Below are 461,373 nucleotides of genomic sequence, written 5' to 3' on the forward strand. Positions count from 1 at the left end.
TCATGGACATGGGCATCGGTGAGACGCTGGAAGGCGGCAAGCTGGGCTCGAAAATCGTTATCGCCGTTTCCGTGGTGGTAATCGTTCTGGCAGGAGTTTGGATATGGTAACTAACGTCACGAACCTGTCGCGTTCGGGCCTCTATGACTGGATGGCACAACGCGTGTCTGCAGTCGTTCTCGCGGCTTATTTCATTTTCCTGATCGGATACGTCGTTGCCCACCCAGGTATCGGCTACGCACAGTGGCATGAACTGTTCGCAAGCAACTGGATGCGTATCTTCAGTCTTTTGGCCCTCGTTGCCCTCGGCGCTCACGCCTGGGTAGGCATGTGGACCATCGCGACCGACTACCTGACGCCAATGGCGTTCGGCAAGTCCGCGACTGCTATACGTTTCCTCTTTCAGGCAGTATGCGGCGTCGCGATGTTCGCCTACTTCGTCTGGGGTGTGCAGATTCTTTGGGGTATCTGATCCATGTCTACTACAGTTAATACGCTTTCGTTCGACGCCATCATCATTGGCGGCGGCGGTGCTGGCATGCGCGCTGCGCTGCAACTGGCACAGGGTGGTCACAAGACTGCCGTGGTCACCAAGGTTTTCCCTACTCGCTCGCACACCGTATCCGCTCAGGGTGGCATCACCTGTGCCATCGCCTCGGCAGATCCGAACGATGACTGGCGCTGGCACATGTACGATACCGTTAAGGGCTCCGACTACATCGGTGACCAGGACGCTATCGAATACATGTGTTCCGTAGGTCCGGAAGCGGTCTTCGAACTCGAGCACATGGGCTTGCCGTTCTCGCGTACTGAGCAGGGCCGCATCTACCAGCGTCCGTTCGGCGGTCAGTCGAAAGACTTCGGTAAGGGTGGCCAGGCCGCTCGTACCTGCGCCGCAGCCGACCGTACCGGTCACGCGCTGTTGCACACTCTGTATCAAGCCAACCTCAAGGCCGGCACAGTATTCCTCAACGAATACTACGGCGTCGATCTGGTGAAGAACGAAGATGGTGCCTTTGTAGGCATGATCGTGATCTGCATCGAAACTGGCGAAACTTCTTACGTCCGCGCGAACGCCACCGTTTTGGCGACTGGCGGTGCAGGTCGTATCTACTCGTCCACCACCAATGCCTTGATCAACACCGGTGACGGTATCGGCATGGCTCTGCGTGCAGGCGTCCCGGTACAAGACATCGAAATGTGGCAGTTCCACCCGACTGGCATTGCCGGCGCCGGTGTACTGGTTACTGAAGGCTGCCGCGGTGAAGGCGGTTACCTGATCAACAAGCACGGCGAGCGTTTCATGGAGCGTTATGCTCCGAACGCCAAAGACCTGGCCGGTCGTGACGTGGTTGCTCGCTCGATGGTTAAAGAAATCATTGCCGGCAACGGTTGCGGTCCGGATGGCGACCACGTAATGCTGAAACTCGATCACCTTGGTGAAGAAGTTCTGCACAGTCGTCTGCCAGGCATCATGGAGCTGTCCAAGACCTTCGCTCACGTCGATCCAGCCGTGTCGCCGATCCCGGTCGTTCCAACTTGCCACTATATGATGGGCGGCGTGCCGACCAACATTCATGGTCAGGCAATTACCCAGGATGCTGACGGCGTTGACCAGATCATCCCAGGCCTGTTCGCTGTAGGCGAAGTGGCGTGTGTATCGGTTCACGGTGCCAACCGTCTGGGCGGCAACTCGTTGCTCGACCTGGTGGTGTTTGGCCGTGCGGCAGGTATCTTCCTGGAGCAGACCCTTAAAGAAGGCGTTGACTACACTCGCGCTCGCCAGTCCGACATCGACGCTGCCCTGGCACGTCTCGATGGTCTCAACTCGCGTACCGAAGGTGAAGACGTCGCTACCCTGCGTAAAGAGCTGCAAAGCTGCATGCAGAACTATTTTGGTGTGTTCCGTACCGGCGAATACATGCAGAAGGGTATTGCTCAGTTGGCTGACCTGCGCAGCCGTATCGCCAACGTCAAGATCAACGACAAGAGCCAGGCGTTCAACACCGCTCGAATCGAAGCCCTTGAATTGCAGAACCTGCTGGAAGTGGCCGAAGCAACCGCCATTGCCGCAGAAATCCGCAAAGAGTCTCGCGGCGCTCACGCCCGTGAAGACTTTGAAGAACGCGACGACGTTAACTGGTTGTGCCACACCCTTTTCTTCCCGGGTGAAAAACGTGTCGCTAAACGTGCAGTGAACTTCTCGCCAAAAACAGTCCCGACGTTTGAACCAATGATTCGGACTTATTAAAGGGTGGTCGCCATGTTGCAAGTCAGTGTTTATCGCTACAACCCTGATCAGGACGCCGCGCCGTTCATGCAGGAATTCCAGGTCAATACCAATGGTAAAGACCTGATGGTGCTGGACGTACTGGCCCTGATCAAAGAGCAAGACGAAGGTTTCTCCTACCGTCGCTCTTGCCGTGAAGGTGTTTGCGGTTCCGATGGCATGAACATCAACGGCAAAAACGGCCTGGCGTGTGTTACGCCACTGTCCGCTGTCGTTAAAGGCAACAAGCTGATCGTTCGTCCGTTGCCAGGTTTGCCGGTTATCCGTGACCTGGTTGTCGATATGAGCATCTTCTACAAGCAATACGAGAAGGTTAAGCCTTACCTGCAGAACGACACGCCGGCTCCGGCCATCGAACGTCTGCAGTCCCCTGAAGAGCGTGAAAAGCTCGACGGTCTGTACGAGTGCATCCTGTGCGCTTGCTGCTCGACCTCGTGCCCGTCCTTCTGGTGGAACCCGGACAAATTCCTGGGCCCGGCCGCTCTGCTGCAAGCGTATCGCTTCCTTGCAGACAGCCGTGACACCAAGACTGCCGAGCGTTTGGCTTCGCTGGATGACCCGTTCAGCGTATTCCGCTGCCGCGGGATCATGAACTGCGTCAACGTTTGCCCGAAAGGCCTGAACCCGACTAAGGCCATCGGTCACGTGCGTAACATGCTGCTGCAAAGCGGCGTGTGATTCGGTTGCTGTAACCGTTGTACCCGTAGATGCTACGGCGCAGGCTTCAACCGGCGCCGTAGTTATAACTTGGGCAGCAGCTCATAAAGCTGCGGCTCTTATTTTGAAGAAATGAGACAAGCAGGGGCATCCGGGCTGGTACCCGGACTATCAGCGTGATCCTAAGTGGCTTGTTTTAGTCGCTGCATTCGGACTTCTGCAAGTGTGCTCGGTATCGACGCCGGTGGTGTTCCCCTAACCGAGGGTGACCAAGCATGCAAGAAAGCGTGATGCAGCGCATGTGGAACAGCGCCTACCTATCCGGTAGTAACGCTGCCTATGTGGAAGAGCTCTATGAGCTCTACCTGCACGACCCTAACGCTGTGCCAGAAGAGTGGCGCACCTACTTTCAGAAGTTGCCTGCTGACGGCAACACTGCCACCGATGTTTCGCACTCCACAATTCGCGATCATTTCGTCTTGCTGGCAAAGAACCAGCGCCGCGCACAACCGGTTTCCGCCGGCAGCGTGAGCAGTGAGCACGAGAAGAAGCAAGTTGAAGTGCTGCGATTGATCCAGGCCTACCGTATGCGTGGCCACCAGGCAGCCCAGCTTGACCCGCTGGGGCTGTGGCAGCGTCCTGCACCTGCGGACCTGTCGATCAATCATTACGGCTTGACCAATGCCGATCTTGATACGACCTTCCGTGCCGGCGACCTGTTCATCGGCAAAGAGGAAGCGAGCCTACGCGAAATTCACGAAGCGTTGCAGCAGACATATTGCCGCACCATCGGCGCTGAATTTACGCACATCGTCGATTCCGAGCAGCGTCACTGGTTCCAGCAACGTCTGGAAAGCGTGCGCAGCCGTCCGACGTATTCCGCCGACATCAAGAGCCACCTGCTTGAGCGCGTGACCGCTGCTGAAGGTCTGGAAAAATACCTGGGCACCAAATACCCCGGTACCAAGCGTTTCGGTCTGGAAGGTGGCGAGAGCCTGATCCCGTTGCTCGACGAGCTGATCCAGCGTTCCGGTTCCTACGGCACCAAGGAAATCGTTATCGGCATGGCCCACCGTGGCCGTCTGAACGTGCTGGTCAACACCTTCGGCAAAAATCCGCGCGATCTGTTCGACGAGTTCGAAGGCAAGAAGAAGGTCGAGCTGGGTTCCGGTGACGTTAAATATCACCAGGGTTTCTCGTCCAACGTCATGACCGCTGGGGGTGAAGTTCACCTGGCCATGGCCTTCAACCCGTCTCACCTGGAGATCGTTTCTCCAGTGGTAGAGGGTTCTGTACGCGCTCGTCAGGATCGTCGTAACGATCCTACCGGTGAAAAGGTTCTGCCGATTTCCATCCACGGTGATGCGGCATTCGCCGGTCAGGGTGTGGTCATGGAAACCTTCCAGATGTCGCAGACTCGCGGCTTCAAGACTGGCGGTACGATCCACTTGGTGATCAACAACCAGGTCGGTTTCACCATCAGTAATCCGGAAGATTCGCGTTCGACCGAATACTGCACCGACGTTGCGAAGATGATCCAGGCGCCGATCCTCCATGTGAATGGAGATGATCCTGAAGCCGTATTGTTCGTGACCCAGCTGGCTATCGATTACCGCATGCAGTTCAAGCGTGACGTGGTGATCGACCTGGTCTGCTACCGCCGTCGCGGCCACAACGAGGCTGACGAGCCAAGCGGCACCCAACCGCTGATGTATCAGCAAATCGCCAAGCAGCGCACCACCCGTGAGCTGTACGCCGAACGCCTGACCCAGGCCGGTGTGGTGGATGATGCGCGTGTTCAAGCGAAAATCGATGAATACCGCAACGCGCTGGACAACGGTCTGCATGTTGTAAAAAGCCTGGTCAAAGAGCCGAACAAAGAGTTGTTCGTGGACTGGCGTCCGTATCTGGGCCACGCCTGGACTGCGCGTCACGACACCACGTTCGACCTCAAGACCTTGCAGGAACTGTCCGCCAAGCTTCTGGAGATTCCGGAAGGCTTCGTGGTTCAGCGCCAGGTTTCGAAGATCTACGAAGACCGTCAGAAAATGCAAGTTGGCGGCCTGCCAATCAACTGGGGTTACGCCGAAACCATGGCGTATGCGACCCTGGCGTTCGAAGGTCACCCGATTCGCATGACCGGTCAGGACATCGGCCGCGGTACGTTCTCGCACCGTCACGCTGTCTTGCACAATCAGAAAGACGCGGGGAGCTACATCCCGCTGCAGCACCTGTACAACGGTCAGCCTCGTTTCGACCTGTATGACTCGCTGTTATCCGAGGAAGCGGTTCTGGCGTTCGAATACGGTTATTCGACCACCGAGCCGAATGCCCTGGTTATCTGGGAAGCGCAGTTCGGCGATTTCGCCAACGGTGCCCAGGTGGTTATCGACCAGTTCATCACCAGTGGTGAGCACAAGTGGGGCCGTCTTTGCGGTCTGACCATGCTGCTGCCGCACGGTTATGAAGGTCAGGGACCGGAGCACTCTTCGGCTCGTCTTGAGCGTTACCTGCAACTGTGCGCCGAGCACAACATTCAGGTATGCGTACCAACGACGCCGGCTCAGATCTACCACTTGCTGCGTCGCCAGGTGATTCGTCCTCTGCGCAAACCGTTGATCGTCCTGACACCAAAGTCGCTGCTGCGCCACAAACTGGCCGTCTCGACTCTGGAAGACCTGGCCGAAGGTTCGTTCCAGACCGTTATCCCGGAAATCGACGTACAAGACCCGAAAAAGGTCGGTCGCGTAGTTCTCTGCAGCGGCAAGGTTTACTACGACTTGCTGGAAAAACGCCGTGCCGAAGGTCGTGATGACATCGCCATCGTGCGTCTCGAGCAGCTGTACCCATTCCCTGAGGACGACTTGATTGAAGTCCTGGCTCCTTATTCCAACCTCAAACATATCGTTTGGTGTCAGGAAGAGCCGATGAACCAGGGTGCCTGGTACTGCAGCCAACATCACATGCGTCGCATCGTAGGTGGTCACAACAAATCTCTCGTACTTGAGTACGCGGGCCGTGACGCTTCTGCTGCACCTGCTTGTGGTTATGCATCGATGCACGCTGAGCAGCAGGCAAAACTGCTGCAAGACGCCTTTACTGTTTAACGCCTTCGCGCACCTGAAACCGAATTTAAGGACCCACAGATAATGGCTATCGAAATCAAAGCCCCCACTTTCCCGGAATCGGTTGCCGATGGCACCGTTGCCACCTGGCACAAAAAACCGGGCGACGCCGTCAAGCGTGATGACCTGATCGTCGATATCGAAACCGATAAAGTCGTACTGGAAGTGTTGGCTACCGCTGACGGCGTGCTGGGCGCCATCGTCAAGAACGAAGGCGACACCGTTCTGTCTGACGAAGTCCTGGGCTCCATCGAAGCGGGCGGCGCTGCTGCCGCACCAACTGCTGCTCCGGCCGCGGCACAAGCGGCAGCTTCTGCCGACGCTGGCGAAGATGATCCTGTTGCTGCACCGGCTGCGCGCAAAATAGCTGAAGAAAACGGCATCAACATTGCGTCCGTTGCCGGTACCGGCAAAGGCGGTCGTGTGACCAAGGAAGACGTGGTAGCTGCTGTTGCTGCCAAGAAAGCCGCTCCGGCTGCCGCGCCTGCCAAGGCAGCGGCACCTGCGGCAGCGGCGCCAGTGTTCGCTGCTGGCGATCGCATTGAGAAGCGCGTACCGATGACTCGCGTTCGGGCTACCGTGGCCAAGCGTCTGGTTGAAGCTCAGTCGAACATGGCGATGCTGACCACGTTTAACGAAGTCGACATGACCGAAGTCATGGCCCTGCGTTCGAAGTACAAGGACCTGTTTGAGAAGTCCCACAACGGCGTCCGCCTGGGCTTCATGTCGTTCTTCGTCAAGGCCGCCACCGAAGCGCTGAAACGCTTCCCCGCAGTCAACGCATCGATCGACGGTGCCGACATCGTTTACCACGGCTACGCCGACGTTGGTGTGGCTGTTTCCAGCGACCGCGGTCTGGTTGTACCGGTTCTGCGTAACGCCGAGCTGATGAGCCTGGCTGAAATCGAAGGCGGCATCGCTGCTTTCGGCAAGAAGGCTCGCGACGGCAAGCTGTCGATGGACGAGATGACCGGTGGCACGTTCACCATCACCAACGGTGGTACTTTCGGTTCGATGATGTCGACCCCGATCGTTAACCCGCCGCAGGCAGCCATCCTGGGCATGCACAACATTCTGCAGCGTCCTATGGCGATCAACGGTCAGGTCGTTATTCGTCCGATGATGTACCTGGCACTGTCCTACGATCACCGTCTGATCGATGGCAAAGAAGCTGTGACCTTCCTGGTTACCATCAAGAACCTGCTGGAAGACCCGGCTCGTTTGCTGCTGGATATCTGATAGAAGCAGTTGCGAGCTGCAAGCTTCAAGCTGCGAGAAGACGCAGTTTGGCAAGCAGCTCGCGGCTTGAAGCTTTTCGCTAAAGAGGATTTTTTGAATGTCGCAGAAATTTGACGTAGTAGTGATCGGCGCGGGCCCTGGCGGCTACGTGGCTGCCATCAAAGCAGCGCAACTGGGCCTCACCACTGCCTGCATCGAGAAATACACCGACAAGGAAGGCAAACTCGCCCTCGGCGGTACGTGCTTGAACGTCGGCTGCATTCCATCCAAAGCGCTGCTGGACAGCTCCTGGAAGTTTCACGAGGCCCAAGACGGCTTCGCGATCCACGGCATCAACCACGCAGGCGTGACCATGGATGTGCCCGCGATGATCGGCCGTAAGGCCAACATCGTCAAAGGCCTGACCTCCGGCGTCGCGACACTGTTTAAGGCGAATGGCGTGACCTCCCTGCAAGGCCACGGCAAGCTGCTGGCCGGCAAGAAAGTCGAAATCACCAAGCCTGATGGCTCGGTAGAAATCATCGAAGCCGAGAACGTGATTCTGGCTCCGGGTTCGCGTCCAATCGACATTCCACCGGCTCCAGTCGATCAGAACGTGATCGTCGATTCGACCGGCGCTCTGGAGTTCCAATCGGTTCCAAAACGCTTGGGCGTGATTGGCGCTGGCGTTATTGGTCTGGAACTGGGTTCGGTATGGTCCCGTCTGGGCGCTGAAGTGACTGTCCTGGAAGCCCTGGATACGTTCCTGATGGCTGCTGACGCCGCCATTTCCAAAGAAGCACTGAAAACCCTGACCAAGCAAGGCCTGGACATCAAGCTGGGCGCTCGCGTGACCGGCTCCAAGGTCAACGGCGACGAAGTCGTGGTGACCTACACCGACGCCAAGGGCGAACAGACCATCACGTTCGACAAGCTGATCGTAGCCGTTGGTCGTCGTCCAGTGACCACTGATCTGCTGGCCTCCGATTGCGGCGTGACCCTCGATGAACGCGGTTTTGTGCATGTCGACGATCATTGCGCGACCACCGTCCCAGGCGTTTTCGCCATCGGTGACGTGGTTCGCGGCATGATGCTGGCACACAAGGCCTCGGAAGAGGGCATCATGGTCGTCGAGCGCATCAAGGGCCACAAAGCTCAGATGAACTACGATCTGGTTCCTTCGGTTATTTATACTCACCCGGAAATCGCGTGGGTCGGCAAGAACGAACAGCAGTTGAAAGCTGAAGGCGTTGAAGTTAACGTCGGCACCTTTCCGTTTGCCGCTTCAGGCCGTGCCATGGCAGCCAACGATACCGGTGGTTTCGTCAAGGTCATCGCCGATGCCAAGACTGACCGCGTACTGGGCGTCCACGTGATTGGCCCGAGCGCTGCAGAACTGGTTCAGCAGGGCGCGATCGGTATGGAGTTCGGCACCAGTGCTGAAGACCTGGGCATGATGGTTTTCTCCCATCCGACCCTGTCCGAAGCCTTGCACGAAGCAGCTCTGGCAGTGAATGGCGGCGCCATTCATATCGCCAACCGCAAGAAGCGTTAAGACAAGACAATAAGAAACCACGACGGAAGGCCCGTCGTGAGCCTTGCGTGCAAGACTCACCGCGGAATGTCCGCCGGACGCAGCCTTGCGTAGTCTCACCGGTTATCCGGTACACCTACGCAAGCAGCAGTCACAGGTGGTGCGGCACTTGAACAAGTGCAGCACCGAATGCGCAGTACCTAACGAAGACGGTAATAAGCATGAATCTTCACGAGTATCAGGGTAAGCAGCTGTTCGCTGAGTACGGCCTGCCAGTATCCCAGGGTTTCGCCGTAGACACCCCGGAAGCAGCAGCAGAAGCGTGCGACAAAATCGGCGGGACTGAATGGGTTGTCAAAGCCCAGGTTCACGCAGGTGGTCGCGGTAAAGCGGGCGGCGTTAAGCTGGTTCGCAGCAAAGAAGACGCCAAAGCATTCGCTCAACAGTGGTTGGGCAAGCGTCTGGTGACTTACCAGACTGATGCTAATGGTCAGCCAGTCACCAAGATCCTGGTTGAATCGTGCACTGATATCGCTAAAGAGCTGTACCTGGGCGCTGTCGTTGACCGTTCGAGCCGTCGCATCGTGTTCATGGCTTCCACCGAAGGTGGCGTGGACATCGAGAAAATCGCTCACGATACCCCTGAGAAAATCCTCAAGGCCACTATCGATCCACTGGTTGGCGCTCAGCCATTCCAGGGTCGCGAGTTGGCATTCCAGTTGGGTCTGGAAGGCAAGCAAGTTGCTCAGTTCGCCAAGATCTTCGTTGGTCTGGCCAAACTGTTCAAAGACCACGACCTGGCTCTGCTGGAAGTGAACCCGCTGGTGATCAAGGCTGACGGCGATCTGCATTGCCTCGACGCGAAGATCAACATCGACGCCAACGCCATGTACCGCCAGCCTAAGCTGAAGACTTTCCACGATCCGTCGCAAGACGATCCGCGCGAAGCGCACGCTGCCAAGTTCGAACTGAACTACGTAGCACTGGAAGGCAATATCGGTTGCATGGTCAACGGTGCTGGCCTGGCCATGGGTACCATGGACATCGTCAATCTGCATGGCGGCAAACCAGCCAACTTCCTCGACGTGGGCGGCGGTGCTACCAAAGAACGCGTTACCGAAGCGTTCAAGATCATCCTGTCCGACACTAACGTCGCAGCAGTATTGGTCAACATCTTCGGCGGCATCGTTCGTTGCGACATGATTGCCGAAGGCATCATCGGTGCAGTGAAAGAAGTCGGCGTGAAAATCCCGGTTGTTGTTCGCCTTGAAGGTAACAACGCTGAACTGGGCGCTAAAGTACTGGCAGAAAGCGGCTTGAACATCATCGCTGCTACCAGCCTGACCGACGCTGCTCAACAAGTCGTTAAAGCTGCGGAGGGCAAATAATGAGCGTCCTGATCAATAAAGACACCAAAGTTATCTGCCAGGGTATTACCGGTTCGCAAGGTAGTTTCCACACCCAGCAAGCCATCGAATACGGCACCAAGATGGTCGGTGGCGTAACGCCTGGTAAAGGCGGCACCGAGCACCTGGGTCTGCCCGTGTTCAACACCGTGAAAGACGCTGTAGCTGCCACTGGCGCCACCGCCAGCGTGATCTACGTTCCAGCACCTTTCTGCAAAGATTCGATCCTGGAAGCAGCATTCGGCGGCATTAAGCTGATCGTTTGCATCACTGAAGGCATTCCTACCCTGGACATGCTGGATGCCAAGGTCAAGTGCGACGAGCTGGGTGTCATCCTGATCGGTCCTAACTGCCCAGGCGTGATCACTCCAGGCGAATGCAAGATCGGCATCATGCCTGGTCACATTCACTTGCCAGGCAAGGTCGGTATCGTTTCCCGTTCCGGCACCCTGACCTACGAAGCTGTGAAGCAGACTACTGACGCCGGTTTTGGTCAGTCGACTTGCGTCGGCATCGGTGGTGACCCGATCCCGGGTTCGAACTTCATCGACATCCTGAAGCTGTTCCAGGAAGACCCGAAGACCGAAGCGATCGTGATGATCGGTGAGATTGGCGGTTCGGCTGAAGAAGAAGCGGCTGCCTACATCAAGGCACACGTGACCAAGCCGGTTGTTTCCTACATTGCTGGTGTGACTGCTCCTGCGGGCAAGCGCATGGGCCATGCTGGCGCAATCATCTCTGGCGGCAAAGGCACTGCAGACGAGAAGTTTGCTGCCCTGGAAGACGCCGGTGTTAAAACCGTGCGTTCGCTGGCAGACATTGGCAAGGCTTTGTCCGAGCTGACCGGTTGGGCTGTCAAATAAGCCTCGCGCTTAGCTGACGCTTCACCAGACAAAGGCCACCTTCGGGTGGCCTTTGTCGTTTCCGGGGTGATAGTTCCTGCGCGAGCCTGGGAGCTATCTGTTCTGATGTCAGTAAATTTGATATGTAAACGCGACATCGAAATGTCGTGTATCGGATAGTTCGCCCTCTAACAGTGCGTTTGTCGGACAAATTCGTTAGGCTGACTGCCATTTTTGCGTCCGCGTCCCACAAGGAGGCTACGCGCTAAACGGGTCGGTCCTATACGGATCGATAGCATTTCCCTCACCCATAAGGGAAATCCATCTCTAAATTCCGATTCAGTAGTGTGGTATTTCCTTAATGAAAGTGTTGAAAGGCCAGGACATCCTGGCACTGGGCTTTATGACGTTTGCCCTGTTTGTCGGGGCTGGCAATATTATTTTCCCGCCTATCGTCGGTTTACAGTCCGGGCCTCATGTCTGGATGGCGGCGCTGGGCTTTCTGATCACGGCTGTCGGTCTGCCGGTGATCACGGTCGTCGCGCTGGCCAAGGTCGGTGGCGCAATGGATGCATTGAGCAGCCCCATCGGGAAAGTGGCCGGCGGTGTGCTGGCCGCGGCTTGCTACCTGGCGGTTGGCCCGCTATTCGCGACGCCGCGCACGGCCACCGTATCCTTTGAAGTCGGCCTGGCGCCGTTGACCGGCGAGAGCCCGCTGTGGCTGTTCCTCTACAGTTCGGTGTACTTCCTGCTGGTGTTCTTCATATCGCTCTATCCGGGCCGTCTGTTGGACACGGTGGGGCGTTTCCTTGCCCCGCTGAAGATCCTCGCGCTGGCCGCGCTCGGCATTGCGGCATTCGCATTGCCTGCCGGCGACATCGGCGTGGCCACGCCAGAGTACGTCGCGGCGCCGTTTTCCCAAGGCTTCATCAATGGTTACCTGACCATGGATACCCTTGGCGCCTTGGTGTTCGGCATCGTCATCGTCAACGCGATCCGCTCCCGTGGCGTCGAGTCGCCCGCGCTGATCACCCGTTACGCGATCATCGCCGGGCTGATTGCCGGCGTAGGTCTGGCGCTGGTGTACGTCAGCCTGTTTCGCCTCGGTTCGGGCAGCCATGAAGTGGCTGCCGGTGCAACCAACGGCGCCGCGGTGTTGCATGCCTACGTACAGCACACCTTCGGATCGCTGGGCAGTGGTTTTCTTGCAGTGCTGATCTCCCTGGCCTGCCTGGTCACAGCGGTCGGCCTGACATGTGCCTGTGCTGAATACTTCAGTCGTGTGTTGCCACTGTCCTACAAGACGCTGGTGATTATCCTGGCTGCGTTTTCGCTGTTGGTGTCCAACCTTGGCCTGACCAAGCTAATCGCGTTCTCTATCCCGGTTCTGACCGCGATCTACCCGCCGTGTATCGCCTTGGTAGCGCTGAGTTTCTGCAAAGACTTCTGGCGTGAGCAGGGGCGCATTGTCGGCCCGGTAATGCTGGTGTCGTTTATCTTCGGCATGATTGACGCGCTGAAGGGCGCGGGTCTGGCCGACTGGATGCCGACCCAACTGTCCCACCTGCCCCTGAGCGAGCAAGGTTTGGCGTGGCTGGTGCCATCGGTCATGACCCTGGTCGTTGCAGCAGTGTGTGACCGCCTGCTGGGCAAGCGCGACGAAGCTCTGGCTTAAAACTGATTACCCGCCACACGCGGGCCGCCGGTAAAACAGAAATGCCCTGTATCAATGATATGGGGCATTTTTTATGGGTGTAAGGCAGTGTCTTTTCCCGTCAGCTAACGTCGAAGCACTGCATAAAACCTATTGTGGGAACGAGCCTGCTCGCCCACAGGTCTTCGGTATTCGTTCACAAGGACCTGCATGTCGTTTATTCACAACAACCTGATCCACATTCTGGCCGCGTTCTGGTTCGTCATCTGCTGGGGCGGTTACACCCGGTATGCGTCGTGGAAGGCCCGTGACACCGCGTGTCTGGCGAGCGTCCTGCACCTGTACCGCGAAGACTGGATGCGCCGCATGTTGCTGCGCGACAACCGCATCGCGGACGCCAGCGTGATTGGCAACCTTGAGCGCAACGCCTCGTTCTTCGCCTCGAGTACCTTGATTATCCTGGCCGGCATTCTCACCGTGCTCGGGGCTTCGGAAAGAGCCGTGTCGTTGCTGGCGGATATTCCCATGGTGCAGCAGGCGTCACAGGGCATGTCGGAGATCAAGTTGCTGTGCCTGGCGGTAGTGTTTGTGTATGCGTTTTTCACGTTCAGTTGGTGCATGCGTCAGTACAACTTTGCGGCGATTTTGATTGGCTCGGCGCCGATGATCGGTGAGCGTCATGTGTCCGAGCAAGAGCGCAAGGCGTTTGCGTCTCGGGCGGCTCGGGTCATCTCCATGGCTGCCAACCAGTTTAACTTTGGCCTGCGGTCGTACTACTTTGGCATGACCATGCTCGCCTGGTTCGTCAGCCCTTGGTTGTTCATGTTGATGAGCGCCGGCGTGGTGTTGGTGTTGTATCGCCGGGAGTTTCATTCCGACGTACTCGACGTAATGGTCTATACCCCTACAGAGGCACCATTGCCCGACGCAAATAAAGAGGTTGTTTGATGAGTATTCCGTTCTGGTGTGTGTTGATCAGTGCCCTGCTGATTTATGTTGCTCGCCTGCCAGTGGCCAAGGCCATGAAAGAGCAGGGCAGCTACAACAACCACTTGCCGCGTCAACAACAGGCGCAACTGACGGGTTTTGGTGCTCGGGCGCTGGCGGCGCATCAGAACAGCATTGAGGCGTTCATATTGTTTGCAGTGGGGGTGTTGATGGCGCACACCACGCAAACGGCGGGATGGCTGATCGATGCGCTGGCCATCATCTTTGTGATTGCCCGGATTATCTACTTAGTGTGTTATCTGGCGGATTTGCCCTGGCAGCGCAGTCTGGTCTGGATCGTAGGCTTAGTCTGTTCCTTACTGCTGATGCTTAGTCCGACGTTTAGAACCGTAATGCTCTAGAAGAGCAAATAGCAGGCAAAAGAAAACCCGCACTCGGCGGGTTTTCTCTGCTCACACTAAAAACTGATTTAGTTCTTAGGTGCTGCGGGTGCGGCTTCTTTTGCGGCGGCTTCGTTCGATTCAGCCTGATCTTTGGCTGCTTCGGCGTTTTCTTTCGCGGCGTCGTTCACTTTATCCTGCGCTTCGTTCATTTTTTGCTGGGCTTGCTCAGCATGTTTATTAGCATCTTGAGCTTTGTCCTCGGATTTTTTATCGCAGGCAGCGAGACCGAGGGACGCGGTCAACATCAAGGCAATAGCTAAAGTCTTACGCATGGGGTGTTTCTCCTTATGGAAAATATCTACTGGCCTTTCGAGCACGGTCGTCAGCGTTAAGTTCCTCAATTCATACAGATATATAAGTTTTGAGTCCCGTGGAACTTTATAGCTGTTACGCGCTTCGGCGTTGTTGCGACACTAAGAAGAGTTTTATCAAATGGCCGAAAGCCCTGTTTTTGAGCGTGCGACGCGATTTTTATCAGCCCTCAGGCATTGCCAGGTACTCGGGTTGCGAGTTCACAGCGCCAGTAGCGAGGGGCTGACGGTAATCCTTCCTTACAGTCAGCGTATTGTCGGTAACCCGCACACTGGCGTGATCCATGGCGGCGCGCTGACCTCGCTGATGGACACTGCTTGCGGTATGTCCACGTTGTGCGTACTGCCCGAGTTCGAAGTCTGCCCGACCCTCGACTTGCGTATCGACTACATGCACGCCGCCGAATCGCACAAAGACGTCTACGGGTTCGCACAGTGCTATCGGGTGACAACCGATGTGATCTTCGCCCGAGGCTTTGCCTACCAGGACGACCCCGAGCACCCTATTGCCCATGTAGTCGGCACGTTCATGCGCATGGGCAAGGGCATTAAAGGCACCCAAGGTTTTGGTGGCATCATCGCCGGAGGTGCGAAATGAGTGACTCGTTCAAGGAGCAACTGCAACAGGCCCATGCACGGGGCGACTACACGGCGCTGCTGCAACTCATTCCCTACGCCAAACTGATCGGCGTCGACTGTTCGCGAGTCGGGGACGAGTTGCTGTTTAGGCTGCCAGCGAACAAGGACAATATTGGTAACCCTTTATTGCCGGCGATTCATGGTGGCGTGATTGCCGGCTTCATGGAGTTGGCCGCGGCCCTGCATCTGCTTATTTTTACCGGCTCGCCCGGCGTACCGAAGATTATCGACTTCTCCCTTGATTACCTGCGCGCCGGGCAGTTTCGGGATACGTGGGCCCGTTGCCTGGTGTGCCGCCAGGGGCGACGGGTGGCCAATGTGGCGATTACGGCCTGGCAAAGCACCGAAGCCGAGCCCATCGCCACGGCCCGCGCGCATTTCAAAATCGAAGAGCCCTTGAAATTCGAGTCACAGCCCCAACCTTGATGACATCCCGCCGCTAACCCTTACCGGGCGCGGCCACTGCCATCCAATTGGAGTTTGATGACCATGAGCGTGGAAACTCAAAAGGAAACCCTGGGCTTCCAGACCGAGGTGAAGCAACTGCTGCACCTCATGATTCACTCGCTGTATTCCAACAAGGAAATCTTCCTTCGCGAGTTGATCTCGAACGCCTCTGACGCTGTCGACAAGTTACGTTTCGAAGCGCTGTCCAAGCCGGAGTTGCTGGAAGGTGGCGCCGAACTGAAAATCCGTGTGAGCTTCGACAAAGACGCGAAAACCGTCACCCTCGAAGACAACGGTATCGGCATGAGCCGTGAAGACGTGATCACCCATTTGGGGACCATTGCGAAGTCCGGCACCTCTGACTTCATGCAAAACCTGACGGGCGACCAGAAGAAGGATTCCCACCTCATCGGTCAGTTCGGTGTGGGTTTCTACTCGGCGTTCATCGTCGCCGATAAAGTTGACGTGTTCAGCCGCCGGGCAGGTAGTGCCGCGAGCGAAGGCGTGCATTGGTCGTCCAAAGGTGAGGGCGACTTCGAAGTCGCTACTGTTGAGAAAGCCGATCGCGGCACTCGCATCGTCCTGCACCTCAAAGCCGCTGAAGACGAGTTCGCTGATGGCTGGCGTCTGCGCAATATCGTCAAGAAATACTCCGACCACATCGCTCTGCCGATCGAATTGCCGAAAGAAGTGGCTGCCGCTGAAGGCGAAGAGCCGCCGGCCGTTGAATGGGAAACCGTCAACCGCGCCAGCGCCCTGTGGACACGCCCTCGAACCGAAGTTAAGGACGAGGAGTATCAGGAGTTCTACAAACACATTGCTCACGACTACGAAAACCCGCTGAGCTGGAGCCATAACAAGGTCGAAGGCAAGTTGGAATACAGCTCGCTGCTGTACGTGCCGACCCGTGCGCCGTTCGACCTGTACCAGCGTGAAGCGCCAAAAGGCCTGAAACTGTACGTGCAGCGTGTGTTTGTCATGGACCAGGCTGAGTCTTTCCTGCCGTTGTACCTGCGCTTCATCAAAGGCGTGGTCGATTCCAATGACCTGTCGCTGAACGTGTCGCGGGAAATCCTGCAGAAAGACCCGATCATCGACTCCATGAAGTCGGCGCTGACCAAGCGTGTTCTGGACATGCTGGAAAAACTGGCGAAGAACGAGCCTGAGCAATACAAAGGCTTCTGGAAAAACTTTGGTCAGGTCATGAAAGAAGGCCCGGCTGAAGATTTTGCTAACAAAGAGAAAATTGCTGGTCTGCTGCGTTTTGCGTCCACTCAGGGCGAAGAAGGCGAGCAAGTCGTGTCCCTGGCCGAATACCTGGCTCGCGCCAAGGAAGGTCAGGACAAAATCTACTACCTGACCGGCGAAACCTACGCACAAGTCAAAAACAGTCCGCACCTGGAAGTCTTTCGCAAGAAAGGCATCGAAGTGCTGCTGCTGACTGACCGCATCGACGAGTGGCTGATGAGCTACCTCAGCGACTTCGACGGCAAGAGTTTTGTCGACGTGGCACGCGGCGATCTCGACCTGGGCAATCTGGACTCGGAAGAGGACAAGAAAGCCGCTGAAGAAGTTGCCAAGTCCAAAGAAGGTCTGGTCGAGCGTCTGAAGGCTGCACTGGGCGACGCCGTTGCTGAAGTGCGGGTTTCCCACCGTTTGACCGACTCTCCGGCGATTCTGGCCATCGGCGAGCAGGACCTGGGCCTGCAAATGCGTCAGATCCTCGAAGCCAGCGGTCAGAAGGTTCCAGACTCGAAGCCGATTTTCGAATTTAACCCGGCTCACCCGTTGATCGAGAAGCTCGACGGCGAGCAGAGCGAAGAGCGTTTTGGCGACTTGTCGCACATTCTCTTCGATCAGGCGGCCCTTGCGGCTGGCGACAGCTTGAAAGACCCGGCCGCTTACGTGCGCCGTCTCAACAAGTTGCTGGTTGAACTGTCGGTTTAATCACGTTGTATAAAAACCCGCTTCGGCGGGTTTTTTCATTATTGATTCTCAGGAGTTTGCAATGAGCCAGGTCTCTGTACGTTCCGTGGTCTATCAGGTTGATGGCCAAACCTTTGAAAGCCGTCTGGCCTTCGACGCTGAGCACAAAGGGCCGCGCCCCGGTTTGCTGATGGCGCCGAACTGGATGGGTGTGAGTGCCGGGGCAGAGGACATTGCTAAAGCCGTCGCGGCCAAGGGCTATGTGGTGCTGATTGCTGACCTCTATGGTCAGTCGGTTCGTCCACAGAATGGCGATGAGGCGGGCGCGGCAATGATGCCGTTGAAGAATGATCGCGCGCTGCTGCGCCAACGTATGCGGGCTGCGTTCGAGCAATTGCAGGCTCAGGGCGACGCGACGGTCGATACCTCGAAATTGGCGACTTTCGGTTTCTGCTTTGGTGGTTGCTGCGCGTTGGAGCTGGCTCGTACCGGTGCTCCGCTGAAAGCGGCGGTTTCATTCCATGGCACGCTGGACACCCCGGACGTCAATGACGCCAAAAACATCAAGGGTTCGGTGCTGGTGCTGCACGGCGCGTCTGATCCGCTGGTGCCGAAAGAGCAACTGCCGGCATTTGAGAATGAAATGAATGCAGCGGGTGTCGACTGGCAACTCTTGAGCTACGGCGGTGCGGTGCATTCGTTCACCGACCCGCACGCCAATGTGCCGGGCATGATGATGTATGACGCCAAGACCGCCACTCGGGCGTTTGTGTCGATGCATAATTTGTTGGATGAAGCGTTTAGCGGCTGATTGCTGCTTTAGCCCTGACATCGTGGGTTTCAGGGCTGGCCTCATCGCGAGCAAACGCCTGCATTAAGACGCGGTCAATGTGTGAAGCTTGCTCGCGATGGCGCTGTAACGGGTCTCAAGGCAGTTCGATCCGTTCACTTTCCCCCGGCACTGTTGGCCAATCCCCGGCCGCCCAGCGTCGGCGTGCTTCTTCGATAATTGCAGGATCGCTCGCGACAAAGTTCCAGTTGACGCGCCGTGGCCCATCCAGCGGTGCTCCACCGAACAACACGGCGTGGCAGTCACTCTCGGCAACTAACGTCATCTCTTGCCCGACCGGCAACACCACCAGCGAATGCGGCACTAGCGTTTCGCCGTCGAGTTGCAATTCGCCGTCCAGCACATACAACGCACGTTCTTCATGCTCGTTAGGAATCAGCAGCGTGGTCGCCGTTTGCAGGTGCAGTTGTGCATACAGCGTGGGAGAAAGCACCGGCACCGGTGATTCCAGGCAAAAGCCTGATCCGGCGATCATCCGGATTGTCACCCCAAGGTTATCGCTGACCGGCAATGTGCTCGCCGAGTGATGGCTGTAGTGCCCAAGACCCTGCTCATGCTCCTTCGGTGAGGCCAGCCAGACCTGCAAGCCGTGCATCGTAAAACCGCTGTTTTTCAGCGTTTTCGGTGTGCGTTCGACGTGGGCGATGGCGCTGCCCGCAGTCATCCAGCTGACATCCCCTGGGCCGACCACCTAGTCGGAACCGAGACTGTCCTTGTGCTGAAGTTGCCCTTCGAACAAGTAAGTCAGGGTGGACAGGCCAATGTGCGGATGCTGTCGGATATTCATCCCTTGGCCCGCTGGATAATACGTTTTGAGCAGATGGTCGAAAAACACAAAAGGTCCGACACTGCGGCATTTGGCTGCTGGCAACGGGCGAAGAATTGGCTGGCCTTCGACGTCTTCAGTACGAGGGCGGATTACGAGCGGCGAGGTCATGCTGCATTCCAGGCTGAGCGGGTGATATGAGGAGCATAACTCGCTGGCGCAGGCCTTGGCGGTGTTGAGCGTTAAACGGCCTTGCAGTGCGCTGTTCTGAGGGTTCAGGGTTGATCTTTTAGCGGTTCGATAACGTTTTACCGTGTGCTGAATCGTCAGCGCTCTAGTGATCGAAGTAATTCGACGTTTTGATATCACGTTTTGGTCTTACGCAAATGTTATCCGGGCCGATACCTTCTAAAGCAACCCGCTGCAGGTCGATGCAGCATTTTTGGAAGGAGCCAGAGCAATGAGCATCAGAAGTCTCAATATCGCGCCCAGGGCAGGCCTGGGTTTTGGTCTGTTGGCGTTGATGGTGTTTGGATTGGGGGCGTTCGCCCTGCTGCAAATGTCTAAAATGCGTGCGCAGTCCGACGAGGTCGATAGCAATTGGCTGCCCAGCGTGATGGCGGTCGGTGACATGAGCCAGGACATGCTGCGGCTTCGGGCCTTGACCATGCGCCTGTTGATCAACCGTGATCCGCAGGCGTTGGCGCAGAACATCAGTAAGCTCGACGAACTCAAAAGTCAGCTCGGCGACCCGCAGCAGCGTTATGACGCCTTGATTGTCTTGCCCAAAGAGCGCTCGCTGTTTGATCGTTTCAAAGCCTCGGGGCAAGCGTATTTGCAGTTTCAGGGGCAGGTGATGACGCTGTCTGCCCAAGGGCGTGTGGCGGAGGCGACCGCGATCCTCAATGACCAGATGAGCCCGCTGGCCGATGAGATCGCGGTCACCCTCAAGGAACTGATCGATCTGAACAAGTACAACGCTAACCTTGCAACCGAGGCAGCGCGCCGGGTGTTTAGCAGCTCGCGGCTGTGGGTGGGGGCGATGATCGGGTTCGCGGCGCTGATGACTGTCGGTCTGGCGCTGCTGTTGACGCGCAGCATTGTCTTGCCGTTGTCTCAATCCCTGAGGGTGGCTGAGGTCGTCGCTGGCGGCGATTTAACCGCCGATATCACCATCACTGGCAAGGACGAGCCGGCGCGCCTGTTGCAGGCGCTCAAGAGCATGCAGCAGAGTTTGCGCGAAACCATTCGGCGTATCAGCGACTCGTCCAGCCAACTGGCCTCGGCTTCGGAAGAACTCAGTTGCGTCACGGAGGACGCCACGCGTGGCCTGCATCAGCAAAGCCTGGAAATTGAGCAGGCCGCCACGGCGGTCAATCAGATGACTGCTGCGGTGGAGGAGGTTGCGAGCAATGCCGTGGCCACGTCTCAGGCGTCCCAGGAGTCTGACCGGATCGCCCGTCAGGGGCGCGAGCAGGTGCATCAAACGGTGTTGTCCATCGAGTCCCTGGCCGACGACGTCACTGCCAATGCATCACAGGTCGAGGACTTGGCGCAGAAGGTATATGGCATCAGCAAGGTGCTGGACGTGATTCGTTCGATTGCCGAGCAAACTAATTTGTTGGCCCTGAACGCCGCGATTGAGGCGGCGCGGGCCGGTGATGCCGGGCGCGGTTTTGCGGTGGTGGCGGATGAGGTGCGGGCGCTGGCCCATCGGACTCAGCAATCAACCCGTGAAATCGAGCAGATGATCAGCGGTATCCAGCAAGGCACCGATTCGGCGGTCAGTTCGATGGCGCAGAGCAACACGCGGGCGCGCTCGACCCTGGAAGTTGCGAAAGCAGCGGGCATCGCGCTGGAAGAGATGGCGTCGGCGTTTGCCATGATCAATGAGCGCAACATTGTGATTGCCAGTGCCTCTGAAGAACAGGCTGCCGTGGCGCGGGAGGTGGATCGCAACCTGATGAATATTCGTGACCTGGCCTTGCAGACGTCGGCGGGAGCGAATCAGACCAGTGCGGCGAGTCAGGAAATGTCTCGGTTGGCGGTGGACCTCAATACCCTGGTGGCGCGGTTTTCAGTCTGAAGGGCTGGCTGAGCGCTCAGGCGAAAAAAAACCCCGCATGGGCGGGGCTCTTTCAATTGCCGCGGTTCAGCTGCCTTTGACAGCTTTGCCATTGACCGTGCCGTCGAGGAGCATGATGTTGTACTCCTTGCCGTCGGTTTCGACCTGTTGCAGACGGACTAGCAAGTAATCCCAGTCCTTGGCGAACCACATGACAGTCGTTCGCTTGGTTTGTGTCGGATCACGCACGCGCTCGACCTTGATCGCGTCGATCTGGCCAGCCTTGGTGTCGACTTTTTCCGGGCCCAGCACGCGGAAGTCATAGGTGTCGACATCGCCGCCATCGACCACCTGATAGCTCATGCTTTTCTTGCCGGCAGCCACATCATGCTGAAGCGCAAGCTGGTAGGTGGATTTATCGACCATGCCACGGTTCAGCGGAACCTTGACCGGGTCACCGCGATCGGTGCCGGTGACCATTTTGTTGGTCCAGTCGAAGTCCAGGTCAGCCTTTTTGGCTTTGCCCAGACCGCCCCTTTCGAAGTGATAGGACTGTGGCAGCAAGGTGTCCTTGTCCAGCGTCAGGGTGCTTTCCTCGGATAAGCTGGCGATCATCATCGACGCCTTGAAGCTCAGCTTCCAGACACCGTTGGCTTCTTGGGTCAGGCTGCGCTCGGCGGTGCCGCTCATGGGCAACTGCTTCCAGTCAGCGGTGTAGCTGGCGGAGAAAGGTTGAAGGTCTGCCGCTTGTGCCAGAGGCAGGGCGAACAGAGCGCAAGCGAAGAGCAAGGCGCGACGCATAAAATCTCCTAGGTTCGTATCAAGTGGCCACTGGCCGCAAGTAACTGTCCATCCAGTAAAGCACCGTGTTCGCCGAGCGATAAGCGACCTTCGGCAAACCAGCGTATGGCCATCGGGTAGATCAGGTGTTCCTGAGCATGGACCCGCTGCGCCAGACTCTGCGGCGAATCGTGCAACTCTACCGGTATTACTGCCTGTACGACCAGTGGGCCGCCATCGAGTTCCTCGGTGACAAAGTGTACGGAGCAGCCGTGCTCGCTGTCGCCGGCCTCCAACGCACGCTGATGAGTGTGTAACCCTTTGTATTTGGGCAGCAGCGAGGGATGGATGTTGAGCAGGCGACCTTGGTAGTGGCGAACGAAGTCAGCGCTGAGAATGCGCATGAAACCAGCCAGTACCACGAGTTTTGGGTTGAAAGCGTCGATCATTTCGATCAGCGCGGCATCGAAGGCCTCACGGCCTTCGAATGCCTTGTGATCCAGGGCGTGGGTGGCGATACCTGCGTCCCTGGCGCGTTGCAGGCCGTAAGCGTCGGCGCGGTTGGACATCACCGCAGCGATGCGGACCGGGCTGTCGCCGGTCTGCGTGCTGTCGATCAAAGCCTGCAAGTTACTGCCGGTGCCGGAGAGCAGCACCACGACATCACACTGATGAGGCATTAGTGAGCCTTGAGGTTCTTCAGTTCGACCTGAGCCGCGCCTTCGGCAGCGGTGGAGATCTGACCGATGACCCATGGCTGCTCGCCGGCTTCACGCAGAACGTTCAGCGCGGTTTCAACGTGCTCTTGAGCGACGCAGATAACCATGCCGACGCCGCAGTTCAGCACGCGGTGCATTTCGTTTTCGTCGACGTTGCCTTTCTCTTGCAGCCAGTCGAACACGGCCGGGCGAGTCCAGCTTGCCACGTCAACCACTGCTTGAGCGCCTTTAGGCAGCACGCGCGGGATGTTGTCGAGCAGGCCACCGCCGGTGATGTGGGCCATGGCTTTGACGGCGCCGGTTTCCTTGATCAGCTTGAGCAGCGGCTTGACGTAGATGCGGGTCGGTGCCATCAACAAGTCGGTCAGCGGTTTGCCGTCGAGCTGAATGTTTTCGATGTCTGCACCCGACACTTCGATGATCTTGCGGATCAGCGAGTAGCCGTTGGAATGCGGGCCGGACGACGGCAGCGCAAGCAGTGCGTCACCGGCAGCGACTTTGGAGCCGTCGATGATTTCCGATTTTTCCACGACGCCGACGCAGAAGCCTGCGAGGTCGTAGTCTTCGCCTTCGTACATGCCTGGCATTTCAGCGGTTTCACCACCGACCAGGGAGCAGCCGGACAGTTCGCAGCCCGCGCCAATGCCGGTCACAACCTGGGTCGCGGTTTCGACGTTGAGTTTGCCGGTGGCGTAGTAGTCGAGGAAGAACAGCGGTTCGGCGCCGCAGACCACCAGGTCGTTGACGCACATGGCAACCAGGTCGATACCGATGCTGTCGTGCTTGTTCAGGTTCAATGCCAGACGCAGCTTAGTGCCCACACCGTCGGTGCCGGAAACCAGTACCGGCTGTTTGTAGCCAGCCGGGATTTCGCAGAGGGCGCCGAAACCGCCCAGGCCGCCCATGACTTCCGGGCGCGCAGTGCGCTTGGCGACGCTCTTGATGCGTTCGACCAATGCTTCGCCGGCGTCGATGTCTACACCGGCGTCCTTGTAGCTCAGGGAGGGTTGCTTGCTCATGATCCAGGCCTTTAGGGGGGATTCAGGGGTAACGACCGAGTCCAGTGGGACCGCCGAAATAGACGAAGGCATTGGCCATACGCGAATTTCAGGGTGCCCGGCTGTTGCCGGTCTGCGAAGGCGCGCGATTTTATCAGGCTTGAGGGGCAGCGACCATCCTCGCGCCGACAGCAGGGGGCATATCAGCCAAAAAAACCGTTATTACGTGTGTTGGTGGCATCCCCCATGGCTGTATAAGGTATCGCCATTAACCGTCTATCGTTATAGCAGTACAAAAACTTACCGTGGTCGGGTGAATGTTTTGCTGCGGGGCGTGGTCACAGCTTTGCTCAATCCGGTTCACGCGGCCTGTTCCAGCCGCTCTTGTCGTCGGGAATCCTCCATGCGTTTTTGTAAAATTTTCTGTGCCGGCTGTTTGTCGTTGATCAGCCTCGCGAGTCATGCCGAAACCGTTAAGAATTTGTATCAGGTGAGTCAGCCTGTCAGCGGCCAGACTCAGGAAGTGCGCGATCAAGCGACCCAGCAGGCGCTGGATACGCTGGTGTTGCGGCTGACCGGGGATCCCAAATCTCTGCAAAATCCAGGGTTGGCGGTGATCCGCAAGGACCCTCAGCAGATCATCAGTCAGTACGGCTTTGATGCGGGGCCACCGGAAACCCTGAAAATCGATTTCGATCCGTCCTCCACCGAACAGGCCTTGCGGCGTGCCGGACTTGCGTTGTGGGGCGCCAATCGGCCGTCGATGCTTGGCTGGTGGCTAAGCGATTCCACTGAAGGCTCAAGCCTGGTGGGCGATGGTCAAGCCAGCGCTGCACCGCTGCGTCGCGCCGCTCAGCATCGCGGTCTGGCGCTGCGCCTGCCGTTGGGCGACTTGAGCGAGCAACTGGTGGCGACGGCACCGAATCTTGAAGGCAATGATCCTGCGCCTCTGCGTGTCGCTTCAGAGCGTTACGGCGCCGATGCCTTGTTGGCGGTTCATGCCCGTGAAGAGGGCGGGCAATGGCAAGCCAAGTGGCACCTGTGGCTCGGCGACCAAAAAGAAGCCGGGAGTGTGCAGGGCGCCAGTCAGGCCGCCGTAGTCGATGCCGTTATGTTGGCGGTCAGTGAGCGCCTGGCGCCCCGTTTCGTCGTGAAAGCCGGTGCTTCGAGTGAGCAGTTGCTGGAAGTGCAAGGCATGAACCTTGAGCATTACGCGGCACTCGGGCATTTACTTGAGCCTTTCGGTGCGCGTTTGGTCAGCGTCGATGGCGAGCGCATTGTTTATCGGGTCAATGGCAGTCCCGAGCAGTTGAAGTCGCAGTTATCGCTGGCGAAGTTGCAGCAGGTTCCGGCGGGCGAGCTAACGGCTCCGGGCGTTTCCGGCCCTGTTGCGATCGATGGTTCATCCCCGGCCACAGCGCCGGCCGCACAACTGCGGTTCCGTTGGTAAGTTTTTCTTTCCTTATATAAATGCAGGAGTGGTTCATGGTCGATATGCGGCGTTGGTTCTGGTTGGGTGGCGTGGTGCTGCTCTGCGGGTTTGTGTGGCTGCTGCATCCGATCCTGACACCGTTTCTGGTGGCGCTGCTGTTGGCCTATCTGTTCGATCCTTTGGTGGATCGCCTGGAAAAGCTTGGCCTGTCGAGGACGTGGGGCGTGGTGTCGGTGTTTGCGTTGTTCACCCTGATCGTCACGACGCTGATGCTGGTGTTGGTGCCGTTGCTCGCCAAGCAGCTGTTTCGTCTCTACGAGCTGGCACCGCAGATGCTCGATTGGTTGCAACACACGGCCGTGCCGTGGGCGCAGTCGAAACTGGGTCTGGCGGATGGTTTCTGGAAGTTCGACAAGGTCAAGGCGGCGATCAGCGAACACATGGGGCAGACCACCGATATCGTCGGCGTGGTCCTGAGCCAGGCGACCGCTTCCAGTCTCGCGTTGATTGGCTGGCTGGCGAACCTGGTGCTGATTCCAGTGGTGAGTTTCTATCTGCTGCGCGACTGGGATCTGATGATGGCGAAGATTCGCAGCCTGTTACCGCGAGACCGGGAGGAGCGCATTGTCGCCCTGGCCGGTGAATGCCATGAAGTGCTCGGGGCGTTTGTGCGCGGTCAGTTGCTGGTGATGCTGGCGCTGGGTGTGATCTACGCGGCAGGCTTGATGATTGTCGGGCTGGAGTTGGGGCTGTTGATCGGCCTGATCGCCGGTTTGGCGGCGATTGTGCCGTATATGGGGTTTGTGATCGGAATTGGCGCGGCGTTGATTGCCGGTCTGTTCCAGTTCGGTGGCGACCTGTATCCCATGATCGGCATCGTCGCGGTGTTTATGGTCGGGCAGGCGCTTGAAGGCATGGTGTTGACCCCGTTGCTGGTGGGGGACCGAATCGGCCTGCATCCGGTGGCGGTGATCTTCGCGATTCTGGCTGGCGGTGAGTTGTTTGGTTTTACCGGTGTATTACTGGCCTTGCCCGTGGCAGCGGTGATCATGGTGCTGGTGCGTCATATGCATGATTTGTATAAAGATTCAGATATTTACAGCGGCGTCGACGATCCAGAGCTATAGGGCTTGTTGAGCGCTCGTCGCGGGCCACCCGGTTCACTGCCGGGTTGGCCTCTTTCCGTCCGGCGGTGATCACCGCGTGTGCCAAAGAAACTGTCATAAAAGCAGTGCGCTAACGCAAACCTTTGATTTTGCTTGTGGTCTGTCGCATTGTGCGGGCTGCCTCACGGGTATAAACTTCGCAAACTTTACACAGAGGCCACTAATGGTTCCTTTGGAACTGTTCAGTCAGCATGAAACCGATTCAGCTGCCCCTAGGTGTTCGTCTGCGTGACGACGCCACCTTTATCAATTACTACCCAGGCGCCAACGCGGCTGCACTCGGCTATGTCGAGCGGCTTTGCGAAGCTGATGCTGGGTGGACTGAAAGCCTGATTTACCTTTGGGGTAAGGACGGAGTAGGGCGCACGCATCTGTTGCAGGCGGCCTGCCTGCGCTTTGAGCAAATGGGGGAGCCAGCGGTGTATTTGCCACTGGCTGAATTGTTGGATCGCGGCATTGGAATCCTCGACAACCTCGAACAATACGAACTGGTCTGCCTTGATGATTTGCAGGCGGTTGCCGGGCGAGCGGATTGGGAAGAGGCGTTGTTCCATCTGTTTAATCGCTTGCGTGACAGCGGTCGGCGTTTGCTGATTGCCGCATCGACTTCGCCTCGCGAATTGCCGGTCAAGCTGGCGGACTTGAAATCGCGCCTGACCCTGGCGCTGATTTTCCAGATGCGCCCCTTGTCTGACGAAGACAAATTACGAGCCTTGCAGTTGCGCGCTTCTCGGCGTGGTCTGCATCTGACCGATGAAGTCGGGCATTTTATTTTGACCCGGGGCACCCGCAGCATGAGTGCGCTTTTCGAGCTGCTTGAGCGTCTCGATCAGGCCTCCCTTCAAGCTCAGCGCAAGCTGACGATCCCTTTCCTGAAAGAAACCCTGGGCTGGTAAAGACCCTTTTAAAACGGGCTCTGTAGCGGGTTTGGCATATTTCAGGCGCCAAGAAATACGCTTTCCTACGGGGGCGTAGGCTGCGCAAATGTTTTAAAAGGGCTTAAGCGCTTAGATGTAAACGAGAAACCGATAAGTCACATAAAGATCGATTGAATTTGCAAATCAGGTCGATAGCGGGCATAGTCTCGGCTTCTTTACAACTCTCAGCCACGGTCGTGCCCATGCTAAATCGCTTCGCACCCCTCGTGCCTCTCGCACTCGTCACCCTGTTGTTTGGTTGCGCTGCTCACTCTCCAGTGTCCCAGCAAGAGCAGCAACAGCAGGTTAAAAACTCTGCTACCGCCCAGTCTTCCGTTATTTACCAGGAAGAAATGGCCACCGAAAAAGAACTGGCAAGCTTCGCCGATGGCAAGTCTTACCAGCTTCCGGTTCTGGCCGACAGCATCCTTGAACGAGGCATGTCCCTGATCGGTACCCGTTACCGTTTCGGCGGCACCTCTGAAGCTGGCTTCGACTGCAGCGGCTTCATCGGTTACCTGTTCCGCGAAGAGGCGGGCATGAACCTGCCGCGCTCCACCCGCGAAATGATCAACGTGGATGCGCCACTGGTTGCTCGCAACAAGCTCAAGCCAGGTGATTTGCTGTTCTTCGCCACGAATGGCCGTCGCGGTCGCGTCAGCCACGCCGGTATCTACCTCGGTGATGACCAATTCATCCACTCCAGCAGCCGCAAAAGCGGTGGTGTGCGGGTTGATAGCCTAGGCGACAGTTACTGGAGCAAAACCTTCATCGAAGCTAAGCGCGCACTCGCGATGGCGCCCACCGTCGTCACTGCTCGCAAGTAATCGGCCGAATTGTCGTCAGATATTGACGACAAAAGCCCTCTTGGCAAGCGAGTAGGCGGATAGTTTGTAAGGTGAACTTAAAGTCTTACTTGAAGTTTGGCTCATAGGCGCTAGAATCCTGATCTATTATTGATGGCAAACCGCCTGCGCTCTGCGCCGGCGGTTTTGTTTTCTGCCTTCCCGGCAGAAAAAGCCGCAGCCAGATCAGGGTGTTCTGCTTATGACGATGTCGGCCCGCCTCACACTTATGCTCTTGGCAGCGCTGCTCAGCGGCTGTGCCAGCCGAACGCCTCCTCCTGCGCCAGTGGTTCGTGCCCCGCTTGTTTTCGGCTCCTCGCAAGCATTCTCGCCTGAGGCAGAAGACGTGTTGTTTCGCGCCTTGGGTCTCGTGGGTACGCCTTATCGCTGGGGCGGCAACACGCCAGACTCCGGTTTTGATTGCAGTGGGCTGATCGGCTATGTGTACCGCGACGTCGCAGGCATTTCCCTGCCGCGCTCCACCCGCGAGATGATCGTCATGCAGGCGCCGAATGTGGGCAAAGAAGGCCTGCAAACCGGTGATCTGATCTTCTTCGCCACCAATGGTGGTTCTCAGGTCAGTCACGCGGGCATCTACGTCGGCGAAGGGCGCTTCGTCCATGCGCCTGCCACCGGTGGCACGGTGAAGCTCGATAGCCTGTCCAAAGCCTACTGGCAGAAGGCATATCTGAGTGCCAAACGCGTTTTGCAGCCTGAGCATCTGGCACGTAACCCCTAGTCGAGAGTTGCCATGACCGCTCGCACGCTCAACCTCGATGATGCCCTGTATCGCTACGTACTCGACGTCTCCCTCAGGGAAACGCCGTTGCTCAAGCGTTTGCGCGATGAAACTCAGGCGTTGCCCATGGCGCGCTGGCAGGTGGCACCGGAGCAGGGGCAGTTTCTTGCGCTGTTGGTCAAACTCACGGGCGCCAGGCGTTTGCTGGAAGTCGGTACCTTCACCGGTTACAGCGCCCTGTGCATGGCGGCAGCGTTGCCCGATGACGGCTCGCTGATCTGTTGCGATATTGCGGGTGACTACAACGCCATCGCGCTTCGTTACTGGCAGGAGGCCGGGCTTGACGGGCGAATTGAGCTGCGCCTGGCGCCTGCTCTGGACACCTTGGCCACGCTTGAGACGCTCGGTTCGTTCGACCTGATTTTCATTGACGCTGACAAGGCTAACTACCCGTGCTACTTGGAGCATGCGTTGCGTTTGCTACGTGTCGGCGGCCTCGCGGTGTTCGATAACACGCTGTGGAGCGGGAGAGTGCTTGAGACTCATCCGGACAGCGCAGACACCCGAGCCATCCAGGCGCTCAACCTCGCCTTGAAGGATGACGCACGAGTCGATCTGTCGTTATTACCGTTGGGGGATGGGTTGACCCTGTGTCGCAAGCGCTGACGCCAATTAATGTGGGAGCGAGCCCGCCCCCACATTTGCCACGTATTGGCAGTCAGCGTGTTATTTAGCGGCCGAAACCCGCCACACCTTATTCCCCACGTCGTCCGCCACCAGTAAGTCCCCCTGCTGATCGATCACCACGCCCACCGGCCGGCCCATGGCATTTTCGTCTTTGTCGAGGAAGCCGGTCAGTACATCCATCGGCTGCCCGTTGGGTTTGCCGGCCGCGAACGGTACGAAAATCACCTTGTAGCCACTGTGTGGTTTGCGGTTCCAGGAGCCGTGCTGACCGATGAAAGCGCCGTTGGTAAACGGCGCTGGCAGTTTGCTGCCTTGGGCGAAGGTCAAACCCAGCGAGGCCGTGTGAGGGCCAACCGCGTAATCCGGCGCAATGGCTTTTGCAACCAGGTCCAGGTTCTGTGGCGTGACGCGCACGTCGACATGTTGGCCGTAGTAGCTGAACGGCCAGCCATAGAACGCGCCGTCCTTGACTGAGGTGATGTAGTCCGGCACCAGGTCACTGCCGATTTCGTCGCGCTCGTTGACGGCGGTCCAGAGCGCACCGCTGGTCGGTTCCCAGCTCATGCCGTTGGGGTTGCGAAGGCCGGAGGCAAAAATCCGGTGCTTGCCGGTGGCGCGGTCCACCTCCCAAATGGCAGCGCGACCTTCTTCGGCGGCCAGACCGTTTTCGCCAACATTGCTGTTGGAGCCGACGGTGACGTACAGCTTGCTGCCGTCCTTGCTGGCGATGACGTTTTTAGTCCAGTGATGGTTTATCGTGCCGCCCGGCAAATCGACGACTTTGGTCGGCTGCGCAGTGATGGATGTTTCGCCGTCCTTGTAAGGAAAGCGGAGCAACTTGTCGGAGTCGGCGACGTAAAGATCGTTGCCGACCAATGCCATGCCGAATGGCGAGTTGAGATTTTCCAGGAATACGGTGCGCGTTTCGGCGACGCCGTCGTGGTCTTTGTCGCGCAACAGCGTAATACGATTCGCGCTTGGGACGCCGGCACCGGCGCGGCCCATGACTTTCTTCATGACCCAGCCGCGGATGCCAGTGGCGTCATCAGGTTTGGGCGGGGCGTTGGTTTCAGCCACCAGTACGTCGCCATTGGGCAATACGTATAGCCAGCGCGGGTGATCCAGGTTTTCGGCAAAGGCAGCGACCTTCATGCCCTGGGCAGCTTTGGGAGTCACACCATTCGCCCAGCCGACCGCCGGGGCGATGTTCACCGTCGGAATCAGGGTCTTGTTCGGTTCCGGCAGCGTGGGCGACGGTCCGGTGCCGTCCGAGACTTGCAGGCGGGAGGACTCACCGCAGGCGGCGAGCCCTCCGGCGAGGGCGATGACGAAAACGAACTGAGGCTTGAGCATGCTGATCTTCTTCCCTATGAATGCAGTGTCCTATTCATAGAGAAGCGTAGACGTTCGATGGTTCAACCCATTAGCCACGCGCTTCCTTGAACAGTACGGCGATGCCGGGGTGATAGTGACCTGCTTCGTTGCGCAATTTGCGGTAGGCGTAGGGGAAATACCAGGCCACGGCGCAGGTATGTTCTTTTTGCAGGTCGTCGACCATGTCCTGGAGTTCTTCCGGAGTGGCACTGTGCTGGCTCTTGTGGGGTGCAACGAACAGGCAGCCGAGCTTCAGGTCGCTGGCGTGGCTGATACGCTTGGCGTCACTGGCAATGTCCTGAAGGGCTTGCTTGAGGTTCAGGTTGTTGACTCGGGGCCAGCGCTGGGTGGTCTGGAGCCAGGCACGTTCTTCATGGGTAGCGATCAACAGGTCGGTGCGCGCGTTGCGTTCGCCGTCTTCGGTCTGTTTACGGGTCGGGGCCTGTTGCAGTGTGACCATTTCGGCCATCCAGGCCGCCGCCGATAGCAAGCCGAGATTGGCTTTTTCGTCGTGCCAATACGGTGTGTCTGCATCGCCGCGTATGGCGTTGTAGCGGTCGATACAGTCAATCCAGCGTTCCAGCAGTGGACGCAAGAATTCCAGCTTTGGATTGCTGATGATCATGCCTTGCATGGGACTCGTCCTTGTTATTGTGGTGTCGATGTGTGGCTCTTTGATATCACTGCGCTCAGTGTGGCACAAGATTGGCGCCAGTAAATTGATCGACAGCAGTTATTCGCCCAGCGGCGTCCCGTCTTCAATTGACGCTCCACCCCCAACCCTCTAACCTTCGCGGCTTGTTTCAGGTGCTCTGTGGCTGCGGTCGACAGGGTGAAACAGGGAAGCCGGTGAGTGAGTTATGTCTGTCTATGAAAAACCACGATCCCGGCGCTGCCCCCGCAACGGTAAATGAGTGAAGGCTGTGCCTTGAGCCACTGTGCCGTTTGTCGGCATGGGAAGGCGCGCAGTCAGGCGTGATGCCGCTCATGAGCCCGGAGACCGGCCTGATCCATCCAGCGGCATCACGGTGGGCGATGCCAGGCTTTTTGCCGTCTATTCTTGTGCCTGCCCGCCGTTATCCAGCCTCAACGGAGAGCTTCCCATGACCGATACCCCCGACCGTGACGAACGCCATTTGGCGCGCATGTTGCGCAAAAAAGCCGTGATCGATGAACGCATCGCTAATTCGCCGAATGAGTGCGGCCTGCTGCTGGTGTTGACCGGTAACGGCAAAGGCAAAAGCAGTTCGGCTTTCGGCATGCTCGCCCGATCCATGGGGCACGGCATGCAGTGCGGCGTGGTGCAGTTCATCAAAGGGCGCCACAGCACGGGCGAAGAGCTGTTTTTCCGTCGTTTCCCGCAGCAGGTGCGTTTTCACGTGATGGGCGAGGGCTTCACCTGGGAAACCCAGGACCGCCAACGTGATATTGCTGCCGCCGAAGCGGCGTGGGCCGTCTCTCGCGAACTGCTGAGCGATCCGTCGATTGGTCTGGTGGTGCTCGATGAGTTAAACATCGCCCTCAAGCACGGTTACCTCGACCTCGATCAAGTGCTCAGCGACTTGCAGGCCCGTCCACCAATGCAGCACGTGGTCGTCACCGGTCGCGGCGCCAAGCCGGAACTGATTGAACTGGCTGACACCGTCACCGACATGGGCGTGGTCAAGCACGCGTTCCAGGCCGGGATCAAAGCGCAAAAAGGCGTCGAGCTGTGAATACTACTTTATGAAAAACAGTCGTCACTGCCCGGCGGTATTGATTGCCGCGCCGGCTTCCGGTCAGGGCAAGACCACCGTCACCGCCGCACTGGCCCGTTTGCATCGGAATCAGGGGCGCAAGGTTCGCGTGTTCAAATGCGGCCCGGACTTTCTTGACCCGATGATTCTTGAGCGCGCCAGTGGCGCGCCGGTCTATCAGCTGGACATGTGGATGGTCGGCGAGCAGGAAAGTCGTAGGCTGTTGTGGGAAGCGGCGGCTGATGCGGACCTGATTCTGATCGAAGGCGTCATGGGCTTGTTCGACGGTACGCCATCCAGCGCCGACCTGGCGCGACACTTCGGCGTGCCGGTGCTTGGCGTGATCGATGGCACCGCAATGGCCCAAACCTTTGGCGCTTTGGCCCTTGGACTGGCGCGTTATCAGCCGGACTTGCCCTTCGCGGGGGTGTTGGCCAACCGCGTGGGTACGTTGCGTCATGCGCAACTGCTTGAAGGCAGCCTGACGGAGGGCTTGCGCTGGTACGGCGCGTTGTCGAGGGAAACCGGCATCGAATTGCCGAGTCGCCATTTAGGCCTGGTTCAGGCCAGTGAGTTGAATGACCTCGATCTGCGCCTTGATGCAGCGGCCAATGCGCTGGCCTCCAGTTGCGAAGTGGCGCTGCCGCCGGCCGTCGAGTTCGCGGTCCCGGATGTGATCGCTGTCGAGCCGTTGCTCGCGGGTGTGCGCATTGCCGTGGCCCGTGACGAAGCATTTGCCTTCATCTACGGCGCGAGTCTGGATCTATTGCGAGCGATGGGCGCCGAGTTATCGTTTTTCTCGCCGATCCGCGACACCCAGTTGCCGCCCGCCGACAGCCTGTATCTGCCAGGCGGCTACCCCGAGTTGCACCATGTGACGTTGTCACAGAACACCTCGATGCTGAACGCGATCCGTGAGCACCATGCTGCCGGTAAGCCGCTGCTGGCTGAATGCGGCGGCATGCTGTACCTGCTCGATTCGTTGACCGATGTTGACGGCGCGCGTGCAGAAATGGTCGGCCTGCTGGCGGGGGACGCCGTGATGCAAAAGCGTCTGGCGGCGTTGGCCCTGCAAGCGGTCGAGTTACCAGAAGGATTGTTGCGCGGGCACACCTATCACCACTCGTTGACCAGCACGACGCTTGAGCCGATTGCCCGGGGCCTTAGCCCTAACGGTGGGCGCGGCGCGGAGGCGGTTTTCCGGCAGGGGCGGATGACCGCTTCGTATGTACACTTTTATTTCCCGTCCAATCCGGCGGCGATTGCTGCGCTGTTTGCGCCTGACCCTGAGGTCGTTTTCGCAAGCAGACTCGCTCCCACCGGTGAGCAGGTTCTTTGCGTCAGCACCGCTTCACAGGGGGGAGCGGGCTTGCCCGCTAAGAGGCCGTGACCGATAACGCATTCGGTGAAGCCGAACGCGCGGCCGTCTACCGAGCCATTGCCGAGCGCCGTGACATGCGCCACTTCAGCGGCGGAGTGGTTGAGCCCGCGTTACTGCGGCGCTTGCTTGAAGCCGCACATCAGGCGCCGAGTGTCGGCCTGATGCAGCCGTGGCGCTTCATTCGTATCAGCGACCGGGCCTTGCGCGGCAAGATCCAGCAACTGGTCGAGGAAGAACGTATCCGCACCGCCGAAGCCCTTGGCGAGCGTACCGACGAGTTCATGAAGCTCAAGGTCGAAGGCATCAACGACTGCGCTGAGGTGCTGGTAGCCGCGTTGATGGACGACCGCGAGCGCCACATCTTTGGTCGCCGCACGCTGCCGGAAATGGACATGGCTTCGCTGTCCTGCGCGATTCAGAACCTCTGGCTGGCGTCTCGTGCCGAAGGCCTGGGCATGGGCTGGGTGTCACTGTTTGAGCCGCAAGCCTTGGCGGACTTGCTAGGGTTGCCGCCCGGTGCCAAGCCGTTGGCGGTGCTTTGCCTGGGGCCGGTCGAAGCCTTCTATCCGGCGCCGATGCTGGTGCTTGAAGGGTGGGCGCAGGCACGTCCACTCAGTGAGTTGCTGTATGAAAATTATTGGGGAGTGAGTCAATGAGTGTGGCGTTGTTGAGTGTCGCCGCAGTGGCGCTGGACGCGCTGCTGGGTGAACCCAAACGCTGGCATCCGCTGGTGGCGTTCGGCGGTTTTGCGGATCGCATCGAGCAACGTTTCAACTCTGGCGGTCGCGGCTGGCGCAGTCATGGCGTCACGGGTTGGGTGATCGCCGTCCTGCCGCTGACCTTGCTGGTGACTGCGCTTTCTTGGGCGCCTTATGTTGGCTGGATGGTAGAGATTCTGGCGCTGTATTGCGCGCTGGGCATGCGCAGCCTGGGCGAGCACGTTGAGCCAGTGGCCAAGGCCTTGCGCGAAGATGATCTGGACGAGGCGCGCAAGCGTGTCGGCTACCTGGTCAGCCGTCAGACCAGTGAACTGGATAAAACCGAAGTCGCCCGCGCCGCCACCGAGTCGGTGCTGGAAAACGGCAGCGACGCAGTATTCGCCGCGTTGTTCTGGTTCGCCGTGGCGGGCGCGCCAGGCGTGGTGCTCTATCGACTGAGCAACACTCTGGATGCGATGTGGGGTTATCGCAACGAACGTTTCGAACGATTCGGCTGGGCGGCGGCGAAAGTCGATGACGTCCTCAACTACATTCCTGCACGGTTGGTGGCATTGACCTATGCGCTGCTTGGCAAAACCCGGCTGGCGCTTAAATGTTGGCGCACCCAGGGTCCGACCTGGGACAGCCCAAATGCCGGGCCGGTGATGGCTGCCGGTGCCGGTGCGCTGGGTGTCGAATTGGGCGGGGCGGCGATTTATCACGGTGAGCTGCATCAGCGTCCGTCACTGGGCGAAGGCGCACCGGCCGACGCCGACGCCATTGATCGTGGCTGGCAACTGGTCCAGCGCGGCGTATGGTTATGGCTGCTGATTCTCTGCGTGGGGGCTGAGTTATATGCTTGAGCACGGTGGCCGGTTGCGCAAGGCGGCGCTTGACTATGGCATCGCCGAAGCCGATTGGCTGGACCTGTCCAGTGGGCTTGCGCCCTGGCCGTTTCCGGTGCCGCAAATTCCATTGCGGGACTGGGCCCGTTTGCCGGAAACCGACGATGGCCTGGAGCAGGCCGCTTGCGACTATTACGGTGCTGCCCATGTGCTGCCGGTCGCTGGTTCGCAAATGGCGATTCAGTTGCTGCCGCGTTTACGTCGTGCCGGCAAGGTCGGCGTGTTGTCGCCGTGCTATGCCGAACACGCCGAAGCGTGGCGGCGTAGCGGTTACAGTGTGCGCGAAATGCTTGAGCAGGAAGTCGACTTTTTCCTCGACAGTCTCGACGTACTGGTGGTAGTCAACCCGAACAATCCAACGGGGCTCAGCCTGACGCCAAGTCGCTTGCTGGAGTGGCACTCGCGGCTGGCCCAGCGCGGTGGCTGGCTGGTGGTGGACGAAGCCTTCATGGACAACACACCGCAAATGAGCCTGACACCGTTTGCCCATCAGGTCGGTTTGATTGTGTTGCGCTCGTTCGGCAAATTTTTCGGCTTGGCCGGGGTGCGCCTCGGTTTTGTGGTGGCCGAGCGCAAGTTGCTTAAGTTGCTGGCCGAGCAAGTGGGACCATGGGCGGTCAGCGGGCCGACGCGGACGGTGGGGCAGAGGTGCCTGGAGGATTTTGAAGGGCATGCCCGGCAACGACTGCGCAGCGAACAGGCTAGCCAGCGATTGGCCGTGCTCCTTGAGCGTAATGGCTTCAAGCCGCAAGGCGGTTGCGCGCTGTTTCAATGGCTGATTAGCGACCGCGCTGAGGCGCTGCATCAATTTATGGCGCGGCGCGGCATCTTGCTGCGGTTGTTCACTCATAACAGCAGCCTGCGTTTCGGTTTGCCGGCCAGTGAAGCCGAAGAGGCCCGTCTCGAACAGGCTCTGCACGCTTATACCAAGGAAATTCAATGACTACGTTGATGGTGCAAGGCACCACGTCCGACGCTGGCAAAAGTACGCTGGTGACGGCGCTGTGTCGTTGGGTGACTCGTCACGGCGTGCGGGTAGTGCCGTTCAAGCCGCAGAACATGGCGCTGAACAGTGCTGTAACCGCCGATGGTGGCGAAATCGGTCGCGCCCAAGCGGTGCAGGCTCAGGCTGCCAACCTTGAACCGCACACCGATATGAACCCGGTGTTGCTCAAACCCAACAGCGACACCGGTGCTCAAGTCATCATTCATGGGCGTGCCGTCACCACCATGAACGCCGTCGCCTATCACGATTACAAAGCCATCGCGATGCAAGCGGTGCTGGCTTCCCATGAACGGCTGAGCGCCGCCTATCCGGTGGTGATGGTCGAGGGGGCCGGTTCGCCGGCCGAAATCAATTTGCGTGCCGGCGACATCGCCAACATGGGATTTGCCGAAGCTGTGGATTGTCCGGTGGTGTTGATCGCCGACATTAATCGTGGCGGGGTTTTTGCGCACCTGGTGGGGACGTTGGAACTGCTATCACCCAGCGAGCAGGCGCGGGTCAAAGGTTTCATCATCAATCGTTTTCGGGGTGACATTGCCTTGTTGCAGCCGGGTCTCGATTGGCTGGAAGCGCGCACCGGCAAACCGGTAATCGGCGTCTTGCCCTACGTGATGGACTTGCACCTGGAGGCCGAAGACGGCCTTGATCAACGCCAGATCGACAAGGCTGAGCAGGTGTTGAAGGTGGTCGTGCCGGTACTGCCGCGCATCAGTAACCACACCGATTTCGATCCGTTGCGTCTGCACCCGCAGGTAGACCTGCAATTCGTTGGTCCTGGTCAGCCGATTCCAAGCGCTGACCTAATCATCTTGCCCGGCTCGAAAAGCGTGCGCAGCGACCTCGCGTACCTGCGGGCCAACGGTTGGGACACAGCAATCTCTCGCCACTTGCGCTACGGCGGCAAAGTTTTGGGGATTTGCGGTGGCCTGCAAATGCTCGGCGAGCAGGTTCACGACCCGTTGGGCCTTGAAGGCGCGCCGGGTTCGAGCGCCGGTCTGGGCTTGCTGGCCTTCGAAACCCAGCTTGAAGACGAGAAGCAGTTGCGCAACGTTAGCGGACAGTTAGCCTTGGAGAATGCCGAGGTCAGCGGCTATGAAATTCATGCTGGCGTCACCACGGGGCCGGCATTGGAGCATTGCGCGGTGCAGCTGGATGACGGTCGCTGCGACGGCGCGCAAAGTCCTGATGGGCAGATTTTTGCGACGTATCTGCATGGGCTGTTCGAGTCGCCGGCGGCGAGCAGCGCGCTGTTGCGCTGGGCCGGTTTGCAGCATGTGCAAAGCGTGGATTACCACGCCTTGCGCGAGCGCGATATTGAGCGGTTGGCGGACTTGGTGGAAAAGCATCTCGATACTCGATTACTGCGTGAACTTTGCGGGTTTTAGTGTGGATTTAATGGCCTCTTCGCGAGCAGGCGTCAGTAGTCTCACCGCCCATATAAAGGAATAAAGCATGCTGCAACTGATCCTCGGCGGCGCCCGCTCCGGTAAAAGTCGCCTGGCTGAAAAGCTCGCCACAGACAGTCAACTCCATGTGACTTACATCGCCACCAGCCAACCGCTGGATGGCGAAATGAACGAGCGGGTGGCGCATCATCGCGCGCGGCGTCCGGCCGAATGGGCGTTGATCGAAGAACCGCTTGAACTGGCCCGTACCCTGCGCGAAAACGCCCGCGCCGACAGTTGCATGCTGGTGGATTGCTTGACCCTGTGGCTGACCAATCTGCTGATGCTCGATAACCCCGAGCGCTTGGCCGCTGAGCGTGAAGCGTTGCTGGACTGCCTGGCGACGTTGCCAGGTGAAATTATTTTTGTCAGCAACGAGACCGGAATGGGTGTCGTGCCGCTGGGCGAATTGACTCGCCGCTATGTCGATGAAGCCGGTTGGCTGCATCAAGCCTTGGCTGAACGCTGTCAACGAGTCGTTCTGACCGTCGCCGGCCTGCCCCTGACTTTGAAAGGTACTGCGTTATGACTCAATCCTGGTGGCTGAACCCCTGCAAGCGAATCGATGCGGCAGCCGTTGAACAGGCGATGGCCCGTCAACAGCAATTGACCAAACCCGCCGGCTCCCTCGGTCGGCTGGAGTCAGTAGCGGTGCAATTGGCCGGGTTGCAAGGGCAGGTCAAACCGAGTCTTGAGCGGTTGTGGATCGCCATTTTTGCCGGTGACCATGGTGTTGTGGCTGAGGGTGTGTCGGCGTTTCCGCAGGAAGTCACCGGGCAGATGCTGCACAACTTCGTCAGCGGCGGCGCGGCCATCAGCGTGTTGGCGCGGCAGTTGGGCGCACAGCTTGAAGTGGTTGATCTGGGCACCGTCACGCTTTCGTTGAACTTGCCAGGTGTGCGGCATCTGAATGTCGGCCCCGGTACTGCGAACTTTGTGACGGGCGCGGCGATGACCACTGTGCAGGGCGAACTTGCCCTGCAGGCTGGCCGTGACAGCGTGCAGCGCGCCATCGCGGCGGGGGCGCAGTTGTTCATCGGCGGCGAGATGGGCATCGGCAATACCACGGCCGCCAGTGCTTTGGCGTGTGCGTTGCTGGATTGCCCGGTCGTGCATCTCGCCGGGCCGGGCACGGGGCTCGATGCCGCCGGTGTCAGCCATAAAGCGCAGGTCATCGAGCGCGCCTTGGCACTGCACGGTGCGGAGCGGGGAGACGCGTTGAAAACCTTGTTCAACCTCGGCGGCTTTGAGATCGCGGCACTGGTCGGCGCTTACCTGGCTTGTGCTCAGGAGGGCGTCGTGGTGCTGGTGGACGGCTTTATTTGCAGCGTCGCCGCGTTGGTCGCCGTGCGTTTGAATCCAGAGTGTCGCCAGTGGTTGCTGTTTGGCCATCGCGGCGCTGAGCCGGGCCATCGGCATGTGCTGGAAACCCTGGGCGCTGAGCCGCTACTGGACCTAGGTCTGCGTCTGGGCGAGGGCAGTGGCGCGGCATTGGCCGTGCCGTTGCTGCGTTTGGCCTGCGCCCTTCACGGGGACATGGCGACGTTCGCCGAAGCGGCGGTCGCGGATCGCCCGGCATGACTTTGTGCCTTGATCTGTTGCGCCACGGCGAAACCGAACTCGGCGGTGGCTTGCGCGGTAGCCTCGACGATGCATTGACTGCCAAGGGCTGGGCACAGATGCGTGCCGCAGTCATCGACCAAGGGCCTTGGGACCGCTTGGTCAGCTCGCCGTTGCAGCGTTGCGCACGGTTCGCCGATGAGCTGGGGGCGCAACTCGGTTTGCCGGTGCAGCTCGATAAAGACCTGCAAGAATTGCACTTTGGCGCGTGGGAAGGGCAGAGCGCAGCGGACCTGATGAAAACCAGTGCCGATGCGCTGGGGTTGTTCTGGGCCGATCCCTACGCCTTTACGCCTCCAGAGGGCGAGCCCGTTACGGATTTTTCGGCGCGGGTACTGGCTGCTGTCGCGCGGTTATACGCGGCTTATGCCGGCGAGCGGGTGTTGCTGATCAGCCATGGCGGCGTGATGCGCTTGCTGCTGGCTCAGGCCCGAGGCCTGCCCCGTGAGCAGTTGCTCAACGTTGAAGTGGCTCACGGTGCATTGTTTTCGCTGGAGGTTGAATCCGGCGGCGTGTTGAAGGCAGTGAGCTGAGCATGCTGCCGTTCTGGATCGCCCTGCAATTTTTGAGTAGCCTGCCGATTCGTTTGCCAGGGATGCCGGCGCCTCAGGAGTTGGGGCGCTCGTTGCTGTTTTATCCGTTGGTGGGGTTGTTGTTCGGCGCGCTGCTGTGGGCGCTCAATGGGCTGTTGCTCGGGACACCCTTATTGCTTCACGGCGCGTTGCTGCTAACGGTTTGGGTGGTACTTAGCGGCGGGTTGCACCTCGACGGATTGGCGGACAGTGCCGATGCCTGGCTCGGCGGTTTCGGCGACCGTGAGCGCACACTGACCATCATGAAAGACCCGCGCAGCGGTCCGATTGCCGTGGTGACGCTGGTGTTGGTGTTGCTGCTGAAGTTTGCCGCGTTATTGGCACTGATCGAGCAGGGGCATGGCGTTGTTTTGATCATTGTTCCGCTGGTGGGCCGCGCCGCACTGCTGGGCTTATTCCTGACCACGCCGTATGTACGTGCCGGTGGTCTGGGGCAGGCGCTGGCTGATCATTTGCCGCGCAAGAGGGGCTGGCAGGTGCTGGTGGTAAGTGCATTGGCCTGTGTCTTTATCGCAGGGGCGAGTGCCGTATTGGCCCTGTTGCTGGCAGTGGCCATCTTTGTCTGGTTGCGGCACGTCATGCGGCGGCGGTTGGGCGGGACCACCGGCGATACGGCGGGGGCGCTGCTGGAATTACTGGAAATGGCGTTGCTGGTGGGGTTGGCGTTGGTCTGATGGTGTTGCTGCTAAGGTGCCGATGGTGCATGGCCGAGCAGTGTTGATCGACCCGCTCACAGCTATTTGTAACTTGATTTAACACACTCGCGGGTATATACACGCACTATGCTTGATTCCCAATGTTTATGTGTCAATCTGCGTCGCGCCGCTCGTGGCGTCAGCAGGCATTACGACGGCGCTCTGGATGGCTTCGGAATCAACGTTGCCCAGTATTCTTTGCTGTGTAATTTGCAACGGCTTGATCAACCGAGTATCTCCACCCTGGCCGAAGCAATGGGGCTGGACCGCAGCACCCTGGGACGCAATTTGCGTGTGCTGGAGGGTGAGGGTCTGGTGACGTTGGTTGAGGGCGCGGACATGCGTAATCGCATCGTCGTGCTCACTGAGGCCGGTACTGCACGCCTGGCGGCAGCACTGCCGGCGTGGGAAGCGGCGCAACAACGGTTGATCGACCGATTGGGCGCCGAAAAACGCGAAACCTTGCTGCGACTACTGGACGAACTGGCGTAACGCCAGTTAGTTCGAGCTTAAGCGGGTATATACCCGCTATCGGAGAATAAGAATGGCATCTATGTGGCGTACCTGTGGCTGGGTGTTGTTGGGGAGTGCGCTGATTCTGGCGTTGTCGCTGGGCGTGCGACACGGCTTCGGGCTGTTTCTGTCCCCCATGAGCGCCCAGTTTGGCTGGGGTAGAGAGGTGTTCGCTTTTGCGATTGCCTTGCAGAACCTGATCTGGGGTCTGGCGCAGCCTTTCACCGGCGCCCTGGCCGACCGCTTTGGTGCGGCAAAAGTGGTAGTAATCGGTGGTGTGCTGTACGCCGCAGGCCTGGTGTGCATGGGCTTGTCCGACTCGGCGGTGACCTTGTCCCTGAGTGCCGGTTTGTTGATTGGTATCGGCCTGTCCGGTACCTCGTTCTCAGTGATCCTGGGCGTGGTGGGACGTGCGGTGCCGCCGGAAAAACGCAGCATGGGCATGGGCATCGCCAGCGCCGCCGGTTCATTTGGCCAGTTCGCCATGGTGCCCGGCACGCTGGGGTTGATCGGCTGGCTCGGCTGGTCCGCTGCGTTGTTGGCGCTGGGCCTGTTGGTGGCGTTGATCGTGCCGCTGGTGAGCATGCTCAAGGACAAGCCTTTGCCGGTACTCGGCCATGAGCAGACGCTGTCCGAGGCCCTGCGTGAGGCGTGCTCCCATTCCGGGTTCTGGTTGCTGGCTTTTGGTTTTTTTGTTTGCGGTTTCCAGGTGGTGTTCATTGGTGTGCATCTGCCCGCCTATCTTGTGGACCAGCATTTGCCCGCCACCGTCGGCACCACGGTGCTGGCACTGATCGGGCTGTTCAATATTTTTGGTACTTACACCGCGGGTTGGCTCGGTGGGCGAATGTCCAAACCGAGACTGCTTACGGGTCTGTACCTATTACGAGCGGTGGTGATCGGGTTGTTCCTGTGGGCACCGGTCACCACCACCAGCGCGTATCTGTTCGGCATGGCCATGGGCTTCCTCTGGTTGTCCACCGTGCCTTTGACCAACGGCACGGTGGCAACCTTGTTCGGTGTGCGCAACCTGTCCATGCTCGGTGGGATCGTTTTCCTGTTCCACCAGCTCGGTTCCTTCCTCGGCGGCTGGTTGGGCGGCGTGGTGTATGACCGCACAGGGAGCTATGACTTGATCTGGCAGGTGGCAATACTTTTGAGTCTGATGGCAGCCGCCCTTAATTGGCCGGTGCGTGAGCGACCGGTGGCGCGATTACAAACTCAGTTGAGTGCCCTGTGAGCAATCTTTGGCCGCAAATCGCTGTCATTGCGTCCTGTGTCTTGTTGTTGGCGCTGGCGTGGTGGGGCTGGCATCGGGGCGGGCTGGCGTTGATGCAGTTGGGCATGGGGGCTTGCTAGCCAGGCGCGAGGGCGAGTAACTTCGTTGCCTGACTTTTTTTCAAGGATGCCCCGACATGTTGAGGCGCTGGTTTGCAGTCCCTGCGTTGCTGATGGCGTTGAACGGTTTAGCCTACGGGGCCGAGTGCCCGGAATTGTTACAGGGGTCGTTGCCCAAATTGCGCGCCAAGGAAACCATCGATCTTTGCCAGCGTTTTGCCGGCAAGCCGCTGGTGGTGGTCAATACGGCGAGCTTCTGTGGTTTCGCCCCACAGTTCAAAGGCCTTGAGGCGTTGTATCAGCGTTATAAGGGGCAAGGGCTGGAGGTGATCGGTGTTCCGTCCGATGACTTCAAGCAGGAGTCCAAGGACGGCGAGGAAACCGCCAAGGTTTGCTACGTCAACTACGGCGTGACCTTTACCATGACGGAGCCACAGGCCGTGCGCGGTGATGAGGCGACGCATCTGTTCAAGGTTCTTGCCGAACAGAGTAGCGCCCCCAAGTGGAATTTCTATAAGTACGTGGTCGATCGCCAGGGCAAGGTGATTGCCCATTTCTCCAGCCTGACCAAGCCCGACAATCCTGAGTTCATAGAAGCCGTAGAGAAAGCGCTGGCCTCGAAGCCCTGATCGGCGTTCACTAAAAAGCCCCGTCTCTGTAAAAGAGTGCGGGGCTTTTTCAATTCAGGCGGCGAGTGGTTCAGGCTCGCCGTGAATCATCCATCAGAAGCGGTAGGTTGCGCCTACACCAAAACCGTTCGCCCAGTTTTGATACTTGGCGTCATAGCTTTGGCCTTGGGCGTTGGTGTTCGACACCTTGACCGACTCTTCACGCAGGTACGAATAGGCCATGTCGATGGTCAGGTCGTCCGTTGGGCTCCAGCCAGCACCGAAGCTGATTGCTTTGCGATCGCCTGTCGGGATACGCGGGGAGCGATCGACGTTGTTGGTCGGTGACTGATCGACCGACAAACCGGTGCGCAGCACCCACTGCTTGTTCAACTGGTACGAAGCACCGATGGCGTGAGCCCAGGTGTCATGCCATTTCTGTTCTTCGGTAATGGTGCCGAATTGACCGTTGAGGCTGCTTGGAACACCGGTGTTCTCGATGGTGATCGCTTGCAGGCGGCTCCAGCGAGTCCAGGTGCTGCCGGCGTAGACGGTCCACTTGTCATCGATTTGATGAGTGACCGAGAAGTCCACCGATTCAGGCGTAGTTAGGCCCAGCGAAGCATCGTACTTTTGGGCCGGGTTCTGGCCGATAAGGCCCAAGACGCCATAGTTGACTTCGGTGTTGCCTTTGAGCTTGTACGTCACCTTCGAGTGATAGGTCAGGCCAACGCGAGTGTTGTCAGTTGCCTGGACCAGCACACCAACGTTGTAGCCCAGCGCGGTGTCGTCGCCCTTGACCTTGACCTTGCCATCGGGAGCGGCCTGGGTAATCGACAGGTTCGATTCCAGGGTGCCGTCGATGCGGTTGATCGTCGGGCCGAAACCGATCGAGACCTTATCGTTGAAGGCGTAGCTGACAGTTGGTTGCAAAGTGATGACTTTGACGTCGCTCTTGCTACCGAAATAGCGGCCGGCAAAGCCGCTTTCATAGTCGGTCACCAGGCCGAACGGCGCGTACATGCCGATACCGAATGCCCAGTGGTCATCAATCGGTTTGACGTAGTAGCCCATCGGTACAGCGATGAACGGCACCATGTTGCCATCGTTGCTGCCGCCGTTAGGGCTGGAGCTGGCTTTGCTGATGTTGGTGTGTGCGTCGAGCATTGCAGCACCGCCGGAGACTTGTTCGCGCTTGATGCGCGACATGCCGGCAGGGTTGCCATAAATAGTGCTTGCGTCATCGGCAGATGAAGATCGCCCGGCAAAACCTGTGCCCATCCCGCTGATACTTTGTTCGTTGATGGCAAAGCCAGCTGCGAAGATCTGGGTGGATGCCAAGGTAACGGCGAGACTAAGGGTGGTTTTGAGCATTACTTTTTTCATTATTAGAACTCCTGGTGATCACCGGGGCGAAAATTACCAACATTTTCGTTCCAGCGCTATAGGCTGTATGGCTTGAGTTAGAGCGGTTTTGTAGGACAATCCGACCAGATTCGCCACCCGTTGTGCGATTTTGTAAAAGTGACCGCTCAGCAAGCGACTTGATTCAGGGATGAAACACAGGTCTGCCAAGCGCAGATGAAGTCACGCAAGCGTCCTTGGGGTTGAAAGGTCTGGCGCCAGATTCGGGCCATTCCCAGCAGGTCGCCTGCGGCTGGGAGTGGAGTTTGCTGTTCTTCTATCAGCAGCCATGCAATGGCTGTCGCGTAGCGCAGATTGACGGTCAATTCGAGGTGCGGTCCGCTCAAAAAAGCATGCTGACTGGCCAGGCCGCGTACCAGGCTTGCCCGTTCCGGGTCCAATGCCAGGTAGTGATCCCAAAGGGCTTGATGGCGGGGCTCGGTGATTCGATACAGGCCGTGGCCACGACGGTCGTGCAGGGCGGAGCCAAGGGCTGATTGGCTGGCGGCGATGCCGAGTAACAAGGCTTCAGCCGTCACGCTGTGGCGTCCGAGGTAAATCAGCGTCGGACGAATCACATAGCGCGACAGTTCGCTGGCGGCGATACCCATAAAACCCTCGAGGCAAGAAATGGGCGGCGATACCTGAAGGGGCTTTGGCAGCGGTGAATCGACTCAGGCTCGCCGGGAGCGGATCAAGCCACTCGAGTTGAAGTGTAGTGTCATATTCGCGCTGTAAAGGTCTGTTTTTAAAATATTTCCGGCTTCGAGTTATAACCGTTATATCGGTTAGTGCTTAAGCCGACACGCGTTAAAGAGAAATATTGGGCAATAAAAAACCCTGCTTTTCGGGCAGGGTTTTTGAGTTTTCAGCCGTTCTGGCGTCTCAGGCAACCAGTGCCTGGCGAGTACGTTCGATCACAGCCTGCAGCGGCTCGGCGCTGGAGTATTGATCGGGGTACAGGCGTTCGCTGTGACGAGCGATGCCGTGTTCATTGACCAGAGTGAAGCTGAAGCAGCCTTTGCGAGCGGCCATGATCAGGCAGTTCATTGGGGCAAAAGCGTTAGTTAGGGTGCGAATTGCATCCTGAGCGTGGATTTGAGTAGACATGTTTATTGGGTGTTCCTACAAATGACACGGTTAAGAACCGTGCAACGTTAAAACGTTCCAGTGACGACGACCACCATTGGTCGAACGAAGAACCCGACTGGAACAAAGCAGCCAGTTTGAAGCGCTAATAGTTTGGCGCGCTTTGGCTGGCAGGTAGGTACTTAGGAGGGCAGGCAACACATCAAGGGCAAAGGTTCTGGGCCCAGGGTGAAGATCCTGATCAATTTGCAGGTTGGTTCGGTCAGAGTAAGTGAGCTTCGCAACACCCTTTGCATTCGATTCAAAGGCAGTGTTGACGCAAGGTTTACCTGGAAACCATCGAGGTGATCGGTCCCGCTTTATCGGTTGAGGCTTCTCTAGGGAAGGCTGACCGTGGGGATTTGTTCGACCAGAATTGACTTTCAGCTTGGTACTAACGCCGCGGATACTAACTGACTGGGATTTGGAATGGAAGCGCGGAAGCAAAAAAATTCAGTTTTGGCGAAAAAATACGTTATTCAAGCGTTGGCGGTGTGGCTCAGATCGCTGAAAACACAGGGCGAGCCCTCAGCATCAGGCTCAAAACCTGACCGTTGATCGATAACCGTTGCCCGCACTCGGTGAGCCTGCAGAGGCCTTGATCGAGACAAATCCTGCGTTTGGACTTAAAAATGCGCCGAAAAGGAGCATCGTTATAACCGTCTCCGAGGTACTTGTGCACATAAGTTGCGCAGGCTGTCACCGCAGTGTCACCTTACCCTCAAGCGCAGTGGGTGCCTGTAACGCAAATTTAAGTCAATGAAAAACATCGCTTTTTTTTGTTGGTGAAAAAATCGTCAGTTTGACTGCGAGCCCCATTCCACAGGGGTTTGCGAGAGTTCAAGGACGGTTGTCCACTGAGTTATCCACAGCTTCTGTGGATTGTCCCAGGCACTTGCTCTAGGACGGGCGTGCAGGGTTTTTTCAACTTTACCTGTGCGGAAAAAAGAGTACAGTTGCGCGCCTCCCGATCTGCCCTACAGTGTTTTATGAAGTTTCGCTCAGTATCAGTTTCTGTTACCGCCGCACCCTCCAGTGTTACCCCTTCCAGGCGTTTTTCGCTGCGTGTGGCCGAGTGGTTGCTGGACAGCCCGCGCCTGGGCCGCAACCCTAACGTCAAACACTTTGCTGGCCTCTTGCTCAAGCAACCTGCTCGCGAAGGCGTCGTGGCGGCGCAAAGTCGTCTCGGTCAATTGATGTGCCGTGAATGTGGCAACGCCCGCGATCGGCGCATTGGTCAGGAGCTGCTGCGTCAGGCTGCCCGTGCAGGTGATTCGCGTGCGCTGAGTGAACTGGGGCTGATCGAAGACTGAGCTGTCCAAGACCTGACGCCTTGGTTAACCTTCAAGCTTTATCTCATCGGCAGGAGTGGCTATGGCTATGGACTTGACCAGCATATTGCTCGGTCTGGTGGGTGCTGCGCTGCCGTTAATGGTGCTGGCCTGGCAAATTCAGCGTCGGGCGAGTGCCGTGCAGGCCACGTTGGCGTTGCAGGAAGAGCGTCTGGCCATGGCCCAGTTGGCTCAGGATGGTTTGAGCGCTCAGCTCGATGCTTGCCGCGATGAAATCGGTGATCTGAGCCAGGCCAACGCCGCCAAGCAAGCTGACCTGGCGGCGCTGCGCCGTGAAGTCGAGCTGTTGCAGATTGAGCGCGATGATGCGCGCGATGCGTCCCATGCCTGGAATATCGAGCGTGCTGGCAAAGAGGCTGAGTTACGGCGTCTGGACGCCCAGGCCGCTTCGCTCAACGCCGAATTGCGTGAACAGCAAGAGAGTCACCAGCAACGCCTCAATGACCTTCAGGGCTCGCGAGACGAGCTGCGTGCGCAGTTCGCGGAACTGGCGAGCAAGATTTTCGACGAGCGTGAGCAGCGCTTTGCCGAAACTAGCCAACAGCGACTCGGTCAGTTACTTGATCCCTTGAAGGAGCGCATCCAGTCCTTTGAAAAACGTGTTGAAGAAAGCTATCAGGCCGAAGCCCGCGAGCGTTTTTCCCTGGCTAAGGAGTTGGAGCGTCTGCAACAGCTCAACCTGCGCCTGAGCGACGAAGCCACTAACCTGACCCGTGCCCTGAAAGGGCAGAAGACCCAAGGCAATTGGGGCGAGCTGATTCTCGAACGGGTGCTGGAGCACGCCGGGCTGGAAAAAGGCCGGGAGTACCAGACCCAGGTCAATCTCAAGGGACCGGATGGCGAGCGTTTTCAGCCGGACGTCATCATCTATTTACCCGGCGACAAGCAAGTGGTGGTCGACTCCAAGGTCAGCCTCACCGCTTATCAGCAGTACGTGGCAGCTGAAAGCGAAGCCAGCGGCCAGGTCGCCATCAAGCAACACGTGTTGTCGCTGCGCAATCACGTCAAAGGTTTGTCCGGCAAGGACTATAAGCGCCTGGACGGCCTGCATAGCCTGGATTTTGTCTTGTTGTTCGTGCCAATCGAAGCGGCGTTCTCGGCGGCATTGCAGGCTGAGCCGACGCTGTTTCAGGAGGCGTTCGATCGCAATATCGTGATCGTCAGCCCGACGACGTTGTTGGCCACCTTGCGGGTTATCGACAGCCTCTGGAAGCAGGAGCGCCAGAGCCAGAATGCTCGCGAAATCGCCGAGCGGGCAGGCTGGCTGTACGACAAGTTTGTGTTGTTCATTCAGGACCTGGACGAAGTCGGCAATCGCTTGCAGCAACTGGACAAGGCCTACAGCTCGGCGCGTAACAAGCTGACAGAGGGACGTGGCAATCTCGTCAGTCGCAGCGAGCAGCTCAAGTTGCTGGGCGCGCGCGCGAGCAAGAGTTTGCCAGCGGACCTGCTGGAGCGGGCGATGACTGATGCTGATGGGCTGGCCGAATTACCGGATTAGTCGAGTTGCCCTTAGGGGGATAGGCTCCCTTACCCCGGATTTGGGTTCGCCATGCCTGTATTACAGCGGTAAATGCCGGCTAAGTAGAGCGCGCAACGCCGCTGGTTTCACCGGTTTGGCCAGGTAATCCAGCCCCGCCGCGTGAACCTGAGACACGGTTTCCGGTCGTCCATCGGCACTGATGACCACTCCCGGTACGGGCTCACCCAAGGTCGTGCGCAACCACGCCATCAACTCGGTCCCGGTTTCGCCGTCGTCCAGGTGGTAATCCACCAGCGCCAACTGTGGCCGCACGCCATCGCTGAGCAGCGCTGCGCACTCCTGGCGATTGCGTGCGGTCCAGACCTGGCACCCCCATCGCGTCAGCAAACTGTTCATGCCGATCAGGATGCTGTCTTCGTTGTCGACGCACAGCACCTGCGCGCCGGTGATTAATGTGCCGCTGAGTTCGGCGACCTTTGCGGGCGCGGCGGTCTGCGACTTGGCCACGGGGACGCTGACACTGAATACACTGCCACGACCTGGCCAGGAGCGCACACGCAAGGTGTGCCCTAGCACCCGGCACAACCCATCGGCAATTGCCAAGCCCAGCCCCAAGCCTTTTTCGGCGCGGGTCTGATGACTGTCGAGGCGTTTGAACTCCTCGAAAATGACCTGTTGTTTATCTTCCGGAATCCCTGGGCCACGGTCCCAGACTTCCAGGCACAGCTCGCCCTGACGCCTGCGAACGCCCAGCAGCACCGGACCTTTGGCATAACGAAAAGCGTTGGTGAGGAAGTTCTGCAAGATCCGGCGCAACAGTTTGATGTCGCTGTCGATCCGCAGCGTGCTGCCCCGCAGCCGAAACTTCAGGCCCTGTTCCTGAGCTTGTGCCTTGAATTCCGCACCGAGGATGTCGAACAGCTCGTTGAGTACGAATGGTTTCGGGTCTGGGTTGATCTTGCCGTTTTCCAGGCGGGAAATGTCCAGCAAATCGCTGATCAGGTCCTCGGCTGAGCGCAATGAACTGTCCAGGTGCTGCACCAGCTTCTGTGCCTCGACCGACAAACCGTCGTCCTGATGGGTGAGGGCGGCGGAGAACAGTCGTGCGGCATTCAGCGGTTGCATCAGGTCGTGACTGACCGCTGCCAGAAATCGCGTTTTTGATTGGTTGGCTGACTCGGCGGTGCCCTTGGCTTCGGTCAGGGCCACGTTGAGCTGCGACAGTTCGTGAGTGCGCTCGGTGACTCGCTGTTCGAGGCCTTCGTTGGCTTCGGTCAGCGCCTGCTCCGCCTCGCGAAACGCGGTGATGTCGGTAAAACTCATGACGAAACCGCCGCCGGGCATCGGGTTGCCGATCAGCTCGATCACCCGACCGTTGGGGAACAAGCGTTCAGAGGTGTGGGCGCGCCCCTGGCGCATCCAGTGCAGACGACGGGCGACGTGAACTTCCGCCTCACCAGGGCCGCACAGCCCGCGCTCGGCGTTGTAGCGAATGATGTCGGCAATCGGCCGGCCAACGCTGATCAGGCCGTCCGGGTAGTTGAACAGTTCCAGATAGCGGCGGTTCCAGGCCACCAGTTTCAGCGACTGATCCACAACGCTGATGCCTTGGGTGATGTTCTCGATGGCGCCTTGCAGCAATGCACGGTTGAACTGCAACACTTCCGAGGCCTCATCGGCAATTCGGACGACATCCTCCAGTTGCATTTCCCGACCTTCAATTGCGGCTTTTACCACGGCGCGCGTCGAAGATGCGCCCAGCACGCCGGCCAGGAGCCGTTCGGTATGAGCGATCCATTCACCATCGGCATTCTGGTTAGGATTGAAGCCTTTGCCCTGGCGGTACGCGAATCGAATAAAGCTCTGGCGCGCGCGCTCTTCGCCGACGAAGCGGGCGGCCAGTTGCAGTAAGTCGTCGATCTGTACCGCCAGCATTGAGCGGGCGCTGGGCCGGGCGCTGATTTCCTGGCCAATGAATCGCCCAGCCTGCCAGTGCTCTGAGACGCGCGTGCGCGAGAGCACCGAGACCCAGGCGAACAAGGTGAAGTTGCCCGCCAGCGACAACACTACGCCTTGGGTCAGTGGGGTAATGGGCAGGTGCAGCGGGTTGCCGTGCAGCCAGGCCAGGCCCGGAAAACTGCTTAGAGACCAGCCGAGACTGCGGGCGGCAATCGGCAGAATCAGCGTGTAAAACCAGAGGAATGTCCCGGCCGCGAGGCCGGCAAATACACCCCGGCGGTTGGCCTGTTTCCAGTACAGCGCGCCGAGCATGGCCGGTGCCAATTGCGTCACGGCGGCGAAGGCGATTTGGCCGATGGTGGCCAGGCTTGCGGTAGAGCCCAGCAGGCGATAACTGACATAGGCCAGCAGCAGAATCACCACGATGCTCACCCGGCGTACCGAGAGCATCCACTGGCGGAACACTTCGAATGGCCGCTCGGCGTTGTTACGGCGTAGCAGCCACGGCAACAACATATCGTTGGACACCATGGTTGATAGCGCCACGCTGGCCACGATCACCATGCCAGTGGCTGCCGAGGCACCTCCGATAAACGCCAGCAGTGCGAGGGCCGGGTGGGCTTGCGCCAGCGGCAGGCTGATGACGAAAGAGTCGGGCAGCACGGAGGCGGGCAGGAGCATCTGCCCCGCCAACGCGATCGGGACCACAAACAGTGCCGCCAACGCCAGGTAGGCCGGGAACACCCATTTCGCCAGGCGCAAATCCTGTGGCTCGATGTTTTCAACCACGGTGACGTGGAACTGCCGAGGCAGGCAGATGATCGCCATCATCGCGACGCCGGTCTGCACCACCATGGAGGGCCAGTTGATGGTTTCTTTCCAATATTCTTCGAGGCGTGGCGCGAGCATGGCCTGATCAAACAGGTCGTCGAAACCGTCGTAGAGGCCGTAGGTCACGAACGCGCCGACCGCGAGAAACGCGAACAGTTTGACCAGTGATTCAAAGGCAATCGCCAGCACCATGCCGCGGTGGTGTTCCGTGGCATCGAGGTTGCGCGTGCCGAAGACAATAGTGAACAGCGCCAGCACCAGCGACACGATCAACGCGGTGTCCTGGGCGCGCGTGCCCATGGCATCTGCACCGGCGCCGATCAACAGGTTGACCCCCAGGACAATGCCTTTGAGCTGCAGCGCGATGTAGGGCAAAACGCCCACCAGGCAGATCAGCGCTACCACCACCGCCAACGACTGCGACTTGCCATAGCGCGCGGCGATAAAGTCGGCGATGGAGGTGATGTTCTCCTGTTTGCTGATCATCACCATTTTTTGCAGCACCCATGGCGCGCAGACCAGCAGCAGGATGGGCCCCAGGTAGATCGGCAGGAATGACCACAGTTGTTCGGCGGCCTGGCCAACGGCGCCAAAAAAAGTCCAACTGGTGCAATACACCGCCAGCGACAGGCTATAGACCCACGCACGCACACGCGGCGGCAACGGCTTGCTGCGACGGTCGCCATAGAAGGCGATGGCGAACATGATGGCCATATAGGCCAGGGCAACGGCGGCGATCAGCCCGCTGGACAGCGACATGGAAACTCCTGGCAAAAGAGAAGCCCGAGACTCCCGCCCGGCCCGACAGTCTCGCACGATGGCAAAGGTTCGTCAGTGTCGACCAAGGTCGCGGCGTGGCGGGGTGTCGCAGCGGGCGATGTCAGCTAGGCGTTGGCGCTAATCTCCGTTCTTAGCGCCAGTTCGATCAACCGATGCAACTCATCAATCTCCAGTGCCGCTGCCGAAAACAGGATGCGAAACACCGTTGGCGCCACTACTACGTTGATCAGGTGATCAACGCTAGGCTTCGGCTCGCCAGGATAACGATCCAGAATCGTCTGCAACTGTGCGCCAATGATTGCCACGCAATACCCCGGTGTGGCGCTGGATTGCACGTCACGCATCATGTGGCGACCGGGCTCGGAACTCATTTCGTCCAGATATTGCTCGGCCCAGGCCCGCACATCGCCGTGCAGGGTGCCGGTGTTAGCCGGTTCGTTGTCCGGGCGCATGCGGGCGAGCGCCACGTCGGCCAGCAGCGCTGCCAAATCACCCCAGCGCCGATAAATGGTCGACGGCGTAACGCCTGCGCGGGCGGCGATTTGGGGCACGGTCACGGTGCTGCGATCTTGTTCTTGAAGAAGATCGCGGACGGCCGAGTGAATGGAATCCTGAACCCGCGCACTGCGGCCGCCGGGTCGTAACGTGGGACCTGTCATCAGTGAGTTCCTTTGTCGCGCCGGGCCTGCGGTGGCTCAGGCCAAGGTGCGAGGCGTGTGGTTTTTTTCAAATGACTGACGAACAACGCCTGCCTGCACCGCGAAGCAATAACGGATGTCAGGACCTGAAGCGCAGGCGTCGGACCTTAACACAAAGAATTTGCTTTAAGCGTTAGTTAGTCGCACACTCGCAAAAGCTAAAATTTAGCTTTTGCGGAGTGTGCCCCATGTTCAGTTGCCTCTCGAGTCGATCCCGCCTGTGCTTTTTGGCGATGACACTACTCAGTTTCCTCGCCGCCTCCACCGCACCGACGCCGTTGTATCACCTGTATCAGGAACACCTTCGGTTTTCGGCCGCAACCTTGACCCTGATTTTCGGTGTGTACGCGATCAGCTTGCTGGCGGCTCTGCTGACGGTCGGTTCGCTCTCCGATTATCTGGGGCGCAAGCCGGTGATTTTCGCCTCCGTATTACTGAACATGCTCGCGATGTTGCTGTTTATCAATGCCGACAGTGTTGCCTGGCTGATCACTGCGCGAGTCGTTCAGGGGTTTGCCACTGGCATGGCCACGGCCGTGTTGAGCGCGGCGCTGCTGGACACCGACCGCCAGCAAGGTTCGTTGGTCAACAGTGTGGCGCCGTTGCTGGGGATGGCGTTTGGCGCCATGGGTAGCGGTTTGCTGGCCGAATTTGCGCCACTGCCATTGCAGTTGACCTACTGGGTGCTGTTCGCGCTGTTTGTGATGCAGGCGCTTTACGTGTGGCGCCTGCCGGAAAGCGTCAGCCGGCAATCGGGCGCCTGGGCCTCGCTGCGCCCGACCTTGCATGTCCCCGTGCAGGTTCGCCGCACATTGTGGCGGGTGCTGCCGATCAATGTCGCGGTGTGGGCCCTCGGTGGTTTTTACGCTTCCCTGGCGCCCTCACTGGTGAGGACCGCTACCGGCTCAACGTCGAATTTAATTGGCGGCGCGACCGTCGCTGTGTTGACGGTGGCGGGCGCGTTGATGATCTACACCCTACGCAACCGGTCGCCCGACAAGGTTTTGAGTTTGGGCGCCGGCCTGCTGATCAGCGGTGTTGCGCTGATTCTTATTGGGGTACACAGCGCGAGCTTGGCGCTATTTTTCGTTGGGACTCTGGTGGCGGGGGGTGGTTTTGGCGCCGGTTTTCTCGCAGTGTTGCGCAGCGTTGTGCCGCTGGCCTTGCCCCATGAGCGGGCCGGGTTGATGGCGGCGTTTTATGTACTGAGCTATCTGGCGTTCTGCGTGCCGTCGCTATTGGCCGGCAGCCTGACCCGGACGTTCGGGCTGGTCGCGACGACTGATGGTTACGGCGCGGTGTTGATGGCGCTGGCGCTGGCGGCACTGCTGGGATTGAGGCGTCAGCGTGGCGTAAATGCCTGTGGCGTCGATGTCCGATGATCGCTAGTCTTGGCCACGCTTTTAATTGCGACGGACCGACTCATGAAAATTATTCGCAGCCAATCGTTCACCGCTGACCGTGCGTGGGGCGCGCTGGACATCGCCAATATGAATGGCATCACCACCCGCTTGCACTGGACTGACCAACCCTACAAATGGCACGTCAATGACGGTCAGGAAGTCTTCGTCGTGCTGGATGGGCAGGTTCAGATGCGTTATCGCGAGGCCGGTCAGGAGAAAGAGGTGATGTTGGCTGTGGGAGACATCTTCTTTGCCGATATTGGCACCGAACATGTAGCGCATCCGCTTGGGGTGGCGAGGGTTCTAGTGGTCGAGAGCGAAGGCAGCGTCTGATCCTATATAGGTTAAATAGATAACAGTTAGAGATATTACCCGTTATATAGATATTCGATTCGGACCTACCATGAGCTCTACCTCACTAGAGGACAGGAGTTCGCCATGACATGCCCCAGCACCGCCAAACCTGGCATCAAGCCTTTTAGTCATTTAACCAGCCCGCGTGAAGCCATTCGTCAGTTCACCCCGAACTGGTTCGCCGCCACCATGGGCACCGGGGTGCTGGCGCTCGCACTGGCGCAGTTGCCCCTCGCCATCCCAGGCCTGCACGTCGTTGCCGAAGGTCTGTGGTTGTTCAATATCGTGCTGTTTGTTCTGTTCACTGCGCTCTATACCGCACGCTGGGTATTGTTCTTCGACGAGGCGCGGCGAATTTTCGGACACTCCACTGTTTCGATGTTCTTCGGCACGATCCCCATGGGGTTGGCGACCATCATTAATGGTTTTCTGCTGTTCGGCTTGCCGCGTTGGGGGGAGGGCGTGATTCATGTCGCTGAAGTGCTGTGGTGGGTAGATGTGGTGATGTCACTGGCCTGCGGTGTACTGATTCCCTACATGATGTTCACTCGCCAAGAACACAGCATTGATCAAATGACCGCGGTCTGGCTGTTGCCGGTGGTGGCGGCTGAAGTGGCAGCGGCCAGCGGTGGTCTGCTCGCTCCGCACTTGGCCGATGCCCATGCACAATGGGTGGTACTGACCACCAGCTATGTGCTCTGGGCTTTTTCCCTGCCGGTGGCGTTCAGCATTTTGACCATCCTGTTGCTGCGCATGGCACTGCATAAATTGCCTCATGAAAACATGGCGGCTTCGAGCTGGTTGGCCCTCGGTCCGATTGGTACCGGCGCGCTGGGCATGTTGCTGCTGGGCGCTGATGCGCCCGCTATCTTCGCCGCCAATGGTTTGCCGGGCGTCGGTGAAATCGCCGCCGGCCTGGGGCTGGTGGCCGGGATCACCCTGTGGGGCTTTGGGCTGTGGTGGATGCTGATGGCGGTACTGATTACCGCGCGTTACTTGCGTGCTGGTATCCCGTTCAACCTCGGCTGGTGGGGGTTCACTTTCCCGCTGGGCGTTTACTCCTTGGCCACGCTGAAACTGGCCAGCGCCTTGAACCTGACGTTTTTCAGTGTTTTCGGGTGTGTGCTGGTGGCGTTGCTGTCGTTGATGTGGCTGATCGTGGCAAAACGGACGGTGCAGGGCGCCTGGCGCGGAGAGTTATTTGTCTCGCCGTGTATTGCACAGTTTAAGAAATAAACCGCAAAGATTAGGTAATGTGTGGCCTGGATCGACGTTCGACATTCCAATAACAGCATCCAGGCCACTCAGGGACACATGGAAGATGAGTCACCCCTCACAGTTCACCTTGCTTCGCACCCGGCGCTTCCTGCCGTTTTTCGTCACGCAGTCCCTCGGGGCCTTCAACGACAACATCTTCAAGCAGTCGCTGATTCTCGCGATTCTGTACAAGCTGACGCTCGAAGGTGATCGTTCGATCTGGGTCAACCTGTGTGCGCTGCTGTTTATCCTGCCGTTCTTTCTGTTCTCGGCCCTGGCCGGGCAGTTCGGGGAAAAGTTCGCTAAGGATGCGTTGATCCGGCTGATCAAGCTGGGTGAAATCGCGATTATGGCGGTGGGCGCGGTCGGGTTCATGTTCGATCACCTGTCGTTGATGCTCGTGGCGTTGTTCGCCATGGGCACCCACTCGGCGCTGTTCGGTCCGGTGAAGTATTCGATTTTGCCCCAGGCCCTGCGTGAAGACGAACTGGTTGGCGGCAACGGGCTGGTGGAAATGGGCACGTTCCTGGCAATCCTTGCCGGAACCATCGGTGCCGGAATCATGATGTCGTCGGGGCATTACGCACCGCTGGTCTCCACTGCGATCATCGGCATAGCGGTCCTCGGTTACCTGGCCAGCCGCAGTATTCCAAGGGCGGCGGCTGCGTCGCCCGAGATGCGGCTGAACTGGAATATTTTCAGTCAGTCCTGGGCCACCTTGAAGCTGGGCTTGGGGCAAACGCCCGCGGTGTCGCGCTCAATCGTCGGTAACTCTTGGTTTTGGTTTGTCGGGGCGATTTACCTGACGCAGATTCCGGCCTATGCCAAAGAGTGGATGCACGGTGACGAAACCGTGGTGACGCTGATTCTTACGGTGTTCTCCGTCGGTATCGCATTGGGTTCAATGCTCTGCGAGAAATTGTCTGGGCGCAAAGTCGAGATCGGTCTGGTGCCGTTCGGCTCGTTCGGTCTGACAGTGTTCGGTTTGTTGCTGTGGTGGCATTCCGGTGGAATCCCTGACAGCTTGACCGGTCATGGTTGGCTCGCAGTGCTCGGGTTTGGCCACACCTGGCTGGTGCTGGGCGACATCCTCGGCCTAGGGGTTTTTGGTGGTTTCTACATCGTGCCGCTGTATGCCCTGATCCAGTCGCGAACCGCTGAGAACGAGCGAGCACGGGTGATCGCCGCCAACAATATTCTCAATGCGTTGTTCATGGTGGTGTCGGCGATTGTTTCGATCGTGTTGCTCAGCATGGTCAAACTATCGATCCCCCAGCTGTTTCTGGTGGTGTCGCTGCTGAACATCGGCGTCAACGCTTACATTTTCAGCATCGTTCCCGAGTTCAGCATGCGCTTCATGATCTGGCTGCTTAGCCACTCCATGTACCGCGTGGAGCATCGTAATCTGCAACTGATTCCCGATGAGGGGGCTGCGTTGCTGGTGTGCAACCACGTGTCGTTTGTCGATGCCTTGCTGATTGGTGGGGCGGTGCGGCGACCGATTCGCTTTGTGATGTATTACAAGATCTACAACCTGCCGGTGCTGAATTTTATCTTCCGCACTGCCGGGACGATTCCTATCGCCGGACGTCAGGAGGACATTCAGATCTACGAGAAGGCCTTCCGGCGAATTGCCCAGTACCTGAAGGATGGCGAGTTGGTGTGTATCTTCCCGGAAGGCAAGTTGACCGCCGATGGCGAGATCAGCGCGTTCAAGGGTGGGTTGACGCGAATTCTCGAAGAGACTCCCGTGCCGGTGATCCCGTTGGCGCTGCAAGGGCTGTGGGGGAGTTTCTTCAGTCGCGATCCGAACAAGGGGTTATTCCACCGGTTGTGGTCGCGAGTGACGTTGATCGCTGGGCCGGCAGTGGCGGTTGAAGCGGCCGAGCCTGCGGTTCTGCAAGCGCTGGTCACGGAGTTGCGCGGCGCCGTCAAGTAGTGGCTGAAAGGACGGACGCCCATCGCGAGCAGGCTCGCCCACATTTGAAATACGTTCTCCTGTGGGCGTGAGCAGGCTCGCTAAGCGTTAGCGCCCTAAGTGCTGATCTTCAGTCCGATTAGCCCGGCAATGATCAGCGCCACGCTGGCCAGTCGAAACAGCGCCATGGACTCACCAAACAATATGATTCCGGCAATCACGGTGCCGACTGCACCGACTCCGGTCCAGATTGCATAAGCGGTGCCCAGCGGCAACTCCTTCATCGCCAGCCCCAGCAAGCCGAGGCTGATCGCCATGGCTGCAACGGTTAGCGCGGTGGGAATAGGGCGGCTGAAACCATCGGTATATTTCAGGCCCACCGCCCAGCCAATTTCGAACAGGCCGGCGAAAAACAAAATGATCCAGGACATGGGAGACCTCCATCGACAGGCGGGGTCGTCCCCAGATTAATCACTCGATAGCGCCGCGAGGTCGTCCTCGCGTTGCGCGCTAGAGTGCCGATCATTAACTTGGGGGTCAAGTTTCAGGAGTGTTCGCTGGCGTGCCGGGCGGCTGTTTCCCGATCTTGTTTTTCGCTCATGCGCCGGAAATAGGTCGAGAGCAGTGCCCCGGAAATGTTGTGCCAGACGCTGAACAGCGCACTGGGTACTGCGGCCAACGGCGAAAAATGGGCACTGGCCAGCGCCGCGCCCAACCCGGAGTTCTGCATGCCGACTTCTAGCGCAAGAGATTTGCGTTGTGCCAGTGGCAGCTTGAACAGGCGTCCAGTGAAGTAGCCCAGCAGATAGCCGAAGCTGTTATGCAGCATCACCACCGCCATGATCAGCAGGCCGGACTCGGCGATTTTGGCCTGACTGGCCGCGACGACAGCCGCGACAATGATCACGATGCTCACGACGGACACCAGCGGTAAAACGTCCACCGCGTGGCGAACCCGTTCGCCGAGCAAGCGCTGGGCGACTACGCCGAGGATGATGGGCAGCAGCACTACTTGCAGGATCGACCAGAACAACTCCATGAACGAGACGGGCAGCCAGGCCGAAGCCAGTAGCCAGATCAGTGCCGGGGTCAGCAACGGGGCAAGGAGGGTGGTGACGGCGGCGATGGCCACCGACAGTGCCAGGTCGCCACGGGCCAGCCAGGTCATCACGTTCGACGAGGTGCCGCTTGGGCAGCAACCGACCAGGATCACGCCGACGGCGATTTCAGGCGGCAGTTGAAACGCTTGGCAGAGCAACCACGCCATGCCGGGCATGATCACGAAATGGGCAACGACGCCAAGGGCCACGCGCCACGGGTGGCGAGCGACTTCGGCGAAGTCGTCGAGTTTGAGGGTTAGGCCCATGCCGAACATCACCAGTCCCAACAGCGGCACGATCGCGCCCTTGAGGCCAATGAACCACGTCGGTTGCAGGAACGCCGCGACCGCGAAAATCAGCACCCAGTAGGCAAAGGTGTTGCCGACAAAACGACTTAATGCAGCCAATGCACGCATGGCCTGATCCTTATTATCAAGTAGCACCACAAAAACCACTGTGGGAGCTGGCTTACCGGCGATAGCGGTGTGTCAGGCTATATTTTTAGCCATCTGATACACCGCTATCGCCGATAGGCGAGCTCCCACAGCTATCCGGTTACTTCAGGAGGAATTAGATGCCTTGCGGCGTCTCTTCCCCACCCAGCGCTTCAATCAGTGCCGGCAGGAAGTCGCCGAAGGTCAGCATCATCAGGGCGAAGCTGGCGTCCAGTTGGCCCAGGGCTTCGTCACCGCCGTCCTGTTCTGCCTGATCTTGCAGCAAGTCTTCGAACTTCAGGCGCTTGACCGTCATTTTGTCGTCGAGCATGAACGACAGTTTGTCCTGCCAGGCCAGCGACAGTTGCGTGACTACTTTGCCGGTGCTCAGGTGCAGTTGAATTTCTTCGCTGGTCAGGTCCTGCCGCTTGCAGCGCACGATGCCGCCATCTTCGTGGGTATCGCGCAGTTCGCACTCGTCCAGCACAAAGAAGTCGTCGGCGGCTTTCTGGGTTTTGACCCAGTCGGTCATGGTGGCGGTCGGGGCCATTTTTACGGCGAGTGGACGAACTGGCAGCGAGCCGATGACTTCACGCAGGGTCGACAGCAGGTCTTCGGCGCGTTTCGGGCTGGCCGAGTTGACCAGAATCAGACCTTGTTTCGGCGCGATCGCGGCGAAAGTCGAAGAGCGACGGATAAAGGCGCGAGGCAGGAAGGCCTGGATGATTTCATCCTTGATCTGATCCCGTTCCTTCTTGTAGACCTTACGCATTTGCTCGGCTTCGATCTCTTCGACCTTTTCCTTCACTGCGTCACGCACGACGCTACCCGGCAGAATGCGTTCTTCTTTACGGGCGGCAATCAGCAGGAAGTCGCCGCTGACGTGCGCCAATGGAGCATCCTCGCCCTTGCCAAATGGCGCGACGAAACCGTAAGTGGTCAACTCCTGGCTTGCACATGGACGCGCCAGTTTGGTGGCCAGTGCAGTTTCCAGCGCCTCGGCATCAAAAGGCAGATCTTGGGTCAGGCGATAGATAAGCAGGTTTTTGAACCACATGGGGTGAGTCTCTCCTTTATACAAAGTTGGGCATTATTCTCTTCGCGGCGTCATAGGCCAACCCTTCGCTAAGCCTTTGGAAGGCCTGAAAAAATTATTTTAAAAAGTGCTTGCCAGAGGTGGGGTCGCTACGTAGAATGCGCGCCACACCGAAAGTGAAGGGTGATTAGCTCAGCTGGGAGAGCATCTGCCTTACAAGCAGAGGGTCGGCGGTTCGATCCCGTCATCACCCACCATTCGCTTACAGTGTTACGCGCAGCGGTAGTTCAGTCGGTTAGAATACCGGCCTGTCACGCCGGGGGTCGCGGGTTCGAGTCCCGTCCGCTGCGCCATATTCGGTTATCTGGAACGCTGAACGCCAGGTCACCACGGAAAAGCCCGCTAATGCGGGTTTTTTTCTGTCCGCCGTTCATGCAGGGTGTGCAGATTTATAGGTTTTCAGTTTGATTTGATTTATTTATCAATTAAATCAACATGTTATGAAAATCTGTGGCACAATGCGCCCCGCAACGAAGGTAAAGGGTGATTAGCTCAGCTGGGAGAGCATCTGCCTTACAAGCAGAGGGTCGGCGGTTCGATCCCGTCATCACCCACCATTACTTTCAATGTTACGCGCAGCGGTAGTTCAGTCGGTTAGAATACCGGCCTGTCACGCCGGGGGTCGCGGGTTCGAGTCCCGTCCGCTGCGCCATATTTGGTTATCTGGAACGCTGAACGCCAGATGACTACACAGAAAGCCCGCTTAATGCGGGCTTTTTGCTGTGCAGAATTTAGCGGGGCTGAGCGAAACTACAGGCCCACCAAGCGATACCCCACCTGCAATTCGGTAATGAAATACTGCGGCTGGGCCGGATCTGTCTCCAGCTTTTGCCGTAAATGCGCCATGTGTACCCGCAAATAATGGGCGCGCTCCACATAATCCAGGCCCCATACCTCTAGTAATAACTGCCGATGAGTGATAACCCGGCTCTGCCCACGAATCATCGCCCCCAGCAGTCGATACTCAATCGGCGTCAAATGCACTGGATTACCTTGGCGCCACACTTCATGAGTGGCCAAATCGACCTCGATCTCGCCGAACGTCACCTTGCTGCTCGCCGCCACCGCGCCGGTTTGCACGTGTCGGCGCAACTGCGCACGGATCCGTGCGAGCAGCTCGGGCACACCGAAGGGCTTGGTCAGGTAGTCATCGGCTCCGGCGTCGAGGGCCGCGACTTTTTCCTCCTCGCGGTCACGGGCCGACAACACCAGAATCGGCACCGCCAGCCAGCCTCGAAGTTCGCTGATCAACTGCTTGCCGTCGCCATCGGGCAAACCGAGGTCGACGATTACCAAGTCTGGCTGGCGGCTGGCAGCATGAATCAACGCGCGTTTTACGCTATCCGCCTCGAAGACCTGGAAGCCTTCATCGCGTAAGGCAATGCCGATGAAACGGCGAATGTTAGCCTCGTCTTCAACGATAAGAATGCGTGCATTGGTCATAGCGTTTCCATTGATGGCGGGGTGCCCGCCGGTAAAGTGATGACAAATCGCATGCCTTGATCAGCGTTGCGCTGCGCTGCAATGCGGCCGCCGTGGGCCTCGATGATTCGTTTGGCCAAGGCCAGCCCCAGGCCGATGCCGGCGACGGCTGATTCCTGCTGACCGCGTGTGAAGGGTTCGAACAGGCTGTGGGGATTGTTCCCCGCAGGGCAGCCCGGACCGTTGTCGCTGACCTCCAGCACGATCAGCTCCTCGACTTGTTGCGCCGCGACACTGACGCGTGTGCCTGCCGGCGTGTATTTCGCGGCGTTGTCCAGCAGGTTGACCAGCACTCGCTCGATCAGCAGTGCGTCGATCTCGACCAGCGGCAATTGCGCTGCAATATCGGTTTGCAGCGTATGCCCGGCCAGGGGTTCGCGTAATTGACGCAAAGCGCTGCCAACGATTTCTTCCAGCGAGTGCCACTGCCGATTGAGCCGCACACCACGCTCTTGCATGCGCGCCATGTCCAACAGGTTTTCGATCAGGCGTTGCATGGACGTCGCTTGATCGTGAATGCCCAGTAGCAAGTCGGTCAGTGGGCCGGGAGGTGCGTGGGGCAGGGCGGTGTCCGCGGCGCCGATCAGGGTCGTCAGAGGGGTGCGCAAGTCATGGGAAATGGCGGCGAGCAAGGTGTTGCGCATTTTCTCGCCTTCCATTTGCACCAGCGTGCTTTGCGCCACTTCGACGAAATGCACCCGTTCCAGGGCAATCGCCAATTGGCTCATGCAGGCTTCCAGCAGACGGCGTTCTTCGGGTTCGTTCAGGCGCTCGCTCTGCACCAGTTCGAGCACCAGGACGCCGCGCACCCGCATGGGCGCTTTCAACGGCAGGTAGCAACCCTTGGCGGCGGCCAGCGTGTCGGTGCCCTGGCCGGCTGGTTGGCCGTGATCGTAGGTCCATTGGGCGATACTTTCGTCGATGGGCAGCAGGCCCGCGCCAATGCTGTGTACGCCTTCGGCGGCGTCGGGTAACGCCAGCCCGACACGTGCCTCGAACACGGCGCTAAAGGTGTGCAAGGCCACTTCGCTGATCTGTTCCACGGTCAATGCGGCCGACAGATCCCTCGCCAGCCGAGCCAGTGAAGTGGCCCGCCGTTCCCGTGCGGCGGCAGTGCGTGCTTCATGACGCAGCCGGGCGGTGAGTTGCCCGGTGATCAGGGCGATGCCCAGCATCAGGGCGAAGGTGAAGAAATATTGGGTGTCGTTGACGGTGAACGATAAGCGCGGCTGGACGAAAAAGAAGTCGAAACACAATACCGCCAGCATCGCTGCCCACACGCCGGGGCCGCGCCCATAGCGCAGGGCCACCAGCACGACCGTGAGCAGAAACAGCATCACGACGTTGGCCAGGTCAAACACTTGCAGCAGCAAGGCCGCGACAGCGGTGGCGGCAAAACAGGCCAGGCTCGCCCAAAGGTAGGCCAGGGCTCTGCCGGAGAGTGCCGGCTGCGTTTCGGCCGCTTTTATCGGGGCGACGTCGGGTAGCAAACCGTGGGCGATAACGATCTGATCAATCTGCGGATGATGCCGGCTGATCCGGTCGCTGACGGACTGATGCCAGAACTGCCACGCTTTGCGCGGACGGTGACCCAGCATCAGGCGATTGGCGTTTAGCTCGCGGGCACACGTCGCCAGTGCTTCAGCGACATCCATACCGGGCAAGGTGGCGGTATCGGCACCAAATTCGGCGGCCAGCGCCAAGGATTTCATCGCGGTCAAATAGCGTGAAGCGCTGGTGCCCTGACGTTGCGCCGAGGCCACATGCACCACCATCCAGTCAGCCTCAAGCTTCTGCGCCAGACGCGCTGCTTCGCGAACAAGGCGTTCATCCCCGGCATCGCCTGCCATGCCCACCAGTAGCCGCTCGCGGGCCGGCCAGAGGGTGTTGATCGAGCGTTCGCGGCGATACAGGCGCATTTGTGAGTCGACCCGGTCGGCGGTGCGCCTCAAGGCCAACTCGCGTAGGGCCAACAAGTTGCCCTTGCGGAAAAAGTGCCGCGAAGCGCGCTCGGCCTGAGGCGCGAGGTAGACCTTGCCTTCTTTCAAACGCCGCAGCAGATCATCCGGCGGCAGGTCCACCACCACCACTTCATGGGCGTCATCGAACACATGATCAGGCACTGTTTCCCTGATGCGAATACCGATGATGCCGCTGACGATATCGTTGAGACTTTCCAGGTGCTGGACGTTAAGGGTGGTCCATACGTCAATGCCGGCCCGCAACAGTTCCTCCACATCCTGCCAGCGCTTGGGATGGCGCGAGCCCGGAACGTTGCTATGGGCCAGTTCGTCTACCAACACTAGTGATGGGTGTCGCAGCAGGGCGGCATCGAGGTCGAATTCGCTGAGGGTGTAATCGCGGTGCAGGATCGAGGCGCGGGGTAGCTCTTCAAGTCCGGCGAGCAATTCGGCGGTTTCACGGCGGCCGTGGGTTTCGACCACCCCGGCCAGCAAGTCGCGACCGCGCATCACTTCCCGTTGCGCGGCGGCAAGCATGGCGCAGGTCTTGCCAACCCCTGCATTGGAACCAAAGTAAATACGCAGTTTGCCGCGCAAGGCGGCGTGTTCTTCCTGCTGGATTTTGGCCAGTAGGGCGTCGGGGTCCGGACGGTCGTCGGGGGGAGCGTTCAATCTTTCTATTACGGCCATACCCATCCTTGTCTGTCGGGCAACTTAAGCGTTCGATGTCGTGAGGGTCGACGGCAGGGGCGGGTCCGCGAAAGCTTCAGCGTGGTGTGACGGGCACACCGTGTTTGTGCATCGCCAGCCCGCCCGCGCCGCCTGGCGTGGGGTTACACCAAGCCCACCCCTGTCAGCACCATGTCAATCAGCTTGATTCCGGCGAACGGCACCAAGACCCCACCCAACCCGTAAATCAGCAGGTTGCGGTTGAGCAGTGCCGCCGCGCCAATGGCGCGGTAAGTCACACCGCGCAATGCCAATGGAATCAGCGCGACAATGATCAGCGCGTTAAAAATTACCGCGCTGAGAATCGCCGAGTTGGGGCTGCTCAGGTGCATCACGTTCAACGCGCCCAACTGGGGGTAGGTGGCGACGAAAGCGGCCGGGACGATGGCGAAATATTTCGCCACGTCGTTGGCCACGCTGAAGGTGGTGAGGGCGCCGCGCGTCATCAGCATCTGTTTGCCGACCTCGACCACTTCGATCAGTTTGGTCGGGTTGCTGTCCAGGTCGACCATGTTGCCGGCCTCTTTGGCAGCCTGGGTGCCGCTGTTCATTGCCACAGCTACGTCGGCCTGGGCAAGGGCGGGGGCGTCGTTGGTGCCGTCGCCGGTCATGGCCACGAGCTTGCCCTGAGCCTGGTAGTCGCGGATCAGCTGCAGCTTGTCTTCGGGACGTGCCTCGGCGAGGAAATCATCAACGCCCGCTTCTACGGCAATGGCTGCCGCGGTGAGGCGGTTGTCGCCAGTGATCATCACGGTCTTGATGCCCATGCGCCGCAGTTCGGCGAAGCGCTCCTTGATGCCGCCTTTGACCACGTCCTTGAGCTCCACCACACCCAATGTTTTCGAACCGTCGGACACCACCAAAGGCGTGCTGCCGCGCCGCGAGACTTCATCGACTTTCGCCTGTACAGCCGCGGGAAAGCTGCCGCCCAACGCTTCGATATGGTTGCGGATCGCATCGGCCGCGCCTTTGCGAACAGCCCGGCCCTCGGGCAGGTCGACGCCGCTCATGCGCGTTTGCGCGCTGAAGTGGACGAAGCTGGCGCCCAAGGCATGGATGTCCCGAGCCCGCAGGTCAAACTTCTGTTTGGCCAGGACCACAATACTGCGCCCCTCAGGGGTTTCATCTGCCAGGGAGGCCAATTGTGCGGCGTCGGCCAAGTCCGCTTCCGTGATTCCCGGCGCCGGAATAAAACGGCTGGCCTGACGGTTGCCCAGCGTGATGGTGCCAGTCTTGTCCAGCAGTAGTACGTCAACGTCACCGGCCGCTTCGACGGCGCGACCCGAGGTGGCGATGACGTTGGCCGACATCATCCGGCTCATGCCCGCCACGCCAATGGCCGAGAGTAAACCGCCGATGGTGGTCGGGATCAGGCACACCAGCAACGCCACCAGTACCGTGGCGCTGACCACGTTGCCGCTGCCGCTCATGGCCACGGCGAAGATCGAGTACGGGCTCAGGGTTACGATCACCAACAGAAACAGCAGGGTCAACCCCACCAACAGAATCGTCAGGGCAACTTCATTCGGAGTCTTTTGGCGCTTGGCTGACTCGACCATTGAGATCATGCGGTCGAGAAACGATTCGCCCGGATTGACGCTGATCTGTACCACCAGCCAGTCGGATAAAACCCGCGTGCCCCCGGTAACGGAGGAGAAATCCCCACCCGCCTCACGAATCACCGGAGCCGATTCGCCGGTGATCGCGCTTTCATCCACTGAGGCCACACCTTCGATAACCACGCCGTCCAGCGGCACCAGGTCGCCTGCTTCGATCAGCACCACGCTGCCCTTGCTCAGCAGGCTGGCTTCGGTCGGTTGCCAGGCCGCGCCGTGTCGGGGTTGTTGTAACAGTTTGGCCAGGGTCTGGCGTTTCATGCTGCGCAGGCTCGCCGCCTGAGCACGGCTGCGGCCTTCGGCCAAGGCTTCGGCGAAGTTGGCGAACAGCACGGTAAACCACAGCCACAGGGTGATGCTGAGGATAAAGCCGCTGGGCGCTTCACCGCGGCTGCTCAGGGATTGCAACCACAGCAGGCTGGTGAGGATGCTGCCCAGGTAAACCACGAACATCACCGGGTTCTTCCACTGCGCCTGAGGCAGCAGTTTCTTGAAGGCGTCGAGGCAGGCGTTGAGCACTATGCTGCGATCGAACAGGGGTAAACGAGCATTCTTGATCATGATGGATGTCTCTTACTCACTGGCCGCAATAGATGGCTGACGCGCGGGTAAACGTGCATCCAGGGCGAGGTTCAGTTGCAGTACATTGATGCGCGGTTCACCGAGCAGGCCGAAGGTGCGTTCGGCGGTATGGCGCTCAACCAGTTGCAGCAGATCAGCTTCGGGCAGTTGGCGCAGGCGGGCAACGCGTGACACCTGAAGCCGTGCATTGGCGAGCGAAATATGCGGGTCCAACCCCGACGCAGAGGCGGTCACTGCATCCACCGGCACCTGCGCGTCAGCGGCCAGACCATTTTGTTGGCGGTAATCGAGCACCCGTGCAGTGACCTGATCAATCAGTTTCTGGCTGGTCGGTGCGAGGTTGCTGGCGCCGCTGGAACCGGCGTTATAGGGCTGCTGTACGCTCTTGCTCGGGTCTTGTGGGTCGGTGCCGAGGGTCATGCTTGGGCGGCCATGGAAATACTCCGGCCGGGTGAAGTCCTGGCCGATGACGGCGGAGCCGATCACCCGTCCGTCGCGTTCGACCAGGCTGCCCTGGGCCTGGAAGGGGAACAACAGGTTCGCCGCCAAGGTGGTAAACATCGGATAAGCCACGCCAGTCAGCAGCATGAAGAACACAGCTGAGACCAGCACCGGGCGTAACAAGCCCTTGAATATGGATTGAGTCGTCATCAGGGTTTCCTTAGTTGTACGTCTGGCCGGACAGCAACTGCAGTTGCTCCACCAGCGGGCCGAGCGCGAGCGCCGGCAGGAAAGTCAGGCCACCGACCACCAGCACCACGAAGACCACGAGGAACATGAACAGTGGGGTGGCGGTGGGAATGGTGCCGGCGCCGGCAGGCACGGTTTTCTTCATCGCGAGGGAACCGGCCACTGCCAGCATGGGCAGCAGGGTGAAGAAGCGTCCGATCAGCATTGCCAAACCAATGGTGGTGTTGAAAAACGGCGTGTTGGCGTTGAGCCCGGCGAACGCCGAACCGTTGTTGGCGGTGCCGGAGGTGTAGGCGTAAAGCACCTCGCTGAAACCATGGGGGCCGAGGTTGTTGAGGCTGGCCAACGTGTCCGGCCACAGGGCCGCGAGTGCGGTAAAACCGAGAATGCTGATGGGGTGCGCGAGGACCGAGAGCATGACCAGTTTCATCTCCCGAGCCTCGATCTTCTTACCGAGGAATTCTGGGCTACGGCCGATCATCATGCCCACCAGAAACACTGTCAGCAGCGCGTACTGGATCAGGTTGATAAACCCCACGCCGTCGCCACCGAATACGCAGTTGAGCATCATCTGCGCCAAGGGAACAAAACCGCCCATGGGGGTCAGCGAGTCGTGCATCGCGTTGACCGAGCCGGTGGTAGCCCCGGTGGTGGTGGCAATGAACAGGCTGCTGTCGGCGATGCCGAAACGCAGCTCCTTGCCTTCCATGTTGCCGCCGCTTTGGCTCGACGACATCAGTTGGTTTGCACCGACCTGGGTCAGTAACGGGTTGCCGCTTTGTTCGGCGCTATAGACCAGGGTCAGGAAGCCGACAAACATCACCAGAAACGTACCGAAAAATACCCAGCCCTGACGGCGACGCAGCAGCATGCTGCCGAAGGTATAAGTCAGTGCCGACGGAATCAGCAACATGCTGAGGATGTGCAGGGCGTTGGTCAGTGGGGTCGGGTTCTCGAACGGATGCGCGGCGTTCATGCTGAAAAAACCGCCTCCGTTAGTGCCAATGTGCTTGATCGATTCAAAGCTTGCGACCGCGCCGACAATCAGTTGCTGCTGTGCCCCCTCCAGCGTGGTGGCCATTGCCTGGGACGCGAGGGTCTGCGGCATGCCCTGCCAGACATAGACCAGCGCCATGCCCACGCACAGCGGCAACATCACCCGGTACAGGACTCGGGTGAAGTCAACCCAGAAGTTACCGATATCGGCCGAGTTAGCGCGGCTCAACCCGCGAATGAAACCGGCTGCCGCGGCAACGCCAGCGGTCGCACCGACGAACATCAGGAAGGTAATTACCGCCATCTGGCTGAAGTTGGACAGGCTGGTTTCACCTGAGTACGCCTGCCAGTTGGTGTTGGTAATAAAAGAAGCGGCAGTGTTGAAAGCCAAGTCCGGCGTCTGCGCCGCCAGCCCCAACGGGTTGATGGGCATCACGCCTTGCAGGCGCAATACCGCGTAGCCGAGCAACATCATTGCCGCATTTGACAGCACCAGGGCCGAACCATAACGGGCCCACCCCATGGTCTCCGCCGGTTCAATGCCTAGCAGGCGATAGGTACAACGTTCAGGCAGGGCGTGTGTACTCCCGGTAAACACCCGGGTCAGCCACTTGCCCATTAAGACGGCGAGCCCGGTCATCAGTCCCAGGATCACCACAAATTCCAGCACAGTGCTCAACATGTCGATGCTCCGTTCAAATCTTGCCCATGGCGACAATGGCCATGGCTGTTACAACAAAAAAACCCAAGGAAACGCCTACAAAGATCAAGTCGTACATGGCCTATTCCTCAGAATTTCTCTGCGCGAATGAGGGCGTAACCCAAATAAGCGAACAGCCCCGCAGCCGTCATGCCGCTGGCGATATAAATGAACTTAAGTGTCAGCACGGTATAACTCCCCTTATTAATAAAAAGACCCAAATGCCCGATAGCGGACGCCGGGAGGTTAAGGGAAGGGGTATCAAGGTCGGGTACTGATTGGAGGCGCCGACGTTAAGACGGCGTAGAGGTTCAGCTGCGTAAGGCCAACGCAAACAAGGGATAACCCGAGTGCGAGTTATCCCTTTAATGTCTGGCTGGGTAAGGCTTTTAATAATCAGCCTATTTGCTTTTCTTCTTTTCTGGTTGGCGGCTGCCGAGATGTTCAAAGCAAAAAGCGGCGGCACCAAACAGTGCAATCATTGACAGGATGATCATGCCTAACGTTGAACTTTCCACAATGACTCCCTACTTGTTTAATGGGTAGGAGGTCACGGTAGTGGCTGGTGAGTAGTGCCTCAATAGGCTCGACGTAATCGTTATGGCAACTCGCCGATTTATACGCGTTCTTTACAACCCCGTTGTCTGACAGTAGAGCGTTTTACAGCGCGGTCTTCGGCGCGTCGAGTGACTATTGCTGCGCATTGCGGCTGTGACGGTAGTCGCTCACGGCTTCGTAAACCGCTTTGCGCAGGCGATTGATACCGCCGATTGGCCGGTGTTCTTCCAGCCCGAACCAGGGATTGAACGACTGGTTGTCACAGCTAAGATTTAGCGCCGGTGTATCGAAGTCCTGGGCGGGGAGGGTGATGGTGGCCACCGTTTCGAACGGTGCATCGCGTTCCAGCCATTCAATGCTGGTGTCTTCAATAGGCATGTACTTCTGCGGATCTTGCCGCTGAATCTGCAAGACAAAGCAGGCCGGCACACGGTCGATGGACAATTGCTGGTTGAGGGCGCTGCGCAGAAAATTTGGCAGGTCCTGATTTTGTTTGGGCAGGGTATACGGCGGGCAGCGTTGCGGATCTGGGGCGACGCGAAACTTCGCGTTGGCGGTGCCGAACTTGTAAGGAGAGACCGAGAAGTAAGTCGTTTGGGTCGCGCTGCTGGGCGGCGGTGACAGGGTTGCCAGTGCGATGAAAAGATGACGAACCTGCCAGCTTCGCGGGTCAAGGCTGGGGAAGAACGCGGTGAGCGTCTGCCCCTCCGCTTGGGCCGCAACGTTCTGACGGTACTCGGCGACATCGCTGACAAAGAAATTCGGGTGGCTGAACATCACAAAATCTTGCTCGCCACTGTGCGGTTGTTTGTTGAGTAACTGCACGCCCGGAACATTGAGCAATTTGATCGCCATGCCTCGGGCATCGCGGATGCTGTCGAATTGCGGATAGGCGTTACCGTTGGACAGGCGAATGTTCGCCTGCCAGGTTTTCCCCGGTTCAGCGAATACACCCTGGCGCAGCTCGGGGAGTAGGTCCGGCAGTACTTGAACGTCGGCGTTCACGCAACCGTGGGCCTTGGCATGAGCGTCGCGTAGGTAACGCGTGTTTTCACGATGCTGGTCGACGATACGCACGGCGGTTTGAATGATGTCCTGAGTCATCGCCGCTTCACCGGATGGAATCTGTTCCTGGGCCGATACCGGGCCGCTGTAGTGCCAGGCGAACCAAGCAGTGCTGAGCGCCCAGCCCAACAGGCCGAAACCGATTATTAGGAGCAGGGCTTTGCCGAGCAGCACACAGAGACGCAACCAGAGAGCGATCAACATGCACGGTTCCTTTTTGCAGCGGCTTCATTCATGGCAGTTGTGACGCTAGCGGGCCACCCAGTGCTTTCAGGTATTCGAGCAGCGCCCAACGTTCTTCGGGTTGCAGCAGGCGACCGATAACCCCATTGCCGCGTTCACCCGAGCGAAACTCGTGGCCGCTGTTATGGTTGCCGGTGAGGCGCGTGTCAAACAGGAAACCGTTGGTAAAGGCCTCCGTGCGATAGCCAAGATGTTGTGGGTCGTATTCGAAGGTACCCTTATAAAACGTGGTTGCGCGCTCATCCTGGGGCGAGAGCAACTGGTAAATGCTGGGCACCGAGCCGTTGTGCAGAAAGGGCGGGGTCGACCACACGCCCGCCAGGGGGCGAGCTTTGTAGGCGCGTAATTCTCGAACCCCGATTGGCAAACCGAAACCGTCCAGGATCGGCTTTTCGGCCAGCGTGACGTTGGCCTGGCGATACGCGCGGTTCTCGACCCATGCTGTGATGTAAGCCAGCCCTGTGGCGACCGACACGCTGCTCAGTTCCAGAGGCTCGGTAGGCGTTGGATGGCGTTGCACATCCAGTTTCGCCAGTTCTGCGGGGGTCCATTGCAGGGCTGTCAGGTCGAAGCGGTGATCGGCAATGTTATTGGCGGCCCCAGGGTCTGTGCCGATCACGGCAATCGGCAACATTTTCAGGTGCTGAACCGGTCGTACTGCGCTCGGGGTGACTGGCGGCACGTGGCAGCCAGCGCAGTTTTCGGTGAACAATTCGCGTCCTTTGGCCGCCCTGTTTTTGTCGATGCTGCCCAACAGTGCTTCCGGCCAGGCCGGCGGCTTAAGTCGTTGCAGGGTTTCTTCTATCAGGTGCAAGTCGCGTACCCGCACGCTAGAGGGGTAGCGATCATCGCCTTTGAGTGGCTTGCCGTCGGCATCGAAGAAACTCAGTGTGGCGCCCACTCCCAGCGCTTCACCGATGTTGCGGGCCATGGGTTGTTGTGCCGAACCGTTCCACTGCACCCAGTCAAAGGTCCATATGTCCCACAGTGGCGGGTAGTCTACCGGGGCGTTGGCGATGCGGTAGTTGTCGGGGGAAATTGCATCGCCAAAGCTGGCGTTGGCGATACGCCCGAACGCGTCGGCGCGGCCGGGACCTTCTTCGGTGGGATAAAGCCCGCGATGGGTATCGTTCCAGGCGACTTTCAAGAAAGTGTCGAGAGAAACCTTGAAGTCATTGCGCAGTTGAGTGTGTCGGGCGTCGTAGTCCTGTCCCAGTACGTTGCGGGCGAAACGTTCAAATTTCCAAGGGTTGTAGTAAGTCGAGAAAAGACTCGCGACCAGGGCTTGACCAAAACTGCCGCCACGCAGGGTTGGCACACTGGAAGGCAGGACATGCTGCGCCGCACCGCCGTCAATACGCAGTGCCTGGCCGTTGAAGTGCAGCTCGCCGGTGTGGCAGGCCGCGCACGTGATGTCGAGGAATTCGTCCTGGCTGCCGGGGTTTTGATGGCGGGCGAAGCCAACGGGCAAGTTACCGGGATTTTTCGGCGTTGCTTGTTGCGCGGGATCAATCAAAAAACCGAAGCGCGCGAGGTACTCGGGTGAGGCGAAGCGCCGCTCGGAGAACGGCAGCTCAAGGGCCTTGAACCAGTCATAGCGAAGCCCTTTAACCTGGGTGCCCTGCGGCGTGAAGTAGAACGTCTGACGATCGTCGGCGCTCCACTGCTCCAGGTAACGCACCTGCTGCACCGGCGAATAGAGCGGTAGTTTCGGGTTGGCCACGTAGTACAGCACGACGGCCAGGCCCAGCCCCAGGACAACAGCGATCAGAATCAGCAAGCGGAGTAAGAGGCGCAAGATAACCGTCCTTGTCGATTTGTAGCTCTCTTATGCCTTGCCTTCCTAGGTGGCGGCAAGAGGCCATTACGCCAGATGTTGTGGGATACGGTATCTCGCTCTGTAAGTCCTGACTGACAGAAGCTTCATCATTCCATTCCTAAAATGCTTTAAAAGACCTGAACTTATCAGACGTTTCCTGCTCTCATGCCGGTAGCCATTGGTCGTGGCCGCCTGATAAGCTCGCGGCTTTACTCGATTGCCCTTTAGGCGCATGAACAAGGAAATAGCATGAAACAGCATCGGTTGGCGGCGGCGGTGGCCCTGGTTAGCCTGGTACTTGCGGGTTGTGATTCGCAGACCAGCGTAGAGCTGAAAACCCCGGCGCAAAAAGCTTCCTACGGGATTGGCCTGAACATGGGCAAAAGCCTGGCTCAGGAAGGCATGGATGACCTGGATTCCAAGGCCGTAGCCCAAGGCATTGAAGATGCCGTCGGCAAGAAAGAACAGAAGCTGAAGGACGACGAACTGGTCGAAGCCTTTGCAGCACTGCAAAAGCGTGCTGAAACACGCATGGCAAAAATGAGCGAAGAGTCGGCAGCCGCCGGCAAGAAATTCCTCGAAGACAACGCCAAGAAGGCAGGTGTGGTGACTACCGCTTCGGGCCTGCAATACGAAGTGGTCAAGAAAGCCGATGGCCCACAGCCTAAGCCGACTGATGTAGTGACCGTTCACTACACCGGCACCCTGACCAATGGCACCGTCTTTGACAGCTCCGTTGAGCGCGGCAGCCCGATCGATCTGCCGGTCAGCGGCGTGATTCCGGGTTGGGTCGAAGGCCTGCAACTGATGCACGTTGGTGAGAAGTACAAACTGTACATCCCTAGCGAACTGGCTTACGGCGCCCAAAGCCCAAGCCCAGCGATTCCAGCCAATTCGGTACTGGTATTCGACTTGGAGCTGCTGGCGATCAAGGATCCAGCCAAACAAGACGCCGCCAAGTAAACGTCGTCTGCTGTAAAAGCGACGCCCCGCTATATGCGGGGCGTTGTTGTATCTGGCGTTTGGCAAAGTGCAAAGAAAGCGAACGGATGAGGTAGGCTGCAGTCATAGCCACTGTGGAGACCGTCGCTAGACGCACCTTGGCGCCAAGTCAATGAAATCTTGGGTTTTTTTATGTGAGTAAAAAACGCCCGATCTGAGTTGAGCCCTTATGAAACGTGGCTCTCAGCCGGTAAATGCAGCTCTGTTCACAAGGTTATCCACAATTTGTGTGGATAACATTTCAGCGGGAGGAAAGATGAAAGCACCCTGGAATTTCATTCGCTTCCTGCCTTTGGCTGGGCGCTTGCTGGCCCGAGGCCGGTTGCCGACCCTGTTGTTCGCCGTGGCCAGCAAGGGCGCTAGCCAAGGCAACCGCTTGGGTAAGCTCAAAGATGACCTGCGCCTGCTACAGGCGCTGTGCCTGGCCTACTGGCGCGGCGAGTATCGGGCCATCAGCCGCAAATCGATTCTGATTGTGGTAGCCGGGCTGATGTACTTTCTCAGCCCACTCGATGCGATCCCTGATTTCATCCCTGTATTTGGCATGCTCGATGACATTGCCGTGCTGGCTTGGGTCATGAAAACCCTCGATGATGAACTCAGCGCGTTCCGCGCCTGGCGCAATCTTCAACTGCCGGAGAAGTTGGCTGCTGTCGAGCGCTTGCCTGATAATCCCGAGCAGCTTCAGCTTCAGGGGTCGAAAGAAAGCTGATTCGATGCAGCTTCCGCCGTAGATTCATACCCCCAGCGACCTTGGCCGCTGTTAGGATTACACTTCAAGGGAAAAGTGCCGACTCGCTAAGTGTCGTGGTCCTACGGGGAAGTCATGGATATTCAGATAATCACACGCGAAGGCGAACCCGAATATGCGGTTCTGCCGTGGGCTCAGTATCAGGCTTTACTCAAAGCAGCAGGTATCAACGAGCACCCGCCACGAGACGCCACAGTGCGTCAGGCGGTCTCTCCCAACCAGGTACTTCCAGGCCTGGAGCAACTCCGCAGTTTGCGCGAAGGGAAGGGCATCGCCATCGAGGCGCTGGCCCGCACGGTAGGCATCAGCCCGTCTTATCTGGCCTTGATCGAAAGTGGCGAGCGTCAACCCGACGCTGCGATCCGCCGCAGCCTGGCTTGGGAATTGACGGTGCCAGGGTGGAGGGATGAATCGTGAGCGTCCGTATCAGTCGTCAACATTGGGATGGTTTGCTCGGCGAGTTGGACCAGGCACGCCGCCAGCGTCATCTGCTGACTTATCGTGCGTTGCTGGAGCGTTTGCAATTGCCCACGCCGGCCATGCAAACCCTGACGGCTGCCCTTGAGCACCTTGCCGCACTGGATGCCAAGGCCGAGCAGCCGCTGCGCAGTTCTCTGGTGATTAGTCAGGGCGCCAGCCGTCTGCCGCGCACCGGGTTCTTTGAATGCGTGGAGCGGCTGGGGCGTTTTTCCGGGCCGTCCGACGGTGTCGCGGCTGCCTCCTGGCATGCGTCGGAAGTGGTGCGTGTGTTCGAATACGATTACCCCGAGTCGGCGGAAGCCTGAGTGGTGTTGCGGCTCAAGGCGCGGGCTAGCTACTGGCTCGCCCGCAGGCTGTTTCACTGGTCTTGGTTTGTTCGTCAGCCCCGAGGCTGGAGCTGGCTTGAAGGCCAATTCGCACGGATGGCGAATCTGGGCGATGTCGGTGCGCAGAGTTTCTATGGGCACATCCTGACCTTTCGCGGTAGCGGCCTTGGGGCTCGTGAGGAAGGTCTGCGCTTGTTGCGCCTGGCGGCGTTGGCGGGCGATGGCAAAGCAGCGTATCAGGTCGGTGTGATCAGTTTGGCCGGGACGCTGAGCAAAGCATCGGACCCGGTGGAGGCCGCGCGGTTTTGGCGCATTGCTTTAAAGGCCGGGCATCCGTTGGCCGAGATCAAATTGAAAGCGTTGGCGAGTGACGGATTTACGCAGTGATCCGATGAGTGTTTGAGCCGCGCACGTGGCCGGAGTGAGTCCCGACGATGAGCAGAGAAATGTCGTCCATCAATCCAAACTTTTCGCTTCACTGAGCGTCCTTTCTTTAGCGCTGCCTATGTGGTGCTGCAACCCCAGACAGCTGAACCCAGCTAAGGACAGATGATGACTTTTTTTATTTTTCTCTTGGCCTGCGTTGCGGCGGCGAGCACTGGCATCCTTTTCAAACCGGGCCCGTGGTACGACGCTCTCGTTAAACCCAGCTTCACGCCCCCTAACTGGCTGTTTCCGGTGGCTTGGTCGATTATCTATCTGTTGCTCGCGTGGGCTGGTTACCGGTTGACCCTGCTACCAGGAAGTCAGATGGTTCTGGCTTTATGGGCGGCGCAGATTGCACTGAATACGTTGTGGACACCGGTGTTCTTCAGTGCGCATCGCTTGTTCGCCGGTATGGTGATCCTGACGCTGCTCTGGCTTGTGGTCGCTGCAATGGTGGTGATGGCCTTTCAGCTGGACGTGATCACTGGGTTAATCCTGCTGCCTTACCTTGCTTGGCTTTGCGTCGCTGGCGCGCTGAATTTTTCTATCCTGCGTAATAATCACTGATTCGATATTCCTTGATTTCACCTAGGGCGCCCACATGCTCACTCGTCGACGACTCCGAGTGCGCGGTAAGACCAGCGAAGTCACGTTCCTGACACAAACACTATGAAAACCATTCGAAAAACTTTCCAATCCGCTGTGCAGTCTCGAACCCCGCATGACTACAAAAAATAGCGACGAGAACAAGCGTGAGTCCGGGCAGGAGAAAAACCAGAGTCACCCCCCCACCCCAGCCCCCACCCCAAAAAAACAACATACCCACAACACTGCAACCACAGCCTGTCCACAGTACGTGTCTGCGCTCTCTAGCCTGATCAGGGTGTTTTTCAAACATGAATTTTTCTTCCTTGGGTATTAGTTTGTGAGAGGTTGCTTACCATCGGGCCAACCTATAACTTCAGCCCAACTTTACTGGGTAACGGCGCCGAAGTGATCTTGTGTGACTCAGGTAGGCAGCCACCTGGCGCGGAGGAGGGACACCTCACGGTGAGTTGCTGCTGTCCGAAAAGCAGCTCAATGTCGAACCAGGTTGGCGTTGATGCCTTGGCGCAACGCTACCCAGGACATCGACACGCCAGGTTGCAGCCATTGCTGGCCGCGCCTTCGAAATGAGGGCGGCCCAAATCGATGCCTATGCGCTCAGAGCCTGCCAAATCGATCGAGTTAGATATTTAAGCTGACATTCTTCAAACATTTACAAGCCGAGTAGAAAATATGAATCGTCAAAAAAAAATAAAGCAGCTATTGAAGGCGCACGCGAAAAAGGCGAGTGCCAAATTGGCACCGCCAAGCAAGTCTAAGTACATTAGTAAAGCTGACCGGTTAAAACTGGCTGATCACGACTCAATCATTGCTTGCGAGAGCTAATCTATCAGGCCAGTTTCCCTCCCGGAAAACTGCTTCATGGCGCGTACCGGCAACGGCGTACTCCCCCCTCAGACACCCGGTCGATTGTCTCCAATCGGGGTGCCGACCCACGCGCACGAACGATCAGCGTTGTAGCGCGACGCTTGCCCGCGACGGCGAGTGCCCTGTCACTGTTGACCCATCAGCCCTTCGGTCTCACGCGCAGGCACCGCCAGAGTGTCAATCACATGCACGCTATAGCCCGGCACGTTCTTCGCGTGGTGCTTGGCCTGTGACGCCATCTCGGCCAATAGGCTTGCATCAAGCCCTGCGCATGCCTCGGGGTGCAAATGCACGACACCGATCGACAGCGACAGCAAGGGAAACTCTTGCCGGGCGCCTTGGCGGTTGAGTGCGATGAAGCAGCCGGCTTCAAGGTGTTCGCTACGGTAAAAGCGCCGGCACTGACTGTGGAAATCATCGAGTAGCTGGTTCAGGCGCTTGCGCCAGTCATCCGGCCCAAGCACCATCAGAAAATCGTCGCCGCCGATGTGCCCGACGAAGTCGCGGGACGGATCGACCCGGTCGTTCAGGCATTGCGCCAGGCACAGCAGCACTTCATCGCCACGCCCATAGCCGTAGATATCATTGAAGGGTTTGAAGCTGTCGATGTCTACGTAGCAGATCACCGACTCACGTGCCTGTTGCAGCAAGCGGGTCAGGCATTGCTGGATCGGTACGTTGCCTGGCAGCAGGGTCAGCGGGTTGGCATAGCGGGCCTGTTGAATTTTCAGTTCAGTGATCAGTTTGAGCACGTCGATTACTCGGCCCAATCCCAGGTAGGCACCATTGAGGGTGATGATGAAGTCTTCTTCGATCCTTTGACGGGCGCGGCTGGTGATCAAGCGACTAACCTGTTGCAGTGACTGGCTCATCTCCACTGCGAGGAAATCGTCGCTCATCAATCGGCTGATCGGCTTGCGTGCGAACAGGTCGGTAGCAAAGGGCTTGAGCAGGACGTCTGAGAGCGAGTGGCGGTGAACGATGCCGCAAGGCTGGCCTTGGTCGTCGAGCACCGCCAGCGAGTTCAGGTTGGCTTGGCGGCGAAATGCTTCCAATACCGTGGCGGTCGGCGTGTCGCGGGCGACCGCCGGCTGATCGTTGAGCAGGGGGCTGAGGTCGCTGCCTTCGTCGTTCAGTGCCACTGCATTGCTGTCGTGTTTTGGCATCAGGTTCCGGGCATCGCGGGGCGGATGCTCCTGGGGCCGGCAGAGCAGATAGCCCTGGACCAAATCAACGCCCATCTCTGTCAGCACCGCCAGCTCTTCCGGCAGTTCAATGCCCTCGGCGATTACCTTGGCCCTGGAAGCTTTGGCGATTTGCAGGATGGAACCGACGAACTCACGCTTGAGGGCGTCTTGATGGATACCGTCGATGAAGTGTCGGTCGATTTTTACGTAGTCCGGGCGTAACTCTGACCACAAACGCAAACTCGAATAACCGGCGCCCAAGTCGTCCAGTGCAATGGAAAACCCCATCGCCCGGTAGTGATGCAAAGCGTTTTGCAGTAATTGAAAGTCGTCGGTCGGGGTCTGTTCGGTGAGTTCGATGACGACCTGACTTGGCGAGATGCCGAAATCCTGCAGCAGTTGCAGCGTGCGCCCCGGCTGGTGTGACGTCTCCAGTAAGGATTCTGGCGAGACGTTAATGAATAATTTGCCGGGCAATTGCTGGTCGTTGAAACGGCGGCAAGCGCTTTGGCGGCACGCGATTTCCAGTTCGCTCAGGCGACCGGACTGGCGGGCCACGGCAAATAACGCGACGGGCGAGTGCAGCGGGCTATTAGAGGGGCCGCGACTGAGCGCTTCGTAACCGAGGATACGTCGTTCAGAAAGGCAAATGATCGGCTGGAACAGACTGTGCAAACTGCTTTGAGCCAGAATGGAACTCAAGGCACTCAGCTGTTCGGTTGTGGTCATGGCGTTCTCTGGCGATAAAAAAAGGACTGGGCGTGTACTCGTTCAACGAGCCGCGCCCAGTCCTGTATTTCACGACAGAATGATGACTGTTTGATGACGCTCCGAGGAGCGTCAGCATTAAATTGCCATCACCTTAGTGCTTTGCCACCTGATTACTCAATTTCAAGTAATCCAGCAGTACACGCCCGGTCTCGCTGAGGTAGGCGTCGTCTTCCGGTTTGATTTTGTCCGGCTCTGCCGCGAGTGCATCTTCGTCTTCTTTCTTCAGCTCTTTGAGCGGTTCTTCACCCTTGGCCTTGCGACGCATGTTTTCCATGACCAGTTGCTTGGCATCGATATCGGCATGCTGAGCACGACGGTCGGCTTCGTTGAGGCTGACGGTTTTTTCTTCCATCAGCTTCTTGGCCAGCGCCAGCTTGTCACGGATGAACACGAACTCCGCGTCCTTCGTCGAGCGCAGGTCATGTTCGGACTTGAGTTGGGCAATGTACGGTTTGAATGGGTCAACCGCCGGCTTGATTGCCGGTTTGATGGTGTCCCACGGCATGGCTTCCGGCAGTGCGCTCTCGCCGATTTCCTTGGTGTCGATGATCGACGGGAAATCCACATCCGGCAGTACGCCCTGATGCTGGGTGCTCTGACCGGATACTCGGTAGAACTTGGCCAGAGTCAGTTTCAGTTCGCCATGATTGAGCGGCTGAATAGTCTGTACGGTGCCTTTACCGAAGGTCTGGCCGCCGATGATCAGCGCGCGATGGTAGTCCTGCATGGCGCCGGCAAAAATCTCTGAAGCCGAAGCGGACAAGCGATTAACCAGCAACGCCATCGGGCCTTTGTAGAACGCCCCCGGGTTTTCATCTTCCAGCACATCGACCCGGCCATCGGCATTACGCACGAGTACGGTCGGACCTTTGTCGATGAACAGACTGGTCAGCTCAGTGGCTTCCTGCAAAGAGCCACCACCGTTGTTGCGCAGGTCGATCACAACCCCATCAACCTTGTCTTTCTGCAACTCGGTCAGCAGCTTCTTGACGTCGCGCGTGGTGCTCTTGTAGTCCGGATCACCGGCACGGAAGGCCTTGAAGTCTAGATAGAAGGCCGGGATCTCGATGACGCCGAGCTTGTAGTCCTTGCCATCCTGTTTGAGGTTGAGAATCGACTTCTTAACCGCCTGATCTTCAAGCTTCACCGCTTCGCGAGTGATCGACACGATCTTGGTGGTCTGGTCGCTTGGGGCATTGCTGGCCGGAATCACTTCCAGACGCACGACGGTGCCTTTCGGTCCACGTATCAGCTTGACCACTTCGTCGAGGCGCCAGCCGACCACGTCGACCATTTCCTTGTTGTCCTGGGCCACGCCGATGATCTTGTCTGCCGGTGCGACTTGCTTGGTTTTGTCCGCCGGGCCGGCCGGAACCAGACGCACGACTTTGACTTGGTCGTTGTCGCTCTGCAACACGGCACCAATCCCCTCAAGGGACAGGCTCATGTTGATGTCGAAGTTCTCCGCGTTATCCGGTGACAGATAGTTGGTGTGCGGGTCGTAGGACATGGCGAAGGTGTTTATGTACGCCTGGAAGATATCTTCCGGACGGGTCTGGTCCAGGCGCGCCAACTGGTTCTTGTAGCGCTTGGTCAGGGTGTCCTGAATCTGCTTGGGCTCTTTGCCGGCGATCTTCATCCGTAGCACTTCGTCCTTGACGCGTTTGCGCCACAGGTCGTCGAGCTCTGCGTTGGACTTGAGCCACGCGGCGTCCTTGCGATCAATCAGCAAGGTTTCCTTGGCAGTGAAGTCGATTTTGTCGACACCCTTGTTCAACTCCCCAAGGGCAAAGTCCAGGCGCGATTTGACGCGGTCCAGATAGCGCTTGTAGATAGTGAACGCGGCGTTCAGGTCGCCGCTTTTGAGGAAGTCGTCAAACTGGGTTTTCCATTTGTCGAATTCGGCAATGTCGCTGGCCAGGAAGTAACTGCGCGAGGGATCCAACAGCTTGAGGTAGCTGTCATAGATGATCACCGAGCGGGCATCATCCAGAGGCGGCTTGCTGTAGTGATGACGCTTGAGCAATTCGACGACGTTCAGACTGGCGATCACTTCGTCACGATCAGGCTGAAGGTTGTCCCAGCTATTGGCGGCAAACGTATTGCTCGACATCGGCAACAGGCCGATACCGATGAAAAGGGCTAGGGCGGTACTAGGGAACAAATGCTTCATGCTGATTCGACGCGGGGACAATTGATCACGCATATTAGGCCGTCTTTAAAGTCGCCGGTACCACGAGGGCCGGCCGCATAATGCAAAAAGCCCGACGCTACAGCAACGGGCTCAGTCCAGACTCACTATGGAGGCACTGTGAAAGCATTGCAAGGCGTTGAAGGTCATGTGGAGTGGGTTGAAGAGCCGAGTCCTGCGTGTGATGCAGGGCAAGTTCGGATTCGTGTGGCGGCGGCGGGCCTCAATCGCGCCGACCTGTTACAGAAGGCCGGTCTTTATCCGCCACCGCCAGGGGCCAGTCATGTCCTGGGGCTGGAGTGTTCCGGGGTCATCAGCGAGGTCGGACCGGGCTCCGCCTGGCAGGTGGGTGACCGTGTCTGTGCCTTGCTGGCTGGGGGCGGCATGGCCCAGGAAGTGGTTGTCGACGGACGGCACGTACTGCCGGTTCCTGACGGTTTGTCGCTGGTAGAAGCTGCCGCGCTGCCGGAGGTTTACGCCACCGTTTGGTTGAATGTGTTTCAACTGGCGGCGCTCAAACCGGGTGAGAAAGTGCTGTTGCACGCCGGCGCAAGTGGCATTGGTTCAGCGGCCATTCAGTTGTGCAAGGCGTTTGGTAATCCATGTTGGGTCAGCGTCGGTTCTGCCGAGCGCCTGGCCTACTGCGAAGCGCTCGGTGCCCAGGGTGGGGTGGTACGCACGGGGGATTTGGAGAGTTTGAACGACTTGGGGCCGTTCGATGTGATTCTTGACCCGGTCGGGGCGAACTATGCGGCGCTGAACCTCAAGCTGTTGGCGCGCGATGGTCGATGGGTGCTGATTGGTTTGATGGGAGGACGTGAGGCGAAATTGGACCTGGCGCAGGTATTGGCCAAGCGAGTGCAGCTACTCGGTTCGACATTGCGTAGCCGCGACGATCAGTTCAAGGCTGATCTGCTGAGCGACGTGGGCCAGTATGTCTGGCCGTTGTTCGCTGAAGGACGCCTCAGCCCGCAATTGGCCAGGACCTTCGCGATCAAAGACGCCGAATCGGCGTTTGCCGAGCTGGCGAGCAATAACGTTTCAGGGAAACTGGTGTTGGTGATTGACGACAGTTTGACCTGATTTGTGTGGGTGCTTGCTCGCGATGCAGACCACGCGGTTTTGAAAAACCGCGCTATCGATCATCGCGAGCAGCCTCGCTCTCGCGGTTGGGGCGTTACTTCCAGAGGTGAATCGGCCAGCCGGCTTTTTCGGCGTGTTCGAGCAACACCGGGTCAGGGTTGACCACGTGCGGGAAGTCCACTTTCAACAGCAACGGCAAGTCATTGCGTGAGTCTGAGTAGAAGCTTGCGCCCTCAAGGTTTTCCTCTTCCGCATCCAGCCATTCCAGCAAGCGAGTGATCTTGCCCTCGCGGTAGGTCAGGGTGCCGACGGTATTGCCGCTGTACACACCGTGCGTCACCTCGAGTTCGATCCCGAGGACCTCGTCGATGCCCAGGCGATCGGCAATCGGACGCACCAAATGAGTACCCGACGCCGAGATCACCAAAATTCGATCACCGGCCTTGCGGTGAGCGGCGATGATTTTGGTGGCGTCACTGAAAATAATCGGTTCGATAAAATCTTCTACCCACGGCCCCACCAGGTGCTCTACCTCCTCGGGTGTGCGACCGATCATGGGTTCCAGGCTGAAGGTCATGTAGTCCTCCATGCGCAATTTACCCTGGCTGTAAGCGTCCATCAGTTGAGTGTTCTGATGCATGAACGACTCGGGGTCGACCCAGCCCAGCCGACCCATCTGTTCGCTCCAGAGGGTGGCGCAGTCGCCGTGGATCAGGGTTTCGTCCAGATCAAAAATTGCCAGGGCCATCAGTGCAGTTCTCTCTTCAACATCAGCAAAGGCATCAGGCTACCTCACACAGGGCCGTCGGATCGATGGAAAGCGCCAGGCGTTGACCATCGGGATGCAGATCGGCCGCCGAGCGGTTTAGCACATCCACCACCAATTCCACGCCTCGGGCTTCGACCCGGTAGCGAATCACATTGCCCAACAGGCTGTGGCTACGAATCTGTGCGTCGAGGGTGCCGTTAAGGCTCAGCTCGATGGCCTCCGGGCGAATTGCAATGCGCCCGGTGATTGGCCGTTGCAGCAATTTCGTCGCGCTGTCGGCGTCCAGCAAGTTGTAGTTGCCGATGAAACCTGCGGCAAAAACATCCACTGGCGCAGTGTAAAGGGTCTCTGCGTCTCCGCTTTGTACGATCTTTCCCTGATTCATCAGGAAAATTCGGTCGGACATCGTCAGGGCTTCCTCCTGATCGTGTGTGACGAAAATCGTGGTCAGGCCGAGTTCGCGCTGGATCTGACGGATCTGCTCGCGCAGGTGTTTGCGAATGCGTGCATCGAGCGCCGACAGTGGCTCGTCCAGCAGCAACAGCCTGGGGCGGGTGACCAGCGACCGTGCCAGCGCCACGCGCTGGCATTGGCCGCCGGACAGTTGATGCGGATAGCGCGCGGCGAAGTCGTTGAGTTCCACCAGTTTCAGTACGTCGGTCACGCGTTTGTGGCTGTCGTCGGCGTTGACCTTTTGCATGCGCAAGCCGAAGGCGACGTTTTGCTCTACGGTCATGTTGGGGAACAGCGCGTAGCTCTGGAACACCATGCCGATCCCGCGTTTCTGCGGGCTCAGCGGCACCAGGTCGACGCCGTCGAGCAGAATATGCCCTCCATCCACCGAGGTCAGCCCGGCGATACAGCGCAGCAGTGTGGATTTACCGCAGCCGGATGGGCCGAGCAGCGTGACGAATTCACCTTTCTGGATTTCGCAGTTGATGTCGCTGAAAACGGTGGTGCCTGCGTAGTTTTTTTGCAGGTGTTGGACGCTGACATAGCTCATTCGCTTTTGTCCTTGTTCAAGATGTTGGCGGCCCAGGTCAGCACCAGCACGAAGAAGAAATAGGAGATCACTAGCGCACTGGTGAAGTGGCCGCTGCTGTTGCGCATGTTGTTGAGGTAGACCTGCAACGTTTCGTAGCGCGTGCCGACGAGGATGTTGGCGAACACGAACTCACCAAACAGGAACGAGAACGACAGCAGTAACGCTACCATCAGGCCCTTGCGCAGGTTCGGCAGCACCACCAGAAACGCCGCTTGCCAGGTGCTTGCGCCGAGCAGTTGGGCGGCGTCCATCAAGTCGCGCAGGTTGATTGCCTGAAGGTTGTTGGTGATTGCCCGGTACATGAAGGGCAGTGCCACGGTGAAGTAGCAACCGATCAGAATCCACGGCGTGCCAACCATCGCGAACGGCCCTGAACCATAGAGCTGCAACAGCCCCACGGACGACACCACGGGCGGCACCGCGAAAGGCAGCAGGATCAGGATGTTCATCAGCGCATCAAGTTTCGGGAAGTGGTAATGCACGACGAATAGCAGCGGCAGAATCAGTACCACCGACAGAATCAATGAGCCGACGCAGACCAGCAGCGATTGCCCGAAGGCATTGAGAAAGCGCGGATCGCTCCACAGCTGCACGTACCATTTGAACGTGAAGCCACTGGGTAAAATGGTTGCTGACCAACTGCTGGCGATCGAGTAGACCAGTGTCCCGAGCAACGGCAGCAACAGAATGGCAAATAGCACATACACCACGACGCGGTGGTAGATACCGACGGGGCCCAGTTCAGCGCGAGACATGGTAGCTCCTCTTCAACAGCAACTGATGCACGATGGTCACCAGGGTCATCAACGCCACCAGCACGACGGCCAGGGCACTGGCCATGTTTGGGTCCAAAGAAATATCGCCGGAGACCATCGCCGCGATGCGAATCGGCAGTACGTTAAAGTTGCCGGTGGTCAGGGCGTACACCGTGGCGTAGGCGCCGAGTGCATTCGCCAGCAGGATCACGAACGTTCCCAGCAGCGCTGGGGTCAGCACCGGTAAGCCGATGTGCCGCCAGAATTGCCAGCCGTTAGCGCCCAGAAGTTCGGCGGACTCGCGCCAGTCTTCGCGCAAGGCATCGAAGGCCGGATAGAGCAGCAGCACGCCCAAGGGAATCTGGAAGTAGGTGTAGAGAATGATCAGGCCGGTTTTCGAGTACAGGTTGAAATCCTGAATGATCCCCGCCTGCTTGAGCATGATGGTGATGCTACCGTTGAAGCCCAGCAGGATGATGAACGCGAAGGCCAATGGCACGCCGGCAAAGTTGCTGGTCATGTTGGCGAAGGCGTTGACGAAGTTGCGTAGTTTTGAGTCGACCCGGCGCAAGGAGTAGGCGCCGAGCACGGCGATAATGATCCCGAATACGCTGGACCAGAAACTGATCTCCAGGCTGTACTGAATCGCTTGCAGGTAAAACTTCGAACTGAAGATTTTGCTGAAGTTCGCCAGGCCCCAGCCGAACTCTTCCGATTGCAAACTGTTGATCAGCACCCAGAACAGCGGGGCGATCTGGAACACGATGAAGACAATCGCGAAGGGCACCAGGCATAACGCTGCCAGCCATTTACCGCGGGTAATGGAATTCACTTGAGCAGCTCCCGGCACACAGGTTTGTCGTGCGCCACACCCAGCAGTTCACAGACGGTGCCGCAAATGTCGGTCTGCTTCGGCGCGGCGCTGGCGTTGAAACTGAAGGCGTCGCCCAGGACGAACAGCGGCACTTCGCGTTCTTCTGGCAACAAGCCGTTGTGGGAGCGGTCGTTGTTCATGCCGTGGTCGGCGGTCACCAGCACCTGGTAGCCGGCGTCGAGCCAGCCTTGCAGGTAGTCAGCCAACACAATGTCGGCCGAGCGGGCGCTGTTGCGGTACTGCGGGGTATCGAGGCCGTGCTTGTGCCCGGCGTCGTCGATGTTCATGGGGTGTACCAGCAGAAAGTTCGGCGTGTGCCGCAGACGCAGGTTTTCCGCGTCGGCGAACAGATGCGAGTCGGGGTAGTGATCGTTCCAGTAGAAATGACCGTGCTGGATCGGCAACTGCGGGTCGTCGGTGTGACGATCCCGTGCGGCGACGAACGGCGAACGGTTATACAACTCGCTGACCCAATGATAAGCCGCAGCGGCGGTCGTAAGGCCGGCCTCTGCGGCGTAGTGATAGATGCTGCGCTGATTGGACAGGCGCGAGACATTGTTATGGACGATGCCGCTATCGATCGGTGTGACGCCGGTCAGGATGCATTCATATAGCGGTCGGGACAGGGCCGGCAGTTCGCACTCCAGTTTGTAGAGTGCCGCGCGTCCTGCGCCAACGTAAGCCTGCAGGTGCCCCATGGCGTGGCGCGCAACCTCGTAGTTGAGGCCGTCGAGCACGACAAGGATGACGTTGTGCTTCATAGGGGCAAAAACTCCGCGAAACAGATAGTCGCAATTCACTCGGTCCACGGTGGGAGCGAGCCTGCTCGCTCCCACCGTGATCTCCATTAGCCCGCCAAGCGGCGGACTACCGCGTTATTGCATATTGATAATGACTTCTTCCTGCCACTTCTGAGGCAGTGCCTTGGAGGTCTTTTCCCATGCGTCGGCATCTTTGATTGGTGTTACTTTTTTGTACTGCTCGTTCGGCAGCAGCTTGGCTTTCACGTCTTCCGGCAGGGTCAGGTGGTCAGCGCGGATTGGACGAGCATTGCCGCGCGCCAGGTTGGTCTGGCCGGCGTCGCTGAAGATGTACTCGCGAGTCAGCTTGGCGGCGTTCGGGTGTTTGGCGTACTTGTTGATAATGGTGGTGTAGCCGGAGATCACCGAACCATCGGACGGGATCAGCACGATGTAGTCCTCAGGGTTGGCCATTTTGGCCTTGTAGCTCAGGCCGTTGAAGTCCCAGACCACGCCGACTTCCACTTCACCTTTTTCCATGGTGGCGATGGTCGGGTTGGCGAGCGACAGACGACCCTGCTTGGCGATCTCAGCAAACATCAGCAGCGCAGGCTGGATGTTTTTTTCGTCGCCACCGTTGGCCAGTGCTGCAGCCAGGACGCCGTTGGCGGCTTGAGCAGCGGTGCTCACGTCGCCGATGGACACTTTGTATTTGCCGGTTTTCAGATCAGCCCAACTTTTCGGTGCTTCAGAACCGTGCAGCAGCTTTTTGTTAACAATGAACGCGATGGTCCCGGTGTACGCCAAGGCCCAGTTGCCGTCCTTGTCTTTCGCCCAGTCCGGGACTTGTGCCCAGGTGGTTGGCTTGTACGGTTGAGTCACGCCCTGTTTGACGGCTATCGGGCCAAAAGCGGCGCCCACGTCGCCGATGTCGGCACTGGCGTTGTCTTTTTCAGCGGCGAACTTGGCCACTTCCTGCGCCGAACTCATGTCAGTGTCGATGTGCTTCAGGCCGTAGGTCTTGGCCAGGTCATCCCACGTACCTTTCCAGTTGGCCCAGTCATCGGGCATGCCGACGCTGTTGACTGCGCCTTCCGCTTTCGCAGCGGCTTCGAGGGTTTTCAAATCCGTATCAGCGGCCATGGCGGCGGTGCACATGGCAATGGTCGAGCCTAACAGTGATGCCAGGAAAAGCTGTTTCATCCGAAGCTCCTTTGGGCGTTTTCACGCTGCGATTGCGGTTGTGTTGGTCTAGGTCAGCAATACCTGAGCCAATTTAGGCGGCTTGGATGACATTTTGATGTCGGCCCCCAGCCAGCCGGTATTTTTTACGCTTGAATACTCAGGGTGCGAGATAAGCGTAGACCATGGCTAAAGGGCTGATATGAAAGGACTTGGCCGTGAAATTGCAGGTGTCTGGTGCAACCGTTCGGCGCCTTTGTCATCTGCCAGTCATATGCAGTGCCTAGGCTTGCAGTCAGTTGATGGAGCCGGTTTAGCTCGCGGTTCTGCCCCGAAACAGTGCTGGTCTAGTCCAGATAGGTAACGTTGATGCGCGTCGAGACAACCAAAGCGGTGACAGCCATCGGGCAAGTGCTTCAGGAGCAACTCGACCACGGATTGCTGGCGCACGGCAGCAAGCTACCGGCCGAGCGCAAGCTCAGTGAGTTGTTCGGGACCACTCGGATCACGGTGCGTGAGGCGTTGTTACAGTTGGAAGCTCAAGGCCAGATTTATCGCGAGGAGCGGCGTGGCTGGTTCGTGTCGCCGCCGCGTCTGGCCTATAACTTGATGCAGCGCAGTCACTTCCACGCCATGGTCAGCGCCCAGGGGCGGGTGCCGTCTACCGAAGTGATTTCGGCGCGGTTGCAGCCGGCATCGGCGGCGGTGTGTGCATGGTTGCAATTGCCCGCGCTGTCGAGCGTGATTCAGATTTGCCGTGCGCGACGTATTGATGGGCGACTGGTGCTGTATGTAGAGCACTATCTGAATCCGCAGTTTTTTCCGGGAATCCTCGACTTTGATTTGAATCAGTCGATTACCGAGTTGTATGCCCGGCATTACGATCTGCACTACGGTCGGGTGCGGTTCGAGATCGTGCCGACGTCGTTGTCGGTGGATGCGGCGGCCGCATTGCGGGTGTCGGTGGGGAGCCCAGGGTTACGGATTGCCCGGGTCAATTATGATCAGCATGAGCGGTTGATCGATTGTGACCTGGAGTTTTGGCGACATGATGCGATTCATGTCGGCGTCGATGTGGTCTGACGGGACGGGTTATTCGTGTGGCCGTGGCGACCCCTTCGCGAGCGTGCTTGCGAAGGGGGTTGAACGGTCACTCTGACTTTTCCTGCCCGCCGCCCGCCGTGACCACCTGAATGCTCATGCGCGGTGTCGCCAAATCAAGTCCGGCTTCATCCAGGTGTCGTTTCAGTGACAGGTTGAATGCCCTGGAAACTTCCCACTGCTTGATCGGAGCGGTCTTGAAGCGGGCGCGAAGAATCGCACTGCCGGACTCGAAACTTTCTACACCCTGAATCTCCAGTGGCGACCAGATATTGCGGCGTTGCAGCGGATCGGTGCGCATTTTCTGACCGACTTCGCGCATCAGTTTGATCGCGTCGTCGATTTCCATGTTGTAAGGCACGGCGACTCGAAAGATTGCGTAGCCGAACTCTCGTGAGTAGTTCTTGATGCTTTTGATTTCGCTGAACGGAATGGTATGCACGATGCCGTCGATGTCCCGCAGGCGCACGGTGCGGATGGTCAGGCCTTCGACCGTGCCCAAGTGGCCGCCGACATCTACGTAGTCATCGATGGCCAGTGAGTCTTCGATGATGATGAACAGCCCGGTGATCAAATCCGCGACCAATGACTGGGCACCGAAACCGATGGCCAGGCCAATCACACCGGCACCGGCCAGCAGAGGCGTGACGTTCATGCCCATGTTCGCCAGCGCGACGATCAGCGCAATAATGAAAATGGCCACGAACAGCACGTTACGGATCAACGGCATCATGGTTTGCGCCCTGGCGTTGGCCAGGCCCTTGCGCGAGCGCGTCAGGGCGTGATGCACGGCGGTGTCGCTGAGGATCCAGATCAGCCAGGCGAAAATCAGCGTGCCGGCGAGGCTGAACAGTTTGACGCTGATTTCATGACCGTCGCCTTCGGTGAACGCGATAAGCGACATGCCCCAGACCCGCAAGCCGAGTTCGATGAACACCAGCCACACCACCAGGTGGGCAAGGGTGTAGCAAAAGCTTTTGAGTCGGTCGGAATACAGTGCGTGGCGCTTTACCGTTCGTTGCGGTTTGAGTGAATGCCGGCGTACCAGCCCGTTGATGACCATGCACAACACCAGCAGCACGGTGCAGATCAGCGACTGGCGCAGTGCTGTGCTGGTGTCGCCCGCCGAAACGAACGTGGCGAACAGCGAGATGCCCACCAGCACCAAGGCTGGCAGAAACCAGAAGGTGCCGAGGATGTCGATGGTGTCGCTCAAGGCTCGGCGGGTCAGGCGTCGTGACAGTGGTTGGTTGCGGATCAGGTGTGCGATGGGGCGGCGAAAGCGCAGGATAAACAAGCCGGTCGATAGCGCCGCGAGGACATTGGCACACGTCGCCGCCGTGTGGGCCAAGTGACTGCCGAGGCTGGTCACCAGGCGTGGGTCGCTCAGGGCTTCACCGAAAGCGGCAAAACTACCGATCAGCCATAACGGGCGAAACGCCTGATGCCGCAGGATGTACAAGGCGCGGTGGCGGTGCGGCCCATCGAGCACCGAAAAGGCAATGACGCAGATCGCCGAAAAGCACGTCCCCACTACCAGTGCATAAGCCAGGACCATTGCCAGATCCTTGCCCAGGGACGAAGGCAGGGCGTAGCTCATATAGACCGTGATCACCAAGGCGATCAGCCACGGTCCGAGTTTGCGCAAGGCAAAGCGCAGCATGTCCAGGGCTTTGGGGTGTTGCGGCAGTTCTTCGGTCAGGCCGAAGCGCATGCGTACTGTGTGGCCGAGCCAAATCAGAGCCGCAGCCAGCAGGCTCCAAACCATCAGGATCATGGCGAAGGCAAAGATGATCGGCAGCCACTCATTGGCCGGCAACATCAATTCCGACAGTTCCCCTTCGGCCAAGCCGAACTCTTCGGACCAGCGTGTCAGCGGACTGTCGGCGCCGGAAAACTGTTTTTCAAAACTGGCCAGCGTGCCACCGATCAGACTCAGTACGCCTTCTTCAGTGGCTGGCTGGGCCTTTTTGGTGACGTCGCGGAGTTTTTTCAGGTCCGCGAGCAGCTTGCTACGTTGCTGATCGTTTTCGAGGGATTTGATGACGTCGTCCAGGGATTGCCCCAATGGCACCTGCGCCTCGGGCTGGGCTTTCGTTGAGCTGTTGAGCAGCCCCGGTAAACCGACCGCCTGTGCAGGCGCCACCGGCAGTAGCGTCATGAGGCAGACAAGGAGCAAACACGGCAGGGCGAAAAGACGAGCGAACACTAGGCGGTCAACCTCGGGATGAGCGGATCGGCCGAGTGTACGAGCCCGTCAAAATCAATGCGAGCCGATGAGCGAATTTATTCGTTGAGTTTGGCCAGGATCTTGTAAACCACGGTGGCGAGGATCAATAGCATGCCGATCCACAGGGTGAAGACCCCGGCATTTTTGTCGCGGAAGTTGAAGCCGACGGCCAGCAGGATCATCCCGCAAACAATAGGAATCAGCATGGCGTGAAATGAAGACATCGAGATCATGACGACAGCCTTGTCGAAGGGGATGCCTCAAGTCTAGGTCGCTTTTGAGCGGGCGGGGGTGATGTGTGTCAGAAAGCAGAGACTGTGTGGCGAGGGCAGCAGCGTCCTCGCCACACGTATGGGTCATGGCAATTCGTGACAGGCGTAGAACGCGCTCAGTACCTTGACCAGGTGCGCCAGGTCGTGGCTGCCACACAGTTCACGGATCGAATGCATGGCAAACGTCGGCAGGCCGATGTCAACGGTGCGAACGCCCAAGTGGCTGGCGGTGATCGGGCCGATGGTCGAACCACAGCCCATGTCACTGCGTACCACGAAACTCTGTACCGGCACTTCTTCGGCCATGCACAGATGACGGAAAAAGCCCGCGGTTTCGCTGTTGGTGGCGTAGCGCTGGTTGCTGTTGACCTTGATTACCGGTCCGGCATTGAGTTTTGGGCCGTGGTTAGCGTCGTGCTTTTCGGCATAGTTGGGATGAACACCGTGGGCGTTGTCGGCCGACACCAGCAGCGATTTTTGAATGGTCCTTACGAACTCATCACCGTCGGGCAGCAGGCGACGCAAGGTCTGCTCGAGCATCGGGCCGTCAGCGCCGCAGGCCGAGCATGAACCGACTTCTTCGTGGTCGTTGGCCACCAGCACGCAGGTTTCATCGGTTTCGGCGCTCAGCAGCGCTTGCAGCCCGGCGTAGCACGACAGCAGGTTGTCGAGGCGTGCGCCCGCAATGAAGTCGCCATTCAGGCCGATCACCGCAGCGCTTTGGGTGTCGTAGAAACTCAACTCGTAGTCGAGTACAACATCGGCGTTGAGCCCGTGTTCGCGAGCCAGTTGATCAGTGAGTACCGCGCGAAAATCCACACGCTCGTCACCGGCAAATTGCGCGAGGATAGGCGGCAGTTCGGTCTGCGCATTGATCGCCCAGCCCTGATTAGCTTCACGGTTGAGGTGGATGGCCAGGTTCGGGATCGTGGCAATCGGTGCCTTGAAATCGATCAACTGGCTCTCGACCTTACCGTCACGGCGGAAGGTCACGCGGCCCGCTAGGGACAGGTCGCGGTCGAACCACGGAGCCAGCAGGGCACCGCCATAGACTTCGACGCCCAGTTGCCAGAAGCCCTGGCGTTGTAGCTCTGGCTGCGGCTTGACCCGCAGGCATGGGCTGTCGGTATGGGCGCCGACCATACGAATACCGCCGTGCAGTGGCGAGTGACGACCCATCTTGAAGGCAACAATAGAGGAGTCGTTACGGGTGACGTAATAACGACCGTTAGTTTCGATGGTCCACGGCTCGCGCTCGTCAAGGCGCGCAAAACCCGCCGCTTCCAGACGCTGAACAAGACTGGCGGTGGCATGAAAGGGGGTAGGGGAGGCCTTGAGGAAGTCGATCAGGCCTTGGTTCAACTCTTCGCGCATAAGAAACTCCAGACAGCAGTGGGCGGGAGTTTAACGTATTGGACGCAGAATTGGCGTTGGTCTGCTGCTCTGTTTCCCTCGAGATTGCGTCTGGAGGAAATACCCTGTGGGAGCGAGCCGGCTCGCGAAAGCGGGGTATTAGGCAACATCGGTGCCGACCGGTACTCCGTTATCGCAAGCTGGTTCCCACAGTTTTTTATCGCCTTGCCCGTCAGAACGGTGCCGGGCACTCAAAGCGCATGCGTTCACCGGTTTGAGGCTGGGTGAAGCTGAGCATGCTGGCGTGCAGGCACAGTCGGGGCCATGCGGCCAAGGCTTGTTCGTGAGCGTAGAGCCCGTCACCCAATAGGGGATGGCCGATGGAGAGCATGTGAACGCGCAACTGGTGAGACCGTCCGGTGATTGGCGTCAGCTCTACTCGGCACCAGTCGCCACATCGCTCCAGCACACGCCAGAAGGTCAGCGCGTTTTTGCCGAATTCGTGATCCACCACATGGCGAGGCTTGGTCGGTGGGTCATAGCGCAAAGGAAGGTCGATGCTGCCGCTGTCCAGTTCCGGTTGGCCCCAGCACAGCGCGGTGTAGGCCTTTTCCGTTTCACGGTCGTGAAACTGCCGAGACAGTTCGCGATGAGTGTCCGGGTCACGGGCCAGCAGAATGATGCCCGAGGTTTCCCAATCCAGCCGATGAACGATTCGCGCTTCGGGGTAGCCGTTTTCTTGCAGACGGGTAATCAGGCAGTCCTTGTTGTCATCGGCCCGGCCAGGGACGGAGAGCAACAGGGTCGGTTTATTCACCACCAGTACGGCGGCGTCCTGATGGATGATATGGATGTTGGACAGCGGCATTAAAACAGCCTCGTAACAAACGCCAACGGCGGCTCAGGCCCCTTCAAGTGACAGAAGGGGCCTGAGCCGCCGTGGCTCCAACCGGATCGACTCAGCGATCTGGCAGGGTGATATTGAGTTCCAGAATCGAGCAGCTACCCTGGTTTTCCAGAGCGACATGCACGTCATCGGACCCGATATTGACGTACTTGCGGATCACTTCTACCAGTTCCTTCTGCAAGGCTGGCAGGTAATCCGGCGTACTGCGCTGGCCGCGTTCATGCGCCACGATGATCTGTAGACGCTCTTTCGCTACCGACGCGGTGCTGACCTTTTTGCTGGCACGAAAGAAGTCAAAAAGATTCATTATCTACCTCCAAACAGGCGCTCGAAGAAGCCCTTCTTCGTTACATCGAGGAAACGATGCTCCACGGTTTTGCCCAGCAGGCGATCGACTGCATCGCTGTACGCCTGACCGGCGTCGCTCTGGTCGTCGAGAATTACTGGCACACCCTGGTTGGAGGCTTTGAGTACCGCTTGCGATTCCGGGATCACACCCAGCAAGGTCACCGCCAGGATGTCCTTGACGTCTTCAACGCCAAGCATCTCGCCATTGCTGACGCGCTCAGGGTTGTAGCGGGTCAGTAGCAGGTGTTCCTTGATCGGGTCTTCGCCGTTTTCGGCGCGGCGCGACTTGCTGGCCAACAGGCCCAGCATGCGGTCGGAGTCACGTACCGAAGACACTTCCGGGTTGGTCACGACAATCGCTTCATCAGCGAAGTACATGGCCAGGTGAGCACCTTTCTCGATGCCAGCCGGCGAATCGCAAACCACAAATTCGAATTCTTCTTTGAGCGCCATCAGGACTTTTTCAACGCCCTCGACGGTCAACGCATCTTTATCGCGGGTCTGACTGGCAGCCAGGACGTAAAGGTTTTCAAGACGTTTGTCTTTGATCAGGGCTTGCTGCAGGTTGGCTTCGCCGTTGACCACGTTGACGAAGTCGTACACCACGCGGCGCTCGCAACCCATGATCAGATCGAGGTTACGCAAGCCGACGTCGAAGTCGACGATTACTGTTTTGTGGCCGCGCAGAGCGAGACCTGTACCGATAGCGGCGCTGGTGGTGGTCTTACCCACACCACCCTTGCCGGATGTAACCACGAGAATCTTGGCCAAGGTGTTTCACCCCTAAGGAAAAAGGACTTTTAGCCCCTGAAAAACATCTCTTGAAAAACTACTGCAGTCGGACAGCCTTGGCTGGAATCCGGCTCTGGGCGGCGCTTACCTCAGGTAAACACTGCTTTGGCCTTTTTCCTACTTCGTTTGAGCCGTTTTCGCTACGTTTTAGAGATGCTTGGAAAATGCGGCAGTATCCGTTAAAGCCGAATGATGTTCAACACGTCGCCCGACAGGCTGACCTGTACGCCCGAACCCCACAGCGGATCGCGACGTAAATCCTCGGAAACCTTGTATTGCCCGGCGATGGAGATTAGTTCAGCGCTCATTTGCTGACAGAAAATTCGTGCTTTGGTGTCGCCTTTGACCCCGGCCAGCGCACGACCGCGCATCGGGCCGTATACATGGATATTGCCATCGGCAAGAAGTTCCGCCCCCGGACTGACTGAGGAAATCACCACCAAATCGCCACCTTGGGCATATATCTGTTGGCCACCCCGCACGGGCGAGGTAATCACCTTCGTCGGTTTGATGGTGGGTTCTGGCGGCTTTTCCGGCTTTTTCGTCACCGTGCCTTCACGCGGATCCAGCGGACGCTCTCGTGCCCCTGAGGGCGGCAACACCGGCAAGTCCACTGCGATGGCGGCGGCGATGTCTTCGATGCGGCTGGCACGGATCGCCAGGGTGCGCAGGCCATGCTGGCGGCACACGCGCATCAGTGCAGGCAAGTCCACTGCGCCCTCGCTGGCCGGGAGTTTGTCCAGCGCCAGTACCAGGGGGGCATTGCTGAAAAAATTGGGTGCCTGAGCGACCTTGGCGGCCAATTGCCGATCAAGGTTCTCGAGGTCGTTACGGGACAGTTCCAGAACCGTAATGGCGAGCATGCTGCCCTTTAACTGGAACACGGGATCTTGGTCTAGCGGTTCGGTTTGGCTCATGGTCGGCGTACAACGGCTTGTCACTAAAAGTGCCGAGACTTATAACGAGAACGCCCGCGAGCCGCAAGCCGGGTCGAACGATGTAGAATGCGCGGCCATTGTCTTTCCGGAACCTTTAATGGATCGCCCGCGATTTCGTACTGCCTTTCTTGCTCCGCGTTTCTGGCCTCTGTGCTGTGGCTTGGGGCTGTTGTGGCTGATTGTCCAGTTGCCGTATCCGGCATTGCTGTGTATCGGCCGTGCCTTGGGCGCCGTGATGTATCGAGTGGCCGGCGACCGACGGCGTATCGCCAGGCGCAATCTTGAGTTGTGTTTCCCTGAAAAAACCGCTGCTGAGCGTAAGCGTCTGCTCAAGGAAAACTTTGCCTCCACCGGTATCGCTTTCTTCGAAATGGCCATGAGCTGGTGGTGGTCGCGCAAGCGTCTGGCGAAACTGGCCCATGTTGAAGGCCTGGAACATTTGAAGAAGGCCCAGCGCGAGGGCAACGGCGTGATTCTGATGGCGCTGCATTTCACCACCCTGGAAATCGGCGCGGCGCTGCTCGGTCAGCAACACACCATCGATGGCATGTACCGCGAACACAAAAACCCGCTGTTTGATTTCATCCAGCGCAGTGGCCGCGAGCGGCACAATCTCGACTCGCTGGCGGTAGAGCGCGACGACGTGCGGGGCATGCTCAAGCTGCTGCGGGCCGGCCGGGCGATCTGGTATGCGCCGGATCAGGACTATGGCGCCAAGCAAAGTATTTTCGTCCCACTCTTCGGCATTCAGGCCGCCACCGTGCCGGCCACCAGCAAGTTTGCGCGGTTGGGCAGGGCACTGGTGGTGCCGTTTACCCAGGAGCGTCTGGCGGACGGCAGCGGTTATCGCTTGGTGATTCATGCACCGCTGGAAAACTTTCCTGGCGAGTCCGACGAGGCTGATTGTATTCGCATCAATCAGTGGGTCGAAGGTGCCTTGCGCGAGTGCCCGGAGCAATACCTCTGGGCCCATCGCCGCTTCAAAAGCCGTCCGCCGGGCGAGCCAAAGCTGTACGCCAAACGCCGTTGAATCAACGATTTTTTAGGCACCATGGAGTGTTGCGATGAGCCCGACTGAACCGGTAACTGGGTTGATTCTTTCCGGCGGTGGGGCTCGGGCGGCGTATCAGGTAGGCGTGCTGGCGGCGATTGCCGAACTGCTGCCACCGGGCGCGGACAACCCGTTTCCGGTGATTGTTGGCACGTCGGCCGGGGCAATCAACGCGGTCAGCCTGGCCAGCGGGGCGATGGATTTTCGTGGCGCTATCGAGCGTCTGACAGCCTTCTGGCAAGGGTTTCGCAGTCATCTGGTGCTGCGCAGCGATTGGCCCGGAGTGATCCGCCAGGCCAGTCGCTTTGTCAGCCACAGCTTGCTGGGGCTCGGGGCGCAAGTTCCGGTGGCCTTGCTCAACAGTTCGCCGCTGCGCGATTTACTCACTGACAAACTGCAAATGAACGGAATTGCCGAGGCGATTGCGCGCAAGCAGTTGCACGCGGTAGCGGTCACCGCGTTTGGTTATGAATCTGGTCAGGCGGTTACCTTCTATCAGGGCGGCGGCACGATTGACGCCTGGCTGCGGCATCGGCGCGTCGGCGTGCCCACGCGGTTGACTGTCGAGCATTTATTGGCCAGCTCGGCGATTCCTCTGCTGTTTGCCCCGGTGAAAATCGGTGAGGAGTTTTTCGGCGATGGAGCGGTGCGCCAGTCGGCGCCGATCAGCCCGGCCCTGCACCTGGGCGCGAGCCGGGTGCTGGTGGTGGGCGTCAGCGGCAACCCTCGCGGTGTTGACCCCGATCAACCGTTGCAGCGCATCTATACCGGACAGCAGCCGACCCTGGCGCAAATCGGCGGACACATGCTCAACAGCACCTTCATTGATAGCCTGGAAGGTGATATCGAATTGTTGCAGCGCCTGAATCAGTTCAGTCACTTGATGCCCAACGGCACGCCGCTGCACGCGCTAGGTGTGGCGCCGGTAGAGGTGTTGGTCATCTCGCCGAGCCAGCCGATCGATGAGATTGCTGCACGACATCGACAGGAACTCCCGGCAGCTTTGCGTCTGTTTTTGCGGGGTCCGGGCGCGACGAAGACCAGTGGGGCTGGGGTGTTGAGTTATCTGCTGTTCGAGTCGGGGTATTGCAGTGAATTGATTGATTTGGGGCGCAGGGATGCGTTGGCCAAGCGCGAAGAGTTGTGCCGATTTCTAGGGTTGGCGGAGCCAGCGGTGCCTGCCTGATATCGGCGGTTCTGCCCTTCATCAGCAGGCTCGCGAAGGGGCTCTTGCACACACACCACTGAAAACAAAAGACCACAATCACCACCCACCCCGGATGCGCACGTGGCAGCTGACGCCTGCGGTCTTTTGTCTTCAATTCATCAGAAGTGGAACTTCACCAGCAAGCTCGTCACGTTCTGATTGGTGGTAAACGCCTGGGTATCGTCGATCCCGTACTTGTCCTTCCAGTAGTCATACTCGACACCGACGTACAACTGCTTGGCCCCGAAATTCAACGCTTTGCCCAAGTCGTATTTAACTTGTGGGTTGAAGTGCAAGTTGGCGTGGTATTCGCCTCGGGCGTTTTTGTCGTTATCGACCACCCAGTCCATGTAGCCATCGATCAGGACGTTCGAGTCGCCGACCGGGATGGTGTAGGACCAGACCGGAGTGATCTGCCAGATATTGTTGCCTGGACGATCGCCATCGGGGTGACGCTGGTAGAAGTTCAGCTGGAAGTAGTCGAACCCTGGAATCGCGAGGTCGAAGCCAGGGCCGATCAGGTAAGACTCGACATCGCCCTCACCAAACTCGTAAGTCATGGCCAGCAGCACGTCTTTGATCGGACCGAATTCGATTTTTTTGTCCAGGACCTTGCCCAGCGAAATGCGCGGGCTGAACTCGCCGTAGGTGGAGTTGGGTCCGGAGTTGGAGTCGTTTTTGCCGTTGTAGAAAATCTTGTCGACGAACAGGAAGTTATCCCCATATTTCCAGGCGTCGGCGTGCTCGAAGGTAACGGTTTGCTGAATGGCCGGGTTGACCTTGAAGCCTTTGCCATACAAGTAGGTCAGGCTGTTGTTCTGCCATTGCAACAAGTCGTCGGCCATGACTTGGCCCCCGGCCAGCAAGGATCCCGCGAGCATGAGGCTGGTGCATATACGTTTCATTCGGTTGCTCCCAAAAAGTAAGTGGTTCCACGTTGTTTTTCTAAGGTTGGCGCTCTGGTCTGGCGCCTTGTGTTGCGGCTGCAAAAACTCATCCAATCGGTCAGCTTTAGTGCTAATAGCAAGAGCTGGGCCAAGCCTTTCAACAAGCCAAAAAAATCCCGATCGACTGTTCGAAAACAGTCGATTACGAGAAATGTGTGGATGCCTTGGAACTGGCCAGCGCTTTAATAAGCTGGCTTTATGGTCAGGAATTAAATCGAGGCTTTTTTTTAGATCGAATTCACGCGGTCGCGGAGAATACTGACTCCTTGGCCGGGCCTCAAGTGCCCCGCAACAGCGCACCGACGACAGGTTTGGGGCACGGTTGTTGGCGGTGGGCCTGGCGTCGTTAAACGACAGGCTTGAGTCGGTAAAAATCATCTGTTGCTTCCTCTTGTTTTTATTGTTGAGGCGCAGGCAGTTGCTGGCTGCCACAGGGCAGCCCTGTCACAGGTTTTGATCAGTGCGTGCGCGCGTGGCAGTCGTTGCTGGCCGCGCGCTCTTTACCGCCGAGGATGTTGAACAACAGGTTCAACGACAGCGCGCTCAAGGTCGCCATCGCGATGCCGCTGTGGGTAATCGGGCTCATCCAGAGTGGCAGGTGCGCAAAGAACTCTGGACGCACCACCTGAATCAGTCCCATGCCGATGCTCACGGCCACCAGCAACTGGTTGCGGCGGTCACCGATGTCGGCTTCCTGGAGGATCTTGATGCCTGTGGCCGCGACCATGCCGAACATCGCAATGGCCGCACCACCGAGCACTGCCGGTGGAATAGACGCTACCAGGAGCGCCGCCTTCGGCAGCAGGCTGAGTACCACCAACAGGCCACCAGCGACGATGGTCACCGACCGGCAGCGCACGCCGGTCATCTGCACCAGGCCAATGTTCTGGGCGAAAGAAGAGTGGGTGAAGGTGTTGAAGAACCCAGCGAAAAACGACGCGCCGGCATCGCAGAGCAAACCGCGACGCAGCATCCGTGGGCAAACTTCCTGGCCGGTAATCTTGCCCAGCGCAAGGAACATCCCGGTGGACTCGACGAAGATAATCACCACCACCAGGCACATCGACAGGATCGGTGCGAGTTCGAACGTCGGCATGCCGAAATGCAGCGGGGTGACGATCTGCACCCACGGTGCTTGAGCCATGCCGCTGAGGTCGACCATGCCGATCACGCCGCAGAGTATGTAACCCAGGCACATGCCGATCAACACGGAAATGTTGACCCAGAAACCGCGCATAAAGCGGTGGATCAACAGAATGGTCGCCAGTACCAGGGCGGCGATGGCCAGGTAAATCGGCGAACCGAATTGAGTCGCGCCAGCACCGCCGCCAGCCCAGTTCACGGCGACGGGGAACAGCGACAAACCGATCGAGGTGATGACGGTTCCGGTCACCAGCGGCGGGAAGAACCGCACGACGTTGGACATGAACGGCGCGATGAGCATGCCGAAAAAACCGGCGGCAATGGTCGCGCCGAAGATACCTTGCAGGCCGATACCGGGCATGCCGGCCATGGCGACCATGCTGCCAACTGCCGCGAAACTGGCGCCCATCATCACCGGCATGCGAATGCCCATTGGGCCGATCCCAAGCGACTGAACGATGGTGGCGATACCGGCGACCAGCAGGTCGGCGTTGATCAGGAAGGCGATTTCTTCACGGCTCAGACCGGCGGCCTGTCCGATGATCAGCGGCACTGCAACGGCGCCGCCGTACATCAGCAGAACGTGTTGCAAACCGACCAGAATCAGTTGCAAAAGGGGCAAGCGCTGAATGGCGGGTGCGTCGGGGATGCGCGCTTCGGATAGCTCGGACATGCAACACCTCGGATCTTTTTTATTCTTGTGATTTTTGTATCAGGCGACCACAGTGCGGCCGTTCGCGGGCAAGCCGGCGCCCACACAGGCAGAACACGTCCTGTGGGTGCGAGCCTGCCCGCGAAGCTTTTGCTACTTAATTGGTCTGTGCTCCCTGATTGATCCACGCCCCAATCAAGTCTCGTTCCTGTTGGGTCATCTGCGTGATATTGCCCAGGGGCATAATCTGGCTGGCGACGGCTTGTGCCTGAATTCGCGGGGCCAGTTGCTGGATTTGTTGCGGGGTATCGAACATCACGCCGGCCGGTGCTGCACTGAACAACGGGCTGGTGGGTTTGGCCGAGTGGCACACAGCGCAGCGTTCCTGGATCACGTTGTGAACCTTGTCGAACGCCGGGCCCTGGTTTGAAGCTTGCGTCGGTGCGACCGCAGGAGCGGCAGGCTTGGGCGCTTCAGGCTTGGCGCCACCCCCCAGAGCGGTTTCCGGCAACGGCTGGTATTCGATCGTGCCAGGTGCTTTGGCCACGTCAGGAGCGCTGGGTATCGGCGAGGGCCCTGTCACATACGCCAGGCAGATCATGCCGACGGCTGCAACGGGCAGGGTCCAGGCAAATTTGTGGCTGTTGTGACGGGTATTGAAGTAGTGACGCACCAACACCGCCAGCACCGCGATCCCGGCCAGGATCAGCCAGTTGTATTGGCTGCCGTAAGTGCTAGGAAAGTGGTTGCTGATCATGATGAACAGCACCGGCAAGGTGAAGTAGTTGTTGTGCCGCGAACGCAGCAGGCCTTTGGCCGGCAATGCCGGGTCAGGTGTGCGGTTCTCGGCAATCGCTGCCACTAATGCGCGTTGGGCCGGCATGATGATGCGGAACACGTTACCGACCATGATGGTGCCGATGATCGCGCCGACGTGCAGGTACGCACCACGGCCGCTGAACACTTTGCTGAAGCCGTAAGCGGCGCCAATGATCAGCACGAACAGGATGAAACCCAGCAGTGCCGGGCGTTTGCCCAAAGCAGAGTCGCAGAGGAATGAGTAGACGAACCAGCCGACGAAGAGCGAGGCGATGCCCAAGGCAACCCCTTCAGGACCGGTCAGGCTGCTGCCGGGTGCGAGCAGGTACAACGTTGGGTTGGAGTAGAACACCACGCACAGCAGCGCGATCCCCGACATCCAGGTGAAGTAGGCTTCCCATTTGAACCAGTGCAGGTTGTCCGGCATGGTCGGTGGAGCCAGTTTGTATTTCTCCAGGTGGTAGATACCGCCGCCGTGGATCGCCCATAAGTCGCCCGCCAGGCCGTCTTTCGGGTTGACCCGGTTGAGGTTGTTTTCTAGCCAGACGAAATAGAACGACGCGCCGATCCAGGCCACGCCGGTAATCATGTGAACCCAGCGCACGCTAAGGTTCAGCCATTCCATGAGATGTGCTTCCACAGTCTTTACCTCTCGCTTGTCACTCTGTAGTCGAGTGATCGGAGCTTTTCTTATTGGTGGGGGGCAAGGATCAAACGCTCATCCTCTTTGAAAAAATGCTCATCGCAGTTGTTGCCTGTGCCACTGCGATCAACCACCAGGAAGTCATCCCGCTTTTCGATCGTCAGCACCGGATGGTGCCAAACGCCGCGATGGTAATTAATGCCCTGCCTGCCGTTGGTGACGAAGGCGCGGACCAAGCCTGATACAGGTTCATCGCCAAGGGGCGCGACCACGATCAGAAAGGGGTTGCTGAGCAGCGGAATAAACGCCTGACTGCCTAGCGGGTGACGCTCCAGCATGCCGACGGTCAACGGCATGTCCTGCGCGTCGGCGCGGAAAATGCTGATGATCGCTTTATCCTCTGGCGTGGCGGTTTCAACCGTCGCCAGTTTGTGAAAGCGCATGGTCGAACCGTTATTGATCATGAAGTGATCGCTACCGTCGGTTTCGATCACGTCACCGAAAGGGGCAAAGGCTTCTTTGGTCAGCGGTTCAATTGTCAATGTGCGCATGCGGGTCTTCTTACCTTGAATTCGTTGTTGTTGATCGTTCTCACACGGAGCGTGAGAACGATCATTACGTCTTACTTGGCGACCTTGCCCAATACGCGCAGGCGGCTCACACCACCATCCGGGAACACGTTCAGGCGAATGTGGGTGATCGGGCCCAGCGCCTTGATCTGTTCGGCGAAGGTGTGTTCGGCGTGCATTTCCAGTTTCTGTGCCGGCAGCAGCTCGCGCCAGAACAGCGATTGGGTTTCGATCTGGCTGTCGGTGCCGCCCTTGACGAGCGCGCCCTGGATTGAGCAAGTGTCGGGGTAGTTACCTTTGAAGTGCAGCGTATCGACGATGACTTTTTCGACTTCGCCGGCATGCCCCAGTGCAACGATTACCCAGTCATTGCCTGGCGTGCGACGACGTGCGGTTTCCCATCCATCGCCCATGTTGATGCCACGGCCGGGGTTGAGGATGTTGCTCATACGGCCGAAATGTTCGTCGGAGCAGGCGAGGGCGCGGCCACCGTTGAGGGCTGCGGCCAGGTCAATTTGCTCGTTGTCGCCAACGGCCGACCAGTCGCGGTGCGGCACGCCGTACACACGCAAACGCGCTACGCCGCCATCCGGGTAGATGTTGAAGCGCAGGTGGCTGAAAGCCTGGTCGTTATTGATTTCGTGGAAGTGGTGGCTGTTGCCTTGCAACTCGACAGCCGACAGCACTTCAACCCACTGGGTGTTTTCGGTGGGCTCGCCTTCTGCCAGGAAGCAGGCTTCCAGAGAGGCCGACGGCGGGAAGTTGCCGGTGAAGAATGAAGTGTCGATGTCCACGCCTTTGATCGAGCCCGGTACGCCCAGGCGAATCACCGCGCTGTCGTAGCCTTCGAAGCGCTTGCGGCGCGATTCCCAGCCGTCCATCCACTTGCCGTTATCATCAAACACGCCCTCTTTCCACACCGCCGGAGTCGGCTGGAACAGGCGGTTGGCATCAGCGAACCAGTCATCGGTGACCGAGATGATTTTGGTGCCCAGACGGGCGTCGGCCAGGTTGACGAACTTCTCGAAAGGTGCGGCGTAAGCTTTCATTCTTCTTGTCTGCCTTTAATAAGTTGGCTTGGGATGCTTGCAGTGCCCTGGGTGTTGTTGCGTTTTTAACACTCGGGCAAGGCTCGCTATAGGGTCAGTAATCGGAACAGGGCGATCTTGTTGATCTCTGCCAGTGCGCATTTGAATTCGGCGTCGACCGAGTGCTGAATGCGCGCTTCGAACGCCGCGAGGATCTGATGCCGGTTGCTGCCTTTTACCGCCATGATGAAGGGAAACTTGAACGTCGCTTTGTAAGCGTCGTTCAGCTCGGTGAAGCGTTGAAACTCTTCGGCCGTGCATTGGTGAATACCGGCGCCAGCCTGTTCATGGGTGCTGGCTTCGGTCAGTTGTCCCTGGACAGCGGCTTTGCCGGCCAGGTCCGGGTGAGCGTTGATCAGGGCCAGTTGGCTTTGATGATCGGCGCTCAACAGGATGTCGCTCATGCGCTGGTGCAGGGTTTCGATCTCGTCAATCGAGGCGTCCTGGCCCAGGTCGAAAGCCTTCTCGGCTACCCATGGCGAGTGTTCGTAGATGTCGGCGAAGGCCGCGACAAACGCGTCGCGGCTCAGGGTCGATGGCTTGAGGGTCTGGAACTGGCTCATTTTGCGGCACCTGGGTACGGGTGGGTTTGATGCCAGTGGCGCGCGATGTCTACGCGACGGCTGAACCACACCTGTTCATGACTTTTAGCGTATTCGATAAAGCGCTTGAGTGAAGCCAGACGCGCCGGACGGCCGATCAGGCGGCAGTGCAGGCCAATGGATAACATTTTCGGCGCTTCGGCACCTTCGGCGTAGAGCACGTCGAAGGCATCTTTGAGGTATTCGAAGAAGTCGTCGCCCTTGTTGAAACCCTGGACCTGGGTGAAGCGCATGTCGTTGGTGTCCAGGGTGTACGGGATCACCAGGTGGGGCTTGCCGGTCGGGTTGTTCGGTTCCCAGTAGGGCAGGTCGTCGTCGTAGGTGTCGCAGTCATACAGGAAACCACCTTCTTCCATTACCAGCCGACGGGTGTTCGGGCCCGTGCGGCCGGTGTACCAGCCCAGTGGGCGCTCGCCGGTGAGTTCGGTGAGGATGCGAATCGCTTCAAGCATGTGCTCGCGTTCCTGCGCTTCGTCCATGTACTGGTAGTCGATCCAGCGATAGCCGTGGCTGCAGATTTCGTGGCCGGCATCGACCATGGCACGAATCACATCCGGGTGGCGCTGGGCCGCCATGGCTACGGCGAAGATGGTCAGTGGGATGTCGAACTCTTTGAACAGTTTCAGTACCCGCCAGACGCCGGCACGGCTGCCATATTCGTAAAGGGATTCCATGCTCATGTTGCGCGCGCCTTGCAGCGGCTGCGCCGAGACCATTTCCGAGAGGAAGGCTTCGGATTCTTTATCGCCATGAAGGATATTGCGCTCGCCACCTTCCTCGTAGTTGAGCACGAAGGACAAGGCGATGCGGGCATTGCCCGGCCAGTGTGGGTGGGGAGGGTTACTGCCGTAACCGACCAGGTCGCGTGGGTAGTCAGCGCTCACTGCAGTCTTCCTTCTTATTCGTGTGGCTTATTCAAGATAGGGTGTGTGGCAGCCTGTTAGCCTGTGACAGGCTGGCGTCACAGCGATGGGCTGATTGTATACAACTTTATATTCAATTTGTAAGCCTGATTTTTTGCATTTTTCCCTAACTGTCATGAAAGGGTGCTACTGCAAGAAACCTGCCTGACTGGTCAGCTAAAGGATGGAAGGTCCAGTGATCCTATGGTTCGGGGTGATATTTGTCGGGCGACCCTGAGTGGCAGTAGTCTTGAGAATTATGTCGTTTTTAATTGTGTACAATTTTTTTAAAAAGTGTCTTAATCAGTCGCTTGCCGCAGCTTTCGTGCTTCGAAACGGTGCGGTCTCCTTTCTAACTGACTTCGGGAGGCGCGTGGTCTGACTGCTCAACGCAGGCAGGCGCGCAGAATCAATGGGACGTTTGACTACACACGTTTTGGACGCAGCACACGGTTGCCCTGGCAGCTCGATCAAAGTCGAGTTGTACCGCGTTGAAGGCTCGCAACTGGAATTGGTCGCCAGTGCGATGACCAACAGTGATGGCCGTGTCGATGCACCACTTTTGCAAGGCGATGACTACCGCTCCGGGGTCTATCAGGTTCAATTCCACGCAGGCGACTACTATCGCGCCCGTGGCGTCCAGTTGCCGGAACCTGCGTTCCTGGATGTGGTGGTGCTGCGATTCGGCATTTGCGCAGAACAGGAGCACTACCACGTGCCTTTGTTGATTTCGCCGTACAGCTATTCGACGTACCGAGGAAGCTGATCCCCCAAGCAGCTTTCTCCACCGGGAAGTCACTGCGCATATAGCTTCCTTGGTCTTTCGCCCGCTCACACTGCGGGCTTTTTTTCGCCCCGAAAAAGGTGGTACTGCGGATGACGCCATCGCGAACAAACTCACACCCTCATTGGAATGCGTGCGCCTGCATCGCGATGCTTTTGCTTTTTAACGGCTTAACAACGACGCCGCACCCGCCCCGCTGAACAATCCCGCGCTGATCCGATTAAACCAGCACTGCCCCTTGCCACTGCGCAGATACTGCGCCGCGCCATGGGCGCCCAGCCCATAAGCGAGCTTGCACAGTAGATCCAGCACAGTCCAAGTCGCGATCATCACCAGCAACTGCGGTAGGAACGGTTGTTCAGCGCTCAAAAACTGCGGCAGAAAAGCGGCGAAGAATAAAATGTCCTTCGGGTTGCTCGCGCCCAGCACAAATGCGCGCCCGAACAGTGCGCGCATACGTGGTACTGGTGCAGCTTGGGGCACTTCGGCGCCTTTGGAGGGCCGGCGCGATTGTTGCCAGCTCTGCCAGGCGAGATAGAACAGGTACAAAGCACCGACTATTTTCAGAGCGCTGAACACCTGTTCCGATGCCAGCAGGAGTGCGCCGAGCCCCAACGCCGAGGCGCTGAGCAAACAGATCGATGCCGTGACGCCCCCCATAAACGCCGGGTAAGAACGGCGCAAACCGTAATTCAGACTGTTGCTGATCATCAGCAAAGACAATGGCCCCGGGATCAGGATTACCACCAGCGCGGCGCCGCTGAACAGCAGCCAGGTTTCCAGACTCATCTCTTTCCTCCATTTGCACAAAAGCCCCACCTAAAGGGGTGAGGCGGTTGAAACGATGACAGTTACAAGAAAACGAACTTGGCGATGAAGATCGCGCACAACACCCAAAGGCTGATCGAAATTTCCTTGTGTTTACCGGTGCCCGCCTTCAGCACCACGTAGGTGATGAAGCCCAGCGCGATGCCGTCGGCGACTGAGAACGTCAGCGGCATCATGATCGCGGTGACGATCGCTGGAATGCTGTCAGTTGCTTCATCCCAGTTGATGTGTGCCATGCCACCCATCATCAGCATCGCCACGTAAATCAGGGCACCGGCAGTTGCATAAGCGGGGATCATGCCAGCTAGCGGTGCGAAGAACATCGCGGCAATAAATAACACGCCGACGGTCACTGCGGTAAGACCAGTCCGACCACCTGCGGCGACGCCCGCGGCGCTCTCCACGTAACTGGTCACGGGTGGAACACCAACCATGGCTCCAAACACGCTAGAAGCGCTGTCGGCTTTCAGGGCGCGGGAAAGGTTTTCGATCTTGCCGTCAGCATTCACCAGGCCTGCGCGCTGGGCCACGCCCATCAACGTACCGGCGGTGTCGAACATGTGTACGAAGAGGAACGCCAGCACCACGCTGATCATGCTGACGTTGAATACGCCCGCGACGTTCATGGCCATCCATGTCGGGGCCAGGCTCGGTGGGGCGGACATGATGCCCTGGTAGTGAACGAGGTCCAGAGCCCAGCCGGCCAGCGTCACGGTAATGATGCTGATGAGGATCGCGCCGAAGACTTTGTGGTAGCTGAGCACCGCAATCATCAGGAAGCACACCGCGGCCAGCAGTGGGCCAGGCTCGCGTAGGGAGCCGAGCTTGATCAGCGTCGCGGGGCTTTGCACAATGATTCCGGCGGTTTTCAGGCCGATGATCCCCAGAAACAAGCCCACACCGGCGCCCATGGCAAAGCGTAAGCTCACCGGAATGCTGTTGAGCAGCCATTCGCGAATCCGCGAAAAGGTCAGAATCATGAACAACACACCTGAGACAAATACCGCACCAAGGGCGGTTTCCCAGTTGTAGCCCATGGTGCCGACCACGGTGTAGGTGAAGAATGCGTTAAGGCCCATGCCCGGTGCGAGGCCGACGGGCCAGTTGGCGTACAGGCCCATCAACAAACAACCCAGTGCTGCAGCGATGCAGGTGGCGACGAACGCGGCACCGTGATCGATCCCGGCGTCGGCCATGATGTTGGGGTTGACGAAGATGATGTAAGCCATGGTGATGAAGGTGGTCAGACCGGCGATCAACTCGGTCTTCACCGTGGTGCCATGCACGCTCAGTTTGAAGAGACGCTCAAGCATGCCGTTGCGTAACGGCGGCGAGAGTTCCAATGACGGGGCTTCGGATTTGCGGCTTTCCACAGCGAGTACTCCTCAAGAGTTTTATTGTTATTTCCAGGGCCGGACCCATGAGGGTGGCAGCGGCTCTGTGAGGCACTTGCGAATTTGTTGACCGTATGGTCAGGAACTCGCACGAAGCGAATTATGCTTTTGTATACAAATAAAGCAAATAATGTTTTTGATTTTGTCGACGAAAAATTAATCGTTAGGGATATATCGCCTGTTCAAGCGCCTTCGCAAGCAGGCTCGCTTTCACAGCTGACTGCACGCCTCTGTGGGAGCGAACCTGTTCGCACAAGGTTTAAAGGTGTCAGGTTTTTTGTGGGCTGTCCCCCAGCGCCAGATTCACGGCCAACCACCCATTCACCGCTGTTTCGCCAGCCTCGGCAAACACCCGCTCCAACAACTTCACCTGCTCACGCCTCAGCGACTGCTCGAACCGCGCGCCGTCATCTGTCAATTCCAGAAGCCGCTTACGCTTGTCAGTCTCGGACACGACGCTGTTTACCAGGTGCATTTCCAACAGCTGACGTAGCGGAATGTTCAACGCCTGCTTGGTGACGCCCAGCAGCGCCAGTAACTCTTTGACGCTCAGGTTTGGGTAGCGGGCGATGAAAAACACGATGCGTTGATGCACCCGACTTAAGCCACGACGCTCAAGCATTTCGTCTGCCTTGGCGGTGAACGCTTGGTAGCCGAAAAAAAACGCTTCCATGGCCTTTTGTTGAGTGTTGGGGTTTTTAAGGTCAAGCATATTGACGCATCCGTTCAAGCTGTCGTAATTTTGGTCAAATAGTTTGACTCATTTACCTCACGCTACGCTACCGGTGACCCTCCATGGCTTTTTCCGAACGTGTCTCGCGCCTTAAAAGTTCTTTGATCCGTGAAATCCTCGCCGCTGCTCAGCGTCCGCAAGTGATGTCGTTCGCAGGCGGTTTGCCGGCTGAAGCCATGCTGGCAAAAGTCGAGTGGGCCGACATGCCGCTGTCCATGGGGCAATACGGCATGAGCGAGGGCGAGCCGGCGCTGCGTGAAGCCTTGGCGGCCGAGGCCCGTGCATTGGGCATAACGTGTGACGCTGGCCAGGTATTGGTGGTCAGCGGCTCTCAGCAAACGCTCGATCTGGCGGCTAAGCTCTACATCGATAAAGGCACCGAGATTCTGCTGGAAGCGCCTACCTACCTCGCCGCGCTGCAGATTTTTCAACTGTTTGGTGCCGACTGCATCACCGTCCCTTTGGAAGCTGATGGCCCGGACCTCGTCCAATTGCGCGCGCGCCTGCAACGGCACCGTCCCGCGTTCATCTACCTGATCCCGACCTTCCAGAATCCATCGGCGGTGCGCTACAGCGAAGCCAAGCGTGATGCCGTGGCAGCGTTACTCGATGAATTTGGTGTGACGTTGATCGAAGACGAACCCTATCGCGAACTGACATTCGACGGGGGCAGCGCCACGCCAATTGTCAGCCGCTTGAAAACGGCCAGTTGGATTTACACAGGCACGGTGTCCAAAACATTGCTGCCGGGGTTGCGAGTCGGCTACCTGATCGCGAGCCCGGACTTGTTTGCGCATTTGCTGCGGCTCAAGCAATCGGCGGACCTGCACACTAACCGCGTGGGCCAGTGGCAAGCGCTGCAATGGATCGGCACCGAGAAGTTCCAGCATCACCTGAGTGAGTTACGGGACTTCTACCGGGTGCGTCGGGATGCGTTTCAATCGGCGTTGGAAGCGCACTTTTCTGATCTGGCGGACTGGAATGTGCCGCAAGGCGGGCTGTTTTTCTGGCTCACATTAAAGCAACCGCTGGACACTCGAACGTTGCTCAAGGCGGCGTTGGCGGCGGATGTGGCGTTCATGCCCGGCGAGCCTTTCTTTCCCGAGCCGGACAGTCATCACGGGCATTTGCGCCTGAACTTCAGCCACATCGACCCAGCACGTCTCGATGAAGGGCTTAAGCGCTTGGCTGCAGTAGTGAGACAGGCCCAGGCGGCCCAAGCAGCCTGACGGCAAAAAACCGGCTCAACGGCCGGTTTTTTCCTGGAGATCGGATTCCAAAAAGTTGGGACCGAACCTGATCGCGGTGGCGTTAGTTCAAACAGCCCCAATAAATCAGGCTGTCGCGAACCGTTTCTCAAGATAATCAATAATCGTCTTGGACTCATACATCCAGAGGGTTTGCCCTTTCTCTTCAATTCGCAGGCAAGGCACTTTGATCTTGCCGCCTTGTTCCAGCAGGGTCTGGCGATCCAATTCGTTGTTCTTCGCGTCACGCAAGGCCACCGGGACATTCAGGCGGCGTAAGGTGCGGCGGGTTTTTACGCAGAAAGGGCAGGCATGGAACTGATACAGGGTCAGGTCCTTGGCGTCCGCCTCAACCTGGGCCTGGGCGGCGGCAGGGCGCTGCTTCTTGCTCGGGCGGGTAATGAAATCAATGAAAATGATCAGTTGGCCGAGGCCGACACGAAGCGCTTTGACGAACACGATGTAAGCCTCACGAGCTAAAGAAGAAGGGCGCGCAGCTTACCTGATTTTTCACTGGCGAAAAAAAACCGGCGATGAATGCCGGTTTTCTTCGAGCAGTGGTTACTTGATCAGGCTGAGAAACTCGCTGCGGGTGGCCGCATTTTCGCGGAACTCACCGAGCATCACCGAGGTGATCATCGACGAATTTTGCTTCTCTACACCGCGCATCATCATGCACATGTGCTTGGCTTCGATCACCACCGCAACACCCAGAGCGCCGGTGACTTGTTGGACGGCATCAGCAATCTGACGGCTGAGGTTTTCCTGGATCTGCAGACGGCGAGCGTACATATCGACAATCCGCGCGACCTTCGACAACCCCAGTACCTTGCCACTCGGGATATAGGCGACGTGAGCCTTGCCGATGAACGGAAGAAGATGGTGTTCGCACAACGAGTAGAGCTCGATGTCCTTGACCAGCACCATTTCGCTGTTGTCCGAGCTGAACAAGGCACCGTTGGTGACTTCGTCCAGTGTCTGTTCATAGCCGCGGCAGAGATACTGCATGGCTTTGGCGGCACGCTTTGGCGTGTCGAGCAGGCCCTCGCGGGAGACGTCCTCGCCCAATTGGCCGAGAATCGCGGTGTAATTCTGTTCCAGGGACATGAAACTACCTGTGGGATTTTACGCAAAGGGCAAGGGTACGGTGGCAGGCACTGCGCTGCAAGTGTGGCGCTACAGCTTTACTCGTCGCGACCTTCCATCATGGTGCGTTTGAGCATTACATAAACGGCTCCCGCGCCGCCGTGTTTGGGCTGGCATGAGGTGAAGCCTAGGACTTGGGAGTGCTGGCGCAGCCAGGTGTTGACGTGACTCTTGATCATCGGCCGTTTACCGTCCAGGCGCACAGCCTTGCCGTGCGTGACCCGCACACAGCGGATTTCGAATTTGGTGGCTTCTGCCAGAAACGCCCAGAGTGTTTCCCGAGCTTTTTCCACGTTCATGCCGTGCAGGTCGAGGCTGCCTTCGAATGGAATCTGGCCGATCTTGAGCTTGCGTATTTGGCTTTCCTGGACGCCATCACGTGCCCACATCAGCTCGTCTTCAGGTCCTACGTCGATCACGAATTGATCTGATAGCCCATCAACAGTGGTGGCATTGGTGCGCACGGTGGCCGCTTGGCGCAGCGTGGCGATTTGCGCGCGGTCAGCCTTGGGTTTGCCAGTTTCGGCGCGATCGTGCTTGATCGGCTTGACGCCTTTGATCGCGCTTTTAAACAGGGAAAAATCGTCGTCTTGCATGTCAGCCTCCGCGAAGGGCGGCCAGTTTACCCAAGTCGAGGCCCCATCCATAACAATTGGGATCGCCAAAACGCCGAGCCTTCGATTCAGTCGTGCTTTTTCATCAGGTGCGGGGACATGTTCAGTGTCCGCGACTGGCGCGAACCACGGCGGCAGCGACGCCACAGCCACACCCCGAGGTAAAGCACGAGCAAGCCCACCACCAGAATGATCGCCGAACCGAGAGGGCTGGCATTCAGCTCACCCAGCGCCGGTGGACGGCCCAGCAGGCTGGCGGCGCCGGCCATTGCCATGAGCACACCGAACATCGCCAGAATGGCGGCAATCGCTGCGCCGAATCGAAATCGCCAGTTACTGGGTCCTTTGGACCGCAGGCGGCGTGCGTCAAAACCATCGGATAACTTCATTCCGACCTTCCTAAATGGGTATCGGCCCTTCGACCGGGAGTTGACCGGGATGTTCCTGAAGCTAAGGCAATTGCAGCAAATGAGAGGCTTTTGCGGATGAGCGGCGGCATTGGCCGCTCATCGATGGCCGATCAGATCAGATCGTGGGTCAGGGCGAGGGTGGCGAAGTTGTCCGCCATGATCGCCATTTCTGTTTGCTGAACGTGCTCGGCGCTCAGTACGCCGCCTTTGTAAGGCAGGTCGCGGGTGGCACACGCGTCTTCGACCAGGGTGCAACGAAAGCCCAGGTTCTTCGCGGCACGCACCGTGGTGCTGACGCTGGAGTGGCTCATGAAACCGCTGACGATCAAGTCCAGTGCGCCGAGTTCCTGCAGACGTCTTTCAAGTTCGGTGCCATGGAATGCACTCGGCAGTAATTTGCCGATAACGGTTTCGTCGCCTTGAGGCTCAAGCCCTGTAATGAACTCACCGCGCTCGCCTTGCGGATCAAACAGCCCGCCGACGGTGCCGAGGTGACGCACATGCACGATCGGACGGCCAGCAGTGCGAGCAGCGGTGAGCAGTTGCTTGATGTTCGCGACGGCCGCATCCATACCACTCAGGGCCAGTGGACCGCTGAGGTATTCCTTTTGGGCATCGATGATGACAAGGGTCGCATGGCTCAGATTGGCCGCTGCGTAACCGCGGCCGCTGAGTTGAAACATCGTTTTTGGAACGGACATTCTGGGGCTCCTTTGAGTGGGGCTTTTGCGCCATTCTCCTCTGGCTGAGCGGTTCTGTGAATCGCTACCATCGTAGGCGCCGTCTTTGTTGGCTTGTAGCCTTGTTGAGAGGCTCGTTCTGTTCAATACCCAACCTGAAAAATGGATAAGTCCTACATCTGATCCGGTGTTTTTCCTGCATCGTCGCGGCGCGTTTTGGCTGGTAGAATCGCCAGTCGTTTTTTCTGGAGTTTGCCGCCGTGATTACTTCCCGACTTCGTACCCTGCGTGACCATATTCGTTGGGCCGTCAGCCGCTTCCATGGGGAGGATCTGTTTTTCGGTCATGGCACCGACAACGCCTGGGACGAAGCCCGTCAGTTGGTGTTGGGGGCCTTGCACCTGCCGTGGGAAATAGCGGACAGCTACCTCGACTGCAACCTGGAAGATGACGAACTGGTCAATCTGCAACGTTTGCTCAAACGCCGCATCGAAGAGCGCATTCCCACCGCTTACCTATTGGGCGAAGCTTGGTTCTGCGGCATGTCGTTCATTGTCGACGAGCGCGTTCTGATCCCTCGGTCACCGATTGGCGAACTGATTGAAAAGCGTTTTGAACCCTGGTTAGGCACCGAGCCTGCACGCATTCTCGACCTCTGCACCGGTTCTGGCTGCATCGGTATTGCCTGTGCTTTTGAGTTCCAGAACGCCGAGGTTGTGCTGGCGGACCTGTCGTTCGAAGCGCTGGAAGTGGCTAACCAGAACATTGAGCGTCATGGTGTCGATGAGCGGGTGTACACCGTTCAAGGGGATGGCTTTGATGGCTTGCCGGGTCAGCGTTTCGACCTGATCGTGTCGAACCCACCCTACGTCGATGCGGAAGATTTCGCCGACATGCCGGACGAATATCAACACGAGCCGGAGCTGGGCCTGGCCTGCGGCGATGATGGCTTGAACCTGGTGCGGCGCATGCTCGCCGAAGCGGCGGATCACCTGACAGAGAAGGGGTTGTTGATCATCGAGGTGGGCAACAGCCAGGTTCACGTTGAAGCGCTGTACCCGGAAGTCGATTTCGCCTGGCTTGATTTTGAGCGGGGCGGGCATGGCGTGTTCATGCTGACCGCCGAACAGTGTCGCGAACATCAAGCGGTGTTCGCTTCCCGCGCCTGACTTGCACGACCATTCTCATGCGGCGCGTGGGAATGGTTCGCTAGCGGTGTGTTGCAATCCAGATCAACAACCCCGCCTGGAACACCGCAAACGCCACCAGACAGGAAATAGTAAAGCGTAACCCGGCGTCTTCGCGCTTGTACTTGCTGACCTTCTCTTCGTGTTTCTTCAGTTTGACTTCCTGCTCTGCCAGGTTCTGCTCTGCTTGTTGCAGCATCTGCGCGGCTTCGAGAATTTCCACCACTTGCAGCTTTTCAGTGTTCCATTCACTCAGCAGGTCGCCGACCTGCACTTCTTTGACGCTGCCCTTCAAGTGCTGTGGGTCGGCGTATACCACTTCAAAACCGTGGGCGCGTAAAAAGTGATCGCGGCGCAGCCGTGTGTCTTCGTTCAGCGCATCCTTGTTGTTCAGGTCGCTGCCGTCGACGGTGTAGTGGGGCCAGTGCTTTTTCGCCCATCTGATGCCTTGAGCAGCCATGAAGCGGCCGATACCGCGGTTTAACGGTTCTATCTGCAAACCGCTGTCGGGTCCAAAGCGAACACGCTGGGTGGTGTGATCGACCCATACGTCGAGATGATTTTGTTCCTTGCGCACACGCTGGGCCGGCAGCTTGATGGTCAAGCGCATCAGGCTCTGCTCCTTGCCGTTGCGTTCGGCGTAACCGAACTCGACAAAGCGCAATGGCCTTGCGCCGGTGTTGCGGTCAGTCTGCAACGGCGCCAAGCGGAGCATCTTGTGGTGCTCGGCGTGTACATCCGCCCACGGCAATTCTACCGCTGGCGGTGCGTCAGTTTCAGCGGTGGTCTCGGGTGAAGTCTGGGTATCGGTCATAACGGCGAGGTCCTGTCCAAGCGCTGTTTGTCGCCAGTCATAGCGCTGGCGACAAAGGCTTATCGGCCGTTTACTTCAGGACTGGAGTGCAAACAGCGCTTAGAGGGCTTGAAGTCCGTCAATAAAGCTAATGATTTGCGTGCCAAGTTCAAAGGCCAAAGGCAGATTCGGGTTCTTATAGGACGCCAATTGCAGTTTCACGTCGTTGGGCACAATGCGCATGACGTGGTTCATGCCTTCAATTACCGTCAGCACCGCATCGGGTTTGGCCGCCTTGAGCATTTTTGCATCATCGACCCCCACTTGAATGTCGTTGCTGCCCTGAATGATCAGCGCCGGCATTTTCAGCTTGGCGAAGGCCGCTGCCGGGTCTTGGCGGAACAGTGAAATCAGGTAAGGCTGCACACTGGGGCGGAAGATTACCTCCAATGGAGACGGCACATTGTCGTCGGTGTGCCCGGCCTTGAGGCTGTCGAGCAGTTCGTTGCTGCGTAACATCAGCGGCGCCGGCAGGCTATTGCTCAATTGCTGGCGTAGCACCTGGTCGATCGGCCGGGCGCTGCCGGACAGGGAAATCACGGCGGCCGCCTCCATGCTCGGTGCCGCCAAGGTGGCAATCAAGGCGCCTTCGCTGTGGCCCAGCACAATGAGTTGGCCCAGCCGCGGGTCGGCTTTGAGTTTCTGGCCCCAGGCTACCGCGTCGGCGACATAGGCTTCCACTGACAGATTGCGCTCGTCAGGGGTGGCTGCAAGGCTCGCCGCTACGCCGCGCTTGTCGTAACGCACACTGGCGATGTTGTGTTTGGCCAATACCCACGCCAGCCGTTTGAGGCTGTCATTGCGTCCGCCGTCGGGATTGTTTCCGTCACGATCTGTAGGACCCGAGCCAGAAATGATCAGGACAACCGGTACCGGCGTGTCGGACTTGGGTAACAGCAACGAGCCGAAAAGCTCGCCGCTGCCCGTGTCCAGGCTGATCGGACGTTGTAGGACGGTGGCTTGGGCCACGTTGCAAAGGAGGCCGGTAAACAGGGTAAGGCTCAAGACTAGAACTCGCAGCATCATCACGCCATCATTAAAAGGTTGCCGGTTGGACTCGCACGCACCCATAAGGTTCGAGGATGAACTACTGGGGTAGCCTGCGTATACTGACGCGCATTACGTATTCAGGTTCGATTTCACGGAGCGTCCCGCATGTCCGGCAATACCTACGGCAAGCTGTTCACTGTCACCACCGCCGGCGAAAGCCATGGTCCGGCGTTGGTCGCTATTGTCGACGGCTGCCCTCCGGGCCTGGAGATTTCCCTTGAGGATCTGCAGCGTGACCTGGACCGTCGTAAACCCGGCACCAGTCGTCACACCACCCAGCGACAGGAAGCCGACGAAGTCGAAATCCTCTCTGGGGTGTTCGAAGGTCGTACCACCGGTTGCGCCATTGGCCTGTTGATTCGCAACACTGACCAGAAGTCCAAGGACTACTCGGCGATCAAAGACGTGTTCCGCCCGGCCCACGCCGACTACACCTACCACCACAAATACGGCGAGCGCGATTACCGCGGCGGCGGTCGCAGTTCTGCGCGCGAAACCGCTATGCGCGTGGCGGCCGGAGCCATTGCAAAAAAATACCTGGCCAGCCAGGGCATAGTCATTCGCGGTTACATGAGCCAGCTCGGTCCGATAGACATCCCGTTCAAGACCTGGGATTCGGTCGAAGAGAACGCTTTCTTCTGCCCGGATCCGGCTAAAGTGCCGGAGCTGGAAGCCTATATGGATCAACTGCGACGCGACCAGGACTCGGTTGGCGCGAAGATTACCGTGGTGGCCGAAGGCGTAATGCCGGGCCTCGGCGAACCGATATTCGACCGACTGGACGCTGAGTTGGCCCATGCGCTGATGAGCATCAACGCGGTCAAAGGCGTGGAAATTGGCGCCGGTTTCGCCAGCGTTGCCCAACGCGGGACTGAACACCGCGATGAAATGACCCCGCAAGGGTTCCTCAGTAACAACGCGGGCGGCATTTTGGGCGGCATTTCCTCCGGTCAGCCCATCGTTGCGCACCTGGCGCTAAAGCCGACTTCCAGCATCACTACCCCGGGCCGTTCGATTGATGTTCATGGCAACCCGGTGGACGTTATCACCAAGGGCCGTCACGACCCGTGTGTCGGCATTCGTGCCACGCCGATTGCCGAGGCGATGATGGCCATCGTGCTGATGGATCACCTGTTGCGTCATCGTGGACAGAACGCCGACGTGCGCGTGAGCACTCCGGTGCTGGGTCAGCTTTAATGGCTGACCTCAACGCTGTCGGGGTCTGATGACGTTGGCAGCGCTCCCGTACTGGCGGCTCTCCAGTTTCTATTTGTTCTATTTCGCTTTGCTCGGATCGACGGCGCCGTTTCTGGCGCTGTACTTCGATCATCTGGGGTTTTCCAGTGCGCGCATCGGTGAACTGGTGGCGATCCCCATGCTAATGCGCTGTATCGCGCCCAACCTCTGGGGCTGGCTTGGCGACTACACCGGCCGGAGGCTGGCCATCGTGCGGGTGGGCGCGGTCTGCACGCTGCTGACGTTTTCGCTAATTTTCGTCAGCAAAACCTACGCTTGGCTGGCCATGGTCATGGCCTTGCACGCGTTCTTCTGGCACGCGGTATTGCCACAGTTCGAAGTCATCACCCTGGCTCACCTCAAAGGTCAGACGTCGCGTTACAGTCAGATTCGTCTGTGGGGTTCCATCGGCTTCATCATCACCGTGGTCGCGCTCGGCCGGGTGTTCGAATGGATAAGCCTGGATGCCTACCCCGTTGTGCTGGTGCTAATCATGGCCGGGATTGTCGTTAGCAGTGTGTGGGTGCCGAATGCACAACCGGTTCAGAGTGAGCGAGTGACGGCCGAGGGCTTCCTCACGCAATTGCGCAGCCCTGGCGTGCTCGCGTTCTATGGATGCGTGGCGTTGATGCAGATGAGCCATGGTCCTTACTACACTTTTTTGACCTTGCACCTTGAACGCCTTGGTTACAGCCGTGGTGTGATCGGTATGCTTTGGGCGGTGGGCGTGGTCGCCGAAGTGTTGATGTTCTTGGCCATGAGCAAAATTCTTGCGCGCTTCTCGGTGCGCCGGGTGCTGATGGCGAGTTTCCTGCTGGCGGCCCTGCGTTGGCTGCTGCTGGGCTCCTTCGCTGAAAGCTTGTGGGTGCTACTGTTCGCGCAAGTGTTGCACGCGGCAACCTTCGGTAGCTTTCACGCGGCTGCCATCCAGTTCGTGCAACGTAGTTTCGGTGCCCGTCAGCAAGGCCAGGGCCAAGCGCTCTATGCGGCACTGGCTGGCACCGGCGGCGCACTGGGCGCGTTGTATTCCGGCTACAGCTGGAACGCCCTCGGCGCCACATTGACCTTTAGTATTGCCAGCCTCGCAGCTTTTGCAGCTGCCATTATCATTGCCACACGAATGCAAGAGGACCGGCCATGAGCCTTACCCGTGAACACCTCGCCCAGGAAATCATCGATGCCGGGCGTTTTTTGTATGGCCGCGGCTGGTCGCCGGCCACTAGCAGCAACTATTCGACTCGCCTGTCGCCCACCGAAGCGTTGCTGACGGTGTCCGGCAAGCACAAAGGTCAGTTGGGCCCCGACGATGTGCTCGCCACCGACTTGTCCGGCAACAGCCTCGAACCGGGTAAAAAACCGTCCGCCGAAACCCTGTTGCACACGCAGCTCTATGGCTGGCGCTCGGAGATCGGCGCTGTGTTGCACACTCATTCGGTCAATGCCACGGTGTTGTCGCGCCTGACGCCAGAAGACTTCATTGAGTTCGAAGACTACGAGCTGCAAAAAGCGTTCAGTGGGGTCTCGACGCATGAGTCCAGGGTCCGTGTGCCGATTTTCGACAATGATCAAGACATTGCACGCCTGGCGGCCAAGGTGCAGCCTTGGCTGAACGCTCACCCTGACTGCGTCGGCTATTTGATTCGCGGCCACGGCCTTTATACCTGGGGCGCACGGATGAGCGATGCGCTGCGGCAGATCGAGGCCTTTGAGTTTTTATTCGAGTGCGAACTCAAGATGCGTAGCGTATTGAACCGTTAAGGCTTACTTCACCCGAAGCCGCCTAACCGCCTGATGAAACGTGTTGCCTGACCGGCTTGTAAAAAGCTGGAAGGTGCCGCTGATACCGAGGAATTGCCCCATGAGCAGCCTGTCCGTTTATCACATCTCCAGCCCTGAAATACCGAACAAGGTCCTGACCCACTTCGAAGACATTGCCTCGACGCTATTCGAGCAGGGTGTGCGTTTTGACCGTTGGCAAGCCGCGGCGAAAATCCAGCCCGGTGCCAGCCAGGAAGACGTCATCAGCGCCTATCAGGAGCAAATCGACCAGTTGATGACCGAGCGCGGTTACGTCACCGTCGACGTCATCAGCCTGAACAGCGATCACCCACAAAAAACCGAACTGCGGGCCAAGTTCCTCGATGAGCACCGCCATGCCGAGGACGAAGTAAGATTTTTCGTCGCTGGCCGTGGGCTATTTACCCTGCACATCGGCGATTACGTCTATGCCGTACTGTGCGAGAAAAATGACCTGATCTCGGTTCCAGCCGGCACGCCGCACTGGTTTGATATGGGCGAGCATCCGCATTTCGTCGCTATCCGCCTGTTTAATAATCCTGAAGGCTGGGTCGCCAATTTTACCGGCGAAGACATTGCCAATCGCTTCCCGCGCCTGGAGGACTGAGCCGATGCCGATTAAAGTGATCTTGACCGACATTGAAGGCACCACCAGCGCGGTGAGTTTTGTATTCGACGTGCTGTTCCCGTATGCCGCCAAACACTTGCCGGACTTTGTTCGCCAGCACGCCGCGAGAAAGGATGTCGCCGAGCAACTGGACGCCGTGCGTCGCGACAGCAATGAGGTAGGCGCTGACGTCGAGCGAGTCATCGAGATCTTGCTGAGCTGGATCGGCGAAGACCGCAAGGCCACGCCGCTCAAAGCGTTGCAAGGCATGGTCTGGGAGCAGGGCTACTCGGCCGGTCAGTTGAAAGGCCACGTTTACCCGGACGCCGTTGACGCGCTCAAGCATTGGCACCAAGACGGCTATCAACTGTTTGTTTATTCCTCGGGCTCTATCCAAGCCCAAAAACTGATCTTTGGCTGCTCGCAGGCGGGTGATTTGTCAGCGCTGTTCAGCGGTTATTTCGACACCACCTCAGGGCCAAAACGGGACGTGCAGTCCTATCAGCGGATTGCCCAGGCTATTGGCGTCGAACCGTCGCAGATTCTGTTTCTGTCCGACATCGTTGAAGAGCTGGACGCGGCCCAGGGCGCCGCAATGGCCACCTGTGGACTGGCTCGTGAGGCCGGGGCGCTTAAAGGTCATGTGACCGTGGACAGTTTCGCTCGGATAAATCCTTCAGCCTTCTGACCGTCTTCGCCGATCTTCAGGTAGTCCAAGGCCACGCTTTTGTAGGACTTGTAGGATTTTGCCTGTCGGTCGGTCAGCCATGACTGATTCGGCCCGGCGCTCTTGTTTAATCTCTTACCTGTGTAACTCTTTTAATTCGAACCGCAGCCTGCCGCCGTCGCCATGACGATCGGCATTTTTGCGCACTATTCGGGTAGGGAGAGCAGGTAAAAATGAGAGCGGAAAAACGACCGCGTGGCGACTCGGCGGGCAAACCGTTGAGTGAAAAAGAACTGGAGATTCTGCGTTGGGCAAAGGCTGGAAAAACAGTGTGGGAGATCAGCATAATCCGCGCCATTTCAGAGGCTACGGTGAAATTCCACCTGAGCAACATCTATAGCAAACTTCAGGTCAGCAACCGGGCGCAGGCGGTCGGTGAAGCGGTCAACCGTGGCTTACTGCGCTGAAAACGTAATCAATCAGGCCGCTCCAGCAAGCGCTGGTACGGCCTGATTGATTTGCAATGTCCGTTGGTTTATGCCGAGTGATAGGTCGGCAGGGCAAACCGTTGCTGGCTTTGCAGCATGGAGATTTGTGGCAGTTCGCTGGCCTGTTCGGCGAGGTCACGGCGAATAGCGCTGATCACCCAAGACAGTTGATCGCCTGCATGCAATTGCTGGTAAGAAATCGAGCGTTTGAAGACTTTGCCTTCGCTGCTGCGCAACGTCAGCAGGATGCCACCATCAGGTCGTGCCTGGGTGGTCACGTCGAAGTTGGAGAACAGCGAAGTAAATTTTTCCTGGATCAGGCTCATGTCTATCAGCTCCGTTAGCGCTTGATTTGCAAGCATGCGGAGGTAGTTGCAGTGATTGTGCCAGCATCGAAATTAATAAAAATCTATATAAATCAATAGCTTAATTTTTAAGTCGATTTACGGTTTCGTGCAATCTGCATGAATGGCCATCGTGCATCCTGCATTTTGCGTGGTGGTTGGTGATTGGGTGGAACCAATGACGCCGTCAGGGTTCGCGTTTTCGCAGGCATCGGCTGCGGCGACACAAAAGGGTAAACGGCGCGTGAACAGCGCCAGGCCCGCTGACGTATTTTCGGGCACAACCGCTGCCTTCCAGGTTTGTTGATCGACTCGATGATAGCTATCGCTGCCAGGGAAAATCAGGCACCGCGGTTCAAAGGATGATGGCTATGGCCCGGACAGGTATGCGCGGATGTTCACTGTCATGTGCATCGCTATTAAATCTGCCTATAACGGGTCATCAGAAAAAAGGAGGTGACAGCGGCGGGAGCGCTCGGGAAACTGTCGGCTTTCCGATTGACCGAAAGTGGAGTTGCCCATGTCAGACCAGAGCCGCCAGATGAGCCCCGAAGAAGCTGCTGAATTCGCCGAACAGGTATTCAACAAAGCTCGCGAGGGTGATGCGGCCATGATGGCAGCGCTGCTGACTAAGGGCCTGCCGCCTAATCTGCGTAACCACAAGGGCGATACCTTGCTGATGCTCGCCGCTTATCACGGCCATGTGGAAACGGTGAAAGTGCTGCTGGAGCACAAGGCTGACCCGGAAATTCGCAACGATAACGGTCAGAGCCCGATTGCCGGCGCTGCGTTCAAGGGCGATCTGGCCGTGGTCACGGCGTTGGTCGAGGGTGGCGCTCAAGTGGAAGGTTCGTCGTTCGACGGTCGCACGGCGTTAATGATGGCGGCAATGTTCAACCGCGTTGAAATTGTCGACTACCTCATCAGCAAGGGCGCCGATCCGAAAGCCAAGGACGCCAACGGTGTGTCTGCGCTGGACGCCGCTAAGACCATGGGCGCTGTCGATACCACGGCGCAATTGCAGAAACTGATTGGCTGATATCGAGCCATTCAAGAGCGCGTGATATCGCTGTGGCGCGGGCCCCCATCTTCCTTGCCACCGCTTGATGCCGGGGTCCGCAATCGCGCCCTTATGCGCTATTCTTCGCGCCTTAAAAATCCCCTCGTTACAGGATCACGCCCCATGAAAGCCGCACTCGTCGAACTCATCAGCAAAATCAGCTCTGGGTGCATGAGCGATGACGAAATCCAGAAAGTGGCTGATGAAGCGGCCCAAGCCTACGCTGATCCCGAGGCTTTTCTGACGGCTAATCCGGACATCAACTACGACGATAGCTTCCCGATCCCGCTGGGTGAGTGGATCGTCGTCGGCAGCCTGCCGGAAACCGTGCTATTTCAAGCCGATACCTACATGGACCTGTTCGCCCAGCTCGTCGCCTCTTTCGGTCCCAGCGTTGATTTCAATATCAAGCCCAAGCAACTGGCCAAGACCGAATCCCTGACAGCGCTCAATCGCATCCAGGTGCAGATGGGCAGCATGAACAAGGACAATGGCGGTTATGTGCTGATGAACTTCAGCCAACTGCTCGATGATGAGCTGCAAGTCGTGCTGGTGTTTGGCAACGACGTGCCGCGTGTGCTTGAGTTATGCGCCCATGTCGGTATAGCCGCCGCGCCTTCCCTGGAAGCGCTGAAAGTGGCAATCCACGTTTAATGTAATAAAACGGAACCCTTGCCAAGGCCTACTATCCTAAGAGTGGAAATCACTATCTTGGGAGCGACACCATGGGTTCTACGTTCAATGGCCTGATCGGCCTGATCATTCTTGCCCTGGATATCTGGGCGATCATCAACGTGTTGAAAAGTGGCGCCGAAACCGGGATGAAAATCCTTTGGGTGCTGTTGATCATCTTGCTGCCGGTGTTGGGTTTGATCATTTGGGCCATCGCCGGTCCTCGCGGTAATGTGCGAATTTGATTCAGTCTGCGTCGGTCATGCCTAGCGCTTAGGTGCTGGGTTTGCCCGTGATTCAGGCGTCGCGGTGGGGGGCACTGCAGCGCCGCGCTCATGTCGTGGGCAAAGTCCGCGCTCACTGGTCGGTGCTGGGTGATCATGTGACGTTCGACCTGTCATGTTCCGCGACGTAGAATGCGCGCCTTTCCCGGACAATCGAACCGTTCGATTGGCCATCATGGGCGGGTAACCGTCCGTTGCCTCCCGCATTCATCGGAGCACTTCCCATGAGCACTACCCAAACCAGCGAATACCTGGAAACCCTCTACGAAGGCTACGGCCAGCGTTTTCGCATGGAAAAACTGCTGCACGAAGTGCGCACCGAACACCAGCACCTGGTCATTTTCGAAAACCCGCGCATGGGGCGGGTGATGGCGCTGGACGGCGTGATTCAGACCACTGAAGCCGACGAATTCATCTACCACGAAATGCTTACCCATGTGCCGATCCTGGCCCACGGCACGGCTAAGCGTGTGTTGATCATCGGTGGTGGCGATGGCGGCATGCTGCGTGAGGTGGCGAAGCACGGGAGTGTCGAACACATCACCATGGTCGAGATCGACGGCACCGTGGTCGATATGTGCAAACAGTTCCTGCCGAATCACTCCAAGGGCGCATACGACGATCCACGCTTGAACCTGGTGATCGACGATGGCATGCGCTTCGTGGCCACCACCACCGAAAAATTTGACGTGATCATTTCCGACTCCACCGACCCGATCGGCCCGGGCGAGGTGCTGTTCTCCGAAAACTTTTACCAGGCCTGCCACCGCTGCTTGAACGAAGGCGGCATTCTGGTGACCCAGAACGGTACGCCGTTCATGCAACTCAGCGAAGTACAAACCACTGCCGGTCGTCTGCGCAGTCTGTTCCCAGACTGGCATTTCTATCAGGCGGCGGTGCCGACCTACATCGGTGGCGCCATGACCTTCGCCTGGGGTGCGACCAATACCGCCTATCGCAAATTGTCCCGTGAGACGTTGCAACAGCGCTTTGCCGGCAGCGGCATTGTCACTCGCTACTACAATCCGGAAATCCACATTGGCGCCTTCGCCATGCCGCAGTACGTGCTGCAAGCGATCAACAAACCCAGCAACGACTGAACAAGCGATTGAGTAGGAAGGGGCCGTCGCGAGTGTGTGAAAACACGCTTGCAACGGCCCTTTTTCATTCCGCCCGTATGACGTGTTGGAACGATTGGCCTGCGCAAACGGTCGAGATGATGTAAGCCCATTTAAGGGTTTTATCGAGGAGGCACTGATGCAAAAGTGGAAAGTCACTTTCGTTGACGATCACGGTGAACAGGTTGATGAGCTGTTCGAGAGCGACGAGTGCCCGAACAACGAGCAAGCGGCTAAACTTATTCGTGCCCGGCGTTTGCCTGTGGCTGCCGAGCTGGATCTCAATGACCTGGATGGCAGAACGGAAGACCCGACCGTCAAAAGTCTGAAGTTCCAGAACAGCATCCAGATTCTCGGTATTACTCCGATCTGATCGTCAAATTGTCACCTTCGCAACCAGGCCTTGGCAGCAGCTCTCTCTTGGGGCTACTCTGCAAGCGAGATCAGCGAATGAATCGCTAAGGTCTGGTCTTGTCAGCTACATGCTTGTTTCCCATCGGCAAATTGCTTGCCGTTTTGCCCTCATCATTCGGTTGTGGGCGCAGGGAATACGGAAAGTCTATCCATCAATTTGAGGGGGACGTTTCATGAGCACAGCCTATCAAGAAGACATCAGCACCACCGTACTGCGCCGCATGAAGGAAGGCGGTTTCGATTTTTCACGATTTCATCCCATTGAGTTCTACGCCATTTTCCCCGACGAGGAGCGGGCGCGCAGGGCCGCAGGTCATTTTCGCGGTGAGTCGTTAAATGCTCAGATCAGCGTGCGTGACGACGGCGCTTGGTATCTGGAACTGAGTAAGGTGATGTACGCGACGTATGGTGGCATCGGCGATTTTGAGCAGGACTTTGAGGCGGTGGTTGAGCCACTGGGCGGCATCATTGAAGGATGGGGCGTCAAACAGGAGGTACGAGGGCTACTCGCATAACACTATGAGTGATAACAATCAGCAGCGGCTGGCCTACGGGTTGGCCGTTTTCGTTTGTGGTGCGTCAGAACATTCCTTCGGAAAAACCTTGAAACAAGAATTCGAGGCAAAAAAAACCGCCTGAGCAGGCGGCTAAAGGGAAGTTCGGTAAGTTTTTCAGCGAATGGGCGGATTATCCGCATCGCAGACCAAGCAGTGAAATCAACTCTGACTATGCTGGTGATAGGCGACAGCATTGCTTCGCAATGAGGCGGGGACAATCAGGTTGGGGCATTTACCGCACAGGTTTGGTGCGGTGCGCGCGGTGTAGTTATCCAACTTATTGAAATTAAAGCGTTTATGCCGATGGCACGGGCCTTGCGAAGCTTAAATGTCCGGGTGACAAGGAGTACGGCATGATCCGCACCTATTTTGATGAGATGTACGATGCTGGCGGGCTGGTCCGCCCGCATTATCGGGAGTTTGCCCGTTGGCTGGCTGAAACGCCTGACGAGCTTTTGGCACAACGGCGACGCGAGGCCGATCTGTTGTTTCATCGCGCCGGGATTACGTTCACGCTCTACGGTGATGAGCAAGGGACGGAGCGTCTGATTCCGTTCGACACCATTCCTCGCAGTATCCCCGCTAGTGAATGGCGGATCGTTGAGCGTGGCTGTATCCAGCGGGTCAAGGCGTTGAACATGTTTCTCGCCGACCTTTACCACGAACAGCGAATCATCAAGGCCGGCATCATTCCGGCCGAACAAGTGCTGGCTAACGAGCAGTACCAGTTGGCCATGCAAGGGCTGGATCTGCACCGCGATATTTATTCCCATATATCAGGCGTTGATTTGGTGCGTGATGGCGACGGTACGTACTACGTGCTTGAAGACAATCTTCGTACACCCAGTGGCGTGAGCTACATGCTCGAAGACCGCAAAATGATGATGCGTTTGTTCCCAGAGTTGTTCTCGGCCCAGCGTATTGCCCCTATCGACCATTACCCGAACCTGTTACTCGATACCCTGAAAAGCTCCAGCCCAATCGATGACCCCAGTGTGGTGGTACTGACGCCGGGTCGCTTCAACAGCGCGTTTTTCGAGCACGCTTTTTTGGCTCGGGAAATGGGTGTTGAACTGGTCGAGGGCGCAGATCTGTTTGTACGTGACGACAAGGTGTTCATGCGCACCACGGATGGTCCCAAAGCCGTCGATGTGATTTACCGTCGTCTCGACGACGCGTTCCTTGACCCGTTGGCGTTCAACCCCGATTCGATGCTCGGCGTGCCCGGACTGCTTTCGTCCTACCGCACCGGCAACGTCGTGCTGGCGAATGCCATCGGCACCGGCGTGGCGGACGACAAATCGGTTTACCCATTCGTGACGGACATGATCCGTTTTTACCTGGATGAAGAGCCGATCCTGAAGAACGTACCGACGTGGCAGTGCCGTAATCCTTCTGAACTTTCCCACGTTCTGGCGAATCTTCCAGATCTGGTGGTCAAGGAAACGCAGGGCTCCGGCGGTTACGGGATGTTGGTGGGGCCCGCGGCGACTGCGGCGGAAATCGAATCGTTCCGTGCGCGCATCAAGGCCAAGCCTCATGCGTACATCGCGCAACCGACGTTGTCCCTGTCGACCTGTCCGACTTTTGTCGAAAACGGCATCGCACCACGCCACATCGACCTGCGTCCGTTTGTATTGTCTGGCCGCGAAACCCGGGTTGTACCGGGCGGTTTGACCCGTGTTGCCTTGCGCGAAGGCTCCCTGGTGGTGAACTCCTCCCAGGGCGGCGGAACCAAGGACACCTGGGTGGTCGAGGATTGAAGGAAGCCTGCCATGTTAAGTAGAACTGCCTCGGATTTGTATTGGATGTCGCGTTACCTGGAGCGGGCGGAAAACCTCGCACGTATGCTCGACATCAGTTATTCGCTGTCACTGATGCCGCAAGACGGCCGAGGTGATGGCCTGCACGAACTCGCCATGCCCTTGCTGATCACGGGCACGCTGGACGACTACCTGGAACGTCACGGAGAGTTGCACGCCGAACGGCTGCTGCATTTTTTCGCCCTGGATGCTGCGAACCCGGCGAGCATCTACAGTTGTCTCGGTTCGGCGCGTGCCAGTGCTCACGCAGTGCGTGGGCGAATCACCGCGGACATGTGGGAAAACATCAACGCCACCTGGCTGGAAATTCGCGGCATAGCCGATCAAGGCTTGAGTCGCTATGGCATGAGTCGTTTCTGTGAGTGGATCAAGGAACGTTCCCACCTGTTCCGCGGCGCGTCCTACGGCACCATCATGCGTAACGACGCTTTCCGCTTCATCCGCCTCGGGACGTTTATCGAAAGGGCCGACAACACACTGCGCCTGCTCGACGCCCGGTATGAAATGGCTGGCGATCAGGCCGAAGCCGTCAGTGATGGCACCGCGCACGCTTACTACCAGTGGAGTGCCTTACTGAGGGCTTTGTCATCGTTCGAGGCTTACACCGAGATCTACCGCGACGCTCCCGGCGCCCGTCACGTTGCCGAGTTGCTGTTGCTGCGGGCAGACGTGCCACGATCCTTACGGGCCTGCACTGAAGAAATCGACCAAATCCTCGCCAGTCTGCCGGGGGCCAACGGCCGTCCTGCGCAGCGCCTGGCGGCCGAGATGGACGCTCGCCTGCGCTACACCGGTATCAACGAAATCCTCGACGAAGGCCTACACGCCTGGCTTACCGAGTTCATCCCGCTGGTGCGCCAGTTGGGCAATGCCATACACAGTTCCTACCTGGAGGCTGCATGAGACTTTCCATTAGCCACGAAACCACCTATCACTATGAAGATCAGGTGCGGGCGAGCATCCAGTATTTAAGACTGACCCCCCACGACAGTGAGCGCCAGCATGTGCTCAGCTGGCAGCTCGATCTGCCGCGCCCAGTGCGTGCGCAGCTCGATCCGTTCGGCAATATCCTGCACGTACTGACCATGGATGAGCCGCACGAGGCCATCATCATCGGTGCGCGTGGGCAAGTGGATATCGACGAACTTCGCGAAGCCGAGCATGAGAGTCAGTCGGCTCTGCCTTTCCTGCGTTTCACTCGCCTGACCGAGCCCGACGAGGCTCTGCGTGCGTTCGCCGAGAAGGAGTGCAAAAAACGCCGGGACCGTACAGCGTTGATCGACTTGATGCATGGCTTGAATCAACACATGACCTACACGCCTGGCTCTACCGAAGTCGATACCAGCGCTGCGCAGGCCTTCGCCGGGCGTTCGGGCGTCTGCCAGGACCACACCCACGCGTTTTTAGCCTGCGCGCGTAGCCTGGGCATTCCAGCGCGTTACGTGTCGGGTTACTTGTACAGCGAAAACAGCGAACACTTGGCCAGTCACGCCTGGGCCGAAGCTTGGCTCGATGACGCCTGGTACAGCTTTGACGTCACCAATGAACTGTCACGGCCGGAGCGCCACTTGAAATTGGCGGTGGGCCTGGATTACCTCGACGCCTGCCCAGTGCGTGGTATGCGCCGTGGCGGAGGATGCGAGCAGATGCATGCGAAGGTCTTTGTCTCGCCGACGCCTGCGCCGGTGATCTCGGTTCAGCAGCAGTAATCGGGTATGCCGCTTCGCGAGTGGACTCGCACCCACACGGGATCTGTGAGCGACACAAGTCCTTTGTAGGCGCGAGGCTTGCTCGCGAAGAGGCCGTCCCAATCAGCACAACGCTACGGTTTAACCTTACGCGTCGCCATATGCTTCAAATACGCGACTAACCTCTCCAAATCTCCATCCGGCAACACCGCCGCCGAGAACCCGGGCATTTTTGCCTGAGGCCACTGACGCAAACTCTGCGGGTCACGGATGTAGCGTTTAAGAAAGTCCTCGCCGAAGTATTCGGTCGGGTTGTATGGAATATTCAGGTCCGGCCCGAACTGAGCATCCCCCGCGCCATTGAGTCGATGGCACGCCAGGCAATTTTTCTGAAACAGCGCAAAGCCCTTGTTCACCGGATCGTCCGCCTTCAGTACCGGATCCGGCAACAGCGCAGGGAAGCGCTCGGCCACCGGCGCCATGCGCTTGATGCTGGCGACTTCGAACGGCCATTGCTCGGGGCTGATATCGGCGGCCTGTGGATCAGTCCAGACCAGATAAAACGGACCGGCGCTGTGTTTGCCATCAGACAGCGGCGGCCAAGGCGTATTCGGGTCTTCAATGGCCAGCCAGGCGCGCGCGCCTGAGGCATTAAGCAACGGCGCCGCCGCCAGTTCGGCAGCAAAACCGTCCAGAGCAACAGCTTGCAGGTGATCTTCAGGTTTGATACCCGTCAACAATGCCGCCAACGGCACGGCGCGATAGCTCATGTCACGCTTATAAGAGACGTCATTTTTGACGGTGATCGTCTGAGTCTGGGGGTGTTTGAGCAACTCGTCGGTCTGCCAGGTGCGACTGCTAGCGCCAAGCTCCAGATTCAGCTGTGCGGCATAGAGGGGGGCGCAGAACAGCAGTGCCCCGAACAGAACAAGTGTTTTCAAGAGATCGAAGTCCATGTCGTAAAAGTGCCTAGAAGGATGGCACACCCATACTGGCTCAGGTAGCGAGCCAGTCGCCTGTGTGGTCAGTCGATGTAAACCCCTGGCACTTGAGTCAGCCGATCACCTTGGTCAGGTTCGGCAAAATCAACAACAGCGTGGTGGCGAAAAGGATGAGTCCTGCTTGACGTACTTTCGAATGCTTGAACATGGCTGACCGCCTTTTTTGTTATTTCCTGATGCCTGCCTGCCTATCTCCATGACGGCAAAGCGCTTAACTTCCTGTAGCACGCGTGCCTCGGCAAAACCCGACGACAACCTCGTACAACTTCACCTTAGGGCCCGCGTCACGCTTGTCTTAGACCTATTTCATATGTACTCAGCATATTTCGCATCAAAAAAGGCATGAGGCTTATTGCCAGCTGCGTGCATGCCCTTTTGCTAGACAGCTTCGTGACCTGAATCGGTTAATCAGATAGCTGACTACCGTTCGTCTGAGCGTGACCGTCAACGTCAGTGAGCACTGCGGTCATTGAATCCGCAGCTACCGCGCCTAAGGTAATAGCTCTGTATTTACTCACCGCACCGGTGCGAGGACGTCATGACCCAAGCTTTGATTTTCGATGCTTTACGCACGCCCCGCGGCAAAGGTAAGGCCGATGGCGCGTTGTACAGCGTCAAACCGGTGAACCTGGTAGCAGGGCTGCTGACGGCGTTGCAGCAACGCACGTCCCTCGACACCAGCCAAGTCGATGATGTGGTGCTCGGCTGCGTGACGCCCATCGGCGATCAAGGCTCTGACATCGCCAAAACTGCGACTCTGGTCGCCGATTGGGACGTCAGTGTGGCCGGTGTGCAAATCAACCGCTTCTGCGCCTCCGGGCTGGAGGCGGTGAACCTGGGTGCCATGAAAATTCGATCCGGCTTCGAAGACTTGGTGGTGGTGGGCGGTGTCGAGTCCATGTCCCGGGTCCCGATGGGCAGCGACGGCGGTGCGTGGGCGCTGGACCCGCAAACCAACCTGCACAGTCACTTCACTCCCCAAGGCGTGGGCGCCGATCTTATCGCCACGATTGAAGGTTTCACTCGTCAGGACGTCGATGCCTATGCACTGCACTCTCAGCAGAAGGCGGCGCGAGCCAGGGCAAACGGCTCGTTCAACAAATCGCTGGTGCCAGTACAGGACCAGAACGGCATCATCCTGCTCGATCACGATGAGTTCATCCGTGCCGAATCGACTCTGGAAGGGTTGGGGAAGCTCAAACCGAGTTTCGAAATGCTCGGGCAAATGGGCTTCGATGCCACGGCGCTGAGGGTCTACAGCCATGTGGAAAGGATCAATCACGTTCATACACCCGGTAACAGCTCCGGAATCGTCGACGGCGCAGCGTTGATGCTGATCGGCTCCGAAGCCAAGGGGCGGGCGCTGGGCCTGCTGCCTCGCGCGCGGATCGTCGCCACGGCCGTTACCAGCACTGACCCGACCATCATGCTGACCGGCCCCGCGCCTGCTACTCGCAAAGCATTGGCCAAGGCCGGGCTGCGGGTCGAGGACATCGACTTGTTCGAAGTCAACGAAGCGTTTGCCTCGGTGGTGCTGAAATTCATCAAGGACATGGCCATAGACCCGGCAAAGGTCAACGTTAACGGCGGTTCCATCGCCATGGGCCACCCGCTGGGCGCTACCGGTTGCGCGATTCTCGGCACGCTGCTCGATGAACTGGAAACCCGACGCCTGCGCTATGGCCTGGCGACGTTGTGCGTCGGCGGCGGCATGGGCATCGCCACCATCATCGAACGCTTGTGAGACTCGACTTCAAGGAACCGCTTTCATGACCCAAGCCATTCGTTACGAAAAAGGTCAGGACCAGATCGTCGTCCTGACCATCGACATGCCTGGCCAGAGTGCCAATACCATGAACGCCGTGTACGGCGAGGCCATGGCCACTTGCGTTGCCCAGTTAGTCGCGGAAAAGGAGAGCATCGCCGGCGTCATCATCACCTCGGCCAAGAAGACCTTCTTTGCCGGCGGCGACCTCAATGAATTGATCAACGTCGACAAACCCCAAGCGAAAGCCTTCTACGACAGGGTGCTTGCGCTCAAAAGTCAGTTACGCACGCTCGAAACCCTTGGCAAGCCAGTGGTCGCCGCGATCAACGGCGCCGCGCTGGGCGGTGGGTGGGAAATATGTTTGGCCTGCCATCACCGCGTGGCGCTGGACAACCCGTCGGTACAACTCGGCCTGCCGGAAGTGACCCTCGGCTTGCTGCCTGGCGGAGGGGGTGTGGTGCGCATGGTGCGCATGTTGGGGTTGGAAAAAGCCCTACCATACCTGCTCGAAGGCAAAAAAATCCGGCCGCAGCAGGCGTTGGCAGCGGGTTTGCTGGATGAGCTGGCTTCGACTGGCGAGGAGCTGCTGGCGAAAGCTCGGGCATGGATTCTCAGCAACCCTTCGGCGGTACAGCGGTGGGACGTGAAGGGTTATCAGATCCCTGGGGGCACACCATCGAATCCGAAAGTCGCGCAGATGTTGGTCATTGCACCGTCGATCCTGCGTAGCAAAACCCACGGCACGCTGCCGGCGCCGGAAAAAATCCTTTGCGCTGCGGTGGAAGGCGCACAGGTGGATTTCGACACTGCCCATCTGATTGAAACTCGGTACTTCACCGAGCTGACCACCGGGCAGATTTCGAAAAACCTGATCGGCACGTTCTGGTTTCAACTCAACGAAGTCAAGGCGGGTGGCTCGCGGCCTCAGGGTTTCGCACCTTATGTCACTCGCCGTGTGGGGGTGCTCGGTGCCGGGATGATGGGGGCGGGCATTGCGTTTGTCAGCGCCTTGGCCGGTATCGAGGTGGTACTCAAGGACATCAGCCATACGGCGGCGCAGAAGGGCAAGGCTCATTCGGCAGCGTTGCTGGACAAAAAAATTACGCGCGGTGAGTTGAGCGTCGAGCAGCGAGACGCGGTGCTCGCGAGGATTAAAACCACGGACGATGACGCCGATCTCGCCGGCTGCGATCTGATCATTGAGGCGGTGTTTGAAGATCGTGATTTGAAAGCCAAGGTGTCTTCGGCGGCACAGCAAGTCGTCGGTCCGCACGCGGTGATAGCTTCCAATACTTCAACCCTACCCATCAGCGGCCTGGCCATTGCTGTGCCGGACCAGAGCAAATTTATCGGCCTACATTTCTTTAGTCCTGTGGAGAAAATGCCGCTGGTAGAGATCATCAAGGGCGCGAACACCAGTGACGAAACTCTGGCGCGAGGTTTTGATTTCGTGCTGCAAATCAAGAAAACCCCGATTGTGGTCAACGACAGTCGCGGCTTCTTCACCTCGCGCGTTTTCGGTACCTTCACCAACGAAGGCATTGCCATGCTCGGCGAAGGCGTGAGCGCGCCAATGATCGAGACCGAAGCGCGTAAGGCCGGCATGCCCATCGGACCTCTGGCGATTTCCGACGAAGTTTCACTCAGCCTCATGAGCCATATCCGCCAGCAAACGGCCAAAGACCTGCAAGCAGAAGGGAAACCGCTGATTGAGCATCCGGCGTTCGCCGTGATTGACGTGTTGCTCAACGAGTATAAGCGGGCGGGGAAGGCGGCTGGAGGCGGTTTCTACGATTACTCGGCTGGTGGCCAGAAGCATTTGTGGCCAGCGCTCAAAACCCGCTTCGAGAAGGCTGACGAGCAGATTTCGCCGAAGGACGTGAGTGATCGCTTGCTGTTTGTACAGGCCATCGAAACAGTGCGTTGCATGGAGGAGGGCGTACTGACCTCGACGGCAGAGGCCAACGTTGGCTCGATCTTCGGTATTGGCTTTGCGGCGTGGACCGGCGGCGCGCTGCAATTCATCAATCAGTACGGCGTGAAAGACTTCGTTGCTCGCGCTCAATACTTGGCTGAGCAGTATGGCGAGCGCTTCACACCGCCGGCCTTGCTGCTGCAGAAGGCCGCCACCGGGGAGGGATTTTAAGGGGGCGGCAACGTTTTCCGGGGCTTGCCTTGAGACCGTGTTTCAAGGCAGGCTCTGGGGCGTTCATTATTCCTTTCACGTGTCAGGTATTTTTTATGTCGTTACGCATCTGCATTCTGGAAACCGACATCCTGCGTCCAGAACTGGTCGAGCAGTATCAGGGGTACGGGCAGATGTTTCAGCGTCTGTTTTCCCAGCAACCCATCGCCGCCGAGTTCACTCTCTACAACGTGATGCAGGGCGAGTATCCCAGCGATGATCTGATCTTCGACGCCTACCTGGTCACCGGCAGCAAGGCTGACTCCTTCGGCAGCGACCCATGGATTGAAACCCTCAAGACTTACCTGCTGAGCCGCTTTGAGCGCGGTGACAAACTGCTGGGTGTGTGTTTCGGCCATCAGTTGTTGGCGCTGCTGTTGGGCGGTAAAGCTGAGCGAGCGACCCAAGGCTGGGGTGTTGGCACCCACAACTACACGCTTTCGGCGAAGGCGCCATGGATGAGCCCCGTGCGCGAAGAGCTGACGTTACTGATCAGCCACCAGGATCAGGTGACGGCACTCCCGAAGAATGCCACGGTGATTGCTTCGAGCGACTTCTGCCCCTTCGCCGCGTATCACATCAACGATCAGGTGCTGTGCTTTCAAGGGCACCCAGAGTTTATCCACGACTATTCGCGAGCGTTGCTGGATATTCGTCAGCAAGCGCTGGGTGAGCAGATTTATCAGAAAGGTGTGGCGAGTTTGGAGCACCAGCACCATGGCACCACGGTTGCGGAGTGGATGATGCGGTTTGTAGCGCACAAGCCAGAAACTGTTTGACGCCAAGAGCATCGCGAGGAGCCTCGTTCCCACATTCGAACTGCGATGTTGCAGAGATCAATGTGGAGAGCTTGCTCGCGAATGCATCAGGCAACTCGGCAGTGGTTATAACCACCCCGACCTCTTGAAACTCGCCCACAAACTGACGCAACCCACCGCGATAAAACTCAACACGCCGAAATACCCGTAATGCCAACTCAACTCCGGCATGTTTTGAAAGTTCATCCCATAAATGCCGGCGACCGCCGTTGGGAACGCCAGAATTGCCGCCCACGCCGCAAATTTGCGCTGGACTACGCTCTGGCGCGATGCCTCCAGCAACACGCCAATTTCGATGGTTTGACTCGCAATGTCCGCCAGCGTTGTGAGGTCTTCCATCTGCCGTGTCACGTGAATCTGCACATCACGGAAGTACGGGCGCATGTTTTTATCGATAAACGGAAAATTCAATTTTTGCAGTTCTTCTCCGATCTCCACCATCGGTGCTGCGTACCGGCGCAAACGCAAGACATCGCGCCGTAGGCTGTGGAGCTTCTGGATATCGCGCTCGTTCAGCGCGCTTTGCAGCACGTTGCGCTCCAGTTCATCAATCTCGGCGTGGATCGCTTCGCCGACCGGTTGATAGTTCTCAATGACAAAGTCTAGAAGGGCATAGAGCACGAAATCTTCGCCGTGCTCCAACAGCAGCGGACGCGCCTCACAACGCTGGCGGACATGAGCGTAGGACGCTGAATGGCCATTACGAGCGGTGATCACGTAACCTTTGCCGGCAAAAATATGCGTCTCGATGAACTCCAGTTTGCCTTCATGGCGAATGGGCGAGTACGTGACGATAAACAAGGCGTCACCAAAGGTCTCGAGCTTCGGTCGGCTGTGCTTTTCCAGCGCATCTTCGATGGCCAGTTCGTGCAGATTGAACTGGCGTTGCAGGTTAGACAGTTCTTGAGCGCTGGGCTCTTCGAGGCCGATCCACACAAAATGGTCGGGCTTGGATGCCCAGGAGGCACCTTCGTCGAGGCTAATATTCGTGACTTTCTTACCGGCGCTGTAAACCGCAGCCGCAACAACTCTGCCCATAGTAGTGGTTCACTTCTTATTGAGGCTGTGAGGAGCCAAAAGGTGATAGCAGGCAAAAAGCCTAGCTTAGCTTTGTCTGGAGCTTGAGAGTCAGCAAACGTGGAAGAGTTCGTCGACAAAATAAAACCCGCACACGGCGGGTTTTATTTTAGGCGGCTTGCAGTTGCCTATCCATCGCTGTGATGCACTCGCACATCTGCTCGCGGCACTGGGCGATCAGCATTGGCATGTCATCCATGCTCAACCCTGCGGTCGGAATAGCCGGGAGCGAGCGGATCAGAATTTTCCCACTGTTCCAGCGGTTCAATCGCATGTGTTTGACGTAACTGCTGACACACACCGGTACGATCGGCACCCCGGCGGCAATTGCCATCTGGAACGCGCCTTTCTTGAATGGCAGCAACGCTTCTCCCAGGTTACGGGTGCCCTCCGGGAATACCCATATCGAGGTGTCTTCATGCTGCAAGGTATGTGTGGTGGTCAGCATCGACTGGCGCGCTTTATGTGCATTGCCACGGTCGATCAGCACATTGCCCGCGAGCCAGAATAACTGGCCAAATAGCGGAACCCATTTCAGGCTCTTCTTGCCGATGCACACGGTTCGGCGGGGCACTACGTTGCCAAGCACAAACAGGTCGTAGTTGGACTGGTGGTTAGCAATGATCACGCAGCTGCCTGTCTTATCCATCAGCGGTCCGACATCGGCCTTCACTCGTAAACGCAAAATACACATCGCCGGCCACGCATATAAGCGCGCGCACAAGCGGCTGTTGTCCGGATTAAAGGGGCGGCACAGGCCCAGAATCACTCCAAGCATACCGGCCAGCATAAAGTGCAGGCTCATCAATAACATACGAAACACAAACAGCATTTACAGAGCCCATCGGGACAAAAGGTGGCGCAGTGTACGGATGTGCATTGTTTTCGGCAATTGCGACTATAGAGCTGGGAGATAGGCGATGTTTAAGCGCATGTTTCCAAGCGCTGGGTCAGACCCGGCCTAGAGCTGTCGGAGACTTTTCAACACGGCGCGTAAGAAAAAGCCCGACACGACGGTCGGGCTTTTCGCAGCAGCACGTTAGGGCTTAACCGGTGTATTCCTGATCCAGAATGATTGCGTTGTCCAGAATTTCCAGCAACGCCTTGCGTACTTTCAGCTTGGTGTTCTTGTGTGCGGTCATGTTGATCTTCTTCAATTGCCGCGCTGCCGCCAGTGCTGCACCGTGCAGCTCTTCTGCTGACACCACCACGTCGAGGAAGCCAGCCTCCACGGCGCTCTTCGGATTGAACATCTCGCCGTTGATTACCGAGCGGTGAAGCGCCGACTTGCTCAAACGATCACGAGCCAGTTCGATACCGGCGTGGTGCATGGTCATGCCAATCTGTACCTCGTTCAATCCAATGCTGAACGGCCCCTCGACGCCGATTCGGTAATCCACCGATAACAGCAGGAACGCACCCTTGGCCACTGCATGCCCTGGGCACGCGACAACCACCGGGAACGGGTGTGACAACAGGCGACGGGCCAGGGTAGAGCCGGCGGTCACCAGCGCGACGGCCTCTTTAGGGCCAGCGGTCATCACTTTCAAGTCATAACCGCCCGACAGAATCCCCGGCTGACCGGTAATGATCACCACCGCGCGATCAGTCAATGCCTGATCCAGCGCCGCATTAAAAGCAGCAATCACGTCCGGGGAAATGGCGTTTACCTTGCCATTGCTCAACGTCAGGGTCGCGATACCGTCTTCAAGGTGGTACGAAATCAACTCACTCATGACGCTATTCCTTGTATGAAAGTTGGGGCAGACGTTACCCACCGCCGCAGGCCAGGTAAAGCGCCGTGACTGACCCGTCAGTCACCCTTGTGCGCTTGTCAGGCGCAGCCAGCCGCCTCGGCGGCGCATTGCCTTCTATATAGACGCGGACGCGAAGCCAGAGATTGGCGGGTTTGCCATGGCCCAGAACCCACCGGGCCGACTAAATCGCTAAGCGCATGAAAATTCTGAAAAAAAAATTTGCCATCGGAAAAGCTTTCGACTACATTAGCGCGCCTCGACAGACTGAATATGTTTGAAGAGATACGGTGAAGTGTCCGAGTGGCTTAAGGAGCACGCCTGGAAAGTGTGTATACAAGAAATTGTATCGAGAGTTCGAATCTCTCCTTCACCGCCACATTAAGTAAACGCAAACCCCTGATTTTCCTAGAGAAAGTCGGGGGTTTGTGGTTTTTGGTGTCTGAAAAAAGGTCATATGGGACACGGGGTTGTTTTTTTGCCGTCGGGATCTGGGCCTTGAAGAACCGATCCCGCACTAAAATGTCTCTGACATGCGTCAGTTGGTTTTTGATGTTCAGGAAAAAAGTGCGGGTTGTATTGCGGCACAGTTTTGTTGTCACGTTCAACGATATCGTTGATCCGTGGGAGCGAGGCGCCATTTTTTATAAAAAATGAGCCCGCTACACACACGGATCGGTACTCTCAACTACCAGCCTTTCGGTGTGAAAAAATATAGATCAGTAAGTATCGCAGCGCTCTGAAGTAGGCGACTAATTCCGATAGGTGGGACTTCATATTTGAGGAATTAATGCGCTGGAGTTACAGGTATTGTTGCTCTCAATTGAATGGAGCTTTGTTTTTAAATCCTCTTGTAACCATTTCTCAAAATCAGACGTGGTCGCCCCTTGATCTACCGGTGCGTAATACACAAGTCGCAAGTGCCTGTCGACATCGATCGTTAGTGTCGTGTGCTCTAATATGACATCGCCGAAAGACTCAATTGAAAGGTTTCGAATACCTTGGCACGGTCCGTGAATGTCCTGTTTCGACCACCAGCCTTTAAACTCTGAACTCGTTTTTTCAAGCTCATGTACTAATGACGCGACATCGCTTTCTTTCGAGGCATGCACGTAATCCCTGCGAAAACTGGAAAGCATCTGGATCGCTTGGTCGTCCCAAGGACTGAAAAGTGACCTCATGCGCTTATCGGTAAACAGCATCCACAAAATATTTCGATGTTCGGAGGGTTTATCTGAAAAGTTGAAAATTTTGTCTGCTGCTGGATTCCAGGCAAGAACATCCCAACGAAGATTCAGAACATAAGCGGGCCGCAAAGGGAGATCCGCCAGCAGGCGGTTGACAATTTTGGGGACTACGCACCATGTTTTGCCTTGCTCTGCCGGTGGGCGCTGATGGGAGAGTAGGTACAGATGCCTGCGTTCCATTGCGTCAAGCTGAAGAACCCGGCACAGATTATCTAAAAACGCTGGCGACACACCAATATCTCGGCCCTGTTCGAGCCATGTATACCAAGACAACCCTACGCCCGCTAATGCAGCCACTTCTTCGCGACGCAGACCAGGTGTTCGGCGGCGTCCCGTGGCTGTCAAACCTGCCTCTGCAGGTGATATACGCTCACGACGGCTGCGCAAAAACTCAGCCAGATCCTGTCGAGTGCGCTCTAAATTCCTTTCCATTATCCGGTTACTCCTAGTAACACTATAAACAGTAGCCATTGTACTGACTATCAGGTTGCTTAAGAATCCGCTCGGCCCTGAACGTGAGGCTAATTTTCACCCGTAAAGGATTATCGCGGGATTCGCTGCCAAGGAGTAGAAAGAATGTATCAGGCACTTTTGCAGGATAAGCTCGAGGCGCTGCACACCTCAGGGCAATATCGGCATTTCACAACTCTAAATAGAATTTGTGGCCGTTATCCCATGGCTCATCTCGCTGATAACGATGACAGCGAAGTAGTAGTTTGGTGCAGTAATGACTATCTCGGCATGTCCCAGCACCAGGACGTCAGAACGGCCATGCACGATGCAGTGGATAGCTACGGCGCGGGTGCCGGCGGGTCCCGTAACATCGGTGGCACACACAATCTCTTTAGCCACCTTGAGACGAGTATTGCTGACTGGCATGGAAAAGAAGCTGCACTTGTATTCCCAACTGGTTTTGGCTCGAATGACGCCACCCTTCAATGCCTGCTTCGGCAACTCCCAGACTGCGTAGTCTTCAGTGACGAACGTAATCACGCCTCTATCGTAAACGGAATCAGGGCAGTCCCAACTGAGCGGGAAGTGTTTCGTCACAACGACGTGACTCATCTGGAGCAGTTGTTGTGTAAGTACCCGATTGATCGCCCAAAAATTGTAGTGTTCGAGTCCATATATTCAATGGACGGGGACCGTTCACCTATCGCGGAAATTGCTCAGATCGCGAAAAAATACAATGCACTGACTTATCTTGATGAAGTCCATGCCGTCGGTATGTATGGCCCGCGTGGAGCAGGGCTGGCTGCAGAACTGGGCGTCGAGGACCAGTTGGATATCATTCAAGGCACTATGGCCAAGGCGATTGGCATCATCGGCGGCTACGTAGCATCCAGCAGAATTGTTATCGATGCGATTCGATCACTGTGTACGGGCTTCATTTTTACCACTGCTTTGCCGCCCGCTGTGGTCGCAGGCTGTCTCGCGAGTATTGAGCACCTCAAAGCGAGTAATAGTGAGAGAGCCTCGCTGCATACCAAAACGGGGTATCTTCGCTCTCGGCTCGAGATGTGCGGTATCCCGGTGATGCCGTGCTCAACCACTCATGTACTGCCTGTACTTATTGGTAATGGCCCGCTGTGTAAGGCTGCTGCCGAACGTCTGCTTTACTCGCACTCTGTGTACTTGCAGCCCATTAACTCGCCCTCTGTTCCAGTGGGAACTGAGCGGTTCCGAGTGAACGTAACGCCTAATCATTCGAACGCGCAGATCGAGTATCTGGCAGATGCGTTGCGGGAGACGTTCCTCTATTTCAATATTCCTCTCGCCCCATGCTCCGAGATCAGAGGTGTTGCATGAGTCGTTGCGACGAAATAGTCCTACGGCCAGCGACAAGTGAGCATTTCGACGCAGTCATCGAGCTAAGAGCACTTTTACTGGAAGGCTCTGAGGCGAATTATGCCTGCGTGTCCGTCGAAGAAAGGAAGCTCTGGCGAGATGCCTACAGTGCATGGCTACGCGACGTACTAAGCCGTTCGCAGACAACTCAGTTATTGGTAGCGGTCTGCGATGGCAGGGTAGTGGGGTGTGTGACCGGATTTGTGGATCGTCGGGCGCCTGGACCTGACTGCCTCAATGGGTTGTGTGGATGGGTCCAGTCTCTGGTTGTCTCGCCGGCGTTTCGGTCTCGCGGCCTGTCACGGGTGTTGATGCAATCACTCATGGAGTGGTTTGAGGGCAGGCAAGTCGGCAAAGTTGTGCTTCAGTCGACCCCCGCCGCAGAACCCCTTTATGAACGAATAGGCTACAGCCGTAGCTCGGAATACATATGGACTTGGCCGGCGCGGGAGCAGCGCGCATGAACATCCTTATTATCGGGTTGGGCTACGCGGGGAAACGCTTCCAGCGCGCATTTGAACAGTTGAGCCAGAACTACAATATCCAACTCTCCTATTGCTCCAGGCGATCGAAGAACAGTGCTCTGCCCTACTATGCCAATCTCAAAGATGCACTGAGTGAACTGAAGCCCTCAATCGTCGTGGTGAGTGCCAATGATATCAACCATGCGGAAGTCCTCATCGACCTGGCCGGTTATACCGGATTCGTGATCTGTGAAAAGCCGATGCTGACCTCCGCTGACGACCTATTGGTCATCAGCGAAGGGTTGCGCGATGTGAGTGGCTTTGCTTTGGATCTGGTTGAACGATATTCAGACGCTACCGCACGCCTGAAGTTTTTAGCTGAAGCCAATGACTGGCAACTTTTAAGATCGAGTTTCCACTGGGGTAAAGACCGCCTCAACGATTACCGTCCTACTTGCGGAGTTGTGAGTGAGGTTATCCACGCACTGGATTTAGTGAGCTGGATCTGTCCGTCGCCGGCCCCACTGAAATTACAGCATGCGATTGGTGTTAAATCTGACTTCTCTATTTCTGGCACCGAAGTGTTGGACACCGTGATGTTCACTGCCGACCTTGGGGGCGCCGCGGTGGCGGGCTACGCCAGCTTCGTAAACATCCATCGACAACGCACCGTTGACTTTACATTTGCCGACCCGGTGGGCCGGATCATTCATTCTCGCCTGGAGTTTGATGAGCCCAACTGGGACAGCGACCATCTTCGAATCTGGACACGCAATGAGCGTGGGGCAATCGTGGATGTGGAGTGCCGCAGCTATCAAGGTGCTTCAGATTCCTCGACTTCGACGATCCTCAAACTAAGTCGGCTATGCCTTGACGTGCTGCGTTTTGTTGTCGATGACGTGCCCCCCCTGCAAACGTTTGCAGACTTGGAAACAACGATTCAACTGCAGGGACTACTCAATGAAATCGACACTCAGTCATTGACAGGTACTTCTGTCCAGTATGTGCAGTCAGGCATGCGAACCCTCATACCGGAAGACGCTGATTTAGAAAGTCTCGGCTAAGAAATTTAACAAGGAGTTTAATTATGTGCGGTATTGCTGGATGGCTTTCTTTTGGCCAAGACCTGACTCATCAACGTCTCACGCTGGAACGCATGACCATGACCATGGCCAACCGCGGACCGGATGCCGGTGGCGTGTGGATTGATGGCCCAGTGGGACTGGGCCATCGTCGCTTATCGATCATTGATCTGGAAGGTGGCCGCCAACCCATGCTCGCGCGAAATGCGGGCACCGTGGCGGCGAGTATTACCTACAGTGGCGAGGTTTATAACTTTCGCGAGTTGCGTAACGAACTGTTGAGCCGAGGTCATCAGTTCGAAACCAAGAGCGATACAGAAGTTGTGCTGCGTGCCTACATTGAATGGGGGGTTGCCTTTACCGAACACCTCAACGGTATGTACGCGTTTGCAATTTGGGATAGGCACACCCAAACGCTGCATCTAATCCGTGATCGGATGGGCGTGAAACCTCTTTACTACTTCGAAACTGATGACGGCGTCATTTTCGGATCTGAGCCAAAGGCGCTTCTCGCCAATCCGTTAGTACCTCGTAACGTGGGTGCAGATGGTCTCCGCGAAATTTTTGAGATGGTCAAGACGCCAGGTCAGGCAATCTTTGAAGGCATGCGAGAGGTCCTGCCTGGCGAGTTTGTCTCGATCAATCGTAATGGCCTCACGCGTCATTGCTATTGGAAACTGGAGGCAAAAGAACATACCGATAGCCAGGAACAGACCATCAAGTACACGCGGGATTTGCTCGAGGATATTGTCGATCGGCAAATCGTCGCGGACGTACCGTTATGCAGTCTGCTCTCCGGTGGCCTGGATTCATCAATCATCACGGCACTGGCATCCAAAAAGCTTCTGGCCGCGGGCAAAGAAAATATCCGTTCGTTCTCACTTGATTTCATGGATCACGGAGGCGGCTTCACCAGCGATGCGGTGCGAGGAACCCCAGACGCGCCATTCGTAAAAGACCTTGTGCAGAAGATTCGTTCAACTCACGGTGAAATTCTGCTCGACAGTCGCGAGATGGCAGATCCAGAGCTTCGCTCTAAAGTCATTCGAGCGCTGGACTTGCCGCCTGCCTTCTGGGGTGACATGTGGCCTTCACTCTATCGCCTCTTCGAAGAGGTACGCCGGCACTCGACAGTCGCACTTTCCGGCGAATCCGCCGACGAAGTTTTCGGTGGCTACCGCTGGTTTCATGACCCGGATGCGATCCAAGCGGATACATTCCCTTGGCTTACTTCGGTGACCGGTAAGTATTTCGACGGTAAACCGCTGTTCGCGAAAGGACTGATGGAGAAGCTGTCCATGGACCAGTTCGTGGGTGATTCTTATCAGCAGGCACTTCGTGAGGTGCCTGAGTTACCAGGTGAAAGTGCGGTGAATCGACGTATGCGTCAGATGACATACGTGAACCTGACGCGCTTTGTGCAGACCTTACTCGACCGTAAAGATCGTATGAGCATGGCTGTAGGCCTTGAGGTTCGGGTTCCATTCTGCGATCACCGGCTGGTCGAATATGCATTCAACATCCCTTGGGAAATCAAGGCTTTTGACGGCAGAGAGAAAAGTGTTTTGCGCGCGGCGACCCGGGATCTGCTTCCGGCCTCCATCTCGGACCGTGTGAAGAGCCCGTATCCGTCCACCCAGGATCCTGCTTATGAGGCCGTTCTGAGAGCGGATCTCGCCGCAATAATGGCTGATCCGAATGCGCCAGTTCGTGCGCTGCTTGATGCCAGGCAAGTCAGTGACACCCTTACCCGTCAACTCGGCAATAACTCCCCTATGTATGACCGCATGGGCATGGAGTTAGCGGTCGGACTGAACGCGTGGCTCACTGAATACGACGTAAATCTGGTGATCTGATGAAGTTTGGGGGGCGTCAGTGTTAATGCCCTCTGCGTTTAGCACAAGGAGTAGCTAACTAATGTCAAAAACAATACCGGGGGCGGTTTACCTGATCGCTATTGGCGCCTTTGCCTTAGGGATGGCGTCCTACGTGACCGCGGGCTTGATCCCTATGATCGAGGTTGCCTTCGACGTGCAGGTAGCCGTAGCTGCACAACTGGTCACCGCATTTACGCTGGCCTATGGGATTGGCTCGCCTGTCTTCGTCGCGCTGCTACCCGCACAACGACAGCGGTTTGGTCTGTTGGTCGCGCTAGCCCTGTTCGTTTTCGCCAACGCGGCAAGCGCTTTGGTAGATGACTTTGCCGCGTTACTGGTTTGTCGCGCGCTGGCAGGTATCGGCGCAGGCGTCTACCTCGCAACGGGCATCGCTGCATCTGCAGCAGTATCGGCGCCCGAGTTGAGAGGCAAGGCCATTGCAATCATCATGGGCGGCATGGCCAGCGGTACGGTGCTTGGGGTGCCTGTCAGTCTGCTACTCGCCGAGCAATTTGGCTGGCAGATGGCTCTGTGGCTGGTGGCCTTTCTGGGGCTGGTTTCCTGGTTAGGTCTGATCCTCAAGCTCCCCGCGATTCCCGCAGGTCCGGCGATGCCCATGAGTCGAAAACTTGCCCTGCTGGCGGACAGGAACGTAATGACCATTCTGGTGGTTTCGCTTCTGGCGGCCGTGGCCAGTCTTGGCATGTACACCTTTATGGTTCCGCTAATGGCAGACCCGGCCTATGGCGGAGTAGGCAACATAGCGCCTTATCTTTGGGTCTGGGGTCTGGGTGGCGTGGCGGGCAGTTTCTTGGTAGGGCCTCTGGTGGATCGAATCAAGGGGCCGACGCTCACATTTCTGATCTTGATAATCCTCAGCGTTTCGTTGTTTGCATTACCGGTAGCGGCTTCAGTAACGCCTTGGCTTGCAATGCTCCCTATCGCCTTGTGGGGTGCCGTGGGCTGGGCGCTGCAAGTGCCTCAGAACAATGAGTTGATTGCTGCACGTGATCATAAAGGTGATGGCAATCTTGCGGTGGCTCTGAATGAGTCGGCGCTCTATCTGGGCAGCGCTTTGGGTGCAGCAGCAGGGGGCTTCATTTTGCTCCTGCAAATGCCAGGCTGGACATTGGCCGTCAGCGCAGGAACGGTATCCGTTATCGCAGCTGTCGTGCAAATCCTCCATATGCGCAACAGGAAAATGCACGCTGTTAACGCCGTGACAAGCGTTTCTGCTCAGTAAAAAGAGACGGCAACTTCGTAGTGAATTCGGGTGCCGCGTAATCGGCACCTTGATGCCGTGGCCGCAGGAAAACTATTTAAGTTAGAACTTGGCACGGCATCACCTGGCTTATAACCCAGCCATAACTATTTATACAAATTCTATTGTGACGGTGAGTACATGGACGAGTCCTGTAGAGATGCCCATATTTTTCGGCTGACTGAAGCGGAAAAAGAGGGGATTCGCGATGCACTTGTGGATATTTGCTACGAGCCAACAGGGGGCTGTAATTACATCCAGAAGATCCGTACTACTGCGTATCGGGTATTTCCGGAGCGTTTGATTGAAAAGCTCGATTCACTGAAAAATGATGACGCGTCTTACTGTGTGTTCGAGAATCTTCCAGTGGACGATGCGTTCGGTAGTCCACAACGAGACGCTGACAGTTTGGGTTTCAAAAACGGGTATCTCTCTGAAAATGTATTGGTGGCGTTAGGTTGTTTGATTGCAGAACCTTATTCCATCGGGCATGAGGGACCGAAACTGGTCAATGACTTGGTACCGCACCCTGAGGCGGCAACCGAATACACCGGTAACGGGTCGGAAGTTGAATTGGATTTACACACTGAAAACGCTTTTCAGACGTATGATTCCCGTGGCGATACATCGCCATTAGCCCTTCTGCTACTTGGGGTTCGCAGCGACCCACACACCTCAGGTCCAAAGACCTGGGTTGCCGATGCCAGGGAAGCGCTCAAAGCACTTAGCGACGTAGATATTCAACTGTTATACGGCAAGCATTTTATAATTCGACAACCTTATCGCTGGAGAAACAGCGGCGTTCAATCCAGTGAAACCCTTTTATATCCCATCTTGACCGGGCCGATAACTCATCCGAGGGTTACCGCCGCGTTTTATCCGGACATGGTTGTAGCCGTAGATGAAGCAGCAAAAAACGCCTATTTGAAATTCTACGATGCCCTGAAAAAAGTAGCGCTCGCAGTGGACATACAGCCTGGAAAATTAGTGTACGTAAACAATCGATTTACGCTGCATTCCCGTGACAAGTTCACACCGAGTTTCGATCCTAAAGGTCACGCCTATCGATGGGTCCAGCGCGTGTTTCTCACTAATAATTTGTGGAACTTTCGATCGTTCAAAAAGAGCGGTACTCGAATATTTGAACCCACTGCCCACTGACTTCAAGAGTTAAAGTAAATGTCGGCTACGAAAAGCTATACCTCAGTTATCCATAATATAGGCACGTTCCTGACTGGCGATCTCGAAACTCCACTCATTGATGCAGACACACTGGTCAGCGTTGACGGGATGATTACCTATGTCGGTCGAGCTGAAAATGTAGATTTTTCAAATGTAGATCTGCTGATTGACGCGAAGCAGAGCACTGTCATGCCAGGCTTGATCGACAATCACACGCACCCAACCCTAGGGGAATACAGCCCACGCTCCGGCAACCACAATTGGATCTGGCACTCATTGCAGGGCGGTGTCACGAGCATGATTTCTGCCGGGGAAGTGCATGTACCAGGGCTACCCACTGATAGAGTCGGTACCATCGCAATGGCAATTGCCGCCCAACGCTCTTTTTCCGGCGCACGTCCTTCCGGGGTGAAAATGGAAGCAGGCGCGCCGCTGCTAAATGATGAGTTTTCGGATCAGGACTTTGCCGACATGGTTGCCCAAGGCATTAACCAGTTGGGGGAGGTCGGCATAGGCCCCGTTAAGTCAGTAAGCCGCGCAGCTGAGTTGGTCAAGATGGCTCGCAAGCATGGCATGACTTCTATTACCCACACCGGTGGTCCTTCGATCTCCACCTCTCAGAGAATGGGGGCAGAAGAGATCCTTGAAATTGCGCCCGATATTATCGGGCATATCAATGGTGGCTATACCGCATTGGCCCCAAGCCAGATTCGGTGTTTGTGTGAAGGCTGTCTGGGTGCCTTGGAAATCGTACATAACGGGAACGAGTTCGCGGCAGTGACCACTTTGAATTACGCACGAGAAATGAACCAACTTGATCGGATCGTGATTGGAACAGATTCTCCTGCTGGCTGCGGCGTCCCCGCACTTGGCATGCTCAGAGCAATTGCCTTGCTCAGTAGTTTCGGTGATGTGCCTCCGGAAAAGGCCGTCTGCTTCGCAACAGGCAACACTGCAAAGGTGCGGAAGTTGAACCGCGGGATTCTGAGCGTCGGAAGAGAAGCCGATATTCTGATCGCCTGCGGCCCTCTCGGTGGAGCAGAGCCCAGCGTACTGGGCAGCTTCAGTAGCGGTGATCTTCCGAGCATCACCTCGGTTCTGATTGATGGGCGCTTGGTAGTGAGACAATCCAAGAACTCCCCACCGCCATCCGTCACACCTGAAATAACACTCCGCGCCTAATAAAAGCGTCCTGAGAGGGACGCCGTCTTGAGAACGCCTACATGCATAGAATCCTGCCTGAAATCACGCGCAGAGGACCTACCGTACTCGCATCCGGTTGCGCGATTGGATTGGCTGTCCCTTATCTTGCTGACTTGGCGAGACCGTTGCTGCCCGTCATGGTGTTCATATTTGTTCTGGGCACTCTCTTACGCATCAATAACGCTGAAGTAATCAAAGCGGCAAGAAACTTTAAGATATCGCTGATCTTTCCAGCCTTGATGGTGGTTGTTTGCCCTTATTTTTTCGGAATGGTTTCGCTCTACCTCAGCGGTAATCAGGAGCTGTCCCTTGCTATAGCCATTGCCGTTGCCGCACCGCCGGCCAGTGGAAATGCAGCGGTAGCGAGAATGCTGGGGCTTGATCCTTCCATGTCGTTGGTGACCGCGCTCTGCTCAATGGCAATTATCCCTGTCACCGCTCCGCTGATACTCCACGTATTTGCAGACGGTCTTGCACTCTCCATGGACCCTATTGATCTGGCCATCAGGCTGCTCATATTAATAGGCGGCGCCGAAGGGGCTGCAATATTGATACGTCGCTTTTCACAAACGTTTGTTGCCACACACGGTATGGCTGTCGACGGTATTGTCGTTATTGCTCTTTTCCTCTTTGCAATAGGGACGATGGCGGGACTGCAAAAAATTATCCTGGATGAGCCCTCGCTGGCCATTTCAATGATAGCCATTGCCTACGGTATAAATATTTGTCTGCAACTGCTCATGGGCTTTTTATACCCTGGGTCACTGATATTGAAGTTCACGATGGCACTCAACGGCGGCAATAGAAATGTTGGACTATTATGGTCAGCTCTTGGCGTCAGCCTATCCCCAACCATGGCGTTGTATTTCGCGTGCTGCCAGCTGCCTATCCATACCATGCCGAAAATATTGCAATTTGTTTTACCTAAAATTGAGATTTTTTTGAACAGGCTAGTTTTAAGCAAGAGTCGAAACTGAGTGGCCACCGTCTGGAGCTTCATAAAAAATGATACTGACAGAAGAAAATATTAGGCAGATCGCCGAAGGCTCTTCATTGGAGTCAAAGGCCTGCTCGTGTATTCAAGGCTTATCGCAGGGCTGGGAGACGTTGCCCAAAGCACTGGAGTTAAGCACTCTCTTGCGCTTCATAGGCCAAATCAATGTTGATAATGAGGAAGACCTCACCCTTGATGAGTACCACCCGAACGGTACCCACTTCTGGTCCGAAGACGCTCCTGTCTACTTTGAATTTTTCCCCTACAACATTTCAAGCATTTGGGGCTGCACGCAGTGCTCGCGAGCGTTCCTGAGATTTACGGAAGCAGGCGCCTATCACTCCGAACAACGTATCCGTATTTTGCGTTCGCCTCTCATCAGCATTTCATAGACCTTCGGCCCTATGCCTAGTGTGAAATGATCAGGTCCTTTATTGGGCGACGCCAGCACTCCTCAATCCTTGCGCCATCCGAACGATATCCAAATGCGATAACTATTGGGAACACAGAGGCTCGAGGCAGGTTTAGAATCGCAGCGATTTTTTGCGCAGAAAAGCCCTCCATTGGGCATGAGCCAATCCCTTTCGCCGACGCTCCAAGCATCAAGGTTTGCGCCGCAAAAATCGCATTGCGTGCCGCCCAATGCCGACTGCCAGTGCTCCCAACCGGGAGCAGGGACAGCGTGGGGCGAATCAATGCCGCAATATAAAGAAGCGGTGACCAGAAGGCTGACGATCCGACCCCGAGAATCTTCTGAAACTTGCCGATTTGGCTGCGGCGGTAGACTTTCGATTTCGGCTTAAGTGTGCAAGAGGCTTCAACATGCTCAGGTTGCGCTATTGCGGTTTGCTTTCCGAGTGCGGGACTTGCCACAACGACAACAAGGTCTGTCGCCGATGCCGCCGCCTTCTGCCCATTACATGCCTGTGCAATGCGTGCTTTTAAGGTGGGGTCTTTAATCCAGTGCAGTTCATAGGGCTGCAAATTTCCACTTGAAGGGGCGAACGCTGCTTCACCAAGTAATGCAAAGAACTCCTCCTCCGGAATCGAGGTCGAGTCAAACTCACGAATGGCTCTGCAAAAGCGATTCGCGGATTGGAAGCCAGCCCAGGATTGTGCTTGATCGTGTGCTTTCATAAGTCGAATCTTCCGGTCCAGTGAGAAAAACATCAGGCGCGTCTGCAACGCGAGCGGCAATCATTGAGAACAGGTGGAATCGCATTAGCGACAACAGCTATTGGCTGCACTTAGCCCTGCTTGTACGAGGTAACCCTCTAACGTCCCGACCTCGTCATTCGTGACGATGGCACCGATGTAGCCAACAGGGCGCACTAACACCCAATCGCCGATGGCGGGTTCGTAAGCGTCATAAAAGTGTCCTTGATCATCAAAGAGGTCGCCGCGTGGGCCGAAGGTATGGATATGCAGTCCTGGACGAGGTTGCACTAACCCATGCTCCAGCCCGTAGCCCAGCAATGTCCAATGTGTTCCTTTGTATAAGTTGAACAGCCGCGTCGAGAGGCCGGCTGCACCCCGGATCGGCGGATCGGGGGCGCGGGCGCCCGCTGACAAACGGCCACTTCGGTCTGGTTTTTCAAGCGCGAGCGTGGCTTCGCGGTAGCCGATATCGAGTTGATGCACCTCGCGGCCACGACGCCTATCGCCTTGTTTCATGGACTCAAAAAGTTGCGCCGCCAGACCGAGCATCGACGCAGCGACCGGCCGTCTTTCCTCTTCATAGCTATTAAGTAGCGTTTCGGGCGCCCCCTTGATGACCGCCGACAGCTTCCAACCGAGGTTATAGGCATCCTGAATGCTGGTATTGAGGCCTTGGCCACCGGTCGGAGGATGAATATGAGCAGCATCCCCAACGAGAAAAATTTGGCCGACGCGATAGTGATCGGCCAGTCGAGCGCTCATGGTGTAGGCCGATGACCACAACACGGAGTGGATACAAATATCGTCACGGCCGGCGCGTTCCGTCATCAGGGCAGTCAGCCCTTCAGCGCAAAGATCAATGTCGCCGTCGAGCGGGATCGGGCCCTGTATCTGAAACAGCTCGGTCCCGGCAAATGGGCACAGTGATATCTGTCTTGTCATGTCGCTATCACCGAAGCGATGCCAGTAGTCACGTGACAGACCTGTTATCAAAGCATCGGTCACTAAAGCGCGAACCCCGAGGGTCTTACCCGGAAAGTCGACATTGAGCGTATGGCGCACAAAGCTACGGCCGCCATCGGCGCCCACTAGCCAACGAGCTCACAACCAAACTCAGGCCAGTGCCCCAGTTCAAGCAATCGTTCTCGCATCACACTTTCGGTAAGAAATTGCGGCACCATAAGCGGCAGGTGGTGACCTGGACAGTGACAAACCATTCGTCGGGCAGGTGGTTTGTGGGCGCTTGGTCCAGTAATGACCAACTAGTCTGGAAACTACAGGTGGTCGATATTTTCGAGGCAGAACGGGAGTTGCCGGTATCGACCTATTTGAAAAGGGGCGAACAAATGACTGATCCGTATATCGAAGACGATGGGGCTGAATTTCCTATCAATAATTGCGTGCAGTGCGGCCAGACAGAATATGTGGCGAGTTTTGGTGAAGATCAGGTAAAGACCGACAAGATTAAATTGGCTGCGCTCAGAGGACCGAAAGCGAAATTTTTACCTAAGGTGGCAGCGTCCTCCAGGAAGTAGCCGACTAGAAAGCAGCCCCGCCGTTGAGCGGGGTTTTTCATTTTGGGTAGGTTGATCCCCGCGATATTTCCTAAAGGCATGCAGCTATTTTTGCGTGTTTTCTTTCACAAACTTTTCACACGGCGCTACGTAGTCTCAGCTCATCCGTTAGAAAGCAATACTCCAGCCCGTTTCCCCAGCGGGCTTTTTTTTGGTGCGCCAGGCATGGCGCGTTGCGCGCAAGCGCAACCAGTTTGGCTGTGGTGGCCACGCTGGTGACTTGGAGGTGCAAGTCCTCTACACACCCGGCAAGGGGAAGTGTTAGCCGAAGGCAAGGGTGTCGCGGGTGACTGCGAATCTGAAGGAAGCCTTAGGCAAAATGCTGGCCTGACGAACAGGAAGCGGATGAGGCGGCGTAGCGGGGTAAGGTGGCCATGATTACCAAAGCCCGATACTTGCACGGAACGCTACGACGTAGATCCGACAGGCATAAGCAGGAAGGTCGCGCGAATTACCCTGGGAGATCTGCACGTTTGCCATTGTGCTACCGAGCGTCGTGAGGCGACGGGATGAGCGTGCAGAAGTCAGCCGAGGCCGTAGTAAGTGACGAATAACCCCGTCACCAAGGGCTGAACAGGTTATGCCGCCAGTAGGCGTCAGAGTCTCGTCGAATGTCGAAAAGCAGAAATTTCTCCGAGGGAGAACTGTGACCCCAAGTTCCGGACAGAATCCGCGGGCGACGGCTGGCAGTGCGCAGGCATCGGCGGCGTCTGTGGCGTGGACGAACGCGGAGCCGGACACGCTGATGGAGCGGGTGCTTGCACCGGCAAATCTCAAGCGTGCGTATCAACGCGTGGTCAGCAACAAGGGTGCGCCGGGTGCCGATGGCATGACGGTCGACCAATTGGCTGACTATGTGAATCAGTATTGGCCGACCCTCAAGGTGCGGCTGCTGGCCGGCGAGTATCACCCGCAAGGTGTGCGCGCCGTCGAAATCCCAAAACCCAAAGGCGGAACCCGTCAGTTGGGTATCCCCAATGTGATGGATCGCCTGATCCAGCAGGCTCTGCTGCAACAGCTCACGCCAATCTTCGACCCTCTGTTCTCGGACTACAGCTACGGCTTTCGTCCAAACAGAAGCGCTCACCACGCCATCGAAACAGCCCGTGCCCATGTGGCGGCGGGCCACCGCTGGTGTGTGGAGCTTGATCTTGAGAAGTTCTTTGATCGGGTCAACCACGATGTATTGATGGCTTATGTAGAGCGTCAAATCGAAGACAAGCGTGTGCTCAGGCTCATTCGCCGTTACCTCGAGGCCGGCGTGATGTCAGGCGGTATCGCCAGTCGACGGCAGGAAGGGACGCCGCAAGGCGGCCCGCTCTCGCCGTTGCTGTCGAACATCCTGCTCAACGAACTCGATCGCGAGCTGGAACGGCGGGGTCATTGCTTCGTGCGCTACGCCGATGATGCGAACATTTATGTGCGCAGTCGTCGTGCTGGGGCGCGAGTGATGGCCAGTGTTGAGCGTTTCCTGAACCTGCGTCTGAAACTGACGCTGAATCGGGAAAAGAGCCGTGTGGTACGGCCTTGGGCCTGTGACTATCTGGGTTATGGGATGAGCTGGCATCAACAGCCGAGGCTAAGAGTGGCGACGATGAGTCTGGGTCGTTTACGCGACCGACTCAGAGACCTGCTGCGCGGAGCGCGGGGCCACAAGATGGCGAACGTCATCGAGCGGATAAACCCCGTACTACGCGGTTGGGCTGGCTACTTCAAGCTGAGTCAGAGCAAGCGGCCCCTTGAGGAACTGGACGGCTGGGTGCGGCATAAACTTCGCTGCATCATCTGGCGTCAATGGAAGCAGCCCTCTACGAGGGCGCGCAACTTGATGCGCTTAGGACTCAGCGAAGCGCGTGCCTGCAAATCAGCGTTCAACGGTCGAGGTCCATGGTGGAGCTCGGGAGCGCCACATATGAATCAGGCGCTGCCGAAGAAACTGTGGGATGGACTCGGGCTGGTCTCGATACTGGATACGATAAACCGGCTTAGCCGTATAACCTGAACCGCCGTATACGGAACCGTATGTACGGTGGTGTGAGAGGACGGCGGCTGTGAAGCCGCCTCCTACTCGAATCCTGTTATAAAACCTTTTCCATAATCGCTGTCCAATTGTCGCCAATAGCGCGAAGAGCCCATTTTTCTGGACTTCGCCTGCTCTAATGCATTCAATTTGTACCATTTGCTGTCCCCCCCTTTTTGAGGTTCTCGTTATGCGTTTAACACTGCCAGCTTTGGTTTTTGGGCTTTTGATTGCTCAAGGTGCAATGGCCGCGGGCGACGGTACTGCTGCGCTCGGTGGTGGTCTGGGTGGCGCTTTGGGCAATGTGGTCGGTCAGAAAATGGGCGGCAGCACCGGAGCAGCGATTGGTGCTGGCGTAGCGGGTGCAGCAGGCAGTGCCGTTGCGGCACGTAAAGGCAGCCGGACCAAAGCAGCCATTGGCGGCGGTGTCGGCGCGGCGGGCGGCTCTGTTATCGGTAACAGCCTTGGGGGCAGGAACGGTGCCACCCTCGGCGCGGGCCTGGGCGGAGCAGCTGGCGGCGCAGTCGGCAGCAATCTGGGTAAGGGCAACTGAATCACTGACTCTGATCCATCTGCGTAAAAAAACCTGGCTTAGCGCCGGGTTTTTCGTTTTTGGGAATAGGACGTCCGGAACGTTTGCTCATGGTCCGCCTCGAACGTCATACACACATCCTGAATGTTGCGAGGCATGCCATGACACCCGAAACCGAAGGCAATGAAGAAAAGGGCCCGAGTGGTCTGCCGTTTATCAACGATCCCGGCAACGAAGACCCCGGTTCGCTGATGGATGATGCAACGGTCCCGCTCAACGATGCCGACGATGCACGTGATCCGGATGAAGCTGAGTCTGAAGATGAAGAGTGAACACCGTCAGATCAATCGTTTTTTGGTTTGACGATCGTGTTACTCCGCTGGATTCAGACTATATCCATACCCGTTCAGCCCACCCGCCAAGCTCATTGGGACTTGTGTCAGATACCTTCCGATATCCGGGTTGTAGTAACGATGTTCGTTGCAGTGCAAACCGGTCTCGTTATCGAAGTACTGCCCCTGAAACCGCAGCGGCTGCTCAAAAAACTGGTGGGTATCGCGATTGAGGCGAGTTAGTCGGCCATAAACTGTGTATTGAGCCGCCCAAACAATTACCCCGCTTGAGTCGGTCAGCTCTTGTGGCATACCGAGGTGGTCAAGTTGGTAGTAGAACGTGCTTGCCGGGTGTGGGCCTTTGCTGTCGAGCATGGCCAAAGGGCGCAAGGTGTCTGGTTCGTAGATGTAGCTGCGGCAATGGTCGTTACTGCTTTCGATAACGAGATGATTACCTTGCCAGAAAAACCGGGTGGTTTTGTTATCGACGGTTTTGCTGATGCGACGGCCGAGGGCGTCGTATCGGTAGTGCGCCGTTCGGCCGTTTGGCAGGGTGACATTGATCAGCCGATGCTGGCAGTCATAGTGGTACTGGGTGACGAGTTTGTGAGCCGTGTCGCGGCGTTCGCGTATCAGGTTGCCGTAGGCGTCGTAGTCATAGTGACGGCCGCCTTGCATCAGCAGGCGATTCCCTTTAACGGTTGCCGAACCGTGACGATTTAACATCAACAGGTTACCTGCCGGGTCGTGGGCGAAGTTTTCCGGTAGATGATCTCGGGAGTCGCGAGCGCAGATCAGTCGGTTGAGCACGTCATGTTGATAGCTGCGCTGGCCGTGGCGGGTGTCCGTAATGTTATCGAGATTGCCGATTTGGCTGTAGGAATAATCTCGTCGAAACAGGGTGTCCATTGCTTGGCCTACGACGTGAGTTTTTAAGCGGCACTGATCGTCGTAGGTGTATTCGCTCAGTAGTACACCTTGCTGCCGTGTTTGTTCGCGGCCGCTGATGAACGTATGCGAGGTCAGTCTTGCACCGTTTAGATCGATAGCTGTTAGCGCACCGCCGGTGGCGTGGTGGTAGTCGAGCTTGCTGTTGTCCGGTAGGCGCAAGTGCTTCAGTTGGCCGCAAGCGTCGTATTCATACCGCAAGGTGTCCTCACCCTGATGTTCTGCGATCAACCGATCCTGTTGGTCGTATTCGAACGCCAGCGGATGATCCAGGTTGTTATCAATGCCAGCCAGACGACCGAGGTTGTCGTAGTGATAGATGACCTTGGTGTTGTCCGACAGTGTCTCGACCTGCAATTGCCCGGACGTGTCCCGCAGATAAGCGGTGATCCGTTGCGAGCCGTCGTTCCCGAATTCGGTTTTTTCCAGCACGTGGCCGTTGAGGTCGTAGGTGTACACAATGCGATGGCCGTCGAACCGGGTTTCCTGTCGGATTAATCCGTTCGGTGTGTAGTCCAACTGATATTGATCACCGGACTCGTTTTCTATTTCCGTCAGCAGCAGCTTTGCGTTGTTGTGTCGATAACGCACTTGTGTGCCATCAGGATTGATTTTCCGGCAGATCACGTGTAAGTCGTCGGCGTATTCGTAGCGGGTGACACGTCCCAGTTCATCCTGTTCGGCAGTAATCTTGCCGTAGGCGTTGTAGCTGAAGGTCCGTGTGGCGTCCGTCGGACGTATTGCCTGGGTCAGTCGACCAACAGCGTCCCATTGGTAACGGGTCACGGAGCCGTATTCGTCCTGACGGGTTATGCGTCGGCCCAAAACATCGTAGGTAAAATTTCGTCGACTGCGGTCCGGTAAGGTCTGTTCGATCAGTTGGCCCAATTCGCTCCAGACGAAGGAGCAGTCGCTTGTGTCCGGATAGCGAATAGATACCAACTGACCCTTTGCGTCGTATTGATAGTGGGTGACATGCCCGTCAGGATCGGTCGCTTCAGTCACGTCACCTTGAGCGTTACGGCGAGTCTTCCAATGTGCTTGTTGGCGATGGCAATCATGAAGGAAACCGTTGCGATACTCGTAGGAGGTCGACTCGCCTTTGGGTGGGATCACCTCAGTCAGTCGTCCGAACTCGTCATATCGATAGCGGGTTATTGCCCCGAGCGGATTTTGCTCGGCGATCAACAGACCCTCGTCGTTGTAATCCTTCAGATATTTACCACCATCCGGCGCGACCCTTCGTATCAGTCGTCCCTGATCATTGTGGACGTACACTTCTTCGCTACCGTCGACGTTTTGGACCGTAACGCCACCCGCGTCATCCCAGACGTACCGTCTGTCCATCTGCGAAAACGATGCCCAATGTCGCACGCACCGTGAGGCTTTACCGCGGTATTGCCACTCCCAGAAGTGACTCGCCCCACCCGCCAATTGCCGCTGGAGAATAACGTGCTGGTCGTCGTAGTCGTACCGTTCGCTTTCGCCGGCAGCATTGGTGGCTTCGACCAAACGGTGGCGCGCGTCATAGCTGTAGGAAACGAGTGTCTGAACTGTACGCCATGGCGCGGCCAACGCCCCGGTAGACCTAAGCGTCTGATATTCAATGGCAACGATGTGGCGCCGCTCGTAGCGCAACAGTAGTGACCGACCAGCGCCGTTGTCGAGTCGTTGAATACGACCCTGTGCGTCGCGCGCGATGTGCAAGCGGTTATCGTAGGCATCACAGATCCGCGCCAGTTGCCCATTCTGAAAGTAATAAATCCGGGTTGCGTCGCCTGTCACCACAAGGATCAATTCCTGTGGTTCATCCCCCAAATAAAGCGTTGCGCGCGCGTGACCGTCAGGAGTTGCCGGACGTTTGACGCTCGGTAGCGCAAACGTCGTACAACGGTTTTCGTGGTCCGTCCAGACCACCTGTTCACTGTCCTGCTCCAGTCGATGAGCAAGGGAGTGACTCCAGCCCCAGCCTAATCCGCAATCGATTTTCACTGCGCTGCTGCGATAGAGCCGGGTAAAGGCAAGCGGTAGCAAACCATCGAGCACGCCGTCCGTCAGTTTGAGCTGTTCTTCGCCGGAGACCATCGATAAAGAGCAGCCGTGTAGGCAGGTCAATGACTCGCCATAGGGGCTACTACCAGCGAGCGGGTGCGGGTGCGCGGGTGTCCGGTCATAACGACTGAAATCAGTTTGTGTGCTGAGCCCGCCCCATCGTAAGCGGGCCTCGAAATCTTCAAGAGGACGTCTCGGCGCACTGATGAGCGCTTCGGCGTCGCGTGAGGCTGGATTCATGGCGGCGATCACCCGCAGGGCGATGCTGTTGTTCAAGGCTTGGAGCCTATTGGGATCGAACATTCCCACTCCCTCGCGCGGATCAAATAGAACGCGAGACTTTGCGGGGAATCAAGCGAGAAAAAAATCGGGAAAGGCGGTGTTTGTTGTAGGGGGAATCGCTAAATCACGGCAAATACCTGAAAGTAGGTTTTTGCGGTCATCTGGTATTGCCCGTTGCCCTGGGTTAACCGCGCTCGCTATGCTGCTGAACCCTTTAATCAATCCGGGAGCTGGCTGCACCTGAGCCGCCTGGCCTGTCATTAAAAACGGATCCGATGTGATGAATGCACCGCGTAATGAGTTCGGCCCAATCAAGGCCGTGATTTTCGATATGGACGGCTTGCTGCTGGACACGGAGGGCATTTACACCGAGGTCACCTCGATCATCGCCGAGCGCTATGGCCGGATTTTCGACTGGAGTGTCAAACAGAACATCATCGGCCGTGGCGCGGGTGACCTGGCGCGTTACGTGGTCGAGGCGCTTGACCTGCCGATCACTGCCGAAGAGTTTCTGGTGATCCGCGAGCCCTTGATGCGCGAACGTTTCCCTTCGGCGCTGGCAATGCCCGGTGCGCAGGAACTGGTTCGGCACTTGAAGGCCAACAACATTCCAATAGCGGTAGGCACCAGCTCGTCGCGTCAGTCGTTCGTCCAGAAGACCACTTTGCACCGCGACTGGTTTGCGCTGTTCGATTTTATCGTCACCGCTGATGATCCAGAAGTCGGTGCAGCCAAACCGGCGCCGGATATTTTTCTCACGGCAGCGCGGCGCTTGGGAGTAGCCCCCGAGGATTGCCTGGTATTCGAGGATTCGCCGTTTGGTGTCACGGCAGCGAAAGCGGCGGGGATGACCGCGATTGCGATCCCGGATGCGGCCATGGCTGATGAAAAGTATGCTCACGCCGATGGCATTCTTCGTTCGTTGAAAGCGTTCAAACCGAGTGCCTGTGGCTTGCCAGCGCTCGAGTGGACTTGATGTTTCGCTAAGTCTCGACCCAAAAACGCCGGTCATCTGATCAGGAGGGGCCGGCGTTTTTTTTATGAACGATTGAGCGTAACAGGCGCCTCAGCCACCCTGAGGGCTTACTGCGCAAGCCCAATCATCGGTGCCTTGCCTTGCCATGCTCAGCGCTCAAGAACTTTGCGTCGTCGGCAACGCTCCGAGCAGTAACGCACCTCACCCCAACAACGCGCCCATTTCTTGCGCCAGGCGAATGGTAGTTCGCAGACGGCACAAACTTTGACCGGCAGTTCACTCTTTTTCAAAGTGATTCTCCAGCATCCAGTTTGGCCAAGAGTGCCTGGCCTCGCTGCCAGAGTGCTTGCTGCTTGGCATCAGGCATGCGTTCAAGATTTTTGTAGACCATGCTCATGCGTTGGTTACCGCGCAGCAAGTCACTGTGGCGCATCAGGAAATGCCAGTAGAGCGAATTGAAGGGGCATGCATTGTCCGTGGTGCTTTCACTGACCTTGTATGCACAGTTGCGACAGTAGTCAGACATACGCTTTATGTACTGACCACTGGCGCAGTAAGGTTTTGATCCCAGAAAACCACCATCGGCGTGCATGACCATGCCCAGTGTGTTGGGAAGCTCGACCCAGTCGAAGGCGTCCATGTAGATCGCCAGGTACCAGTTGCATACCTGGCTCGGGGCGATACCGGCGAGCAGGGCAAAGTTACCAGTGACCATCAGTCTTTGGATGTGATGGGCATAGGCATGCTTCAGGCTTTGGCCGATGGCTTGGCGCATGCAGTTCATTTGCGTTTCGCTTGTCCAGTAGAACGCTGGAAGCGGCCTGCTGTTACCGAATAAGTTGCCATCAGCATAGTCAGGCATCTTCAGCCAATACACGCCCCGTACATATTCACGCCAGCCGATCAGTTGGCGGATAAAGCCTTCGGCAGCGTTCAGGGCAATCCTGCCCGACCAATACGCCGCTTCGACATCGCTGCACAGCTGACGCATATCCAGCAGGCCGATATTGAGCGCAGCGCTGATACGAGCATGAAACAGGTAGGGCTCGTCACAAGCCATGGCGTCCTGATAGTCGCCGAAAGCAGCCAGCCCATAATCCAGGAAGTAGTCCCAAAGCGCCTTGGCATCGGCGTGGGTCACTGGGTAGTCGAAGGTGTCCATAGAACCGTAGTGGCTGGCGAAGTGTTTCTCTACCAGCGCTAACACTTCTTGCGTAATCGAGTCTGCGCCAAAGCGTGCCGGGTAGGGCGCAATCACCCCTTTTGGCAACGCTTTGCGGTTTTCTGCATCAAAGTTCCAGGCGCCTCCTACCGGACTTCCGTCGCCATTGATCAAGAGCCCACTCTTGCGCCGCATCTCACGGTAGAAGAACTCCATGCGCAGCTGCTTTTTGCCTTTAGCCCAGGAAGAGAATTCGGCACGAGTGCAGAGAAAGCGGGTGTCGGCATGCCACTCGATCGCAGAGTCACAGTCCTTAAGCGATTGCTCAAGACGCCAGTCACCGCACTCTGTCAGGTGCAGCTCGTCCGGTTGCAGCAGCGACTGCCAGCGCTGTAATTCACTTGGCACCGATCCGGTGTTTTGCGGGTCGTCGAGGGTGACGTACTGCACAGAGACGCCACGTTGCTGCAATGCCTTGGCAAAATGGCGCATGGCACTGAAGATCAGCGTAATTTTTTGCGGATGATGGGGCACATGGCTGGCTTCCTCCATCACCTCGACCAGCAGCACCCTATCCTGCGCGGTGTCCAGCTCCTTCAATGACGCCAGGTCAAAGGACAACTGGTCACCCAAGACCAGGCACAGTCGGCGAATCTTATTCATTAGACAGAGTCCGGTGAAATGGGTACACGTAGCGATCCGCTTAATAGGGCTAAAGGTGCTACTGCTTAGCGCGTTGTCGGCGGGGTCAACATGTTTTGGTTCAGTAATAGAGCAGGGGACTGGTAATGCTCGTTCTTTCAGTGTTGTTTGGTTTTGCTCTCGTTATGACGGTGTTCTTGTTCTTCAAGTGGCGAGGGGCGAGTGTTTGTCGTCAGCGCCGCGCCACTGCGCGCAATGCCTGCATGGGTGGAGAGGACGACAGTCAGTAATCTCGGCTTCAGCCACACCCTGTTGTTGCAGGCATGGCGTTACGGCATGTTGCGTGTGGCGTTAAGTGCGTCGTCCAATCAGTTGCAAAAACTCGTGACGCGTAGCGGACGATTCGCGAAAGGCTCCCAGCATTACTGACGACGTCATCACCGAGTTTTGCTTTTCCACTCCCCTCATCATCATGCACATGTGCTTGGCTTCAATGACCACGGCCACGCCGGCGGCATCGGTGATGTGCTGAATGGCGTCTGCGATTTGCTTTGTAAGGTTTTCCTGTATCTGTAAGCGGCGGGCGAACATATCGACCACTCGGGCAACCTTGGACAGGCCCAGTACCCTTCCGGTGGGGATGTACGCCACATGAGCCTTGCCAATGAACGGCAGCATGTGATGCTCGCACAATGAATACAGCTCAATATCGCGAACGACGACCATTTCATCGTTTTGCGATTCGAACAGCGCGCCGTTGATCACCTCCTCCAGATTCATCGTGTAGCCATTGCATAGGTACTGCATTGCTTTGGCTGCTCGCTTGGGAGTGTCTCGCAGTCCTTCGCGCTCGGGGTTTTCGCCTACACCGACGAGAATTTCACGGTAATGCTCGACTAATGATGAGTTCATTTTGGTTCCTCGCAGCCATGCTGCACTTCATGTGACGCCGACCTTTATCTTAGGGGCGTGCTTGTCACGTAAGGTTTGAAGCAAATAACGCAGGCTCCTGTAGAGCAGCATCTGTGACCCAGACTCTTTGCTGGGCGAACAACCGCGTGAGACTTTTCAGGTCTACTTTGTTTTCAAATCAGGTTGATCGCCTAGCGCCTAGCGCCGGCGCCGGCGCCGGCACTGCACAGCGGTTGCCGCGGCAGCGACGGCTGCCATCAGGATGAGGTAGCCATGCCAAATGCGGGCGTAAACGGCAGAACACGCTATAACCCACTGCAAATAGCGGCCGCATTGCACGCCACGTCAGCGGGGTGGCCCAAATACCCAGACCGGCTGCTCGCCAGCTCCATAGGGTGGCGTCCAGGCCCGTCACCCAGCGGCCATCGGCGAAGCTGGCATGAAGTGACGACTGCATCTGCTCGTGCGTGAACCCCAGCGCCTTGGCGTCAAACTCATCGATGCTGATGTCAACAAACAGCAGTCGCGCCTGCGTAGCGCGTCGGCGCAGGATTTTGATTTCTCGAGCACAGAGCGGGCATTCACCGTCAAAGTAAAGCGTCAGGGGCCACGGCTCTATATTGTACATGTGCGCATACCTTGTATAGGTTTTGTATAAGATATGCTGAAAAAAACCGACTGACAATGGCCGCTATTCTTTTACCGTGATATCGGTCGTCATGCCCTATCCCTTGGGTGGTTCGCCAGTGCCACGAGGGGGGGCCGGCCATTTCAATTAGGGCGTTGGGGCAGGGTTATCGAACAGGGTCTCGATTGCGCGCACTTTTCCTTCGCCGATGGCATCGCATCAGGCGCCTTAAGCGCGTGCGCCGGACGAGTTAAACCGTCTACGAACCTGGTGGATGTGTCGGTGAAGGCGAGTGCGCTCCAACGCTCATTTCGACAGCGCGTGGGGGCGCCGAATTGGCAACGCTGAAAGATCGATGAAGAACGCCTTGCCCGAGGATTTACAGGGTGCAAGGCGTTTGCTGTGTCGGGCCGGGTCTGGAGCGTCGTCCCGTGGCTTGTTGAATGGGCGGGCGCGCGCTGAACTCAGCGCCCAAACCGCCCCGGCCAGCCAATGATGGTTTTGGGCCGCGGGGTCGCGTAAGTACGCACTTTGGAGGTCGATAATCCCAACCTTACCAGCGATTCAGCAAGGGTTACCGCCGCCGTGACACCATCCACCACCGGTACGCCCGTGCGTTGACGGATCTGCTCATCCAGCCCAGCCATGCCGCCGCAACCCAGGCAAATCACCTCGGCCTTGTCCTCAAGCACCGCTAATTCCGCCTGCCGAACGATTGCCTCCAGGGCACGTTGTGGATCGGACTCCAGTTCCAAAACGGCAAGACCGCTGGCACGCACCGACGCGCAACGGTCCCAAAGCCCTGACAACTTCAACCGATCTTCGATCAGCGGCACGGTGCGGTCTAGGGTGGTGACGACTGAGTAGGCGTGGCCAAGGAACATTGCGGTACTGGCCGCAGCGTCGGTGATGTCGACTACTGGCACGTTGAGCAGCTCTTGCAAGCCTTCGCGGCCATGTTCGCCGTAGCCGGCCTGAATGACGGCATCAAAAGGCTGGTCGTAGGACATGACCCGGTCCATGACGGCGATGGCCGCCAGGTAACTTTCAAAATTGCCTTCCACCGACTCTGCCCCGAAAAACGGCGTCAGGCCGATGATTTCTGTGCCGGGCGCGGCCACGGACTGAGCCTGGCGGGCGATGGCTTGGGTGATGGATTCGGTGGTGTTGACGTTGACCACGAGAATTCGCATGGGAAGTCCTTATAACGGGGTGGTTCTGCGACCTGCAGGTGCCGGGGCGCGTGGGATTAGTGGGATTAGTGGCTGACGTTATCGACCGCGATGGCTTCACCGCTGACATCGGCGTAGTAGGGTTGCCGTTTGGCGATGACCAGGTAAAGCATCCCTGCAATCGCGGCGCCAACCAGCCAAGAGAACGGTGAAACGCTGTGAAAACCTGGTGCCAGCGCCAGGACAATGGCGATTAATGCGGCGGGAATGAACGCTGCAACCGCACGTAAATTGATCCCGCTGCTGTAGTAGTAAGCCCCGGTTGGGTCTTCGCTGTACAACTGCGGCACGTTGACCCGACCTTTCCGGATAAGCCAATAGTCGACCATGATGACCCCGTACAACGGGCCGAGCAGGGCGCCGAGTCCGGACAGGAAGTACACAATCACCAGCGGGCTGTTGTAGAGATTCCACGGCAAGATCAGCACTGCGATGGTGGCGCTGATCAACCCGGCGCGGCGGAACGTCAGGTATTTGGGCGCCAGATTGCTGAGTACGAAGGCCGGCGCGACGAAGTTGGCCATGATATTCACCGCCACGGTGACGATGAGGAACGCCAGGCAAGCGAGCACCAGAAAGAAGGTGTTGGGAATTGAGGCAATGATCTCGGTCGGGCTTTCGATGATCCTTCCGTTGATCTGGAATTGCGCACCACACAGCAGGACGGTGATGCTGGCGAACACCAGAATATTCACCGGAAGGCCCCAGAAATTGCCGACTTTGATGGTTTTACGGCAGGGTGAGGACCGGGCAAAATCGCAAAAATTGAGGATCAACGTGCCGTAAATCGCCAGCCAGAGCGCACCTCCAGCAAAGATGTTGCGCCACATCTCGGCACCGGTCAGCGGTTCGCGGATCGACCAGGCGATGGTCGCGTTGGCCTGAAAGTACATCCATCCGGCCAGCGAGGCGACGGTCAGCAGAATCACCGGTCCGGCAAACGCTTCGTAGCGCCGCACCATCTCCATGCCGTAGGCCAGAATCGCTAACTGTATGAACCAGATCGTCACGAAACACGCCCAGCCCAGGCTCGACAGCCCGAGTATCAAGTCGTGATCGTAATCGGCGAAGCCGGGATGGACCGCAGTCAGCAGTACGCGAAAAACCACCGAGGCCAGGTACGTCTGAATGCCAAACCAGGCGATGGCGATAACGGCGCGGATCAGTGCAGGAATTTGCGCGCCGTGAATGCCGAAACTGATCCGGCTGATGACCGGAAACGGCACACCGGTCTTCTGGCCCATGTAGCCGGACAGGTTCATGAAACAATACACCAGCGCAGCGCCGATCCCGAGAGACAAGAGAATCTGCCAGCCGCCCAGCCCTAGTGCGTACAGGCCGATGGCGAATGAGTAGTTGGCGATGTTGTGTACATCGTTGGTCCACAAGGCAAAGATGCTGTAACGACCCCAGCGCCGACCTTCGGCTTTGGTGGGTGCAAGGTCCTTGTTGTGCAAACGCGGGCTGAGTACCACCGGGGCTTGATAGGTTTGATCATGAGCGTTGGCAACAGGGAGGGAGGAGGGCAGATCCAGCGCGAGGGTGTTATGGGAGAGGCTAGTACGCATTCCGGCAGGCTCCTGATGTTCAAGCGCCGCGATGACTGTGCTTGAGCGTGGGCTCGACAAATCTTCGTCGCGGGTGGCAAACATCATTAATTACGGGGCATCTGCAGCCTGTACGGGATAGGGCGCTTCAGGCTTGCGGATCTAAAGTGTGTGTATGTTTTGTATTTATTGTATACAAAGCAATGATTCACTTAAGCCAGATATGTGCCACTCCAGAGTCTATAGATTTAACTGTTAATTTCATTTTGTTATGTGTTGTTCATAACTAACTGAAAATAAAACAATATAAATTGACTGATTGAACAAGTATTTATTTTTAGGTGGGATGCGCGAGAGGGTGCAACTGAGGCGGTAAGGTGTTGAAGATGTAACTTTTTGGGGCGACTTAAATAAAAATGCACACATAAACGGCACTTATGGTGACATTTGTGTGTACACATTTTTGAGGCTGAACGTTAATCCTTGTGGGCGCGAGCCCGTTTGCTCCCACAAGGATTCTCTCTACGGCTGAAGGTTAGGCCTTGGATGTGCTGATGATATTGCCAGCATGCAACCCGCATTCTTTCTGAGTCGCTTCTTCCCACCACCAGCGACCTTCACGTTCGTGCTGGTTCGGCAGCACTGCGCGGGTACATGGCTCGCAGCCGATGCTAATGAATCCGCGTTCGTGCAGGTTGTTGTAAGGCAGCTCCAGCATGCGGATGTAACCCCAGATCTCTTCACTGGTCATCTGCGCCAGAGGATTGAACTTGTACAAAGTGCGCTCAGGTGTGGAGAACGCGCTGTCAATTTCCATAACGGCAACCGCGCTGCGGGTGCCGGGGCTCTGATCCCGGCGCTGGCCGGTGGCCCAAGCCGTCACGGCGGACAGTTTGCGCCGCAGTGGCTCGATTTTACGGATGCCGCAGCATTCGCCATGGCCGTCCTTGTAGAAGCTGAACAGGCCTTTTTCCTTCACGAATGGCTCAAGTTTCGTGTAGTCCGGCGACACCAGTTCGATATCAATCTTGTAGTGCTCGCGCACCTGATCGATAAAGCGGTAGGTCTCGGGGTGCAGGCGACCCGTGTCGAGGCTGAACACTTTGACGTTCTTGTTCAGCTTCCAGGCCATGTCCACCAGCACGACGTCTTCGGCGCCGCTGAATGATATCCAGAGGTCATCGCCGAACTCGGCAAAGGCGAGTTTCAGGATGTCCTGGGCGGATTTGTTGGCATAGGTCGTGGCGAGTTCCACGACGTCGAACGATGGGCTCATCAGGGCGGCTTCCTACAGGTCAGTGGCGCTGGGCGCTCTATATGGCTGCGATGGTAACAAAAACATACAACCACTGGCGCGCCCTCTGCGTTGCGCACGTCCAGCCGAGCCGATAGAGTCCGGCAGTCCTTTTGCTCGCTAGACTCAATAAACATTACAAATCGGAGTGTCTTGTGGAAATTGCTTGTCTGGATCTTGAAGGTGTTCTGGTCCCGGAAATCTGGATCGCCTTCGCCGAAAAAACCGGGATCGACTCCCTCAAGGCCACTACCCGGGACATTCCCGACTACGACGTGCTGATGAAGCAGCGTCTGCGGATCCTTGATGAGCAGGGTTTGAAACTCTCTGACATTCAGGAGGTGATCGCCACACTCAAGCCGCTGGACGGTGCCGTCGAGTTCGTCGACTGGCTGCGTGAGCGGTTCCAGGTGGTGATTCTGTCGGACACGTTCTACGAATTTTCCCAGCCGTTGATGCGTCAACTGGGCTTCCCCACGTTGCTTTGCCATCGGCTGGTGACGGATGACGCCGGTCGAGTGACGAGCTATCAGTTGCGTCAGAAAGATCCCAAACGTCAGTCGGTATTGGCCTTCAAGAGTCTTTACTACCGAGTGATTGCCGCCGGTGATTCCTACAACGACACCACGATGCTCGGCGAGGCGGATGCCGGGATTCTCTTCCATGCGCCGGACAATGTGATTCGCGAGTTCCCGCAGTTCCCAGCGGTGCATACCTTTGCAGAGTTGAAGCAGGAATTCATCAAGGCCTCGAATCGGGCGTTGAGTTTGTAATCGTCTGGTCGGACGCCATCGCGGGCGAGCCTGCTCTCAAGGGAAATCAACGAACCCTGTGGGGGCGGGCTTACCCGCGACACTTTTAAAGACTCATCAAGGTGTCGAGCAACACCTTCACTTTGGTAATCGATTCCTGATACTCGGACTGCCACTCTGAGTCAGCGACGATCCCGCCGCCGCCCCAACAACACACTTGTCCGTCTTTCACCAATAAGCTGCGAATGGCGATGGAACTGTCCATCTCGCCGCGCACGTCCAAGTACAGCAACGAACCGCAATACAGCCCACGCCGCGTGGGCTCCAGCTCATCGATGATTTGCATCGCGCGAATTTTCGGTGCGCCGGTGATCGAACCGCCAGGAAAGCTGCCGGCGATCAGGTCCAGTGCATCCTTGTCGCTGGCCAATTCACCGGTGACGCTGCTCACCAGGTGATGCACGTTCGGATAACTCTCCAGGCTGAACAACTCCGGCACCCGCACCGAGCCGATACGGCAGGTACGGCCAAGGTCGTTGCGCAGCAAGTCGACGATCATCAGGTTTTCCGCACGGTCCTTGGGGCTGGCCAGCAGCTCGGCGGCGTTTGCGGCATCCTCCGCAGCCGTCAGGCCCCGAGGGCGGGTGCCTTTGATCGGCCGGGTTTCCACTTGGCGTTCGCTGACTTTGACGAAGCGCTCTGGCGACAGGCTCAACACTGCTCCACCCTCGGGCAGACTCTGGAAGCCGGAAAACGGCGTGGGGCACGCTGCTCGCAGCGCGCAATACGCAGCCCACGGGTCGCCCAGGCATTGCGCACGGAAACGCTGGGCGAAGTTGACTTGATAACAGTCGCCGGCCTGAATGTAGTGCTGGATACGCTCAAGCGCCTGGCGATATTGATCGGCGCTGAGGTCCGCCTTCATCGATGCCTTCAGCGTGAACGGCTCGACCGGTTCTGACGCCGGCTGGCTGAACAGCACGATTAAACGCTGCCGTTCGTTTTCGGACAGCGTTGGATGGAACACCAACTGACTGGTCCGTCGTTGGTGATCGCTGATCATCGCCCAGCCATACAAACCGAACCGCGCATCCGGCAAATGCAGATCGTCCTGTGCCTGGCTCGGCAGGTGCTCCAGATGACGACCGAAGTCGTAACTCAGGTATCCGATCAGGCCGCCAGCGAAGGGCAGCTCATTCGGGACCGATGCTTCGCCTAGCTGTCTCAGGTTGTTCCGTAGTCGTTGCAGGAAATCGGCACCGCTTTCATCTGAGCGCACGGCCAGTTGCTCCAGCGGCCAGGCACTGAGCAAATCAAAGCGCCCGCGATCAGCAGTCGGTCGGCCACTGTCGAGTAGCACGCTGCCTGGGGCATGACGAATTGCCGCGAAGTATTCGGCGGGGTTGGCGTGATAGGGGAGCGGGTGTACGGAGCAGGTCAACATGGGCGGGGCAGGTCAGCCATTGGCGCGGGGTGGCGATTGTAGTCCTCTGCTGGATTTGCTCCTAGAGGGGATGTCGGGGATTGGCAGGTTGCTGACCATTCGCTCCTACGCTCCGCGTGGGAAGGCATCCGGTGACGCTCTGCGTTATAGGCGGACGCAGAGCGTGGGAACGATCATCGACAAAGGATCAACCCTCAACCGGCGCAATATGCCCAAACATCTCCTGAACAAACGCCACGCGTTCCTGCGCGGTCTCGGTGATCCCGCGTGCTTGCAATGCTTCAAGCCGAGCCTCGACCGCATGAGTGCGCAGGGTCAGGCCGCAATCGTTGGCGATTTGAATGTTCAGCCCCGGCCGGGCATTGAGCTCAAGAATCAGCGGCCCTTTTTCTTGGTCGAGCACCATGTCCACGCCGATATAACCCAAACCACACAGCTCGTAGCAGCCCGCGGCGAGCTTCATGAAGCCGTCCCAATAGGGCAGTTGCACGCCATCCACCGCGTTGGTGGTGTCCGGGTGTTTACTGATGATGTTGTTCAGCCAGGTACCGCGCAGAGTCAGGCCGGTTGCCAGGTCGACACCGACGCCAATGGCCCCTTGGTGCAGGTTAGCCTTGCCGCCTGATTGCCGGGTCGGCAGGCGTAGCATGGCCATCACCGGGTAGCCCATCAAGACGATGATGCGAATGTCCGGTACGCCTTCGTAGCTGATGCTTTTGAAAATCTGGTCCGGGGTCACGCGGTATTCGATCAGCGCCCGGTCACGGTGGCCGCCCAGGGAATACAGGCCGGTGAGGATGCTGGAGATATGGTGCTCGAGTTCTTCGTGGCTGAGGATCTTGCCCGACACCGTGCGATAACGCCCCTCGAAACGGTCGACCACCACAATAATGCCGTCGCCACCCGCGCCTTGAGCCGGTTTGATCACAAAATCCTTACGCCCGCCGATGATTTCGCCGAGCTTGTCGATTTCCTTCTCCGTAGAGATGACCCCGTACATCTGCGGCACATTGATGCCGGCAGCGATCGCGCGTTCCTTGGTGATGATCTTGTCATCGACAATCGGGTACAGGCTGCGCTTGTTGTACTTGAGCACGTAGTCCGCGTTGCGCCGATTGATCCCCATGATGCCCTTGGCTTCCAGGGCCTTCCAGGTCTTCCAGAAACCGAACATTACGAGTCAGCCTTGAGGAACGCTTTGAATCGCATCAGTTCGGTCAAGCGGTAGCCGCGATAGCGACCCATGGCCAGCATGAAACCCACCAGGATCGACAGAATCGCAGGGAAGGTAAACACGAAGTACACCAACTCCGGCACGCTCATGATCAGGTGGGCCAGTGACGCGGCGAACAGCGTACCGATGGCTACTTTCATGGCATGACCGGCGCCGCGTTCTTCCCACGTAATCGACAGCCGTTCGATGGTCATGGTCAGAATCACCATCGGGAACAGCGCCACCGACATGCCGCGCTCAAGGCCGAGCTTGTGGCTGAACAAACTGATGGCCGCGATCAACACCACGACAAAAGTCAGTACCACCGACAGCCTGGGCAGCATTTGCAGCTTTAGATGTTCGAGGTAGGAACGCAACGACAAGCCCAGTGCGGTGATCACCGTAAACAGCGCGATACCGAAGCCGAGCTGGGTTTCCCGGAAGGCCAGGGCGATCAGAACCGGCGTAAACGTGCCCAGCGTTTGCAAGCCGATCAGGTTGCGCAGGATCAGAATCACCAAGACGCCGATCGGGATCATCACCATGATCATGAACGTCTGCTGGGTTTGTAGCGGCAGGCCGTAGAGCGAGTATTCGAGGAAGTTGGCGTCGGTATTTTCGTCGGTCAGCTTGGCCAGGCGAATGGCGTTCATTTCGCTGTTGTTCAGGCTGAAGGTGACGGTGGCTTTCTTGCCGCCATCGACGGTGATCAGGTTGTCATCGCCGGTCCACCACAACAGGCGGTCGGTGGGCAGCCCCTGTTCGCCGGTTTCCGGGTTGAAATACAGCCAGTCGCTGCCATTGAAGCTGCGCAGCCATAGTTCCGGTGTTTGCGGCTGGTCGGCCACCAGGCGGAGGGTGTGGACCTTTTCCATCGGCACGTGGGCAATGGACAGCAGCAGTTCGACGATCCGAGCCTTGTGCGACGTGGACGGATCGCCCCCCAGTAACAGTTTCACATTGTCGTCATTGACGTTATTGACCCGTTTGATTGCCTCGCCGATGAAGGTTTCGACGTCGGCCGAGTGCTGGCGGATGGGTGCGAGCAAGGCTTCGGCGGCAATTTTTTCCGGGCCTTCGACGGCGATACTGTCGCGGAAGGTTGGGCCTTTGATCTTGGATTTTTCGCCGGTGTAACGCTTGGTCAGCACCAGACGGTAATAAAGCGTCTGATTGCCCTTGGCCCGACGCGCCGACCAGGTGACCTTGCGGTTGCCATCGACACGGTTCACCGCCACGCCGTAGTTATTGGAAATGAAGCTCTCGTTCAAACTCACATAGTCGCGGCTCAGCGGCGGCACGAACATCTGGATCTTGACCGGGTCCTTGGCGCTGGCGACGAACTGGACTTTGGCGTCGATGTTCCACAAATCGTCCGTGGCATCTTCGGTCACGGGAATGCCGAGGACGAAGATCTGATAGGCCGTAACTGAAATGCCCAGCACCACCAGAATGGTGATCAGGATTTTCAGGTGAAGGGTAAGAGAGCGCATTGGAATTACTCTGCGGTATGAGCGTCGATGGCGCAGGCGGGTTTGCCAGCAGCGTATTTAAGACTGGGGTCGACCAGCGCATCGAAGCGTTTAAGTGCTTCGGAGCCGATCAGCAGTGGATATTGGAAGGCGCTGCGGTCCGTCAGGTTCACCTCGATACTGCGCAAGGCTGACCCCATGCAGATATCCAGCTCGATGACCGGGCGAGCCGTGTATTTCTTGCCTTCTTCAGCATCGTAATCGCTGGCCCGGCGCTTGATTTTGCTGACGCGGGCCAGGGGGCGCTCGATAGGGTGCGAATGCGCGGCGTCGATGGCCAGGTAGAAGCGCACCCAGGACTCGCCATTGCGTTTGAAGCGTTTGATGTCTCGGGCGCTCAACGACGCGGTTTTTGCCCCGGTGTCGAGCTTGGCCGCGACTTCCAGATCGATACCATTCAACGAGGCGTACTCGTTGAGGCCGTACACCGTCTTTTCACCTGCCGCGGCAAACCCCGGCAGACACAGCAAATAAAGGAAGGTGGGGAAGGGCTTGAGTCTCATAGATCCTGATGCGCAGCAGTCCGTGTTTCGATTCAAGGCTCTGGCATTCCTGCGCAAGCTCCCTCGTATGCCCGCCAGCTCTTTATGACACGTCATCGAGATGTGGCAGACAAACGCGGGCGGCATTCTAGCACGGTGGTTTTATGGCGCCAGCGCTGGCAGGGGGCTATAGACCTTCGTGTTGAGTGGTTATGGCTCAGGTGGTTATTAGACGATTGTCGACAATGAGCAATTTTCCTTTGACCTATTGGTCTGTATTCGCTAGTTTTTGCGGCATTGGCTTTCAAGGTGTCGACAATATGCTGGCTCAACTCGATCCTCAGGTGACAGTGCAAGATGATTCGGAGACGCTTTCCGAGAACGTCTTTCGGCGTATTCAGGCGGCCATCGTTAAAGGTGAGATCGCGCCGGGTAGCAAAATCTCCGAACCTGAACTGGCGCGTACCTACGGCATCAGTCGCGGGCCGCTGCGGGAGGCGATCCATCGGCTGGAAGGCCAGCGCCTGCTGGTGCGTGTGCCGCATGTCGGCGCGCGGGTGGTCTCCCTGAGCCACGCCGAGCTCCTGGAACTCTATGAAATCCGCGAATCCCTCGAAGGCATGGCCTGTCGCCTGGCCGCTGAGCGCATGACCGTCGAAGAGATCGACGAACTGCGTCGGGTGCTTGAAACGCATGAGCGCGACGCGGCCTTTCAGGCGGGTGTGGGCTATTACCAGCAGGAAGGCGACTTCGACTTTCATTACCGAATCATTCAGGGCAGCGGCAACCGCACGCTGACTCAGATGCTCTGCGGCGAGCTCTATCAACTGGTGCGCATGTACCGCATCCAGTTTTCCACCACGCCCAATCGGCCGCGTCAGGCCTTTGCCGAGCACCACCGGATTCTCGATGCCATCGCCGACCGTGACGGTGAATTGGCTGAATTGTTGATGCGCCGCCACATTGGCGCCTCCAAACGTAATATCGCCCGTCACTACCAGGACGGCGCCAATAAGACAGCCACTGAACGAGGTGAGTCATGAGTTCCAACAAGAGCACTCCAGGCCAGCGTTTCCGCGATGCGGTCTCCAGCGAGCATCCACTGCAAGTGGTCGGCGCGATCAACGCCAACCATGCACTGCTGGCCAAACGCGCCGGTTTCAAGGCGATTTACCTGTCCGGTGGCGGGGTGGCCGCAGGCTCCCTCGGTGTGCCGGACCTGGGCATTACCGGTCTGGACGACGTGCTGACTGACGTGCGCCGCATCACCGATGTATGCGACCTGCCGTTGCTGGTGGACGTCGACACCGGTTTCGGTTCTTCAGCGTTCAACGTGGCGCGCACCGTCAAGTCGATGATCAAATTTGGCGCCGCAGCGATTCACATTGAAGATCAAGTCGGTGCCAAGCGTTGTGGTCACCGTCCCAATAAAGAAATCGTTTCGTTGCAGGAAATGGTCGACCGCATCAAGGCTGCCGTCGATGCGCGGACCGATGACAGCTTCGTGATCATGGCCAGAACCGACGCCTTGGCGGTCGAAGGCCTGGAGTCTGCGCTGGAACGTGCGGCGGCGTGCGTCGAGGCTGGCGCTGACATGATTTTCCCGGAAGCGATCACCGAACTGGAGATGTACAAACTGTTCGCCAGCCGTGTGAATGCTCCGATCCTGGCGAACATCACCGAATTCGGCGCGACACCGCTCTATACCACCGAGCAGCTCGCCGCTGCCGATGTTTCTTTGGTGCTATACCCCTTGTCGGCGTTCCGCGCGATGAACAAAGCGGCGGAAAACGTCTACACCGCGATCCGTCGCGACGGTACGCAACAGAACGTCATCGACACCATGCAGACGCGCATGGAGCTTTACGATCGCATCGACTACCACACCTTCGAGCAAAAGCTCGACGCGTTGTTCGCCGCGAAAAAATAAGGCGCAACGTCACAGAACTTGCCAATCCCCTAACAAATTCAAAATTGGAGGCAGCAATGGCCGAAGCAAAAGTACTCAGTGGCGCCGGGCTCCGTGGCCAAGTCGCCGGGCAAACTGCACTGTCCACCGTGGGCCAGTCGGGCGCCGGCCTGACTTATCGAGGCTACGACGTTCGTGAACTGGCGGCTGATGCACAATTCGAAGAAGTGGCGTACCTGTTGCTCTACGGCGAACTGCCGAGCAAGGCGCAACTGGCGACTTACATCAGCAAGCTGAGCAAACTGCGTGACCTGCCACAAGCGCTGAAGGAAGTGCTGGAGCGTATTCCCGCCGACGCCCACCCGATGGACGTGATGCGTACCGGTTGCTCGTTTCTGGGTAACCTGGAGCCGGAGAAAGATTTCAGCGCACAACACGACGCCACCGACCGTCTGCTGGCCGCGTTCCCGGCGATCATGTGCTACTGGTATCGCTTCAGTCACGACGGTAAACGCATTAATTGCGTCACCGACGAGACTTCCATCGGTGGCCACTTCCTGCACCTGCTACACGACAAGACGCCGAGCGAGTTGCACGTCAAAGTGATGAACGTGTCGCTGATTTTGTACGCAGAACACGAGTTCAACGCGTCGACCTTTACCGCCCGTGTGTGCGCATCGACCCTGTCGGATCTGTATTCCTGCGTCACCGCCGCCATCGGTTCACTGCGCGGACCGCTTCACGGCGGTGCCAACGAAGCCGCGATGGAAATGATCGAGCGCTTTTCATCGCCGCAGGAGGCGATCAAAGGCACCCTCGGCATGCTTGAACGCAAAGACAAGATCATGGGCTTTGGTCACGCGATCTATAAGGACAACGATCCGCGTAATGAAGTGATCAAAGGCTGGTCGAAAAAACTCGCTGACGAAGTGGGCGACAAGGTGCTGTTCCCGGTTTCCGAAGCCATCGATAAGACCATGTGGGAGCAAAAGAAACTGTTCCCGAACGCCGATTTCTATCACGCCTCGGCGTACCACTTCATGGGTATCCCGACCAAGTTGTTCACCCCGATTTTCGTTTGCTCACGCCTGACTGGCTGGGCGGCGCATGTGTTCGAACAGCGTGCAAACAATCGCATCATCCGCCCGAGTGCCGAGTACATCGGCGTCGAACAGCGCAAGTTCGTGCCAATCGAACAACGCTGATAGGGGGAGTGCGTAAGCATCGGTAAATAAAGGCACAGAGCGCCGTTTTGGGAGCGAGCCTGGTCGCGAAGACGGGCTGACATTCAGCATGGATGTCGGCCTTTCGCGAACAGGCCCGTCCCGACAAGGGGGGCGGTGTGAACCTCAAGACCTATGCCTGACGCGTCCCTTTTGTAACTACCGTGACCGAGTCCTGACGATGAACACAGCATTCCGCAAACCGCTGCCCGGCAGCCATCTGGATTACTTCGACGTCCGTGCGGCTGTCGAAGCCATTCAACCTGGCGCCTACGACACCCTGCCTTACACCTCCCGTGTGCTGGCGGAAAACCTGGTGCGTCGCTGCGACCCGGCCACGCTCACTGATTCGCTGAAGCAGTTTATTGAGCGCAAGCGCGACCTCGACTTTCCATGGTTCCCGGCCCGTGTGGTGTGCCATGACATTCTTGGTCAGACCGCGCTGGTCGACCTCGCTGGGTTGCGCGATGCCATCGCCCTGCAAGGTGGCGATCCGGCGCAAGTCAATCCGGTGGTGCCGACGCAATTGATCGTCGACCACTCGCTGGCCGTTGAACGTGGCGGCTTCGATCCCGAGGCGTTCGAGAAGAATCGCGCCATTGAAGACCGTCGCAACGAAGACCGTTTTCACTTCATTAACTGGACCAAAAAAGCCTTCAAAAATGTTGATGTGATCCCGCCGGGTAACGGGATCATGCACCAGATCAACCTGGAGAAAATGTCGCCGGTGATCCAGGTCCGCGACGGTGTAGCGTTCCCCGACACCTGTGTCGGCACTGACAGTCATACCCCGCACGTCGATGCGCTGGGCGTGATCGCCATCGGCGTCGGCGGCCTGGAAGCCGAGAGCGTGATGCTCGGCCGCGCCTCGTGGATGCGTCTGCCGGAAAGCGTGGGAGTTGAACTGACAGGCAAGCTGCAACCGGGCATCACCGCCACTGACATGGTGCTGGCGCTGACCGAGTTCCTGCGTAAGCAAAAAGTAGTCGGTGCCTGGCTGGAGTTCTTCGGTGAAGGCGCTTCACAGTTGACGCTTGGCGACCGCGCGACCATTTCCAACATGGCCCCGGAGTACGGTGCCACTGCGGCAATGTTCTACATCGACCAGCAAACCATCGACTACCTGAAGTTGACCGGGCGTGAAGACGAGCAGGTGCAGTTGGTCGAGAACTACGCCAAAATCACCGGGCTGTGGGCTGACAGTTTGAAGCAGGCGCAATACGAGCGCGGCTTGAGCTTCAACCTGTCTTCGGTGGTGCGCAACATGGCGGGCCCGAGCAACCCGCACGCGCGCGTTGCGACCTCGGATCTCGCCGCTCAAGGCATTTCCGGGCAGTGGGACGACGTGCCGGGGCAGATGCCGGACGGCGCGGTGATCATCGCCGCCATCACCAGTTGCACCAATACCAGCAACCCGCGCAACGTGATCGCCGCCGGGCTGCTGGCGCGCAACGCCAACAAGCTTGGGCTGACCCGCAAGCCTTGGGTGAAATCGTCCCTGGCGCCGGGCTCGAAAACCGTAGCCCTTTATCTGGACGAAGCCGGCCTGACTCATGAGTTGGAGCAGCTCGGTTTCGGCATCGTCGCTTTCGCTTGTACCACTTGCAACGGCATGTCCGGCGCGCTGGACCCGCTGATTCAGCAAGAAATCATCGACCGCGACCTGTACGCCACCGCCGTGCTGTCGGGTAACCGCAACTTCGATGGGCGGATTCATCCATACGCCAAGAACGCGTTCCTCGCTTCGCCACCCTTGGTGGTCGCTTACGCCATCGCGGGAACCATCCGTTTCGACATCGAAAAGGACGTGTTGGGGCTGGACGCGAGCGGCCAGGAAATTCGCCTGAAAGACATCTGGCCGAGCGACGACGAGATCGACGCGGTGGTCAAAGCCTCGGTCAAGCCGGAGCAGTTCCGTCAGGTCTATATTCCGATGTTCGCCATTCACGAAGACACCGGCCCGAAAGTGACGCCGCTCTACGACTGGCGCGAGATGAGTACCTACATCCGCCGTCCGCCGTATTGGGAAGGCGCGTTGGCCGGGGCGCGTCCGCTCAAGGGCATGCGCCCGCTGGCGGTGCTGCCGGACAACATCACCACGGATCACCTGTCGCCGTCGAACGCGATCATGCTCGACAGCGCCGCCGGTGAGTACCTGGCAAAAATGGGGTTGCCAGAAGAGGACTTCAACTCTTACGCGACTCACCGGGGCGACCACTTGACGGCGCAGCGCGCGACTTTTGCCAATCCAAAACTGTTCAATGAAATGGTTCAGGAAAACGGCAAGGTCAAGCAGGGTTCGCTGGCACGCGTCGAGCCGCAAGGCCAGGTTATGCGCATGTGGGAAGCCATCGAAACCTACATGGAGCGCAAGCAACCGCTGATCATCATTGCCGGCGCCGATTACGGTCAGGGTTCGTCCCGAGACTGGGCGGCCAAGGGCGTGCGTCTTGCCGGTGTCGAAGCGATTGCCGCTGAAGGTTTTGAGCGCATTCATCGCACCAACCTGGTGGGTATGGGGGTGTTGCCGCTGGAGTTCCTGCCGGGCACCGACCGTCATACCTTAGGGATTGATGGCAGTGAAACCTATGACGTGATCGGCGACCGTACCCCGCGTGCGACGTTGACGCTGGTGATTAACCGCCGCAACGGTGAGCGCGTCGAGGTGCCGGTGACCTGCCGTCTTGATACCGCCGAAGAAGTGTCGATATACGAGGCCGGCGGCGTGTTGCAGCGCTTCGCTCAGGACTTCCTTGAATCGGCAGTCGCCGTCTAAAACGCAGCGCTACAGGGGGTTCAGATCCCCTGTTGGTCAATAGAGGAATGACATGTCTCACGCACCTCAAATCAAAATCCCCGCCACCTACATGCGCGGCGGTACCAGCAAAGGCGTGTTCTTCAGCCTGCAAGACTTGCCCGAAGCGGCACAGATTCCCGGCCCGGCGCGCGATGCGTTGTTGTTGCGCGTGATCGGCAGTCCGGATCCCTATGACAAGCAAATCGACGGCATGGGCGGCGCGACTTCCAGCACCAGCAAAACCGTGATCCTGTCCAAAAGCATCAAGGCCGATCACGACGTTGATTACCTGTTCGGTCAGGTCTCCATCGACAAGCCGTTCGTGGATTGGAGCGGTAACTGCGGCAACCTGTCGGCAGCGGTCGGTTCGTTCGCTATCAGCAACGGTCTGGTCGATGCCAGCCGCATTCCACACAACGGTGTGGCCGTGGTTCGGGTGTGGCAGGCCAATATCGGCAAGACCATCATCGCCCACGTGCCGATCACTAACGGTGAAGTACAGGAAACCGGTGATTTCGAACTCGACGGCGTAACTTTTCCAGCCGCTGAAGTGCAGGTCGAGTTCATGGACCCGGCGGCGGAAGAAGAGGGCGGTGGCGGCTCGATGTTTCCCACGGGCAACCTGGTCGATGACCTGGAAGTGCCCGGCGTCGGGACCTTCAAGGCGACCCTGATCAATGCCGGCATCCCGACGATTTTTATCAATGCCGAAGACATTGGCTACACCGGCACCGAGTTGCAGGGGGCGATCAACGGTGATCCGAAAGCCTTGGCGATGTTCGAAACCATCCGCGCCCACGGTGCATTGCGCATGGGGCTGATCAAGCACCTGGACGAAGCGTCCACGCGTCAGCACACGCCGAAAGTGGCGTTCGTGGCCAAGCCCGCGGATTACATCGCGTCCAGCGGCAAAGCGGTTGCGGCCGAGGATGTCGACTTGCTGGTGCGTGCGTTGTCCATGGGCAAACTACACCACGCGATGATGGGCACGGCGGCGGTGGCGATTGGCACGGCGGCAGCGATTTCCGGCACCGTGGTCAACCTCGCGGCGGGCGGTATCGAGCGTAGCGCCGTGCGGTTCGGGCACCCGTCCGGCACCTTGCGCGTCGGTGCCGAGGCCAAAGAGGTCAACGGTGAATGGACCGTCAGCAAAGCGATCATGAGCCGCAGTGCGCGGGTGCTCATGGAAGGCTATGTGCGCGTGCCGGGTGACTCCTTCTAAGTCGGCCCATCCCCTCTGGAAGAGAGCCTGCTTGCGAAGACGGACTGACATTCAACATTGATGTCATCTGATATACCGCTTTCGCGCGCAGGCTCGCCTCCACCGTTTTGATCGCATTTCAAAATAACAATGTTTTAACCGACTGAGACTGCCCTGAACCGAGGTCCCATTAACGAACCACTTCAAGAGTGAATCGAACATGAGCGCCAACGTCGACCTGAACAACCGCCCCGACTACGACACGGTCCTGCAAGACATCGCTGACTACGTCCTCACCTTCAAAATCGACTCTAAAGAAGCGCTGGACACCGCCCGCAACGGCCTGATGGACACCCTCGGCTGTGGCCTGCTGGCCCTGCGCCTTCCCGAATGCACCAAACACCTGGGGCCTATCGTCGAAGGCACCGTCGTCCCTTTCGGCGCCCGTGTACCCGGCACCAGTTACCGCCTCGACCCGGTCAAAGCTGCGTGGGACATCGGTTGTATTGTTCGTTGGCTCGATTACAACGACACGTGGCTCGCCGCCGAGTGGGGTCATCCGTCGGATAACCTCGGCGGTATTCTGGCGGTGGCCGATCACCTGTCGCAAAAACGCTTGGCCAACGGCGAAGCACCGCTGACGATCCGTGTGGTGCTGGAAGCGATGATCATGGCTCACGAGATTCAGGGCGTGATTGCCCTGGAAAACTCCTTCAATCGTGTAGGCCTCGATCACGTGCTGTTGGTAAAAGTGGCTTCAACGGCTGTCACCGCTAAATTGATGGGCGCCAGCCGCGAGCAACTGTTGTCCGCGTTGTCCCACGCGTTTGCTGACGGTCAGGCGCTGCGTACTTATCGCCACGCACCGAACGCCGGGTCGCGCAAGTCCTGGGCCGCTGGCGATGCCTCCAGCCGAGGCGTGCGGTTGGCAGACATTGCGATGCGCGGCGAGATGGGCATTCCTGGCGTGCTGACGGCCAAGCAGTGGGGCTTCTACGATGTATTGTTCAGCCACACCAACAACGATTTGGCGTTGAAGCCGCAGGAGAAACGCATGTTCAGTTTCTCCCGGAAGTACGGCAGTTACGTGATGGAAAACGTGCTGTTCAAGATCAGCTTTCCCGCCGAATTTCACGCGCAAACCGCCTGCGAGGCTGCCGTCACCCTGCATCCGCACGTGCGCAATCGCCTGCACGATATCGACAAAATCGTCATCACTACCCACGAATCGGCGATCCGCATTATTTCCAAAGTCGGCCCATTGGCCAACGCCGCCGACCGTGACCACTGCATTCAGTACATGGCCGCTGTGCCGCTGGCGTTCGGCAATTTGGTGGCTGAGCAATACGAAGACGAGTTTCATGCCGCGCACCCGATCATCGACGTGCTGCGAGAGAAAATGGTCATCGTCGAAGACCCGCGCTTCACCCGCGAATATCTGGAGGCCGATAAGCGCTCCATTGCTAATGCGATCCAGGTTTTTTTCAAGGACGGCTCCAGCACCGACAACGTGCTGGTCGAGTACCCGATCGGCCATCGCCGTCGCCGCGCCGATGGCATCCCGCTGCTGGAAGACAAGTTCAAGGCCAGCCTGGCGACGCGCTTCACCGGCCAGCGCAGTGCCGAGATTTTTGCGTTGTGCAAGGATCAGGCGAAGCTGGAAGCGACGCCAGTGAACCGCTTTGTCGACCTGTTCGTGATCTGAACAAAACCTGTGGGCGCGGGCTTGCTCGCGCTGGCGATACAAAAGGCGCCATCGCCAGCAAGCCTTATACGCTCAAGCTTTAAGCCATTTCTCGACCGGTAATTTGGTGATCGCAAACCCGGTCAGTAGCACCGCCGAATACATCATCAACTCCCGCGAAATACTTTGCCCCTCGTACCACGCGCCAATCACCACTGCGAACACCGGAAAAATGATGAATACGAACGACAAAATAATCGGGCTTAGTCGTTTCAGCAGCATGAAATAAACGATAAATCCACCCACCGATGCCACCAATCCCAGATAGAGCAGGGCGCCCCACGAGCGCGTTGTAATCTCGCTGAACACCGGCGTTTCAAAGTTCAATCCCGCCACAAACAGCATCAACCCGGCGAGGCCGATGGGCAGTGTGTTGTAGGTGATCACGCTGATCGCAACGCCTTGCTTTTTGGTGATCACGTAACACAGCGCATGCATCACCGCCGCGGCCAAAATCGCCAATACCCCGAACAACTCGGCGTGGTCCACGTGCAGTCCTTGACTGCGGATAATCATGAACAGACTGCCAAACCCAATAGCGATGCCGATCACTTGCGAAGGGTAGATTTTCTCCCGCAAAAATATCGCTGAAAAAATCAGGATGAACACCGGCATGCAGCTGAACAGCAAGGCCGTCAGACCTGATGAGACGTGCATCTCACCGTAGTTCAGCAAGTAATACGGCAGGCTGAAGTACGACAGCGTGACGAACACGAAAAACCAGCGACTTTGCCGTGGAAACAGCAACGGTTCACGTCGCAGCAGGGCAAAACTCAAGAACAGCGGAAACGCGATCAGAAAGCGCAGGCCGGCAGCGGTCAGTGGCGGCACGCTTTCGACGGCAATTTTGATCCCCAGCCATGTGGTGCCCCAACTCAGGCAGACGATCAAAAATAATGTGCTGGTGATCAATCCGGCCAACCAGGGTTTGCGAATGACGGACGGTGCGCTGAGGGCAATGGACATGATCGAGTTCCTGTTGTCGTTGGAATTGACCTGATAGTGGAAAAGGTCTATCCCTGATTGAACCTGTTTTCAGCACGCTATTCGGGATGGAAATGACTGTCAAAGTAAGTATTGCCACGGTGTCAATCCTGCGCGAAGGCCTGGCTCAAGGGCGTGGCGTCAAGTACAAGCGCTTGGCCCAAGCCCTGGAAAAAAGCATCGGCGAAGGCTTGATCGAGCCGGGCAGCAAATTGCCGCCCCATCGACTGCTGGCCGACAGCCTTGGCGTAACCATCGGCACCATCAGCCGCGCGTATGGCGAATTGGAGCGGGTCGGTTTGGTGGTGGCGCGTGTAGGAGATGGCACTTATGTGCGTCAGCGCGGCATGGAGCGCTTGCGTGATAGTGGCTTTCGCAACGTCAGCGATGAGCCGCAAACACTGTTCGACATGAGTCGGAATCAGCCGATACCGGGCCAAGAGGCGATTTTGCTGAGTCAGGGTTTGCAAACCTTGGCCGGCGATCCGCAGGCCTTGCAACAGATGGCCGGCTACACCGCTGATGCGGGGTTGGTGCGCCATCGCGCGGCAGGTGCCGAATGGTTGCGACACAAGGCCTTTGCACCGAGCGCCGATCAGATTGTGTGCGTCAATGGCGGCCAGCACGGTTTGCTTTGCGTGTTGATGGCGCTGCTCAAGCCCGGCGACACTTTAGTGACCGAGCACCTGACCTATCCAGGTTTGATCAGCGTCGCACGCATGCTTGGGATAAAACTGATCGGTGTCGGGATGGATGACGAAGGGCTATCGCCCGAAGCGCTGTCGGATGTTTGCCAGAACCATCGGGTATCGGCGTTGTACTGCACACCAACGATCCAGAATCCTACGGCAGCCGTCATGTCAGTCCCACGGCGCGAGGCGATTGCTGAGGTCTGCCGGCAGCACAATTTGCTGATCATCGAAGACGAGGCTCATGCGGTGCTGGCGCAGCAGCGTCCACTGCCCTTGAGTCACTTTGCTCCGGAGCGTTCAGTGCTTATCGGCAGCTTGAGCAAAGCTGTTTCGGCCGGTTTGCGGGTTGGCTATCTGCATGCGCCGCAACCGTTGATCGGACGTTTGAGCGCCGCAGTGCGTGGGACGTGCTGGATGGCCAGTCCGTTGTCGATGGCATTGGCGAGTGAATGGGTCGAAAACGGCATTGCCTTGCAGTTGTTGGGGCAGCAGATAGCTGAAATCAGCCGCCGTAAGCACTTGGTCAGTGGGGTGTTGGAAGAGGTCGGATATAAGACTCATCCCAATAGTCCACACTTTTGGATCGAAGTACCCGAGCCGTGGCGGGCATCGCAGGTTGCAGCGGAGCTTAAAGAGAACAACTACTTAGTGGCGACTGCCGAGGCGTTTGCGGTCGGCCATGGGGCTGTGCCGCAGTTCATTCGGGCGAGTGTGTGTAATTCGGCGGGGGATGATCAATTGTTGCTTGGCGGGTTTGAGGCGTTGGTGCAGGCATTAACAGAAGCCGTGTGATCGTTGATCGCCAGCAGGTTCGCTGCCACATTTGATCGCTGTCGGATGCAAATTTTACAATCGACATAAATCCCCTGTGGGAGCGAGCCTGCTCGCGAAAGCGGCCGGACAGGCGCTGAAATGCTACTTGAACCGCCGTTCGACACCTTTCTCGACCAAAATCTTCGCCGAAATCTCTTCAACCGAAAAATGCGTGGAATTGATGTTGGGGATGTTTTCGCGTCGGAACAGATTCTCGACCTCGCGCACTTCGAACTCGCATTGGGCATAGCTCGAATAGCGGCTATTGGGTTTGCGCTCGTTGCGGATTGCGGTCAGGCGGTCAGGGTCGATCGTCAGGCCGAAAAGCTTGTGCTGGTGGGCGCGCAGGGCCGCGGGCAGTTGCAGGCGCTCCATGTCGTCTTCGGTCAGCGGGTAGTTGGCCGCGCGGATACCGAATTGCATGGCCATGTACAGGCAGGTCGGGGTCTTGCCACAGCGTGATACGCCGACCAGAATCAGGTCGGCCTTGTCGTAATAGTGGGTGCGGGCGCCGTCGTCGTTGTCGAGGGCGAAGTTCACCGCCTCTATGCGCTCCATGTAATTGGAGTTGGTGCCGATGGAGTGGGATTTGCCGACGGTGTACGAGGAATGTTCGGTTAGTTCCTGTTCCAGCGGTGCCAGGAAGGTCGAGAAAATGTCGATCATGAAACCATTTGACGTCGCGAGGATTTCACGAATGTCCTGATTGACGATGGTGTCGAAAATAATCGGACGAAAACCATCGTTTTCGGCGGCTTTGTTGATTTGTTGTACCATGGCCCGCGCTTTATCCACGTCGTCGATGTACGGGCGCGTGAATTTGCTGAAGGTAATGTTTTCGAACTGCGCCAGCAGGCTTTGACCGAGGGTTTCGGCGGTAATACCCGTGCCATCGGAGATAAAGAAAGCAGATCGTTTCATTTGCACCTTGGGCCTTAAGCTAGTGACGATTCTTGGATATAGTAGGCGCGATTTGCTGGCCGCCAGTGGCCCGCATTCTCACTTATTTTCCAGGTCCAGGCCATACAGTCGGCAAATGCTCCCTGAGCGGCCGGCTTCTGAGCTTTTCCAACACAGTTAGTGGAGAGATCACCTTGGTAGAGTACGTAGTTTCCCTCGATAAGCTCGGCGTCCATGATGTAGAGCATGTGGGGGGCAAGAACGCATCCCTGGGCGAGATGATCAGTAACCTTGCGGGTGCCGGTGTCTCGGTGCCTGGTGGCTTCGCCACGACCGCTCAGGCCTATCGTGACTTTCTGGAACTGAGCGGCCTGAACGATCAGATCCATGCCGCGCTCGACGCCCTGGACGTCGACGACGTCAACGCGCTGGCCAAGACCGGTGCGCAGATCCGCAACTGGATCATGGACGCTGAGTTTCCCGAGAAGCTCAACGCCGAAATCCGCACCGCGTTCGCCACGCTGTCGGCCGGTAACCCTGACATGGCGGTGGCCGTGCGCTCTTCCGCTACCGCCGAAGACTTGCCGGATGCTTCCTTCGCCGGTCAGCAGGAAACGTTCCTGAACATCCGGGGTGTCGAAAACGTCATTCGCGCCGCCAAAGAGGTGTTCGCTTCACTGTTCAACGATCGTGCGATTTCCTACCGCGTCCACCAGGGCTTTGACCACAAACTGGTCGCCCTGTCGGCTGGCGTGCAACGCATGGTTCGTTCAGAAACCGGCACTGCCGGTGTCATGTTCACCCTCGACACCGAGTCGGGTTTTCGCGACGTTGTGTTCATTACCGGCGCCTACGGCCTGGGTGAAACCGTTGTGCAGGGTGCGGTGAACCCGGACGAATTTTATGTCCACAAACAAACACTGGAGGCAGGCCGCCCCGCTATCCTGCGCCGTAACCTGGGCAGCAAAGCGATCAAAATGATCTACGGCGAAGTGGCCACGGCCGGCAAGTCGGTCAAGACCATCGATGTCGACAAGGCTGATCGCGCCCGTTTCTGCCTCAGCGACGCTGAAGTCAGCGAACTTGCCAAGCAAGCGATGATCATCGAGAAGCACTACAAGTGCCCGATGGACATCGAATGGGCCAAAGACGGCGACGACGGCAAGCTTTACATCGTTCAGGCCCGCCCTGAAACCGTGAAGAGCCGCACCTCGGCCAACGTCATGGAACGCTACCTGTTGAAAGAAACCGGCACTGTACTGGTGGAAGGTCGCGCCATCGGCCAGCGTATCGGCGCCGGCAAGGTCCGCATCATCAAGGACGTGTCCGAGATGGACAAAGTCCAGCCGGGCGACGTACTGGTCTCCGACATGACGGACCCGGACTGGGAGCCGGTTATGAAGCGCGCGAGCGCCATCGTCACTAACCGTGGCGGCCGTACCTGTCACGCGGCGATCATCGCTCGTGAGCTGGGCATCCCGGCAGTGGTCGGTTGTGGCAACGCCACCCAACTGCTCAAAGACGGTCAGGGTGTGACCGTTTCCTGCGCGGAAGGCGACACCGGTTACATCTTCGAAGGCGAACTGGGCTTCGACATCAAGAAAAACTCCGTGGACGCCATGCCTGATCTGCCGTTCAAGATCATGATGAACGTTGGTAATCCGGACCGCGCTTTCGACTTCGCACAACTGCCGAACGCTGGTGTGGGCCTGGCCCGCCTGGAGTTCATCATCAACCGCATGATCGGGGTTCACCCCAAAGCGCTGTTGAACTACGACGGTCTGCCGCAAGAGATCAAGGACAGCGTCGACAAGCGCATTGCCGGTTACGACGATCCGGTTGGTTTCTATGTCGACAAACTGGTCGAAGGCATCAGTACCCTGGCCGCTGCGTTCACCCCGAAAAAGGTCATCGTGCGTCTGTCGGATTTCAAGTCCAACGAATACGCGAACCTGATCGGCGGCAAACTCTACGAGCCGGAAGAAGAAAACCCGATGTTGGGTTTCCGTGGTGCGTCGCGTTACATCAGCGAAGCGTTCCGCGATTGCTTCGAACTCGAGTGCCGCGCCCTGAAACGCGTGCGCAACGAGATGGGCCTGACCAACGTTGAAATCATGGTGCCGTTTGTCCGTACCCTGGGCGAAGCTAGCCAAGTGATCGACCTGTTGGCCGAAAATGGCTTGGCCCGTGGCGAGAACGGTCTGCGCATCATCATGATGTGCGAACTGCCGTCCAACGCGATCCTGGCGGAAGAGTTCCTGGAATTCTTCGACGGTTTCTCCATTGGCTCCAACGACCTGACTCAGCTGACGCTGGGCCTGGACCGTGACTCCGGGATCATCGCGCACCTGTTTGACGAGCGGAATCCGGCGGTCAAGAAATTGTTGGCCAATGCGATTCAAGCGTGCAACAAGGCCGGTAAATACATCGGTATCTGCGGTCAGGGGCCTTCGGATCACCCTGATCTGGCCAAATGGCTGATGGAACAAGGCATCGAAAGCGTTTCGCTGAACCCCGATTCCGTACTGGAAACCTGGTTCTTCCTGGCCGAAGGTCAGGCGTCGGCCTAAAGGCGTGAGTGAAAGGGTCGATCGGTGATCGACCCTTTTAGAGATTCAAGTAGGGCGGGCTCTCCAGTGGATGCCGCCCTTTTTTGTGCAAGAGCATTATGCAAAGCAGTAGTCATCTATTTCCTGTCGCCCTGATCAGCGCCGAACGGCGCGGTGATCTGAGCGAAGACGTTTACCGTTTAAAACCTGGCAACAGCCCTGACGGCACGGTCGAATTGGCGGTGACGCGCCTCGGCATGGCCGATGGCGTTACCGTGCGCGGCGTACCGGTGATTTTGCTTCACGGCAGTTTTTCCAATCGGCGGTTCTGGTACTCGCCCAAGGGGCTCGGGCTGGGCGCGTATTTGACGCGGCTGGGGTTCGACGTCTGGATTCCAGAAATGCGCGGTCATGGCCTCTCGCAACGCAATCATGACTACCGCAAGAACCGTGTCGCCGACTATGCCCGCTATGACCTGCCGGCCATCGGCGCATTCGTGCGTGAGCAAAGTGGCCAGGCTCCCCATTGGATCGGTCATTCGTTGGGGGGCATCACCCTCGCAGCGGCGTTGGGCGGTCAGTACATCGGCGATCCGTTGGTGGCCTCGGCGGCGTTTTTTGGTACTCAGGTCAGCCGTACTTACTGGCCGTTAAAAATTCCACCGCTGGAGTGGGGTGGGCGGTTGATTCTCAAGCGCTTCGCTCAGCTATCCGGCTCGCGGCTCAAGCGCGGCCCGGAGGACGAGCCGATTGGTCTGGCCTTGGAAAGCATGCGCTGGTACGGCCTGTTCGGACGTTTTGGCGATAAAGATAAAGACTGGTGGACGGGCTTGTCCGAGGTGCAGTTGCCGGTGCTGGCGGTCAGCGCGGCCGGAGACCATCAGGACCCGAGCTGGGCTTGTCGCAAGCTGTTCGATCAAGTTGGCTCTGAGCATAAGCAGTTCATCACTCTGGGGCGCGAGCAGGGATTTGCCGACAATTTCGGTCATGTTGAAATGCTGGTCAGCAGGGCCGCCCAGGCTGAGGTCTGGCCATTGGTCGCTCGCTGGTTGGCTGATCAACAGACGCCACTGTTGAGCGAAAAGCCCAATTTGGCGGCGGCCGTCTGAGCCTGATGCTCTAACAAGGGCATTTCGCTCTGGTCGGCATGCGGCTAAGATATGACGCATTGCGCTTTTTCGGTCACTTTGCGACATCCTCGATTGTCTTCCTCTTTACAGGAGTTTCTCGATGAACCATTACGTTACGCCTGACCTGTGCGACACCTATCCGGAGCTGGTGCAGGTGCTGGAGCCTATGTTCAGCAATTTCGGTGGCCGTGATTCTTTCGGCGGCGAAATCGTGACCATCAAGTGTTTCGAAGACAATTCGCGCGTCAAGGAACAGGTCGAACTCAAGGGTGATGGCAAGGTGCTGGTGGTCGATGGTGGCGGTTCCCTGCGTCATGCGTTGCTGGGTGACATGCTGGCCGAGAAAGCTTCGAAAAACGGTTGGGAAGGACTGGTGATCTACGGTTGCATCCGCGACGTCGATATCCTCGCGCAGACCGATCTGGGCGTGCAGGCCCTCGCCAGCCACCCGAGGAAGTCCGACAGACGCGGGCTCGGCGACCTTAATGTTCCAGTGACCTTCGCCGGCGTGACGTTCCATCCAGGTCATTACATTTATGCGGACAACAACGGCGTGATCATCTCGCCAAGTCCGCTGAAGATGCCTGAATAAAGCATCGATGCGAATTTTCGTGGCAAAAACGGGGTGAGGATGTTCGAGGAAGAAAACGCGCAGTGGGGGCTGGTACATGCTCTGGTACTGGACGGTAAAGGCGGTGCGCGTTCGATAGCACGGACTGAACTCGATGACTTGCAGCTACAGGCTCATGAAAGCCTGTGGTTGCACTGGGACCGCAGTCATCCGCAAACCCAGACCTGGTTGCGTAAATCCAGCGGTCTGAGCGAGTTCAGTTGTGATCTGTTGTTGGAAGAAAATACCCGGCCGCGCCTGCTCGCCCTCCCGGACGCTGAGTTGTTGCTGTTTTTGCGCGGAATTAACCTCAATCCAGGTGCCGAGCCGGAAGACATGGTGTCGGTGCGTATCTTCGCATCGCCCCAATGCGTGATTTCCCTGCGCCTGCGTCCGCTGCGTGCCACGGATGAATTGTTGGTCCAGTTGACTGAAGGCAAGGGGCCAAAAACTGCTTCCGAGCTCCTTCTCTATATGGCGCAATACCTCACCAACAAAGTGCAGGATCTGGTCACAGACCTCTCGGAAGTGGTCGATGAGGAGGAAGAAAAACTGGATGCCGACGAACGGTATACACCCGACCACGGGGCCATTTTGCAGATCCGTCGGCGGGCCGCAGGACTGAAACGTTTTCTCGCCCCGCAACGGGATATTTTTGGGCAACTGACGCGGATCAAACTGCCTTGGTTTGTCGAAGACGATGGCGATTACTGGAACGAATTGAACAACAGTCTGACCCGTTACCTCGAGGAGTTGGAATTGACCCGCGAGCGGGTGGGGCTGGTCCTGGAGGCCGAAGACCGACGTTTGAGCGTGCGTATGAACCGCACGATGTATCGCTTCGGGATCATCACCGGGATCTTTTTGCCGATGAGTTTTCTGACCGGTCTTTTAGGCATCAATGTGGGCGGCATTCCGTTCTCCGGTAACCCTTATGGCTTCCTGATCGCTTGCCTGATGATGGTCTCAGTGGCGCTTGGCCAGTGGTGGTTGTTCCGCCGTTTGCGCTGGGTTTAAAAATGCTTCATGTGACCCGAGCAAATTTGATCGCGTCTTTCACAGACATCACGAGAGGTGCGTATGCACGATCCGTTTGAACAGTCTTTGCGCGACATGCTGAAAGCTTCGCCGTCCAGCCGTGACGACGATGCTTGCCTTGGCCGCGTTTTGAAAACCGCCAACCGCCAGGTCGGTGCCGGGGATCTGTTCAGTCTGCTGGGCCGCTGGTTGCCCGCGCTGATGATTGCCCTCAACAACGGATCGGCCCACGTTTCGCCGGTTTCCCGTCACCGTAAACCCATTGCTCGCACTGCTGATAAGGCTGATTGAATATGGAACTTGATCTCTGGACTCAGAGCCTCGTCACTGCAATGACTGCGTTGTGGACCAAGGTTGCTAACTTCATTCCTAACCTGTTCGGCGCACTGGTTGTGCTGCTGTTGGGTTTCGTCGTGGCCAAGCTGCTGGATACTCTGCTGTCTAAATTGCTCGCCAAACTGGGCCTCGATCGCTTGATGGGTGGTACCGGTTTGACTAAATTGTTGTCACGAGCCGGCCTGCAAGTACCGATATCAACCTTGATCGGCAAAATTGTCTACTGGTTCGTTTTGCTTATTTTCCTGGTGTCGGCCGCCGAATCCCTTGGGCTTGAGCGAGTTTCAGCTACGCTGGATATGCTTGCGTTGTATTTGCCGAAAGTATTTGGCGCCGCGCTGGTGTTGCTGGTGGGTGTCTTGCTGGCGCAATTGGCCAATGGGTTGGTGCGCGGCGCGGCAGAGGGCGTAGGGCTGGATTACGCTTCGGGTCTGGGGCGAATCGCCCAAGGCCTGGTGATTATCATCAGTATTTCGGTTGCGATCAGTCAGTTAGAGGTCAAAACTGACCTGCTAAATCATGTGATTGTGATCGTTTTGATTACCGTTGGTCTGGCGGTTGCGCTGGCAATGGGGTTGGGAAGCCGTGAAATTGCGGGTCAGATTCTTGCGGGAATCTATGTGAGAGAGTTGTATCAAGTTGGGCAACAAGTGCGTGTTGGTGAGGTCGAAGGCCAGATCGAAGAGATTGGCACGGTTAAAACCACATTGCTGACCGACGAGGGCGAGCTAGTCTCTCTCTCGAATCGGATCCTGCTGGAACAGCATGTGATTAGCCGCTAACCCGGCAAACCCTGCTAATGTATGCCGCCGCAAAATGCCCTGAAAGGACTGCGGCGGACATTGACCTGACTGTCGGCCCGACTTGTTTTGAATAAAGCTCAATTGCTCTCTACGCGCTACGACCCCCGCGAGCTCTCTGATGAGGAGTTGGTCGCGCGCTCGCACACCGAGCTGTTTCACGTAACGCGCGCCTATGAAGAGCTGATGCGGCGTTACCAACGAACATTATTTAACGTTTGCGCACGATATCTTGGGAACGATCGCGACGCAGACGATGTCTGTCAGGAAGTGATGTTGAAGGTGTTGTACGGCCTGAAGAACTTTGAGGGTAAATCGAAGTTCAAAACGTGGCTATACAGCATCACGTACAACGAATGCATCACACAGTATCGGAAGGAACGGCGAAAGCGTCGCTTGATGGACGCTTTGAGTCTTGACCCCCTTGAGGAAGCGTCTGAAGAAAAGGCGCCGAAACCTGAAGAGACGGGCGGACTTGATCGCTGGCTGGTGTATGTGAACCCGATTGACCGTGAAATTCTGGTGCTACGATTTGTCGCAGAGCTGGAGTTTCAGGAGATCGCAGACATCATGCACATGGGTTTGAGTGCTACAAAAATGCGTTACAAACGTGCTCTAGATAAATTACGTGAGAAATTTGCAGGCGTTGCTGAAACTTAGTTCAGCGCAAATATCTCTTACGTGTAGGCAAGTTCTGATAGACTTGCCGCCGAGTTGTCCTTCGGTTTGAGGGGCTGCTTTACAATCACCAGATGGGGATTTAACGGATGAAACTGAAAAACACCTTGGGCTTGGCCATTGGTTCTCTTATTGCCGCTACTTCGTTCGGCGTTTTGGCACAAGGCCAAGGCGCAGTTGAAGGCGAGCTCTTCTACCAGAAGAAGTACAACGACAGCGTTAAGCACGTCGAAGATGGCTTCAACCCTGGCGCCTCCATCGGTTACTTCTTGACCGACGACGTGTCGTTGAACCTGACCTACGACAAAGGCAACTACACCCGTTCGAACGACGGTACCGGTAGCCAGAAAATCAAGAGCGACAACTTCGGTCTGAACGCTCAGTACCACTTCAACAACGCTGGCGACGCTCTGCGTCCTTACGTTTCGGGTGGCGTTGCTCACAAGAGCATGACCAACGTAGCTGCTGACGGCCACACTGGTCGCGACCAGTCGACTTTCCTGACTGCAGGCGCTGGCGTTAAGTACTACTTCGCCGAAAACTTCTTCGCCCGTGCTGGCGTTGAAGCTGACTACAAGCTGGACAACGGCAAGTGGGACTACGCTCCGACCATCGGTCTGGGTGTTAACTTCGGTGGCGGCAACAAGCCTGCTCCAGCTCCAGTACCAGCACCGGCTCCAGAGCCAGCGCCAGTTGCAGAAGCTCCAGTTGCTGAAGTTGTTCGTGTTGAGCTGGACGTAAAGTTCGACTTCAACAAGTCGGTTGTTAAGCCGAACAGCTACGGTGATGTCAAGAACCTGGCTGACTTCATGAAGCAGTACCCACAAACTACCACCGTTGTGGAAGGTCACACTGACAACGTCGGTCCTGACGCTTACAACCAGAAACTGTCCCAGCGTCGTGCCGACGCTGTTAAGCAAGTCCTGGTCAAAGATGGTGTTGAAGCTAACCGCGTTCACTCGGTTGGTTATGGCAAGTCCCGCCCAATTGCTGACAACAGCACTGACGCTGGCCGCGCTGCAAACCGTCGCGTAGAAGCGCAGGTTGAAGCTCAAGCTAAGTAATTAGCCCGCAGCTCTGGAAAAGCCCGGCTTAGGCCGGGCTTTTCTTTGTCTGCGATTTGGGGATTGGCTCGAATTTATTCAGTTTTTCGGCAAGGAATCGCCGTGTCTAACCGGCCTACAGGGATAAGCAACGAGTTGATTCAATATCCGTCGCAGGCTGCGATCCTTTGAATTCCTCGACAGCCGCTACCGCTCCGATCACCAGGATCGCTGGGCTTTTTAACTGGAAGTCGTAGGCATCTTCTTCCATCGATGTAAGGTCACTCCTACATTCTCGCTGGTGGGCTAGCGAGGCGTTTTCAATCATCGCCACTGGGGTACTGGCGGCCATGCCACCTGCCAGCAACTGCTCGCGAATCTCGCTCAGTTTCGCCACGCCCATGTAGACCACCAATGTGGTGCCCCCTTGGGCCAATGCCTGCCAGTTCAGGCTGCTACCGTCCTGGGTGTGGGCAGTCACCAGCGTCACGCCGCGTGCGACGCCGCGCAGCGTCAACGGAATATTGCACTGGGTCGCGCCGGCCAGCCCGGCAGTGATGCCATTGACCAGTTCCACATCGACGCCACGCTCGCGTAACCACTGCGCCTCTTCACCGCCACGGCCAAAAATACACGGATCGCCCCCCTTCAGTCGGACCACACACTTGCCGTGACGGGCATAACGCAGCATCAGACGATGAATGAAGGCTTGAGGTGTGGAGCGGCAGCCGCCGCGCTTGCCAACCGGAATAATTCTGGCGTTCGGGCAATGTTCAAGCACCGCTTCATTGACCAGATCATCGATTAGCACCACGTCGGCTTCTCTCAGTGCTCGCACAGCTTTGAGGGTCAATAATTCGGGGTCGCCAGGGCCTGCACCCACCAGCCAGACTTTTGCACTCATCGTAGGTTCCTCAAGAGATAACGGCAGTCGGCTGCGCCATGACGGCGAGCAAACGCTTGATTTCCGGTACGCAGGAGCCGCATTGCGTGCCGCAACCCAGTGTTTGTTTTAAACCCTGCAAGTCCAGACCGCTGCTGATGCCCGAGCACACCGCGCTTTGGCTGACGTTCATGCAGTTGCACAGGGTTTTGTTGCTTGAGGTCAGTGTGTCGGTTTGGCCCGGTGGAGCGCTCATTGGCGCCAGCAGCCAACGCCGTAGTTGTTCATCGGCCTGGCCGTCAAGCCACAGACTTTGCAGCCAGTGTTGGGCAAGTGTTTCACCGGCCAGGCGGATAGCGGTAATCCGGCCATTTTCGATGCGTACCCGTTTGCCGATTGAGCGCCTCGGATCGTCGTAGGCCAAGACTGGGCCTTCGTTGAGGCCTAGGCACTGGTCGATATCACGCAGTAACTGCGCATCCGGTGCATGAGCGCTGGCAGCGCGTATTAGCAGCGCGGGACGGTCACGGCCTGCAAGGCTGAGGCTTACGTAGGAAAACGCCTCACAGAGTGGTCGTAGAGTCTCAAAATGTTGTTGAACATCGCCTTCGATCAGGGCGAAAAGCTTCCAGGGTAAATTGACAGGCTCCAGGCGGACGCCGCTGTGTTTGAGTTCTGGCTGTTTTGACAACGGGTCAAATGCCCCCAGAGTCAGGGTGTTGACGCCGCCCTTGAGATATCGGTCCCCCCAATGCATTGGAAGAAAGGCTTGGCCGGGTCGCACGCTGTCATCGCTGACGACCGGGACGATCAGTGCGCCTCGGCGACTTTTCAGGTTGATCAAGTCACCGGGTTGCAGTCGGTGTCGGCGCAGTTCCTCCGGGTGAAGGCTCAGCACTGCTTCGCTGACGTGGCCGAATAGTTGTGCCGAGGTGCCGGTGCGGCTCATGCCGTGCCATTGATCGCGAAGACGGCCGGTGATCAGGGTCAGCGGGAAGCGCGCGTCCCGTTGCTCCTTGGCCGCGCGATACGGATCGGCGACAAATTGCGCGCGTCCGCTGGCAGTCGGGAAAACTCCGTCCAGATACAAACGCGCCGTGCCTTCGCGAGCGCCTGCCGGGAAAGGCCATTGCTGAGGGCCAAGCTGGTCGATCAAGGCATGGCTTATTCCTGACAGATCAAGGTCGCGCCCGCACGTCAGTTGTTTGTATTCGTCGAAGACTTGCGCCGGGGTTTCAAAGGCAAACAGGCTGCTGTGTTCGCGACGCAGACGTTTTTCCAGACGCTGCGCGAAATCCACCGTGATCGCCCAGTCGGGTCGCGCTTCACCGGGTGCGCCGATGGCTTGGCGAACGTGGGAAATTCGTCGTTCGGAATTGGTTACCGTGCCGTCCTTTTCACCCCAACTGGCCGCAGGCAGCAGCAAATCGGCGAATGCAGCAGTTTCGGTGGTGCGAAAGGCTTCCTGAAGCACCACGAACGGGCAGGCTTGCAAGGCTTCCCGCACGGCCGACTGATCCGGAAGTGACTGCGCGGGGTTGGTGCAGGCGATCCAAAGCGCCTTGATCTTGCCGATGCGCACCTGTTCGAACAGCTCGATGGCCGTGAGGCCGATTGTTTCTGGCAGTTGCTCAACCCCCCAGTAGGCAGCTACTTCTGCACGATGCTCGGCATTGGCAGCCTCGCGATGGCCAGGTAGAAGGTTTGATAAGCTGCCAGTTTCCCGCCCACCCATGGCATTCGGCTGACCGGTCAGGGAGAAAGGTCCTGCACCCGGACGGCCAATTTGTCCGGTGGCCAGGTGCAAGTTGATCAGTGCGCTGTTTTTCGCGCTGCCGGCGATGGACTGATTCAGCCCCATGCACCACAGCGACAAAAAGCTCGGCGAGGTGCCGACCCATTGCGCGCATTGTTGCAGTTGCTCGATTCCAATCCCGCACAGCTGGGAAACCATTTGTGGTGTGTAATCGCGCACCAGGGTTTTCAGCTCGGCCAAGCCCTCGGTGTGGGCCTTGATGAAGTCGCGGTCGATCCAGTCTTCCCACAACAGCAAATGCAAAATCCCATGGAACAGCGCGACGTCGGTACCCGGCAGGATCGCCAGGTGCAGGTCAGCCAACTCGCAAGTGTCGGTGCGGCGTGGGTCGATCACGATGACTTTCATCTGCGGTCGTCGGGACTTTGCTTCTTCCAGGCGTCGAAACAGTACCGGGTGAGCGTAAGCCATGTTGCTACCGACGATCATCACGCAATCGCTCAACTCCAAGTCTTCGTAGTTGCACGGCGGTGCGTCGGCCCCCAGGCTGCGTTTGTAGCCGACCACTGCCGATGACATACACAGCCGCGAATTGCTGTCGATATTGTTGGTGCCCACCAGCGCCCTGGCCAGTTTGTTAAAGACGTAGTAGTCCTCCGTCAGCAACTGCCCGGAGATATAGAACGCCACGCTGTCCGGGCCATACTCGGCAAGGGTCTCGGCGAACACCTGGGCGGCGTGATCAAGGGCCGTATCCCAATCGGTGCGGCCACGGGCCAAGCCCTTGCCCAAGCGCAGCTCGGGATACAGTGCCCGAGCGGCCATGTCTCCCGTCAGGTGCAAGGTCGCGCCTTTGCTGCATAATTTGCCGAAGTTGGCCGGGTGGGTCGGATCGCCGCTGACACCGAGGATGCGCTCGCCGTCATGCTCGATCAGCACGCCGCAGCCGACGCCGCAGTAACAGCAGGTCGAGGCGGTGATTTGGCGGTTCATCAGCCTGCTTCCCGCAGCGCCAGCATGACCCGGCCATTTTCGATCCGGGCTTGATGGTGATGAGCGCAGCCGATGTCCGGTGCCAGCGCTTCGCCGGTTTCCAGGTCGATCTGCCAGTTGTGCAGCGGGCAGGCGACCCGTTTGCCATAGATCAAACCTTGGGACAATGGCCCACCTTTGTGTGGGCAGCGGTCATCAAGGGCGAACACTTCATTGTCGCTGGTACGAAAAATTGCGATGTCACCCTTGGGCCCCGCGACGATCCGCGAGCCGAGGGTGTTGATCTCTTCCAGCGCACAGATATCAAGCCAGTTCATGCCAGCACCTCCAGGTTTTTCACGGGGATGACGTCGAATTCTTTTTTTAGCAGCGGCTGTTCCAGGCGTTCCTTCCATGGGTCTTGCTCGAAGGACAGGGAAAATTGCAGTCGATCGTTGAGGGCTTTGCGCCGCTCCGGGTCTTCCAGTACGGCTTGTTTGATGTGCTCCATGCCAACCCGTTGCAGGTAATGCACGGTGCGCTCGAGATAGAACGCTTCTTCGCGGTACAGCTGTAGGAAAGCTCCGTTGTACTCGCGCACTTCCTCGGCGGTTTTCAGCTTGACGAAGAACTCGGCGACTTCGGTTTTGATCCCGCCGTTGCCGCCGATGTACATCTCCCAGCCGGAGTCGACACCGATAATTCCGACGTCCTTGATCCCCGCTTCCGAGCAGTTACGCGGACAGCCGGAGACGGCCAACTTCACCTTGTGCGGCGACCACATATTAAACAGATCATGTTCCAGCTCAATGCCCAGTTGCGTCGAATTCTGCGTGCCAAAGCGGCAGAACTCACTGCCGACGCAGGTCTTCACGGTACGAATGGATTTGCCGTAGGCGTGACCAGACGGCATATCCAGGTCCTTCCAGACCCCTGGCAGGTCCTGTTTTTTGATTCCCAGCAAATCGATGCGCTGGCCGCCGGTGACTTTCACCATGGGGACGTTGTACTTGTCGGCTACGTCGGCAATACGCCGTAGTTCCGAGGGATTCGTCACACCGCCCCACATCCTTGGGACGACAGAGTAGGTGCCGTCTTTCTGGATGTTGGCGTGGGCTCGCTCGTTGATCAGCCGCGATTGCGGATCGTCCTTGGCCTCGCCCGGCCAGGTGGAAATCAGGTAATAGTTGAGCGCCGGGCGGCAGGTGGCGCAGCCGTTGGGGGTACGCCAATTCAGGTAGCTCATGGTGCCGGCAATCGTTAGCAAGTGCTGTTCGCGGATGGCCTGGCGGATTTGCCCGTGGTTCAGGTCGCTGCAACCGCAGATGGCTTTTTCGCTTTTTGGTTTGACGTCGGCCGCACCGCCCACGGTGTTGATCAAGATCTGTTCTACCAGCCCCGCACAGGAACCGCAGGAGCTGGCGGCCTTGGTGTGTTTTTTCACTTCATCGACGCTGAACAGTCCGTGTTCCTGAATCGCCTTGACGATGGTGCCTTTGCACACGCCGTTGCAGCCGCAGACTTCGGCGGTGTCCGCCATGCTCATCGCTTTGTCCTGGCCTTGATGCCCTACGTCGCCCAAGGCGTTTTCGCCGAACATCAGGTGGTCGCGGATCTCGCCGATGGCGTGATTCTCACGGATTTGTCGGAAATACCAGCCGCCGTCTGCCGTATCGCCGTACAGACAGGCGCCAACCAGCACGTCATCCTTGATCACCAGTTTTTTGTAGACCCCGCCGATGGGGTCGGAAAGGGTGATGGTCTCAGTGCCTTCGCCGCCCATGAAATCGCCAGCGGAGAACAGATCAATACCGGTGACTTTGAGCTTGGTCGAGGTCACGGAGCCCTGATAGCGGGCAAAGCCCAGTTGCGCCAGGTGGTTGGCGCAGACTTTGGCCTGTTCGAACAGCGGCGCCACCAGGCCGTAGGCGATGCCACGGTGGCTGGCACATTCGCCGATAGCGTAGATGCGTGGGTCGTAGGTTTGCAGGGTGTCATCGACCAGAATCCCGCGGTTGCAAGGGATGCCGGCTTTTTCCGCGAGTGTGGTGTTGGGGCGAATGCCGGCCGCCATCACCACCAGGTCAGCGGGGATGATGTCGCCGTTTTTGAACTGTACTGAGCCTACCCGACCATTGCCGGCATCGTGCAGGGCTTGGGTCTGTTCGCATAGGCGAAAGTTCAGGCCGCGCGCCTCCAGGGCGGTTTGCAGCAGTTGGCCGCTGGTCTTGTCCAGTTGCCGCTCAAGCAGCCACTCGCCGATGTGTACCACCGTGACGTGCATACCGCGCAGCATCAGGCCATTGGCGGCCTCCAGTCCCAGCAGGCCGCCGCCGATGACCACGGCATGCTTGTGGGTTTTCGCGGTGTTGATCATTGCCTGGGTGTCAGCGATGTCGCGGTAGCCGATCACACCCTGCAAGGTATTGCCGGGAATCGGCAGAATGAACGGAGTCGAGCCCGTGGCAATCAACAGGCGATCGTATTCGGCTTCGGTGCCGTCTTCAGCGATCACCCGGCGCTTGACCCGATCGATCTCTACCACTTTGCGGTTGAGCAACAACGTGATGTTGTTGTTCAGGTACCAGTCCAGGTCGTTGAGCACGATTTCTTCGAAGGTCTGCTCGCCGGCCAGTACCGGCGACAACAAGATACGGTTGTAGTTGGTGTGGGGTTCGGCCCCAAAGACCGTGATGTCGTATAGCTCGTTGCTCAGCTTAAGCAGTTCTTCCAGGGTACGGACCCCGGCCATGCCGTTGCCAATCATCACCAGTTTTAGTTTTTTCATCAGGTTCTCCGGGGAGCCTGGACCCGCCTCATCAGGGCTTTCAGGTCAGGCTCGACAAATTTTGCGCAAACAAAAAAAGGCGTCCCGCTAGTTGCCTAGCGAGGACGCCTTTGTCCTTATCCCGTTCTCTCGGGGAGCGCAGCCTTCGTCGTTGAAGGCTGGGCTTTATGTGTGATGAACAGGCTAATGCAGCGGTTGTGCCAAGTGGCTCAGTGGGCGAATTTGTTGGGTATCACCTGCAGAGGCAGTGTTAAGTGCGACTTTTTTTGCACTGATTCAAGGCGCAGCGCCCGGTTCTGGAGCGCATCAATTCTGTGGCGAAGCGTTGTGCTCCGTTCAGGATGAGTGGAACACCAGAAACAACAGCAGCAGATTCACCAGCAATGACGCCAGCGCCAAGGTCCGCCAGACAATCAAAGGCTCGCGCTCCATTAATGGCCTGGGCCGCACGCTCAAACTGCGGCGCTCTCCTTGTTCCAGCAGCAACAGCCACTCTTCTGCGGTTTCGAAGCGTTGCTGTGAGTCTGCCGCTACCGCGCGTTCCAGACTTTGCGCGAGCCATTCCGGCAGATCGGGTCGGTAGCGGCTGGGGCTGACAGCCACACCAAACCGTGGTCGCTGGAATGCTTCGATTTCGCCGTAGGGATAATGCCCGGTGAGCAGGAAGTAGAGGGTCACCCCTACGCAATAAAGGTCCTGCTGCGGTGTCGGCGCCTCACCGCGAAAGGCTTCCGGCGCGATGTAACTCGGGGTTCCCGGCAGCATAGAAGGTTGATCCTCGGACAGTCCGGGGCAGTAGGCGAGGCCGAAGTCCAGTAAGCGTAATTCGCCGTCATCCCCCAGCAGCAGGTTCTGCGGTTTGATGTCGCGATGCATAATCTGTCGCCGATGCAGCATACCAACCGCCCGTAACAGGCTTTCGGCCAGCGCTTGCCATTGGGGCAGCGGCAGCGGTCCGGTTCGGTCCTGCAACTCGGCCAGGGTCATACCCGGATACTCGCGCATCACGTAGTACAAATGCTGGCGTTGGGGGGCAGCATGAACTTCAGGGAAATGCCGCCCGGCCACTCGCTTGAGAAACCACTCCTCCGACAGCAACGCTTGCCCCGCCTGATGATCATCGCGCAGCCGGCTGGGCAGGGTTTTCAGCAGCCAGGGTTGATGGTGTGCGTCCCGCACCCGATAGAGCAGTGATTGCTGACTCTGGCCGAGGATTTTTTCGACCTGCCAGCCTTCGAAAGACTGCCCCGGTTTCAGCTCTGGCGGCAGGGGCCACTGCTGCAACTGAATCAGCGCATCACCGATGCTGGTTTCACCGACAGCGTCAACGCGTACCAGTAACGCGCTGGCGTTGTCCTGGCTGCCGGCCAGGTGCGCCGCGTTGACCAATGTCTGAGCGGCGCTGTTCAGGTCAGGCTGATCGCGCAAAATTGCCGCAATCGCGGTATCGCCCAGCACGGCCCAAACGCCGTCGCTGAGCAGTACAAAACTTTCATTGAGGCGCAGTTCGCCATCCAGGAAGTCCAGCACCAGATGCTGATCGAGTCCAAGTGCCCGTTTAAGGACATGCTGCATGCCTGGCTGGTCCCAGACATGGTCTTCGCTGACCCGCTGTAACTGGTCGGCGTGCCAGCGATAAACCCGGCAATCGCCGACATGGGCCAGGGTAAAACGCTTACCCCTTATGACCAATGCGCTGACAGTGGTCAGCAGCGGCTGCCCACCCCCATTGGCTTGCAGCCAGCGATTCTGTGCCAATAGCAAACGATCCAGAGCCTGCGCCACGCCCCAGGTTTGCGGCGTAGCGTAGTAATCCAGTGCCAGGGCCTGCAAGGTCGAACGCGCCGCCAGGCCACCATCCGCGCATTGGCTGACACCGTCGGCGATGGCGAACAGGTAACCCTTGCTCGCCGCCAACGCGGGTGCAGGTGTGACCAGTCGCATCGCGTCTTGATTTTCTTCACGCGGACCAATGGCGCTGGCCTGGGCAAAGCTCAGTTGCAGACTCATGGGCGTGTCAGACCCGCGCCGCCGTCACTGCGGCCGAGCCCCAGGTTGTTCTCCAGCGACGTTTCACCCCGTGCAGACCGAACCAGGCAATCACGCCGAGGCTGGCAAACAACCACAAGGCCAGTTGATAGCTGCCGGTGCTTTGCTTGATCGCGCCCATTCCTGCTGCAAGGGCGAAGCCGCCGATGCCACCGGCCATGCCGATCAGTCCGGTCATTACGCCGATTTCCCGGCGAAAACGCTGTGGGACTAACTGGAAAACTGCACCGTTACCCGCACCCAATCCGAGCATGGTGCAGACGAAAAGCGCCAATGCAGCGTAGGAACTCGGCAAGTTGAATCCCACCGCAGCGATACAGATCGCGGCCACCGTGTACATCGCCAAGAGGGTACGAATGCCGCCAAAGCGATCCGCCAACGCACCGCCCAACGGCCGCATCAAACTGCCACCGAACACGCAGGCGGCCGTGTAGTAGCCGGCTGTGACCGGGCTCAAGCCGTATTGGTCGTTGAAGTAACCAGGCAGCGCGCTTGCCAGGCCGATGAAGCCACCGAAGGTCACGCTGTAGAAAAACATGAACCACCAGCTGTCGCGGTCACCCAGGGCTTTAAAGTAGTCGGCCATCGCCTTGGCTTTTGGCCGCTCAGGCGCATTTTTGGCCAGCCAGGCGAAAATGATCAGGGTCAGGATCAGCGGGATCAGGGCGAAGCCGAACACATTGCTCCAGCCGAACGCGGCAGCCAGCACCGGCGCGATCAGCGCTGCTAGCACGGTGCCAGAGTTTCCAGCACCCGCGATGCCCAGGGCCTTGCCTTGATGTTGCGGCGGATACCATTGCGACGCCAGTGGCAGGGCGACGGCAAAGGACGCGCCAGCCATGCCGAGGAACAGGCCCAGTAGCAGCGCTTGCTCGTAGCTATGGATACCCAGCTTCCAGGCACCGAACAGCGCGCAGATGACGATCACCTGACCGATCAGCCCTGCGGTTTTCGGCGACAGGCGGTCAGCCAGCACGCCCATCACAAAGCGCAGCACCGCCCCGGCCAGGATCGGCGTGGCTACCACCAGTCCACGCTGTTGGGTGGTCAGGTGCAGGTCAGCGGCGATCTGCACGGCCAGTGGACCCAGCAAATACCAGACCATGAAACTCAGGTCGAAGTAGAGGAAAGCCGCGAATAATGTCGGGGTATGACCGGATTTCCAGAAGGTTGAATTCATCGCGCACCTCAGCTGTTGGGAGTCTCGAGAAGGAGTCATTAGCTAGCAGGTGGGGCGCCGCAACGGCCGCACCACCGGCCCCGGGCTGTGGGGCCAAAACGAAAAAACGTCGCTACCGGATCCGCCTTGGGCGAATAAAGTGAGCGACGTCTTTGTCGTAGGTGGGGCAACCGCCGTTGGTTACCTGTATGGATTGCTAAGCCAGATTTGTGCCACATCCGAATGAATGTGAGTGCCCGGCGCACTTCGCTATGAAATCCCATAGCGAGGTGCGCCCGCGAAGGCGTCTTTTAGCCCAGCAGTTCATTCATGGCAATAATCTGCTCCGCTACCTGGATGAGCTTCTGTTGCCGGCTCATGGCCTGGCGACGCATCAAGGTGTAGGCCTCTTCCTCGTCGCATTTTTTCATTTTCATCAACAACCCTTTTGCCAGTTCGATGCGTTTGCGTTCCGCCAATTGCTGGTCCCGAGCGTGAAGTTGGGCGCGCAGGGCCTGGTCGCTTTCAAAACGAGCCATGGCCACGTCGAGAATCGGCTGCAAGCGTTGTGCGTGAATGCCTTCGACGATGTAGGCGCTGACCCCGGACTGGATCGCCTGACGCATCACGCCGGGGTCGTGCTCGTCGGTAAACATCACAATCGGTCGTGGCTGGTCACGGCTGACCAGCACCACTTGTTCCATCACATCGCGGCTGGGTGACTCGGTATCGATCAGAATGACGTCAGGGCGCACCGTTTCGACGCGTGCAGGCAGGTCGATGGTCAAGCCGGATTCGTCGATCACCTCGAACCCGGCTTCAGTCAGGGCCGCTTTCAGGCGACCCACCTTCTTTGCGGTGTCGTTGATTAGCAGGATTCGCAACATGTTGGGTGGCTCCTGTCAGCGACTGGCGAGAAGGGGCGAGCTGCCGTGCATGGCGTGCATCTTGAAGCTTCGGGCGTAACCGACCGGGTCTGAACCGTCCCAGATCTTGCCATCGATCAACTGGCTGCTGCGCATTTCCTGACCCCAGGCGGACACACCGACTGCGGTGGCGGCGTCGCGGTACAGTTCCAGTTGCTGAACCTGGCGCGCGACACCGAGGTAGTCCGGGTCCTCGCGCAGTAAACCCCAGCGACGAAACTGAGTCATGAACCACATGCCGTCGGACAAATACGGCAGATTGACCTCGCCGCCACCATGAAAACGCAGGGCGTGGGGATCTTGCCAGCGATTGCCGAGGCCGTCGGCATAGTCGCCGAGCAGCCGTGGCTCGATGCAGTCGAGCGGTGCGTCCAGATACTCTGGGGCAGTCAGTAAGCGCGCGGTGCTGCGGCGATTCTCGGGGCTTTCTTCAATGAAGCGACTGGCTTCCAGAATAGCCATCACCAGCGCCCGAGCGGTGTTGGGGTACTGCTCGACGAATGCACGAGTGCAACCGAGGACTTTTTCCGGATGATCGGGCCAGATAGCTTGAGTCGTCGCCAGGGTGAACCCTAGATCCTGTTGCACTGCACTGGCGCTCCAAGGCTCGCCGACACAGAAGCCGTCAATACGTCCCGCTTGCAGGTGAGCAATCATTTGTGGCGGCGGGACCACCACACTGTTGACGTCCTGCAAGGGGTGAATACCTTGGCTGGCGAGCCAGTAATACAACCACATGGCGTGGGTGCCGGTGGGAAACGTCTGGGCGAAGGTCAGTTTTGCGCGACTTTGGTGCGCGTGCCGGTCCAGCGCTTCGGGACTGGTCACGCCCAGTGCCTGTAAGTCGTGGGAGAGGTTGATGCTCTGACCGTTCTGATTTAGGCCCATCAGCACTGCCATGTCGGTCGGTGCGATACCGCCGATGCCCAAATGCACCGCGTAGATGAGGCCGTAAAGGCTGTGGGCGGCGTCGAGCTCGCCGCTCACCAGTTTGTCCCGCAGGTTGGCCCAGGACGACTGGCGCTTGAGATTCAAGGTCAAGCCATAGGGTTGGGCGAAGCCCTGAGTGGCCGCGACCACCACCGAAGCGCAGTCGCTCAGGGCGATGAAGCCTACATTGATTGCAGACTTTTCAGGGGCGTCGCTGCCATTGACCCAGGCCAGAGGGCCGGCTGTGGTTTCATTCATCGGATACACACCTTCAAAAAAAAGCGTCGTCACGGGTCCCTGCGCGAGCAAAGCCGAGTGACGACGCCAGTGTCCTTTGACTCATTCCGCCGTTGGCATGAGTCCTGATACCGATGCCGGTGCAAGGCATATGCCATTGACCGTTGATTTGCGCGTGCGCCTCGCCTGTGGAGCCGTTGCCCGGCTATAATCTCGGCCTCATTTCGCCGTCATTCGAGTCAAGCCTGCCCATGTACACTCTGGCCCGTCAGCTGTTGTTCAAACTTTCCCCGGAAACCTCCCACGATCTGTCCCTGGACTTGATTGGCGCGGGCGGGCGTTTGGGCCTCAACGGCTTGCTTTGCAAGGCCCCGGCGAAAGTACCGGTAACCGTCATGGGCCTGGAGTTCCCGAACCCGGTAGGGTTGGCAGCCGGCCTGGACAAGAATGGCGCCGCCATCGATGGTTTTGCACAACTGGGTTTCGGTTTTGTCGAAATCGGTACCATTACCCCGCGTGCTCAGCCAGGCAACCCGAAGCCACGGATTTTCCGTCTTCCGCAAGCCGAGGCGATCATCAACCGCATGGGGTTCAACAATCTCGGCGTCGATCACTTGCTGGCCAGGGTCGCGGCCGCTAAATACAAAGGCGTGCTGGGCATCAATATCGGCAAGAACTTCGATACACCGGTCGAGCGGGCGGTCGACGACTATCTCATCTGCCTCGATAAGGTCTACGCCCACGCCAGCTATGTGACGGTCAACGTCAGCTCGCCCAACACGCCGGGCCTGCGCAGCCTGCAATTCGGTGATTCGCTCAAGCAACTGCTGGCTGATCTGGCGCAGCGCCGGGCAGAGCTGGCGCTGCGCCATGGCCGGCATGTACCGCTGGCGATCAAAATCGCTCCAGACATGACTGACGAAGAGACGGCTCAAGTCGCACTCGCGTTGATCGAAACCGGGATGGACGGGGTCATTGCCACCAACACCACGCTCAGCCGTGTCGGCGTCGAAGGCATGGAACATGGTGACGAGGCGGGCGGTCTGTCCGGCGCACCGGTTCGCGACAAGAGTACTCACACCGTGAAAGTCCTGGCGGCGGAGTTGGCCGGTCGCTTACCGATCATCGCCGTGGGCGGTATCACCGAAGGCAAGCACGCGGCTGAGAAAATCGCTGCGGGCGCGAGCCTGGTGCAGTTGTATTCCGGCTTTATCTATAAGGGCCCGGCGTTGATTCGTGAGTCGGTCGACGCGATAGCAGCCCTGCGCTGATTCCACGGTCCGGTTGTGTGTCGCTCAAGGTTGAGTGTTGGCCCGTTGTAAATAAAAAAGGGCTCCTCGAAGGAGCCCCTGGGCCGAAGCCCGCCGTCCGGATGGGACGTGCGTGGTTAATGTGTTGCGTAGTCAAATTGTCGTGTCGGAATGTTCCCTTTAATTAGCCGACGGCGTGAAGTTCGTTGAGTCTATGGATTCCCGCAGTGCCGGTCATACCGTCCCAGTTGTCGCCACGTCCTTCTCGCCAGCCGTTAATCCAGGCTTGGCGTACCGACGGTAGAGTAAATGGGCAAAGCTCACGGGATTTGCCACCAACGCCATATTGATATCCGCGCAAAAATGCTCTTTCCAAAGGATCACGCTTAAGTCTTCTCATAGGGTGTTTCCCTCACTTGTTGACTGTATTTGTCGCGTTGACCTCTCGCGAGGTCAGGCAGAAAAACTTCTGCCGTTGGCGGCTCGCTGCCGGCGTCGCGAGCCAAGGTGTTGACGTCGTTGCGGCGTCAACCTGTGATGAGTTCTAACCAATGCGTCACATCGAGGGAATGATCGTTTTGTCATAAGGACGTAACCATTAAGGTGCTATGGCCATAAGTAACAAGCCGTTTGTCTCGTGTTTGTTGGTCAAAGCCCGGTATGATCGGCCCCGCGCTGTCTGGCGGGGTTAATCCTTTAACGAGAATGACCCACGGTTGCACTGGGGTACTATTCGACGAAGGGTCGACTTATTACATTTTGTTGCATCAACTTTTTTATCTGCCCTTGCATCTAAGCTCCTTTAATCCGAGCAGCAGGGGTGGGACGGCACACCTTCGTGCCACGCGGGCGCTCTTTTAGAAAAGCGCTTGATTGAAATCCGGACCGGCAACGCGTTGCCGTTTCACTTAGCCAAAGGCTTTTAAATTCCAATGTCCGATCAATTCGAAATCTTCCTCACGTGTCCTAAAGGCCTTGAAGGCCTGCTCATCGAGGAAGCCGTCGGGCTTGGCCTTGAAGAAGCGCGAGAGCACACCTCGGCTGTGCGCGGCATGGCGACCATGGAAACCGCTTATCGCCTGTGCCTGTGGTCGCGTTTGGCGAACCGGGTGCTGCTGGTGCTCAAGCGTTTCCCGATGAAGGACGCCGAAGACCTGTACCACGGCGTTCTGGACATCGAGTGGCAAGACCACATGCTCAACGACGGCACCCTGGCCGTCGAGTTCAGTGGCCACGGCTCTGGCATCGATAACACCCACTTTGGCGCCTTGAAGGTCAAGGATGCGATCGTCGATAAACTGCGCACGCCACAGGGCGACCGCCCGTCCATCGACAAGCTCAACCCGGACCTGCGCATTCACCTGCGCCTTGACCGTGGCGAAGCGATTCTTTCGCTCGACCTGTCCGGCCACAGCTTGCACCAGCGCGGTTACCGCTTGCAGCAGGGCGCGGCGCCGCTGAAGGAAAACCTGGCGGCAGCGATCCTTATTCGTTCCGGCTGGCCGCGCATTGCGGCCGAAGGCGGCGCGCTGGCTGACCCGATGTGCGGTGTGGGTACATTCCTCGTCGAAGCGGCAATGATCGCCGCCGACATGGCGCCTAACCTGCGTCGCGAGCAGTGGGGTTTTACTGCCTGGCTAGGTCACGTGCCGGCGCTGTGGAAAAAACTCCACGAAGAAGCCACCGAGCGTTCCGCCGCCGGTCTGGCCAAGCCGCCGCTGTGGATTCGCGGTTACGAAGCCGATCCGCGTCTGATTCAACCCGGCCGCAACAACGTCGAACGCGCTGGCCTGAGCGAGTGGATCAAAATCTACCAGGGCGAAGTCGGTACGTTTGAACCGCGCCCGGACCAGAACCAAAAAGGCCTGGTGATCTGCAACCCTCCCTACGGCGAGCGTCTGGGCGACGAGGCGAGCCTGCTTTACCTCTACCAAAACCTTGGCGAGCGCCTGCGCCAGGCGTGCCTAAACTGGGAAGCTGCCGTATTCACCGGCGCCCCGGACCTCGGCAAGCGCATGGGTATCCGCAGCCACAAACAGTATTCGTTCTGGAATGGCGCGCTGCCGTGCAAATTGCTGCTGATCAAGGTCACGCCGGACCAGTTCGTCACCGGCGAGCGTCGCACCCCGGAACAGCGTCAAGTCGAGCGCGAGCAGGCCGAGGTCGAAGTCGCCAACAACGATGTGGCGCCAGGCAAGTACGAGAAGTACAACAAGAACGGTAATCCGATCAAGCCGGCGCCGGTCGTCATCGAGCAGCCGCGCTTGAGCGAAGGCGGGCAGATGTTTGCCAACCGTTTGCAAAAGAACGTCAAGGCACTGGGCAAGTGGGTCAAGCGTGAAGGCATCGACTGCTACCGCGTCTACGATGCCGATATGCCGGAATATTCCATGGCCATCGACCTGTACCACGATTGGGTCCACGTCCAGGAATACGCCGCACCGAAATCCATTGATCCGGAAAAAGCGTCGGCGCGGATGTTCGATGCGTTGGCGGCCATTCCTCAGGCCTTGAACATCGACAAGAGCCGTGTGGTGGTCAAGCGTCGCGAGCGTCAGAGCGGCACTAAACAGTACGAACGCCAAGCCGCGCAGGGGAAATTTGTCGAGGTCAACGAAGGTGGGGTGAAGCTGTTGGTGAACCTCACTGACTACCTCGACACCGGGCTGTTCCTTGACCACCGACCAATGCGCATGCGCATCCAGAAAGAGGCGACGGGCAAGCGCTTCCTCAATCTTTATAGCTACACCGCGACCGCCAGCGTTCACGCAGCCAAGGGCGGCGCACGCAGCACCACCAGCGTTGACTTGTCGAAAACCTATCTGGACTGGGCACGCCGCAACCTGTCGTTGAACGGTTTTTCTGACAAGAATCGTCTGGAGCAAGGTGATGTGATGGTGTGGCTCGATGCCTGCCGTGACGAGTTCGACCTGATCTTTATTGATCCGCCAACCTTCTCCAATTCCAAGCGTATGGAAGGGATTTTCGACGTGCAGCGTGATCAGGTGCAGTTGATTGACCTGGCCATGGCGCGCCTGGCACCGGGCGGTGTGTTGTACTTCTCCAACAACTTCCGCAAGTTCGTGCTTGAGGAGAACCTCACCACGCGTTACGCGGTTGAGGAAATCACCGCCCAGACCGTCGATCCGGACTTCGCCCGCAACGGCAAGATCCACCGTGCCTGGAAAATTATGGCTCGCTGATAAATCGTCAGATTGGATCCACAGAGCCTTGATTTTAAAAGGCTCTTGGATTTTCAGTGCTGGTCAAATTAGTGGCTAATAGCTATAACTCCATTCGAAGCCAAAGGGCTGTTCCGGCACTTGGCGTTTTGAGTCGCGTTTATGTCGTTGCACGCCGTGCGCCCGAAGATCCTGGGCTTTATCAGTGAAGACGTTTCGGCCTGGCTGGTCGCGTTGTTGGCGTTGCTCGTTGGGGGAGTGCTGACGGGATTGTTGGCCTGGGCAACCCTCGATTTGTTTCACCATCAATTGCGGCAACGCTTTCAACTGCTGGTCAGTGAGCGTTACAGCCGTATCGAAGAGCGTTTTGACGATCAAGAGCAGCGTCTCGACGGGCTGCGCCGCTTTTTCGTCAATTCCGAGACGGTTACCCGCGAAGAGTTCAAGGGTTACGCCCAACCGCTGTTGCGCCGGACTCAGGCGTATTCGTTCGCGCGGCGAATCACGCGGGTCGAGCGGTCTGGTTTTGAGCGTGAGGTGCGTGAATCTGGCGTGAGTGATTTTACTGTTCGTGAACTCGACGCTTCAGGGCAGTTTCAACTGGCCGGCGAGCGCGACGATTATGTGGTGGTGCTTTACAGTCAGACGCTCAGCCGGCTGGCTTCGCCGTTGGGCTACAACTTGCTGGCGCAGCCACTGCGTCGGGCCACCCTGGAGCGGGCGGACGAGTTGGCCGGCATGGCAGTGTCGCAACCCATGCGTCTGGTCGGCATCGAGCCGGACTATGCGCGTGGCGTGTTGTTGGTTGCCCCGGTGGTGTTGCGTAACAGTCCGGGCGCCCCGACGAAACCCTACGGTTATGTCATGGCGGTGATCAGCATGCGCCAGTTGTTGGCCGACGGGTTGCCGGAGGCGGACCATGATTACCTTTCGGTGCGCATTCTCGATTTGTCCACCGGGGACCAGCATGAAGTGCTCTATGAATCACCCAATGCGCCTGCCAATAGTGATTTGGCTGCGACCCGGCTGCTAAGGCTGGCCAACCGCGACTATCAAGTCGACATTTTTCCCAGCGAAGCTTTTTTGCAGGCCAACCATTCCTCGGTGAGCAGCCTGGTAGTGCTCGGCAGTTTGCTCAGCGTGATGCTCAGTGCGCTGCTGTATGTGCTGGTGAGTCAACGTCAGCGGGCGTTGAAGCTGGTGGAGCAGCGCACAAAAGAGCTGCGCGCCAGCGAGCAGGCGTTACGCGGCACTCATGGGCAATTACGCGGCGTCCTCAATGCCGCCACTCAGGTGGCGATAATTGCCACTGATTTGCGCGGCATCATCAGCACCTTCAACGCCGGTGCCGAGTACATGCTCGGCTACTCCAGCGCCGAGGCCGTGGGGCACATGACGCTGGAACACCTGCATTTGCCTCGGGAACTCGAAGCGCGCGCGGCAGAGTTGAGCGCGCGGTATGGCAAGACGATTCCGACTGCTCAGGCGATGTTGGTCGAGGGCGGAGAGGAGGGCGGTCACGAAGCGCGTGAGTGGACGCTGGTGCGCTTCAATGGCAGCCATTTAACGGTGGATATGCTCGCGACCCCGGTGCTTGATGAACAAGGCTTATGGGTCGGTCACTTGGCGATCTGCATCGACATTACTGAGCGCAAACGCGTCCATGAGGCCTTGGCGGCGCGTGATCTTTTGCTGAAGAAGCTCAGCGCTCATGTGCCTGGCGGCATCTACCAATTCAAGTCGGAGTTCGATGGGCGGTTCAGTGTGAGTTATGTCAGCGACGGTATTCGCGAGATTTATGAAATCGAGCCGGACGTCTTGCTGCTTAACGCCGAGGCAATTTTTACCCGGATTCATCCTGAGGATTCGGATCGTGTCCGCACCTCGATCCGTGCGTCGGCTGAGAGCCTTCGTCCTTGGCGTGAGGAGTATCGCGTGCAACTGCCAGAGAGAGGGTTGCGCTGGGTTCTCGGTGAGGCAACGCCCGAAGAGCAGCCGGGTGGCGGTGTGCTTTGGCATGGCTATATCAGCGATATCACCGACCTGAAACGGGTGGAAGAAGAGCTGCGGGCACTTTCAGTAACAGACTCCCTGACCGGTATCCATAACCGTCGCTACTTTCAAGAGCGGTTGACCGCTGAGATGGCCCGTGTAGAGCGTGGAGGAGGGGAGTTGTCGGTGATCATGCTCGACATCGATCACTTCAAACGCATCAACGACCAGCATGGGCACGCGGTGGGGGATCGAGTGTTGCAGGCTGTGTGTGAGCGTATCGGTCATCGCTTGCGGCGCAGTGACGTGTTTTGCCGTCTGGGGGGCGAGGAGTTCATGGTGCTATGCCCGGATATCTCCGGCGAACAGGCTTTCGGGCTGGCGCAGGAGTTGTGGCAGGGATTGCGCAGTTCGCCTATCGATAGCGTCGGCACGGTCACCGCGAGTTTCGGAATTGCCAGTTGGCGTATGGGCGAAGGTGCGGATGCGCTACTGCTGCGGGCCGACTCCGGGGTGTATGCGGCAAAGCAAGCGGGACGGGATCGGGTTGAAGGGCAGTTGAGCTGAGTCAGTCTGCGGGCAATCCCTGTGAGCGCCAGTACATGCGCTGACACAGGGATGTGTGGCACTTACAGGTTGATTACAGCACCGAAGGCGTGGCCGGCAGTTTTGGCTGGCGATACAGATCCAGCAGCACCTGGTCCAGTATCGAAGACGCGCCGAACGGCGCCTTGTCGTTGAGGATCGCGACCACCACCCACGTGTTGCCATTGATATCGCGGCTGAAGCCGGCGATGGCGCGCACGGTGTTCAGCGTGCCGGTCTTGACGTGGGCTTCACCCGCCATGGCCGTGCGCTTCAGGCGTTTACGCATAGTGCCATCGGTGCCAGCGATCGGCAGCGAGCTGATGTACTCGGCGGCGTATGGGCTGCGCCAGGCGGCTTGCAGCATCGCCGCCATTTCCCGAGCGCTGACACGTTCGGCACGTGACAGGCCGGAACCGTTCTCCATGACCAGGTGCGGCGCGGTAATACCTTTCTTCGCCAGCCACTGACGCACCACCCGCTGGGCGGCCTTGGCATCGTCACCGTCGGCCTCGTTGCGGTACTTCTGGCCCAGGCTCAAGAACAGCTGTTGAGCCATGGTGTTGTTACTGTATTTATTGATGTCACGAATGATTTCCGCCAGATCCGGCGAGAACGCCCGAGCCAGGACCTTGGCGTCTTTTGGGGTCGCTGCTTGACGATCCTTGCCCTGAATGCTGCCACCCAGCTCTTTCCAGATCGCGCGCACGGCACCGGCGGTGTAGGTGGCGTGGTCGAGCAATGAAAGATATGTCTGAGAGCTGCAACCGTCGCCCAACTGTCCGCCAACGGTCACGGTGACGCTGCCATCAGCCTGGATCACCGGGCTGTAACGCACGTCACCCGCACACTGCTTGGTGTTGACTGCTTTGACCTGATTCTCTATGCGGATGCTGGCAATCGGTGGCTCCACCGAGATCAGCACCCTGCCCGAATCGTTGCGCGCCACAAAACGCAACGCCTTGAGGTTGACCATCAGTGAGTCGGGCTTGACCAGGAACGGTTTGTTCTCATCGTTGCCGTCGTCGTTGAACTCGGGCAATTGCGGCTGGATGAAGAAACTGCGGTCCAGCACCAGGTCGCCGGTGACTTGCGTAACGCCATTGGCCCGCAGATCGCGCATCAGCAGCCAGAGTTTTTCCATGTTCAGTTTTGGGTCACCGCCACCCTTGAGGTAGAGGTTGCCGTTGAGGATCCCGCCGCTCAGCGTGCCGTCGGTGTAGAACTCGGTTTTCCACTGGTGGTTTGGGCCGAGCATTTCCAGGGCCGCGTAAGTGGTGACCAGTTTCATGGTGGAGGCGGGGTTGACCGAAACGTCAGCGTTGAAGATGGTCGGGATGCCGGGGCCGTTGAGTGGAACCATCACCAGGGACAGGGCGTTGTCCTGCAATTTGCTGGCCCTGAGGGCCTTTTCGACATTGGGCGTCAGCGCGGTGTTGATTGACGCAGCGGAGACAGGGAGGGCCAGAGGTAGAAAAAGAGTGGCCAGCAACAATGGACGCAAAGATTTGATCATATGAAGTAGAACCCTACAGTCGAGGGGAAAAAAGATGAGGGCATGGCGATAAAATCCCTCAGTGGTCATGAAAGTGTCGGCATTATGCCCCAAGGTGCCGTTGCTTGTGCCGTGCCCAGGCCCTCTAATCCGCTATTTTTTTACCCGTGGCGGGACGCAGTGCCCAGAGAGACGGGCAATTGGCGCCTTAAACTGCTAAAGTGCCGCCCGTTATTACTTATGAGGATTGTTCCAATGGCGACTAACCGTTCCCAGCGTCTGCGCAAAAAACTGTGCGTCGATGAATTCCAAGAGCTGGGTTTCGAACTGAACCTGGATTTCAAAGAAGATTTGGCCGATGAGGCCATTGATGCTTTCCTCGACGCGTTCCTGAAAGAAGCAATGGAAGCCAACGGTCTGGGTTATGTTGGCGGCGACGACTTCGGTCTGGTTTGCCTGCAGAAGCGTGGCTCGGTTTCCGAAGAGCAGCGCGCTGCTGTTGAAGCCTGGCTCAAAGGCCGCAGCGAACTGACTGAAGCGACCGTCAGCCCGCTGATCGACGTCTGGTACCCGGAAAAGCCGATCAATCCGGTAGCCTGATGTTCTGAACCGGCGACCCGTTCGGGTCGTCGGTTTGCTGTTCTTACGCAGCGTTTCGATTGTTTCCCTTTTATAGAATGCCTTGGGGCTGTATCCCGGGAATATTCGCGCCTGTCAGATCGTCATCGCGAGTTAGCGCTCCTGCGTTCAAACCTTGCGCCAATTGAGGATCAGCGAGGTCAACACCCCGGCCACAATCCCCCAGAACGCTGAACCGATAGAGAACAGCGTCAGTCCTGACGCGGTGACCATAAAGGTGATCAGCGCCGCTTCCCGTTCCTTCACCTCCGTCATGGCAATGCTCAGGCCATTGATGATCGAGCCGAACAGCGCCAGCGCCGCAATGGACAGCACCAGTTCTTTGGGCAACGCGGCAAACAAGGCTGCCAGCGTGGCGCCGAAGACCCCGGCAATCCCGTAGAAAATCCCGCACCAGACCGCTGCCGTGTAGCGCTTGTTGCGATCTTCATGGGCGTGCGGCCCGGTGCAGATGGCTGCGCTGATGGCGGCCAGGTTGATTCCGTGGGAGCCGAACGGTGCCAGCAGTAACGAGGCGATGCCGGTCGTGGTGATCAGTGGTGACGCCGGGACGGTGTAGCCGTCGGCGCGCAACACGGCGATGCCCGGCATGTTTTGTGAGGTCATCGCCACCACGAACAGGGGAATGCCAATACTGATGGTTGCGGCCAGCGAGAAGTGCGGGGTGGTCCAGACCGGCGTCGCCACTTCCAGGTGGAAACCGCTGAAGTCCAGTAAGCCCATGAACCCTGACAGCAGCGTGCCGATCAACAACGCGGCAAGCACCGCATAGCGGGGCGACAGGCGCTTGACCACCAGATAGGTGAAAAACATGCCCAGCACCAGCGCCGTGCGATGCTGCGCTGCGACGAAAATCTCGCTACCGATTTTGAACAGAATCCCCGCCAGTAGGGCCGCCGCCAGCGAGGCCGGAATTTTTTTCATTAGTCTTTCGAAACTGCCGGTCATGCCGCAAATAGTCACCAGCACCGCACAGGTGATGTAGGCGCCGATGGCTTCGCCGTAACTTACCCCGCCCAGGCTGGTGATCAGCAGCGCTGCGCCGGGGGTAGACCAAGCAATGGTAATCGGTGTCCGATAACGCAGGGACAGGCCGATGGAACACACCGCCATGCCAATCGAGATCGCCCAGATCCACGACGAAATCTGCCCGCTGCTCAGCCCCGCCGCTTGTCCAGCCTGGAACATCAGCACCAGGGAGCTGGTGTAGCCGGTCATCATGGCAATGAAACCGGCAACGACAGCTGACGGCGATGTATCAGCCAGAGGGCGGAGTTGCGTGTGCGTGGCGTCGTTCATGACAGCGGGGTTCCTTGTTGTTAAAAGCAATCAGTCACCTGAGAGCCGCATGGCCAATCCACAAATTTCTTTATCAAGCCTAAACTCAAACGTAACGGAGCGTTGCAATACAGCCGAGGCCACAAACAGCCGTACAGTCGTGTTGCCACCATCCATTGTGTACAATCGCTGTGTTTTTTACGCGATACTTGCCAGCGACCCACTGTGCCGTATTACAGTCACCGTCAATTCGCCGCAGTTCTCCCGACTCGAGTGCCCATGAACGAACAGTTGCAACCCCTCAAGAAACAACCGCGAGCAGGCAAAGCTGGCCGCAGCGGCACCCAGGACGATATTGTCTATGCGCATATCTTCGAGGCTATCCTCGAACAGCGCCTGGCGCCCGGCACCAAGTTGAGCGAAGAGGCGCTAGGGGAAATTTTCGGGGTCAGCCGCACCATCATTCGCCGCGCACTCTCGCGTCTGGCCCATGAAGGCGTGGTCTTGCTGCGACCAAACCGTGGCGCCGTCGTTGCCAGCCCGAGCGTCGAAGAAGCTCGTCAGGTGTTCCTGGCGCGACGTCTGGTGGAGCGTGCGATCACTGAGTTGGCGGTGCAACACGCCACTGCCGAGCAGATCGCCGAACTGCGACAGATGGTCAATGACGAGCGCGACAGCTTCTCCCGTGGCGATCGCGGTGCCGGCATTCGGCTCTCTGGCGAATTCCACCTAAAACTGGCCGAAGCGGCGAAAAATGCGCCGCTGATCAGTTTCCAGCGCAGCCTCGTGTCCCAGACTTCGTTGATCATTGCCCAGTACGAAAGCGGCAATCGCTCGCACTGTTCCTATGATGAGCACACCCAATTGATCGATGCGATCGAAGCCCGCAACGGTGAGCTGGCGGTGGATTTGATGATGCACCACATGGATCACATCGACAGCAAGCTCAACCTCGACGAAGAAAGTGCGTCGGATGATTTGCATGCGGTGTTCTCGCATTTGCTGCAAACCAAGAAGCCAGGGCGCTCAACCGCGAAGTTATAAGTCAGGGCGAGTCGCGGCCTATGTGAGTCTGCTCGCGAAAGCGATCTGACTGGCAATAAAAATCCCCCGGGCGGTAAAGCGACGGGGGATTTTTTATGCCTGCGCTACCCTAGCGCTGATGCACCTGGTTGCCTGCTGCATACGTCTGCAAAACAGTCCGGTCATCGCCCAGCGTCATCAATACAAACAACGTCTCGGCAATGTTGTTGGCCTGTTTCAAGCGATAGCTGAGCAGGGGCGTGGCGTTGTAGTCCAGCACCAGGAAATCGGCGTCGGTGCCTGGCAGCAGGGTGCCGATTTTGTCTTCCAGGCGCAGCGCCCGCGCGCCGCCGAGTGTCGCCAGGTACAGCGACTTGAACGGGCTCAGCCGAGCACCTTGCATCTGCATGACTTTGTAGGCTTCGTTGAGCGTTTGCAGCAGCGAAAAACTGGTGCCGCCCCCCACATCCGTCCCCAAGCCAACGTTAAGTTTGTGCTTCTCCGCCATCGGCAGGTTGAACAGGCCGCTGCCCAGGAAGAAGTTCGAGGTCGGGCAGAAGGCGATGGCCGAGCCGGTTTCTGCCAGTCGCGCGCACTCCTCATCGCACAGGTGTACGCCGTGGGCAAACACCGAGCGTTCGCCCAGCAGTTGATAGTGGTCGTAGACGTCCAGATAACCCTTGCGCTCCGGGAACAGCTCTTTGACCCACTCGACCTCCTTAAGGTTTTCGCTGATGTGGGTCTGCAGGTACAGGTCAGGGTATTCACCAAGCAACTGGCCGGCCAGGGTCAGTTGTTCTGGGGTGCTGGTCGGCGCAAAGCGTGGCGTCACCGCGTAGTGCAACCGGCCTTTGCCATGCCAGCGCTCGATCAGCGTCTTGCTTTGTGTGTAGCTCGATTCAGCGGTGTCGGTCAGGTAGTCCGGTGCGTTGCGGTCCATCATCACTTTGCCGGCGATCATCCGCAGGTCCAGTTGTTGGGCCGCTTCGAAAAACGAGTTCACCGATTGCGGATGCACGCTGCCAAACACCAAGGCCGTGGTGGTTCCGTTACGCAGTAATTCCTTGATGAAAATGTCGGCCACTTCGTCGGCATGAGCCTTGTCGGCGAATTGGCTTTCGCACGGGAAGGTATAGGTGTTCAGCCAGTCGAGCAGTTGCTCGCCGTAAGCACCGACCATCCCGGTTTGCGGCAAATGAATGTGGGTGTCGATCAGGCCAGGGGTGATCAGTGCATCCTGATAATGGGTGACCTGGATGTCAGCAGGCAGGCTCGCGAGTAAATCGGCGGCATGGCCGACGGCACTGATCTGGCCGTTCTCGACCACCAGCAGGCCGTCCTCGAAATACTCATACGAAGCTTCAATCCCCACTTCCGCGGGGTCGGCGATGCTGTGCAGGATGGCGGCGCGGTAGGCTTTGCGAGTCAAAGGCATGGTGGCTCTCAGTTTATGGCTTGGCTGCGGCGTGACACAGGCAGCAGTTTGGCAATCGGTTCGGCGCTGGCAGTCTGCTGGCCGAAATTCGCGTTGTAGGTAGCAATGATTTCGCCGGCGATAGAGATCGCGATCTCCACCGGCAACTTGCCTTTGACTTCGTTGATGCCCATCGGGCAACGCATGCGTTGCAGGGCGCTGTTGTCGAAACCACGTTCACGCAGGCGGTGTTCGAACTTGACCCGTTTGGTCTTCGAACCGATCAGGCCGAAGTAGGCGAAGTCGTTGCGCTTGAGGATCGCGGCGGTAAGTTCGAGGTCCAGTTGATGATTGTGAGTCATGACGATGCAGTAGCTGCCTGTCGGCAAGTCGGCAATTTCGTCCACCGGTTCTTCGGTGACGATTTTGCGCACACCGCGGGGGATCAGCGCCGGGAATTCTGTTTCTCGCGAGTCAATCCAGCGCACCCGACAGGGCAGGCTGGCGAGCAGCGGCACCAGCGCGCGGCCGACATGGCCGGCACCGAACACGACGATCTGCGCCTGGACCTGGCCCATCGGCTCGAACAGCAGCACCGTTGCGCCACCACAGCACTGGCCGAGGCTGGCGCCGAGGCTGAAGCGCTCCAGGTGCGTGTCTTGCTTGCCGCTGACAAGCATCTCGCGGGCGATCTGCATGGCCTTGTATTCCAGATGTCCGCCACCGATGGTGTCGAAGGCCTGGGTCGCACTGATGACCATCTTCGAGCCGGCATTGCGTGGCGTCGAGCCCAACTCTTCGATGATGGTCACCAACACACAGGGTTCGCCCTGGGTTTGTAGGTCGGCAAGGGCGCTGATCCAGTTGTACATGGTTCACCTCGACATCTGTGTTGTCGTTCCGTCCGCCAGCGCGAGCAAGCTCCCACACTGGATCGCATTTCCCTGTGGGAGCTTGCTCGCGATTGGCCGCACCGTGGTCTTAAAGCGAAGCCAACTCCGCCGGCTCTGCTTCGACAGCCTTCGCCAGTATCAACTGGCGCATCTGTTCGCACCCCCACAACACCCGCTCCGGTGTGGCTGGGGCGTCGATGTTCGGTTGATGTTTATAGCCTCCCAGGCTTGCCACGGCATCCTTGATGGCGCACCACGCAGCGATGCCAAGCATGAACGGCGGCTCGCCGACGGCTTTGGAGTGAAACACCGTGTCTTCCGGGTTCTTGCGGTTTTCCACCAGTTTTACCCGCAAATCCAACGGCATGTCGGCCACGGCCGGGATCTTGTAGCTCGCAGGGCCGCTGGTCATCAGTTTGCCTTTGGCGTTCCACACCAGTTCTTCCATGGTCAGCCAGCCCATCCCCTGAATGTAGCCGCCCTCGACCTGGCCGATGTCGATGGCCGGGTTCAGCGAAGCACCGACGTCGTGAAGGATGTCGGTGCGCAGCATTTTGTACTCGCCTGTCAGCGTGTCGATGATCACCTCGGCGCAGGCGGCACCGAAGGCAAAGTAGTAGAACGGCCGACCACGAGCCTGGCTGCGGTCGTAAAAGATTTTCGGGGTTTTGTAGAACCCGGTGCTCGACAGTGACACCTGGGCGAAATACGCCTGCTGGATCAGCGCCTCGAAGGTCAAGATGTGGTCGCGCACTCGCACGTGACCGTTGTGGAATTCGACGTCTTCTTCGCTGACCTTGTAATGGCGCGCGGCAAATTCCACCAGGCGTTTCTTGATGATCTCAGCTGCGTTTTGTGCGGCTTTGCCGTTCAGGTCGGCACCGCTGGATGCAGCCGTCGGCGAGGTGTTCGGCACTTTGTCGGTGTTAGTCGCGGTGATCTGCACGCGGTCGATTTCGACCTGGAACACTTCGGCCACCACTTGCGCGACCTTGACGTTCAAACCCTGGCCCATTTCCGTGCCGCCATGGTTCAGGTGAATGCTGCCGTCGGTGTAAATGTGGATCAAGGCGCCGGCCTGATTAAGGAAGCTGGCGGTGAAGGAAATACCGAATTTCACCGGGGTCAGCGCCAGGCCTTTTTTCAGGATCGGGCTGTTGGCGTTGTAGCGACGAATGGCTTCGCGGCGCTCGGCGTACTGGCTACTTTCTTCCAGTTCGGCGGTCATTTCTTCGAGCATGTTGTGCTCGACGGTCTGGTGGTAGTGCGTGACGTTGCGTTCGGTCTTGCCGTAATAGTTAGCCTTGCGCACCGCCAGCGGATCGAGGGCCAAGTGCCGAGCAATCGCGTCCATCACCTCTTCGATGGCCACCATCCCTTGCGGGCCGCCGAAGCCCCGGTAAGCGGTGTTCGACGCCGTGTTGGTCTTGCAGCGATGACCGTTGATGGTTGCATCGCCCAGGTAATAGGCGTTGTCGGCATGGAACATCGCACGGTCGACAATCGACGCCGAAAGGTCCGGCGAGCAGCCGCAGTTACCGGCCAGTTCCAGGGCTATACCGTGCAAGCGACCGGTGCCGTCGAAGCCGACGTCGTACTCAATATAGAAGGGGTGGCGCTTGCCGGTCATCAGCATGTCTTCGACGCGCGGCAGGCGCATCTTGGTCGGCTGGCCGGTCAAGTGTGCGATCACCGCGCACAGGCAAGCGGGGCTTGCAGCCTGGGTTTCCTTACCGCCGAAACCACCGCCCATGCGGCGCATATCGACGACGATTTTGTTCATTGATACGTCCAAAACTTCCGCCACCAGTTTCTGCACTTCGGTGGGGTTTTGCGTGGAGCAGTAAACGATCATGCCGCCGTCTTCAGTCGGCATTACTGAAGAAATCTGAGTTTCGAGGTAGAAGTGTTCCTGGCCGCCAATGTGCAGCGTGCCTTGAATACGATGCTCGGCAGTCGCCAGTGCGCCGGCCGAGTCGCCGCGCTGGTGCGTATGGCTGTCGAGAACAAAGTGGCGTTTGCGCAGGGCTTCGACCACATCCAGCACCGGTTCGAGGTCTTCGTATTCGATGATCGCGGCCATGGCCGCTTTGCGCGCGGTGTCTAGATCTTTCGCGGCGACGGCGAGCACCGGTTGACCGACGAATTGCACATCCTCGATGGCCAGCAGCGGATCACCCGGTAGCAACGGGCCGATGTCTTTCAGGCCCGGAATGTCTTTGTGGGTGATGGCGATGCGCACGCCGTCGAACGCGTAGCAGGGCTGGGTGTCGATGCTGATGATTTTGGCGTGGGCGCGGTCGGAAAGCCGTGCATAAACGTGCAACTGATTCGGGAACTCCAGTCGGTCGTCGATGTACAGCGCTTCACCGGACACGTGCTTGGCGGCGCTGTCGTGTTTGACGCTGCGACCGACGCCGGAGGTCAGGTCTTGTGCAAACAGTGCGGCCAATTCGGCTTGGGTCTTCTCTACAGCGTGATGATTAGACATAAGCGGTCACCCGGGTTTCGATGTGCGGTGTTTGCAGTTCGATGAAGTATTTACGCAACAGGTTCTGCGCGCTGAGCAGGCGGTATTCCTTGCTGGCACGGAAGTCCGAGAGTGGCGTGAAATCTTCGGCCAGGGCGGCGCAGGCGCGTTCCACCGTGGCGTTGCTCCACGTAGCACCGAGCAGCACGGCTTCGCAGGTCTTGGCGCGTTTTGGCGTCGCGGCCATGCCGCCGAACGCCACTCGGGCGTCGGCGATCACGCCATTTTCGATGCGCAGGTTAAACGCCGCGCAGACAGCGGAGATGTCATCGTCCAGACGCTTCGAAACCTTGTACGCGCGGAACAATTGTTCGACGCTGGCACGCGGCACGATGATCTTTTCGATGAACTCGCTTTCCTGGCGTGCGGTGACCCGGTAATCGATGAAGTAGTCTTCGATGGCCAGGGTGCGGCGGGTCTGCCCTTTGCACAGAACGATCTGCGCGCCCAGGGCAATCAGCAAGGGCGGCGAGTCACCGATGGGCGAGGCGTTGCCGATGTTTCCGCCCAGGGTGCCCTGATTGCGGATCTGCAAGGAGGCGAAGCGTTGCAGCAGTTCGCCGAAATCCGGGTACTCGGTTTTTAGCGCATCGTAGCAATCGGAAAGGGCGGTGGCTGCACCGATTTCCAGGCGGTCGTCGAAGCGCTCGATACGCTTCATTTCGGCGACGTTACCGACGTAAATCATCACCGGCAGCGTGCGGTGGAATTGCGTGACCTCCAGCGCCAGATCCGTTCCACCGGCCAGCAGACGCGCCTGTGGATAAGCGTCGTACAGGTCGGCCAGGTCAGCGACGGTCAGCGGCACCAGGCAGCGCTTGTCACCGCTGTTGAGTTCGCCGATGTCGGTCGGGGCGATGGCTTTCAAGCGTGTGATGGTCTCGGCTTCGCGAGCATCGAACTGGTCGGGTTGCTTGCCGCAACAGGATTGCTCAGCGGCTTCAAGGATCGGACGATAGCCGGTGCAACGGCACAGGTTGCCGGCAAGCGCCTCGTGAGCCTTGTGGACATCCGGCTGATCGCTGTTCTTTTGCAGCGCAAACAGCGACATCACAAAGCCCGGTGTACAGAAGCCACATTGCGAGCCGTGGCACTCGACCATGGCTTTTTGCACGCTGTGCAGTTGGCCTTGGTGCTTGAGGTCTTCGACGCTGATCAGTTGTTTGCCATGCAGTGATGATACGAACGTCAGGCAGGAGTTGAGGCTGCGATAGCGAATATGCTCGCGGCCATCGTCATCCGCTTGCAGCTCGCCGACCACTGCGGTGCAGGCGCCACAGTCACCACTGGCGCAGCCTTCTTTAGTGCCGGGTTTGCCCACATGGTCGCGCAGGTAATTGAGCACGGTCAGGTTGGGGTCCAGGGCATGCTCGCTACGGAGTTCCTGGTTAAGTAAAAACTGGATCACGGAAGGCCTCGCAGACTCATTATTGTTGTTAACCGATTGAGCCGAATTTATCAGGTCTGACTTTTCGGTCAATGATTTTCTGACTTAAAGGTCAGGAAATCACGTTTCGTCGATCAACAACAGGTTCCATCAGTATTGACCCTCACGGGATTGCCTGCTTTTTTGCTTAATTCGTGCCAAAAACCGCCGGCAGGGCACTCCGCCATGACGTACCAATTGCGCTACACTGCGCCGCCTGTGCAGATAGATAGAGTTTGAAGGACAACCATGACGTTCAAGGCGCCGGACAGCCTCGCCGAGCAAATCGCTCACCACCTCGCTGAACGTATCATTCGTGGCGAAATGAAGCCCGGAGAGCGTATCCAGGAACAGAAAGTCACGCTGGCCCTGAATGTCAGTCGCGGCTCGGTTCGTGAGGCGTTGCTGATCCTGGAGCGTCGCCACCTGATCGCAATCCTGCCGCGACGCGGTGCGCATGTCACTGAACTCACTGCGCACAAGGTCAAAAGCCTGTGCGCGCTGATGAGCGAGTTGTACATTCTGCTCGGCAATGCAGTCGCCAACGGCTGGCAAGTCCAGGCCGACATGGCGCCGTTCGTGCAGATTCAGCAGCGCTTGGCCGCCAGCTATGAGCGTCAGGATATCCGCACCTTCGTTGACGACAGCTTCAACGTCATGCGTGCGGCGTACCCGTTCGCCGACAACCCGTACTTGCAGGAAACCGTCGAGAATCTTCAACCGGCCATGAGTCGCGCTTACTTCCTTGCCCTTGAACAGCGTAAGGCCGAGATGAGCGAGTTTATTGAGTTGTTCGAACGCCTGCTCGCCGCCGTGCTCGCCCGTGACTTGCCGCAGATACGCGTGGTGCTGACGGCCTATGCCCAGCGCAGTTGCGACCTGGTGGTTTCTGCCCTGACGGTGGCTTAAGCGTGCGGCTCAAGTGCATCAAACTGGCGGGGTTCAAATCCTTCGTCGATCCGACCACGGTCAACTTCCCCAGTAACATGGCGGCGGTGGTCGGGCCCAATGGTTGCGGCAAATCAAACATCATTGATGCCGTGCGCTGGGTGATGGGCGAGAGCTCGGCCAAAAACCTGCGCGGCGAGTCGATGACCGATGTCATCTTCAACGGCTCCACCAGCCGCAAACCGGTGAGTCAGGCGAGCATAGAGCTGGTGTTCGATAACTCCGACTTCACCCTGGTCGGCGAATACGCCGCCTATGCGGAAATTTCCATTCGCCGCAAAGTGACCCGCGATAGCCAGAACACCTACTTCCTCAACGGCACCAAATGTCGCCGTCGAGACATCACCGATATCTTCCTCGGCACCGGCCTGGGACCGCGCAGCTACTCGATTATCGAGCAGGGCATGATCTCCAAACTGATCGAAGCCAAGCCCGAAGACCTGCGCAACTTTATTGAAGAGGCGGCCGGGATCTCGAAGTACAAGGAGCGCCGGCGCGAGACCGAAAACCGCATCCGTCGGACCCATGAAAACCTGGCTCGCCTGACTGACTTGCGTGATGAACTCGAGCGTCAGCTTGAACGCTTGCACCGCCAGGCCCAAGCTGCCGAGAAGTATCAGGAGTACAAGGGCGAAGAGCGTCAGCTCAAGGCGCAACTGTCGGCTCTGCGCTGGCAAGCGTTGAACGAACAGGTGGGTCAGCGCGAAGCGATTATCGGCAATCAGGAAATCACCTTTGAAGCCTTGGTGGCCGAGCAACGCAATGCTGATGCGGCTATCGAGCGCTTGCGCGACGGGCACCATGACCTCTCTGAACGCTTCAATCTGGTGCAGGGGCGCTTTTATTCGGTCGGTGGCGACATCGCCCGGGTCGAGCAAAGCATCCAGCACGGTCAGCAGCGTTTGCGTCAGTTACAGGACGATCTGAAAGAAGCAGAGCGAGCGCGGCTGGAAACCGAGTCGCACTTGGGCCTCGACCGTACCTTGCTGCTGACCCTTGGCGAAGAACTGGACATGCTCACCCCTGAACAGGAGGTCACCAGCGCCGCCGCAGAAGAAGCCGCTGCAGCATTGGAAGAGTCCGAAGCCACCATGCACGGCTGGCAGGAGCAGTGGGATACGTTCAACCTGACTGCCGCCGAGCCGCTGCGTCAATCCGAGGTTCAGCAGTCGCGTATCCAGCAACTGGAAACTAGCATGGAGCGCTTGGCCGAGCGGCAGCGGCGACTAGGTGAAGAGCGCGCGTTGCTCTCGGCAGACCCGGAAGACGCGGCGATCATGGAACTCAGCGAGCAATTGGCCGCGTCTGAGGCAACGCTCGAGGATTTGCAGGCCAGTGAAGAGGCCCAGGTTGAGCGTCTTGAGCAATTGCGTCAGGAATTGCAGTTGGCCTTGCAGAATCAGCAGCAGGCCCAAGGCGATTTGCAGCGCCTCAACGGTCGACTCGCGTCCCTTGAAGCCTTGCAGCAAGCCGCGCTCGATCCGGGCACCGGCACCGCTGAGTGGCTGCGTGAGCAGCATCTGGAAGACCGTCCGCGTCTGGCTGAAGGGCTGAAGGTTGAAGCGGGCTGGGAACTGGCGGTGGAAACCGTGCTGGGCGCTGACCTGCAAGCGGTGCTGGTGGACGACTTTGGCGATTTCGATTTGGCCGGGTTTGCCCAAGGCGATCTGCGCTTGCTCAGCCCCGCCAGCGATGGTTTAAGGGTGCCGGGCAGTTTGCTCGACAAGGTTGAAGCGCTGATTGATCTGTCGCCTTGGCTGGGCAACGTCAAACCGGTCGAGAGTCTTGAGCAAGCCTTGGCATTGCGCGGGCAATTGACGATGGGTGAGAGCCTGATCAGCCGTGATGGTTACTGGGTCGGTCGCCACTTTTTGCGGGTGCGTCGGGCCAGTGAGGCTGAAAGCGGCGTGCTCGCCCGTGGCCAGGAAATCCAGCAGTTAGGCCTCGAGCGTGAAGAGCGCGAAGCCAGCGTCGAAACCCTGGAAAGCCAACTTCAAAATCTGCGGGCGCAGCAGCGTCAACAGGAAAACGGTCGCGAGCATTTGCGCCGTTTGTTGCAAGACGAAGCCCGTCAGCAAGGCGAATTGAAAGCCCAGTTGTCCGCCGGTAAAGCCAAGGCTGAACAACTGACATTGCGCCGCACCCGTCTCGATGAAGAGCTGACTGAACTCGGCGAGCAGCGCGCACTGGAACACGAAAACATCGGCGAGGCACGTCTGCAATTGCAAGACGCTCTCGACAGCATGGCGCTGGATACCGAGCAGCGCGAATTGCTGCTGGCTCAGCGTGACAGCCTTCGTGAGCGCCTTGATCGGGTGCGCCAGGAAGCCCGTCAGCACAAGGATCATGCGCATCAATTGGCGGTACGCCTGGGGTCTCTGAAGGCTCAGCACAACTCGACACGTCAGGCTCTGGAGCGTCTGGAGATGCAGTCCGAACGCCTGACCGAGAAGCGCGAACAGTTGAGTCTTAATCTGGAAGAGGGCGAGGCGCCGCTGGAAGAGCTGCGCCTGAAGCTCGAAGAGTTACTCGACAAACGGATGACCGTCGATGAAGAGCTCAAGACCGCGCAAATCGCCCTCGAAGACGCCGACCGTGAACTGCGTGACGCCGAGAAGCGCCGGACTCAGGCAGAGCAACAATCGCAGTTGATTCGCGGCCAACTCGAACAACAGCGTATGGAATGGCAAGCCCTGACGGTGCGGCGCAAAACCCTGGAGGATCAACTGCTCGAAGACGGCTACGACCTCCACGGTGTGATCACCACACTGGTGGCCGAGGCCAATGAGAAAGACGCCGAGGAAGAACTTGAGCGTATCGCAGCGCGGATTCAACGTCTGGGCGCGATCAACTTGGCGGCCATCGACGAATACCAGCAACAATCCGAGCGTAAACGTTATCTGGATGCGCAGAACGACGACTTGGTGGAAGCCCTGGACACGCTGGAAAACGTTATCCGCAAGATCGACAAGGAAACCCGAAATCGCTTCAAAGATACCTTTGATCAGATCAATAGCGGTTTACAGGCGCTTTTCCCGAAAGTTTTCGGTGGCGGTAGCGCGTATTTGGAACTGACGGGCGAAGATCTACTCGATACAGGGGTAACGATCATGGCGCGGCCGCCAGGAAAGAAGAACAGCACCATCCATTTGCTATCCGGTGGCGAAAAAGCCCTCACTGCTCTGGCCCTGGTATTTGCCATCTTCAAGTTGAACCCGGCGCCGTTCTGCATGCTCGATGAGGTTGACGCGCCATTGGATGACGCTAACGTTGGACGTTACGCACGGCTTGTAAAAGAGATGTCGCAAACGGTGCAGTTCATCTACATCACCCACAACAAAATCGCCATGGAGATGGCTGATCAATTGATGGGGGTGACGATGCACGAACCGGGTTGCTCGCGTCTGGTGGCGGTGGATGTCGAGGAGGCGATGGCGATGGTGGAGGCCTGAGTCGGCGCTTGTAGGTTAAGCATGCAAGCGCTGTAGGCTTTTTTACGGTCTCTTTACTTGCTGGCCAATCGACATATTCGCGCTAGCCATTGTGACAGACGGTGTAATGTTGCCTTGGGTCGTGCTAGTTTAATGTCAATTTTTCGTATACGTGGCAAAACGCCTGTCAGAACATAGAGTTGGCGCCACGTTTTAAAGCGGTTTGCACGTTGTAAACCCCTTATTTTTCAGCATTTTTTATAGAGGCACGGGATTACATGGAAATCGGTCTGCGCGAGTGGCTGATCGTCATCGGCATTATTGTCATTGCCGGTATTCTTTTTGATGGCTGGCGTCGCATGCGCGGCGGCAAGGGGAAACTGAAGTTCCGTCTTGACCGAAGTCTGTCCAACCTGCCGGACGAGGACACCAGCGCTGAGCTGTTGGGCCCGCCACGCGTGCTGGACGCTCATAAAGAGCCGCAACTCGACGAGCACGATCTGCCGTCGGTGAGCATGACCGCCCGCGAGCCGCGAGAGTCAGGCTCCAAACGCGGTAAACGCGGTCATGGCGAGCCATCGCAAGGCGACTTGAACCTCAACCTGGATCTGGACGGCGGGCCAAGTTTCAGCAGCCGTGACGACTTCCCGGATGACAGCAAGTCTTCGGCCAAAGTCGCCGAGAAAGAGCTGCCGCGCGCCGAAGAGGTACTGGTCATCAGCGTGATCTGCCGCGATGCAGCAGGTTTCAAGGGGCCAGCGCTGTTGCAAAACATTCTGGAAAGCGGTCTGCGTTTCGGTGAGATGGATATTTTTCACCGTCACGAAAGCATGGCTGGTAACGGCGAAGTCCTGTTCTCCATGGCCAATGCGGTGAAGCCGGGTATCTTCGATCTGGATGACATTGACCACTTCAGCACGCCTGCGGTGAGCTTCTTCCTGGGGTTGCCAGGCCCGCGTCATCCGAAGCAGGCTTTTGATGTGATGGTGGCGGCAGCGCGCAAGTTGTCCCAAGAGCTGAACGGTGAATTGAAAGATGATCAGCGAAGCGTGCTGACTGCCCAGACGATCGAGCACTACCGTCAGCGCATTGTTGAATTCGAGCGTCGTGCGCTGACTCACAAGCGTTAATGCGGATGACTGTGGCGGGCTCTTTTCGCGAGGGTGCCCGCTGCTTCGCCACTGAGACTGCGTCTTCACGCTATCGCGATTAACAGATTGAGCAGCCTTGGCTGCTCTTTTGCTTTATGAGAGAACACCCATGACCGCCGCCAAAAACCGCATTCTAGAGCTGTGCGCTGAGCTGGATCAGCACAACTATCGTTACCACGTCCTCGATGAACCGAGTATTCCGGATGCCGAATATGATCGGTTGTTCCACGAACTCAAAGCCCTTGAAGCGGCTAATCCCGAACTGATCACTCGCGATTCACCGACCCAGCGAGTGGGCAGTGCGGCGCTGTCGGCGTTCACCCAGGTGCGCCATGAAGTGCCGATGCTCAGCCTCGGCAACGCCTTTGAAGAAGTCGATATGCGCGAGTTCGATCGTCGGGTGACTGAGGGGCTGGACCTGCCGGCAGGTGACTTGTTTGGTGGAGGTGCTGCGGTTGAATATAGCTGTGAGCCCAAACTCGATGGCCTTGCGGTCAGCCTGCTGTATCAGGACGGTGTGCTGGTGCGCGGTGCGACGCGGGGTGACGGCACCACCGGTGAGGACATCAGCGTCAATGTGCGCACTGTGCGCAATATTCCGCTCAAGCTACAGGGCAGCGGTTGGCCGGCGACCCTGGAAGTACGCGGTGAAGTGTTCATGTCCAAGGCTGGGTTCGAGCGGCTCAACGCCACGCAATTGGAAGTGGGAGGCAAGACCTTCGCCAATCCGCGCAACGCGGCGGCGGGCAGCTTGCGCCAGCTCGACTCGAAGATTACCGCCAATCGTCCGCTGGAGTTTTGCTGCTACGGCATCGGCCAGATTTCGGCGGATATTGCCGACACCCACATTGGCAATTTGCAGCAACTCAAAACCTGGGGCATGCCGGTCAGTCATGAGCTGAAACTTGCTCACGGCGTCGATGAATGCCTGGATTACTATCGCGACATCGGTGAGCGGCGTAGTGCGCTTTCTTATGAAATTGACGGCGTGGTGTTCAAGGTCAACAGCATTGCTTCACAGCGGGAGCTGGGTTTTCGCGCGCGGGAACCGCGCTGGGCCATCGCTCACAAATTTCCGGCCATGGAAGAACTCACCGAATTGCTCGACGTGGAATTCCAGGTCGGTCGCACCGGTGCCGTGACGCCCGTGGCGCGCTTGAAGCCGGTCAAAGTGGCGGGTGTTACGGTGGCCAACGCGACGTTGCACAACATGGACGAAGTTGCGCGACTGGGTCTGATGATTGGCGACACCGTGATCATCCGTCGTGCGGGAGATGTCATTCCTCAAGTGGTGCAAGTGGTCGTGGAGCGCCGTCCGGAAAATGCGCGATCGGTGCAAATTCCCGAGCAGTGTCCGGTCTGTGGTTCTCATGTGGAACGCACACAACTGGTCAAGCGTAGCAAGGGGCGCGAGACCATCAGCGAGGGCGCGGTGTATCGCTGCGTCGGTCGCCTGGCCTGCGGTGCTCAGCTCAAACAGGCGATCATTCACTTTGTCTCCCGCCGTGCCATGGACATTGAAGGCCTCGGTGAGAAGAGCGTCGAGCAATTGGTCGATGAAGGTCTGGTGAGTTCGCCCGCGGATCTTTATGCACTGACATTCGAGCAAGTTGTCGATCTGGAAGGCTTTGCCGAGTTGTCCAGCAAGAACCTGCTCAGCGCCATCGAAGACAGCAAAAAGCCGAACTTGGCACGCTTCATCTACGCCCTCGGGATTCCTGATGTCGGTGAGGAGACGGCCAAGGTGCTGGCGCGCGCTCTGGGCTCGTTGGCGCGGGTTCAGCAAGCGTTGCCGCACGTGCTGACGTACTTGCCGGATGTCGGCCTGGAAGTGGCTCACGAGATTCACAGCTTCTTCAGCGACGCCCACAACCAACAGGTGATTGCTGATCTGCTCAAGCACGGTTTGCAGATTCAGGATCAGGGTGAGTTGGCCGCCGAGTTTGCCGCCAGTACCACGCTGGGCGGTTTTCTCGACAAGTTGCATATCCCTTCGGTGGGGCCCGGCGGGGCGCAGAAACTGGCGGATAAATTTTCTTCGCTGGGCGGTGTGTTTGCCGCAGATTGGCTGGATATGCGCCAGACGTTGCCGGAGAAGCAGGCGAATGCTGTCCGGGAGTTTTTCGCCGTCGAAGAACATCGTCGAGTCGCTGAAGCCGCCGAGAAGCAATTGCTGGAGTTTGGCATGCACTGGCAGAGCGACAAGCGGGTCGTCGAAGGCTTGCCGTTGGCCGGACAGACCTGGGTGCTGACCGGCTCATTGGAATTGATGAGCCGTGAGGTGGCCAAGGACAAGCTCGAAAGCCTGGGTGCCAAGGTGGCCGGCTCGGTGTCGGCCAAGACCTATTGCGTGGTCGCAGGGCCGGGCGCGGGCTCCAAGTTGACCAAGGCCAATGAGCTGGGGTTGAAGGTGCTGGATGAGGAGGCATTTGTTGAATTCTTAAAGGGGTACGGCGTACCGGTCTGACACCTGGTCGGTGGCGAGCGAGCTTCCTCGCCACCGGGTAGTTTGAAATACGGAACGATCGACGACGAATCATGATCTAGTCTTGGCACCCCAGGGAGAGATCGCCATGTACCGCTTCTTCGAACAGCTCAGCTCGCGCATCGCCGCGCCCTTTGTGGGCGAACGCTCACGTAACAGTAAGGTGTGGCAATGTCGTTGTGGGCAGTCACTGTTCTTTGGCAACAGCCAGTGCCTGGCGTGTTCAGCGGCACTGGGGTATCAGCCGGAGCAGAGTCGCCTGTCGTCGCTGCAACCCGGCCAGCAAGTCGATACCTGGGTGCTGGACGCCGATGGCGAAGCGGGCGTATTTCGTCGTTGTGCCAACTTCGATTCTCCGGCGGCTTGCAATTGGCTGCTGCCGGCCAATGATCATGATGCTTTGTGCATCGCTTGCAGTCTGAATCACACCATCCCTGATCTTTCCATTCCCGAGAATCACGACCGCTGGCGCAAGGTCGAAACCGCCAAGCGTCGACTGGTCGCGCAACTGGTCAGCCTCGGGTTGCAAGTGATTCCAAAAACACTGAGTGAAGAGGCGGGTCTGGCCTTCGACTTTGTTGGCATTGACCTTGAGGGAAAAGCGCCGACCACCGGCCACGCCAACGGTTTGGTCACCCTCGATATCAAGGAAGCCGACGACGCCCATCGCGAACAGGTCCGAGTGCAGATGCATGAGCCCTATCGCACGCTGCTTGGGCATTTCCGTCATGAGGTAGGGCATTACTACTGGGATCGACTGATTGCCAACAGCCATTGGCTGGAGCCATTCCGTGGTGTGTTTGGTGACGAGCGGGCCAGCTACGCCGAGGCGCTGGAGCGCCATTACCAGCAGGGTGCGCCGCTGGACTGGCAGCAACACAATGTCAGTGCCTACGCCACCATGCACCCTTGGGAAGACTGGGCTGAAACCTGGGCGCACTACTTGCACATGATGGACGCGGTGGACACTGCTCTGGGCTTTGGCATGAGTGCTCGGGACATGGATTTTGACTACCAACCATTTCCCCTGGACACCCTCTACGATCCGCAACACCAGGGTGGTGCCGCGTTCCTTTCATTCGTCAATGCATGGATCGAGCTGGCCGGCATGCTCAATGAGCTGTCGCGCAGCATGGGGCAGCCTGACTTCTATCCCTTTATCTTGCCGCCAGCGGTGATCGCGAAACTGCACTTCATTCACCTGGTCATCCAGCAGGAGGGGGGCAGGGCGGACGAGGTATTGGCGCAATAAGATCAGCCGTTGATAGCCTTTGGCGCTTCTGAGAGGTCGTCGTGCATCTGTCGGACCGTGCGAAGGTGCCATTTTTCAGGGGTTGCGCATGTCCTTGAACGCGCTCATGTTTTTTAATCCATCCGAACGGTTGTAACTTCGTCTCAGATAGGTACAATGGCGCCGCTCACCGTCAGGTGAGCGTCGTTATGGTGACCCCATCGGTCCCCCCGCAACGATTACCCGTGAACCTGGTCAGATCCGGAAGGAAGCAGCCACAGCGGGAACATTGTGTGCCGGGGTGTGGCTGGTGGGGTTACCACCTTAACGCTCAATCCGTTATTGCAAGGGTTTGAGTGCGCAGTTCCCCTCGCTGTACCTTCGCTTTCAATTAGAAATTGTGCTTGATGCTGTCGTGTATCGCGACATGGCTTTTCTCTGTCTGCGTTCCGGGAGTGCGGCGCTACTGAACATGTTCGGCAGCGCGTGCAGGCAAGCTTATGCCTTGCGGTTAAACAGCTTGCGCACAAACCCTGCAACGAATACCAGCCCGATAATCAGAAACTTTTTCGCCGCCAGCAGGAAGATGCCGATTTTGGCAAACAGTCCGGCCTTGGCCGCTAAACCGCCGCCCACCAATGCCGCCAAACCGTAAGTGGCCAACTTGTCGGTGCCTGGGCTGTAGTCGGAATAAAGGTTGCCGTCGGTGAAGTTGGTGAAGGCGATGACTTTTGGCAATTCCTGCTTGATTGTCTGCAAGTCCGCCATTGACGCGACGGCATTCAGCTCCAGTACGCCTTTGCGTCCCAAGACCCTGATGCTGTAGTTGAGCGTGCTGTCCTTGGCGTCGTCGGCTTTCAGTTCGCGAGCCCAGTACATTTTGTGGCTGGTCTCGTCGTAGTGCGGCTTCTCTGCCCAGCCTAGTAAGTGCAGGCCCGCATAACCCTGTTTCTTGCGCGCTTTGTTGTCGTCCTCATCCTCTTCCTGCATTTGCCTGAGCAGGTCGTCATAGTCGATTTTGGCCGCGTCTTCGTCGGAAATATGCCCATCATCCTTGTAGCTGACGATCACGCCCCAGCCGCTGGCAGTCAGTGGGTTGACGGCGTTGGGAATGATCATGCCTAGCGTCTTGTGGCCTGGTGGGTTGCCCCAGCCATCGGTCAGCAGTCGTTCGGTGTCAGTGGGGTCCAGATAATAAAATTGATCGTTGAGTTTTAGCGTCGCAATGCCGGTGGGCAGGGTGATCGTGCCGTGTTGTGGCTTCAGGGAGGCAAGAAACTGTTGCGGTGTTTGTGTGGCCTCGACGGCTTCAACGGGGGCAGGGGTAGGTTTATTTGCAGCGTGTGTATTGGCGCATAACGAACACAGCAGTGCGGCCATCAGAAGCGGACGGAGGTGTTTCATTGTATTCCCTTACATTTTGAATTAATTTGGCGCGGCATGATATCGGATGGCTACTACTGATGCACGTGCTTCTGCGTTGGGCTGTTTTCAAGCGTTTTCCCAATGCAAAAAGGCAAGCTTGTCGATGGTGACAAACCTGCCTTCTTAATGGCGTGCTCTAAGGCTTGGACAAGGCCTGGTCAACCGCAGCGATCAGCTTTCCCAGATCCTTTGAGGTGGCTTTGTGTATGACGCTGAACAGGTACGCCCGCTGTTCGTCTTCGTCGCCAAAATCTGCGAAAAAGGCTTTCAGCTTCACACCCAGCACATTGGCAAGCAGGAAGAGTGTTTCCACGCTGGGGGTATAGGTGCCGGTTTCAAAGCGGCTGATGGTTTTGGGGTCAAAACCGGTTTTTTCACCGAGTTCAGCCTGAGTAAGCCCTGCGACCTTGCGGTAGCGTCGGATGGCCGGACCCAAACTTGAAATTTGCATCGCTTAATTCCCATTTAGAATCAAGAACTTAACGATAGATTTTTGCATTAGACAACCGCATGATTCATCACCTTGCTTTTCAAAATGTGATGCGTTTCGTAGAATTGCCCCTCTAAGGGGGCATTTAGTGACCTGCTTTCAGAAGTTGTGGCGATATGAAACGGCCAGCATTGTGTTCATTTGCCGGGTGTGCGGATAAGCCGCAGCCGCGCTGCAACCTCAAAAAATGTTACCGCGAACGTGGATTTCATCTTGGCCGAGGTCGTGAAGCCTAGTTGATCTTCAGCTGTCCCGGGGCCATCAAATTCCGCTCATGGAGTGATTACGTGTCTCTGCGCAGTTCGTTTCAAAACATCTCTTCCGGGCATCCTGCGCTGGTCGAGCGGTGCCACCGCTAGCGACAGAGAGCCTGACTCATGGAAGAGAAATACCGCAGGGCCGTCGATGCTGCCGCCATTTTTTCAGAGACCGACCTGAGCGGCCGCATCACCTACGTCAATGATCAGTTTTGTGCCATCTCCGGCTACAGCCGTGAAGAGCTGATGGGGCAAAACCATCGCATCCTCAATTCCGGCCTGCACCCCGCTGATTTCTTCGCCAACCTGTGGCGCACCATTGCCTTGGGAAATGTCTGGAAAGGGGAAATTTGCAATCGGGCCAAGGACGGTAGCCTTTATTGGGTCGACAGCACCATGGTGCCGGTGCTTGATGACGTGACCGGGCGTGTGCAGCGCTATCTGTCTATTCGTTTTGACGTCAGTGATAAGCGGCAACTGCTGCATTCCCTGCAATGGCGGGTGGGGCACGATGTGCTGACTGGCCTTCCTAATCGCGCGTTTCTTTCGGACCTGCTGGATCAGGCGCTGGAGTTTTCCCGGCAAGAAACCATCCCGCTGGCGGTCTGCATGCTGGATCTCGACGGCTTTAAAGCGGTCAACGACGGTTATGGTCATGCCAGTGGCGATCTGTTGTTGGTGGAAGTGGCCAGCCGGTTGCGCAGCATTGTGCGTGGCGAAGATGTGGTGGCTCGGCTGGCCGGGGACGAGTTCGTACTGGTGCTGCGTTATGTGCGTGATTCATCTGAATTGCGTGCCGCTCTGAATCGGGTGCTGGGTGCTATTTCGGCGCCGTATTCGCTGCATGGTAAAGCGATCAATGTGTTTGCCAGCATTGGCGTCACCTTGTTTCCCCACGACAACGAAGATGCCGAAACCTTGCTGCGCCACGCCGATCAAGCCATGTACGTGGCCAAGCAGCGTGGGCGCAATCGCTTTCATTTATTTGATGTCTCCAGGGATCAGGAGGTCAAGGCCACGCATCAGACGGTCGAACGCGTGCGTCAGGCCTTGGGCGCCGGTGAGTTGTGTCTACATTTTCAACCCAAGGTGAACATGCGCCGTGGCGTGGTGGTCGGTTTCGAGGCGTCATTGTGCTGGGAGCATCCACAAAATGGTTGGGTGCCGTCACGCGAATTTCTGCCGCTGGTGGAGGAAACCGATCTGATCATCGACATCGGTGAGTGGGTGATGGATCAGGTCTTGTCGCAATTGCATCGCTGGCAGCAGGCGGGGCAGAGTTGGCCGGTCAGCATCAACATTGCGGCGCGGCATTTTCAGCGAGCGGACTTTGTCGAGCGGCTCGGAGATGTCCTGGCGCGGCATAGGCAGGTCGCTCCGCAACTGCTCGATCTGGAAATCGTTGAGTCGGTAGCGAGCGAGAATATTCAGCATGTCAGTGCCTGTTTGCAGGCTTGTCAGGCGCTTGGTGTGCAGTTTTCCTTAGGGGATTTTGGAACCGGTTATTCGTCTCTCAGCTACCTCAAGCGCCTGCGCACGCAAACCATCAAGATCGATAAAACGTTCGTGCGTGACATTCTTCATGACCGTGACGATCTGGCTCTCGCCTCGGCGGTGATTGGTTTGGCTCGGGCGTTTGGCCAGCAGGTGGTCGCTGAAGGGCTGGAGAGTGTCGAGCATGGTGAGTTGCTGTTGCAGCTCGGTTGCGAGGTCGCGCAAGGCTATTTCATTGCCCGGCCTATGCCGCCCGACGAAGTGCCGGGCTGGGTCGCAGGTTTTGTCGCGCCCCAACAATGGCAAGTGCTGGAGCCACTGGAATGACCCTTGTTTATAAGGCGTAACCAGACCAAAGGAGTGCAGCGAGTGATGGCTACTTCATCTCGTCAGCGGCGGGTTCACCGCCGATGTAGAGCCGAACGATTTCATCAATCTCGCCCGACATTTTCATTCGCAGCAACGTGCGCAGAATGCGTTGCACCGGCACTTTTGGATCGTTGCGCACGTAGCAGCCGACCTTCTGTTCCTGAAGTACCGCCACCGCGTGCAGTTGCCGCTCGGGCATCAGGCTCTGGTTGAACCAGTCCAGGGTCCACTCGTTGCTCACGGCGAAGTGATAGCGGCCTGCGAGGAGTTTAGCGAGCACTTGTTCCTGGTTGCGCGCGTCTTCACGTTGCAACTGGCCGGTATCGAACAGCGGTTGCAGGGAGGTGTAGACGTAACCGAGCACGGTGCCGATGGGCTGGCGCGGCATATTTTGCAGGCGCATCGAAACGGGGAAGTCGTGCCGGCCGATCAGCAGGTCTCGCTGAACAAACAGCGGGATGCTCCAGATGTAATCCCCGGACTGGTTTGGCAGCCAGGACTGAGATACATAGCAGCGCACATCGACCTCGCCATGCTCCATCGCGTTTTGCACTCGGGCCCGAGGCAGTACATGAAACTCTGCCGGCACTCCGACCTGGGTCGCGAGGCTCAGCATGATGTCGTAAAGGATGCCTTGCGTCGGTCGGCCGCGCTCCAGTTGCACCATGGGCATTGCCCAACTGTCGCTCATCACGAAGCGCAATGGAGCATCAGCGGCCACGACGTTCAGGCTGATCAACAGCAGTGCCCCCAAGGCTAACCGCATAAACGCTCCGGTAATGATGAAACCTGAGCCGATAAAAGCCTCTCAACGTGCAGCTTAGCCAGATTAGAGAGGCGCACCGGATGCAATTTTGGCCTTGCTCCGCTAGCATTAGCCGCTTCTGCTTCCCAGTGGCGATGGTTTTCGATGAGTTATCAGGTTCTTGCACGTAAATGGCGTCCGCGCTCGTTCCGCGAAATGGTCGGCCAGACCCATGTGCTCAAGGCTCTGATCAATGCCTTGGACAGCCAGCGGCTGCACCACGCCTATTTATTTACCGGCACTCGCGGTGTGGGCAAAACCACCATCGCGCGAATCATCGCCAAATGCCTGAACTGTGAAACAGGTATTACTTCGACGCCGTGCGGCGAGTGCTCGGTGTGCCGCGAAATCGATGAGGGGCGTTTTGTCGACCTGATCGAGATCGACGCCGCGAGCCGGACCAAAGTCGAAGACACCCGCGAGCTGCTCGACAACGTGCAGTACGCCCCGAGTCGCGGTCGCTTCAAGGTCTACCTGATCGACGAAGTCCACATGCTTTCGAGCCATTCCTTCAATGCGCTGCTGAAAACCCTCGAAGAGCCGCCACCCTACGTCAAGTTCATTCTTGCCACCACTGACCCGCAGAAACTTCCGGCGACGATTCTGTCGCGGTGTCTGCAGTTCTCGCTGAAGAACATGACGCCTGAACGGGTGGTCGAGCATTTGACCCACGTGCTGGGCGTCGAGAACGTGCCGTTTGAAGACGATGCGCTGTGGCTGCTGGGGCGTGCCGCTGACGGCTCGATGCGCGATGCCATGAGCCTGACCGATCAGGCCATTGCCTTTGGTGAAGGCAAAGTCATGGCCGTCGACGTGCGGGCGATGCTCGGCACACTGGATCATGGCCAGGTGTTTGATGTCCTGCATTCGCTGATCGAAGGTGACGCCAAGGCGTTGCTTGAAGCTGTGCGCCACTTGGCCGAGCAAGGTCCGGACTGGAACGGTGTGCTCTCGGAAATTCTCAACGTGCTGCACCGGGTTGCCATTGCCCAGGCGTTGCCGGAAGGCGTCGACAACGGCCATGGCGATCGTGATCGGGTACTGGCATTGGCTCAGGCGCTGCCGGCCGAAGACGTACAGTTTTACTACCAGATGGGCCTGATTGGTCGCCGCGATTTACCGCTGGCGCCGGACCCGCGTGGTGGTTTTGAAATGGTCCTGCTGCGAATGCTTGCGTTCCGACCGGCAGACACCGCGGATGCGCCGAGGCAACCGCTAAAGCCAGTGGGGATCAGCCAGGCCACAGTTGATTCCGCTAATTCAGTGGCTGCCGGGCCCCTCGTTACGCCGGTAGTTGCGGCGACCACTGTCCCGGTTGTGGCTGCGCCAGTTGTGACGCCGGCGCCCGCACCCGAAGTGGTGCCCATACCTGAAGCGCTTGCTCCAGTGGTTGTTCCCGAGCCAGTGGTTGAAGTGACTGCTGTCGAGGACGTGATTGATCTGCCGTGGAATGACCCGGTTGAACCCGACGTCATCCAGCAGCCGGCCGTCGAGCCCGTGCTGGAAACCGCCAGCGAGCAACCCGAGTTGCCGCCCATGCCGTTGCCGCCCCCTGACAGCGCAGTGCCGGACGCCCCGGAATGGGCCGCCGCGCCGATACCTGAGCCATCCGTGGCCGACGTCGATGCGGCTACACCGGGGATGGACCTGGATGACGAGCCGCCGCTGGACGAGGACTACATCGAACCTGATATGGACTCGTCCTACAGCTACCTCGACGACCTGGCCAGTGAACACACCGCCGAGCCTGCGCCGGAACCTGAGCCTGAGCCCGCCGCGAAGCCGGCCACTGGTCTGGCGCTGCAATGGCTGGAGCTGTTCCCGAAATTACCGATCTCCGGCATGACCGCCAGTATTGCCGCCAACTGCACATTGATCGCGGTCGAGGGTGACCACTGGCTGCTGCACCTTGACCCGGCCCATAGCGCGCTGTTCAACACGACTCAGCAGCGCCGGCTCAATGATGCGCTGAACCAGTTTCACGGGCGTCCCCTGACCCTGACCATGGAACTGATCAAGCCTGAGCAGGAAACCCCGGCCCAGGCCGCCTCCCGGCGCCGTGCGAACCGTCAGCGCGAGGCCGAGGAGTCGATCCATGGCGACCCGTTCATCCAGCAGATGATGCAGCAGTTTGGTGCGGTGGTCCGTGACGATACTATTGAACCTGTCGAAGCCCTGGTCGTTCAGGGCTAATAACCGAAGGCGTTCGGCTGCATTCGCCGGGCACCGTTTTAATCCAAGTACGTTGAGGTGATTACCATGATGAAAGGTGGCATGGCCGGCCTGATGAAGCAGGCACAGCAGATGCAGGAAAAAATGGCCAAGATGCAGGAAGAACTGGCCAACGCTGAAGTCACCGGTAAGGCCGGTGGCGATATGGTCACGGTGGTGATGACCGGTCGTCACGACGTCAAGCGTGTGACCATCGACCCGAGCCTGGTGGAAGGTCTCAGCGAAGACGACAAAGAGATGCTGGAGGCCGTTTTCGCCGCTGCCGTCAACGATGCTGTGCGCAAGATTGAAGCCAACAGCCAGGATAAAATGTCCGGTGTGACCGCTGGCATGCAATTGCCGCCGGGTATGAAATTGCCATTCTGATTCGCTAACGTGCATCGGATGGGCTACAAAAAAATGCCAGGCTTTGCGCCTGGCATTCTTGTTTCTGGGCGAGACCGCTTTCGCGAGCCTGCTCGCGAAGAGGACGACTGGATGTTGTCGAATAAACATCGAACGCCCCACCGCCACAACGGTCTGCACTCTATACCGCAAAATTCATCGATCAAGGAGACGCTGACATGTCAGACGCATTGACCCTCAACCAACGTATCGTCCTGGTATCGCGCCCGGTGGGCGCGCCGACCCCGGAAAATTTTCGTCTGGAGCGGGTGGCGCTGCCTGATTTGGCCGAAGGCCAAGTGTTGCTCAAGACCCTTTATCTGTCGCTCGATCCCTACATGCGCGGTCGCATGAGTGACGCACCGTCCTACGCTGCTCCGGTGCAAATTGACGAAGTAATGACCGGTGGCGCTGTGAGTCGTGTCGAGCGCTCCCTGAACCCGAAGTTCCAGGAAGGCGATCTTGTGGTCGGTTCCACTGGCTGGCAGAGCCACAGCATCAGCGAGGGTCATAACATCATCCCGATTCCGTCCGGGCTGCCGAGTCCGTCGATGGCGTTGGGTGTACTCGGTATGCCGGGCATGACGGCCTACATGGGCCTGATGGATATCGGTCAGCCCAAGGCTGGCGAAACCCTGGTGGTGGCGGCGGCGTCTGGCGCCGTAGGCTCCGTGGTCGGTCAGGTGGCCAAGCTCAAAGGCCTGCGGGTGGTCGGCGTGGCGGGCGGGGCGGACAAGTGCCGTTACGTGGTCGAGGAATTAGGGTTTGATGCCTGTGTCGATCATAAGAGCCCCAACTTTTCCAGTGAGCTGGCCCACGCTTGCGCCCAAGGTATCGACATTTATTTCGAGAACGTCGGCGGCAAGGTTTTCGAGGCGATTGTGCCGTTGCTCAACCCTAAGGCGCGGATTCCGCTGTGCGGTTTGATTGCTTCCTACAACGCGCATCAGGCGCCAAGTGGGCCGGATCGTCTGCCGCAATTGCTGCGCACGTTGCTGACCAAGCGCGCACGTATCCAGGGTTTTATCGTGTTCGATGACTACGGTGACCGTCAGCCAGAGTTCATCAGCGCCATGTTGCCGTGGGTACGCGAGGGCAAGGTGAAGTTCCGCGAAGACGTGGTAGAGGGATTGGAGAATGCGCCCGAGGCGTTCATCGGGCTGCTGGAAGGGCGCAACTTCGGCAAACTCGTGGTACAGGTCGCCCAAGACTGAGTATTTGACGCTGGCCAGAGGCGCGGGTATAAACCGCGTCTCGTCGTTTTGTCGGACCTTTGATCATGAGCTTCAGCCCTTTGATTCGCCAACTGATCGATGCCTTGCGCACTTTGCCGGGTGTCGGTCAGAAAACCGCTCAGCGCATGGCGTTGCAACTGCTTGAGCGTGATCGCAGCGGTGGTTCTCGACTGGCTCAGGCCCTGAGCCAGGCCATGGAAGGTGTCGGTCACTGTCGATTGTGCCGCACGCTGACCGAAGACGACCTCTGCCCGCAATGCGCCGACAATCGTCGTGACGACACCTTGCTGTGCGTGGTGGAAGGACCGATGGATGTCTACGCGGTGGAGCAGACTGGTTTTCGCGGTCGCTATTTCGTGCTCAAAGGGCATTTGTCGCCCCTCGACGGTCTAGGGCCCGAAGCCATCGGCATCCCGCAATTACTCACGCGAATTGAAGACGCCGGCACGTTCACTGAGGTTATCCTCGCCACCAACCCCACGGTGGAAGGCGAGGCCACGGCCCATTACATCGCCCAGTTACTCAACAACAAAGGCCTGATCGCCTCGCGCATCGCCCATGGCGTGCCGTTGGGTGGCGAGCTTGAGTTGGTGGATGGCGGAACGTTGGCGCATTCGTTTGCAGGGCGTAAGCCGATTTTACTTTGAGCCCTGTGGTTTAAGAGAATGCGACTAATTCACACAAACCTATTGATAACCAAGCAAGCGCTCGGTTAACTTCGCTGAACCCTCAGTGGAGATCGCTCATGCCTGCCTTTCAGGAATACTTCGATTCCAGCCACCAATTGGTCCGTGACAGTGTCAGGCGTTTCGTCGAACGCGAGATTCTTCCGGACATCGATCAGTGGGAAGAAGCTGAAAGCTTTCCCCGCGACCTTTATCTCAAAGCCGGGGCGGCGGGGATTTTAGGGATTGGCTATCCCGAAACCCTTGGCGGCAGCCACGAAGGCGATCTGTTTGCCAGGGTGGCCGCCAGCGAAGAGCTGATGCGTTGCGGCTCCGGTGGGCTAGTGGCAGGACTCTGCTCGCTGGACATCGGCTTGCCGCCCATTCTCAAATGGGCCACCCCCCAAGTCCGTGATCGCGTGGTGCCCCAAGTGTTGGCAGGCGAAAAAATCAGCGCCCTGGCGATCACTGAGCCCAGCGGCGGCTCGGACGTGGCTAACCTGCAAACGCGCGCAGTGCGTGATGGCGATTATTATCGGGTCAGCGGCAGTAAAACGTTCATCACCAGTGGCGTTCGTGCCGATTTTTACACCGTCGCGGTGCGCACTGGTGAGCCGGGTTTTGGCGGCATCAGCCTGATGTTGATCGAAAAGGGCACGCCGGGTTTCAGCGTCGGGCGGCAGTTGAAGAAAATGGGCTGGTGGGCGTCGGACACTGCTGAGTTGTTCTTCGACGATTGCCGTGTGCCCGTTGGCAACTTGATCGGCGTTGAGAACATGGGGTTTGCCTGCATCATGGGCAATTTCCAGAATGAGCGACTGGCTTTGGCGCTGATGGCCAACATGACCGCACAGCTGGCCCTCGAAGAAAGTCTGAAATGGGCCCGTCAGCGCGAAGCCTTTGGCAAGCCTATCGGCAAGTTTCAGGTGCTCAAGCATCGTCTCGCTGAAATGGCAACGGCGTTAGAGGTGTCGCGAGAGTTCACTTATCGCCAGGCGGCGAAAATGGCGGCGGGGCAGAGCGTCATCAAGGAAATTTCCATGGCCAAGAATTTTGCCACCGATACGGCGGATCGCATCACCACGGACGCGGTACAGATTCTGGGTGGCATGGGCTACATGCGCGAAAGCCTGGTGGAGCGGTTGTACCGCGATAGCCGTATTCTTTCGATCGGCGGCGGTACTCGCGAAGTGATGAACGAGATCATCAGCAAGCAGATGGGGCTTTGAAGACCTGATCGTTCCAACGCGCAGCGCTGGAACGATTTACATCAACAGGCGATAGCAGCAGCCCAGGCGCCGCCTACTTATCAGACAACGCAAACTGCGTCAGGCAAAACGTCGGAATGCCCATGTCTTCCAGTCGCTGCGATCCACCCAACTCCGGCAGGTCAATAATCGCGGCGGCTTCATGCACCCGCGCGCCCATGCGCCGAATGAGATTCGCTGCTGCGATCAGCGTGCCGCCCGTCGCAATCAGGTCATCGAACATGACTACCGAATCACCCTCGCAGAGGCTGTCGGCGTGGACTTCAAGAAAGGCTTCGCCGTATTCGGTCGCGTAACCTTCTGCCAGCACGTCCGCCGGCAGCTTGCCTTGCTTGCGGAACAGCACCAGCGGCTTGTTCAGTTGGTAAGCCAGTACCGAGCCGATCAGAAAACCACGGGCATCCATGGCACCGATGTGGGTGAAGTCGGCTTCGACATAGCGGTGGGCGAAGCTGTCCATCACCAGGCGCAGCGCCGTGGGCGATTGAAATAGCGGAGTGATGTCGCGAAAAATCACGCCCGGTTTTGGAAAGTCGATCACGGGGCGGATCAGGGATTTGATGTCGAAGGAGTCAAAGACCATCGTCGAGGTGTCCTGGCAGTCTGCAAACGACGCAGTATAACGGCGGCTGAAACGTTTCGCTCAGCCGCAGCGGTTCAATTACTCCAGTGAGCCACCGGCCAGGGCACACAGCTGGATCGGGTCCAGAATATGGATTTCCTTACCTTCGGCGGCTATCAATTCGTTTTGCTGGAAGCGCGTGAATACTCGGGACACGGTTTCCACCGCCAGGCCCAGGTAGTTGCCGATTTCGTTACGCGACATGCTCAAACGGAACTGATTGGCGGAAAAACCACGGGCGCGAAAGCGCGCGGACAGGTTGACCAGGAAGGTGGCGATGCGTTCGTCGGCGGTTTTCTTCGACAACAGCAGCATCATTTGCTGATCGTCGCGAATCTCGCGGCTCATCACTCGCATCAACTGACGACGCAATTGCGGCAGTTGCAGGGCCAGTTCGTCGAGGCGATCGAAAGGAATTTCGCAGACCGAGGTTGTCTCCAGTGCTTGCGCCGAGACGGGGTGCTTTTCAGTGTCCATGCCCGATAGACCGACCAGTTCGCTTGGCAAGTGGAAACCGGTCAGTTGCTCTTCGCCACCATCGCTCAGGCTAAAAGTCTTTAACGCGCCGGAGCGTACTGCATAAACGCAATCGAAGGTGTCGCCCTGACGGAACAGAAACTCGCCTTTCTTCAGCGGACGACCCCGCTTAACGATTTCGTCCAACGCATCCATGTCTTCCAGATTCAGAGAAAGTGGCAAGCAGAGGGGAGCCAGGCTGCAATCCTTGCAATGAGCTTGGCTATGAGCGCGCAGTTTTACTGGCTCGGACATTTCTTTAATCCTTGTGGGAAAACACACATAAGCCGTAAGGGTAACTCACGGGAGGACATTGAGGCCAGCACGCGGCGATTTTGCCGCAGGGGAGCAACGTCAGCGGCAGGTCGATCCACTGGCGCGTTGCCGTTTACAGGAATAAAACGTCAAATCACTCGTGAAAATCGCTGGCGATTGTGCGGGTCCAGGTACGCATCGAAGACCATGCACACCGAGCGAACTAGTAATCGGCCGGCCGGCAGGACGCTGATGCGTTGGTTTTCCAGGTGGATCAGTCCGTCGGTGGCCATGGCCTGCAATTGCGGCCACAGTTCCCCAAAATAACCCCTAAAGTCGATGTTGAATGCCTGTTCGATTTCAGCGAATTCCAACGTGAAGTTGCAGATCAGTTGCTGAATCACCGCCCGGCGCAGGCGGTCATCGGCGTTGCAAATCAAACCACGGCTGGTGGCCAGTTGTGCCGAGGCGAGGGCGTTCTGGTAGTGGTTCAGATCGCTGCTGTTCTGGCAGTACAGATCGCCGATCTGGCTGATGGCGGAGACCCCCAGCCCGATCAAATCGCAGTGGCCATGGGTGGTGTAGCCCTGGAAGTTGCGTTGCAGGGTCGACTCTTCCTGAGCAATCGCGAGTTCGTCGTCGGGCAAGGCGAAATGGTCCATACCGATGTAGCGGTAACCGGCCCGGGTCAGTTGTTCGATGGTGCCCTGAAGCATCTCCAGCTTCTGCGCCGGTGTCGGCAGTTCGTCGCTGTTGATCCGCCGTTGCGGCATGAAGCGTTCCGGCAGGTGTGCGTAATTGAACACCGAGAGCCGATCCGGTTGCAGGCTGATCACTTCATCCACCGTGTGGGCGAAGTGCTCGGGCGTCTGTTTTGGCAGACCGTAGATCAGATCAATATTGATCGAGCGAAACTGCAAGGTGCGCGCAGCGTCGATGACGGCGCGTGTCTCTTCCAGGCTTTGCAGGCGATTGACCGCTCGCTGTACGGCAGGGTCAAGGTCTTGCAGGCCGATGCTGACCCGGTTGAAACCCAGTTCCCGCAGCAGGCCCATGGTCGACCAGTCGGCTTCACGCGGATCGATCTCGATGCCGTAGTCGCCGGAATCATCGTCCAGCAGATTGAAGTGTTTGCGCAATTGCGCCATCAACTGACGCAGTTCGTCATGGCTGAGGAAGGTCGGGGTGCCGCCACCAAAGTGCAGTTGCTCGACTTTTTGCGCCGGGTCCAGGTGGCAGGCGATCAACTGGATCTCCTGCTCCAGCCGTTGCAAATAAGGCAGGGCCCGCCCGCGATCCTTGGTGATGACTTTGTTACAGGCGCAGTAGTAGCAAATGTTCGCGCAGAACGGCACATGCACATACAGCGACAGTGGGCGCAGTGCTTTGCGGCTTTCACGCAAGGCATGGAACAAGTCGAAGGTGCCGACCTGGCTATTGAATTGCACGGCGGTCGGGTACGAGGTGTAACGCGGTCCCGCCAGGTCGTAACGGCGGATCAGATCTGTGTCCCAACGAATGGCGTCGAGCATGCGGGCATTCCCCGGATAGGCTGGCAGTGTCAGCGAGTCTATGGGGTGCGGCGTTAGGGCATCTTGATTTGCATCAACGGTCGATCCAGGTAGGCAGTACGGGCCTCTTCGCGGCTAGGCTCACGTCCTCATTGATGTGCATTCCCCTGTGGGAGCGAGCTTGCTCGCGAAGGGCGCACCGCCGATTTAGTGCCCCATCAACCAATGTTGATGCGGCCCCGGCAATGTCCAGATTCCGAACAGGATCACCAGCAACCCACCGCTCATGCGCACGCTGCGCTTGCGTAACAACGCCGTCACGCGTTCTGCCGCCAGGCCGGTGGCCAATAACACGGGCCATGTGCCCAGCCCGAACGCCAGCATCAACATCGCACTGTCCAGCGCGTTGCCTTGACTCGCTGCCCACAGCAAGGTGCTGTAAACCAGTCCGCACGGCAACCAGCCCCATAGCGCGCCCAGCAGCAGGGCGCGGGGCAGGCTCGACACTGGCAGCAGTGTGTTGGCCAGCGGCTGGATATGCCGCCACAGGCCACGGCCGAGGCTTTCGATGCGTGTCAGGCCGCTCCACCAGCCGGCCAGGTACAAGCCCATGCAAATCAGCAGCAGCCCGGCGATGATGCGCATGAACATCGCCGCAGGGCTGTTGGCCACTGCCCAGCCAGCGAGGCCGATCAGCAGACCGGCGGTGGCGTAGCTGATAATTCGCCCCAGGTTATACGCCAGCAGCAAGCGGAAACGACGGCTGCGTTGCTCCTTGGGAATGGCCAACGTCAGTGCGCCCATCAAGCCGCCGCACATGCCCAGGCAGTGCCCGCCACCGAGCAGGCCGAGGATCAGGGCTGATACCAGCAGTGGCGCCAATTCAAGCATGGGGTGGCGCCTGGTCATCCGGTTTCACTGGATGGCCACTGGCTTCGTCGACCGCCGCCTTGTGGTTAGGGTCTTGGTCGTCGAACAGGATGCTGTGGGCCGGGCCGTCGAGGTCGTCGTACTGACCACTGTCGACCGCCCAGAAAAAGATGTAGACGGCGATGGCTACGATCAGCAGCGCCGCCGGGATCATCACGTAAAGAGCTGGCATTTGGACTCCTTGCCCGTGCGGCTCATGCCGGCAGCGGACGGGTTACGGGTGTCGCGCTGGCGGCCGGCATACCCGGCATACGCGTCAGGCGTAGAGCGTTCAGCACAACCGTCAAAGAACTGATCGACATGCCGACCGCCGCCCACACCGGGGTGATCCAGCCGAGGGCGGCAAACGGTAGCATGAGGCCGTTGTACAGTGCGGCCCACAGCAGGTTTTCGATGATCACCCGGCGGGTGCGCCGTGCCAGGCTGAAGGCTTGCACCAGCGCGCCGAGACGGTTCGACAACAGCACCGCGTCGGCGCTGGTTTTCGCCAGGTCCGTGGCTGATCCCATGGCCACGCTGATGTCGGCTGCCGCCAGCACCGGCACATCGTTGACCCCGTCGCCGAGCATCAGCACCTTGCGTCCTTCTTTGTGCAACTGTTGCAGGACCTGCAACTTATCATCCGGGCGCAAGCCACCATAGGCCTCGTCGATGCCCAACTCGGCGGCGACGCTGGCGACCATCGGCGAGCTGTCGCCGGACAGCAGCAGGGTGCGCCAACCCCGTGCCTTGCACGCGGCGAGCAGGGCCTGGGCGTCGGCGCGCAAACGATCGTCGAGGACAAACCAGGCCAGCGGCCCGCTGCTGTCGCCAAGCAGCAGCCACTGACCCGCTTCATTGGGCATCAATGGCACGGAGGCGCCACTGAGTTCGCAGACAAAACCTGGATGGCCGATACGCAGGCGATGGCTGCTCACCAAACCTTCAAGGCCCAGACCGGGCGTGCTGTGAACTTCTTCAGCGGCCAGTGGTGCGCGACCAAAAGCTCGGGCAATCGGGTGTTCGGAGCGGTTTTCCAGGGCGGCGGCGAGGCTTAGGCACTGATCGCTGTCGAGGGCGCCCAACGTGCGGATCGAGCGCAGGGCCAGGCGACCTTCGGTGAGCGTACCGGTCTTGTCGAAAATCACCGTGTCGATCTGATTCAACCCTTCCAGCACATGGCCGCGAGTCAACAGCAGGCCGAGTTTGTGCAGGGTGCCAGTGGCGGCGGTGAGTGCGGTCGGCGTCGCGAGGGACAAGGCGCACGGACAGGTTGCCACCAGCATCGCCAGCACGATCCAGAATGCTCGCGACGAATCCAGCTCCCACCACAGCAGGCCGATGACAGCGGCGGCAATCAGCGACACCAGCAGGAACCATTGCGCCGCCCGGTCGGCGATTTCCGCCAGTCGGGGTTTTTCAGCCTGGGCGCGGTCCAGCAGGCGGACGATGGCCGACAGTCGTGTGTCTTGACCCAGTGCCAGGACTTCAACGGTCAATGCACCCTCGACGTTCAAGGTGCCGGCAGTGACTGCATCACCCAAGGTGCGCGGTTGCGGCAGGTATTCACCGGTGAGCAGGGACTCATCAATGCTCGATTGACCATCGAGGATCTTGCCATCGGCCGGCAGAATCGCTCCGGGGTGTACCAGTACCTGGTCGCCGACGCGTAATTCACTCAGCAGGATTCGCTCGCTCTGACCGTCGGCGCTCAGCCGCAGGCAGGAAGCGGGCAACAGATTGACCAGTTGTGCCGTGGCCGCGGCGGTGCGCTCACGGGCTCGGCGTTCCAGATAACGCCCGGCCAGCAGGAACAGCGCAAACATGCCCACCGCGTCGAAGTACAGCTCGCCGACACCGGTGATTGCAGTCCAAATGCCGGCAAGATAAGCGCTGCCGATGGCGAGGGAGACAGAAACGTCCATGGTCAGATGGCGTGTGCGCAAGTCGCGCATGGCGCCCTTGAAGAATGGCGCGCAGCTGTAGAACACGATGGGCGTAGTGAGGAACAGCGCGACCCAACGCAAGATGGTGTGCAATTCGGGGCTGAGGTCGATATTGAATTCTGGCCAGGTGGCCATGGTCGCCATCATGGCCTGGAACCACAGCAGCCCGGCCACGCCGAGTTGACGCAACGCCAAACGGTTTTCGCTGGCCAGTTGTTCGCTGGCACGGTCGGCCTGATACGGGTGCGCGGCGTATCCGATGTGGCGCAGTTCGCTGAGTACCTGGCTCAGCGGTAGCTCGGAATCGGCCCAGCGCACGTGCAAACGGTGGTTGGACAGGTTCAGTCGCGCTTCAGCCACCGCTGGCAAGCCGCGCAGGTGTTTTTCGATTAACCAGCCGCAGGCGGCGCAACTGATGCCTTCCATCAGCAGCGTAGTTTCGGCGAGATCGCCGTCGTGGCGCACGAACGGTTGCTGGACGTCCGCGCGGTCGTACAGCGCCAGTTCATCGACCAACTGCACCGGCAAGGCTCCAGGGTTGGACGAGGCTTCGCTGCGATGCTGGTAATAACTTTCCAGCCCTCCGGCCACGATGGCTTCAGCCACTGCCTGGCAACCCGGGCAGCAGAACTCGCGGGTTTCACCGAGCACGGCGGCGGTGAAGCGGCTGCGGGCCGGGACGGGCAGGGCGCAGTGGTAGCAAGGGGTTGGGGTGGTCATGGGGTTTTCGCTAATGCCGCTGAATCTGTGTCGTGAGGTCGGGCCTCATCGTAAACACACTCGCTCCCACACTGGGGTGGTGGCGATCACCAAACCCTGTGGGAACGAGCCTGCTCGCGATACGCCAAGCGCAGGCTTTTTACTACTTCAGGTCTTCAGCACCTTGCAACGGCTCATCACCCAGCAGCAGGTCCTTGTCATGGCTGATCTGTTCTTCTTCGAACATGCGCCAGGTCTTGTCGTCTTGTACACCCAACAATTCGACAAAGCGCCGGCCTTCGATTTTGTCACTCATCTGCCCAATGTAGCGTCCCTGTTCGGTCTCACTGCGGGTCATGATGATTTTTCGGTCCTTTTGCGGTTGGGTCGGCGAGATCAGGTTCAGCTCAAGAGTCTTGGGCTGGCTGTTACCGCTCAAGCGCAAATCGACCTCACCGGTCAGTTCATCCATGTGGATGTTGGCTCGCAGTTGCAGGGTCTTGGCGAGCAGTTCGCGGTCCAGCGAACGGTTGATGCCTTTGCCCGCTTCGTAGTAGTTGTCGTTGACTAGGTTGTCAGGGTTTTTCACCGCGATGGTAACCATGGACAGCGTCAGGGTCACCGAGCAGGTCAGGATCGCGATGATGATCCACGGCCAAAGATGTTTGTACCAAGGGCTTGCGGCATTTGCTGCGGGCATGTTCAGTTCTCTTAACGAATTTGTGGGCCGATGAATCGGCTCTTGGCTTCAATGTGGACGCTGTCGTCATCGGCATCCTTGAGGGTGAATGTCACCTCGTTGGTGCTCGACGGCAGTTGTTCCGGTGCGCTGGACAGCTCCACCGGCTGGCTGAAAATTTCCCCGGCGGCGACGTTGATCTCACGCTTGCCTTGCAACTTGAGATCAGGCAATCCGCTGGCTTGCAGCAAGTAAGTATGGTCGCGCTGGTCCTTGTTCATGATCTTCAGGCTGTAGACGTTTTCGATCCGGCCCTCAGCATTTTCGCGGTACAGCACGCGGTCCTTGCTGACGTCGAAACCCACCAGCGAACGCATGAAGAACGCCCCAGCGAGAAGGCTGATCATTGCCAGCAGCACCACGGCATAGCCGATCAGGCGCGGCCGCAGTTTATGGGTTTTTTGCCCAGACAAGTTGTGCTCGGTGGTGTAGCTGATCAGGCCGCGAGGATAGTCCATCTTATCCATGATGCTGTCGCAGGCATCGATGCACGCGGCACAGCCAATGCACTCGATTTGCAGGCCGTCGCGGATGTCGATGCCGGTTGGGCATACCTGGACGCACATGGTGCAGTCGATGCAGTCGCCGAGGCCTTGCGCCTTGTAGTCGGCGCCTTTTTTACGCGGGCCGCGGGACTCACCGCGTCGCGGATCATAGGAGACGATCAGGGTGTCCTTGTCGAACATCACGCTCTGGAATCGGGCGTAAGGACACATGTAGATGCACACTTGCTCACGCAGCCAGCCGGCGTTGCCATAAGTCGCGAGGGTGAAGAAGCCCACCCAGAAATATGACCAGCCATCGGCCTGGCCGGTAAAGAAGTCGATCATCAGTTCGCGAATCGGTGAAAAGTAGCCGACAAAGGTCATGCCGGTGATGAAACCGATCAGTAACCACAGGCTATGTTTGCTCAGCTTGCGCAGGAGCTTTTGGGCGCTCATCGGCGCTTTGTCGAGCTTGATGCGCTGATTGCGGTCGCCTTCCGTGACTTTCTCGCACCACATGAAAATCCAGGTCCAGACGCTCTGCGGGCAGGTATACCCGCACCAGACCCTTCCGGCGTACACGGTAATGAAGAACAAACCGAAAGCGCTGACGATCAGGATGCCCGAGAGCAGGATGAAATCTTGCGGCCAAAACGTTGCGCCAAAAATGAAAAACTTGCGTTCCGGCAGATTCCACCAAACAGCTTGATGGCCGCCCCAGTTCAGCCACACGGTGCCGAAATACAACAGGAACAGTGCGGCGCCGCCCATCATTCGCAGGTTGCGGAACAGGCCGGTGAAGGCGCGGGTGTAGATTTTTTCTCGAGAAGCGTAAAGATCGACGCTGTTACTCGCGTTTTTGGCAGGCGGGGTAACGTCGTGTACGGGAATCTGATTGCTCATCATTGCATCCCACGGCAGTGGAAAAGTGCCTCGGTCAGTACATGCCGACCGCGGTCAAATAGAAGTATTGCAGTGGCGCAATGATACGCCTGTCGCTCTAGCCTAGGGGTGCGACCTTTGGTCGCGTTGGGAAAAATCAATTGATGGTGTAGTGACTTGAATCAATTGACTTGTGGATTATGGACGGTTTTGCCGGGCTTGCCGTCCAATCGGCTCATGGGTTGAGTTCCCCCACGCGTTGCGGCGGGTCGCAGCGCTCGATACTCAGGACTCCAATCCGCTGGTGGTCCAGGCCACGATATGTTCTTCAGGTTGGAAGTATGCTGTTCGTTAATAGAGTCTTATTGGGTTTTCTTTCTGCGTTAGTTGCTGTGTGTTGAGCGTTTTGAGAAATATATTTTATAGGTATAAGTCTGGCCGCTGTTTGTTTTAATTTTTTATTTGGCATAGTTTGGTTGTGGAGATCAATAACGGTTTCGTTTTTTTGTTTTAAATGGAAATGGATGCCTATGAAGTTTTTTGAAAAGTATCAGCTGTTAACGAGTCTGATAATGATTGTTGTAATGCCTGCGGCTTATGCGGCCACTGCGCAGTATTCACCTAGAGCATTGGTGTTTGCTTCCGACCCACAGTATCCATGGACTGAGCATTCAGATAGCGGTACCGCTCAGACCGATAGCGATCGGGATGCCCGTTCCAAATGGCTGATCGAATCCCAATATTCTGATATCGCCAGTTTCAGGACGTTTAACAGTGGCGCTTCGAAAGTGCCGGTCATGATTAATGGAGATATCACAGCCTTCGGTCATGGTTGGCAGCGATCTACGGTCAAGCCAATTCTGGATAAATATCTGGGTGAAAACTATGACTACGGTCTGGGTAATCACGACTATGAAAACAATGTCGGTGATTGTTTTTTGAATAGCTGTGCTGCTGGCAGTGTTGTGGATTTCAATAATCGTTACGTGGGGAAGCTGGATTCCCTGGACGTGAAATTAAACAATCATATGTCTATCACCAAGTCGGTAATAGGAAGCCTCGCTTATTCCAGAACATACGGCGATGTGCATTTGGTGCAATTGCATAACGAGCCAACGTACTCGACGGTTTTCACCGGTTGGGATTGGGGCATGCCAACGACCTATCAGATCACTGACTCCCTCGACTGGCTGGAGCAGGATTTGAAAGCGGCCCGTCAAAAAGGCCGGATCATCTTGCTCAATATGCACAAGCCGAATGATTGGAAGGGCAGCCGTGAACAGATTGATCGCTTCCGGCAGATGATTCAGAAATACCAGGTGACCGCGGTTTTTGCCGGGCACTACCACCGGGACGGCGGCGCGTGGTGGGGCTATGACCAGCGCACTTATTTTGGTGGTGTGCCGGTATTTCTGAGCGGTGGTGCCTCTCAGCAAACCTACCTGACCGCCAGCTTTTCCCAGGATCGTAAAAGTCTGACGGTGAGACTGGTCAAGGAAAACAAATGGCCAAAGCAGACCGAGGTGAAAACAATCCCGGTTCTCTAATACGCTTTTTGGACAGTCCATAAAAAGGCCCCACATGGTGGGGCCTTGTTTAACTTCAAGCGTTTGCCTTTATTGAGCGTCTGCAGCCTTCTCACCGTGAGACAGGCTGTAAACGTAAGCGGCCAACAGGTGAACCTTGTCGTTGCCTTGCAACTGCGCCTGCGCAGGCATCTGGCCCTGACGGCCATAGCGGATGGTCTGCTGCAGTTGGGCGAAGCTCGAACCGTAGATGAACGCGGCCGGGTGAGTCAGGTTGGGCGCGCCCATGGCTGGGGTGCCTTTGCCTTCAGGGCCATGGCACGCCACGCAGTTGGTAGCGAACAGCTTCTGGCCGGCAACCGGGTCAGCCTTGGTGCCTTCCGGCAACTTGCGGCCATCGAGATTGCTCACCACGAATGCGGCTACATCGGCCACGCCTTGTTCGCCGATCACTTGCGCCCACGCGGGCATGACCGCGTGACGGCCGCCCATGATGGTGGTCTTGATGGTTTCCGGTTCTCCACCCCAACGCCAGTCTTCGTCGGTTAGGTTCGGGAAGCCGTAGGCACCCTTGGCGTCGGAGCCGTGGCACACCGAACAGTTGGAGGCAAACAAGCGGCCCCCCATCTTCAGTGCCTGTGGATCCTTGGCAACTTCTTCGATCGGCATGGAAGCAAACTTGGCGAAGATCGGGCCGAACTTGGCGTCCGACTTGGCCATTTCTTTTTCCCACTCGTGAACGCCGGTCCAGCCGGCCTGGCCGTTGGCAAACGGGGTCTGCTTCTCGTTGTCGAGGTAGCCGTAACCTGGCAACAGTCCCTTCCAGTTACCGAGTCCGGGGTACAGCGCCAAGTAACCCAACGCGAAGATGATGGTGCCCACGAACAGCATGAACCACCATTTTGGCAGCGGGTTGTCGTACTCCTCGATGCCGTCGAAGGAGTGGCCAACCGTTTCTTCTGTCTGCTCGCTGCGCTGGCCCTTGCGGGTGGACAGCAACAGCCAGGTCAGGGCGAAAATAGTACCCAGACTGAGGACTGTGACGTACAGACTCCAGAACGTAGTCATTCTTTGTTACTCCTAGAAGCTTGCTCGACGTGCTTGATGGCTTCGGGATCATCCGCGAAGGGCAGCAAGGTCGCGTCTTCAAACTCCGATTTGCGCTTGGGGCTGAAGACCCATAACGCCAGACCGATGAAGGCCACCATCACAACAACGGTGCCCAGGCCACGAATCATCCCGATATCCATCTAAATCACCGTTTGCTTTTGATGATGGTGCCCAGGCCTTGCAGATAGGCCACCAGCGCGTCCATTTCGGTTTTGCCCTTCACTGCATCCTTGGCACCGGCGATGTCTTCGTCGGTGTAGGGGACGCCGAGCGTGCGCAATACTTCCAGTTTTTTGGCGGTGTCTTTGCCGTCAAGCCTGTTTTCCACGAGGAACGGATAGGCCGGCATTTTCGACTCTGGCACGACGTTGCGCGGGTTGTACAAATGCGCACGCTGCCAGTCATCGGAGTAACGACCGCCAACGCGGGCCAGGTCCGGACCGGTGCGCTTGGACCCCCACAGGAACGGGTGATCCCAAACACTTTCACCGGCGACCGAGTAGTGGCCGTAACGTTCGGTTTCAGCACGGAACGGGCGAATCATCTGCGAGTGGCAGCCAACACAGCCGTTGGCGATGTAGATGTCGCGTCCTTCGACTTCAAGGGCGGTACGCGGCTTCATACCCTCGACCGGCTTGTTGGTGACGTCCTGGAAAAACAGCGGAACGATCTGGGTCAAGCCGCCAATACTGACGGCGATGACCATGAAGAAGGCCAGCAGGCCGATATTCTTCTCGACTACTTCATGCTTCATCAGTGAGCTCCAACGACAGCGATCTGAGCGGCGGCTTCAGCTTCAGCCGGGTTCGAGGCACGTACTGTGCGGAACACGTTGTAAGCCATGAAGAGCATGCCGCTGGCGAAGAACGCACCCCCGATGGCGCGAACGATGTAGCCAGGGTGGCTGGCTTGCAACGCTTCGACGAACGAGTAGGTGAGGGTGCCGTCGTCGTTGATTGCACGCCACATCAGACCTTGGGTGATGCCGTTAACCCACATCGACGCGATGTACAGAACGGTGCCGATGGTCGCGAGCCAGAAGTGGGTGTTGATCAGGCCAACGCTGTGCATCTGCGCACGCCCGAAGATTTTCGGGATCATGTGGTACAGCGCGCCGATCGAGATCATCGCTACCCAGCCCAAGGCGCCGGCGTGAACGTGACCGATGGTCCAGTCGGTGTAGTGGGACAGCGAGTTGACGGTCTTGATGGCCATCATCGGGCCTTCGAACGTCGACATGCCGTAGAACGCCAGGGATACGACCAGGAAACGCAAGATCGGGTCGGTGCGCAGCTTATGCCAGGCGCCCGACAGGGTCATCATGCCGTTGATCATGCCGCCCCAGCTTGGCGCCAGCAGGATGATGGACATCGCCATGCCCAGCGATTGAGCCCAGTCCGGCAGTGCCGTGTAGTGCAAGTGGTGTGGGCCGGCCCAGATGTACAGGGTAATCAGTGCCCAGAAGTGGACGATTGACAGGCGATAGGAATAGATCGGACGTTCGGCCTGCTTCGGAACGAAGTAATACATCATCCCCAGGAAGCCGGTGGTCAGGAAGAAACCGACCGCGTTGTGGCCGTACCACCACTGGATCATTGCATCGGTCGCACCGGCGTAGGCCGAGTAGGACTTGAAGAAGCTGACCGGCAGCGAGGCGTGGTTGACGATGTGCAGCATCGCCGTGACGACGATGAAGGCACCGTAGAACCAGTTACCGACATAAATGTGCTTGGTTTTACGCTTGGTGATGGTGCCGAAGAACACCAGGCCGTAAACCACCCAGACAATTGCCAAAAGAATGGCAAGAGGCCATTCCAATTCAGCGTATTCCTTGGTGGTGGTGTAACCCAGCGGCAGGGTAATGATCGCGCCGACGATAACCGCTTGCCAACCCCAGAATGTGAAGGCTGCAAGGCTGTCGGAGATCAGTCGCGTTTGGCAGGTTCGCTGCACGACGTAATAAGAGGTAGCAAACAATGCACAACCACCAAAGGCGAAAATCACCAGGTTGGTGTGCAACGGGCGTAAGCGTCCAAACGTCGTCCACGGCAGACCGAAGTTCAATTCCGGCCATACAAGCTGTGAGGCGATGAAGACACCGAGCCCCATGCCAAGGATCCCCCAGACCACCGTCATGATGGCGAACTGGCGGACTACCTTATAGTTATAAGCAGTCGGACTGATTGCTGTGCTCATTCTAAGGTTCCACGGTTTAGGTGTTTTATTAGGAGTGAAAATCGGCCGCAAGTATGGAGAAAGCGGGGGGTCATTGCAACGCGCCATGACCTGGGTCAATGCTTTCAGACGCTGATTCTGCGGCCTTTCCATGCGCCGCGTAGGGACAAAATTGCCCTCGGACAAAATGTCGCAGCGGATGAAAAAGATGAGGGCGTCAGGTCGGGTGTAACGGGGTGTGTTGAAACGCCACGTTCGGCTGACAGACGGCAATTGGCACGACAGCCGGTATCCACCAGCCTTTGCTGTCTATCGTCCGAGCAGATTCGTCGAACACATCGGGTAAGGTCGACCTGAAACCGGCTCATGCCAGTCCGCACTCGGCAAAGCTTAGACCCGAATCTGGTGAACCGAAAGGAAGACGCAAAGAGGGTGCGACAATGCGTCGCAAACAAGCAGGAACTGCCGCATTCGGGAGAATGCGGCAGGAGGTCGGAGGATTTACTCGCTTTTGCTTTCGGCCTGCAAGCGCTCAGTGTTGGCGCCGTGAGACAGGCTGTAGACGTAAGCGGCCAGCAATTGCACCTTGTCGTTACCGAGCAGGTCTTTCTGCGCCGGCATTTGGCCCTGGCGACCATGGCGAATTGTCTGTTGCAGTTGCGTCAGGCTCGTACCGTAAATGAACCCTGTAGGGTGCGTCAGGTTCGGCGCGCCCATGGCTTCGGTGCCTTGGCCTTTTGCGCCGTGACAAGCGATGCAGGTGGTGCTGAAAACTTGCTGTCCCGCTTGCAGGTCGGCGCCGTTGTCGGCGGGTAGTGGCAGCCCGGCGAGGTCGTGACGCACATAGGCTGCGACGTTTTTCACGCCAGCCTCACCGAGGATTTCGCCCCAGGCCGGCATCGCGGCCATGCGCCCACCCATGATGGTGGTCTTGATGGTCTCGGGAGCACCGCCCCAGCGCCAATCGCTGTCGGCCAGGTTCGGGAAGCCGAAGGCGCCCTTGGCATCCGAGCCGTGGCACACCGCGCAGTTAGAGGCAAACAGGCGACCCCCCATTTTCAGCGCCTGCGGATCCTTGGCGACTTCTTCCAGGGGCATGGCGGCGAATTTGGCGAAAATCGGTCCGAACTTGGCGTTGGCCTTGTCCATTTCCTTTTCCCACTCGTGGGCGCCGGTCCAGCCGTCCTCGTAGCCCGGCAGGATACCTTTCCAGTTGCCCAGGCCTGGATAAAGGATCAGATAACCCACGGCAAACACCAGCGTGCCGGCGAACAGCATGAACCACCACTGCGGCAGTGGGTTGTCGTACTCCTCAATGCCGTCGAAGCTGTGGCCCATGGTCTGGTCGACGCTGCCCTTGGTTTCGCCCTTGCGGGTGCCAATCAGCAGCCAGGTCAGGCCGATCAGGCTGCCGATGGTCAGTACGCAGATCCACGTACTCCAGAAGGTGGTCATGGCCGGGTACTCCTTGTTTCAGAGGCTTGAGTGTTGCCGTCGTCTGCTGGCGGCTCATCGGCAAAAGGCAGCAAGCGCGCTTCGGCAAATGCTGAGCTGCGCTTGCCGTTGAACACCCACAACGCGAGGCCGACGAAGGCTACAAACACCACGACCGTGCCGAGGCCGCGGATCATTCCACTGCTCATTTCAAAGAACATGGCTCACCTCTTGCTCTTGATGGCAGTGCCGAGCACTTGCAGGTAGGCGACCAAGGCGTCCATTTCGGTCTTGCCCTTGAGTGATGCGACCGAACCTGCGATGTCGTCGTCGGTGTACGGCACGCCAAGCGTGCGCATGGCGCGGATCTTGGTTTCTGTGAGGCTGCTGTCGAGTTGATTGGCCACCAGCCACGGGTAGGCCGGCATCTTCGATTCCGGCACGACGTTGCGCGGGTTGTACAAATGCGCGCGGTGCCAGTCTTCCGAGTAGCGACCGCCGACCCGTGCCAAGTCTGGCCCGGTGCGTTTCGATCCCCAGAGGAACGGGTGATCCCACACGCTTTCACCGGCCACTGAGTAGTGCCCGTAGCGTTCGGTCTCGGCGCGGAACGGCCGAATCATCTGCGAGTGGCAGCCGACACAGCCTTCTCGGATGTAAATGTCGCGACCTTCCAGTTGCAGCGCGGTGTACGGCTTCATGCCTTCCACCGGTTTATTGGTCACGTCCTGAAAGAACAGCGGGACGATCTGGGTCAGACCGCCGATGCTCACGGCAAAGATCATCAGCAACAGCAGTAGGCCGACGTTTTTCTCGATTGTTTCGTGTTTCATGGCGGACTCCTCAAGCCATCTGCGCGGCAGCGGCGGCTTCGGCAGGCTGCGAGGCCTGCACAGTGCGCCAGGTGTTGTAGGCCATCAGCAACATGCCGCTGAAGAAGATCGCACCGCCGACCAGCCGCACGACGAAGCCTGGGTGGCTGGCCACCAGGGTTTCGACGAAGGAGTAAGTCAGCGTGCCGTCTTCGTTGACAGCGCGCCACATGAGGCCCTGTGCGATACCGTTGACCCACATCGAGGCGATGTAGAGCACGGTGCCGATAGTGGCGAGCCAGAAGTGCGCGTTGATCAGACCGACGCTGTGCATTTGTGGGCGGCCGAAGATTTTCGGGATCATGTGGTACAGCGCGCCGATGGAAATCATCGCCACCCAACCGAGTGCGCCGGCGTGAACGTGGCCGATGGTCCAGTCGGTGTAGTGGGAAAGAGCGTTGACCGTTTTGATCGCCATCATCGGCCCTTCAAAGGTCGACATGCCGTAGAACGCCAACGAGACCACCAGGAAGCGCAGGATCGGGTCGCTGCGCAATTTATGCCAGGCGCCCGAGAGCGTCATCATCCCGTTGATCATCCCGCCCCAGCTTGGCGCCAACAGGATCAGCGACATCACCATGCCCAGTGACTGCGCCCAGTCCGGCAGTGCGGTGTAGTGCAAGTGGTGCGGGCCGGCCCAGATGTACAGGGTGATCAGTGCCCAGAAATGCACGATCGACAAGCGATAGGAATACACCGGACGCTCGGCCTGTTTCGGCACGAAGTAGTACATCATCCCCAGGAAGCCGGCAGTCAGGAAGAAGCCAACCGCGTTGTGGCCATACCACCACTGAACCATGGCGTCGGTTGCCCCGCCGTAGATCGAGTAGGACTTGGTCAGGCTGACTGGAATTTCCAGGTTGTTGACGATGTGCAGAATTGCCACGGTGATGATGAACGCACCGAAGAACCAGTTACCAACGTAAATGTGCTTGGTCTTGCGCTTGGCCAGCGTGCCAAAGAACACGATGGCGTAAGCGACCCAGACGATGGTGATCAGAATGTCGATCGGCCATTCCAGCTCAGCGTATTCCTTGGAACTGGTGTAACCCAGCGGCAAGCTGATCGCCGCGAGCACAATCACCAGTTGCCAGCCCCAGAAGCAGAACTGGGCGACCTTGGGTGCGAATAGTTGGGTTTGACAGGTGCGTTGCACCGAATAAAACGAACTGGCGAACAGGGCGCAACCGCCGAAGGCGAAGATCACCGCGTTGGTGTGCAACGGGCGCAGACGCCCGAAACTGGTCCACGGCAGGTTGAAGTTGAGTTCCGGCCAAACCAACTGGGCAGCGAGAAAAACCCCGAGCCCCATGCCGACGATGCCCCACACCACCGTCATAATGGCGAATTGGCGGACCACCTTGTAGTTGTAGGCGGTACTGATAGAAGTGTTCATGGTTCCCCATCCACGGTTCAGCTGAAGTGAAGGCGTTTGCGCAAGGCAATGACGCTTCCTTCGGCTGGAGTTATAGGCAGACTAAAAGCGAGGCAAGCATGGACAAAGAGCACAAGGCCAGTATTGACGGGGATCAATGGGGGCGGTGCGTGGCGCAACATGGCTGGTGGTGGGATGCGGCGGCGGCCCCCTCGTCCACGACGTTGATCCTCGCTCACGGCGCCGGGGCACCGATGGACAGCGCCTGGATGAGTGACATCGCCGCACGCCTTGCTGCACACGGCATCAACGTGCTGCGTTTTGAATTTCCCTACATGGCGCAGCGACGGGTCGAGGGTGGCAAACGTCCACCCAATCCTGCGCCAAAACTGCTGGAATGCTGGCGTGAGGTGTATGCCGTGGTGCGACGTCATGTCACTGGGCGCCTGGCCATTGGCGGCAAGTCCATGGGCGGTCGGATGGCCAGTTTGCTGGCAGACGAATTGGGCGCGGATGCGCTGGTGTGCCTGGGCTATCCGTTTTATGCGGTGGGTAAGCCGCAGAAGCCTCGGGTCGAACATTTGGCTGGGCTCAAGACCCGGACCTTGATCGTCCAGGGTGAGCGTGATGCGCTGGGTAATCGTCAGGCTGTCGAGGCGTATACGTTATCGCCGAGTATTGAAGCGTTTTGGCTGGTGGCGGGGGATCACGATTTGAAGCCGTTAAAGGCTTCGGGGTTTACCCATGAGCAGCATTTGGCGGCTGCGGCAGGGAAGGTGGCCGAGTTTCTGCTGTGATCGTTGTGGTGGCCGTCAGGATCTCTTCGCGAGCCCGCTCGCACATTTGGAAGCCATTCGCCTGTGTGAGCAGGCTTGCCCGCAATGGCGATCTGCTCAGGAAACACTTTCGTTGTGGCCATAAAAATCATTAACCCGGACAGCTGTCGCTGTCCGGGTTTTTTTATCCAGCATCAATCAGCGGTTAAACCGCTCCACCAACGAATACTGGGTATTCGCGGTTTTGGTCAGCTCTTCACTCAGCAGCGCGGAATGTTGCGCCTGTACCGAGGTTTGGTCAGCCAATTGCGAGATGTTGCTGATGTTGCGGCTGATTTCCTCAGCCACCGAGCTTTGCTCTTCGGTCGCGGCGGCGATTTGCGTGGTCATGTCGGTGATGTGCGCGACTGCTTCGCTGATGCCGATCAGTGCCTGGTCGGCTTCCAATACGCGCGCTACACCTTCTTCGGCCTGGCGATGGCCGGACTCCATGGTTTGCACGGCCGTGTTGGCGGTTTGTTGCAGCTTGGCAATCAGGGCGTGAATCTGCCCGGTGGACTCGCTGGTGCGTTGCGCCAGTTGTCGTACTTCATCGGCCACAACCGCAAAACCACGGCCCATTTCACCGGCGCGAGCCGCTTCGATGGCGGCGTTCAGTGCCAGCAGGTTGGTCTGGTCGGCAATGCCTTTGATTACATCGACCACACCACCGATTTCGTCGCTGTCCTTGGCCAGCTGGGTCACGGTCAGGCCCGTTTCACCGACGACGACCGACAAACGCTGAATCGCTTCGCGCGTTTCCCCGGCGATATCACGTCCTCGACCGGTCAGGCGATTGGCTTCCTGAGTCGCATCGGCCGTGCGCTGCACGTGGCTGGCGACTTCCTGAGTGGTGGCAGCCATCTGATTTACGGCGGTCGCCACCTGTTCGGTTTCAACGCGCTGGCGCTCCAGGCCATTGGAACTGTTGTGCGCCAAGGTGTCGGATTGCTTCGCTTGCTCGTTCAGGTGCTCGGCGGTGTCTTGCAAACGGGTCAGGCAGGTTTTCAGGCGGGCTTCCTGGCTGAGGATCGACATCTCCAGACGTGCCTGGGCGCCCCGGCTGTCGGTGTACATCTGCGCGATCAGCGGGTCGGAGGTGGTTTGCCCGGCCAGTACCAGCAGGCGCTTGAGACCGCGCTGTTGCCAGCTCAAACCCATCAGGCCCAGCGGCACCGAGAGGCCGGCGGCCAAGGCAAACCCCCAGTGGGAGTTGAGCGAGGCACCGATCATGAAGCTCAGTTGGCTGACCAGAATGAATGGCAGCCAGTCCTGCAGCACCGGCAGCCATTTATCTGATGAAGGGATTGCCGACTTGCCTTGGTTGATGCGTTGGTAGAGCGCTTCGGCACGACGGATCTGTTCGGCAGTGGGTTTGACCCGCACCGACTCGTAACCGACCACCTGATTGCCTTCGAACACCGGCGTGACGTAGGCATTGACCCAATAGTGGTCACCGGTGTTGCAGCGATTCTTGACAATGCCCATCCATGGCAAGCCTTGTTTCAATGTGCCCCACATGTGCGCGAATACTGCAGCCGGGACGTCGGGATGACGGACCAGGTTGTGCGGTGCACGGATTAGCTCTTCGCGGGAGAACCCACTGATTTCGACGAAGGCGTCGTTGCAGTAGGTGATCACGCCTTTGGCGTCGGTTGTGGAAATCAACCGTTGTTGAGCTGGGAAGGTCCGTTCGCGTTGTGTAATGGGCTGGTTGTTACGCATAGCTTTATCAATCCGCAAGGCTTTGACAGGTTGTCGGCGTTGTCAGGTATTTATTGAAATAATTTTTCAATAATTCAGTAGCACGTCGCAAAACCACCGTTGCATCAACCCGCGAGCATCGGGTAGGTAAATAGCGCGAAATGCAGCAAGTTCAGGCCGAAATGCGTGGCAATGGCCGCGCCCAAACCGCCGAAGCGGTAGGCCAGACCATAGCCGACACCGGCCAGAGTCGCCAGCAACGCCCATTGCCAGCCCGCGCCCAGGTGCGCTAGGCCGAACACCAGCGACGCGAGCAGCAGAGCAAGGTTTTCGCCATAGGGCAGGTTTTTCAAACGCCGGCTCAGGCCGCCCTGGATATAGCCGCGAAACAGCGCTTCCTCGACCAGGGTCACCAGCAGTAAGTTGTTCAGCACCCATAGCCAGGCCTGATCAGGCCATTTCGGGGCCCAACTGATCACGCCCAGTGCCAGCGCCCCACCCAGGGCTAGCACCGTACTTAGTGTCAGTGCCAGCGCTGTGGCATAGAGCGACAGGCGCAACGAGCGCCGTCCGACAATCCATGGGCAGATCAATAGCAGCCAAAAGCCGATCAGGGGTTTGTCCTGATTCAGGTACATGGAAAAGGGGACTGCATCGTCGGTTAGGCGCTGTGGATCGATGCCGCGACCATTGTGAAAGCCCGGAAGCCAATGCATCAGCAGGGCTGTTGCCATGAGAATGAAGAGCGCGTGGCCGAGGTAGCGGCCGAGCTGGACCTGTTGTTGGCGGACAGCAAAACCGGCGAACATCAGCAGACCGAGCGAGAGGGCGGCCAGTCCCCCGAGATGACCGTAGATCAATGCCATGGCATAGCCGATGGAGAGAAGTGCCAGGTAAAGCCATGGCAGAGCGATCATGTGAAGTCCTTGTGTCGGTAGTTTTTGCGGTGTGGCGCGGTCTTTGGTGCGAGCAGGCTTGCCTGGGATGGCGGACTGTCAACTGACATCAATGCCGGATGTGCCGACGTCTTTGCAGGCAAACCCGCTCCTACGGGCGGACCGGTGGCGTGCAGGGTATTTTTGTTCGGTCCAGGACACAAACAAAAACACGTCTTCGGGTCTTATACCCTGCCGGTATGTCGTTCCTGAGTGAGTAAAAGGAACGCTGGCAGGCACAGGCTTTTGAGCCACAAACCTTGCGACGTGCCAATACATCTCAAGGCCCCGCAACCTCCGAACGCCAACGGCGGTGTCGGCGTTTTTTTTATTGCGCGACTCTTGCTGGAGGCATTGCCTCCAGACGCCTGGTCGACCCTGGCCCTGACCCGCGTAAAGCGGACGTCATTGGCGAAGCTCTGCCAATGATCGACAAGGAGCTTTTTTACTGGGCAAAGGTGAGCACTCTTGTCTCGTGAATATCCTCAATTGAATCTCGCCTAGACGCCGCGGTGAGTGTGGGTAAGGCTTTCATATCTGCGGATAAAAAATACCCCTCGTAGAGGGGTATTGATGCGGTAACTGCCTGAAAAAGCCCTAACGATGTATTCCCCGATGGGGGATTAACCGAGGGCGGTGTTTATGGCCGCAGTGGGTTATGAAGCAATCAACTGTCGCAGCACGTAATGCAAGATCCCTCCGGCCTTGAAGTATTCCACCTCGTTCAGCGTATCGATCCGGCACAGCACCTCGATTTTCTCGTGGCTGCCGTCTTCGCGGGTGATGACCAGCGTCAGGTTCATTCGTGGTGTCACGTCCACCTCGGTTAAACCGAGGATATCCACGGTCTCCTTGCCGGTGAGGTTCAGGCTCTTGCGGTTCTGATCCAGCTTGAATTGCAGCGGCAAGACGCCCATGCCCACCAGGTTGGAGCGGTGAATCCGTTCAAAGCTCTCGGCGATGACCGCTTTTACCCCCAGCAAATTGGTGCCTTTGGCGGCCCAGTCGCGACTCGATCCGGTGCCGTACTCTTGCCCGGCAATCACCACCAGTGGCGTGCCGGACGCTTGATAGCGCATGGCTGCGTCGTAGATCGGCAGTTTTTCGCCGCTCGGAATATAGAGCGTGTTCCCCCCTTCTTCGCCACCGAGCATTTCATTGCGAATGCGGATGTTGGCGAAGGTGCCGCGCATCATCACTTCATGGTTGCCGCGCCGGGAGCCATAAGAGTTGAAGTCGCGGGGCTCTACGCCTTTTTCACGTAGGTAGTGGCCGGCGGGGCTGTCGACCTTGATGTTGCCGGCTGGGGAGATGTGGTCGGTGGTCACCGAGTCGCCAAGCAGGGCCAGGATGTTAGCTTTTTTTACGTCTTGAATAACCGGTGGCGGGCCGCTGATGTCATCGAAGAACGGCGGATGTTGGATGTACGTTGAGTCCTCCTGCCAGACATAGGTCGCGGCTTGCGGCACGTCGATGGCTTGCCACTGTTCGTCACCGGCAAACACCTCGGCGTATTCCTTGTGGAACATCGCGGTGTTGACCTGGCTCACCGCGTCGGCGATCTCCTCGCTGCTGGGCCAGATGTCGCGCAAATAAACCGGATTGCCGTCCTGGTCATCGCCCAGTGAATCGCTGCTGATATCGAGGCGTACCGTGCCGGCCAGAGCATAGGCGACGACCAGCGGCGGAGAGGCCAGCCAGTTGGTTTTTACCAGTGGATGCACCCGACCTTCAAAGTTGCGGTTGCCGGACAAGACCGAGGCCACGGCCAGATCGGCTTTCTGGATGGCTTTCTCGATCGGTTCTGGCAACGGCCCGGAGTTGCCGATGCAGGTGGTGCAACCGTAACCCACCAAGGCGAAACCGAGTTCATCGAGGTACTGCGTGAGGCCGGCGGCTTTGTAGTAGTCGGTGACCACTTTGGAGCCTGGGGCCAACGACGTCTTGACCCACGGTTTGCGTTTGAGGCCTTTCTCCACGGCTTTTTTCGCCACCAGTCCGGCGGCCATCATTACGCTGGGGTTTGAAGTGTTGGTGCAGGAAGTGATCGCTGCGATGACCACCGCGCCGTTTTTCAGGCGGTAGGTGCGGCCCTCAGACTCGTAGTCCGCTTCGCCAATCAAATCGGCATTGCCCACCGCGACTCCGCCGCCGCCCTCGCTTTCAAGGCGACCCTCTTCCTTGCTGGTGGGTTTGAATTGCAGACCGAGGAAGTCGCTGAAGGCCTGGGCCACATTCGGCAGCGATACGCGGTCCTGCGGGCGTTTTGGCCCAGCGAGGCTGGCTTCGACACTGCCCATGTCCAGGGCTAGGCTGTCGGTGAACATCGGTTCTGTGCCTGGCAGGCGCCACAAGCCTTGAGCTTTGGTGTACGCCTCCACCAGTTTGACCACCGCAGGCGGGCGGCCAGACAGGCGCAGGTAGTCCAGCGTCACGTCATCCACCGGGAAGAAACCGCACGTGGCGCCATACTCCGGGGCCATGTTGGCGATGGTCGCGCGGTCGGCCAGCGGCAGGTCAGCGAGGCCGTCGCCGTAGAATTCGACGAACTTGCCGACCACGCCTTTCTTGCGCAGCATCTGGGTCACGGTCAGCACCAGGTCGGTGGCCGTGATGCCTTCCTTGAGCTTGCCGGTAAGTTTGAAGCCGATCACTTCCGGAATCAGCATCGACACCGGTTGGCCGAGCATCGCCGCCTCCGCTTCGATCCCGCCTACGCCCCAGCCGAGCACGCCGAGGCCATTGATCATGGTGGTGTGGGAGTCGGTGCCGACCAAGGTGTCGGGGAAGGCATAGGTGCGCCCGTCCTCGTCCTTGGTCCAGACCGTGCGCCCGAGGTACTCCAGGTTCACCTGGTGGCAGATCCCTGTGCCCGGCGGCACCACGCTGAAATTGTCGAAGGCATTTTGGCCCCAGCGCAGGAAGGCGTAACGCTCGCCGTTGCGCTGCATTTCGATGTCGACGTTCTGTTCGAAAGCGCTGCTACTGGCGAATTTGTCGACCATTACGGAGTGGTCGATCACCAAGTCCACCGGCGACAGCGGGTTGATCCGCTGCGGGTCGCCGCCGGCCTTGGCCATGGCGGCGCGCATGGCCGCCAGGTCGACCACGGCGGGTACACCGGTAAAGTCCTGCATTAAGACGCGGGCAGGGCGGTATTGAATTTCGCGGTCGGAGCGGCGCTCCTTGAGCCAAGCGGCAATGGCTTTTAGGTCGGCGCCAGTGACGGTTTTTTCGTCTTCCCAGCGCAGCAGATTTTCCAGCAACACTTTCAACGACATGGGCAGCTTGTCGAGATCACCGAGGCGCTTGGCCGCGTCGGGCAGACTGAAATAGTGATAGGTCTTGTCGTCGATGTGTAAGGTCTTAAGGGTTTTCAGGCTATCGAGGGACGGCATTTGAAATGACTCCTTGAGGTCCGCACGGCTACGGACTGGCGGGACAGACAGAGCCTTTAACCTAGCCCTGTTCATGGGTTAAAGCTAATAACTGGACTGTATGGACAAGTCCAAGGTTCCGAACTCGGCTATCATGCGCCGGTTTTCGTGACAGGCTTTGCTTCAACGCAAGTCTGGGCATCGCGCAGTGGTTGAATTCTTCGCCATCTGCCCAGGAGTAAGAATGAACACCCTCTTTATGCATTGCCGGCCGGGCTTCGAAGGCGAAGTCTGCTCCGAGATTTCCGAACACGCCGCTCGGCTGAATGTGGCCGGTTATGCCAAGGCCAAAGCCGCCAGCGCCTGCGCCGAGTTCGTCTGTACCGAAGAAGACGGCGCCGAGCGCCTGATGCGCGGTCAGCGTTTCGCCGAGCTGATTTTTCCACGGCAATGGGCGCGTGGGATCTTCATCGATTTGCCGGAAACCGACCGTATCAGCGTCATCCTCGCGCACATGACTGACTTCCCGCTGTGCGGCAGCCTGTGGCTGGAAATGGTCGATACCAATGATGGCAAGGAGCTGTCGAACTTCTGCAAAAAATTTGAAGGCCACCTGCGCAAGGCGCTGATGGCGGCTGGCAAGTTGGTAGAGGATCCTCAGAAGCCGCGCCTGTTACTGACCTTCAAAAGTGGTCGCGAAGTGTTCATGGGGCTGGCTGAGTCAAATAACTCGGCGATGTGGCCGATGGGGATTCCCCGGTTGAAATTCCCCCGTGATGCGCCAAGCCGTTCGACCTTGAAGCTGGAGGAGGCCTGGCACCACTTTATCCCGCGCGACCAATGGGACGAACGCTTGCACAGCGATATGACCGCCGTTGACTTGGGGGCAGCTCCTGGCGGCTGGACCTGGCAACTGGTCAATCGTGGCATGCTGGTGACCGCCATCGACAACGGTCCGATGGCCGAAAGCCTGATGGACACGGGCCTGGTGCAGCATTTGATGGCCGACGGTTTTACCTTCAAACCCCGGCAGCCGGTGGACTGGATGGTCTGCGACATCGTCGAGAAGCCGGCGCGCAATGCCGCGATGCTGGAAGAGTGGATTGGCGAGGGCCATTGCCGCGAAGCAGTCGTCAACCTCAAGCTGCCGATGAAGCAGCGCTATGCCGAAGTGAAGCGCTTGCTGGAACGCATTGCCGACGGCTTCAAGGACCGCGGGATTCGGGTCGAGATTGGCTGCAAGCAGCTGTATCACGACCGTGAAGAAGTGACGTGCCACCTGCGTCGGATCGATGTGAAGAAGCCTAAGTCCCGCTGAGCATCAGCGTTGACTCAAACCACAGGTGCGGTGCAAACCTTAGATGACGCAAACCCGATAATGCGGGCCAGTTTCAGGAGTGAATCATGAGTGAAATGCTTGATGCGCCGGTAGACGGCACCCTTGATGCCACGGGTCTTAATTGCCCGGAGCCGGTGATGATGCTGCACCAGCACATTCGTGATCTGGTGCCCGGTGGCCTGCTCAAAGTGATCGCCACCGATCCGTCGACCCGTCGCGATATCCCGAAGTTTTGTGTGTTCCTCGATCACGAGTTGGTCGCGCAGCACGAAGAGGCAGGCACCTACCTCTACTGGATTCGCAAGAAGCTCGCTTAACCCACCGACTGGCTGAAGCGTATCCGCTTACGGGCGCTGCGCGTCAGGCGGATCGACAGCATCAGCGCTGCGCAACTCAGGCCCACGATCAGCCCTTGCCACAAGCCGCTAGGGCCGCTGGGCGCACCGAGCCAATCGGTGAGGCCCAACGCGTAACCCACCGGCAAACCAATGCCCCAGTAGGCGAACAGGGTCAGGATCATCGTTACCCGCGTGTCCTGATAACCGCGCAGCGCCCCGGCTGCTGTGACCTGGATCGCGTCCGAGAACTGGAACAGCGCCGAATACACAATCAGCATCGACGCAACATGGATCACCACGGGGTCGGAGGTGTAGATCGTCGCGATGTGTTCGCGTAGCAACAGCATCATGCTCGCGGAAAGGCAGGCGTAGGCGAGGGCGGTGCCCATGCCGACACCGGCGGCAAAACGTGCCTCGCGCGGCTCTTCACGGCCCAGCGCCTGACCGACGCGCACGGTCACGGCCATGCCTAGGGAGTAGGGGATCATGAACACCAGCGAACTGAAGTTCAGGGCGATTTGGTGCCCGGCCACCACGGTCGCGCCGAGGCTGCCGATCAGCAGCGCAATCACGGCAAAGATGCTCGACTCGGCAAACACCGCGATGCCGATGGGCAAACCGATGCTCAGCAGGCGTTTGATGACCGTCCATTGCGGCCAGTCGAAACGGCTGAACAACTGACTCGACTGATAGGCCGGTGCCCAGCGCTCCCAACCGGCCATGCCGAGTGCCATCACCCACATGACGATGGCCGTGGCCCAGCCGCAGCCGACGCCACCCATGGCCGGCACGCCGAAGTGGCCATAAATGAACACGTAGTTCAGCGGAATGTTCAGCGCCAGGCCGCACAGGCCCAGCACCATTGCTGGCCGGGTACGGCCCAGTCCGTCGCTGAAACAGCGCAACACGTGGTACAGCGCGACAGCCGGCAAACCACTGGCGATGCCGTGCAGGTACTGCATGCAGGGGCCGATCAGTTCGGGATCGACCTTCATGATGTGCAGGATCGGTTCGGCCGCGAGCAGCATGCCGGTTGCCATCACACCGACCACGAGCGCGAGCCACAACGCCTGGCGCACGACCGGGCCGATCTCGTGGTGGGCACCAGCCCCGAAGCGTTGGGCGACTTTTGGCGTGGTGGCCAGCAGGGTGCCGGTCATCAACAGAAACACCGGGACCCAGATCGAATTGCCCAGCGCTACGGCTGCGAGGTCGCGTGGGCCGACCCGGCCTGCCATCACCGCATCGACGAAGCCCATGGCGGTGGTCGCCAGCTGCGCGATCATGATCGGCAGCGCCAGGGCGAGCAAGTTTTTCAGCTCCAGACGAACCCGGGCGGGGCGTTTTAGGGCGGGTGTGGCGGTGCGTTTAGTTACGGAGTTCACAGGCAAAGCGTCCAAGGGTATTTGATGCGCGAGGTCGCGCATTCTACCCGTTGACGCTACGGTCAGGAAAAGGGCTGTGTTAGGGATTTGTAATGTTTTGCTGGCGGTGTCGACATTCCCTCACCACACGATGAACCAGGTCGCCAGCCTAGTGCTGTGCAATGCCTGCTGGCCCATCACCTTCATCTGCGCCTACACTGCCGATCAGCCAAAGGAGCCCCGCCATGCTGATTGTTGCCGACGAAAATATCCCGCTGCTTGATGCCTTTTTTGAAGGTTTTGGTGAAATTCGCCGAGTACCGGGGCGGTCCATCGACCGTGCCACGGTTGAGCAGGCCGACGTTTTGCTGGTGCGTTCAGTGACCAACGTCAACCGCGCATTGCTTGAAGGCAGTAAGGTGCGGTTTGTCGGCACCTGCACCATAGGCACCGATCACTTGGACCTGGACTACTTTCAGCAAGCCGGCATTACGTGGTCCAGCGCGCCCGGTTGCAACGCCCGCGGCGTGGTCGATTATGTACTCGGCAGCCTGTTGACCCTGGCTGAGATCGAAGGGGTCGACTTGACCCAGCGCACCTACGGCGTGGTCGGTGCGGGTGAAGTGGGCGGGCGCCTGGTCAAGGTGCTGCGAGGCCTCGGCTGGAACGTGCTGGTCTGCGACCCACCTAGGCAAGCGGCTGAAGGCGGTGATTACGTCAGCCTCGAACACCTCCTTGAACAGTGCGACGTCATCAGTTTGCACACGCCTTTGAAGAAACACGGCGCGCAGTCAACCTGGCACCTGTTCGATAAATCTCGTTTGAACCAACTCAAGTCCGGCACCTGGTTAATTAACGCCAGTCGTGGCCCGGTGGTCGATAACGCGGCCCTGCGTCAGGTATTGCTGCAGCGTGAAGACCTGCAAGCCGTGCTGGATGTCTGGGAGGGTGAGCCGCAAGTCGATGTGGCGCTGGCCGAACTCTGTGTGTTGGCGACGCCTCACATCGCCGGTTACAGCCTCGACGGCAAGCAACGTGGCACGGCGCAGATTTATCAGGCGTTTTGTGAGTTCCTCGGGCAACCGGCTCAGGTGCGCCTGAGCGATTTGTTGCCCGCACCATGGTTGTCGCAGGTGTCCTTGAACGCTGACAGCGATCCGGCCTGGGCGCTGGCGATGCTGTGCCGCGGTGTGTACGACCCGCGCCGCGACGATGCAGATTTTCGCCGCAGTCTTGTCGGCAATGTGAACGAGCAGCGTGCGGCGTTTGATGCGTTGCGCAAGCACTACCCGCAGCGGCGTGAAATTGATGGGTTGCAGGTGCGCATTGATGGGGATTCGCCGGCGCTGCGTCAGATCGTGGTGGCGTTGGGCGCGATGCCTATCTAGGACCACACGCCCTGTTTTCCAGGCTGGCGCATATAAAAAACCCGGCCAATCAGGGCCGGGTCAAGAAGACGGTGGCTATATCACTCTTGTTCGGCAGGCTTGACCAATCGCTTTTCCAGTTCGCTGCAAGCGTTCTGGATCATGGCTTCAGTGATCGGTACTTCACGCCCTTGTGCATCAATAATCGAGCAACCCAGAGACTGCTCTGGCTGTGTGCGGATCACTTGAATCTTGTCATCGCTGCTGTGTTGCAAGGACATGGCCTGTCTCCTCATCAGGTTGTGTGCTTACTCTAAAACCGCCAGGTGACCGGGCTGTGACAACTCCCTGCGATCTTTCCGGGTCGGCAGCTTTACTCCACCAGAAATCCCGCAACGTTGCCAGTCGGACTTTAGACCGTTAGCGTCTAGCCCCTAGTCTTGGCGGTCATATTTAAACCGACTCATTGTGATTTACAGAGTTCCAGGGGGGCGACGAGTGTAGGCTGGTCGGTGTCAATTTCTGTCATTGGGCTACCGGATGATCTCCATACTTTCCTCACGTCACCGTCGTGCCATTCGCCTGGCCAGTCGTTTCGTTGCGCCCTATCGCTGGCAGGCCTTCGGTGCTTTGCTGGCGTTGATCGTCACCGCAGGCATTACCTTGTCCATGGGGCAGGGCATTCGACTGCTGGTGGACCAAGGTTTCATGACCCAGTCGCCACACTTGCTCAACCAGTCAATTGGTTTGTTCATGGTGCTGGTGGTGGGGCTGGCCATTGGTACTTTCGCGCGTTTTTACCTGGTGTCATGGATTGGCGAGCGATGTGTAGCCGACATCCGTCGCCAGGTGTTCAACCATCTGATTTATCTGCACCCAGGATTCTACGAGGACAACCGCAGCTCCGAGATCCAGTCACGGCTGACCACCGATACGACGTTGCTGCAATCGGTGATCGGCTCTTCGTTGTCACTGTTTCTGCGTAATTTGCTGATGGTCATCGGCGGGATCGTGTTGCTGTTTATCACCAACCCCAAGCTGACCAGTATCGTGGTGATTGCCTTACCGCTGGTGGTTGCGCCGATCCTGATTTTCGGTCGGCGGGTGCGCAGCCTGTCGCGCGCGAGCCAGGACCGGATTGCCGATGTCGGCAGTTACGTCTCCGAAACCCTGGCCCAGATCAAGACCGTGCAGGCCTACAATCATCAGTTACAGGATGAGCGACGTTTTGCGGTGACCGTTGAAGAGGCATTCGACACGGCTCGCAAGCGTATCGTCCAGCGTTCCTGGTTGATTACGTTGGTGATCTTGCTGGTGCTCGGGGCGGTGGGCGTCATGCTTTGGGTCGGCGGAATGGATGTGATCGCCGGGCGTATTTCCGGTGGCGAATTGGCGGCGTTTGTCTTCTACAGCCTGATTGTCGGCAGTGCCTTTGGCACATTGAGTGAAGTGATTGGCGAACTGCAGCGTGCCGCCGGAGCCGCGGAGCGGATTGCCGAATTGCTGCGCTCGGAGAACATCATCCTGCCGCCCGCCACTGGGCTGGTGACGTTGCCCGCACGGGTTAAAGGTGAGCTGAGGCTTGAGTCGGTACGCTTTTCCTACCCTTCGCGTCCGGAAAGCTACGCGGTCGATGGCTTGAGCCTGACCATCAACGCCGGTGAAACCCTCGCGCTGGTCGGACCTTCCGGGGCGGGTAAATCGACGGTGTATGACTTGCTGCTGCGTTTTTACGACCCGGTCGAGGGGCGCATCCTGCTGGATGGTGTGCCGCTGACTCAGCTTGATCCACTGGACCTGCGCCGCTGCTTCGCCCTGGTTTCGCAAACCCCGGCGCTGTTCTTTGGCAGCATTGAAGAGAACATCCGCTACGGCAACCCGACGGCGACGCTGGCGCAAGTCCAGGAAGCGGCGAAAATCGCCTACGCTCACGACTTCATCGAGCAAATGCCCAACGGCTACCAGACTCACTTGGGTGACGGTGGCCTCGGCTTGTCCGGCGGCCAGCGTCAGCGCCTGGCCATCGCAAGGGCGCTGTTGGTGGACGCGCCGATCCTGCTGCTGGACGAAGCCACCAGTGCCCTCGACGCCCAGAGCGAGCACTTGATCCAGCAAGCACTGCCAAACCTGATGAAGAACCGTACCACCCTGGTCATTGCCCATCGCCTGGCCACTGTGAAAAACGCCGACCGCATCGCGGTGATGGACCAGGGAAAACTAGTGGCGGTGGGAACGCATCAGGCGTTGGTGGCGAGCAATGCGTTGTATGCGCGGCTGGCGGCGTTGCAGTTCAGTGATGGGCACGATGTGCGGGTCGACCCGGTCACTGACTAAGTCAGCGCGTCAGTAAAGGCCAAAAAAATGCCCGCATCCCTTGATGCGGGCATTTTTTTATGGCTCAGAGCAGAGGCAGAGGACGATCATTGATCGTCAAAGTAGCGCTCATGCCAATCCACCAGCGGTTGTGGCGAGTTGAGCTTCTGGCCGTAGATCACCGAGTACGACAGCACGTTTTGCACGTACTGACGGGTTTCGTCGAACGGGATGCTTTCCACCCAGACGTCGAAACTCAGGTGGTCGGCGCCTCGAAGCCATTGGCGCACACGGCCTGGGCCGGCGTTGTAGGCAGCGGAAGCGAGCACGCGGTTGCCGTTGAACTGGCTATGAACCTGGCTCAGGTACGCGGCGCCGAGCTGGATATTCTTGTCCGGGTCGAGTACTTGCTGCGGTGAGGCCAGTGGGATGCTGAACTTGCGCGCGGTTTCCTTGGCAGTGCCGGGCATCAGTTGCATCAGGCCGCTGGCGCCAACGCCGGAGCGGGCGTCGTCCATGAAGGCACTTTCCTGGCGGGTAATGGCGAACACCCAGCTTGAGTGCAAGCCGCGGACCTTGGCTTCACGCACCAGCGTGTCGCGGTGAGCCATCGGGAAACGGATGTCCAGGTCATCCCAGTACTGCGCCTGACTGATGGTGCGGATCGCCGGGAAATACCATTTCAGGTCGTAGGCCAGTTTTGCTTGGGCGACCATTTCGTCGCGGTTGAAATGACGGCTGACGTAATACCACTCACGACGACCATCGACGACTTGTCCTCGCGCGTGGAACTCCAGGGCGCGACGCACGCCGGGTGTGTTGCGTACCTTGTTAATGGTGGCCTGGCTGAGCACCAAGGGTTTGTTGACCACCGAGTAGGGAGATTGCGAGCGGTCGGCCGCGAGGAAACCGTAAAAATCACGTTCACGGGCGAGGGTTTTGTAAAGTGTTTGCGCTTGCGGGTTCTGCGGCTGCGCGAGTTCCAGGCTGCGGGCCTGCCAGTAGCGCCAGCGATTGGTGGTGGCCAGGTCCTGCGGCAGGCGCAAGGTCAACTTATACGCGTCGTCCCAGCGGGCCAGGCGCAGCAGCAGGCGCAGGCGCCATTCGGAGACGGTGTTGTCTCGCAACTCGGGGTCATATTGAGTCATCACGTCCAGCGCACGGCTGTCGAAACGCCTGGCGAGCGTCAGACCGATTTCCCGTGCAATGGCAACCTTTTCATCACGAGAGAAATGCATGCTGCTGGCATAGCCGTCGAGCAGGGCCATGGCCTTGTCCGGATCCTGGCGGGCGAGGCGACGCAGGCCGAGGCTGACGATGTCGGACATCGGTTCATCGGCGGGGATAAAACGCGAAGGCTGATTGAGCAACTCGGGTTTCTGCGCCACGTCTACCAGCAAGCGACCGCGCGGGGCGAGGGTGGTGAGGCCGTTTACCAGGCTGTTGGCCAGTGGATAGTTGCGTGCCTGGGCGGCGAGTTTGGTGCGTTCCCAGCGTTTCTGTTCAGTCAGTTGACCTTCGGCGGCCCACATTCCGAACAAGCCATCACAAGAGGCGGGCTGGGATTTGCCGGTTAGCCAGAGGTTTTCAGCGTTGGCATAGCCTTCGGCCTTCTGATTGTGGCTGATCTGGTACTGCGCGTTCAGACAGTCCAGTTCGGTGAAGTTGAGCTTGGGGTCGTAATATTTGACGAAGGGCGCCCAGTCGCCGCGATCAGCCAGCCAGCGCAGCCAGCGCAGTTTCATCCAGTTGGCTTGCGGAAGGTCTCCGTGTTCGGCGAGGAATTTTTCGATTTCCTCGTTGCTTGCGGTTTTCAACCGCGCGGTCAGTTCGTCATACGCCAGGTACGGCTCCAGCGGGTAGTCACTCAGCGCCTGGCTGTAGCGAAAATACGGACCGGTGTCGCCGTTGGCCAGCGCGCGCTTGGCTTCATCGTAATATTGGCGCTGGGTGGACAGGTCTACCGCCTGGGCGGATTGAATGGCAGAGGCAGAAAGAAGCAAGCACGATAAAAGACTAAAAAGGCGACTGCGCATGAGACATCCGGGCAGAGAAATCATGACAAGTGCCGGCAACGCCGACACTGATTGCCTGTAGCTTAGCCTTTTGCCAGCAACCGGCGAAAGCTTTGCCGGCCTGTCGGCGCAAGATCGCAACATTTGTTAGGCAGAGTGCTTGCTCATTGAAATTGCCGGCCTTCTGACGCCTCAAGTCAGGTAGAATGCGCGCCCGGTTTTTGGAGAAGCTCATGACCCTGCTCAAATTCAGCGATGTGTCCCTTGCTTTCGGCTCTATGCCGTTGTTGGACAAGGTGTCCTGGCAGATCGCCCGTGGTGAGCGGGTGTGCATCATCGGCCGCAATGGCACTGGCAAGTCCAGCATGATGAAGCTCGTCAAGGGCGACCAGAAGCCCGATGACGGCTCTGTTTGGCGCGCACCTGGCCTCAAAATTGGCGAATTGCCGCAAGAACTGCCGGTAGCCGACGGGCGGACTGTGTTCGACGTAGTAGCTGAAGGCCTGGACGGTGTAGGCGAGCTGCTTGCGCAGTATCACCACCTGAGCCAGAACATCGTTACCGACGCCGACCTGGACAAACTGATGCACGTCCAGCAAGACCTTGAGGCCCGTGACGGCTGGCGTTTGCAGCAATTGGTAGACAGCACTTTGAGCCGTTTGCAGTTGCCGGCGGACAAGACCCTCGCCGAGTTGTCCGGCGGCTGGCGTCGCCGCGTCCTGCTGGCTCAGGCCCTGGTTTCCGAGCCGGACCTGCTGCTGCTCGACGAACCGACTAACCACCTGGACATCGGTGCCATTGCCTGGCTCGAAGAAGCGCTGAAGGATTTCCAGGGCGCTGTGCTGTTCATCACGCACGACCGTTCTTTCCTGCAAAACCTTGCGACGCGCATCCTCGAACTGGATCGCGGCGGCCTGATCGACTGGAACGGCGACTACGCCAGTTTCCTGGTGCATAAAGAGGCTTCGCTGGCAGCTGAAGATACTGCCAACGCATTGTTCGATAAGAAACTGGCCCAGGAAGAAGTCTGGATCCGCCAGGGCATCAAGGCTCGCCGCACCCGTAACGAAGGCCGCGTGCGCGCTCTGAAAGCGCTGCGCAACGAGCGCAGCGAGCGTCGTGAACGCACCGGCAAAGCCAACATTCAGCTGGATACCGCCGACAAGTCTGGCAAGCAGGTGATGGTCCTCGAGAACGTGAGTTTTGCTCACCCGGGCGGCCCATTCCTGATCAAGGATTTCTCGATGGTTCTGCAGCGTGGCGACCGCATCGGTCTGCTGGGCGCCAACGGCACCGGCAAGACAACCTTGCTCAAACTGATGCTCAACGGTCTGCAGCCAACCAGCGGCACCGTAGAAGAAGGGACGCGCATCGACGTGGCTTACTTCGACCAGTTGCGCCACCAGTTGGACCTGGAAAAGACGGTGATCGACAACGTGGCCGAAGGTCGCGACTTCATCGATATCGATGGTCAGAGCCGTCACGTGCTGAGCTACCTCGGCGACTTCCTGTTCAGCCCGCAGCGTGCCCGCACGCCGGTCAAGGCGCTGTCCGGTGGTGAGCGTGCTCGCCTGTTGCTGGCCAAACTGTTCAGCAAGCCAGCGAACCTGCTGGTACTCGACGAGCCGACCAACGACCTCGACGTGGAAACCCTCGAGCTGCTGGAAGAGGTCTTGCTGACTTTCAACGGCACCGTGCTGATGGTCAGCCACGACCGGGCATTCCTCGACAACGTAGTGACCAGTACCTTGGTCTTCGAAGGTGAAGGTAAGGTCCGCGAATACGTGGGTGGGTACCAGGACTGGCTGCGCCAAGGCGGCTCGCCGCGCCTGCTGGGCGTGACAGAGAGCAAGTCCGGCAAAGCCGACCTGACCTCCGCCGTCGTAGCGGCCGAAGCTGCGCCAGCCGCTGCGGTGGAAGTGCCAGTGGCGAAGAAGAAGCTCAGCTACAAGTTGCAGCGTGAACTAGAGATGTTGCCGGGCGATATCGACGCCAAGGAGCAGCAGATTGCTGCGGTTGAAGCGCAGATGGCAGACGCCACGTTCTATCAGCGCCCTGCTGCCGAAACGGCTGCGGTGATTGCTCAGCTTGAGCAATTGCAGGCTGAACTCGACGTGCTGGTCGAGCGCTGGGCCGAGCTGGATGCCTGATTGATGCTGCTTTAAAAAAGCCCGGCGTTCAGTGATGAACGCCGGGCTTTTCATATCCAGTAACGTTGCTTTGTCAGTTTTTGACCAGGCGCACCGCGAGTACGTCGCATGGCGCACCGTGTAGCACGTCGTTGGCGGTCGAGCCCAGTAGCAGTGCCAAGCCGTGCCGGCCATGGCTGCCTACCACGATCAGGTCGCAGCTTTGCTCTTTTGCCAGGTGGTGAATCTCTTGTCGAGGCTGGCCGTAGGTCAGGTGGCTGTACTCTCTGGAGAGTTCCGGGTACTTGAGAATGAGTCGGTCCAGGCGTTCCTTGGCCTGGTCGAACTGTTGCTGCTGTAGCTGGGACAGGTCCATCGGCACGTCGCCGCCAAACGCCATCGCCATTGGCTCGACAATATGCACCAGCGACAGCTTCGCGCCACTGCCTACTGACAATTCACGCGCGCGCTTGATAACAGGATCGCACTCTTCGGTAAGGTCTACAGCGACCAGAATGTGGGTGTAGGGCATGAGGTGCTCCTCCTGAGGATGCAATGTTGGTAAGTATGGCTGGTTTCAAGCGCATTGGTTCCCAAGCGACTCAATGCGCTCATCAAGAATCGGGAGTACAGATATGACGGTCTGGATAGTGGTGTCAATCCTGCTGGTAGTGCTGAGTCCTCTGGCGTGGTTGCGACCCTCTCGCCACCAGAGCGGTCGCATGGCTTTACGCATGGAGGCGAGGCGCATCGGGTTGGCCATGCAGCTGGCGCCTCAGGAGTGGCCGCACTGGCTTAGCCACGAGCCACCGAGCCCTTGTGCTCAGTATCATCGGCCGCGTCGTGGGCGCGAGCCCGCGTGCTGGAGTTATTGGCAGAAGTCGCCCGGCGTCTGGGTCAATCAATGGCAGGAAGTCTGTGAGGATCGCGTGTTGCTCATCCATTTCGAAAAGTTGCCGGCCAACGTCTACAAGGTGGAGGCGGACAAGCAGATGATTACGTTGTATTGGGGAGAGAAAGGCGAGGCGAGCGTTTTGCAGGATATTGATGCAGCGCTGAAAGCGCTGGCGTGATTTACGGAAATTTCGCGCTGCAATAGGGCGAAACGTCCGGCAGACAGGCAATAAAAAGCCCGACATCATCATCGGGCTGGGGTTGGCCAGGCAGGCCGGAAGTTCATTTTGGTGCCGATCTAACGCCGAGCATTCGCTAAAAGCGTGCAACTATTTTCCTCAATGTCCGGCAAGCGTAGCTGCTTAAACGTAAGTGGTCGCGAATTAGGGCGACTTTTCTAAGTATTGATCTTATGAATGGGCTCATATGCATCTGCGTGTTGCGAGCCTCGGCAGTACAGAAGTGACCGCAAAGTCGAGTTTCAACCCTTATTTTGGGCGATTGACAATTGTCGGAAATTCCGTGAAGGTGACGTACCCAAATCAAACGGGCGTATGAATTGAGCGTTTGTATTACAGACCGCTCCTACAGAATCCCGACTATCGCGTTGGCGGGTGTGCCGGGTAGATGGTTGTCAGCATCGACGATAAGCGTCCCTGCCGAACCATTTACCTGCGTCCGACGTGTACTGTTCAGCTTCCATATCGTGGAGATCAGTTGATGATTTACGAAGGTAAAGCCATCACGGTTACGGCTCTTGAAAGTGGCATCGTCGAATTGAAATTCGACCTCAAGGGTGAGTCCGTCAACAAGTTCAACCGTCTAACCCTGAACGAACTGCGTCAGGCCGTAGACGCCATCAAGGCAGATGCTTCGATCAAAGGTGTGATCGTCAGCAGCGGCAAGGACGTATTCATCGTCGGCGCCGACATCACCGAATTTGTCGAAAACTTCAAGCTGCCTGATGCAGAGCTTGTTGCAGGCAACCTCGAAGCCAACAAGATTTTCAGCGATTTCGAAGACCTCGACGTCCCGACTGTTGCCGCGATCAACGGCATTGCCTTGGGTGGCGGTCTGGAGATGTGCTTGGCGGCAGATTTCCGCGTCATGTCCACCAAGGCCAAGATTGGTCTGCCAGAAGTTAAGCTGGGCATCTACCCAGGCTTCGGCGGTACTGTTCGTTTGCCGCGCCTCATCGGTGCCGATAACGCCATCGAGTGGATCGCCTCCGGTAAGGAAAACCGTCCTGAAGACGCGCTTAAAGTCGGCGCTGTGGATGCGGTGGTTGCACCTGAGAAGCTTCAGGAAGCGGCGCTTGAACTGGTCAAGCGCGCCATCTCCGGCGAGTTTGACTTCAAGGCCAAACGTCAGCCGAAGCTGGAAAAGTTGAGGCTGAATGCCATCGAACAAATGATGGCCTTTGAAACCGCCAAAGGGTTTGTAGCCGGTCAAGCTGGCCCGAACTACCCGGCGCCGGTCGAGGCGATCAAGACCATCCAGAAAGCCGCTAACTTCGGTCGTGACAAGGCGCTGGAAATCGAAGCCACCGGTTTCGTCAAGCTGGCCAAGACCTCTGCTGCCCAGAGCTTGATCGGTCTGTTTCTGAACGATCAGGAATTGAAGAAAAAGGCCAAGGCCTACGACGAGATCGCCAAAGATGTTAAGCAGGCTGCCGTACTGGGCGCTGGCATCATGGGTGGCGGTATTGCTTATCAGTCGGCCTCCAAAGGTACGCCGATCCTGATGAAAGACATCAACGAGCACGGTATTGAGCAGGGGCTGGCTGAAGCCGCCAAGCTGCTGGTCGGTCGCGTTGATAAGGGTCGTATGACCCCGGCGAAAATGGCCGAAGTGCTTAATGCCATTCGTCCAACCCTGTCCTACGGTGATTTCGGTCACGTGGATTTGGTGGTTGAAGCCGTTGTCGAGAACCCTAAGGTCAAGCAGGCTGTGCTGGCCGAAGTCGAAGACAATGTTAAAGAGGACACCATCCTCGCCTCGAATACCTCGACTATTTCCATTACTTTGTTGGCCAAAGCCCTCAAGCGTCCGGAAAACTTCGTCGGTATGCACTTCTTTAACCCGGTACACATGATGCCGTTGGTTGAAGTGATTCGCGGCGAGAAGTCCAGCGAGCTGGCTGTTGCCACCACCGTTGCCTACGCCAAGAAAATGGGCAAGAACCCGATCGTCGTTAACGATTGCCCGGGCTTCCTCGTCAACCGCGTGCTGTTCCCGTACTTCGGCGGCTTTGCCAAGCTGGTCAGCGCCGGTGTGGACTTTGTCCGTATCGATAAGGTCATGGAGAAATTCGGTTGGCCAATGGGCCCTGCATACCTGATGGACGTGGTCGGCATCGACACCGGCCACCACGGTCGTGACGTGATGGCTGAAGGCTTCCCGGACCGCATGAAAGACGACCGCCGCTCGGCCATCGACGTGCTCTACGAAGCCAAACGCCTGGGCCAGAAGAACGGCAAGGGTTTCTACGCTTACGAGGCCGACAAGAAAGGCAAGCAGAAGAAAGTCGCCGATCCGTCGGTGCTGGAAGTGCTCAAGCCTATCGTTTACGAGCAGCGCGAAGTCACTGACGAAGACATCATCAACTGGATGATGATCCCGCTGTGTCTGGAAACCGTGCGTTGCCTGGAAGATGGCATCGTCGAAACCGCCGCCGAAGCCGACATGGGTCTGGTCTACGGTATTGGTTTCCCTCCATTCCGTGGCGGTGCGCTGCGTTACATCGACTCGGTCGGTGTTGCAGAGTTCGTTGCCCTGGCTGACCAGTACGCTGATTTGGGCGCGCTGTACCACCCGACCGCAAAACTGCGTGAAATGGCCAAAACCGGCCAACGGTTCTTCGGTTAAGCGTCCCAACACTTGAGCGAGAGTGAAATTTTATGAGCTTGAATCCAAGAGACGTCGTGATTGTCGACTTCGGTCGTACTCCGATGGGCCGCTCCAAGGGCGGCATGCACCGCAACACCCGCGCCGAAGATATGTCGGCGCACCTGATCAGCAAATTGCTGGAACGCAACGTCAAGGTTGACCCGAACGAAGTCGAAGACGTGATCTGGGGCTGCGTAAACCAGACCCTGGAGCAGGGCTGGAACATCGCGCGAATGGCGTCCCTGATGACTCAGATTCCGCACACCGCTGCTGGCCAGACTGTCAGCCGTTTGTGTGGCTCGTCGATGAGCGCGCTGCACACAGCTGCGCAAGCGATCATGACCGGCAACGGTGACGTGTTCGTGGTGGGTGGCGTCGAGCATATGGGTCACGTGAGCATGATGCACGGTGTCGATCCGAACCCGCACATGTCCCTGTACGCGGCGAAAGCCTCGGGCATGATGGGCCTGACCGCTGAAATGCTGGGCAAAATGCACGGCATCACCCGCGAACAACAGGACGCTTTCGGCGTGCGCTCGCACCAGCTCGCTCACAAGGCGACCCTGGAAGGCAAGTTCAAAGACGAAATCATCCCGATGCAGGGCTACGACGAGAACGGTTTCCTGAAACTGTTCGACTACGACGAAACCATTCGTCCGGAAACTACCCTCGAAAGCCTGGCGGCTCTGAAGCCTGCTTTCAATCCAAAGGGCGGCACCGTCACAGCCGGTACTTCGTCGCAGATCACAGATGGTGCTTCGTGCATGATCGTAATGTCGGCGCAGCGTGCTCAAGACCTGGGTATTCAGCCTTTGGCAGTGATTCGTTCGATGGCAGTGGCAGGTGTGGACCCGGCGATCATGGGCTATGGTCCCGTACCTGCGACCCAAAAAGCACTGAAGCGCGCGGGCCTTGGCATCAACGACATCGACTTCTTCGAGCTCAACGAAGCTTTCGCCGCACAGGCACTGCCAGTGCTGAAAGATTTGAAAGTACTCGACAAGATGAACGAGAAGGTTAACCTGCACGGCGGCGCGATTGCCTTGGGTCACCCGTTTGGGTGCTCCGGTGCGCGTATCTCCGGCACGTTGCTGAACGTTATGAAGCAAAATGGCGGCACCTTCGGGGTGGCTACCATGTGCATTGGTCTCGGCCAAGGCATCTCCACCGTCTTCGAACGCGTTTAAGCGTCTCGTTGATGGAAGCCGGGGCCAAGTGCCCCGGTTTTTGTTTTTCTGAATTTATTTTTGTTTTTATTTTGAAAAGATTTGAGAGGGGGCCAACGCATGCCGATATCACCTGGGCTCTACCAACATTACAAAGGTCCGCAGTACCGTGTATTCAATGTTGCGCGGCACTCTGAGACCGAAGAAGAAGTGGTCTTCTATCAAGCCCTGTATGGCGATTACGGCTTTTGGGTGCGTCCCTTGAGTATGTTTCTGGAGTCGGTCGAGGTTGACGGCGAACAGGTCCCACGCTTTGCTTTGGTGCAAGCCGAACCGAGTCTTTTTTCCAGGCCATAAGGGGAGTGCGCGCAGAACCCTGTGCTTGACCTCACCTTGTAGCCACTATATATAGCGGTGCCGCGTCAGGCGCCAACCGCCTTTCACTTCTAGAATTCAGGAATTTTCTGATCCATGGGCAAATCGCTGGTCATTGTGGAATCCCCGGCTAAGGCCAAGACCATCAACAAGTATCTGGGTAACCAATACGTGGTGAAGTCGAGTATCGGCCATATCCGAGACCTGCCCACCAGCGGTTCGGCTAGCGCCAGCAAAGAGCCAGCCGCCAAGCGCGGCAAGGCTGCCGCGGGTGAAGGTCCGGTGCTCACGCCGAAAGAGAAGGCGCGCAAGCAGCTCGTCTCGCGCATGGGTGTCGATCCGGATCATGGCTGGAAAGCCAAGTACGAGATCCTCCCAGGCAAGGAAAAAGTTATAGAAGAGCTGCGCCGGCTCGCCAAAGATGCTGACATCATCTATCTCGCAACCGACTTGGATCGCGAGGGGGAAGCCATTGCCTGGCACCTGCGCGAAGCCATTGGTGGTGATGACAGCCGCTACAAGCGTGTGGTGTTCAACGAAATCACCAAGAAAGCGATCCAGGAAGCCTTCTCCAAACCGGGCGAGCTGGACATTAATCGTGTGAACGCTCAGCAGGCGCGTCGTTTTCTCGATCGTGTGGTCGGTTACATGGTGTCGCCGCTGCTGTGGGCCAAGGTCGCCCGCGGTTTGTCTGCCGGTCGTGTGCAATCGGTTGCGGTAAAACTGGTTGTTGACCGTGAGCGTGAAATTCGTGCGTTCAATCCCGAAGAATATTGGGAAATTCATGCCGATCTTGGTACTGCCAAGGGCTCCAAGGTGCGCTTCGACGTCGCGCGTCAGAAAGGCGAAGCCTTCAAGCCGCTCAACGAAGCTCATGCCATGGCAGCGCTGGAAAAGCTTAAGGCTTCCAGCTACAGCATCGTCAAGCGCGAAGATAAGCCGACCAGCAGCAAACCGTCGGCGCCGTTCATTACGTCCACGTTGCAACAGGCCGCCAGTAACCGCCTGGGCTTTGGCGTAAAGAAAACCATGATGATGGCCCAGCGCTTGTATGAAGCGGGCTACATCACTTATATGCGTACCGACTCCACCAACCTCTCGGCCGATGCCGTGACGATGGCGCGCGCTTATATTGAAGGTGAGTTCGGCAAGAAATACCTGCCGGAAGCTCCAAACATCTACAGCAGCAAGGAAGGTGCGCAAGAGGCTCACGAAGCGATTCGTCCTTCTGACGCCAGCACTGAGCCAAGCAAGCTGTCCGGCATGGAGCGTGATGCTGAGCGTCTATACGAACTCATCTGGCGCCAGTTCCTCGCTTGCCAGATGTTGCCCGCTCAGTACCTGTCAACTACCGTCACTGTGGCTGCCGGGGACTTTGAGCTGCGTGCCAAGGGCCGCATCCTGAAGTTCGACGGTTACACCCGCGTGATGCCGCAAATTGCTAAGCCCGGCGATGACGACGTGCTGCCGGACATGGCTCAGGGTGACGTGATGAAGCTGATCCAGCTTGATCCGACCCAGCACTTCACTAAGCCGCCTGCGCGTTACTCGGAAGCTAGCCTGGTCAAAGAAATGGAAAAACGCGGCATCGGTCGTCCTTCGACTTACGCTGCAATCATTTCGACGATCCAGGATCGCGGCTATGTGGCGCTGCATAATCGTCGTTTCTATTCGGAAAAAATGGGCGATATCGTCACCGAACGTTTAGCCGAAAGTTTTTCCAATCTGATGGACTACGGCTTCACCGCGGGCATGGAAGAAAACCTCGATGACGTGGCTCAGGGTGAGCGCGACTGGAAAAACGTGCTCGACGAGTTCTATGGCGACTTCAAGAAAAAACTTGAAGTAGCCGAAAGCGCCGAAGGTGGAATGCGCGCCAACCAGCCGGTCATGACCGATATTCCGTGTGTGTTATGTGGCCGTCCGATGCAGATTCGTACCGCATCGACTGGCGTTTTCCTTGGTTGCTCGGGCTACAGCCTGCCGCCAAAAGAGCGCTGCAAAGCCACCGTTAACCTGGTGCCGGGCGATGAGATCGCAGCGGATGACGAAGGCGAGTCGGAATCCTTGGTTTTACGTGGTAAGCATCGTTGCTCGATCTGCAGCACAGCGATGGACGCTTACCTGCTGGATGAGAAGCGCAAGTTGCATATTTGCGGTAACAATCCGGATTGCTCGGGCTATGAAATCGAAGAGGGCACTTACCGTATTAAAGGCTACGAAGGTCCAAGCCTGGAATGCGACAAGTGCGGCAGCGAGATGCAACTCAAGACTGGCCGTTTCGGCAAGTTCTTCGGCTGCACCAACGCTACATGCAAGAACACCCGCAAACTGCTGAAAAGTGGTGATGCGGCGCCACCGAAGATGGACCCGGTGAAGATGCCTGAGCTGAAGTGCGAAAAGGTCAACGACACTTACATTCTGCGCGACGGCGCATCCGGCTTGTTCTTGGCTGCTAGCCAATTCCCAAAAAACCGCGAGACCCGTGCTCCGCTGGTGATCGAGATCGTTCCGCACAAGGATGAGATTGATCCGAAGTACCACTTCCTCTGTGAAGCACCTAAGAAAGATCCTGATGGCTTGCCTTCTGTGATCCGTTACAGCCGTAAGACGAAAGAGCAGTACGTGCAGACAGAGGTCGATGGTAAGCCGACTGGCTGGAAAGCGTATTACGATGGTGGCAAGTGGACAGTTGAAGACAAACGTCCTGCAGCCAAGGCTTAATAGCGGCTGTACACAAAAGACCGCATGATGATCCTCGGATTTTCATGCGGTCTTTTCTTTTGGGCTTGCGGTCAGCTTGGGTGATCCACGACACTGCTTTCTCTGTGTGAAGCAATTATTTCGCTGTGGAGGCTGCCGTCATGGCCCACGAACTCTATACCCGCACTAATCAGAAGATTTATTTCGCCGGTCTGTCGCTGGAAGCGCTAGCCAAAGCAGAGGATGGGCGGGCGATGAACTCCTTGGCGCTGATTCAGGCAGGGCGCGAGTCGTCTCTGTTTCACCTGTACGGCGCTTTGCTGGGGCTCTGTCATGAAATCGCCGGCTTCTATCGCTTACCTCAGGCTAATGCGCCACGGGCAGAGATGCTGCTGACCCGCGACGTGCTAGACGCTATTGCCATTCCGGAAATGGCCGAAATGGTTGAGTTGGCAGGCAATTCGGAAACGTGGCTGGCTAAATTGCTGGCGGCCCATGCCGCGTTGTTTCAGCCTCCGCGGATGCCCCGAAAACCTAAGGGCGATGTGATGCAGCCGTTGATTTTTGCAGTGAATCTTGATGGGGCGCAAGAGCTTGAAGAGCTTGGTCGTGAAGAGTTGGAGAGCTGGCGTCAGAACCTCAAAGCGTTGGCGATTCGCTTTCGTGAAGGGTTAAACGAGTGCTGAGGAATTAGGTGAGTGATGGATGGTCCTACAGGTCTCTTCGTTCAAGGATGAGCATTGTGGGATCTTTCTTCGACATGACAGCTGGTCAAGATCCTGAGCGAAGCCTGATCAATGCCTATATAATCCTCGCCTTTCGTGGAGAACAGATTTTTATGCCAACGTCTTTTCTAGAAATTGTTGAGTTGCCAGACGGCCGAATTGAGCTGCGCAGGGCCGAGGACGAGGGTTCTCTGGTTACTTTGAATTTCTCCGAGGATGCCAAAGCGTTCTTGCAGGGGCGGCACGTAGAAGTCGCCAAGGCGATGTTGAGTGTTGGTGTGCAGATGGCAGGGCGTCTTGTTGAAGGTGAACTCAACAAGGAAGACGGGCCGCACGTTCTCCATTAACGCCGCTAGTTTTAGCGCAAACCGCTACAGATCGGCTTCTCTATCCTTGGAGAAGCCCTGCGCTGTTTAAAGCGCGTCGTTAGCCCAGCCGAATATTCAGGCTCTGAGCATCCCCGGAGCGAGCCGCGTTGATCAACTGTTGACGTGAGGTGCTGTTCAATGGGTTGATCCAACTGACGACAGTATGGCTACGACCCAATCGCAGGGCCTCACAGGCCAGCTGTTGAGCACTCTGGGTGCCTCGCGGGTGAAGCAAAAGAATACGTTCGCGATTCAGTCCTGCATCTCTTAACCACGTTTGGGTGAGGCTGGCGGGTGGCGCGATCAGTGTTAGCCAGCGAGCGTCTTGATCCTGGCTCAACTCCCTGAGAATCGGCGCTAGAAGGTTCAAGCAGTTCTCGGTCGCGCCACGCAGTGACAGCTCGCTGAAGACCTCGGGCTCGGCGCTCCAGGGCGATTCGACCGCGTCCTTCAGCGTCGGCGCCAGTGGCTGTGCCATGAACACCTCGAACAACGGGAGTTGGGCTTGCTGTGATGTGTGTGGGAACTGCATAAAGCCTCCTTTTAGCGGCGAATCACGCCGACACTCAAGCCTTCGATCACCAGTTCCTGATCTTTCAGGTTAACTTCGATAGGGGCGAACTCGGGGTTTTCGGCAATCAGCCAGACCTTGTTACCGTCTCTCTTGAAGCGTTTGACAGTAACTTCGTCGCCAATGCGCGCTACCACGATTTGGCCGTTGCGCGCCTCTCGGGTGGTATGCACTGCCAGCAGATCACCGTCGAAGATGCCCACGTCCTTCATGCTCATGCCATGAACCCGCAGAAGATAATCTGCGCGGGGATGGAAGAAGGTAGGGTTGATGTTGCAGGATTCCTCGATGTGTTGCTGGGCCAGGATCGGCGCGCCGGCAGCTACTCGGCCGATGATCGGCAACGTGGATTCGTCGGTTTTGGCTTCGAATCCAGGAATACGGATACCGCGGGATGCTCCGGGGGTCATCTCGATAGCGCCCTTGCGGGCCAGGGCCTTGAGATGTTCTTCCGCCGCATTGGGCGACTTGAAGCCCAGCTCCAGGGCGATTTCCGCACGTGTCGGCGGGTAGCCATTGTCTTCTAGGCAGCGTTTGATGAAGGCCAGAATCTCTGCTTGGCGTGGCGTCAGCTTTAGCATATTGATCGCTCTGTCTTTTTATACAGTGACTGGGATTATATACAGTGAACTGCGCTTGGCAATGCCCCTTTTTTTGGCTGCCGCCGGACGGTGCGCTGGCCCTCTGATTAACGTGGCTCACTTGTATGGTTAAATAGCTGACCGACCATTCCCAAAACGAACAGCCAGGCTTGACAATGCACAGGCTGAAACGTATGTTTCAAACAAGTGTTTGTCAGGCGGAGTACCCATGGCCCAGTCGGAAACCGTTGAACGCATTCTTGATGCTGCCGAGCAGTTGTTCGCGGAAAAAGGTTTTGCTGAAACCTCGTTGCGTCTGATTACCAGCAAGGCGGGTGTCAACCTGGCCGCGGTGAACTATCACTTCGGGTCGAAGAAGGCGCTCATTCAGGCCGTTTTCTCGCGCTTCCTCGGGCCTTTCTGCCTCAGCCTCGATAAGGAGCTGGAGCGGCGTCAGGCCAAGCCCGAGAACAAGCCAACGCTCGAAGAGTTGTTGGAAATCCTTGTTGAGCAAGCCTTGGTGGTGCAGCCACGCAGTGGCAACGATCTGTCGATTTTCATGCGTTTGCTGGGTTTGGCCTTCAGCCAGAGCCAAGGTCACCTGCGCCGTTATCTGGAGGATATGTATGGCAGAGTGTTCCGCCGCTACATGATGCTGGTTAACGAAGCCGCGCCGCGTATTCCACCGATCGAGTTGTTTTGGCGTGTGCATTTCATGCTTGGCGCTGCAGCCTTCAGCATGTCGGGGATCAAGGCCCTGCGCGCAATCGCCGAGACTGATTTCGGTGTTAACAGCTCCATTGAACAAGTCATGCGTCTGATGGTGCCGTTTCTGGCAGCGGGCATGCGTGCTGAAACCGGTGTCACCGACTCGACAATGGCCTCTGCGCAATTGCGTCCGCGCAGTAAAACGGCTCAGGTGGCCGCCAAAGTTTAACCGCTCACGGGTGGGCGCGGCAGCTGACATCCGTTAAGCTAGCCGCCCATGCCGATCCTCGTTCTGAACCTGTTATCCAAATCTAATGTCGACCTGCCGGGCCTCGCCCATGGCAGCCAATGGGCGTGCTTCGGGTTAATTGTTTTAAAGGAATATCTATGACTGCTGGCCTGCAGGGCTCGTTGATGGTGGACGTCGCCGGTACTTGGCTGACGGCCGAGGATCGTCAATTGTTGCGTCAGCCGGAAGTGGGCGGTCTGATCATTTTTGCTCGTAACATCGAGCACCCGCGCCAAGTGCGTGAGCTGAGCGCTGCGATCCGCGCGATTCGTCCTGAGTTGTTATTGGCGGTGGACCAAGAGGGCGGTCGGGTTCAACGTCTGCGTCAGGGCTTCGTGCGACTGCCGGCCATGCGTGCCATCGCCGACAATCCCAATGCCGAATACCTGGCCGAGCAGTGTGGCTGGATCATGGCCACCGAAGTCCTCGCGGTGGGCTTGGACTTGAGCTTCGCTCCGGTGCTGGATCTGGATTACCAACGCAGCGCCGTTGTCGGCACGCGTTCGTTCGAAGGCGATCCCGAGCGAGCGGCGTTGCTGGCTGGCGCCTTTATTCGCGGCATGAACAGTGCCGGCATGGCCGCTACTGGCAAGCACTTCCCGGGTCACGGTTGGGCTGAGGCTGACTCCCATGTCGCCATTCCCAATGATGAACGCAGCCTCGACGAGATCCGCGCCAAGGATCTGGTGCCGTTCGCTCGATTGAGCAAGCAACTGTCTGCCGTCATGCCGGCCCACGTCATTTACCCGCAAGTTGATTCTCAGCCAGCTGGCTTTTCCCGTCGCTGGTTGCAGGAGATCCTGCGTGGCGAATTGAAGTTTGATGGCGTGATTTTTAGCGACGATCTGTCCATGGCCGGTGCCCATGTGGTTGGCGACGCTGCCAGCCGTATCGAGGCGGCGCTGACGGCGGGGTGCGACATGGGGCTGGTGTGCAACGATCGCGCCGCGGCTGAATTGGCACTGACTGCCGCCCAGCGGATGAAGGTCAAGCCATCGCCGCGTATCGCGCGGATGCGAGGCCAGTCGTTTGCCGGCACCGAATACCGTCAAGACCCGCGCTGGCTCAACGCCGTCGGTGCGCTCAAAGAAGCTCAACTGATTGATTAAGGACTTTACGTTATGACGGTTTACGCGATTATCGGCGGCACCGGCCTGACTCAACTCGAAGGCCTGAACATTCGTCAGTCCTTGGCAGTGGACACACCCTACGGCCCGCCTTCGGCTGAAGTGCAGATCGGTGAATACGCCGGCAAAGAAGTCCTGTTCCTTGCGCGCCACGGGCATCCTCACCGTTTTCCACCGCACCAGGTGAATTACCGTGCCAACCTTTGGGCCCTGAAGCAGGCTGGAGCCGAAGCGATTGTCGCGGTCAATGCTGTGGGTGGGATTCATGCCGCGATGGGTACGGGGCATTTCTGTGTGCCTCATCAACTGATCGACTACACCAGTGGCCGCGAGCACACGTACTTCGCCGATGACCTGGAGCACGTCACGCACATCGATTTCAGCTACCCCTACAGCGAGCTACTGCGTCAGCAGTTAATTGCGGCGTTGGTCGCTGAGGGTGTGAGCTACAGCTCTCATGGTGTTTACGCCTGTACACAAGGGCCACGCCTGGAGACCGTTGCGGAAATCGCCAGACTGGAGCGTGACGGCTGCGACATCGTTGGCATGACCGGTATGCCAGAAGCAGCGCTGGCTCGTGAGCTGGAGTTGGATTACGCCTGTCTGGCGTTAGTGGTGAACCCGGCAGCGGGAAAGTCGACGGCGGTGATCACCATGGCCGAGATCGAGCAGGCATTGCGCGACGGTATGGGCAAAGTGAAGTCGACGTTGGCGCGGGTGTTGGTGGGTTGATTGTCAGTTGCCAGATAGAAGTGTCTGGCTGCCTCACGATTCACTGATAATTGAGGCGCATTGATTTCAACATCGCGATAGTCGAGCAACTTCAGGCCGGCTCTCACATTTGATCTTGGTCGGTTACAACGTTTGTGTGTGCCGAAGATTTCCTGTGAGAGCGGGCTTGCCCGCGAAGGCGATCTAACAGGCGCAGCACTCTCAGCGCTTCTCCTGCTTATCCGGCAATGGCGCAAACAAGGCCTCGATATCATCACTCTGCAACTTCCAGTCTCCGGTCTTGCGCCCATCCAGGACGCCGGCCGCGAGGTCGGATTTTTCCTTTTGCAGGTGCTGAATCTTCTCTTCCACCGTGCCTCGGGCAATCATCTTGTAGACGAATACGGGCTTCTCCTGGCCGATGCGATACGCCCGGTCGGTCGCCTGGTTTTCCGTCGCCGGGTTCCACCATGGGTCGTAGTGAATCACTGTGTCCGCTTCCGTCAAGTTCAAGCCCACGCCACCAGCCTTCAGGCTGATCAGAAAGATCTGACGTTTGCCGCTCTGGAAGTCTTTGACCGGCGCACGTCGATCCCGGGTCTGGCCGGTCAATAGCGCGTATTCAATCCCGCGCTTTTTCAGCTCATCCTCAATCAGCGACAGCATTGAGGTGAACTGCGAGAACAATAGGATTCGCCGACCTTCCTCAAACAGTTCCTCAAGCATTGCCATCAGGCTATCCAGCTTGCCCGACGTGCTGCCGCGAGTCGGCAGAACAGCGTCGTTGACCAAGCGCAAGTCGCAGCACACCTGACGCAACTTCAGGAGTGCCTCAAGAATGATGATCTGGCTGCGTGCCACGCCCTTGCGGGTAATTTCATCTCGGACTTTTTTGTCCATGGCCAGGCGCATGGTTTCGTACACATCGTGCTGGGCTTCGTTGAGTTCGACCCAGTGGATGATTTCAGTCTTCGGTGGTAATTCTGTCGCTACCTGTTCCTTGGTCCTGCGCAGCAGAAACGGTTTGATCCGGCCGTTAAGGTGTTGAAGTCTGACGTTGCTGCCGCGCTTTTCAATGGGGACGCGGTAATCGCGGTTGAAGCTTTTTACATCGCCGAGCCAGCCAGGCAGCAGGAAGTGGAACAGCGACCAGAGTTCACCCAAGTGATTTTCCAGCGGTGTGCCACTGAGGCACAGGCGCTGGCGTGCATTCAGTTCACGGGCCGCTTGAGCGGCCTTACTGTTGGGATTTTTGATGTACTGCGCTTCATCCAGTACCAGCACGTGCAGGGGCTGTGCGGCGAGGCGCTCAATGTCCTTGGGTAAGAGTGCATACGTGGTCAGGATCAGGTCGTAATCGGCTAGCTGTTCGAAGTGCTTTTTTCGGCTGGCGCCATACAGCGCCAATACATTGAGCTGTGGCGTAAAGTGCGCAGCTTCGTCAAGCCAGTTGGGGATCAGGCTGGTAGGCATCACCACCATGCAAGGTCGATCAAGGCGTCCAGCTATTTTCTCGCTCAGAATATGCGCCAGCGTTTGTAGGGTTTTGCCCAGTCCCATGTCGTCCGCGAGAATACCGCCGACCTCCAGTTGCCGCAGTGATTGCATCCAGCTCAAGCCTTCCAACTGATAAGGGCGCAATGTCGCGTTCAACCCTTGCGGTGCTGTGGCGCTGACATCCTTGATGTCGCGCAGGCGTTGAGCGAGCGTGCGAATCTGCTCTCCACCTTCCCAAAGCAATGGCATGCCTTCCAGCGGATTCAATCGGATGGCATCGGCCTTGCTAAGCCGCAGCGTCGTTTCTCCGGGCCCTTGCAGGTAAAACTCACCGAGAGTGGCGAGTACCGGTTTCAGTCGGCCGAAGGGCAGGGCGACCTGTAATGGACCGTATTCGGAGTTTGGACGGTTGGGGAGGTTCACCAGAATCAGCTCGTCGTCGCGACGTCGAGCCAAGCGTTCCGGGTTGAGGATTTCAGTGTGCGAGCGCATCAGGTTCAACAGGATCGGCAGTAGGCTTAGCCGCTCACCATTGACGATGATCCCCAGTTCCAGGTCGAACCAGTCCCGATCCGGCGCTTGCTCGACGGTGGCGTACCAGTCGTCCACAGCGGTCAGGTCAAAACCGAATTCTTCGTCGATCTGCAGCTCCCAGCCTTGGGTGCGTAGCTTCGGCAGTTCATTGAGTGTGAACGTCAGCCAGGCGCTGTCGTTGACCATCTCAAAGAGTTCGCCGGCGCTCTCCGCAAGCGCCTTGCTTTGTCGGGTGGCAACTCTGAAACCGAGGATTCGTAGTTGTTCTCTGTAGGACTGTTCGACTTCGGGCTGGCGTTTTATTCGCAGCGTCTGGGTTTCCTGACGAATCAGGAGGTCTGTGTTTTTCTGACCGCTGACGTAGTTATCCAGATAGCTGAAAGACAGCGCCGCGCGATGCTGGATGTAACGCTGCATCTTGCCGTTGCGTGGTTCGAACGCACTGAACTCAACGCTCGCCAGCCACAGGCGTGGCATCGGTTGTACGTTATCCATAAGCACTTGAGGCGGCGCTTTGGGGCTGCGGTTTTCAAGGACGGCCGAGAGTCTTTCCAGCAGTTGTGCATCTTTTGCCGCCGCCGGATAGTCGAGTGTTTCCTGGACTTGCAGCAGCACGGCCGCGCAATGTTTGCAGTTGCTGTGGACCGGACAGGTGCAGGTCGCATCGATCATCAGCAAGGTGTTTTTGGCTGACTCGCGCAGGCGAATGGTTTGACGATAAACGTTACCGCCCGAACCTTCGCAACTGGCCGTAATCGTGGCGTCACCGACTTCGACAAACCTGACTCGATTTTCCAGGGCGTAGCGACGGCCACGCTCCAGGCTCTGTTCCTTGAATCGGCTGACCCAGGAAGGCGCCAGGGGTTTGCTCAGGGTCGGGGGCATAAGGACTTCAGTCAGTCCGGAATTTCTTCAGGGGTTGGTCGAGGCGCAGGCGCAGTCAGCGACGTGATTTTTATCAGCAGACCGAGATGGCCGTTGTCGAGGAAATTCAGTTGGCCGTTCTTGGTGTGGCTTTCCTGCTTGAGGCGTTCGCTGGCGGTGACCAGGCCGTTGGCGTCGATCTGATTGACCCAGAAGTCGGCGTCAACGTCGGTAAAGCGCCCGAGCGTCAGGTTCAGCGTGCCCTCGATCGGGAACTGGCCAAACTGCTCCGCACCGTCGCTGATCGCGATTTTACTCGCCGCTTCCCCGAGGTTCTGCTGCCAGGCCTTGTGCAGCAATACGGTGTAGTCGGCGTTGGCGGTGAGTTTCTCCACTTCGCCACTGAGGCTCGGCGTGCGCAGGTCATCCGGTTTGATGCGTTGTGCGCCGGCCGCCCAATCTTCCGGTGCGGCGCGACTGACGATCGCAGGCACGGCGTTTTGCCGGACCAGGATCATTTCAACCTGATACTTATCATCAGCAAATGCCGAAGGAGCGACCAGCGTCAACAACAAAGTCAGTGAGCAAAACAGGCGCATGCGGCGTCCTTCAAGCAGTTTTCGGGAGGAGGCGCTCGAACAGTGCCTCTACAGTATTAAAGCGCTCTTCCGGACGCTCCATCGGCACCATGAATTTAAACATCGTCGCGCCTTCGAATTTATAGCGTTTGGGTTGGCTCTGGATCAGTTTGATCAGTGTTAACGGGTCAACCGGGGTCTGTGCCGCGAACTCGATTCGACCCCCTTGCGGCCCGCCGTCGACTTTCTTGATGCCCAGCAGTTCGGCTTGCAGTTTTAGCGCCGTCATGCGGATCAGATTTTTGGTTGGCTCTGGCAGCAGTCCAAACCGGTCAATCATCTCCACTTGCAGGTCCTTGAGGCTTTCTTCATCGGCGGCAGAGGCGATGCGTTTATACAGAATCAGTCGAGCATGAACATCCGGCAGGTAGGCTTCGGGGATCAATGCGGGTACGCGCAAATTGACTTCCGGGCCACCGCCCAGCGGTTGATCGAGGTTTGGCTGCTCACCTTTGCGGATCGACTTCACCGCGCGTTCGAGCATTTCCATGTACAGCGTGAAGCCCACCGCTTGAATTTGTCCGCTCTGACCATCGCCCAGCAACTCGCCGGCGCCACGGATTTCCAGGTCGTTGGTGGCGAGCACGAAGCCCGCGCCGAGGTCCTGGGTGTTGGCGATCGCTTCCAGACGCTTTTCCGCGTCTGGCGTGATTTGCTGGCGTGGCGGTGTCAGCAGGTACGCGTAGGCCTGGTGGTGACTGCGACCGACCCGACCGCGCAACTGGTGCAGCTGCGCCAGGCCGAATTTGTCGGCGCGTTCGATGATGATGGTGTTGGCGCTCGGCACGTCAATACCGGTCTCGATGATGGTCGAGGCGATCAGCACATTGAACCGCTTGTGGTAGAAGTCGCTCATCACCTGTTCGAGTTCGCGTTCGCGCATCTGCCCGTGGCCAATGCCGATCCGCGCCTCCGGCACCAGTTCGGCGAGGTCGGCGGCGCACTTCTCGATTGTCTTCACATCGTTGTGCAGGTAGTAAACCTGACCACCGCGCAGCAGCTCACGCAGCAGTGCCTCTTTGACCGTGCTCTTGTTGTGCTCCATGACGAACGTGCGCACCGACAGGCGACGTGCCGGCGGCGTGGCGATGATCGACAGGTCGCGCATGCCTGATACCGCCATGTTCAGCGTGCGCGGAATCGGTGTGGCTGTCAGCGTGAGGATGTCGACTTCACTGCGCAGAGCCTTGAGCTGTTCCTTCTGGCGGACCCCGAAGCGGTGCTCTTCGTCGATGATCACCAGCCCGAGGTTTTTGATCTTCACATCGTCGGACAGCAATTTGTGGGTGCCGATAACGATGTCGATTTTGCCTTCGGCCAGGTCCGCGATGGCGGCATTCACTTCCTTGGTCGACTTGAAGCGGCTCATCACTTCCACGCTGACCGGCCAGTCGGCGAAGCGGTCGCGGAAGCTGTTGTAGTGTTGCTGGGCGAGCAGGGTGGTTGGCACCAGAATCGCTACTTGACGACCGCCGTGTACCGCGATGAACGCTGCGCGCATCGCCACTTCGGTCTTGCCGAAACCGACGTCGCCGCAGACCAGTCGGTCCATCGGTTTGGGGGCGAGCATGTCGGCGCGCACGGCGTCAATCGTGGTTTGCTGATCCGGCGTCTCTTCGAACGGGAAGCCCGCACTGAAGGTCGCGTAATCAGCTTTCGGATCTTCAAAGGCATGCCCTTCGCGAGCGGCGCGGCGGGCATAGATATCGAGCAGCTCGGCGGCTACGTCACGCACCTGTTCGGCGGCTTTGCGTTTGGCTTTTTGCCACGTCTCGGAACCCAGGCGGTGCAGCGGAGCCAACGCATCGTCGCTGCCGGTGTAGCGAGCGATCAGGTGTAAGTTGGCCACCGGCACATACAGCTTCGCGCCTTCGGCGTATTGCAGGGTCAGGAATTCGGCGGCCTGATCGTCGATTTCCAGAGTCGCCAGGCCCAAGTAGCGGCCGACGCCGTGATCGATGTGTACCACCGGAGCGCCTTCACGCAGTTCGGTGAGGTTTTTGATCACCGCATCGTTGTTGCCATCGGCGCGTTTTTCACGACGCCGGCGCTGCATTACGCGTTGGCCGAACAACGGGCTTTCAGCAATCAGAGCCAGGTTCGGATCGTCCAGCAGAAGGCCTTCATCCAGCGGTGCAATGGTGATCGCCAGGCGATCCTTGCTCGCGAGAAAATCCGGCCAGCTGTCGACGGTTTTCGGTCGCAGTTTCAGGCGTTCGAGCAATTCCAGCAGCACTTCACGACGGCCCGCGGACTCTGCGGTAAACAGCACTCGCCCGGTGAATTCGTCGAGGAAACCGGCCAGCGCCGCCAGCGGTTGAGTGGCCTTGGCTTCGATGGCCAGGTTCGGCAGTGGCTGAGCCGGGAAGCGCTCGCGCCCGACGCCGGTTTCAACGTCTTGTTGGCTGGCCACCACGCGCGGCCAGCTTTTCAGGCGCGCGAAGCAATCCTCCACCGGCAGGAACAGCTCTGCGGGTGGTAATAAAGGACGCGAAGGATCGACGCGGCGCTCCTCATAGCGATTGCGCACGTCGTTCCAGAAGTTCTCTGCCGCCTGCTCGATGCCAGGCAGGGAAAACACTTGGGTGTCTTGCGGCAGGTAGTCGAAGAGCGTCGAGGTTTCGTCGAAGAACAGCGGCAAGTAGTACTCGATACCTGCAGGTGTAATCCCACTGCTTAAGTCCTGGAAGATCGGGCAACGACGGAAATCGACATCGAAGCGCTCACGGAAGCGCGCCTTGAAACGTGTGACCGCATCCTTTTGCAGCGGAAACTCCCGCGCCGGCAGTAGGCGAACGGTGTCGACCTTGTCGATGGAGCGCTGGCTGTCAGGATCGAAGGTGCGCAGGGTCTCGATTTCGTCGTCGAACAGGTCGATCCTGAACGGCAGTTTACTGCCCATCGGGAACAGATCGATCAATGAGCCGCGGACGGTGAATTCGCCGTGCTCGTACACCGTATCGACGTAGCGATAGCCGCTGGCTTCAAGCCGGGTGCGCATCTGCTCGACGTCGAGTTTCTGGCCGACGTCCAGGACCAGGCTGCTGCCGAGCAGGAATCGGGTTGGCGCCAGGCGATGCAGGGCGGTGGTGATCGGCACGACCAGAACGCCATGGCTCAGCTCCGGTAGCCGATAAAGGCTGGCGATGCGCTGGGAAATGATGTCCTGGTGCGGCGAGAACAGGTCGTAGGGCAGGGTTTCCCAGTCCGGGAAATGCAGCACAGGCAAATCCGGGGCAAAGAAACTCAGCTCCTGTTCGAGCCGTTCGGCACTTTGGCTGTCGGCGGTCAGTAGCAGGGTAAAGCGCTTGGCAGCGCTGGCGGCCTCGGCAATAGCCAGGCTCAGGGCGGCACCGGGCAGATTGCCCCAGTGCTGTTTACCTGCAGCGGCAGGGAGATGCGGTAGACGCAGAACAGGCACGGAAGGTTGAGCTCCAAGCGTTGCGACAAAGTCGGCAATTGTAGCGGCCCGAGGTGCCGGCTGTCAGTTGCAGACTGTGTCTATTAAGCAGATTTGGCGAAATGTAGTGGTAATGACAAAAACCGGCGGTTTTTTACTGATAATTGGCAAAAATGTAGTGCCAAAAACGTTATGTGTTTCGGAGGGTTACGGACATGTTGCCGTCGTGTCCAAAAAATTGACTGCTCTGAAAGCCCCGGATTTATTGGGCTATAGCGTGGCGTAATTTTTTTGAAGACGAATTTGTTACGGCTCGCACGTCAGGCGCGCATTGCTACGGGAGGGACTCGGCGGCATAATGTAGCCCCTTTTTTCTGCCCCTACATACGTGGAAGGTTCCCGTGAATCAGAAGCCCGACCAGTGTCTTGGTGAATGGATCGACCGTGAAGCACTCGCAGAAGCGATGATCCCGCTCATCGGTCAGCTCTACCGCAATAACAATGTGGTGAGCTCGATCTATGGCCGCAGCCTGATCAATCGTTCAGTCATCGCGATTCTCAAAGCGCACCGCTTTGCTCGCCATCGGCAGTCCGACGACAGCGAATTGTCCGTCCACGAAACATTCCCCCTGCTCAAAGCGATGAGCGAGCTCAAGCTCGGCGCCGCTTCGGTAGACCTGGGCAAGCTCGCGGTCAAGTTCAAAGCCCAAAGCAATGGCCGCACCGCCGAGCAGTTCGTTCGTGACGAACTGGCCGATGTGGTGGGTCAGCAGAACGTTGCTCCTCGTAAAGGCACCGACGTTGTCCTCTACGGCTTCGGTCGTATAGGCCGTCTGCTGGCACGCATCCTGATCGAAAAAACCGGTGGTGGCGACGGCCTGCGTCTGCGCGCTATCGTGGTCCGCAAGGGCGCCGAGAACGATCTGGTCAAACGTGCCAGCCTGCTGCGTCGCGACTCGGTTCATGGTCCATTCGATGGCACCATCACTATTGATGAAGCCAACAACACCATCACCGCCAACGGCAACCTGATTCAGGTTATCTACGCGAAAAACCCTACTGAAGTGGACTACACCCAGTACGGCATCAAAGACGCGCTGCTGGTGGACAACACCGGTGTATGGCGTGATGCCGAGGGCCTGGGCCAGCACCTGTCCTGCCCTGGCATCGACCGCGTCGTACTGACCGCGCCGGGCAAAGGCAAGCTGAAGAACATTGTTCACGGCATCAACCACGGCGAAATCACCGCTGACGACAAGATCGTTTCTGCGGCTTCCTGCACCACCAACGCCATCGTGCCGGTACTGAAGGCTGTCAACGACAAGTTCGGCATCGTCAACGGTCACGTTGAAACGGTTCACTCCTACACCAACGACCAGAACCTGATCGACAACTTCCACAAGGGCGATCGCCGTGGCCGTAGCGCCGCGCTGAACATGGTAATCACCGAGACCGGTGCTGCCACCGCTGCTGCGAAGGCTCTGCCGGAGTTGGCTGGCAAGCTGACCGGGAACGCGATCCGCGTTCCGACGCCAAACGTGTCGATGGCCATTCTTAACCTGAACCTTGAGAAAGCCGCCACCCGCGAAGAGATGAACGAGTACCTGCGCTACATGGCGCTGCACTCTGATCTGCATAAGCAAATCGACTTCGTCAACTCGCAGGAAGTGGTATCCACCGACTTCGTTGGCTCGCGCCACGCAGGCGTGGTAGACGCTGAAGCAACCATCTGCCAAGACAACCGTGTTGTTCTGTACGTGTGGTACGACAACGAATTCGGTTACAGCTGCCAGGTAGTGCGCGTGATGGAAGACATGGCGGGTGTTAACCCACCAGCGTTCCCGCGTTAAGCAACAGCGATAAATGAAAACGCCCCGGCACTGTTCGGGGCGTTTTTTTTGCATGGTGCGCCAGGCATGGCGCGTTGCGCGCAAGCGCAACCAGTTTGGCTGTGGTGGCCACGCTGGTGACTTGGAGGTGCAAGTCCTCTACACACCCGGCAAGGGGAAGTGTTAGCCGAAGGCAAGGGTGTCGCGGGTGACTGCGAATCTGAAGGAAGCCTTAGGCAAAATGCTGGCCTGACGAACAGGAAGCGGATGAGGCGGCGTAGCGGGGTAAGGTGGCCATGATTACCAAAGCCCGATACTTGCACGGAACGCTACGACGTAGATCCGACAGGCATAAGCAGGAAGGTCGCGCGAATTACCTTGGGAGATCTGCACGTTTGCCATTGTGCTACCGAGCGTCGTGAGGCGACGGGATGAGCGTGCAGAAGTCAGCCGAGGCCGTAGTAAGTGACGAATAACCCCGTCACCAAGGGCTGAACAGGTTATGCCGCCAGTAGGCGTCAGAGTCTCGTCGAATGTCGAAAAGCAGAACTTTCTCCGAGGGAGAACTGTGACCCCAAGTTCCGGACAGAATCCGCGGGCGACGGCTGGCAGTGCGCAGGCATCGGCGGCGTCTGTGGCGTGGACGAACGCGGAGCCGGACACGCTGATGGAGCGGGTGCTTGCACCGGCAAATCTCAAGCGTGCGTATCAACGCGTGGTCAGCAACAAGGGTGCGCCGGGTGCCGATGGCATGACGGTCGACCAATTGGCTGACTATGTGAATCAGTATTGGCCGACCCTCAAGGTGCGGCTGCTGGCCGGCGAGTATCACCCGCAAGGTGTGCGCGCCGTCGAAATCCCAAAACCCAAAGGCGGAACCCGTCAGTTGGGTATCCCCAATGTGATGGATCGCCTGATCCAGCAGGCTCTGCTGCAACAGCTCACGCCAATCTTCGACCCTCTGTTCTCGGACTACAGCTACGGCTTTCGTCCAAACAGAAGCGCTCACCACGCCATCGAAACAGCCCGTGCCCATGTGGCGGCGGGCCACCGCTGGTGTGTGGAGCTTGATCTTGAGAAGTTCTTTGATCGGGTCAACCACGATGTATTGATGGCTTATGTAGAGCGTCAAATCGAAGACAAGCGTGTGCTCAGGCTCATTCGCCGTTACCTCGAGGCCGGCGTGATGTCAGGCGGTATCGCCAGTCGACGGCAGGAAGGGACGCCGCAAGGCGGCCCGCTCTCGCCGTTGCTGTCGAACATCCTGCTCAACGAACTCGATCGCGAGCTGGAACGGCGGGGTCATTGCTTCGTGCGCTACGCCGATGATGCGAACATTTATGTGCGCAGTCGTCGTGCTGGGGCGCGAGTGATGGCCAGTGTTGAGCGCTTTCTCAATCGGCGTCTGAAACTGACGTTGAACCGGGAAAAGAGCCGTGTGGCAAGGCCTTGGGCCTGTGACTATCTGGGTTATGGGATGAGCTGGCATCAACAGCCGAGGCTGAGAGTGGCGACGATGAGTCTGGGTCGTTTACGCGACCGACTCAGAGACCTGCTGCGCGGAGCGCGGGGCCACAAGATGGCGAACGTCATCGAGCGGATAAACCCCGTACTACGCGGTTGGGCTGGCTACTTCAAGCTGAGTCAGAGCAAGCGGCCCCTTGAGGAACTGGACGGCTGGGTGCGGCATAAACTTCGCTGCATCATCTGGCGTCAATGGAAGCAGCCCTCTACGAGGGCGCGCAACTTGATGCGCTTAGGACTCAGCGAAGCGCGTGCCTGCAAATCAGCGTTCAACGGTCGAGGTCCATGGTGGAGCTCGGGAGCGCCACATATGAATCAGGCGCTGCCGAAGAAACTGTGGGATGGACTCGGGCTGGTCTCGGTACTGGATACGATAAACCGGCTTAGCCGTATAACCTGAACCGCCGTATACGGAACCGTATGTACGGTGGTGTGAGAGGACGGCGGCTGTGAAGCCGCCTCCTACTCGAATCCTCGTTTTACGCGAGGCGTTGGGCTTTCGCGTCTTCACCCAGGCACGCGGCTGCGGTGAACAGCACGTCGGTGGAAGAGTTCAGTGCGGTCTCCGCTGAGTCCTGTAACACGCCGATAATAAAACCGACCGCGACCACCTGCATGGCGATTTCACTCGGGATACCGAACAGGCTGCACGCCAAGGGGATCAGCAACAACGAACCACCCGCCACGCCAGAAGCGCCACACGCACAGATTGCTGCGACAACGCTGAGCAGAATGGCCGTCGGAATATCAACGGCAATGCCCAATGTGTGTACGGCCGCGAGGGTCAGCACGGTGATGGTGATCGCAGCGCCGGCCATGTTGATGGTCGCGCCCAGCGGGATTGATACGGAGTAAGTGTCTTCATGCAGGCCCAAGCGCTTGCTCAGCTCCAGGTTGACGGGAATATTCGCCGCCGAGCTGCGAGTGAAAAACGCGGTGATGCCGCTTTCGCGCAAACACATGAGCACTAATGGATAGGGGTTGCGACGCAGTTTCCAGAACACGATGGCCGGGTTCATCACCAGCGCCACAAAGAGCATGCACCCCAGCAGCACTGCGAGCAGATGCATGTAGCCGAGCAAGGCGCCGAAGCCGGAGGTGGCCAGGGTCGAGGCAACCAGCCCGAAGATCCCCAACGGTGCGAAACGGATGACCAAACGCACGATCAAGGTCACGCCGTTGGACAGGTCGCCGAGTACTTCGCGGGTTGCATCACCGGCATGGCGAATGGCGATGCCCATGCCGATCGCCCAGGCCAGAATGCCGATGAAATTGGCGTTCATCAGGGCGCTGATCGGGTTGTCGACCACGCTGAGCAGCAGATTTTGCAACACCTCGCTGATACCTCCGGGGGCCGTCACCGCGACGTCGTGTGTCGCCAGTACCAGGCTGGACGGGAACAAGGTGCTGGCGACCACCGCTACGACGGCCGCCGCGAAGGTGCCCAGCAGGTACAGAAACAGAATCGGCCGGATGTGGGTTTCCTGGCCATGCTTGTGGTTGGCGATAGAGGCCATGACGAGCACGAACACCAGAATCGGCGCCACGGCTTTGAGGGCCGAGACAAAGACTTTGCCGATGAAGGCGGTGGACATCGCCACATCGGGGGCCAGTAACGCCAACGTGATTCCGGCGATCAGGCCAATGACGATTTGTGTCACTAGGCGCGTGCGTTTCAGGCGTTGCAATAGGGAAGGGGGCGAAGCACTCATAACGGTATCTCTGATTTTTTTAGGTGCGGGTTCCGTGGGGCATGCAGCATAAAACCGGGCAGGCCACAGGAGGGGAACCGAGGGGGAGGCGCGACATCAGTGACAATAATTGGCCGATGAACAGGGTGTACGAATCGCAGGTCGCGGACTTTATCACAGCGAAGTCCTGATCTTTCAGGCCTGTGACGATCTGCCGCCCGACTGTTTAAGTTGATATGTCCGGGCCGAACCAGCGCTGTCGGAAACACTCTGTTAAGATCCACCATCCTCATTTTCTAACTCTGCCAGTGGGCCCTCGGGCTAGCGCTGGTGTCGTCGTTTTTTGGAGTTCTGCATGCTGTTGCCCATTCTTCTGTTGTCCGCCGCCGGGTTTACGGTGCTGACCACGGAATTCGTTATCGTCGGCCTGTTGCCGGCGATCGCTCGCGACCTCGAAGTCACTGTGCCCCAGGCCGGTTTGCTGGTGACGTTGTTCGCCTTTACCGTGGCGGTGTTCGGGCCGTTTCTGACTGCGTACTGCACCCGGTTCGAGCGGCGCAAACTGTTTATCAGCGTCTTGATCATGTTCGGCGTGGCCAACACGGTCGCCGCGTTTGCTCCGAATATCTGGGTGATGGCTGTGGCGCGACTGATCCCGGCCCTCGGGCTGCCGGTGTTTTGGGCATTGGCCAGTGAAACCGCAGTGGACATCGTCGGACCGGACTACGCAGGGCGAGCCATTGCCAAGATCGGCTTCGGCATTGTCTGCGCGACGGTGTTCGGTATTCCCGTTGGCACGTTGATCTCCGATTCTTTCGGCTGGCGCAGTGCCTTCGGTATTCTGGCGGTGATTGCATTTGCCAAGGCCTTGTTGCTGTATGTCTACCTGCCCAAAACCAGCCTGCATCAGCACCCGATAAGTTTCCGTTCACAGTTCAAAATTCTGCGTAGCCCCCTGATGGTGGGGCATGTGCTGTTGTCGGTCATGGTCTTCAGCGGCATGTTCACCGCTTATACCTACCTGGCCGATATTCTTGAGCGCCTGGCTGGCTTCAACGGCACGGTGGTCGGTTGGTGCCTCATGGGCTTCGGAGCGGTGGGGTTGATCGGTAACTCGTTAGGCGGTCGCGCGGTGGATCGTCATCCGTTGATCGCTTCGATGATGTTCTGCGCGTTTATGATTACCGGCATGGTGGCGCTGGTGCCGAACATTCATTCGCCCCTTGGACTGGCGGCGGCGCTGGGTATCTGGGGGGTGACTCAGGCCGCGTTATTCCTGGTCAGCCATGTCCGCTTGATGAAGGCTGCCCCTGAAGCGCCGGCCTTTGCTGCATCGCTGAATATTGCCGGCGCCAATCTCGGCATAGGCCTGGGGGCGATGGTGGGCGGCAAGGTGATCAATTCGGTAGGGCTGGGCAGTCTTGGTTTTGCGGCGGCCGGCTTTATTCTGATGTCCATTTTGCTGGCGATGGCATTGATGACGTTCAAGCCTCGTCAGGTCTGCGCCTGAAGCATTACATCGCAGTAAACAGTTCGCGTCGGGCGCCCTCGGTAATGGCCACAATGCCGGGGTGCTTGACCTTGCGCTCCACCGAAATGGCATAGAACGACTCAGTCACCGCGTCGGTCTGGCCAATCAACTCCACGCCGTATTGGCGTTTAACCTCCTCGGCAATCACGCTCGGGCCAATGAAAATGCCGCTGCCAGATTGACCGAAGGCCTGCATCAGCGCGCTGTCGTCGAACTCTCCAATGATTTGCGGCTGGATTTTCTGCTCCGCAAACCAGCGCTGTAAGCGGCTTCGTATCACCGTTTCCGGCCCTGGAATCAGGAGGGGCGCGCCGTGTAGGCTGCGCGGGAAATCATCGCCGTAGCGTGCTGCCAGCGCGGCAGTGGCAAAAAAACTGATGCCGCACTCGCCAAGCTTCTGGCTGTAGCCCTTGATGTCCAGGTGCGAGGGCATTGGGCTGTCAGAGATCACCAGGTCCAGGCGCTGGATCGCCAGGTCAGCGAGCAGACGCTCCAGCTTGTCTTCGCGGCAGGTGATGCGCAGCGGCTCGTTTAATTCCATGGTCGGCGCGATGAGGCGGTAGACGATGGATTTAGGCACTACGTCCGCGACCCCCACCCGAAACAGGATCTGCTGCTCATTGGGCTGGGCGCGCAGCATCAACTCCAGTTCGCCCCCCAGTTGGAACATTTGCTCAGCGTATGGCAGGGCCTGACGTCCGGCCTCTGTGAGTTCCAGTTGTCGACCGACCCTCTGGAACAGCTCTGTGCTATAGGTTTGTTCGAGTAATGAGATCTGCCCGCTGATGGTTTGCGGTGTCAGGTTCAACTGCTCGCACGCGCGAACGATGCTGCCAGTCTTGGCCACTACCCAGAAATAGTGCAGTTGTCGATAATTGAGCATGGTGATCAACACTTCGTAAAAAACGAAGTATAACCGCTAAAAATACGAATTTCCCTGAAGTGTTTGCCTCTCTAGAATGCGCCCCTATCGCCGGTTCGCCTTTCCGGCGCTTTCTGCTCTATCGAGGAAACCAACATGAAGTTCAAATCCGCGGCGCTGTTGATTGTGTCTTTACTGGTTCTGGCGGGCTGCGAGCAAGCCGAGAAAAGCGCCCAGCAGCTGATGGGCAAGGCGGCTGAAACCGCCAAGCAAGCCATCGACGATACGCACAAAGCCGCAGAGCAAGCGATCAGCGACGCCTCTGGCGGACTGATCAGCAAGAAAGATCAACCGGCTAAAGAGTCGGAAAAAACCGAATCATCGCCCCAAAAAATCTAAATTTTCTTACAACGATTCAGGACTGACCCATGGAATACCTCTTAGAACTCGCTGCAAGCCCTACCGCCTGGGTCGCCCTGGCCACCCTGATCGTCATGGAAGTCGTGCTCGGCATCGATAACCTGATCTTCATTTCGATCCTGACCAACAAATTGCCGGCGCAACACCGTGAGAAGGCTCGGCGCATCGGCATCGGCATGGCGTTGATCTTGCGGCTTGCGTTGCTGAGTACGATCGCGTTTATCGTCCAGTTGACTGAGCCGGTGATCGACATACTGGGCCAGACGTTCTCATGGAAAGACATCATCCTGATCGCTGGTGGCCTGTTCCTGTTGTGGAAGGCGACCACCGAGATCCACCACAGCATGGACCCGGCTTTGGATGATCCGAAGTCTGCTGCGTCCGGCGTGACTTTAGGTTTTGCCGCCGCGATCGGTCAGATCCTGTTGTTGGACATGGTCTTCTCCATCGACAGCATTATTACCGCTGTTGGCATGACCGAGCATTTGCCGATCATGATTATCGCCGTGGTGGTCTCGGTTCTGGTGATGTTGCTGGCCGCTGAGCCTTTGGCCAGGTTCATCAACGACAATCCGACGGTGGTGATGCTGGCGTTGGGCTTCTTGATCATGATTGGCATGACGCTGATCGCCGAGGGTTTTGGCGCCCATGTGCCCAAAGGCTATGTTTACGCGGCGATGGCGTTCTCGGCGACGATTGAGGTGTTAAACATCATGTCGCGTCGGGCAAAGCAAAAGCGTGTGAGCGCTGAAGCTTAACGGGCGAGAAAACGAAAAGGCCGCCAGTACACTCAAGAGTCCTGGCGGCCTTTTTTTGGAAGTATTCAGTCCCTTAATGTGCAGTCGCGCGGTGGGCGGCTGGGGTGTCGGTTTGCGACGCAGGCATCGATTGCGCAGGCGAATGATAGTGCCGACGGCTAATACGCAGTACGCCCCACAACATGGCAGCGGCAACAGTCAGCCAGCCGCAAATCAATAATACGATGGTCATTGTCAGGCTCATCAGTGCCTCCTCTTTGCCCTGCTGCGGGCATGCATACTCTGTCAGTGGCTCTTTTCAACTGACAGTCTAGTCGCTGCTGTGTTTCAGGCTATTGACCAAAGGTCGCCTGCCACCAACCCGTTCGCTCTATCGAATGCAAACAACTGCCTTGAGAGGCTATACCGTTACGGCGCAGCATCCTATGATCGAGGCTCAAGCCGGGAGCGCGAATGCCTGGCGTTTGAACAAGAGAGTGATGATGGTGCGGGTATTGTCTCGAATTCGGGCTGCACTTTTGGCAGCGGGTTGTGTCGTGGTTCTGGTGGGGTGCGCGGGCAGTGTGGCACCTGAAATCAAGCGTTTGCCGGAGCGTGTCGAACTCAGTGGTACGTTCTATAGGGGGGATACCCATCAAAGCGGGCCGCAGGTGCTGGCCAGCATGCTGTCGCAGCAAGGCATCTTGATCACGCCGGGGTTGCTCGATAAACCTCTTCGTTTGCCGGATGCCGAAGACCAGTTGCAGCAGAACATGCAGAGCCTGGCCAGGGAGTACGGCATGCTCGTCTATCCACTGGACAGCAACTTGCCTGCGCTGTTGACACAAGTGGCGGCCGGCTATCAAGTGATGGTGCGCTATACCGAAGGTTCTGCATTCTGGGGAGGGCCGCGGTACGCCATTCTTGCCGGGTACAATCGGCAAAAGCAGACGGTGCTGTTGCGCGCGGGGATGAATCGACGACTGTTGATGGGGTTCGGTAAATTTGAATCGTCGTTCAAGGACGCCGGCGGTTGGGCGGTACTGATTCAGAAGCCAAACCAGATTCCGGCCCAGGTTGATCGCCAGCGCTGGCTAAAGGCTGCCAGTGATCTGGCTCAAGCAGGTCAGGAACAGGCGGCTGCGCGTGCGACCAAGGCATTGAACACGCCGTAAGGCGTTGTTCGCCAGTTGCCTGGCAGCTATGTACGTTGTCGATCTCTGAGTTTAAGCAGGCAAAAAAGCCCCGAATCATCGGGGCTCTCCATGGCAATGCTTCGTACTATTTGGACGCTTCTACTACACCGCTTTGGCGATTCTTTAGGTTCTTCTCGGCTTTGTATTGCAGGGCCACCGAGGGCACGCTGTTACTCTTGCCGGTTTCGACCCAGCTACGGATCCGGCTGGCGTCCGCGAAGTGGGTATATTTGCCAAACGCATCGAGTATGACCAGCGCCACTGGGCGATTGCCCATGGTGGTCACCAATACCAGGCAGTGACCGGCCTGATTGGTGAAGCCGGTCTTGGTTATTTTGATGTCCCAGTTAGGCTTGTTGACCAAGTGATCAGTGTTGCGAAAGCCCAGCGTGTAATTGGGTTTACGGAACGACACAGTCGCTTCTTTGGTGGTGGTCAGTTGAGTCAGCAGCGGATATTTGCGCGCTGCTACCAGCAGCTTGCTCAGATCGCGAGCGGTAGACACGTTATGTTCGGAGAGCCCTGTGGGTTCGACATAGTGCGTACTGGTCATGCCCAGTGCTTTAGCCTTGGCGTTCATCGCAGCAATAAATGCGACATAGCCGCCAGGGTAATGGTGGGCCAGACTCGCCGCCGCACGGTTTTCTGAAGACATCAGAGCAATCAGCAGCATTTCTTTGCGTGGTAATTCGCTCTTGAGTTTTACCCTGGAGAACACACCTTTCATTTCAGGGGTGTTGCTGATATCGACGGAAATGTATTCATCCATATTCTGTCGCGCCTCGACCACCACCAGGCCCGTCATCAGCTTGCTGACGGAGGCGATCGGCACAACCACGTCCGGGTTGCTGGCATAAATCACTTTGTTGGTCTGCAGATCCAGTAGCAAGGCGCTGCCGGAAGCAATCTTCAGCTGTGAGGTGTCTCGTGGCGCCGCAGTGGTTTCAGCGGCGTTGATCGTTGGCGTGATGAAAGTCCCTGAAAATGCAAAAAATAGACTAAGGATGGAAAGGCGGATTTTCACGCGGGCGAACTCATAAGGATGGATATGCCGTTTTGTAACGGGCTATTTCTTAAAAACGAAGCATTTTAGGAGTATGTGCTACGAAAACGATAGGCGCCTGTAAACAAAGGCTTAAAAGTGAAAGATATTTAATGTTGTACCAATTTTGTACCAATCCAGCTTTCCAGCTTCCCGACTTCTGACCAGTCGGTGGTGGAGCTCAGCCACCGAGCGTAAGTGGACAATAGCACCTGGACACTATGCCCAAGCTGCCCAGCGATGAATGCGGGATTCATCCCGGCCATGAGGCACATCGTAGCGCAGGTGTGACGGCAGTTGTATTGGCTTCGCGGCTCCATTTTCAAAACCTCCAAGGCTTTGGCGAAGTGCCCGCCGGGTGTTGACGACGAAAGCATAAACTCTGATCCGCCCGATGGCGGAAACACATAGGGCGCCTCCTTGCGTTTGCGATGGTGCTGCGTCAGTCGGGCATCAGCAATCTTTCTCGCTTCAGTCAGCGTATGCATCGCTCGGCTGTTGAGCATGACCTTGCGGGCATATTTGGTCTTCGTCCGCTCCTCGACAACCCCATCTACGACGATCCGGCAGACATGCGCTACGCGCTTCTCCAGATCGATCTCATCGCGTTTCCCATTCTTGTCAGGCTTGCTCCAGGCTATTACATCTTTAAATCGGCTGGCTGTGATACGGCCAGACCGGTCGGCATGCCACTTGTCAGTGCCCTGAAGTTCCGTTCTCACTATGCCGCTTCCTCGGCCTGATTCAGGTCGTCGCTGGTGCCGTTCATATCGGTGAAGTCGGCATCAACTGTCGCTGCCATGTTCTTGAGCGCTTCATGGCATTCAAGGCCGACGGCTGCGCGCTGCCTCGGCTGCGGCGTAGGCTTCGATGTCCTGCTGCTTCGCGACAGCCAAAAGGTCGGCGAATACTCCGTCGATTTCTGGCGATGGGGATTTCGGGCCGAACGACACACCGGCAGGCGCGAGCAGTTTCGAGGTCCACGTCGAAGCCCAGGGCTACAACCTCAACAATGTCGTCAACCGATGGGGCGGTTGTGCTACGAAAGCGCTAGGCGCCTGCTGTACAGGGGGTAAATATGAAAAATATTTAATGCCTCGCCGGTTTTTTTCGCCTGCTTTTTGCAGTGTCCTTGCTATTGCCGGGTGGGTACTTTTGCGAATCTCAGGGTGGTCCTTTGAGACCAGGCCAATCGACTGGGACTGATAACAAAGAACCCCGCCAATGGCGGGGTTCTTTGTGTGCGACGTAGCCGGTGGCTTCAGTCGTGCAGCGTCTCGGCTGCGTAAAGCGTATTTTCCAGCAGGCATGCGCGAGTCATCGGGCCAACGCCGCCCGGCACTGGCGTGATCCAGCCAGCGCGGGGTAGGGCGGTTTCATACACGACGTCGCCGACCAGTTTGCCGTCTTCCTGGCGATTTATGCCAACGTCGATCACGATCGCGCCTTCCTTGATCCACTCGCCTTTGACCAGGCCAGGCTTTCCAGCGGCCACCACCACCAGGTCGGCGCGGCCGACGTGGCCTGCTAGATCCTTGGTGAAGCGATGGGTGACTGTCACGGTGCAACCGGCCAGCAGCAATTCCATTGCCATCGGTCGACCAACAATGTTGGAGGCACCGACGATCACGGCATCCATCCCGTACAAGTCAACCCCGGTGCTTTCCAGCAGGGTCATGATGCCTTTAGGCGTGCATGGCCGCAGCAGGGGAATACGCTGTGCCAGACGACCGACATTATAAGGATGGAAACCGTCGACATCCTTGTCCGGACGAATGCGTTCCAGCAATTTGGACGCGTCCAGATGTTCAGGTAAAGGAAGCTGAAGCAGAACACCGTCAATTGCCGGGTCGTCGTTCAGGCGATCAATCAGATCGGCCAGTGCTTGCTGCGTGGTTTCAGAAGGCAGGTCATAAGCTTGGGAAAGGAAGCCGACCTCTTCACAGTCTTTACGCTTGTGCGAGACATAAACCTGAGAGGCAGGATCGCTGCCGACCAGGATCACCGCAAGGCCGGGCGTGCGCAGCCCTTGCTGGCGACGCTCGGTGACTCGTTTGGCGATCTGCTGGCGCAGGCCGGCGGCGATCGATTTGCCGTCGATTAGTTGTGCAGTCATTGCGCGTGATTAACCATCGAGAGGGGAAAAAAAGAGAACGCATTCTCGCATGTCAGGAGGTGAGGGCAAAGGCGCTTGGTCTGCAAATTCCTCTAACCCCTTTAATTAAATGAATTTTTTTTAAAAAAGAGTTGACGACCTTCAGGCTCACCTATAACATTCGTCGCACTTGTCGGGCACAGCCTAGCACTGGTTAAGAAGGTCGAGCGGAGTTGATGTTTGATTCGGCGAGACTGAAAGCACTTAGTTTGTAATCGTCCAAGAATACAGATTAACAAGGCGCCCGTAGCTCAGCTGGATAGAGCATCCGCCTTCTAAGCGGATGGTCGCAGGTTCGAGTCCTGCCGGGTGCGCCATTAGGCAGCTTTGGCACAAGTAACGCAACATGGCAATATGGTGGGCGTAGCTCAGTTGGTAGAGCACGGGATTGTGACTCCCGTTGTCGAGGGTTCGATCCCCTTCGTCCACCCCATATTTAGAAAGGCGCCAGATTACTTATCTGGCGCCTTTGCTTTAAAAGCTTGATGCGGATGTGGTGGAATTGGTAGACACACTGGATTTAGGTTCCAGCGCCGCAAGGTGTGAGAGTTCGAGTCTCTCCGTCCGCACCATTACAAACAGCTATTTAATAGCAGAAAACGGCGCAGCACCTGCAAAGGGCTGCGCCGTTTTTGTTTTAGAAGTCTGGATTTTTTAAATCAGTCGCCGGTTTTGGGCTGGAAGGGCGGGTCGCTTCGTCGTATTTGTGTTTCTTGATGATGCTCGACTCGCCCGTCGATCCCTTTTCGGGGTTGGCTGTCAGGGATCGATTGCCGCTCTCTTCTTATATAGAAGCGTCAGTGCAGAGCCCTGGCTTGATTGTCTGTATTTGCTAACAGGGCGTGGCTCAACCGTTTGTCCCCGCCTAAAAATTGCCTGCTGCTTTTTTACCCGTTTTCAGTAGGGTGACTTCTTGAGTTTGACCCACTAGAATGCATGCCCTTGATTCTGGGGTCGGAAACGGCCGGCTAACGTCTGTGCAACGAGGAATATCCATGCAAGTTTCTGTTGAAAATACTTCTGCTCTTGAGCGCCGCATGAGCATCACCGTGCCGGCTGAGCGCATCGAGACTCAGGTCAACAAGCGTCTGCAGCAGACTGCCCAAAAGGCCAAGATTGCTGGCTTCCGTCCAGGCAAAGTGCCAATGAGTGAAATCAAGCGCCGTTTCGGTGCTGATGCGCGCCAGGAAGCTGTAGGCGATGTGATCCAGTCCTCCTTCTACGAAGCTGTCGTTGAGCAGAAGCTGAACCCGGCCGGCGCTCCTTCTATTGAGCCTAAGTCGATCGAAGCTGGCAAAGATCTGGAATACGTCGCAGTTTTCGAAGTGTTTCCTGAGTTCACGGTTGCTGGTTTCGAAGGTATCACCGTCGAGCGCCTGAGCGCTGACGTGGCCGATGCTGATTTGGACAAAATGCTGGAAGTTCTGCGCAAGCAGAACACCCGTTTCGAAGTGGCTGAGCGCGCCGCTCAGAACGAAGACCAATTGAACATTGATTTCGTCGGCAAGGTTGACGGTGAAGTGTTCGCGGGTGGTTCTGCCAAAGGCACTCAGCTGGTTCTGGGTTCCGGTCGCATGATCCCTGGTTTTGAAGACGGTTTGGTGGGCGCTAAGGCGGGTGAGGAGCGCGTTCTGAACCTGACTTTCCCAGAGGACTATCAGAACCTGGACCTGGCTGGCAAAACCGTGGAGTTTACCGTCACTGTAAACACTGTTTCTGAGCCAAAGCTGCCGGAACTGACCGAAGAGTTCTTCGCTCAATTCGGCATCAAGGAAACGGGTCTGGAAGGCTTCCGCACCGAAGTTCGTAAGAACATGGAGCGCGAGCTGCGTCAGGCGATTAAGTCCAAGGTCAAGAACCAGGTTATGGACGGTCTGCTGACCACCAACCCGATCGAGGTGCCAAAGGCGCTGTTGTCCAACGAAGTTGATCGTCTGCGTGTGCAGGCGGTTCAACAGTTCGGCGGCAACATTAAGCCTGATCAGCTGCCGGCCGAGCTGTTCGAAGAACAAGCCAAGCGCCGCGTCGTGTTGGGTTTGATCGTGGCAGAAGTGGTCAAGCAGTTCGACCTCAAGCCCGATGACGCCCGTGTTCGCGAAATGATTCAGGAAATGGCTTCTGCCTACCAAGAACCTGAGCAGGTTGTGTCCTGGTACTACAAGAACGACCAGCAGCTGAACGAAGTGCGTTCGGTTGTGCTGGAAGAGCAAGTTGTGGATACTGTTCTGCAGAAGGCTAGCGTGACCGACAAATCGGTCTCTTACGAAGAAGCAGTGAAACCGGTCGAAGCTCCACAAGCCGACTGACTGTTTTTGCGGTAAGAAGTACACACCATAAGCCAGCCTTCGTGCTGGCTTATGCGTATTCAAGACATAACTATTTGGGAGTGACTGCAGAGCATGTTCCGTAATTCGTATATTCAGCAGAACTCTGATATCCAGGCCGCAGGCGGCTTGGTCCCGATGGTTGTCGAGCAGTCCGCTCGTGGCGAGCGCGCCTACGATATCTATTCGCGTCTTCTCAAGGAGCGAGTGATCTTTCTGGTTGGCCCGGTAGAGGACTACATGGCCAACCTGATCTGTGCGCAACTGCTGTTCCTTGAAGCGGAAAACCCGGACAAGGACATCCATCTGTATATCAACTCCCCGGGCGGTTCGGTGACAGCGGGTATGTCGATTTACGACACCATGCAGTTCATCAAGCCAAACGTGTCGACCACCTGTATCGGTCAAGCGTGCAGCATGGGCGCGTTCCTGTTGACCGCAGGTGCTCCTGGCAAGCGTTTCTGCCTGCCGAACTCGCGTGTAATGATTCACCAGCCATTGGGCGGTTTCCAGGGCCAGGCGTCGGATATCGAAATCCATGCCAAGGAAATCCTCTTCATTCGTGAGCGTCTTAACACGCTGATGGCCAAGCATAGCGGGCACACTCTTGAAGAAATCGAGCGCGACACAAACCGCGATAATTTCATGAGCGCAGAAGCCGCGCGTGATTACGGGTTGATCGATGAAGTGATCAGCCAGCGCCCCGCTTAAAATAAGCAGCTCAAAATAGGCTAGGTCGGCTGCTCCGATCACCAGCGGGCTTGAAAAAGCCCGCAATAGCCTTCATCTTGTGTTGCAAGCCTATCGGATTTGGATCGAACGAATGACTGACACCCGCAACGGCGAGGACAACGGCAAGCTGCTCTATTGCTCCTTCTGTGGCAAAAGCCAGCATGAAGTGCGTAAGTTGATTGCCGGCCCCTCGGTCTTTATTTGCGACGAGTGCGTCGACCTGTGCAACGACATCATCCGTGAGGAGGTGCAGGAAGCCCAGGCCGAGAGCAGCGCGCATAAATTGCCTTCGCCTAAAGAAATCAGCGGCATCCTTGATCAGTATGTAATTGGTCAGGAGCGTGCAAAAAAGGTTTTGGCCGTAGCGGTGTACAACCACTACAAACGCCTGAATCAGCGTGATAAAAAGAATGACGACGTCGAGCTCGGCAAAAGCAACATATTGCTGATCGGCCCGACAGGCTCGGGTAAAACCCTGCTTGCCGAAACACTGGCTCGCTTGCTGAACGTTCCGTTCACCATTGCTGATGCAACCACCCTTACTGAGGCGGGTTACGTCGGTGAAGATGTCGAGAACATCATTCAGAAGCTGCTGCAGAAGTGCGATTACGACGTGGAAAAAGCCCAGATGGGCATTGTCTACATCGATGAGATCGATAAAATCTCGCGCAAATCTGACAACCCGTCCATCACTCGTGACGTTTCAGGTGAAGGCGTGCAGCAGGCTTTGCTCAAGTTGATCGAAGGCACGGTCGCTTCCGTTCCGCCACAAGGTGGTCGCAAGCATCCGCAGCAGGAATTCCTGCAGGTCGACACCCGTAATATTCTGTTCATCTGCGGGGGTGCGTTCTCCGGTCTGGAAAAGGTTATTCAAAACCGTTCCACCAAGGGCGGCATCGGCTTCAATGCAGAAGTGCGCAGCAAGGAAGAAGGCAAGAAGGTCGGTGAGTCCCTGCGTGAAGTCGAGCCTGACGATTTGGTCAAGTTCGGTCTGATCCCGGAGTTCGTCGGTCGGCTGCCAGTACTTGCGACGCTGGATGAGCTTGATGAGGCTGCGTTGATGCAGATTCTCACTGAGCCTAAGAATGCTCTGACTAAGCAGTACGCCAAGCTTTTCGAGATGGAAGGTGTAGACCTTGAATTCCGGGCCGACGCCCTGAAATCGGTCGCTAAACGTGCCCTGGAACGAAAAACAGGTGCCCGTGGACTGCGCTCGATTCTTGAGGGTGTACTGCTCGACACGATGTATGAAATCCCCTCTCAGTCCGAGGTGAGTAAAGTCGTGATCGATGAAAGCGTTATCGAAGGCAAGTCCAAGCCACTGTATATCTACGAAAACAGTGAGCCGGCTGCCAAGGCTGCGCCAGACGCTTAAGCGTCACGCTGCTGGAATAAAGAAGGGGCCTTCGGGCCCCTTTTCTTTTTGCGCGGTTTAACACCTTCTTTAAGCTTGTTTTTTTTGAAGGTAGCCCCCATCTTGGTTTCAAGTTTACTTCCATCTGTTTACGGCCTTATGGCCGCCGTAGAGGCGAAATCATGAAGACAACCATCGAATTGCCTCTCCTGCCATTGCGTGATGTTGTGGTTTATCCGCACATGGTTATCCCGCTGTTCGTGGGGCGCGAGAAATCCATCGAAGCCCTCGAGGCTGCGATGACGGGTGACAAGCAGATTCTTCTGCTGGCTCAGAGAAACCCTGCTGATGACGATCCCGGTGAAGAAGCGCTTTATCGCGTAGGCACTGTCGCTACCGTTCTGCAGTTGCTTAAACTGCCCGATGGCACCGTGAAGGTTCTGGTCGAGGGCGAACAGCGTGGCGCCGTTGAGCGCTTCAGCGAAGTGGACGGCCACTGCCGCGCGGAAGTTTCACTGATTGACGAAGTCGACGCGCCTGAGCGCGAGTCGGAAGTGTTTGTGCGCAGCCTGCTGGCTCAGTTCGAGCAATATGTGCAGTTGGGCAAAAAAGTCCCCGCTGAAGTCCTGTCCTCACTCAACAGCATCGATGAGCCAGGCCGCTTGGTCGACACCATGGCCGCACACATGGCCCTGAAGATCGAGCAAAAGCAGGAAATCCTCGAAATAATTGATTTGTCGGCCAGGGTCGAGCACGTTCTTGCATTGCTGGACGCTGAGATCGATTTGCTGCAAGTCGAAAAACGTATTCGCGGTCGCGTCAAAAAACAAATGGAGCGCAGTCAGCGCGAGTACTACCTGAATGAGCAGATGAAGGCCATTCAGAAAGAGCTCGGCGACAGCGATGAAGGCCACAACGAAATCGAAGAGCTGAAAAAACGTATCGACGCAGCAGGTCTGCCGAAGGATGCGTTGGCCAAGGCCACGGCGGAGCTGAACAAGCTGAAGCAAATGTCGCCAATGTCAGCGGAAGCGACAGTGGTGCGTTCCTATATTGACTGGTTGGTACAAGTGCCGTGGAAGGCTCAGAGCAAAGTGCGTCTGGATCTTGCTCGTGCCGAAGACATTCTCGACGCTGACCATTACGGTCTGGATGAAGTTAAAGAGCGGATTCTTGAATACCTCGCCGTGCAAAAGCGTGTGAAGAAAATTCGTGGTCCGGTGCTGTGCCTCGTCGGTCCTCCGGGGGTGGGTAAAACCTCTCTGGCAGAGTCTATTGCTCATGCCACTAACCGCAAGTTTGTTCGTATGGCACTTGGTGGCGTGCGTGATGAAGCGGAAATTCGTGGTCATCGCCGTACTTACATCGGTTCGATGCCAGGAAGATTGATTCAAAAGATGACAAAGGTCGGTGTCCGCAACCCGCTGTTCCTGCTCGATGAAATCGACAAGATGGGCAGCGACATGCGTGGTGACCCGGCATCTGCGTTGTTGGAGGTGCTTGATCCTGAGCAGAACCACAATTTCAACGATCACTACCTTGAAGTCGACTATGACCTTTCGGATGTGATGTTCCTTTGCACTGCAAACTCCATGAATATTCCTCCGGCGCTGCTGGACCGGATGGAAGTCATTCGTTTGCCGGGTTATACCGAAGACGAGAAGATCAACATCGCCGTCAAATACCTTTCGCCCAAGCAAATTGCGGCCAACGGTCTGAAGAAAGGCGAACTCGAGTTCGATGCCGAGGCGATCCGCGACATCATTCGTTACTACACCCGTGAAGCCGGCGTTCGCGGGCTTGAACGCCAGATTGCCAAGGTTTGCCGCAAGACTGTCAAAGAGCATGCGACGGAAAAACGCTTCTCGGTGCAGGTTACTGCCGAGATGCTGGAGCACTTCCTGGGTGTGCGTAAATTCCGTTACGGGCTGGCCGAGTCTCAGGATCAGATCGGTCAGGTGACGGGTCTGGCTTGGACTCAGGTAGGCGGTGAATTACTCACCATCGAAGCGGCTGTCGTGCCGGGTAAAGGCCAGTTGATCAAGACCGGCTCTCTGGGTGATGTGATGGTCGAGTCGATCACGGCTGCTCTGACTGTCGTCCGCAGTCGTGCCAAGAGCTTGGGGATCCCCTTGGACTTCCACGAGAAGCGCGACACGCACATCCATATGCCGGAGGGGGCGACCCCTAAGGACGGCCCTAGCGCTGGTGTAGGCATGTGCACGGCCCTGGTGTCGGCATTGACCGGGATTCCGGTACGCGCTGATGTTGCCATGACAGGTGAAATTACCTTGCGTGGACAGGTGTTGGCGATCGGTGGTTTGAAAGAAAAACTACTGGCAGCACACCGTGGCGGGATCAAGACGGTGATCATTCCGGAAGAGAACGTACGCGATCTCAAGGAAATTCCTGACAACATCAAGCGTGATCTGCAGATTAAACCAGTTAAATGGATTGACGAGGTCCTGCAAATTGCGCTGCAATACGCGCCGGAGCCCTTGCCGGATGTGGCTCCGGAGATCGTTACAAAGGATGAGAAGCGCGAGTCTGACTCTAAGGAAAGAATTAGCACGCATTAGTACGGATTTGCCTGGGGGGCTTCCTTGACAGCTTTTTAGAGCCCTTGTTATAAAGCGGCTCTTAAGTGTCTGTAGGCCATTCAGCACTCGTTTTTGCTTTCACCAAAAAACTTAGAATCATACTCAAATAGATATAAGGGGACTTAGAGTGAACAAGTCGGAACTGATTGATGCTATCGCTGCATCCGCTGATATCCCGAAAGCTGCTGCTGGCCGTGCGCTGGACGCTGTGATCGAATCCGTCACTGGCGCTCTCAAGGCTGGCGACTCCGTTGTTCTGGTTGGCTTCGGTACGTTCTCCGTAACCGATCGTCCGGCTCGCATCGGTCGTAACCCACAGACCGGTAAGACGCTGGAAATCGCAGCCGCCAAAAAACCAGGTTTCAAAGCCGGTAAAGCACTGAAAGAAGCTGTTAACTAAGTTCGATTCAGGTTTTTACCTATCCGGGTCGGGGTCATGCCTGACCTGGCAGCGGAGCGGTCGTCCAATCAGCAATTTGCCGATTTGAGACGCCGAGGCTCGCAAGTTCGAGTCATCGGTCCGCTCCGCCAGTTACGAGAAGGCGCATCCTCGGATGCGCCTTTCTTCTATCCGGATTCTACCCACGCTCCACGGTTGCCTAATTTTGAAGTTCAACCGTTTCTGGGGGACGCATGCTGCAGAATATCAGGGACAATTCACAAGGCTGGATTGCCAAGACCATTATTGGAGTCATCGTTGCACTGATGGCTTTGACCGGTTTCGACGCCATCTTCAAGGCCACTACGCACAGCAATGATGCGGCCAAGGTCAACGGTGAAGAAATTAGCCAGAACGAGCTCAGTCAGGCCGTCGATATGCAACGCCGTCAGCTGATGCAACAGCTGGGCAAGGATTTCGATGCCTCATTGCTTGACGAAAAGATGCTACGCGAATCAGCGCTTAAAGGCCTGATCGATCGTAAGCTGCTGCTGCAAGGCGCAGAAAAATCGAAATTTGCGTTCTCTGAAGCCTCCTTGGACCAAGTGATCCTGCTGACGCCGGAGTTCCAGGTCGACGGTAAGTTCAGCTCTGAGCGTTTTGACCAAGTGATTCGTCAACTGGGCTACAGTCGGCTGCAGTTCCGCCAGATGCTGGCTCAGGAAATGCTGATCGGCCAGTTGCGCGCCGGCTTGGCGGGCAGTGGTTTTGTCACCGATGCACAGGTCTTGGCTTTCGCTCGTCTGGAAAAACAGACTCGTGATTTCGCTTTCCTGAACATCAAGGTGGACCCTGCAGCGGTGAAGTTGACCGACGATGAGGTCAAGGCCTACTACGACGAACACGCCAAGGAATTCATGACACCTGATCAGGTTGTTATTGATTATCTGGAGTTGAAGAAGGCTTCATTCTTTGATCAGGTCGCCGTCAAGGACGAAGACCTGCAAGCGGCGTATCAGAAAGAAATCGCTAACCTGGCTGAACAACGTCGTGCTGCGCACATTTTGATCGAAGTTAACGACAAGATGACCGAAGCCCAAGCCAAGGCCAAGATCGAAGAGATTCAAGCGCGCCTGGCAAAGGGTGAGAAGTTCGAAGCTCTGGCTAAAGAGTTCTCCCAGGATCCGGGTTCGGCGAGCAGTGGGGGCGATCTCGGATATGCAGGTCCTGGCGTTTACGATCCAGCCTTTGAAAAAGCGCTGTACTCGTTGACCAAGGATCAGGTCTCGGCTCCGGTTCGTACCGACTTCGGTTTCCACCTTATCAAGCTGTTGGGTGTTGAAGCGCCTGAGGTGCCGACGTTTGCCAGCTTGAAAAACAAGCTGACTCGCGAACTGAAAACCCAGCAGGTCGAACAACGATTTGTCGAGGCCACGAAGCAACTGGAAGACTCGTCATTCGAAGCGTCCGACTTGGCCCAGCCAGCGCAAGACCTGAAGCTGACCGTTCACACTTCGGCTCCGTTCGGCCGTGAGGGGGGGGACGGTGTTGCCGCCAATCGTGCTGTTGTGACAGCTGCGTTCAGTCCGGAAGTGCTGGATGAAGGTGCCAACAGCACCGCCATTGAGCTGGACCCGGAAACGGTGATCGTCTTGCGTGCCAAGGAGCATCGCAAGCCTGCGCAACTGCCACTGGAAGCTGTCGCTGCCAGCATCCGCGTGCAATTGGCCAAGGAACACGCAAGTGCCGCCGCCAAGACCAAGGCTGAGGCGTTGATTGTTAGCCTACGCGATGGCAAGACGCCGCTTGATAAGCCAATCGACGGCCAGAGCTGGAAGATCACTGAAGCGGCCACTCGCGCTCAGGAGGGGGTTGACCCTACTGTTCTGCAAGCGCTGTTCCGCATGCCCAAGCCTGTGGCCAAGGGTAAGCCAACCTTCAGCAATGTGACCCTGGCCGATGGTAGCCTGGTGATCGTCCGTCTGAACGGCGTCAACGAAGCTGCTGCGCCGACCGATGAAGAGAAGGCTCAATACCGTCGCTTCCTCGCCTCGCGTATTGGTCAGCAAGACTTTGCTGCCTTCCGCAAACAGCTGGAAAGTCAGGCTGACATCAAGCATTACTGATGCCTGATTGAGGTGTCTGCAACATAAAACCCCGGCCTAAAAGCTGGGGTTTTTTGTGGTGCGCCAGGCATGGCGCGTTGCGCGCAAGCGCAACCAGTTTGGCTGTGGTGGCCACGCTGGTGACTTGGAGGTGCAAGTCCTCTACACACCCGGCAAGGGGAAGTATTAGCCGAAGGCAAGGGTGTCGCGGGTGACTGCGAATCTGAAGGAAGCCTTACCTCGAGGCCGGCGTGATGTCAGGCGGTATCGCCAGTCGACGGCAGGAAGGGACGCCGCAAGGCGGCCCGCTCTCGCCGTTGCTGTCGAACATCCTGCTCAACGAACTCGATCGCGAGCTGGAACGGCGGGGTCATTGCTTCGTGCGCTACGCCGATGATGCGAACATTTATGTGCGCAGTCGTCGTGCTGGGGCGCGAGTGATGGCCAGTGTTGAGCGCTTTCTCAATCGGCGTCTGAAACTGACGTTGAACCGGGAAAAGAGCCGTGTGGCAAGGCCTTGGGCCTGTGACTATCTGGGTTATGGGATGAGCTGGCATCAACAGCCGAGGCTAAGAGTGGCGACGATGAGTCTGGGTCGTTTACGCGACCGACTCAGAGACCTGCTGCGCGGAGCGCGGGGCCACAAGATGGCGAACGTCATCGAGCGGATAAACCCCGTACTACGCGGTTGGGCTGGCTACTTCAAGCTGAGTCAGAGCAAGCGGCCCCTTGAGGAACTGGACGGCTGGGTGCGGCATAAACTTCGCTGCATCATCTGGCGTCAATGGAAGCAGCCCTCTACGAGGGCGCGCAACTTGATGCGCTTAGGACTCAGCGAAGCGCGTGCCTGCAAATCAGCGTTCAACGGTCGAGGTCCATGGTGGAGCTCGGGAGCGCCACATATGAATCAGGCGCTGCCGAAGAAACTGTGGGATGGACTCGGGCTGGTCTCGATACTGGATACGATAAACCGGCTTAGCCGTATAACCTGAACCGCCGTATACGGAACCGTATGTACGGTGGTGTGAGAGGACGGCGGCTGTGAAGCCGCCTCCTACTCGAATCGCGTAATACCGTCTGAGCGGTGGGTTTCATGACCTGTGGGTAGGCGCCGGATGAGGCTTTGCGGCAGGTCGTGGATAATTACCCGTAGGCGACTTTCCCCTGTAAAGGATGGTCAGTCACTCTGTAACTGTTTTAAGACACTAATCGTTGCTCCACTAAGCATCGATCTGTTGCACAATACGCGCCGAACCGTTTTCTTCAGGATGTTCAATGTTTAGATCATTTCCCATGCGTGCCGTCGGGCTGGCGTTGATACTGGCCACGGTTGCCGGTTGTTCGTCGAAAAAGGCTGCCATCTATGAGCATGAGAACTTCGACGACTCTGGGACGTTTTCACGCAACTACCCGGTGAGTGATGCGCAGAGCTGCGAAGCCGCGCGCCGTGCCTTGCTCAGTCAGGGCTACATCATCACCAGTAGTGATCCGAAACTGGTCAGCGGGCACAAAAGCTTTCAGCAAACTGGCGAGACTCACATGGAGATCAGCTTCAGTGTGGTGTGTGCCGAAGACGGTAGCGCCGGGCACCGTGCGACGATGTTTGCCAACGCCTTGCAAGATCGCTATGCACTGAAGAAAACCAATAATTCCGCCAGTCTTGGTGTTGGCGTGTTGGGCTCAGTGTCGATGCCGATCGGCTCGTCGGATGACTCGATGGTCAAGGTCGCCAGCGAAACGGTTTCTTCGGCCAAGTTCTACGAGCGTTTTTTTGCATTGGTGGAGCTGTTCCTGCCACCTGAAGTGAAGAAGGCCGCGCACATCACTGAAAAGCCGAAAACTGATCTTGGTATGCCGGAAGCCAAGGCCGCGCCGGCGCCGGTGGTCTCGACCCCGGCGGCCGCTGCGGAGTCCGTACCCGCCGCCGCGCCAGCGCCCGCTGCTGTGGTCGAACCGGTTGCACCGGTCGAATCCACTCCGGCACCGGCAGCCTCTGAGCCTGTGGTGCCTCCGGCTGAAGCAGCACCGATCAAGCCTAGCGAACCGACGCCATCTGCCCCTGCAGAAGAAAGCGTAACGCCGCCTCCTGCGAGTTCGTTGCCCGCTCCAACCGAGCCGATTCCTGCGCTTCCTCAATAGTTAGTTTCTCGGTGTAACGGGATCGCGTCATATGACGACGATCCCGTCGCGGTTCTCCCGATTGATCTGCTTCAACGCTGGCTAATGTCCTACGGCCCGTATCGACAAAAATCCTGTGATAAATTCCTGACCGCCTGCTACGTTTTATCAAGTAGTGGCTGAGCTTTACGTCTGCGTCATTTTTCTTTCACGCGGGCACTTTATGCTCAAGGCGCAGGTCATTTGTTCAGGCCATTTTTAAAACGAGCGGTAGGAGATTACGCAATGGACGAATACCAAGAAGAGCTGCTTGATTATCAGGCTTTTGAGTTAGACCCTCTGGAGCCGGCCGAAGACGCGACCGAACTCTAGCGCTTAAGAGGATTGTCGATGACTGCGGCGAAACTCGCCGGGTGTCTGGCCGTTCCAGCGTTTGAAAGCCCTTTGAAAGGCTTCGGCAGAGGCAAACCCCAGCAGATAGGCGATCTCCCCGAAGGCGAGTTCGGTGTCGCGGATATAGGTCATCGCCAGGTCGCGGCGGGTGTCGTTGAGAATGGCGCGAAATTGCGTGCCTTCGTCTGCCAGTTTGCGCCTTAAGGTCCAGGTCGGCAGCTTCAAGCGTGCGGCCACTTCTTCAAGCCCCGGTTCCCGACCACCATTGAGCAACGGCCCCAGTAACTGAGTGATGCGTTCGCGCAGGCTGCGGGTGCGTGTCATTTGTTCCAATTCCCGTTCACACAGTTGCAGCAGATGTCGCCACGTGCTTGGGCAATGTTGCGGATTGCGCTGAGCGAGGCTGGAGAGGCTCAGACGCAGTTGATTGTGTTCGCCGCCAAAGTGGATTGGACAATCCCCTAGCACGCCATAGGCGTCGCGATAAACCGGTGCTTCGAATTCGATCTCGATCCGTTCTGCGCGCAGAGGGGAATCGCTCAAGCTGGATAATTGCGTTAGCCAGCCGGCGATGATCGAGTCCACCACGAAGCGGTTGTAGGCGTTGTAAGGGCTGATGGAGTAGAACCGCAACCACGCGCCCTGTGCGTCTTCGTGCAAGCTCGATTGGCCGCGATAGTTGGAGCCGTATAAGGCTTCGAAGCGAATCAGGCATCGCGCCGCCTCGCGAATAGTCGGTGCCTGGGCGGCGGTGACGCCGGCCAGTCCGGCCTGGTTCAGACGACTGAGTTGGCCCATGCGTAAACCAAGTGCCGGGTCGCCGGTCAATTGAATCGCGCCGTGGCCAAGACGCATGTAACGCGGGATAGACAATCGAGCACCGGCTTCAGCCAACCGAGCGCCATCGAGGCCGTATTGATCAAGCAGCGGCTGTGGGTCGATATTGTGACTCTGTACCGCATTGGCCAAGCTATGGACAAAGCCTACCGACAGATCCCCGAGGCGCATCGGGAGTGCTTTCATCGCTTATAACCAGAGGTTCAGCAAACGCGCGCCACGGGCGTTGCTGTCGGCGGAATGCTGCGCGTTACTGCTGAGGAAGCTCTGACCGGCGCTGCTCTTGTCCCAAAACTGACCGCGCAGGAATACGCTCACACCGGCAGTTGTTTGGCTGTTGGGCGGTTGAGCGATCAGGGTGAGACGATGCCAAGCTTGGCCTTCGCTAAGCTCGCCGGGCTTGAGACTGATGGAGCCTGGCGTCGATAGACCTTTGTAGCCGCTCCACGGTTTTTCCCACGTACCGCGTCCGACAATGAAGGCTGGAACCGCCACCAGTTTTGCGCCTTGTTCGTCGAGCTTGCGGTAGTTGTCGGGGTACCAGCTATCGCTGCCGATCAGAATTCCCAAGCGACCCGCCGGGGTATCGATGACATTGAGTGTGTGCTCGGCGTTGGCGGTCAGGGTGTCCTGATCCTCGAAAGTCGGGTGGATTTGCCGTTGCGGTTGGCCTATTGGCAGTCCATCACGGCCGAATACCACACTGCTGTTGAACAAAGGACCACGACCGATTTTCAGGGTGCCGTCGCTCACGCTTGGCTCAGGCAGCACGATAGTGCCGGCTACCAGCGTCACGTGAAACTCTTTGGCCAAGCCACCAAACAACGCCTGGTAGTCCTTGGCCATGTTTTTGGCTTTCATACGCAGATGGGCATCATCCACACGGCTTGTGCCTTTGGCACTGATCAGGGCACGGAGAAACTGTAAGGGATTGCTCGCCGCCAGCCAGTTCATGGCTTCTTCGAACGTGCTGGCCTGGTATAGCTCGTCTTTCTCGCCACTGACCATCAACCAGGTGCCGATATGCTCGGGCAGTACGACGATGGTTTTTTCATTCAGCAGACCCTCGTCGTGTGCCTTACTCAGGTAGGCGGCGAGCTTGCGATGCAAGCGCTCAGGACTTTGATAGTCAGTTGGGAACAACTCTGGCTGGATCCCCAAAACATTGCCGCGATCGGCGGGAGTGCCTTGGTTGTCGGTCAGATTTATCCGCAGGTCAGACAGGTAATGGCCCACCGGCCGGTCTGCGGCCCACATGGCGTAGGTTGTGAGGGCGGCAGTCAGCGCCATGGAGAAAGTCAGGTAGAGAAGTCTGCGCATGGGAAAACAATCAACGGCCGTGTGCAGGACATGGCTCTTCATTTGGATTTGGACCGAGGATAAAGGCAATCAAGGGCTGAGTGGGCAAATTTCTGTTTTCTCGGGTTTTTTTTCGCTTGTAGCTGAATTTTTACGTCGCAAAACAGTAATCAGTGGGTGGGTAATTCGGGGGGGGCGCGGTTGCGCTGTAATGCAAGGAAGCATTAAGTGAAAGAGCGGGTGCTGGTTTGATTGTTTCGCTCATCTCGGTTTTTACTACACCGTATAGGACGCGTGAATTCTGGACCGCGCCGCGATCACAGGAGGGCGCTCTGCCAGTGCTTGTCAAAAGGCGATGCACATTTTGATCAATAAGTTGTCAGTTTCGGTCATTGAGCGACAGCGGCGGGGCTCTTAGTCTGTCGAACATGACTGATGGGAGCCAAAGAGCTCCTGCACTTTTCCGTGATCGCTCGATGTGGAGTTACCGATGGCCGCCGCTCATTACCCGCACCTGCTGGCCCCGCTGGACCTGGGTTTTACCACGCTGCGCAACCGCACCTTGATGGGCTCGATGCACACCGGTCTTGAGGAAAAGCCCGGCGGTTTCGAACGCATGGCTGCGTACTTTGCCGAGCGTGCCCGCGGTGGCGTTGGCCTGATTGTCACCGGTGGGATTGGTCCGAACGATGAGGGCGGCGTGTATTCCGGCGCCGCCAAGCTAACCACCGAAGAAGAAGCTTTCAAACATCAGATTGTGACCCGCGCGGTGCATGAAGCGGGTGGCAAAATCTGCATGCAGATTCTCCATGCCGGGCGTTATGCCTACAGTCCAAAGCAAGTGGCACCGAGCGCAATCCAGGCGCCGATCAATCCGTTCACGCCCAAAGCGCTGGACGAAGAAGGCATCGAGAAACAAATCAGCGATTTCGTCACCTGTTCCACCCTGGCGCAACAGGCCGAGTACGACGGCGTCGAAATCATGGGGTCCGAGGGTTATTTTATTAACCAGTTCCTCGCAGCCCACACTAATCACCGCACTGACCGCTGGGGCGGTTGTTACGAAAACCGCATGCGCCTGCCAGTGGAAATCGTGCGTCGTGTGAGGGAAGCAGTCGGTCCACACTTCATCATAATTTTCCGCTTGTCGATGCTCGATCTGGTGGCAGGCGGCAGCACGTGGGAAGAAATCGTGCAGTTAGCCAAAGCCATCGAACAGGCCGGCGCGACGATCATCAACACCGGTATCGGCTGGCACGAAGCACGAATTCCGACCATCGCCACCAAAGTCCCGCGAGCGGCATTCAGCAAGGTCACTGCCAAGCTGAGGGGCTCGGTGAACATTCCGCTGATCACCACCAACCGCATCAATACCCCGGAAGTGGCCGAGCAAATTCTGGCTGAAGGCGATGCCGACATGGTTTCCATGGCACGGCCGTTCTTGGCCGACCCGGATTTCGTAAACAAGGCTGCCGCTGGACGTGGTGATGAAATCAATACCTGCATCGGCTGCAACCAGGCCTGCCTGGACCATACGTTTGGTGGCAAGTTGACGACGTGCCTGGTCAATCCGCGTGCCTGTCATGAAACCGAACTCAATTACCTGCCGGTGCAGCAGGTCAAGAAAATCGCCGTGGTCGGTGCCGGTCCTGCTGGGCTGGCCGCTGCCACCGTCGCCGCTGAGCGCGGGCATCAGGTGACGCTGTTTGATTCGGCCAGCGAAATTGGCGGCCAGTTCAACATCGCGAAGCGGGTGCCGGGCAAGGAAGAGTTCTTCGAAACCCTGCGCTACTTCAACCGCAAGTTGCAGACGACCCATGTTGACGTGCGCTTGAACAGCCGTGTGGACGTTGCGCAACTGGTGGCGGGTGGTTACGACGAAATTATTCTCGCGACCGGCATTGCGCCCAGAACCCCCGCAATCCCGGGCATAGAGAGTGCCAAGGTGCTGAGCTATCTGGACGTGATTCTCGAGCGCAAACCGGTGGGTAAGCGTGTGGCCGTGATCGGTGCCGGAGGCATTGGTTTCGATGTCTCGGAGTTTCTGGTACAGCAAGGCGTCGCCACCAGTCTGGACCGCGAGGCATTCTGGAAAGAGTGGGGCATTGACACGCACCTTGAGGCTCGCGGCGGTGTCGCCGGAATCAAGGCCGAGCCGCATGCGCCGGCCCGTGAAGTGTTCCTGTTGCAACGTAAAAAATCCAAGGTCGGTGACGGCTTGGGCAAGACCACAGGCTGGATTCATCGCACGGGCCTGAAGAATAAACAGGTGCAGATGCTCAACAGCGTCGAGTACCTGAAAATCGACGACGATGGCCTGCACATCCGAATTGGCGAAACCGGTGAGCCGCAGGTGCTGGCGGTGGACAACATCGTGATCTGTGCCGGTCAGGACCCGCTGCGTGAATTGCAGGAAGGTCTGGTGGCGGCCGGGCAGAGCGTGCATCTGATCGGTGGCGCCGATGTGGCGGCTGAGCTGGATGCCAAGCGCGCAATTAACCAAGGGTCGCGCCTGGCGGCTGAGTTGTAGCCTATAGGTGGTGCGAATGGCCATCGCGAGCGTGCTCGCGATGGCGGCCTTTGAGCGACTAGAATGGCGGCTCTTTCTGAGCACGATCAGGCGCTAATGCTTTTTCCTACCGTCAACTGGCTACCTAAACCCTCTCTTGACCCTCTTCGTCTGGAATGGCTCAGCGCCGCCGGCATAGAAGTTGCGATCCTGCGCCTGGATCAGATCGACCCCCTTATCAGCGGCAACAAGTGGTTCAAACTCATCAAGCACCTTGAGGCGGCGGCGCAGACCGGCGCCGAGGGCATTATTAGCCTCGGCGGTGCTTACTCCAATCATCTGCATGCACTGGCGGCGGCGGGCAAACGGTTTGGTTTTTCCACCGTCGGCCTGCTGCGCGGTCATCCACAAGACAACCCGACAGTGACGGATTTGCAAGACTTCGGCATGCAATTGCATTGGTTGGGTTACGCCGGTTATCGGGAGCGGCATGAGCCGGGCTTCTGGCAGCCGTGGCAGGATCAATACCCGACGTTGTACTGCGTGCCTGAAGGCGGCGGTGGATTGCGCGGAGCACTGGGCTGCACGCAGCTTCGGGAGCGGGTGCGCGAGCAACTGAGTGGTTTGGGCTGGAATGACTACGACGGTTGGTGGCTCGCCTGCGGCACCGGCACCACCTTGGCCGGTTTGGTGCTGGCGGAATCAGGCGAACGCCCGGTGTATGGGGCGCTGGCAGTGCCTGACGATCACGGCGTGGCGCAGCAGGTTGAGTCGATTGTGCGAGACGCCGGTTTGCAGGCTCCCGCTTACGAGTTGCTGGACGCCAGTCGTGGCGGTTTTGCCAAGGTGGATTCGGTGTTACTCGACTTCATTGCACAGACCGAGCAGGCGAGCGGTATTCCCCTGGAATCGCTTTACACCGGCAAGGCGCTGTTGGCGCTCAAGTCGCGCGTTGAAATGGGGATATTCTCCAGAGGCACGCGGCTGGTGTTTATCCACACGGGTGGTTTGCAGGGGCGACGTGGCGGCGACTCAGCGCGCTAGACCGAATGCCCTTTTGGCGGGGGGAAGGGCCCTCGCCACAGCAGCGTTTCTGCGGTTTAACCACGCTTGGGCATCATTCGCAGCAAGGTGTTATCGCGCACCACGTAGTGATGGTAGAGACCGGCCAAGGCATGCAACCCGATCAACCAGTAACCGATGGTGCCGCCGAGTTCATGCCAGCCCTGAATCTGCTTGGCCAGCGCCTTGTCTTCCGAGATGAGTATGGGGAGGTCAAAACCGTAGAACATCACCTGATCTCCTTTGGCGCTGGTGACCAGCCAACCGAGGATTGGCATGGCGATCATGAACAGGTACAGCGCCCAGTGCATTAATCTGGCGAGCAGTGTCTGCCAGTGCGGGGAGGCCGGAAAAATCTGCGGCGCAGGCCCCAAGCTGCGCGCAAACAGACGGAACCAGACCAGCACGAATACCGTCAGGCCCAGCATGAAGTGCGTTTCGGTGATCAGCGTTCTGCCACCGCTGCCTTTGGGGAAAATTCCGCGAAACTCTATGCAGGCATAAACCAGTGCCAACAGGACCAGCATCAACCAGTGCAACATGATCGATACGGTGCTGTAGCGCGATTCTGAGTTTGTCCAGGGCATACGGTATTCCTCACAGGTCTGGTCGAACCACCGTTCTAGTTCGACGGAGTGCTTTAACTGTAATCCCACCTCACTGTTTTTGCCTGAGCTAAGTCATTATTTTTCACCATGCGCTGTTTTGGGTGGGTGGCCGTTGGGTCTCGGAAACTGGACTGATCGAGAGCGGCAGGTGTACGGGTTTAAGAACGTAACGTATAAAAAGTTCTGAATAGGTGTTTTTCTGGCGTGGGTTGTAACTGGCTATTGTTTATATTTTGTATTTACGTGGACTTTGAGTGTGCTGGAAAGTTAGTTATTGTCGGGGCATGAAAGTTTGTCAGGGTGACAAGCTAACAAAACCCGTGATTACTTTATCGGGTAACTAAAAGGATTTATCGATGACTATTAAAGTGATGAGTGGCGTGAAAACTTATTGTGGCGCTGTAAAAAAAATGATGGCTAAACCACCCACTCCCAAGCCTAAGCCTTCTGTTAAACCACCGTTGACCAAACCACCGGTCAAGCCGCCGGTTAAACCGACAGTTCCTGTAAAGCCGCCGGTTAAACCGACAGTTCCTGTAAAGCCACCCGTTAAACCGACGGCCCCTGTAAAACCACCCGTCAAGCCGACAGCGCCTGTAAAGCCGCCCGTCAAGCCAGCTCTGCCGCCTGGGAAGCCACCCATCAAGCCGGTCAAGCCCGTTGAGGCTGTTCGAGCGCCGCTACAGTGGCCGACCCTGAACATCAACATTGATCCAATTGCGTTGATTAATCTGCTTAATACCGCCGGTAGCGTTACGAATGGCGATGGTTCGACATCCTTGCCTGATGGCAGCCTGATCAGCCCTGATCTTGAATCGGTCAAGCGCCCCGACGGCACAATCCAACATGTTGATGGCCGGGTTGAGTATCCGGACGGACGCATCGTCTGGCCTGATGAAACAACGGAATACCCTGATGGTCGTTTGGTCTGGAAAGATGGCACCGAACAAGATAAAGACGGCAATGTGAAATACACCGATGGTTCGATGTTTGATAAAGAGGGTCAACAGATTTACCCATGACGCCGTGAGAGTTAACGGCGTCGAGCGGATCAAATGCCCGATTTAATAATCGGCCACACCTAGTGGCGCTAGTTGTTAATAACAAAGCCGTCGTCTTATAACTATAGACGGCGGCTTTTTGTGTTTCTCGTTATTATGAGCTTTGCGGCATTTCACCCTTGGCCAGGCGTTTGTTGATATCGGCGATCACCGGCAGCAAATCGTTGAGGGTGTCGATCATGTAATGCGGTCGCGAGCCTTCGAACAACCCCTGGATGCGTGTGCGTTCGCTGTCCAGTTTCTCAGGGGCAAGCGCTGTGTAATCGTCATAGTCCAGACCCAGTGCGTTGCCCGAGCAGATCAGGGCAACGGTCCACATGCCGGCGCGCCGACCTTCGAGGATGCCGGGCACCGTGTCATCGACTTTCACGCAGGCCGCGACATCGTCGATTCCCAGGGCAATCACGTTGGCGAGGGCCTGAGCGGGCCAAGGGCGACCGTTGGGCACTTCGTCGGTGGCAACCACGTGATCGGCCGCGTAACCGTTGGTGGCGGCGAGTTCGACGACTTTGTCCATGACCTGCTTTGGGTAGCCAGAGCAGGAACCGATTTTGATCCCCAGCTCGCGCAACGTCGCAATGGTGTCGAGCGCCCCTGGAATCAGTGCTGAGTGTTCGGCGATTTTTTCAATTTGCAGCGGCATAAAGCGCTTGTAGAGGGCGCTGACGTCATCGTCGGTTGGTGTGCGACCGAACACCTGACGATACCGTTCGGCGACTTGCGGCTGATTGCACAGGGTCCGGATGTGATCCCACTTGCCCATGCCCATTGGCCCACGGGCCTCTTCAATGGATACCTGGACGTCGAACTCAGCGAAGGCTTCGACAAAAATTTGTGTGGGGGCAAAAGAGCCGAAGTCGACCACGGTGCCGGCCCAGTCGAGGATAACGGCTTGCAGGTGGGTAGGGTTGCGATAGCGCATGGTGGTCAAATCCTTTGGCAACTGACCGATAGGTGGGCAGCCTTGGGTGGGGAGTAGAACCGCCCGCCCCCTAAGGGGAAGGCAGTGACGGTTAGATGTCGTGTACTTCCAGTTCCTTCAGGGTGTGCGCAATCGCTGCTACCGCTGCCTGCATATCGGTCTGGTTGAGGTGGCCGATGCAGCCGACGCGGAAGGTCTCGACCTGAGTCAATTTGCCGGGGTAAAGAATGAAACCCTTGGCCTTGACCCGTTCGTAAAACTCCTTGAATCGATAGCGTGGGTCTTTCGGTGCGTGGAAGGTCACGATAATCGGTGCCTGGATGGCGGCGGGCAGGAAGCTGCGCAAGCCAATGTTGGCCATGCCATCGAGCAACACCCGACAGTTATTGACGTAACGTTGATGCCGAGCCGGCAAGCCTCCTTCTTCGTCGTATTGCAGCAAGGCCTCGTGCAGCGCCGCGACCACATGGGTCGGCGGGGTGAAGCGCCATTGGCCGGTTTTGGCCATGTAGCTGTGTTGGTCGAATAAATCCATCGCCAAAGAATTAGAGTTGCCGGCGGCCGTCGCGAGCGACGCTTTGCGCACCAACACAAACCCCATTCCCGGTACACCTTCCAGGCATTTTCCGGAGGCTGCAATCAGCGCGTCGAACGGCACCTGCCGTGCATCAATCGGCAGCGCGCCGAAGGAACTCATGGCGTCGATGATCAGGCGTTTGCCGTGTTGCGCAACGACGTGTGCAATATCTGCCAGCGGGTTGAGGAGACCGGTGCTGGTTTCGCAGTGAATCAGCGCCACGTGAGTGATGTGGGCGTCGGCTTGCAGCAGGTGATCAACTTCGGCGGCGGAGATGGCTTCGTTTTCGGCGGTTTCGAGCGTGCTGAACGAGCGGCCGAGCACGTTGCAAATTTTCGCCAGGCGTTTGCCATAGGCGCCGTTGATCAGTACCAGGACTTTGCCATCGCGTGGCACCAGCGTGCCGATGGCCGCTTCGACCGCGAAGGTGCCGCTGCCTTGCAGCGGCACGCAATGGTGGCTAGTGGCACCGTTGATGATTCCCAGCAGTTGCTCGCAAAGGCTGGCGGTCAGTTGATTGAAGCGCTCATCCCAAGAACCCCAGTCGACCATCATCGCCTGACGTGTGCGACGCGATGTAGTCAGTGGGCCTGGGGTAAGGAGGATCGGTTCGACAGTGTTCATTCGCGCGTTCTCGCAATCGATGGGGTGACGCTACGGCGCTTAAATTGCAATTTGCTGTGCTATCAATCAAATTGTTTGTTGTTATGCCAGTCATCAGTGAGGCTTATTAATGAATCTCTTTCAGCTCCGCGCATTCGACGCGGTGGCCCGCGAAGGCAGCTTTACCAAGGCCGCGGCGCGGCTGTTCATCAGTCAACCGGCGGTCACCGGACACATCAAAGCGCTGGAAGAGCACTACCAGATCACCCTGTTAAGACGCACAGCCCGGCGAGTCGAACTGACGGAGGAGGGGACGAAACTGGCGGCGATTACCCGCGCGATGTTCGGTTTGGCGCAAGAAGCGCAGGTGATGCTGGAGGCCAACCGGCAGTTGCTCACAGGGCGTCTGGAGGTGGCGGCGGACGGGCCGCACTTGGTCATGCCGATGCTCGCCAGACTGCGCACGCAGTATCCGGGGATTACCGTGAATTTGCGTCTGGGCAACGCTCAGGAAACCCTTGCGGCCTTGCTGTCCGAACATGCCGACGTGGCGGTGCTGACCGAAGTCGAGCCGCGCAAAGGCCTGCATCTGCAAGCCTTGAGCGCATCACGCCTCTGCGCGTTGGTGCCTGCCCGGCATCCTTGGGCGCAACGCTCAGACGGCGTGCCACTCCAGGAACTGGATCAAGTCATCATGGTGTTGCGCGAGCCGAGTTCGATCACTCGGCGCACCTTTGATCAGGCATGCGTTCAGGCCCGCGTTACTCCTCGGGTGTTGCTTGCGCTGGATAGCCGCGAGGCGGTGACCGAAGCGGTTGCCGCCGAGTTGGGTGTGGGGGTGGTGTCGTCAGTGGAAATCAGTCACGACCCGCGAGTGGTGGCGGTGCCGATTATGGGCGAGGGTTTGGTCAACCAGCACATGATGGGGTGCATGGAGCGGCGGCGGCAGTTGCGCTTGATTCAGGCGTTTTTCGGCTTGGCGTCGTAGCAGTGTACATAGCGCCCACCGGTTAACGACAAACGCCCGGCACGCGTCAACTTGCCGGGGTTGTCGTTCAGACACGCTTTTTCAGATGCCTTGGCCTTTGGCGGGTTTAGCCAGGCAACCGTTCAGCGCCTACCAGAGCGGCACCACATAACTCACGTAAACGCGGTTTTCGTCTTGCTCGGTCTGGCCGGTCAGGCTTGGGTTGGCCTGAGCGTTTTTCCAGGTCACGCCTAGTCCCTTCAGCTTGCCATCAGGCACTTGGTAGCTCAGCGCCAAGTCACGTTCCCATTCGCTGTTCCCACCTTTTGCCACCTTGATCTGATCGCCATGTGCGTAAGAGGCCAGAAACCCAAGGCCTTTGAGGCCTAACTGGCCGAAGTCGTATTTGTACTGCGCCAGCCAGGTTTGTTCGCCAGCGTGCTGGAATTTGTTCAGTTGTAAGTTGGTCAGCGCCGGGGTGTCAGCGCCTGCGCCTGGCCCTTGTCGGGCATCGCCGCTGTTCAGCCCGGAATCCAGGTAAGGAAAATCACTGTCGCCCGTGTTCTTCTGCGCCCCTATTCCGATGGTATGGCCTGCCAGACTGTAGCTTTCCATCAAGCTGATAGTGGACTGGTTGATGCGCCCCTTACTGACACCGTTACCGTAGTAGCCGCTCGCGGCGTAGTCGCTGTCGCCCTCAGTGTTACCACCCACGCCCAAGCTGCGGTAGGCGCGAAAGTCACTGAGCAGGCTACCCACCGGCAGGTCGCTGGTGTGTTTGGCGCCGATGAACGCTTGTTGGTAGTAATCCTGCAGATTGGAATACCACAGGCTCACGGTGGTATTGGCCAGGCCGGTGTAATCCGCACCGCCATACACGAAGCGGTCGCTGAGTTTCGCGCCGCCGCCGGTGGTCATGTCACTGTCACCGCTCTCGTTACGAATTTTGGTCTTGACGATGTCGCCGCCCGTAAACGTGAAGTCGGACACGTCCTTGGAAACCAGTTGCACGCCGGTGTTGGTCTGGTGATAGAGGCGACCGTCAGTGTTGGCCAGCATGGGGTTGTTTTGACTGAGCATGCCCACACGCAGCTCATCCTTGAGGAAACGCATCTTGAAGGTCGGGCTCAAGACGCTGAAGTCACTGGCGGATTTGCCATCGTCCAGCGGAAACATGCTTCCGGGGTATTGACCTTGATGATCCTTGTTATTCAAATCGCCGCCGGAGTCGAGTTTGAGGCCGTAGAAGGCTTCCAGATCCAGCCCAAAACCTACTGCGCCCTCGGTATAGCCAGACTTGAAGTTGAACTGGAAGCCTTGTCCCCAATCGCGGTAACTCTTGGCCTTGGCCGTGCTGCCTACAACGTCGCGGCCTTGTTGGTTCAGGTAACGATTGAGTAACGTCAGATCGGCGTGACTGTCGTCAATGAAGTCCGCATGGGCAGGCAACATCGCGCCGCCCAGCAAAGCGCCGACAAGGGGTGTGGCTAGTTTTTTGATCATCATGGATCTCGGTCATCAGGTAATTCACCCTGCCGACGTCGGGGTCATTGGAGAGCGATCCATCACCCACGCATCGGCAGTGTTGCAGCGCCGACGATTACCGTCTTAGTTGCTGCAATATCTTGAAATATATTAGGAAGCAGCCATATGACAGTGCCGTGACACAGCACTGCGACCTACATCGCATAGACCGCAGTGTGGAAAAGTGGAGGCACTTGAGGAAGAGAGCGTGCAGGCCTTGAGAACCGAGGTTTTGATGCCAGGACGATCAACGGATCGACGCTTTTTATCATCACGTCGTGGACGAAGATGAACACAGTTTCATGAACGCTGACGGCCCTGGTGACGGTTGCGCCCTGACGCGGGCCGACGCCTCACGGCTTCAGGTCCGGGCGGTTAATCAACCAGTCGAGTAGCAAGCGCGTATCGCTGCGGCGTTCATGGCGGTCAACCTGTGGAGTGCTCGCAGGAGGTGTATCAATGCAAAGAACCGGGCGATCGGGGTCACTGTCGAGAAAGCTGACCAAGACATCACTCCCGGCCATGGGCAACCTGGTTGTTTCAGCACGACCGTTGGCTGTACTGATGACCACCGGCAACCAGATCCCATGGGACGCCTCCACGCCGGAGCCTGCGTTTGGCCACAGGCTGACCTGAATCCGACCGTGGTCATCGACCGGTGCGGATTGCCCAGCCGGGCCCAGCACCCGAGCGGGTTGATAACCGGGGATGCAGGGTCTGAGTTGTTTGAGGGGCGGGCGGAACACCGTTGACCAGGCCGTGGCGGTGAACTGATTACGGTAGCCCTGGGGAGCAGCAGGCCGGCGATCGTCGAGGGTTGAGGGGTGGTGTCCTTGATGCCGAATGTCGATGAGCAACCACTGATCGTTGAAACACGGCACCGGGTGCTTATCCACTTGCACAATGTGCCCGCTGAGGAATCGAGGCTGGTCGCTTTTGCCGCAAATTTGCGGGTGCAGGCAGCGCAGACGTTGCAGCGTTCGGCGGCTTAGCTGATCACCGTGACGTTGCTCGCTGGCGCAGCGGTTCTGCAGCCGGTGACTGCCTGCGAGCGTGTGGTTGGCCGCTCCTTGGCTGGCGGTCTGCTCGCCCCGATCTTTGGCTTCCTGGTACGCAGGCGCGGTGGGCGAGTCGTAACGCTGGAACAACTCGCTGATCGCAGGCAATACCGGCGCGCAGGATACCTCGCCGTGAAAGGAGATAAGGACCGGCTCCTGAGGGAAACTCAGGCTGTCGTCGGCCAAGACCAGAACATGCCTGTCTTCGTGATGTTCGAAGTGATAGTGAATGCCTTCTTCTTCGCAGAGCCGTTGCACCAACGCCAGATCGGTTTCTTCGTATTGAATACAAAAGGGCCGTGCGGGGTAGTGCCCGGTGTTTAGTTCAAAGCGGTAGCTGTGTTCGGGCAGGCGGTGCTCCTCCAGCAACTGCCTGAGGATGGCCGGTACGCTCTGACGATGAAATACCCGGCGGCTGCGCTGTTGCTCCAGGATTTGGAGGTACGGCACCAGCACCAGGTTGTAATGAATGCGGTGCGGGCCACGATGCTCTCGGCCAGCGCTGTACACCAGGCCGTGAATGCATTGGCCATTGCCCAGGCTCAGAAATGCCGATTGTCGCAACAATCGATCCAGGCCGATGGTCGGGGCCAGGCTGATCACTTCGATGTCGAATCGATAAGGCCGGTTGAGACCTTCATTGGACGAGCCCCCTGAAAGACAGGACACCGTTTCCCCCTTAACATAAGGGATAGGCAAACGACTGTGTATATGACTAATAGAAACGATAAGGGTGGGGAGCTTTTGGGTCAGGAGCGGCGTCGCCGCTGGAGCCCGGAGCAAAAACTGGCCATGGTTCGCGAGAGCCTGCAACCGGGGCAAAGCGTCTCGGTGGTGGCTCGACAGAATGGCGTGAATGCCAACCAGTTGTTTCAGTGGCGCAAGCTCTATCAGAGCGGCAGTCTCTCGGCTGTCAGTGCTGGGGAGAGCGTGGTGCCCGCTTCCGAGCTGGCCGATGCGCTCAAGCAGATCCGCGAGCTACAGCGCATGCTTGGCAAGAAAACCATGCAGGTCGAGATCCTTCAGGAAGCTGTGGAGATTGCTCGGTCGCGAAAATGGATTGCGCACTCACCCTTGTTGCCGGGGGACGACCAGTGAAGCTGATCAGTGAAAGTCTCGGTGTAGCGCGCTCGCAATTGACGGTTCGACTCAACCCAAATGCTCAGGTCGAGCGGCGTCGCCCTGCGCTGGACGATGCCGCACTGGTCGAAGAAATTCAGGCTGAAGTGAGTGAACTGCCCAGCTACGGGTACCGCCGTGTGTGGGGGTTGCTGCGTCGTCGGCGTGAAAAGCAGAGTCAGGCGCCGATCAACGTCAAGCGGGTTTATCGCGTCATGCGCGATCATCAGTTGCTGCTGGAGCGACGGATTAAACAACCGGGTGTGGCACGCCGTCACGAAGGCCGAATTGCCGTGGCCACCAGCGATACCCGGTGGTGCTCGGACGGGTTTGAGTTTCGCTGTGATGATAACGCCAAGCTGAGCGTGACCTTTGCCCTGGACTGCTGCGACCGCGAAGCCATCGGTTGGGTGGCCAGCCCGACCGGGTACAGCGGCGACGATATCCGTGATCTGATGCTGGAGGCGGTGGAAAAACGCTTCGGTGAAGAGGCGCCTGCCACCCCGGTGCAATGGCTGAGCGACAATGGCTCGGCCTACATCGCTGAACAGACACGCCAGTTTGCCCGACAGATCGGTTTGCAACCGGTGACCACACCGGTGCGTAGCCCGCAGAGCAACGGCATGGCCGAGAGCTTCGTCAAAACGATGAAACGCGACTACGTCGCGCACATGCCCAAACCTGACCGGGAAACAGCCTTGCGTAACCTGACGATTGCCTTTGAGCATTACAACGAGGAGCATCCGCACAGCGCGCTGAAATACCGTTCACCACGGGAGTTTAGGCGTTTGGCAGCGGCATCAATTTAACGGGGTGCAGGTGTCCGGTTTGATAGGGGCCAGTCCATTCATGACCACTGAACTGCACAACGTGCAGCATCAAATCACCCTTGACGAGTGTCAGGGTGAAGGGACTTTCCTTGTCGTTATGCATCGACTGCGCTTCTTCCATCAAATACCGGGCGCAGAGGGTACGAAACCGCAGCCCTAAATAGACACTGTAAATAGACTTTTCAGAATTGCCCTACGCGTGCTGTTGAATATGTCGATTCAACGCGTCGATGGGTTGAGTGGAATTTTTGGTCGATTGCCAACTTTAGGCCGTATAAACTTGCGCCCTGCGTCGGCCAATAGATGTCTCGGCGCCACAGATCAAGAGAGTGAGTAATGGGCGCACAGTGGAAGGTTAAACACAAAGAAGCGGCATCCAACGCCAAGGGCAAAATTTTCGGCAAGCTGGTGAAAGAAATCACGATTGCTGCCCGTAACGGTGCCGATGTTGCCACTAACGCACACCTGCGGCTGGTGGTTGAGCAGGCGAAAAAAGCTTCCATGCCTCGCGAAACCCTGGAACGTGCGATCAAGAAAGGCTCCGGTCAGCTCGGCGAAACCGTGCAATACCATCGCGTGACCTATGAAGGCTTCGCCCCCCATCAAGTGCCGCTCATCGTTGAGTGCGTGACTGACAACATCAACCGTACCGTCGCTGAAATCCGCGTGGCATTTCGCAAGGGCCAGTTAGGCGCTTCCGGCTCGGTTTCATGGGACTTCAATCACGTGGGCATGATCGAGGCGTCTCCCGACAGCCCTGATGCCGATTCCGAAATGGCCGCCATCGAAGCCGGCGCCCAGGATTTCGAGCCGGGTGAAGAAGAGGGTACGACGCTGTTCCTGACCGAGCCAGCGGACCTGGATTCGGTGCAGAAAGCCTTGCCTGAACAAGGTTTCACCGTGTTGTCGGCCAAACTGGGCTACCAGCCGAAGAACCCGGTCAGTGGTTTGAGCGATGAGCAGATGGCTGAAGTCGAAGCCTTCCTGGAAGGCCTCGATAACCACGATGACGTGCAGGACATGTTCGTCGGGTTGGCGGGTTGATCTGATTTTTCAGTGATACCGCTGTTGCGAGCAGACTCGCTCCCCATTGGATCTGTGGCGTTCACAAATCCCCTGTGGGGCGAACCTGCTCGCGACTGACCGCGAGGCGATCACAGGTTCTCCAGTTCCCGCACAATTTCGCTAAACCCTGGTCGCGCCAGCACCTGCGCCTGACAGCAACGCTGCTCCAGGTCCTCAAGCGTCAGTCGGTTGTCATCGCTCAGCCCCGAGTCGATCCGCGCCAGCAGTTCTCCCAGCAGCACACCAAACGCCCGCACTTCGATCCGTTGCAGCGCACGGCTTTCCAGGCTGTCCGAGGTGGCATGGAACGATGCCGCGCCAAAATCCCCGAGCAAGCAATCGCCGTGCTCGTTCCACAAAATGTTGTGGCCATAGAGGTCGCCGTGGGTAATGCCTTGTTGATGCAAATGCTCGCCTACCGACGCAATGCCGCTGGCCATGCGCAACGCAACTGGCGCGCTGAACCGGGTGTCGTCGGGGTAAATGTCCCTCGAACACGAGGCCAGGCTCGGCAAGGCGGCTAAATTGCGATAACTCGGATCGATCAGTTGCATGACCAACCCGGCCTGCGCTTGCGGATGCCCGGTGACTCGCCCTTCGACGCGGATCAGGTTGGGGTGAAGGCCGGCGGTGATGCAGGCGTTCATTTCGTGCAGCGGCGAACCATCACTGGTCATTTCGCCTTTATAAAGCTTTACCGCAACCTGAGTAGCCGCGTGTCCCGGTCGTTGCCACGCGGCGCGATGAATCACCCCGGAAGCGCCTTCGCCCAGTTGCTGTTCCAGGCGCAGCTCTGACCACGGGATGCTCGGCGTCGCCTCAAGCGCGGCCGCATCGGCTTCGGTTTCCAGCGGGTTACCGGCATAGGCCAGCCACGTCAGGGCCGGCAGGGTCAGCAGCCATTCAGGCAGTTCAGTGAAACGGTTGGCGGCGATGCGGATCAGCTCAAGCCGATGGCAATCACGCAGGCTCTCGGGCAGGCGCTGCAAATGGTTACCGGCCAGCATCAATTTTTGCAGAAGCGCGCGCTCACCCAGTTCGGTTGGCAACGCTTCGATGCAGTTGTCGGTCAGGATCAACCAGCGCAACAGCGGCGGCAGCGCGGCCCCCGGCACTCGCGTAATGCCATTGGCTTTGAAGCCGATCATGCTCAGTGCCTGGCATTGGCCCAGGCACACGGGCAGTTCGGTGAACCGGTTGTCCGAGCAAAATAGAATCCGCAGACGGTTCAGGCGGTGCAGGTCATCCGGCAGACTGCTCAAGGCATTGCCACTGAGGTTAAGCACCTCCAGCGAGTCTGCCAGGTCGAAAATTTCCCGTGGGAACTCAGTCAGGCCGCAGGCCAGGTCCAGACGGGTGATGCCTTTCAGCTCACCGGCCCGCAGTTGTGCAAGGGTATTCATGAACGGATTCGCTATTGATCGAGAGACGGGCGCTGGGCCCTGGAAATGGGCGACATGATAGCTGGAAGTGGCGGTGCAGGTCAGGCCACCTTCGCGAGGAGGCTCGGCCCAACCCGCAAATCTATCGGTCAAACATGTTCTCTGAACGCCACCAACTGCCCCAAACGACTGCGCGTGCGCGCCAAGTCAATGGCATCCCCCTCCAGACTCTCACGCAACGAACACTGCCCCAGCAGTACCACGTGCTTGTCCTGATCGTACAAAACGTCGATCAGGTTGATAAACCGCTGCTGCGCCGCGATCGAGCATTCTCTCAGGCTGGGCAGTTCATCGATGATCCAATGATCGAAATGCCGGCACAGTTCCAGATAATCCATGACCGCCGTGGGTTGGTCGCACAGATCGCTGAAGGTAAAACCGACGGTTCGCCCTTCGCAGTGCTGGGCTCGCAGTTGCCGTGTGCCGACCGGCAACGTCAGGGGGGAACTTCTTTCAGGCAGTTTCAACGCCTGGCGCTGGGCTTGCGTCGCTGGCCAGACGTAATGCCCCTGGGTAAACACCTGCTGAGTGTGGCTCCGTACCTGGCCGCGATAATCATGAGGACCGCCGACTTCCATGACCTGCATGCGTGCGTTGATCAGGTCGATCACCGGTTTGAAACGTGCGTGGTAGAGAGGGTTGGGCAGCAAGTCTTGCGGTGGGTAGTTGGAGGTGACCAGGAGCAGCATTCCACGGCGGAACAGCGCCTTGAACAGCCGGGTGATCAGCATCGCATCACCAATGTCGTGGACGTGAAACTCGTCGAAACACAGCACCCGACAATCTTGCAGCAGCTCATCCAGGGTGCTCGCCAAGGCATCGGGATGGTCGCGATGGGTAAACATACCCTGGTGCAATTGCGCGAAAAACTCATGAAAATGCAGGCGCTGTTTTTGCGCGAGGGGGATGGCCTGGAAAAAACCGTCCAGCAGCCAACTTTTGCCGCGACCGACAGCGCCGTGCAGGTATAAGCCGGGCAGGGTTTTCACCGAAGTACCGAGCAGTGCCGTCGCATACTGGTCCATGGACTCGATCACCCGCTGCTGGCTATGACTGAGGGTGTAGCCCTGGGTGAGTGCCTTGTGGTGAAAGTAGTCGTGGATCACCCGCTGGTGGCCGGCCCCGTTGTCAGCCGGTGCAAAAGCTTTGCCCAACAAACGACGCAGTGCGGGCCAGCGTGGTGTGAGTCGCGAGCGTATTGGCGGTCGAGCGGCCACGATAATGTCACCCCTGGGTTCTGCAGGCCGGCTCACTGAGCAGCGGCGGTGTAGTTTAACCAGATGAGGAATTACCCTACAACTTGTGCTGACTTAGCCAAGGGACGTCCGACGTGAATCGGCTGTCGATACCGTTTTTTTCCGTCGCTGCGCCGGCAATTTTCCAGCCACTCGATGCAAGCGCCTCCACGTTGAAGGATCCAACCGTCGCGCAGTGCGCGGCGTTGGCGTTTGATCGCCTTGCGGGAGCGAGCGAGCCCGTTCCCATAGGCGGTTATTGATATGCCTAGCGCTCGATACTGCGATTCCATCGCGCGTTCCACGCTGGACGCTGTTCATTCACCTGGTCCCAGTCAATCGCAATCGCGGTCTCCAGGTATTGCTGCATCGCCTGAACCTGGCCGCGCGTTTTGGCGGTAGTCGGGGTGTTGGGGTTGGACGGGATCTGGTCGCCATCCTCAAGCGCAGCGGCTTGGGCGTCTGGTGTCAGCAGGAACGCTGCGAGTTTCTGCGCCAGTTCCGGCTGAGTGTTGTTGGCGATCGCACATTCTGCGACGTTGAGCACCACGGCGCCTTCCTTCGGTTGCGCGTACTCCACGGGCATGCCTTTGAGTTTCAGCGCTGTTACCTGAGTGGGCGTCAACGGGAACAGGGCGGCTTCGTCGGTCTGGAGCATTTCGGAAATCTTCGCCGAGCTCGGGATGTACTCAAGCACATTTCGTCCCACGGTGTTCGGCCACGCCTTGAAACCCGGTTCGACGTCGGTTTCGCTGCCGCCCTGAATCCTGTTGAACATCAGGAAACCATGCAGGCCGAACGTCGAGGAGGCCATCGATTGGAATACCACTTTGTCCTTGAAGCGCGGGTCGGCCATGTCCATCCACGACGTCGGCGCTGCCCAGCCTTTTTCCTTGAACAGCCGTGTATTGTAGGCCAGCCCCGTGACCCCGAGGCTGACCGCCACGGCCTGCTCCTTGATGCGGCCCTTGGCCGGAATTTGCGCCAGGGTCGGGCTGTCTTCGAGTTTGTCGCACAGGCCCATGGAGATGGCGCGGTACATGATGCCGTCGTCGAGGAATATCACGTGTAGCTGTGGGTTGCCCTTGCTGGCCTGGACCTTGGCCAGAATGTCGGCGGAGGTCCCCGGCACAATCACCACTTTGACGTTGTTGGCCTTCTCGAAAACCGGCAGCACCTTATCGGCGTAAAGCCGCTCCATGGTTCCGCCGTTCATGCCCAGATAAAGCGTCGGTTCGGCCTGCGCCTGTGTGATCGTGAGTAGGGCGCCCAAGCAGGACAGTCCGAGCAGTGCAGTGCGTTTGACGTTATTCATTGGCGCAACCTTCCTCTATCAAGCAACGGAGATGGAGTGAAACCGGGTGATGGAAAATGCATCCAGCGACGTCTTGGCGGCGCCGCTGCAGATGATCTCGGTGAGGGCCTGGCCCACCGCTGGGCCGATCTGAAAACCGGCGCCGGCGAAGCCAAACCCATGTAGCAAACCGGGTTGGGTGCCGCTATGCCCGATCACCGGTTGGCGATCAGGCAGATAACCTTCGGTGCCGCTCCAGGTACGAATTGCTTGCGCACCCTGAAGAAACGGATAGAGCTCGACCGCTTGCCGCAGGACGTCGAGTACCGCGTGTTGACCGGGTCGGGCGCGGGTTTCGTCGAGGGCAAAGCCCTGGCCGCCGCCGAGTATGCAGTTACCGCGGCTGACCTGGCGGGCATAGATGCCACCGCCCTCGACGCCGGTGCTGGCGTTCATCACCTGAGGTAACGGTTCGGTGACGAGCATTGCTGGATGCCCTGCGTGCATCGGCACCGCTTCGCCAAACTGAGCGGCGAGGTTGCCGGCCCAGGCGCCGGCGCAATTCAATAGCCAGGGTGAGCGAAGTTTGAGGCCGGTTTGAGTGCTGACGTGAAAGCGCTGGCCGTCGTGCTCCACCGCCGTTACCGCGCATTGCTCATGGACTTGCGTACCGTGGCGCCGCGCCGCTTGGGCAAACGCCGTGGATACCAATCGCGGGTTGGCGTGGCCGTCGTCGGGGCAGAACGACGCGCCCACCGCCACTTCACCGACCCACGGGAATTGGGCGCGTAACTGATCACGATCCAGAATCTGCAACGCCAGGCCGAAGCCCTGACTGCTGGCGGCGTAGTTCTCTAAAGCCCGCAGGTCGTCGAAGCTGCGGGCCAGTTTCAGGTGGCCGCTGCGCTGGTATTCGCCGTCGATACCGATTAACTGCGGCAGCTGTCCCCACATCTCGTGAGCCTGTTGCGACAGCGGCAGTTGGCACAGCGGTCGGCCCTGACGGCGCACGCCGCCGTAGTTCACGCCGCTGGAGTGGGAACCGCAAAAGTCCCGTTCCAGTAACGCCACGCGGCGGCCGGCCTTACTCAGAAACAGTGCGGCCGAGGCGCCGACAATCCCGCCGCCAATGATGATTGCATCGACGTCGATCATGGCTCGACCTCCAGGCCAAACGGCAGGGGTTTGATCGGTGATTGAGCGCGCAACCGACCGATATCCGACACGGCGCGCTGGCTTTCGCAGGCAATGATTTCTGCCGCTGCTGCACCGCACATTCGGCCTTGGCAGCGACCCATGCCGACCCGGCAATGCGCCTTGACCCGGTTGATTTCCCAATGCCCTTCGCGCACCACCTGGCGGATATCGCCGGCCCGCACTTCTTCGCAGCGGCAGACAATCACGTTATCGGGGGTGTGGGCGACCCAGTCTTCGGGAAAAGCAAAGGCTTGCTCCAGCCCTTCACGGAACCTGCCGATCCGCTCCAGTGATTGTTCTAGCGCTACGGTACGCGCTGTCGGGATCAGGCAACCGCTGTCTTCGAGCAGGGCCAGCGCCGCGCGCTGACCGGCCATTTCGGCAGCATCAGCGCCCATGATCCCGGCGCCATCACCGGCCAGGTAAACCTCGGCGACACTGCTGCGACCGGCGCGGTCACGTAGCGGTAGCCAGGCGCGGTTGAGCGGGTTCCAGGCGAACTCACAGCCGAGCAGATCGGCGAGCTGGGTTTCGCTGCGCAGGCCATGGGCGAAAGCGACGGCGTCGCAGTCGATTTGATGTGGGCCTTTTGCGTTGCGCCAGTGCAGCGATTGCACGCGCTGTTCGCCGTTGACCTGAGTCAGGCTGGCCCCCTGGTGTACCGCGATGCCGTGGGCGGTTAGCCAACTGCGGTAATAAATGCCTTTGGCCAGTGTCGCCGGTTGCGCCAGCAAGTTTGGCAAGGCGCGGGCCTGAGTGCTGAAGGGCGAGCTGTCGAGCACCGCCACAACCTTCGCCCCAGCCTTAGCGTATTGATACGCCACTAGGTACAGCAAGGGGCCGCTGCCGGCGAACACCACTCGCTCACCAATCGCGCAGCCCTGGAACTTCAACGCAATTTGCGCCGCGCCAAGGCTATAAACCCCCGGCAAGGTCCAGCCCGGCACCGGCAGAACCCGGTCCGTGGCGCCAGTGGCAACGATCACCCTGGAGAACGCCAGCCGTGCAGCGCGGCCATCCTGCAAGGTGTCGAGGGCGGCGGCCTCTGCGTTCCACACCAGCGTTTCGGGGCGGTAGTCGAGCTGTTCGCGCAGTCCGTCGAGCGTCTGATGAATCGCGCTGGCCTTGCGCGCTTCGAAGCCATACAGCGTGGCCGCTGAACGCTTGAAGTGTGCCGGTTGTCGCCGATAAACCTGGCCGCCACCGCGCGCGGCTTCGTCCAGCAAAATAGGCCGCACGCCGTGCGCCACCAGCGTCTGCGCGGCACGGATCCCGGCAGGTCCGGCGCCAACGATGATCACCGAACTCATACCCCGCACCCGGTGAAAGTTAGCCTGCTCGCGAGGGCGGCGGCACAGCCAACAGCGGTGGCGGCAGGCAGGCTGCTATCGTGAGCAGGCTCGCTTGCACAAGGGATCCAGGGTTGGCAGGTCGATAGGGTATTCATAGTGATCGTCCCGGTTCGCGGCTAATGTGCTGGCCGGCTTCGAGCAAAGTCGAACAGGCTCGCACCCTGCGGCCGTCGCCCAGGCGAACCCAGCAGTCCTGGCAGGCGCCCATCAGGCAGAAGCCCGCGCGGGGTTCGGCGCTGAAGTCGCTGCCGCGCAGGTGTTCACTGCACGTCAGCACGGCGGTTAGCACGGTGTCGCCAAGCAGGCCGCTGGCCGGCGTACCGTCGAGGGTAAAATCGAGTGCCGGGCGGTCGCCTTCGGCCAGTCGTTTCAGCAGAGCCATGGCGCCCTCATTGTTTGCCCACCAGAACTCGATCCAGGCCATAGACCCGGTCGAGCAGAATCATTGTCAATGCCGTTAATCCGATGACCAGTGCTGACACCGCCGCCATCATCGGATCGATGGATTCGGTGGCGTATACGTACATCCGCACCGGCAAGGTCTGCGTGGCCGGCGAGGTGACGAAAATCGACAACGTGACCTCATCGAAACTGTTGATAAAGGCCAGCAGCCAGCCACCGGCGACCCCCGGCAGAATCATCGGCAAGGTTATTTGCCTGAACAGCGTGAAGCGCCCGGCACCCAACGATTGCGCGGCGTGTTCGGCGCTGCGATCGAGGCCAATCGCCGACGCCAGCACCAGTCGCAACACATACGGCGTGATCACCAGGACGTGAGCGAAGATCAGCCAGCCGAAGCTGCCATTCACTCCCATCAGCGCAAATAAACGCAGCAATGCAACGCCCAGCACCAAGTGCGGAATGATGATCGGTGACAGGAACAGCCCATTGAAAAAACCGCGCCCTGGAAACTCATAGCGGGTAATGGCCAGCGCCGCAGGCACGGCAATCAGCGTCGCCAACGTCGCGGCGCAGAACGCCAGGATCAGGCTGTTGTAGAACGCATCGACAAAATCGGCGCGCTCGAACACCGCACGAAACCAGCGCAATGAAAAGTGTGTAGTCGGCAGGCTCAGGGTGTTTTCCGGGGTGAAAGCCACCAGGCACACCACCACCAGTGGTGCAAGCATGAACAGCACCACCAGGGTATGAAACAGCAGGGCGAAAGGACCGTTCTTGGACATGACGAGTTATCCCAATGACTTCTTGTAGCGGCCTTCGATCATTCGGTTCCACGACAGCATGATCAGCAGGTTGAGCAGCAGCAGCGCCACGGCAATCGCCGCGCCCATCGGCCAGTTCAGCTCCGACAGGTACTGGTCGTAAATCAGCGTCGCAACCATTTTCAATCGACGTCCACCGAGCAATCCGGGAATCGCAAAAGAGCTGGCGGCGAGGCCGAACACGATCAAGGTGCCGGACAACACACCAGGCATGATTTGCGGCAAGACTATTTTGCGCATCACCGTGAGCTGGCTGGCACCCAAGGACAGCGCGGCCTGTTCGGCGGCAGGGTCGAGTTTTTGCAGCGACGTCCAGACGGGAATGATCATGAAGGGCAGCATCACGTGAACCAGCGCAGTCACCACTGCGAACGGTGTGTAGAGCAATTTCATCGGCGAGCCGCCAAGGGCTTGCAGGGTCTGGTTGACCAGGCCGTCGGCGCCGAGCAACAAGCTCCAGCCGAAGGCGCGCACCACCACCGAAATCAGCAGCGGGGTGAGGATCACAATCAGGAAAATCGAGCGCCACGGCGCGCCCATGCGGCTGAGGATGTAGGCCTCGGGCACACCGATCATTACGCAAAGCAAGGTCGTCAACGCGCTGATCCACAAGGTGCGCAGAAAAATCTCGTAGAAATACGGATCACTCAGCAGGCTGCCGTAGTGGTCGAGGGTGTAGGCGTTGCTGTTGATCCCCGCGTTGTAGTCGAACACGTTGAACGACAGCACAAAGGTCAAGCCGAGCGGGATGATCAACAGGCCAAGGTACAAAGCCAGGGCCGGCGCCGACAACCAATACCCCTGACGTCCCTGGCGCAGATGGGCGAGCAGACTCATGCCGATACCTCATCAACACTCAGCACCCTCAGCAGCGCCACGTTCCAGTCAAGGCCAACAGCGGTGCCTTCGGCCAGCGGTGCCGAGCCGTCATTGCGACGCACCACACTGAGTTCGCCCAGGAGCGTCGAGACGCCGTACAACCATTGGCTGCCGAGGAAGAAGCGGCTGACGATGTGGCCTTGCAGACGGCCGTGATCTTTTTCCCGCAGGTCGATTTTTTCCGGGCGCAGGCTGAGTCTCAGGTCGCCGCCCTGTTGCACCTTGACTACGCCCGCAGCGTCGCGCTCGCCGGGTAACAGATTGGCCTTGCCGACGAATCCGGAAATGAACTCGGTGCGCGGGTGTTCGTAAAGGGTGTACGGCGCGTCGATCTGGGTGATGCGCCCGGCTTGCATCACCACCACCCGGTCGCTGATGGACAGCGCTTCGGACTGGTCGTGGGTGACCATCAACGTGGTGATCCCGACTTCACGCTGGATGCGCCGGATCTCGAATTGCATCTCTTCGCGCAGGTTGGCGTCGAGGTTGGACAGCGGCTCGTCGAGTAGCAGCACCGGCGGCTCGATGACCAAGGCGCGGGCCAACGCGACTCGCTGCCGCTGGCCTCCAGACAATTCCCGTGGATAACGCCCGGCGTGCTGATTCAGCCTGACCAGTTTTAGCACTCGGTCTACCCGTTGCTGCAATTGGGCATTGGGCACTTTGCGCATCCGCAGGCCGAAGGCGACGTTGTCCTGGACGGTCATGTGTGGGAACAGCGCGTAACTCTGGAATACCACGCCCAAACCACGGCTGGCGGGTTTGGCGTGGGTGATGTCACGACCGTCGAGCACAATGCTTCCGCTGCTGACGTCAACGAAGCCGGCGATCATTTGCAGGGTGGTGGTCTTGCCGCAGCCGGACGGGCCGAGCAGCGAGACGAACTCGCCTTTCTCCACCGAGAGGTTGGTGGCGACGACTGCATCGATTTCGCCGTAACGTTTACCGAGGTTTTCAAGTTGCACGAATGCCATAGCTGCGCTCCACCTGAGATTGTTATGCACGGCCTGGGATCGCGCTTTTTTGTATGGGCAGATACGAAAGGATGCTGCGGGGTGCGTTGGCGCTCGACTTGAGTCGGCTGCCGCTGTTGTTCGAATCGCCCCTGTGTGGACGCAGAGTAGGGCGAAGAATAGGATGGGCTCAATGGCCTATTTCACTGAGAAGATAATTATTTTTAGTTTCATTCAGTGAGTAAATTATTAGTCGAGAAAATGCATGTCAGATTCCATTGAGCGGAATAAAAACAAAAATGAAGTCGGAGTCGGTGCGGTCTCCAGACTATTTGCCGTCTTGCGCAGCCTGGGTGACACCGTCGAGGGCGGTGAGCGCGTGACGCAACTGGCCCTGCGCATCGGTTTGTCGCAACCGACCACGCACCGATTGCTGCGCAGCCTGATGGATGAGGGGATGGTCGAGCAGGACGTGCGCAGTAAACGCTATCGCCTGAGCCTGGATTTCTTCGCCCTGGCGGCTCGTGCGGGAAACACCGGTAACCTGCGTGAGCTGGCACGTCCGGCGTTGTTGAGGTTGTCGGCGTCGTTGGGGGATTCGTTGTTTTTACTGGCGCGCAGTGGTTTTGATGCAATTTGCCTCGATCGCAGTGAAGGGCCGTTTCCGATCCGCACCTTTACCGGAGACATTGGCGGGCGTGTGGCGCTGGGTGTCGGTCAGGGCAGTCTGGCGATCCTGGCGTTTTTGCCGGAAGAGGAGCGGGACACGGTGATTCACTACAACCTGCCGCGGCTCAAGGATTTTCACCTGTATGACGAGGTGTTCCTGCGTTCGGAAGTCGAGCGTGTACGGACGCTGGGTTATGCCGGGCGTAATACCGGTGTGTTGCAGGGCATGGCCGGGGTGGCGGTGCCGATTCTGGATCGAGACGGGCGGGCGGTGGCGGCGTTGAGCGTGGCCACCGTGAGCGATCGGTTGGGGCCGGATCGTTTGCCGACAGTGGTCGAAATGCTCAAGCGCGAAGCCGCGTTGATCGGGCCGCGGATTAATCCGTTTGATCCGTTGCTGCGCAGGCCTTCCCAAGTGTTTGGACCGGCCTGAGCGCTGCCAACTTTGACGGGCGGTGGCGTCAGAATTGCGCGGTTTGCTTGAGCATTTGCGCTGCCGGCGTGTCAGTCGGGCTGACCATCGCATAGTTGTAGCCGGGCCCTGACCAGTAATCGGCTTGTAACTCGCCATCGCGGCGACTGCCCCGCGGTAGTAGGTAGTTTTTCGGACCTGGCGGACGGACGTAGAAGCTGACCTTGTGCCCGCCCTGATCCTCGTAAACCACCATCGCCGCCGGTCCTTGGTCGGTGCTCAGCAAGCGTGCGCTGACGGGTTTGAAGCCGGCACTCGACAGGTCAGGCACGCGGTTGGCTTGGGTGAAGTAGCGGTCGAGCCAGCCTTGCAGATCGCTGGTGTCGCTGACCTTGTAGTCGGCCGGCAAAATGCCTTGTTGCGCAATCAAACGGTACGCCTGCAGGGCATCTGTCATCGGCTGCGCAGCGCTGACAAGTGTCATCTCGCGCGCTTGCCAGCCGCTTAAGCCGCCCACACCCACGGCAATCAGCAGCAGGGCGGCGCTCGCCAGATGACGGCGGGACTGACGTTTTAGGCGCTGGCGAATCAGCGTCGGGTCAAGCGCCGGGTTGGCGGGTTGCTGCAAGGCGCCGCCGAGGGCCGCGCGCAGGTACTGGGCGTCCTGCTGCCAGGCGCGGACCTTGGCAGATATGTCGGCGTTACTGGCCAGAAAAGTGTCCACCAGATGTCGGTCTGGCTCGCTGAGTTGGTGATCGACGTAAGCGTGAAGGTCGCGCTCGCTGGGGGGCATGCTGATCATTTGAGTCTCCTCAGGGAAGGGCGCGTGATTTCGCCGTCGCTCAGTTCGCGCAACGCCTGGCGGGCACGGGACAGACGCGACATCACGGTGCCGGTAGGCACGTCGAGAATCTCGGCGACCTCTTTGTAGCTCAGGCCTTCAACCGACACCCAAAGCAGCAGGGCGCGTTGTTCGGTGCTGAGTCGGTCGAACGCTTGCAGGGTCGTCTGGGCGATCACCGTGCGTTCTGCTGATGGCTGCGCGTCGTCACGGCCAGTGAAAAACTCGAGCATTCGGGCATAGCGCCGGGCGCGTCGGTGAGCGTCGAGAAACTGCCGATAGAGAATCGAAAACAGCCAGGCACGCAGGTCGCCGTCGGGGCGTTTATCGCCCCAACTCGACAGCGCCCGCTCCAGGCTGCTCTGTACCAAGTCGTCGGCGCTGCTGGGGTTGTGCGTCAGGGACAGGGCAAATCGGCGCAATCTGGGAATGATTTCCCTTAGCTGTTCGTCGATCTCGTTCATGAAGTTCTGACTAGTCACTAAGCTGTGGACTAGGAAGACGCCCGGCATTAAAGGTTATTCCACGCCCGGAAAAATAAATACCGGAGGATGGAATAAACCGATTTGGGGGGCGTCTGCTAAGTTCTTCTCACTTGTGGCCGATGGCCCTGGAGTCTTTCATGGTAGATCGCTCATCACCGTCAACCGGGCCCACCCCGCCACCGTTGAGTGCCGCGAGCCTGACGTTGCGTCTGACCGGTATCGCGGTGGTCGTTGCAGCAATGGCCGGGGCATTTGCCTACGTCAACGGCACCCTCGACCCAGAGCGCTTGACGCCGAAAGCATTGATCAATGTGCTGGAAAAAAACAACGGTGTGTACCCCGGGTTTCGGCGTAATCACGCCAAAGGCGTGTGCGTGATTGGCCATTTCGAGAGCAGCGCCGCGGCGCGTGAATACTCCAGCGCCCAGGTCTTCAGCGCCGCGCGGACCCCGGTAGTGGGGCGTTTTGCGCTGCCGGCCGGTAATCCCTATGCACCGGACAGCAGCGTGCCGATTCGCAGCCTGGCGCTGCGTTTCACCCAGGCCAACGGTCAGCAGTGGCGCACCGGGATGAACAGCATGCCGGTGTTCCCGGTGGGCACGCCCGAGGCGTTCTATCAGTTGCAGCAAGCTCAATCGCCGGACCCGGCTACAGGCAAACCGAACCCTGCCGCCGTTCCGGCGTTCTTTGGTTCACATCCGGAAGCCGCGCCGTTCCTGGCATGGGTCAAGACCGCCAAGCCGTCTGCCAGTTTTGTGACGGAAACGTACAACAGCGTCAACGCGTTTTACCTGGTAAACGCAGCGGGGCAGCGGCAAGCGGTGCGCTGGAGCATGGTGCCGATGGCTCAGGATGCCGCAGGTGTTGCAAGTGCCACGGCGCCGCAGGGCGGTGATTTTCTGGAGAAAGACCTGGTGCAACGTATGTCCTCAGGTCCGCTGCGTTGGCAGTTGAACATTATCCTCGCCAACCCTGGCGACCCGGTCAACGATGCCAGCAAGTCCTGGCCTGAGGGGCGGAAAGTCTTGAACGCCGGGACGTTGGTGCTTGAAAGCACTCAGCCGCAACTCAATGGTGAATGCCGCGACATTAACTACGATCCGCTGGTGCTACCTAGTGGTATCGAAGGTTCCGACGACCCGTTGCTCGCCGCCCGTTCCGCAGGTTACGCCGGTTCCTACTTGCGTCGTACCAGTGCAGTCAGCCAGTTGCCCGCCGCTAAACAGGAGGCTCGCCAATGAGCGCTCAATCGAACCATTTCGCACCGCTGGCGCGGTTGCTGCATTGGCTAATGGCCCTGATGATCATCGCCATGCTGTTCATCGGCGCGGGCATGGTGGCCTCGGTATCCGAGCGCCATGAGTGGCTGATTCACCTGCACAAGCCCTTGGGCATCGCGATTTTGCTGCTGGTCGTCGTGCGTTTGGGGGTGCGTTTTTCTACCCGGCAACCGCCGTTGCCGGCGGACTTGCCGGGTTGGCAAGTGCTGGCGGCCAAGGCTTCCCATGTCTTGCTGTATGCGTTGATGCTGATTTTACCGCTGCTGGGTTGGGCGATGATTTCTGCGGCGGGGGACCCGGTAATGCTCAGCAGTTCGTTGCAGTTGCCGTCGATTCTGCCGGCTAATGCGCAGGTGTTTGCGTTGCTGCGCAAGGCTCACGGATACCTGGCGTACCTGTTGTTTCTGACGGTACTGCTGCATTTGGCGGCGGCGTTGTTCCATTGCTGGGTGCGTCGCGATGATGTGCTGGACAGCATGGTGCGGGGCGAGGATCGCCACTGATCAAAGCCTTGAGCCATGGTGGCGAGAAGGCTGCGCGCTGGTTTGCGCAGCCGCTTCCGGGATCTGATCAACGTGCTGCATCAAATGCTTTGCGTTGATCGTGTCTACAACGGCTGCGCCACCGAGCGGGGGCAAGCGCCCTCGGCAAAGGATTGTTGTGTTCTGCGGGCCAGCGTTTGCCATCAATAGATCAACGCGTCGGCATTGATCCCGCACCCAGCAGGCAGACGCCGTTCCATCCTGCCCAGGCGTACATCGCCGTCGAACCAATAGACGGGGAAGGAATGGCTGGGTTGTCGGGCTTCAGAGCGGGGCAAGAGACGCCACAACAGCACGGCGATCATCCAGGTCAATCCGGCCGACAAGAAATAAATCGAGCGCTAACCGGCCAGATTGGCCATCCCACCTACAGCCGTTCTGGTCAGCCGAATACCGATGACAATGCCGCTGGTGACCACGCTCACCACCCGCCCGCGCTAGGCGGGAAGCGCCAGCGTCGCGGCATAGGCCACCAGTGCTTAAGTCAAGACGGCTAACAACCCGGTCAATGCCATTGCGATCAGCAACCAACGGCTACGGACATTAACAGCCCACGGGATTTTCGATTTGGTGCCGGCGTTGGATGGCAGCGCTTATCAGGAGTATGTGCTGACGGAGAAAGGCAAACGCCTGTTCCCGTTGATCATCGGTCTGCGGCAGTGGGGGGAGGCGTTTTTCTATGCGACGGGGGAGACGCACTCACGGGTTGTCGACCGCGCTCACGGTCAGCTATTACGCCCGTTGGAGTTGCGCGCCAAGGAGGGGCGTTTGCTGGGGCCTGAGGACTGCGTGCGGATTAGCGCTGAGTAAACGACCAAAAGACCGCAGGCCGCGATCTTTTGATCTTCAGGCGTGATTAGCGCAGCGTGTCTACCATGTCGGCGACGGTTGTCAGCACATCCTTGCCCAGCTGTTTGGAGCGCTTGCCCGACCAACCTGTCAGAGGATTTGGCGCATCGTTGTTGTCCTTGAAGGGCATTTCAAGGGTCAGCGACAGGCAGTCAAATTTTTCGCCGACGCTGTTGCAGGCCAGCGTCATATTGGCTTTGCCCGGCAAGTCGCGGGTGTAGCCATGAGCGGTCTGGAAGTCCTTGGTCAAGTGTTTCAGGTGGCTGCGAAAATGCTCTTCAAGCTTTTCGATGCGTGGTGTATATCCCGGGTTTCCTTCGCAGCCGGCGGTGAATACGTAGGGGATTTCTTCGTCGCCGTGGATATCGAGGAACAGATCGACCCCGTATTGTTCCATTTGCTGCTGAACGAACAGCACTTCCGGGCTGATTTCCTGACTGGCGCTCTGCCATGCTCGGTTCAGGTCCTGGCCCATGGCATTGGTGCGCAGATGGCCATGGAACGCGCCGTCAGGGTTCATGTTGGGGACGAGGTACAGGTCAGCGCTGGCCAGAAGTTTGTGCAACACCGGGTCGTCGTGTTTTTCCAGGCGTTCGATCACGCCTTCCATAAACCACTCGGCCATGTGTTCGCCGGGGTGCTGCTGAGCAATGATCCAGACTTTGCGCTGGCCTTCGGCGCCGTTGCCTTTGCGCAGCAATTGGATATCGCGGCCTTCAGCGCTTTTGCCGGTGGCCAGCAGCTCCGCGCCGGCTTTGGTCAGCGCCTGCTCAATCAGCCAGTCGTGACGACCTCGGCTGTAGGGTTCGAAGTAGGCGAACCAGGCGTGGGTAGCGGTGGCTTCGAGGTTGAAGCGCAGGCAGTCCCCCTCAAAGATGGTCGGCACCCGGAACCAGTTGACGTGATCATACGACGCCACGGCCTGATAGCCGTCCCAGGCTTTGTTGTAAGAGGATTTACTGGCGTTGTTCAGGCGAAACCAATGCTCTTGGCCGACATGCAGACCGCTGGCCTTGAAGTGGAACCACTGGAAGTGCGCGCTACGGGTATCTGGCTTGATGGCGAGCAAGGCTTGCAGCGGATTGCTGATGTCCAGCACTTCAATGTTGCCGCTGTCGAAATTGGCGCTGATGTCGAAAGAGGATTTAGCCACGGTCATAGTCGATTCCTGAATATGATTTTGTGGCTGCTACTTTACACGCAAGGGAAGCGGGAATCGGGGGAATATTACGGGGGAATAAGGGGGCGTCGTCCTTGACGCCGTAGCAGCTTAGAGACTGTGTAGTTGATTCTCAAGTGCTATTTAGCATTAGTGTTGGCCCAGCGCCGCGGGCTTCTCTTGCCTACAAGTATTCGGTTGATAGCCTGTGCCCTGCTGCATTTGCAGCACTGACAGACTTCATTCGCCTGAAGTAAAAACCAAAATAAATGGCAAAAAAAGACCCGGCAAAAGCCGGGTCAAAAACCGTGATTAGCCTGATGAGGAGATAGCCCAGGAAACCGATTCAAGGTCCCTGGTCCATCCACTGATCTCGCGACCAGCTGGATGCAATAATAATCATTATCATTTGCAAGTCAAATGCTTTTATCTGATCGATTGGAAAACTCTTTCCCGTCGTCCTCGAAACCGCGCCCGTTTCAGGTGTTCTGATCTCCATCCAGGGATCGGTCGACCATTGCCTGCGCCATGTCGATCATGTGAACCACTGACAACGCCAGGTCTCTTTTGGCACCGTGCAGGTTTTCGGCCGATTCGTGCGCAGTGGCCGCGGCACACCGCAGCAAATCCGAGGCATGGACCAGCGCTTCTTCACTGCTGATGTTGCGATTCACGTTGAAGAAGCGTTCTTCCATCTCCACTTCTGAAACAGCTGGTTTCAAGTAATAGTCCAGGGCTCTCTGAGCCGCGGCAAAGCCTTTTGGCGAGGTGAACGTGGTGTCCATTTGCAGTTCTTGCGGGTCTTGCAGGTCATTGCAGGGGATTGTCATGGCGATGGCGAACTCCGTGATAGATTCAGATCCGTAAAACAATCCTAGTACGTAGTGTATTTGTGACGAGGATTTAAATACTACAATTTGTGTTTTGATGGTCGGAGTCCCCCACGTATCGTGCCGCACATGGATAAATGGATTGAATTGGTCAAGGCCAAGATGGGTGAACTCAAAGTCACTCAAGAGATACTCGCCGAGCGACTTGGGATGTCCCAGGGCGGCATTGGTCACTGGCTGAATAAACGCCGTCAGCCCGGTATCGACGACATGAACCGTGTTCTGCAGGCACTGGGGATGGATTTTCTGGAGGTGGCCATGGTGATCCGCGAGCCAGAGGCTTCGCCGGATAATGAGATGCCCTTGGCGCACAAGTACAACTCCTATTTTCGCTACCCGGTCAGTGACTGGCGGCAGACCACTGAGGTGCGCGACGGAGAGCGAACGGTTTATGGCAAGGAACAATTCGAACTGACCGACTATCACGCCTTGGGCGCGGCTTTCTGGCTCATGGTGACGGGAGACGCGATGGCGGCGCCCAGTGGTATCGGTATTGCCGAGGGCATGTTGATCTTGGTGGATCCGGCCTTGGAGGCCGTGCCCGGCAAACTGGTGATCGCACAATGGTCCGGGAGCGCCGAGGCGACTTTTCGCAAACTGATCGAAGAGGGCGGGCAGCGTTATCTGGTCCCGCTCAATCCAACTTTTCCGAAGGTTCTTTTTACTGACGAGTGTCGAATCATCGGTGTAGTGGTTCAGGCAACAGCAAAGTTCTAATCAGACCGGTCCTCGCAGTGCGTAGGACCGGTCTTCATTTCAGGCCTCTTCCAGTTCTACCAGCGCACTGCCTTCGCTGACCATCTCGCCTTCCCGGCAAAACAGCGCCTTGATCACGCCGGCATGAGGTGCGCGGATGCTGTGCTCCATCTTCATCGCTTCCAGCACCACCAGTTGCGCACCGGCTTCGACCGTTTGCCCGGCCTCCACCAGTACCCGCACGATGCTGCCATTCATTGGTGCGCTAAGGCCGCCTTGATGACTGTGGTTGGCTTCGACAGCGCCTATCGGGTCGTAGGATTCGATGCGGCGCAGCTCGCCGTCCCATTGCAGATACAGTAGGGCGCCACGACGGATTGCCCGATGCTGGCGCCGCTGCCCATTTTGCTCGACCCATAGGTGTTCGCCCTTGAGTTGTGCGCCGCTCACCGTACCCAACGTCAGCGCGCGGTTCTGGCCCTCGCAACTCAAATGCAGGGTGATTTCCTTGGGCAGTCCTGCTCGAAAACCACTGTTAATAGCCCATGGCGAAGCCGGGTCATCGGCACGGGGCAGTCCTGGCAGGCTTTGCGCAAATGCTTGTGCTGACGCTTGCCAGAACTCATCACTGAAGTCAGCAGAAGCTGGCAGCAGTTGCGCCTGATAACGCGGAATAAACCCGGTATCGAGTTCTGCCGCCGCAAACGCCGGATGACCGACGATCCGGCGCAGGAAGTTGATGTTGGTCTTGAGGCCGCCGATCGCGAACTCATCGAGCATGGTCAATAACCGCAGGCGCGCCTGTTCACGATTCTCCCCCCAGGCAATCAGCTTGCCGAGCATTGGGTCGTAGAACGGTGAAATTTCGTCGCCTTCTTCAACACCGCTGTCCACCCGGCGGCCAGGGCCCTCTGCCGACTCACGATACAGTTCCAGTCGCCCGGTCGCCGGCAGAAAATCATTGCCCGGGTCTTCGGCATATAGCCGCACTTCGATGGCATGGCCGATCAGCGGGACTTGCGCCTGGGTCATCGGCAGCGCTTCACCGAGCGCTACCCGAATTTGCCACGCCACCAGGTCGAGACCGGTGATGGCTTCGGTGACGGGGTGTTCCACCTGTAAGCGCGTGTTCATCTCCATGAAGAAGAACTCGCCCCGCGAGTCCAGCAAAAACTCCACAGTGCCCGCGCCAACATAGCCGATGGCTTGCGCCGACCTTACAGCAGCCTCGCCCATCGCTTGACGCAACTGCGGACTCAAGCCAGGCGCGGGTGCTTCTTCAACGACTTTCTGGTGACGGCGCTGGATCGAGCAGTCACGTTCGTTGAGATACAGGCAGTTGCCGTGTTGATCGGCGAATACCTGAATTTCCACATGGCGAGGCTTGAGCAGGTACTTCTCTACCAGCATTCGCGAATCGCCGAACGATGATTGCGCTTCGCGCTGGGCTGAGGCCAGGGCTTCGGCCAATTGGCTGACGTCCTCAACCACTTTCATGCCTTTGCCGCCCCCCCCAGCAGTCGCCTTGAGCAACACCGGATAACCGATGCGTGCGCAGGCGTCGCGGAAAGTGTCGAGGTCCTGGGCTTCACCGTGATAGCCCGGCACCAGCGGTACGCCAGCGGTTTCCATCAGCGCTTTGGCGGCGGACTTGCTGCCCATCGCATCGATGGCCGAGGCGGGTGGTCCGAGGAAAATCAGGCCGGCGGCTTCGATCGCACGCGCGAACCCGGCGTTCTCCGACAGAAAACCGTAGCCGGGGTGAATCGCTTGCGCACCGCTGGCCTTGGCGGCGGCAATCAGTTTGTCGATTTTCAGGTAACTGTCGGCGGCTTTGCTTCCACCCAGGTCGACGCGGATGTCCGCTTCGCGGCTGTGCCTAGCGTCGCGGTCGGTGGCGCTATGCACCGCGACAGTGGTCAGGCCCAAGGCCTTGGCGGTACGCATCACTCGACAAGCGATTTCGCCACGGTTGGCCACCAGCAGGGTGGTGAGAACAGGTGTGCTCATCAACGTGGCTCCTTGGGGGTAGTTGCGGCTTGCCAGTTCGGCGGACGTTTTTGCAGAAACGCACGCAAGCCCTCTTGGCCTTCGGGACTGACGCGGATACGTGCGATGGCATTTTCGGTGTAGCGCCGCAGCGCCGGGGTCAGCGCGCCGTTGCCGACTTCACGCAGCAATTCTTTGCTGACGCGCATGGCCGCCGGGCTGTTAAGCAGCAGGTTGTCGATCCACTGTTCCACTGTTTGCTCCAGCTCAGCCGCAGGATAGCTGTCTGAAAGCAAGCCTATTTCCCGCGCCCGTTGCCCGCCGAATCGCTCGGCGGTCAGCGCATAGCGCCGCGCCGCGCGCTCGCCGATGGCCTGCACGACAAACGGACTGATCACCGCCGGCGCTAGACCGATACGCACTTCCGATAGGCAGAACTGCGCATCATCGGCGCCGATGGCCATGTCGCAGCAACTGATTAGCCCCAGGGCGCCGCCATAGGCGGCGCCTTGCACCACCGCCAGGGTCGGAACTTTTAGCTTGGCGAGGTTGTACATCAGTTCTGCCAGTTCCCGGGCGTCGTCGAGATTGGTGTGGTAATCGAGTTCGGCCGATTGTTGCATCCAGGCCAGGTCTGCACCGGCGCTGAAATGTTTACCGCGTCCGCGCAGCAGCAAAAAACGCACGCTGGCATCGCTCGATACTTTTTCCAGGGCGAGGATCAGTTCGCGGATCATCTCAGCGTTGAAGGCGTTGTTCTTTTCTTCACGGCTGAGCCAAAGGGTCGCGAAGCCCCGTGGGTCGATTAGCAGTTCGAGGGTATTGAAGTCGTTCATGATGTTTTCTCGATCACATCCGGAACACGCCGAAGCGGCTCGGTTCGATGGGCGCGTTCAGCGACGCGGACAAGGCCAGGGCCAGTAAGTCGCGGGTCTGTGCGGGGTCGATGACGCCGTCGTCCCACAGGCGTGCGCTGGAATAGTAGGGATGGCCCTGTTCTTCGTATTGATCGAGGATCGGTTGCTTGATCTCGGCTTCCTGCTCGGCACTAAAGCCCTGGCCATTGCGCTCGGCCTGCTCGCGCTTGACCTGCACCAAGACCCCTGCGGCTTGCTCGGCGCCCATTACACCGATGCGTGCGTTTGGCCACATCCACAGGAAGCGTGGATCGTAAGCGCGGCCGCACATGCCGTAGTTACCCGCGCCGAAGCTGCCGCCGATGATCACGGTGAATTTCGGCACCTTGGCGCACGCTACGGCCGTCACCAGTTTCGCGCCGTGTTTGGCGATGCCGCCGGCCTCGTACTTCTGACCGACCATGAACCCGGTGATGTTTTGCAGGAACAGCAAGGGAATGCCGCGCTGACAGGCCAGTTCGATGAAGTGCGCACCTTTCTGTGCGGCCTCGGCGAAGAGGATGCCGTTGTTGGCGAGGATTGCGATTGGATAACCGTGCAAGTGGGCAAAGCCACAGACCAGCGTGGCCCCGAACAACGCCTTGAACTCATCGAACACCGAACCGTCCACCAGCCGTGCAATCACTTCGCGGACGTCGAACGGCTGTTTGGCATCAGCCGGGACCACGCCGTATAGCTCGTCACTGGCGTACAGCGGCGCGACAGGGACACGTTGTTGCAGTTCGCCGAGTTTGCGCCAGTTGAGGTTGGCGACACTGCGTCGGGCAATGGCCAACGCGTGTTCATCGCTTTCGGCGTAGTGGTCGGCAACCCCGGAAATCCTGCAATGCACATCGGCGCCGCCCAGCTCTTCGGCGCTGACCACTTCACCTGTCGCCGCTTTTACCAGCGGCGGCCCGGCGAGAAAAATCGTTGCCTGGTGGCGGACCATGATGGCTTCGTCGGCCATGGCCGGCACATAGGCACCCCCGGCGGTGCAGGAGCCCATGACCACGGCGATCTGCGCAATGCCCATGGCGCTCATGTTGGCTTGGTTGAAAAAAATTCGGCCGAAGTGCTCGCGGTCCGGGAACACTTCATCCTGACGCGGTAGGTTGGCGCCGCCGGAGTCCACCAGATAGATACACGGCAAGCGGTTTTGCTGGGCGATGGTCTGGGCGCGCAGGTGTTTTTTCACCGTCAGTGGGTAGTACGAGCCACCTTTCACCGTGGCATCGTTGGCGACGATCATGCACTCGACGCCTTCCACTCGGCCAATCCCGGCAATTACACCAGCGGCCGGAACGTCTTCACCGTACACCGCGTAGGCCGCCAGTTGGCTGATCTCCAAAAACGGCGAGCCCGGATCAAGCAGGTGATTGATACGCTCGCGAGGCAGCAATTTTCCACGGGAAGTGTGGCGTTCCTGGGCTTTTGGGCCGCCCCCTTGCTGCACGTGTGCGAGCAGGGTACGCAGGGCCTCTACTTGTTTGAGCATCGCCGTGCTGTTGGCTGCGAACTCTGCCGAACGGGGGTTGAGCTGGGTATGCAGGATAGCCATGGACAGCTCCGTTTAGCGGGTTTCGTTGAAGAGTTCGCGACCGATGAGCATGCGACGAATCTCACTGGTGCCGGCGCCGATTTCATACAGTTTGGCGTCACGCAGCAGGCGCCCGGCCGGGAATTCGTTGATGTAGCCATTGCCACCCAGAATCTGAATCGCGTCCAGAGCCATTTGGGTGGCTCGTTCTGCGCTGTAGAGAATCACGCCAGCGGCGTCCTTGCGCGTGGTTTCACCGCGCTCGCAAGCCTGTGCCACCGCGTAAAGGTAGGCTCGGCTAGCGTTGAGCTGGGTGTACATGTCGGCGACTTTGCCCTGGATCAGCTGGAATTCCCCGATGCTCTGGCCGAACTGTTTGCGGTCATGGATGTACGGGACGATCAGGTCCATGCAGGCCTGCATAATCCCGGTCGGACCGCCTGAAAGCACCACGCGCTCGTAGTCGAGGCCACTCATCAGCACTCTCACGCCGCCGTTGAGCACGCCGAGGATGTTTTCTTCCGGTACATGCACATCATCGAAAAACAGTTCGCAGGTGTTTGAGCCGCGCATGCCGAGCTTGTCGAATTTTTTGCTGCGGCTGAAGCCTTTCGAGTCACGTTCAACGATGAACGCGGTGATGCCGTGGGCACCCTTGTCGAGGTCGGTCTTGGCGTAGATCACATAGGTGTTGGCGTCGGGGCCGTTGGTGATCCAGGTCTTGCTGCCGTTGAGGACATACTGATCGCCGCGTTTGTCGGCACGAAGTTTCATCGAGACCACGTCGGAACCAGCATTCGGTTCGCTCATGGCCAACGCCCCAATGTGCTCACCGCTGATCAATTTCGGCAGGTACTTGGTTTTCTGCTCGTGAGTGCCGTTGCGATTGATCTGATTGACGCAGAGGTTGGAATGGGCGCCGTAGGAGAGAGCAACGGAGGCCGAGCCCCGGCTGATTTCTTCCATGGCTACCACGTGCGCCAGGTAACCCAGGCCCGCGCCGCCGTACTCTTCCGGCACGGTAATGCCGAGCAAGCCCATGTCGCCGAACTTGCACCACAGGTCGGCTGGGAACAGGTTGTCGATGTCGATTTGAGCGGCGCGCGGGGCGATCTCTTTGCCGACGAAGGACTGTACCTGATCGCGCAGCATGTCGATGGTTTCACCGAGGGCGAAGTTCAGGGATGGGTAGCTCATGGGTCACCTTTTGATTTTTTGTTGGGTGGAGAACGCCGTGCTTTGGCTTTCACCTTGACGTTAACGTAAGCCTGCAAACAAACGCTGTCAATCACCCTTTACGTTAACGTCAACTTAGGCGAGAGTAGAGCCCGTTCAAGATAGAAAAGCGGACCCATCCTGTGGGAACAAGCTTGCTCGCGAAAGCATCGGATCAGTCGACATCACTGTTGAATGTGCGTCAGGCACGCTCCCACACGTGACCGGCGGCGGCCCATAAATAAAGACAATAGGGGGCGTCATGAATCAACCCAGTGCAAGCCCGCAACGCAGCTATACCCGAGGTTCCCAGGACAAGGCCTTGCTGACGATGACCATCGGCGAGGCGTTCGATCACACCGTCGCGCACTACCCGCACGGGGACGCACTGGTGGTGCGCCATCAGCACATACGCTATAGCTGGCGGCAATTGTCAGACGCCGTCGATCTTCACGCCCGAGCCCTGCTGGCGCTGGGTTTGCAGACCGGTGACCGCCTCGGCATCTGGGCGCCGAACTGCGCCCAGTGGTGCATCAGCCAATTCGCCAGCGCGAAAATCGGCGTGATTCTGGTCAACATTAATCCCGCCTACCGCAGCTCTGAACTTGATTACGTGTTGAAGCAGTCTGGCTGTCAGTGGCTGGTATGTGCAGGGGCCTTCAAGACCTCCAACTATCACGCCATGCTGCAAGGGTTGCTGCCGGAGCTGGCGGAGCAATCCATTGGCCATTTACACAGTGAGCGCTTGCCGGAGTTGCGCGGGGTGATTAGCCTCGATGCGCAGCCACCCTCGGGCTTCCTGCCGTGGTCGCAACTGGCGGATGTAGCGGCCAGCGTCTCGGTCGCTCGGTTGGACGAACGTCAGCGCAGTCTGCATTTCGATCAGCCCGTTAACCTCCAGTACACCTCCGGCACCACCGGTTTTCCCAAGGGTGCCACCCTCAGTCACTACAACATTCTCAACAACGGTTACATGGTGGGCGAAAGTCTGGGCCTGACCGCCAATGATCGGCTGGTCATCCCGGTGCCGCTGTATCACTGCTTTGGCATGGTCATGGGCAACCTCGGCTGTGTGACTCACGGCAGTACGATGATTTACCCCAGCGATGCCTTCGATCCGCTTCTGACTCTGCTCGCCGTTGACGAAGAAAAAGCCACCGCGCTGTATGGCGTACCGACCATGTTCATCGCGATACTCGATCAACCTCGGCGCGCCGAATTCAATCTGTCGACCCTGCGTACCGGCATCATGGCCGGGGCCACGTGCCCTATCGAGGTGATGCGTCGAGTCATCAGCGACCTGCACATGAGTGAAGTGCAAATTGCCTACGGCATGACGGAAACCAGTCCGGTGTCTTTGCAGACCGGTCCGTCAGACGAATTGGAATTACGCGTCACCACGGTCGGTCGCACCCAGCCGCAGCTGGAAAGCCAGATTCTCGACGAGGCCGGTAACGTGGTTCCTCGCGGTACAGTCGGTGAGTTGTGTACTCGGGGTTACAGCGTGATGCTCGGTTACTGGAATAACCCGCAAGGCACACGCGACGCCATCGATGAGGCCGGCTGGATGCACACCGGTGACTTGGCGACCATGAATGAAGAGGGTTATGTCTGCATCGCCGGGCGTAACAAGGACATGATCATCCGTGGCGGTGAGAATATTTACCCGCGAGAGTTGGAAGAGTTCTTTTTTACTCACCCGGCCATCGCGGATGTGCAAGTGATCGGCATTCCCTGCTCACGCTACGGTGAAGAGATCGTTGCCTGGGTCAAGTTTCACCCCGGCCACAGTGCTACCGAAGAGGAGTTGAAAACCTGGTGCAAGGCGCGTATCGCGCACTTCAAGACGCCGCGATACTTCAAGTTCGTGGAAGAGTTTCCGATGACTGTGACCGGCAAAATCCAAAAATTCCGGATGCGTGAGATCAGTATCGAGGAACTCAAAGCGATACCGTAGGAACCGGTTTTGCTGAACGCAGCAGCGAGAGAATGCTACGGTTGCCGGCGCACGGCGACGTTGTGAAAACTACTCGCTCACCCGGCTGCGCAACCGAAGCGCCCGAGAATTCACGGTCAAGACCGGCGGCGGTGTAAAGACTTGCATTGCTATGAGGGGCGGGGACACTGACGGCGAGATTTCATGCGTTTAGTGCAGGTCATCCGACACTTCACCACTGACCGACGATGCTGCCCAGTATCCGGATGAGAGAAAGCACAAAAGGGAGCCGAAGCTCCCCTTTAATTTGTCGTTGCGTGCTCTTTTTTATTATTGAGGGGCGGCCTATTGTTGTTTTTGGCAGCCGTTGCCCTTTACCACTGTTTTTGTCGATCCCCATCCGGGATCAAGAGCAAACGTATTTTTTTGAGCGCTGATTTGCTTTTTCGCTGAACGATCCAACCAGTTCGGGGGGCTACCTGACGGTAGTTTTATTGTTCTCTGCCCGGTTGCGGGTCACTTCGAAAAGCACCCTGAAAAGCACATCTTCTCCAAAAAAATCTGTTAGCTGCGTCTCTGCCGTGTTGTTCTTGTTATGTCAGAGTCGTTACGTCTTATTTTTATTGGTTTGCTGCTTTTTATTCTTGTTATGCCATAGAGATAGCAGAAGCCGTGCCAACTTTTAAATATCCTTTAAAAACAATTACTTGTGATTTTTTGTGGTTCTTCCGATCTGTTCAAGACAGGCATTTTGTTTCCGTGTTACTCGTTTGTACCCGCACCTCAGACATAGCGGTAACACCCGGACACATCCGCCTACTCATTGACTGCTTCGAGCCTTGGCTACGCGCGAGCCCGTCGAGCGGCCCAGTACATTGCAAATCTGCTGGCCAGCCAGAATCAAGGCGTCGAGGTCGATACCGGTCTCTATACCCAGGCCGTTGAGCAGGTACACCACGTCTTCGGTCGCGACGTTACCGCTGGCGCCTTTGGCATAAGGGCAGCCGCCGAGGCCGGCGATGGAGCTGTCGAACACCGCTATGCCTTCAAGCAGGCTGGCGTAAATGTTGGCCATGGCCTGGCCATAAGTGTCGTGGAAGTGTCCGGCCAGTTTGTTTCGCGGCACATCAGCCGCGACCACTTCAAACATCTTGCGGGTCGCGCCTGCGGTGCCGGTGCCGATGGTGTCACCCAGCGAGACTTCGTAGCAGCCCATGGCGTAAAGCTCGCGGGCAACCAGCGCCACCCGTTCCGGCGCGATGTGACCCTCATAGGGACAGCCCAATACGCAGGACACGTAACCACGCACGCTCACGCCGTGCTGTTTGGCGGCGTCCATGATCGGCACGAAGCGCGCAAGGCTTTCGCTGATCGAGCAGTTGATGTTGCGTTGGGAGAACGCTTCGGACGCGGCGGCGAACACGGCGACTTCCTTGACCCCGGCGGCAATGGCATCTTCGAACCCGCGCAGGTTCGGTGCCAATGCGCCGTAGGTCACACCGGGCTTGCGCTGAATCTGCGCGAAGACGTCGGCGGACCCGGCCATCTGTGGCACCCACTTGGGTGACACGAAACTGCCGACCTCTATATAGCCCAGCCCCGCGCCGCTAAGGGCATCGACCAGTTGCACCTTATCGGCGACGCTGATGGGCAGGGCTTCATTTTGCAGGCCATCGCGGGGGCCGACTTCGATCAGGCGTACCTGGGAGGGGAGTGACATAAGCAATTTCACCTGTGTTAGAGATCCTTGCCCCGCAGAGTATGGGAAGGATCAAACGATCAATTACTCAATCGGTTGCTGGTTTTTGATCGTCTGTTCCAGCGCCTGCGTGCAGCGCTCCTGGGCGGTGTCCAACTCCAGTTTCATCTGTTCAATGTCGAGCATTTGCTGTTCCAGCTGTTCGCGGCGCTCGGCAATTTTGACCAGCATGGTTTGCAACTGTTTCTGATTGCCGCCGGTGGGGTCGTAGAGTTCGATCAATTCGCGGCATTCGGCCAGGGAAAAACCGATGCGCTTGCCGCGCAAGATCAGCTTTAAGCTGACCTTGTCCCTGGGTGAGTAGATGCGTTCCTGGCCACGACGCTCGGGGCTGAGCAAACCCTGCTCTTCATAAAAACGAATGGCTCGGGTGGTGATGTCGAGCTCGCGCGCGAGGTCGGAAATGCTGTAGGTCTGGCTGCTCATGAAAGCACTCGAAGAAAGTCATGACGCTAAGCTAATGTCAGCTTGACGTTTACGTCAAGCGGCTTGGGACTCGAGTGCGGCGACCGGCTTGCCCGCGAAGAGCGATCACGCAGTGCAAAGCCCTACAGCTTGTCGAGCTTCTTCTCATGCGCTGTGACCTGCTGGCATAACTCGATCATCTGCTCGCGCATCCAGCGGTTTGCCGGATCCTGATCGGTGCTTTCGTGCCAGTAGAGGTGAGTTTCCACGGGTGGCACATCGTTCACGGGCAAGCTGAAAGCGTGCAGGTCGTTACGACGGGCGAAGCGTTCCGGCACGGTCATCACCATGTCAGTCTGCTGCAACACTTGGGACGCCATCAGGTAATGCTGGGAACGCAACGCGATCTTGCGCTGAATCCCCATTTTGCCCAGCGCCAGGTCGACATGCCCCAGTCCGCTGCGGCGGCTGGAGATGTGAATATGGGTCAGCGACAGATAATCCTCGAGGGTGAATTTTTCCTTGCCCGCCAACGGATGGCCCTTGCGCATGGCGCACACGTAACGGTCTTCCATCAGCTTGACGTGGCGTACTTGCGGGTCGGTGTTGAGCGGCGCATCTACTGCAAAATCGAGGCGCCCAGCGGCCAGTTCCTTGGTGGTCTCCCGGCGTTTAGACAGGAAGCTTTCAATGATGACGGTCGGCGCGAGGCGGCGCAGACGCTGGAAGAGCGGCGGCAGGATGACCGCTTCGGTGAGGTCGGTCATGCTTATGCGGTAGGTCTTGACCGCCTGCAACGGGTTGAAAATGCGGCTTTCCTGCACCGACACCCGCAGCAGCGAAAGCGCGTTACGCACTGGACCGATGATGTTCTGGGCCATCGGGGTCGGCACCATGCCTTGGGCGGTACGCACGAACAACGGGTCGTTGAAGGTCTCGCGCAGGCGGGCCAGAGCGTTCGAGACTGCGGGCTGAGTAATGCCGACAATCTGCCCGGCGCGGGTCAGGTTGGCTTCGGTGTAGATCGCGTCGAAGACGATGAAAAGGTTGAGGTCGACCTTGCTCAGATTCATTACGCGGCTCTCTTGTTGTAGGGGCGGTTTTAGCCTGGGCGATCAGCCGATCATATATCGGTGATGAATGTTAATACACGCCGAGAATAGGCTAGGTAAATTATCAGCGCTGTTCTAGCATCGATTGCATGACCTAAACAACCTCTCCCAAGAAGGTAGCTGCTCATGGATTTCGCGTATTCGCCCAAGGTTCAGGAACTGCGTGAGCGCGTCACTGCGTTCATGGACACCTACGTTTACCCTGCTGAAGCGGTGTTTGAGCGTCAGGTCGCCGAAGGCGATCGCTGGCAGCCGACCGCGATCATGGAAGAACTCAAACTCAAGGCCAAGGCCGAAGGATTGTGGAACCTGTTCCTGCCTGAGTCCGAACTCGGTGCGGGCCTGACCAACCTTGAATACGCGCCGCTGGCCGAAATCATGGGCCGCTCGTTGCTCGGTCCTGAGCCGTTCAACTGCTCCGCGCCCGATACCGGCAACATGGAAGTGTTGGTGCGCTACGCCAATGAAGAACAGAAGCAGCGTTATCTCGAACCACTGTTGCGCGGCGAGATTCGCTCGGCGTTCGCCATGACCGAGCCTGATGTCGCCTCGTCCGACGCCACCAACATGGCGGCCCGCGCCGTGCGTGATGGCGACCAATGGGTGATCAATGGCAAAAAATGGTGGACCTCAGGCGCTTGCGACCCACGTTGCAAGATCCTGATCTTCATGGGCTTGAGCAACCCCGACGCGCCGCGTCATGCCCAGCATTCAATGATTCTGGTACCGGTGGATGCCCCAGGCGTGAAGATTGTCCGTCCGTTGCCGGTGTTCGGTTACGACGACGCACCCCATGGTCATGCGGAGGTGTTGTTTGAGAATGTACGCGTGCCCTATGAAAATGTTCTGCTGGGTGAGGGGCGCGGTTTTGAAATTGCTCAGGGGCGCCTTGGGCCGGGACGGATTCACCACTGCATGCGCTCGGTTGGCATGGCCGAGCGTGCGCTGGAGTTGATGTGCAAACGTGCGGTGAGCCGCACGGCATTCGGCAAACCCTTGGCGCGGTTGGGCGGCAATATCGACAAGATCGCCGACTCGCGAATGGAAATCGACATGGCAAGGCTGCTGACGTTGAAAGCGGCGTACATGATGGACACCGTGGGCAACAAAGTGGCGAAAAGTGAAATCGCCCAGATCAAAGTGGTTGCACCCAATGTGGCCTTGCGGGTGATTGATCGAGCGATCCAGATTCATGGCGGGGCAGGGGTGTCCAACGACTTTCCGCTGGCTTACATGTACGCGATGCAGCGCACTCTGCGCCTGGCCGACGGTCCGGACGAAGTGCATCGCGCGGCGATTGGCAAGTTCGAAATCGGCAAGTACGTGCCGAAAGAGATGATGCGTAGCAGTCATTAAGACCTGTAGATCGTTCTCACTTTGCACGTGGGAACGATCGGCTGGCTCAATACACCCAAACCTCAACCCGCCGATTTTTGATCCGACCTTCATCCGCGCTATTGGCGGCCACCGGCATCTCTGCGCCAAAACCGCGTATCTCGCGGAACACCACGCCGCTTTTTACCAGTTCCCGCCGCACCGCCATCGCCCGCAACTTCGACAGCAAATCAGCGCGTGCCGGGTCGCTTTTGGCGTCGCCGAACCCGACTAGCGTGACCTCCCGATTGGTTTTGTCGTGCTGCTTTATATAGTCGAGCACCCGGGGTAGGTCTTGTCTGGCCTTGTTATCGAGGATCGCGCTGCCTTCTTCGAAACGAAAATTCACCGTCAAACGCTGCGCATGACGGCTTAAGGCCTGATACCCCTCGGGCATCAGTGCGTTTGGCGTGACGGCCATGGCGTGTACGGTCTGGGCGATAAAACCACTGGCCGCGACGATCTCCTGTCCTTGGCTGCTTTGAGCGAACGCCACCAGTGCCTGAGCCCAAGGGTTATTCCCATTGGGTGGCAGGTAAAAGAACAACCGACGAGAGAGGGGATAGTCTTCCGTGGCAATCAGGCTGTTAAGCGGCAACATCGCCTGCGACTGACCGTCGATGATCGCCACGGCTTTGGCCTGTCGCACGTAGGGCAAACCGATAAAACCGATACCTTGAGGATCGAGGCTGACGGCGTCGGATAATTGCTCGCTGGACTCGAACCGTTTTGCCGCGCCGCTCAGCGTTTTCCCATGACTGCTCAGGACCAACTCCTTGAAGGTGTCGTAGGTGCCCGATTGATCATCGCGCGCGTAAAGATGAATCGGTCCGCCGTGGCTGCCGAGCGCTTCCCAGGTGCTGGCTTCGCCGCTGAAGATTCGGGCCAGTTGTTCGGTATTGAGCTGATTCAGCGGATTTTTTGGGTGAAGGATGATTGCCACGCCATCGATGGCAATAACTTGCTCGGCACCGGGGCCCTTCAGATCGCCCAGCGTTTTGAGGTCTGCAAGTTCCTTGTCCTTGATCGGGCGCGAGGACGCGGCTAAATCGGCATTGCCTGTTTTCAGTGCGCTGAATCCGGTGCTGGAGCCGTGGGCCGCCACCTCGATCACCACGCGGCGACCCTCGGTGGTTTGGCCGACGATGTGCAGTTCGTTAGCGGTGTCCGGGGCTTCGCTGTGAACCTTCAACAGACCTTGTTCGCGCATCAGGCCTTCGACCAGCGCCGGCCCCAAGGCTGCACCAATGGTGTTTGATCCCTGGATACGCAGCACGGAGCCTTGTTGCGGCGTCGGTAGGTCACTGGCGGTGGCCGTTAACGGCAGCCAGATGCAGGCCATCAACAGGAACAATACGCGCAGGGTCATGCCGGTACCTTTAAGGACATAGGAAGTGCCGGGAGAATAAGTCAGTAAGATTTCCGAAAGATGACAGCTGCCAATGTGTGAGCAAGCAAGCTCGTTCACACCGTTGATTTGTGCAGGTTTTACAGTCGGATCAGCTCAGTTCAAGCCAGATCGGCGCATGGTCTGACGGTTTTTCCATTCCGCGCAGTTCGTAATCCACGCCCGCATCCTTCACCCGTGGTAGCAAGCCGTGGGACGCCATGATCAAGTCGATCCGCAGACCACGCTTGGGCTCATCTTCGAATCCGCGACTACGGTAGTCGAACCAACTGAAACGGTCGGTAACGTCCGGATACAGATGTCGGAAGCTGTCCACCAACCCCCAGTTCTTGAGGCGGGCCATCCACTCGCGCTCTTCCGGCAGGAAGCTGCACTTGCCGGTTTTCAGCCAGCGTTTCATGTTGTCCGGGCCAATACCGATGTCGCAATCTTGCGGTGAAATATTCACGTCGCCCATCACCACCAGCGCCTGGTCATTGCTGAACTGGCTTTCCAGCAGGTGCTGCAAATCGTTATAGAAGCGCTGTTTGGCCGGGAATTTGGTCGGGTGATCGCGGCTTTCGCCCTGTGGGAAATAGCCGTTCATGATCGTCACCGGCACGCCATTCTCGTCGGCGAAGGTGCCCCAGATGAAACGCCGCTGAGCGTCTTCTTCATCGGTGGCGAAGCCTTTGTGCAGTGCAAGCGGTTCCTGACGCGAGAGCAGCGCGACGCCGTAGTGACCTTTCTGCCCATGGAAATACACGTGGTAGCCCAGCGCCTGAACCTCTGCCAGTGGGAACTGGTCGTCATGCACCTTGGTTTCCTGGAGGCCAATGACATCCGGCTGGTGCTTTTCGATCAGCGCTGCCAACTGATGAGGGCGAGCGCGCAGCCCGTTGATGTTGAAGGAGACGATCTTCATGGTCGGCAGTCCTGGCAAAAGCGCGATGCTAGCTGACATGTAGGCAACGGGCCAGTGCGGGGTGAGGGAATGAGTGCTGGGCAGTCAGTCCTGTGCCTTCAGCTATGGCCGCTTTGCAAGCAGGTTATGGTCTATACCTTGTGGGAGCGAGCGTGTTCCGGGCGGTGAATCGACGAAGAGGCCCGTGCGGCCCCTACTGATTCGGATCAACAGGGAACTGTGACAGCGCTATTAGGCTCGTAACCAGAAGAGTGCCGTCATTTAACGGTGCCCCGGGGAGATTTACCGCAATGCCTGAAACCTCGACTGCCATCGCCGATATCCACTTGCTCGACAGCGGCTACAGCCGCGAAGCGCGTTCCTTGTTGTATCAGGCCTACCGCCATGAACCGACCTTCGGCTACCTGCTTGAGGCCGAGCGCGCCGGTTACGAACAGCGGGTTCGTGCCACCGTGCGTGAACTGGTCAAGCAACACTTTTTGCAAGACTTACCGGCCATCGGTCTGTTGGTCAACGACCGATTGATCGGCATTGCTCTGATCGCGCCACCGCAGCGGCGTCTGGGGATCACCGAAAGCTGGGCGTGGCGGTTACGCATGGTGCTGAGCACCGGGTTTCGCTGCACTCGGCGTTACCTCGAATACCACGATGCCGTGACAGCCTGCGTGCCTTCTGACGCGGTGCATGTGTTGCCACTGCTGGGGATTCACCCGCAGTTCCAGGGCAAGCACTATGGTGAGCAGTTGCTGCAAGCCGTCCACAACTGGTGCGCCGTGGATGAACATTCGCAAGGCGTGATTTTAGATACCGGGAATCCGCGCTATCTGGATTTCTATAAGCGTCAGGGTTATGAGGAAATCGGCGAGGTGGCTGTAGGGCCGATTCGCGAGCACGTATTTTTCCACGCCAATCCGCAGGTGTTACAAACAGCAATGTCTTAACGGTCGAACTTTACCTGCACCTCAGGCTCTATCACGCTCCCAAGCTCGTGATAGCATTCGCGCCTATGAAGTTCCCAGGAAGATTTACCAGTGGCGTGCTCATGCTGTTGTCGAGCTGTGCGGCGCTGGCGCAAAGTGAATTGGATGTGCGGATCAAACCGTCCAACGATGAACTGAAGGCCAATATAGAGGGCTATATCGGCAGCCTCGGCGATCGTGATGAAGAAGCGCTGCTGCGCTTCAGTCGTGGTGCCGAGGAGCAGGCGCGCAAGGCTGCTCAGGCCTTGGGTTATTACCAACCGCATATCGACAGCGAAGTGAAGGGTGGCAGCTCACCGCGCCTGACCCTGAATGTTGACCCCGGAGAGCCAGTACATCTGCGTAACGTTACCGTGCGCATCGACGGCCCTGCCGCCTCCCTTAAGGCTTTTCGTGTGCCGCCGCCCGAACTGCTCAAGCCAGGTGCGGTGCTCAATCATGGCCACTACGAAGACGCCAAGCGCCTGATCCAGAATCAGGCCTCGCGCTACGGGTTTTTCAACGGGCGTTTCACCCGTCAGACACTGTCGGTGGACCCGCGCGCGGGCGTCGCCGACATCGAGCTGATCTACGACAGCGGCCCGCGTTACTCGCTGGGCAAGGTTCAATTCGAGGGCGACACGCCGTTCGACGAGGACCTGCTGCAACGTATGGTGCCGTTCAAGGCTGGCACGCCGTATGACTCCGAACTCATTGCCGAACTCAATAGGGCCCTGCAATCCAGTGGCTATTTCGAGGCGGTGCGCGTGGACGCGGCACCGACGGCGTCCAAGGACGACGTGATCCCGGTGGCGGTTAAACTCGATACGCGCAAGCCGCGCACCATGGGGCTGGGGTTAGGTTACTCCACCGACGTTGGCCCCCGGATCAAGGCCAACTGGACCCGGCATTGGGTCAATCCGCAGGGTGACAGCTATGGTTGGGAAGCCGAACTGTCGGCACCACGGCAGAACGTCGGGGTGTTTTACGACGTGCCGCTGGACCCGCCCTTGACCGACAAATTGCGCTGGGCCGCCGGCTATCAATATGAAGACATCGCCGGCAGTGACTCCCAGAGCAAGCTGCTGACCCTCGGCCCTGAATGGCACAGCAAGTTGCCCAGTGGCTGGCAACGGGTGGTGTCGCTAAAGTGGCAGCGCGAGGAATATACCCTCGGCGATGACTCGGGGCTGAGCACGCTGTTGATGCCCGGCGTGAGCTATTCGTACCTCAAAAGCGATAACCGTATCGACCCGCACAACGGCTACCGCTTGACCTTCGAAACCAAAGTGGCCAAGGAAGGGCTGGGTTCGGACACTAATCTGGTCTACGGCACCGCGCTGGTCAAAGGGTTGACCACGGTCTTCGATAACCACCGTTTCCTTGCTCGGGTGCAGGTGGGCGGCAGCGCCACCAATGGCTATCAGTCCGTGCCGCCGTCGCTGCGCTTCTTCGCCGGTGGCGATCAGAGTGTGCGCGGTTACGACTATCAAAGCCTGTCCCCGGAAAACTCCAATGGCGACCGCATCGGTGGGCGCTACATGGTCGCCGGCAGCGTCGAATATCAATACTCCGTCGCCGAGAAATGGCGGGTCGCGACCTTCGTTGACCAAGGCAATTCCTTCAACAAGCTCGAACTGCCCAACCTCAAAACGGGTGTCGGTGTCGGCGTGCGCTGGATCTCGCCGGTAGGGCCGATTCGCCTCGACCTGGCCCACGCGCTGGACGACGACGGTGGTATTCGACTGCACTTTTCCATGGGGCCTGAGCTGTGAATCGTGGTTTGAAAATAACGTTGCTGACGATGCTGGCGTTGTTGATGCTGATCGTTTTGGCCGTGACCACGGTACTCGGCTCGGCGGCAGGCAGCCGTTGGGCGCTCGGTTTTGTACCGGGTTTGACCGTGGAGAACTTTCAGGGCCGTTTGGGCGGGCAATGGAGCGCCGATCATCTGCTGTGGCGGCAGGGCAGCAGCGAGGTTGAACTCAATAAAGTGATCTTCGCCTGGTCGCCGCTGTGCCTCACGCGCCTGACCCTGTGCATCGAGCAATTGCAGGCCGATCAGGTCAGCCTGCAATTCCCGCCGAGCGCTGAAGCAGCGAGCAGCGGCCCGATCAAACTCCCTGACTTGAAGCTGCCCCTGACCATTGAACTGGGCGACGTCAAAGTCGGCAGCCTGCTGTTCAACGGCAGCGAACAACTCAAAGGTCTGCAACTGGCCGCACACTGGACGGCCAAGGGGTTGCAGATCGACTCGGTGCAATTGCAGCGCGATGACCTGAGCCTGAACCTCTACGGTCTGTTGCAACCTGGCGGCGACTGGCCGTTGACTGCCGAAGGCACGCTAACAATGTCGAGGCCCGCACCTTGGGCGCTGGCCTTGAAGGTTGACGGCGACCTGCTGAAAACCCTGAACCTCAAAGCCGACAGCAGTGGTTACCTGAACGGGCAACTGACCGGCGAGCTGCAACCGCTGGCGGATAACCTGCCCGCCAAGGTGCGGATCACCGCTGACGGCTTTAAACCCAGCGCTGATCTACCGGACACCCTGCAACTCAATCAACTGGAGCTCACCGGCGACGGCGACCTGAAAAACGGTTACCAGTTATTCGGCAAAGCCGTGTTGCCGGCTGATAAAGGCCCGGTCGCGCTGTTGCTGCAAGGCAAGGTCGACGCCAAAGGCGCGCAGATTGCCGGGCTCGACCTGAGCGCGAGCGACAAACAAAGCCTCAAACTCACCGGCAACCTCGACTGGAGCAAAGGTTTCAGCGCCGAGGCAAAAATCGACTGGCTGGACTTCCCGTGGCATCGGCTCTATCCGCTGATCGACGAACCGCAAGTCGCGCTGCGCAGCTTCAACGGCGAAGTCTCTTACACCGACGGCAAATACCTCGGTAACTTCAAAGCCGCGCTGGATGGCCCGGCCGGGGCGTTCAGCCTGAGCAGCCCGTTCAGTGGCGACCTGACGAAAATCTACCTGCAACAATTCCAGCTCGAAGCCGGGCAGGGCAAGGCCGAAGGCCACCTGAACCTGCAATTCGCCGATGGCATCGCCTGGGACACCGCGCTCGACCTGTCAGCAATCAACCCGGCGTACTGGATGGCGGAACTGCCGGGCACGCTGGCCGGGCCGTTACGCAGCAAAGGTGAGATGAAGAATGAAAAGCTTAGCCTGACTGCCGACCTCGACTTGAAAGGCAAACTGCGCGGCCAACCCGCCGTGATCCAGGCCAAGGCGGATGGCGGCGGCGAGCAATGGAACCTCAGCGCCTTGCAAGTTCGTCTCGGCGACAACAGCATCAGCGGCAAGGGCCGCCTGCAACAGACCCTTGCCGGGCAGCTCGACATCAAGCTGCCGCGCCTGGCCCAGCTGTGGCCGCAACTGCGCGGTCAGCTCAATGGCCGGGTCGATGTCGCCGGCACGCTCAAAGCCCCGCAAGGCAAGCTTGGGCTGCAAGGCTCGCAACTGTTCTTCGAAGACAATCGCCTGCAAAGTCTCAATCTGGACGCGACCCTCGACGGTGCCCAGCGGGCGAATATCGATCTCAAGGGCAGCGGCATTCAGGCTGGCGATACTTCCCTGGGCGCCCTGACCGTTAGTGGTCAAGGCGATATCAGGCATCAGAAACTCGCCCTCGACCTGCAAGGGCCCATGCTCAAACTGGCGCTTGGACTGGATGGTGCATTGGACAAAGGCAACTGGCGCGGGCAACTGGCCAGCGGCGATATCCAGGCTGGCGGCCAGGACTGGAAGCTGCAAGGTCCGGCGAAACTTGAACGGCTGGCGGACGGCAAAATCAATTTCGGCGCCCATTGCTGGATGTCCGGCCCGGCCAGTTTGTGCGGCCAGGACCAGCGCCTGATGCCTGAGCCGAAGTTGCGGTATCACCTCAAACAGTTCCCCATCGACAGTTTGGGCCAGTGGCTGCCGAAGGATTTCGCCTGGCAGGGCAAGCTCAATGCTGACCTGCAACTGGACGTGCCAGCCAGCGGTCCGAACGGCCAGATCAGCATTGATGCCAGCGGCGGCACCCTGCGCATGAAAGAGAAAGATCAGTGGCTGGATTTCCCCTACCAGACCCTGAAACTCACCAGCAAGCTCACGCCTAAACGCATCGACACCGAATTGAACTTCGTCGGCGACAAGCTCGGGGAGTTGATGGTGCAGGCGCAGATCAACCCGTTGCCGAAGAATAAACCGCTGACCGGCTCGTTCCGCCTTAATGGCCTGGACCTCTCAGTGGCGCGGCCGTTTGTACCGATGGTGGAGAAACTCAGCGGGCGTTTGAATGGCAGCGGCACGTTGTCCGGTGGACTGCTGGCGCCACTGGTCAATGGCAATCTGCTGCTCAGCGACGGCGAGATTTCCGGTGCTGAGCTGCCGATGGACTTTCAGGCTTTGCAGCTTCAAGCGTTGATTGCGGGCGAAACCGTGCAACTGAACGGCGGCTGGAAAAGCGGCAAGACCGGGCAGGGCAGCCTCAACGGCAACATCGCCTGGGGGCAGGCACTGGTTGTGGATCTGGCGCTTAAAGGCACGCAACTGCCGGTGACTGTCGAACCTTACGCCAAACTGGAAGTGGCGCCGGACCTGAAAATTTCGATGAAAGGTGACGAACTGTCCATCGCCGGCAAAGTGTGGGTGCCGAAGGGTGAAATCACCGTGCGCGAATTGCCACCGTCGACGGTCAAAGTCTCTGACGACACAGTGATCGTTGGCCAGCAGACAGAACAAGGCAAACCGCCGATGGCCATGAAAATGGACATTGATGTGGTGGTTGGCCAAGACACGCTCAGCTTCGCCGGGTTCGGCCTGACCGCGAATCTGCAAGGCCAGGTACACATCGGCGACAACCTGGACACTCGGGGCGAGCTGTGGCTCAACGACGGTCGCTACAGTGCTTATGGCCAGCGCCTGACAGTACGTCGGGCACGTTTGTTGTTTGCCGGCCCCCTCGATCAGCCTTACCTCGACATCGAAGCGGTACGCCAGACGGACGACGTGACGGCCGGTATTCGCCTGAGCGGCAGCGCCGAGCAACCGACCACGGAAATTTTCTCGGAGCCGGCCATGAGTCAGGAGCAGGCGTTGTCCTATCTGGTACTCGGACGTCCCTTGAGTAGCAACGGTGAAGACAACAACATGCTCGCCCAGGCGGCGCTTGGCCTGGGGTTGATGGGCAGTTCTGGAGTTACCAGCGGCTTGGCCAAGGATTTGGGCATTCAGGACTTCCAGCTGGACACCCAGGGCAGCGGCACCACCACGGCCGTGGTCGCCAGCGGCAATATCTCCGAGAAACTCAGCCTGCGTTACGGCGTCGGTGTGTTCGAGCCGGCCAACACCCTTGCTTTGCGCTATAAGCTGAGCAAGAAGGTCTACCTCGAAGTCGCGAGTGGCGTGGCCAGCTCTCTGGATATTTTCTACAAGCGTGACTTCTAGCGCCTGTGCCCTCAATGATTTTGCGTTGCCTAGGCCGGCGGTCGAGTCCACCGGGCACTGCTCGCGCAGCGTCCGACAGTCTCGGGATGTATTAGACTCTGCGGGGTTCAGCGGTCGCTCTTATGGCGCCCGTCCCCACTGCCCATGAAGGGGTCATATGGTCCGCTTGAGTATGATCTTGCTCGGTCACGATTTCGTCCGTCGGCGTTGGTCGACCCTCGCGTTGGTGGGGGTTGTCTGGGCGATAGCAGGCGTAGCGATTTTCATTGATGCGCTGGACGGTGTTACCTATTTCCCATTGCATGTATTCGGCTACCTGTTGCTGGCCGAAGCTGTGATCATTTTGGTCGTGCCGGCACCGCAAACAGACACCGCGTCAGCCCTGCGCAAGGCACGAGGGGTTGGGTTCCTGGTCCTGGGTCTGTTGATTGTCGATTCACATCACGTGGCGAGTCTGATTCTGGCAGTGCTTTTTGGTGTGGCCTTTTTTGCCGACGGTTGCTTTCGTCTTGCGGCCGCCGTGGTGGTGCGCTTTGCCGGTTGGCCACTCTCATTGCTGACGGGGTTATTTGAAATAACCTTTGCCGTGTTTATTCTCGAACCGTACCCCACGCTCTACGCTGGAACCGTGCCGTACTGCATCGGTATGAGTATTTTCCTCTCAGGGTGTGTTTTGCTGCGGCAATCGTTTCGATTGAAAGGGCGACGTTCGAAAGCGACGGCATGCGGCGTTTACCCGCTCTCAACAGTACAAACGTGCGCCGCTCCGTTGGTGATCCACGTCTGGACGCCCAGCGGTACGGCTGACAACAGTTTGGTGAGCAATCCACTGCTCAACCGCTACATCGCTGCTGTTGATATCAACGGCGTCGTCTCGGCCGGTCATGCCGCGCTGGAGTGTGCGCCTGAGATCTACGTCAGCCATTACCCCGAAGTGGATATTGATCATTCGGCGGGAGACTTCGTGCGGCTGTTGCGGGCCACACCGAACAACAATGTGGTCGGCCGGTTCCTGCCCAGCTATGTCGGCGAGGTTGCCGAGTGGTGCGAGTCTTCGGTGCAGGTGCGCTTTGGACGTTACGACAGTGAGCGGCTGAGGGAGTTTTGGCGCGATTATCGGCAGGACACCACGTACAACCTGACCAGCCGAAATTGTTCAAGTGCGGTAGCGCGTTGCCTGGAGGCGGCGCTTGAGGGCGCCATGAACCGTGGCCATTCGAGCATGATGGATTTTTTCCGGGTGGTCATGAGTCCAGAGTTTTGGGTGGCGGCCCAACTGCGTAAACGCGCAGAGGCCATGGCCTGGACCCCAGGACTGCTACTCGACTATGCACGCGCCTTGAATGCCGCTATCGAGCCCAAACCGGCGGGCTGGTACAGCGTGTACGCGGGTGTTAAACGAGCCTGCCGCTATGCCTCGGCTGCTTTAAAGGGGCAGGCGCTGCGCTCGGATCAACCGCCCCGTCAAGAACCCGCGAAGCCTCCGGCAGACAAGCCCTGACACAGATGCGTTTCTGGTGCAGGGCGGGTGGCGAACCCACCGTGAAGAGGCCCATAAACGGGAGCATCGTGCGGACCGTCTGTGGTTCGAGCGCCTGGCGCCGCTGAACTGTCTTGAGACAGATCTCAAAGCGTCATTGATTGACTGTGATACAAAACAAGCGTGCGCAATCGGCACTGGCCAATTGAGTGCCGGTTAATGTTCTGCGGCTAAGCGTTTCAATCCGCGCTCTAACCGGCCACGCAGCCCCCTTGTGGGCAAACTAAATCAGTGAGTAATACATGAAAAGCGCGCGTTCTCTTGAAGGCAAGGTTGCATTTGTGCAGGGCGGCTCTCGTGGTATTGGGGCGGCCATTGTCCAGCGGCTAGTTGATGAAGGCGCCGCCGTTGCCTTTACCTACCTCTCTTCTTTGGAAAAAGCCGAAAAAACCGTGCAGGGCATTGTCTCTGCCGGGGGCAAAGCCATTGCTATTCGCGCCGACAGTGCGGATGCGCACGCTTTGCAGGCAGCCATACGCCAGGCGACGGATCATTTTGGTGCTCTGGATATTCTGGTCAACAACGCAGGCGTTCTGGTCTGGGGCCCGCTTGAGGACATGACGCTGGAAGATTTTGACCGGTCAGTGGCGATTAATGTCCGCAGCGTATTTGTCGCCAGCCAAGAGGCGGCACGGCATATGACGGATGGCGGCCGCATTATCAACATCGGCAGTGTCAATGCCGACCGGGTCCCCGTGGCCGGAGGCGCGATCTATGCCCTGAGCAAATCAGCCATCGTCGGTTTGACCAAAGGTTTGGCGCGTGACCTGGGGCCACGCGGTATCACGGTGAACAACGTTCAGCCAGGTCCCGTTGATACCGACATGAACCCTGCCGAAGGTGAATTTGCCAGCCAGTTGACAGCATTGATGGCATTGGGTCGGTACGGTAAAGATCATGAGATCGCCAGTTTTGTGGCCTACCTCGCCGGCCCCGAGGCAGGCTTTATCACCGGTGCGAGCCTAACCATTGACGGCGGTTTTTCCGTCTGAACATTCCGTTAACGCCGTGCAGACACGTCCGCAGAATGCCCGTCACAGCTTGAACTGGGCGACCAAGGTGTTGAACGACCCCGCCAGGCGCGACAGCTCCTGGCTCGAGGCCGCGGTCTGATTGGCGCCCGCGGCGCTTTGGGTCGAAAGGTCCTGAATGTTCGTCAGGTTACGGTCCACCTCACGGGCGACTTGGGCCTGTTCCTCGGAGGCCGATGCAATCACCATATTGCGCTCGTTGATCGTCGATACCCCTGCGGTGATCTTCTCCAGCGCCGAACCGGCATGTTCCGCCAAACCCTGAGTTTGAGTGGCCAGTGCCAGGCTTTTGCCCATGGCGGCGACGGCCCCGTCTGCGCCGCGCTGCACCGTTGCGATCATGCCTTCGATTTCCACCGTGGACGCTTGAGTTCGATGGGCGAGGGCGCGGACTTCGTCGGCCACTACGGCAAAACCACGACCTTGCTCGCCCGCACGGGCTGCTTCGATGGCGGCGTTCAAGGCCAGCAGGTTGGTCTGTTCAGCGATGCTGCGAATCACTTCCAGCACCTTGCTGATTTCTCGCACATTGCCGGCCAGTTCGCTCACCGCGGCATTGGAGCCATTGATCTCGGCCACCATATTGCTGATGCCATTTACGGTCTGCTTGACTTGAGATTGACCGTTAATCGCGTCGGTGCTGGCGCTGCTCGACGCTTGTGAGGTGGTGACAGCGTTACGCGCCACTTCTTCAACCGCCGCCGTCATCTCGTTGACCGCTGTGGCTGCCTGCTGGATTTCATCGTTCTGACGGGTCAGCCCACGCGTGCTTTCTTCGGTGACGGCTGACAGCTCTTCGGCGGCCGAGGCCAATTGGTCCGAGGCGTCCGCGATTTGAGTGATGGTGCGCTTCAGGCCGCCCTGCATGTCTGAGAGGGCATTGAGTAACTGGCCAGCCTCGTCATGGCTGTTGCCGCTGATCTGGCGAGTGAGGTCACCACCGGCGATCTCTTGCGCATACGATACGGCGACCGCCAGGGGGCGAGTGATCATCCGGGTGATGAGGATGCCCAAGGCAATGGCCGTGATGAACGCCGCAATGATGCCACCCAGCAGCGATATCGTGGCGCTACTCCGCAACTCCCCTGCGGCGATGGCGCCTTCGCTTATTTGTCGGTTGTTGGATTCGATCATCACCCGCAGCAAGCTCCGCGCTTCACGGAAGGCGATGTTGTTAGTGCCGTTGAGGATGACGCGTGCTTGTTCAAGGTCTTTGGCGTTTATCCGTTCAATGACTTGCTGCGCGGTGCTGTCGTAGCTAGGCCAGAGCAGGTCAAGCTTGTCGCCCGCGGCGCGTTCATCGTCTTCAAGCAGCGTGGCTCGGTAGGTCGAATAGGCTTTTTTTGCGGCGTTCAAGTCGTTGACCAGTGCGTCGCGCAGACGCTGATTTTCGGCGTCTGCCACCGACTCTGTGTGTGCATCCAGCAGACGGTATAGGCCGCGGTTGTGTGCGGTCAGGCTGGTCAGGGTTTCTGCCGTCTTGGCCACCGAAACCAGGTTGTTGGAGAAGGTCAGGGCCAGCGCTGCGGACAATTTATTGATGCCCAATATGCCGCCAGCGCCCACCAGGAGGGTAATCAGCGCGCAGAAAACAAATGCAGCCAGCAGTTTTGTCGAGAATTTAGAGCGGCTCAAAATATTCATTTAATGAACTCGGGGGAGGGTCTATGCCGGGGTTAGCGTTGAGCCATGATCGGGGGATAAGGGCGCGTTGATATCATAGTGACACTACCGGTGCAGGGCCGTTCAATGAAATTCACTAACTGTTACATTTTCTTTTAAGCGGCTGAACATTGCAAAAATATGACGGATACTCGCCCATGCCGAAGGCGATTTTTCGCCCCCACCTGCGCAAAAGAGCCTTAGTCTGACGCTCGTCTGGTACCCGATTTTCAGGCGCTGCGCCATTGCTTTGGGCTGAGGCCAAACCAGCGTTTGAAGGCGCGGGAGAAAGCACTGGTTTCGGAGTAACCCAGGCGGGAGGCGAGTTGGGTGATGCTGATGTTTTGCTGCTTTAGGTGCGCCATGGCGCAGGTCTGGCGAATCTGGTCCAACAACTGGGTGAAACTCAAACCCTGATCGCGCAGTTTGCGTTGCAGTGCCCATTCGGACAGGTCCAAGGCCTGTGCCACCTGTTCGAGGGTCGGTTCGCCCAGGGGCAGGATGGCCAAAATCGCTTGGCTTGCCTGATCCCGCAGGCTGACCTCACAGCCGCTGTCGCCCACTTGGCGGATGGCATCCCTGATCAGCATCAGCAGCATGGGATCGCTGCCGGGCATGGCTTTACCGATCACGTCTTGCTTGGGGATCAGCAACGAGTTGCAGTCCTGAGCAAAATGCACGTCAGCGCCGAAGTGTTCGCGATGCTCTTGCCAGTCCTGTGGTTTGGCATGTTCGAATGTCACTTCCCGAGGCGCCCAGCTTTGTCCGAGCACATTGCGCATCAGGTTGGTGGCCATGCCCATGGTCAGTTCGGCGTCTTGGCGACGTTGGTTGATGGCCCCGTGACGCACCTGATAATTGAAGCGGTAGCAATCACCCTGGTCCACCAACTGAATCAAGGTGCTGTGTTGATGGAACGGGAAGGCGTCGGCGAAGTTGATCAATGCGTGTTCCAGCGTGGCCGAACACAGGCCGATGTAGCCGAGCAAACCGAGGGCTTGCGGCTGGAATTGCTGGCCATAGCGCAGGCCGAAGTTGTCGCAATGGGTTTGCCGAGCGGCTTCTTCCAGCACTGCGCAGTAATTGGGCAGGGGCAGGCTGAGCGTCGGGTGCAGGAGCTGTTCGGGGTCAATGCCCGCATGGCCGAAGATCCGGTCCAGATCGCCGCCATGCTCAACGATAAAACCGTCCAGGCCATTGGCCGCCGCCGACAGCACACCGCAATTGCCAGCGCCGGTTGCGTTCACCGCGTTCACTGGAGAAGACGAAAACAGGGTCGGGTGCATGAGGGGAGCAGCCGTAATTAAGTGTATGAATGAAGCTCAAGCAAATGTCATACCTTGTTACGTACCCAGCCGGTTAATGTCTGTCCACTGGCGGTAACACAAGGTAAAAAAGCGCGTTGCAGGCGCTCATCGATGACCTGATTTGAGGCATGACCGACGATTCATGCGCCGCCTTGCAGCACGGGGCTACAGGTGGCCGGAAACTTGACCGCACAGCACAAAACCGGCGTTCTCGGGTCAAGCCTTGAGGCGGTTGGCGTGATTATTCTCGATTCCAGGCAATGACCTTCGCTTGGCTTTCGGGGTACACGACATGACTGTTTCACAACTCAAACCGACATTGGGCACCCTGCATTTATGGGGACTGGCCGTAGGGCTGGTGATTTCCGGCGAATACTTTGGCTGGAGCTATGGCTGGGGAACGGCAGGCACGCTGGGCTTTCTCTGCACCACCCTGATGGTGGCAGTGATGTACACCTGTTTCATTTTCAGCTTCACCGAACTGACAACCGCAATCCCTAATGCGGGCGGTCCTTTCGCTTATAGCCTGCGAGCGTTCGGTGTCACTGGCGGGACGATTGCCGGTCTGGCCACGTTGATTGAATTTGTTTTCGCACCGCCCGCCATCGCGATGGCCATTGGCGCCTACCTCAATGTCCAGTATCCGGGGCTTGATCCAAAGTGGGCCGCAGTGGGGGCCTACGTTGTGTTCATGACCCTCAATATCGTGGGCGTGAACATTGCCGCCACCTTTGAACTGGTGGTAACCATACTCGCCGTTGCAGAACTGCTGGTGTTCATGGGCGTGGTAGCGCCTGGCTTCAGCTTCAGTAACTTCGTGTTGGGCGGCTGGGCCGGCTCTGACACGTTCGGCGCGCCGGCCATCAGCGGCATGTTCGCGGCGATTCCGTTTGCCATCTGGTTTTTCCTGGCCATTGAAGGCGTCGCGATGGCTGCCGAAGAGGCCAAGGATCCCAAGCGCACCATTCCTCGGGCCTACATCGCGGGTATTTTGACCCTGGTGGTGCTGGCGATCGGTGTGATGGTCATGGCCGGCGGCGTCGGCGACTGGCGGACCCTGTCCAACATCAACGACCCGCTGCCACAGGCGATGAAAACAGTCGTTGGTAGCAACTCTAACTGGATGCACATGCTGGTATGGATTGGCTTGTTTGGCCTGGTCGCCAGTTTTCACGGAATTATTCTTGGCTACTCGCGGCAGTTCTTCGCCCTGGCCCGTGCCGGTTTCCTGCCCGCCAGCCTGGCCAAACTGTCACGTTTCCAGACGCCACACCGGGCGATCATCGCCGGTGGCCTGGTTGGCATCGCCTCGATTCTCAGCGATGGAGTGATCAGCTTGCAGGGCATGAGCCTGACGGCTGCGATGATCACGATGGCGGTGTTCGGCGCCATTGTGATGTACATCATCAGCATGCTCAGCCTGTTCAAACTGCGTAAAAGCGAACCGAATCTGGAACGCAGCTTCCGTGCCCCAGGTTACCCATTCGTCCCGGCCATCGCCTTGGTCCTGGCCGTGGTGTGCCTGGCAGCGATGATCTGGTTCAACCTCGTCATCGGCGCGATCTTCCTCGGTCTGATGGTGGTGGGCGCGCTGTTCTCTAAAGTGGTCCGCCGCCGCGGTGCCGTCGCACTCTTGGCCGCTCAGTAATATAAGGACGCTGTCGATGAGCTTCTCCCACAGCATTGGCGGGATGACCTGGCGCTTTGAAAGCTTGCGCGAATTAATGGCAAAGGCGAGTCCCGCGCGCTCTGGCGACTTCCTTGCGCAAGTCGCGGCGGCCAGCGATGCCGAGCGTGCCGCCGCACAGATGACGCTGGCCGATGTGCCGCTCAAGCGTTTTCTCAATGACGCCTTGATCCCCTACGAACAGGATGAGGTCACGCGCTTGATTATGGACAGCCACGATCAAGTCGCCTTTGCCCCGGTCAGTCACCTGACCGTGGGCGGGTTTCGCGATTGGCTGTTGGGCGACGAGGCCACCGACGTCAGCCTTAAGGCACTGGCGCCGGGGTTGACCCCGGAGATGGTGGCTGCGGTGTCGAAGATCATGCGCGTGCAAGACCTGGTGCTGGTGGCGCAGAAAATTCGGGTGGTCACGCGCTTTCGCAATACGGTGGGCCTGCGGGGGCGGATGTCGACGCGCTTGCAACCCAACCACCCGACCGATGATCCGGCCGGGATTGCCGCCAGCGTCCTCGATGGCCTGCTGTACGGTAATGGCGACGCGATGATCGGGATCAACCCGGCCACCGACAGCCTCAGTGCGATCAGCGAATTGTTGAAGATGCTCGACGGCGTGATCCGCCATTACGAGATTCCCACTCAGTCCTGTGTGCTGACCCACGTCACTTCATCGGTGGCGGCGATTGAAAAGGGTGTGCCACTGGACCTGGTGTTTCAGTCCATCGCGGGCACGGAGGCGGCGAACAGTAGTTTCGGTATCAGCCTGGAAATTTTGCGCGAAGGCTACGAAGCGGGTCTGAGCCTGAATCGCGGCACAGTGGGCAAAAACCTGATGTATTTCGAAACCGGGCAGGGCAGTGCGTTGTCGGCCAATGCGCACTTTGGCGTCGACCAGCAAACCTGCGAAGCCCGCGCCTATGCTGTGGCCCGGCACTTCGACCCGTTTCTGGTTAACACCGTGGTCGGTTTTATCGGCCCGGAGTACCTGTACAACGGCAAGCAAATTATCCGTGCGGGCCTTGAAGATCACTTCTGCGGCAAGCTGCTGGGCGTGCCCATGGGCTGTGACATTTGTTACACCAACCACGCCGAAGCCGATCAGGACGATATGGACGTGCTGCTGACGTTACTGGGTGTAGCCGGGATCAACTTCATCATGGGCATCCCGGGTTCTGACGACATCATGCTCAATTACCAGACCACCTCGTTTCACGACGCACTGTATGCGCGCAAGACCATGGGGCTGCGCCCGGCGCCGGAGTTCGAGGCATGGCTGGCGCGCATGGACATCCTGCGTCAGGACGATAACGGCTTGCGTCTGGGCGGTGGCGTACCGCCGATATTCCGTCAGGCACTGGCGCGGCTAACGTGAGGAACTGCCATGCAAGACCCTGAAGATCCGCTGCACCTGGACGTCTGGAGATCGCTGCGCCAACTGACCTCGGCGCGCATTGGCTTGGGGCAGGCGGGCACCAGCCTGCCCAGCACGGCTCAACTGGATTTCCAGTTTGCGCATGCCCAGGCACGCGACGCGGTGCATCTGCCATTCGATCCTGGGGCGATTACGGAAAACCTCGCTGGCCGTCAACGCGAAACCTTGACCCTACACAGTGCTGCACCGAACCGTGACACGTACTTGCAGCGTCCGGACCTCGGGCGCCGGTTGTGTGACGCCTCGGTTCAGCAGCTTTGCACCCATGCGCTACAGCATGCGGGTGGCTACGATCTGGCGCTGGTGGTGGCCGACGGTTTGTCGTCGCTGGCAGCGTCGCGTCACAGCCTGCCGATGCTCGAACGCATCGACGAATTGGCTCGCGCCGAAGGCTGGAGCCTGGCCCCGGTGGTGTTGGTGGCGCAGGGGCGGGTGGCCGTGGCGGATGAAATCGCCGAGCGTTTGGGCGCCAGAATGGTGGTGATCCTGATCGGCGAAAGGCCGGGTCTCAGCTCGCCGGACAGCCTCGGTTTGTACTTCACTTTCGCCCCGCGAACAGGCTTGAACGACGCCTCGCGCAACTGTATTTCCAATGTGCGTCTGGAGGGCATGAGCTACGCGATGGCCGCGCATAAATTGCACTACCTGATGCGTGAAGCCTGGCGTCGGAAATTATCCGGCGTCAACTTGAAGGACGACGCGCCGATGCGCACGCTGGACGCGGGGGCGGCGCCCAGCCAAGGCAATTTTCTGTTGGCAGCACCTCGGGCCTGACCGGCCGGCCTTTCACCCAATCATTTCCAGGCACCGTCCGCGATTGTGCCGCTGCCGACGGTCGTTCCCGACATCAAAATGTCATCTGTTCATCGCGTGAACGCCATGTTCGCTGAGTAATGTTCTCGCCAATGAGATCGATCTCAAGCGAGTGACAATGACTGATTTAAAAGAGGTTGCACGACTGGCAGGTGTCTCGCGGGCGACTGCCGCGCGCACGTTTGCCTCCCCTGAAGTGGTGCGTCCGGCGACCCGCGAGCAAGTCTTCGCCGCTGCCCGCGAACTGGGTTTTCGGCCCAATCGCCTTGGCCGTCAACTGCGCCTGCAAACCACCAACCTGATCGGTGTGGTGGTCCCCAACCTGCTGAATCCGGTGTTCGCCGAGCAGTTCCAGGCCATGGAACGGGCGGCGCGCTTGCAGGGCTACAACTTGTTGTTGGCGACCACCGACTACAGCAGCGAGCGCGAAAGCGCGGTGGTCGAGGAACTGCTGCGACAACGCGTCGATGGCTTGGTGCTGACCGTCACCGACGCCGAAAGCAACCGCGTGCTGCAAAGCCTTGCCAGCGAGGACACACCCTTCGTGCTGGCCTATCACCAACCCGGTAATCCGCACTACAGCGCCGTGTCTGTCGATAACCGTGCCGGCATGGCGCTGGCTACACGTTACTTGCTGGACGCAGGGCATCGGCGCATTGGCATGGTCGCCGGTCCGGCGTTGCAGTCTGACCGCGCGCGCCTGCGTTACGCCGGTTACTGCGACGCCATGCGTGAGCGCGGGCTCGACAGCCTGTCGGTGATCGAAATGCCCGCTCATACCCAGGCCGATTTCGCCGCCCTTGAACCGTTGTTGTTGGGACCGCAAGCACCGAGCGCGTTGGTCTGCTCCAACGATTTGCTGGCGATCAGCCTGATCGCCGAGCTGCGGCGCCACGGCTGGAACGTTCCGCGGCAACTGTCGGTGATCGGTTTTGATGGCATCGCTCTCGGCACGCAGATGCACCCGACGCTGTGCAGCGTGGTGCAGCCGATCGCGACGCTGGCCAGCACCGTGATTGATCAGTTGTTGGCGCAGATCGCTGGCGGCGCCCCCATTTCTCATTGCCTGCCTTGCCATGTCCGGCCAGGTGAAAGTACTCAACCCTACGAGGAGACGCTTGATGATCCGCTTCACTAAAACCCTGTCGGCGTTACTGCTGTGTGGTGTGGCCAGCCTGGCCCAGGCCGCTGAAACAGCGATTTGTTACAACTGCCCGCCGGAGTGGGCGGACTGGGGCACGCAACTCAAGGCGATTGACGACGCCACGGGCGTGCAGGTGCCGCTGGACAACAAAAACTCCGGCCAGTCCTTGGCACAGTTGGTCGCAGAGCAAGCCGCTCCGGTGGCGGACGTGGTGTATTACGGTGTGACGTTCGGTTTGCAAGCGCAAAAAGCCGGGGTGGTCGGGACCTATAAACCCAAGGGTTGGGAGCAGATTCCGGACGGTTTGAAAGACCCCGAGGGGCACTGGTTTGCAATTCATTCGGGCACGCTTGGGATCATGGTCAACGTCGATGCGCTGGGGGGCTTGCCGGTTCCGCAAAGCTGGGCCGACCTGCTCAAACCTGAATACAAAGGCATGGTCGGTTACCTTGATCCGTCCAGTGCGTTTGTCGGTTACGTCTCGGCCGTCGCGATTAACCAAGCCATGGGCGGCACCCTGGACAACTTTGCCCCCGCCATCGATTATTTCCAGAAGCTGGCAAAAAACGCTCCCATCGTGCCCAAGCAAACCGCGTATGCGCGGGTGCTTTCCGGTGAGCTGCCGATCCTCGTCGACTACGACTTCAATGCCTACCGTGCCCGCTATAAAGACCAGGCTAACGTCGCGTTCGTGATCCCTAAAGAAGGCAGCATCAGCGTGCCTTATGTGATGAGCATGGTCGGCAACGCGCCCCATCGTGCCAACGCCGAAAAGGTTCTTGATTTTGTGCTGTCCGACCAAGGCCAGGCGTTGTGGGCCAAGGCGTATCTGCGCCCGGTTCGAGACATGAAGATGCCGGCCGAGGTCGCCGCGCAGTTCCTGCCGGACAGCGACTACGCGCGCGCCGGGGTGGTCAATTACGAAAAAATGGCGGCGGTGCAGGAAGCCTTTGCGGCGCGTTATCTGAGTGAGGTCAAGTAAGTGACGACTGTGCGGGTCAATGCGCGGGACGTCTGGTCCCACCGCCGTGTTTTACAGCGCTTGCGACCAACGGCTGCTTGGGCGCTGGCCCCGGCGGCAACGGTGCTGTTTGCGTTCTGGCTGCTGCCACTGGCGCAGTTGATGGTGCTCGGCGGGCAACGTCGCGAGGGCGGCGACAGCGGCTATTGGCAAGTGCTGAGCAGCGCGCAATACCTCGGCAGCCTGGCGCAAACCTGCGTTCTCGCGGCAGTGGTGACACTGGCGGCGTTGCTGGTCGGCGGCATCAGTGGGTTGTTTCTTGCTCGTCAGCATTTTTTCGGGCGCTCGGCGTTGGTCGCTTTGTTGACGTTTCCGCTGGCCTTTCCCGGTGTGGTGGTTGGCTTTCTGGTGATTCTGCTGGCCGGCCGTCAAGGACTGTTTGCCGCGCTGGGCCTGGAGTTGGCGGGGGAGCGCTGGATTTTCGCTTACTCGCTGACGGGGTTGTTCATCGGCTATCTGTATTTCTCGATTCCGCGAGTGATCCTCACGGTGATGGCCGCGTGTGAAAGCCTTGATCGCAGCCTGGAAGAAGCCGCACATTCACTCGGCGCCGGGCATTGGCGGGTGGTCTGCGATGTGATCGTGCCGGGGCTGGCGCCGGCGCTCGTGTCCTGCGGGGCTATTTGTTTCGCAACCTCGATGGGGGCGTTTGGCACCGCGTTCACCTTGGGCACACGGCTGAACGTGACGCCCGTGGCGATCTATAACGTGTTCACCAACTACGCCAATTTCAGCGTGGCCGCTGCGCTGTCAGTCGTCCTCGGCGCCGTCACGTGGACGGTGCTATTGCTGGCACGGCGGTTGGCCAAACAGTCGGGGACGGTCTTGTGAAGCGCTCAACATTGTTTATCGCCCAGCTGGTTTTTACCCTGTTGGTCTGTGCCTTTATGTTGGTGCCGGTGCTGATGTCGTTACTGGCCGGGCTGACGCGCAACTACTTCGTGGGTGTGAAAAGTGGCCTGACCTTTGATTGGTTGATTCAGGTCTGGCAGGCCTATTCGCCGACGGTCTGGCTGTCGCTGCAATTAGCCGTGGCCTGCGCCGTGTGCGTCTGCGTGATGGGTGTTCCGGCGGCTTATGCCTTGGTGCGGATGAACAACCGCTTCAGTCGCGCGTTCGAGGAACTGATGGTGCTGCCGGTGGCGATGCCGGGTTTGGCCAGTGCCTTGGCGTTGCTGTTGACCTATGGCCAGTTCGGCGGGTTTCGTCGCAGTTGGCTGTTCATCCTGGTCGGGCATGTGCTGTTTACTTTGCCGTTTTTAGTGCGGCCGGTGATGGCGGTGATGCAGCGCCAGCAGTTGCCGACGCTTGAAGAAGCCGCCGCGAGCCTGGGCGCCGGGCCGCTCAAGCGCTTTTTCAGTGTGGTGGTGCCCAACTGCCGTGCCGGGATTCTGGCCGGGGTGCTGATGGTCGTCACCCTGTCGCTGGGAGAGTTCAACCTGACCTGGATGCTCCACACACCGATGACCAAAACCTTGCCGGTGGGCCTCGCCGACAGTTATGCCTCGGCGCGGCTGGAAGTGGCCAGTGCCTACACCCTCATATTTCTGTTGATGATCGTGCCGCTGCTGATTGCGTTGCAGGCCATCAGCGCCCGTCTGTCTCGTGGAGAGCGTCGATGACCGCAACCCCTATTCGCCTGCAAGCTTGCCGCAAGGTGTTCTCTGACGGCACCGTTGCGGTGGATGATTTAAACCTGACCATTGAGGCTGGGGAAACCCTGGCGATCCTCGGCCCGTCTGGTTGCGGTAAAACCACTACGTTGCGCATGATCGCGGGCCTGGAACGCCCGGATGCCGGGCAGATTTTCTTTGCCGACAACGACGTCACGCGCCTGCCCATCGAACGCCGTGACGTGGGCATGGTGTTTCAGAACTACGCGTTGTTTCCGAACCTGGACGTGGCCGGCAATATTGTTTACGGCCTGAAAATTCGTGGCCAGTCGCCCGCTGAGCGCAACAAGCGTTGCACCGAGTTACTGGAACTGGTCGGCCTGCAGGACCACGGTAAACGGCGCATTCATGAGTTGTCCGGTGGTCAGCGCCAGCGCGTCGCGCTTGCCCGTGCGTTGGCACCCAGGCCTCGGGTGTTGCTCCTCGATGAACCGCTGGCGGCGCTGGATGCACAGTTGCGTGAACGCTTACGCAGCGAGTTGGATCAATTGCTGCGCAGCCTGCGTATCACCTCTGTGTTCGTCACTCACGACCAGGGCGAGGCCATGGCGCTGGGGGATCGAATCCTGGTCATGGAGCACGGTCGCATTGCGCAATTGGCCACGCCGCGAGAAATTTACCAGCAGCCGGCCAATGCCTTTGTTGCCAGTTTTGTCGGCAACCTCAATGTGTTTTCAGTGATCGAACCTACAGCTCATGGCCTGAAGGTCTGCGGCGGCGAACTGCCGTGGAAGGGCCTTCATGCGCCCACCGTGGTCTACTGCCGCCCCGAGCATTTGCGCGTGATGGATGGCGAAGGACACGTGCGCGGACGTCTTGTGGGGCAGTTTTTCCAGGGGGCACAAAGTCGCCTGTTAGTGGACGTCGGAGCGGCGCAGCCGTTGTTGGTCGACAGTCCCGACAGCGTAATTTATGCCACGGGTGCGTTGATTGCGTTGGCCGTTGAACCGCAAGTGCTGTTCACCCTGCATTCGTAATGTCTTTTTTAGAGCGCTTACTTTGAACCGTCCTTTTCTCATTGCGCAGATCAGCGATCTGCACCTTAAAGCCGATCAAAAGCTGACCTACGGTGTGGTCGATAGCCTGGGCGCGTTGCGGCGTGCGGTTGATCATTTGAATGCCAGCCGGCCGCGCCCCGACATCGTAGTGATTAGCGGCGACCTGGTGGATTTTGGCCGTCCCGATGAATACGCCGTACTGAAGTCGCAACTGGCGCGGTTGCACATGCCGTTCTACCTGGTGCCCGGCAATCACGATGATCGAGAGCATTTGCGGGCGGCGTTTACCGATCATGTCTACCTGCCGACCCGCGCCCATGTGCCGTTGGATTGGCTGGTCGAGGAGCACCCGGTGCGCCTTGTCGGCTTGGACACGACCATCCCGGGTGCCCATGGCGGGCAGGTGCTGGACAGCCAGTTGCGCTGGCTTAATGAGCAATTGGCCTTTCGTCCCGAGGTGCCGACGCTGCTGATCCTGCACCACCCACCTTTCATCACCGGTATCGGCCACATGGACCGCGAGCCGTTCATCAATGCGGCGGCGCTGGAGGCCGTGGTCGCTCGTCATCCGCAAGTAGAGCGCCTGCTCTGCGGGCATTTGCATCGGCCGATGCAGCGACGTTTCGGTGGCACGTTGAGTTGTGTATGCCCTGGCACTTCTCACCAGATTGTGCTCGATCTGGAAGATGCCGCACCGGCGCATTTCAATCTGGAACCCGCGGGTTATCTGGTGCATCGCTGGCATCCGCAGCACGGTCTGGTAACCCACAACGCCGTGTTTGGGGAATACGCCGGGCCCTATCCGTTTTATGACGCCCATGGATTGATCGATTGATAACATCAAGACGTTGACAACACTGTTCTTATGCCTGTTTGGGAGGTTTTAATCACGGTCACTTAGCGCACTTATACGACGTTTATCTCGATGATGACTTAAATGCACGGGCCTATCCCTTGATGGGCTTGATGCTTCCTGCTGTCTTTTTACTGCGCACAGAACATGCCTTCTGCGCTGGAGTTCGCCCTGATGAAAGCCTCGTTTCAAGTATTAAGTTTTTTGACCGGTAGTTTGGGCATGGCCCTGAGTCCACTGGCTTCTGCTGATTTTATTAATGACAGCAAAGCCAACTTGACCTTGCGTAACTTCTATTTCAATAACGACAACCGTGACGGCGCTGCTGCGCCTTCTAAAACCGAAGAGTGGGGACAGGCCTTCATGCTCAACTATCAGTCGGGGTTTACCGACGGGACGGTGGGCTTCGGGCTGGATGCGATCGGTTTGCTCGGCATCAAACTTGACAGCGGTGAGGGGCGGCACGTCGGCAGCTCGATGATCCCCGACGATGGCAACAAAGCCGCCGACCAATGGGGGCGTGTCGGCGCCACGGCAAAGATGCGGTTCTCCAAGACCGAGTTGCGCTATGGCACCTTACAGCCGAAGTTGCCGATCCTAGTGTCGAATGATGGCCGACTGCTGCCGCAGACCTTTGAGGGGGGACAGGTCAGCAGCCAAGAAATCGATAACCTGACGTTTACTGCTGGCCAACTTGAGCATGCGACGGGGCGGGGCTCCAGCGACAGCGCGGGCCTGGCCGTTGCAGGTGGCACTCAGGAAAGCAACAAATTCACCTATGCCGGCGGTGATTACACACTGACTAAAGACCTGACCGCTCAGTATTACTACGCCAATCTTGAAGACTATTACCAACAGCATTTCGCCGGTTTGTTGCATGTACTGCCGTTGGGTGAATACGGCTCGCTGAAAACTGACCTGCGTTATTTCAAAACCACTTCCGATGGCAAGAACAGCAGTGCAGCCGGTCGTGCCAGTGGTTATAAGTTCGGTGGTTACACCAAAGGTGGCACCGGTGAAATTGATAACGACACCTGGAGCGCCGCATTTATTTACTCGTTGGGTGGTCATGCAATCACCGCGGGCTATCAAAGCGTTTCCGCTGACAGCAACTTTGCGCAACTCAATCAGGGCGGGCTAGTGGGCAAAGGTGAGGGCGGTGCCAGTCTCTATTTGTACACCGACCGCACCATTCAAACCTTTATTCAGGCCGGCGAGCGTACTGCCTTCGCCCAATACGCCTACGACTTCGCCGCCGCGGGCGTTCCGGGCCTGAAGGCGTCGGTGATGTACCTCAAGGGGGACAACATCCAGACGACCAGCGGCAAGGATGCGAGTGAATGGGAGCGAGACATCTCGCTGGACTATGTGATTCAAAGTGGGGCGCTGAAGAACGTTGGTTTCGGCTGGCGTAACGCGATGTCTCGAAGCGATATTGCCCGCGACCAGGATCAGAATCGTCTGATCGTCAGCTATACAATCCCGTTGATGTAAGCCGTCTCGTTTATCCCAAGTCGGCGGCCAAGCCCACGATCACCGTGTGGGCTTGCTCCGGCCGTCGATCACTAAAATGCAGTCACTGGGTCATCGATTCCCCGCCATTTCCCCCCGCAGCTGATCAGTCAATTACAAAGCAACCTAACTATTACGTTGACATTCGCTGCCTAGGCAGTAACATCTCGACATACATTCTCTGCCTAGGCAGCTAAATGGTGGACAGATGAAACATTTCACCCCGGACGCTTTTCAGAACTGCCACCTCGGTCTCCTGCTCGGGCGCGCTGCGCTGCTCAAAGACCGAATCATCGACGCGCATATGGAACCCCACGGCATTACCGCCGCGCAGTTCAAAGTGCTGATCATCATGGCCCAGTTCGGCGTCGATACCCCTGCTGAGTTATGCCGTCACCTGTCTCTGGACAGCGGTTCGATGACCCGCATGCTTGATCGTCTGGAGCAAAAAGGCTTCCTCGCTCGACAACGCTCCGAGGCTGATCGCCGTCAGGTTCAGTTGAGGCTGACCGAAGAGGGCCAGAAGCTCGCCGACCGTCTGCCACATATCGGCGCCGACGCCATGAATGAACTGGCGGGTGCCATCAGCCCGGACGAGTTGAAAACTCTGGAACAGATTCTGAAGAAAATCTTGGTGGCAGCGGGTGATTCGATCACGTTGCTACGGGTAGGTGATCAATGAGCGGTAAAACCTTAAGGGGCAACCTGAGCCTGGTGCTGTTGGCCATGAGCCTGGCCGGTTGCGCCAGTTACAGCGGTTTAAACACCCAGGCCGTCAGCCTTGATGGCAAGGGCCTCAAGGCCGGGCAATCGCTCACGGGCGTGACCCTGTCGCCGGCCGCGTGGCCCAGTAACGACTGGTGGAAAAGCCTCGGCGACCCGCAGCTCGACGGTCTGATCCGTGAAGCTTTGCGCGACAGCCCCGACCTGCAAATCGCCGAAGCCCGTGCCCATCAGGCCAGTGCTGCGGCGTATGCCGCCGACGCCGCGCGGATGCCGACGCTGGATGCCAGCGCCGGCGTCAGCCGCTCGCGCCTGGCCAAGGATCAGGACCCTCGGGGGCAGGGCGATGCTTACGCCACCGTGCGTAACATCAGCAGCACGTTCAATTACAACTTCGACCTTTGGGGCGGTCAGCGCGACGCTTGGGAAGCCGCACTCGGCCAGGCCCGTGCCGCCGAAGTCGATCAGCAGGCCGCGCGGCTGACACTGGCCGCCGATGTTGCACGTGCCTATAGCGATCTGGGGCAAGCGCATATCGTCTATGACCTGGCCAACGACGACCTCAAACGCACCCGACAAATGCTTGATTTGAGCCAGCGTCGCTTGAACTCCGGGATCGACAGCCAGTACCAGTACCAACAGACCGAAAGTCTGGAAGCGACCTCCGAAGCCAGCCTGATCGACGCCGAGAAGCGTTTGAGCAGCGCGAAAATTGCCTTGGCTGTGCTGCTGGGCAAAGGCCCGGACCGGGGCAACGAAATTGCCCGGCCCAACATTCTTCAGGCCAGCGCCGTGGCGCTGCCGTCGGTGCTGCCGGCTGAACTGCTCGGCCGGCGACCGGACCTGGTGGCAGCACGCTGGCGGGTCGAGGCCGCGAGCAAGAACATCGCGGCGAGCAAGACTCAGTTCTATCCCAACCTGAACCTCAGTGCGGCGGCGGGCACCGAGTCCCTATTGGGTGACGCGATGTTCGGTTCGGCCAGTCGTTTCTTCAACATTGCGCCGACGATTTCGGTGCCGATTTTCGACGGTGGCCGCTTGCGCGCCAACCTCGATGCCCGCGACGCCGACTATGACCTGGCGGTGGCGCAGTACAACAAAAGTCTGGTCAAGGCGCTGGGGGATGTCAGTGACACCCTCAATCAGTTACGTGACATTGGCCGCCAAATTGGCGCTCAACAGCACGCTACCGAGATTGCCCAGGATTCTTACAACACAGTGGTCCAGCGCTACGGATCAGGCATCGGCAACTACCTGGACGTGCTCAGTATCGAGCAGCAATTACTCCAGGCCCAGCGCCAGCTGGCCAGCCTGAATGGCCAGCAAATCGACTTGTCGATCCAACTGATGCAGGCGCTGGGCGGCGGTTTTCAAAGTGAAACCATCGCCTCGGCCACCCCAGCTCCCGCCAAGCTGAACAACTAATTTCAAGGTACCTGCCATGGCCACTGCCCAAACAACTCAGACTCCAGACAACGCTCAAGACACCAGTAACCCGCGCAAACGCAAAGTCATGCTCACGGTGCTGGCAATTCTGGTCATCCTCGCCGGCGTGGGTGTCTGGGCGTATCACGAATTTTACGGACGCTGGAGCGAAAGCACCGACGATGCGTATGTGAACGGCAATGTGGTGGAAATCACCCCGCTGGTCACCGGCACCGTTGTGAGCATCGGTGCTGACGATGGTGATCTGGTCCATGAAGGCCAAGTGCTGATCAACTTCGATCCGAACGACGCCGAAGTCGGCCTGCAAAGTGCCCGAGCCAACCTGGCCCGCACCGTGCGCCAGGTTCGCGGCCTTTATAGCAACGTCGATGGCATGAAGGCTCAGGTCAACGCTCAGCAGGCCAACGTGCAAAAAGCCCAGGATAACTTCAACCGCCGGAAGAACCTCGCGGCTGGCGGAGCGATCTCCCAGGAAGAACTGTCACACGCGCGCGATGACCTGACCTCGGCGCAAAACGCACTGGCCAATGCTCAACAGCAGCTTAAGACCACCAGCGCGCTGGTGGATGACACCGTCGTCTCGTCCCATCCGGACGTGATGTCCGCCGCCGCACAATTGCGTCAGGCCTACCTGAACAATGCCCGCAGCACATTGATCGCGCCGGTCACCGGCTACGTGGCTAAACGCACTGTGCAGTTGGGCCAGCGGGTCCAGCCGGGTACGGCATTGATGGCGGTTATTCCACTGGATCAGCTGTGGATCGACGCCAACTTCAAGGAAACCCAACTGCGTGACATGCGCATCGGCCAGCCGGTGGAAATTGAGACCGATCTGTATGGCAGTGACGTGAAATTCAGCGGCACTATCGACAGCCTCGGCGCCGGCACCGGCAGTGCGTTTGCCTTGTTGCCCGCGCAGAACGCCACCGGTAACTGGATCAAAATCGTCCAGCGGGTGCCGGTGCGTATTCACGTCAACGCCGAGGAACTGGCCAAGCACCCTTTGCGGGTCGGCCTGTCGACTCAGGTCGATGTGAGCTTGCACGACCAGAGTGGCCCGGTACTCGCGCAACAGGCGCCACTAAAAGCGTCGTTCAGCACCAACGTGTATGACCGGCAGTTGATCGAGGCCGACGCGATGATCACGCAGTTGATCCACGACAACAGCGCCGCGGCCAGCAAAACCGCGCAACGCTGATTCGCCTATCCGTTAGCTGTGCCGGTTGAACGGCGCAGCGCCCACCCGGTTTCAAAGGATTCGCGATGAGCAATAACGCGTCTTTCACGCCGCCCAGCCTGCTGCTCAGCACTATCGGCCTGTCGCTGGCGACCTTCATGCAAGTGCTCGACACCACCATCGCCAACGTGGCCCTGCCGACCATTTCCGGCAACCTGGGCGTGAGTTCGGAGCAAGGCACGTGGGTGATCACCTCGTTTGCCGTCAGTAACGCCATTGCGTTGCCGCTGACCGGTTGGCTGAGCCGGCGTTTCGGTGAGGTGAAACTGTTTCTATGGGCCACGATTCTGTTCGTGCTGGCCTCGTTTCTCTGCGGTATCTCGACCTCGATGCCGGAGCTGATTATTTTCCGCGTGGTGCAAGGTCTGGTGGCGGGGCCGTTGTACCCGATGACCCAGACGCTGTTGATTGCGGTGTATCCGCCGGCCAAGCGCGGCATGGCCCTGGCGTTGTTGGCGATGGTCACGGTGGTGGCGCCGATTGCCGGCCCGATCCTCGGTGGCTGGATCACTGACAGCTACAGTTGGCCGTGGATTTTCTTCATCAACGTGCCCATTGGCATCTTCGCGGTCATGGTGGTGCGTCAGCAACTCAAGGCGCGTCCGGTGGAAACCAGTCGTCAGCCGATGGATTACGTCGGGTTAATCACCTTGATCATCGGTGTCGGTGCCTTGCAAGTGATCCTCGACAAGGGCAATGACCTGGATTGGTTTGAGTCGAACTTCATCGTCATCGGCGCGGCTATTTCGGCGATTGCGCTGGCTGTATTCGTGATATGGGAAATGACCGACAAGCACCCGGTGGTGAATCTGCGGCTGTTTGCTTACCGCAACTTCCGCATTGGCACCATTGTGTTGGTGCTCGGTTATGCCGGTTTCTTCGGCATCAACCTGATCCTGCCGCAATGGCTGCAAACCCAGATGGGCTACACCGCTACCTGGGCCGGGCTGGCGGTGGCACCGATCGGGATTCTGCCGGTGTTGATGTCACCGTTTGTTGGCAAATACGCGAACAAGTTCGACCTGCGGTTGCTGGCCGGCCTGGCGTTCCTTGCCATCGGTTTGAGTTGCTTCATGCGCGCCGGGTTTACCAATGAGGTGGACTTCCAGCACATCGCCCTGGTGCAGTTGTTCATGGGGATCGGCGTGGCGCTGTTCTTTATGCCGACCCTGAGCATTCTGATGTCGGACCTGCCGCCCAGCCAGATCGCCGATGGCGCAGGCCTGGCGACATTCTTGCGGACCTTGGGCGGTAGTTTCGCAGCGTCGTTGACCACTTGGATCTGGATTCGCCGGGCGGATCAACATCACGCCTACTTGAGTGAAAGCATCACCGCCTATGACCAACCGGCCCGGGATGCCTTGAACACCCTGGGCGGGGCGGGCCCCCCGGCGTATGCGCAACTCGATCATGTGCTGACCAGTCAGGCCTATATGCTATCCACCGTCGATTACTTCACGCTGCTGGGCTGGGGGTTCATGGGCTTGATGTTGATCGTGTGGCTGGCCAAACCTCCGTTTGCGGCGAAGGCCGGGCCGGCGGCGAGCGGGCATTGATGTAAGGGCGCGCTGCGCCGTGCAGGTGCTCGCGAAAAACGTTAGCGATGATGCGCAAAGCCAGGCTTTACGTAGTGTTCTCGTTTTTTCGCGGGCAAGTCTAAACCTGGATTACGTCTACACCGACGGCACATTGCAATGATTGCCGTTCGCCGCATTGACGATTTCAATCACCTCAGCACCTTGCGTGCAGCCGACACGATCATCGAGCCGTGCGCTGAAGCCAGAGTAAATACTCTATTGATTCTTTAGTGTGCCTGCTCAAGTAATTGCTGTTATTTTTTAGAGTGTGTAATACAGTTCCTACACACTTTATCCTCTCTGAATTATTCTCATTAATGCTAGTGTAGTCTGGATCTTACAGTTCTTTTTAATATTTTTTAAAAAAGCTATAAAGTTCCTATTTATGCTATGGCGTAATACTACGCAATTATGCGAATCGGATGGCTTTATAATTCCAGATACTCATGGACAATCACCGGGCTTCGTAATGATTTGCTGAATGGCAATACCAATAGTTGGAAAAATTAAATTTTCCAACGCGTTCAGGAAGCCGTGCGTTCGCGTGTTCAATAAATTCTGTGCGCAACTGCGACAGGATTCCGTTGTGATATTCAATCTCTGTGAGCCTCTGAAAATGAAAACTAAAGTAAAAGCTGCGCTGTTAACTGTCGGGCTGTTAGCGGGTGCGATGTCTGTTGCGCATGCGGCAGATGGAACGGTTACTTTTTTGGGATCGGTCCACTCGGGTGCTTGCTCTATTAAACCTGACTCCGTCGACCAGACGATTCGCCTCGGCGCGATCGCAAAGCATCAGTTGGACAATGGCGGAAAGTCTGAAGCCCGTCGTGTGCTGATCGAACTTGAAGGCTGCGATCTGACAGGCCTTACCGATAATACGGTGACCACTACCTTCACCGCCGCGCCATCAAGCACTGTTCCTGGTGCAATCGGTACTGTCGGCAGCGCGGGTGGCGTGGGCATCATGATGACCCATGGCGGCAAAGCCGTTGTATTGGGTACGGCAACGACCCCTCAGGTCATCTCCACTGGCGATAACACGTTGGAGTTCGGCGCTTATGTACAAGGCGCCATTACGGCTACGGCGCCAGTCGTTCCTGGTGATTTCAGCGCGGTCACCAATTTCACTTTGGCTTATCAGTAAGTTTTCCCCCCGCCACTTATAAGGGTGGCGGGGGGATTCTGACGGGAGGTAAAGGTGAAAACATTCATAAGTCTCGCTGTCACCTCTTCATTGACGATGCTCATCAGCCCATGGGTCTTCGCGCAGGACGCTGCGCAAGGCGAAGGGGTCGTCACGCTGGGAGGAGAGGTCATCGACTCAGCCTGCGGGCTGGAAGCGGCCACTTTCGATCAAACCATCGAGATGACCCCCGAACCAATCGGTCGGCTTTTACGAGACGGGAGGGGGCAATTGCATCCCTTCCAGTTGCGCCTGATCAATTGCTCATTGAGCCGCCCCGACCCGTCGCGCCCCGGTGCCAGCCTGCCTGATTGGGAGCATCTGCGCGTGACGTTCGACGGCCCGACCGATAGAGAAGGGCGCTCCTTTGCGGCCTTTGGTAGCTCACAGGGGGTGGCCTTCCATATTGAGGACGCGGCGGGTCAAGAGAGTATTCCGGGGCGGCCGATGGCGCTGTACCCGTTAGTGGATGGGGACATGACGCTCAACTACACGCTTCGCTTGGTCGGCAATGGCGTTCCGCTATTCGCTGGGCCCCACAGTGCCGCGGTGCGGTTTAAGTTGGAATATTTTTGAAGATTGGTGGGTTGCTTGCATGTTGAATGCGTCGAAAATTATAAATACGCTTCGCTCAAGCCTCTTTGGCGGTTTGATATCACTGACAGGAACTGCAATGGGTTCCGAGGATATTGAGTTTAATACCGACGTGCTTGACCTGAGTGATCGCACCAATATTGACTTGTCTCGGTTTGCGCGCAGTGGGTTCATCCTGCCTGGCAGCTATTCGATGGTGGTGCAAATAAATACTCAGGTTATTTCTGAGCAATCGGTGGCGTTCTATGCGCCCGATAATGATCCCAAAGGAAGTCAGGCATGTTTATCGCCCGATCTCGTTGAACAGTTGGGCCTTAAAACATCCGACGCTGCGAAACTCAAATGGTGGAAAGGCGGGCAGTGCCTGGATATTCAAGGCTTACCTGGCATGGAGGTCAGTGCAGATTTGGCCACCTCCACACTGAACATCAGTCTGCCCCAGGCTTATCTGGAGTACAGCGCCATCAACTGGGATCCGCCCTCCCGCTGGGATGAGGGTGTGCCCGGGCTGCTGATCGACTACAACATGACAGCGCAGTCCAGCTACCGCAAAAATGACGGGACGCGCAATGATCTCAGTGGTAACGGAACGGTCGGAGCCAATGCCGGAGCTTGGCGCCTGAGGGCTGATTGGCAGGGGCGTGTCGAAAAGGACCGAAATGGGGCGTCTGTAGATCAAAAACTAGCGTGGAGTCGTTACTACGCGTATCGCGCAATTCCTGCGCTGAAAGCTCGCCTGGCGGTGGGTGAGGACTACCTGTACTCAGACCTGTTTGACAGCTTTCGGTTTACCGGTGCCGGGCTCAAATCAGATGAAAGCCAACTGCCACCCAACTTGCGTGGTTATGCACCGGAAGTTGCCGGAGTTGCCAAAACCAATGCCAAAGTCGTTATCAGCCAGCAGGGGCGCGTGCTGTATGAAACGCTGGTCGCGGCTGGACCTTTTCGCATTCAAGATCTCAATGATGCAGTGTCCGGTACGCTGGATGTGCGGGTTGAAGAGCAGGACGGTTCGGTACACAAATTCCAGATCAATACGGCAGGCGTTCCTTATCTGACGCGGCCGGGGCAGGTTCGTTACAAGCTTGCGGCTGGACGGCCGTCCAATCTTCAGTACGGCTCAGGCGGTGACTTTTTCGGCACCGGCGAGTTCTCCTGGGGCATCAGTAATGGCTGGTCGCTGTTGGGCGGCGGTATAACCGATAACAACTACCGTGCGCTGTCTGTGGGGGTGGGTCGTGATTTGTTGGCGTTCGGTGCCATCTCTGTGGATGTGACACAGTCCCGCGCGAGTGTGTGGAATGAAACGCTCTCCGGTAAATCCTACCGCCTTCAATATTCCAAGAAATTTGAACAGTACGACAGTCAAGTGACTTTCGCCGGTTATCGATTTTCCGAAAGAAACTTCTTGAGCATGAGTGAGTACCTGGATGCCCGTTATTACGGGATGAACGGCGAACTTGGCGGGCGCGGAGTGTACGACGAACATGGCGATTACCTGGAACATTGGAGGCCTATTGGCGGCAGCAAAGCACTTTATACGGTGACGGTTAATAAGCAATTCCGTGACTTGGGGGCCACGGTCTACGCAAGTTACAACAAACAAACGTATTGGACGCGTTCGGCCACTCAGCGCTGGAACTTATCTGCGTCACGATACTTTAGTGTGGGGACAATCAAAAACATGAACATGTCGCTGAATGCCTACCGAACTCACGAATACCTCTATAAGGATAACGGAATGTCGCTGACGGTCAGTTTGCCGTTGGGGCGCACCGGCACACTGTCGCTGGACGCTAATAGAGCCGCAGGCGATAACAGTTTTTCAACGCGCTACAACGATCGCCTCGACGAGCGTAACAGCTACCAGCTTAGTGCAAGTGACAACTCCGCCGGTGGCTATCTAAGTCATATCGGTGACAGGGCCGACATCGATCTCAGCGCCAGTACGCAACAAGGGAGTAACAGAACCCTTGGGGCGTCTGTTCGCGGCGGTGGCACGCTCACTCCTTACGGTGCGGCACTCCACCGTACCAATAGCACGGGCGGTACTCGTCTGATGGTCGATACCGGTGGTGTGCCCGATGTACCTGTGCGGGGCTACGGCAACTCGACCCGCAGTAACACCTTCGGCAAGGCGGTCATCGCCGACGTCAACAGCTACCAGCGTACTGCGGCCAGTGTTGATCTGGAGCGCTTGCCGAGTAATGTCGAAGCCACTCAATCAGTGACCCAACTGACACTCACCGAAGGCGCTATTGGCTATCGACTGCTGGAAGTGATTTCCGGCAGCAAGGCCATGGCTGTTCTTCGCCTGCTGGATGGCAGTACGCCGCCCTTCGGCGCGACGGTGAGGAACATGAAACAGCAGGACACCGGGATTGTGAATGATGGCGGGAGTGTCTACCTCAGCGGCATTCAGGCCGGCGAGCAGATGAGGGTCAGTTGGGGAGGGGCCGAGCGATGTGTCCTCACGCTCCCAGTCATTTTGCCAGCCGATGGCTTGACCGATGCCCTGCAACTGCGCTGCCAGATGGTGGCCACCGATCAATCTGTACCCGAGCCAGCAGCGCTGGCCCCGACGTATAACGCTATGGAGAACACATCCTCATGATGCTGAACATGCGCCTTACCTATCAGGCTTTCGCGCTGCTGGTTCTTGGCTTGAGCCAGAGCGCTAACGCCGCTATAGGCCTGGATCGTACCCGAGTGATTTTTGATGGAGGCAAAGACGCCACCAGCGTGAATATCACCAACAACAATACCCAGTTGCCGTATTTGGCTCAGGGCTGGATTGAGGACGAAGAAGGCAAAAAAATTACCACACCCTTGATCGTGCTGCCTCCAGTTCAGCGATTGGAACCCGGGAAACAAAGTCAGGTGAAAGTTCAGGCATTGCCGGCGGCCAAGTTGCTGCCCCAGGATCGAGAGACGGTTTACTACTTCAATTTGAGGGAAATTCCGCCGCGCAGCGACAAGGCCAACACTCTGCAAATTGCGCTACAGACCCGCATCAAATTGTTTTACCGGCCGCAAGCCATTGCGCCGAGCCAGCAAGACTTGTCCAACCCTTGGCAAGAAAAGCTGACCCTTACCCTCAAAGGCGACCGTTATCAGGTGAATAACCCCACGCCTTACTACGTGACCCTGGTGGATGCGCGTAGCAGCAAAGACGGCAAAACCGTGCCGGGCTTCGAGCCGCTGATGATCCCGCCCAAAGGCGTGCAGGTCTTGGGCCCAACGGCCAAAGCACTCGGCACAACGCCCTATTTGGCCTATGTGAACGATTACGGCGGACGCCCGTTACTGCCTTTCACCTGCACTGGCGAAACGTGCCGAGTGAATGGGCAAGCCTCGGCGTCTATTCAGTAGTGCCTGACGCCGGAGAAAGTCATGAAGTTGCACAATGTGAAGGTCTTGGGCTGTCTGTTACTGGCCTTGATGGGGCGGGCGCACGCCGAGGATGACGAGGATGTCGAGGGCATGGTTGGAATGCTGAACATTGTCGGGTCCATGTATGAGACCCCTTGCAGTCTGGAAATGACATCACGCCATCAAGCGATTGACCTGGGCGCCCTATCGGCAGGCCAGTTGCAACGGCCTGGCGATCAGGCGACACGCCAGGCATTTCAACTGCGTTTTGCCGATTGCCAGCGCACTGCGGGCGGCATCGCCAGTGAGCGTACAGGCAACCTGACATGGAGCGCCTATCAACCCGTGGTGTCGGTGATGTTTATCGCGCCCGCTGATGCCGATGATCCACGGCTGGTCAAAGTGCAAGGTATCACCGGGATGGGCCTGCGGTTGACCGATGCCCTGGGGCGCGATGTGCATCTGGGCTCAAGGGGCGAACCTTTGTTTTTGCCCTTGGGCAGCAACACTCAAACCTGGTATGTCCAGCCCACTCGCACCTCTGCGCCATTGACCAGCGGGGCATTTCGAGCCGTGGTGGATTTCAGGCTCAATTATGAGTGAGGACAGAACGATGGCTAGGTTAACCGGCTCGCGGGCCATTTTTATCGGTGGGGGACTGTTGTGGGCGGTCAGTCAAGGTGTGCAGGCCGATACCAATCTGACTATCCGCGCGACCATCATCGCGCCTCCACCCTGCATCATTAACCGCGGGAGCACGCTTAATGTGCCTTTTGGGAATGACCTGCTGACCTCACGGATCGATGGCGTTAATTATCGTCGGGACGTGCCTTATACCGTCACCTGTGATTCACCCTTCAACAACGCCATGACACTCGAACTCAAGGGGACAGCGGCTTCGTTCGATCGGAACGTACTCTTGACCCGCAAACCGGATCTGGGGGTAAAGCTGTTCATCAATGGTGCTGACTGGCCTCTGAATACGGCGGTGAATTTCACGCATCCCAATTTTCCGGTGGTGCAGGCGGTGCCTGTCAAACGCGCGAATAGCAACCTGACGGGGGGGGCATTTGATGCCACCGCTACCCTTGTGATCGAGTACCAATAATGAGGAACGACCCATGACATTTTGGTGGCGAGCGTTGTTCGCCTTGTGTTCCATCGGCCTTTGCAGTGGTGCGTCGGCCAACGTGACGTTTAGCGGAACGCTGAACGAACCGCCGCCCTGCACGATTGACGGCGGAAGAACGATTGAAGTCGACTTTGGGGATGTGGGGGTAAGACGAGTCGACGGGGTGAAATACCGAAGGGGTGTCGGTTACACCATCAACTGCGGCACCGACACGCTCCCATGGGTGCTTAAGCTCAGTATTAACGGCACAGCAACGGCGTTTGATGGCTCGGCGGTGCAGACCAGCGTGCCTGAACTGGGCATCCGGCTGTTTCAAAACAACGTGCCGTTTCTGCTCAATACACCACTGGACATCACCCTGTCGTCACAACCGATATTGGAAGTTGTACCCGTGAAAAGGCCAGGTTCTATTTTGGTCCCCGCAAGGTTTACGGCGGTGGCCACGTTGTTGGCCGAATACCAGTAGGAGTCGAGTCCATGCGACATGAAATTGTTCACAAGGGGTGGTCACGTGCAGGGCTGGCATTGCTCCTGACCCTCGGCCTGATCCCAACGGGGCATGCGGCGGACAACCTGCGTTTTAAAGGCAACCTGGTTGAACAGGCCTGCACGATTCGTCCTGGCGACGAGGCAATCACGCTGGAGCTCTGGGACCTCACCAGTAAGCACCTTTACATCAACACGCGTTCCGTGGGCAAAGGTTTCAAGCTGCACCTGGATGCTTGCGACATCACTATCAGTGAAACGGTCACCATCTCCTTTGGTGGCGCGCAAAACCGGGAGCTTCCAGGATTGTTCGCGCTTGATGGTGGAAGCGGTGCCTCAGGTATTGGACTAGGTATAGAGACGCTGAGTAATAAGCCATTGCCCGTGAATACAGTCAGCGACGAACAGATTTTGTCGAACGGCAACAATGTGATTGAACTCAAGGCCTATGTGCAGGGTGAGCCGAGTGCAATCAGGGATCAGACCATTGGGCTGGGTGCTTACACGGTGACCTCGACTTTTACACTGGACTATCCGTAGTTGTGAATCGTAATTCATAGGCTGAAAACAGCCTCAGACAAACCTCAAATCTCTTCTGGGCAGTGTTAAGGCGCGGACTGACTGTTCGTTGGGCAATGCCTGGATGGAGAGCAACGAGAGATCAAAATGAAACGATTATATGGAGCCATCGTGCTTCTGGCCCTGGTGGGTGTGACTACAACCGTGAGCGCCGCTGATTGCCGTGTGAATGGCGGACCTTGGGGGCCGATACACGATGGCGCGACTCTACAACTACAGGTCCCCGTGTTTGTCCGCCCGAGCGCGGACCCCACCCGCATCATCCTTGAAGGGGTGAACATAGAGTGCCTATTTTCTCCCTTTCCAGGTACCCCACCTTGGTGGCAGGACTACTGGTCAACGTCGATACAAGTCGGTCCTGCCTGGACGCCTGGCCCAAAACTCGCCAGCCAAGGCACCGGGCTACGAATAAACGGGACGTATCTAAACACCCCTGTCCCGGATGGTATTCGGGTGTCTACGCTGCCCAATAACGGTGTGGGTGTCCGCGTCGATGTCACGCCCTATATTTTAATACGCAATAATCCGACGAACCCTCTCGATATTCGAATAGGGGACACCCTTGGAGTGTTACGCCTAAACCAGACAAACAATTATGATTCAACGAGAAACGGGCTCACGATCACGTACAGCGCCGCCAACAACTTCGTCGTCTCCCCGTCAACATGCACGATCAACAACAACAACCCGATCGAGATCAACTTCGGCGACGTACACCAGAGGGCAATAGGCACCGATCCACAGACAACGTCCATCCGTACCAACCGCAGGCTCACCTACGCATGCCCGGATGGCGGGATTACCACACCGATAACCATTACTTACAAAGGCACTCCGTCCTCGTTCAACACTAATCTGCTGGTAATGAGCAACCCGGATGTGGGGACGGCCCTTGTTCGGGCGGGGTCTGCGGTTCGAGTCAACGGTTCGTTCCTGACCCAGATTACTAACAGTACGGGGGGCGACGATGTGACGTTTGCCCTTGTCAAAAGAACAGGGTCCCTGCCTGTCGCCGGGGCCATAAGCGGTAACGGTGTATTGGTGATGGGTGTGCCATGACTCATTCGACGGCTGCCTTCATGTAGAAGGTGCTGACTACGAGGCTCAGGGCACCGCGTTGCCCCTCCTGGCTAAGCCGCCGTTTACCGCGAAAGCGGGGCGGACGGCTTCAGGCCATTGATTGAAAGACCGACATCGGTCTGGCCTGCGATGGCATTACCTCGGTGTGTCTTAGGGGCTGAGGTGTCTCTCACCACGGGTGTCTGACAGTTAAGTGCCAGGCAGCGCCAAAGGCGGGCTGGCGAAGTCAAACGCCGCTAGTTCAAACCCCTGCTCATCGACCTGCAACGCCCAACCCTGCTTGTCCCAATCGCCCAGCACAATGCGCTTGGCCGCTTGGTCAGCAATGTGCAGTTTGTGAATGGCCGGACGATGGGTGTGCCCATGGATCAGGGTTTTCACGCCGTATTCCTGCATCACCCGTGGTACTTCTTCCGGCGTGACATCCACAATGTCATTGGCTTTCATGCGCGTCTGCGCACGGCTTTCGTTGCGCAGCTTGCGCGCCAGTTTGTGCCGGGTACGTAGCGGCAGGTTGCGCAGGATAAACAGTGTGATGGGGTTACGCAGGTAACGACGCAGCTTCATATAACCCACGTCGCGGGTACAGAGGCTGTCGCCGTGCATCAACAGCACGGGCTCGCCGTTGAACTGCACGACACTCGGGTCTTTCAGCAGGGTGCAGCCAGCCTGTTTACAGAAGGCCTTGCCGAGCAAAAAATCACGATTGCCGTGCATCAAAAAAATGGCCGTGCCGCTGTCGCTAAGTTCGCGCAGGGCCTGGCAGATAGAACGTTGGAACGGTGTCATGGCGTCGTCGCCAATCCACACTTCGAAAAAGTCGCCCAGAATGTACAACGCATGCGCGGAGCGGGCGCGTCCGGCAAGCAAATCCAGAAACGCCCGGGTAATGTCCGGGCGCTCCTCTTCCAGATGCAAGTCTGAAATCAGCAGTATCACTCAATGATCTCGGCTTTCTCGATGATCACGTCGTCTGCCGGAACGTCTTGGTGACCAGACCTGGAGGTGGTCGCCACGCCTTTGATCTTATCGACGACGTCGGTGCCTTCAACGACTTTAGCGAATACGGCGTAGCCCCAGCCCTGAGTCGTCTTGGAGCTGTGGTTCAGGAAGCTGTTATCCGCCACGTTGATGAAGAACTGGGCGGAAGCCGAATGCGGCTCCATGGTGCGCGCCATGGCCACGGTGTACTTCTCGTTTGGCAGACCGTTGTCGGCCTCGTTCTGGATGCTTGGGCGCTTGTCTTTCTTTTCTTTCATGCCTGGCTCGAAACCGCCGCCCTGGACCATGAAGTTGCCGATGACACGGTGGAAAACAGTGTTTTCGTAGTGGCCGGCTTTGACGTATTCGATGAAGTTGGCAACGGTGAGCGGTGCTTTCTCAGCGTTCAGTTCCAGGACGATGTCGCCATGGTTGGTCGTCAGTTTGACTTGGGTCATGATCGGTACTCTTTTAAGGAGAAGCGTTTTCAATGAATTCGTGGGTTTCGGGGCATTTGAACCCCTCACCGGTCCGGCCAGTATCGGCCGAGGTGCGCAGTTTAGCGTGCCGGGCGCGAAATTCGAGGCTGTTTTTCAAAACAGGTGCATTAAACGCACCTGTTTTAGGACCTGCTCTGTCAGGTGCTTGAACGCATCGGCTATGATAGCGGCTTTGTTTTGTCTGGCCCTTCTTGTGGCCGCGCACTTGTCTGTTCAAGGATCCTATGAGCAAGCCCACTGTCGACCCTACCTCGAATTCCAAGACTGGCCCTGCCGTGCCGGTCAATTTCCTGCGCCCGATCATCCAGGCGGACCTGGACTCGGGTAAGCACACGCAGATCGTCACCCGTTTCCCGCCTGAGCCCAATGGTTACCTGCACATCGGTCACGCCAAGTCGATTTGTGTGAACTTCGGCCTGGCCCAGGAGTTTGGCGGCGTCACGCACCTGCGCTTCGACGACACCAACCCGGCCAAGGAAGACCAGGAGTACATTGACGCGATTGAAAGCGACGTCAAATGGCTGGGCTTCGAATGGTCCGGAGAAGTGCGCTACGCCTCGCAATATTTTGACCAGTTGCACGATTGGGCCGTCGAGTTGATCAAGGCCGGCAAGGCCTACGTCGATGATCTTAGCCCGGAACAAGCCAAGGAATACCGTGGCAGCCTGACCGAACCAGGCAAGAACAGCCCGTTCCGCGGCCGCTCCGTAGAAGAAAACCTCGACTGGTTTGCCCGCATGAAGGCTGGCGAATTCCAGGACGGCGCACGTGTACTGCGGGCCAAGATCGACATGGCTTCGCCGAACATGAACCTGCGTGATCCGATCATGTATCGCATCCGTCACGCTCACCACCACCAGACCGGTGACAAGTGGTGCATCTACCCGAACTACGACTTCACTCACGGTCAGTCGGACGCCATCGAAGGCATCACCCATTCGATCTGCACCCTGGAGTTCGAAAGCCATCGTCCGCTGTACGAGTGGTTCCTCGACGCTTTGCCAGTGCCGGCACACCCGCGTCAGTACGAATTCAGCCGCCTGAACCTGAACTACACGATCACCAGCAAGCGCAAGCTCAAGCAACTGGTCGATGAAAAGCACGTGTTCGGCTGGGACGATCCGCGCATGTCCACGCTGTCGGGCTTCCGCCGCCGTGGCTACACGCCTGCGTCGATCCGCAATTTCTGCGACATGGTCGGCACCAACCGTTCTGACGGCGTTGTCGATTTCGGCATGCTCGAGTTCAGCATCCGTCAGGATCTGGACCAGAACGCTCCGCGCGCCATGTGCGTGCTGCGCCCGTTGAAGGTGGTGATCACCAACTACCCGGAAGATCAGGTCGAGAACCTCGAACTGCCGCGTCATCCGCAGAAAGAAGAACTAGGCGTGCGCAAGCTGCCGTTCGCCCGTGAAATCTACATCGACCACGATGACTTCATGGAAGAGCCGCCAAAAGGCTACAAACGCCTTGAACCCAACGGCGAAGTGCGTCTGCGCGGCAGCTACGTGATCCGCGCCGACGAAGCGATCAAGGACGCCGATGGCAATATCGTCGAGCTGCGCTGCTCCTACGACCCGCAAACGCTGGGCAAGAACCCTGAAGGTCGCAAGGTCAAAGGCGTGGTTCACTGGGTGCCGGCGGCGGCCAGCGTCGAGTGCGAAGTGCGCCTGTACGATCGTCTGTTCCGTTCGGCCAACCCTGAGAAGGCCGAAGACAGCGCCAGTTTCCTGGACAACATCAACCCTGACTCGCTGCAAGTTCTTACCGGTTGTCGTGCTGAACCCTCGCTGGGCAATGCACAGCCGGAAGACCGTTTCCAGTTCGAGCGCGAAGGTTACTTCTGCGCGGATATCAAGGACTCGAAACCGGGCGCTCCGGTATTCAACCGTACCGTGACCTTGCGTGATTCGTGGGGCCAGTGATTCCAGGAAATGACTAAAGTGCTATCGATCTACAACACGCTCACCAAGAGCAAAGAAGTCTTCAAACCGCTGGATGGCAACAATGTGCGCATGTACGTCTGCGGGATGACCGTGTACGACTACTGCCACATTGGCCACGGCCGCAGCATGGTCGCGTTTGACCTGGTGACCCGCTGGTTGCGGTTCAGCGGTTACAACCTGACTTACGTGCGCAACATCACCGATATCGAAGACAAGATCATCAATCGGGCCAAGGAGAACGGCGAGCCGTTCGACGTGCTGACCGAGCGCATGATCACCGCGATGCATGAGGACGAGGCACGCCTCAACATCCTCAAGCCGGACATGGAGCCGCGGGCCACCGATCATATTCCGGGCATGCTAAGCATGATCCAGACCCTGATCGACAAGGGTTACGCCTACGCACCGGGCAATGGCGACGTGTATTACCGCGTCGCCAAGTTCATGGGATACGGCAAGCTGTCGCGCAAAAAAATCGAAGACCTGCGCATCGGCGCCCGCATCGAAGTCGACGAGTCGAAACAGGACCCGCTGGACTTCGTGCTGTGGAAAGGCGTCAAACCGGGCGAGCCGAGCTGGGAATCACCATGGGGCGCGGGGCGTCCGGGCTGGCACATCGAGTGCTCGGTGATGTCGACCTGCTGCCTGGGCGAAACCTTCGACATTCATGGCGGCGGCAGCGACCTTGAGTTCCCGCACCATGAAAACGAAATTGCCCAGAGCGAAGCCGCGACCGGCAAGGCCTACGCTAACGCGTGGATGCATTGCGGCATGATTCGCATCAATGGCGAGAAGATGTCCAAGTCCTTGAACAACTTCTTCACCATCCGCGATGTGCTTGAAAAGTACCACCCGGAAGTCGTGCGTTACCTGCTGGTGTCGAGCCACTACCGCAGCGCCATCAACTACTCGGAAGACAACCTCAAGGACGCCAAAGGCGCACTCGAGCGTTTCTACCACGCGCTGAAAGGTCTGCCGAACGTGGCGCCGGCCGGGGGCGAGGCGTTTGTCGAGCGTTTCACTCAGGTGATGAACGACGACTTCGGCACGCCGGAAGCCTGTGCGGTGCTGTTCGAGATGGTCCGCGAAATCAACCGTCTGCGCGAGAGCGATCTCAATGCAGCGGCAGGTCTGGCGGCACGCTTGAAGGAACTGGCCAGCGTGCTGGGTGTGTTGCAGCTCGAAGCCGATGACTTTTTGCAGGCTGGCGCTGCAGGCCGGGTTGACGCGGCTGAGGTTGATGCGCTGATTCAGGCGCGTCTGGCAGCACGTGCTGGTAAAGACTGGGCCGAATCCGACCGCATCCGCGACCAGCTCACCGCCATGGGCGTGGTGCTGGAAGACGGCAAGGGCGGCACAACTTGGCGTCTGGCTGACTGATTGGGTTATTCGTTACAAACAAAAACCCGCCTTGTGCGGGTTTTTTTTGGGGCGTAGCGCTATGGTCGTTGCGGTGACTTAGCTCAAGAGTCCGGTACTGACAGCCACAATCAGGAAAATCCCCAGCGCCGCGCGGTAAATCACAAACGGCCAGGTGGAGAACTTTTCCAGGAACTTCATCAGGCCCCAGATGGCGAAGAACGCCGAGACACTGGCGACTACCAGACCAAAAATCAGATGGGCCCAGGCCTCCGCCGGGAGCTGCGCATGGAACAACACCCACAGTTCTTTGAGGCCGGCCAAAGCGATAGCGGGCAGACCCAGCAGGAACGAAAAGCGCGCTGCTTCTTCGCGCTTGAAGTTGAGGAACAATGCAGCGGTCAGGGTTGAGCCGGAACGGGAAACCCCAGGGATCAGCGCCCCGACTTGAGCAATACCGACAATCAACGCATCCCGCAGGCGCATTTCGCCAACGGTGCGGCGGTGCCGGCAACTGAGTTCGGCAGCGGCCATTAGAACGGCCATCACCACGCATGAAATCCCGATCACCATCAGGCCTCTCAACGGCGAGTTGCAGGCATTGAGCGTCGATGACAAGGCAAGCCCTGCGATACCAATCGGAATGGTCGCCAGCACGATGGCAACGGCCAGCTTGAACCACTGGTTGTTGTAATCTCCCTGGCGCACGGCGCCTACACTGCCGGTAACAACCTGCCTCACATCCCGCCAGAAGTAACTGACCACCGCCGCCAGTGCGGCCAGTTGCATGGCGGCGGAAAACGCCGAGCCAGGATCAGGCCAGCCAAGCAGGGCGGGTACGATTCGCATGTGCGCAGTGGAAGACACGGGTAACAGCTCGGTGATGCCTTGAATGATGCCCAGGATGCCGATTTGCAGGTAATCCAGAGAGGCGAAGCCGATATCAAGGCCGGCGGAACAGATGTTTGTCAAAGCACTTATCCTGTGAGAATAAGAGGGGAGGGAGGTGTTTGGTTCAAGACAAGCAGGTCTAAACGCAGAAACATTTCGTCACGTTTAGCTGGCGCAGTCAACTCACGGATAGGCGCAGGTGTTTTGCAGAACAAAATTTGCATTGAACGCTCGCCAATCGACAACGGATTAGTCCCCCCCGGTGGTGGAGTCAGGAGGGGAAATCAATAAAAACCCAAACGCAAAAACGGCCCCCGAAGGTGCCGTTTATGTTATGCGCCCAGCATGGGCGCAATCTTGCGGGTGAAAGTCCCGCCGTAAGCTGGCCACAGCGAACGAAGTGAAGCGCAACTGCATGAGGGTGCGCTATGCCGACGATGCGAACGTCTATGTTCGCAGCCGGAAGGCAGGCGAGTGAGTCATGGCCCTGCTCAGGCGTCTGTATGAGAAGCTGCACTTGAGTGTCAACGAGAGCAAAAGTGCGGTGGCCAGTGCGTTTGGTCGCAAGTTTCTGGGCCACGCTTTCTGGGCATCTCCACAAGGCGTCAAAAGAGCAGTGGCGGTCAAGGCGCGCAAGCAGTTCAAACAGCGGATACGCGAACTCACTCGTCGCTCAGGCGGTCGCAGTATGCGACAGGTTGTCGAGAACCGTGGGACGACGATCTATCACGAACTGCGGGCCTTGGAAGCCAGCAGTCAATCCGCCCGGAAAGTAGCGGCCAATTCGTGTAGCTGGTGGCGTAACAGCCGCTTTGAGCTGAATCGTGTGCTGGATATTGCGTGGTTCGACAGGCTGGGACTGGTGCGACTCTCATAACCTCAATCTCTCGAACCGCCCGGTGCGGACCCGCATGCCGGGTGGTGTTGCAGCGGAACGGCCTGTGAAGGCCGTCCCCTATGCCGATTGGTCTGCGCTTCTAATCCTACACCTTGAACAAACGCTCGACGCTGACTCGCGACAGACTGCTGCCCAGCAAATTGTTGGCCCGACGGTTGCTAAAACGAATTGCTGAAATCGTGGGTGAATGCGCGTAAGTAAAACAGCGCCGTAACCTTGTTTTACTGCACCTTCGGAAGCCGTTTTTTGTTAGTGCCGCAGCCTCGCTTCAGTGAGTGACGCACCGTTTTCACGATCGCCCGGTCGAAAGCGTTATGCCCGGCGTGAAGCAATCGACAACGTATGCTTTGGCGTTGACGAAGCCAGCGCAGGCTCGCCATGCCAAAACGGTCTTTCGTGCCTTGTATGACTTCGGTGTTGGCATCGACGACCAGACCCTCGTCCGTATGGGTAAAGAAGTAGTGATTAACGTGGTAGTGCAATTCCAGGCGAATCGCCCGGACCGCTTCCTGGTCGGCGAAGTGTTCGAGTGCGCTTGGGTCCATCGATTGCCCGTTCAATTTTAAAATAGCCTTCAACCAGCCAATGGCAGCTTGACGTTGTTGTGCTTCGCAACCGTTGTTCAGGATCTGGTAGATCGAACGTGCGCGGGGCCCGGCTAAAGCATCGCTCAAGGTCTTGTCATAGGCGCGGACATTCTGCGCAAACGGCACAAATACCGACACCAGCGTGGTCTTCAGCAGGGCGTCCGGGTAGCGTTGCTGGTATTGAATGGCCAGCCAACTGCCCCAGGAGACTCCCAATAAACTGATTTTTTGGAAGCCGAAATATCGCCGCAGGGCATCGATGTCCTCGACGCATTGCCCAGTGTTGTTGTGTTGAAGCTGGCCTTGGGGCATCGAGCGACCGCCGCCGCGCTGGTCGAACAGGATGATGTCGAAACAGCACAAGTCGAAGAACTCCAGGTGATGGCGGGAACTGCGACCTCCCGGGCCCCCGTGCAGGAAAAATACCGGTTCGGTGCCGGGTGTGCCATGCCGCTCCCAATAGAGCTGGTGGCCATCACAGGTCGGGAAGTAGCCAATGTTCGGGGAAGTCAGCATCAGGCAGGAACCCGTAGCTGATAAAACTCGAACAGCTCTGATTGTCCTTCACGGGCGGCGACGCTAGAGATGAGGTGCAGTTTGAGTGTCTGCGCAAGGTAGGGCATGGCGAGCAGTACCGGTGTGTGACCGAAAATCAGTAGCGTACCGCCCGGTTTTACACAGGGAATCAGGGCCTGCAATGTCCGCTGCGCTTGCTTGCGGGTCATGACTTCGGCGTTGAGGAAGCGAGCGATTAACACATCACAGCGAATGCCTGTCGAGGCGATATTGCAGGCATCGCTCAAGAAAAAATCGACAGATGAACAACCGTGACGGAGCTTGGCATGGTCGATCATCGACGGCGAACGATCAGACCCCAGGCAGCGGCGATCCGGGAGTTCTCGGGCTAGGTGGGCAATGAACTCACCCGTCGAACAGGCTGGGTCATGGATCACCGCGCCGGGGCTCGCCATCGTTTTGAGCAAGGTCGCGCAGTACTGGCGCAAATGCGTTTCGTCGGCATCCAGCTGCTTGGCGAGCGACTCGTCGCAGTGCCAGTACTGCAAAGGGCACACCTCTTCCAGCCCGGCGTCATCAACGACCGGAAACGGGAAGCAGATCTCGCTGTCAGGTTGAGCCTGTGCGATGTTGAAGGTTGTTTCTTTATCTTGCAGGGTGACCTGCCGAAAATAGACGGCGACGCCTTCATTGCTCCAATGCAGTTGCGTGAGCGGTCCGAGCAACATCCACGGTTTGAGCAGGCTGCTGATGTAGCGCCCGCCACAGTGATCCTGTTGCAGGATTTTTCGGCCAACCCAGTCGCTGCCGTTTACTCGCAAGACAAACAGATGATGCAATCCGGGGCCCAGAGGTTCGAGGTGGCGATTGAGCTCGCCGGCTTCAAATTGTGTGTTCATTGCGCGCCCCTGTATTTGTTTTCCAGGCGCCGTCCCCGGGCTTGAGCGACTACGACATTGCCGCTGGATACCACAAAAAAGCGTTCCAACCCCGGAATCACAACGTTGACCAACGTGGTGCCAAGTGCAGTCCGGTGAACGCGTGAAATACCCAGAGAACGCCCATGGCGGAGCAGGTCTTTGGCCAGCAGGTCAATCTGCTCGGCTAAGGGTTGTTCAATAGCCGCTTCGGGCAACTCAACGGTTTGTTGTTCACACAGTTGCAGCAGCGGGTAGGGATCGAATCGCAGGCAACGCAGTAAGCGGGGGAAGTTCATTAAATGACGTTGGGCATTGCTCAGATAGTGGTTGAGTTCAGGCTCCAAGGCCGTGTGATGCAACTGAACCAGTTCGGTCAGGGCGCGCCACGCACCGTGTCGGGCGTTGAGGGAGCAGCCGCTGCCGAAGACCTTGGGAAGGGGGCCAGGCGTGGTAGAAAAGGCCAGGAAAGTTCGCGCCAGGAACTCGCTGCTGATATCGACAAGCACAATGCCCGACCCGATTTCTGCTTCGGCGTCCGACCACAGTCGGCCCAGCGCTTCATGATCGGCGGGCCTTGCAACAAGACGCAGGGGCGCGTGGTTTTCGTAGTAAAACTGATCCAGCAGAAACAACGACACTGCATCGCGTTCGATGCATTCATTCGTCGCGTGCAGGACCGCCTCGTTGTCAGTAGCGCCAATCGCTGTTCCGCTGTTGCTGGCATAACGTTGCAGAGCGCGATAGTTGGTGGTGTCTTGAGGCAGGGGCTGACGTGAATAGCCTGGGATGCACAGCGCCATTGGGTAATAAAACGAAGCGTGTGTAATGGCGTCGGTGAACGTCCGGCATGCGGTCACGGCGTCGAGTTGTGCGGTGATAAGAGACAGTACGCTATCGTCGGCGAAGAGTGGCTTCTGGGAAAAATACTGAGGATTCAGATAGTCAATGCCCGGGCCAGTGAAGTGCTCACTCAAGTAGTGTTCCAGGGTTTCGTACAGCGCGCCGATACGGGCAGGTTGCGGGTATCCCTTGCCCGCCCCCCTGGCGATGCGAGGAGGGTCGGTCGCACTGACGGCGGCCTGCACCGCGACGATCCGCTGACCGAGTGTGCGGGTCTCGACGCTGAGTCCCAATGCCTCCAGATCCGCCAGTATTCGCTGTTCAGCCTGTTCCAGCGCCAGTTCTCGTTCGGCAATAGTGAACGTGTCCATGATTCGTTCCCTTGAGAAACGGGGGGCCATGGCCCCCCGATTGTTAGGCAGCTTCGAGCTCGTCTTGTTCGTCCTCGGTCAGTTGCAGTTCTTCAATTTGCTCGGCAGTAGGGGCTTCCTGCTGTTCAAGGTCGATCACTTTGTTGGCGTTCCAGGCACTCATGTAACCCATGATTAAACTCTCTTGTTAGTAGTTGGATGTGCTGTTTCGAACACGGAACGACTGTATAAGTCGGGCGTTGGCTTCGTCAAAAATGACGGGAAGTTTCAAAGTCGTCATTCAGGGGGGGCTGAAATATGTACATATCAATCTTCAGGTTGACTACTTTGGCATGACGATATGAGCCGTTTTCAAAAGGTGATGTCGCGTTTCTTGTGGCCTGCGTCGAGCCATCAACGGTTGCCCGGTGACTGAAGTGTTTGGGTATGAAGCGAAAGTGTTAGAAACACTTACCGCCCCTCATGTTTTCCTCTCATGCAGCTGTGGGAGATTTCAGCGGCGTGCCCCGGGGCAATCGCAGTGTTTGAGCGTTTGGCACTTTTTCACGGCGCCTCCAATGACTTTTCCTATGGCGTTTGACGACACTTCAAAGAACCGCGCCCCGGCAGCCAAACGCAAAAAGGCGCCCGCACAGACTGTGTGAAAACACACTGAGCCTGAATTTGCTGTCATCGATGGCGACTAACTCACCGGCGATCAGACCGGCTGTGCGGCAAAACCGGACGAAGGCACGGTGCGTAGGCACAAAGGTGAGTTTGTTGTTTTTGCGAAAGTCAGCGATGGTTTTGAAGTCGGGCTTGAGCCGGTTGATCAACCCCATCACGTCGATGTTGCGCTGGCATTCAGCTTCGAGACGCCGCGATGAGCGAATCCGCGGGATATAACCGTAGAGTTAGAGTTTTAGCTGATCGGCAGGATTATAAGAGGGGCGAGCGGTGCTTTTGGGCAGTGCTTTATCGAAGCCGGCCACAACGAAAAATGCTCCATATTTTTCAATACGGAGCATTTTCTTTGAGCGCCTCGCAGATTACTGGGTTTTCACCCAATCTGCGAAGGTGCCGTTTCTGTTTTCTACCGAGTGTCGCTGAACGATTAACCCGCGAGCACGGCCTGCTGAACCAGGGTCAGCAACGGTTGTGGGTACAGCCCAATGAAGAACGCCAAAGCCGCGATGGCCAGTAGCATCACGCCGCCTGCTTTTTGCTCCCAGTGCAACTGTGCATCATGGCGACGCAGGTTCGGCTCGATCAGGTACAGGGTGACCATCACGCGCAGGTAGTAGAAGACGCCGATGGCGCTGCCCATTACCAGTGAACCGACCAGCCACCATTGGTGCGACTCGACACCGGTAGCAATGATGTAAAACTTGCCGATGAAGCCTGCGGTCAGCGGGATGCCGGCCAGGGACAGCATCATCACGGTCATGACAGCGGTCAGGTACGGACGGCGCCAGAACAGGCCACGGTATTCGTACAGGGCATCCGCGTCGCGCCCTTTATACGGCGACGACATCAGGGTGATCACACCGAAGGCGCCGAGGCTGGTGATCACGTAGGTGACCAGGTACACGCCGATGGCTTCCATGGCCAGACCCTTGCTCGCCACCAGAGCAATCAACAGGTAACCGAAGTGCGCGATGGACGAGTAACCCAGCAGTCGCTTGAGGTTGCTCTGGGTCAGTGCCAACAGGTTGCCGAACAGGATCGAGGCGACCGCAATCACGCTTAGCACGGTGCTCAGCACACCACTGCTGGCAGCCGGCGAGATCTGGAACAAACGCACCATGACCGCAAAGACCGCGACCTTGGACGCGGTGGCAAGGAACGCCGCCACTGGCGCCGGAGCCCCCTCGTAAACGTCCGGGGTCCAGAGGTGGAACGGCACCAGCGACAGCTTGAACGCCAGACCGATCAGCATCATGCCCAGGCCCATTTGCGCCAGCGAGCTTGGCAGGCCGGTGGCCGCCAGGGCCTGGCCAATGCCGACGAAGCTCAGGGAGCCTGCGTCAGCGTAAAGCAGCGCCATACCGAACAACAGGAACGCAGAGCCGGCGGCCGACAGCACCATGTACTTGATGCCGGCTTCCAGCGAACGTTTGTTGAAGAAGGCGTAAGCCACCAGACCGTAGACCGGCACCGACAAGAGTTCCAGGCCGATGAACAAACCGGCCAGGTGCTGCGCGCTGACCAGAACCAGGCCACCGGCGGCGGCCATCAGAATCAGCAAGTACAGTTCTTCGCGGTTGCCAGGGTAACCCGTGCCGCCATCGCCAAGGTAGGCGTGGGCGAGGGTGACACAGGCGAGGGTGGCGACCAGGATCAGCGCCATGTACAGACAGGCGAAACTATCGATTTGCAGCAGTGGGGTCACGGCCAGAGGCGCGACTTTCAAGGCTGGCAGGATCGACAGCAATGCCAGGTTCAGGCCCGCCACGGAAATCAGGAAGGTCTGCGAGTGGTTGCGGCGCCAGGCGATGGCCAGCATCACCACGATGATCGTGGCGGTGGTGATCAACAACGGCGCGAGCGCGATAAAGTGTTGAGTCGTGAATTCCATAGCGCTCTTACCGGGCCGAAGCGAGTTGAGTGAAGGCGGTGCCGAGCCACTGCTGCACGCCATGCATCGTCGCGGCAGAAGTGTCGAGGAACGGTTGCGGGTACACGCCGATGTAAATCAGCAGCATCGCAAGGCCGACCACCATGATCAGTTCACGCGCATCCATGCCATGCAACACCGCGTCCGATTTTGACGGCCCGAAGTACGCACGGTGAATCATGATCAGCGAGTAAACCGAACCGAACACCAGACCGGACGTGGCAATCGCAGTGATCCATGGCGCACTGGCGAAAGTGCCGATCAGGATCAGGAACTCTCCGACAAAGTTACCGGTCCCCGGCAAGCCCAGGGACGCGGCTGCAAAGAACAGGCTGATGGCCGGCAGGTAGGCGATCTTCGACCACAAGCCGCCCATTTCACGCATGTCGCGGGTGTGGGTGCGCTCGTACAGTTGACCACTGAGGATAAACAGTGCCGCCGCCGACACACCGTGCGCCAACATCTGGATTACCGCGCCTTGCAGCGCCAGTTGGCTGCCGGAGTAGATGCCGATCAGCACGAAACCCATGTGGGAAACGGATGAGAAGGCAATCAGACGCTTGATGTCGGTTTGGGCAAAGGCCAGGAATGCACCGTAGAAGATCCCGATCAGACCAAGGGTCATGGCGATCGGCGCAAACTCGGCCGAGGCATTCGGGAATAACGGCAGGGCAAAACGCAGCAGACCGTAAGCCGCCGTCTTCAACAAGATACCGGCCAAGTCGACCGAACCGGCGGTCGGTGCCTGGGCGTGAGCGTCAGGCAACCAGGAGTGGAACGGTACAACCGGCAGCTTCACCGCGAACGCGATGAAGAAGCCGAGCATCAGGATGTACTCGGTGGTGAGCGACATCTTGGTTTTCAGCAGGTCGGCGTAGTTGAAGGTAATCACGCCAGTGCTGTTGAAGTTGACCAGTACCAGACCGAGGATCGCCACCAACATGATCAGGCCGGACGCCTGAGTGAAGATGAAGAACTTGGTCGCCGCGTAGATCCGGGTTTTCTTGCCGTCCGAAGAACTGTGACCCCAGAGCGCGATGAGGAAGTACATCGGCACCAGCATCATTTCCCAGAAGAAGAAGAACATGAACAGGTCGAGGGCGAGGAACACGCCGACGACACCGCCCAGGATCCACATCAGGTTCAAGTGGAAGAAGCCAACATGCCGCTGGATCTCTTTCCACGAGCAGAGTACCGAGAGGATACCCAGCAGACCGGTCAGCAGGATCATCAACAGCGACAGACCATCGAGCGCCAGATGCACGCTGATGCCGAAGCGCTGGATCCAGATGTGCTTGAACTCAAGCGCCCAGGTCGGATCGGCGCCCGGCGCCGGAGCAAATGAATAGTTACCGTGGGCCCACAGCCAGAGGCCGAGCGCGAGTTCCAGGGTCATGGTCAACAGCGCAATCCAGCGAGGGAGGGTGGCGCCGAAGCGTTCACCCATCCAGCACAGCAGGCCGCCGATGAAGGGGATCAGGATTAGCCAAGGCAGAATCATGACGGGCTCGTTTCCTTTCGCAAGTTCGCAAGGTTCATATCAGACCGCTACCAGCACGATGGCGCCGATAACCAGCACGGCACCAGCAGCCATCGAGGCGGCATACCAACGCAATTGACCGGTCTCGGTGCGGCTCAGGACGGTGTGACCGCCTTTGGCCATACGCGGAATCAGACCGATGGTCTGGTCGAGTGGGTCTTTGCGCAGTACATGGCTGATCGCAAGGTACGGCTTGACGAACAGTTTGTCGTAGATCCAGTCGAAGCCCCAGGCAGCGAACCACCAGGCTGACAGGAAGCGGCCAATACCGCTGTTAGCGATGGCGGTGACGAAACGCCGCTTGCCGAGGAACAGCAACGCGGCCAGCAGGATACCGGCCAGGGCGATGGCGCCCGAGGCGATTTCCAGGCTGTGCTTGGCTTCGCCGCCGGCATGGCCGACGCTCTCTGGCAACACGCCGTGCAGCGGTGGAACGATCATCGCGCCGACAAAAGTCGACAGCACGATCAGCACCGACAGGGGCAGCCAATGAGCGATGCCGTGACCGGCGTGGGCTTCGGTCTTCGCTTCACCGTGGAACGCGATGAAGATCAGGCGGAAGGTGTACAGCGACGTCATGAACGCGCCGACCAGACCTGCATACAGCAGACCGTGGTTACCGCTGGCGAACGCTTCCCAGAGGATTTCGTCCTTGGAGTAGAAACCTGCGGTCACCAGTGGCAGGGCAGACAGTGCCGCACCGCCGACGATGAAACTGGTGTAGGCCAGTGGCAGCTTCTTCCACAGACCGCCCATCTTGAAGATGTTCTGCTCGTGGTGGCACGCAACGATCACCGCACCAGAGGCAAGGAACAACAACGCTTTGAAGAAGGCGTGGGTCATCAGGTGGAAGATCGCGCCTTCCCAGGCACCTACGCCCAGCGCCAGGAACATGTAGCCGATCTGGCTCATGGTCGAGTAGGCGAGGATGCGTTTGATGTCGGTCTGGACCAGTGCGGCAAAACCGGCGAGTACCAGGGTTACACCGCCAACAATGCCGACCAGATGCAGGATGTCCGGCGCCAGGGCGAACAAACCGTGAGTACGGGCAATCAGGTAAACGCCGGCGGTCACCATGGTGGCGGCGTGGATCAGTGCCGACACCGGGGTAGGACCAGCCATCGCATCCGCCAGCCAGGTTTGCAGTGGCAGTTGCGCGGATTTACCGACAGCGCCGCCCAGCAGCATCAGGGTCGCCAGCACAATCCAGAAGTCGCCGACCTTGAAGTGCTCAGGCGCCTTGACCAGCAGTTCCTGGATGTTCAGCGTGCCCAGCTGTTGGAACAGGATGAACAGGCCGATGGCCATGAACACGTCACCGATACGGGTGACGATAAAGGCTTTGAGAGCGGCGTTACCGTTGTTGCGGTTGCTGTAGTAGAAACCGATCAACAGGTACGAGCACAGGCCCACGCCTTCCCAGCCGAAGTACAGGAACAACAGGTTATCGCCCAGGATCAGGAACAGCATGCTGGCGATAAACAGGTTGGTGTACGCGAAGAAGCGCGAGTAACCGTCTTCACCGCGCATGTACCACGACGCGAACAGGTGGATCAGGAAGCCAACGCCTACCACGACACCGAGCATGGTGACCGACAGGCCATCCAGGTACAGCGCGAAGTTCGGCTTAAAGCCTTCCACCGCCATCCACTGCCACAACACCTGGGTGTAGTGACCGCCTTCTGGCGGGGCGACGTTGAATTGCCAGATCACGTAAGCCGCGACAATGGCAGACAGGCCAATGGAACCGACGCCAATCAGCGCCGAAAGGTTTTCCGAAAAGCGGCCGCGTGAGAACGACAGCAGCAGGAAACCTATAAGAGGGAATACGAACGTCAGATAGAGAAGATTCATCCGCGCATCTCGCTGGCAGCGTCGATATCGAGAGTGTGGAAGCGGCGATACAGCTGCAACAGAATCGCCAGACCAATACTGGCCTCGGCGGCTGCCAGGCTGATCACCAGGATGAACATGATCTGTCCATCCGGCTGACCCCAGCGGCTACCGGCAACGATGAAGGCCAGTGCGCAGGCATTCATCATGATCTCCAGGCTCATCAGCACGAAGAGAATGTTGCGGCGCACCATCAGGCCGACCAGACCGAGGCAGAACAGGATGCCGGCAACGGCTAATCCATGTTCGAGAGGGATAGCAGGCATGACTTACTCCTTAGCCTCGTTACGGCCCAAGTGGAACGCCGTGACGGCTGCGGCGAGCAGCAACATCGAGGCGAGTTCGACCACCAGCAGGTAAGGACCGAACAGGCTAATGCCCACGGCCTTGGCGTCTACAGTGGTGTGACCCAGTGCAGCGCCGCTCGAATGACTGAACAGCACATACAGCAGTTCACCCAGCAGCAATGCACCGAGCACCACTGGACCGAGCCAGATGCCCGGTTTGAGCCAGACGCGCTCTTGCTGAACCGAGGCGGGGCCAAGGTTCAGCATCATCACCACAAACACGAACAGCACCATGATGGCGCCAGCGTAAGCGATCACTTCCAGTACACCGGCAAACGGTGCGCCGAGGGCAAAGAACGTCATGGCCACGGCGATCAGCGAAATGATCAGGTAGAGCAGGGCATGCACGGGGTTGGTGTTGGTGATCACGCGAAGCGTGGACACTACAGCGATACCCGATGCGAAATAGAAAGCGAATTCCATCTTTCTTCCTTAAGGCAGCAAGCTCTTCACGTTGATCGGTTCGGCTTCATTTTGCGCGGCGCCTTTCGGCTTCCCGGCAATCGCCATACCTGCAACACGATAGAAGTTGTAATCAGGGTTTTTGCCGGGGCCGGAGATCAGCAGATCTTCTTTCTCGTAAACCAGGTCCTGACGTTTGAACTCGGCCATCTCGAAATCCGGTGTCAGCTGGATTGCGGTGGTCGGGCAGGCTTCCTCGCAGAGGCCACAGAAAATGCAGCGCGAGAAGTTGATGCGGAAGAACTCCGGATACCAGCGACCGTCGTCGGTTTCAGCTTTTTGCAGCGAGATGCAGCCGACCGGGCACGCGACGGCGCACAGGTTGCAAGCTACACAACGCTCTTCGCCGTCGGGGTCACGGGTGAGGACGATGCGGCCCCGGTAGCGCGGCGGCAGGTACACGGCTTCTTCCGGGTACTGCAACGTGTCGCGCTTGCGGAACGCGTGACCAAAAATCATCACCAGGCTGCGGAACTGGGTGTAGGTGCCGTGGATGATGTCAAAAATATACTTGAACATGATTCTCTATCCTCACTGAGCCGCGACGGCGGGCGTGTTGAGCAACACGATCGCAGCGGTCACCAGCATGTTGACGAGGGTCAGCGGCAGGCAGAACTTCCAGCTGAAGTCCATCACTTGGTCATACCGTGGGCGCGGAATCGAGGCGCGCAGCAGGATGAAGATCATGATGAAGAACGCGGTTTTCAGTGCGAACCAGATGAACGGGATCTGCGGCAGAATGCCGAATGGACCGTGCCAGCCACCAAAGAACAAGGTCACCAGCAGCGCCGAAATCAACACGATGCCGATGTACTCACCGACGAAGAACATGCCCCATTTCATGCCGGCGTATTCAATGTGGTAACCGTCAGCCAGTTCCTGCTCCGCTTCCGGCTGGTCGAACGGGTGACGGTGAGTCACGGCGACGCCAGCGATGAAGAAGGTAAAGAAACCGAAGATCTGCGGAATGATGAACCACAGGTGCTGGGCCTGGTAGTCAACGATGTCGCGCATGTTGAACGAACCGACCTGGATCACGATGCCCATCAACGACAGGCCCATGAACACTTCATACGACACGGTTTGTGCCGAGGCCCGCAAGCTGCCCAACAGGGCGAACTTGTTGTTACTCGACCAACCGGCGAACAACACCGCGTAGACCGACAGACCGGCCATGGCGAAGAAGAACAGAATGCCGATGTTCAGGTCCGCTACACCCCAGGTCGGGGTGATCGGGATGATGGCGAAGGCAATCAGCAAGGCACTCATGGCCACGACCGGCGCCAAGGTGAAAATCACCTTGTCGGCGAACGGCGGGGTCCAGTCTTCCTTGAAGAACATCTTGATCATGTCGGCGGCGATCTGAAACGCGCCGAACGGGCCGACGCGGTTCGGACCGTAACGGTCTTGCCAAAGGGCGAGCAACCGACGCTCGACCCAGCTCAGCAGCGCACCGCAAACCACCACGGCCAGCAGAATCACGATGGCCTTGACCACCGCGATGATCACGTCGATCACTTCAGGCGTGAACCAAGTCATTGAGCTGCCTCCTGCAGACCGTCAACGGTTTTGCCAAAGATTGCCGCTGGAATACCGGCAATGCCCGCAGGCAATGCCACCAGGCCGGCGCCCAGCTCTTCGTTGATGCGCAGCGGCAGACGCAAGGTCTGGCCTTCTACGGTCAAGCTCAGCAGGGCACCTTCGTTGACCCCTAGGCGATCGGCTTCCGATTTAGCCAAAGCGACGTAGGCGGCCGGGATGCGTTCCTGAACCGGCGCGGCTTTCGACGAGGTCTCTTCGCTGCCAAGCAGGTGGAAGAACGGCACGACTTGCCAGGTGCCTTGAGCCGGGTTGAACGCGCGCGGAACACTGGCGAACCAGTTCAGCGAATCACCGGTGCTTTCGATCAGGCGGGTGCCCGGATCGCCAGCACGGATGTGACCACCGACTTCGTCCTGGAACTTGTTCCAGGCTTGCGGCGAGTTCCAGCCCGGCGACCAGGCGAATGGCACTTGCTGACGCGGTTCAACCGAGCCCGAGTAACCTTCCATCGAGAAGGCAAACGCGGTGTCGTTGTCTTGCGGGGTACGCGGTTCGTGAACGCTGATGTCAGCGCGCATGGCGGTACGACCGGAGTAACGCAGCGGTTCGCGGGCCAGTTTCATGCCCTTGATACGGAACGCGGCGGACGGTGCAGCGTCAACGATGCGTGCCAGTTGCGGCGTGCTCGAAGCAACGGCAGCGGTGACGTGGTCCAGTTGGGTCCAGTCGATTGGCTGACCCAGCAAGGTAGCGCGCAGGGCATGCAGCCAGCGCCAGCCTTCGTGAACCAGGATGCTGGCGTCCATGTATTTCGGATCAAACACCTGGAAGAAGCGCTGGGCGCGGCCTTCCTGGCTAACCAACGTGCCGTCGCCTTCAGCGAAGCTGGCGGCGGGCAGAACCAGGTGCGCGCGATCGCTGGTAGCGGTCTTCTGATGGTCCGCCACGATCACCACTTTCGCGGCGTTCAGGGCAGCATCGACACGGGCTTTGTCGGTGCGGGTGTACAGATCGTTTTCCAGCACGACGATGGCGTCAGCACGGCCGTCGATGACCGCTTGCAGCGCGTCATCGACGGAGTTGCCGCCGAGCATGGCCAGGCCGAGGCTGTTGGCCTCTGGCACGATCAGGCTGATGGAGCCGTTCTTCTCGCGCAGCTTCAAGGCTTTGGCGATGTTCGCCGCCGCTTCGATCAGCGCTTTGGAACCCAACGACGTACCGGCAATGATCAGCGGACGCTTGGCGGCCAGCAGGGCATTGGCGATGCGTTGAGCCAGTTCAACGGCTTCCGCGTCCAGGCCTTCAACGGCCGGTGCGCTGGCGTCGAGGGCGTGAGCCACGGCGAAACCGATGCGGGCCAGGTCGTCTGGCGCGGCGTGAACGCATTCTTCAGCGATGTCGTCGAGCTTGGTTTCAGCCAGGCTGGCGATAAATAGCGGGTTCAGCGCGTGCTGGCCGATGTTTTTCACGGCAGCGTCGAGCCAAGGCTGAACGCGCATGGCGTCGGCCATGTCTTCGGCTTTGCCTTTGACTGACTGACGCAAGGACAGCGCCATACGGGCGGCGGTCTGGGTCAGGTCTTCGCCGAGGACGAAGATCGCGTCGTGGTCTTCGATATCGCGCATGTTCGGGATCGGTAGCGGGCTGTCTTTCAGCACCTGCATGACCAGACGAATGCGCTCCAGCTCGGCGGCTTCGATACCCGAGTAGAAGTGCTCGGCGCCAACCAGTTCGCGCAAGGCGAAGTTGCTTTCGAGGCTGGCGCGCGGCGAACCGATACCGACAATGTTGCGACCGCGCAGCAGCTCAGCGGCTTTATCCAACGCTTCGTCGAGGCTCAGCTTGGCGCCGTTGGCCAGCAATGGCTGGCGCGGGCGGTCTTCGCGGTTGACGTAGCCATAGCCGAAACGGCCACGGTCACACAGGAAATACTGGTTTACCGAACCGTTGAAACGGTTTTCGATACGGCGCAGTTCACCGTAGCGCTCGCCTGGGGAGATGTTGCAACCGCTGGAGCAGCCATGGCAGATGCTCGGTGAGAACTGCATGTCCCACTTGCGGTTGTAGCGCTCGGAGTGAGTCTTGTCGGTAAACACACCGGTCGGGCAGACCTCGGTGAGGTTGCCGGAGAACTCGCTCTCCAGTACGCCGTCTTCTACACGTCCGAAGTACACGTTGTCGTGTGCGCCGTATACCCCCAAGTCGGTGCCGCCTGCGTAATCCTTATAGAAACGCACGCAGCGGTAGCAAGCGATGCAGCGGTTCATTTCGTGGGAAATGAACGGGCCCAGTTGCTGGTTCTGGTGGGTACGCTTGGTGAAGCGGTAACGGCGCTCGTTGTGGCCGGTCATTACCGTCATGTCTTGCAGGTGGCAGTGACCGCCTTCTTCACAGACCGGGCAGTCGTGAGGGTGGTTGGTCATCAGCCATTCGACGACGCTGGCGCGAAACACTTTCGCTTCTTCGTCTTCGATGGAGATCCAGCTGCCGTCGGTGGCGGGCGTCATGCAGGACATGACGATCCGACCACGGGTGTCGTTGGCGTCGGTGTACTGCTTGACCGCGCACTGGCGGCAAGCGCCAACGCTGCCAAGGGCGGGGTGCCAGCAGAAATAAGGGATGTCGAGGCCTAGCGACAGACACGCCTGTAACAGGTTGTCTGCCCCATCGACTTCGAGCGCTTTGCCGTCTACGTGGATAGTGGCCATGGTTCAAAGTTCTTCGTTGGCCCGGTGTCAGCGGGCGTGGCTAATGGAATCTTGTTATTCGTTCGAATCCAAACAGCCCGGAAAAGGCGTCATCGAACGAAAGGCGAAGGGCACGGACCCTTCGCCTTTTTAAGCGTTAAGCGCCGACTACGATCGGCCTTGCCAGAGGCGGGACGGCGGCGCTGGTGGGCGCGATGCCGGCTTCGAACTCTGGACGGAAATATTTGATTGCGCTGCCCAATGGCTCCACGGCGCCCGGTGCGTGAGCACAGAAGGTCTTGCCAGGGCCGAGGAAACCGACCAGACCCAGCAGGGTCTCGATATCGCCGGCTTGCCCTTCACCGTTCTCGATGGCGCGCAGCAGCTTGACGCTCCACGGCAAACCGTCACGGCATGGGGTGCAGAAACCACACGACTCGCGCGAGAAGAACTCTTCCATGTTGCGCAGCAGCGACACCATGTTCACGCTGTCGTCCACCGCCATGGCCAGGCCGGTACCCATCCGGGTGCCCACTTTAGCGATGCCGCCGGCGTACATTTGTGCGTCCAGGTGCTCCGGCAACAGGAAACCGGTGCCCGCGCCGCCAGGCTGCCAGCACTTGAGCGTGTAACCGTCGCGCATGCCGCCGGCGTAGTCTTCGAACAACTCGCGAGCCGGCACGCCGAATGGCAGTTCCCACAGGCCAGGATTCTTGACCTTACCGGAGAAACCCATGAGCTTGGTGCCCATGTCTTCGCTGCCTTCGCGGGCCAACGATTTGTACCAGTCCACGCCGTCGGCAATGATCGCCGGGACGTTGCACAAGGTTTCAACGTTGTTCACGCAGGTCGGTTTGCCCCACACGCCAACGGCGGCAGGGAAGGGCGGCTTGGAGCGCGGGTTGGCGCGGCGGCCTTCGAGGGAGTTGATCAGTGCGGTTTCTTCACCGCAGATGTAACGCCCGGCGCCGGTGTGGACAAACAGCTCGAAATCGAAGCCGCTGCCCAGAATGTTCTTGCCCAGCAGGCCGGCTGCCTTGGCTTCTTCCACGGCACGGTTCAGGTGCTTGGCGGCGGTGGTGTATTCGCCACGCAGGAAGATGTAGCCCCGGTAGGTTTTCAGTGCGCGCGCACTGATCAGCATGCCTTCGATCAGCAGATGGGGCAGTTGCTCCATCAGCATGCGGTCTTTCCAGGTGTTCGGTTCCATCTCGTCCGCGTTGCACAGCAGGTAGCGGATGTTGATGGATTCGTCTTTGGGCATCAGGCCCCACTTAACACCCGTGGGGAAGCCTGCACCGCCGCGACCTTTGAGGCCGGCGTCTTTGACGGTCTGGACAATGTCGTCCGTGGCCATGTCGGCGAAGGCTTTGCGCGCAGCAGCGTAACCGTTCTTGGCCTGATATTCGTCGAGCCATACAGCCTCGCCGTCGTCACGCAAACGCCACGTCAGCGGATGAGTCTCTGCGACACGCTTGATGCGGTTGGCAGGACCGAAGGAAGTCAGGGTCATACGTAGCCCTCGAGCAATTTGGCGACGCCAGCAGGCTGCACATCACCGAACGTGTCGTCGTCGATCATCAACGCCGGCGCCTTGTCGCAGTTGCCGAGGCAGCAGACCGGCAGCAGCGTGAAACGACCGTCGGCGGTGGTTTGACCCAGGCCGATGCCGAGCTTGCTCTGGATTTCGCTGACCACCGACTCATGGCCACCGATGTAGCAGACCATGCTGTCGCAGACGCGAATGATGTGGCGGCCGACCGGCTGACGAAAAATCTGGCTATAGAAAGTAGCCACGCCTTCTACGTCGCTGGCCGGGATGCCCAGCATCTCGCCGATAGCGTAGAGCGCGCCGTCAGGCACCCAGCCGCGCTCCTTCTGGACGATCTTCAGGGCCTCGATCGACGCCGCGCGCGGGTCTTCGTAGTGATGCAGCTCGTGCTCGATGGCCGAGCGCTCGGTTTCGCTCAAGGCGAAACGGTCTGTCTGGATAAGCGTGCTGTTCATGCTTAGCGGTCCACGTCGGCCATAACGAAATCGATACTACCCAGGTACGCAATCAAGTCCGCGACCATCTCGCCTTTGATCACCGAAGGGATCTGCTGCAAGTGCGGGAAGCTTGGGGTGCGAATCCGGGTGCGGTAGCTCATGGTGCCGCCATCGCTCGTCAGGTAATAACTGTTGATGCCCTTGGTCGCTTCAATCATCTGGAAGGATTCGTTGGCCGGCATCACCGGGCCCCACGAAACTTGTAGGAAGTGCGTGATCAGGGTCTCGATGTGTTGCAGCGTGCGTTCTTTCGGCGGCGGCGTGGTCAGCGGGTGATCCGCTTTGTACGGGCCTTCTGGCATGTTGCGCATGCACTGTTCGATGATCTTCAGGCTCTGGCGCATTTCTTCGACACGCACGATGCAACGGTCGTAGGCATCGCCATTGGCCGCCAGCGGCACTTCGAATTCGAAGTTCTCGTAGCCCGAGTATGGACGCGCTTTACGCAGGTCGAAGTCGCAACCGGTCGAACGCAGACCAGCACCGGTGACGCCCCATTCCAGGGCTTCTTTGGTGTTGTAGGCAGCGACGCCGATGGTCCGGCCTTTGAGGATGCTGTTGTCCAGTGCAGCTTTCTGGTATTCGTCCAGACGCTTTGGCATCCACTCGACGAAGTCTTTCACCAGTTTTTCCCAGCCGCGTGGCAGGTCGTGCGCGACGCCGCCGATGCGGTACCAGGCCGGATGCAGACGGAAACCGGTGATGGCTTCGATCACCGTGTATGCCTTCTGGCGGTCGGTGAAGGTGAAGAACACCGGAGTCATCGCGCCGACGTCCTGGATGTAAGTCCCCAGGAACAACAGGTGGCTGGTGATCCGGAAGAACTCGGCCATCATGATGCGGATGACGTCGACCTTTTCGGGCACCTTGATGCCGGCCAGCTTCTCGACCGAGAGCACGTAAGGCAGGTTGTTCATCACGCCGCCGAGGTAGTCGATACGGTCGGTGTACGGGATGAAACTGTGCCAGGACTGACGCTCGGCCATTTTCTCGGCACCACGGTGGTGGTAACCAACGTCCGGCACGCAGTCGACGATCTCTTCACCGTCCAGTTGCAGGATGATGCGGAACGCACCGTGCGCGGAAGGGTGGTTGGGACCGAGGTTGAGGAACATGTAGTCCTCGTTCGAACCGGAGCGCTTCATGCCCCAGTCTTCAGGCTTGAAGCGCGCGGCTTCTTCCTCAAGCTGTTGTTTGGCCAGAGTCAGGGTAAACGGGTCGAACTCGGTGGCACGCGCAGGGAAGTCCTTGCGCAGCGGGTGACCTTCCCAGGTCGGCGGCATCATGATGCGGGTCAGGTGCGGGTGACCTTTGAAGTCGATCCCGTACATGTCCCAGACTTCACGCTCGTACCAGTTGGCGTTCGGCCAGATCCCGGTAACGGTCGGCACGCTGAGGTCGCTCTCGGACAAGGCGACCTTGATCATCACGTCACTGTTACGCTCGAGCGACATCAAGTGATAGAACACAGTGAAGTCGGCGCCACTTGGCAGCCCTTGACGCTTGGTACGCAGACGCTCGTCCACGCCGTGCAGGTCATAAAGCATGACATACGGCTTGGGCAGGTTGCGCAGGAAGGTCAGGACTTCAACGAGTTTGGCGCGGGCAACCCAAAGCACCGGCATGCCGGTGCGGGTAGGCTGGGCGGTGAACGCCTCAGGGCCAAAACGGTTGTTCAGTTCGACGACCACATCCTGGTCGTCTGCCTTGTAAGGCGGGATGTACAGAGCACTGCCTGTAGTCATGGTTATTTATCGCTTTCGGTCAACGTAAAGAATGAAGCCAGCGTCTCGTTCTATAAAAGAAGCAGATCTGGATCAGACTTCGTCGGGGCTGCGCAGGTTGGTGACTGCGATTCGCTGTTCGCGGCGCGCATCCTTTTGCGAAGGCATCTCGGCGCGGTACACGCCTTGATCGCCGACGACCCAGGAAAGCGGACGACGCTCCTGTCCAATCGACTCTTGCAAGAGCATTAAGCCTTGCAGAAAAGCTTCAGGACGGGGCGGGCAGCCAGGCACGTAGACGTCCACGGGCAGGAACTTGTCCACCCCTTGAACGACGGAGTAGATGTCGTACATGCCACCGGAGTTGGCGCACGAACCCATGGAGATAACCCACTTAGGTTCGAGCATTTGCTCGTACAGACGCTGAATGATCGGCGCCATCTTGATGAAGCAGGTACCGGCGATAACCATGAAATCCGCCTGACGCGGCGATGCCCGGATCACTTCGGCGCCAAAGCGCGCGATGTCGTGGGGCGCCGTGAAGGCGGTGGTCATTTCCACGTAGCAGCACGAAAGACCGAAGTTATACGGCCACAGGGAGTTCTTGCGCCCCCAGTTGATCGTGCCGTTAAGCACGTCTTCGAGCTTGCCCATGAAAATATTTTTGTGAACTTGATCTTCTAACGGATCGGAAACGGTTTCCCGCTCGCCAATCGGATACTGCTCGTTAGGAGCATCGGGGTCGATCCTGGTGAGATTGTATTGCATTGCCAAAGCCTCATTGTTTCAGCTTCGCCTGCCGCTTGCGACGAGCTTCCGGAGCCCAGTCAAGGGCGCCCACTCGGAACAGGTAGACAAGACCTGCCAACAGAATTGCTATGAAAACGAGAGCTTCGACGAATCCGGTCCAGCCGCTTTCGCGAACGGACACAGACCATGCAAAGAGAAAAAGGGCTTCGATATCGAAGATCACGAAGAGCATCGCGACCAGATAGAATTTGGCCGAAAGCCGCAAGCGGGCGCCACCTGTGGGTAGCATGCCGGACTCGAACGGTTCGTTTTTGCTGCGGCCCCAAGCTTTTGACCCGAGGAGGCTGGAGACGCCGAGCATGAAGGCACAGAGGCCGACGACGCCCAGAAGGAAAATGGCAAAGCCCCAGTTGTGGGCCATGAGTCCTGTCGCTTCGGGCATGCTGGTAATCCTTAACAGAGAGCAAAGGTCTCTGAGCTTGAAAAGAAATAAGGCAGTGACGATATGTCGCAGCAATCAACCGCGGTGATTTTATGGCTAAACACTGTGCAAGTAAAATTCCTATAGCGAAATTATTTATTGGAATAAGGACATAGCGCTCCTCCAAAGACCTGCAGCCCATGTGTTGCGGGCATTAGCCGGCATTTCATCAATTATGTTTTGTGGGGAATGTAACGAACATAGTTGTCGCTAAATGATAATCAATACTGTTTGCGATGATTTTTAAACTGTTTAACGGGTGGGTGACCAAGAAGTTGTCTTATATGGCCGTTACTGCAAGTAGCAGTCGAGGTCGTTTTAGCCGAGTTTTCTGATGCTAATACTGCTCTGGATCAATATTTTTTGCACAATCGGGAAATTCGATGCGTTCCTGCAGGTTTTGCAGCGACTGCTGAATTGTGGGCAAAAAAACGCCCCGAACCAGTCGGGGCGTCAGATGGGCGGCTTTGCGGTTAGCTTTCTAATCGGTCCGCAAAGGCCGTTTGCTCAGGTGAAGCAGATCAGTGGAACTGTTCTTCTTCAGTCGAACCGGTCAGCGCGGTCACCGAAGACGAGCCACCTTGAATCACGGTGGTCATGTCGTCGAAGTAGCCGGTGCCCACTTCCTGCTGGTGAGCCACGAAGGTGTAACCCTTGGAGGCATCGGCGAACTCTTGCTCTTGTAGCTTCACGTAGGCAGTCATGTCATTGCGGGCGTAGTCATGCGCCAGGTTGAACATGCTGTGCCACATATTGTGAATGCCGGCCAGGGTGATGAACTGGTGCTTGTAACCCATGGCGGACAGTTCGCGCTGGAACTTGGCGATGGTCGCGTCGTCCAGGTTTTTCTTCCAGTTGAAGGAAGGCGAGCAGTTGTACGACAGCAGTTGGTCCGGGTATTCCTTTTTGATCGCTTCGGCGAAGCGACGAGCCTCGTCCAGATCGGGCTTGGCGGTTTCGCACCAGATCAGGTCGGCGTAAGGGGCGTAGGCCAGTCCGCGAGCAATTGCCTGGTCGAGACCTGCGCGCACTTTGTAGAAACCTTCCTGAGTGCGTTCGCCGGTCACGAATGGCATGTCGTAAGGGTCGCAGTCGGAGGTCAGCAAGTCAGCGGCGTTAGCGTCGGTGCGGGCCAGGATGATGGTCGGTGTACCGGCAACGTCAGCAGCCAGGCGAGCAGCGGTCAGCTTCTGTACAGCTTCCTGAGTAGGAACCAGTACCTTGCCGCCCATGTGGCCGCATTTTTTCACGGAAGCCAGTTGGTCTTCGAAGTGAACGCCGGCGGCGCCTGCTTCGATCATGCTCTTCATCAGTTCGTAAGCGTTCAGAACGCCGCCGAAACCGGCTTCAGCGTCAGCCACGATTGGCGCGAAGTAGTCGATGTAGCCTTCGTCGCCCGGGCCTTTGCCGGCTTTCCACTGGATCTGGTCAGCACGACGGAACGAGTTGTTGATGCGCTTGACCACGGTTGGAACCGAATCCACCGGGTACAGCGACTGGTCTGGGTACATCGATTCGGCAGAGTTGTTGTCCGCGGCAACTTGCCAGCCCGACAGGTAGATCGCCTGGATACCGGCTTTAACTTGCTGTACAGCTTGGCCGCCAGTCAGGGCGCCCATGCAGTTTACGAAATCTTTGTCAGGACGGAAGGAGGGCTTGGCGCCCTGGGTTACCAGGTTCCAGAGCTTCTCGGCGCCCAATTTTGCAAAGGTGTGCTCAGGTTGAACCGAGCCACGCAGGCGGACGACGTCAGCAGCAGAGTAAGCGCGGGTCACGCCTTTCCAGCGCGGGTTTTCAGCCCAATCTTTTTCAAGGGCTGCAATTTGCTGTTCGCGTGTCAGTGCCATGGAGATAAACCTCGTCGCATAGGTCTGGGTTGGAAAATTCCTGCTCCTGCCAACTACGCCTGTCAAATAAGGCGTAAGAGGCTGCTCGCTGACCAGAAGCTTAGGTGGTCAAGTCGGTTTTGGCGGGGAAGGCGACGGGATGAACGATAGGCTCGAGGGGAAGTGAGCAGGTAAGGGCGGACTGGCGAGCGGATTCGGGCATCGTGGGCCTTTATACGAACTTCAGTGTGATGCCGGGTTACCTAGTTACGCTTCCGTCCCTCGGGACAACTTCGTTCCAGTCGACAACCTCGTCAAACACACCTTGTAGGCGGTACAGACACGAATCGGCTCGCGGGATAGGTGCGGGCGGCGACTCGAAGGCCCTTGCCAGGGCCCCTGATTAGCGGGAGCGAGGCCATCATGCCTTCGCTTTTTTGACTCGTCAAACATTTTGTAGTGCTTTTTTTATGGCACTACATCTTTAGTCTAATACGACTAATCAGTCAGTTTTTGGTGCTTTAGTCCAAAGTGTCGACTTTGACCCGCAGGGTCATGTCATCTCGGCCCTGAGTAGAGTAGCTGCGGGTTATACCCTGTTTGTCGGCCTGAGTCTGGCGATTCACACCGGCCAGGGTGATCCACTCTCCGAGTCGCCCCGTGACAGTTGTGTCGGTACTTTGCACATTCACTACATCGGGACGTTCCTGGCTCATGCGGTCACGATTTGTGCTGATCGCCAGGTGGACGATGTCGCCGGTGACGCTTGCGGTCACGTAAAACCCTTGTGTGACGTTGCGATACTGGGTTTGGCTCTGCTGGCGTCCATAGGTGTCGGTCTGCGTGCTGGTGAGCGGCACGCTCTGGCCAATCTGAATCAGTGCTGGAGTGCCTTCGCTGGCCTGGACTTGCTGAATGCCGCCGTCACGGCTGTCAGTGCTGCGGTTGATGATGCGCGTCTGGCTCGGTGCTGAGCCGTTCACTGAATAGCCCTGATCGCCCTGAAAATTATTTTCGTTGGTGTCGACGGTGATCAGCAGACGCTTGGGTGCTGTGTCGAGTTGTGCGAGAAATGTTTTGAGTGCTTCAATTTTTCCGGGCTCGGCGTTGACGATCAGTTGATTGCCGTAGGCGCTGACCTGGCCGTCCTTGCCGATAAAATTCTGTGCTACAGGCAGCAAGTCGGCGCTGGTACGGTAGTTGATGGGCACGATCTCGGTGGCGGCCACGACCGAAAAACTGCAGGCCAGCAGCAGCGTCGTGAGGAGGGTGCGTAGGGACATGTCCGTTATCTCCGCGTTCTAAAGTTTTGATAGTGCCAGTTTGTCGGCTTTGGATGGAGCAAGTTGAATCGTAGACAGCAAAACGCCCCGGCATCCGAGAATGCCGGGGCGTAAACGCTCCCACGCAGAGCGGGGGAACGATCAGCTACTGAGCTGAATGGCGCACCATGTCCACATGCGAAATTCCGGCTTCCAGGAATTCGCTGCTGACCACGGTAAACCCCAGGCGCTCGTAGAACGCCGTGGCTTGCACTTGTGCGCTGAGCATTTGCTGCTTCAACCCACGGTTCTCGGCTTCACCAATCACTGTTTGCATCAGCGCATCGCCGACTTTCAAGCCGCGCCAATCCTTGAGTACCGACACCCGGCCGATGTGACCATCGGACAAAAGGCGCGCAGTACCAATCGGAAAGTCGCCTTCGAAGGCCAGAAAATGCACTGCTGTTGCGTCATCAGCATCCCACTCCAGCTCAGGCGGAACGGATTGCTCGGCGATGAACACGGTCTCACGAATGCGCCGGATCTCGGCGTTGTCCTTTTGCCAGTCTGCGACACGTACGTGAATTTTATTCATCAGCAAACCCCAGGCTTCCTTGCTTGACCAGTTCGCACAGCAGCCCGCGGCCATCTTCGTCGCTCAGCCAGTCGCCGAGGTTGTCGGTGTGCAGGGCGTCGGCGGCGCAGATCATTTTCAGCAATTCGCGCAGTTTGCCTGGAAGGTAACGGCTTTGGCCGCTGGCGAATAGCAGCAGGTCGTCATCGACTTCGGACCAAGCCATGCGTGCGCTCGGATTACGGATCAGTACCGCGCCTTGCTCCAGGCTGGCCAGCAGGTCGTCTTCCTCGACTTCTTCCGGCCCTACCACCAGCTCCGGGTAGCGCGGCTCGGTCATGAACTGGCCGAACCAGGTCAGGAGCAGGCGTTCGTCACTCATGTGCTCGGCCAGCAGGCTTTTCAAGCGATCAAGGGCGTCGTGCTGGATCTGGTGAGGGTCGACCGCCGGAAGCGCGTCAGCGTCGGTGTAACGCTCTTCGTCCGGGAGAAACTGGCTGAGGAAGTCGGTGAAGTGGGTCAGCACTTCAGCGGCGCTCGGGGCGCGGAAGCCGACCGAGTAGGTCATGCATTCGTCGACGGCGACGCCGCAGTGAGCCAGGCGCGGCGGCAGGTAAAGCATGTCGCCCGGTTCCAGAACCCATTCATCGGTGGCTTCAAAGTCGGCCAGGATACGCAGGTCGGCGTGTTGCAGCAGCGGGCTCTCGGAGTTGCACATCTGGCCGATTTTCCAGTTGCGCTGGCCGTGGCCTTGCAGCAGGAACACGTCGTAGTTGTCGAAGTGCGGGCCGACGCTGCCGCCAGGGGCTGCGTAGCTGATCATCACGTCGTCGATGCGCCAGCTCGGCAGGAAGCGGAAGTTTTCCAGTAGTTCACTGACTTCAGGAACGAATTGATCGACCGCTTGAATCAGCAGGGTCCACTCGCGTTCCGGCAGTTTGCTGAATTCATCTTCGGCGAACGGGCCGCGGCGCAGTTCCCAAGGGCGCTCACCGTGCTCGATCACCAGGCGCGATTCGACTTCTTCTTCCAGCGCCAGGCCGGCCAGTTCATCGGCGTCGATCGGGCTTTCGAAATCAGGGATGGCCTGACGGATCAGCAGCGGTTTTTTCTGCCAGTAATCGCGCAGGAATTCGCGTGCCGTGATGCCGCCCAGAAGTTGAAGAGGAATATCAGGATTCATGTGTAACCTATTGAAAAAAATTACTTTTCAGACGGGAATAAAAACGCCCGGCGCTGCCGGGCGTCTCAAAAGGGTCCAGCGGTCGATCAAATGCGTTTGGCTTGCTCTACAGCGTTGCCGATGTAGTTCGCTGGAGTCAGCAGTTTCAGCTCGGCCTTGGCTGCGGCTGGCATGTCCAAGCCGTCGATGAAAGTTTGCAGCGCTTCAGGACTGATGCCCTTGCCACGCGTCAGTTCTTTCAGTTTCTCGTAAGGGTTTTCGATGTTGTAGCGACGCATCACGGTCTGGATTGGCTCAGCCAGGACTTCCCAGCAAGCGTCCAGGTCGGCCGCGATTTTCTGTGCGTTGAGCTCCAGTTTGCTGATGCCTTTGAGGCTGGCTTCGTAAGCAATCACGCTGTGTGCAAAGCCCACGCCGAGGTTGCGCAATACGGTGGAGTCGGTCAGGTCGCGCTGCCAGCGGGAAATCGGCAGTTTGCTCGCCAGGTGCTGGAACAGCGCGTTGGCGATGCCCAGGTTGCCTTCCGAGTTTTCGAAGTCGATCGGATTGACCTTGTGTGGCATGGTCGACGAGCCGATTTCGCCAGCGATGGTGCGCTGTTTGAAATAGCCGAGCGAGATGTAGCCCCAGATGTCACGGTCGAAGTCGATCAGGATCGTATTGAAGCGTGCCATCGCATCGAACAGCTCGGCGATGTAGTCGTGCGGTTCGATTTGCGTGGTGTACGGATTGAAGCCCAGGCCCAGTTCGTCTTCGATGAAGGCGCGGGCGTTTTCTTCCCAGTCGATTTGCGGGTAGGCCGAGATGTGCGCGTTGTAGTTGCCAACCGCGCCATTGATCTTGCCCAGAAGCGGCACGGCAGCAACTTGAGCGATTTGACGCTCCAGGCGGTAAACCACGTTGGCCAGTTCTTTGCCCAGGGTGGTCGGCGATGCCGGTTGACCGTGGGTGCGCGACAGCATTGGCACGTCAGCGAAGCGGATCGCCAGTTCGCGGATCGCTTCGGCAGTCTGGCGCATCAGCGGCAGCATCACGTCGTCACGGCCTTCACGCAGCATCAGTGCGTGGGACAGGTTGTTGATGTCCTCGCTGGTGCAGGCAAAGTGGATGAATTCGCTGACCTTGGCCAGTTCCGGCAGCTTGGCCGCCTGTTCTTTGAGCAGGTACTCAATGGCTTTAACGTCGTGGTTGGTGGTGCGCTCGATCTCTTTGACGCGCTCGGCGTGCTCCAGAGCGAAGTTTTCTGCGAGGGTGTTCAACACCGCGTTGGCTTCGGCGGAGAACGCCGGCACTTCGCTGATGCCAGGGTGAGCGGCCAGGCGTTGGAGCCAGCGTACTTCAACCAGAACGCGAGCACGGATCAGGCCGTATTCGCTGAAAATTGGGCGCAGGGCCTGGGTTTTGCCGGCGTAGCGGCCGTCAACAGGGGAAACCGCAGTGAGCGAAGAAAGCTGCATGGGGTGTTCTCGGACAGTCGGGCAACGAAATGGGGCGCGTATCATACATGAAAAAATTCGCCGGTCCGCTGCCAACTGACCGGCGTATTACGCGTAACACGATGTAAAGGGCCTGTTGATGCGACTTATTCGTTACGCATCAACGGGTAAAGCTCTTTGAGCAACTTGCGACGGCTGATCACTAACTGCCAGCGATGACCGCCCAATTGCCGCCATAGGCGCGCTGAACGAATCCCGGCCAGCAGCAAGGCGCGAATTTTAGACGCGTTGCTCGGTTGTTGCAGGTTGCGCATGTCGCCGTGGACCTGAATCCGTTGGCGCAGGGTGCTTAAGGTGTCTTGGTACAGGGCGCCGCACGCGGCGATGACGTTTTCGTGTGCCGGGCCGAAATGTTCGACCTGGGACTGAATTTGCGGCAACCGCTTGCCGATGGCGTCGAGCATGTCGCCACGCTTGGCCAGTTGACGCTCAAGGCCGAGCATCGCCAGTGCATAGCGCAGCGGTTCGCGTTGAAGAGTGCTGGGGTCGCGCTCCAGGGCGCCAACCAATGCGCGATAGCCTTCGCGCAGGTTGAGGTCATCGCCCCCGTAGACTTCCAGGGTGTCCTTGGGGTCGCGAATCAGCAGGCTGCCGAGCATGCATGTCAGGCCGGCTTCGGAGGTCTGGCCGGTCTTGGCGATCTTGTCGACTAGCACGGCGGCGAGAAACACGCCGCCAAGGGCTGTCAGTTGTTCCTGAGTCGGGCTCATTGCTGCGTGCCTTGAGGGGTGCTTTTGCTCGTCCACGGCTGCGCAATTTCAATCACGCCACCGCCGAGGCAGATTTCACCGTCGTAGAACACCACGGACTGGCCAGGGGTGACTGCGCGTTGCGGGTCATCGAAGGTGGCACGGTAGCCGTTGGCGGTCTTTTCAAGGGTGCAGGGTTGGTCGCCTTGGCGATAACGAACCTTGGCGGTCAGCTTGCGCGGCTCGCTCAAGTCGATCGGGTTGACCCAGTAGATGTCAGAGGCGAGCAGGGCGCGGGAAAACAGATACGGGTGATCATTGCCCTGGCCAACGATCAGTTCGTTGTGTTCCAGGTCTTTGATCAGTACGTACCATGGTTCGTCACCGGCGTCTTTCAAACCGCCGATGCCCAGGCCCTGACGCTGACCGATGGTGTGGTACATCAAACCATGGTGGCGACCGATGACTTCGCCTTCGGTGGTTTTTATCTCGCCCGGTTGGGCGGGCAGGTATTGCTTGAGAAAGTCGCTGAAGCGGCGTTCACCGATGAAGCAGATCCCGGTCGAATCTTTTTTCTTGGCGGTGGCCAGTTCGTGTTTCTCGGCGATTGCGCGGACTTCGGGTTTTTCCAGCTCGCCGACCGGGAACAGCGTCTTGGCGATCTGTTCTGCGCCGACGGCGTGCAGGAAGTAGCTCTGGTCCTTGTTCGGGTCCAGGCCCTTGAGCAGCTCGGTACGGCCATCGATGTCGCGGCGGCGCACATAGTGTCCGGTGGCGATCAGGTCGGCGCCGAGGATCATGGCGTAGTCGAGGAACGCTTTGAACTTGATCTCGCGGTTACACAGGATGTCCGGGTTCGGCGTGCGACCGGCCTTGTATTCAGCCAGGAAGTGCTCGAACACGTTATCCCAGTATTCGGCAGCGAAGTTGGCGGTGTGTAACTTGATGCCAATCTTGTCGCACACGGCCTGGGCGTCCGCCAGGTCATCCATCGCGGTGCAGTATTCCGTTCCATCGTCTTCTTCCCAGTTCTTCATGAACAGGCCTTCCACCTCGTAACCCTGCTCGAGCAGCAGGAGAGCGGAAACGGAAGAGTCCACGCCGCCGGACATGCCGACAATGACGCGCTTCTTTTGTGTGTCAGAAGGGGCTGGATCACGCATAGGGATTCAACGAGTGTCTTGAAAAAGGACGCGATTCTAGCAGGCCCCGGCCCGCAAGGCTAAAGAGAAGGGCGGATCAGTTCGAGACCGAAGTGATTGCCGCCCAGATAATCGTCGATGCAGCGGATGATCAGCTCGCTGCGCCAGTCCTCGCGCAGGGCCATCAGCTCGTCGCGTGTCAGCCAGCGGGCGCACAGGATGCCGTCGTCCAGTTGATAGTCCGGGCGGTGTTTCACGGCCCTGGCGGTGAAGCACACGCGCTGGTAGGTCACGCCGTTGCTCGGTGCGGTGTAGAGGTAGATGCCCACCACGCCCGTGGGCTCAACGTCCCAGCCAGTTTCTTCGAGGGTTTCGCGCACGGCGGCATCGATCAGGGTTTCGTTCGGGTCGAGGTGCCCGGCGGGCTGGTTAAGCACGGCGCGGCCGCCCTTAAGCTCTTCGACCATCAGAAAGCGGCCGTTGTCTTCGACGATAGTGGCGACGGTGATGTGGGGTTGCCAGGTCATGCTTTGTCCTCTGGTGTTTTTGATCTTGGGTGCAAACACAAACCCCGGCACGGGGCCGGGGCTTGTGATGTTCCCTTACAACCTTAAACCAGCGCAGCAATCGCCGCGTTGAAGGTGTTGCTTGGGCGCATGGCCTTGCTGATCAGCTCGGCATTGGCGTGGTAGTAACCGCCGATGTCCACTGGCTTGCCCTGAACGGCATTGAGCTCAGCGACGATGGTCGCTTCGTTCTCGGCCAGGGTCTTGGCCAGTTGACCGAATTGCGCTTGCAGCGCGGTGTCTTCGGTCTGGGCGGCCAGGGCCTGAGCCCAGTACAGCGCCAGGTAGAAGTGGCTGCCGCGGTTGTCGATGTTGCCGACTTTGCGCGATGGCGACTTATTATTGTCCAGGAACTGGCCAGTGGCCTGGTCCAGAGTCTTGGCCAATACCAGCGCTTTAGGGTTGTTGTAGGTCACACCCAGATGCTCAAGGGAAGCGGCCAGGGCCAGGAACTCGCCCAGGGAGTCCCAGCGCAGGAAGTTCTCTTCCAGCAGCTGTTGAACGTGCTTCGGTGCCGAACCGCCAGCGCCGGTTTCGAACAGGCCGCCGCCATTCATCAGTGGAACGATCGACAGCATCTTGGCGCTGGTGCCCAGTTCCATGATCGGGAACAGGTCAGTCAGGTAGTCGCGCAATACGTTGCCAGTCACCGAGATGGTGTCTTTGCCTTCGCGAGTGCGGCCCAGGGTGAAGGCCATTGCGTCGACGGGCGACATGATGCGGATGTCCAGGCCGGAAGTGTCGTGGTCCTTCAGGTAAGTCTGGACTTTCTCGATCACTACGCCGTCATGGGCACGCATTGGGTCCAGCCAGAAAATCGCCGGGGTCGCACTTGCGCGAGCACGGTTAACGGCCAGTTTGACCCAATCCTGGATCGGCGCGTCTTTGGTCTGGCACATGCGGAAGATGTCACCGGCTTCCACGGTTTGTTCCAACAAGGTCCGGCCAGCGCTGTCGCACACCCGAACCACGCCGTCAGTCTTGATCTGGAACGTCTTGTCGTGGGAGCCGTATTCTTCGGCTTTTTTCGCCATCAGGCCAACGTTTGGCACACTGCCCATCGTGGTAGGGTCGAAAGCACCGTGCAGCTTGCAGTCTTCGATCACCGCTTGGTAGATCGTGGCGTAGCAGCGATCAGGGATCACGGCCTTGGTGTCGTGCAACTGACCGTCAGTGCCCCACATTTTGCCGGAGTCGCGGATCATCGCCGGCATCGAGGCGTCGACGATCACGTCGCTCGGCACGTGCAGGTTGGTAATGCCTTTGTCCGAGTTGACCATGGCCAACGATGGGCGAGCTGCATAGACCGCCTGCATGTCCGCTTCGATCTGCGCTTGCTGCTCGGCAGGCAAAGCTTTGATGCGGGCGTACAGGTCGCCGATGCCGTTGTTCAGGTTGAAGCCGATCTGCGCCAGAACGTCAGCATGCTTGGCCAGTGCATCTTTATAGAACTCGGCAACAATCTGGCCGAACATGATCGGGTCGGAGACCTTCATCATCGTGGCTTTCAGGTGAACCGACAGCAGCACGCCTTTTTGCTTGGCGTCTTCGATCTCGGCAGCGATGAAGTTGCGCAGAGCGTTTTTGCTCATGACCGCGCAATCGAGGATCTCACCGGCTTGCACGGTGGTTTTTTCTTTCAGGACGGTGGTCGTGCCGTCTTGAGCGATCAGTTCGATTTTAACGGTGTCAGCGGCGTCAATCAGGGCAGCTTTTTCGCTGCCGTAGAAATCGCCAGTGCTCATGTGTGCGACGTGTGACTTGGAGTCTGCTGCCCAGGCGCCCATTTTGTGTGGGTGCTTGCGCGCGTAGTTTTTGACCGACAGCGGCGCGCGGCGATCGGAGTTGCCTTCGCGCAGGACCGGGTTTACGGCGCTGCCCTTGATCTTGTCGTAACGCGATTTGGCGAGCTTGTCGGCGTCGCTGGTCACGGTTTCCGGGTAGTCCGGCAGTGCGAAGCCGTGGTCTTGCAGCTCTTTGATCGCGGCTTGCAGTTGCGGAACCGACGCGCTGATGTTCGGCAGCTTGATGATGTTCGCTTCAGGCGTAACGGCCAGGGCGCCCAGTTCGGCGAGGTGGTCGGCTACGGCTTTGTCACCCAATTGCTCGGGGAAGCTGGCCAAAATACGCCCTGCAAGAGAGATATCGCGGGTTTCAACGGCGATATCAGCGGAGGCGGTGAAGGCCTCTACGATAGGCAACAGTGAATAGGTGGCGAGGGCTGGGGCTTCGTCGGTGAAGGTATAGATGATCTTCGAGCGGGTGGGCATATTCGGATTAACTCTCTCTTCTTTGCTAAAGCGTGCGCAGAAACTCGAGGGGCGCCGGGTAAGCGCGTTCGTTCAAAGTCATCCATGAGCCGAATGTCGAGGTTTCTTTGCGGTGATGTTGGGTGCATCAGTAGAGCGTCAAGCGGTTGAGCTGCGATAACAGCCCGGCTTCAATCTGGCTGAAAGTCTCGTAATAGAGGGCTCGGCCTGTGTGACCCTTCGGTCAGCGGCGGCATTATACATAGGTAGCTGGCAATCTGCCGATGGATCATAGGTGGTGATGCTCGTCCATTGGTCTAAAGGTCGCAGGGGAGTGTGGGGCGTAGAGTCTTGCACCGTGCTTGAGTTTGGCGCTTTTCCCTTTGCTTTCAGGCTTGTAGATCACGAACTGCATCGCTTTGCGGCAGATGGGTGGAACATAGGGTTTGCGCGCCGATTTAACTGGGGTACGCTCGAACGAGGCCAGATGTTTAATCAAACAATGGAGTTCAGCATGGGATACAAGAAGATTCAGGTTCCAGCCGTCGGCGACAAAATCACCGTCAACGCGGACCATTCTCTCAATGTTCCTAACAACCCGATCATCCCCTTTATCGAAGGCGATGGCATCGGTGTTGATATCAGCCCGGTCATGATCAAGGTTGTCGATGCTGCTGTTAAGAAGGCTTACGGCGGCGAGCGCAAAATTTCCTGGATGGAAGTCTATGCCGGGGAAAAAGCGACTCAGGTTTACGATCAGGATACCTGGCTGCCTCAGGAAACCCTGGACGCGGTCAAGGATTACGTGGTTTCCATCAAGGGCCCTCTGACAACTCCGGTCGGCGGTGGTATTCGTTCGTTGAACGTAGCCCTGCGTCAACAACTCGACCTTTATGTCTGCCTGCGTCCGGTACGCTGGTTCGAAGGTGTGCCGAGCCCGGTCAAAAAGCCAGGCGACGTCGACATGACGATCTTTCGCGAGAACTCGGAAGACATCTATGCCGGCATCGAGTGGAAGGCCGGCTCGCCGGAAGCGACCAAAGTCATCAAGTTTCTTAAAGAAGAGATGGGTGTTACCAAGATCCGTTTCGACGAAAACTGCGGCATCGGCATCAAGCCGGTTTCGCTGCAAGGCACCAAACGTCTGGCGCGCAAAGCTCTGCAATACGTGGTCGATAACGACCGTGATTCGCTGACCATCGTGCATAAAGGCAACATCATGAAGTTCACCGAAGGTGCCTTCAAGGAGTGGGCCTACGAAGTAGCGGCTGAAGAGTTCGGTGCGACCCTGCTCGACGGCGGTCCCTGGATGCAGTTCAAGAATCCGAAAACCGGCAAAAACGTCATCGTTAAAGATGCCATCGCCGACGCCATGCTTCAGCAAATCCTGCTGCGTCCGGCCGAATACGATGTAATCGCGACCCTGAACCTCAACGGTGACTACCTCTCCGACGCGCTGGCAGCGGAAGTGGGCGGTATCGGTATTGCACCGGGTGCTAACCTGTCCGACACCATCGCCATGTTCGAGGCGACCCATGGTACGGCGCCGAAGTACGCCGGCAAGGACCAGGTCAATCCGGGTTCCTTGATCCTGTCCGCCGAGATGATGCTGCGTCACATGGGCTGGACCGAAGCGGCTGACCTGATCATCAAAGGCACCAATGGCGCCATTTCGGCCAAGACAGTGACCTACGACTTCCACCGTTTGATGGATGGCGCGACATTGCTGTCGTCTTCGGCGTTCGGCGATGCCCTGATCTCGCACATGTAAGCGAATTCAGGAACAAAAAACCGCCCGACTCAAATGATTGAGTCGGGCGGTTTTTATTTCTGGATGATGAGTTACTTCAGCCCTGCACCGTTTCTTTTTGAATAATGGGCGCGGACTGGTCTTGCAGTGCGTCGGCCGATGCAATGTCGATGGCGTGCAAACCCTTGGGACCTTGAATGATGTTGAAGGTCACAGGTTGTCCGGCTTTGAGGGTTTTATAGCCCTCCATTTTTATCGCGGAGAAATGGGCAAAAAGATCTTCATCTTTGCCATCCTCGATGATGAAGCCATACCCCTTGGCATTGTTGAACCATTTGACCTTGCCGACTGCCATGCTCATATCCCTCTGCAACAGACTCCATCACTGGAGTATCATCCAGTTCATCCGCAGCCAAATCTTGCAAATAAGATTGACTCCACGGACCTTTTTTACCCACTGTGGGCTCTATTGGTTGTAACACCGTTTTCCCGATAGTCAAGGTGACCGGGCAGTCGGAGTTGAAATCCTCCATAGCCGCCCCCACCACTGTATTCGCACAACTGACGAACCTTTCTTTCCATGCATGCAATCAGCCAGATTCGACTAACATTCAATCAGGATCGCCCGGCTCTCCATCAGGATCATTCGGAGACAGACGACGACGATTCCGCAGGCATTGCTGTTCAGGAAGCAAAGCCTGCATTACAGGCGCCGCCGATGTACAAGGTGGTTTTGTTCAATGATGACTACACACCGATGGATTTCGTCGTCGAAGTGCTCGAGGTGTTTTTTAACCTGAATCGCGAGCTGGCGACCAAGGTCATGTTGGCCGTTCACACAGAAGGACGGGCAGTATGTGGAGTGTTTACCCGCGACATCGCCGAGACCAAGGCCATGCAGGTCAACCAGTACGCCAGGGAAAGCCAGCATCCGCTACTCTGTGAAATCGAGAAGGACGGTTAACTCCGACCACTTGGGTATGAGGTGAAGCTATGTTAAACCGCGAGCTCGAAGTCACCCTCAATCTAGCCTTCAAGGAGGCTCGTTCGAAGCGTCATGAATTCATGACCGTCGAGCATCTCCTGTTGGCATTACTGGATAATGAGGCCGCCGCCACTGTTTTGCGCGCTTGCGGCGCAAACCTCGACAAACTCAAACATGACCTGCAGGAGTTCATCGACTCCACGACGCCGTTGATCCCCGTCCATGACGAGGATCGCGAGACCCAGCCAACCTTGGGCTTTCAGCGTGTTCTGCAGCGTGCTGTCTTTCACGTACAGAGCTCGGGCAAGCGAGAAGTCACTGGTGCTAACGTGCTGGTTGCCATTTTCAGTGAGCAAGAGAGTCAGGCGGTGTTCCTGCTGAAGCAGCAGAGCGTTGCGCGCATTGATGTCGTCAACTACATCGCCCATGGTATTTCCAAAGTGCCGGGGCATGGCGATCACTCTGAAGGTGAACAAGATATGCAGGATGAAGAAGGTGGTGAGTCGTCTTCTTCAAGCAATCCTCTGGATGCTTACGCCAGCAACCTCAACGAGCTAGCGCGCCAGGGTCGAATCGACCCGCTGGTCGGCCGCGAGCTGGAAGTCGAGCGCGTTGCGCAGATCCTGGCGCGTCGTCGCAAAAACAATCCACTGTTGGTCGGCGAGGCGGGTGTGGGTAAAACCGCGATAGCCGAAGGCTTGGCCAAGCGCATTGTCGACAATCAGGTCCCGGACCTGTTGGCCAACAGCGTGGTCTATTCCCTTGATCTGGGGGCCTTGCTGGCTGGGACCAAATACCGTGGCGATTTCGAGAAGCGCTTCAAGGCGTTGCTCAATGAGCTGAAAAAACGTCCGCAGGCCATTCTGTTCATCGACGAGATTCACACCATCATTGGTGCGGGTGCCGCGTCCGGTGGCGTTATGGATGCCTCGAACCTGCTCAAGCCGCTGCTGTCTTCCGGCGATATCCGCTGCATCGGTTCGACTACGTTCCAGGAGTTTCGTGGGATCTTCGAGAAGGATCGTGCCTTGGCACGCCGTTTCCAGAAGGTCGATGTGTCCGAGCCTTCGGTCGAGGACACCATCAGCATCCTGCGTGGCCTGAAGGGGCGTTTCGAAGCGCACCACGGCATCGAGTACAGCGATGAAGCCCTGCGTGCGGCGGCCGAACTGGCCTCACGCTACATCAATGACCGTCATATGCCGGACAAGGCCATCGACGTTATCGATGAAGCGGGAGCTTACCAGCGCCTGCAACCGGTCGAGAAACGCGTGAAGCGCATCGAAGTGCCTCAGGTCGAGGATATCGTAGCGAAAATTGCGCGGATTCCGCCTAAGCACGTCAACACCTCCGACAGAGAGTTGCTGCGTAACCTTGAGCGTGACCTGAAGCTGACGGTGTTTGGTCAGGATGCTGCCATCGACTCATTGTCGACGGCGATCAAGCTGTCCCGCGCCGGCCTCAAGTCGCCTGACAAGCCTGTCGGTTCGTTCTTGTTCGCCGGGCCTACCGGTGTCGGTAAAACCGAAGCGGCGCGTCAGTTGGCCAAGGCATTGGGCATTGAGCTGGTTCGTTTCGACATGTCCGAGTACATGGAGCGTCACACCGTATCGCGTTTGATCGGTGCGCCTCCAGGCTACGTCGGGTTTGATCAGGGCGGTCTGCTGACTGAAGCCATTACCAAGCAGCCTCACTGCGTGTTGTTGCTCGATGAGATCGAGAAGGCGCATCCGGAAGTCTTCAACCTGCTGCTGCAGGTCATGGACCACGGCACGCTCACCGATAACAACGGGCGCAAGGCGGACTTCCGTAATGTGATCGTCATCATGACGACTAACGCCGGTGCCGAGACCGCAGCGCGTGCTTCGATCGGTTTCACCCATCAGGACCACTCGTCTGATGCGATGGAAGTGATCAAAAAGAGCTTCACGCCAGAGTTCCGTAACCGTCTGGACACCATTATCCAGTTTGGTCGCCTCAGTCATGAGGTCATCAAAAGCGTGGTGGACAAGTTCCTTACCGAGCTTCAGGCGCAGTTGGAAGACAAGCGCGTGCAGTTGGAAGTGACTGATGCTGCACGTAGCTGGCTGGCAGCGGGTGGCTACGACGCTGCGATGGGCGCTCGACCAATGGCGCGTTTGATCCAGGACAAGATCAAGCGTCCGCTGGCCGAAGAGATCCTCTTTGGCGAGTTGGCCGACCATGGTGGGGTGGTTCATATCGATCTCAAAGATGGCGAGTTGACCTTTGAGTTTGAGACCACGGCAGAAATGGCCTGACGTTAACCGCAACAAAGCAAAAGGCGCCGGAAGGCGCCTTTTTGCTGTGTGTCTATTCGCCGCGCCCTCGCGGTGATCGTTCCCACGCAGAGCGTGGGAACGATCCGCACACAAAAACGCCCGGCATAAACCGGGCGTTCTGTATTGACTTGATTAGCGAGCGCGGTAAGTGATGCGCCCTTTGCTCAAGTCATAGGGCGTCAGCTCGACGCGCACTTTGTCACCGGTAAGAATACGAATGTAGTTCTTGCGCATCTTGCCGGAAATATGCGCGGTTACGACGTGCCCATTTTCCAACTCCACACGAAACATGGTGTTGGGCAGGGTGTCGACGACAGTGCCTTCCATTTCGAAGCTGTCTTCTTTCGACATGCAGTAAAGCCCTCGGTATCCAATGAATGGCCCGGTGCAACTGCGCCAGGCAAAAGCGGCGTGCATTGTGCCCGAAAAATGGGGTTTAAGCCAAGGGGTTTAAGGCTGACACTCGTTCAGGATCACCCAGCGCTGATTAATCAGCAGTTCGATGGGGCGATATTGGGTCTTGTAGCTCATTTTTTTGCAGTTCTTGATCCAGTAGCCGAGGTAAAGCGCTTCAAGCCCCAGTCGTTGCGCTTCGGCAATCTGCCACAGGATTGCATAGCGCCCCAGGCTGCGACGCTCTTCTGCGGGCTCGTAGAAGGTGTAGACCGCCGACAGGCCATTGGGTAGCAAGTCGGTAACGGCCACGGCCAGCAGGCGGCCGCTGAGTCTGAACTCGTAGAAGCGGGAAAACGGCAGGTCACGCACCAGGAACGTCGAAAACTGATCGCGGCTCGGTGGGTACATGTCGCCGTCGGCGTGTCGTTGTTCGATGTAGCGCTTGTAAAGATCGAAGTATTCTTCGCTGAACTGCGGTTGCGCGGGGCTCACCTGCAAGTCGATGTTGCGCTTGAAAATTCGTTTTTGCTGGCGGTTGGGCAAAAATTGCGCCACAGGAATACGCGCCGGCACGCACGCATTGCAGTTTTGGCAATGCGGCCGGTAGAGATGATCGCCGCTACGACGAAAACCCATTTCCGACAGGTCTGCGTAAACATGCACATCCATGGGCTGACTAGGGTCGAGAAACAGCGTGGTGGCCTGCTCTTCGGGCAGATAACTGCAAGAGTGGGGTTGAGTGGCATAGAACTTTAAACGCGCCAACTCGGTCATGATCAACCCTCGGATAAGCTTTTGAATAAGTGTAAGCCACGCACGCGAAAGTCGCTCAGCAAACCCAAGTGGCGCGGCTGGGTTGGTCCAGGTGTCGCGACAGGTAGTCGGCAAACTCGCGGCGCGGGATCGAGCGCGCGCCCAGGCTGTGTAAGTGCTCGGTGGGCATCTGGCAGTCGATCAGCACAAACCCCGAGTCCTTCAGATGTTGCACCAGTGTGGCAAAGCCATATTTTGAGGCGTTGTCGGCGCGGCTGAACATCGACTCACCGAAAAATAGCTGACCCATCGCCAAGCCGTACAGTCCCCCCACCAGCACGCCTTGGTCCCAGACTTCCACTGAGTGGGCGAAGCCGCGCCGGTGCAGTTCGAGATACGCCGTTTGCATCGCTTCGGTGATCCATGTGCCGTCGGCGTAATCGCGTGGCGCGGCGCAGGCGCTGATGACGCTGGCGAAGTCCTGATCGAAGGTCACTTGATAGCGTTGTTGGCGCAGCAACTTGTTCAGGCTGCGGGATACGTGCAGTTCGTCGGGAAACAATACGGTGCGTGGGTCTGGCGACCACCAGAGAATGGGCTGACCTTCGGAAAACCATGGAAAGCAGCCGTGGCGATAGGCCTGGATCAAGCGATCAGCGGACAGATCGCCGCCCGCAGCCAGCAACCCGTTGGGGTCGCGCATGGCTCTTTCCAGCGGAGGGAAGGTCAGGGTGTTGCGTTGTAACCAAGTCAACATGGCGTTCAGGCTTGCAGAAGGGGAGGGCGATGGCAGGCGGGTGGGCGTGCCGCGGAAGTAAGGGTCAAGCAGTTGGAATCGCGTCGAGGTATTTCTCGGCGTCCAGTGCGGCCATGCAGCCGGCCCCGGCAGAGGTCACGGCCTGACGGTAAACGTGATCAGCCACGTCGCCGGCGGCAAACACGCCTGCAATTTCTGTGGCAGTGGCATTGCCTTCACTGCCGCCCTTGACCAACAGGTAACCGTCACGCATTTTCAGTTGGTTATGGAACAGATCGGTGTTGGGTTTGTGGCCGATGGCGATGAACACGCCGGTCAGCGCAAGATCACTGGTTTGTCCGGTATGGCTGTCCCGAAGACGAGCGCCGGTCACGCCGCTGGCATCCCCTAGTACCTCATCAAGATTCTGGTTCCAGTGCAGGCGGATATTGCCGTTAGCGGCTTTCTCGAACAACTTGTCCTGAAGGATTTTCTCCGAGCGTAACGTCTCTCGGCGGTGAATCAGGTGAACTTCCTTCGCGATATTGGACAGGTATAACGCTTCTTCAACAGCAGTGTTGCCGCCTCCGATAACCGCCACCACCTGATTGCGGTAGAAAAAACCGTCGCAGGTGGCGCAGGCCGAAACCCCTTTACCGGCAAAGGCCTCTTCCGAAGGCAAACCCAGGTACTGCGCCGAGGCGCCGGTGGCAATAATCAGCGCGTCGCAGGTGTAGGTGGCGTTGTCGCCGATGAGTTCAAACGGGCGTTGCTGCAACTTGGCCGTGTGGATGTGGTCGTAAACAATCTGTGTGTCAAAGCGCTCGGCGTGTTTTTGCATGCGGTCCATCAGCACCGGCCCGGTCAGGCCCTCCACATCGCCGGGCCAGTTATCGACTTCGACGGTGGTGGTCAACTGGCCGCCTGCCTGCAACCCTGTAATGACGACGGGTTTGAGGTTGGCACGGGCGGCGTAAACAGCTGCGCTGTAACCCGCTGGGCCGGAGCCTAGAATGATCAGGCGTGAATGCTTAGCTTCGCTCATAACAACACCTCATAAGCCTTTGTCACAAAAGAGAATGCATGCTCAAATTGGACCGCATTCGATACGCTGTTGGCTATGCTACACCCAAGGGCGGCGAGCATGGCATCGGGCGCACAAACCCGTACAATGCGTGCCGGTAGCAAAGCCGGCAGAAATAAAGCAGTGCGTGTCGTGTTTCGAAACACGCAGGTGCAGTGTTAAAAGTAGTCACAGTTGTAGCTGTTCACTTTTTTACCTGCCTGGATTGGGCAGTTTTTATAGTCATTCAACAGATGGACGCGCCACAGGCGCAGGAATAGTAGCGTTTTGAAGAAATCCACCGCAGCACCTAAAACCGTTGTTCCGCTCTGGCGTCAGCACTTGCACTACCGACTCAAGGAAGGTGCGCTGATCGCCATCGGCGCCTTGTGCCTGTTCCTGATGATGGCCTTGTTGACCTATGGCAAAGACGATCCGGGCTGGAGTCATAACAGCAAAATCGAAGGTGTGCAGAATTTCGGTGGTCCTGCGGGCTCCTACAGCGCCGATATCCTGTTCATGGTGCTCGGCTATTTCGCCTACATCTTCCCATTGTTGCTGGCGGTCAAGGCGTATCAGATCTTCCGTCAGCGCCACGAACAGTGGCAGTGGAGCGGTTGGCTGTTTTCCTGGCGCCTGATTGGCCTGGTGTTCCTGGTGCTGTCGGGTGCCGCGCTGGCGCACATCCATTTCCACGCCGCCACCGGTCTGCCGGCCGGTGCGGGTGGCGCGTTGGGCGAGAGCCTTGGCGACCTGGCCAGGAACGCACTGAACATTCAGGGCAGTACGCTGTTGTTCATCGCGCTCTTCCTGTTCGGCCTGACCGTGTTCACCGACCTGTCGTGGTTCAAGGTGATGGATGTCACCGGCAAGATTACCCTCGACCTGTTCGAGTTGTTCCAGGGCGCGGCCAATCGTTGGTGGGAGGCGCGCACTGAACGCAAGCAATTGGTTGCCCAGTTACGTGAAGTCGATGATCGTGTCCACGATGTCGTCGCACCGACGGTGACCGACAAACGCGAGCAGGCCAAGGTCAAGGAGCGCCTGATCGAGCGTGAGCAGGCGCTGAGCAAGCACATGTCCGAGCGCGAGAAACAGGTGCCACCGGTCATTGCTCCCGCCCCGGTGATGGCGCCCGAGCCAAGCAAGCGTGTGCAGAAAGAGAAGCAGGCGCCGCTGTTCGTCGACAGCGCCGTAGAAGGCACGTTGCCGCCGATTTCGATTCTTGATCCGGCAGAAAAGAAAAAGCTCAATTACTCGCCTGAGTCCCTGGCGGCGGTCGGCCACTTGCTGGAGATCAAACTCAAGGAATTCGGGGTTGAGGTCTCGGTGGATTCGATTCACCCAGGCCCGGTCATTACCCGTTACGAAATTCAGCCGGCAGCAGGGGTCAAGGTCAGTCGCATCTCCAACCTGGCCAAAGACCTGGCGCGGTCCTTGGCCGTGACTAGCGTGCGGGTCGTGGAAGTGATCCCGGGCAAGACGACGGTCGGTATCGAGATTCCCAACGAAGATCGGCAGATCGTGCGCTTTTCCGAAGTGTTGTCGACCCCCGAGTACGATAACTTCAAGTCCCCGGTCACATTGGCCCTGGGCCACGACATCGGCGGCAAACCGGTGATCACTGACCTGGCGAAAATGCCTCACCTGCTGGTGGCGGGTACGACCGGTTCCGGTAAGTCAGTTGGCGTGAACGCGATGATCCTGTCGATTCTGTTCAAGTCGGGTCCGGAAGACGCGAAGCTGATCATGATCGACCCGAAAATGCTTGAACTGTCGATTTACGAGGGCATTCCGCACCTGCTGTGTCCGGTGGTCACCGACATGAAAGATGCGGCCAACGCCCTGCGCTGGAGCGTTGCCGAGATGGAGCGCCGCTACAAGCTGATGGCGAAGATGGGGGTGCGTAACCTGTCGGGCTTCAACGCCAAGGTCAAGGAAGCTCAAGACGCGGGCACGCCGCTTACCGATCCACTGTACAAGCGCGAGAGCATTCACGATGAAGCGCCGCTGCTGACCAAGCTGCCGACCATCGTCGTGGTGGTGGATGAGTTTGCCGACATGATGATGATCGTCGGCAAAAAAGTTGAAGAGCTGATCGCGCGTATTGCGCAGAAGGCGCGTGCGGCCGGTATTCACTTGATCCTAGCCACTCAGCGGCCGTCGGTTGACGTGATTACGGGGCTGATCAAGGCCAACATTCCGACCCGTATGGCGTTCCAGGTCTCAAGCAAGATCGATTCGCGAACCATCATTGACCAAGGTGGCGCCGAGCAACTGCTGGGCCACGGTGACATGCTCTACATGCCACCCGGCACCAGTTTGCCGATTCGTGTACACGGCGCGTTCGTGTCCGATGAAGAGGTTCATCGGGTGGTTGAAGCCTGGAAGCTGCGCGGTGCCCCGGAATACAACGACGATATCCTGGCCGGCGTCGAAGAAGCCGGCAGCGGCTTCGAAAATAGCGGTGGTGGTGACGATGATGCCGAAACTGACGCGCTCTATGACGAAGCGGTGCAGTTCGTTCTGGAAAGCCGTCGTGCGTCCATCTCGGCGGTACAGCGCAAGCTGAAGATCGGCTATAACCGTGCAGCGCGCATGATCGAGTCCATGGAAATGGCCGGGGTTGTGACGTCCATGAACACCAACGGTTCCCGTGAAGTCCTGGCCCCCGGGCCAGTGCGCGATTGATCTGAATTGAAAAGGGGCAGCGCAATGACGTGCTGCCCGCTCCCCCTAAATGTTTAAGAGGACTCCCATGCGTCTTATCCGCATGCTGTTGCTGCCGGTATTGGCTTTGACCACGCTCTCGGCCCATGCCGATGACAAGGACGTGGCACGCTTGACCCAATTGCTGGAAAAATCCCAGACCCTGACTGCGCGCTTCTCGCAGTTGACCCTCGATGGTGGCGGCACCCAGTTACAGGAAACCGCCGGTGAAATGTCGTTGCAGCGTCCTGGCCTGTTCTACTGGCACACCGACGCGCCGGCCGAACAATTGATGGTCTCTGACGGCAAGAAAGTTTCGCTGTGGGACCCTGACCTGGAACAGGTCACCATCAAGACCCTCGACCAGCGTCTCACCCAGACCCCGGCACTGTTGCTGTCCGGTGACGTGTCCAAGATCAGCCAGAGTTTCGACATCAGTTCCAAGGAAGCGGGTGGCGTGATCGACTTCACCCTTAAGCCGAAAACCAAGGACACCCTGTTCGACAGCCTGCGCCTGTCGTTTCGCAATGGGCTGGTCAATGACATGCAACTGATCGACAGCGTCGGCCAGCGCACCAACATCCTGTTTACCGGCGTGAAGGCCAATGAACCGATCCCGGCGTCCAAGTTCAAGTTCGACATCCCTAAGGGTGCCGACGTGATCCAGGAATAAACCGCCATACCGGTGTGAGCGCACGTGCTCGCTCGCACAAGGGTTTCGCTTAACCGAATGGCATTGCCAGTAACCTGAGGTTTTAACGGTACGTGATGGACCTGTTTCGCAGTGCCCCGATTGCTCAGCCCTTGGCCGCCCGTTTGCGTGCGGCCAATCTGGACGAGTACGTCGGTCAGGAACACCTGCTCGCTCGCGGCAAGCCACTGCGCGAAGCGCTGGAGCAGGGCGCTCTGCATTCGATGATCTTCTGGGGACCGCCGGGGGTGGGCAAGACCACCCTGGCTCGGTTGCTGGCGGAAGTCTCGGATGCTCATTTCGAAACGGTGTCGGCGGTACTGGCCGGCGTGAAAGAAATTCGTCAGGCGGTGGAAGTCGCCAAGCAGCAGGCCGGGCAGTACGGTAAGCGCACCATCCTGTTCGTCGATGAAGTACATCGCTTCAACAAGTCGCAGCAGGATGCGTTCCTGCCCTACGTTGAAGACGGCACGCTGATTTTTATCGGTGCCACCACCGAAAATCCATCCTTCGAACTCAACAACGCGCTGCTGTCCAGGGCGCGGGTGTACGTGCTCAAAAGCCTTGATGAAGTAGCCCTGCGCAAGTTGGTGCAGCGGGCGCTGAGCGAAGAGCGTGGCCTGGGCAAGCGGCAACTGACCCTCAGCGATGAGGGCTTCCAGATGCTGCTGTCCGCCGCTGACGGTGATGGCCGGCGATTGCTCAACCTGCTGGAAAACGCCTCTGACCTGGCCGAAGACAACAGCGAGATCGGCGTCGATCTGCTGCAAAGCTTGCTGGGCGATACCCGGCGGCGGTTCGATAAGGGTGGCGAAGCGTTCTACGACCAGATTTCCGCGCTGCACAAATCAGTGCGTGGCTCCAACCCTGATGGCGCGCTGTATTGGTTCGCGCGAATGATCGACGGCGGTTGTGATCCGCTGTACCTGGCCCGGCGAGTGGTGCGCATGGCCAGTGAAGACATCGGTAACGCCGATCCCCGCGCCCTGAGCTTGTGCCTGGCGGCGTGGGACGTGCAGGAACGCCTTGGCAGTCCCGAGGGTGAATTGGCCGTGGCCCAGGCCATCACGTATCTGGCCTGCGCGCCGAAAAGCAACGCGGTGTACATGGGCTTCAAGGCTGCCATGCGCAGCGCCACCGAACATGGCTCGCTGGAAGTGCCGCTGCACTTGCGCAACGCGCCGACCAAGCTGATGAAACAACTGGGTTACGGTGATGAGTACCGTTATGCCCACGATGAGCCGGATGCTTATGCGGCGGGCGAAGACTACTTCCCGGAAGAACTCGACCCCCAGCCTTTCTATCAGCCGGTGCCTCGTGGCCTGGAGTTGAAGATCGGTGAAAAACTGAATCACCTTGCGCAACTTGACCGTCTAAGCCCCCGACAGCGGAGAAAATAGTGATTCGAACGATTCTTGCGGTGTCCGTGGCCGGTATCGCTGGTACATTACTGCGTTTCGCCACCAGCACTTGGGTCAGCGCTAATTGGCCGCGGTATTTTTACGCGGCGACGTTGGCGGTCAATCTGGTGGGCTGCCTGATTATCGGAGTGCTGTACGGGCTGTTTCTGACGCGCCCGGAAGTACCGATCGAAATTCGTGCCGGCCTGATCGTCGGCTTTGTGGGCGGTCTGACGACTTTTTCATCCTTTTCACTGGATACGCTGCGCTTGCTGGAAAGCGGGCAGGCACCGATAGCCTTCGGTTATCTGGCCATCAGCGTATTCGGCGGGCTGCTCGCCACCTGGGCTGGCCTGTCCTTGACCAAACTTTGATAAACGAGAGACCGACATGCTCGATTCCAAACTGTTACGTAGCAACCTTCAGGACGTAGCGGACCGCCTGGCATCCCGTGGCTTTGTCCTGGATGTTGCGCGCATCGAAGCGCTGGAAGAACAGCGCAAGACCGTCCAGACCCGCACCGAAGCACTGCAGGCTGAGCGTAATGCGCGTTCCAAATCCATCGGTCAGGCCAAGCAGCGTGGCGACGATATCGCGCCGCTGATGGCGGATGTCGAGCGCATGGCGAACGAATTGAGTGCCGGCAAAGTCGAGCTGGACGCGATCCAGACCGATCTGGATGCAATCCTGCTGGGCCTGCCGAACCTGCCGCACGAATCCGTGCCAATCGGCGCCGATGAAGAGGGCAACGTCGAAGTGCGCCGCTGGGGTACACCGACCGCGTTCGATTTTCCGGTTCAGGACCACGTAGCCCTGGGTGAGAAGTTTGGCTGGCTGGATTTCGAAACCGCCGCCAAATTGTCTGGTGCCCGTTTTGCGCTGTTGCGTGGGCCGATTGCACGCCTGCACCGTGCGCTGGCGCAGTTCATGATCAACCTGCACATCAACGAACACGGTTACGAAGAGGCCTACACCCCGTACTTGGTGCAGGCGCCTGCGTTGCAAGGCACCGGTCAGTTGCCGAAGTTCGAAGAAGACCTGTTCAAAATCTCGCGTGAAGGCGAAGCCGATCTGTACCTGATCCCCACTGCTGAAGTGTCGTTGACCAACATTGTCTCAGGCGAAATCCTCGACCCGAAACTGCTGCCGATCAAGTTCGTCGCCCACACGCCGTGCTTTCGCAGTGAAGCCGGCGCTTCGGGCCGTGATACCCGCGGCATGATCCGTCAACACCAGTTTGACAAGGTAGAGATGGTCCAGATCGTTGAGCCATCGACGTCGATGGACGCGTTGGAAGGTCTGACTGCCAACGCCGAAAAAGTGCTGCAACTGCTTGAGCTGCCGTACCGCACCCTGGCGCTATGCACCGGCGACATGGGCTTCAGCGCGGTCAAGACCTACGACCTGGAAGTGTGGATTCCGAGCCAGGACAAATACCGCGAAATTTCGTCGTGCTCCAACTGCGGCGATTTCCAGGCCCGTCGCATGCAAGCGCGTTTCCGTAACCCGGAAACCGGTAAGCCTGAACTGGTTCACACGCTGAACGGTTCGGGTCTGGCCGTTGGTCGTACCTTGGTCGCGGTGCTGGAGAATTACCAGCAAGCTGACGGTTCGATCCGTGTGCCGGATGTGTTGAAACCGTACATGGGTGGTCTTGAGGTTATCGGCTAAATGGACTATCTGCCGCTGTTTCATAACCTGCGCGGCAGTCGTGTGTTGGTCGTCGGCGGCGGGGAAATTGCCTTGCGCAAATCCCGCCTGCTGGCCGAAGCCGGTGCGCTGCTGCGGGTGGTCGCACCTGAAATTGAACCGCAACTGCGTGAACTGGTCATCGGCAGCGGTGGCGAGTGCGTGTTACGCGGTTACGTCGAGTCGGATCTAAACGATTGTGGGCTGATCATTGCGGCTACCGACGACGAGCCGTTGAACGCGCAAGTCTCCGCCGATGCCCATCGGCGTTGCGTGCCCGTCAACGTCGTCGATGCGCCAGCGCTGTGCAGTGTGATCTTCCCGGCAATTGTCGATCGTTCCCCACTGATCGTTGCGATCTCCAGCGGCGGCGATGCGCCGGTGCTGGCGCGGCTGATCCGAGCCAAAATTGAAACCTGGATTCCTTCCACCTACGGTCAACTGGCCGGGTTGGCGGCGCGTTTTCGCAGTCAGGTCAAAGGTCTGTTCCCGGATGTGCAGCAGCGTCGGGGGTTCTGGGAAGATGTTTTCCAGGGGCCGATTGCCGACCGGCAATTGGCCGGGCAGGGCGCTGAAGCCGAGCGCCTGCTGTTGGCGAAGATTGCTGGCGAACCGCCGAAAACCACCGGTGAAGTGTATTTGGTTGGCGCTGGGCCGGGTGATCCTGACCTGCTGACCTTTCGCGCTTTGCGGTTGATGCAGCAAGCTGACGTGGTGCTTTACGACCGTCTGGTCGCACCGGCCATTCTCGACTTGTGCCGTCGCGACGCCGAGCGAGTGTATGTCGGTAAGCGTCGTTCCGATCACGCGGTGCCGCAGGATCAGATCAACCAGCAGTTGGTGGATCTGGCCAAGGCGGGTAAGCGCGTGGTACGGCTAAAGGGCGGTGATCCGTTCATCTTCGGTCGCGGCGGCGAAGAGATCGAAGAACTGGCGGCCCACGGTATTCCGTTTCAAGTGGTGCCGGGGATTACAGCGGCCAGCGGTTGCGCGGCGTATGCCGGGATTCCACTGACCCACCGCGATTATGCGCAATCGGTGCGTTTCGTCACTGGGCACCTTAAGAACGGTTCCACCGATTTGCCGTGGGCCGATTTGGTTTCGCCAGCGCAAACCCTGGTGTTTTACATGGGGCTGGTGGGTTTGCCGATCATCTGCGAACAGTTGATCAAACATGGTCGCGCCGCAGATACCCCGGCAGCGTTGATCCAGCAGGGTACTACGGTCAATCAGCGGGTGTTTACCGGGACGTTGGCGGATCTGCCGCGATTGGTGGCAGAGCATGAAGTGCATGCGCCGACGCTGGTGATCGTTGGGGAAGTGGTGCAATTGCGCGAGAAACTGGCGTGGTTTGAAGGCGCTCAGACGCACGTCTAAAGGGAGCGAGTTGCGCCTGTCGCGATCAAACTCGCTCGCCGCGTCTTGGTTGATCATTCCCAAGCTCTGCGTGGGAATGATCGTCTGTCAGGCGTTGCTCTTGCGCCAAACCCCTTTTCCACTCAAGCGGGCTCGATCATGCGCTGCGCTAAAATCTTGCGCCGGCCCCTTGGGTACAACCCCGGTCGGGTTGATGGTTTTGTGGCTGGCGTAGTAGTGCTTCTTAATGTGCTCAAAATTCACCGTTTCGCCAATCCCCGGCCACTGGTATAGCTCCCGCAGCCAGTTCGACAGATTCGGATAGTCGGCAATTCGGCGCAGGTTGCACTTGAAGTGACCGTAATACACCGCGTCAAAGCGAATCAACGTGGTGAACAGCCGAAGGTCCGCCTCGGTCAGGTATTGGCCCGTCAGGTAACGGTTTTCGCCCAATAGCCGCTCCAGCCGATCCAGCTCGGTAAACACCTCATCGAATGCCTCTTCATAGGCTTTCTGCGACGTTGCAAATCCTGCGCGGTACACGCCGTTGTTCACTGCCGGATAAATCCGCTCGTTCAGCGCATCGATCCCTGCGCGCAGTGGTGCCGGATAGAAGTCCAGGTCGTTATCGGTCAACGCGTCGAACGCGCTATTGAACATGCGGATGATCTCCGCTGATTCATTGTTGACGATACGTTTTTGCTGTTTATCCCAGAGTACGGGGACGGTGACGCGGCCGGTGTAGTCGGCGGCATCGGCCGTGTAGCGCTGGTGCATGAAGTCGAAGTGATCGAGCGTGTCACCGGAGGAGCCGAGGTGCCGGTCGAAGGTCCAGCCGTTTTCAAGCATCAGCCAGCTCACCACCGACACGTCGATCAGGCTGTCGAGGCCTTTGAGTTTGCGCAGAATCAGCGTGCGGTGGGCCCATGGACAGGCCAGTGACACATAGAGATGATAACGACCGCCCTCTGCGGCAAAACCACCGACTCCGGTCGGGCCCGGTTGACCGTCGGCGGTCAGCCAGTGGCGCCGTTGCGCCTGTTCGCGCTGAAACGCGCCGTCTTGGCTGCTTTCATACCACTGGTCGTGCCAGCGGCCCTCAACAAGTAAACCCATGTTCAAGACTCCTCAACTTGTCAGCGTTGGAGCGGAGTCTATTCGGATAGGTTCGAACAAAAAGCGCAAAGGTTCGGCAGTTATGATCGGTTAAATCGATTTGTCCCGTGCATCCCAGTAGTGTCCGGCGGTTTCGAAGGCTTGCTCGCGCGTCTGGCCGAGGCCGCGCAAGGCCAGGGCCATGGTCGATATCAGGGCCATTTGTGGGTAGCTATCGACCACGTCGCCGCGCCACACCGCTTTTAAGTGCTCAGGATCGAGGCTGGCCGGTTTGACGTGGCGTTGCGCCGACAGCTGTGGCCATTCTTCGTCCCAGCTTTCGCCGCCGTGGGTGCCGTACAGGTGGCTGTCGGCATCCGGGTTGATCTCGATTTCGCCGCCATCGCCCTTGACCACAATCGCCGTGTCACCGAGCAAGCCGCTGGCATCGCGATGCACGGCCTGGTAGCCGGGGTGGAAAATACTTTGCAGGCCGCAACGGGCGCCCAATGGATTGAGAATCCGTGTCAGGGAATGGATGGGCGAACGCAGGCCCAACGTGTTGCGCAGATCGATCATGCGTTGTAATTGTGGCGCCCAGTCCACCAGCGGCATGAATGCCAGACCGCCGTTGTCCAGTGCTTCACCGACCTGTTGCCAGTGGCGGCACAACGGAATGTTCAACTCGTCCAGCAGTTGCTCGCTGTACAGCCGCCCCGCGGTGTGTGCGCCGCCGCCGTGCATGAAAATCCGCACGCCGTTCTGGGCCAGGCATTTGGCCGCCAGCAGATACCACGGTAGGTGACGTTTTTTGCCGGCATAGGTCGGCCAGTCCAGATCGACACTGAACGCTGGCGCCTTTAACCGCTCACGCAACGCTTCGGTGAAGCCAGCCATCTCCTCTGCGCTTTCTTCTTTATGTCGCAAGAGCATCAAAAATGCGCCGAGCTGAGTGTCCTCGACTTTGTCGTCAAGCACCAAGCCCATGGCATGCCGGGCTTCTTCACGCGTCAGGTCGCGCGCGCCGCGTTTGCCTTTGCCGAGAATGCGCACGAACTGGGCGAACGGGTGTTCAGCGGGGGTTTGGAGGGTCAGTGCCGGATAGTCGGTCATAAACAATTCGTCGGTTTGGGCAGGCCCGCCAGTTTTGCGGCGAGTTTGGCAGGGGTGCCTTTGAACAGTTGGTTGAGGTGCAGGCTGTTGCCTTTGTCCGGGCCAAGTTTCAACGCGGTGTACTTGATCAGCGGACGGGTCGCCGGTGACAGCTGAAATTCGGCATAAAAGTGGCGCAGCAGTTCGAGAATTTCCCAGTGCTCGGGGCTCAACTCGATGCCATCGGCCGCCGCCAGGGCGCTGGCCACTTCAGAGGACCAGTCGCTCAGTTCGACCAGGAAACCGTCCTTATCCAACTCGATGGCGCGGGTGCCGACCGTCAGGTAATTCATAACCAACTGTTGACCTTGTCGTAGTCAATCGACAACGCGACGAAGGCCGGGTAGTCGATGGCGTTGGCCCAATCCGGAACGCTAAGTGCGCGAGCCTGAGCATCTTCCGCCAGCACTAACAGCGTCAGCCGGCGCGCGTTTAACAGGTTGAAAGGCGCGGTGCCCGGTTGCAAGGCATAGGCGGCGTCGCCACTCAGCAGGAGGGCGTCTTCGGCGCCGATCACACGCAAACAACTGCTCAGGCGGTCGTCACCGAACGGGGAATGAGACAACACATGCAAAGTCGACATCAGAGGGTGATCACCTGGTCGTAGCGGTCGATAAGGGCGGTGACGTCTTGGGCGGTCAATACGCGGGCTTCTTGCAGCGACAACGACGAGGGGGCCAGTCCACGTTCGGCGGCGCTGTCGGCGCAGACAAACAGCTCCTCGACACCGAACATCGGC

The 461,373-nt window shown here is 58.1% G+C and carries 400 protein-coding genes, 8 tRNA genes, 1 other RNA gene, 8 pseudogenes and 1 riboswitch (2 of these 418 cut by a window edge); of the genes and pseudogenes, 214 read left to right on the forward strand and 203 right to left on the reverse strand.

Annotated features, from left to right (window positions below; genetic code table 11):
* The 12 genes from sdhC to RHM68_RS08165 form a co-directional block, all read left to right on the forward strand.
* Positions 1-110, forward strand: partial view of a succinate dehydrogenase, cytochrome b556 subunit gene (sdhC, locus tag RHM68_RS08110; protein WP_322221678.1) — the final stretch only. 265 nt of this gene lie to the left of the window's left edge; only the last 110 of its 375 coding nucleotides appear in the window; its start codon lies off the left edge, out of view; its stop codon occupies positions 108-110.
* On the forward strand, positions 104-472 hold the full coding sequence (gene sdhD / locus RHM68_RS08115) for a succinate dehydrogenase, hydrophobic membrane anchor protein (protein WP_027922414.1): 369 nt from the start codon (positions 104-106) through the stop codon (positions 470-472). Before sdhC ends, sdhD begins: the two co-directional genes overlap by 7 nt.
* A gap of 3 nt (positions 473-475) precedes the next feature.
* Positions 476-2,251: a succinate dehydrogenase flavoprotein subunit gene (sdhA, locus tag RHM68_RS08120; protein ID WP_322221681.1), complete on the forward strand. Its 1,776-nt coding sequence runs from the start codon at positions 476-478 to the stop codon at positions 2,249-2,251.
* 12 nt (positions 2,252-2,263) lie between these two features.
* A complete protein-coding gene (locus RHM68_RS08125) occupies positions 2,264-2,968 on the forward strand; it encodes a succinate dehydrogenase iron-sulfur subunit (protein WP_322221683.1) in 705 nt (234 codons plus the stop codon).
* A gap of 254 nt (positions 2,969-3,222) precedes the next feature.
* Positions 3,223-6,054, forward strand: a complete 2,832-nt coding sequence (locus RHM68_RS08130; protein ID WP_322221685.1) for a 2-oxoglutarate dehydrogenase E1 component — start codon at positions 3,223-3,225, stop codon at positions 6,052-6,054.
* Between the two features lie 42 nt (positions 6,055-6,096).
* Entirely contained in the window at positions 6,097-7,311 is a 1,215-nt protein-coding gene (gene odhB / locus RHM68_RS08135; RefSeq protein ID WP_322221686.1) for a 2-oxoglutarate dehydrogenase complex dihydrolipoyllysine-residue succinyltransferase, read from the forward strand.
* A gap of 97 nt (positions 7,312-7,408) precedes the next feature.
* The gene (gene lpdA / locus RHM68_RS08140; RefSeq protein ID WP_322221688.1) at positions 7,409-8,845 is read left to right on the forward strand and encodes a dihydrolipoyl dehydrogenase; all 1,437 of its coding nucleotides are present in this window, start codon (positions 7,409-7,411) and stop codon (positions 8,843-8,845) included.
* Between the two features lie 200 nt (positions 8,846-9,045).
* Positions 9,046-10,212: an ADP-forming succinate--CoA ligase subunit beta gene (gene sucC, locus RHM68_RS08145; protein WP_008148602.1), complete on the forward strand. Its 1,167-nt coding sequence runs from the start codon at positions 9,046-9,048 to the stop codon at positions 10,210-10,212.
* Entirely contained in the window at positions 10,212-11,093 is an 882-nt protein-coding gene (gene sucD / locus RHM68_RS08150) for a succinate--CoA ligase subunit alpha (RefSeq protein ID WP_012723092.1), read from the forward strand. Before sucC ends, sucD begins: the two co-directional genes overlap by 1 nt.
* Positions 11,094-11,433: 340 nt before the next feature.
* Positions 11,434-12,747, forward strand: a complete 1,314-nt coding sequence (brnQ, locus tag RHM68_RS08155; protein ID WP_322221698.1) for a branched-chain amino acid transport system II carrier protein — start codon at positions 11,434-11,436, stop codon at positions 12,745-12,747.
* A gap of 189 nt (positions 12,748-12,936) precedes the next feature.
* Positions 12,937-13,674, forward strand: a complete 738-nt coding sequence (locus RHM68_RS08160) for a DUF599 domain-containing protein (protein ID WP_322221700.1) — start codon at positions 12,937-12,939, stop codon at positions 13,672-13,674.
* Positions 13,674-14,075 (forward strand): MAPEG family protein, encoded by a 402-nt coding sequence (locus RHM68_RS08165; protein ID WP_322221702.1) that lies wholly within the window; start codon positions 13,674-13,676, stop codon positions 14,073-14,075. Before RHM68_RS08160 ends, RHM68_RS08165 begins: the two co-directional genes overlap by 1 nt.
* 68 nt (positions 14,076-14,143) lie before the next feature.
* Here RHM68_RS08165 and RHM68_RS08170 read toward each other — a convergent pair whose 3' ends face one another.
* The gene (locus RHM68_RS08170; protein ID WP_322221704.1) at positions 14,144-14,389 is read right to left on the reverse strand and encodes a hypothetical protein; all 246 of its coding nucleotides are present in this window, start codon (positions 14,387-14,389) and stop codon (positions 14,144-14,146) included.
* A 160-nt stretch (positions 14,390-14,549) separates the two neighbouring features.
* Between RHM68_RS08170 and RHM68_RS08175 the strand changes: the two genes are divergently transcribed.
* The 4 genes from RHM68_RS08175 (at position 14,550) to RHM68_RS08190 (ending at position 18,251) form a co-directional block, all read left to right on the forward strand.
* On the forward strand, positions 14,550-15,026 hold the full coding sequence (locus tag RHM68_RS08175; RefSeq protein WP_322221706.1) for a PaaI family thioesterase: 477 nt from the start codon (positions 14,550-14,552) through the stop codon (positions 15,024-15,026).
* Complete coding sequence (locus RHM68_RS08180) at positions 15,023-15,493, forward strand: PaaI family thioesterase (RefSeq protein WP_322221708.1); 471 nt, start codon at positions 15,023-15,025, stop codon at positions 15,491-15,493. The genes RHM68_RS08175 and RHM68_RS08180 overlap by 4 nt, the downstream gene beginning before the upstream one ends.
* A gap of 63 nt (positions 15,494-15,556) precedes the next feature.
* A complete protein-coding gene (gene htpG / locus RHM68_RS08185; RefSeq protein ID WP_322221710.1) occupies positions 15,557-17,461 on the forward strand; it encodes a molecular chaperone HtpG in 1,905 nt (634 codons plus the stop codon).
* A 61-nt stretch (positions 17,462-17,522) separates the two neighbouring features.
* The gene (locus tag RHM68_RS08190; protein WP_322221713.1) at positions 17,523-18,251 is read left to right on the forward strand and encodes a dienelactone hydrolase family protein; all 729 of its coding nucleotides are present in this window, start codon (positions 17,523-17,525) and stop codon (positions 18,249-18,251) included.
* Positions 18,252-18,366: 115 nt separating this feature from the next.
* On the opposite strand, the pseudogene RHM68_RS08195 reads toward RHM68_RS08190, so the two are convergent.
* Positions 18,367-19,227: pseudogene (locus RHM68_RS08195) on the reverse strand (pirin family protein).
* A 289-nt stretch (positions 19,228-19,516) separates the two neighbouring features.
* On the opposite strand from RHM68_RS08195, the gene RHM68_RS08200 reads away from it, so the two are divergent.
* Positions 19,517-21,142, forward strand: a complete 1,626-nt coding sequence (locus RHM68_RS08200) for a methyl-accepting chemotaxis protein (RefSeq protein ID WP_322221715.1) — start codon at positions 19,517-19,519, stop codon at positions 21,140-21,142.
* A 66-nt stretch (positions 21,143-21,208) separates the two neighbouring features.
* On the opposite strand, the gene RHM68_RS08205 is transcribed toward RHM68_RS08200, so the two are convergent.
* Genes RHM68_RS08205 through purM form a run of 3 tightly spaced genes read right to left on the reverse strand, consistent with a single transcriptional unit; the run spans position 21,209 to position 23,639 of the window.
* Positions 21,209-21,922: a DUF3108 domain-containing protein gene (locus RHM68_RS08205; RefSeq protein ID WP_322221717.1), complete on the reverse strand. Its 714-nt coding sequence runs from the start codon at positions 21,920-21,922 to the stop codon at positions 21,209-21,211.
* A gap of 8 nt (positions 21,923-21,930) precedes the next feature.
* The gene (gene purN / locus RHM68_RS08210) at positions 21,931-22,581 is read right to left on the reverse strand and encodes a phosphoribosylglycinamide formyltransferase (RefSeq protein WP_322221719.1); all 651 of its coding nucleotides are present in this window, start codon (positions 22,579-22,581) and stop codon (positions 21,931-21,933) included.
* Positions 22,581-23,639 (reverse strand): phosphoribosylformylglycinamidine cyclo-ligase, encoded by a 1,059-nt coding sequence (purM, locus tag RHM68_RS08215; RefSeq protein ID WP_008148639.1) that lies wholly within the window; start codon positions 23,637-23,639, stop codon positions 22,581-22,583. Before purM ends, purN begins: the two co-directional genes overlap by 1 nt.
* A 382-nt stretch (positions 23,640-24,021) precedes the next feature.
* Between purM and RHM68_RS08220 the strand changes: the two genes are divergently transcribed.
* The 6 genes from RHM68_RS08220 to RHM68_RS08245 all read left to right on the forward strand — a co-directional run bounded on the left by RHM68_RS08220 (position 24,022) and on the right by RHM68_RS08245 (position 29,383).
* The gene (locus tag RHM68_RS08220; RefSeq protein ID WP_322221723.1) at positions 24,022-25,068 is read left to right on the forward strand and encodes a DUF2066 domain-containing protein; all 1,047 of its coding nucleotides are present in this window, start codon (positions 24,022-24,024) and stop codon (positions 25,066-25,068) included.
* A 35-nt stretch (positions 25,069-25,103) separates the two neighbouring features.
* The gene (locus RHM68_RS08225; RefSeq protein WP_322221725.1) at positions 25,104-26,177 is read left to right on the forward strand and encodes an AI-2E family transporter; all 1,074 of its coding nucleotides are present in this window, start codon (positions 25,104-25,106) and stop codon (positions 26,175-26,177) included.
* Between the two features lie 230 nt (positions 26,178-26,407).
* Entirely contained in the window at positions 26,408-27,112 is a 705-nt protein-coding gene (gene hda / locus RHM68_RS08230; RefSeq protein ID WP_322221727.1) for a DnaA regulatory inactivator Hda, read from the forward strand.
* 224 nt (positions 27,113-27,336) lie between these two features.
* A complete protein-coding gene (locus RHM68_RS08235) occupies positions 27,337-27,960 on the forward strand; it encodes a C40 family peptidase (RefSeq protein WP_322221729.1) in 624 nt (207 codons plus the stop codon).
* Between the two features lie 220 nt (positions 27,961-28,180).
* Positions 28,181-28,717: a C40 family peptidase gene (locus RHM68_RS08240; RefSeq protein WP_322221731.1), complete on the forward strand. Its 537-nt coding sequence runs from the start codon at positions 28,181-28,183 to the stop codon at positions 28,715-28,717.
* A gap of 12 nt (positions 28,718-28,729) precedes the next feature.
* Positions 28,730-29,383, forward strand: coding sequence for a class I SAM-dependent methyltransferase (locus RHM68_RS08245; RefSeq protein WP_322221734.1), 654 nt, complete (start codon positions 28,730-28,732; stop codon positions 29,381-29,383).
* Between the two features lie 60 nt (positions 29,384-29,443).
* Here RHM68_RS08245 and RHM68_RS08250 read toward each other — a convergent pair whose 3' ends face one another.
* Positions 29,444-30,757 (reverse strand): sorbosone dehydrogenase family protein, encoded by a 1,314-nt coding sequence (locus tag RHM68_RS08250; protein ID WP_322221736.1) that lies wholly within the window; start codon positions 30,755-30,757, stop codon positions 29,444-29,446.
* 70 nt (positions 30,758-30,827) lie between these two features.
* Complete coding sequence (locus RHM68_RS08255; protein ID WP_322221738.1) at positions 30,828-31,412, reverse strand: hypothetical protein; 585 nt, start codon at positions 31,410-31,412, stop codon at positions 30,828-30,830.
* Positions 31,413-31,566: 154 nt separating this feature from the next.
* Positions 31,567-31,802, forward strand: a riboswitch (cobalamin riboswitch).
* 79 nt (positions 31,803-31,881) lie between these two features.
* Between RHM68_RS08255 and cobO the strand changes: the two genes are divergently transcribed.
* From cobO to RHM68_RS08325, 14 genes are all read left to right on the forward strand, one after another.
* The gene (gene cobO / locus RHM68_RS08260; RefSeq protein ID WP_322221741.1) at positions 31,882-32,493 is read left to right on the forward strand and encodes a cob(I)yrinic acid a,c-diamide adenosyltransferase; all 612 of its coding nucleotides are present in this window, start codon (positions 31,882-31,884) and stop codon (positions 32,491-32,493) included.
* A gap of 10 nt (positions 32,494-32,503) precedes the next feature.
* A complete protein-coding gene (locus RHM68_RS08265; RefSeq protein ID WP_322221743.1) occupies positions 32,504-33,904 on the forward strand; it encodes a cobyrinate a,c-diamide synthase in 1,401 nt (466 codons plus the stop codon).
* Positions 33,901-34,551: a 5,6-dimethylbenzimidazole synthase gene (gene bluB / locus RHM68_RS08270; protein ID WP_322221745.1), complete on the forward strand. Its 651-nt coding sequence runs from the start codon at positions 33,901-33,903 to the stop codon at positions 34,549-34,551. The genes RHM68_RS08265 and bluB overlap by 4 nt, the downstream gene beginning before the upstream one ends.
* Entirely contained in the window at positions 34,548-35,456 is a 909-nt protein-coding gene (cbiB, locus tag RHM68_RS08275; RefSeq protein WP_322221747.1) for an adenosylcobinamide-phosphate synthase CbiB, read from the forward strand. Before bluB ends, cbiB begins: the two co-directional genes overlap by 4 nt.
* A complete protein-coding gene (cobD, locus tag RHM68_RS08280; RefSeq protein WP_322221749.1) occupies positions 35,449-36,441 on the forward strand; it encodes a threonine-phosphate decarboxylase CobD in 993 nt (330 codons plus the stop codon). Before cbiB ends, cobD begins: the two co-directional genes overlap by 8 nt.
* The gene (locus RHM68_RS08285) at positions 36,438-37,889 is read left to right on the forward strand and encodes a cobyric acid synthase (protein WP_322221750.1); all 1,452 of its coding nucleotides are present in this window, start codon (positions 36,438-36,440) and stop codon (positions 37,887-37,889) included. Before cobD ends, RHM68_RS08285 begins: the two co-directional genes overlap by 4 nt.
* A gap of 67 nt (positions 37,890-37,956) precedes the next feature.
* On the forward strand, positions 37,957-38,478 hold the full coding sequence (gene cobU / locus RHM68_RS08290; protein WP_322221751.1) for a bifunctional adenosylcobinamide kinase/adenosylcobinamide-phosphate guanylyltransferase: 522 nt from the start codon (positions 37,957-37,959) through the stop codon (positions 38,476-38,478).
* A complete protein-coding gene (cobT, locus tag RHM68_RS08295) occupies positions 38,475-39,530 on the forward strand; it encodes a nicotinate-nucleotide--dimethylbenzimidazole phosphoribosyltransferase (RefSeq protein ID WP_322221752.1) in 1,056 nt (351 codons plus the stop codon). Before cobU ends, cobT begins: the two co-directional genes overlap by 4 nt.
* Positions 39,527-40,102: an alpha-ribazole phosphatase family protein gene (gene cobC, locus RHM68_RS08300; protein ID WP_322221754.1), complete on the forward strand. Its 576-nt coding sequence runs from the start codon at positions 39,527-39,529 to the stop codon at positions 40,100-40,102. The genes cobT and cobC overlap by 4 nt, the downstream gene beginning before the upstream one ends.
* Before the next feature lie 2 nt (positions 40,103-40,104).
* Complete coding sequence (locus tag RHM68_RS08305; protein ID WP_322221756.1) at positions 40,105-40,836, forward strand: adenosylcobinamide-GDP ribazoletransferase; 732 nt, start codon at positions 40,105-40,107, stop codon at positions 40,834-40,836.
* Between the two features lie 108 nt (positions 40,837-40,944).
* A complete protein-coding gene (locus RHM68_RS08310) occupies positions 40,945-41,349 on the forward strand; it encodes a MarR family winged helix-turn-helix transcriptional regulator (protein WP_322221758.1) in 405 nt (134 codons plus the stop codon).
* A gap of 52 nt (positions 41,350-41,401) precedes the next feature.
* Entirely contained in the window at positions 41,402-42,610 is a 1,209-nt protein-coding gene (locus tag RHM68_RS08315; protein WP_322221760.1) for an MFS transporter, read from the forward strand.
* Positions 42,607-42,729 carry a hypothetical protein gene (locus RHM68_RS08320; protein WP_322221762.1) on the forward strand — a complete coding sequence of 41 codons (123 nt, stop codon included), beginning with the start codon at positions 42,607-42,609 and terminating at the stop codon, positions 42,727-42,729. The genes RHM68_RS08315 and RHM68_RS08320 overlap by 4 nt, the downstream gene beginning before the upstream one ends.
* A 56-nt stretch (positions 42,730-42,785) precedes the next feature.
* On the forward strand, positions 42,786-43,337 hold the full coding sequence (locus tag RHM68_RS08325) for a glutathione peroxidase (RefSeq protein ID WP_322221764.1): 552 nt from the start codon (positions 42,786-42,788) through the stop codon (positions 43,335-43,337).
* A 93-nt stretch (positions 43,338-43,430) separates the two neighbouring features.
* Here RHM68_RS08325 and RHM68_RS08330 read toward each other — a convergent pair whose 3' ends face one another.
* From RHM68_RS08330 to RHM68_RS08340, 3 genes are all read right to left on the reverse strand, one after another.
* Positions 43,431-44,702: an OmpP1/FadL family transporter gene (locus tag RHM68_RS08330; protein WP_322221766.1), complete on the reverse strand. Its 1,272-nt coding sequence runs from the start codon at positions 44,700-44,702 to the stop codon at positions 43,431-43,433.
* 146 nt (positions 44,703-44,848) lie between these two features.
* Positions 44,849-45,331 (reverse strand): hypothetical protein, encoded by a 483-nt coding sequence (locus tag RHM68_RS08335; RefSeq protein WP_322221768.1) that lies wholly within the window; start codon positions 45,329-45,331, stop codon positions 44,849-44,851.
* Positions 45,332-45,605: 274 nt separating this feature from the next.
* Positions 45,606-45,830: a hypothetical protein gene (locus RHM68_RS08340; protein ID WP_003204606.1), complete on the reverse strand. Its 225-nt coding sequence runs from the start codon at positions 45,828-45,830 to the stop codon at positions 45,606-45,608.
* Between the two features lie 1,007 nt (positions 45,831-46,837).
* On the opposite strand from RHM68_RS08340, the gene RHM68_RS08345 reads away from it, so the two are divergent.
* Positions 46,838-47,161, forward strand: a complete 324-nt coding sequence (locus RHM68_RS08345; RefSeq protein ID WP_322221774.1) for a sel1 repeat family protein — start codon at positions 46,838-46,840, stop codon at positions 47,159-47,161.
* Between the two features lie 175 nt (positions 47,162-47,336).
* Complete coding sequence (gene rmuC / locus RHM68_RS08350; protein ID WP_322223733.1) at positions 47,337-48,701, forward strand: DNA recombination protein RmuC; 1,365 nt, start codon at positions 47,337-47,339, stop codon at positions 48,699-48,701.
* Between the two features lie 60 nt (positions 48,702-48,761).
* Here rmuC and RHM68_RS08355 read toward each other — a convergent pair whose 3' ends face one another.
* Positions 48,762-52,232, reverse strand: a complete 3,471-nt coding sequence (locus RHM68_RS08355) for a NahK/ErcS family hybrid sensor histidine kinase/response regulator (protein WP_322221776.1) — start codon at positions 52,230-52,232, stop codon at positions 48,762-48,764.
* A 125-nt stretch (positions 52,233-52,357) separates the two neighbouring features.
* Entirely contained in the window at positions 52,358-52,912 is a 555-nt protein-coding gene (locus RHM68_RS08360; protein WP_322221778.1) for a TetR/AcrR family transcriptional regulator, read from the reverse strand.
* 227 nt (positions 52,913-53,139) lie between these two features.
* On the opposite strand from RHM68_RS08360, the gene RHM68_RS08365 reads away from it, so the two are divergent.
* The 4 genes from RHM68_RS08365 (at position 53,140) to RHM68_RS08380 (ending at position 57,904) form a co-directional block, all read left to right on the forward strand.
* Positions 53,140-54,333 carry an MFS transporter gene (locus RHM68_RS08365; RefSeq protein ID WP_322221780.1) on the forward strand — a complete coding sequence of 398 codons (1,194 nt, stop codon included), beginning with the start codon at positions 53,140-53,142 and terminating at the stop codon, positions 54,331-54,333.
* Positions 54,334-54,375: 42 nt separating this feature from the next.
* Complete coding sequence (locus RHM68_RS08370; RefSeq protein WP_322221782.1) at positions 54,376-54,687, forward strand: cupin; 312 nt, start codon at positions 54,376-54,378, stop codon at positions 54,685-54,687.
* A gap of 105 nt (positions 54,688-54,792) precedes the next feature.
* Complete coding sequence (locus tag RHM68_RS08375; RefSeq protein WP_322221784.1) at positions 54,793-55,944, forward strand: TDT family transporter; 1,152 nt, start codon at positions 54,793-54,795, stop codon at positions 55,942-55,944.
* A gap of 85 nt (positions 55,945-56,029) precedes the next feature.
* On the forward strand, positions 56,030-57,904 hold the full coding sequence (locus RHM68_RS08380) for an MFS transporter (RefSeq protein ID WP_322221786.1): 1,875 nt from the start codon (positions 56,030-56,032) through the stop codon (positions 57,902-57,904).
* A gap of 95 nt (positions 57,905-57,999) precedes the next feature.
* On the opposite strand, the gene sugE is transcribed toward RHM68_RS08380, so the two are convergent.
* The 3 genes from sugE to rdgC form a co-directional block, all read right to left on the reverse strand.
* Positions 58,000-58,314 carry a quaternary ammonium compound efflux SMR transporter SugE gene (gene sugE, locus RHM68_RS08385; protein WP_322221788.1) on the reverse strand — a complete coding sequence of 105 codons (315 nt, stop codon included), beginning with the start codon at positions 58,312-58,314 and terminating at the stop codon, positions 58,000-58,002.
* Positions 58,315-58,427: 113 nt separating this feature from the next.
* Entirely contained in the window at positions 58,428-59,399 is a 972-nt protein-coding gene (locus tag RHM68_RS08390; protein ID WP_322221790.1) for a bile acid:sodium symporter family protein, read from the reverse strand.
* A gap of 154 nt (positions 59,400-59,553) precedes the next feature.
* Positions 59,554-60,474: a recombination-associated protein RdgC gene (rdgC, locus tag RHM68_RS08395; RefSeq protein ID WP_322221792.1), complete on the reverse strand. Its 921-nt coding sequence runs from the start codon at positions 60,472-60,474 to the stop codon at positions 59,554-59,556.
* Positions 60,475-60,634: 160 nt separating this feature from the next.
* Here rdgC and RHM68_RS08400 point away from each other — a divergent pair.
* The 4 genes from RHM68_RS08400 (at position 60,635) to RHM68_RS08415 (ending at position 61,165) form a co-directional block, all read left to right on the forward strand.
* Positions 60,635-60,710: transfer RNA gene (locus RHM68_RS08400), tRNA-Val, on the forward strand.
* Positions 60,711-60,729: 19 nt separating this feature from the next.
* Positions 60,730-60,806, forward strand: a tRNA-Asp gene (locus RHM68_RS08405).
* A gap of 188 nt (positions 60,807-60,994) precedes the next feature.
* Positions 60,995-61,070, forward strand: a tRNA-Val gene (locus RHM68_RS08410).
* A gap of 18 nt (positions 61,071-61,088) precedes the next feature.
* Positions 61,089-61,165 (forward strand) — tRNA-Asp (locus RHM68_RS08415).
* A gap of 98 nt (positions 61,166-61,263) precedes the next feature.
* Here the strand turns inward: RHM68_RS08415 and RHM68_RS08420 are convergent.
* The 8 genes from RHM68_RS08420 to RHM68_RS08455 all read right to left on the reverse strand — a co-directional run bounded on the left by RHM68_RS08420 (position 61,264) and on the right by RHM68_RS08455 (position 72,933).
* Entirely contained in the window at positions 61,264-61,956 is a 693-nt protein-coding gene (locus RHM68_RS08420; RefSeq protein ID WP_322221794.1) for a response regulator, read from the reverse strand.
* Positions 61,953-64,646, reverse strand: coding sequence for a sensor histidine kinase KdpD (locus RHM68_RS08425; RefSeq protein ID WP_322221796.1), 2,694 nt, complete (start codon positions 64,644-64,646; stop codon positions 61,953-61,955). Before RHM68_RS08425 ends, RHM68_RS08420 begins: the two co-directional genes overlap by 4 nt.
* A 143-nt stretch (positions 64,647-64,789) precedes the next feature.
* Positions 64,790-66,862 carry a potassium-transporting ATPase subunit KdpB gene (gene kdpB / locus RHM68_RS08430; protein ID WP_322221798.1) on the reverse strand — a complete coding sequence of 691 codons (2,073 nt, stop codon included), beginning with the start codon at positions 66,860-66,862 and terminating at the stop codon, positions 64,790-64,792.
* 12 nt (positions 66,863-66,874) lie between these two features.
* Complete coding sequence (gene kdpC, locus RHM68_RS08435; protein WP_322221800.1) at positions 66,875-67,534, reverse strand: potassium-transporting ATPase subunit KdpC; 660 nt, start codon at positions 67,532-67,534, stop codon at positions 66,875-66,877.
* Between the two features lie 10 nt (positions 67,535-67,544).
* Positions 67,545-69,251: a potassium-transporting ATPase subunit KdpA gene (gene kdpA, locus RHM68_RS08440; RefSeq protein WP_322221802.1), complete on the reverse strand. Its 1,707-nt coding sequence runs from the start codon at positions 69,249-69,251 to the stop codon at positions 67,545-67,547.
* Positions 69,252-69,358: 107 nt separating this feature from the next.
* The gene (gene kdpF, locus RHM68_RS08445) at positions 69,359-69,457 is read right to left on the reverse strand and encodes a K(+)-transporting ATPase subunit F (protein ID WP_322221804.1); all 99 of its coding nucleotides are present in this window, start codon (positions 69,455-69,457) and stop codon (positions 69,359-69,361) included.
* A gap of 502 nt (positions 69,458-69,959) precedes the next feature.
* Complete coding sequence (locus RHM68_RS08450) at positions 69,960-71,096, reverse strand: catalase family protein (RefSeq protein WP_322221806.1); 1,137 nt, start codon at positions 71,094-71,096, stop codon at positions 69,960-69,962.
* Positions 71,097-71,124: 28 nt separating this feature from the next.
* Positions 71,125-72,933: a cytochrome c gene (locus RHM68_RS08455; protein WP_322221808.1), complete on the reverse strand. Its 1,809-nt coding sequence runs from the start codon at positions 72,931-72,933 to the stop codon at positions 71,125-71,127.
* A gap of 270 nt (positions 72,934-73,203) precedes the next feature.
* Here RHM68_RS08455 and RHM68_RS08460 point away from each other — a divergent pair, with 270 nt between their 5' ends.
* The 7 genes from RHM68_RS08460 (at position 73,204) to RHM68_RS08490 (ending at position 77,370) form a co-directional block, all read left to right on the forward strand.
* Positions 73,204-73,917, forward strand: coding sequence for an FKBP-type peptidyl-prolyl cis-trans isomerase (locus RHM68_RS08460; protein ID WP_322221811.1), 714 nt, complete (start codon positions 73,204-73,206; stop codon positions 73,915-73,917).
* A gap of 295 nt (positions 73,918-74,212) precedes the next feature.
* Positions 74,213-74,668: a YkvA family protein gene (locus tag RHM68_RS08465; RefSeq protein WP_322221814.1), complete on the forward strand. Its 456-nt coding sequence runs from the start codon at positions 74,213-74,215 to the stop codon at positions 74,666-74,668.
* Between the two features lie 114 nt (positions 74,669-74,782).
* On the forward strand, positions 74,783-75,124 hold the full coding sequence (locus RHM68_RS08470; RefSeq protein WP_322221816.1) for a helix-turn-helix transcriptional regulator: 342 nt from the start codon (positions 74,783-74,785) through the stop codon (positions 75,122-75,124).
* Positions 75,121-75,492 (forward strand): hypothetical protein, encoded by a 372-nt coding sequence (locus RHM68_RS08475; RefSeq protein WP_322221819.1) that lies wholly within the window; start codon positions 75,121-75,123, stop codon positions 75,490-75,492. The genes RHM68_RS08470 and RHM68_RS08475 overlap by 4 nt, the downstream gene beginning before the upstream one ends.
* Positions 75,493-75,900, forward strand: coding sequence for a sel1 repeat family protein (locus RHM68_RS08480; protein ID WP_322221821.1), 408 nt, complete (start codon positions 75,493-75,495; stop codon positions 75,898-75,900). It begins immediately after the preceding gene.
* A gap of 165 nt (positions 75,901-76,065) precedes the next feature.
* Positions 76,066-76,506 (forward strand): tryptophan-rich sensory protein TspO, encoded by a 441-nt coding sequence (gene tspO, locus RHM68_RS08485; RefSeq protein WP_322221823.1) that lies wholly within the window; start codon positions 76,066-76,068, stop codon positions 76,504-76,506.
* A 711-nt stretch (positions 76,507-77,217) separates the two neighbouring features.
* Entirely contained in the window at positions 77,218-77,370 is a 153-nt protein-coding gene (locus RHM68_RS08490) for a DUF2986 domain-containing protein (protein WP_322221825.1), read from the forward strand.
* A gap of 167 nt (positions 77,371-77,537) precedes the next feature.
* Here RHM68_RS08490 and RHM68_RS08495 read toward each other — a convergent pair whose 3' ends face one another.
* The gene (locus RHM68_RS08495) at positions 77,538-79,328 is read right to left on the reverse strand and encodes a bifunctional diguanylate cyclase/phosphodiesterase (protein WP_322221827.1); all 1,791 of its coding nucleotides are present in this window, start codon (positions 79,326-79,328) and stop codon (positions 77,538-77,540) included.
* A 133-nt stretch (positions 79,329-79,461) separates the two neighbouring features.
* Positions 79,462-81,543 carry a carboxy terminal-processing peptidase gene (locus RHM68_RS08500; RefSeq protein WP_322223735.1) on the reverse strand — a complete coding sequence of 694 codons (2,082 nt, stop codon included), beginning with the start codon at positions 81,541-81,543 and terminating at the stop codon, positions 79,462-79,464.
* A 138-nt stretch (positions 81,544-81,681) separates the two neighbouring features.
* On the opposite strand from RHM68_RS08500, the gene RHM68_RS08505 reads away from it, so the two are divergent.
* The gene (locus RHM68_RS08505; RefSeq protein WP_322221829.1) at positions 81,682-82,644 is read left to right on the forward strand and encodes a zinc-binding dehydrogenase; all 963 of its coding nucleotides are present in this window, start codon (positions 81,682-81,684) and stop codon (positions 82,642-82,644) included.
* Positions 82,645-82,738: 94 nt separating this feature from the next.
* Here RHM68_RS08505 and RHM68_RS08510 read toward each other — a convergent pair whose 3' ends face one another.
* The 6 genes from RHM68_RS08510 to RHM68_RS08535 form a co-directional block, all read right to left on the reverse strand.
* Positions 82,739-83,392 (reverse strand): HAD family hydrolase, encoded by a 654-nt coding sequence (locus RHM68_RS08510; protein ID WP_322221831.1) that lies wholly within the window; start codon positions 83,390-83,392, stop codon positions 82,739-82,741.
* Positions 83,393-83,426: 34 nt separating this feature from the next.
* Positions 83,427-84,416, reverse strand: a complete 990-nt coding sequence (locus RHM68_RS08515) for an ABC transporter ATP-binding protein (protein WP_322221833.1) — start codon at positions 84,414-84,416, stop codon at positions 83,427-83,429.
* Positions 84,413-85,213 carry an ABC transporter permease gene (locus tag RHM68_RS08520; protein WP_322221835.1) on the reverse strand — a complete coding sequence of 267 codons (801 nt, stop codon included), beginning with the start codon at positions 85,211-85,213 and terminating at the stop codon, positions 84,413-84,415. The genes RHM68_RS08515 and RHM68_RS08520 overlap by 4 nt, the downstream gene beginning before the upstream one ends.
* On the reverse strand, positions 85,200-86,045 hold the full coding sequence (locus RHM68_RS08525) for an ABC transporter permease subunit (RefSeq protein WP_322221838.1): 846 nt from the start codon (positions 86,043-86,045) through the stop codon (positions 85,200-85,202). Before RHM68_RS08525 ends, RHM68_RS08520 begins: the two co-directional genes overlap by 14 nt.
* Positions 86,042-86,848, reverse strand: coding sequence for an alkaline phosphatase family protein (locus RHM68_RS08530; protein ID WP_322221840.1), 807 nt, complete (start codon positions 86,846-86,848; stop codon positions 86,042-86,044). Before RHM68_RS08530 ends, RHM68_RS08525 begins: the two co-directional genes overlap by 4 nt.
* A 114-nt stretch (positions 86,849-86,962) precedes the next feature.
* Positions 86,963-88,030, reverse strand: coding sequence for an ABC transporter substrate-binding protein (locus RHM68_RS08535; RefSeq protein ID WP_322221842.1), 1,068 nt, complete (start codon positions 88,028-88,030; stop codon positions 86,963-86,965).
* Positions 88,031-88,378: 348 nt separating this feature from the next.
* Between RHM68_RS08535 and RHM68_RS08540 the strand changes: the two genes are divergently transcribed.
* Entirely contained in the window at positions 88,379-89,092 is a 714-nt protein-coding gene (locus RHM68_RS08540) for a UTRA domain-containing protein (protein WP_322221844.1), read from the forward strand.
* 67 nt (positions 89,093-89,159) lie between these two features.
* Here RHM68_RS08540 and RHM68_RS08545 read toward each other — a convergent pair whose 3' ends face one another.
* The 7 genes from RHM68_RS08545 to minC all read right to left on the reverse strand — a co-directional run bounded on the left by RHM68_RS08545 (position 89,160) and on the right by minC (position 95,929).
* Complete coding sequence (locus tag RHM68_RS08545; RefSeq protein ID WP_322221846.1) at positions 89,160-91,319, reverse strand: mechanosensitive ion channel family protein; 2,160 nt, start codon at positions 91,317-91,319, stop codon at positions 89,160-89,162.
* 77 nt (positions 91,320-91,396) lie between these two features.
* Positions 91,397-91,564 (reverse strand): hypothetical protein, encoded by a 168-nt coding sequence (locus RHM68_RS08550; RefSeq protein WP_322223961.1) that lies wholly within the window; start codon positions 91,562-91,564, stop codon positions 91,397-91,399.
* A 132-nt stretch (positions 91,565-91,696) separates the two neighbouring features.
* Positions 91,697-92,986: a M18 family aminopeptidase gene (locus RHM68_RS08555; RefSeq protein WP_322221848.1), complete on the reverse strand. Its 1,290-nt coding sequence runs from the start codon at positions 92,984-92,986 to the stop codon at positions 91,697-91,699.
* 211 nt (positions 92,987-93,197) lie between these two features.
* The gene (locus RHM68_RS08560; RefSeq protein ID WP_322221850.1) at positions 93,198-93,833 is read right to left on the reverse strand and encodes an RluA family pseudouridine synthase; all 636 of its coding nucleotides are present in this window, start codon (positions 93,831-93,833) and stop codon (positions 93,198-93,200) included.
* Positions 93,834-93,924: 91 nt separating this feature from the next.
* The gene (gene minE, locus RHM68_RS08565; RefSeq protein WP_007898843.1) at positions 93,925-94,179 is read right to left on the reverse strand and encodes a cell division topological specificity factor MinE; all 255 of its coding nucleotides are present in this window, start codon (positions 94,177-94,179) and stop codon (positions 93,925-93,927) included.
* Complete coding sequence (minD, locus tag RHM68_RS08570) at positions 94,179-94,991, reverse strand: septum site-determining protein MinD (protein WP_322221854.1); 813 nt, start codon at positions 94,989-94,991, stop codon at positions 94,179-94,181. The genes minE and minD overlap by 1 nt, the downstream gene beginning before the upstream one ends.
* Before the next feature lie 200 nt (positions 94,992-95,191).
* Positions 95,192-95,929: a septum site-determining protein MinC gene (minC, locus tag RHM68_RS08575; RefSeq protein WP_322221856.1), complete on the reverse strand. Its 738-nt coding sequence runs from the start codon at positions 95,927-95,929 to the stop codon at positions 95,192-95,194.
* 118 nt (positions 95,930-96,047) lie between these two features.
* Here minC and RHM68_RS08580 point away from each other — a divergent pair, with 118 nt between their 5' ends.
* Positions 96,048-96,980, forward strand: a complete 933-nt coding sequence (locus tag RHM68_RS08580; protein ID WP_322221858.1) for a lipid A biosynthesis lauroyl acyltransferase — start codon at positions 96,048-96,050, stop codon at positions 96,978-96,980.
* 34 nt (positions 96,981-97,014) lie between these two features.
* Positions 97,015-98,187: a patatin-like phospholipase family protein gene (locus RHM68_RS08585; RefSeq protein ID WP_322221860.1), complete on the forward strand. Its 1,173-nt coding sequence runs from the start codon at positions 97,015-97,017 to the stop codon at positions 98,185-98,187.
* A 140-nt stretch (positions 98,188-98,327) separates the two neighbouring features.
* Here RHM68_RS08585 and RHM68_RS08590 read toward each other — a convergent pair whose 3' ends face one another.
* The 7 genes from RHM68_RS08590 to puuE all read right to left on the reverse strand — a co-directional run bounded on the left by RHM68_RS08590 (position 98,328) and on the right by puuE (position 105,555).
* Positions 98,328-99,113, reverse strand: coding sequence for an outer membrane protein OmpK (locus tag RHM68_RS08590; protein WP_322221862.1), 786 nt, complete (start codon positions 99,111-99,113; stop codon positions 98,328-98,330).
* 499 nt (positions 99,114-99,612) lie between these two features.
* Positions 99,613-100,971 carry a nucleobase:cation symporter-2 family protein gene (locus RHM68_RS08595; RefSeq protein WP_322221864.1) on the reverse strand — a complete coding sequence of 453 codons (1,359 nt, stop codon included), beginning with the start codon at positions 100,969-100,971 and terminating at the stop codon, positions 99,613-99,615.
* Between the two features lie 136 nt (positions 100,972-101,107).
* A complete protein-coding gene (locus RHM68_RS08600; RefSeq protein ID WP_322221866.1) occupies positions 101,108-102,409 on the reverse strand; it encodes a urate hydroxylase PuuD in 1,302 nt (433 codons plus the stop codon).
* Positions 102,410-102,459: 50 nt separating this feature from the next.
* Positions 102,460-102,963, reverse strand: coding sequence for an ureidoglycolate lyase (locus RHM68_RS08605; protein ID WP_322221868.1), 504 nt, complete (start codon positions 102,961-102,963; stop codon positions 102,460-102,462).
* A 71-nt stretch (positions 102,964-103,034) separates the two neighbouring features.
* A complete protein-coding gene (alc, locus tag RHM68_RS08610; RefSeq protein WP_322221870.1) occupies positions 103,035-104,030 on the reverse strand; it encodes an allantoicase in 996 nt (331 codons plus the stop codon).
* An 86-nt stretch (positions 104,031-104,116) separates the two neighbouring features.
* Positions 104,117-104,632: a 2-oxo-4-hydroxy-4-carboxy-5-ureidoimidazoline decarboxylase gene (uraD, locus tag RHM68_RS08615; RefSeq protein ID WP_322221872.1), complete on the reverse strand. Its 516-nt coding sequence runs from the start codon at positions 104,630-104,632 to the stop codon at positions 104,117-104,119.
* On the reverse strand, positions 104,629-105,555 hold the full coding sequence (gene puuE, locus RHM68_RS08620; protein ID WP_322221874.1) for an allantoinase PuuE: 927 nt from the start codon (positions 105,553-105,555) through the stop codon (positions 104,629-104,631). The genes uraD and puuE overlap by 4 nt, the downstream gene beginning before the upstream one ends.
* Before the next feature lie 430 nt (positions 105,556-105,985).
* Between puuE and uraH the strand changes: the two genes are divergently transcribed.
* Complete coding sequence (gene uraH / locus RHM68_RS08625; protein ID WP_322221876.1) at positions 105,986-106,339, forward strand: hydroxyisourate hydrolase; 354 nt, start codon at positions 105,986-105,988, stop codon at positions 106,337-106,339.
* 180 nt (positions 106,340-106,519) lie between these two features.
* Here uraH and RHM68_RS08630 read toward each other — a convergent pair whose 3' ends face one another.
* The 3 genes from RHM68_RS08630 to RHM68_RS08640 all read right to left on the reverse strand — a co-directional run bounded on the left by RHM68_RS08630 (position 106,520) and on the right by RHM68_RS08640 (position 109,291).
* Positions 106,520-107,146 carry a LysE family translocator gene (locus tag RHM68_RS08630; protein WP_322221878.1) on the reverse strand — a complete coding sequence of 209 codons (627 nt, stop codon included), beginning with the start codon at positions 107,144-107,146 and terminating at the stop codon, positions 106,520-106,522.
* A gap of 62 nt (positions 107,147-107,208) precedes the next feature.
* Complete coding sequence (locus tag RHM68_RS08635; RefSeq protein ID WP_322223737.1) at positions 107,209-108,498, reverse strand: NCS2 family permease; 1,290 nt, start codon at positions 108,496-108,498, stop codon at positions 107,209-107,211.
* Positions 108,499-108,847: 349 nt separating this feature from the next.
* Positions 108,848-109,291 carry a MarR family winged helix-turn-helix transcriptional regulator gene (locus tag RHM68_RS08640; RefSeq protein ID WP_322221880.1) on the reverse strand — a complete coding sequence of 148 codons (444 nt, stop codon included), beginning with the start codon at positions 109,289-109,291 and terminating at the stop codon, positions 108,848-108,850.
* 83 nt (positions 109,292-109,374) lie between these two features.
* Between RHM68_RS08640 and RHM68_RS08645 the strand changes: the two genes are divergently transcribed.
* On the forward strand, positions 109,375-110,541 hold the full coding sequence (locus tag RHM68_RS08645; RefSeq protein ID WP_322221882.1) for a PLP-dependent aminotransferase family protein: 1,167 nt from the start codon (positions 109,375-109,377) through the stop codon (positions 110,539-110,541).
* A 105-nt stretch (positions 110,542-110,646) separates the two neighbouring features.
* On the opposite strand, the gene RHM68_RS08650 is transcribed toward RHM68_RS08645, so the two are convergent.
* The 5 genes from RHM68_RS08650 to RHM68_RS08670 all read right to left on the reverse strand — a co-directional run bounded on the left by RHM68_RS08650 (position 110,647) and on the right by RHM68_RS08670 (position 113,430).
* Positions 110,647-111,018, reverse strand: coding sequence for a glutathione S-transferase N-terminal domain-containing protein (locus RHM68_RS08650; protein ID WP_322221884.1), 372 nt, complete (start codon positions 111,016-111,018; stop codon positions 110,647-110,649).
* A 102-nt stretch (positions 111,019-111,120) separates the two neighbouring features.
* Positions 111,121-111,666: a GTP cyclohydrolase I FolE gene (gene folE, locus RHM68_RS08655; RefSeq protein ID WP_322221887.1), complete on the reverse strand. Its 546-nt coding sequence runs from the start codon at positions 111,664-111,666 to the stop codon at positions 111,121-111,123.
* A 77-nt stretch (positions 111,667-111,743) separates the two neighbouring features.
* Complete coding sequence (locus RHM68_RS08660) at positions 111,744-112,301, reverse strand: Smr/MutS family protein (protein ID WP_322221889.1); 558 nt, start codon at positions 112,299-112,301, stop codon at positions 111,744-111,746.
* Positions 112,302-112,387: 86 nt separating this feature from the next.
* Positions 112,388-112,708, reverse strand: a complete 321-nt coding sequence (locus RHM68_RS08665; RefSeq protein ID WP_322221891.1) for a hypothetical protein — start codon at positions 112,706-112,708, stop codon at positions 112,388-112,390.
* Positions 112,709-112,839: 131 nt separating this feature from the next.
* Entirely contained in the window at positions 112,840-113,430 is a 591-nt protein-coding gene (locus tag RHM68_RS08670) for a cysteine hydrolase family protein (protein ID WP_322221894.1), read from the reverse strand.
* Positions 113,431-113,669: 239 nt separating this feature from the next.
* On the opposite strand from RHM68_RS08670, the gene prmB reads away from it, so the two are divergent.
* Complete coding sequence (gene prmB / locus RHM68_RS08675) at positions 113,670-114,578, forward strand: 50S ribosomal protein L3 N(5)-glutamine methyltransferase (protein WP_322221896.1); 909 nt, start codon at positions 113,670-113,672, stop codon at positions 114,576-114,578.
* 40 nt (positions 114,579-114,618) lie between these two features.
* Here the strand turns inward: prmB and RHM68_RS08680 are convergent, their stop codons facing one another.
* Both RHM68_RS08680 and RHM68_RS08685 read right to left on the reverse strand, forming a co-directional pair.
* Positions 114,619-115,410 (reverse strand): hypothetical protein, encoded by a 792-nt coding sequence (locus tag RHM68_RS08680; RefSeq protein WP_322221898.1) that lies wholly within the window; start codon positions 115,408-115,410, stop codon positions 114,619-114,621.
* 99 nt (positions 115,411-115,509) lie between these two features.
* The gene (locus RHM68_RS08685) at positions 115,510-116,520 is read right to left on the reverse strand and encodes an alpha/beta hydrolase (RefSeq protein WP_322221900.1); all 1,011 of its coding nucleotides are present in this window, start codon (positions 116,518-116,520) and stop codon (positions 115,510-115,512) included.
* Between the two features lie 84 nt (positions 116,521-116,604).
* On the opposite strand from RHM68_RS08685, the gene aroC reads away from it, so the two are divergent.
* The 6 genes from aroC to RHM68_RS08715 all read left to right on the forward strand — a co-directional run bounded on the left by aroC (position 116,605) and on the right by RHM68_RS08715 (position 121,273).
* Positions 116,605-117,696, forward strand: a complete 1,092-nt coding sequence (gene aroC / locus RHM68_RS08690) for a chorismate synthase (protein WP_322221902.1) — start codon at positions 116,605-116,607, stop codon at positions 117,694-117,696.
* A gap of 28 nt (positions 117,697-117,724) precedes the next feature.
* Positions 117,725-118,876, forward strand: a complete 1,152-nt coding sequence (locus RHM68_RS08695; protein WP_322221904.1) for an MFS transporter — start codon at positions 117,725-117,727, stop codon at positions 118,874-118,876.
* Entirely contained in the window at positions 118,873-119,493 is a 621-nt protein-coding gene (locus RHM68_RS08700; RefSeq protein WP_322221906.1) for a methylthioribulose 1-phosphate dehydratase, read from the forward strand. The genes RHM68_RS08695 and RHM68_RS08700 overlap by 4 nt, the downstream gene beginning before the upstream one ends.
* A gap of 100 nt (positions 119,494-119,593) precedes the next feature.
* Positions 119,594-120,139 (forward strand): acireductone dioxygenase, encoded by a 546-nt coding sequence (locus RHM68_RS08705; RefSeq protein WP_322221908.1) that lies wholly within the window; start codon positions 119,594-119,596, stop codon positions 120,137-120,139.
* A 4-nt stretch (positions 120,140-120,143) separates the two neighbouring features.
* Entirely contained in the window at positions 120,144-120,827 is a 684-nt protein-coding gene (gene mtnC, locus RHM68_RS08710; RefSeq protein WP_322221910.1) for an acireductone synthase, read from the forward strand.
* Between the two features lie 212 nt (positions 120,828-121,039).
* On the forward strand, positions 121,040-121,273 hold the full coding sequence (locus RHM68_RS08715; protein WP_322221912.1) for a helix-turn-helix transcriptional regulator: 234 nt from the start codon (positions 121,040-121,042) through the stop codon (positions 121,271-121,273).
* 68 nt (positions 121,274-121,341) lie between these two features.
* Here the strand turns inward: RHM68_RS08715 and RHM68_RS08720 are convergent, their stop codons facing one another.
* Positions 121,342-121,620, reverse strand: a complete 279-nt coding sequence (locus RHM68_RS08720; RefSeq protein WP_322221914.1) for a DUF3509 domain-containing protein — start codon at positions 121,618-121,620, stop codon at positions 121,342-121,344.
* A gap of 538 nt (positions 121,621-122,158) precedes the next feature.
* Here RHM68_RS08720 and RHM68_RS08725 point away from each other — a divergent pair.
* The 9 genes from RHM68_RS08725 (at position 122,159) to RHM68_RS08765 (ending at position 129,275) form a co-directional block, all read left to right on the forward strand.
* Positions 122,159-122,677, forward strand: a complete 519-nt coding sequence (locus RHM68_RS08725) for an ankyrin repeat domain-containing protein (RefSeq protein ID WP_322221916.1) — start codon at positions 122,159-122,161, stop codon at positions 122,675-122,677.
* A gap of 144 nt (positions 122,678-122,821) precedes the next feature.
* Positions 122,822-123,352 (forward strand): hypothetical protein, encoded by a 531-nt coding sequence (locus RHM68_RS08730; protein ID WP_322221918.1) that lies wholly within the window; start codon positions 122,822-122,824, stop codon positions 123,350-123,352.
* Between the two features lie 71 nt (positions 123,353-123,423).
* Positions 123,424-123,615 carry a PLDc N-terminal domain-containing protein gene (locus tag RHM68_RS08735; RefSeq protein ID WP_003223221.1) on the forward strand — a complete coding sequence of 64 codons (192 nt, stop codon included), beginning with the start codon at positions 123,424-123,426 and terminating at the stop codon, positions 123,613-123,615.
* Between the two features lie 263 nt (positions 123,616-123,878).
* A complete protein-coding gene (speE, locus tag RHM68_RS08740) occupies positions 123,879-124,754 on the forward strand; it encodes a polyamine aminopropyltransferase (protein ID WP_322221923.1) in 876 nt (291 codons plus the stop codon).
* A gap of 157 nt (positions 124,755-124,911) precedes the next feature.
* Positions 124,912-125,145 carry a hypothetical protein gene (locus tag RHM68_RS08745; protein WP_322221925.1) on the forward strand — a complete coding sequence of 78 codons (234 nt, stop codon included), beginning with the start codon at positions 124,912-124,914 and terminating at the stop codon, positions 125,143-125,145.
* 214 nt (positions 125,146-125,359) lie between these two features.
* Positions 125,360-125,701, forward strand: coding sequence for a ribonuclease E inhibitor RraB (locus RHM68_RS08750; RefSeq protein WP_322221927.1), 342 nt, complete (start codon positions 125,360-125,362; stop codon positions 125,699-125,701).
* A 395-nt stretch (positions 125,702-126,096) separates the two neighbouring features.
* Positions 126,097-127,506 (forward strand): circularly permuted type 2 ATP-grasp protein, encoded by a 1,410-nt coding sequence (locus RHM68_RS08755; protein ID WP_322221929.1) that lies wholly within the window; start codon positions 126,097-126,099, stop codon positions 127,504-127,506.
* Positions 127,507-127,518: 12 nt separating this feature from the next.
* The gene (locus RHM68_RS08760) at positions 127,519-128,469 is read left to right on the forward strand and encodes an alpha-E domain-containing protein (protein WP_322221931.1); all 951 of its coding nucleotides are present in this window, start codon (positions 127,519-127,521) and stop codon (positions 128,467-128,469) included.
* Positions 128,466-129,275, forward strand: coding sequence for a transglutaminase family protein (locus RHM68_RS08765; RefSeq protein WP_322221933.1), 810 nt, complete (start codon positions 128,466-128,468; stop codon positions 129,273-129,275). The genes RHM68_RS08760 and RHM68_RS08765 overlap by 4 nt, the downstream gene beginning before the upstream one ends.
* 113 nt (positions 129,276-129,388) lie before the next feature.
* Here RHM68_RS08765 and RHM68_RS08770 read toward each other — a convergent pair whose 3' ends face one another.
* Positions 129,389-130,210: a cytochrome c gene (locus RHM68_RS08770; protein WP_322221935.1), complete on the reverse strand. Its 822-nt coding sequence runs from the start codon at positions 130,208-130,210 to the stop codon at positions 129,389-129,391.
* 583 nt (positions 130,211-130,793) lie between these two features.
* Between RHM68_RS08770 and RHM68_RS08775 the strand changes: the two genes are divergently transcribed.
* The 3 genes from RHM68_RS08775 (at position 130,794) to RHM68_RS08785 (ending at position 134,987) form a co-directional block, all read left to right on the forward strand.
* Positions 130,794-131,999, forward strand: coding sequence for an acetyl-CoA C-acetyltransferase (locus tag RHM68_RS08775; protein WP_322221937.1), 1,206 nt, complete (start codon positions 130,794-130,796; stop codon positions 131,997-131,999).
* A gap of 25 nt (positions 132,000-132,024) precedes the next feature.
* Positions 132,025-134,169 carry a 3-hydroxyacyl-CoA dehydrogenase NAD-binding domain-containing protein gene (locus RHM68_RS08780; protein WP_322221939.1) on the forward strand — a complete coding sequence of 715 codons (2,145 nt, stop codon included), beginning with the start codon at positions 132,025-132,027 and terminating at the stop codon, positions 134,167-134,169.
* A 95-nt stretch (positions 134,170-134,264) separates the two neighbouring features.
* Positions 134,265-134,987, forward strand: coding sequence for an amidotransferase (locus RHM68_RS08785; RefSeq protein WP_322221941.1), 723 nt, complete (start codon positions 134,265-134,267; stop codon positions 134,985-134,987).
* Positions 134,988-135,092: 105 nt separating this feature from the next.
* Here the strand turns inward: RHM68_RS08785 and RHM68_RS08790 are convergent, their stop codons facing one another.
* The 3 genes from RHM68_RS08790 to RHM68_RS08800 all read right to left on the reverse strand — a co-directional run bounded on the left by RHM68_RS08790 (position 135,093) and on the right by RHM68_RS08800 (position 137,839).
* Positions 135,093-136,064, reverse strand: coding sequence for a magnesium and cobalt transport protein CorA (locus RHM68_RS08790; RefSeq protein ID WP_322221943.1), 972 nt, complete (start codon positions 136,062-136,064; stop codon positions 135,093-135,095).
* 148 nt (positions 136,065-136,212) lie between these two features.
* The gene (locus RHM68_RS08795) at positions 136,213-136,935 is read right to left on the reverse strand and encodes a 1-acylglycerol-3-phosphate O-acyltransferase (RefSeq protein ID WP_322221945.1); all 723 of its coding nucleotides are present in this window, start codon (positions 136,933-136,935) and stop codon (positions 136,213-136,215) included.
* A gap of 214 nt (positions 136,936-137,149) precedes the next feature.
* Positions 137,150-137,839, reverse strand: coding sequence for a crotonase/enoyl-CoA hydratase family protein (locus tag RHM68_RS08800; RefSeq protein WP_322221947.1), 690 nt, complete (start codon positions 137,837-137,839; stop codon positions 137,150-137,152).
* Positions 137,840-138,146: 307 nt separating this feature from the next.
* Here RHM68_RS08800 and RHM68_RS08805 point away from each other — a divergent pair.
* Positions 138,147-138,236, forward strand: a tRNA-Ser gene (locus tag RHM68_RS08805).
* Between the two features lie 394 nt (positions 138,237-138,630).
* On the opposite strand, the gene RHM68_RS08810 is transcribed toward RHM68_RS08805, so the two are convergent.
* Complete coding sequence (locus tag RHM68_RS08810) at positions 138,631-139,536, reverse strand: helix-turn-helix transcriptional regulator (RefSeq protein WP_322221949.1); 906 nt, start codon at positions 139,534-139,536, stop codon at positions 138,631-138,633.
* Positions 139,537-139,680: 144 nt separating this feature from the next.
* Between RHM68_RS08810 and hemA the strand changes: the two genes are divergently transcribed.
* From hemA to RHM68_RS08855, 9 genes are all read left to right on the forward strand, one after another.
* Positions 139,681-140,913: a 5-aminolevulinate synthase gene (gene hemA / locus RHM68_RS08815; protein WP_322221951.1), complete on the forward strand. Its 1,233-nt coding sequence runs from the start codon at positions 139,681-139,683 to the stop codon at positions 140,911-140,913.
* Complete coding sequence (locus tag RHM68_RS08820) at positions 140,910-141,416, forward strand: GNAT family N-acetyltransferase (RefSeq protein ID WP_322221953.1); 507 nt, start codon at positions 140,910-140,912, stop codon at positions 141,414-141,416. The genes hemA and RHM68_RS08820 overlap by 4 nt, the downstream gene beginning before the upstream one ends.
* Positions 141,413-142,480, forward strand: coding sequence for a Gfo/Idh/MocA family oxidoreductase (locus RHM68_RS08825; protein WP_322221955.1), 1,068 nt, complete (start codon positions 141,413-141,415; stop codon positions 142,478-142,480). Before RHM68_RS08820 ends, RHM68_RS08825 begins: the two co-directional genes overlap by 4 nt.
* Before the next feature lie 23 nt (positions 142,481-142,503).
* Positions 142,504-144,354: an asparagine synthase (glutamine-hydrolyzing) gene (asnB, locus tag RHM68_RS08830; RefSeq protein ID WP_322221957.1), complete on the forward strand. Its 1,851-nt coding sequence runs from the start codon at positions 142,504-142,506 to the stop codon at positions 144,352-144,354.
* Between the two features lie 61 nt (positions 144,355-144,415).
* Positions 144,416-145,618, forward strand: a complete 1,203-nt coding sequence (locus tag RHM68_RS08835; protein ID WP_322221959.1) for an MFS transporter — start codon at positions 144,416-144,418, stop codon at positions 145,616-145,618.
* Positions 145,619-145,777: 159 nt separating this feature from the next.
* Positions 145,778-146,797: a TauD/TfdA family dioxygenase gene (locus RHM68_RS08840; protein WP_322221961.1), complete on the forward strand. Its 1,020-nt coding sequence runs from the start codon at positions 145,778-145,780 to the stop codon at positions 146,795-146,797.
* An 18-nt stretch (positions 146,798-146,815) separates the two neighbouring features.
* On the forward strand, positions 146,816-148,000 hold the full coding sequence (locus RHM68_RS08845; RefSeq protein WP_322221964.1) for an amidohydrolase family protein: 1,185 nt from the start codon (positions 146,816-146,818) through the stop codon (positions 147,998-148,000).
* Between the two features lie 41 nt (positions 148,001-148,041).
* Positions 148,042-148,998 (forward strand): hypothetical protein, encoded by a 957-nt coding sequence (locus RHM68_RS08850; RefSeq protein ID WP_322221966.1) that lies wholly within the window; start codon positions 148,042-148,044, stop codon positions 148,996-148,998.
* Between the two features lie 28 nt (positions 148,999-149,026).
* Positions 149,027-149,407: a hypothetical protein gene (locus RHM68_RS08855; protein ID WP_322221968.1), complete on the forward strand. Its 381-nt coding sequence runs from the start codon at positions 149,027-149,029 to the stop codon at positions 149,405-149,407.
* Positions 149,408-149,423: 16 nt separating this feature from the next.
* On the opposite strand, the gene RHM68_RS08860 is transcribed toward RHM68_RS08855, so the two are convergent.
* Both RHM68_RS08860 and RHM68_RS08865 read right to left on the reverse strand, forming a co-directional pair.
* On the reverse strand, positions 149,424-150,152 hold the full coding sequence (locus RHM68_RS08860; RefSeq protein WP_322221970.1) for a nitroreductase family protein: 729 nt from the start codon (positions 150,150-150,152) through the stop codon (positions 149,424-149,426).
* An 84-nt stretch (positions 150,153-150,236) separates the two neighbouring features.
* The gene (locus RHM68_RS08865; protein ID WP_322221972.1) at positions 150,237-151,235 is read right to left on the reverse strand and encodes an FAD-dependent monooxygenase; all 999 of its coding nucleotides are present in this window, start codon (positions 151,233-151,235) and stop codon (positions 150,237-150,239) included.
* Between the two features lie 284 nt (positions 151,236-151,519).
* Here RHM68_RS08865 and RHM68_RS08870 point away from each other — a divergent pair, with 284 nt between their 5' ends.
* The 4 genes from RHM68_RS08870 to RHM68_RS08885 all read left to right on the forward strand — a co-directional run bounded on the left by RHM68_RS08870 (position 151,520) and on the right by RHM68_RS08885 (position 154,631).
* Positions 151,520-151,708 carry a hypothetical protein gene (locus RHM68_RS08870; protein ID WP_322223739.1) on the forward strand — a complete coding sequence of 63 codons (189 nt, stop codon included), beginning with the start codon at positions 151,520-151,522 and terminating at the stop codon, positions 151,706-151,708.
* Between the two features lie 619 nt (positions 151,709-152,327).
* Entirely contained in the window at positions 152,328-153,749 is a 1,422-nt protein-coding gene (gene ltrA, locus RHM68_RS08875) for a group II intron reverse transcriptase/maturase (protein WP_322217459.1), read from the forward strand.
* A gap of 208 nt (positions 153,750-153,957) precedes the next feature.
* Positions 153,958-154,320 carry a bacteriocin gene (locus RHM68_RS08880; protein ID WP_322221974.1) on the forward strand — a complete coding sequence of 121 codons (363 nt, stop codon included), beginning with the start codon at positions 153,958-153,960 and terminating at the stop codon, positions 154,318-154,320.
* A gap of 140 nt (positions 154,321-154,460) precedes the next feature.
* Positions 154,461-154,631: a hypothetical protein gene (locus tag RHM68_RS08885; RefSeq protein ID WP_322221976.1), complete on the forward strand. Its 171-nt coding sequence runs from the start codon at positions 154,461-154,463 to the stop codon at positions 154,629-154,631.
* Positions 154,632-154,679: 48 nt separating this feature from the next.
* Here RHM68_RS08885 and RHM68_RS08890 read toward each other — a convergent pair.
* Positions 154,680-157,694, reverse strand: a pseudogene (locus RHM68_RS08890) (DUF6531 domain-containing protein); the annotation flags it as partial.
* Positions 157,695-158,193: 499 nt separating this feature from the next.
* On the opposite strand from RHM68_RS08890, the gene RHM68_RS08895 reads away from it, so the two are divergent.
* Positions 158,194-158,889: an HAD-IA family hydrolase gene (locus tag RHM68_RS08895; protein WP_322221978.1), complete on the forward strand. Its 696-nt coding sequence runs from the start codon at positions 158,194-158,196 to the stop codon at positions 158,887-158,889.
* A 149-nt stretch (positions 158,890-159,038) separates the two neighbouring features.
* Here RHM68_RS08895 and RHM68_RS08900 read toward each other — a convergent pair whose 3' ends face one another.
* From RHM68_RS08900 to RHM68_RS08930, 7 genes are all read right to left on the reverse strand, one after another.
* Positions 159,039-159,179: a DUF2256 domain-containing protein gene (locus tag RHM68_RS08900; protein WP_322221980.1), complete on the reverse strand. Its 141-nt coding sequence runs from the start codon at positions 159,177-159,179 to the stop codon at positions 159,039-159,041.
* Positions 159,176-160,714, reverse strand: coding sequence for a cryptochrome/photolyase family protein (locus RHM68_RS08905; protein WP_322221982.1), 1,539 nt, complete (start codon positions 160,712-160,714; stop codon positions 159,176-159,178). The genes RHM68_RS08900 and RHM68_RS08905 overlap by 4 nt, the downstream gene beginning before the upstream one ends.
* Before the next feature lie 330 nt (positions 160,715-161,044).
* Positions 161,045-161,605, reverse strand: coding sequence for a GTP cyclohydrolase I FolE (gene folE, locus RHM68_RS08910; RefSeq protein WP_322221983.1), 561 nt, complete (start codon positions 161,603-161,605; stop codon positions 161,045-161,047).
* A gap of 178 nt (positions 161,606-161,783) precedes the next feature.
* Positions 161,784-162,233, reverse strand: coding sequence for a DUF393 domain-containing protein (locus RHM68_RS08915; RefSeq protein WP_322221985.1), 450 nt, complete (start codon positions 162,231-162,233; stop codon positions 161,784-161,786).
* A 464-nt stretch (positions 162,234-162,697) separates the two neighbouring features.
* Positions 162,698-163,426, reverse strand: a complete 729-nt coding sequence (locus RHM68_RS08920) for an aspartate/glutamate racemase family protein (protein WP_322221987.1) — start codon at positions 163,424-163,426, stop codon at positions 162,698-162,700.
* Positions 163,427-163,491: 65 nt separating this feature from the next.
* Positions 163,492-165,033, reverse strand: coding sequence for an NCS1 family nucleobase:cation symporter-1 (locus tag RHM68_RS08925; RefSeq protein WP_322221989.1), 1,542 nt, complete (start codon positions 165,031-165,033; stop codon positions 163,492-163,494).
* 514 nt (positions 165,034-165,547) lie between these two features.
* On the reverse strand, positions 165,548-166,288 hold the full coding sequence (locus tag RHM68_RS08930) for a phosphoadenylyl-sulfate reductase (RefSeq protein ID WP_322221991.1): 741 nt from the start codon (positions 166,286-166,288) through the stop codon (positions 165,548-165,550).
* 173 nt (positions 166,289-166,461) lie between these two features.
* On the opposite strand from RHM68_RS08930, the gene thrH reads away from it, so the two are divergent.
* Entirely contained in the window at positions 166,462-167,079 is a 618-nt protein-coding gene (gene thrH / locus RHM68_RS08935; RefSeq protein ID WP_322221993.1) for a bifunctional phosphoserine phosphatase/homoserine phosphotransferase ThrH, read from the forward strand.
* 85 nt (positions 167,080-167,164) lie between these two features.
* Here the strand turns inward: thrH and pabB are convergent, their stop codons facing one another.
* The 4 genes from pabB to RHM68_RS08955 form a co-directional block, all read right to left on the reverse strand.
* Positions 167,165-168,502 (reverse strand): aminodeoxychorismate synthase component I, encoded by a 1,338-nt coding sequence (gene pabB / locus RHM68_RS08940; protein ID WP_322221996.1) that lies wholly within the window; start codon positions 168,500-168,502, stop codon positions 167,165-167,167.
* Between the two features lie 187 nt (positions 168,503-168,689).
* On the reverse strand, positions 168,690-169,676 hold the full coding sequence (locus RHM68_RS08945; RefSeq protein ID WP_322221998.1) for an alpha-L-glutamate ligase-like protein: 987 nt from the start codon (positions 169,674-169,676) through the stop codon (positions 168,690-168,692).
* On the reverse strand, positions 169,676-171,208 hold the full coding sequence (locus RHM68_RS08950) for an inactive transglutaminase family protein (protein ID WP_322222000.1): 1,533 nt from the start codon (positions 171,206-171,208) through the stop codon (positions 169,676-169,678). The genes RHM68_RS08945 and RHM68_RS08950 overlap by 1 nt, the downstream gene beginning before the upstream one ends.
* 5 nt (positions 171,209-171,213) lie before the next feature.
* Positions 171,214-171,750 carry an ATP-dependent zinc protease gene (locus RHM68_RS08955; RefSeq protein ID WP_322222002.1) on the reverse strand — a complete coding sequence of 179 codons (537 nt, stop codon included), beginning with the start codon at positions 171,748-171,750 and terminating at the stop codon, positions 171,214-171,216.
* Positions 171,751-172,049: 299 nt separating this feature from the next.
* Here RHM68_RS08955 and RHM68_RS08960 point away from each other — a divergent pair, with 299 nt between their 5' ends.
* The 6 genes from RHM68_RS08960 (at position 172,050) to prpD (ending at position 180,564) form a co-directional block, all read left to right on the forward strand.
* A complete protein-coding gene (locus tag RHM68_RS08960) occupies positions 172,050-172,772 on the forward strand; it encodes a GntR family transcriptional regulator (protein WP_322222004.1) in 723 nt (240 codons plus the stop codon).
* A complete protein-coding gene (prpB, locus tag RHM68_RS08965; RefSeq protein WP_322222006.1) occupies positions 172,769-173,659 on the forward strand; it encodes a methylisocitrate lyase in 891 nt (296 codons plus the stop codon). Before RHM68_RS08960 ends, prpB begins: the two co-directional genes overlap by 4 nt.
* Positions 173,660-173,715: 56 nt before the next feature.
* Positions 173,716-174,843 (forward strand): 2-methylcitrate synthase, encoded by a 1,128-nt coding sequence (prpC, locus tag RHM68_RS08970; RefSeq protein ID WP_322222007.1) that lies wholly within the window; start codon positions 173,716-173,718, stop codon positions 174,841-174,843.
* Positions 174,844-175,042: 199 nt separating this feature from the next.
* Positions 175,043-177,637 (forward strand): Fe/S-dependent 2-methylisocitrate dehydratase AcnD, encoded by a 2,595-nt coding sequence (gene acnD / locus RHM68_RS08975; protein WP_322222009.1) that lies wholly within the window; start codon positions 175,043-175,045, stop codon positions 177,635-177,637.
* Positions 177,638-177,689: 52 nt separating this feature from the next.
* A complete protein-coding gene (gene prpF, locus RHM68_RS08980) occupies positions 177,690-178,880 on the forward strand; it encodes a 2-methylaconitate cis-trans isomerase PrpF (RefSeq protein WP_322222011.1) in 1,191 nt (396 codons plus the stop codon).
* Positions 178,881-179,079: 199 nt separating this feature from the next.
* Positions 179,080-180,564: a 2-methylcitrate dehydratase gene (gene prpD / locus RHM68_RS08985; protein WP_322222013.1), complete on the forward strand. Its 1,485-nt coding sequence runs from the start codon at positions 179,080-179,082 to the stop codon at positions 180,562-180,564.
* A 72-nt stretch (positions 180,565-180,636) separates the two neighbouring features.
* On the opposite strand, the gene RHM68_RS08990 is transcribed toward prpD, so the two are convergent.
* Entirely contained in the window at positions 180,637-181,524 is an 888-nt protein-coding gene (locus RHM68_RS08990) for a DMT family transporter (protein WP_322223741.1), read from the reverse strand.
* Between the two features lie 137 nt (positions 181,525-181,661).
* Between RHM68_RS08990 and RHM68_RS08995 the strand changes: the two genes are divergently transcribed.
* Positions 181,662-183,071, forward strand: coding sequence for a PLP-dependent aminotransferase family protein (locus tag RHM68_RS08995; RefSeq protein ID WP_322222015.1), 1,410 nt, complete (start codon positions 181,662-181,664; stop codon positions 183,069-183,071).
* A 123-nt stretch (positions 183,072-183,194) separates the two neighbouring features.
* On the opposite strand, the gene RHM68_RS09000 is transcribed toward RHM68_RS08995, so the two are convergent.
* Entirely contained in the window at positions 183,195-184,013 is an 819-nt protein-coding gene (locus tag RHM68_RS09000) for a pyruvate, water dikinase regulatory protein (RefSeq protein WP_322222017.1), read from the reverse strand.
* Between the two features lie 173 nt (positions 184,014-184,186).
* Between RHM68_RS09000 and ppsA the strand changes: the two genes are divergently transcribed.
* From ppsA to RHM68_RS09040, 8 genes are all read left to right on the forward strand, one after another.
* Complete coding sequence (ppsA, locus tag RHM68_RS09005) at positions 184,187-186,562, forward strand: phosphoenolpyruvate synthase (protein ID WP_322222019.1); 2,376 nt, start codon at positions 184,187-184,189, stop codon at positions 186,560-186,562.
* 98 nt (positions 186,563-186,660) lie between these two features.
* On the forward strand, positions 186,661-187,650 hold the full coding sequence (locus RHM68_RS09010; protein WP_322222020.1) for an alpha/beta fold hydrolase: 990 nt from the start codon (positions 186,661-186,663) through the stop codon (positions 187,648-187,650).
* 121 nt (positions 187,651-187,771) lie between these two features.
* Positions 187,772-188,263: a ribonuclease E activity regulator RraA gene (gene rraA / locus RHM68_RS09015; RefSeq protein WP_322222022.1), complete on the forward strand. Its 492-nt coding sequence runs from the start codon at positions 187,772-187,774 to the stop codon at positions 188,261-188,263.
* A 39-nt stretch (positions 188,264-188,302) separates the two neighbouring features.
* Entirely contained in the window at positions 188,303-189,298 is a 996-nt protein-coding gene (locus RHM68_RS09020) for a zinc transporter ZntB (RefSeq protein ID WP_322222024.1), read from the forward strand.
* A gap of 63 nt (positions 189,299-189,361) precedes the next feature.
* Positions 189,362-189,610 carry a CrfX protein gene (locus RHM68_RS09025; RefSeq protein WP_322222026.1) on the forward strand — a complete coding sequence of 83 codons (249 nt, stop codon included), beginning with the start codon at positions 189,362-189,364 and terminating at the stop codon, positions 189,608-189,610.
* A gap of 2 nt (positions 189,611-189,612) precedes the next feature.
* On the forward strand, positions 189,613-190,437 hold the full coding sequence (locus RHM68_RS09030; protein ID WP_322222028.1) for a mechanosensitive ion channel family protein: 825 nt from the start codon (positions 189,613-189,615) through the stop codon (positions 190,435-190,437).
* Positions 190,438-190,524: 87 nt separating this feature from the next.
* A complete protein-coding gene (sigX, locus tag RHM68_RS09035; RefSeq protein WP_322222031.1) occupies positions 190,525-191,115 on the forward strand; it encodes an RNA polymerase sigma factor SigX in 591 nt (196 codons plus the stop codon).
* A gap of 107 nt (positions 191,116-191,222) precedes the next feature.
* Positions 191,223-192,197, forward strand: coding sequence for an OmpA family protein (locus RHM68_RS09040; protein WP_322222034.1), 975 nt, complete (start codon positions 191,223-191,225; stop codon positions 192,195-192,197).
* 115 nt (positions 192,198-192,312) lie between these two features.
* Here RHM68_RS09040 and cobA read toward each other — a convergent pair whose 3' ends face one another.
* The 8 genes from cobA to RHM68_RS09080 all read right to left on the reverse strand — a co-directional run bounded on the left by cobA (position 192,313) and on the right by RHM68_RS09080 (position 203,897).
* The gene (gene cobA, locus RHM68_RS09045) at positions 192,313-193,080 is read right to left on the reverse strand and encodes a uroporphyrinogen-III C-methyltransferase (RefSeq protein WP_322222036.1); all 768 of its coding nucleotides are present in this window, start codon (positions 193,078-193,080) and stop codon (positions 192,313-192,315) included.
* A gap of 10 nt (positions 193,081-193,090) precedes the next feature.
* Positions 193,091-195,808: a molybdopterin-dependent oxidoreductase gene (locus RHM68_RS09050; RefSeq protein WP_322222038.1), complete on the reverse strand. Its 2,718-nt coding sequence runs from the start codon at positions 195,806-195,808 to the stop codon at positions 193,091-193,093.
* On the reverse strand, positions 195,808-196,125 hold the full coding sequence (nirD, locus tag RHM68_RS09055) for a nitrite reductase small subunit NirD (protein ID WP_322222040.1): 318 nt from the start codon (positions 196,123-196,125) through the stop codon (positions 195,808-195,810). Before nirD ends, RHM68_RS09050 begins: the two co-directional genes overlap by 1 nt.
* Complete coding sequence (nirB, locus tag RHM68_RS09060; RefSeq protein WP_322222042.1) at positions 196,122-198,575, reverse strand: nitrite reductase large subunit NirB; 2,454 nt, start codon at positions 198,573-198,575, stop codon at positions 196,122-196,124. Before nirB ends, nirD begins: the two co-directional genes overlap by 4 nt.
* 336 nt (positions 198,576-198,911) lie before the next feature.
* Complete coding sequence (locus RHM68_RS09065; protein ID WP_322222044.1) at positions 198,912-200,585, reverse strand: bifunctional protein-serine/threonine kinase/phosphatase; 1,674 nt, start codon at positions 200,583-200,585, stop codon at positions 198,912-198,914.
* Positions 200,586-200,592: 7 nt separating this feature from the next.
* Entirely contained in the window at positions 200,593-201,804 is a 1,212-nt protein-coding gene (locus RHM68_RS09070) for a nitrate/nitrite transporter (protein WP_322222046.1), read from the reverse strand.
* 290 nt (positions 201,805-202,094) lie between these two features.
* Positions 202,095-202,670, reverse strand: a complete 576-nt coding sequence (locus RHM68_RS09075) for an ANTAR domain-containing response regulator (RefSeq protein ID WP_322222048.1) — start codon at positions 202,668-202,670, stop codon at positions 202,095-202,097.
* 15 nt (positions 202,671-202,685) lie between these two features.
* Positions 202,686-203,897: a CmpA/NrtA family ABC transporter substrate-binding protein gene (locus RHM68_RS09080; RefSeq protein ID WP_322222050.1), complete on the reverse strand. Its 1,212-nt coding sequence runs from the start codon at positions 203,895-203,897 to the stop codon at positions 202,686-202,688.
* A 230-nt stretch (positions 203,898-204,127) separates the two neighbouring features.
* Between RHM68_RS09080 and RHM68_RS09085 the strand changes: the two genes are divergently transcribed.
* The gene (locus tag RHM68_RS09085; protein WP_322222052.1) at positions 204,128-205,147 is read left to right on the forward strand and encodes a quinone-dependent dihydroorotate dehydrogenase; all 1,020 of its coding nucleotides are present in this window, start codon (positions 204,128-204,130) and stop codon (positions 205,145-205,147) included.
* Positions 205,148-205,310: 163 nt separating this feature from the next.
* Here the strand turns inward: RHM68_RS09085 and rmf are convergent, their stop codons facing one another.
* A complete protein-coding gene (gene rmf / locus RHM68_RS09090; RefSeq protein ID WP_003223300.1) occupies positions 205,311-205,526 on the reverse strand; it encodes a ribosome modulation factor in 216 nt (71 codons plus the stop codon).
* 532 nt (positions 205,527-206,058) lie between these two features.
* Here rmf and rlmKL point away from each other — a divergent pair.
* Entirely contained in the window at positions 206,059-208,329 is a 2,271-nt protein-coding gene (rlmKL, locus tag RHM68_RS09095) for a bifunctional 23S rRNA (guanine(2069)-N(7))-methyltransferase RlmK/23S rRNA (guanine(2445)-N(2))-methyltransferase RlmL (protein WP_322222075.1), read from the forward strand.
* A gap of 141 nt (positions 208,330-208,470) precedes the next feature.
* Complete coding sequence (locus RHM68_RS09100) at positions 208,471-210,867, forward strand: diguanylate cyclase (protein ID WP_322222076.1); 2,397 nt, start codon at positions 208,471-208,473, stop codon at positions 210,865-210,867.
* A gap of 73 nt (positions 210,868-210,940) precedes the next feature.
* Here the strand turns inward: RHM68_RS09100 and dacB are convergent, their stop codons facing one another.
* Positions 210,941-212,401, reverse strand: coding sequence for a D-alanyl-D-alanine carboxypeptidase/D-alanyl-D-alanine-endopeptidase (dacB, locus tag RHM68_RS09105; protein WP_322222077.1), 1,461 nt, complete (start codon positions 212,399-212,401; stop codon positions 210,941-210,943).
* 234 nt (positions 212,402-212,635) lie between these two features.
* On the opposite strand from dacB, the gene RHM68_RS09110 reads away from it, so the two are divergent.
* A complete protein-coding gene (locus tag RHM68_RS09110; protein ID WP_007896965.1) occupies positions 212,636-212,980 on the forward strand; it encodes a YggL family protein in 345 nt (114 codons plus the stop codon).
* 147 nt (positions 212,981-213,127) lie between these two features.
* On the opposite strand, the gene RHM68_RS09115 is transcribed toward RHM68_RS09110, so the two are convergent.
* The gene (locus tag RHM68_RS09115) at positions 213,128-214,318 is read right to left on the reverse strand and encodes a benzoate/H(+) symporter BenE family transporter (RefSeq protein ID WP_322222079.1); all 1,191 of its coding nucleotides are present in this window, start codon (positions 214,316-214,318) and stop codon (positions 213,128-213,130) included.
* 258 nt (positions 214,319-214,576) lie between these two features.
* Here RHM68_RS09115 and RHM68_RS09120 point away from each other — a divergent pair, with 258 nt between their 5' ends.
* On the forward strand, positions 214,577-215,341 hold the full coding sequence (locus tag RHM68_RS09120; protein WP_054054029.1) for a GntR family transcriptional regulator: 765 nt from the start codon (positions 214,577-214,579) through the stop codon (positions 215,339-215,341).
* A 109-nt stretch (positions 215,342-215,450) separates the two neighbouring features.
* On the opposite strand, the gene guaD is transcribed toward RHM68_RS09120, so the two are convergent.
* The 4 genes from guaD to xdhA all read right to left on the reverse strand — a co-directional run bounded on the left by guaD (position 215,451) and on the right by xdhA (position 221,565).
* Positions 215,451-216,755, reverse strand: a complete 1,305-nt coding sequence (guaD, locus tag RHM68_RS09125) for a guanine deaminase (protein WP_322222082.1) — start codon at positions 216,753-216,755, stop codon at positions 215,451-215,453.
* 8 nt (positions 216,756-216,763) lie between these two features.
* On the reverse strand, positions 216,764-217,606 hold the full coding sequence (gene xdhC, locus RHM68_RS09130; protein WP_322222084.1) for a xanthine dehydrogenase accessory protein XdhC: 843 nt from the start codon (positions 217,604-217,606) through the stop codon (positions 216,764-216,766).
* Between the two features lie 109 nt (positions 217,607-217,715).
* On the reverse strand, positions 217,716-220,118 hold the full coding sequence (xdhB, locus tag RHM68_RS09135; RefSeq protein WP_322222086.1) for a xanthine dehydrogenase molybdopterin binding subunit: 2,403 nt from the start codon (positions 220,116-220,118) through the stop codon (positions 217,716-217,718).
* Complete coding sequence (gene xdhA, locus RHM68_RS09140) at positions 220,111-221,565, reverse strand: xanthine dehydrogenase small subunit (RefSeq protein ID WP_322222088.1); 1,455 nt, start codon at positions 221,563-221,565, stop codon at positions 220,111-220,113. The genes xdhB and xdhA overlap by 8 nt, the downstream gene beginning before the upstream one ends.
* A 267-nt stretch (positions 221,566-221,832) precedes the next feature.
* Here xdhA and RHM68_RS09145 point away from each other — a divergent pair, with 267 nt between their 5' ends.
* From RHM68_RS09145 to ffs, 6 genes are all read left to right on the forward strand, one after another.
* Positions 221,833-222,492, forward strand: coding sequence for a GntR family transcriptional regulator (locus RHM68_RS09145; RefSeq protein WP_322222090.1), 660 nt, complete (start codon positions 221,833-221,835; stop codon positions 222,490-222,492).
* Between the two features lie 2 nt (positions 222,493-222,494).
* Entirely contained in the window at positions 222,495-225,983 is a 3,489-nt protein-coding gene (smc, locus tag RHM68_RS09150; RefSeq protein ID WP_322222092.1) for a chromosome segregation protein SMC, read from the forward strand.
* A 257-nt stretch (positions 225,984-226,240) separates the two neighbouring features.
* Positions 226,241-227,092 (forward strand): cell division protein ZipA, encoded by an 852-nt coding sequence (gene zipA / locus RHM68_RS09155; RefSeq protein ID WP_322222094.1) that lies wholly within the window; start codon positions 226,241-226,243, stop codon positions 227,090-227,092.
* Between the two features lie 130 nt (positions 227,093-227,222).
* On the forward strand, positions 227,223-229,580 hold the full coding sequence (ligA, locus tag RHM68_RS09160; RefSeq protein ID WP_322222097.1) for an NAD-dependent DNA ligase LigA: 2,358 nt from the start codon (positions 227,223-227,225) through the stop codon (positions 229,578-229,580).
* Between the two features lie 106 nt (positions 229,581-229,686).
* Entirely contained in the window at positions 229,687-230,850 is a 1,164-nt protein-coding gene (locus RHM68_RS09165; RefSeq protein WP_322222099.1) for a zinc-binding metallopeptidase family protein, read from the forward strand.
* 198 nt (positions 230,851-231,048) lie between these two features.
* Positions 231,049-231,145, forward strand: an RNA gene (gene ffs / locus RHM68_RS09170) — signal recognition particle sRNA small type.
* A 182-nt stretch (positions 231,146-231,327) separates the two neighbouring features.
* Here the strand turns inward: ffs and RHM68_RS09175 are convergent.
* Together RHM68_RS09175 and RHM68_RS09180 are read right to left on the reverse strand one after the other, a co-directional pair.
* Positions 231,328-232,233 (reverse strand): DUF2167 domain-containing protein, encoded by a 906-nt coding sequence (locus RHM68_RS09175; protein WP_322222100.1) that lies wholly within the window; start codon positions 232,231-232,233, stop codon positions 231,328-231,330.
* Between the two features lie 157 nt (positions 232,234-232,390).
* Positions 232,391-232,705 (reverse strand): helix-turn-helix transcriptional regulator, encoded by a 315-nt coding sequence (locus RHM68_RS09180; RefSeq protein ID WP_322222102.1) that lies wholly within the window; start codon positions 232,703-232,705, stop codon positions 232,391-232,393.
* A 416-nt stretch (positions 232,706-233,121) separates the two neighbouring features.
* Between RHM68_RS09180 and RHM68_RS09185 the strand changes: the two genes are divergently transcribed.
* A complete protein-coding gene (locus RHM68_RS09185) occupies positions 233,122-234,822 on the forward strand; it encodes a putative bifunctional diguanylate cyclase/phosphodiesterase (RefSeq protein WP_322222105.1) in 1,701 nt (566 codons plus the stop codon).
* A 49-nt stretch (positions 234,823-234,871) separates the two neighbouring features.
* Here the strand turns inward: RHM68_RS09185 and RHM68_RS09190 are convergent, their stop codons facing one another.
* Positions 234,872-235,630 (reverse strand): transporter substrate-binding domain-containing protein, encoded by a 759-nt coding sequence (locus tag RHM68_RS09190; protein ID WP_322222108.1) that lies wholly within the window; start codon positions 235,628-235,630, stop codon positions 234,872-234,874.
* A gap of 144 nt (positions 235,631-235,774) precedes the next feature.
* Here RHM68_RS09190 and dnaX point away from each other — a divergent pair, with 144 nt between their 5' ends.
* From dnaX to RHM68_RS09215, 5 genes are all read left to right on the forward strand, one after another.
* Positions 235,775-237,862, forward strand: a complete 2,088-nt coding sequence (gene dnaX / locus RHM68_RS09195) for a DNA polymerase III subunit gamma/tau (RefSeq protein WP_322222110.1) — start codon at positions 235,775-235,777, stop codon at positions 237,860-237,862.
* Positions 237,863-237,928: 66 nt separating this feature from the next.
* Positions 237,929-238,267: a YbaB/EbfC family nucleoid-associated protein gene (locus RHM68_RS09200; protein WP_007905413.1), complete on the forward strand. Its 339-nt coding sequence runs from the start codon at positions 237,929-237,931 to the stop codon at positions 238,265-238,267.
* Between the two features lie 197 nt (positions 238,268-238,464).
* Entirely contained in the window at positions 238,465-239,499 is a 1,035-nt protein-coding gene (locus tag RHM68_RS09205) for an NADP-dependent oxidoreductase (RefSeq protein WP_322222113.1), read from the forward strand.
* A gap of 65 nt (positions 239,500-239,564) precedes the next feature.
* A complete protein-coding gene (gene recR / locus RHM68_RS09210) occupies positions 239,565-240,167 on the forward strand; it encodes a recombination mediator RecR (protein ID WP_322222114.1) in 603 nt (200 codons plus the stop codon).
* 98 nt (positions 240,168-240,265) lie between these two features.
* Positions 240,266-241,414: an acyl-CoA dehydrogenase family protein gene (locus RHM68_RS09215; protein WP_322222116.1), complete on the forward strand. Its 1,149-nt coding sequence runs from the start codon at positions 240,266-240,268 to the stop codon at positions 241,412-241,414.
* A gap of 73 nt (positions 241,415-241,487) precedes the next feature.
* On the opposite strand, the gene RHM68_RS09220 is transcribed toward RHM68_RS09215, so the two are convergent.
* From RHM68_RS09220 to ccoG, 8 genes are all read right to left on the reverse strand, one after another.
* Positions 241,488-242,036: an adenine phosphoribosyltransferase gene (locus tag RHM68_RS09220; RefSeq protein ID WP_008057870.1), complete on the reverse strand. Its 549-nt coding sequence runs from the start codon at positions 242,034-242,036 to the stop codon at positions 241,488-241,490.
* Between the two features lie 78 nt (positions 242,037-242,114).
* Positions 242,115-242,846, reverse strand: coding sequence for a fumarate/nitrate reduction transcriptional regulator Fnr (gene fnr, locus RHM68_RS09225; protein ID WP_322222120.1), 732 nt, complete (start codon positions 242,844-242,846; stop codon positions 242,115-242,117).
* A 149-nt stretch (positions 242,847-242,995) separates the two neighbouring features.
* Positions 242,996-244,378 (reverse strand): oxygen-independent coproporphyrinogen III oxidase, encoded by a 1,383-nt coding sequence (hemN, locus tag RHM68_RS09230; protein ID WP_322222122.1) that lies wholly within the window; start codon positions 244,376-244,378, stop codon positions 242,996-242,998.
* A gap of 186 nt (positions 244,379-244,564) precedes the next feature.
* A complete protein-coding gene (locus RHM68_RS09235; RefSeq protein WP_322222124.1) occupies positions 244,565-245,248 on the reverse strand; it encodes a sulfite exporter TauE/SafE family protein in 684 nt (227 codons plus the stop codon).
* Entirely contained in the window at positions 245,241-245,459 is a 219-nt protein-coding gene (gene ccoS / locus RHM68_RS09240) for a cbb3-type cytochrome oxidase assembly protein CcoS (protein WP_322222126.1), read from the reverse strand. The genes RHM68_RS09235 and ccoS overlap by 8 nt, the downstream gene beginning before the upstream one ends.
* A gap of 22 nt (positions 245,460-245,481) precedes the next feature.
* The gene (locus RHM68_RS09245; RefSeq protein WP_322222128.1) at positions 245,482-247,932 is read right to left on the reverse strand and encodes a heavy metal translocating P-type ATPase; all 2,451 of its coding nucleotides are present in this window, start codon (positions 247,930-247,932) and stop codon (positions 245,482-245,484) included.
* Positions 247,933-248,074: 142 nt separating this feature from the next.
* Complete coding sequence (locus tag RHM68_RS09250; RefSeq protein WP_322222130.1) at positions 248,075-248,611, reverse strand: FixH family protein; 537 nt, start codon at positions 248,609-248,611, stop codon at positions 248,075-248,077.
* A gap of 11 nt (positions 248,612-248,622) precedes the next feature.
* Positions 248,623-250,038 (reverse strand): cytochrome c oxidase accessory protein CcoG, encoded by a 1,416-nt coding sequence (ccoG, locus tag RHM68_RS09255; RefSeq protein WP_322222132.1) that lies wholly within the window; start codon positions 250,036-250,038, stop codon positions 248,623-248,625.
* 509 nt (positions 250,039-250,547) lie between these two features.
* Here ccoG and RHM68_RS09260 point away from each other — a divergent pair.
* Entirely contained in the window at positions 250,548-251,564 is a 1,017-nt protein-coding gene (locus RHM68_RS09260) for a metallophosphoesterase family protein (RefSeq protein ID WP_322222134.1), read from the forward strand.
* A 69-nt stretch (positions 251,565-251,633) separates the two neighbouring features.
* Here RHM68_RS09260 and ccoP (RHM68_RS09265) read toward each other — a convergent pair whose 3' ends face one another.
* The 8 genes from ccoP (RHM68_RS09265) to ccoN (RHM68_RS09300) all read right to left on the reverse strand — a co-directional run bounded on the left by ccoP (RHM68_RS09265) (position 251,634) and on the right by ccoN (RHM68_RS09300) (position 258,530).
* Positions 251,634-252,611, reverse strand: a complete 978-nt coding sequence (gene ccoP / locus RHM68_RS09265; RefSeq protein ID WP_322222136.1) for a cytochrome-c oxidase, cbb3-type subunit III — start codon at positions 252,609-252,611, stop codon at positions 251,634-251,636.
* Complete coding sequence (locus RHM68_RS09270) at positions 252,608-252,793, reverse strand: CcoQ/FixQ family Cbb3-type cytochrome c oxidase assembly chaperone (protein WP_003175465.1); 186 nt, start codon at positions 252,791-252,793, stop codon at positions 252,608-252,610. The genes ccoP (RHM68_RS09265) and RHM68_RS09270 overlap by 4 nt, the downstream gene beginning before the upstream one ends.
* Positions 252,794-252,798: 5 nt before the next feature.
* Positions 252,799-253,407 carry a cytochrome-c oxidase, cbb3-type subunit II gene (gene ccoO, locus RHM68_RS09275; RefSeq protein WP_322222147.1) on the reverse strand — a complete coding sequence of 203 codons (609 nt, stop codon included), beginning with the start codon at positions 253,405-253,407 and terminating at the stop codon, positions 252,799-252,801.
* Positions 253,407-254,849 (reverse strand): cytochrome-c oxidase, cbb3-type subunit I, encoded by a 1,443-nt coding sequence (ccoN, locus tag RHM68_RS09280; protein ID WP_322222150.1) that lies wholly within the window; start codon positions 254,847-254,849, stop codon positions 253,407-253,409. Before ccoN (RHM68_RS09280) ends, ccoO (RHM68_RS09275) begins: the two co-directional genes overlap by 1 nt.
* Positions 254,850-255,329: 480 nt before the next feature.
* Positions 255,330-256,283: a cytochrome-c oxidase, cbb3-type subunit III gene (gene ccoP, locus RHM68_RS09285; RefSeq protein ID WP_322222153.1), complete on the reverse strand. Its 954-nt coding sequence runs from the start codon at positions 256,281-256,283 to the stop codon at positions 255,330-255,332.
* On the reverse strand, positions 256,280-256,483 hold the full coding sequence (locus tag RHM68_RS09290; RefSeq protein ID WP_322222156.1) for a CcoQ/FixQ family Cbb3-type cytochrome c oxidase assembly chaperone: 204 nt from the start codon (positions 256,481-256,483) through the stop codon (positions 256,280-256,282). The genes ccoP (RHM68_RS09285) and RHM68_RS09290 overlap by 4 nt, the downstream gene beginning before the upstream one ends.
* Positions 256,484-256,486: 3 nt before the next feature.
* Positions 256,487-257,095: a cytochrome-c oxidase, cbb3-type subunit II gene (ccoO, locus tag RHM68_RS09295; protein ID WP_322222159.1), complete on the reverse strand. Its 609-nt coding sequence runs from the start codon at positions 257,093-257,095 to the stop codon at positions 256,487-256,489.
* Positions 257,096-257,105: 10 nt separating this feature from the next.
* Positions 257,106-258,530, reverse strand: a complete 1,425-nt coding sequence (ccoN, locus tag RHM68_RS09300) for a cytochrome-c oxidase, cbb3-type subunit I (RefSeq protein WP_322222162.1) — start codon at positions 258,528-258,530, stop codon at positions 257,106-257,108.
* A 98-nt stretch (positions 258,531-258,628) separates the two neighbouring features.
* Here ccoN (RHM68_RS09300) and RHM68_RS09305 point away from each other — a divergent pair, with 98 nt between their 5' ends.
* Positions 258,629-259,306: an alpha/beta family hydrolase gene (locus RHM68_RS09305; protein ID WP_322222166.1), complete on the forward strand. Its 678-nt coding sequence runs from the start codon at positions 258,629-258,631 to the stop codon at positions 259,304-259,306.
* A gap of 177 nt (positions 259,307-259,483) precedes the next feature.
* Here the strand turns inward: RHM68_RS09305 and RHM68_RS09310 are convergent, their stop codons facing one another.
* The 3 genes from RHM68_RS09310 to acnA all read right to left on the reverse strand — a co-directional run bounded on the left by RHM68_RS09310 (position 259,484) and on the right by acnA (position 265,361).
* The gene (locus RHM68_RS09310; protein WP_322222168.1) at positions 259,484-261,049 is read right to left on the reverse strand and encodes a PAS domain-containing methyl-accepting chemotaxis protein; all 1,566 of its coding nucleotides are present in this window, start codon (positions 261,047-261,049) and stop codon (positions 259,484-259,486) included.
* 104 nt (positions 261,050-261,153) lie between these two features.
* The gene (locus tag RHM68_RS09315) at positions 261,154-261,945 is read right to left on the reverse strand and encodes a CPBP family intramembrane glutamic endopeptidase (RefSeq protein WP_322222172.1); all 792 of its coding nucleotides are present in this window, start codon (positions 261,943-261,945) and stop codon (positions 261,154-261,156) included.
* A gap of 674 nt (positions 261,946-262,619) precedes the next feature.
* Positions 262,620-265,361 (reverse strand): aconitate hydratase AcnA, encoded by a 2,742-nt coding sequence (acnA, locus tag RHM68_RS09320; protein ID WP_322222174.1) that lies wholly within the window; start codon positions 265,359-265,361, stop codon positions 262,620-262,622.
* Between the two features lie 223 nt (positions 265,362-265,584).
* Here acnA and rlmM point away from each other — a divergent pair, with 223 nt between their 5' ends.
* Both rlmM and tusA read left to right on the forward strand, forming a co-directional pair.
* Positions 265,585-266,658: a 23S rRNA (cytidine(2498)-2'-O)-methyltransferase RlmM gene (gene rlmM / locus RHM68_RS09325; RefSeq protein WP_322222176.1), complete on the forward strand. Its 1,074-nt coding sequence runs from the start codon at positions 265,585-265,587 to the stop codon at positions 266,656-266,658.
* Positions 266,659-266,744: 86 nt separating this feature from the next.
* Complete coding sequence (gene tusA, locus RHM68_RS09330) at positions 266,745-266,996, forward strand: sulfurtransferase TusA (RefSeq protein ID WP_322222178.1); 252 nt, start codon at positions 266,745-266,747, stop codon at positions 266,994-266,996.
* Here tusA and RHM68_RS09335 read toward each other — a convergent pair.
* Positions 266,993-268,402 (reverse strand): MATE family efflux transporter, encoded by a 1,410-nt coding sequence (locus RHM68_RS09335; RefSeq protein WP_322222181.1) that lies wholly within the window; start codon positions 268,400-268,402, stop codon positions 266,993-266,995. The genes tusA and RHM68_RS09335 overlap by 4 nt on opposite strands.
* Positions 268,403-268,626: 224 nt before the next feature.
* Here RHM68_RS09335 and pdxB point away from each other — a divergent pair, with 224 nt between their 5' ends.
* The gene (gene pdxB / locus RHM68_RS09340; RefSeq protein ID WP_322222184.1) at positions 268,627-269,769 is read left to right on the forward strand and encodes a 4-phosphoerythronate dehydrogenase PdxB; all 1,143 of its coding nucleotides are present in this window, start codon (positions 268,627-268,629) and stop codon (positions 269,767-269,769) included.
* A gap of 80 nt (positions 269,770-269,849) precedes the next feature.
* Here pdxB and RHM68_RS09345 read toward each other — a convergent pair whose 3' ends face one another.
* Positions 269,850-270,029, reverse strand: coding sequence for a PA1571 family protein (locus tag RHM68_RS09345; protein WP_322222187.1), 180 nt, complete (start codon positions 270,027-270,029; stop codon positions 269,850-269,852).
* A 259-nt stretch (positions 270,030-270,288) separates the two neighbouring features.
* Here RHM68_RS09345 and RHM68_RS09350 point away from each other — a divergent pair, with 259 nt between their 5' ends.
* Positions 270,289-272,082: an ABC transporter transmembrane domain-containing protein gene (locus RHM68_RS09350; protein ID WP_322222189.1), complete on the forward strand. Its 1,794-nt coding sequence runs from the start codon at positions 270,289-270,291 to the stop codon at positions 272,080-272,082.
* Between the two features lie 86 nt (positions 272,083-272,168).
* Here the strand turns inward: RHM68_RS09350 and RHM68_RS09355 are convergent, their stop codons facing one another.
* A complete protein-coding gene (locus tag RHM68_RS09355; protein WP_322222192.1) occupies positions 272,169-274,097 on the reverse strand; it encodes a transglycosylase SLT domain-containing protein in 1,929 nt (642 codons plus the stop codon).
* Between the two features lie 212 nt (positions 274,098-274,309).
* Here RHM68_RS09355 and RHM68_RS09360 point away from each other — a divergent pair, with 212 nt between their 5' ends.
* Positions 274,310-276,226, forward strand: a complete 1,917-nt coding sequence (locus tag RHM68_RS09360) for an ATP-binding cassette domain-containing protein (RefSeq protein WP_322222195.1) — start codon at positions 274,310-274,312, stop codon at positions 276,224-276,226.
* Positions 276,227-276,299: 73 nt separating this feature from the next.
* Here RHM68_RS09360 and RHM68_RS09365 read toward each other — a convergent pair whose 3' ends face one another.
* A complete protein-coding gene (locus RHM68_RS09365; RefSeq protein WP_322222197.1) occupies positions 276,300-276,737 on the reverse strand; it encodes a universal stress protein in 438 nt (145 codons plus the stop codon).
* A 103-nt stretch (positions 276,738-276,840) separates the two neighbouring features.
* Here RHM68_RS09365 and RHM68_RS09370 point away from each other — a divergent pair, with 103 nt between their 5' ends.
* The 7 genes from RHM68_RS09370 (at position 276,841) to RHM68_RS09400 (ending at position 285,304) form a co-directional block, all read left to right on the forward strand.
* The gene (locus RHM68_RS09370) at positions 276,841-277,278 is read left to right on the forward strand and encodes a hypothetical protein (RefSeq protein ID WP_322222200.1); all 438 of its coding nucleotides are present in this window, start codon (positions 276,841-276,843) and stop codon (positions 277,276-277,278) included.
* Between the two features lie 541 nt (positions 277,279-277,819).
* A complete protein-coding gene (fadB, locus tag RHM68_RS09375; protein ID WP_322222203.1) occupies positions 277,820-279,967 on the forward strand; it encodes a fatty acid oxidation complex subunit alpha FadB in 2,148 nt (715 codons plus the stop codon).
* A gap of 32 nt (positions 279,968-279,999) precedes the next feature.
* Positions 280,000-281,175 (forward strand): acetyl-CoA C-acyltransferase FadA, encoded by a 1,176-nt coding sequence (gene fadA / locus RHM68_RS09380; protein ID WP_010456360.1) that lies wholly within the window; start codon positions 280,000-280,002, stop codon positions 281,173-281,175.
* 99 nt (positions 281,176-281,274) lie between these two features.
* Complete coding sequence (locus RHM68_RS09385; protein WP_322222205.1) at positions 281,275-281,511, forward strand: DUF1653 domain-containing protein; 237 nt, start codon at positions 281,275-281,277, stop codon at positions 281,509-281,511.
* Between the two features lie 114 nt (positions 281,512-281,625).
* A complete protein-coding gene (gene topA, locus RHM68_RS09390) occupies positions 281,626-284,253 on the forward strand; it encodes a type I DNA topoisomerase (RefSeq protein ID WP_322222208.1) in 2,628 nt (875 codons plus the stop codon).
* Between the two features lie 140 nt (positions 284,254-284,393).
* Positions 284,394-284,918 (forward strand): DUF6586 family protein, encoded by a 525-nt coding sequence (locus RHM68_RS09395; RefSeq protein WP_322222210.1) that lies wholly within the window; start codon positions 284,394-284,396, stop codon positions 284,916-284,918.
* A gap of 152 nt (positions 284,919-285,070) precedes the next feature.
* Positions 285,071-285,304, forward strand: a complete 234-nt coding sequence (locus RHM68_RS09400; RefSeq protein WP_322223743.1) for a hypothetical protein — start codon at positions 285,071-285,073, stop codon at positions 285,302-285,304.
* 79 nt (positions 285,305-285,383) lie between these two features.
* Here RHM68_RS09400 and sulA read toward each other — a convergent pair whose 3' ends face one another.
* Both sulA and lexA read right to left on the reverse strand, forming a co-directional pair.
* Entirely contained in the window at positions 285,384-285,857 is a 474-nt protein-coding gene (sulA, locus tag RHM68_RS09405; RefSeq protein ID WP_322222213.1) for an SOS-induced cell division inhibitor SulA, read from the reverse strand.
* Between the two features lie 11 nt (positions 285,858-285,868).
* Positions 285,869-286,477, reverse strand: a complete 609-nt coding sequence (gene lexA, locus RHM68_RS09410; protein WP_322222216.1) for a transcriptional repressor LexA — start codon at positions 286,475-286,477, stop codon at positions 285,869-285,871.
* Positions 286,478-286,706: 229 nt separating this feature from the next.
* Here lexA and RHM68_RS09415 point away from each other — a divergent pair, with 229 nt between their 5' ends.
* The 3 genes from RHM68_RS09415 (at position 286,707) to RHM68_RS09425 (ending at position 289,333) form a co-directional block, all read left to right on the forward strand.
* Complete coding sequence (locus RHM68_RS09415) at positions 286,707-287,414, forward strand: TetR/AcrR family transcriptional regulator (protein ID WP_322222218.1); 708 nt, start codon at positions 286,707-286,709, stop codon at positions 287,412-287,414.
* Positions 287,415-287,584: 170 nt separating this feature from the next.
* The gene (gene nagZ / locus RHM68_RS09420; RefSeq protein ID WP_322223745.1) at positions 287,585-288,583 is read left to right on the forward strand and encodes a beta-N-acetylhexosaminidase; all 999 of its coding nucleotides are present in this window, start codon (positions 287,585-287,587) and stop codon (positions 288,581-288,583) included.
* 12 nt (positions 288,584-288,595) lie between these two features.
* Positions 288,596-289,333 (forward strand): S-methyl-5'-thioinosine phosphorylase, encoded by a 738-nt coding sequence (locus tag RHM68_RS09425; RefSeq protein ID WP_322222221.1) that lies wholly within the window; start codon positions 288,596-288,598, stop codon positions 289,331-289,333.
* A gap of 201 nt (positions 289,334-289,534) precedes the next feature.
* On the opposite strand, the gene RHM68_RS09430 is transcribed toward RHM68_RS09425, so the two are convergent.
* Genes RHM68_RS09430 through mfd form a run of 3 tightly spaced genes read right to left on the reverse strand, consistent with a single transcriptional unit; the run spans position 289,535 to position 296,266 of the window.
* Positions 289,535-292,228: a DEAD/DEAH box helicase gene (locus RHM68_RS09430; RefSeq protein WP_322222225.1), complete on the reverse strand. Its 2,694-nt coding sequence runs from the start codon at positions 292,226-292,228 to the stop codon at positions 289,535-289,537.
* An 11-nt stretch (positions 292,229-292,239) separates the two neighbouring features.
* Positions 292,240-292,806: a CsiV family protein gene (locus RHM68_RS09435; RefSeq protein ID WP_322222228.1), complete on the reverse strand. Its 567-nt coding sequence runs from the start codon at positions 292,804-292,806 to the stop codon at positions 292,240-292,242.
* Positions 292,807-292,816: 10 nt separating this feature from the next.
* Complete coding sequence (gene mfd, locus RHM68_RS09440; RefSeq protein ID WP_322222231.1) at positions 292,817-296,266, reverse strand: transcription-repair coupling factor; 3,450 nt, start codon at positions 296,264-296,266, stop codon at positions 292,817-292,819.
* Positions 296,267-296,646: 380 nt separating this feature from the next.
* On the opposite strand from mfd, the gene RHM68_RS09445 reads away from it, so the two are divergent.
* Both RHM68_RS09445 and ltrA (RHM68_RS09450) read left to right on the forward strand, forming a co-directional pair.
* On the forward strand, positions 296,647-298,095 hold the full coding sequence (locus RHM68_RS09445) for a glyceraldehyde-3-phosphate dehydrogenase (RefSeq protein ID WP_322222234.1): 1,449 nt from the start codon (positions 296,647-296,649) through the stop codon (positions 298,093-298,095).
* 481 nt (positions 298,096-298,576) lie between these two features.
* Complete coding sequence (ltrA, locus tag RHM68_RS09450) at positions 298,577-299,998, forward strand: group II intron reverse transcriptase/maturase (protein WP_322222237.1); 1,422 nt, start codon at positions 298,577-298,579, stop codon at positions 299,996-299,998.
* A gap of 79 nt (positions 299,999-300,077) precedes the next feature.
* Here ltrA (RHM68_RS09450) and sstT read toward each other — a convergent pair whose 3' ends face one another.
* Positions 300,078-301,310, reverse strand: coding sequence for a serine/threonine transporter SstT (sstT, locus tag RHM68_RS09455; RefSeq protein ID WP_322222240.1), 1,233 nt, complete (start codon positions 301,308-301,310; stop codon positions 300,078-300,080).
* Positions 301,311-301,644: 334 nt separating this feature from the next.
* On the opposite strand from sstT, the gene RHM68_RS09460 reads away from it, so the two are divergent.
* Entirely contained in the window at positions 301,645-302,799 is a 1,155-nt protein-coding gene (locus RHM68_RS09460) for an MFS transporter (protein WP_322222243.1), read from the forward strand.
* 4 nt (positions 302,800-302,803) lie between these two features.
* On the opposite strand, the gene nhaR is transcribed toward RHM68_RS09460, so the two are convergent.
* Positions 302,804-303,703 (reverse strand): transcriptional activator NhaR, encoded by a 900-nt coding sequence (nhaR, locus tag RHM68_RS09465; protein ID WP_322222245.1) that lies wholly within the window; start codon positions 303,701-303,703, stop codon positions 302,804-302,806.
* A 135-nt stretch (positions 303,704-303,838) separates the two neighbouring features.
* Here nhaR and RHM68_RS09470 point away from each other — a divergent pair, with 135 nt between their 5' ends.
* Positions 303,839-304,081 carry a hypothetical protein gene (locus RHM68_RS09470; RefSeq protein ID WP_322222246.1) on the forward strand — a complete coding sequence of 81 codons (243 nt, stop codon included), beginning with the start codon at positions 303,839-303,841 and terminating at the stop codon, positions 304,079-304,081.
* 29 nt (positions 304,082-304,110) lie between these two features.
* Positions 304,111-304,860: a TerC family protein gene (locus RHM68_RS09475; protein WP_322222248.1), complete on the forward strand. Its 750-nt coding sequence runs from the start codon at positions 304,111-304,113 to the stop codon at positions 304,858-304,860.
* Between the two features lie 73 nt (positions 304,861-304,933).
* On the opposite strand, the gene RHM68_RS09480 is transcribed toward RHM68_RS09475, so the two are convergent.
* Entirely contained in the window at positions 304,934-305,104 is a 171-nt protein-coding gene (locus tag RHM68_RS09480; protein WP_322222251.1) for a hypothetical protein, read from the reverse strand.
* 181 nt (positions 305,105-305,285) lie between these two features.
* Here RHM68_RS09480 and RHM68_RS09485 point away from each other — a divergent pair, with 181 nt between their 5' ends.
* Entirely contained in the window at positions 305,286-306,014 is a 729-nt protein-coding gene (locus RHM68_RS09485; protein ID WP_322222252.1) for a peptidase C39 family protein, read from the forward strand.
* Between the two features lie 106 nt (positions 306,015-306,120).
* Here the strand turns inward: RHM68_RS09485 and pbpG are convergent, their stop codons facing one another.
* The 3 genes from pbpG to folD form a co-directional block, all read right to left on the reverse strand.
* Positions 306,121-307,059: a D-alanyl-D-alanine endopeptidase gene (gene pbpG / locus RHM68_RS09490; protein WP_322222253.1), complete on the reverse strand. Its 939-nt coding sequence runs from the start codon at positions 307,057-307,059 to the stop codon at positions 306,121-306,123.
* A gap of 128 nt (positions 307,060-307,187) precedes the next feature.
* Positions 307,188-307,799, reverse strand: coding sequence for a tyrosine-type recombinase/integrase (locus RHM68_RS09495; protein ID WP_322222254.1), 612 nt, complete (start codon positions 307,797-307,799; stop codon positions 307,188-307,190).
* A 539-nt stretch (positions 307,800-308,338) separates the two neighbouring features.
* Positions 308,339-309,193, reverse strand: a complete 855-nt coding sequence (folD, locus tag RHM68_RS09500; RefSeq protein ID WP_322222255.1) for a bifunctional methylenetetrahydrofolate dehydrogenase/methenyltetrahydrofolate cyclohydrolase FolD — start codon at positions 309,191-309,193, stop codon at positions 308,339-308,341.
* A gap of 279 nt (positions 309,194-309,472) precedes the next feature.
* Between folD and RHM68_RS09505 the strand changes: the two genes are divergently transcribed.
* The 11 genes and pseudogenes from RHM68_RS09505 to RHM68_RS09555 all read left to right on the forward strand — a co-directional run bounded on the left by RHM68_RS09505 (position 309,473) and on the right by RHM68_RS09555 (position 320,865).
* Positions 309,473-309,549 (forward strand) — tRNA-Arg (locus tag RHM68_RS09505).
* 40 nt (positions 309,550-309,589) lie between these two features.
* Positions 309,590-309,665, forward strand: a tRNA-His gene (locus tag RHM68_RS09510).
* A gap of 54 nt (positions 309,666-309,719) precedes the next feature.
* Positions 309,720-309,804, forward strand: a tRNA-Leu gene (locus RHM68_RS09515).
* Positions 309,805-310,227: 423 nt separating this feature from the next.
* On the forward strand, positions 310,228-311,538 hold the full coding sequence (gene tig / locus RHM68_RS09520) for a trigger factor (protein WP_322222257.1): 1,311 nt from the start codon (positions 310,228-310,230) through the stop codon (positions 311,536-311,538).
* Between the two features lie 93 nt (positions 311,539-311,631).
* The gene (gene clpP, locus RHM68_RS09525) at positions 311,632-312,267 is read left to right on the forward strand and encodes an ATP-dependent Clp endopeptidase proteolytic subunit ClpP (protein WP_201197052.1); all 636 of its coding nucleotides are present in this window, start codon (positions 311,632-311,634) and stop codon (positions 312,265-312,267) included.
* A 112-nt stretch (positions 312,268-312,379) separates the two neighbouring features.
* Complete coding sequence (gene clpX / locus RHM68_RS09530) at positions 312,380-313,663, forward strand: ATP-dependent Clp protease ATP-binding subunit ClpX (RefSeq protein ID WP_007946893.1); 1,284 nt, start codon at positions 312,380-312,382, stop codon at positions 313,661-313,663.
* A gap of 161 nt (positions 313,664-313,824) precedes the next feature.
* Positions 313,825-316,221: an endopeptidase La gene (gene lon / locus RHM68_RS09535; protein WP_322222259.1), complete on the forward strand. Its 2,397-nt coding sequence runs from the start codon at positions 313,825-313,827 to the stop codon at positions 316,219-316,221.
* 148 nt (positions 316,222-316,369) lie between these two features.
* Entirely contained in the window at positions 316,370-316,642 is a 273-nt protein-coding gene (locus RHM68_RS09540; RefSeq protein WP_002552737.1) for an HU family DNA-binding protein, read from the forward strand.
* A 233-nt stretch (positions 316,643-316,875) separates the two neighbouring features.
* On the forward strand, positions 316,876-318,747 hold the full coding sequence (locus RHM68_RS09545) for a SurA N-terminal domain-containing protein (RefSeq protein ID WP_322222260.1): 1,872 nt from the start codon (positions 316,876-316,878) through the stop codon (positions 318,745-318,747).
* A gap of 215 nt (positions 318,748-318,962) precedes the next feature.
* Positions 318,963-319,718 (forward strand): annotated as a pseudogene (locus RHM68_RS09550) (group II intron maturase-specific domain-containing protein); the annotation flags it as partial.
* A 283-nt stretch (positions 319,719-320,001) separates the two neighbouring features.
* Positions 320,002-320,865 (forward strand): DUF2242 domain-containing protein, encoded by an 864-nt coding sequence (locus tag RHM68_RS09555; RefSeq protein WP_322222262.1) that lies wholly within the window; start codon positions 320,002-320,004, stop codon positions 320,863-320,865.
* Positions 320,866-321,219: 354 nt separating this feature from the next.
* Here RHM68_RS09555 and RHM68_RS09560 read toward each other — a convergent pair whose 3' ends face one another.
* Entirely contained in the window at positions 321,220-322,260 is a 1,041-nt protein-coding gene (locus RHM68_RS09560; protein ID WP_322222265.1) for an AraC family transcriptional regulator, read from the reverse strand.
* A 3-nt stretch (positions 322,261-322,263) separates the two neighbouring features.
* A complete protein-coding gene (locus tag RHM68_RS09565) occupies positions 322,264-323,394 on the reverse strand; it encodes a carbon-nitrogen hydrolase family protein (protein WP_322222268.1) in 1,131 nt (376 codons plus the stop codon).
* A 469-nt stretch (positions 323,395-323,863) separates the two neighbouring features.
* Between RHM68_RS09565 and RHM68_RS09570 the strand changes: the two genes are divergently transcribed.
* Both RHM68_RS09570 and RHM68_RS09575 read left to right on the forward strand, forming a co-directional pair.
* Positions 323,864-325,903, forward strand: a complete 2,040-nt coding sequence (locus tag RHM68_RS09570) for an NADPH-dependent 2,4-dienoyl-CoA reductase (RefSeq protein ID WP_322222271.1) — start codon at positions 323,864-323,866, stop codon at positions 325,901-325,903.
* A 96-nt stretch (positions 325,904-325,999) separates the two neighbouring features.
* Positions 326,000-326,926, forward strand: coding sequence for a 1-aminocyclopropane-1-carboxylate deaminase/D-cysteine desulfhydrase (locus tag RHM68_RS09575; protein WP_322223747.1), 927 nt, complete (start codon positions 326,000-326,002; stop codon positions 326,924-326,926).
* Between the two features lie 56 nt (positions 326,927-326,982).
* Here the strand turns inward: RHM68_RS09575 and RHM68_RS09580 are convergent, their stop codons facing one another.
* Positions 326,983-327,531: a cytochrome b gene (locus tag RHM68_RS09580; RefSeq protein ID WP_322222273.1), complete on the reverse strand. Its 549-nt coding sequence runs from the start codon at positions 327,529-327,531 to the stop codon at positions 326,983-326,985.
* A 377-nt stretch (positions 327,532-327,908) separates the two neighbouring features.
* Between RHM68_RS09580 and RHM68_RS09585 the strand changes: the two genes are divergently transcribed.
* Positions 327,909-328,574 (forward strand): hypothetical protein, encoded by a 666-nt coding sequence (locus tag RHM68_RS09585; protein ID WP_322222276.1) that lies wholly within the window; start codon positions 327,909-327,911, stop codon positions 328,572-328,574.
* A 133-nt stretch (positions 328,575-328,707) separates the two neighbouring features.
* On the opposite strand, the gene phnX is transcribed toward RHM68_RS09585, so the two are convergent.
* Entirely contained in the window at positions 328,708-329,535 is an 828-nt protein-coding gene (gene phnX, locus RHM68_RS09590; protein WP_322222279.1) for a phosphonoacetaldehyde hydrolase, read from the reverse strand.
* 91 nt (positions 329,536-329,626) lie between these two features.
* A complete protein-coding gene (locus tag RHM68_RS09595; RefSeq protein ID WP_322222282.1) occupies positions 329,627-330,736 on the reverse strand; it encodes a 2-aminoethylphosphonate--pyruvate transaminase in 1,110 nt (369 codons plus the stop codon).
* Positions 330,737-330,845: 109 nt separating this feature from the next.
* On the opposite strand from RHM68_RS09595, the gene RHM68_RS09600 reads away from it, so the two are divergent.
* Positions 330,846-331,703: a LysR substrate-binding domain-containing protein gene (locus RHM68_RS09600; RefSeq protein ID WP_322222284.1), complete on the forward strand. Its 858-nt coding sequence runs from the start codon at positions 330,846-330,848 to the stop codon at positions 331,701-331,703.
* Positions 331,704-331,832: 129 nt separating this feature from the next.
* Here the strand turns inward: RHM68_RS09600 and RHM68_RS09605 are convergent, their stop codons facing one another.
* Positions 331,833-333,185 carry an OprD family outer membrane porin gene (locus tag RHM68_RS09605; RefSeq protein ID WP_322222288.1) on the reverse strand — a complete coding sequence of 451 codons (1,353 nt, stop codon included), beginning with the start codon at positions 333,183-333,185 and terminating at the stop codon, positions 331,833-331,835.
* A 374-nt stretch (positions 333,186-333,559) separates the two neighbouring features.
* A complete protein-coding gene (gene tssI, locus RHM68_RS09610; protein ID WP_322222290.1) occupies positions 333,560-334,933 on the reverse strand; it encodes a type VI secretion system tip protein TssI/VgrG in 1,374 nt (457 codons plus the stop codon).
* Between the two features lie 42 nt (positions 334,934-334,975).
* Between tssI and RHM68_RS09615 the strand changes: the two genes are divergently transcribed.
* A protein-coding gene (locus RHM68_RS09615; RefSeq protein ID WP_322216042.1) for an IS3 family transposase occupies positions 334,976-336,192 on the forward strand; the annotation gives its coding sequence in 2 pieces (ribosomal slippage) (positions 334,976-335,321 and positions 335,321-336,192; 1,218 coding nt in all).
* On the opposite strand, the gene RHM68_RS09620 is transcribed toward RHM68_RS09615, so the two are convergent.
* Positions 336,164-336,316 (reverse strand): hypothetical protein, encoded by a 153-nt coding sequence (locus RHM68_RS09620; RefSeq protein WP_322222293.1) that lies wholly within the window; start codon positions 336,314-336,316, stop codon positions 336,164-336,166. The two genes, RHM68_RS09615 and RHM68_RS09620, sit on opposite strands and share 29 nt — an antisense overlap.
* A gap of 233 nt (positions 336,317-336,549) precedes the next feature.
* Here RHM68_RS09620 and RHM68_RS09625 point away from each other — a divergent pair, with 233 nt between their 5' ends.
* Complete coding sequence (locus RHM68_RS09625) at positions 336,550-337,257, forward strand: YebC/PmpR family DNA-binding transcriptional regulator (RefSeq protein ID WP_322222295.1); 708 nt, start codon at positions 336,550-336,552, stop codon at positions 337,255-337,257.
* A 110-nt stretch (positions 337,258-337,367) separates the two neighbouring features.
* On the opposite strand, the gene RHM68_RS09630 is transcribed toward RHM68_RS09625, so the two are convergent.
* The 9 genes from RHM68_RS09630 to RHM68_RS09670 form a co-directional block, all read right to left on the reverse strand.
* Complete coding sequence (locus tag RHM68_RS09630) at positions 337,368-338,681, reverse strand: leucine-rich repeat-containing protein kinase family protein (protein ID WP_322222299.1); 1,314 nt, start codon at positions 338,679-338,681, stop codon at positions 337,368-337,370.
* A gap of 128 nt (positions 338,682-338,809) precedes the next feature.
* Positions 338,810-339,937: a cell division protein ZapE gene (gene zapE / locus RHM68_RS09635; RefSeq protein ID WP_322222302.1), complete on the reverse strand. Its 1,128-nt coding sequence runs from the start codon at positions 339,935-339,937 to the stop codon at positions 338,810-338,812.
* Positions 339,938-340,223: 286 nt separating this feature from the next.
* Positions 340,224-341,270, reverse strand: coding sequence for an ABC transporter substrate-binding protein (locus tag RHM68_RS09640; RefSeq protein ID WP_322222304.1), 1,047 nt, complete (start codon positions 341,268-341,270; stop codon positions 340,224-340,226).
* A gap of 18 nt (positions 341,271-341,288) precedes the next feature.
* On the reverse strand, positions 341,289-342,404 hold the full coding sequence (locus RHM68_RS09645) for an FAD-dependent oxidoreductase (RefSeq protein ID WP_322222306.1): 1,116 nt from the start codon (positions 342,402-342,404) through the stop codon (positions 341,289-341,291).
* A complete protein-coding gene (locus tag RHM68_RS09650; RefSeq protein WP_322222309.1) occupies positions 342,401-343,756 on the reverse strand; it encodes an NAD(P)/FAD-dependent oxidoreductase in 1,356 nt (451 codons plus the stop codon). Before RHM68_RS09650 ends, RHM68_RS09645 begins: the two co-directional genes overlap by 4 nt.
* Positions 343,757-343,889: 133 nt before the next feature.
* Positions 343,890-344,180: a (2Fe-2S)-binding protein gene (locus RHM68_RS09655; protein ID WP_322222311.1), complete on the reverse strand. Its 291-nt coding sequence runs from the start codon at positions 344,178-344,180 to the stop codon at positions 343,890-343,892.
* A 7-nt stretch (positions 344,181-344,187) separates the two neighbouring features.
* Positions 344,188-344,982 (reverse strand): ABC transporter permease, encoded by a 795-nt coding sequence (locus RHM68_RS09660; protein ID WP_322222313.1) that lies wholly within the window; start codon positions 344,980-344,982, stop codon positions 344,188-344,190.
* A 6-nt stretch (positions 344,983-344,988) separates the two neighbouring features.
* Positions 344,989-345,858 carry an ABC transporter permease gene (locus RHM68_RS09665; protein ID WP_322222316.1) on the reverse strand — a complete coding sequence of 290 codons (870 nt, stop codon included), beginning with the start codon at positions 345,856-345,858 and terminating at the stop codon, positions 344,989-344,991.
* Positions 345,855-346,874 (reverse strand): ABC transporter ATP-binding protein, encoded by a 1,020-nt coding sequence (locus RHM68_RS09670; RefSeq protein ID WP_322222319.1) that lies wholly within the window; start codon positions 346,872-346,874, stop codon positions 345,855-345,857. Before RHM68_RS09670 ends, RHM68_RS09665 begins: the two co-directional genes overlap by 4 nt.
* Before the next feature lie 244 nt (positions 346,875-347,118).
* Between RHM68_RS09670 and RHM68_RS09675 the strand changes: the two genes are divergently transcribed.
* A complete protein-coding gene (locus RHM68_RS09675; protein ID WP_322222321.1) occupies positions 347,119-347,955 on the forward strand; it encodes an IclR family transcriptional regulator in 837 nt (278 codons plus the stop codon).
* Between the two features lie 28 nt (positions 347,956-347,983).
* Here RHM68_RS09675 and RHM68_RS09680 read toward each other — a convergent pair whose 3' ends face one another.
* Together RHM68_RS09680 and RHM68_RS09685 are read right to left on the reverse strand one after the other, a co-directional pair.
* Entirely contained in the window at positions 347,984-348,736 is a 753-nt protein-coding gene (locus RHM68_RS09680) for an anti-sigma factor (protein WP_322222325.1), read from the reverse strand.
* The gene (locus RHM68_RS09685) at positions 348,733-349,239 is read right to left on the reverse strand and encodes a sigma-70 family RNA polymerase sigma factor (RefSeq protein ID WP_322222327.1); all 507 of its coding nucleotides are present in this window, start codon (positions 349,237-349,239) and stop codon (positions 348,733-348,735) included. The genes RHM68_RS09680 and RHM68_RS09685 overlap by 4 nt, the downstream gene beginning before the upstream one ends.
* Before the next feature lie 158 nt (positions 349,240-349,397).
* Between RHM68_RS09685 and RHM68_RS09690 the strand changes: the two genes are divergently transcribed.
* Together RHM68_RS09690 and RHM68_RS09695 are read left to right on the forward strand one after the other, a co-directional pair.
* On the forward strand, positions 349,398-350,501 hold the full coding sequence (locus tag RHM68_RS09690; protein WP_322222329.1) for a catalase family peroxidase: 1,104 nt from the start codon (positions 349,398-349,400) through the stop codon (positions 350,499-350,501).
* Positions 350,498-351,043 carry a cytochrome b gene (locus RHM68_RS09695; protein WP_322222332.1) on the forward strand — a complete coding sequence of 182 codons (546 nt, stop codon included), beginning with the start codon at positions 350,498-350,500 and terminating at the stop codon, positions 351,041-351,043. Before RHM68_RS09690 ends, RHM68_RS09695 begins: the two co-directional genes overlap by 4 nt.
* 278 nt (positions 351,044-351,321) lie before the next feature.
* Here the strand turns inward: RHM68_RS09695 and RHM68_RS09700 are convergent.
* A pseudogene (locus RHM68_RS09700) lies at positions 351,322-351,618 on the reverse strand (MFS transporter); the annotation flags it as partial.
* Here RHM68_RS09700 and RHM68_RS09705 point away from each other — a divergent pair.
* Positions 351,602-351,892: pseudogene (locus RHM68_RS09705) on the forward strand (winged helix-turn-helix transcriptional regulator); the annotation flags it as partial. The pseudogenes RHM68_RS09700 and RHM68_RS09705 sit on opposite strands and share 17 nt — an antisense overlap.
* A gap of 46 nt (positions 351,893-351,938) precedes the next feature.
* Here the strand turns inward: RHM68_RS09705 and RHM68_RS09710 are convergent.
* Together RHM68_RS09710 and RHM68_RS09715 are read right to left on the reverse strand one after the other, a co-directional pair.
* Entirely contained in the window at positions 351,939-353,090 is a 1,152-nt protein-coding gene (locus RHM68_RS09710; RefSeq protein WP_322222334.1) for a M14-type cytosolic carboxypeptidase, read from the reverse strand.
* A 479-nt stretch (positions 353,091-353,569) separates the two neighbouring features.
* Positions 353,570-353,920: a DUF6124 family protein gene (locus tag RHM68_RS09715; RefSeq protein WP_322222337.1), complete on the reverse strand. Its 351-nt coding sequence runs from the start codon at positions 353,918-353,920 to the stop codon at positions 353,570-353,572.
* 129 nt (positions 353,921-354,049) lie between these two features.
* On the opposite strand from RHM68_RS09715, the gene RHM68_RS09720 reads away from it, so the two are divergent.
* On the forward strand, positions 354,050-354,697 hold the full coding sequence (locus RHM68_RS09720; protein ID WP_322222340.1) for an XRE family transcriptional regulator: 648 nt from the start codon (positions 354,050-354,052) through the stop codon (positions 354,695-354,697).
* Between the two features lie 39 nt (positions 354,698-354,736).
* Here the strand turns inward: RHM68_RS09720 and RHM68_RS09725 are convergent, their stop codons facing one another.
* Genes RHM68_RS09725 through RHM68_RS09740 form a run of 4 tightly spaced genes read right to left on the reverse strand, consistent with a single transcriptional unit; the run spans position 354,737 to position 360,298 of the window.
* Positions 354,737-356,686, reverse strand: a complete 1,950-nt coding sequence (locus tag RHM68_RS09725; RefSeq protein WP_322222342.1) for an acetyl/propionyl/methylcrotonyl-CoA carboxylase subunit alpha — start codon at positions 356,684-356,686, stop codon at positions 354,737-354,739.
* Entirely contained in the window at positions 356,686-357,501 is an 816-nt protein-coding gene (locus RHM68_RS09730) for a gamma-carboxygeranoyl-CoA hydratase (RefSeq protein ID WP_322222344.1), read from the reverse strand. The genes RHM68_RS09725 and RHM68_RS09730 overlap by 1 nt, the downstream gene beginning before the upstream one ends.
* Positions 357,502-357,514: 13 nt before the next feature.
* On the reverse strand, positions 357,515-359,122 hold the full coding sequence (locus RHM68_RS09735) for a carboxyl transferase domain-containing protein (RefSeq protein ID WP_322222347.1): 1,608 nt from the start codon (positions 359,120-359,122) through the stop codon (positions 357,515-357,517).
* Between the two features lie 12 nt (positions 359,123-359,134).
* Complete coding sequence (locus RHM68_RS09740) at positions 359,135-360,298, reverse strand: isovaleryl-CoA dehydrogenase (protein ID WP_322222349.1); 1,164 nt, start codon at positions 360,296-360,298, stop codon at positions 359,135-359,137.
* Between the two features lie 280 nt (positions 360,299-360,578).
* Here RHM68_RS09740 and RHM68_RS09745 point away from each other — a divergent pair, with 280 nt between their 5' ends.
* Entirely contained in the window at positions 360,579-362,273 is a 1,695-nt protein-coding gene (locus RHM68_RS09745) for an AMP-binding protein (RefSeq protein ID WP_322222351.1), read from the forward strand.
* 799 nt (positions 362,274-363,072) lie between these two features.
* On the opposite strand, the gene RHM68_RS09750 is transcribed toward RHM68_RS09745, so the two are convergent.
* The 3 genes from RHM68_RS09750 to RHM68_RS09760 all read right to left on the reverse strand — a co-directional run bounded on the left by RHM68_RS09750 (position 363,073) and on the right by RHM68_RS09760 (position 365,489).
* A complete protein-coding gene (locus RHM68_RS09750) occupies positions 363,073-363,972 on the reverse strand; it encodes a hydroxymethylglutaryl-CoA lyase (RefSeq protein WP_322222353.1) in 900 nt (299 codons plus the stop codon).
* Positions 363,973-364,035: 63 nt separating this feature from the next.
* Complete coding sequence (locus RHM68_RS09755) at positions 364,036-364,437, reverse strand: MerR family DNA-binding transcriptional regulator (RefSeq protein ID WP_322222355.1); 402 nt, start codon at positions 364,435-364,437, stop codon at positions 364,036-364,038.
* A 122-nt stretch (positions 364,438-364,559) separates the two neighbouring features.
* Positions 364,560-365,489: a LysR family transcriptional regulator gene (locus RHM68_RS09760; protein ID WP_322222358.1), complete on the reverse strand. Its 930-nt coding sequence runs from the start codon at positions 365,487-365,489 to the stop codon at positions 364,560-364,562.
* Between the two features lie 165 nt (positions 365,490-365,654).
* Here RHM68_RS09760 and RHM68_RS09765 point away from each other — a divergent pair, with 165 nt between their 5' ends.
* Positions 365,655-366,884 carry an acyl-CoA dehydrogenase gene (locus RHM68_RS09765; RefSeq protein WP_322222360.1) on the forward strand — a complete coding sequence of 410 codons (1,230 nt, stop codon included), beginning with the start codon at positions 365,655-365,657 and terminating at the stop codon, positions 366,882-366,884.
* A 46-nt stretch (positions 366,885-366,930) separates the two neighbouring features.
* Here the strand turns inward: RHM68_RS09765 and RHM68_RS09770 are convergent, their stop codons facing one another.
* Together RHM68_RS09770 and xthA are read right to left on the reverse strand one after the other, a co-directional pair.
* Positions 366,931-368,271, reverse strand: coding sequence for a phosphate ABC transporter substrate-binding/OmpA family protein (locus tag RHM68_RS09770; protein WP_322222362.1), 1,341 nt, complete (start codon positions 368,269-368,271; stop codon positions 366,931-366,933).
* A gap of 130 nt (positions 368,272-368,401) precedes the next feature.
* A complete protein-coding gene (gene xthA, locus RHM68_RS09775; RefSeq protein ID WP_322222364.1) occupies positions 368,402-369,214 on the reverse strand; it encodes an exodeoxyribonuclease III in 813 nt (270 codons plus the stop codon).
* Between the two features lie 290 nt (positions 369,215-369,504).
* On the opposite strand from xthA, the gene RHM68_RS09780 reads away from it, so the two are divergent.
* From RHM68_RS09780 to RHM68_RS09800, 5 genes are all read left to right on the forward strand, one after another.
* Positions 369,505-370,155: a GNAT family N-acetyltransferase gene (locus RHM68_RS09780; RefSeq protein ID WP_322222366.1), complete on the forward strand. Its 651-nt coding sequence runs from the start codon at positions 369,505-369,507 to the stop codon at positions 370,153-370,155.
* 65 nt (positions 370,156-370,220) lie between these two features.
* The gene (locus RHM68_RS09785; RefSeq protein ID WP_322222368.1) at positions 370,221-371,948 is read left to right on the forward strand and encodes an autotransporter assembly complex family protein; all 1,728 of its coding nucleotides are present in this window, start codon (positions 370,221-370,223) and stop codon (positions 371,946-371,948) included.
* On the forward strand, positions 371,945-375,613 hold the full coding sequence (locus RHM68_RS09790) for a translocation/assembly module TamB domain-containing protein (protein ID WP_322222370.1): 3,669 nt from the start codon (positions 371,945-371,947) through the stop codon (positions 375,611-375,613). Before RHM68_RS09785 ends, RHM68_RS09790 begins: the two co-directional genes overlap by 4 nt.
* Before the next feature lie 157 nt (positions 375,614-375,770).
* Positions 375,771-377,114 (forward strand): HdeD family acid-resistance protein, encoded by a 1,344-nt coding sequence (locus RHM68_RS09795; protein ID WP_322222372.1) that lies wholly within the window; start codon positions 375,771-375,773, stop codon positions 377,112-377,114.
* A 281-nt stretch (positions 377,115-377,395) separates the two neighbouring features.
* A complete protein-coding gene (locus RHM68_RS09800) occupies positions 377,396-378,145 on the forward strand; it encodes a 3-oxoacyl-ACP reductase family protein (protein WP_322222374.1) in 750 nt (249 codons plus the stop codon).
* Positions 378,146-378,187: 42 nt separating this feature from the next.
* Here RHM68_RS09800 and RHM68_RS26665 read toward each other — a convergent pair whose 3' ends face one another.
* The 3 genes and pseudogenes from RHM68_RS26665 to RHM68_RS09810 form a co-directional block, all read right to left on the reverse strand.
* Positions 378,188-379,051 carry a methyl-accepting chemotaxis protein gene (locus RHM68_RS26665; RefSeq protein WP_416195243.1) on the reverse strand — a complete coding sequence of 288 codons (864 nt, stop codon included), beginning with the start codon at positions 379,049-379,051 and terminating at the stop codon, positions 378,188-378,190.
* Positions 379,046-379,828, reverse strand: a pseudogene (locus RHM68_RS26670) (MCP four helix bundle domain-containing protein); the annotation flags it as partial. The gene RHM68_RS26665 and the pseudogene RHM68_RS26670, both read right to left, overlap by 6 nt.
* Before the next feature lie 248 nt (positions 379,829-380,076).
* Positions 380,077-381,132: an AraC family transcriptional regulator gene (locus tag RHM68_RS09810; RefSeq protein WP_322222378.1), complete on the reverse strand. Its 1,056-nt coding sequence runs from the start codon at positions 381,130-381,132 to the stop codon at positions 380,077-380,079.
* A 313-nt stretch (positions 381,133-381,445) separates the two neighbouring features.
* Between RHM68_RS09810 and eat the strand changes: the two genes are divergently transcribed.
* The 23 genes from eat to RHM68_RS09925 all read left to right on the forward strand — a co-directional run bounded on the left by eat (position 381,446) and on the right by RHM68_RS09925 (position 405,671).
* On the forward strand, positions 381,446-382,801 hold the full coding sequence (eat, locus tag RHM68_RS09815; protein ID WP_322222380.1) for an ethanolamine permease: 1,356 nt from the start codon (positions 381,446-381,448) through the stop codon (positions 382,799-382,801).
* A 16-nt stretch (positions 382,802-382,817) separates the two neighbouring features.
* On the forward strand, positions 382,818-384,209 hold the full coding sequence (locus RHM68_RS09820; RefSeq protein WP_322222382.1) for an ethanolamine ammonia-lyase subunit EutB: 1,392 nt from the start codon (positions 382,818-382,820) through the stop codon (positions 384,207-384,209).
* A gap of 9 nt (positions 384,210-384,218) precedes the next feature.
* Positions 384,219-385,043, forward strand: coding sequence for an ethanolamine ammonia-lyase subunit EutC (eutC, locus tag RHM68_RS09825; RefSeq protein ID WP_322222384.1), 825 nt, complete (start codon positions 384,219-384,221; stop codon positions 385,041-385,043).
* Between the two features lie 157 nt (positions 385,044-385,200).
* Positions 385,201-386,220: a substrate-binding domain-containing protein gene (locus RHM68_RS09830; RefSeq protein WP_322222386.1), complete on the forward strand. Its 1,020-nt coding sequence runs from the start codon at positions 385,201-385,203 to the stop codon at positions 386,218-386,220.
* Positions 386,204-387,208, forward strand: a complete 1,005-nt coding sequence (locus RHM68_RS09835; RefSeq protein ID WP_322222388.1) for an ABC transporter substrate-binding protein — start codon at positions 386,204-386,206, stop codon at positions 387,206-387,208. The genes RHM68_RS09830 and RHM68_RS09835 overlap by 17 nt, the downstream gene beginning before the upstream one ends.
* The gene (locus tag RHM68_RS09840; RefSeq protein ID WP_322222390.1) at positions 387,209-388,078 is read left to right on the forward strand and encodes an ABC transporter permease; all 870 of its coding nucleotides are present in this window, start codon (positions 387,209-387,211) and stop codon (positions 388,076-388,078) included.
* On the forward strand, positions 388,075-388,869 hold the full coding sequence (locus RHM68_RS09845) for an ABC transporter permease (protein WP_322222392.1): 795 nt from the start codon (positions 388,075-388,077) through the stop codon (positions 388,867-388,869). The genes RHM68_RS09840 and RHM68_RS09845 overlap by 4 nt, the downstream gene beginning before the upstream one ends.
* Entirely contained in the window at positions 388,866-389,897 is a 1,032-nt protein-coding gene (locus RHM68_RS09850) for an ABC transporter ATP-binding protein (RefSeq protein ID WP_322222394.1), read from the forward strand. Before RHM68_RS09845 ends, RHM68_RS09850 begins: the two co-directional genes overlap by 4 nt.
* A gap of 22 nt (positions 389,898-389,919) precedes the next feature.
* The gene (locus RHM68_RS09855; RefSeq protein WP_322222396.1) at positions 389,920-390,753 is read left to right on the forward strand and encodes a phosphodiesterase; all 834 of its coding nucleotides are present in this window, start codon (positions 389,920-389,922) and stop codon (positions 390,751-390,753) included.
* A 192-nt stretch (positions 390,754-390,945) separates the two neighbouring features.
* Complete coding sequence (locus RHM68_RS09860; RefSeq protein WP_322222398.1) at positions 390,946-392,265, forward strand: OprD family porin; 1,320 nt, start codon at positions 390,946-390,948, stop codon at positions 392,263-392,265.
* Between the two features lie 226 nt (positions 392,266-392,491).
* The gene (locus RHM68_RS09865) at positions 392,492-392,965 is read left to right on the forward strand and encodes a MarR family winged helix-turn-helix transcriptional regulator (RefSeq protein ID WP_322222400.1); all 474 of its coding nucleotides are present in this window, start codon (positions 392,492-392,494) and stop codon (positions 392,963-392,965) included.
* Complete coding sequence (locus RHM68_RS09870) at positions 392,962-394,431, forward strand: efflux transporter outer membrane subunit (protein WP_322222403.1); 1,470 nt, start codon at positions 392,962-392,964, stop codon at positions 394,429-394,431. The genes RHM68_RS09865 and RHM68_RS09870 overlap by 4 nt, the downstream gene beginning before the upstream one ends.
* Positions 394,432-394,447: 16 nt before the next feature.
* Positions 394,448-395,650 carry an efflux RND transporter periplasmic adaptor subunit gene (locus RHM68_RS09875; protein WP_322222405.1) on the forward strand — a complete coding sequence of 401 codons (1,203 nt, stop codon included), beginning with the start codon at positions 394,448-394,450 and terminating at the stop codon, positions 395,648-395,650.
* 65 nt (positions 395,651-395,715) lie between these two features.
* Positions 395,716-397,245 (forward strand): DHA2 family efflux MFS transporter permease subunit, encoded by a 1,530-nt coding sequence (locus RHM68_RS09880; protein WP_322222407.1) that lies wholly within the window; start codon positions 395,716-395,718, stop codon positions 397,243-397,245.
* A gap of 637 nt (positions 397,246-397,882) precedes the next feature.
* Positions 397,883-398,410, forward strand: coding sequence for a fimbrial protein (locus tag RHM68_RS09885; protein ID WP_322223749.1), 528 nt, complete (start codon positions 397,883-397,885; stop codon positions 398,408-398,410).
* A gap of 54 nt (positions 398,411-398,464) precedes the next feature.
* On the forward strand, positions 398,465-399,025 hold the full coding sequence (locus tag RHM68_RS09890; protein WP_322222409.1) for a fimbrial protein: 561 nt from the start codon (positions 398,465-398,467) through the stop codon (positions 399,023-399,025).
* 19 nt (positions 399,026-399,044) lie between these two features.
* Positions 399,045-401,657, forward strand: coding sequence for an outer membrane usher protein (locus tag RHM68_RS09895; protein ID WP_322222411.1), 2,613 nt, complete (start codon positions 399,045-399,047; stop codon positions 401,655-401,657).
* The gene (locus RHM68_RS09900) at positions 401,654-402,415 is read left to right on the forward strand and encodes a fimbria/pilus periplasmic chaperone (RefSeq protein ID WP_322222413.1); all 762 of its coding nucleotides are present in this window, start codon (positions 401,654-401,656) and stop codon (positions 402,413-402,415) included. The genes RHM68_RS09895 and RHM68_RS09900 overlap by 4 nt, the downstream gene beginning before the upstream one ends.
* Positions 402,416-402,436: 21 nt before the next feature.
* Complete coding sequence (locus RHM68_RS09905) at positions 402,437-403,018, forward strand: fimbrial protein (protein ID WP_322222415.1); 582 nt, start codon at positions 402,437-402,439, stop codon at positions 403,016-403,018.
* Positions 403,019-403,028: 10 nt separating this feature from the next.
* On the forward strand, positions 403,029-403,523 hold the full coding sequence (locus RHM68_RS09910) for a fimbrial protein (protein ID WP_322222417.1): 495 nt from the start codon (positions 403,029-403,031) through the stop codon (positions 403,521-403,523).
* 13 nt (positions 403,524-403,536) lie between these two features.
* Positions 403,537-404,013: a fimbrial protein gene (locus RHM68_RS09915; RefSeq protein ID WP_322222419.1), complete on the forward strand. Its 477-nt coding sequence runs from the start codon at positions 403,537-403,539 to the stop codon at positions 404,011-404,013.
* A gap of 11 nt (positions 404,014-404,024) precedes the next feature.
* A complete protein-coding gene (locus RHM68_RS09920) occupies positions 404,025-404,573 on the forward strand; it encodes a fimbrial protein (protein ID WP_322222421.1) in 549 nt (182 codons plus the stop codon).
* A gap of 126 nt (positions 404,574-404,699) precedes the next feature.
* Entirely contained in the window at positions 404,700-405,671 is a 972-nt protein-coding gene (locus tag RHM68_RS09925) for a fimbrial protein (RefSeq protein ID WP_322222423.1), read from the forward strand.
* Positions 405,672-405,881: 210 nt separating this feature from the next.
* Here RHM68_RS09925 and lpxH read toward each other — a convergent pair whose 3' ends face one another.
* A complete protein-coding gene (lpxH, locus tag RHM68_RS09930) occupies positions 405,882-406,631 on the reverse strand; it encodes a UDP-2,3-diacylglucosamine diphosphatase (RefSeq protein ID WP_322222425.1) in 750 nt (249 codons plus the stop codon).
* The gene (locus RHM68_RS09935) at positions 406,628-407,131 is read right to left on the reverse strand and encodes a peptidylprolyl isomerase (RefSeq protein ID WP_322222427.1); all 504 of its coding nucleotides are present in this window, start codon (positions 407,129-407,131) and stop codon (positions 406,628-406,630) included. The genes lpxH and RHM68_RS09935 overlap by 4 nt, the downstream gene beginning before the upstream one ends.
* A 266-nt stretch (positions 407,132-407,397) precedes the next feature.
* Here RHM68_RS09935 and RHM68_RS09940 point away from each other — a divergent pair, with 266 nt between their 5' ends.
* Positions 407,398-409,098, forward strand: coding sequence for a glutamine--tRNA ligase/YqeY domain fusion protein (locus RHM68_RS09940; RefSeq protein WP_322222429.1), 1,701 nt, complete (start codon positions 407,398-407,400; stop codon positions 409,096-409,098).
* A gap of 18 nt (positions 409,099-409,116) precedes the next feature.
* Entirely contained in the window at positions 409,117-410,499 is a 1,383-nt protein-coding gene (cysS, locus tag RHM68_RS09945; RefSeq protein WP_322223751.1) for a cysteine--tRNA ligase, read from the forward strand.
* Between the two features lie 78 nt (positions 410,500-410,577).
* Here the strand turns inward: cysS and RHM68_RS09950 are convergent, their stop codons facing one another.
* Positions 410,578-411,450 (reverse strand): undecaprenyl-diphosphate phosphatase, encoded by an 873-nt coding sequence (locus RHM68_RS09950; RefSeq protein ID WP_322222431.1) that lies wholly within the window; start codon positions 411,448-411,450, stop codon positions 410,578-410,580.
* 340 nt (positions 411,451-411,790) lie between these two features.
* On the opposite strand from RHM68_RS09950, the pseudogene RHM68_RS09955 reads away from it, so the two are divergent.
* Positions 411,791-412,246, forward strand: a pseudogene (locus RHM68_RS09955) (group II intron reverse transcriptase/maturase); the annotation flags it as partial.
* Between the two features lie 242 nt (positions 412,247-412,488).
* Here the strand turns inward: RHM68_RS09955 and RHM68_RS09960 are convergent.
* From RHM68_RS09960 to RHM68_RS10090, 27 genes and pseudogenes are all read right to left on the reverse strand, one after another.
* A complete protein-coding gene (locus tag RHM68_RS09960) occupies positions 412,489-413,370 on the reverse strand; it encodes an alpha/beta fold hydrolase (RefSeq protein ID WP_322222433.1) in 882 nt (293 codons plus the stop codon).
* Entirely contained in the window at positions 413,370-414,269 is a 900-nt protein-coding gene (locus RHM68_RS09965) for a class I SAM-dependent methyltransferase (protein ID WP_322222435.1), read from the reverse strand. Before RHM68_RS09965 ends, RHM68_RS09960 begins: the two co-directional genes overlap by 1 nt.
* Positions 414,266-415,501: a YcaO-like family protein gene (locus RHM68_RS09970; RefSeq protein ID WP_322222437.1), complete on the reverse strand. Its 1,236-nt coding sequence runs from the start codon at positions 415,499-415,501 to the stop codon at positions 414,266-414,268. Before RHM68_RS09970 ends, RHM68_RS09965 begins: the two co-directional genes overlap by 4 nt.
* A 43-nt stretch (positions 415,502-415,544) precedes the next feature.
* Positions 415,545-415,673: a hypothetical protein gene (locus tag RHM68_RS09975; protein ID WP_322222439.1), complete on the reverse strand. Its 129-nt coding sequence runs from the start codon at positions 415,671-415,673 to the stop codon at positions 415,545-415,547.
* A 484-nt stretch (positions 415,674-416,157) separates the two neighbouring features.
* A pseudogene (locus tag RHM68_RS09980) lies at positions 416,158-416,508 on the reverse strand (transposase); the annotation flags it as partial.
* Between the two features lie 86 nt (positions 416,509-416,594).
* Positions 416,595-418,058: an NADH-quinone oxidoreductase subunit NuoN gene (gene nuoN / locus RHM68_RS09985; RefSeq protein ID WP_322222441.1), complete on the reverse strand. Its 1,464-nt coding sequence runs from the start codon at positions 418,056-418,058 to the stop codon at positions 416,595-416,597.
* Positions 418,059-418,065: 7 nt separating this feature from the next.
* Positions 418,066-419,598 (reverse strand): NADH-quinone oxidoreductase subunit M, encoded by a 1,533-nt coding sequence (gene nuoM, locus RHM68_RS09990; RefSeq protein WP_322222443.1) that lies wholly within the window; start codon positions 419,596-419,598, stop codon positions 418,066-418,068.
* A gap of 39 nt (positions 419,599-419,637) precedes the next feature.
* On the reverse strand, positions 419,638-421,491 hold the full coding sequence (gene nuoL / locus RHM68_RS09995) for an NADH-quinone oxidoreductase subunit L (RefSeq protein ID WP_322222445.1): 1,854 nt from the start codon (positions 421,489-421,491) through the stop codon (positions 419,638-419,640).
* Positions 421,488-421,796, reverse strand: a complete 309-nt coding sequence (nuoK, locus tag RHM68_RS10000) for an NADH-quinone oxidoreductase subunit NuoK (RefSeq protein WP_322222447.1) — start codon at positions 421,794-421,796, stop codon at positions 421,488-421,490. The genes nuoL and nuoK overlap by 4 nt, the downstream gene beginning before the upstream one ends.
* 3 nt (positions 421,797-421,799) lie before the next feature.
* On the reverse strand, positions 421,800-422,300 hold the full coding sequence (gene nuoJ, locus RHM68_RS10005; RefSeq protein ID WP_322222449.1) for an NADH-quinone oxidoreductase subunit J: 501 nt from the start codon (positions 422,298-422,300) through the stop codon (positions 421,800-421,802).
* 9 nt (positions 422,301-422,309) lie between these two features.
* Positions 422,310-422,858, reverse strand: coding sequence for an NADH-quinone oxidoreductase subunit NuoI (gene nuoI, locus RHM68_RS10010; RefSeq protein ID WP_322222451.1), 549 nt, complete (start codon positions 422,856-422,858; stop codon positions 422,310-422,312).
* 12 nt (positions 422,859-422,870) lie between these two features.
* A complete protein-coding gene (nuoH, locus tag RHM68_RS10015) occupies positions 422,871-423,878 on the reverse strand; it encodes an NADH-quinone oxidoreductase subunit NuoH (RefSeq protein WP_322222452.1) in 1,008 nt (335 codons plus the stop codon).
* The gene (gene nuoG / locus RHM68_RS10020) at positions 423,875-426,589 is read right to left on the reverse strand and encodes an NADH-quinone oxidoreductase subunit NuoG (protein ID WP_322222454.1); all 2,715 of its coding nucleotides are present in this window, start codon (positions 426,587-426,589) and stop codon (positions 423,875-423,877) included. The genes nuoH and nuoG overlap by 4 nt, the downstream gene beginning before the upstream one ends.
* A gap of 136 nt (positions 426,590-426,725) precedes the next feature.
* Entirely contained in the window at positions 426,726-428,081 is a 1,356-nt protein-coding gene (gene nuoF, locus RHM68_RS10025) for an NADH-quinone oxidoreductase subunit NuoF (protein WP_322222456.1), read from the reverse strand.
* The gene (nuoE, locus tag RHM68_RS10030; protein WP_201204588.1) at positions 428,078-428,575 is read right to left on the reverse strand and encodes an NADH-quinone oxidoreductase subunit NuoE; all 498 of its coding nucleotides are present in this window, start codon (positions 428,573-428,575) and stop codon (positions 428,078-428,080) included. The genes nuoF and nuoE overlap by 4 nt, the downstream gene beginning before the upstream one ends.
* 2 nt (positions 428,576-428,577) lie before the next feature.
* Complete coding sequence (nuoC, locus tag RHM68_RS10035) at positions 428,578-430,362, reverse strand: NADH-quinone oxidoreductase subunit C/D (RefSeq protein WP_322222459.1); 1,785 nt, start codon at positions 430,360-430,362, stop codon at positions 428,578-428,580.
* 72 nt (positions 430,363-430,434) lie between these two features.
* Positions 430,435-431,109 carry a NuoB/complex I 20 kDa subunit family protein gene (locus tag RHM68_RS10040; protein WP_150766759.1) on the reverse strand — a complete coding sequence of 225 codons (675 nt, stop codon included), beginning with the start codon at positions 431,107-431,109 and terminating at the stop codon, positions 430,435-430,437.
* 10 nt (positions 431,110-431,119) lie between these two features.
* A complete protein-coding gene (locus RHM68_RS10045; RefSeq protein ID WP_003223812.1) occupies positions 431,120-431,533 on the reverse strand; it encodes an NADH-quinone oxidoreductase subunit A in 414 nt (137 codons plus the stop codon).
* A 560-nt stretch (positions 431,534-432,093) separates the two neighbouring features.
* Positions 432,094-433,419, reverse strand: coding sequence for an isocitrate lyase (gene aceA, locus RHM68_RS10050; RefSeq protein ID WP_322222465.1), 1,326 nt, complete (start codon positions 433,417-433,419; stop codon positions 432,094-432,096).
* Between the two features lie 500 nt (positions 433,420-433,919).
* Complete coding sequence (locus tag RHM68_RS10055; protein WP_322222467.1) at positions 433,920-434,681, reverse strand: secretin N-terminal domain-containing protein; 762 nt, start codon at positions 434,679-434,681, stop codon at positions 433,920-433,922.
* A gap of 145 nt (positions 434,682-434,826) precedes the next feature.
* Positions 434,827-435,255 carry a GNAT family N-acetyltransferase gene (locus tag RHM68_RS10060; protein WP_322222469.1) on the reverse strand — a complete coding sequence of 143 codons (429 nt, stop codon included), beginning with the start codon at positions 435,253-435,255 and terminating at the stop codon, positions 434,827-434,829.
* Positions 435,248-436,417, reverse strand: coding sequence for a cupin domain-containing protein (locus RHM68_RS10065; RefSeq protein WP_322222471.1), 1,170 nt, complete (start codon positions 436,415-436,417; stop codon positions 435,248-435,250). Before RHM68_RS10065 ends, RHM68_RS10060 begins: the two co-directional genes overlap by 8 nt.
* A gap of 86 nt (positions 436,418-436,503) precedes the next feature.
* A complete protein-coding gene (gene purB / locus RHM68_RS10070) occupies positions 436,504-437,874 on the reverse strand; it encodes an adenylosuccinate lyase (RefSeq protein ID WP_322222473.1) in 1,371 nt (456 codons plus the stop codon).
* A 125-nt stretch (positions 437,875-437,999) separates the two neighbouring features.
* Positions 438,000-438,623 (reverse strand): high frequency lysogenization protein HflD, encoded by a 624-nt coding sequence (gene hflD, locus RHM68_RS10075; RefSeq protein WP_322222475.1) that lies wholly within the window; start codon positions 438,621-438,623, stop codon positions 438,000-438,002.
* Positions 438,620-439,765 carry a tRNA 2-thiouridine(34) synthase MnmA gene (gene mnmA / locus RHM68_RS10080; protein WP_322222477.1) on the reverse strand — a complete coding sequence of 382 codons (1,146 nt, stop codon included), beginning with the start codon at positions 439,763-439,765 and terminating at the stop codon, positions 438,620-438,622. The genes hflD and mnmA overlap by 4 nt, the downstream gene beginning before the upstream one ends.
* 59 nt (positions 439,766-439,824) lie before the next feature.
* Positions 439,825-440,271 carry an NUDIX hydrolase gene (locus RHM68_RS10085; RefSeq protein WP_322222479.1) on the reverse strand — a complete coding sequence of 149 codons (447 nt, stop codon included), beginning with the start codon at positions 440,269-440,271 and terminating at the stop codon, positions 439,825-439,827.
* Positions 440,272-440,354: 83 nt separating this feature from the next.
* Positions 440,355-442,580: an NADP-dependent isocitrate dehydrogenase gene (locus RHM68_RS10090; protein WP_322222481.1), complete on the reverse strand. Its 2,226-nt coding sequence runs from the start codon at positions 442,578-442,580 to the stop codon at positions 440,355-440,357.
* A 493-nt stretch (positions 442,581-443,073) separates the two neighbouring features.
* Here RHM68_RS10090 and icd point away from each other — a divergent pair, with 493 nt between their 5' ends.
* Positions 443,074-444,330 carry an NADP-dependent isocitrate dehydrogenase gene (gene icd, locus RHM68_RS10095; RefSeq protein ID WP_322222483.1) on the forward strand — a complete coding sequence of 419 codons (1,257 nt, stop codon included), beginning with the start codon at positions 443,074-443,076 and terminating at the stop codon, positions 444,328-444,330.
* Positions 444,331-444,406: 76 nt separating this feature from the next.
* Here icd and cspD read toward each other — a convergent pair whose 3' ends face one another.
* Positions 444,407-444,664 (reverse strand): cold shock domain-containing protein CspD, encoded by a 258-nt coding sequence (gene cspD, locus RHM68_RS10100; RefSeq protein ID WP_322222485.1) that lies wholly within the window; start codon positions 444,662-444,664, stop codon positions 444,407-444,409.
* A gap of 225 nt (positions 444,665-444,889) precedes the next feature.
* Here cspD and clpS point away from each other — a divergent pair, with 225 nt between their 5' ends.
* Positions 444,890-445,273 (forward strand): ATP-dependent Clp protease adapter ClpS, encoded by a 384-nt coding sequence (gene clpS, locus RHM68_RS10105; protein WP_322222487.1) that lies wholly within the window; start codon positions 444,890-444,892, stop codon positions 445,271-445,273.
* Positions 445,274-445,302: 29 nt separating this feature from the next.
* On the forward strand, positions 445,303-447,573 hold the full coding sequence (clpA, locus tag RHM68_RS10110) for an ATP-dependent Clp protease ATP-binding subunit ClpA (protein WP_322222489.1): 2,271 nt from the start codon (positions 445,303-445,305) through the stop codon (positions 447,571-447,573).
* Positions 447,574-447,726: 153 nt separating this feature from the next.
* Here clpA and infA read toward each other — a convergent pair whose 3' ends face one another.
* The 4 genes from infA to trxB all read right to left on the reverse strand — a co-directional run bounded on the left by infA (position 447,727) and on the right by trxB (position 450,524).
* Positions 447,727-447,945 (reverse strand): translation initiation factor IF-1, encoded by a 219-nt coding sequence (gene infA, locus RHM68_RS10115; RefSeq protein ID WP_002553999.1) that lies wholly within the window; start codon positions 447,943-447,945, stop codon positions 447,727-447,729.
* Positions 447,946-448,044: 99 nt separating this feature from the next.
* The gene (locus RHM68_RS10120) at positions 448,045-448,764 is read right to left on the reverse strand and encodes an arginyltransferase (RefSeq protein WP_322222491.1); all 720 of its coding nucleotides are present in this window, start codon (positions 448,762-448,764) and stop codon (positions 448,045-448,047) included.
* Positions 448,765-448,819: 55 nt separating this feature from the next.
* Positions 448,820-449,500: a leucyl/phenylalanyl-tRNA--protein transferase gene (gene aat / locus RHM68_RS10125; protein WP_322222493.1), complete on the reverse strand. Its 681-nt coding sequence runs from the start codon at positions 449,498-449,500 to the stop codon at positions 448,820-448,822.
* A gap of 64 nt (positions 449,501-449,564) precedes the next feature.
* Positions 449,565-450,524, reverse strand: a complete 960-nt coding sequence (trxB, locus tag RHM68_RS10130) for a thioredoxin-disulfide reductase (protein WP_322222495.1) — start codon at positions 450,522-450,524, stop codon at positions 449,565-449,567.
* A 306-nt stretch (positions 450,525-450,830) separates the two neighbouring features.
* On the opposite strand from trxB, the gene RHM68_RS10135 reads away from it, so the two are divergent.
* From RHM68_RS10135 to cysG, 6 genes are all read left to right on the forward strand, one after another.
* Positions 450,831-453,233 (forward strand): DNA translocase FtsK, encoded by a 2,403-nt coding sequence (locus tag RHM68_RS10135; RefSeq protein WP_322222497.1) that lies wholly within the window; start codon positions 450,831-450,833, stop codon positions 453,231-453,233.
* A gap of 67 nt (positions 453,234-453,300) precedes the next feature.
* A complete protein-coding gene (lolA, locus tag RHM68_RS10140; RefSeq protein ID WP_322222499.1) occupies positions 453,301-453,924 on the forward strand; it encodes an outer membrane lipoprotein chaperone LolA in 624 nt (207 codons plus the stop codon).
* A 95-nt stretch (positions 453,925-454,019) separates the two neighbouring features.
* Positions 454,020-455,342, forward strand: a complete 1,323-nt coding sequence (locus tag RHM68_RS10145; RefSeq protein ID WP_322222501.1) for a replication-associated recombination protein A — start codon at positions 454,020-454,022, stop codon at positions 455,340-455,342.
* Positions 455,342-455,716 (forward strand): fluoride efflux transporter CrcB, encoded by a 375-nt coding sequence (gene crcB / locus RHM68_RS10150; RefSeq protein ID WP_322222503.1) that lies wholly within the window; start codon positions 455,342-455,344, stop codon positions 455,714-455,716. The genes RHM68_RS10145 and crcB overlap by 1 nt, the downstream gene beginning before the upstream one ends.
* A gap of 16 nt (positions 455,717-455,732) precedes the next feature.
* The gene (serS, locus tag RHM68_RS10155; protein ID WP_322222505.1) at positions 455,733-457,013 is read left to right on the forward strand and encodes a serine--tRNA ligase; all 1,281 of its coding nucleotides are present in this window, start codon (positions 455,733-455,735) and stop codon (positions 457,011-457,013) included.
* Positions 457,014-458,408 (forward strand): siroheme synthase CysG, encoded by a 1,395-nt coding sequence (gene cysG, locus RHM68_RS10160; protein WP_322222507.1) that lies wholly within the window; start codon positions 457,014-457,016, stop codon positions 458,406-458,408.
* Between the two features lie 87 nt (positions 458,409-458,495).
* Here the strand turns inward: cysG and RHM68_RS10165 are convergent, their stop codons facing one another.
* The 5 genes from RHM68_RS10165 to tusC form a co-directional block, all read right to left on the reverse strand.
* Positions 458,496-459,503 carry a glutathione S-transferase family protein gene (locus RHM68_RS10165; RefSeq protein ID WP_322222510.1) on the reverse strand — a complete coding sequence of 336 codons (1,008 nt, stop codon included), beginning with the start codon at positions 459,501-459,503 and terminating at the stop codon, positions 458,496-458,498.
* Between the two features lie 90 nt (positions 459,504-459,593).
* Entirely contained in the window at positions 459,594-460,595 is a 1,002-nt protein-coding gene (locus RHM68_RS10170) for a glycosyl transferase family protein (RefSeq protein ID WP_322222512.1), read from the reverse strand.
* Positions 460,592-460,927: a TusE/DsrC/DsvC family sulfur relay protein gene (locus RHM68_RS10175; RefSeq protein ID WP_322222514.1), complete on the reverse strand. Its 336-nt coding sequence runs from the start codon at positions 460,925-460,927 to the stop codon at positions 460,592-460,594. The genes RHM68_RS10170 and RHM68_RS10175 overlap by 4 nt, the downstream gene beginning before the upstream one ends.
* Positions 460,924-461,217: a sulfurtransferase complex subunit TusB gene (gene tusB, locus RHM68_RS10180; RefSeq protein ID WP_322222516.1), complete on the reverse strand. Its 294-nt coding sequence runs from the start codon at positions 461,215-461,217 to the stop codon at positions 460,924-460,926. Before tusB ends, RHM68_RS10175 begins: the two co-directional genes overlap by 4 nt.
* Positions 461,217-461,373, reverse strand: the end of a protein-coding gene (gene tusC / locus RHM68_RS10185; protein ID WP_322222518.1) for a sulfurtransferase complex subunit TusC. The gene runs 206 nt beyond the window's last position; only the last 157 of its 363 coding nucleotides appear in the window; its start codon lies beyond the right edge, outside the window; it ends in the stop codon at positions 461,217-461,219. The genes tusB and tusC overlap by 1 nt, the downstream gene beginning before the upstream one ends.

It is taken from the genome of Pseudomonas sp. DC1.2 (genome assembly GCF_034351645.1).
In the GTDB taxonomy this organism is placed as follows: Bacteria; Pseudomonadota; Gammaproteobacteria; order Pseudomonadales; family Pseudomonadaceae; genus Aquipseudomonas.

What these genes read in the sequence shown, in the direction of transcription:
- RHM68_RS09200 (WP_007905413.1), top strand. Translation starts at nt 237,929, where the DNA reads ATGATGAAAGGTGGCATGGCCGGCCTGATGAAGCAGGCACAGCAGATG.
- RHM68_RS08205 (WP_322221717.1), bottom strand. Translation starts at nt 21,922, where the DNA reads ATGCGTCGCGCCTTGCTCTTCGCTTGCGCTCTGTTCGCCCTGCCTCTG.
- RHM68_RS08235 (WP_322221729.1), top strand. Translation starts at nt 27,337, where the DNA reads ATGCTAAATCGCTTCGCACCCCTCGTGCCTCTCGCACTCGTCACCCTG.
- RHM68_RS08530 (WP_322221840.1), bottom strand. Translation starts at nt 86,848, where the DNA reads ATGAAGCACAACGTCATCCTTGTCGTGCTCGACGGCCTCAACTACGAG.
- recR (WP_322222114.1), top strand. Translation starts at nt 239,565, where the DNA reads ATGAGCTTCAGCCCTTTGATTCGCCAACTGATCGATGCCTTGCGCACT.
- RHM68_RS09850 (WP_322222394.1), top strand. Translation starts at nt 388,866, where the DNA reads ATGACCGCAACCCCTATTCGCCTGCAAGCTTGCCGCAAGGTGTTCTCT.
- acnA (WP_322222174.1), bottom strand. Translation starts at nt 265,361, where the DNA reads ATGCCGTCCCTCGATAGCCTGAAAACCCTTAAGACCTTACACATCGAC.
- RHM68_RS09080 (WP_322222050.1), bottom strand. Translation starts at nt 203,897, where the DNA reads ATGAATGAAACCACAGCCGGCCCTCTGGCCTGGGTCAATGGCAGCGAC.
- nuoK (WP_322222447.1), bottom strand. Translation starts at nt 421,796, where the DNA reads ATGCCTGCTATCCCTCTCGAACATGGATTAGCCGTTGCCGGCATCCTG.
- uraH (WP_322221876.1), top strand. Translation starts at nt 105,986, where the DNA reads ATGGGACGTTTGACTACACACGTTTTGGACGCAGCACACGGTTGCCCT.
- RHM68_RS09360 (WP_322222195.1), top strand. Translation starts at nt 274,310, where the DNA reads ATGACCCTGCTCAAATTCAGCGATGTGTCCCTTGCTTTCGGCTCTATG.
- RHM68_RS09050 (WP_322222038.1), bottom strand. Translation starts at nt 195,808, where the DNA reads ATGAACCGCCAAATCACCGCCTCGACCTGCTGTTACTGCGGCGTCGGC.
- RHM68_RS08265 (WP_322221743.1), top strand. Translation starts at nt 32,504, where the DNA reads ATGAAAAACAGTCGTCACTGCCCGGCGGTATTGATTGCCGCGCCGGCT.
- RHM68_RS08340 (WP_003204606.1), bottom strand. Translation starts at nt 45,830, where the DNA reads ATGTCTACTCAAATCCACGCTCAGGATGCAATTCGCACCCTAACTAAC.
- RHM68_RS09190 (WP_322222108.1), bottom strand. Translation starts at nt 235,630, where the DNA reads ATGCGGTTAGCCTTGGGGGCACTGCTGTTGATCAGCCTGAACGTCGTG.
- RHM68_RS09020 (WP_322222024.1), top strand. Translation starts at nt 188,303, where the DNA reads ATGTTCGAGGAAGAAAACGCGCAGTGGGGGCTGGTACATGCTCTGGTA.
- RHM68_RS08190 (WP_322221713.1), top strand. Translation starts at nt 17,523, where the DNA reads ATGAGCCAGGTCTCTGTACGTTCCGTGGTCTATCAGGTTGATGGCCAA.
- RHM68_RS08580 (WP_322221858.1), top strand. Translation starts at nt 96,048, where the DNA reads ATGGATCGCCCGCGATTTCGTACTGCCTTTCTTGCTCCGCGTTTCTGG.
- RHM68_RS08825 (WP_322221955.1), top strand. Translation starts at nt 141,413, where the DNA reads ATGAACATCCTTATTATCGGGTTGGGCTACGCGGGGAAACGCTTCCAG.
- RHM68_RS09595 (WP_322222282.1), bottom strand. Translation starts at nt 330,736, where the DNA reads ATGAACACTGTCGAACCGATCCTCCTTACCCCAGGCCCACTGACTACA.
- RHM68_RS08345 (WP_322221774.1), top strand. Translation starts at nt 46,838, where the DNA reads ATGAAGTTTCGCTCAGTATCAGTTTCTGTTACCGCCGCACCCTCCAGT.
- RHM68_RS08810 (WP_322221949.1), bottom strand. Translation starts at nt 139,536, where the DNA reads ATGGAAAGGAATTTAGAGCGCACTCGACAGGATCTGGCTGAGTTTTTG.
- RHM68_RS08995 (WP_322222015.1), top strand. Translation starts at nt 181,662, where the DNA reads ATGACTGTCAAAGTAAGTATTGCCACGGTGTCAATCCTGCGCGAAGGC.
- RHM68_RS08240 (WP_322221731.1), top strand. Translation starts at nt 28,181, where the DNA reads ATGACGATGTCGGCCCGCCTCACACTTATGCTCTTGGCAGCGCTGCTC.
- RHM68_RS09305 (WP_322222166.1), top strand. Translation starts at nt 258,629, where the DNA reads ATGGACAAAGAGCACAAGGCCAGTATTGACGGGGATCAATGGGGGCGG.
- RHM68_RS09415 (WP_322222218.1), top strand. Translation starts at nt 286,707, where the DNA reads ATGGCCCAGTCGGAAACCGTTGAACGCATTCTTGATGCTGCCGAGCAG.
- RHM68_RS08500 (WP_322223735.1), bottom strand. Translation starts at nt 81,543, where the DNA reads ATGAAGCATTTGTTCCCTAGTACCGCCCTAGCCCTTTTCATCGGTATC.
- RHM68_RS08780 (WP_322221939.1), top strand. Translation starts at nt 132,025, where the DNA reads ATGACCCAAGCCATTCGTTACGAAAAAGGTCAGGACCAGATCGTCGTC.
- guaD (WP_322222082.1), bottom strand. Translation starts at nt 216,755, where the DNA reads ATGCCTTTGACTCGCAAAGCCTACCGCGCCGCCATCCTGCACAGCATC.
- pabB (WP_322221996.1), bottom strand. Translation starts at nt 168,502, where the DNA reads ATGTTGACCTGCTCCGTACACCCGCTCCCCTATCACGCCAACCCCGCC.
- nuoM (WP_322222443.1), bottom strand. Translation starts at nt 419,598, where the DNA reads ATGATTCTGCCTTGGCTAATCCTGATCCCCTTCATCGGCGGCCTGCTG.
- RHM68_RS09725 (WP_322222342.1), bottom strand. Translation starts at nt 356,686, where the DNA reads ATGAGCACACCTGTTCTCACCACCCTGCTGGTGGCCAACCGTGGCGAA.
- RHM68_RS08165 (WP_322221702.1), top strand. Translation starts at nt 13,674, where the DNA reads ATGAGTATTCCGTTCTGGTGTGTGTTGATCAGTGCCCTGCTGATTTAT.
- hflD (WP_322222475.1), bottom strand. Translation starts at nt 438,623, where the DNA reads ATGAGCCCGACTCAGGAACAACTGACAGCCCTTGGCGGCGTGTTTCTC.
- RHM68_RS09865 (WP_322222400.1), top strand. Translation starts at nt 392,492, where the DNA reads ATGAAACATTTCACCCCGGACGCTTTTCAGAACTGCCACCTCGGTCTC.
- RHM68_RS09660 (WP_322222313.1), bottom strand. Translation starts at nt 344,982, where the DNA reads ATGTCCAAGAACGGTCCTTTCGCCCTGCTGTTTCATACCCTGGTGGTG.
- RHM68_RS08785 (WP_322221941.1), top strand. Translation starts at nt 134,265, where the DNA reads ATGTCGTTACGCATCTGCATTCTGGAAACCGACATCCTGCGTCCAGAA.
- prpF (WP_322222011.1), top strand. Translation starts at nt 177,690, where the DNA reads ATGTCTCACGCACCTCAAATCAAAATCCCCGCCACCTACATGCGCGGC.
- RHM68_RS09940 (WP_322222429.1), top strand. Translation starts at nt 407,398, where the DNA reads ATGAGCAAGCCCACTGTCGACCCTACCTCGAATTCCAAGACTGGCCCT.
- RHM68_RS09630 (WP_322222299.1), bottom strand. Translation starts at nt 338,681, where the DNA reads ATGAATACCCTTGCACAACTGCGGGCCGGTGAGCTGAAAGGCATCACC.
- uraD (WP_322221872.1), bottom strand. Translation starts at nt 104,632, where the DNA reads ATGAGCCAGTTCCAGACCCTCAAGCCATCGACCCTGAGCCGCGACGCG.
- RHM68_RS08870 (WP_322223739.1), top strand. Translation starts at nt 151,520, where the DNA reads ATGACTGATCCGTATATCGAAGACGATGGGGCTGAATTTCCTATCAAT.
- RHM68_RS08535 (WP_322221842.1), bottom strand. Translation starts at nt 88,030, where the DNA reads ATGAAACAGCTTTTCCTGGCATCACTGTTAGGCTCGACCATTGCCATG.
- RHM68_RS09735 (WP_322222347.1), bottom strand. Translation starts at nt 359,122, where the DNA reads ATGGCTATCCTGCATACCCAGCTCAACCCCCGTTCGGCAGAGTTCGCA.
- RHM68_RS09460 (WP_322222243.1), top strand. Translation starts at nt 301,645, where the DNA reads ATGCTGTTGCCCATTCTTCTGTTGTCCGCCGCCGGGTTTACGGTGCTG.
- RHM68_RS08285 (WP_322221750.1), top strand. Translation starts at nt 36,438, where the DNA reads ATGACTACGTTGATGGTGCAAGGCACCACGTCCGACGCTGGCAAAAGT.
- nirD (WP_322222040.1), bottom strand. Translation starts at nt 196,125, where the DNA reads ATGAACTGGCTTGATATCTGTGCGCTGGAAGAGATCAACACCCTCGGC.
- purN (WP_322221719.1), bottom strand. Translation starts at nt 22,581, where the DNA reads ATGCCTCATCAGTGTGATGTCGTGGTGCTGCTCTCCGGCACCGGCAGT.
- RHM68_RS09905 (WP_322222415.1), top strand. Translation starts at nt 402,437, where the DNA reads ATGAAGTTGCACAATGTGAAGGTCTTGGGCTGTCTGTTACTGGCCTTG.
- RHM68_RS09470 (WP_322222246.1), top strand. Translation starts at nt 303,839, where the DNA reads ATGAAGTTCAAATCCGCGGCGCTGTTGATTGTGTCTTTACTGGTTCTG.
- tspO (WP_322221823.1), top strand. Translation starts at nt 76,066, where the DNA reads ATGACTTTTTTTATTTTTCTCTTGGCCTGCGTTGCGGCGGCGAGCACT.
- RHM68_RS09625 (WP_322222295.1), top strand. Translation starts at nt 336,550, where the DNA reads ATGGGCGCACAGTGGAAGGTTAAACACAAAGAAGCGGCATCCAACGCC.
- alc (WP_322221870.1), bottom strand. Translation starts at nt 104,030, where the DNA reads ATGAAAGCTTACGCCGCACCTTTCGAGAAGTTCGTCAACCTGGCCGAC.
- RHM68_RS10090 (WP_322222481.1), bottom strand. Translation starts at nt 442,580, where the DNA reads ATGCCCACCCGCTCGAAGATCATCTATACCTTCACCGACGAAGCCCCA.
- ccoN (WP_322222150.1), bottom strand. Translation starts at nt 254,849, where the DNA reads ATGAGCACAGCAATCAGTCCGACTGCTTATAACTATAAGGTAGTCCGC.
- RHM68_RS09185 (WP_322222105.1), top strand. Translation starts at nt 233,122, where the DNA reads ATGGAAGAGAAATACCGCAGGGCCGTCGATGCTGCCGCCATTTTTTCA.
- RHM68_RS10145 (WP_322222501.1), top strand. Translation starts at nt 454,020, where the DNA reads ATGGACCTGTTTCGCAGTGCCCCGATTGCTCAGCCCTTGGCCGCCCGT.
- prpD (WP_322222013.1), top strand. Translation starts at nt 179,080, where the DNA reads ATGAGCGCCAACGTCGACCTGAACAACCGCCCCGACTACGACACGGTC.
- RHM68_RS09710 (WP_322222334.1), bottom strand. Translation starts at nt 353,090, where the DNA reads ATGACCGTGGCTAAATCCTCTTTCGACATCAGCGCCAATTTCGACAGC.
- cysG (WP_322222507.1), top strand. Translation starts at nt 457,014, where the DNA reads ATGGACTATCTGCCGCTGTTTCATAACCTGCGCGGCAGTCGTGTGTTG.
- clpA (WP_322222489.1), top strand. Translation starts at nt 445,303, where the DNA reads ATGTTAAACCGCGAGCTCGAAGTCACCCTCAATCTAGCCTTCAAGGAG.
- RHM68_RS09755 (WP_322222355.1), bottom strand. Translation starts at nt 364,437, where the DNA reads ATGAGCAGCCAGACCTACAGCATTTCCGACCTCGCGCGCGAGCTCGAC.
- RHM68_RS09110 (WP_007896965.1), top strand. Translation starts at nt 212,636, where the DNA reads ATGGCGACTAACCGTTCCCAGCGTCTGCGCAAAAAACTGTGCGTCGAT.
- RHM68_RS08245 (WP_322221734.1), top strand. Translation starts at nt 28,730, where the DNA reads ATGACCGCTCGCACGCTCAACCTCGATGATGCCCTGTATCGCTACGTA.
- RHM68_RS09085 (WP_322222052.1), top strand. Translation starts at nt 204,128, where the DNA reads ATGTACACTCTGGCCCGTCAGCTGTTGTTCAAACTTTCCCCGGAAACC.
- RHM68_RS08560 (WP_322221850.1), bottom strand. Translation starts at nt 93,833, where the DNA reads ATGCCGCTGTCCAACATCCATATCATCCATCAGGACGCCGCCGTACTG.
- RHM68_RS09165 (WP_322222099.1), top strand. Translation starts at nt 229,687, where the DNA reads ATGTACCGCTTCTTCGAACAGCTCAGCTCGCGCATCGCCGCGCCCTTT.
- RHM68_RS08730 (WP_322221918.1), top strand. Translation starts at nt 122,822, where the DNA reads ATGAAAGCCGCACTCGTCGAACTCATCAGCAAAATCAGCTCTGGGTGC.
- RHM68_RS08420 (WP_322221794.1), bottom strand. Translation starts at nt 61,956, where the DNA reads ATGACCAATGCACGCATTCTTATCGTTGAAGACGAGGCTAACATTCGC.
- RHM68_RS09260 (WP_322222134.1), top strand. Translation starts at nt 250,548, where the DNA reads ATGAAGTTTTTTGAAAAGTATCAGCTGTTAACGAGTCTGATAATGATT.
- nuoH (WP_322222452.1), bottom strand. Translation starts at nt 423,878, where the DNA reads ATGACTTGGTTCACGCCTGAAGTGATCGACGTGATCATCGCGGTGGTC.
- RHM68_RS08700 (WP_322221906.1), top strand. Translation starts at nt 118,873, where the DNA reads ATGAGCCTTACCCGTGAACACCTCGCCCAGGAAATCATCGATGCCGGG.
- ccoP (WP_322222136.1), bottom strand. Translation starts at nt 252,611, where the DNA reads ATGACTACGTTCTGGAGTCTGTACGTCACAGTCCTCAGTCTGGGTACT.
- rraA (WP_322222022.1), top strand. Translation starts at nt 187,772, where the DNA reads ATGAACCATTACGTTACGCCTGACCTGTGCGACACCTATCCGGAGCTG.
- RHM68_RS09780 (WP_322222366.1), top strand. Translation starts at nt 369,505, where the DNA reads ATGCCTGAAACCTCGACTGCCATCGCCGATATCCACTTGCTCGACAGC.
- RHM68_RS08790 (WP_322221943.1), bottom strand. Translation starts at nt 136,064, where the DNA reads ATGGGCAGAGTTGTTGCGGCTGCGGTTTACAGCGCCGGTAAGAAAGTC.
- RHM68_RS08220 (WP_322221723.1), top strand. Translation starts at nt 24,022, where the DNA reads ATGCGTTTTTGTAAAATTTTCTGTGCCGGCTGTTTGTCGTTGATCAGC.
- RHM68_RS09100 (WP_322222076.1), top strand. Translation starts at nt 208,471, where the DNA reads ATGTCGTTGCACGCCGTGCGCCCGAAGATCCTGGGCTTTATCAGTGAA.
- RHM68_RS09885 (WP_322223749.1), top strand. Translation starts at nt 397,883, where the DNA reads ATGAAAACTAAAGTAAAAGCTGCGCTGTTAACTGTCGGGCTGTTAGCG.
- RHM68_RS08170 (WP_322221704.1), bottom strand. Translation starts at nt 14,389, where the DNA reads ATGCGTAAGACTTTAGCTATTGCCTTGATGTTGACCGCGTCCCTCGGT.
- RHM68_RS09680 (WP_322222325.1), bottom strand. Translation starts at nt 348,736, where the DNA reads ATGATCAGCATGCCCCCCAGCGAGCGCGACCTTCACGCTTACGTCGAT.
- ccoG (WP_322222132.1), bottom strand. Translation starts at nt 250,038, where the DNA reads ATGAGCAATCAGATTCCCGTACACGACGTTACCCCGCCTGCCAAAAAC.
- zipA (WP_322222094.1), top strand. Translation starts at nt 226,241, where the DNA reads ATGGAAATCGGTCTGCGCGAGTGGCTGATCGTCATCGGCATTATTGTC.
- lolA (WP_322222499.1), top strand. Translation starts at nt 453,301, where the DNA reads ATGCGTCTTATCCGCATGCTGTTGCTGCCGGTATTGGCTTTGACCACG.
- nuoG (WP_322222454.1), bottom strand. Translation starts at nt 426,589, where the DNA reads ATGGCCACTATCCACGTAGACGGCAAAGCGCTCGAAGTCGATGGGGCA.
- RHM68_RS09870 (WP_322222403.1), top strand. Translation starts at nt 392,962, where the DNA reads ATGAGCGGTAAAACCTTAAGGGGCAACCTGAGCCTGGTGCTGTTGGCC.
- ccoO (WP_322222159.1), bottom strand. Translation starts at nt 257,095, where the DNA reads ATGAAACACGAAACAATCGAGAAAAACGTCGGCCTACTGCTGTTGCTG.
- sdhA (WP_322221681.1), top strand. Translation starts at nt 476, where the DNA reads ATGTCTACTACAGTTAATACGCTTTCGTTCGACGCCATCATCATTGGC.
- xdhC (WP_322222084.1), bottom strand. Translation starts at nt 217,606, where the DNA reads ATGTACAACTGGATCAGCGCCCTTGCCGACCTACAAACCCAGGGCGAA.
- RHM68_RS08955 (WP_322222002.1), bottom strand. Translation starts at nt 171,750, where the DNA reads ATGAGACTCAAGCCCTTCCCCACCTTCCTTTATTTGCTGTGTCTGCCG.
- RHM68_RS08360 (WP_322221778.1), bottom strand. Translation starts at nt 52,912, where the DNA reads ATGACAGGTCCCACGTTACGACCCGGCGGCCGCAGTGCGCGGGTTCAG.
- aroC (WP_322221902.1), top strand. Translation starts at nt 116,605, where the DNA reads ATGTCCGGCAATACCTACGGCAAGCTGTTCACTGTCACCACCGCCGGC.
- RHM68_RS08685 (WP_322221900.1), bottom strand. Translation starts at nt 116,520, where the DNA reads ATGGGTGCGTGCGAGTCCAACCGGCAACCTTTTAATGATGGCGTGATG.
- RHM68_RS08495 (WP_322221827.1), bottom strand. Translation starts at nt 79,328, where the DNA reads ATGACCACAACCGAACAGCTGAGTGCCTTGAGTTCCATTCTGGCTCAA.
- RHM68_RS08125 (WP_322221683.1), top strand. Translation starts at nt 2,264, where the DNA reads ATGTTGCAAGTCAGTGTTTATCGCTACAACCCTGATCAGGACGCCGCG.
- prpB (WP_322222006.1), top strand. Translation starts at nt 172,769, where the DNA reads ATGAGTTCCAACAAGAGCACTCCAGGCCAGCGTTTCCGCGATGCGGTC.
- RHM68_RS09030 (WP_322222028.1), top strand. Translation starts at nt 189,613, where the DNA reads ATGGAACTTGATCTCTGGACTCAGAGCCTCGTCACTGCAATGACTGCG.
- eat (WP_322222380.1), top strand. Translation starts at nt 381,446, where the DNA reads ATGACTGTTTCACAACTCAAACCGACATTGGGCACCCTGCATTTATGG.
- eutC (WP_322222384.1), top strand. Translation starts at nt 384,219, where the DNA reads ATGCAAGACCCTGAAGATCCGCTGCACCTGGACGTCTGGAGATCGCTG.
- RHM68_RS09765 (WP_322222360.1), top strand. Translation starts at nt 365,655, where the DNA reads ATGGATTTCGCGTATTCGCCCAAGGTTCAGGAACTGCGTGAGCGCGTC.
- sucC (WP_008148602.1), top strand. Translation starts at nt 9,046, where the DNA reads ATGAATCTTCACGAGTATCAGGGTAAGCAGCTGTTCGCTGAGTACGGC.
- sugE (WP_322221788.1), bottom strand. Translation starts at nt 58,314, where the DNA reads ATGTCCTGGATCATTTTGTTTTTCGCCGGCCTGTTCGAAATTGGCTGG.
- RHM68_RS09740 (WP_322222349.1), bottom strand. Translation starts at nt 360,298, where the DNA reads ATGAGCTACCCATCCCTGAACTTCGCCCTCGGTGAAACCATCGACATG.
- tig (WP_322222257.1), top strand. Translation starts at nt 310,228, where the DNA reads ATGCAAGTTTCTGTTGAAAATACTTCTGCTCTTGAGCGCCGCATGAGC.
- RHM68_RS09685 (WP_322222327.1), bottom strand. Translation starts at nt 349,239, where the DNA reads ATGAACGAGATCGACGAACAGCTAAGGGAAATCATTCCCAGATTGCGC.
- RHM68_RS09960 (WP_322222433.1), bottom strand. Translation starts at nt 413,370, where the DNA reads ATGCTGACTTCCCCGAACATTGGCTACTTCCCGACCTGTGATGGCCAC.
- RHM68_RS26665 (WP_416195243.1), bottom strand. Translation starts at nt 379,051, where the DNA reads ATGCAGGGCGGCCTGAAGCGCACCATCACTCAAATCGCGGACGCCTCG.
- RHM68_RS08860 (WP_322221970.1), bottom strand. Translation starts at nt 150,152, where the DNA reads ATGAAAGCACACGATCAAGCACAATCCTGGGCTGGCTTCCAATCCGCG.
- RHM68_RS09220 (WP_008057870.1), bottom strand. Translation starts at nt 242,036, where the DNA reads ATGGTCTTTGACTCCTTCGACATCAAATCCCTGATCCGCCCCGTGATC.
- ccoO (WP_322222147.1), bottom strand. Translation starts at nt 253,407, where the DNA reads ATGAAGCATGAAGTAGTCGAGAAGAATATCGGCCTGCTGGCCTTCTTC.
- ccoP (WP_322222153.1), bottom strand. Translation starts at nt 256,283, where the DNA reads ATGACCACCTTCTGGAGTACGTGGATCTGCGTACTGACCATCGGCAGC.
- RHM68_RS08370 (WP_322221782.1), top strand. Translation starts at nt 54,376, where the DNA reads ATGAAAATTATTCGCAGCCAATCGTTCACCGCTGACCGTGCGTGGGGC.
- RHM68_RS08735 (WP_003223221.1), top strand. Translation starts at nt 123,424, where the DNA reads ATGGGTTCTACGTTCAATGGCCTGATCGGCCTGATCATTCTTGCCCTG.
- RHM68_RS09120 (WP_054054029.1), top strand. Translation starts at nt 214,577, where the DNA reads ATGAACGAACAGTTGCAACCCCTCAAGAAACAACCGCGAGCAGGCAAA.
- RHM68_RS09175 (WP_322222100.1), bottom strand. Translation starts at nt 232,233, where the DNA reads ATGAAACACCTCCGTCCGCTTCTGATGGCCGCACTGCTGTGTTCGTTA.
- RHM68_RS09385 (WP_322222205.1), top strand. Translation starts at nt 281,275, where the DNA reads ATGCCGATATCACCTGGGCTCTACCAACATTACAAAGGTCCGCAGTAC.
- RHM68_RS08325 (WP_322221764.1), top strand. Translation starts at nt 42,786, where the DNA reads ATGTTGAGGCGCTGGTTTGCAGTCCCTGCGTTGCTGATGGCGTTGAAC.
- RHM68_RS08750 (WP_322221927.1), top strand. Translation starts at nt 125,360, where the DNA reads ATGAGCACAGCCTATCAAGAAGACATCAGCACCACCGTACTGCGCCGC.
- RHM68_RS08640 (WP_322221880.1), bottom strand. Translation starts at nt 109,291, where the DNA reads ATGCTTGACCTTAAAAACCCCAACACTCAACAAAAGGCCATGGAAGCG.
- trxB (WP_322222495.1), bottom strand. Translation starts at nt 450,524, where the DNA reads ATGAGCGAAGCTAAGCATTCACGCCTGATCATTCTAGGCTCCGGCCCA.
- RHM68_RS08925 (WP_322221989.1), bottom strand. Translation starts at nt 165,033, where the DNA reads ATGCGTACTAGCCTCTCCCATAACACCCTCGCGCTGGATCTGCCCTCC.
- RHM68_RS08510 (WP_322221831.1), bottom strand. Translation starts at nt 83,392, where the DNA reads ATGGCCCTGGCAATTTTTGATCTGGACGAAACCCTGATCCACGGCGAC.
- RHM68_RS09065 (WP_322222044.1), bottom strand. Translation starts at nt 200,585, where the DNA reads ATGAGTCTGCAACTGAGCTTTGCCCAGGCCAGCGCCATTGGTCCGCGT.
- aat (WP_322222493.1), bottom strand. Translation starts at nt 449,500, where the DNA reads ATGTTGACTTGGTTACAACGCAACACCCTGACCTTCCCTCCGCTGGAA.
- RHM68_RS08715 (WP_322221912.1), top strand. Translation starts at nt 121,040, where the DNA reads ATGAGAGCGGAAAAACGACCGCGTGGCGACTCGGCGGGCAAACCGTTG.
- RHM68_RS09785 (WP_322222368.1), top strand. Translation starts at nt 370,221, where the DNA reads ATGAAGTTCCCAGGAAGATTTACCAGTGGCGTGCTCATGCTGTTGTCG.
- RHM68_RS10060 (WP_322222469.1), bottom strand. Translation starts at nt 435,255, where the DNA reads ATGAATAAAATTCACGTACGTGTCGCAGACTGGCAAAAGGACAACGCC.
- RHM68_RS08250 (WP_322221736.1), bottom strand. Translation starts at nt 30,757, where the DNA reads ATGCTCAAGCCTCAGTTCGTTTTCGTCATCGCCCTCGCCGGAGGGCTC.
- clpP (WP_201197052.1), top strand. Translation starts at nt 311,632, where the DNA reads ATGTTCCGTAATTCGTATATTCAGCAGAACTCTGATATCCAGGCCGCA.
- fnr (WP_322222120.1), bottom strand. Translation starts at nt 242,846, where the DNA reads ATGTCCGAGCCAGTAAAACTGCGCGCTCATAGCCAAGCTCATTGCAAG.
- folE (WP_322221887.1), bottom strand. Translation starts at nt 111,666, where the DNA reads ATGTCCCTGGAACAGAATTACACCGCGATTCTCGGCCAATTGGGCGAG.
- RHM68_RS09315 (WP_322222172.1), bottom strand. Translation starts at nt 261,945, where the DNA reads ATGATCGCTCTGCCATGGCTTTACCTGGCACTTCTCTCCATCGGCTAT.
- RHM68_RS09580 (WP_322222273.1), bottom strand. Translation starts at nt 327,531, where the DNA reads ATGCCCTGGACAAACTCAGAATCGCGCTACAGCACCGTATCGATCATG.
- minE (WP_007898843.1), bottom strand. Translation starts at nt 94,179, where the DNA reads ATGAATCTTTTTGACTTCTTTCGTGCCAGCAAAAAGGTCAGCACCGCG.
- odhB (WP_322221686.1), top strand. Translation starts at nt 6,097, where the DNA reads ATGGCTATCGAAATCAAAGCCCCCACTTTCCCGGAATCGGTTGCCGAT.
- rmf (WP_003223300.1), bottom strand. Translation starts at nt 205,526, where the DNA reads ATGAGAAGACTTAAGCGTGATCCTTTGGAAAGAGCATTTTTGCGCGGA.
- sulA (WP_322222213.1), bottom strand. Translation starts at nt 285,857, where the DNA reads ATGCAGTTCCCACACACATCACAGCAAGCCCAACTCCCGTTGTTCGAG.
- RHM68_RS08845 (WP_322221964.1), top strand. Translation starts at nt 146,816, where the DNA reads ATGTCGGCTACGAAAAGCTATACCTCAGTTATCCATAATATAGGCACG.
- RHM68_RS09475 (WP_322222248.1), top strand. Translation starts at nt 304,111, where the DNA reads ATGGAATACCTCTTAGAACTCGCTGCAAGCCCTACCGCCTGGGTCGCC.
- minC (WP_322221856.1), bottom strand. Translation starts at nt 95,929, where the DNA reads ATGAGCCAAACCGAACCGCTAGACCAAGATCCCGTGTTCCAGTTAAAG.
- RHM68_RS08540 (WP_322221844.1), top strand. Translation starts at nt 88,379, where the DNA reads ATGCGCGTCGAGACAACCAAAGCGGTGACAGCCATCGGGCAAGTGCTT.
- RHM68_RS08310 (WP_322221758.1), top strand. Translation starts at nt 40,945, where the DNA reads ATGCTTGATTCCCAATGTTTATGTGTCAATCTGCGTCGCGCCGCTCGT.
- acnD (WP_322222009.1), top strand. Translation starts at nt 175,043, where the DNA reads ATGAACACAGCATTCCGCAAACCGCTGCCCGGCAGCCATCTGGATTAC.
- RHM68_RS09915 (WP_322222419.1), top strand. Translation starts at nt 403,537, where the DNA reads ATGACATTTTGGTGGCGAGCGTTGTTCGCCTTGTGTTCCATCGGCCTT.
- asnB (WP_322221957.1), top strand. Translation starts at nt 142,504, where the DNA reads ATGTGCGGTATTGCTGGATGGCTTTCTTTTGGCCAAGACCTGACTCAT.
- nuoE (WP_201204588.1), bottom strand. Translation starts at nt 428,575, where the DNA reads ATGAACAGCACGCTTATCCAGACAGACCGTTTCGCCTTGAGCGAAACC.
- RHM68_RS09910 (WP_322222417.1), top strand. Translation starts at nt 403,029, where the DNA reads ATGGCTAGGTTAACCGGCTCGCGGGCCATTTTTATCGGTGGGGGACTG.
- RHM68_RS10170 (WP_322222512.1), bottom strand. Translation starts at nt 460,595, where the DNA reads ATGACCGACTATCCGGCACTGACCCTCCAAACCCCCGCTGAACACCCG.
- RHM68_RS08680 (WP_322221898.1), bottom strand. Translation starts at nt 115,410, where the DNA reads ATGACCGATACCCAGACTTCACCCGAGACCACCGCTGAAACTGACGCA.
- RHM68_RS09655 (WP_322222311.1), bottom strand. Translation starts at nt 344,180, where the DNA reads ATGGCTCTGCTGAAACGACTGGCCGAAGGCGACCGCCCGGCACTCGAT.
- ccoS (WP_322222126.1), bottom strand. Translation starts at nt 245,459, where the DNA reads ATGCCAGCTCTTTACGTGATGATCCCGGCGGCGCTGCTGATCGTAGCC.
- RHM68_RS09750 (WP_322222353.1), bottom strand. Translation starts at nt 363,972, where the DNA reads ATGTCACTCCCCTCCCAGGTACGCCTGATCGAAGTCGGCCCCCGCGAT.
- RHM68_RS08695 (WP_322221904.1), top strand. Translation starts at nt 117,725, where the DNA reads ATGACGTTGGCAGCGCTCCCGTACTGGCGGCTCTCCAGTTTCTATTTG.
- xdhB (WP_322222086.1), bottom strand. Translation starts at nt 220,118, where the DNA reads ATGTCTAATCATCACGCTGTAGAGAAGACCCAAGCCGAATTGGCCGCA.
- RHM68_RS09920 (WP_322222421.1), top strand. Translation starts at nt 404,025, where the DNA reads ATGCGACATGAAATTGTTCACAAGGGGTGGTCACGTGCAGGGCTGGCA.
- RHM68_RS09900 (WP_322222413.1), top strand. Translation starts at nt 401,654, where the DNA reads ATGATGCTGAACATGCGCCTTACCTATCAGGCTTTCGCGCTGCTGGTT.
- RHM68_RS09235 (WP_322222124.1), bottom strand. Translation starts at nt 245,248, where the DNA reads ATGCTTGAATTGGCGCCACTGCTGGTATCAGCCCTGATCCTCGGCCTG.
- RHM68_RS08595 (WP_322221864.1), bottom strand. Translation starts at nt 100,971, where the DNA reads ATGTCCGAGCTATCCGAAGCGCGCATCCCCGACGCACCCGCCATTCAG.
- RHM68_RS09715 (WP_322222337.1), bottom strand. Translation starts at nt 353,920, where the DNA reads ATGACAATCCCCTGCAATGACCTGCAAGACCCGCAAGAACTGCAAATG.
- RHM68_RS08840 (WP_322221961.1), top strand. Translation starts at nt 145,778, where the DNA reads ATGGACGAGTCCTGTAGAGATGCCCATATTTTTCGGCTGACTGAAGCG.
- topA (WP_322222208.1), top strand. Translation starts at nt 281,626, where the DNA reads ATGGGCAAATCGCTGGTCATTGTGGAATCCCCGGCTAAGGCCAAGACC.
- RHM68_RS08775 (WP_322221937.1), top strand. Translation starts at nt 130,794, where the DNA reads ATGACCCAAGCTTTGATTTTCGATGCTTTACGCACGCCCCGCGGCAAA.
- cobT (WP_322221752.1), top strand. Translation starts at nt 38,475, where the DNA reads ATGACTCAATCCTGGTGGCTGAACCCCTGCAAGCGAATCGATGCGGCA.
- RHM68_RS09215 (WP_322222116.1), top strand. Translation starts at nt 240,266, where the DNA reads ATGCCTGCCTTTCAGGAATACTTCGATTCCAGCCACCAATTGGTCCGT.
- RHM68_RS08895 (WP_322221978.1), top strand. Translation starts at nt 158,194, where the DNA reads ATGAATGCACCGCGTAATGAGTTCGGCCCAATCAAGGCCGTGATTTTC.
- sucD (WP_012723092.1), top strand. Translation starts at nt 10,212, where the DNA reads ATGAGCGTCCTGATCAATAAAGACACCAAAGTTATCTGCCAGGGTATT.
- RHM68_RS09875 (WP_322222405.1), top strand. Translation starts at nt 394,448, where the DNA reads ATGGCCACTGCCCAAACAACTCAGACTCCAGACAACGCTCAAGACACC.
- nuoI (WP_322222451.1), bottom strand. Translation starts at nt 422,858, where the DNA reads ATGTTCAAGTATATTTTTGACATCATCCACGGCACCTACACCCAGTTC.
- RHM68_RS08255 (WP_322221738.1), bottom strand. Translation starts at nt 31,412, where the DNA reads ATGCAAGGCATGATCATCAGCAATCCAAAGCTGGAATTCTTGCGTCCA.
- RHM68_RS08800 (WP_322221947.1), bottom strand. Translation starts at nt 137,839, where the DNA reads ATGAGTGAGTTGATTTCGTACCACCTTGAAGACGGTATCGCGACCCTG.
- dnaX (WP_322222110.1), top strand. Translation starts at nt 235,775, where the DNA reads ATGAGTTATCAGGTTCTTGCACGTAAATGGCGTCCGCGCTCGTTCCGC.
- RHM68_RS09430 (WP_322222225.1), bottom strand. Translation starts at nt 292,228, where the DNA reads ATGCCCCCGACCCTGAGCAAACCCCTGGCGCCTTCCTGGGTCAGCCGA.
- RHM68_RS10040 (WP_150766759.1), bottom strand. Translation starts at nt 431,109, where the DNA reads ATGCAATACAATCTCACCAGGATCGACCCCGATGCTCCTAACGAGCAG.
- RHM68_RS08745 (WP_322221925.1), top strand. Translation starts at nt 124,912, where the DNA reads ATGCAAAAGTGGAAAGTCACTTTCGTTGACGATCACGGTGAACAGGTT.
- RHM68_RS08905 (WP_322221982.1), bottom strand. Translation starts at nt 160,714, where the DNA reads ATGAATAAGATTCGCCGACTGTGCCTGGTCTTGGGTGACCAGTTGTCC.
- RHM68_RS09205 (WP_322222113.1), top strand. Translation starts at nt 238,465, where the DNA reads ATGTCAGACGCATTGACCCTCAACCAACGTATCGTCCTGGTATCGCGC.
- ligA (WP_322222097.1), top strand. Translation starts at nt 227,223, where the DNA reads ATGACCGCCGCCAAAAACCGCATTCTAGAGCTGTGCGCTGAGCTGGAT.
- kdpB (WP_322221798.1), bottom strand. Translation starts at nt 66,862, where the DNA reads ATGATCAAGAATGCTCGTTTACCCCTGTTCGATCGCAGCATAGTGCTC.
- RHM68_RS09025 (WP_322222026.1), top strand. Translation starts at nt 189,362, where the DNA reads ATGCACGATCCGTTTGAACAGTCTTTGCGCGACATGCTGAAAGCTTCG.
- RHM68_RS08880 (WP_322221974.1), top strand. Translation starts at nt 153,958, where the DNA reads ATGCGTTTAACACTGCCAGCTTTGGTTTTTGGGCTTTTGATTGCTCAA.
- sdhD (WP_027922414.1), top strand. Translation starts at nt 104, where the DNA reads ATGGTAACTAACGTCACGAACCTGTCGCGTTCGGGCCTCTATGACTGG.
- RHM68_RS09250 (WP_322222130.1), bottom strand. Translation starts at nt 248,611, where the DNA reads ATGCCCGCAGCAAATGCCGCAAGCCCTTGGTACAAACATCTTTGGCCG.
- RHM68_RS09180 (WP_322222102.1), bottom strand. Translation starts at nt 232,705, where the DNA reads ATGCAAATTTCAAGTTTGGGTCCGGCCATCCGACGCTACCGCAAGGTC.
- RHM68_RS08355 (WP_322221776.1), bottom strand. Translation starts at nt 52,232, where the DNA reads ATGTCGCTGTCCAGCGGGCTGATCGCCGCCGTTGCCCTGGCCTATATG.
- purB (WP_322222473.1), bottom strand. Translation starts at nt 437,874, where the DNA reads ATGCAGCTTTCTTCGCTCACTGCGGTTTCCCCTGTTGACGGCCGCTAC.
- nuoF (WP_322222456.1), bottom strand. Translation starts at nt 428,081, where the DNA reads ATGACCCTGACTTCCTTCGGTCCTGCCAACCGCATCAAGCGTGTCGCA.
- RHM68_RS09605 (WP_322222288.1), bottom strand. Translation starts at nt 333,185, where the DNA reads ATGATCAAAAAACTAGCCACACCCCTTGTCGGCGCTTTGCTGGGCGGC.
- lexA (WP_322222216.1), bottom strand. Translation starts at nt 286,477, where the DNA reads ATGCTAAAGCTGACGCCACGCCAAGCAGAGATTCTGGCCTTCATCAAA.
- RHM68_RS09895 (WP_322222411.1), top strand. Translation starts at nt 399,045, where the DNA reads ATGTTGAATGCGTCGAAAATTATAAATACGCTTCGCTCAAGCCTCTTT.
- fadB (WP_322222203.1), top strand. Translation starts at nt 277,820, where the DNA reads ATGATTTACGAAGGTAAAGCCATCACGGTTACGGCTCTTGAAAGTGGC.
- serS (WP_322222505.1), top strand. Translation starts at nt 455,733, where the DNA reads ATGCTCGATTCCAAACTGTTACGTAGCAACCTTCAGGACGTAGCGGAC.
- RHM68_RS08855 (WP_322221968.1), top strand. Translation starts at nt 149,027, where the DNA reads ATGATACTGACAGAAGAAAATATTAGGCAGATCGCCGAAGGCTCTTCA.
- pdxB (WP_322222184.1), top strand. Translation starts at nt 268,627, where the DNA reads ATGCTGATTGTTGCCGACGAAAATATCCCGCTGCTTGATGCCTTTTTT.
- RHM68_RS09075 (WP_322222048.1), bottom strand. Translation starts at nt 202,670, where the DNA reads ATGTTGCGAATCCTGCTAATCAACGACACCGCAAAGAAGGTGGGTCGC.
- mnmA (WP_322222477.1), bottom strand. Translation starts at nt 439,765, where the DNA reads ATGCGTGATCCAGCCCCTTCTGACACACAAAAGAAGCGCGTCATTGTC.
- RHM68_RS09935 (WP_322222427.1), bottom strand. Translation starts at nt 407,131, where the DNA reads ATGACCCAAGTCAAACTGACGACCAACCATGGCGACATCGTCCTGGAA.
- RHM68_RS09600 (WP_322222284.1), top strand. Translation starts at nt 330,846, where the DNA reads ATGAATCTCTTTCAGCTCCGCGCATTCGACGCGGTGGCCCGCGAAGGC.
- RHM68_RS08365 (WP_322221780.1), top strand. Translation starts at nt 53,140, where the DNA reads ATGTTCAGTTGCCTCTCGAGTCGATCCCGCCTGTGCTTTTTGGCGATG.
- RHM68_RS09835 (WP_322222388.1), top strand. Translation starts at nt 386,204, where the DNA reads ATGATCCGCTTCACTAAAACCCTGTCGGCGTTACTGCTGTGTGGTGTG.
- cobO (WP_322221741.1), top strand. Translation starts at nt 31,882, where the DNA reads ATGACCGATACCCCCGACCGTGACGAACGCCATTTGGCGCGCATGTTG.
- RHM68_RS08465 (WP_322221814.1), top strand. Translation starts at nt 74,213, where the DNA reads ATGAAAGCACCCTGGAATTTCATTCGCTTCCTGCCTTTGGCTGGGCGC.
- RHM68_RS09665 (WP_322222316.1), bottom strand. Translation starts at nt 345,858, where the DNA reads ATGAGTCTGCTCGCCCATCTGCGCCAGGGACGTCAGGGGTATTGGTTG.
- RHM68_RS08820 (WP_322221953.1), top strand. Translation starts at nt 140,910, where the DNA reads ATGAGTCGTTGCGACGAAATAGTCCTACGGCCAGCGACAAGTGAGCAT.
- RHM68_RS09695 (WP_322222332.1), top strand. Translation starts at nt 350,498, where the DNA reads ATGAGCGCTCAATCGAACCATTTCGCACCGCTGGCGCGGTTGCTGCAT.
- hemN (WP_322222122.1), bottom strand. Translation starts at nt 244,378, where the DNA reads ATGCTCGACGCCATTCGTTGGGACACAGATCTGATCCGCCGTTACGAC.
- RHM68_RS09145 (WP_322222090.1), top strand. Translation starts at nt 221,833, where the DNA reads ATGACGTTCAAGGCGCCGGACAGCCTCGCCGAGCAAATCGCTCACCAC.
- xthA (WP_322222364.1), bottom strand. Translation starts at nt 369,214, where the DNA reads ATGAAGATCGTCTCCTTCAACATCAACGGGCTGCGCGCTCGCCCTCAT.
- RHM68_RS09770 (WP_322222362.1), bottom strand. Translation starts at nt 368,271, where the DNA reads ATGACCCTGCGCGTATTGTTCCTGTTGATGGCCTGCATCTGGCTGCCG.
- RHM68_RS08915 (WP_322221985.1), bottom strand. Translation starts at nt 162,233, where the DNA reads ATGTACAATATAGAGCCGTGGCCCCTGACGCTTTACTTTGACGGTGAA.
- RHM68_RS09355 (WP_322222192.1), bottom strand. Translation starts at nt 274,097, where the DNA reads ATGCGCAGTCGCCTTTTTAGTCTTTTATCGTGCTTGCTTCTTTCTGCC.
- cbiB (WP_322221747.1), top strand. Translation starts at nt 34,548, where the DNA reads ATGAGTGTGGCGTTGTTGAGTGTCGCCGCAGTGGCGCTGGACGCGCTG.
- RHM68_RS08425 (WP_322221796.1), bottom strand. Translation starts at nt 64,646, where the DNA reads ATGGCCGTAATAGAAAGATTGAACGCTCCCCCCGACGACCGTCCGGAC.
- RHM68_RS08720 (WP_322221914.1), bottom strand. Translation starts at nt 121,620, where the DNA reads ATGAGCCTGATCCAGGAAAAATTTACTTCGCTGTTCTCCAACTTCGAC.
- nuoL (WP_322222445.1), bottom strand. Translation starts at nt 421,491, where the DNA reads ATGAATCTTCTCTATCTGACGTTCGTATTCCCTCTTATAGGTTTCCTG.
- RHM68_RS08585 (WP_322221860.1), top strand. Translation starts at nt 97,015, where the DNA reads ATGAGCCCGACTGAACCGGTAACTGGGTTGATTCTTTCCGGCGGTGGG.
- RHM68_RS09485 (WP_322222252.1), top strand. Translation starts at nt 305,286, where the DNA reads ATGATCGAGGCTCAAGCCGGGAGCGCGAATGCCTGGCGTTTGAACAAG.
- RHM68_RS08450 (WP_322221806.1), bottom strand. Translation starts at nt 71,096, where the DNA reads ATGTTGATCGCTCTCTGGTTGCGTCTCTGTGTGCTGCTCGGCAAAGCC.
- RHM68_RS08375 (WP_322221784.1), top strand. Translation starts at nt 54,793, where the DNA reads ATGACATGCCCCAGCACCGCCAAACCTGGCATCAAGCCTTTTAGTCAT.
- RHM68_RS09650 (WP_322222309.1), bottom strand. Translation starts at nt 343,756, where the DNA reads ATGAGTTCGGTGATCATCGTTGGCGCCGGACCTGCCGGGATCCGTGCC.
- rlmKL (WP_322222075.1), top strand. Translation starts at nt 206,059, where the DNA reads ATGTCCGATCAATTCGAAATCTTCCTCACGTGTCCTAAAGGCCTTGAA.
- RHM68_RS08930 (WP_322221991.1), bottom strand. Translation starts at nt 166,288, where the DNA reads ATGAGCCCATCGTTCGACGTCGTGGAACTCGCCACGACCTATGCCAAC.
- RHM68_RS09115 (WP_322222079.1), bottom strand. Translation starts at nt 214,318, where the DNA reads ATGAACGACGCCACGCACACGCAACTCCGCCCTCTGGCTGATACATCG.
- RHM68_RS08920 (WP_322221987.1), bottom strand. Translation starts at nt 163,426, where the DNA reads ATGCGAATTCTCGTGGTCAACGTCAACACCACCGAATCCATCACCCAA.
- RHM68_RS10175 (WP_322222514.1), bottom strand. Translation starts at nt 460,927, where the DNA reads ATGAATTACCTGACGGTCGGCACCCGCGCCATCGAGTTGGATAAGGAC.
- RHM68_RS09670 (WP_322222319.1), bottom strand. Translation starts at nt 346,874, where the DNA reads ATGGCATTCGTGCAACTTGAAAACCTCGGTAAACGTTACGGCGAAATC.
- RHM68_RS09800 (WP_322222374.1), top strand. Translation starts at nt 377,396, where the DNA reads ATGAAAAGCGCGCGTTCTCTTGAAGGCAAGGTTGCATTTGTGCAGGGC.
- rdgC (WP_322221792.1), bottom strand. Translation starts at nt 60,474, where the DNA reads ATGTGGTTCAAAAACCTGCTTATCTATCGCCTGACCCAAGATCTGCCT.
- nuoJ (WP_322222449.1), bottom strand. Translation starts at nt 422,300, where the DNA reads ATGGAATTCGCTTTCTATTTCGCATCGGGTATCGCTGTAGTGTCCACG.
- RHM68_RS08630 (WP_322221878.1), bottom strand. Translation starts at nt 107,146, where the DNA reads ATGAGTCTGGAAACCTGGCTGCTGTTCAGCGGCGCCGCGCTGGTGGTA.
- RHM68_RS09795 (WP_322222372.1), top strand. Translation starts at nt 375,771, where the DNA reads ATGGTCCGCTTGAGTATGATCTTGCTCGGTCACGATTTCGTCCGTCGG.
- hda (WP_322221727.1), top strand. Translation starts at nt 26,408, where the DNA reads ATGAAACCGATTCAGCTGCCCCTAGGTGTTCGTCTGCGTGACGACGCC.
- RHM68_RS09645 (WP_322222306.1), bottom strand. Translation starts at nt 342,404, where the DNA reads ATGATCGACGTCGATGCAATCATCATTGGCGGCGGGATTGTCGGCGCC.
- RHM68_RS10045 (WP_003223812.1), bottom strand. Translation starts at nt 431,533, where the DNA reads ATGCCCGAAGCGACAGGACTCATGGCCCACAACTGGGGCTTTGCCATT.
- RHM68_RS09810 (WP_322222378.1), bottom strand. Translation starts at nt 381,132, where the DNA reads ATGCACCCGACCCTGTTTTCGTCTTCTCCAGTGAACGCGGTGAACGCA.
- RHM68_RS09860 (WP_322222398.1), top strand. Translation starts at nt 390,946, where the DNA reads ATGAAAGCCTCGTTTCAAGTATTAAGTTTTTTGACCGGTAGTTTGGGC.
- RHM68_RS08160 (WP_322221700.1), top strand. Translation starts at nt 12,937, where the DNA reads ATGTCGTTTATTCACAACAACCTGATCCACATTCTGGCCGCGTTCTGG.
- RHM68_RS09720 (WP_322222340.1), top strand. Translation starts at nt 354,050, where the DNA reads ATGGATAAATGGATTGAATTGGTCAAGGCCAAGATGGGTGAACTCAAA.
- folE (WP_322221983.1), bottom strand. Translation starts at nt 161,605, where the DNA reads ATGAACTCATCATTAGTCGAGCATTACCGTGAAATTCTCGTCGGTGTA.
- RHM68_RS08950 (WP_322222000.1), bottom strand. Translation starts at nt 171,208, where the DNA reads ATGCGCTCTCTTACCCTTCACCTGAAAATCCTGATCACCATTCTGGTG.
- RHM68_RS09570 (WP_322222271.1), top strand. Translation starts at nt 323,864, where the DNA reads ATGGCCGCCGCTCATTACCCGCACCTGCTGGCCCCGCTGGACCTGGGT.
- RHM68_RS09585 (WP_322222276.1), top strand. Translation starts at nt 327,909, where the DNA reads ATGACTATTAAAGTGATGAGTGGCGTGAAAACTTATTGTGGCGCTGTA.
- sstT (WP_322222240.1), bottom strand. Translation starts at nt 301,310, where the DNA reads ATGAGTGCTTCGCCCCCTTCCCTATTGCAACGCCTGAAACGCACGCGC.
- icd (WP_322222483.1), top strand. Translation starts at nt 443,074, where the DNA reads ATGGGATACAAGAAGATTCAGGTTCCAGCCGTCGGCGACAAAATCACC.
- RHM68_RS08645 (WP_322221882.1), top strand. Translation starts at nt 109,375, where the DNA reads ATGGCTTTTTCCGAACGTGTCTCGCGCCTTAAAAGTTCTTTGATCCGT.
- RHM68_RS09970 (WP_322222437.1), bottom strand. Translation starts at nt 415,501, where the DNA reads ATGGACACGTTCACTATTGCCGAACGAGAACTGGCGCTGGAACAGGCT.
- RHM68_RS09010 (WP_322222020.1), top strand. Translation starts at nt 186,661, where the DNA reads ATGCAAAGCAGTAGTCATCTATTTCCTGTCGCCCTGATCAGCGCCGAA.
- RHM68_RS08665 (WP_322221891.1), bottom strand. Translation starts at nt 112,708, where the DNA reads ATGAAGTTATCCGATGGTTTTGACGCACGCCGCCTGCGGTCCAAAGGA.
- RHM68_RS10065 (WP_322222471.1), bottom strand. Translation starts at nt 436,417, where the DNA reads ATGAATCCTGATATTCCTCTTCAACTTCTGGGCGGCATCACGGCACGC.
- rlmM (WP_322222176.1), top strand. Translation starts at nt 265,585, where the DNA reads ATGAACACCCTCTTTATGCATTGCCGGCCGGGCTTCGAAGGCGAAGTC.
- RHM68_RS08380 (WP_322221786.1), top strand. Translation starts at nt 56,030, where the DNA reads ATGAGTCACCCCTCACAGTTCACCTTGCTTCGCACCCGGCGCTTCCTG.
- RHM68_RS08635 (WP_322223737.1), bottom strand. Translation starts at nt 108,498, where the DNA reads ATGCTTGAGCGTCTCTTCAAACTGAGCGTGCATGGCACCACGGTGAAG.
- RHM68_RS08520 (WP_322221835.1), bottom strand. Translation starts at nt 85,213, where the DNA reads ATGTCTCGCGCTGAACTGGGCCCCGTCGGTATCTACCACCGCGTCGTG.
- RHM68_RS08835 (WP_322221959.1), top strand. Translation starts at nt 144,416, where the DNA reads ATGTCAAAAACAATACCGGGGGCGGTTTACCTGATCGCTATTGGCGCC.
- speE (WP_322221923.1), top strand. Translation starts at nt 123,879, where the DNA reads ATGAGCACTACCCAAACCAGCGAATACCTGGAAACCCTCTACGAAGGC.
- RHM68_RS09565 (WP_322222268.1), bottom strand. Translation starts at nt 323,394, where the DNA reads ATGCGCAGACTTCTCTACCTGACTTTCTCCATGGCGCTGACTGCCGCC.
- RHM68_RS09270 (WP_003175465.1), bottom strand. Translation starts at nt 252,793, where the DNA reads ATGGATATCGGGATGATTCGTGGCCTGGGCACCGTTGTTGTGATGGTG.
- RHM68_RS09435 (WP_322222228.1), bottom strand. Translation starts at nt 292,806, where the DNA reads ATGCGCCTGTTTTGCTCACTGACTTTGTTGTTGACGCTGGTCGCTCCT.
- RHM68_RS08460 (WP_322221811.1), top strand. Translation starts at nt 73,204, where the DNA reads ATGAAACAGCATCGGTTGGCGGCGGCGGTGGCCCTGGTTAGCCTGGTA.
- RHM68_RS08725 (WP_322221916.1), top strand. Translation starts at nt 122,159, where the DNA reads ATGTCAGACCAGAGCCGCCAGATGAGCCCCGAAGAAGCTGCTGAATTC.
- RHM68_RS09480 (WP_322222251.1), bottom strand. Translation starts at nt 305,104, where the DNA reads ATGAGCCTGACAATGACCATCGTATTATTGATTTGCGGCTGGCTGACT.
- RHM68_RS09365 (WP_322222197.1), bottom strand. Translation starts at nt 276,737, where the DNA reads ATGCCCTACACCCACATTCTGGTCGCTGTAGACCTTACCGAAGAGTGC.
- RHM68_RS09830 (WP_322222386.1), top strand. Translation starts at nt 385,201, where the DNA reads ATGACTGATTTAAAAGAGGTTGCACGACTGGCAGGTGTCTCGCGGGCG.
- RHM68_RS08755 (WP_322221929.1), top strand. Translation starts at nt 126,097, where the DNA reads ATGATCCGCACCTATTTTGATGAGATGTACGATGCTGGCGGGCTGGTC.
- RHM68_RS09820 (WP_322222382.1), top strand. Translation starts at nt 382,818, where the DNA reads ATGAGCTTCTCCCACAGCATTGGCGGGATGACCTGGCGCTTTGAAAGC.
- RHM68_RS08960 (WP_322222004.1), top strand. Translation starts at nt 172,050, where the DNA reads ATGCTGGCTCAACTCGATCCTCAGGTGACAGTGCAAGATGATTCGGAG.
- cspD (WP_322222485.1), bottom strand. Translation starts at nt 444,664, where the DNA reads ATGGCAGTCGGCAAGGTCAAATGGTTCAACAATGCCAAGGGGTATGGC.
- RHM68_RS09395 (WP_322222210.1), top strand. Translation starts at nt 284,394, where the DNA reads ATGGCCCACGAACTCTATACCCGCACTAATCAGAAGATTTATTTCGCC.
- RHM68_RS09760 (WP_322222358.1), bottom strand. Translation starts at nt 365,489, where the DNA reads ATGAATCTGAGCAAGGTCGACCTCAACCTTTTCATCGTCTTCGACGCG.
- RHM68_RS09545 (WP_322222260.1), top strand. Translation starts at nt 316,876, where the DNA reads ATGCTGCAGAATATCAGGGACAATTCACAAGGCTGGATTGCCAAGACC.
- RHM68_RS09350 (WP_322222189.1), top strand. Translation starts at nt 270,289, where the DNA reads ATGATCTCCATACTTTCCTCACGTCACCGTCGTGCCATTCGCCTGGCC.
- ccoN (WP_322222162.1), bottom strand. Translation starts at nt 258,530, where the DNA reads ATGAACACTTCTATCAGTACCGCCTACAACTACAAGGTGGTCCGCCAA.
- RHM68_RS09690 (WP_322222329.1), top strand. Translation starts at nt 349,398, where the DNA reads ATGGTAGATCGCTCATCACCGTCAACCGGGCCCACCCCGCCACCGTTG.
- cobU (WP_322221751.1), top strand. Translation starts at nt 37,957, where the DNA reads ATGCTGCAACTGATCCTCGGCGGCGCCCGCTCCGGTAAAAGTCGCCTG.
- ltrA (WP_322222237.1), top strand. Translation starts at nt 298,577, where the DNA reads ATGCCGCCAGTAGGCGTCAGAGTCTCGTCGAATGTCGAAAAGCAGAAC.
- RHM68_RS08590 (WP_322221862.1), bottom strand. Translation starts at nt 99,113, where the DNA reads ATGAAACGTATATGCACCAGCCTCATGCTCGCGGGATCCTTGCTGGCC.
- lon (WP_322222259.1), top strand. Translation starts at nt 313,825, where the DNA reads ATGAAGACAACCATCGAATTGCCTCTCCTGCCATTGCGTGATGTTGTG.
- RHM68_RS08330 (WP_322221766.1), bottom strand. Translation starts at nt 44,702, where the DNA reads ATGAAAAAAGTAATGCTCAAAACCACCCTTAGTCTCGCCGTTACCTTG.
- RHM68_RS09310 (WP_322222168.1), bottom strand. Translation starts at nt 261,049, where the DNA reads ATGCGTAACAACCAGCCCATTACACAACGCGAACGGACCTTCCCAGCT.
- RHM68_RS09975 (WP_322222439.1), bottom strand. Translation starts at nt 415,673, where the DNA reads ATGGGTTACATGAGTGCCTGGAACGCCAACAAAGTGATCGACCTTGAA.
- RHM68_RS08885 (WP_322221976.1), top strand. Translation starts at nt 154,461, where the DNA reads ATGACACCCGAAACCGAAGGCAATGAAGAAAAGGGCCCGAGTGGTCTG.
- RHM68_RS09745 (WP_322222351.1), top strand. Translation starts at nt 360,579, where the DNA reads ATGAATCAACCCAGTGCAAGCCCGCAACGCAGCTATACCCGAGGTTCC.
- ltrA (WP_322217459.1), top strand. Translation starts at nt 152,328, where the DNA reads ATGCCGCCAGTAGGCGTCAGAGTCTCGTCGAATGTCGAAAAGCAGAAA.
- RHM68_RS09675 (WP_322222321.1), top strand. Translation starts at nt 347,119, where the DNA reads ATGTCAGATTCCATTGAGCGGAATAAAAACAAAAATGAAGTCGGAGTC.
- RHM68_RS10055 (WP_322222467.1), bottom strand. Translation starts at nt 434,681, where the DNA reads ATGTCCCTACGCACCCTCCTCACGACGCTGCTGCTGGCCTGCAGTTTT.
- RHM68_RS10085 (WP_322222479.1), bottom strand. Translation starts at nt 440,271, where the DNA reads ATGACCTGGCAACCCCACATCACCGTCGCCACTATCGTCGAAGACAAC.
- RHM68_RS08765 (WP_322221933.1), top strand. Translation starts at nt 128,466, where the DNA reads ATGAGACTTTCCATTAGCCACGAAACCACCTATCACTATGAAGATCAG.
- RHM68_RS08175 (WP_322221706.1), top strand. Translation starts at nt 14,550, where the DNA reads ATGGCCGAAAGCCCTGTTTTTGAGCGTGCGACGCGATTTTTATCAGCC.
- RHM68_RS09400 (WP_322223743.1), top strand. Translation starts at nt 285,071, where the DNA reads ATGCCAACGTCTTTTCTAGAAATTGTTGAGTTGCCAGACGGCCGAATT.
- RHM68_RS09070 (WP_322222046.1), bottom strand. Translation starts at nt 201,804, where the DNA reads ATGAATTCAACCTTCTGGAAATCCGGTCATACCCCGACATTATTCGCG.
- RHM68_RS08770 (WP_322221935.1), bottom strand. Translation starts at nt 130,210, where the DNA reads ATGGACTTCGATCTCTTGAAAACACTTGTTCTGTTCGGGGCACTGCTG.
- RHM68_RS09620 (WP_322222293.1), bottom strand. Translation starts at nt 336,316, where the DNA reads ATGCATAACGACAAGGAAAGTCCCTTCACCCTGACACTCGTCAAGGGT.
- tusB (WP_322222516.1), bottom strand. Translation starts at nt 461,217, where the DNA reads ATGTCGACTTTGCATGTGTTGTCTCATTCCCCGTTCGGTGACGACCGC.
- RHM68_RS10165 (WP_322222510.1), bottom strand. Translation starts at nt 459,503, where the DNA reads ATGGGTTTACTTGTTGAGGGCCGCTGGCACGACCAGTGGTATGAAAGC.
- infA (WP_002553999.1), bottom strand. Translation starts at nt 447,945, where the DNA reads ATGTCGAAAGAAGACAGCTTCGAAATGGAAGGCACTGTCGTCGACACC.
- RHM68_RS09640 (WP_322222304.1), bottom strand. Translation starts at nt 341,270, where the DNA reads ATGAATAACGTCAAACGCACTGCACTGCTCGGACTGTCCTGCTTGGGC.
- RHM68_RS08760 (WP_322221931.1), top strand. Translation starts at nt 127,519, where the DNA reads ATGTTAAGTAGAACTGCCTCGGATTTGTATTGGATGTCGCGTTACCTG.
- tusA (WP_322222178.1), top strand. Translation starts at nt 266,745, where the DNA reads ATGAGTGAAATGCTTGATGCGCCGGTAGACGGCACCCTTGATGCCACG.
- RHM68_RS08130 (WP_322221685.1), top strand. Translation starts at nt 3,223, where the DNA reads ATGCAAGAAAGCGTGATGCAGCGCATGTGGAACAGCGCCTACCTATCC.
- RHM68_RS08670 (WP_322221894.1), bottom strand. Translation starts at nt 113,430, where the DNA reads ATGTCCGTTCCAAAAACGATGTTTCAACTCAGCGGCCGCGGTTACGCA.
- RHM68_RS09290 (WP_322222156.1), bottom strand. Translation starts at nt 256,483, where the DNA reads ATGTTCTTTGAAATGAGCAGTGGAATGATCCGCGGCCTCGGCACGGTC.
- RHM68_RS09965 (WP_322222435.1), bottom strand. Translation starts at nt 414,269, where the DNA reads ATGAACACACAATTTGAAGCCGGCGAGCTCAATCGCCACCTCGAACCT.
- RHM68_RS09925 (WP_322222423.1), top strand. Translation starts at nt 404,700, where the DNA reads ATGAAACGATTATATGGAGCCATCGTGCTTCTGGCCCTGGTGGGTGTG.
- RHM68_RS09560 (WP_322222265.1), bottom strand. Translation starts at nt 322,260, where the DNA reads ATGAAAGCACTCCCGATGCGCCTCGGGGATCTGTCGGTAGGCTTTGTC.
- RHM68_RS09040 (WP_322222034.1), top strand. Translation starts at nt 191,223, where the DNA reads ATGAAACTGAAAAACACCTTGGGCTTGGCCATTGGTTCTCTTATTGCC.
- RHM68_RS08335 (WP_322221768.1), bottom strand. Translation starts at nt 45,331, where the DNA reads ATGGGTATCGCCGCCAGCGAACTGTCGCGCTATGTGATTCGTCCGACG.
- RHM68_RS08225 (WP_322221725.1), top strand. Translation starts at nt 25,104, where the DNA reads ATGGTCGATATGCGGCGTTGGTTCTGGTTGGGTGGCGTGGTGCTGCTC.
- prpC (WP_322222007.1), top strand. Translation starts at nt 173,716, where the DNA reads ATGGCCGAAGCAAAAGTACTCAGTGGCGCCGGGCTCCGTGGCCAAGTC.
- RHM68_RS09880 (WP_322222407.1), top strand. Translation starts at nt 395,716, where the DNA reads ATGAGCAATAACGCGTCTTTCACGCCGCCCAGCCTGCTGCTCAGCACT.
- cobA (WP_322222036.1), bottom strand. Translation starts at nt 193,080, where the DNA reads ATGAGTGCAAAAGTCTGGCTGGTGGGTGCAGGCCCTGGCGACCCCGAA.
- RHM68_RS10120 (WP_322222491.1), bottom strand. Translation starts at nt 448,764, where the DNA reads ATGACCGAGTTGGCGCGTTTAAAGTTCTATGCCACTCAACCCCACTCT.
- brnQ (WP_322221698.1), top strand. Translation starts at nt 11,434, where the DNA reads ATGAAAGTGTTGAAAGGCCAGGACATCCTGGCACTGGGCTTTATGACG.
- RHM68_RS08550 (WP_322223961.1), bottom strand. Translation starts at nt 91,564, where the DNA reads ATGTCTTCATTTCACGCCATGCTGATTCCTATTGTTTGCGGGATGATC.
- hemA (WP_322221951.1), top strand. Translation starts at nt 139,681, where the DNA reads ATGTATCAGGCACTTTTGCAGGATAAGCTCGAGGCGCTGCACACCTCA.
- kdpA (WP_322221802.1), bottom strand. Translation starts at nt 69,251, where the DNA reads ATGTTGAGCACTGTGCTGGAATTTGTGGTGATCCTGGGACTGATGACC.
- fadA (WP_010456360.1), top strand. Translation starts at nt 280,000, where the DNA reads ATGAGCTTGAATCCAAGAGACGTCGTGATTGTCGACTTCGGTCGTACT.
- nirB (WP_322222042.1), bottom strand. Translation starts at nt 198,575, where the DNA reads ATGAAAAAACTAAAACTGGTGATGATTGGCAACGGCATGGCCGGGGTC.
- RHM68_RS08315 (WP_322221760.1), top strand. Translation starts at nt 41,402, where the DNA reads ATGGCATCTATGTGGCGTACCTGTGGCTGGGTGTTGTTGGGGAGTGCG.
- nhaR (WP_322222245.1), bottom strand. Translation starts at nt 303,703, where the DNA reads ATGCTCAATTATCGACAACTGCACTATTTCTGGGTAGTGGCCAAGACT.
- nuoC (WP_322222459.1), bottom strand. Translation starts at nt 430,362, where the DNA reads ATGACTACAGGCAGTGCTCTGTACATCCCGCCTTACAAGGCAGACGAC.
- RHM68_RS08490 (WP_322221825.1), top strand. Translation starts at nt 77,218, where the DNA reads ATGAATCGTCAAAAAAAAATAAAGCAGCTATTGAAGGCGCACGCGAAA.
- RHM68_RS08945 (WP_322221998.1), bottom strand. Translation starts at nt 169,676, where the DNA reads ATGTTCGGTTTCTGGAAGACCTGGAAGGCCCTGGAAGCCAAGGGCATC.
- folD (WP_322222255.1), bottom strand. Translation starts at nt 309,193, where the DNA reads ATGACTGCACAACTAATCGACGGCAAATCGATCGCCGCCGGCCTGCGC.
- lpdA (WP_322221688.1), top strand. Translation starts at nt 7,409, where the DNA reads ATGTCGCAGAAATTTGACGTAGTAGTGATCGGCGCGGGCCCTGGCGGC.
- phnX (WP_322222279.1), bottom strand. Translation starts at nt 329,535, where the DNA reads ATGCGCTATCGCAACCCTACCCACCTGCAAGCCGTTATCCTCGACTGG.
- RHM68_RS09345 (WP_322222187.1), bottom strand. Translation starts at nt 270,029, where the DNA reads ATGTCCTTGCAACACAGCAGCGATGACAAGATTCAAGTGATCCGCACA.
- RHM68_RS09575 (WP_322223747.1), top strand. Translation starts at nt 326,000, where the DNA reads ATGCTTTTTCCTACCGTCAACTGGCTACCTAAACCCTCTCTTGACCCT.
- RHM68_RS08705 (WP_322221908.1), top strand. Translation starts at nt 119,594, where the DNA reads ATGAGCAGCCTGTCCGTTTATCACATCTCCAGCCCTGAAATACCGAAC.
- aceA (WP_322222465.1), bottom strand. Translation starts at nt 433,419, where the DNA reads ATGGCACTGACACGCGAACAGCAAATTGCAGCCCTTGAAAAAGATTGG.
- RHM68_RS08200 (WP_322221715.1), top strand. Translation starts at nt 19,517, where the DNA reads ATGAGCATCAGAAGTCTCAATATCGCGCCCAGGGCAGGCCTGGGTTTT.
- RHM68_RS08795 (WP_322221945.1), bottom strand. Translation starts at nt 136,935, where the DNA reads ATGCTGTTTGTGTTTCGTATGTTATTGATGAGCCTGCACTTTATGCTG.
- purM (WP_008148639.1), bottom strand. Translation starts at nt 23,639, where the DNA reads ATGAGCAAGCAACCCTCCCTGAGCTACAAGGACGCCGGTGTAGACATC.
- RHM68_RS08850 (WP_322221966.1), top strand. Translation starts at nt 148,042, where the DNA reads ATGCATAGAATCCTGCCTGAAATCACGCGCAGAGGACCTACCGTACTC.
- clpS (WP_322222487.1), top strand. Translation starts at nt 444,890, where the DNA reads ATGCATGCAATCAGCCAGATTCGACTAACATTCAATCAGGATCGCCCG.
- RHM68_RS08390 (WP_322221790.1), bottom strand. Translation starts at nt 59,399, where the DNA reads ATGCGTGCATTGGCTGCATTAAGTCGTTTTGTCGGCAACACCTTTGCC.
- htpG (WP_322221710.1), top strand. Translation starts at nt 15,557, where the DNA reads ATGAGCGTGGAAACTCAAAAGGAAACCCTGGGCTTCCAGACCGAGGTG.
- RHM68_RS08305 (WP_322221756.1), top strand. Translation starts at nt 40,105, where the DNA reads ATGCTGCCGTTCTGGATCGCCCTGCAATTTTTGAGTAGCCTGCCGATT.
- clpX (WP_007946893.1), top strand. Translation starts at nt 312,380, where the DNA reads ATGACTGACACCCGCAACGGCGAGGACAACGGCAAGCTGCTCTATTGC.
- RHM68_RS09425 (WP_322222221.1), top strand. Translation starts at nt 288,596, where the DNA reads ATGACGGTTTACGCGATTATCGGCGGCACCGGCCTGACTCAACTCGAA.
- RHM68_RS09730 (WP_322222344.1), bottom strand. Translation starts at nt 357,501, where the DNA reads ATGAACGACTTCAATACCCTCGAACTGCTAATCGACCCACGGGGCTTC.
- dacB (WP_322222077.1), bottom strand. Translation starts at nt 212,401, where the DNA reads ATGATCAAATCTTTGCGTCCATTGTTGCTGGCCACTCTTTTTCTACCT.
- RHM68_RS08470 (WP_322221816.1), top strand. Translation starts at nt 74,783, where the DNA reads ATGGATATTCAGATAATCACACGCGAAGGCGAACCCGAATATGCGGTT.
- RHM68_RS08605 (WP_322221868.1), bottom strand. Translation starts at nt 102,963, where the DNA reads ATGCGCACATTGACAATTGAACCGCTGACCAAAGAAGCCTTTGCCCCT.
- kdpC (WP_322221800.1), bottom strand. Translation starts at nt 67,534, where the DNA reads ATGACGACTCAATCCATATTCAAGGGCTTGTTACGCCCGGTGCTGGTC.
- RHM68_RS09555 (WP_322222262.1), top strand. Translation starts at nt 320,002, where the DNA reads ATGTTTAGATCATTTCCCATGCGTGCCGTCGGGCTGGCGTTGATACTG.
- mtnC (WP_322221910.1), top strand. Translation starts at nt 120,144, where the DNA reads ATGCCGATTAAAGTGATCTTGACCGACATTGAAGGCACCACCAGCGCG.
- RHM68_RS08660 (WP_322221889.1), bottom strand. Translation starts at nt 112,301, where the DNA reads ATGCAAGACGACGATTTTTCCCTGTTTAAAAGCGCGATCAAAGGCGTC.
- cobD (WP_322221749.1), top strand. Translation starts at nt 35,449, where the DNA reads ATGCTTGAGCACGGTGGCCGGTTGCGCAAGGCGGCGCTTGACTATGGC.
- RHM68_RS09000 (WP_322222017.1), bottom strand. Translation starts at nt 184,013, where the DNA reads ATGAAACGATCTGCTTTCTTTATCTCCGATGGCACGGGTATTACCGCC.
- cobC (WP_322221754.1), top strand. Translation starts at nt 39,527, where the DNA reads ATGACTTTGTGCCTTGATCTGTTGCGCCACGGCGAAACCGAACTCGGC.
- RHM68_RS09370 (WP_322222200.1), top strand. Translation starts at nt 276,841, where the DNA reads ATGACGGTCTGGATAGTGGTGTCAATCCTGCTGGTAGTGCTGAGTCCT.
- RHM68_RS08180 (WP_322221708.1), top strand. Translation starts at nt 15,023, where the DNA reads ATGAGTGACTCGTTCAAGGAGCAACTGCAACAGGCCCATGCACGGGGC.
- nuoN (WP_322222441.1), bottom strand. Translation starts at nt 418,058, where the DNA reads ATGGAATTCACGACTCAACACTTTATCGCGCTCGCGCCGTTGTTGATC.
- RHM68_RS08515 (WP_322221833.1), bottom strand. Translation starts at nt 84,416, where the DNA reads ATGAGCTATGTCAGCGTCCAACACCTGCAAAAAAACTACGCAGGCACC.
- RHM68_RS09245 (WP_322222128.1), bottom strand. Translation starts at nt 247,932, where the DNA reads ATGACCACCCCAACCCCTTGCTACCACTGCGCCCTGCCCGTCCCGGCC.
- RHM68_RS08555 (WP_322221848.1), bottom strand. Translation starts at nt 92,986, where the DNA reads ATGCGCGAAGAGTTGAACCAAGGCCTGATCGACTTCCTCAAGGCCTCC.